Annotated in this window: 404 protein-coding genes, 1 tRNA gene and 5 pseudogenes (2 of these 410 cut by a window edge); 241 read left to right on the top strand and 169 right to left on the bottom strand. The window is 67.9% G+C overall.

Features of this window, described 5'->3' with window-relative positions; genetic code table 11:
* Together CFB81_RS26130 and CFB81_RS26125 are read right to left on the bottom strand one after the other, a co-directional pair.
* Window positions 1–576, bottom strand: the beginning of a protein-coding gene (locus CFB81_RS26130) for a DUF3999 domain-containing protein (RefSeq protein WP_089436986.1). 777 nt of this gene lie to the left of the window's left edge; only the first 576 of its 1,353 coding nucleotides appear in the window; the start codon lies at window positions 574–576; the stop codon falls past the left edge of the window.
* Window positions 573–3,953, bottom strand: coding sequence for a DUF2339 domain-containing protein (locus CFB81_RS26125; protein WP_089436985.1), 3,381 nt, complete (start codon window positions 3,951–3,953; stop codon window positions 573–575). Before CFB81_RS26125 ends, CFB81_RS26130 begins: the two co-directional genes overlap by 4 nt.
* A gap of 481 nt (window positions 3,954–4,434) precedes the next feature.
* On the opposite strand from CFB81_RS26125, the pseudogene CFB81_RS26115 reads away from it, so the two are divergent.
* The 5 genes and pseudogenes from CFB81_RS26115 to CFB81_RS26095 all read left to right on the top strand — a co-directional run.
* Window positions 4,435–5,726: pseudogene (locus CFB81_RS26115) on the top strand (glycine betaine/L-proline ABC transporter ATP-binding protein); the annotation flags it as partial.
* A complete protein-coding gene (gene choW / locus CFB81_RS26110) occupies window positions 5,719–6,615 on the top strand; it encodes a choline ABC transporter permease subunit (protein WP_089436984.1) in 897 nt (298 codons plus the stop codon). The pseudogene CFB81_RS26115 and the gene choW, both read left to right, overlap by 8 nt.
* A gap of 104 nt (window positions 6,616–6,719) precedes the next feature.
* Window positions 6,720–7,718, top strand: coding sequence for a GlxA family transcriptional regulator (locus CFB81_RS26105; protein ID WP_089436983.1), 999 nt, complete (start codon window positions 6,720–6,722; stop codon window positions 7,716–7,718).
* A gap of 102 nt (window positions 7,719–7,820) precedes the next feature.
* Window positions 7,821–8,768 carry a choline ABC transporter substrate-binding protein gene (locus CFB81_RS26100; protein WP_069618270.1) on the top strand — a complete coding sequence of 316 codons (948 nt, stop codon included), beginning with the start codon at window positions 7,821–7,823 and terminating at the stop codon, window positions 8,766–8,768.
* A 295-nt stretch (window positions 8,769–9,063) separates the two neighbouring features.
* Window positions 9,064–9,690 carry a trimeric intracellular cation channel family protein gene (locus tag CFB81_RS26095; protein ID WP_089436982.1) on the top strand — a complete coding sequence of 209 codons (627 nt, stop codon included), beginning with the start codon at window positions 9,064–9,066 and terminating at the stop codon, window positions 9,688–9,690.
* Window positions 9,691–9,699: 9 nt separating this feature from the next.
* Here CFB81_RS26095 and CFB81_RS26090 read toward each other — a convergent pair whose 3' ends face one another.
* The gene (locus CFB81_RS26090; RefSeq protein WP_069618272.1) at window positions 9,700–10,125 is read right to left on the bottom strand and encodes a PACE efflux transporter; all 426 of its coding nucleotides are present in this window, start codon (window positions 10,123–10,125) and stop codon (window positions 9,700–9,702) included.
* 145 nt (window positions 10,126–10,270) lie between these two features.
* On the opposite strand from CFB81_RS26090, the gene CFB81_RS26085 reads away from it, so the two are divergent.
* On the top strand, window positions 10,271–11,215 hold the full coding sequence (locus CFB81_RS26085) for a LysR substrate-binding domain-containing protein (RefSeq protein WP_069618273.1): 945 nt from the start codon (window positions 10,271–10,273) through the stop codon (window positions 11,213–11,215).
* Here the strand turns inward: CFB81_RS26085 and CFB81_RS26080 are convergent.
* From CFB81_RS26080 to CFB81_RS26070, 3 genes are all read right to left on the bottom strand, one after another.
* Window positions 11,202–12,356: a sialidase gene (locus CFB81_RS26080; protein ID WP_089436981.1), complete on the bottom strand. Its 1,155-nt coding sequence runs from the start codon at window positions 12,354–12,356 to the stop codon at window positions 11,202–11,204. The two genes, CFB81_RS26085 and CFB81_RS26080, sit on opposite strands and share 14 nt — an antisense overlap.
* 73 nt (window positions 12,357–12,429) lie before the next feature.
* Window positions 12,430–12,699 (bottom strand): MoaD/ThiS family protein, encoded by a 270-nt coding sequence (locus CFB81_RS26075; protein ID WP_089436980.1) that lies wholly within the window; start codon window positions 12,697–12,699, stop codon window positions 12,430–12,432.
* A gap of 100 nt (window positions 12,700–12,799) precedes the next feature.
* Window positions 12,800–13,489, bottom strand: a complete 690-nt coding sequence (locus CFB81_RS26070; protein ID WP_089436979.1) for an aspartyl/asparaginyl beta-hydroxylase domain-containing protein — start codon at window positions 13,487–13,489, stop codon at window positions 12,800–12,802.
* Window positions 13,490–13,699: 210 nt separating this feature from the next.
* Here CFB81_RS26070 and CFB81_RS26065 point away from each other — a divergent pair, with 210 nt between their 5' ends.
* Window positions 13,700–14,044 (top strand): DUF4148 domain-containing protein, encoded by a 345-nt coding sequence (locus CFB81_RS26065; protein WP_089437147.1) that lies wholly within the window; start codon window positions 13,700–13,702, stop codon window positions 14,042–14,044.
* A gap of 71 nt (window positions 14,045–14,115) precedes the next feature.
* Complete coding sequence (locus CFB81_RS26060) at window positions 14,116–14,391, top strand: DUF4148 domain-containing protein (RefSeq protein WP_089436978.1); 276 nt, start codon at window positions 14,116–14,118, stop codon at window positions 14,389–14,391.
* A 202-nt stretch (window positions 14,392–14,593) separates the two neighbouring features.
* Here CFB81_RS26060 and denD read toward each other — a convergent pair whose 3' ends face one another.
* The 8 genes from denD to CFB81_RS26020 form a co-directional block, all read right to left on the bottom strand.
* Window positions 14,594–15,565: a D-erythronate dehydrogenase gene (denD, locus tag CFB81_RS26055; protein WP_089436977.1), complete on the bottom strand. Its 972-nt coding sequence runs from the start codon at window positions 15,563–15,565 to the stop codon at window positions 14,594–14,596.
* Between the two features lie 28 nt (window positions 15,566–15,593).
* On the bottom strand, window positions 15,594–16,370 hold the full coding sequence (gene otnI / locus CFB81_RS26050) for a 2-oxo-tetronate isomerase (RefSeq protein ID WP_089436976.1): 777 nt from the start codon (window positions 16,368–16,370) through the stop codon (window positions 15,594–15,596).
* A gap of 75 nt (window positions 16,371–16,445) precedes the next feature.
* The gene (locus tag CFB81_RS26045) at window positions 16,446–17,771 is read right to left on the bottom strand and encodes an MFS transporter (protein WP_089437146.1); all 1,326 of its coding nucleotides are present in this window, start codon (window positions 17,769–17,771) and stop codon (window positions 16,446–16,448) included.
* 128 nt (window positions 17,772–17,899) lie between these two features.
* The gene (locus tag CFB81_RS26040; protein ID WP_069618282.1) at window positions 17,900–18,538 is read right to left on the bottom strand and encodes an aldolase; all 639 of its coding nucleotides are present in this window, start codon (window positions 18,536–18,538) and stop codon (window positions 17,900–17,902) included.
* Window positions 18,535–19,833 carry a 3-oxo-tetronate kinase gene (otnK, locus tag CFB81_RS26035; protein ID WP_089436975.1) on the bottom strand — a complete coding sequence of 433 codons (1,299 nt, stop codon included), beginning with the start codon at window positions 19,831–19,833 and terminating at the stop codon, window positions 18,535–18,537. Before otnK ends, CFB81_RS26040 begins: the two co-directional genes overlap by 4 nt.
* Before the next feature lie 19 nt (window positions 19,834–19,852).
* Entirely contained in the window at window positions 19,853–20,743 is an 891-nt protein-coding gene (gene ltnD, locus CFB81_RS26030; RefSeq protein ID WP_069618284.1) for an L-threonate dehydrogenase, read from the bottom strand.
* A gap of 59 nt (window positions 20,744–20,802) precedes the next feature.
* Window positions 20,803–21,507, bottom strand: a complete 705-nt coding sequence (locus tag CFB81_RS26025; RefSeq protein WP_069618287.1) for a FadR/GntR family transcriptional regulator — start codon at window positions 21,505–21,507, stop codon at window positions 20,803–20,805.
* 187 nt (window positions 21,508–21,694) lie between these two features.
* A complete protein-coding gene (locus CFB81_RS26020) occupies window positions 21,695–22,768 on the bottom strand; it encodes a GlxA family transcriptional regulator (RefSeq protein WP_069618288.1) in 1,074 nt (357 codons plus the stop codon).
* 286 nt (window positions 22,769–23,054) lie between these two features.
* Between CFB81_RS26020 and CFB81_RS26015 the strand changes: the two genes are divergently transcribed.
* Genes CFB81_RS26015 through CFB81_RS25990 form a run of 6 tightly spaced genes read left to right on the top strand, consistent with a single transcriptional unit; the run spans window position 23,055 to window position 30,103 of the window.
* Window positions 23,055–24,440 (top strand): L-serine ammonia-lyase, encoded by a 1,386-nt coding sequence (locus CFB81_RS26015; RefSeq protein ID WP_011694831.1) that lies wholly within the window; start codon window positions 23,055–23,057, stop codon window positions 24,438–24,440.
* Between the two features lie 15 nt (window positions 24,441–24,455).
* Window positions 24,456–25,700 (top strand): sarcosine oxidase subunit beta family protein, encoded by a 1,245-nt coding sequence (locus tag CFB81_RS26010; RefSeq protein WP_034204196.1) that lies wholly within the window; start codon window positions 24,456–24,458, stop codon window positions 25,698–25,700.
* A 21-nt stretch (window positions 25,701–25,721) separates the two neighbouring features.
* Window positions 25,722–26,036: a sarcosine oxidase subunit delta gene (locus tag CFB81_RS26005; RefSeq protein ID WP_089436974.1), complete on the top strand. Its 315-nt coding sequence runs from the start codon at window positions 25,722–25,724 to the stop codon at window positions 26,034–26,036.
* Window positions 26,033–29,044, top strand: coding sequence for a sarcosine oxidase subunit alpha family protein (locus CFB81_RS26000; RefSeq protein ID WP_069618286.1), 3,012 nt, complete (start codon window positions 26,033–26,035; stop codon window positions 29,042–29,044). The genes CFB81_RS26005 and CFB81_RS26000 overlap by 4 nt, the downstream gene beginning before the upstream one ends.
* Window positions 29,034–29,666 (top strand): sarcosine oxidase subunit gamma, encoded by a 633-nt coding sequence (locus tag CFB81_RS25995; RefSeq protein WP_089436973.1) that lies wholly within the window; start codon window positions 29,034–29,036, stop codon window positions 29,664–29,666. Before CFB81_RS26000 ends, CFB81_RS25995 begins: the two co-directional genes overlap by 11 nt.
* On the top strand, window positions 29,663–30,103 hold the full coding sequence (locus tag CFB81_RS25990) for a dihydroneopterin aldolase (RefSeq protein WP_069617272.1): 441 nt from the start codon (window positions 29,663–29,665) through the stop codon (window positions 30,101–30,103). The genes CFB81_RS25995 and CFB81_RS25990 overlap by 4 nt, the downstream gene beginning before the upstream one ends.
* 182 nt (window positions 30,104–30,285) lie before the next feature.
* Here CFB81_RS25990 and CFB81_RS25985 read toward each other — a convergent pair whose 3' ends face one another.
* The 7 genes from CFB81_RS25985 to CFB81_RS25955 form a co-directional block, all read right to left on the bottom strand.
* A complete protein-coding gene (locus tag CFB81_RS25985; RefSeq protein ID WP_089436972.1) occupies window positions 30,286–30,699 on the bottom strand; it encodes a lysozyme inhibitor LprI family protein in 414 nt (137 codons plus the stop codon).
* 3 nt (window positions 30,700–30,702) lie between these two features.
* Window positions 30,703–31,395, bottom strand: coding sequence for a lytic transglycosylase domain-containing protein (locus CFB81_RS25980; RefSeq protein ID WP_069621779.1), 693 nt, complete (start codon window positions 31,393–31,395; stop codon window positions 30,703–30,705).
* 157 nt (window positions 31,396–31,552) lie between these two features.
* A complete protein-coding gene (gene arr, locus CFB81_RS25975) occupies window positions 31,553–31,948 on the bottom strand; it encodes an NAD(+)--rifampin ADP-ribosyltransferase (protein ID WP_089436971.1) in 396 nt (131 codons plus the stop codon).
* Between the two features lie 32 nt (window positions 31,949–31,980).
* A complete protein-coding gene (locus CFB81_RS25970) occupies window positions 31,981–32,748 on the bottom strand; it encodes an ABC transporter permease (protein WP_089436970.1) in 768 nt (255 codons plus the stop codon).
* A complete protein-coding gene (locus CFB81_RS25965; protein ID WP_069621776.1) occupies window positions 32,745–33,698 on the bottom strand; it encodes an ABC transporter ATP-binding protein in 954 nt (317 codons plus the stop codon). Before CFB81_RS25965 ends, CFB81_RS25970 begins: the two co-directional genes overlap by 4 nt.
* Entirely contained in the window at window positions 33,695–34,873 is a 1,179-nt protein-coding gene (locus tag CFB81_RS25960) for an ABC transporter permease (protein ID WP_089436969.1), read from the bottom strand. Before CFB81_RS25960 ends, CFB81_RS25965 begins: the two co-directional genes overlap by 4 nt.
* A complete protein-coding gene (locus CFB81_RS25955) occupies window positions 34,870–35,793 on the bottom strand; it encodes an ABC transporter substrate-binding protein (RefSeq protein ID WP_069621774.1) in 924 nt (307 codons plus the stop codon). Before CFB81_RS25955 ends, CFB81_RS25960 begins: the two co-directional genes overlap by 4 nt.
* A gap of 166 nt (window positions 35,794–35,959) precedes the next feature.
* Here CFB81_RS25955 and CFB81_RS25950 point away from each other — a divergent pair, with 166 nt between their 5' ends.
* On the top strand, window positions 35,960–36,889 hold the full coding sequence (locus CFB81_RS25950) for a 2-hydroxyacid dehydrogenase (protein ID WP_069621773.1): 930 nt from the start codon (window positions 35,960–35,962) through the stop codon (window positions 36,887–36,889).
* Between the two features lie 233 nt (window positions 36,890–37,122).
* Here the strand turns inward: CFB81_RS25950 and CFB81_RS25945 are convergent, their stop codons facing one another.
* A complete protein-coding gene (locus CFB81_RS25945) occupies window positions 37,123–39,093 on the bottom strand; it encodes a Xaa-Pro dipeptidyl-peptidase (protein ID WP_089436968.1) in 1,971 nt (656 codons plus the stop codon).
* 552 nt (window positions 39,094–39,645) lie between these two features.
* Between CFB81_RS25945 and CFB81_RS25935 the strand changes: the two genes are divergently transcribed.
* Window positions 39,646–40,458, top strand: coding sequence for a hypothetical protein (locus CFB81_RS25935; RefSeq protein ID WP_089436966.1), 813 nt, complete (start codon window positions 39,646–39,648; stop codon window positions 40,456–40,458).
* A gap of 17 nt (window positions 40,459–40,475) precedes the next feature.
* Here CFB81_RS25935 and CFB81_RS25930 read toward each other — a convergent pair whose 3' ends face one another.
* Entirely contained in the window at window positions 40,476–41,744 is a 1,269-nt protein-coding gene (locus CFB81_RS25930; protein WP_089436965.1) for a lipoprotein-releasing ABC transporter permease subunit, read from the bottom strand.
* A gap of 295 nt (window positions 41,745–42,039) precedes the next feature.
* Between CFB81_RS25930 and CFB81_RS25925 the strand changes: the two genes are divergently transcribed.
* Together CFB81_RS25925 and pbpC are read left to right on the top strand one after the other, a co-directional pair.
* Complete coding sequence (locus tag CFB81_RS25925) at window positions 42,040–48,042, top strand: alpha-2-macroglobulin (protein ID WP_089436964.1); 6,003 nt, start codon at window positions 42,040–42,042, stop codon at window positions 48,040–48,042.
* Between the two features lie 54 nt (window positions 48,043–48,096).
* Window positions 48,097–50,520, top strand: coding sequence for a penicillin-binding protein 1C (gene pbpC / locus CFB81_RS25920; RefSeq protein WP_089436963.1), 2,424 nt, complete (start codon window positions 48,097–48,099; stop codon window positions 50,518–50,520).
* 22 nt (window positions 50,521–50,542) lie between these two features.
* On the opposite strand, the gene CFB81_RS25915 is transcribed toward pbpC, so the two are convergent.
* From CFB81_RS25915 to CFB81_RS25885, 7 genes are all read right to left on the bottom strand, one after another.
* On the bottom strand, window positions 50,543–51,949 hold the full coding sequence (locus CFB81_RS25915) for a methyl-accepting chemotaxis protein (RefSeq protein WP_089436962.1): 1,407 nt from the start codon (window positions 51,947–51,949) through the stop codon (window positions 50,543–50,545).
* Between the two features lie 228 nt (window positions 51,950–52,177).
* Window positions 52,178–53,248 carry a porin gene (locus CFB81_RS25910; protein WP_089436961.1) on the bottom strand — a complete coding sequence of 357 codons (1,071 nt, stop codon included), beginning with the start codon at window positions 53,246–53,248 and terminating at the stop codon, window positions 52,178–52,180.
* Window positions 53,249–53,463: 215 nt separating this feature from the next.
* Complete coding sequence (gene acs / locus CFB81_RS25905) at window positions 53,464–55,446, bottom strand: acetate--CoA ligase (protein ID WP_089436960.1); 1,983 nt, start codon at window positions 55,444–55,446, stop codon at window positions 53,464–53,466.
* Between the two features lie 250 nt (window positions 55,447–55,696).
* Window positions 55,697–57,577 carry a sigma-70 family RNA polymerase sigma factor gene (locus CFB81_RS25900; RefSeq protein ID WP_089436959.1) on the bottom strand — a complete coding sequence of 627 codons (1,881 nt, stop codon included), beginning with the start codon at window positions 57,575–57,577 and terminating at the stop codon, window positions 55,697–55,699.
* Window positions 57,561–57,875 (bottom strand): high-potential iron-sulfur protein, encoded by a 315-nt coding sequence (locus CFB81_RS25895; RefSeq protein ID WP_089436958.1) that lies wholly within the window; start codon window positions 57,873–57,875, stop codon window positions 57,561–57,563. The genes CFB81_RS25900 and CFB81_RS25895 overlap by 17 nt, the downstream gene beginning before the upstream one ends.
* A gap of 103 nt (window positions 57,876–57,978) precedes the next feature.
* Entirely contained in the window at window positions 57,979–59,184 is a 1,206-nt protein-coding gene (locus CFB81_RS25890) for a c-type cytochrome (RefSeq protein ID WP_069617478.1), read from the bottom strand.
* Window positions 59,185–59,263: 79 nt separating this feature from the next.
* Window positions 59,264–60,985 carry a methanol/ethanol family PQQ-dependent dehydrogenase gene (locus CFB81_RS25885; protein ID WP_069617477.1) on the bottom strand — a complete coding sequence of 574 codons (1,722 nt, stop codon included), beginning with the start codon at window positions 60,983–60,985 and terminating at the stop codon, window positions 59,264–59,266.
* A 431-nt stretch (window positions 60,986–61,416) separates the two neighbouring features.
* Between CFB81_RS25885 and CFB81_RS25880 the strand changes: the two genes are divergently transcribed.
* Window positions 61,417–63,747, top strand: a complete 2,331-nt coding sequence (locus tag CFB81_RS25880; RefSeq protein WP_089436957.1) for a TonB-dependent receptor — start codon at window positions 61,417–61,419, stop codon at window positions 63,745–63,747.
* A gap of 54 nt (window positions 63,748–63,801) precedes the next feature.
* On the opposite strand, the gene CFB81_RS25875 is transcribed toward CFB81_RS25880, so the two are convergent.
* On the bottom strand, window positions 63,802–64,776 hold the full coding sequence (locus tag CFB81_RS25875) for an alpha/beta hydrolase (protein ID WP_256976340.1): 975 nt from the start codon (window positions 64,774–64,776) through the stop codon (window positions 63,802–63,804).
* Between the two features lie 345 nt (window positions 64,777–65,121).
* Here CFB81_RS25875 and CFB81_RS25870 point away from each other — a divergent pair, with 345 nt between their 5' ends.
* Entirely contained in the window at window positions 65,122–67,158 is a 2,037-nt protein-coding gene (locus tag CFB81_RS25870) for a sigma-54-dependent Fis family transcriptional regulator (RefSeq protein ID WP_069617474.1), read from the top strand.
* Window positions 67,159–67,227: 69 nt separating this feature from the next.
* Here the strand turns inward: CFB81_RS25870 and CFB81_RS25865 are convergent, their stop codons facing one another.
* The gene (locus tag CFB81_RS25865; RefSeq protein ID WP_089437145.1) at window positions 67,228–67,446 is read right to left on the bottom strand and encodes a hypothetical protein; all 219 of its coding nucleotides are present in this window, start codon (window positions 67,444–67,446) and stop codon (window positions 67,228–67,230) included.
* 24 nt (window positions 67,447–67,470) lie between these two features.
* Between CFB81_RS25865 and pqqA the strand changes: the two genes are divergently transcribed.
* Genes pqqA through CFB81_RS25835 form a run of 6 tightly spaced genes read left to right on the top strand, consistent with a single transcriptional unit; the run spans window position 67,471 to window position 70,906 of the window.
* The gene (gene pqqA, locus CFB81_RS25860; protein WP_006485436.1) at window positions 67,471–67,545 is read left to right on the top strand and encodes a pyrroloquinoline quinone precursor peptide PqqA; all 75 of its coding nucleotides are present in this window, start codon (window positions 67,471–67,473) and stop codon (window positions 67,543–67,545) included.
* Window positions 67,546–67,605: 60 nt separating this feature from the next.
* The gene (gene pqqB / locus CFB81_RS25855; protein WP_089436955.1) at window positions 67,606–68,529 is read left to right on the top strand and encodes a pyrroloquinoline quinone biosynthesis protein PqqB; all 924 of its coding nucleotides are present in this window, start codon (window positions 67,606–67,608) and stop codon (window positions 68,527–68,529) included.
* Between the two features lie 2 nt (window positions 68,530–68,531).
* Complete coding sequence (gene pqqC / locus CFB81_RS25850) at window positions 68,532–69,251, top strand: pyrroloquinoline-quinone synthase PqqC (RefSeq protein ID WP_050012262.1); 720 nt, start codon at window positions 68,532–68,534, stop codon at window positions 69,249–69,251.
* Window positions 69,248–69,529 (top strand): pyrroloquinoline quinone biosynthesis peptide chaperone PqqD, encoded by a 282-nt coding sequence (gene pqqD, locus CFB81_RS25845; protein ID WP_006480620.1) that lies wholly within the window; start codon window positions 69,248–69,250, stop codon window positions 69,527–69,529. Before pqqC ends, pqqD begins: the two co-directional genes overlap by 4 nt.
* A 1-nt stretch (window position 69,530) precedes the next feature.
* Window positions 69,531–70,670 (top strand): pyrroloquinoline quinone biosynthesis protein PqqE, encoded by a 1,140-nt coding sequence (gene pqqE, locus CFB81_RS25840; protein WP_089436954.1) that lies wholly within the window; start codon window positions 69,531–69,533, stop codon window positions 70,668–70,670.
* A complete protein-coding gene (locus tag CFB81_RS25835; protein WP_179236062.1) occupies window positions 70,658–70,906 on the top strand; it encodes a TonB family protein in 249 nt (82 codons plus the stop codon). Before pqqE ends, CFB81_RS25835 begins: the two co-directional genes overlap by 13 nt.
* An 18-nt stretch (window positions 70,907–70,924) precedes the next feature.
* Here the strand turns inward: CFB81_RS25835 and CFB81_RS25830 are convergent, their stop codons facing one another.
* Complete coding sequence (locus tag CFB81_RS25830) at window positions 70,925–71,263, bottom strand: helix-turn-helix transcriptional regulator (protein ID WP_069617470.1); 339 nt, start codon at window positions 71,261–71,263, stop codon at window positions 70,925–70,927.
* Window positions 71,264–71,341: 78 nt separating this feature from the next.
* On the opposite strand from CFB81_RS25830, the gene CFB81_RS25825 reads away from it, so the two are divergent.
* Together CFB81_RS25825 and CFB81_RS25820 are read left to right on the top strand one after the other, a co-directional pair.
* On the top strand, window positions 71,342–72,241 hold the full coding sequence (locus CFB81_RS25825) for a hypothetical protein (protein ID WP_069617469.1): 900 nt from the start codon (window positions 71,342–71,344) through the stop codon (window positions 72,239–72,241).
* Between the two features lie 207 nt (window positions 72,242–72,448).
* The gene (locus CFB81_RS25820) at window positions 72,449–72,685 is read left to right on the top strand and encodes a hypothetical protein (RefSeq protein ID WP_069617468.1); all 237 of its coding nucleotides are present in this window, start codon (window positions 72,449–72,451) and stop codon (window positions 72,683–72,685) included.
* A gap of 153 nt (window positions 72,686–72,838) precedes the next feature.
* Here CFB81_RS25820 and CFB81_RS25815 read toward each other — a convergent pair whose 3' ends face one another.
* The 4 genes and pseudogenes from CFB81_RS25815 to CFB81_RS25800 all read right to left on the bottom strand — a co-directional run bounded on the left by CFB81_RS25815 (window position 72,839) and on the right by CFB81_RS25800 (window position 75,392).
* Entirely contained in the window at window positions 72,839–73,714 is an 876-nt protein-coding gene (locus CFB81_RS25815; RefSeq protein WP_176730169.1) for an alpha/beta hydrolase family protein, read from the bottom strand.
* A gap of 194 nt (window positions 73,715–73,908) precedes the next feature.
* A pseudogene (locus CFB81_RS25810) lies at window positions 73,909–74,045 on the bottom strand (alpha/beta hydrolase); the annotation flags it as partial.
* Window positions 74,042–74,848: a DinB family protein gene (locus CFB81_RS25805; protein WP_069617466.1), complete on the bottom strand. Its 807-nt coding sequence runs from the start codon at window positions 74,846–74,848 to the stop codon at window positions 74,042–74,044. The pseudogene CFB81_RS25810 and the gene CFB81_RS25805, both read right to left, overlap by 4 nt.
* A gap of 112 nt (window positions 74,849–74,960) precedes the next feature.
* The gene (locus CFB81_RS25800; protein ID WP_069617465.1) at window positions 74,961–75,392 is read right to left on the bottom strand and encodes a YciI family protein; all 432 of its coding nucleotides are present in this window, start codon (window positions 75,390–75,392) and stop codon (window positions 74,961–74,963) included.
* A 215-nt stretch (window positions 75,393–75,607) separates the two neighbouring features.
* On the opposite strand from CFB81_RS25800, the gene CFB81_RS25795 reads away from it, so the two are divergent.
* The gene (locus CFB81_RS25795; protein WP_050012270.1) at window positions 75,608–75,838 is read left to right on the top strand and encodes a hypothetical protein; all 231 of its coding nucleotides are present in this window, start codon (window positions 75,608–75,610) and stop codon (window positions 75,836–75,838) included.
* 189 nt (window positions 75,839–76,027) lie between these two features.
* Here the strand turns inward: CFB81_RS25795 and CFB81_RS25790 are convergent, their stop codons facing one another.
* From CFB81_RS25790 to CFB81_RS25780, 3 genes are all read right to left on the bottom strand, one after another.
* Window positions 76,028–77,449: an MFS transporter gene (locus CFB81_RS25790; protein ID WP_089436952.1), complete on the bottom strand. Its 1,422-nt coding sequence runs from the start codon at window positions 77,447–77,449 to the stop codon at window positions 76,028–76,030.
* 161 nt (window positions 77,450–77,610) lie between these two features.
* Window positions 77,611–78,372, bottom strand: coding sequence for an ABC transporter permease (locus CFB81_RS25785; RefSeq protein WP_069617463.1), 762 nt, complete (start codon window positions 78,370–78,372; stop codon window positions 77,611–77,613).
* Window positions 78,373–78,375: 3 nt separating this feature from the next.
* Window positions 78,376–79,320, bottom strand: coding sequence for an ABC transporter ATP-binding protein (locus tag CFB81_RS25780; protein WP_089436951.1), 945 nt, complete (start codon window positions 79,318–79,320; stop codon window positions 78,376–78,378).
* A gap of 424 nt (window positions 79,321–79,744) precedes the next feature.
* Here CFB81_RS25780 and CFB81_RS25770 point away from each other — a divergent pair, with 424 nt between their 5' ends.
* From CFB81_RS25770 to CFB81_RS25745, 6 genes are all read left to right on the top strand, one after another.
* Window positions 79,745–80,041, top strand: a complete 297-nt coding sequence (locus CFB81_RS25770; RefSeq protein WP_069617462.1) for a cupin domain-containing protein — start codon at window positions 79,745–79,747, stop codon at window positions 80,039–80,041.
* Between the two features lie 630 nt (window positions 80,042–80,671).
* Entirely contained in the window at window positions 80,672–82,276 is a 1,605-nt protein-coding gene (locus CFB81_RS25765; protein ID WP_089437144.1) for a DUF2957 domain-containing protein, read from the top strand.
* Between the two features lie 71 nt (window positions 82,277–82,347).
* Window positions 82,348–83,601, top strand: a complete 1,254-nt coding sequence (locus CFB81_RS25760; protein ID WP_089436950.1) for a DUF2957 domain-containing protein — start codon at window positions 82,348–82,350, stop codon at window positions 83,599–83,601.
* 73 nt (window positions 83,602–83,674) lie between these two features.
* Window positions 83,675–84,499 (top strand): OmpW family protein, encoded by an 825-nt coding sequence (locus tag CFB81_RS25755; protein ID WP_069617459.1) that lies wholly within the window; start codon window positions 83,675–83,677, stop codon window positions 84,497–84,499.
* A 121-nt stretch (window positions 84,500–84,620) separates the two neighbouring features.
* Window positions 84,621–85,124 (top strand): activator protein, encoded by a 504-nt coding sequence (locus CFB81_RS25750; RefSeq protein WP_069617458.1) that lies wholly within the window; start codon window positions 84,621–84,623, stop codon window positions 85,122–85,124.
* Window positions 85,125–85,356: 232 nt separating this feature from the next.
* Complete coding sequence (locus CFB81_RS25745) at window positions 85,357–86,460, top strand: hypothetical protein (protein WP_089436949.1); 1,104 nt, start codon at window positions 85,357–85,359, stop codon at window positions 86,458–86,460.
* 71 nt (window positions 86,461–86,531) lie between these two features.
* Here CFB81_RS25745 and betA read toward each other — a convergent pair whose 3' ends face one another.
* Genes betA through betI form a run of 3 tightly spaced genes read right to left on the bottom strand, consistent with a single transcriptional unit; the run spans window position 86,532 to window position 90,335 of the window.
* Entirely contained in the window at window positions 86,532–88,232 is a 1,701-nt protein-coding gene (gene betA / locus CFB81_RS25740; RefSeq protein WP_089436948.1) for a choline dehydrogenase, read from the bottom strand.
* Window positions 88,233–88,248: 16 nt separating this feature from the next.
* Window positions 88,249–89,718 carry a betaine-aldehyde dehydrogenase gene (gene betB, locus CFB81_RS25735; protein ID WP_089436947.1) on the bottom strand — a complete coding sequence of 490 codons (1,470 nt, stop codon included), beginning with the start codon at window positions 89,716–89,718 and terminating at the stop codon, window positions 88,249–88,251.
* 32 nt (window positions 89,719–89,750) lie between these two features.
* Entirely contained in the window at window positions 89,751–90,335 is a 585-nt protein-coding gene (gene betI / locus CFB81_RS25730) for a transcriptional regulator BetI (RefSeq protein WP_069617454.1), read from the bottom strand.
* A 718-nt stretch (window positions 90,336–91,053) separates the two neighbouring features.
* Here betI and CFB81_RS25720 point away from each other — a divergent pair.
* The 8 genes from CFB81_RS25720 (at window position 91,054) to fdhA (ending at window position 100,917) form a co-directional block, all read left to right on the top strand.
* Window positions 91,054–91,956, top strand: coding sequence for an alpha/beta fold hydrolase (locus tag CFB81_RS25720; protein WP_069617453.1), 903 nt, complete (start codon window positions 91,054–91,056; stop codon window positions 91,954–91,956).
* A gap of 67 nt (window positions 91,957–92,023) precedes the next feature.
* Complete coding sequence (locus CFB81_RS25715; protein ID WP_069617452.1) at window positions 92,024–92,593, top strand: isoprenylcysteine carboxylmethyltransferase family protein; 570 nt, start codon at window positions 92,024–92,026, stop codon at window positions 92,591–92,593.
* Window positions 92,594–92,610: 17 nt separating this feature from the next.
* Window positions 92,611–93,894 (top strand): glycosyltransferase, encoded by a 1,284-nt coding sequence (locus CFB81_RS25710; protein ID WP_089436945.1) that lies wholly within the window; start codon window positions 92,611–92,613, stop codon window positions 93,892–93,894.
* Window positions 93,891–95,486, top strand: coding sequence for a DHA2 family efflux MFS transporter permease subunit (locus tag CFB81_RS25705; protein WP_069617450.1), 1,596 nt, complete (start codon window positions 93,891–93,893; stop codon window positions 95,484–95,486). Before CFB81_RS25710 ends, CFB81_RS25705 begins: the two co-directional genes overlap by 4 nt.
* 10 nt (window positions 95,487–95,496) lie before the next feature.
* Window positions 95,497–96,435, top strand: a complete 939-nt coding sequence (locus CFB81_RS25700) for a glycosyltransferase family 2 protein (protein ID WP_089436944.1) — start codon at window positions 95,497–95,499, stop codon at window positions 96,433–96,435.
* Between the two features lie 11 nt (window positions 96,436–96,446).
* The gene (locus tag CFB81_RS25695; protein WP_089437143.1) at window positions 96,447–98,288 is read left to right on the top strand and encodes an efflux transporter outer membrane subunit; all 1,842 of its coding nucleotides are present in this window, start codon (window positions 96,447–96,449) and stop codon (window positions 98,286–98,288) included.
* Window positions 98,288–99,478, top strand: a complete 1,191-nt coding sequence (locus tag CFB81_RS25690) for an efflux RND transporter periplasmic adaptor subunit (RefSeq protein WP_089436943.1) — start codon at window positions 98,288–98,290, stop codon at window positions 99,476–99,478. Before CFB81_RS25695 ends, CFB81_RS25690 begins: the two co-directional genes overlap by 1 nt.
* Before the next feature lie 242 nt (window positions 99,479–99,720).
* A complete protein-coding gene (gene fdhA / locus CFB81_RS25680; protein ID WP_027781331.1) occupies window positions 99,721–100,917 on the top strand; it encodes a formaldehyde dehydrogenase, glutathione-independent in 1,197 nt (398 codons plus the stop codon).
* 124 nt (window positions 100,918–101,041) lie between these two features.
* On the opposite strand, the gene CFB81_RS25675 is transcribed toward fdhA, so the two are convergent.
* Window positions 101,042–101,803, bottom strand: coding sequence for a hypothetical protein (locus CFB81_RS25675; protein WP_089436942.1), 762 nt, complete (start codon window positions 101,801–101,803; stop codon window positions 101,042–101,044).
* 188 nt (window positions 101,804–101,991) lie between these two features.
* Window positions 101,992–103,428: a PLP-dependent aminotransferase family protein gene (locus CFB81_RS25670; RefSeq protein WP_089436941.1), complete on the bottom strand. Its 1,437-nt coding sequence runs from the start codon at window positions 103,426–103,428 to the stop codon at window positions 101,992–101,994.
* Between the two features lie 268 nt (window positions 103,429–103,696).
* On the opposite strand from CFB81_RS25670, the gene CFB81_RS25665 reads away from it, so the two are divergent.
* A complete protein-coding gene (locus CFB81_RS25665) occupies window positions 103,697–105,106 on the top strand; it encodes a discoidin domain-containing protein (RefSeq protein ID WP_089436940.1) in 1,410 nt (469 codons plus the stop codon).
* A gap of 57 nt (window positions 105,107–105,163) precedes the next feature.
* Here CFB81_RS25665 and CFB81_RS25660 read toward each other — a convergent pair whose 3' ends face one another.
* A complete protein-coding gene (locus tag CFB81_RS25660) occupies window positions 105,164–106,279 on the bottom strand; it encodes a GlxA family transcriptional regulator (RefSeq protein WP_089436939.1) in 1,116 nt (371 codons plus the stop codon).
* Between the two features lie 355 nt (window positions 106,280–106,634).
* Here CFB81_RS25660 and CFB81_RS25650 point away from each other — a divergent pair, with 355 nt between their 5' ends.
* From CFB81_RS25650 to CFB81_RS25600, 11 genes are all read left to right on the top strand, one after another.
* On the top strand, window positions 106,635–107,909 hold the full coding sequence (locus CFB81_RS25650) for a serine hydroxymethyltransferase (RefSeq protein WP_089436937.1): 1,275 nt from the start codon (window positions 106,635–106,637) through the stop codon (window positions 107,907–107,909).
* 38 nt (window positions 107,910–107,947) lie between these two features.
* Window positions 107,948–108,919, top strand: coding sequence for a dipeptidase (locus CFB81_RS25645; protein ID WP_034186088.1), 972 nt, complete (start codon window positions 107,948–107,950; stop codon window positions 108,917–108,919).
* A gap of 138 nt (window positions 108,920–109,057) precedes the next feature.
* On the top strand, window positions 109,058–109,591 hold the full coding sequence (locus CFB81_RS25640) for a DUF5943 domain-containing protein (protein WP_050012296.1): 534 nt from the start codon (window positions 109,058–109,060) through the stop codon (window positions 109,589–109,591).
* A 68-nt stretch (window positions 109,592–109,659) separates the two neighbouring features.
* Entirely contained in the window at window positions 109,660–111,723 is a 2,064-nt protein-coding gene (locus tag CFB81_RS25635; protein ID WP_006488987.1) for an NADH:flavin oxidoreductase, read from the top strand.
* A gap of 3 nt (window positions 111,724–111,726) precedes the next feature.
* Entirely contained in the window at window positions 111,727–113,652 is a 1,926-nt protein-coding gene (locus tag CFB81_RS25630; protein ID WP_089436936.1) for a (Fe-S)-binding protein, read from the top strand.
* 4 nt (window positions 113,653–113,656) lie between these two features.
* The gene (locus CFB81_RS25625) at window positions 113,657–114,826 is read left to right on the top strand and encodes an electron transfer flavoprotein subunit alpha/FixB family protein (protein WP_089436935.1); all 1,170 of its coding nucleotides are present in this window, start codon (window positions 113,657–113,659) and stop codon (window positions 114,824–114,826) included.
* Window positions 114,823–115,608 carry an electron transfer flavoprotein subunit beta/FixA family protein gene (locus CFB81_RS25620; protein WP_069617436.1) on the top strand — a complete coding sequence of 262 codons (786 nt, stop codon included), beginning with the start codon at window positions 114,823–114,825 and terminating at the stop codon, window positions 115,606–115,608. The genes CFB81_RS25625 and CFB81_RS25620 overlap by 4 nt, the downstream gene beginning before the upstream one ends.
* Window positions 115,609–115,661: 53 nt before the next feature.
* Window positions 115,662–116,903 carry an SRPBCC family protein gene (locus CFB81_RS25615; RefSeq protein ID WP_069617435.1) on the top strand — a complete coding sequence of 414 codons (1,242 nt, stop codon included), beginning with the start codon at window positions 115,662–115,664 and terminating at the stop codon, window positions 116,901–116,903.
* Window positions 116,904–116,933: 30 nt separating this feature from the next.
* Window positions 116,934–118,082: a hybrid-cluster NAD(P)-dependent oxidoreductase gene (locus tag CFB81_RS25610; protein ID WP_069617434.1), complete on the top strand. Its 1,149-nt coding sequence runs from the start codon at window positions 116,934–116,936 to the stop codon at window positions 118,080–118,082.
* 134 nt (window positions 118,083–118,216) lie between these two features.
* Window positions 118,217–119,080, top strand: a complete 864-nt coding sequence (locus CFB81_RS25605; RefSeq protein WP_069617433.1) for a glycine betaine ABC transporter substrate-binding protein — start codon at window positions 118,217–118,219, stop codon at window positions 119,078–119,080.
* 225 nt (window positions 119,081–119,305) lie between these two features.
* Window positions 119,306–120,961 carry an APC family permease gene (locus CFB81_RS25600; RefSeq protein ID WP_089436934.1) on the top strand — a complete coding sequence of 552 codons (1,656 nt, stop codon included), beginning with the start codon at window positions 119,306–119,308 and terminating at the stop codon, window positions 120,959–120,961.
* A gap of 166 nt (window positions 120,962–121,127) precedes the next feature.
* Here CFB81_RS25600 and purU read toward each other — a convergent pair whose 3' ends face one another.
* Window positions 121,128–122,012, bottom strand: coding sequence for a formyltetrahydrofolate deformylase (gene purU / locus CFB81_RS25595; protein WP_069617431.1), 885 nt, complete (start codon window positions 122,010–122,012; stop codon window positions 121,128–121,130).
* 191 nt (window positions 122,013–122,203) lie between these two features.
* On the bottom strand, window positions 122,204–123,109 hold the full coding sequence (locus tag CFB81_RS25590; protein ID WP_069617430.1) for a LysR family transcriptional regulator: 906 nt from the start codon (window positions 123,107–123,109) through the stop codon (window positions 122,204–122,206).
* 240 nt (window positions 123,110–123,349) lie between these two features.
* Here CFB81_RS25590 and betC point away from each other — a divergent pair, with 240 nt between their 5' ends.
* From betC to CFB81_RS25565, 4 genes are all read left to right on the top strand, one after another.
* A complete protein-coding gene (betC, locus tag CFB81_RS25580; RefSeq protein WP_089436933.1) occupies window positions 123,350–124,885 on the top strand; it encodes a choline-sulfatase in 1,536 nt (511 codons plus the stop codon).
* Between the two features lie 45 nt (window positions 124,886–124,930).
* Window positions 124,931–125,896 carry a choline ABC transporter substrate-binding protein gene (gene choX / locus CFB81_RS25575; protein WP_089436932.1) on the top strand — a complete coding sequence of 322 codons (966 nt, stop codon included), beginning with the start codon at window positions 124,931–124,933 and terminating at the stop codon, window positions 125,894–125,896.
* Window positions 125,897–126,156: 260 nt separating this feature from the next.
* Window positions 126,157–127,296 (top strand): porin, encoded by a 1,140-nt coding sequence (locus tag CFB81_RS25570; protein WP_089436931.1) that lies wholly within the window; start codon window positions 126,157–126,159, stop codon window positions 127,294–127,296.
* Window positions 127,297–127,318: 22 nt separating this feature from the next.
* The gene (locus CFB81_RS25565) at window positions 127,319–128,794 is read left to right on the top strand and encodes an MFS transporter (RefSeq protein ID WP_373452655.1); all 1,476 of its coding nucleotides are present in this window, start codon (window positions 127,319–127,321) and stop codon (window positions 128,792–128,794) included.
* 13 nt (window positions 128,795–128,807) lie between these two features.
* On the opposite strand, the gene CFB81_RS25560 is transcribed toward CFB81_RS25565, so the two are convergent.
* The 5 genes from CFB81_RS25560 to CFB81_RS25540 form a co-directional block, all read right to left on the bottom strand.
* Window positions 128,808–129,170 (bottom strand): YbjQ family protein, encoded by a 363-nt coding sequence (locus CFB81_RS25560; RefSeq protein ID WP_089436929.1) that lies wholly within the window; start codon window positions 129,168–129,170, stop codon window positions 128,808–128,810.
* 132 nt (window positions 129,171–129,302) lie between these two features.
* On the bottom strand, window positions 129,303–130,556 hold the full coding sequence (locus tag CFB81_RS25555; protein ID WP_089436928.1) for a M20/M25/M40 family metallo-hydrolase: 1,254 nt from the start codon (window positions 130,554–130,556) through the stop codon (window positions 129,303–129,305).
* Between the two features lie 79 nt (window positions 130,557–130,635).
* Window positions 130,636–132,348, bottom strand: a complete 1,713-nt coding sequence (locus tag CFB81_RS25550; RefSeq protein ID WP_069617423.1) for a M36 family metallopeptidase — start codon at window positions 132,346–132,348, stop codon at window positions 130,636–130,638.
* A 478-nt stretch (window positions 132,349–132,826) separates the two neighbouring features.
* A complete protein-coding gene (locus CFB81_RS25545) occupies window positions 132,827–133,771 on the bottom strand; it encodes a GlxA family transcriptional regulator (RefSeq protein ID WP_089436927.1) in 945 nt (314 codons plus the stop codon).
* A 76-nt stretch (window positions 133,772–133,847) separates the two neighbouring features.
* Window positions 133,848–134,810 (bottom strand): helix-turn-helix domain-containing protein, encoded by a 963-nt coding sequence (locus CFB81_RS25540; RefSeq protein WP_089436926.1) that lies wholly within the window; start codon window positions 134,808–134,810, stop codon window positions 133,848–133,850.
* 240 nt (window positions 134,811–135,050) lie between these two features.
* On the opposite strand from CFB81_RS25540, the gene CFB81_RS25535 reads away from it, so the two are divergent.
* From CFB81_RS25535 to CFB81_RS25505, 7 genes are read left to right on the top strand one after another with little or no spacing between them, the layout of a single operon-like run.
* Window positions 135,051–136,208 carry an amine dehydrogenase large subunit gene (locus tag CFB81_RS25535; protein WP_089436925.1) on the top strand — a complete coding sequence of 386 codons (1,158 nt, stop codon included), beginning with the start codon at window positions 135,051–135,053 and terminating at the stop codon, window positions 136,206–136,208.
* Between the two features lie 7 nt (window positions 136,209–136,215).
* The gene (locus tag CFB81_RS25530) at window positions 136,216–136,770 is read left to right on the top strand and encodes a MauE/DoxX family redox-associated membrane protein (RefSeq protein ID WP_089436924.1); all 555 of its coding nucleotides are present in this window, start codon (window positions 136,216–136,218) and stop codon (window positions 136,768–136,770) included.
* The gene (gene mauD, locus CFB81_RS25525) at window positions 136,767–137,402 is read left to right on the top strand and encodes a methylamine dehydrogenase accessory protein MauD (protein WP_069617418.1); all 636 of its coding nucleotides are present in this window, start codon (window positions 136,767–136,769) and stop codon (window positions 137,400–137,402) included. Before CFB81_RS25530 ends, mauD begins: the two co-directional genes overlap by 4 nt.
* Window positions 137,403–137,441: 39 nt before the next feature.
* Complete coding sequence (locus CFB81_RS25520) at window positions 137,442–137,987, top strand: methylamine dehydrogenase light chain (protein ID WP_089437142.1); 546 nt, start codon at window positions 137,442–137,444, stop codon at window positions 137,985–137,987.
* Window positions 137,984–138,484, top strand: a complete 501-nt coding sequence (locus tag CFB81_RS25515) for a cytochrome c (RefSeq protein WP_089436923.1) — start codon at window positions 137,984–137,986, stop codon at window positions 138,482–138,484. The genes CFB81_RS25520 and CFB81_RS25515 overlap by 4 nt, the downstream gene beginning before the upstream one ends.
* Window positions 138,481–139,017 carry a cytochrome c gene (locus tag CFB81_RS25510; protein WP_069617416.1) on the top strand — a complete coding sequence of 179 codons (537 nt, stop codon included), beginning with the start codon at window positions 138,481–138,483 and terminating at the stop codon, window positions 139,015–139,017. Before CFB81_RS25515 ends, CFB81_RS25510 begins: the two co-directional genes overlap by 4 nt.
* Before the next feature lie 33 nt (window positions 139,018–139,050).
* Entirely contained in the window at window positions 139,051–140,556 is a 1,506-nt protein-coding gene (locus tag CFB81_RS25505; protein WP_089436922.1) for an aldehyde dehydrogenase family protein, read from the top strand.
* 57 nt (window positions 140,557–140,613) lie between these two features.
* Here the strand turns inward: CFB81_RS25505 and CFB81_RS25500 are convergent, their stop codons facing one another.
* Window positions 140,614–141,057: a DMT family transporter gene (locus CFB81_RS25500; protein ID WP_069617414.1), complete on the bottom strand. Its 444-nt coding sequence runs from the start codon at window positions 141,055–141,057 to the stop codon at window positions 140,614–140,616.
* 121 nt (window positions 141,058–141,178) lie between these two features.
* On the opposite strand from CFB81_RS25500, the pseudogene CFB81_RS36830 reads away from it, so the two are divergent.
* Window positions 141,179–141,304 (top strand): annotated as a pseudogene (locus tag CFB81_RS36830) (LysR family transcriptional regulator); the annotation flags it as partial.
* A gap of 271 nt (window positions 141,305–141,575) precedes the next feature.
* A complete protein-coding gene (locus CFB81_RS36825) occupies window positions 141,576–142,058 on the top strand; it encodes a LysR family substrate-binding domain-containing protein (RefSeq protein WP_306427160.1) in 483 nt (160 codons plus the stop codon).
* A gap of 62 nt (window positions 142,059–142,120) precedes the next feature.
* On the opposite strand, the gene CFB81_RS36265 is transcribed toward CFB81_RS36825, so the two are convergent.
* A complete protein-coding gene (locus CFB81_RS36265) occupies window positions 142,121–142,288 on the bottom strand; it encodes a hypothetical protein (protein WP_176730163.1) in 168 nt (55 codons plus the stop codon).
* Window positions 142,289–142,732: 444 nt separating this feature from the next.
* On the opposite strand from CFB81_RS36265, the gene CFB81_RS25490 reads away from it, so the two are divergent.
* The 6 genes from CFB81_RS25490 to CFB81_RS25465 all read left to right on the top strand — a co-directional run bounded on the left by CFB81_RS25490 (window position 142,733) and on the right by CFB81_RS25465 (window position 148,465).
* The gene (locus CFB81_RS25490) at window positions 142,733–143,686 is read left to right on the top strand and encodes a choline ABC transporter substrate-binding protein (protein WP_069617412.1); all 954 of its coding nucleotides are present in this window, start codon (window positions 142,733–142,735) and stop codon (window positions 143,684–143,686) included.
* Between the two features lie 60 nt (window positions 143,687–143,746).
* On the top strand, window positions 143,747–144,676 hold the full coding sequence (locus tag CFB81_RS25485) for a 3-keto-5-aminohexanoate cleavage protein (protein WP_050012324.1): 930 nt from the start codon (window positions 143,747–143,749) through the stop codon (window positions 144,674–144,676).
* A 90-nt stretch (window positions 144,677–144,766) separates the two neighbouring features.
* Entirely contained in the window at window positions 144,767–145,732 is a 966-nt protein-coding gene (locus CFB81_RS25480; protein WP_089436921.1) for an L-carnitine dehydrogenase, read from the top strand.
* 10 nt (window positions 145,733–145,742) lie between these two features.
* Entirely contained in the window at window positions 145,743–146,231 is a 489-nt protein-coding gene (locus CFB81_RS25475; protein ID WP_089436920.1) for a thioesterase family protein, read from the top strand.
* Between the two features lie 57 nt (window positions 146,232–146,288).
* Complete coding sequence (locus CFB81_RS25470) at window positions 146,289–147,245, top strand: alpha/beta hydrolase (RefSeq protein ID WP_089436919.1); 957 nt, start codon at window positions 146,289–146,291, stop codon at window positions 147,243–147,245.
* Window positions 147,246–147,268: 23 nt separating this feature from the next.
* The gene (locus CFB81_RS25465) at window positions 147,269–148,465 is read left to right on the top strand and encodes a TauD/TfdA family dioxygenase (RefSeq protein WP_089436918.1); all 1,197 of its coding nucleotides are present in this window, start codon (window positions 147,269–147,271) and stop codon (window positions 148,463–148,465) included.
* Between the two features lie 193 nt (window positions 148,466–148,658).
* On the opposite strand, the gene CFB81_RS25460 is transcribed toward CFB81_RS25465, so the two are convergent.
* The 3 genes from CFB81_RS25460 to CFB81_RS25450 all read right to left on the bottom strand — a co-directional run bounded on the left by CFB81_RS25460 (window position 148,659) and on the right by CFB81_RS25450 (window position 150,619).
* Window positions 148,659–148,958: a DUF4148 domain-containing protein gene (locus tag CFB81_RS25460; RefSeq protein ID WP_050012329.1), complete on the bottom strand. Its 300-nt coding sequence runs from the start codon at window positions 148,956–148,958 to the stop codon at window positions 148,659–148,661.
* Window positions 148,959–149,172: 214 nt separating this feature from the next.
* The gene (locus tag CFB81_RS25455) at window positions 149,173–150,159 is read right to left on the bottom strand and encodes an oxidoreductase (RefSeq protein ID WP_089437141.1); all 987 of its coding nucleotides are present in this window, start codon (window positions 150,157–150,159) and stop codon (window positions 149,173–149,175) included.
* 169 nt (window positions 150,160–150,328) lie between these two features.
* On the bottom strand, window positions 150,329–150,619 hold the full coding sequence (locus CFB81_RS25450; RefSeq protein WP_006484717.1) for a DUF3331 domain-containing protein: 291 nt from the start codon (window positions 150,617–150,619) through the stop codon (window positions 150,329–150,331).
* A 667-nt stretch (window positions 150,620–151,286) separates the two neighbouring features.
* On the opposite strand from CFB81_RS25450, the gene CFB81_RS25445 reads away from it, so the two are divergent.
* The 10 genes from CFB81_RS25445 (at window position 151,287) to CFB81_RS25400 (ending at window position 161,853) form a co-directional block, all read left to right on the top strand.
* The gene (locus CFB81_RS25445) at window positions 151,287–152,051 is read left to right on the top strand and encodes an SDR family oxidoreductase (RefSeq protein WP_089436917.1); all 765 of its coding nucleotides are present in this window, start codon (window positions 151,287–151,289) and stop codon (window positions 152,049–152,051) included.
* Window positions 152,052–152,107: 56 nt separating this feature from the next.
* The gene (locus tag CFB81_RS25440; RefSeq protein ID WP_069617406.1) at window positions 152,108–152,950 is read left to right on the top strand and encodes an ureidoglycolate lyase; all 843 of its coding nucleotides are present in this window, start codon (window positions 152,108–152,110) and stop codon (window positions 152,948–152,950) included.
* A gap of 23 nt (window positions 152,951–152,973) precedes the next feature.
* A complete protein-coding gene (locus CFB81_RS25435) occupies window positions 152,974–154,251 on the top strand; it encodes an L-fuconate dehydratase (protein WP_089436916.1) in 1,278 nt (425 codons plus the stop codon).
* 78 nt (window positions 154,252–154,329) lie between these two features.
* Entirely contained in the window at window positions 154,330–155,106 is a 777-nt protein-coding gene (locus CFB81_RS25430; protein ID WP_089436915.1) for an SDR family oxidoreductase, read from the top strand.
* A 12-nt stretch (window positions 155,107–155,118) separates the two neighbouring features.
* Window positions 155,119–156,657 (top strand): sugar ABC transporter ATP-binding protein, encoded by a 1,539-nt coding sequence (locus tag CFB81_RS25425; RefSeq protein WP_089436914.1) that lies wholly within the window; start codon window positions 155,119–155,121, stop codon window positions 156,655–156,657.
* A gap of 27 nt (window positions 156,658–156,684) precedes the next feature.
* A complete protein-coding gene (locus CFB81_RS25420) occupies window positions 156,685–157,722 on the top strand; it encodes an ABC transporter permease (protein ID WP_089436913.1) in 1,038 nt (345 codons plus the stop codon).
* Between the two features lie 71 nt (window positions 157,723–157,793).
* The gene (locus CFB81_RS25415; protein ID WP_050012448.1) at window positions 157,794–158,735 is read left to right on the top strand and encodes an ABC transporter substrate-binding protein; all 942 of its coding nucleotides are present in this window, start codon (window positions 157,794–157,796) and stop codon (window positions 158,733–158,735) included.
* A 64-nt stretch (window positions 158,736–158,799) separates the two neighbouring features.
* Window positions 158,800–159,690 carry an amidohydrolase gene (locus CFB81_RS25410; protein ID WP_069617401.1) on the top strand — a complete coding sequence of 297 codons (891 nt, stop codon included), beginning with the start codon at window positions 158,800–158,802 and terminating at the stop codon, window positions 159,688–159,690.
* Between the two features lie 67 nt (window positions 159,691–159,757).
* Entirely contained in the window at window positions 159,758–160,525 is a 768-nt protein-coding gene (locus tag CFB81_RS25405) for a FadR/GntR family transcriptional regulator (RefSeq protein WP_089436912.1), read from the top strand.
* Between the two features lie 182 nt (window positions 160,526–160,707).
* Complete coding sequence (locus tag CFB81_RS25400) at window positions 160,708–161,853, top strand: alpha-hydroxy acid oxidase (protein WP_089436911.1); 1,146 nt, start codon at window positions 160,708–160,710, stop codon at window positions 161,851–161,853.
* Between the two features lie 52 nt (window positions 161,854–161,905).
* On the opposite strand, the gene CFB81_RS25395 is transcribed toward CFB81_RS25400, so the two are convergent.
* Window positions 161,906–163,147, bottom strand: coding sequence for an FAD-binding oxidoreductase (locus CFB81_RS25395; protein ID WP_089436910.1), 1,242 nt, complete (start codon window positions 163,145–163,147; stop codon window positions 161,906–161,908).
* Window positions 163,148–163,717: 570 nt separating this feature from the next.
* Here CFB81_RS25395 and CFB81_RS25390 point away from each other — a divergent pair.
* The 22 genes from CFB81_RS25390 (at window position 163,718) to CFB81_RS25290 (ending at window position 188,750) form a co-directional block, all read left to right on the top strand.
* On the top strand, window positions 163,718–164,425 hold the full coding sequence (locus CFB81_RS25390) for a YfiR family protein (protein WP_089436909.1): 708 nt from the start codon (window positions 163,718–163,720) through the stop codon (window positions 164,423–164,425).
* A complete protein-coding gene (locus tag CFB81_RS25385) occupies window positions 164,422–165,690 on the top strand; it encodes a diguanylate cyclase domain-containing protein (RefSeq protein ID WP_089436908.1) in 1,269 nt (422 codons plus the stop codon). The genes CFB81_RS25390 and CFB81_RS25385 overlap by 4 nt, the downstream gene beginning before the upstream one ends.
* An 86-nt stretch (window positions 165,691–165,776) precedes the next feature.
* On the top strand, window positions 165,777–166,286 hold the full coding sequence (locus CFB81_RS25380) for an OmpA family protein (protein WP_089436907.1): 510 nt from the start codon (window positions 165,777–165,779) through the stop codon (window positions 166,284–166,286).
* Between the two features lie 191 nt (window positions 166,287–166,477).
* Window positions 166,478–168,307, top strand: a complete 1,830-nt coding sequence (locus CFB81_RS25375) for a type VI secretion system baseplate subunit TssF (protein WP_256976321.1) — start codon at window positions 166,478–166,480, stop codon at window positions 168,305–168,307.
* A 133-nt stretch (window positions 168,308–168,440) separates the two neighbouring features.
* Entirely contained in the window at window positions 168,441–170,579 is a 2,139-nt protein-coding gene (locus CFB81_RS25370) for a type VI secretion system Vgr family protein (protein WP_089436905.1), read from the top strand.
* Window positions 170,580–170,596: 17 nt separating this feature from the next.
* Complete coding sequence (locus CFB81_RS25365; protein ID WP_059584433.1) at window positions 170,597–171,061, top strand: DcrB-related protein; 465 nt, start codon at window positions 170,597–170,599, stop codon at window positions 171,059–171,061.
* A complete protein-coding gene (locus CFB81_RS25360) occupies window positions 171,058–175,308 on the top strand; it encodes an RHS repeat-associated core domain-containing protein (protein WP_256976320.1) in 4,251 nt (1,416 codons plus the stop codon). Before CFB81_RS25365 ends, CFB81_RS25360 begins: the two co-directional genes overlap by 4 nt.
* A gap of 16 nt (window positions 175,309–175,324) precedes the next feature.
* A complete protein-coding gene (locus CFB81_RS25355; protein WP_089436904.1) occupies window positions 175,325–175,621 on the top strand; it encodes a hypothetical protein in 297 nt (98 codons plus the stop codon).
* A gap of 192 nt (window positions 175,622–175,813) precedes the next feature.
* Window positions 175,814–176,851, top strand: a complete 1,038-nt coding sequence (locus CFB81_RS36820) for an EndoU domain-containing protein (RefSeq protein WP_306427159.1) — start codon at window positions 175,814–175,816, stop codon at window positions 176,849–176,851.
* Window positions 176,852–176,862: 11 nt separating this feature from the next.
* Window positions 176,863–177,192 carry a hypothetical protein gene (locus tag CFB81_RS25345; RefSeq protein ID WP_089436903.1) on the top strand — a complete coding sequence of 110 codons (330 nt, stop codon included), beginning with the start codon at window positions 176,863–176,865 and terminating at the stop codon, window positions 177,190–177,192.
* Between the two features lie 190 nt (window positions 177,193–177,382).
* Complete coding sequence (locus CFB81_RS35755) at window positions 177,383–177,970, top strand: hypothetical protein (RefSeq protein WP_143328639.1); 588 nt, start codon at window positions 177,383–177,385, stop codon at window positions 177,968–177,970.
* Window positions 177,971–178,299: 329 nt separating this feature from the next.
* Entirely contained in the window at window positions 178,300–178,593 is a 294-nt protein-coding gene (locus tag CFB81_RS36815; RefSeq protein WP_306427158.1) for an RHS repeat-associated core domain-containing protein, read from the top strand.
* A gap of 85 nt (window positions 178,594–178,678) precedes the next feature.
* Window positions 178,679–179,203, top strand: coding sequence for a DUF4303 domain-containing protein (locus CFB81_RS25335; protein WP_089436901.1), 525 nt, complete (start codon window positions 178,679–178,681; stop codon window positions 179,201–179,203).
* Window positions 179,204–179,397: 194 nt separating this feature from the next.
* A complete protein-coding gene (locus CFB81_RS35745; RefSeq protein ID WP_143328638.1) occupies window positions 179,398–180,195 on the top strand; it encodes a hypothetical protein in 798 nt (265 codons plus the stop codon).
* A 110-nt stretch (window positions 180,196–180,305) separates the two neighbouring features.
* Complete coding sequence (locus CFB81_RS25330) at window positions 180,306–180,794, top strand: SMI1/KNR4 family protein (protein ID WP_089436900.1); 489 nt, start codon at window positions 180,306–180,308, stop codon at window positions 180,792–180,794.
* A 689-nt stretch (window positions 180,795–181,483) separates the two neighbouring features.
* Window positions 181,484–181,705, top strand: coding sequence for a hypothetical protein (locus CFB81_RS25325; protein WP_089436899.1), 222 nt, complete (start codon window positions 181,484–181,486; stop codon window positions 181,703–181,705).
* Between the two features lie 1,538 nt (window positions 181,706–183,243).
* Complete coding sequence (locus CFB81_RS25315; RefSeq protein WP_050012348.1) at window positions 183,244–184,362, top strand: branched-chain amino acid ABC transporter substrate-binding protein; 1,119 nt, start codon at window positions 183,244–183,246, stop codon at window positions 184,360–184,362.
* Window positions 184,363–184,545: 183 nt separating this feature from the next.
* Window positions 184,546–185,472 carry a high-affinity branched-chain amino acid ABC transporter permease LivH gene (gene livH, locus CFB81_RS25310; RefSeq protein ID WP_006749488.1) on the top strand — a complete coding sequence of 309 codons (927 nt, stop codon included), beginning with the start codon at window positions 184,546–184,548 and terminating at the stop codon, window positions 185,470–185,472.
* 11 nt (window positions 185,473–185,483) lie between these two features.
* On the top strand, window positions 185,484–186,755 hold the full coding sequence (locus tag CFB81_RS25305) for a high-affinity branched-chain amino acid ABC transporter permease LivM (protein ID WP_069617493.1): 1,272 nt from the start codon (window positions 185,484–185,486) through the stop codon (window positions 186,753–186,755).
* Window positions 186,752–187,525 (top strand): high-affinity branched-chain amino acid ABC transporter ATP-binding protein LivG, encoded by a 774-nt coding sequence (livG, locus tag CFB81_RS25300; protein WP_069617390.1) that lies wholly within the window; start codon window positions 186,752–186,754, stop codon window positions 187,523–187,525. Before CFB81_RS25305 ends, livG begins: the two co-directional genes overlap by 4 nt.
* Window positions 187,525–188,226: an ABC transporter ATP-binding protein gene (locus CFB81_RS25295; RefSeq protein ID WP_006484776.1), complete on the top strand. Its 702-nt coding sequence runs from the start codon at window positions 187,525–187,527 to the stop codon at window positions 188,224–188,226. Before livG ends, CFB81_RS25295 begins: the two co-directional genes overlap by 1 nt.
* A 173-nt stretch (window positions 188,227–188,399) precedes the next feature.
* Window positions 188,400–188,750, top strand: coding sequence for a VOC family protein (locus CFB81_RS25290; RefSeq protein WP_089436897.1), 351 nt, complete (start codon window positions 188,400–188,402; stop codon window positions 188,748–188,750).
* 30 nt (window positions 188,751–188,780) lie between these two features.
* Here the strand turns inward: CFB81_RS25290 and CFB81_RS25285 are convergent, their stop codons facing one another.
* From CFB81_RS25285 to CFB81_RS25275, 3 genes are all read right to left on the bottom strand, one after another.
* A complete protein-coding gene (locus CFB81_RS25285; protein ID WP_089436896.1) occupies window positions 188,781–189,188 on the bottom strand; it encodes a DUF2000 domain-containing protein in 408 nt (135 codons plus the stop codon).
* A 44-nt stretch (window positions 189,189–189,232) separates the two neighbouring features.
* Window positions 189,233–190,090, bottom strand: coding sequence for an AraC family transcriptional regulator (locus tag CFB81_RS25280; RefSeq protein WP_089436895.1), 858 nt, complete (start codon window positions 190,088–190,090; stop codon window positions 189,233–189,235).
* Window positions 190,091–190,163: 73 nt separating this feature from the next.
* Complete coding sequence (locus CFB81_RS25275; protein ID WP_089436894.1) at window positions 190,164–191,081, bottom strand: AraC family transcriptional regulator; 918 nt, start codon at window positions 191,079–191,081, stop codon at window positions 190,164–190,166.
* A 101-nt stretch (window positions 191,082–191,182) separates the two neighbouring features.
* Here CFB81_RS25275 and CFB81_RS25270 point away from each other — a divergent pair, with 101 nt between their 5' ends.
* Window positions 191,183–191,932 (top strand): SDR family oxidoreductase, encoded by a 750-nt coding sequence (locus CFB81_RS25270; protein WP_089436893.1) that lies wholly within the window; start codon window positions 191,183–191,185, stop codon window positions 191,930–191,932.
* A 73-nt stretch (window positions 191,933–192,005) separates the two neighbouring features.
* Here CFB81_RS25270 and CFB81_RS25265 read toward each other — a convergent pair whose 3' ends face one another.
* Complete coding sequence (locus CFB81_RS25265; RefSeq protein WP_089436892.1) at window positions 192,006–193,307, bottom strand: aspartate aminotransferase family protein; 1,302 nt, start codon at window positions 193,305–193,307, stop codon at window positions 192,006–192,008.
* 77 nt (window positions 193,308–193,384) lie between these two features.
* Between CFB81_RS25265 and CFB81_RS25260 the strand changes: the two genes are divergently transcribed.
* Window positions 193,385–194,269 carry a LysR family transcriptional regulator gene (locus CFB81_RS25260; RefSeq protein ID WP_179236060.1) on the top strand — a complete coding sequence of 295 codons (885 nt, stop codon included), beginning with the start codon at window positions 193,385–193,387 and terminating at the stop codon, window positions 194,267–194,269.
* A 13-nt stretch (window positions 194,270–194,282) separates the two neighbouring features.
* Here CFB81_RS25260 and CFB81_RS25255 read toward each other — a convergent pair.
* A pseudogene (locus CFB81_RS25255) lies at window positions 194,283–194,483 on the bottom strand (salicylate biosynthesis isochorismate synthase); the annotation flags it as partial.
* Entirely contained in the window at window positions 194,473–195,714 is a 1,242-nt protein-coding gene (locus tag CFB81_RS25250) for an MFS transporter (protein WP_089436890.1), read from the bottom strand. The pseudogene CFB81_RS25255 and the gene CFB81_RS25250, both read right to left, overlap by 11 nt.
* A 140-nt stretch (window positions 195,715–195,854) precedes the next feature.
* On the opposite strand from CFB81_RS25250, the gene CFB81_RS25245 reads away from it, so the two are divergent.
* Window positions 195,855–196,727 (top strand): LysR family transcriptional regulator, encoded by an 873-nt coding sequence (locus tag CFB81_RS25245; protein ID WP_089436889.1) that lies wholly within the window; start codon window positions 195,855–195,857, stop codon window positions 196,725–196,727.
* Between the two features lie 75 nt (window positions 196,728–196,802).
* On the opposite strand, the gene CFB81_RS25240 is transcribed toward CFB81_RS25245, so the two are convergent.
* A tRNA-Leu gene (locus tag CFB81_RS25240) sits at window positions 196,803–196,887 on the bottom strand.
* Between the two features lie 142 nt (window positions 196,888–197,029).
* Here CFB81_RS25240 and CFB81_RS25235 point away from each other — a divergent pair.
* A complete protein-coding gene (locus tag CFB81_RS25235) occupies window positions 197,030–198,343 on the top strand; it encodes a leucine-rich repeat-containing protein kinase family protein (RefSeq protein ID WP_089436888.1) in 1,314 nt (437 codons plus the stop codon).
* A gap of 12 nt (window positions 198,344–198,355) precedes the next feature.
* On the opposite strand, the gene CFB81_RS25230 is transcribed toward CFB81_RS25235, so the two are convergent.
* From CFB81_RS25230 to CFB81_RS25200, 8 genes are all read right to left on the bottom strand, one after another.
* Window positions 198,356–198,643, bottom strand: coding sequence for a hypothetical protein (locus CFB81_RS25230; protein WP_089436887.1), 288 nt, complete (start codon window positions 198,641–198,643; stop codon window positions 198,356–198,358).
* Between the two features lie 101 nt (window positions 198,644–198,744).
* Window positions 198,745–198,918 carry a hypothetical protein gene (locus tag CFB81_RS36260; RefSeq protein WP_164725533.1) on the bottom strand — a complete coding sequence of 58 codons (174 nt, stop codon included), beginning with the start codon at window positions 198,916–198,918 and terminating at the stop codon, window positions 198,745–198,747.
* A gap of 32 nt (window positions 198,919–198,950) precedes the next feature.
* Complete coding sequence (locus CFB81_RS25225; RefSeq protein WP_089437139.1) at window positions 198,951–199,394, bottom strand: copper chaperone PCu(A)C; 444 nt, start codon at window positions 199,392–199,394, stop codon at window positions 198,951–198,953.
* Window positions 199,395–199,486: 92 nt separating this feature from the next.
* Window positions 199,487–199,852: a copper resistance CopC family protein gene (locus CFB81_RS25220; protein WP_089436886.1), complete on the bottom strand. Its 366-nt coding sequence runs from the start codon at window positions 199,850–199,852 to the stop codon at window positions 199,487–199,489.
* A gap of 285 nt (window positions 199,853–200,137) precedes the next feature.
* A complete protein-coding gene (locus CFB81_RS25215; RefSeq protein ID WP_069617491.1) occupies window positions 200,138–200,515 on the bottom strand; it encodes a DUF2946 domain-containing protein in 378 nt (125 codons plus the stop codon).
* Between the two features lie 93 nt (window positions 200,516–200,608).
* Window positions 200,609–201,103 (bottom strand): SRPBCC family protein, encoded by a 495-nt coding sequence (locus CFB81_RS25210; protein WP_089437138.1) that lies wholly within the window; start codon window positions 201,101–201,103, stop codon window positions 200,609–200,611.
* A gap of 58 nt (window positions 201,104–201,161) precedes the next feature.
* On the bottom strand, window positions 201,162–201,464 hold the full coding sequence (locus tag CFB81_RS25205; RefSeq protein WP_050012376.1) for a 2Fe-2S iron-sulfur cluster-binding protein: 303 nt from the start codon (window positions 201,462–201,464) through the stop codon (window positions 201,162–201,164).
* Between the two features lie 87 nt (window positions 201,465–201,551).
* Window positions 201,552–203,465, bottom strand: coding sequence for a sigma-54-dependent Fis family transcriptional regulator (locus CFB81_RS25200; protein WP_089436884.1), 1,914 nt, complete (start codon window positions 203,463–203,465; stop codon window positions 201,552–201,554).
* A gap of 186 nt (window positions 203,466–203,651) precedes the next feature.
* Here CFB81_RS25200 and CFB81_RS25195 point away from each other — a divergent pair, with 186 nt between their 5' ends.
* Together CFB81_RS25195 and CFB81_RS25190 are read left to right on the top strand one after the other, a co-directional pair.
* Window positions 203,652–203,927: a DUF2964 family protein gene (locus tag CFB81_RS25195; RefSeq protein WP_249190481.1), complete on the top strand. Its 276-nt coding sequence runs from the start codon at window positions 203,652–203,654 to the stop codon at window positions 203,925–203,927.
* A gap of 240 nt (window positions 203,928–204,167) precedes the next feature.
* Window positions 204,168–204,455 carry a DUF1488 domain-containing protein gene (locus tag CFB81_RS25190; protein WP_006486743.1) on the top strand — a complete coding sequence of 96 codons (288 nt, stop codon included), beginning with the start codon at window positions 204,168–204,170 and terminating at the stop codon, window positions 204,453–204,455.
* Window positions 204,456–204,697: 242 nt separating this feature from the next.
* On the opposite strand, the gene CFB81_RS25185 is transcribed toward CFB81_RS25190, so the two are convergent.
* On the bottom strand, window positions 204,698–205,999 hold the full coding sequence (locus tag CFB81_RS25185; RefSeq protein ID WP_069617375.1) for an NCS2 family permease: 1,302 nt from the start codon (window positions 205,997–205,999) through the stop codon (window positions 204,698–204,700).
* 830 nt (window positions 206,000–206,829) lie between these two features.
* Between CFB81_RS25185 and CFB81_RS25175 the strand changes: the two genes are divergently transcribed.
* A complete protein-coding gene (locus CFB81_RS25175) occupies window positions 206,830–207,108 on the top strand; it encodes a hypothetical protein (protein ID WP_069617374.1) in 279 nt (92 codons plus the stop codon).
* Between the two features lie 171 nt (window positions 207,109–207,279).
* Here the strand turns inward: CFB81_RS25175 and CFB81_RS25170 are convergent, their stop codons facing one another.
* From CFB81_RS25170 to CFB81_RS25145, 6 genes are all read right to left on the bottom strand, one after another.
* Window positions 207,280–207,654 (bottom strand): DUF2917 domain-containing protein, encoded by a 375-nt coding sequence (locus CFB81_RS25170; RefSeq protein WP_069617373.1) that lies wholly within the window; start codon window positions 207,652–207,654, stop codon window positions 207,280–207,282.
* A gap of 333 nt (window positions 207,655–207,987) precedes the next feature.
* Window positions 207,988–208,365: a DUF2917 domain-containing protein gene (locus tag CFB81_RS25165; protein WP_089437136.1), complete on the bottom strand. Its 378-nt coding sequence runs from the start codon at window positions 208,363–208,365 to the stop codon at window positions 207,988–207,990.
* 251 nt (window positions 208,366–208,616) lie between these two features.
* Window positions 208,617–208,904 (bottom strand): hypothetical protein, encoded by a 288-nt coding sequence (locus CFB81_RS25160; protein WP_069617372.1) that lies wholly within the window; start codon window positions 208,902–208,904, stop codon window positions 208,617–208,619.
* Between the two features lie 79 nt (window positions 208,905–208,983).
* On the bottom strand, window positions 208,984–209,889 hold the full coding sequence (locus CFB81_RS25155; protein WP_069617371.1) for a metal-dependent hydrolase: 906 nt from the start codon (window positions 209,887–209,889) through the stop codon (window positions 208,984–208,986).
* A gap of 34 nt (window positions 209,890–209,923) precedes the next feature.
* On the bottom strand, window positions 209,924–211,711 hold the full coding sequence (locus CFB81_RS25150; protein ID WP_089436883.1) for an SDR family oxidoreductase: 1,788 nt from the start codon (window positions 211,709–211,711) through the stop codon (window positions 209,924–209,926).
* Window positions 211,712–211,754: 43 nt separating this feature from the next.
* Entirely contained in the window at window positions 211,755–212,654 is a 900-nt protein-coding gene (locus CFB81_RS25145; protein ID WP_069617369.1) for a M24 family metallopeptidase, read from the bottom strand.
* A gap of 502 nt (window positions 212,655–213,156) precedes the next feature.
* Between CFB81_RS25145 and CFB81_RS25140 the strand changes: the two genes are divergently transcribed.
* Window positions 213,157–214,434, top strand: coding sequence for an HAD family hydrolase (locus tag CFB81_RS25140; protein WP_089436882.1), 1,278 nt, complete (start codon window positions 213,157–213,159; stop codon window positions 214,432–214,434).
* An 81-nt stretch (window positions 214,435–214,515) separates the two neighbouring features.
* Here the strand turns inward: CFB81_RS25140 and CFB81_RS25135 are convergent, their stop codons facing one another.
* From CFB81_RS25135 to CFB81_RS25125, 3 genes are all read right to left on the bottom strand, one after another.
* Window positions 214,516–215,289 (bottom strand): slipin family protein, encoded by a 774-nt coding sequence (locus tag CFB81_RS25135; protein ID WP_069617367.1) that lies wholly within the window; start codon window positions 215,287–215,289, stop codon window positions 214,516–214,518.
* Window positions 215,286–216,836 (bottom strand): nodulation protein NfeD, encoded by a 1,551-nt coding sequence (locus tag CFB81_RS25130; protein WP_089437135.1) that lies wholly within the window; start codon window positions 216,834–216,836, stop codon window positions 215,286–215,288. The genes CFB81_RS25135 and CFB81_RS25130 overlap by 4 nt, the downstream gene beginning before the upstream one ends.
* Before the next feature lie 122 nt (window positions 216,837–216,958).
* Window positions 216,959–217,993 (bottom strand): AraC family transcriptional regulator, encoded by a 1,035-nt coding sequence (locus CFB81_RS25125; RefSeq protein ID WP_089436881.1) that lies wholly within the window; start codon window positions 217,991–217,993, stop codon window positions 216,959–216,961.
* A 137-nt stretch (window positions 217,994–218,130) separates the two neighbouring features.
* On the opposite strand from CFB81_RS25125, the gene CFB81_RS25120 reads away from it, so the two are divergent.
* The 6 genes from CFB81_RS25120 to CFB81_RS25090 all read left to right on the top strand — a co-directional run bounded on the left by CFB81_RS25120 (window position 218,131) and on the right by CFB81_RS25090 (window position 225,647).
* Window positions 218,131–219,264 (top strand): acyl-CoA dehydrogenase family protein, encoded by a 1,134-nt coding sequence (locus CFB81_RS25120; RefSeq protein ID WP_069617364.1) that lies wholly within the window; start codon window positions 218,131–218,133, stop codon window positions 219,262–219,264.
* Window positions 219,265–219,448: 184 nt separating this feature from the next.
* Window positions 219,449–221,155, top strand: a complete 1,707-nt coding sequence (locus CFB81_RS25110) for an AMP-binding protein (RefSeq protein WP_089436879.1) — start codon at window positions 219,449–219,451, stop codon at window positions 221,153–221,155.
* Window positions 221,156–221,269: 114 nt separating this feature from the next.
* The gene (locus CFB81_RS25105; RefSeq protein ID WP_089436878.1) at window positions 221,270–222,799 is read left to right on the top strand and encodes a CoA-acylating methylmalonate-semialdehyde dehydrogenase; all 1,530 of its coding nucleotides are present in this window, start codon (window positions 221,270–221,272) and stop codon (window positions 222,797–222,799) included.
* A gap of 18 nt (window positions 222,800–222,817) precedes the next feature.
* On the top strand, window positions 222,818–223,720 hold the full coding sequence (gene mmsB / locus CFB81_RS25100; RefSeq protein WP_069617361.1) for a 3-hydroxyisobutyrate dehydrogenase: 903 nt from the start codon (window positions 222,818–222,820) through the stop codon (window positions 223,718–223,720).
* On the top strand, window positions 223,717–224,511 hold the full coding sequence (locus CFB81_RS25095; RefSeq protein WP_089436877.1) for an enoyl-CoA hydratase: 795 nt from the start codon (window positions 223,717–223,719) through the stop codon (window positions 224,509–224,511). The genes mmsB and CFB81_RS25095 overlap by 4 nt, the downstream gene beginning before the upstream one ends.
* The gene (locus tag CFB81_RS25090; RefSeq protein ID WP_069617359.1) at window positions 224,508–225,647 is read left to right on the top strand and encodes an enoyl-CoA hydratase/isomerase family protein; all 1,140 of its coding nucleotides are present in this window, start codon (window positions 224,508–224,510) and stop codon (window positions 225,645–225,647) included. Before CFB81_RS25095 ends, CFB81_RS25090 begins: the two co-directional genes overlap by 4 nt.
* Window positions 225,648–225,698: 51 nt before the next feature.
* Here CFB81_RS25090 and CFB81_RS25085 read toward each other — a convergent pair whose 3' ends face one another.
* A complete protein-coding gene (locus CFB81_RS25085; RefSeq protein WP_069617358.1) occupies window positions 225,699–226,619 on the bottom strand; it encodes a LysR family transcriptional regulator in 921 nt (306 codons plus the stop codon).
* Window positions 226,620–226,797: 178 nt separating this feature from the next.
* Between CFB81_RS25085 and CFB81_RS25080 the strand changes: the two genes are divergently transcribed.
* Entirely contained in the window at window positions 226,798–228,336 is a 1,539-nt protein-coding gene (locus CFB81_RS25080) for an MFS transporter (RefSeq protein ID WP_089436876.1), read from the top strand.
* 42 nt (window positions 228,337–228,378) lie between these two features.
* Here CFB81_RS25080 and CFB81_RS25075 read toward each other — a convergent pair whose 3' ends face one another.
* From CFB81_RS25075 to CFB81_RS25050, 6 genes are all read right to left on the bottom strand, one after another.
* Window positions 228,379–229,758, bottom strand: coding sequence for an efflux transporter outer membrane subunit (locus CFB81_RS25075; protein ID WP_089436875.1), 1,380 nt, complete (start codon window positions 229,756–229,758; stop codon window positions 228,379–228,381).
* Window positions 229,759–229,764: 6 nt separating this feature from the next.
* Window positions 229,765–231,813 carry a MacB family efflux pump subunit gene (locus CFB81_RS25070; RefSeq protein ID WP_089436874.1) on the bottom strand — a complete coding sequence of 683 codons (2,049 nt, stop codon included), beginning with the start codon at window positions 231,811–231,813 and terminating at the stop codon, window positions 229,765–229,767.
* Between the two features lie 2 nt (window positions 231,814–231,815).
* Window positions 231,816–232,997: a macrolide transporter subunit MacA gene (macA, locus tag CFB81_RS25065; RefSeq protein ID WP_069617488.1), complete on the bottom strand. Its 1,182-nt coding sequence runs from the start codon at window positions 232,995–232,997 to the stop codon at window positions 231,816–231,818.
* 402 nt (window positions 232,998–233,399) lie between these two features.
* Window positions 233,400–233,981, bottom strand: a complete 582-nt coding sequence (locus CFB81_RS25060; RefSeq protein ID WP_089436873.1) for an HD family hydrolase — start codon at window positions 233,979–233,981, stop codon at window positions 233,400–233,402.
* Between the two features lie 79 nt (window positions 233,982–234,060).
* Entirely contained in the window at window positions 234,061–234,627 is a 567-nt protein-coding gene (locus CFB81_RS25055) for a helix-turn-helix transcriptional regulator (protein ID WP_089436872.1), read from the bottom strand.
* A 45-nt stretch (window positions 234,628–234,672) separates the two neighbouring features.
* Entirely contained in the window at window positions 234,673–235,311 is a 639-nt protein-coding gene (locus CFB81_RS25050; RefSeq protein ID WP_089436871.1) for a hypothetical protein, read from the bottom strand.
* Window positions 235,312–235,572: 261 nt separating this feature from the next.
* Here CFB81_RS25050 and CFB81_RS25045 point away from each other — a divergent pair, with 261 nt between their 5' ends.
* From CFB81_RS25045 to CFB81_RS25035, 3 genes are all read left to right on the top strand, one after another.
* Window positions 235,573–236,976, top strand: coding sequence for an HdeD family acid-resistance protein (locus CFB81_RS25045; protein ID WP_089436870.1), 1,404 nt, complete (start codon window positions 235,573–235,575; stop codon window positions 236,974–236,976).
* Window positions 236,977–237,069: 93 nt separating this feature from the next.
* Window positions 237,070–237,654 carry a hypothetical protein gene (locus CFB81_RS25040; RefSeq protein WP_089436869.1) on the top strand — a complete coding sequence of 195 codons (585 nt, stop codon included), beginning with the start codon at window positions 237,070–237,072 and terminating at the stop codon, window positions 237,652–237,654.
* 126 nt (window positions 237,655–237,780) lie between these two features.
* Window positions 237,781–238,512, top strand: coding sequence for a ribonuclease T2 (locus CFB81_RS25035; RefSeq protein WP_089436868.1), 732 nt, complete (start codon window positions 237,781–237,783; stop codon window positions 238,510–238,512).
* A gap of 138 nt (window positions 238,513–238,650) precedes the next feature.
* On the opposite strand, the gene CFB81_RS25030 is transcribed toward CFB81_RS25035, so the two are convergent.
* Window positions 238,651–240,180 (bottom strand): FAD-dependent monooxygenase, encoded by a 1,530-nt coding sequence (locus CFB81_RS25030; RefSeq protein WP_089436867.1) that lies wholly within the window; start codon window positions 240,178–240,180, stop codon window positions 238,651–238,653.
* Between the two features lie 146 nt (window positions 240,181–240,326).
* Between CFB81_RS25030 and CFB81_RS25025 the strand changes: the two genes are divergently transcribed.
* Window positions 240,327–241,004 (top strand): TetR/AcrR family transcriptional regulator, encoded by a 678-nt coding sequence (locus CFB81_RS25025; RefSeq protein ID WP_089436866.1) that lies wholly within the window; start codon window positions 240,327–240,329, stop codon window positions 241,002–241,004.
* A gap of 48 nt (window positions 241,005–241,052) precedes the next feature.
* Here the strand turns inward: CFB81_RS25025 and CFB81_RS25020 are convergent, their stop codons facing one another.
* The gene (locus CFB81_RS25020; RefSeq protein WP_089436865.1) at window positions 241,053–241,706 is read right to left on the bottom strand and encodes an isochorismatase family cysteine hydrolase; all 654 of its coding nucleotides are present in this window, start codon (window positions 241,704–241,706) and stop codon (window positions 241,053–241,055) included.
* 231 nt (window positions 241,707–241,937) lie between these two features.
* Between CFB81_RS25020 and CFB81_RS25015 the strand changes: the two genes are divergently transcribed.
* Window positions 241,938–242,420 carry a cupin domain-containing protein gene (locus CFB81_RS25015; protein WP_069617345.1) on the top strand — a complete coding sequence of 161 codons (483 nt, stop codon included), beginning with the start codon at window positions 241,938–241,940 and terminating at the stop codon, window positions 242,418–242,420.
* Between the two features lie 96 nt (window positions 242,421–242,516).
* On the opposite strand, the gene CFB81_RS25010 is transcribed toward CFB81_RS25015, so the two are convergent.
* Together CFB81_RS25010 and CFB81_RS25005 are read right to left on the bottom strand one after the other, a co-directional pair.
* A complete protein-coding gene (locus CFB81_RS25010; RefSeq protein WP_089436864.1) occupies window positions 242,517–242,891 on the bottom strand; it encodes a cytochrome c in 375 nt (124 codons plus the stop codon).
* Window positions 242,892–242,980: 89 nt separating this feature from the next.
* Window positions 242,981–243,895 carry a glutaminase gene (locus tag CFB81_RS25005; RefSeq protein ID WP_069617344.1) on the bottom strand — a complete coding sequence of 305 codons (915 nt, stop codon included), beginning with the start codon at window positions 243,893–243,895 and terminating at the stop codon, window positions 242,981–242,983.
* A 219-nt stretch (window positions 243,896–244,114) separates the two neighbouring features.
* On the opposite strand from CFB81_RS25005, the gene CFB81_RS25000 reads away from it, so the two are divergent.
* The gene (locus CFB81_RS25000) at window positions 244,115–244,825 is read left to right on the top strand and encodes a response regulator (protein WP_006498855.1); all 711 of its coding nucleotides are present in this window, start codon (window positions 244,115–244,117) and stop codon (window positions 244,823–244,825) included.
* A gap of 64 nt (window positions 244,826–244,889) precedes the next feature.
* Window positions 244,890–246,020 (top strand): ATP-binding protein, encoded by a 1,131-nt coding sequence (locus CFB81_RS24995; protein ID WP_089436863.1) that lies wholly within the window; start codon window positions 244,890–244,892, stop codon window positions 246,018–246,020.
* Window positions 246,021–246,075: 55 nt separating this feature from the next.
* On the opposite strand, the gene CFB81_RS24990 is transcribed toward CFB81_RS24995, so the two are convergent.
* A complete protein-coding gene (locus tag CFB81_RS24990) occupies window positions 246,076–248,487 on the bottom strand; it encodes a patatin-like phospholipase family protein (RefSeq protein WP_089437134.1) in 2,412 nt (803 codons plus the stop codon).
* Window positions 248,488–248,758: 271 nt separating this feature from the next.
* Between CFB81_RS24990 and CFB81_RS24985 the strand changes: the two genes are divergently transcribed.
* Both CFB81_RS24985 and CFB81_RS24980 read left to right on the top strand, forming a co-directional pair.
* Window positions 248,759–249,793, top strand: a complete 1,035-nt coding sequence (locus tag CFB81_RS24985; protein ID WP_089436862.1) for a rod shape-determining protein — start codon at window positions 248,759–248,761, stop codon at window positions 249,791–249,793.
* Between the two features lie 187 nt (window positions 249,794–249,980).
* Entirely contained in the window at window positions 249,981–250,640 is a 660-nt protein-coding gene (locus tag CFB81_RS24980; RefSeq protein WP_069617341.1) for a YdcF family protein, read from the top strand.
* 584 nt (window positions 250,641–251,224) lie between these two features.
* Here CFB81_RS24980 and CFB81_RS36675 read toward each other — a convergent pair.
* Window positions 251,225–251,353 (bottom strand): hypothetical protein, encoded by a 129-nt coding sequence (locus tag CFB81_RS36675; RefSeq protein WP_256121867.1) that lies wholly within the window; start codon window positions 251,351–251,353, stop codon window positions 251,225–251,227.
* On the opposite strand from CFB81_RS36675, the gene CFB81_RS24975 reads away from it, so the two are divergent.
* The 3 genes from CFB81_RS24975 (at window position 251,352) to CFB81_RS24965 (ending at window position 261,175) form a co-directional block, all read left to right on the top strand.
* Window positions 251,352–258,449, top strand: a complete 7,098-nt coding sequence (locus CFB81_RS24975; RefSeq protein ID WP_256976316.1) for an autotransporter-associated beta strand repeat-containing protein — start codon at window positions 251,352–251,354, stop codon at window positions 258,447–258,449. The two genes, CFB81_RS36675 and CFB81_RS24975, sit on opposite strands and share 2 nt — an antisense overlap.
* 155 nt (window positions 258,450–258,604) lie before the next feature.
* Entirely contained in the window at window positions 258,605–260,827 is a 2,223-nt protein-coding gene (locus CFB81_RS24970) for an amylo-alpha-1,6-glucosidase (protein WP_089436861.1), read from the top strand.
* A 96-nt stretch (window positions 260,828–260,923) separates the two neighbouring features.
* Window positions 260,924–261,175, top strand: a complete 252-nt coding sequence (locus CFB81_RS24965; protein WP_006482135.1) for a hypothetical protein — start codon at window positions 260,924–260,926, stop codon at window positions 261,173–261,175.
* 483 nt (window positions 261,176–261,658) lie between these two features.
* Here the strand turns inward: CFB81_RS24965 and penR are convergent, their stop codons facing one another.
* Window positions 261,659–262,549 carry a beta-lactamase transcriptional regulator PenR gene (gene penR, locus CFB81_RS24960; protein WP_089436860.1) on the bottom strand — a complete coding sequence of 297 codons (891 nt, stop codon included), beginning with the start codon at window positions 262,547–262,549 and terminating at the stop codon, window positions 261,659–261,661.
* Window positions 262,550–262,685: 136 nt separating this feature from the next.
* Between penR and blaPEN-B the strand changes: the two genes are divergently transcribed.
* A complete protein-coding gene (gene blaPEN-B / locus CFB81_RS24955; protein WP_089436859.1) occupies window positions 262,686–263,624 on the top strand; it encodes a PEN-B family class A beta-lactamase in 939 nt (312 codons plus the stop codon).
* A gap of 734 nt (window positions 263,625–264,358) precedes the next feature.
* Here the strand turns inward: blaPEN-B and CFB81_RS24945 are convergent.
* From CFB81_RS24945 to CFB81_RS24930, 4 genes are all read right to left on the bottom strand, one after another.
* Complete coding sequence (locus tag CFB81_RS24945; protein WP_089436858.1) at window positions 264,359–264,727, bottom strand: antibiotic biosynthesis monooxygenase; 369 nt, start codon at window positions 264,725–264,727, stop codon at window positions 264,359–264,361.
* A 33-nt stretch (window positions 264,728–264,760) separates the two neighbouring features.
* Entirely contained in the window at window positions 264,761–265,207 is a 447-nt protein-coding gene (locus tag CFB81_RS24940; protein WP_089436857.1) for a MarR family winged helix-turn-helix transcriptional regulator, read from the bottom strand.
* Window positions 265,208–265,444: 237 nt separating this feature from the next.
* Window positions 265,445–266,812 (bottom strand): ATP-binding protein, encoded by a 1,368-nt coding sequence (locus CFB81_RS24935; protein WP_373452658.1) that lies wholly within the window; start codon window positions 266,810–266,812, stop codon window positions 265,445–265,447.
* 5 nt (window positions 266,813–266,817) lie between these two features.
* On the bottom strand, window positions 266,818–267,480 hold the full coding sequence (locus CFB81_RS24930; RefSeq protein ID WP_069617335.1) for a response regulator: 663 nt from the start codon (window positions 267,478–267,480) through the stop codon (window positions 266,818–266,820).
* A 233-nt stretch (window positions 267,481–267,713) separates the two neighbouring features.
* Here CFB81_RS24930 and CFB81_RS24925 point away from each other — a divergent pair, with 233 nt between their 5' ends.
* The 7 genes from CFB81_RS24925 to CFB81_RS24895 all read left to right on the top strand — a co-directional run bounded on the left by CFB81_RS24925 (window position 267,714) and on the right by CFB81_RS24895 (window position 274,186).
* The gene (locus CFB81_RS24925) at window positions 267,714–268,067 is read left to right on the top strand and encodes a YgiW/YdeI family stress tolerance OB fold protein (RefSeq protein ID WP_089436855.1); all 354 of its coding nucleotides are present in this window, start codon (window positions 267,714–267,716) and stop codon (window positions 268,065–268,067) included.
* Window positions 268,068–268,122: 55 nt separating this feature from the next.
* The gene (locus CFB81_RS24920; protein WP_069617333.1) at window positions 268,123–268,983 is read left to right on the top strand and encodes a MurR/RpiR family transcriptional regulator; all 861 of its coding nucleotides are present in this window, start codon (window positions 268,123–268,125) and stop codon (window positions 268,981–268,983) included.
* A gap of 57 nt (window positions 268,984–269,040) precedes the next feature.
* The gene (locus tag CFB81_RS24915; protein ID WP_089437132.1) at window positions 269,041–269,466 is read left to right on the top strand and encodes an N-acetyltransferase; all 426 of its coding nucleotides are present in this window, start codon (window positions 269,041–269,043) and stop codon (window positions 269,464–269,466) included.
* A gap of 177 nt (window positions 269,467–269,643) precedes the next feature.
* Window positions 269,644–271,311: an ankyrin repeat domain-containing protein gene (locus CFB81_RS24910; RefSeq protein WP_089436854.1), complete on the top strand. Its 1,668-nt coding sequence runs from the start codon at window positions 269,644–269,646 to the stop codon at window positions 271,309–271,311.
* A gap of 141 nt (window positions 271,312–271,452) precedes the next feature.
* Complete coding sequence (locus CFB81_RS24905; protein WP_089437131.1) at window positions 271,453–272,313, top strand: oxaloacetate decarboxylase; 861 nt, start codon at window positions 271,453–271,455, stop codon at window positions 272,311–272,313.
* Window positions 272,314–272,657: 344 nt separating this feature from the next.
* Entirely contained in the window at window positions 272,658–272,924 is a 267-nt protein-coding gene (locus CFB81_RS24900) for a YodC family protein (protein ID WP_050018134.1), read from the top strand.
* Between the two features lie 101 nt (window positions 272,925–273,025).
* Entirely contained in the window at window positions 273,026–274,186 is a 1,161-nt protein-coding gene (locus tag CFB81_RS24895) for a cytochrome P450 (RefSeq protein ID WP_089436853.1), read from the top strand.
* A 15-nt stretch (window positions 274,187–274,201) separates the two neighbouring features.
* On the opposite strand, the gene CFB81_RS24890 is transcribed toward CFB81_RS24895, so the two are convergent.
* Window positions 274,202–274,528 carry a superinfection immunity protein gene (locus CFB81_RS24890; RefSeq protein ID WP_089436852.1) on the bottom strand — a complete coding sequence of 109 codons (327 nt, stop codon included), beginning with the start codon at window positions 274,526–274,528 and terminating at the stop codon, window positions 274,202–274,204.
* Window positions 274,529–274,618: 90 nt separating this feature from the next.
* On the bottom strand, window positions 274,619–275,038 hold the full coding sequence (locus CFB81_RS24885; protein WP_069617330.1) for a rhodanese-like domain-containing protein: 420 nt from the start codon (window positions 275,036–275,038) through the stop codon (window positions 274,619–274,621).
* 114 nt (window positions 275,039–275,152) lie between these two features.
* Here CFB81_RS24885 and ftrA point away from each other — a divergent pair, with 114 nt between their 5' ends.
* From ftrA to CFB81_RS24855, 6 genes are all read left to right on the top strand, one after another.
* Complete coding sequence (ftrA, locus tag CFB81_RS24880) at window positions 275,153–276,115, top strand: transcriptional regulator FtrA (protein WP_089436851.1); 963 nt, start codon at window positions 275,153–275,155, stop codon at window positions 276,113–276,115.
* A gap of 85 nt (window positions 276,116–276,200) precedes the next feature.
* Window positions 276,201–277,271, top strand: a complete 1,071-nt coding sequence (locus CFB81_RS24875) for a nitronate monooxygenase family protein (protein WP_069617328.1) — start codon at window positions 276,201–276,203, stop codon at window positions 277,269–277,271.
* Window positions 277,272–277,348: 77 nt separating this feature from the next.
* The gene (locus CFB81_RS24870) at window positions 277,349–278,803 is read left to right on the top strand and encodes a M20 family metallopeptidase (RefSeq protein ID WP_089436850.1); all 1,455 of its coding nucleotides are present in this window, start codon (window positions 277,349–277,351) and stop codon (window positions 278,801–278,803) included.
* A gap of 73 nt (window positions 278,804–278,876) precedes the next feature.
* Window positions 278,877–279,986, top strand: a complete 1,110-nt coding sequence (locus CFB81_RS24865) for a malate/lactate/ureidoglycolate dehydrogenase (protein WP_069617326.1) — start codon at window positions 278,877–278,879, stop codon at window positions 279,984–279,986.
* A complete protein-coding gene (locus CFB81_RS24860; protein ID WP_089437130.1) occupies window positions 279,983–280,606 on the top strand; it encodes a TfoX/Sxy family protein in 624 nt (207 codons plus the stop codon). The genes CFB81_RS24865 and CFB81_RS24860 overlap by 4 nt, the downstream gene beginning before the upstream one ends.
* A gap of 305 nt (window positions 280,607–280,911) precedes the next feature.
* On the top strand, window positions 280,912–281,490 hold the full coding sequence (locus CFB81_RS24855) for an NnrU family protein (RefSeq protein WP_069617324.1): 579 nt from the start codon (window positions 280,912–280,914) through the stop codon (window positions 281,488–281,490).
* 48 nt (window positions 281,491–281,538) lie between these two features.
* Here the strand turns inward: CFB81_RS24855 and CFB81_RS24850 are convergent, their stop codons facing one another.
* On the bottom strand, window positions 281,539–282,276 hold the full coding sequence (locus CFB81_RS24850) for a sulfite exporter TauE/SafE family protein (RefSeq protein ID WP_069617323.1): 738 nt from the start codon (window positions 282,274–282,276) through the stop codon (window positions 281,539–281,541).
* A gap of 775 nt (window positions 282,277–283,051) precedes the next feature.
* Between CFB81_RS24850 and CFB81_RS24845 the strand changes: the two genes are divergently transcribed.
* Complete coding sequence (locus CFB81_RS24845; protein ID WP_069617321.1) at window positions 283,052–283,990, top strand: LysR family transcriptional regulator; 939 nt, start codon at window positions 283,052–283,054, stop codon at window positions 283,988–283,990.
* Window positions 283,991–284,299: 309 nt separating this feature from the next.
* Window positions 284,300–284,497: pseudogene (locus CFB81_RS24840) on the top strand (LuxR C-terminal-related transcriptional regulator); the annotation flags it as partial.
* Between the two features lie 40 nt (window positions 284,498–284,537).
* On the opposite strand, the gene CFB81_RS24835 reads toward CFB81_RS24840, so the two are convergent.
* Complete coding sequence (locus tag CFB81_RS24835; RefSeq protein ID WP_069617320.1) at window positions 284,538–284,978, bottom strand: thioesterase family protein; 441 nt, start codon at window positions 284,976–284,978, stop codon at window positions 284,538–284,540.
* 206 nt (window positions 284,979–285,184) lie between these two features.
* Between CFB81_RS24835 and CFB81_RS24830 the strand changes: the two genes are divergently transcribed.
* The 5 genes from CFB81_RS24830 to CFB81_RS24810 are packed head-to-tail and all read left to right on the top strand — an operon-like array spanning window position 285,185 to window position 288,767.
* Complete coding sequence (locus CFB81_RS24830; RefSeq protein WP_089436849.1) at window positions 285,185–286,291, top strand: 3-deoxy-7-phosphoheptulonate synthase; 1,107 nt, start codon at window positions 285,185–285,187, stop codon at window positions 286,289–286,291.
* Between the two features lie 15 nt (window positions 286,292–286,306).
* Complete coding sequence (locus CFB81_RS24825; RefSeq protein ID WP_050018149.1) at window positions 286,307–287,566, top strand: Rieske 2Fe-2S domain-containing protein; 1,260 nt, start codon at window positions 286,307–286,309, stop codon at window positions 287,564–287,566.
* Window positions 287,567–288,094: an aromatic-ring-hydroxylating dioxygenase subunit beta gene (locus tag CFB81_RS24820; protein WP_089436848.1), complete on the top strand. Its 528-nt coding sequence runs from the start codon at window positions 287,567–287,569 to the stop codon at window positions 288,092–288,094.
* 14 nt (window positions 288,095–288,108) lie between these two features.
* Entirely contained in the window at window positions 288,109–288,459 is a 351-nt protein-coding gene (locus CFB81_RS24815; RefSeq protein ID WP_069617317.1) for a non-heme iron oxygenase ferredoxin subunit, read from the top strand.
* Complete coding sequence (locus CFB81_RS24810) at window positions 288,456–288,767, top strand: DUF1330 domain-containing protein (RefSeq protein WP_047902672.1); 312 nt, start codon at window positions 288,456–288,458, stop codon at window positions 288,765–288,767. The genes CFB81_RS24815 and CFB81_RS24810 overlap by 4 nt, the downstream gene beginning before the upstream one ends.
* 219 nt (window positions 288,768–288,986) lie before the next feature.
* On the opposite strand, the gene CFB81_RS24805 is transcribed toward CFB81_RS24810, so the two are convergent.
* The 9 genes from CFB81_RS24805 to CFB81_RS24765 all read right to left on the bottom strand — a co-directional run bounded on the left by CFB81_RS24805 (window position 288,987) and on the right by CFB81_RS24765 (window position 298,478).
* Window positions 288,987–290,525: a DHA2 family efflux MFS transporter permease subunit gene (locus tag CFB81_RS24805; protein ID WP_069617316.1), complete on the bottom strand. Its 1,539-nt coding sequence runs from the start codon at window positions 290,523–290,525 to the stop codon at window positions 288,987–288,989.
* A gap of 2 nt (window positions 290,526–290,527) precedes the next feature.
* Window positions 290,528–291,727 (bottom strand): efflux RND transporter periplasmic adaptor subunit, encoded by a 1,200-nt coding sequence (locus CFB81_RS24800; RefSeq protein ID WP_050014931.1) that lies wholly within the window; start codon window positions 291,725–291,727, stop codon window positions 290,528–290,530.
* Window positions 291,724–293,169 carry an efflux transporter outer membrane subunit gene (locus tag CFB81_RS24795; RefSeq protein WP_089436847.1) on the bottom strand — a complete coding sequence of 482 codons (1,446 nt, stop codon included), beginning with the start codon at window positions 293,167–293,169 and terminating at the stop codon, window positions 291,724–291,726. Before CFB81_RS24795 ends, CFB81_RS24800 begins: the two co-directional genes overlap by 4 nt.
* Window positions 293,170–293,307: 138 nt before the next feature.
* Window positions 293,308–293,832 carry a shikimate kinase gene (locus tag CFB81_RS24790; RefSeq protein ID WP_179236058.1) on the bottom strand — a complete coding sequence of 175 codons (525 nt, stop codon included), beginning with the start codon at window positions 293,830–293,832 and terminating at the stop codon, window positions 293,308–293,310.
* On the bottom strand, window positions 293,829–294,422 hold the full coding sequence (locus tag CFB81_RS24785) for a hypothetical protein (protein WP_143328636.1): 594 nt from the start codon (window positions 294,420–294,422) through the stop codon (window positions 293,829–293,831). The genes CFB81_RS24790 and CFB81_RS24785 overlap by 4 nt, the downstream gene beginning before the upstream one ends.
* Before the next feature lie 74 nt (window positions 294,423–294,496).
* Entirely contained in the window at window positions 294,497–295,639 is a 1,143-nt protein-coding gene (gene pheA, locus CFB81_RS24780; RefSeq protein ID WP_084044139.1) for a prephenate dehydratase, read from the bottom strand.
* Window positions 295,636–296,655, bottom strand: coding sequence for a nitronate monooxygenase family protein (locus tag CFB81_RS24775; RefSeq protein ID WP_084044138.1), 1,020 nt, complete (start codon window positions 296,653–296,655; stop codon window positions 295,636–295,638). Before CFB81_RS24775 ends, pheA begins: the two co-directional genes overlap by 4 nt.
* 17 nt (window positions 296,656–296,672) lie before the next feature.
* Window positions 296,673–297,077 (bottom strand): thioesterase family protein, encoded by a 405-nt coding sequence (locus CFB81_RS24770; protein ID WP_089436845.1) that lies wholly within the window; start codon window positions 297,075–297,077, stop codon window positions 296,673–296,675.
* A gap of 36 nt (window positions 297,078–297,113) precedes the next feature.
* The gene (locus CFB81_RS24765) at window positions 297,114–298,478 is read right to left on the bottom strand and encodes an acyl-CoA dehydrogenase family protein (RefSeq protein WP_256121866.1); all 1,365 of its coding nucleotides are present in this window, start codon (window positions 298,476–298,478) and stop codon (window positions 297,114–297,116) included.
* A gap of 371 nt (window positions 298,479–298,849) precedes the next feature.
* On the opposite strand from CFB81_RS24765, the gene CFB81_RS24760 reads away from it, so the two are divergent.
* From CFB81_RS24760 to CFB81_RS24750, 3 genes are all read left to right on the top strand, one after another.
* Window positions 298,850–300,139 (top strand): FAD-binding oxidoreductase, encoded by a 1,290-nt coding sequence (locus CFB81_RS24760; RefSeq protein WP_089436844.1) that lies wholly within the window; start codon window positions 298,850–298,852, stop codon window positions 300,137–300,139.
* 17 nt (window positions 300,140–300,156) lie between these two features.
* On the top strand, window positions 300,157–300,714 hold the full coding sequence (locus tag CFB81_RS24755) for a helix-turn-helix domain-containing protein (RefSeq protein ID WP_069617310.1): 558 nt from the start codon (window positions 300,157–300,159) through the stop codon (window positions 300,712–300,714).
* A gap of 145 nt (window positions 300,715–300,859) precedes the next feature.
* Entirely contained in the window at window positions 300,860–302,206 is a 1,347-nt protein-coding gene (locus CFB81_RS24750) for a glutamine synthetase family protein (RefSeq protein ID WP_089436843.1), read from the top strand.
* 25 nt (window positions 302,207–302,231) lie between these two features.
* Here the strand turns inward: CFB81_RS24750 and CFB81_RS24745 are convergent, their stop codons facing one another.
* The 6 genes from CFB81_RS24745 to CFB81_RS24720 form a co-directional block, all read right to left on the bottom strand.
* Window positions 302,232–302,759: a GNAT family N-acetyltransferase gene (locus CFB81_RS24745; protein ID WP_089436842.1), complete on the bottom strand. Its 528-nt coding sequence runs from the start codon at window positions 302,757–302,759 to the stop codon at window positions 302,232–302,234.
* A gap of 51 nt (window positions 302,760–302,810) precedes the next feature.
* Window positions 302,811–303,389 (bottom strand): hypothetical protein, encoded by a 579-nt coding sequence (locus CFB81_RS24740; RefSeq protein WP_069617307.1) that lies wholly within the window; start codon window positions 303,387–303,389, stop codon window positions 302,811–302,813.
* 65 nt (window positions 303,390–303,454) lie between these two features.
* Window positions 303,455–303,841, bottom strand: coding sequence for a lysozyme inhibitor LprI family protein (locus tag CFB81_RS24735; RefSeq protein ID WP_089436841.1), 387 nt, complete (start codon window positions 303,839–303,841; stop codon window positions 303,455–303,457).
* Between the two features lie 54 nt (window positions 303,842–303,895).
* Window positions 303,896–304,678 (bottom strand): N-acetylmuramoyl-L-alanine amidase, encoded by a 783-nt coding sequence (locus tag CFB81_RS24730; RefSeq protein WP_089436840.1) that lies wholly within the window; start codon window positions 304,676–304,678, stop codon window positions 303,896–303,898.
* 124 nt (window positions 304,679–304,802) lie between these two features.
* Window positions 304,803–306,422: an NAD(P)/FAD-dependent oxidoreductase gene (locus CFB81_RS24725; protein WP_089436839.1), complete on the bottom strand. Its 1,620-nt coding sequence runs from the start codon at window positions 306,420–306,422 to the stop codon at window positions 304,803–304,805.
* Window positions 306,422–307,936, bottom strand: a complete 1,515-nt coding sequence (locus tag CFB81_RS24720) for a polyamine aminopropyltransferase (RefSeq protein ID WP_069617304.1) — start codon at window positions 307,934–307,936, stop codon at window positions 306,422–306,424. Before CFB81_RS24720 ends, CFB81_RS24725 begins: the two co-directional genes overlap by 1 nt.
* A gap of 121 nt (window positions 307,937–308,057) precedes the next feature.
* Here CFB81_RS24720 and CFB81_RS24715 point away from each other — a divergent pair, with 121 nt between their 5' ends.
* Genes CFB81_RS24715 through speD form a run of 5 tightly spaced genes read left to right on the top strand, consistent with a single transcriptional unit; the run spans window position 308,058 to window position 311,592 of the window.
* Entirely contained in the window at window positions 308,058–308,444 is a 387-nt protein-coding gene (locus CFB81_RS24715; protein ID WP_006480820.1) for a DUF350 domain-containing protein, read from the top strand.
* Window positions 308,445–308,471: 27 nt separating this feature from the next.
* The gene (locus CFB81_RS24710; RefSeq protein ID WP_069617303.1) at window positions 308,472–309,512 is read left to right on the top strand and encodes an SPFH domain-containing protein; all 1,041 of its coding nucleotides are present in this window, start codon (window positions 308,472–308,474) and stop codon (window positions 309,510–309,512) included.
* Between the two features lie 9 nt (window positions 309,513–309,521).
* Complete coding sequence (locus CFB81_RS24705) at window positions 309,522–311,036, top strand: DUF4178 domain-containing protein (protein WP_089436838.1); 1,515 nt, start codon at window positions 309,522–309,524, stop codon at window positions 311,034–311,036.
* Window positions 311,033–311,179 carry a hypothetical protein gene (locus CFB81_RS36255; RefSeq protein ID WP_175972952.1) on the top strand — a complete coding sequence of 49 codons (147 nt, stop codon included), beginning with the start codon at window positions 311,033–311,035 and terminating at the stop codon, window positions 311,177–311,179. Before CFB81_RS24705 ends, CFB81_RS36255 begins: the two co-directional genes overlap by 4 nt.
* Window positions 311,176–311,592 (top strand): adenosylmethionine decarboxylase, encoded by a 417-nt coding sequence (speD, locus tag CFB81_RS24700; protein WP_089436837.1) that lies wholly within the window; start codon window positions 311,176–311,178, stop codon window positions 311,590–311,592. The genes CFB81_RS36255 and speD overlap by 4 nt, the downstream gene beginning before the upstream one ends.
* Here speD and CFB81_RS24695 read toward each other — a convergent pair.
* The gene (locus CFB81_RS24695; RefSeq protein WP_069617300.1) at window positions 311,555–312,007 is read right to left on the bottom strand and encodes a type II toxin-antitoxin system RatA family toxin; all 453 of its coding nucleotides are present in this window, start codon (window positions 312,005–312,007) and stop codon (window positions 311,555–311,557) included. The two genes, speD and CFB81_RS24695, sit on opposite strands and share 38 nt — an antisense overlap.
* Before the next feature lie 191 nt (window positions 312,008–312,198).
* Between CFB81_RS24695 and CFB81_RS24690 the strand changes: the two genes are divergently transcribed.
* Together CFB81_RS24690 and CFB81_RS24685 are read left to right on the top strand one after the other, a co-directional pair.
* Window positions 312,199–313,239, top strand: coding sequence for a bifunctional nicotinamide-nucleotide adenylyltransferase/Nudix hydroxylase (locus CFB81_RS24690; protein WP_069617299.1), 1,041 nt, complete (start codon window positions 312,199–312,201; stop codon window positions 313,237–313,239).
* Between the two features lie 73 nt (window positions 313,240–313,312).
* Window positions 313,313–314,746: a nicotinate phosphoribosyltransferase gene (locus CFB81_RS24685; protein WP_089436836.1), complete on the top strand. Its 1,434-nt coding sequence runs from the start codon at window positions 313,313–313,315 to the stop codon at window positions 314,744–314,746.
* 42 nt (window positions 314,747–314,788) lie between these two features.
* On the opposite strand, the gene CFB81_RS24680 is transcribed toward CFB81_RS24685, so the two are convergent.
* Window positions 314,789–316,264, bottom strand: a complete 1,476-nt coding sequence (locus CFB81_RS24680; protein WP_089436835.1) for a PLP-dependent aminotransferase family protein — start codon at window positions 316,262–316,264, stop codon at window positions 314,789–314,791.
* 124 nt (window positions 316,265–316,388) lie between these two features.
* Between CFB81_RS24680 and CFB81_RS24675 the strand changes: the two genes are divergently transcribed.
* Window positions 316,389–317,276: a DMT family transporter gene (locus CFB81_RS24675; protein WP_089437128.1), complete on the top strand. Its 888-nt coding sequence runs from the start codon at window positions 316,389–316,391 to the stop codon at window positions 317,274–317,276.
* A 179-nt stretch (window positions 317,277–317,455) separates the two neighbouring features.
* Here CFB81_RS24675 and lysA read toward each other — a convergent pair whose 3' ends face one another.
* Entirely contained in the window at window positions 317,456–318,694 is a 1,239-nt protein-coding gene (lysA, locus tag CFB81_RS24670) for a diaminopimelate decarboxylase (protein WP_089436834.1), read from the bottom strand.
* 108 nt (window positions 318,695–318,802) lie between these two features.
* Between lysA and CFB81_RS24665 the strand changes: the two genes are divergently transcribed.
* Window positions 318,803–319,717 carry a LysR family transcriptional regulator gene (locus CFB81_RS24665; protein ID WP_089436833.1) on the top strand — a complete coding sequence of 305 codons (915 nt, stop codon included), beginning with the start codon at window positions 318,803–318,805 and terminating at the stop codon, window positions 319,715–319,717.
* 63 nt (window positions 319,718–319,780) lie between these two features.
* Window positions 319,781–320,380 carry a GNAT family N-acetyltransferase gene (locus CFB81_RS24660; RefSeq protein ID WP_089437127.1) on the top strand — a complete coding sequence of 200 codons (600 nt, stop codon included), beginning with the start codon at window positions 319,781–319,783 and terminating at the stop codon, window positions 320,378–320,380.
* 127 nt (window positions 320,381–320,507) lie between these two features.
* On the opposite strand, the gene CFB81_RS24655 is transcribed toward CFB81_RS24660, so the two are convergent.
* Together CFB81_RS24655 and CFB81_RS24650 are read right to left on the bottom strand one after the other, a co-directional pair.
* Complete coding sequence (locus CFB81_RS24655) at window positions 320,508–321,086, bottom strand: DUF4142 domain-containing protein (protein ID WP_089436832.1); 579 nt, start codon at window positions 321,084–321,086, stop codon at window positions 320,508–320,510.
* Window positions 321,087–321,492: 406 nt separating this feature from the next.
* Window positions 321,493–322,116, bottom strand: a complete 624-nt coding sequence (locus CFB81_RS24650) for an HAD hydrolase-like protein (protein WP_089436831.1) — start codon at window positions 322,114–322,116, stop codon at window positions 321,493–321,495.
* Window positions 322,117–322,276: 160 nt separating this feature from the next.
* Between CFB81_RS24650 and CFB81_RS24645 the strand changes: the two genes are divergently transcribed.
* Together CFB81_RS24645 and CFB81_RS24640 are read left to right on the top strand one after the other, a co-directional pair.
* Window positions 322,277–322,720, top strand: a complete 444-nt coding sequence (locus CFB81_RS24645) for a GNAT family N-acetyltransferase (protein ID WP_089436830.1) — start codon at window positions 322,277–322,279, stop codon at window positions 322,718–322,720.
* Between the two features lie 55 nt (window positions 322,721–322,775).
* A complete protein-coding gene (locus tag CFB81_RS24640; RefSeq protein ID WP_006480837.1) occupies window positions 322,776–322,994 on the top strand; it encodes a DUF1653 domain-containing protein in 219 nt (72 codons plus the stop codon).
* A gap of 23 nt (window positions 322,995–323,017) precedes the next feature.
* Here the strand turns inward: CFB81_RS24640 and atpC are convergent, their stop codons facing one another.
* Both atpC and atpG read right to left on the bottom strand, forming a co-directional pair.
* A complete protein-coding gene (gene atpC, locus CFB81_RS24635) occupies window positions 323,018–323,476 on the bottom strand; it encodes an ATP synthase F1 subunit epsilon (protein ID WP_089436829.1) in 459 nt (152 codons plus the stop codon).
* A gap of 10 nt (window positions 323,477–323,486) precedes the next feature.
* Window positions 323,487–324,356 (bottom strand): ATP synthase F1 subunit gamma, encoded by an 870-nt coding sequence (gene atpG, locus CFB81_RS24630; protein ID WP_089436828.1) that lies wholly within the window; start codon window positions 324,354–324,356, stop codon window positions 323,487–323,489.
* A 35-nt stretch (window positions 324,357–324,391) separates the two neighbouring features.
* Between atpG and CFB81_RS24625 the strand changes: the two genes are divergently transcribed.
* Genes CFB81_RS24625 through fabI form a run of 4 tightly spaced genes read left to right on the top strand, consistent with a single transcriptional unit; the run spans window position 324,392 to window position 328,599 of the window.
* Entirely contained in the window at window positions 324,392–325,474 is a 1,083-nt protein-coding gene (locus CFB81_RS24625) for a phosphate acetyltransferase (RefSeq protein ID WP_256976313.1), read from the top strand.
* Between the two features lie 10 nt (window positions 325,475–325,484).
* Complete coding sequence (locus CFB81_RS24620; protein ID WP_089436826.1) at window positions 325,485–326,693, top strand: acetate/propionate family kinase; 1,209 nt, start codon at window positions 325,485–325,487, stop codon at window positions 326,691–326,693.
* Window positions 326,694–326,701: 8 nt separating this feature from the next.
* Complete coding sequence (locus tag CFB81_RS24615; RefSeq protein WP_089436825.1) at window positions 326,702–327,823, top strand: alpha/beta fold hydrolase; 1,122 nt, start codon at window positions 326,702–326,704, stop codon at window positions 327,821–327,823.
* A 17-nt stretch (window positions 327,824–327,840) separates the two neighbouring features.
* Window positions 327,841–328,599, top strand: coding sequence for an enoyl-ACP reductase FabI (gene fabI, locus CFB81_RS24610; RefSeq protein ID WP_089436824.1), 759 nt, complete (start codon window positions 327,841–327,843; stop codon window positions 328,597–328,599).
* A 21-nt stretch (window positions 328,600–328,620) separates the two neighbouring features.
* On the opposite strand, the gene CFB81_RS24605 is transcribed toward fabI, so the two are convergent.
* Together CFB81_RS24605 and CFB81_RS24600 are read right to left on the bottom strand one after the other, a co-directional pair.
* Window positions 328,621–329,832 (bottom strand): winged helix-turn-helix domain-containing protein, encoded by a 1,212-nt coding sequence (locus CFB81_RS24605; RefSeq protein ID WP_069617285.1) that lies wholly within the window; start codon window positions 329,830–329,832, stop codon window positions 328,621–328,623.
* A 357-nt stretch (window positions 329,833–330,189) separates the two neighbouring features.
* Window positions 330,190–331,578 carry an MFS transporter gene (locus CFB81_RS24600; protein WP_069617284.1) on the bottom strand — a complete coding sequence of 463 codons (1,389 nt, stop codon included), beginning with the start codon at window positions 331,576–331,578 and terminating at the stop codon, window positions 330,190–330,192.
* A gap of 389 nt (window positions 331,579–331,967) precedes the next feature.
* Here CFB81_RS24600 and CFB81_RS24590 point away from each other — a divergent pair, with 389 nt between their 5' ends.
* Together CFB81_RS24590 and treA are read left to right on the top strand one after the other, a co-directional pair.
* Window positions 331,968–332,597 carry a TetR/AcrR family transcriptional regulator gene (locus CFB81_RS24590; RefSeq protein ID WP_069617283.1) on the top strand — a complete coding sequence of 210 codons (630 nt, stop codon included), beginning with the start codon at window positions 331,968–331,970 and terminating at the stop codon, window positions 332,595–332,597.
* A gap of 137 nt (window positions 332,598–332,734) precedes the next feature.
* Window positions 332,735–334,447, top strand: coding sequence for an alpha,alpha-trehalase TreA (gene treA, locus CFB81_RS24585; protein WP_089436822.1), 1,713 nt, complete (start codon window positions 332,735–332,737; stop codon window positions 334,445–334,447).
* 99 nt (window positions 334,448–334,546) lie between these two features.
* On the opposite strand, the gene CFB81_RS24580 is transcribed toward treA, so the two are convergent.
* Window positions 334,547–336,037 (bottom strand): carbohydrate porin, encoded by a 1,491-nt coding sequence (locus CFB81_RS24580; RefSeq protein WP_089436821.1) that lies wholly within the window; start codon window positions 336,035–336,037, stop codon window positions 334,547–334,549.
* 95 nt (window positions 336,038–336,132) lie between these two features.
* Window positions 336,133–336,399 carry a hypothetical protein gene (locus tag CFB81_RS24575; RefSeq protein ID WP_069617280.1) on the bottom strand — a complete coding sequence of 89 codons (267 nt, stop codon included), beginning with the start codon at window positions 336,397–336,399 and terminating at the stop codon, window positions 336,133–336,135.
* A gap of 1,081 nt (window positions 336,400–337,480) precedes the next feature.
* Between CFB81_RS24575 and CFB81_RS36250 the strand changes: the two genes are divergently transcribed.
* Together CFB81_RS36250 and CFB81_RS24570 are read left to right on the top strand one after the other, a co-directional pair.
* Window positions 337,481–337,618, top strand: a complete 138-nt coding sequence (locus CFB81_RS36250; RefSeq protein WP_176730164.1) for a hypothetical protein — start codon at window positions 337,481–337,483, stop codon at window positions 337,616–337,618.
* A 122-nt stretch (window positions 337,619–337,740) separates the two neighbouring features.
* The gene (locus CFB81_RS24570) at window positions 337,741–339,387 is read left to right on the top strand and encodes an NRAMP family divalent metal transporter (RefSeq protein ID WP_089436820.1); all 1,647 of its coding nucleotides are present in this window, start codon (window positions 337,741–337,743) and stop codon (window positions 339,385–339,387) included.
* Window positions 339,388–339,517: 130 nt separating this feature from the next.
* Here CFB81_RS24570 and CFB81_RS24565 read toward each other — a convergent pair whose 3' ends face one another.
* Window positions 339,518–340,426, bottom strand: a complete 909-nt coding sequence (locus tag CFB81_RS24565) for a LuxR family transcriptional regulator (RefSeq protein ID WP_069617480.1) — start codon at window positions 340,424–340,426, stop codon at window positions 339,518–339,520.
* 282 nt (window positions 340,427–340,708) lie between these two features.
* On the opposite strand from CFB81_RS24565, the gene CFB81_RS24560 reads away from it, so the two are divergent.
* The 15 genes from CFB81_RS24560 to asnB all read left to right on the top strand — a co-directional run bounded on the left by CFB81_RS24560 (window position 340,709) and on the right by asnB (window position 357,008).
* On the top strand, window positions 340,709–341,542 hold the full coding sequence (locus CFB81_RS24560) for an autoinducer binding domain-containing protein (RefSeq protein ID WP_069617278.1): 834 nt from the start codon (window positions 340,709–340,711) through the stop codon (window positions 341,540–341,542).
* 249 nt (window positions 341,543–341,791) lie between these two features.
* Complete coding sequence (gene sctV, locus CFB81_RS24555) at window positions 341,792–343,999, top strand: type III secretion system export apparatus subunit SctV (protein WP_089436819.1); 2,208 nt, start codon at window positions 341,792–341,794, stop codon at window positions 343,997–343,999.
* The gene (sctS, locus tag CFB81_RS24550; protein ID WP_006480854.1) at window positions 343,996–344,274 is read left to right on the top strand and encodes a type III secretion system export apparatus subunit SctS; all 279 of its coding nucleotides are present in this window, start codon (window positions 343,996–343,998) and stop codon (window positions 344,272–344,274) included. Before sctV ends, sctS begins: the two co-directional genes overlap by 4 nt.
* Complete coding sequence (gene sctC, locus CFB81_RS24545) at window positions 344,274–346,319, top strand: type III secretion system outer membrane ring subunit SctC (RefSeq protein ID WP_069617276.1); 2,046 nt, start codon at window positions 344,274–344,276, stop codon at window positions 346,317–346,319. The genes sctS and sctC overlap by 1 nt, the downstream gene beginning before the upstream one ends.
* Window positions 346,300–347,658 (top strand): type III secretion system inner membrane ring subunit SctD, encoded by a 1,359-nt coding sequence (gene sctD, locus CFB81_RS24540; protein ID WP_089436818.1) that lies wholly within the window; start codon window positions 346,300–346,302, stop codon window positions 347,656–347,658. The genes sctC and sctD overlap by 20 nt, the downstream gene beginning before the upstream one ends.
* A 138-nt stretch (window positions 347,659–347,796) precedes the next feature.
* Window positions 347,797–348,009 carry a hypothetical protein gene (locus CFB81_RS24535; RefSeq protein ID WP_006480857.1) on the top strand — a complete coding sequence of 71 codons (213 nt, stop codon included), beginning with the start codon at window positions 347,797–347,799 and terminating at the stop codon, window positions 348,007–348,009.
* Between the two features lie 124 nt (window positions 348,010–348,133).
* The gene (locus CFB81_RS24530; protein WP_069617274.1) at window positions 348,134–348,610 is read left to right on the top strand and encodes a hypothetical protein; all 477 of its coding nucleotides are present in this window, start codon (window positions 348,134–348,136) and stop codon (window positions 348,608–348,610) included.
* Between the two features lie 50 nt (window positions 348,611–348,660).
* A complete protein-coding gene (gene sctJ, locus CFB81_RS24525; RefSeq protein ID WP_089436817.1) occupies window positions 348,661–349,545 on the top strand; it encodes a type III secretion system inner membrane ring lipoprotein SctJ in 885 nt (294 codons plus the stop codon).
* Entirely contained in the window at window positions 349,542–350,282 is a 741-nt protein-coding gene (locus CFB81_RS24520) for a SctK family type III secretion system sorting platform protein (RefSeq protein WP_089436816.1), read from the top strand. Before sctJ ends, CFB81_RS24520 begins: the two co-directional genes overlap by 4 nt.
* The gene (gene sctL, locus CFB81_RS24515) at window positions 350,264–350,893 is read left to right on the top strand and encodes a type III secretion system stator protein SctL (RefSeq protein WP_027781117.1); all 630 of its coding nucleotides are present in this window, start codon (window positions 350,264–350,266) and stop codon (window positions 350,891–350,893) included. The genes CFB81_RS24520 and sctL overlap by 19 nt, the downstream gene beginning before the upstream one ends.
* Complete coding sequence (gene sctN, locus CFB81_RS24510) at window positions 350,890–352,266, top strand: type III secretion system ATPase SctN (RefSeq protein WP_069619389.1); 1,377 nt, start codon at window positions 350,890–350,892, stop codon at window positions 352,264–352,266. Before sctL ends, sctN begins: the two co-directional genes overlap by 4 nt.
* The gene (locus tag CFB81_RS24505; RefSeq protein ID WP_089436815.1) at window positions 352,259–352,927 is read left to right on the top strand and encodes a hypothetical protein; all 669 of its coding nucleotides are present in this window, start codon (window positions 352,259–352,261) and stop codon (window positions 352,925–352,927) included. Before sctN ends, CFB81_RS24505 begins: the two co-directional genes overlap by 8 nt.
* Window positions 352,921–353,730, top strand: coding sequence for a type III secretion system export apparatus subunit SctT (sctT, locus tag CFB81_RS24500; RefSeq protein WP_069619387.1), 810 nt, complete (start codon window positions 352,921–352,923; stop codon window positions 353,728–353,730). Before CFB81_RS24505 ends, sctT begins: the two co-directional genes overlap by 7 nt.
* 16 nt (window positions 353,731–353,746) lie before the next feature.
* The gene (locus CFB81_RS24495; RefSeq protein WP_069619386.1) at window positions 353,747–354,778 is read left to right on the top strand and encodes an EscU/YscU/HrcU family type III secretion system export apparatus switch protein; all 1,032 of its coding nucleotides are present in this window, start codon (window positions 353,747–353,749) and stop codon (window positions 354,776–354,778) included.
* Between the two features lie 259 nt (window positions 354,779–355,037).
* On the top strand, window positions 355,038–357,008 hold the full coding sequence (gene asnB, locus CFB81_RS24490) for an asparagine synthase (glutamine-hydrolyzing) (RefSeq protein WP_069619385.1): 1,971 nt from the start codon (window positions 355,038–355,040) through the stop codon (window positions 357,006–357,008).
* Window positions 357,009–357,064: 56 nt separating this feature from the next.
* Here the strand turns inward: asnB and CFB81_RS24485 are convergent, their stop codons facing one another.
* The 7 genes from CFB81_RS24485 to CFB81_RS24455 all read right to left on the bottom strand — a co-directional run bounded on the left by CFB81_RS24485 (window position 357,065) and on the right by CFB81_RS24455 (window position 377,268).
* On the bottom strand, window positions 357,065–370,570 hold the full coding sequence (locus CFB81_RS24485; RefSeq protein ID WP_089436814.1) for an LWXIA domain-containing protein: 13,506 nt from the start codon (window positions 370,568–370,570) through the stop codon (window positions 357,065–357,067).
* Window positions 370,571–370,822: 252 nt separating this feature from the next.
* Window positions 370,823–371,605 carry a lytic transglycosylase domain-containing protein gene (locus tag CFB81_RS24480; protein ID WP_089437126.1) on the bottom strand — a complete coding sequence of 261 codons (783 nt, stop codon included), beginning with the start codon at window positions 371,603–371,605 and terminating at the stop codon, window positions 370,823–370,825.
* Window positions 371,605–372,279 carry a type III secretion system export apparatus subunit SctR gene (gene sctR, locus CFB81_RS24475; RefSeq protein WP_006480865.1) on the bottom strand — a complete coding sequence of 225 codons (675 nt, stop codon included), beginning with the start codon at window positions 372,277–372,279 and terminating at the stop codon, window positions 371,605–371,607. Before sctR ends, CFB81_RS24480 begins: the two co-directional genes overlap by 1 nt.
* Window position 372,280: 1 nt before the next feature.
* Window positions 372,281–373,435, bottom strand: a complete 1,155-nt coding sequence (gene sctQ / locus CFB81_RS24470; RefSeq protein ID WP_089436813.1) for a type III secretion system cytoplasmic ring protein SctQ — start codon at window positions 373,433–373,435, stop codon at window positions 372,281–372,283.
* Between the two features lie 393 nt (window positions 373,436–373,828).
* A complete protein-coding gene (locus CFB81_RS24465; RefSeq protein ID WP_069619381.1) occupies window positions 373,829–374,227 on the bottom strand; it encodes a winged helix-turn-helix domain-containing protein in 399 nt (132 codons plus the stop codon).
* 366 nt (window positions 374,228–374,593) lie between these two features.
* The gene (locus CFB81_RS24460) at window positions 374,594–376,804 is read right to left on the bottom strand and encodes a xanthine dehydrogenase family protein molybdopterin-binding subunit (RefSeq protein WP_069619380.1); all 2,211 of its coding nucleotides are present in this window, start codon (window positions 376,802–376,804) and stop codon (window positions 374,594–374,596) included.
* A 2-nt stretch (window positions 376,805–376,806) separates the two neighbouring features.
* Entirely contained in the window at window positions 376,807–377,268 is a 462-nt protein-coding gene (locus tag CFB81_RS24455) for a (2Fe-2S)-binding protein (protein ID WP_069619379.1), read from the bottom strand.
* Between the two features lie 181 nt (window positions 377,269–377,449).
* Between CFB81_RS24455 and CFB81_RS24450 the strand changes: the two genes are divergently transcribed.
* The 8 genes from CFB81_RS24450 to CFB81_RS24410 all read left to right on the top strand — a co-directional run bounded on the left by CFB81_RS24450 (window position 377,450) and on the right by CFB81_RS24410 (window position 386,200).
* On the top strand, window positions 377,450–378,373 hold the full coding sequence (locus CFB81_RS24450; RefSeq protein ID WP_069619378.1) for an AraC family transcriptional regulator: 924 nt from the start codon (window positions 377,450–377,452) through the stop codon (window positions 378,371–378,373).
* Between the two features lie 1,844 nt (window positions 378,374–380,217).
* Window positions 380,218–380,541 (top strand): hypothetical protein, encoded by a 324-nt coding sequence (locus tag CFB81_RS24440; protein WP_069619377.1) that lies wholly within the window; start codon window positions 380,218–380,220, stop codon window positions 380,539–380,541.
* Window positions 380,542–380,653: 112 nt separating this feature from the next.
* Entirely contained in the window at window positions 380,654–381,244 is a 591-nt protein-coding gene (locus CFB81_RS24435) for a hypothetical protein (protein WP_069619376.1), read from the top strand.
* 72 nt (window positions 381,245–381,316) lie between these two features.
* Entirely contained in the window at window positions 381,317–381,598 is a 282-nt protein-coding gene (locus tag CFB81_RS24430) for a hypothetical protein (RefSeq protein WP_069619375.1), read from the top strand.
* Between the two features lie 44 nt (window positions 381,599–381,642).
* Window positions 381,643–383,295 (top strand): chemotaxis protein CheA, encoded by a 1,653-nt coding sequence (locus CFB81_RS24425; protein ID WP_089436812.1) that lies wholly within the window; start codon window positions 381,643–381,645, stop codon window positions 383,293–383,295.
* Window positions 383,296–383,450: 155 nt separating this feature from the next.
* Window positions 383,451–384,035, top strand: a complete 585-nt coding sequence (locus tag CFB81_RS24420) for a hypothetical protein (protein ID WP_069619373.1) — start codon at window positions 383,451–383,453, stop codon at window positions 384,033–384,035.
* A 131-nt stretch (window positions 384,036–384,166) separates the two neighbouring features.
* Window positions 384,167–385,564, top strand: coding sequence for a sigma-54 dependent transcriptional regulator (locus CFB81_RS24415; RefSeq protein WP_089436811.1), 1,398 nt, complete (start codon window positions 384,167–384,169; stop codon window positions 385,562–385,564).
* 129 nt (window positions 385,565–385,693) lie between these two features.
* Window positions 385,694–386,200 (top strand): hypothetical protein, encoded by a 507-nt coding sequence (locus tag CFB81_RS24410; protein WP_089437125.1) that lies wholly within the window; start codon window positions 385,694–385,696, stop codon window positions 386,198–386,200.
* A 76-nt stretch (window positions 386,201–386,276) separates the two neighbouring features.
* Here CFB81_RS24410 and CFB81_RS24405 read toward each other — a convergent pair whose 3' ends face one another.
* Window positions 386,277–386,768 (bottom strand): hypothetical protein, encoded by a 492-nt coding sequence (locus CFB81_RS24405; RefSeq protein ID WP_089436810.1) that lies wholly within the window; start codon window positions 386,766–386,768, stop codon window positions 386,277–386,279.
* Window positions 386,769–387,146: 378 nt separating this feature from the next.
* Between CFB81_RS24405 and CFB81_RS24395 the strand changes: the two genes are divergently transcribed.
* On the top strand, window positions 387,147–387,824 hold the full coding sequence (locus CFB81_RS24395; RefSeq protein ID WP_069619371.1) for a response regulator transcription factor: 678 nt from the start codon (window positions 387,147–387,149) through the stop codon (window positions 387,822–387,824).
* Window positions 387,825–387,856: 32 nt separating this feature from the next.
* Here CFB81_RS24395 and CFB81_RS24390 read toward each other — a convergent pair whose 3' ends face one another.
* Window positions 387,857–389,410 carry a methyl-accepting chemotaxis protein gene (locus CFB81_RS24390; RefSeq protein ID WP_069619370.1) on the bottom strand — a complete coding sequence of 518 codons (1,554 nt, stop codon included), beginning with the start codon at window positions 389,408–389,410 and terminating at the stop codon, window positions 387,857–387,859.
* A 246-nt stretch (window positions 389,411–389,656) separates the two neighbouring features.
* On the opposite strand from CFB81_RS24390, the gene panE reads away from it, so the two are divergent.
* The 8 genes from panE to CFB81_RS24350 all read left to right on the top strand — a co-directional run bounded on the left by panE (window position 389,657) and on the right by CFB81_RS24350 (window position 398,933).
* Window positions 389,657–390,604, top strand: a complete 948-nt coding sequence (panE, locus tag CFB81_RS24385; protein WP_069619367.1) for a 2-dehydropantoate 2-reductase — start codon at window positions 389,657–389,659, stop codon at window positions 390,602–390,604.
* Between the two features lie 260 nt (window positions 390,605–390,864).
* Window positions 390,865–391,824 carry an AraC family transcriptional regulator gene (locus tag CFB81_RS24380; protein ID WP_089436809.1) on the top strand — a complete coding sequence of 320 codons (960 nt, stop codon included), beginning with the start codon at window positions 390,865–390,867 and terminating at the stop codon, window positions 391,822–391,824.
* A 120-nt stretch (window positions 391,825–391,944) separates the two neighbouring features.
* On the top strand, window positions 391,945–392,889 hold the full coding sequence (locus CFB81_RS24375; protein WP_050015077.1) for a substrate-binding domain-containing protein: 945 nt from the start codon (window positions 391,945–391,947) through the stop codon (window positions 392,887–392,889).
* Between the two features lie 62 nt (window positions 392,890–392,951).
* Entirely contained in the window at window positions 392,952–394,472 is a 1,521-nt protein-coding gene (locus tag CFB81_RS24370) for a sugar ABC transporter ATP-binding protein (protein ID WP_069619396.1), read from the top strand.
* Complete coding sequence (locus CFB81_RS24365; protein WP_089436808.1) at window positions 394,459–395,466, top strand: ABC transporter permease; 1,008 nt, start codon at window positions 394,459–394,461, stop codon at window positions 395,464–395,466. Before CFB81_RS24370 ends, CFB81_RS24365 begins: the two co-directional genes overlap by 14 nt.
* Before the next feature lie 46 nt (window positions 395,467–395,512).
* Window positions 395,513–396,601, top strand: coding sequence for an alcohol dehydrogenase catalytic domain-containing protein (locus CFB81_RS24360; protein ID WP_089436807.1), 1,089 nt, complete (start codon window positions 395,513–395,515; stop codon window positions 396,599–396,601).
* A 29-nt stretch (window positions 396,602–396,630) separates the two neighbouring features.
* On the top strand, window positions 396,631–398,178 hold the full coding sequence (locus CFB81_RS24355; protein WP_089436806.1) for an FGGY-family carbohydrate kinase: 1,548 nt from the start codon (window positions 396,631–396,633) through the stop codon (window positions 398,176–398,178).
* Window positions 398,175–398,933, top strand: coding sequence for an SDR family oxidoreductase (locus CFB81_RS24350; RefSeq protein ID WP_089436805.1), 759 nt, complete (start codon window positions 398,175–398,177; stop codon window positions 398,931–398,933). The genes CFB81_RS24355 and CFB81_RS24350 overlap by 4 nt, the downstream gene beginning before the upstream one ends.
* A 50-nt stretch (window positions 398,934–398,983) precedes the next feature.
* Here the strand turns inward: CFB81_RS24350 and CFB81_RS36245 are convergent, their stop codons facing one another.
* From CFB81_RS36245 to CFB81_RS24315, 8 genes are all read right to left on the bottom strand, one after another.
* Window positions 398,984–399,124: a hypothetical protein gene (locus tag CFB81_RS36245; protein ID WP_012339712.1), complete on the bottom strand. Its 141-nt coding sequence runs from the start codon at window positions 399,122–399,124 to the stop codon at window positions 398,984–398,986.
* 172 nt (window positions 399,125–399,296) lie between these two features.
* Window positions 399,297–399,881, bottom strand: a complete 585-nt coding sequence (locus CFB81_RS24345; RefSeq protein WP_069619361.1) for an NTP transferase domain-containing protein — start codon at window positions 399,879–399,881, stop codon at window positions 399,297–399,299.
* A gap of 102 nt (window positions 399,882–399,983) precedes the next feature.
* Complete coding sequence (locus CFB81_RS24340; protein ID WP_256976312.1) at window positions 399,984–400,664, bottom strand: M15 family metallopeptidase; 681 nt, start codon at window positions 400,662–400,664, stop codon at window positions 399,984–399,986.
* A 146-nt stretch (window positions 400,665–400,810) separates the two neighbouring features.
* Window positions 400,811–401,206, bottom strand: a complete 396-nt coding sequence (locus CFB81_RS24335; protein WP_089437124.1) for a type II toxin-antitoxin system VapC family toxin — start codon at window positions 401,204–401,206, stop codon at window positions 400,811–400,813.
* Window positions 401,203–401,442, bottom strand: coding sequence for a type II toxin-antitoxin system Phd/YefM family antitoxin (locus CFB81_RS24330; RefSeq protein ID WP_021158157.1), 240 nt, complete (start codon window positions 401,440–401,442; stop codon window positions 401,203–401,205). The genes CFB81_RS24335 and CFB81_RS24330 overlap by 4 nt, the downstream gene beginning before the upstream one ends.
* Window positions 401,443–401,527: 85 nt before the next feature.
* Window positions 401,528–402,211 carry a Fe2+-dependent dioxygenase gene (locus tag CFB81_RS24325; RefSeq protein ID WP_089436803.1) on the bottom strand — a complete coding sequence of 228 codons (684 nt, stop codon included), beginning with the start codon at window positions 402,209–402,211 and terminating at the stop codon, window positions 401,528–401,530.
* Window positions 402,208–402,963 carry a tetratricopeptide repeat protein gene (locus tag CFB81_RS24320; RefSeq protein ID WP_089436802.1) on the bottom strand — a complete coding sequence of 252 codons (756 nt, stop codon included), beginning with the start codon at window positions 402,961–402,963 and terminating at the stop codon, window positions 402,208–402,210. Before CFB81_RS24320 ends, CFB81_RS24325 begins: the two co-directional genes overlap by 4 nt.
* A 3-nt stretch (window positions 402,964–402,966) precedes the next feature.
* Window positions 402,967–405,210 (bottom strand): TonB-dependent siderophore receptor, encoded by a 2,244-nt coding sequence (locus tag CFB81_RS24315; protein ID WP_089436801.1) that lies wholly within the window; start codon window positions 405,208–405,210, stop codon window positions 402,967–402,969.
* 320 nt (window positions 405,211–405,530) lie between these two features.
* On the opposite strand from CFB81_RS24315, the gene CFB81_RS24310 reads away from it, so the two are divergent.
* Both CFB81_RS24310 and CFB81_RS24305 read left to right on the top strand, forming a co-directional pair.
* Window positions 405,531–405,770, top strand: a complete 240-nt coding sequence (locus CFB81_RS24310; RefSeq protein ID WP_089437123.1) for an Arc family DNA-binding protein — start codon at window positions 405,531–405,533, stop codon at window positions 405,768–405,770.
* A complete protein-coding gene (locus CFB81_RS24305; protein ID WP_069619354.1) occupies window positions 405,767–406,186 on the top strand; it encodes a type II toxin-antitoxin system VapC family toxin in 420 nt (139 codons plus the stop codon). Before CFB81_RS24310 ends, CFB81_RS24305 begins: the two co-directional genes overlap by 4 nt.
* Before the next feature lie 133 nt (window positions 406,187–406,319).
* Here the strand turns inward: CFB81_RS24305 and CFB81_RS24300 are convergent, their stop codons facing one another.
* Window positions 406,320–407,615 carry an aspartate carbamoyltransferase gene (locus tag CFB81_RS24300; RefSeq protein ID WP_069619353.1) on the bottom strand — a complete coding sequence of 432 codons (1,296 nt, stop codon included), beginning with the start codon at window positions 407,613–407,615 and terminating at the stop codon, window positions 406,320–406,322.
* Window positions 407,616–407,860: 245 nt separating this feature from the next.
* Between CFB81_RS24300 and CFB81_RS24295 the strand changes: the two genes are divergently transcribed.
* Window positions 407,861–407,995 carry an entericidin A/B family lipoprotein gene (locus CFB81_RS24295; protein WP_050017418.1) on the top strand — a complete coding sequence of 45 codons (135 nt, stop codon included), beginning with the start codon at window positions 407,861–407,863 and terminating at the stop codon, window positions 407,993–407,995.
* 94 nt (window positions 407,996–408,089) lie between these two features.
* Here CFB81_RS24295 and CFB81_RS24290 read toward each other — a convergent pair whose 3' ends face one another.
* From CFB81_RS24290 to CFB81_RS24280, 3 genes are all read right to left on the bottom strand, one after another.
* Complete coding sequence (locus CFB81_RS24290; protein ID WP_089436800.1) at window positions 408,090–408,638, bottom strand: permease; 549 nt, start codon at window positions 408,636–408,638, stop codon at window positions 408,090–408,092.
* Window positions 408,639–408,839: 201 nt separating this feature from the next.
* Window positions 408,840–409,772, bottom strand: coding sequence for a DMT family transporter (locus tag CFB81_RS24285; RefSeq protein WP_089437122.1), 933 nt, complete (start codon window positions 409,770–409,772; stop codon window positions 408,840–408,842).
* Between the two features lie 108 nt (window positions 409,773–409,880).
* Window positions 409,881–410,675: an AraC family transcriptional regulator gene (locus CFB81_RS24280; protein ID WP_089436799.1), complete on the bottom strand. Its 795-nt coding sequence runs from the start codon at window positions 410,673–410,675 to the stop codon at window positions 409,881–409,883.
* Window positions 410,676–410,845: 170 nt separating this feature from the next.
* Here CFB81_RS24280 and CFB81_RS24275 point away from each other — a divergent pair, with 170 nt between their 5' ends.
* Together CFB81_RS24275 and CFB81_RS24270 are read left to right on the top strand one after the other, a co-directional pair.
* Window positions 410,846–411,679, top strand: coding sequence for a molybdenum cofactor biosynthesis F family protein (locus tag CFB81_RS24275; RefSeq protein WP_089436798.1), 834 nt, complete (start codon window positions 410,846–410,848; stop codon window positions 411,677–411,679).
* Complete coding sequence (locus tag CFB81_RS24270) at window positions 411,676–412,476, top strand: SDR family oxidoreductase (protein WP_089436797.1); 801 nt, start codon at window positions 411,676–411,678, stop codon at window positions 412,474–412,476. The genes CFB81_RS24275 and CFB81_RS24270 overlap by 4 nt, the downstream gene beginning before the upstream one ends.
* A gap of 102 nt (window positions 412,477–412,578) precedes the next feature.
* Here the strand turns inward: CFB81_RS24270 and CFB81_RS24265 are convergent, their stop codons facing one another.
* Window positions 412,579–413,256 carry a dihydrodipicolinate reductase C-terminal domain-containing protein gene (locus CFB81_RS24265; RefSeq protein WP_089436796.1) on the bottom strand — a complete coding sequence of 226 codons (678 nt, stop codon included), beginning with the start codon at window positions 413,254–413,256 and terminating at the stop codon, window positions 412,579–412,581.
* A 374-nt stretch (window positions 413,257–413,630) separates the two neighbouring features.
* Between CFB81_RS24265 and CFB81_RS24260 the strand changes: the two genes are divergently transcribed.
* The 5 genes from CFB81_RS24260 to CFB81_RS24240 all read left to right on the top strand — a co-directional run bounded on the left by CFB81_RS24260 (window position 413,631) and on the right by CFB81_RS24240 (window position 418,443).
* Window positions 413,631–414,344, top strand: a complete 714-nt coding sequence (locus CFB81_RS24260) for an SDR family NAD(P)-dependent oxidoreductase (protein ID WP_089436795.1) — start codon at window positions 413,631–413,633, stop codon at window positions 414,342–414,344.
* Window positions 414,345–414,433: 89 nt separating this feature from the next.
* Complete coding sequence (gene creB / locus CFB81_RS24255; RefSeq protein ID WP_089436794.1) at window positions 414,434–415,147, top strand: two-component system response regulator CreB; 714 nt, start codon at window positions 414,434–414,436, stop codon at window positions 415,145–415,147.
* A gap of 15 nt (window positions 415,148–415,162) precedes the next feature.
* A complete protein-coding gene (creC, locus tag CFB81_RS24250) occupies window positions 415,163–416,623 on the top strand; it encodes a two-component system sensor histidine kinase CreC (protein WP_069619344.1) in 1,461 nt (486 codons plus the stop codon).
* A 105-nt stretch (window positions 416,624–416,728) separates the two neighbouring features.
* On the top strand, window positions 416,729–418,117 hold the full coding sequence (creD, locus tag CFB81_RS24245; RefSeq protein WP_089436793.1) for a cell envelope integrity protein CreD: 1,389 nt from the start codon (window positions 416,729–416,731) through the stop codon (window positions 418,115–418,117).
* Between the two features lie 128 nt (window positions 418,118–418,245).
* Window positions 418,246–418,443 carry an oxidoreductase-like domain-containing protein gene (locus CFB81_RS24240; RefSeq protein WP_089436792.1) on the top strand — a complete coding sequence of 66 codons (198 nt, stop codon included), beginning with the start codon at window positions 418,246–418,248 and terminating at the stop codon, window positions 418,441–418,443.
* 90 nt (window positions 418,444–418,533) lie between these two features.
* On the opposite strand, the gene CFB81_RS24235 is transcribed toward CFB81_RS24240, so the two are convergent.
* Complete coding sequence (locus CFB81_RS24235) at window positions 418,534–419,994, bottom strand: MFS transporter (protein ID WP_089436791.1); 1,461 nt, start codon at window positions 419,992–419,994, stop codon at window positions 418,534–418,536.
* Between the two features lie 147 nt (window positions 419,995–420,141).
* Between CFB81_RS24235 and CFB81_RS24230 the strand changes: the two genes are divergently transcribed.
* Window positions 420,142–421,014: a LysR family transcriptional regulator gene (locus tag CFB81_RS24230; protein ID WP_050017430.1), complete on the top strand. Its 873-nt coding sequence runs from the start codon at window positions 420,142–420,144 to the stop codon at window positions 421,012–421,014.
* Between the two features lie 59 nt (window positions 421,015–421,073).
* A complete protein-coding gene (locus CFB81_RS24225; RefSeq protein WP_089436790.1) occupies window positions 421,074–421,394 on the top strand; it encodes a hypothetical protein in 321 nt (106 codons plus the stop codon).
* 31 nt (window positions 421,395–421,425) lie between these two features.
* Here the strand turns inward: CFB81_RS24225 and CFB81_RS24220 are convergent, their stop codons facing one another.
* Complete coding sequence (locus tag CFB81_RS24220; protein ID WP_089436789.1) at window positions 421,426–422,328, bottom strand: LysR family transcriptional regulator; 903 nt, start codon at window positions 422,326–422,328, stop codon at window positions 421,426–421,428.
* Window positions 422,329–422,427: 99 nt separating this feature from the next.
* Between CFB81_RS24220 and CFB81_RS24215 the strand changes: the two genes are divergently transcribed.
* Window positions 422,428–423,405 carry an NAD-dependent epimerase/dehydratase family protein gene (locus tag CFB81_RS24215; RefSeq protein WP_089436788.1) on the top strand — a complete coding sequence of 326 codons (978 nt, stop codon included), beginning with the start codon at window positions 422,428–422,430 and terminating at the stop codon, window positions 423,403–423,405.
* A 131-nt stretch (window positions 423,406–423,536) separates the two neighbouring features.
* Window positions 423,537–424,928 (top strand): RtcB family protein, encoded by a 1,392-nt coding sequence (locus CFB81_RS24210; RefSeq protein WP_089436787.1) that lies wholly within the window; start codon window positions 423,537–423,539, stop codon window positions 424,926–424,928.
* A 414-nt stretch (window positions 424,929–425,342) separates the two neighbouring features.
* Here CFB81_RS24210 and CFB81_RS24205 read toward each other — a convergent pair whose 3' ends face one another.
* The 5 genes from CFB81_RS24205 to CFB81_RS24185 all read right to left on the bottom strand — a co-directional run bounded on the left by CFB81_RS24205 (window position 425,343) and on the right by CFB81_RS24185 (window position 430,188).
* Window positions 425,343–426,044 carry a DUF2848 domain-containing protein gene (locus CFB81_RS24205; RefSeq protein ID WP_089436786.1) on the bottom strand — a complete coding sequence of 234 codons (702 nt, stop codon included), beginning with the start codon at window positions 426,042–426,044 and terminating at the stop codon, window positions 425,343–425,345.
* A 49-nt stretch (window positions 426,045–426,093) separates the two neighbouring features.
* Entirely contained in the window at window positions 426,094–427,401 is a 1,308-nt protein-coding gene (locus tag CFB81_RS24200; RefSeq protein ID WP_089436785.1) for an MFS transporter, read from the bottom strand.
* A 69-nt stretch (window positions 427,402–427,470) separates the two neighbouring features.
* A complete protein-coding gene (locus tag CFB81_RS24195; protein ID WP_089436784.1) occupies window positions 427,471–428,154 on the bottom strand; it encodes a DUF4286 family protein in 684 nt (227 codons plus the stop codon).
* 99 nt (window positions 428,155–428,253) lie between these two features.
* Entirely contained in the window at window positions 428,254–429,297 is a 1,044-nt protein-coding gene (locus CFB81_RS24190; protein WP_089436783.1) for a LysR family transcriptional regulator, read from the bottom strand.
* A gap of 99 nt (window positions 429,298–429,396) precedes the next feature.
* Window positions 429,397–430,188 carry an SDR family NAD(P)-dependent oxidoreductase gene (locus tag CFB81_RS24185; protein WP_089436782.1) on the bottom strand — a complete coding sequence of 264 codons (792 nt, stop codon included), beginning with the start codon at window positions 430,186–430,188 and terminating at the stop codon, window positions 429,397–429,399.
* Between the two features lie 430 nt (window positions 430,189–430,618).
* Here CFB81_RS24185 and CFB81_RS24180 point away from each other — a divergent pair, with 430 nt between their 5' ends.
* The 11 genes from CFB81_RS24180 (at window position 430,619) to CFB81_RS24130 (ending at window position 443,446) form a co-directional block, all read left to right on the top strand.
* On the top strand, window positions 430,619–431,497 hold the full coding sequence (locus tag CFB81_RS24180) for a neutral zinc metallopeptidase (RefSeq protein WP_069619331.1): 879 nt from the start codon (window positions 430,619–430,621) through the stop codon (window positions 431,495–431,497).
* A 163-nt stretch (window positions 431,498–431,660) separates the two neighbouring features.
* Window positions 431,661–432,389, top strand: a complete 729-nt coding sequence (locus CFB81_RS24175) for a LuxR C-terminal-related transcriptional regulator (RefSeq protein WP_069619394.1) — start codon at window positions 431,661–431,663, stop codon at window positions 432,387–432,389.
* 149 nt (window positions 432,390–432,538) lie between these two features.
* Window positions 432,539–434,041 (top strand): aldehyde dehydrogenase family protein, encoded by a 1,503-nt coding sequence (locus CFB81_RS24170; RefSeq protein ID WP_069619330.1) that lies wholly within the window; start codon window positions 432,539–432,541, stop codon window positions 434,039–434,041.
* A 63-nt stretch (window positions 434,042–434,104) separates the two neighbouring features.
* Complete coding sequence (locus CFB81_RS24165) at window positions 434,105–435,445, top strand: aspartate aminotransferase family protein (protein WP_089436781.1); 1,341 nt, start codon at window positions 434,105–434,107, stop codon at window positions 435,443–435,445.
* 222 nt (window positions 435,446–435,667) lie between these two features.
* On the top strand, window positions 435,668–437,170 hold the full coding sequence (locus CFB81_RS24160; RefSeq protein ID WP_089436780.1) for an APC family permease: 1,503 nt from the start codon (window positions 435,668–435,670) through the stop codon (window positions 437,168–437,170).
* Window positions 437,167–437,757: a DUF3156 family protein gene (locus CFB81_RS24155; RefSeq protein ID WP_089436779.1), complete on the top strand. Its 591-nt coding sequence runs from the start codon at window positions 437,167–437,169 to the stop codon at window positions 437,755–437,757. The genes CFB81_RS24160 and CFB81_RS24155 overlap by 4 nt, the downstream gene beginning before the upstream one ends.
* Window positions 437,758–437,827: 70 nt before the next feature.
* On the top strand, window positions 437,828–438,766 hold the full coding sequence (locus CFB81_RS24150; protein WP_069619326.1) for a helix-turn-helix domain-containing protein: 939 nt from the start codon (window positions 437,828–437,830) through the stop codon (window positions 438,764–438,766).
* 171 nt (window positions 438,767–438,937) lie between these two features.
* Window positions 438,938–440,146 (top strand): porin, encoded by a 1,209-nt coding sequence (locus CFB81_RS24145; protein ID WP_089436778.1) that lies wholly within the window; start codon window positions 438,938–438,940, stop codon window positions 440,144–440,146.
* A gap of 300 nt (window positions 440,147–440,446) precedes the next feature.
* The gene (locus tag CFB81_RS24140; RefSeq protein WP_089436777.1) at window positions 440,447–441,685 is read left to right on the top strand and encodes an ABC transporter substrate-binding protein; all 1,239 of its coding nucleotides are present in this window, start codon (window positions 440,447–440,449) and stop codon (window positions 441,683–441,685) included.
* Window positions 441,686–441,719: 34 nt separating this feature from the next.
* Window positions 441,720–442,589 (top strand): carbohydrate ABC transporter permease, encoded by an 870-nt coding sequence (locus CFB81_RS24135; protein ID WP_089436776.1) that lies wholly within the window; start codon window positions 441,720–441,722, stop codon window positions 442,587–442,589.
* Entirely contained in the window at window positions 442,586–443,446 is an 861-nt protein-coding gene (locus tag CFB81_RS24130) for a carbohydrate ABC transporter permease (protein WP_089437121.1), read from the top strand. Before CFB81_RS24135 ends, CFB81_RS24130 begins: the two co-directional genes overlap by 4 nt.
* A gap of 32 nt (window positions 443,447–443,478) precedes the next feature.
* On the opposite strand, the gene CFB81_RS24125 is transcribed toward CFB81_RS24130, so the two are convergent.
* Window positions 443,479–444,501: a LacI family DNA-binding transcriptional regulator gene (locus CFB81_RS24125; RefSeq protein WP_089436775.1), complete on the bottom strand. Its 1,023-nt coding sequence runs from the start codon at window positions 444,499–444,501 to the stop codon at window positions 443,479–443,481.
* A 6-nt stretch (window positions 444,502–444,507) separates the two neighbouring features.
* Here CFB81_RS24125 and CFB81_RS24120 point away from each other — a divergent pair, with 6 nt between their 5' ends.
* The gene (locus CFB81_RS24120; RefSeq protein ID WP_179236056.1) at window positions 444,508–445,428 is read left to right on the top strand and encodes a phosphatidylinositol-specific phospholipase C; all 921 of its coding nucleotides are present in this window, start codon (window positions 444,508–444,510) and stop codon (window positions 445,426–445,428) included.
* A 22-nt stretch (window positions 445,429–445,450) separates the two neighbouring features.
* On the opposite strand, the gene CFB81_RS24115 is transcribed toward CFB81_RS24120, so the two are convergent.
* Window positions 445,451–446,062, bottom strand: coding sequence for a LysE family translocator (locus CFB81_RS24115; protein ID WP_089436774.1), 612 nt, complete (start codon window positions 446,060–446,062; stop codon window positions 445,451–445,453).
* Window positions 446,063–446,155: 93 nt separating this feature from the next.
* Between CFB81_RS24115 and CFB81_RS24110 the strand changes: the two genes are divergently transcribed.
* Complete coding sequence (locus CFB81_RS24110) at window positions 446,156–446,683, top strand: GNAT family N-acetyltransferase (protein ID WP_089436773.1); 528 nt, start codon at window positions 446,156–446,158, stop codon at window positions 446,681–446,683.
* A gap of 18 nt (window positions 446,684–446,701) precedes the next feature.
* Here the strand turns inward: CFB81_RS24110 and CFB81_RS24105 are convergent, their stop codons facing one another.
* Window positions 446,702–447,763, bottom strand: coding sequence for an alkene reductase (locus tag CFB81_RS24105; protein ID WP_089436772.1), 1,062 nt, complete (start codon window positions 447,761–447,763; stop codon window positions 446,702–446,704).
* Window positions 447,764–447,844: 81 nt separating this feature from the next.
* Window positions 447,845–448,153, bottom strand: coding sequence for a helix-turn-helix transcriptional regulator (locus CFB81_RS24100; RefSeq protein ID WP_006496873.1), 309 nt, complete (start codon window positions 448,151–448,153; stop codon window positions 447,845–447,847).
* 348 nt (window positions 448,154–448,501) lie between these two features.
* On the opposite strand from CFB81_RS24100, the gene CFB81_RS24095 reads away from it, so the two are divergent.
* Window positions 448,502–449,707, top strand: coding sequence for an alpha/beta fold hydrolase (locus CFB81_RS24095; RefSeq protein ID WP_256976311.1), 1,206 nt, complete (start codon window positions 448,502–448,504; stop codon window positions 449,705–449,707).
* Between the two features lie 58 nt (window positions 449,708–449,765).
* Window positions 449,766–450,077 carry a 3-phosphoglycerate dehydrogenase gene (locus CFB81_RS24090; protein WP_084044317.1) on the top strand — a complete coding sequence of 104 codons (312 nt, stop codon included), beginning with the start codon at window positions 449,766–449,768 and terminating at the stop codon, window positions 450,075–450,077.
* A gap of 40 nt (window positions 450,078–450,117) precedes the next feature.
* On the opposite strand, the gene CFB81_RS24085 is transcribed toward CFB81_RS24090, so the two are convergent.
* The 3 genes from CFB81_RS24085 to CFB81_RS24075 all read right to left on the bottom strand — a co-directional run bounded on the left by CFB81_RS24085 (window position 450,118) and on the right by CFB81_RS24075 (window position 452,713).
* Window positions 450,118–451,257, bottom strand: coding sequence for a patatin-like phospholipase family protein (locus CFB81_RS24085; protein ID WP_069619316.1), 1,140 nt, complete (start codon window positions 451,255–451,257; stop codon window positions 450,118–450,120).
* Window positions 451,258–451,407: 150 nt separating this feature from the next.
* Window positions 451,408–451,749 (bottom strand): cupredoxin family copper-binding protein, encoded by a 342-nt coding sequence (locus CFB81_RS24080; protein ID WP_069619315.1) that lies wholly within the window; start codon window positions 451,747–451,749, stop codon window positions 451,408–451,410.
* A gap of 19 nt (window positions 451,750–451,768) precedes the next feature.
* Window positions 451,769–452,713 carry a metallophosphoesterase gene (locus CFB81_RS24075; protein WP_089436771.1) on the bottom strand — a complete coding sequence of 315 codons (945 nt, stop codon included), beginning with the start codon at window positions 452,711–452,713 and terminating at the stop codon, window positions 451,769–451,771.
* 253 nt (window positions 452,714–452,966) lie between these two features.
* Here CFB81_RS24075 and CFB81_RS24070 point away from each other — a divergent pair, with 253 nt between their 5' ends.
* The 3 genes from CFB81_RS24070 to CFB81_RS24060 all read left to right on the top strand — a co-directional run.
* Window positions 452,967–453,152 carry a phosphate transporter gene (locus CFB81_RS24070; RefSeq protein ID WP_069619313.1) on the top strand — a complete coding sequence of 62 codons (186 nt, stop codon included), beginning with the start codon at window positions 452,967–452,969 and terminating at the stop codon, window positions 453,150–453,152.
* Window positions 453,153–453,237: 85 nt separating this feature from the next.
* On the top strand, window positions 453,238–454,992 hold the full coding sequence (locus CFB81_RS24065; protein WP_089436770.1) for an ABC transporter permease subunit: 1,755 nt from the start codon (window positions 453,238–453,240) through the stop codon (window positions 454,990–454,992).
* Between the two features lie 11 nt (window positions 454,993–455,003).
* Window positions 455,004–456,349 carry the 5' portion of an AAA-associated domain-containing protein gene (locus CFB81_RS24060; protein ID WP_089436769.1) on the top strand. The gene runs 1 nt beyond the window's last position, so the window shows 1,346 of its 1,347 coding nt (coding positions 1–1,346); the start codon lies at window positions 455,004–455,006; the stop codon is cut by the window's right edge — 2 of its three bases fall inside, at window positions 456,348–456,349.

Genomic DNA, 456,349 nt, shown 5'->3' with positions numbered 1-456,349 from the left:
CTGCACCAGCAGGTCGTTGCCGCGGCCGACTTTCAGCAACTGCGTGCTGCCGAGCGGTCGCCAGTTGCGCAGGTCGTCGCTGGCTTCGACGGACACGCGGCCCTGGTAGCTGTCGTCGCCCACATGCACGACCAGCGCATCGATGCTGCCGTCGGTATGCGACAGGTCGACGAGGTCCGCGCCATGCCGGGTGGGCGAAGGCGGCGCGACGGCCGCGCGCAGCGCGCCGTCCGGGCCGACCGTCACGCCGAGCGGCGCGCTACCGTTCTCGGCGCGCGCGGGCGGTAGCGGGAACCAGTGCACCGGCGCGCGTGACGGCGGCACGGCGGGCGCGGCCGGCGCGTCGAGCGAATACGGCACCGGCTCGCCCGCGCCGTTGAAGATGCGCACGTCGCCGAGATCGTCGCGCCGGCTCGCCGCATACACGGGCTGCGGCACGGTGAGCTGGTAATACGCGGCGCTGCCGTCGAGGTCGAGCGCGAAGCGCTGCGTGACGCGCCCGGCGTTGGGTACGCCGTCGGCCGTCGCGAACGACGCGAGCAGGCTCAGCCCGAGCAGGGCGGCGAGTCGTTTCATGGCTGGCCGTCCTGTCGCGCGGCGGCCTTCGGCGGCAGCGGCGAGAAATAGCCGATCAACAGCAGCAGCACGCCGATGCCGATGAACGACACGATGCGCTCGATGCCGGTGACGTGCGACAGGTCGAACAGGAAGAGCTTGACGACCGTCAGCGCGAGCAGCGCGGCGCCGACGAACCACAGCGGCCGCAGCCCGCGGCGCGTGGCCCAGATCGTGATCGCGAGCGCACAGACTGTCCAGTACACGGACACCGATGCCTGCACGAGCGTCGATTCGGCCATCGCGCCGAATTCGTACGGCACGCCGGCCCAGTGATGCAACGTGCGTAGCAGGATCGCGTTCAGCCACAGGAACCCGGTTGCACCGGCCGCACCCAGCAGCTCGACGCGATGTGTGCCGAAGGTCCAGCCGAGTTTGCGCGCGCGCACGAACCACGACGCGGCGAGCGCATAGACGACCGCGAGCACGAGATCGAGCGGGTTGAACAGCGGCACGCGCGCCCAGCTTCCGCCGTCCTGCGTGAAGTTCGCGTAGAAGGTCCACGCCCACATCACGACGATCAGCGGCAGCGACGCGAATGCGCAGAGGCGTGCGATGCCGTCGCGGCGCGTGAGCCACATCCCGGCGAACGCGAACAGGCTCCAGCCGACCATGAACACCTGCTGGATGCCGAACGACGACAGCACGATGTCGATGTCGTAGCCGAGGTGGAAGCGGTGATGCAGCGTGCGCAGCATCAGCGCGTTGAACCACAGGAACACGGTCGCGATCGCTACATAGTCGACGGCGCGCGGATGCCACGCGATGCCGAGCGTTCTGAGGCGGCGCAGCCACGCGGCGAACGCGACGAACACGAGACCTTGCGCGATGTCGAGCGGATTGAGCAGCGGCAGCCAGAAGAGCGGCGCTGCGTCGCCGTCGCTGACCGTGCTGGCGATGCTCCACAGCCACAGCAGTGCGGCGAGCGGCGCCGCACCCCACACCTGGTATGCGCGCGGGAACGCCGCGACCGGCCAGCGCGGGCGGGAGCCGGGGCCGGACACGAGCAGGAGCAGCGCGCCGAAGCCGTACGCCCATGCGCTCCAGCTCCATGCGCCTTCCGGGACGAACGCGCGCAGGCGCCAGAAACCTTCGAGCGACAGCAGACCGCACACGGTCCAGAACGTCAGCGTATGCAGCGGCGCGAGGATGCGCGTTGCAACGGAGGGCGTCGCGCCGTTCGCGGCAGCGGCGCCGGTCGTGCCGCGCGACTGGCGCCACAGCAGCGCAAGCCCCGCGCCGATGGCCACCGGCCACGCGAACGCGCCCATGCCCGACAGCGGCGCTTCGTGCGCATCGAACGCGCGCAGCGCGAGCAGCGCCAGCACTGGCGTGAGCGCGAGCGCGGGCCATTCGGCGAGCGGCCAGGCGAGCCGGCGGCGCGCCACGTGCGCGAGCCAGGCGGTACCGGCGGCGAACAGTGCGGTCGTATCGACTACGAAGCGATCGGCATGCAGATCGACGTGACGGCTCGCGTGGACGAGGATTTCGTGCAGCCCGCCGCTGACCCACCACAGCAGCCCCCACGCGGCGGCCGCGACGCCGATCTCGGGCATCCACCCGTGCCATGCGCGGGCTTCGCCGCGCCCGTGCAGCCACCAGCCGGTGAACAGGCCGGCGAGCGCGATCAGCAGCATCGCGATAGTCGGGCTGTTGAGCACCGGCAGCGCGGTCGCGTCGGCCGGACTCAGCAAGCTCGTGAAGAACGCGCCGGCCGCGGCGACCTGCATCAGCAGCCCGAAGCCGAACGCGAGCAGGCGTTTCTGGCGCACGCCGAGCCACACGACGGCCGCGCCTTCGATGGCCCACGCGGCGCTGGTCGTCGGCCCCGAGAACGCGAGCGGCACCGCGAGCGTCGCGAAGATGACGGCGAGCGCGAGCATCGATTCGAACAGCAGCCCGAGGCGATCGCGGCGCCGCGCGAGCCATGCGGCGACCGCGACGTAGAACGCCGACAGCGCGACCGCGCTCCACGCGAGCGCGAACGGCATGCCTTTCACGAGGGACGCCTGCAGCGCGGTCGCGACGATCGGCGTGCCGAACACGAGCGTGCCGTCCACGTAGTGTCGCAGCGCGAGTTCGCGCTTCACCGCATACAGCAGCGCGATGCCGACGTACATCAGGAAGAACAGGACGAGGAACGGCTCGGTGCTTGCGAACAGCGCGGGGCGATAGGCCGTCACGCCCCACGCGGAGCCGATCGTGAACGTGAACACGAAGCCGAGCAGGTTCAGCGGGCGCCAGGCCTTGAACCACGCGATCGCGAAGATGCCCGCGTTCAGCAGTGCGTAGTAGCTGAACAGCGCGACGTGATTACCCTGGCCGGTCGACAGCAGGATCGGTGCGAGAAAGCCGCCCGCGCTGCCCATGAACGCGAGCGGCAGCGCGTTCTGCCGCACCGCGAGGAACGCGCTCAGCGCGCAGACCGCGACCATCAGCGGGAACGCGGCGCCGATGGGCAGTAGTGCGTAAAGCTTGGTCGCGGCGAAGATCGTCAGGTACAGGATGCCGACGCCGCCGCCTTGCAGCACGAGGCCGTATGCGGCGCGGCGCGGCCGCACGCGCCAGCCGATCGCGAGCAGCGCGGCCGCGGCGAGCGCCGTGCCCGCGAGGCGGAATTCGATCGGCAGCATCGCGTTGTCGGCCGCGTACTTGAGCAGGAACGCGACGCCGAAGAACAGCACGATGATCCCGACACGCACGACCGTGTTGCCGCCGAGCAGCCAGTCGCGCGCGGCGCCGAATGCGCGTTCGGCGAGGCCCGGTTCGCGCGGCGCTGGCGGTTGGGGCGGTTGGAGCGGGGCAGGGCGGATCGGGGTGGCGGGTGCGGTGACGGTGGCGTGAGCCGGCGCAGCCGAGGTGCGTGCTGCGGTGGGCGGTGCGGGCGGTGTCGCGGGCGTCGTCGTCGAGATGGATGCCGGTGTGTAGGCACGTGCGGCGACAGGTTGTTGCGCGGGCGGTGTCGGGAAGTGCACCGGCAGTGGCGCGGAGGCGTCGGCCGAAGCCGTGGGTGCGATGCCGCCGGAGGTCGCCGCGCCGGCCTTCGCGCCCGCCAGTTGAGCGCGCAGCGCGTCGAGTTCGCGCGTGAGCGTGGCGACGGTTGCTTCGAGGCGCGCGACGCGATCGGCGAGCGGTAACGGCGTGGGTGGCGGCGTCGCGGCGATCGCGAATGCATCGGGTGCGGCGCGCGGGTTGCGCGGCTTGCGTTGCCGCAGCGTGTGCCCGACCCAGAACCCGACGGCGGCCCCGAGCAGCGAGCCGCTCGCGGCAGAGAAATCCCCGATCAACGCGGCGATGCCGCCCACGATGAAGCCGATTACGGCGAATGCCCAGTTCAACGCCTTGCTCCCTCTCACTATCGTTATCGTCCTTCGATCGCGGATCGCACCGGATCGAGGCGGTTTCGGCACGGCCGGCAGGCGAACCGGCATGCGCGCGCCATGCGGCCGGCCCTCGTGCGCAAGGCCCGCGGCAACGTCGCGGTCGGCGTGTTTGCGGGAATGTATCACAGCGATCGTTCGCCGATTTCCGGGTTTGGCGCGGTATCGCGGCGTGCGCCCTCGGGTGTCGCCATCCGGCTTTTTGCACGGTCATGCTTTTTACTGACGACGCGGCGGCCGCTTTCGTCTGAATAGATCGACGCCGGAACGGACGTCAACTTGTCGCAAAGCGACGCGTGCGCGATACGGCCTGGCGCAAAACCTCATGTGCCGTTCGCCGCGCTGCTGCGCACAAGTCCGGCGGGGGATGCCCGTCGTTGCTGGGTGTGAGCGTATTGCGCCGCCGCAATCGGCGGCGCGGCCCGCCGGGCGGGGCTGGCGGGTGTGTCGTATTTGCGCAAGCGTTTGTCGTAATTCGTCGGCAGGCCGGGGTTTTTTCTGGCAACTATGTAGGCACGCTATGACAAGCGCGAGTCCCCGCTACACGAGGAGAAGGTTTCGATGGATGCCCCCAAGGTTGTGGTCGAAGGTCTGTGCAAGGTGTTTGGAAGCAATCCCCAGCAGGCGCTCGACATGCTCGCCGCCGGCGCGACGAAGGACGATGTGCTCAAGCGCACCGGCCAGGTCGTCGGCGTGCACAACGTCTCCTTCGATGTGCAGGAAGGCGAAATTTTCGTGCTGATGGGCCTGTCCGGCTCCGGCAAGTCCACGCTGATCCGCCTCGTGAACCGGCTGGTCGATCCGAGCGCCGGCAAGGTGCTGATCGACGGGCTCGACGTCGCGTCGGCGCGCCGCTCGGCGCTGACCGCGCTGCGCCGCAAGGACATGAGCATGGTGTTCCAGTCGTTCGCGCTGATGCCGCATCGCACCGTCGTGTCGAATGCCGCGTTCGGGCTCGAAGTCGCGGGCATGGGCAAGAAGGAGCGCGAGCGCCGTGCGATGGAGGTGCTCGAGCAGGTCGGCCTCGCGCCGTTCTCGCACAAGCTGCCGTCCGAGCTGTCGGGCGGCATGCAGCAGCGCGTCGGCCTCGCTCGCGCGCTGGCCGTGAACCCGTCGCTGATGATCATGGACGAGGCGTTTTCCGCACTCGATCCGCTCAAGCGCCGCGAAATGCAGGACGTGCTGCTGCAACTGCAGAAGGAGCAGCGCCGCACGATCATGTTCGTGTCGCACGATCTCGAGGAAGCGCTGCGCATCGGCAACCGCATCGCGATCATGGAAGGCGGCCGCCTCGTGCAGGTCGGTACGCCGCAGGACATCATCGCGAACCCGGCCGACGATTACGTGCGCGCGTTCTTCGACGGCATCGACACCAGCCGCTATCTGACGGCGGGCGACCTGATGCAGACGGGCGCCGTGCCGACCATGTCGAAGTGCGATGCCGCGAACGTCGCGGCTTCGCTGAACGGCAGCGCCGAATACGCGTTCGTGCTCGATGCCGCACGCAAGATTCGCGGCTTCGTCACGCGCGAGGCGCTCGGTCAGGACACGCCGTCCGTGCGGCCGATCGAAAGCATCCGGCGCGATGCGTCGCTCGAACATGTCGTCGCGCGCGTGGTCGCGAGCCCGAATGCACTGCCCGTCGTCGACGACGACGGCTGCTACTGCGGCTCGGTCGATCGCGCGCTCATCCTGAAGGCCATCACGCGTTCGCGAGGTTCCCATGTCTGAAATGATTCCGCTCGGTACCTGGGTCGACCAGTCCGTTCACTACCTGCTCGACCACGACGCAAAGACGTTCGACGCGATCGGTCAAGCGATCGAGGGGCTCGCGGCATTCGTCGAGCATGGCCTGCAGGCGATCCCGATGTGGCTGATGATGGCGATCTTCATCGGCGTCGGGCTGTGGCGGGTGGGCTGGCGCTTCGCGCTGTTCACCACCGCATCGCTGCTGCTGATCTTCGCGACCGGCTTCTGGGACCAGACGGTCATCACGCTCGGCCTCACGCTGTCGTCGACGATCATCAGCCTCGTGCTCGGCATCCCGCTCGGCATCTGGGCGGCGAAGAGCAAGTGGGTCGCCGCGATCGTGCGCCCGGTCCTCGACCTGATGCAGACGATGCCGGCGTTCGTTTACCTGATTCCGGCCGCGATGCTGTTCGGTCTCGGCCGCGTGCCGGGGATCCTGTCGACGGTGATCTTCGCGATGCCGCCCGCCGTGCGTCTCACGAGCCTTGGCATCCGCCACGTGAACCGCGAGATCGTCGAAGCCGGCCAGGCGTTCGGCTGCACGCCGTGGCAACTGCTGTACAAGGTGCAGTTCCCGAACGCGCTGCCGTCGATCATGCAGGGCGTGAACCAGACGATCATGATGGCGCTGTCGATGGTGATCATCGCGTCGATGGTCGGCGCGGGCGGCCTCGGCAACGACGTGCTCGCGAGTATCCAGCGCCTCGACATCGGTCTCGGCTTCGAAAGCGGTCTGTCGGTCGTGCTGCTCGCGATCATTCTCGACCGCATCACCGAGAGCTTCGGCCGCGCGCCGGGCACCGCGAAGGCGCCGCTGTTCTCGGGCCTCAAGCAGCTGTTCCGCGTGAAGGCCGCGCCCGCGCAGGCCTGAGCCCAGGCGGCCGGACCCGGCCGCTCACCCTGTATATGGATAACGACTTCCGCGGCTTCGGCCGCGGAGTTGGCCCCCTGCAACCTCCTCGCCAGGAGACCGATGTGACGTCCGCCGTCGCTGTCGCGCCCGCCGCCTGCGTTTCACCGGTTTCGTCCCTCGCCCATTTCGGCTTCCTCACGCTGCCGAACTTCTCGATGATCGCGTTCTCGAGCGCGGTCGAAGTGCTTCGGATGGCGAACTACGTCGGGCGGGCGGATCACTACAAGTGGTCGATCTACTCGCTCGACGGCGCGCCCGTGCATGCCAGCAACGGCATCGCGGTGCGGCCCACGCAGGCGCTCGACTACGAGAACCTGCCCGACGTGATGATCGTGTGCGGCGGCATCCGCATCCGCGACGTGGTCGACGAGCGCGCGCGCGATACGCTCGCGGCGCTCGCCGAACGCGGGCTGCCGCTCGGCGGCATCTGCACGGGCGCGTACGCACTGATGTCGAGCGGGCTGCTCGACGGCTATCGCTGCACCGTGCACTGGGAGAACCTGTCCGCGCTGCATTCCGAATTTCCGCAAGTGGGCTTCGCCGACGAGCTGTTCGTCGTCGATCGCGACCGGCTGACCTGCACGGGCGGCACCGCGCCGCTCGACCTGATGCTGAACCTCGTCGGCATGCGGTTCGGCCAGCAACTGGCTGCGCAGGTCTCCGAGCAGTTCATCCTGGAGCGCATCCGCAGTTCGACCGATACGCAGCCGATTCCGGTCGACGCGCGCGTCGGCTTTTCGCGCGCGGAGCTGATCGAGGTCGTGCGGCTGATGGAGGCGAACATCGAGGAGCCGCTGTCGCTCGAGGAACTCGCGCGGCTCGTGCGGCTGTCGCAGCGGCATCTGCAGCGCATGTTCAAGGTGTACCTGAACGTATCGCCGACCCACTATTACCTGACGCTGCGCCTGAAACGCGCACGCGACCTGCTGCGCACGACCGACGCATCGATCGCGCGCGTGACGACGGTCTGCGGCTTTCATTCGCCGTGCCATTTCAGCAAGGCATACCGCGCGCAGTTCGGCCACGCGCCGAGCTACGAGCGCCGGCTGCCGGGGCGCTGAACGGGGCCTCATTCGGTCCGCGACGTCGCCGGGATCGCGGCGCGCGGCTTCAATAAACGATCCCGGATTCAAGCAAACGACATCACTTTGAGGAGAAGCAAGATGAAGCGCCTATTGATCGCAGCGGTGTGCGGGATCGGGATGGCCGCGCCGATGTCGGCCGTTTATGCGGCCGATCCGCCCGTGTGCAAGAACGTGCGCTTCGCGGATGTCGGCTGGTCCGACATCGCGGCGACCACGGGCCTCGCGTCGACGATGCTGCAGGGACTCGGCTATAACCCGACGAAGACGATCGCGTCGGTGCCGATCACGTTCGCGGGGATCAAGAGCAAGCAGATCGATGTGTTCCTCGGCTACTGGTCGCCGACGATGGACCCGATCATCCAGCCGTTCACGAAGGCCGGCACGATCAAGGTGCTCGCGACGCCGAACCTGACCGGCGCGAAATACACGCTCGCGGTGCCCGACTACGTGTACCAGGGCGGCCTGAAGTCGTTCGCGGACATCCAGAAATATGCGGACAAGCTCAACGGCAAGATCTACGGGATCGAGCCCGGTAACGACGGCAACGCGCTGATCAAGAAGATGATCGACGGCAACCAGTTCGGCCTCGGCAAGTTCAAGCTGGTCGAGTCGAGCGAGGCCGGGATGCTCGTCGAGGTGAATCGCGCGATCCGCGACAAGCAGTGGATCGTGTTCCTCGGCTGGGAGCCGCATCCGATGAACGTGCAGATGAAGATCGACTACCTGACCGGCGGCGATGACGTGTTCGGCCCGAACTACGGCGAAGCGAAGGTGCTGACGGCGACGCCGCCCGACTACGCGCAGCGCTGCCCGAACGTCGCGAAGTTCGTGTCGAACCTGCAGTTCACGACGGCGATCGAGAACCACGTGATGGTGCCGATCATGAACAAGCAGGACCCGAACAAGGCCGCCGCCGCGTGGCTGAAGGCGAACCCGGACGCGCTCGACAAGTGGCTCGCGGGCGTGACGACGATCGACGGCAAGCCGGGCCTGCCGGCGGTGAAGGCGTATCTCGGCGCGCATTGAGCATGACGTGTCGGGCTTTGCGGCTGCGGCCCGAAGCCTGAACGTGAATGTTGAGCCGGCGTAAGCGGGGTGACCTGCTTGCGCCGGCTTTTTGCTGCGTGCTTCGCGCTCGCGCCGACGGCCCGCGGACGATGCGCTAGACTGCTCGATCCCCCATCGAGGAGACGGCAATGACCCGCAACACGCTTGATGCATCCGGACGGCAACACGCAGGCCGCATGCGGCCGAATCACGCGACCGCGTCGGCCGACACACGCTGGAACCGGACGATGCAGCGCTTCGGCCATTCATTCGCATGAAGCGCATCGAGCAAGTCGTGCTCGCCGCCGATCTCGCGGGCACGGCGGTGTTTGCGATCGAGGGCGCCAATGCGGCGATCGGCGCCGGTCTCGACCTGTTCGGGGTGATGGTGCTGTCGCTCGTCGTCGCGCTCGGCGGCGGCGTGATTCGCGACCTGCTGATCGGCGCTCGCCCGCCGAGCGCCGTGAGCGACTGGCGTTATCCGGCGCTCGCGTTCGCCGCCGGGCTGTTCGCATTCGTGTTTCATGCGCGGGTCGCGTCGTTTTCGCCGTCGCTGCTGACCACGCTCGATGCGGCCGGCCTCGCGTTGTTCGCGGTCGCGGGCGCGGTGAAGGCGCTCGAATTCCGCGTCCCCCCGTTCATTGCAACGCTGATGGGCGCCGTGACCGGTTGCGGGGGCGGCGTCGTGCGCGATCTGCTGCTCGCGCGGATACCCGTCGTGCTGGTCACGGACATCTATGCGAGTGCGGCCCTGCTCGGCGCGGTCGTCGTCGTGGTGTGCCGGCGGCTCGGTTGCCCGCCGGTCGTCGCGGCCGGGCTCGGCGGCGTCGTGTGCTTTGCGCTGCGGATGGCGGCGGTTCGGTTCGGCTGGCAGTTGCCGAAAATCGCCGCGGGCGCATAGGCGCCCGGCTCACGACCCCTTCGTCGCCGCCGGCACGTCGAACACGCGATCGAACGCCCACTGGAACACGAACGCGTAACAGAAGAAGAACGCGAACAGCGCGATATCGACGACGAACGCGTCGAACCACGAGATGTCGAGCCACCACGACACGACCGGCACGAGGATGAAGATCAGCCCGCCCTCGAATCCGGTCGCGTGCAGGATCCGCCGCCCGAGCGTGCGCGTCGGCTGCCGGCGCGACGCTTCCCAGCGCTCGAACAGCGCGTTGAAGACCATGTTCCACAGCATCGCGATCGCCGACATCGTCGCCGACAGCGCGCCCGAGTAGACGAGGTCCTGCTTGAAGATTGCCGCGATCGCGGGCGAGATGCAGGAAATGGCGATCGCTTCGTAGAGCACCGCCTGCGTGATCCTGCGCGGTAGGCCTTGCACGGTTCCTCCGGCTCGAGAGTGACCGTCGCGGCACCATGCCGCAACGTCCCGCAAGGCTAGTCGCGTTGCGCGCCCGCTTCAATTCACCTAATCTCAACCCGATTGAATCGAATTCAACCCGGCCGCATCCTGCCCGCGAGGCTCCGTGTTCTCGAAAATTCCCCTGACCGCATTGCGTGTATTCGAATCGTCGGCGCGGCTCGGCACGTTCAAGGCCGCCGCGGAAGAACTGTCCGTGACGCCGGCCGCCGTGTCGCATCAGATCAAGTCGCTCGAAAGCCGCGTCGGCGTGCTGCTGTTCGAGCGTGGCGCGGGCGGCGTGCGGCTGACGGAAGAAGGCGAGCAACTGTTTCGCGCGAGTCACGATGCGTTGCTGGCGTTGAGCCGCGGGCTGGATGCGCTGCGGCCGGACGCGGCCGAGGCGCGCCCGCTCGTGCTGACCACGACGCCCGCGTTTGCGGCGATGTGGCTGATTCCGCGTCTCGGTGCGTTTCGCCGCGTCGATCCGTACCTGCACATCAAGGTCGAAACGGGGAACGCGCTCGTCGATCTCGAACGCGATGCACGGATCGATCTCGCGATTCGCGCGACGTCGCGCACGTTTCCCGCGCTGCACGAGATTGCGTTGATCGACGAGTATTTCGGCGCGTATGCGGCCGCCGGGTTCGACGCGCATCGCACCGACGCGCCGCTCGACCTGATCGAAACCGTGTGGGATACGCCGCTGCCGGTGTCGGTCGACTGGGCGTCGTGGTGTCGTGCGGCGGGCCGGGAAGCATGGCTCGAACGTGCGGTGTTTCGCCATTACGACGACGAGCACTACGCGTTGCAGGCCGTGCTGCACGGGCAGGGCATCGCGCTGCTCAGCTCCGTGCTGGCCGCCGAGCATGTCGAGCGCGGTGCGTTGACGCCGATCGAGCCTGCGGTGCGCGTCGCCGGTGCGCGCTTCGTCGCGCTGTGCCGGCCGGGGCGCGAGCGCGAGCCGCAGGTCAGACGGTTTCTCGACTGGCTCGAAGCGGAAATCGCACGGACGCGCGGCGCGGTGGCGCGGATGGCGCCTGACGATGCACGCGTCGCTATCCGAACCTGACGCAATACACCGGCGGCAGGTGCGCCGATACCTGTCGCCAATGGTCGCCGCCATCGGCGGACGTCCATAACCCGCCGGTCGTCGATGCCATCGCGAGGCGCGTGCCGGAATCGTCCACCGCGAGTCCGTGCCGGTACACGAGGTCGTACGCGGGCGCGGCCGGCAACCCGTTCGACAGGCTCTCGAAACTGCGGCCGCCGTCGCGCGTGCGCGTGACGACGAGCCGGCCGTTCACCGGAATCCGGCACGCGTCCTTCACGGCCGGCACGAACCACGCGGTATCGGGATCGTGCGGATGCACGGCCACCGCGAAACCGAAGCTGGACGGCTGCGCTTCGATCCGCCGCCAGTGTTCGCCGCGGTCGGTTGAGCGGAAGATCGCGCAGTGATGCTGCGTCCACAAGACGTCGGGGTTGGCCGCGCACTGCACGACGCGGTGCGGGTCCTGCATGTTCGGCTCGCCGCGTCGCTCGGGCGGCATGTAGTCGGCTTCCATGCCTTCCGCCGTGACGCGCCACGTCGCGCCGCCGTCCTCGGTCTGCCACACGCCGCCGCACGAGACGCCGACGGTGACGTGCCGGCTGTCGCGCGGATCGATCATCACCGAATGGATGCCTGGCGCGTCGTACCCGCCGCCGCCCCATTCGGCGCGTTCGGGGCGATCCCACAGCGGGCGGTTCAGTACCCACGAATCGCCGTGGTCGTCCGAGCGGAACAGGCCGCCGGGAATCGTGCCGGCCCACAGGGCGCCGGGCTCGTCCGTGCCGCCGGCTTCGAGCGACCAGATTTGCTGAAGCGTCCACGGCGGCTGCGGCGTCCCGGCAGCGGCAGCCGCGTCGTCGGTTTCGCCGCTGCCGGCGTGCGGTTCGGCACGGGCGGGTGACGCATCGGCGGGCTGCGGCGGATAAACCGGGACTGCGCATTCCTCCCAGCCGGCGGCGCCTGCGCGCAGGCGATGCAGCTTCACGCCGAAATGGCCCAGATTGAGCGCCGCATACAGCGTGCCGTCGCGCGGGTCGGCGAGCGCCATGCTGACGGGCTCACCGATGAAATGCGGTTCGCCGAGCGTCCAGCCGCCATGACCGTCGGGTTGCAGGACGAACAGGCCCTTGCGGGTGGCGACGAGCAGTCGATCGTTCATGGACGATGTCTCCGGATGGCCCGCCTGGCGCGACGGCGCTTGGTATGGGGAATGCGCCGGTGCATCGGTCCCTTTATCCGCCGGTCAGCGCCTGCACGACATACACGCGGCTGGTGGCCGCGAGCGCATCGGACAGGTGTTGGCGGTCGCGGATCGGCTGGCCGTCGATGAACACCGACAAGTGCTTTCGCAGCGCGCCCTGATCGTCGACGATGTAGCCGCGCAGCCGCGGCTGCGCACTGAAAATGGTGTCGAATGCTTCGCCGACCGTGTGCGCGTCGATGTCGCGCTCGGGCGTTTCGACGTGCCGCTGGATCGACGCGGCGAAGAAGAGGTGCGCCATGGCGGTAGCTGGCAGGAGCCGCACGAAGGGACGGCTTGTAGTTTAGGCGATCCGGCGGGCGCCGAAAGGCGGAACGGAGCCGCCGTGCGCCGCGCGGCCGCTAAACCGGAATCGACCGCCCCCTGATCCGGATCCCGAGCCGCACGACGCCGATCACCGCATTCGACAGCCACGTGAGCCAGCGCGGCATCCCGCGCCGGCGGATATCGAGCAGCAGCACGATCCGAACCGCGTCGCTGGCATTCCACACCTCGTGCGTGAACGTGTCGTCCCACAGCAGGAAGCGCCCTTCGTCGAGCCGGTATTCGCGCCCGTCGACCTTCAGCACGGCGGCCGGCGTGCCGTCCGCGCGCGTCGGCATCGACAGCACGAGATACCCGCGCAGGATGCCGCGAAACGGCCCGCGATGCGGCGGGATGTGCTTGCCGGGCGCGAGGAACGACAGCGACGCGGACAGCACGTCCGGCGACGCCGCGACGAGCGCCGCGACGGTCGGGCAGCGCGACAGGTTGCGCGCAAACGGCTGACCGTACGCCTGCATGATGAACATCCGCCAGTCGCGGGCGTCGTTGGCCGAGATGTCGTACTGCTCTTGCATGATTTCGTGAAAGCGCGGGATGCGCGGCATGTCGCGTGCGACGTCGAGCGCCTCCGCGCGGATCTCGGGCCACGCGCGCACGAAACGCTCGGCATCCGGGAATGCGGCCGCGTCGAGCACCGCGCCGCTGTCGATATGGCGGTCGTACAGCCTGCGCAGCAGGGCGGCTGCATGGTCGTAGGCGGCGGACATGATCGATCGATGGGCGGTCCGGACGAAGTGGTGGTCAGTCTGCCCGAAGCGCGACGGGCACTGCGTTACGTCAGGTTACGCCGGCTGACGAATGAATGACAGTTCGATAAAAAACGGCCGCGGCGAATGGAACCACCGGGAATAAACCGCGCCTCTCCGTCGTCATACGGGTGTAGCACATCGTTTCGTTGACTGATGAAGGAGTGGAACATGAACACGCACTGGCTGGTGGCCGCCACGGTGGCGGCGATTTCTCTCGCAGGTGTCGCGACGCACGCGTCGGCACAGGCGCTCACGCGCGAACAGGTCCGGCAGGAGCTCGTCGATGCGGAAAACAACGGGCTGCGCTTCGTGACCGATACGTCGTATCCGGACGTGAGCCCGCTGTTCCGGCACCAGGCCGATCAGATGCCGCAGCGGCAAGCGAGCACGGCAGTCGGCGGCGATCCGGCCATGTCGTCCGAAGCGGGCAAGCCGGCGGCGATGTCGCCGCGTCGAAGCGCCGCCGCATGCGTCGGCCCCGCGAGCTTCTGCACGATCTATTTCGGAAGCTGATCCACCCGCCTGCATCCGCCGGTCACGCCTGTCCCGTGGTTGATTGATACGTCACATTCAAGGAGTTCACGATGAAAACTTATATCGCACTACTGACGATGATCGGGGCGATCGTCGGTCAGTCGGCATTCGCGCAATCGGTCGCGCCGCTGACGCGTGCGCAGGTTCGCGACGAACTGATGCGCGTCGAAGCGGCCGGGTACGATCCGGCGAAGGGCGATGACGGCGAGTATCCGGCCGATATCCAGGCCGCGGAAGCGAAGCTCGCGGAGCAGGACCGCGCGCGGCTGGCGGCGTCGGCCGCGCCGGCGGCCGGGCCCGGCATGCCGGCGCAGGTCGTCAACTAGGCGCCGACATGTACCCGTGTCGTACTAGACCGTCGGCGTCGCGGCAGAACGAGGCACGCGCGCAGACGAATCGTGGAGAGGGGGCGTGCGGTGTCGACGCGGCGCCGATACGCTCTTCATGCAGGCGGGCGGGATGCAACGTGCGTCGTTGCGCGTCGGGGAATCGGTCGGGCCGCGTCGATGCGGCCCGACCCGGCGCCGATCAGCGCCGCTCGTCCGCGATATGGCTGCGGATCACGTCCTCGAACGACGCGTCGCCTTTCAGCCCGAGCGCTTCCGCGCGCGACGTATCCCAACGGCCCGGCCAGCTGCCGACGATCTTCTCGACGCGTTCGTCGGGCGCATGACGGATCAGCTTCACGACCTCGTCGCCCGCGACTTCGCGCAGCGCCGCGATCATCTCGTCGACCGACACCGACAGCCCCGGCAGGTTGATCACGCGCTTGTTGCCGAGCTTCGCGCTGTCGATCTCGCACCCGGCGACGAGCGCATCGATCGCGCCGCGCGGCGACAGCAGCCACAGCCGCGTCGAGCCGGGCACCGGGCACACGCTTTCCTCGCCGTTCAGCGGCTCGCGGATGATGCCGCTCGCGAACGACGACGCGGCCGCGTTCGGCCGGCCGGGCCGCACGCTGATGGTCGGCAGCCGCAGCACGCGGCCGTCGACGAAGCCGCGCCGCGCGTAGTCGCACAGCAGCAGTTCGGCGATCGCCTTCTCGGCGCCGTACGACGATTGCGGGTTCAGCGCGGTGTCGTCCTGCACGACGTCGGGCAGCGTGCCGCCATACACCGCGACGGAACTCGTGAACACGACGCGCGGCTGGTGGCCGCGTGCGCGGCATACCTCGAGCAGCGTGCGCGACGCGTCGAGGTTGATCCGCATCCCGAGATCGAAATCGGCTTCGGCCTGCCCGCTGACGATCGCCGCGAGATGGAAGATCGCACCCGTGCGCGTGTCGATCGCGCTTTCGAGCACTGCGCGATCTGCGATGTCGCCGACGATCGACGTCACGCGCGCGTCGCCGAAATCGCTGCCCTGGACGACGTCGAGCAGCACGAGCTCGTCGATCTTCTCGATGCGACCGTCGGGGCCGGTGAGTTCGCCGCGCTCGAGCAGCTTGCGCGCGAGACGCTGGCCGAGAAAGCCGGCGCCGCCGGTAATCAGTACTTTCATGTTCGTTGCCCTTTGAGGAATGCTTGAATTACAGGTACGGCCTGATCCAGCCCAGGCCTTCCGACGTGCCGGCCTTCGGACGATATTCGCAGCCGATCCAGCCGTCGTAGCCGAGCGCGTCGATCAGCGCGAACAGATACGGGTAGTTGAGTTCGCCGACGTCCGGCTCGTGGCGTTCGGGCACGCCCGCGATCTGGATATGACCGATGCCCGCGAAATCGCGCTTGAGCTTCATCGCGAGATCGCCTTCGACGATCTGGCAGTGGTAGCAGTCGAACTGCACCTTCAGGTTCGGCGCGCCGACTTCCGCGCGGATCGCCTGCGCGTCGTCCTGGCGGCTCAGGAAATAGCCGGGCATGTCGCGCTGGTTGATCGGCTCGATCAGGATCGTGACGCCGTGCGCGGCGGCGGCCTGCGCCGCATGACGCAGGTTCGCCAGATACGTGTCGCGATGGCGTGCGCGGTCGGCGCCCGGCGGCACCATGCCGGCCATCACGTGCAGTTTCTTGTTGCCGAGCACGCGTGCATAGTCGAGCGCCTGGCCGATGCCGCGGCGGAATTCGTCCTCGCGGCCCGGCAGCGATGCGATGCCGCGCTCGCCCGCGGCCCAGTCGCCCGGCGGCGCGTTGAACAGCGCCTGTTCGAGGCCGTGCGCGTCGAGGCGCGCGCGAATGTCCTCGGCGGCGAAGTCGTACGGGAACAGGTACTCGACGGCCTTGAAGCCGTCGCGGGCGGCAGCGGCGAAGCGGTCGAGAAACGCATGCTCGGTGTACATCATCGAGAGGTTGGCGGCGAAGCGTGGCATGGCAGCGGGTCCTGTGTATGAATGGGGCGGAGCGCCGTGCGCCCCGCGTCGAATGATGAATCGGCCAGCGGCGGATCAGCGGTTCACGAGCTTGGGCGGCGTGAGCCACACGGCGATCGCGCCGATCACCAGCATCGCGGCGAGCACGTACATGCCGGACGCGGTGCTGTGCGTGGCGTCCTTCAGGTAACCGATCACGTACGGGCTCGCGAAACCGGCGAGGTTGCCGACCGAGTTGATGATCGCGATCCCGGCCGCGGCGGCGGAGCCCGCGAGGAACGCGGTCGGCAGCGACCAGAACAGCGGGGCGCAGGTCAGCACGCCGCCTGCCGCGAGCGACAGGAACACGATCGACACCGCCGTATTGTGCGAGTACGACGCGGCGACCGCAAACCCGACCGCGCCCATCAGCGCCGGCACGATCAGGTGCCAGCGACGTTCGCGGCGCTTGTCCGCACTGTGGCCGAACAGGTTCATCACGACGATCGCGACGACGAACGGAATCGCGGACAGCAGGCCGATCTGCAGCGTGTCGGTGATGCCGGTCGATTTGACGAGCGTCGGCATCCAGAACGTGAGCCCGTACTGGCCGGTGACGAACGCGAAGTAGATCAGCGACATCCACCACATGCGCGGGTCCGAGAACACGGCCTTCAGCGAATGGCCGTGCTGCTGCTGTTCCTGCGGTTGCGCGGCGATTTCGTCCTCGAGCAACTGCTTCTCGCGCTCGTCGAGCCATTTCGCGCCGCGGATGTTGTTGTCGAGATACAGGATCGTCGCGATGCCGACGAGCACGGCCGGCACGGCTTCGATCATGAACATCCATTGCCAGCCGTGGAAGCCCGAGCCGCCGTGGAAGCGCTCCATGATCCAGCCCGACAGCGGGTTGCCGAAGATGCCCGACACCGGAATCGCGGACATGAACACCGCGATGATCTTCGCGCGGCGATGCGACGGGAACCAGTACGTGAGGTACAGGATCACGCCCGGATAGAAGCCGGCTTCCGCGAGCCCGAGCAGGAAGCGCAGCACGTAGAATTGCGTCGGCGTCTGCACGAACGCGAACAGCGCGGACAGCAGACCCCACGTGATCATGATCCGCGCGATCCAGATGCGCGCGCCGATGCGGTGCATCAGCAGGTTGCTTGGCAGTTCGAACAGAAAGTAGCCAAGAAAGAAAATCCCCGCGCCGAGGCCGAATACGGTTTCGCTGAACGCGAGATCCTGCGACATCTGCAGCTTGGCGAATCCGACGTTCACGCGGTCGAGATACGCGACCACGTAGCAGAGCATCAGGAACGGCACGATGCGCCAGAACACTTTCCTGTAGGTGCGGTCGAGTTCGCTTGATTGGGCGGCCGCGGCGGGCGAGCGGCTTGCGGCCGCGTCGAGAGCAGTCATCGTCGTCTCCAATGATGTCATGTGCCGGCGGCGCGTACGCCGCCGGTCGTGTGTGCTGACGGAAAGGCCCGCGCACACGGCGGGCATGAAAATCGGTACGTACTACTGCGTGATCAGGTCGCGACGCGTTACCAGCGCGCGCCGAAGCTCTGGCGCAGTTCGTCCAGCGCGGCGTCGGACAGCGGTTCGGGCTTTGGCTGGGTCATCAGCCACAGCCGCGCGGTTTCCTCGAGCTCCTCGAGCGCATATGACGCGTGCGAGACCGACGGTCCCCACATCACGGGACCGAGGCGATCGAGCAGCACGCCGCGCACCCGGTCGGCCAGCGCCGCCACTTCGGCCGCGACGGCCGGGTCGCCGGGGCGGCGGTAACGGATCAGCGGAATGTGGCCGACCTTCATCACGTAGTACGGCGTGATCGGCGGCAGCACGTCGGTGTCGCGCCACACGCCCGCGAGCGTCAATGCGACGAGATGCGTCGAATGCGTGTGGACGACGCCATGCGCCTCTGCGTTGCGCGCGTAGATACCGCGATGCAGCGCGAGCGTCTTCGACGGCTTGCCGCCCGATACGGGCTGGCCGTCGGCGCCGACCTTCGCGATGTCGTTCGGATCGAGCCGGCCGAGGCAGGCGTCGGTCGGCGTGATCAGCCAGCCGTCGTTCAGGCGGGCGCTGATGTTGCCGGCGCTGCCGACCGCATGGCCGCGCGCATACAGGCTCGCGCCGACCACGCAGATCTCTTCGCGCAGTTTTGCTTCGTCGCTCATCGTGCGGCTCCGTCCAGCGCGCGCAGCGCCTTGTCGAAAAAGTCCGTGGTGCCGAAGTTGCCGGATTTCAGCGCGAGGCCGAGCGGCTGTGTATCGATCGTGGCCGTGGCCGGCACGCCCGGATCGATCTGCGCGCCGATCTGCAGCGACTTCACGTCGAGCGCCTGCACGACCGCGCCGGACGTCTCGCCGCCGGCCACGACGAACTTGCGCACGCCGAGTTCGCGCAGCCCGCGGGCGATCGCCGCGAGCGTGCTTTCGACGAGATGACCGGCCGCGTCGACGCCGAGCGCCTGCTGCACGGCCTTCACTTCGTCGGGCGTCGCGGTCGCGTAGATCAGCACGGGCTGCGGCAGGTGCGAGCGGGCAAAGGCGAGCGCCTGCTCGACGACGGGCTCGCCGCGCGAGGCTGCGAGCGGATCGATGCGGAAGCTCGGCCGCGTCGCGCGCCACGCGGCGACCTGCGCGTTGGTGGCCTTCGATGCACTGCCGGCGAGCACGGCCGACAGGCCTTCGATGCACGGCAGCGACGCCGCGTTGTCGCGCTCGGGCAACTGCTCCGCGCGGCGGAAATTCGCCGGCAGGCCGAGCGCGATGCCCGATCCGCCGGTGACGAGCGGCAGGCCCGCGCACGCTTCGCCGAGGACGTAGAGGTCGCGGTCCGACAGCGCGTCGGCGATCGCGACGCGCGCGCCCTCCGCGCGCAGCTGGTCGATCCGCGCGCGCACGGCGGCCGCGCCGAGCGCGATCGTGTCGTAGCGAATCAGGCCCACCGGGGACCTCGTCTGCCGTTGCAGCACGCGCACGAGGTTCGCGTCCTTCATCGGTGTGAGCGGGTGATGCTCCATCCCCGATTCGTTCAGCAGCACGTCGCCGACGAACAAATGGCCGCGATAGATCGTGCGGCCGTTCTCGGGGAACGCCGGGCACGCGATCGTGAAGCCGCCGCCGGCCGCGTCGAGCAGTGCGTCGGCCACCGGCCCGATGTTGCCCGCGTCGGTCGAGTCGAACGTCGAGCAATACTTGAAGAAGAACTGGCGGCACCCTTGTGCGCGCAACCATTCGTATGCGGCGAGAGATTGCGCGACGGCGTCGGCGGCGGGGATCGTGCGCGACTTGAGCGCGACGACGATCGCGTCGGCGTCGACGATCGTGTCGGCCGCGCCGTCGGCGGGCACGCCGATCGTCTGCACGGTGCGCATGCCGCTCTTGACGAGCATGTTCGCGAGATCGGTCGCGCCGGTGAAATCGTCGGCGATGCAGCCGAGCAGGGGACGGGAAGCGGAAGCGGTCATGGCAGGCACGTCGTTCGAATCAGCGGGCGGGCGGCAGCGTGATGCCGGGGAAAGTCTTGATCACGGCGGAATCGTCCTCGCCGCCGTGGCCGGCGCTCGACGCGCTCATGAACATCTGGTGCGCGGTGGCGGAGAGCGGCAGCGGGAATTTGCTGCGGCGCGCGGTATCGAGCACGAGGCCGAGATCCTTCACGAAGATGTCGACGGCCGACAGCGGCGTGTAGTCGCCGTTCAGGATGTGCGGCACGCGGTTCTCGAACATCCACGAATTGCCCGCGCTGTGCGTGATCACGTCGTACAGCGCGTCGGCATCGACGCCTTCGCGCAACCCGAGCGCCATCGCTTCGGCGGCGGCCGCGATATGCACGCCGGCCAGCAACTGGTTGATGATCTTCACTTTCGAGCCGATGCCGTGCGCATCGCCGAGACGGTACACCTTGCCGGCGATCGCGGCGAGCACGTCCTCGCAGCCTGCATAGGCGGCTGCCGGGCCCGACGTCATCATCGTCATCTCGCCGGAAGCCGCGCGCGCGGCGCCGCCCGACACGGGCGCGTCGAGCATTTGCAGGCCGGCCGCTTCGACGCGTGCGCCGAGCGCGACCGCGAATTCGGGCGCGACGGTCGCGCTCGCGATCACGACGCCGCCCGGCTTCATCGCCGCGACCGCACCGTGTTCGCCGAACAGCACCGTTTCGGTTTGCGCGGCATTGACGACGAGCGTGACGACGACGTCGCACTGCGCGCCGAGTTCGGCCGGCGTCGCGCACGCGATGCCGCCTTCGGCGGCGAACGCCTGCAGCACGGTGTCGCGCACGTCGCATGCGTGGACGCGCAGGCCGGCGCGCAGCAGCGAGCGTGCGACGCCGAGGCCCATCGCGCCGAGGCCGATGACTCCAACATTTCGTGACATGGTCAACCTTGATCGATTCGAAAGAGGGTTCGGGACAACGGCGGCGGGCGCCGCCGGCTTCAGCAGATGCCGGCTTCCGCGAGACGGCGGGCGGCGTTGTACATGTGCGTGCGCGCCGCGTTGCGCGCGGCCATCGGGTCGCGTGCGCGGATCGCGTCGGCGATCGCCGCGTGCTCTTCGCGCACCTGCCGCGAGAAATCCTCGCGCGTCGCTTCGTTGCTGCGCGTGACCTTCACGCCGGCTTCGAGGTACTGGTTCAGGAACTGCAGCGTCTTCAGGAAATACGGGTTGCCGGTGACGGCCGCGATCGTGCGGTGGAACGCGACGTCCTCCGCGACGCCGTCACGCCCTTCGGCCACCGCTTGGTCGATCTTGCGCAGCGCGTCGTCGATGTCGGCCATGTCGTCGGCGGTGTGGTGCAGCGCGGCTTCGGCCGCGACTTCCGCCTCGATCGCGCGGCGCACCGCGAGCAGATGCGGCAGCGAGCTCGCCTCGACGGCTTCCGCGTAGTCGATCCGCAGCGGACGGATCGCGCCGTGCTGGTTCACGAATACGCCGCTGCCCTGGCGCGGCTCGACCACGCCTTCGTTCTTCAGCCGCGAAATCGCCTCGCGGATCACGGTACGGCTCACGCCGAATTCCTGCGCGAGCACGGCTTCGGTCGGCAGCTTGCCGGTGGCCGAGAAGCTGCCCACTTCGATCTGCTTGAGCAGTTGCTGCGCGACGTGGTCGCTCATCGCACGGGCGGGAATTTTCTCGAACATGATGCTCATGTTTGTAAGGTGATGTGGTCATCATACAAATTTGAGCGAGCATCAGCATCCGGGATAACCCTCGTTCAAGGAGTGCAACGTCGGCTAAATTGATTGGAACCGGTTCCAAAAGAATCGAAACCGACGCGAACGGTGTCGTTCTGCAGTCGGTCAGGGGAGGGTGGGCCGCCCGGGCCCGTCAGTCGGCGATGTCCTCGACGGCGTCGGCCGACGGATCGTGCATCGCGGCCACTTCGGCCACGTCGCCGCCGCGCTCGCGATACGTCGCCGGCGGCACGCCGAACTGCTTGCGGAATTCGCGCCCGAGGTGCGACGCATCGGCGAATCCGCAGCTCGACGCGATATCGGCGACCGTGCGGTCCGAACTCGTCAGCAGCCACGCGGCCGTACGCAGCCGCACCTGCTTCGCGAATGCCTGCGGGCTCCTGCCGGTCTCGGCCTTGAACAGCCGTTCGAGCTGCCGCGTCGACAGGTCGAGCTTGCACGCGAGTTCCTCGAGCGGCAGCGCACGCCCCACATGCTGTTCCATCAGAAGAATCGCGCGCTTGACCTTCGGGTGCGTCGCCGGCTCGAGCCCCGGCGGATGCGGCTGCGGCGCATTGCCTTTCTGCATCTCGCCGACGAGCAGGATGCGCAGCGCCTTCTGCACGGTCGCGTGATCGAAATGGCGCAGCAGGATCGCGGCGGCGACGTCGATCGACGCACGGCCACCCGAGCACGTAATCCGGCGCCGGTCGATCACGAACAGCCGGTCGGCGATCAGCAGGTCGGGATCGGCGGACGGAAAGCGCTCGATGAAATCCCAGTAATGGAACCAGCTCACGCAGGTGCGGTAGCCGTCGAGCACGCCGGCGCGCATCAGCGTGAACACGCCGGTGCAGATGCCGACGACCGTCGCGCCGCCCGTCGCCGCGCGGCGGATGAAATCGAGCGTTTCAGGGCCGGCCTGCGGCCCCGAATGCAGCAGCCCGCCCACCACCACCACATAGTCGAACGGCTCGGCCGCGTCGAACGTCTCCCACGGCGTGATCTGGATCCCGCAGCTCGCGCGCACCGGCGCGAGCGTGTCGCCGATCACGCTCCACGCGCAGCGCACGGGCTTGCTGTAGTCGCCGTCGTCGGCCGACAGCCGCAGCATGTCGACGAAGCCGGAGAAGGCCGTCAGCGTGAAGTTCGGCAGCAGCACGATGCCGAAGCGGATGCGCCGCGGCGCGGGTTCTGCGAGGGGGGAAGCGGGTACGTCGGGGGTCATCGCGGCCAATCTCGTCACGCCGGGCAGGCGGTCTCACTCGTTTCACACTGTTTGCGGGTTGCGGCTGCCGGAGGCGGCGCGGATGCAGCCAGCGTCGCCGATCGGCCGCGGCCGGACTTGTGGTTTTTCGTCGCGAACCATCGCCAAAACGCACTTTCGGGCCGGCCGGCACGGCGCTTGGCGGTGGTATCCCACGCCGATGCCGTTTTTGTTCTATCGGCCGATTTTACGCTTTGATGTACTGGTGCCCAACGACATTTCACGCATGCAACCCAAAGGAAGCCAGATGAACGTCAGCGCGTTCGACCTGTTCAAGATCGGCATCGGCCCGTCCAGTTCGCATACGGTCGGCCCGATGATCGCCGCGTGCCGCTTCGCGTCGCACGTCGAGGACGCGAACCTGCTCGGCTTCGTGCGCCGCGTGCGGGTCGAGCTGTACGGCTCGCTCGGCGCGACCGGCAAGGGCCACGGCACCGACAAGGCCGTGCTGCTCGGTCTCGAGGGCCACCTGCCGGACACGATCGATCCGGACCTGATCGAACCGCGGCTCGCCGCGATCCGCGCGGAGAAGTCGCTGTCGCTGCTCGGCAAGCAGACGGTGCGCTTCGACGAGAAGGAGCACATCGGCTTTTATCGCAAGCTGATGAGCGGCACAAGCATCGTGCACCCGAACGGGATGCGCTTCCAGGCATTCGACGAGCACGGCCAGCTGCTGGTCGAGAAAGAGTATTACTCGGTCGGCGGCGGCTTCGTCGTGAACCGCGATGGCGATCGCGTGAACGGCGTGCGGGCGGCGGTCGAGGTGCCGTATCCGTTTCGCACCGGCGACGACCTGATGCGCCAGTGCCGCGAACACGGGTTGTCGATCGCCGAACTGATGCTGCGCAACGAATGCGCGCTGCGCCCCGCCGACGAAGTGCGCGCCGGGCTGCTCGCGATCTGGCGCACGATGGCCGCCTGCGTCGAGCGCGGCTGCAAGGTCGAGGGCGACCTGCCGGGGCCGATGCGCGTGAAGCGCCGCGCGGCCGAGCTGAACGGCCGCCTGCGTTCGCGTTCCGAAGAGTCGCTGCGCGACCCGCTGTCGATGCTCGACTGGGTCAACCTGTATGCGATGGCCGTCAACGAAGAGAACGCGGCCGGCGGCCGCGTCGTCACCGCGCCGACCAACGGCGCGGCCGGCGTGATCCCCGCGGTGCTGCACTACTACGTGAAATTCGTGCCGGGCTCGAACGAAGCCGGCATCGTCGAATTCCTGCTGACGGCCGCCGCGATCGGGATCATCTACAAGGAAACCGCATCGATCTCCGGCGCGGAAGTCGGTTGCCAGGGTGAAGTGGGCGTCGCGTGCTCGATGGCCGCGGCCGCGCTCGCCGCGGTGATGGGCGGCACGCCGGATCAGGTCGAGAACGCGGCCGAGATCGGCATGGAGCACAACCTCGGGATGACTTGCGACCCGGTCGGCGGGCTCGTGCAGATCCCGTGCATCGAGCGCAACGCGATGGGCGCGATCAAGGCGCTGAACGCGTCGCGCATGGCGCTCAAGGGTAACGGCCAGCACTACGTGTCGCTCGATTCGGTCATCAAGACGATGCGCGAGACGGGTGCCGACATGAAGACGAAATACAAGGAAACGTCGCGCGGCGGCCTCGCCGTGAACGTCATCGAATGCTAACGAAGGATCACTAACATGAGCCGCTACTCGATATTCAGCCTGTTCCGCAACGGCCTCTCGTATCACGAGAACTGGGAAAAGCAGTGGAAGAGCCCGGAACCGAAGAAGGAATACGACGTCGTGATCGTCGGCGGCGGCGGCCACGGCCTGGCGACCGCGTACTACCTCGCGAAGGAGCACGGGATCACGAACGTCGCGATCCTCGAGAAGGGCTGGATCGGCGGCGGCAACACCGCGCGCAACACGACGATCGTGCGCTCGAACTATCTGTGGGACGAATCGGCCGCGCTGTATGAAAAAGCGATGAAGCTGTGGGAAGGGCTGTCGCAGGATCTCAACTACAACGTGATGTTCAGCCAGCGCGGCGTGATGAACCTCGCGCACACGCTGCAGGACGTGCGCGACACCGAACGCCGCGTGAACGCGAACCGGCTGAACGGCGTGGACGCCGAATTCCTGACGCCCGCGCAGATCAAGGAAATCGAGCCGACGATCAACCTGAACAGCCGCTACCCGGTGCTCGGCGCATCGATCCAGCGCCGTGCGGGCGTCGCACGCCACGACGCGGTGGCCTGGGGCTTCGCGCGCGGCGCGGACCGCGCCGGCGTCGACATCATCCAGAACTGCCAGGTGACGGGCATTCGCCGCGAAGGCGGCGCGGTGGTCGGCGTCGACACGGTGAAGGGTTTCATCAAGGCGAAGAAGGTCGCGGTGGTCGCGGCCGGCAATACGACGACGCTCGCCGACATGGCCGGCATCCGCCTGCCGATCGAAAGCCACCCGCTGCAGGCGCTGGTGTCCGAGCCGATCAAGCCGGTCGTGAACTCGGTGATCATGTCGAACGCGGTGCACGCGTACATCAGTCAGTCCGACAAGGGCGACCTCGTGATCGGCGCCGGTATCGACCAGTACACGGGCTTCGGCCAGCGCGGCAGCTTCCACATCATCGAAAGCACGCTGCAGGCGATCATCGAGATGTTCCCGGTGTTCTCGCGCGTGCGGATGAACCGCCAGTGGGGCGGCATCGTCGACGTGTCGCCGGACGCGTGCCCGATCATCACCAAGACCGACGTGAAGGGCCTGTATTTCAACTGCGGCTGGGGCACCGGCGGCTTCAAGGCGACGCCGGGCTCGGGCTGGGTATTCGCGCACACGATCGCCCGCGACGAACCGCATCCGCTGAACGCGCCGTTCGCGCTCGACCGCTTCTACACGGGCCACCTGATCGACGAGCACGGCGCTGCCGCCGTCGCGCACTAACCGCACTGAGGAGAAGGAAACATGTTGCTGATCGAATGTCCGTGGTGCGGGCCGCGCGCCGAATCCGAGTTCACGTGCGGCGGCGAAGCCGACATCGTGCGTCCGGTGGCGAACGAGACGATGACCGACCGCGAATGGGGCGAATACGTGTTCATGCGCGAGAACAAGCGCGGGCTCCACAAGGAGCAATGGCTGCACACGCAGGGCTGCCGCCGCTGGTTCAAGGTGACGCGCGACACGGTCACCTACGATATCAAGGGCTACGAAAAGTTCGGTGGGGCTGCCGTCAGCGGCGCCGCTGCCGGCAACGCACACGAAGAGGGCACGAGCAAATGAGCCAGAAAGACCGCCTCGGCACCGGTGGCCGAATCAATCGCGCGATTCCGTTGACGTTCACGTTCAACGGCCGCACGTACCAGGGCTTCCAGGGCGACACGCTCGCGTCCGCGCTGCTCGCGAACGGCGTGCACTTCGTCGCGCGCAGCTTCAAGTACCACCGTCCGCGCGGGATCGTGACGGCGGACGTCGCGGAGCCGAATGCCGTCGTGCAGCTCGAAACCGGCCCGTACACCGTGCCGAATGCGCGCGCGACCGAGATCGAGCTGTACCAGGGGCTCGTCGCGACGAGCGTGAACGCCGAGCCGACGCTCGAGAACGACAAGTACGCGATCAACCAGAAGTTCTCGCGCTTCATGCCGGCCGGGTTCTACTACAAGACGTTCATGTGGCCGCGCAACATGTGGCCCAAGTACGAAGAGAAGATCCGCGAAGCGGCCGGTCTCGGCAAGGCGCCCGAGGTGCTCGACGCCGATCGCTACGACAAGTGCTACGCGCACTGCGACGTGCTCGTGGTCGGCGGTGGCCCGTCGGGCCTCGCCGCCGCGCATGCGGCCGCCACGGCCGGCGCGCGCGTGATCCTCGTCGACGACCAGCGCGAACTCGGCGGCAGCCTGCTGTCGTGCCGCGCGGAGATCGACGCGAAGCCCGCGCTGCAGTGGGTCGAGAAGATCGAGGCCGAGCTGCGCAAGCTGCCCGACGTGACGATCCTGTCGCGCAGCACCGCGTTCGGCTATCAGGACCACAACCTCGTGACGGTCACGCAGCGCCTGACCGATCACCTGCCGGTGTCGATGCGCAAGGGCACGCGCGAGCTGCTGTGGAAGGTCCGCGCGAAGCGCGTGATCCTCGCGACCGGCGCGCACGAGCGGCCGATCGTGTTCGGCAACAACGACCTGCCGGGCGTGATGCTGGCGGGCGCGGTGTCGACCTACGTGCATCGCTTCGGCGTGCTGCCGGGCCGCAACGTGGTCGTGTTCACGAACAACGATCGTGCGTACCAGACCGCGCTCGATCTGAAGGCGTGCGGCGCGAAGGTGACGGTCGTCGATTCGCGCGCGTCGTCGAACGGCGCGCTGCCGGCGGCGGCCAAGCGGCAGGGCGTGACGGTGATGAGCGGTGCGGTCGTTACGGCTGCTTCGGGCAAGTGGCGCGTATCGTCGGTCGACGTCGCGTCCTACTCGAACGGCCAGACCGGCGGCAAGCTGCAGACGCTGCCGTGCGACCTCGTCGCGATGTCGGGCGGCTTCAGCCCGGTGCTGCACCTGTTCGCGCAGTCGGGCGGCAAGGCGTGCTGGAACGACGAGAAGGCGTGTTTCCTGCCGGGCAAGCCCGTGCAGGCGGAAGCGAGCATCGGTGCGGCGGCCGGCGAATTCGGGCTCGCCCGTGCGCTGCGCCTCGCGGTCGATGCAGGCGTGGAAGCGGCGAAGGCGGCGGGCTTCACGGCCGCGCAGCGCCCGGCCGCACCGCAGGTTGCCGAAACCGTCGAAGGCGCATTGCAGCCGTTGTGGCTCGTCGGCAGCCGCGAGGCCGCCGCGCGCGGACCGAAGCAGTTCGTCGATTTCCAGAACGACGTCGCGGCGGCCGACATCCTGCTCGCGGCGCGCGAAGGCTTCGAATCGGTCGAGCACGTGAAGCGCTATACGGCGATGGGCTTTGGCACCGACCAGGGCAAGCTCGGCAACATCAACGGGATGGCGATCCTCGCGGGCGCGCTCGGCAAGACGATCCCGGAAACGGGCACCACGACGTTCCGCCCGAACTACACGCCGGTGTCGTTCGGCACGTTCGCGGGCCGCGAGACGGGCGATTTCCTCGACCCGATCCGCAAGACGGCCGTGCACGAATGGCACGTCGAGCACGGCGCGATGTTCGAGGACGTCGGTAACTGGAAGCGGCCGTGGTATTTCCCGAAGAACGGCGAGGATCTCCATGCGGCCGTGAAGCGCGAATGCCTCGCGGTGCGCAACAGCGTCGGCATCCTCGACGCGTCGACGCTCGGCAAGATCGACATCCAGGGTCCGGACGCGGTGAAGCTGCTGAACTGGATGTACACGAACCCGTGGAACAAGCTCGAAGTGGGCAAGTGCCGCTACGGGCTGATGCTCGACGAAAACGGGATGGTGTTCGACGACGGCGTGACCGTGCGCCTCGCCGACCAGCATTTCATGATGACCACCACCACCGGCGGCGCGGCGCGCGTGCTGACGTGGCTCGAGCGCTGGCTGCAGACCGAATGGCCCGACATGAAGGTGCGGCTCGCGTCCGTCACCGATCACTGGGCGACGTTCGCGGTGGTCGGCCCGAAGAGCCGCAAGGTCGTGCAGAAGGTGTGCCAGGACATCGACTTCGGCAACGACGCGTTCCCGTTCATGAGCTACCGCAACGGCACCGTCGCCGGCGCGAAGGCGCGCGTGATGCGGATCAGCTTCTCGGGCGAGCTGGCCTACGAAGTGAACGTGCCGGCGAATGCGGGCCGCGCGGTGTGGGAAGCGCTGATGGCGGCCGGCGCCGAGTTCGACATCACGCCGTACGGCACTGAAACGATGCACGTGCTGCGCGCGGAGAAGGGCTACATCATCGTCGGTCAGGATACCGACGGATCGATCACGCCGTTCGACCTCGGGATGGGCGGGGTCGTCGCGAAGTCGAAGGACTTCCTCGGCAAGCGCTCGCTGTCGCGCTCGGATACCGCGAAGGAAGGCCGCAAGCAGTTCGTCGGCCTGCTGACCGAAGACGAACAGTTCGTGCTGCCGGAAGGCGCGCAGATCATCGCGAAGGACACGCAGGTGTCGGCAACGGATCCGACGCCGATGATCGGCCACGTGACGTCGAGCTACTACAGCCCGATCCTGAAGCGCTCCATCGCGCTCGCGGTCGTGAAGGGCGGCCTGAACAAGATGGGCGAGAGCGTCGTGATTCCGCTGGCCAACGGCAAGCGCATCACCGCGAAGATCTCGAGCCCGGTTTTCTACGATACCGAAGGGGTGCGTCAGCATGTGGAATGAAACGAGAAACCAGACGCAGGTGGCGGGCGCGGGCGGCGTGACGCTTGAATCGCCGTTCGTCGGCGCGGCCGACGTGCTGAAGCCGCACCAGGCGCGCGCTTCGAAGAAGTTCACGCTGCGCGAGCGGCCGTTCCTCGATCTCGTCAACGTGCGCGGCGAGTTGAGCGATCCGGCATTCGTCGCCGCGTTCGAGCGCGTGGTCGGCTGCCGGCCGCCCGCGGAGCCGAACACGGTGGCGCGCGGCGCCGAGTACGACGTGCTGTGGCTCGGCCCCGACGAATGGCTCGTGCGGTCGAACGGGCCGGTTCAGGCCGGCGTGCTCGAAGCGAAGCTGGCGGAGGCCGTGCAGGGCTTGTACGCAGCGGCCGTCGACGTCGGCAGCGGCTACACGGTCGTCGAGATCACCGGCGAACGCGTGCGCGACGTGATCGCGCGTGGCTGCCCGCTCGATCTGCATCCGCGCGTGTTCAAGCCGGGCCAGTGTGCGCAATCGCATTACTTCAAGTCGCCGATCACGCTGATCCCGACCGGCGACGACACGTTCGAGATCGTCCTGCGCCGCAGCTTCGCCGACTATTTCGTGCGTATCATGCTCGACGCCGCGGCGCCGCTCGCATCATGAAGCCGTTCGACGAACCGTTCGTGGCGATCGACGCGCCGCGCCTGCGCGGGCGCGGCTGGAGCGTGTTCGTCGACGAACTGAAGGTGCCCGCGCGGATCGGCATTCATGCGCACGAGCATGAAGCGCCGCAGCCGATCGTGATCGATGCGCGGCTCGGGTATCGCTGCGAGCCGAGCGAGCAGGGCGAGTGGATCGACTACGACGGGTACTGCGCGCGCGTCGCGTCGTTTCTGTCGCACAAGCCGCATACGCGGTTGCTGGAGACGCTCGTTGCGGATATCGCGGTGCTGTCGTTTCGCGAATGGCCGGCGCTGGAGTCGCTGACGCTGTCGGCGTACAAGCCGAAGATCCGGCCGGGGACGAAGCGCGTGGGTGTGTCGCTCGACTGGACGCGCGGGGATTACCTGCGGTGGACAGGGGCGGCGGGGCAGTTGTGATTGGAGGGGGCCGGATCAGGGCACGAGGGAGGTGATCCGGCGATTCCATGGGGCGGCGGCGCGAATGCGCCGCCGCACTCGTTTACAGTTCCTGAAATATGAGAATAATGGGTCAACGCTGGCCTTTGGCGTGTTTTATTCCTGAAACATCGGAATAATTGGCGATATGGCATGGCCGGCGGTCAGTTCGGCTGCGTCAGTTGCGCTTCCCACTTCTTCAGGATGCGCACGCGTGCCTGACTGAAATCCACCCAACAGTTGAGCCAGGCGTCACTCGGAATCGTCTGCTGCGGATTGGCGGTCTTCACGTAGTCACAAGTATCGCCGGCAAAGCCGGCCCAACTCGTCTGCGATTTCGCGAGTCGGGCGGCAGCGTCGGGATTGCGTTGGCGCAGCTTGCGCGCCAGCGACCGGTACGCGCTGTCGACTTGCTGCTGCTGATCGAGCACGCAGCGTCGCACGGCTTCCATCGTCGGCCCTGCCTGTTCGCAGTCGACGACAGCGAAAGCCGATACAGGGCCGGCCGACAGCGCGACCATGGCGAACAGCCGGGCCGCGCAGCGTCGGGCCGGAGCCGTGCGAACGCGGGTACCCATTGCTTACTTCGCGTTGCGGTTCGCGGCCGGCGCCGCTGACGGATCGCTGACCGGCACCATGTGCGCCTTTGCGTTGTTCGCATCGTTCGCGGTATTCGCGCTTTTCGCATCGTCATCGGGTTCGAGCACGAACCGGAACGAATCGACCCGCTGCATCACTTTTGCCGCATATGCGCTGGATCCACCGCTATAGCTTTTCAGTCCGGCCTGCACGTTGCCGCCGGCCGCCTTCACATAGCCGGACAGGATCCGCGAGCCGACCTCGACGTTCGCATTCGGCTCGGTCAGGTCCTTCACGTCGCGCAGCATGCCGCGGTGCGCGGACGGCACGACCTGCATCAACCCGGTCGCGCCATGCTGGCCGCGCGCCTTTTCCTGGAAGCGCGATTCGATCGAAATAATCGCGTAAACGAGTGCCGGCGGCAGCGAATATTTCGTGGCAGTGACGCTCACGATATCGGCGAGCTTCGCGGCCTTTTCTCTTGCGACGCCGAATTTCTTCGTCAGGTAGGACGTGATCCGGCGGTTTGCTTCGTTGGGCTGATCGTTGGCGTTCGCGAGCGGCGCGGACGCGACAGTCGGCGCCGATGCCAGTACGTCGGGCGCGGAGGCAGGCAATGCGGGCGTCTGCTGCGCCGCGGCCTGTTGCGCAATGCCGAGCGAAAGCACGATCAGCCAGAAGAACCGTCGTCGCATGGTCGAGTGCGGGGAAATGGGAGGCGCATAGTATATCGGCCAATCGCGGAAGACGGTCGAGCGCCAGCTCGAATGAAAGCGATGTGTAGGCTTGTGACGTCCGCAACGATCGACGCGCCGATCGTTGCGCGGACACGCATCGGAGTCCGGACGAACGCTAGTTGATGATCTCGCCGATGCCGGTTTCGATGCGGATTCTGAGCTGCTGGATGAACGCCGGATCGTACGGTTCCCAGCTATCGAGTTCGCCGACGATCCTCAAAGGCGATGTGCTTCGATACGATCGCGTCGGATTGCCCGGGAATTTCTTGTCCGTGACGTTCGGGTCGTTTTCGAACTCGCCGGTGGGCTCGACGATGTAGACGCGCGGCGGGCCATCGCCCTTGGCCATCTCCGCAGCCAGGCCGGCGCCTTTGGGCAGGGCCGTGAAGTAAATGTGATTCATCACGACGTCATCCCGATAATTCGATCTGAAGCCTGCCGTCAGCAAGTCGCCGATCCGCAAATCCGCTTTCGTGCCATGAAAAAACGGGCCGGTGTCCAGGGCAGCCATGGTGTCTCCTTCGAAAAATGTCGCAACGGCTTCTACGCGCGCCGCGCGCTCGCCACCCGCGCGATCGCGCCGATCGCATCGCTGACGAGCACCGCGAGCAAGCCGACGATCACGCCGCCTTGCAGCACGAACGCGGTGTTCGATGTCTGCAGGCCCGCGATGATCACGTCGCCGAGCCCGCGCGCGGCGACCGTCGAGCCGATCGTCGCGGTGCCGAGATTGATCACGACCGCGAGGCGGATGCCGTTGACGATCACCGGAAACGCGAGCGGCAGCTCGACGGATACCAGCTGCTGCCAGCCGCCCATCCCCATCCCGCGCGCGGCGTCGACGACGTCGCGCGGCACGTCCTCGATCCCTGCGATCGTGCTTTCGAAAACCGGCAGGAGTCCGTACAGCACGAGCGCGATCAGCACGGGCTTCAAGCCGAAGCCAACGGCCGGCACGGCCAGCGCGAGCACGGCGACCGGCGGGAAGGTCTGGCCGATGTCGACGACGCTGCGCGCGACCGGCAGGAAATCCGCGCCGAACGGCCGCGTGACCGCGATGCCGGCCGCGACCGCGACGATCGTGCCGATCAGGCTCGACAGTGCGACCGTGCCGAGATGCGCAAGCGTGAGATCGAGCAGGCTCGCGCGATCGTAGATCACCGGCGCGCCGTTGTCCGCGAACGGCGCGAACACGCCCTGCAGCCAGACGGGGCGCAACAGCAGCACGAGCAGCAGCGCGAGCGCCGCCGCGCGGGCGACGTACGCGGGAAGCGAAGACCGCTTGGGTCGCACGTTGCCGCGCGTCGTCATGCGGGCTGCCTCGCGTGCGAGCGGATCGCGTCGAGCGTGATGCGGCGGGGGCCGTGCGCGTGCTGATTGCCGTTGGCCGTATCGTCGACGGGCAGCGCATCGACACCGCGCCACAACAATTCGGACACCGCATCGCGCAGCGTGCGCGTCGCCGCGATCGGTTCGCCGTCCGCATGGCCGGGTTCGGCCACGGCGTCGATCGGCGTGAGCGCGAGCAGGCGCAGCGGCCGGTCGACGCCCGCGACGAGCTGTTCGACGACACCCGCCGCCGGCTTGCCGAGAATCTCGGCCGGCGACGCGACCTGCAGCAGCCGGCCGCCGTCCATCACCGCGATCGTGTCGCCGAGCTTCAGCGCTTCCTCGATATCGTGCGTGACGATCACGACCGTGATGCCGAGGCGGCGCTGCAGCGCGAACAGGTCGTCCTGCGCCTTGTTGCGGATGATCGGATCGAGCGCGCCGAACGGTTCGTCCATCAGCAGCATCGCGGGCTCGGCCGCAAGGGCGCGCGCCACGCCGACGCGCTGCTGCTGGCCGCCCGACAGTTCGTGCGGGAGCTTGCCTGCGAATTCGGCCGGCGCGAGATGGAACAGGTCGAGCAGTTCGTTCACGCGCGCGTCGATGCGCTCGGCCGGCCAGCCGAGCAGGCGCGGCACGGTCGCGATGTTGCGCGCGACGCTCCAGTGCGGAAACAGCCCGTGCCCCTGGATCGCATACCCGATGCCGCGGCGAAGTTGCTCGGGCGCGACGCTCGCCGTATCGACGCCGTCGATGCGAATCGTGCCGCTGGTCGGCGCGATCAGCCGGTTGATCATGCGCAAGAGCGTCGACTTGCCGCTGCCCGAGGCGCCGACGAGCGCGGTGATCGTGCCGCGCTGCATCGTCAGCGATACGTCGTCGACGGCGACCACGTCGCCGAAGCGTTTGCCGACTCGTTCGATCTCGATCATCCTGCACGCCCTTTCGCGAGCGACGTCGCGGCTTCGAACACGACCGCGGCCGCCAGTGCGAGCGCGATCGTCGGAATCGCGCCGAGCAGCACGAGATCGGCGGCCGATTGCCCGATCCCCTGGAAGATGAAGGTGCCGAACCCGCCGCCGCCGATCAGCGCGGCCACCGCGGTCAGCCCGATGTTCTGCACGAGCACGATGCGCACGCCGCTCAGGATCACCGGCAGCGCGAGCACGAGATCGACCCGCAGCAGCCGCTGCGCGCGCGTCATGCCCATCGCGCGCGCGGCTTCGGTCACGTGCGGCGGCACCTGTTCGAGCCCGACCACGACGCTCGATGCGATCGGCAGCAGCGAGTAGAGGAACAGCGCGAGCACGGCCGGCGCGACGCCGATGCCGCGGATGCCGAGCGCGGCCGCGAGCGGCACGTGCGCGGCGAGCAGGCCGAGCGGCGCCATCATCAGCCCGTACATCGCGATGCTGGGGATCGTCTGCACGATATTGAGGACGGGCATCGCGACGGTGCGCACCGTCGCGATGCGCGCGCAGGCGATACCGAGCGGCACGCCCGCGACGAGCGCGGCGGCGACCGAGCCGCCCGCGAGCGACACGTGACGGATCGCCTCGCGCCAGAAATCGTCGCTGCGCACCGCGTATTCGCGCATCACCGAGAGGCCGTCCCACCAGCCGCTCGCGAGCGGCACGGAAACCGCTGCTATCGCGACGGCGAGCGCGGCGAGGCGCCGCCACGGGCCGAACGCGAGGCGCGCGAGCGCGTCGGCGATCAGCACGGCCCACGCGAACAGCAGCAGCCAGACGCCGGCGTCGGGCGACACGCGGGCCAGCATGTCGTCGGGTGCGACGACGTGCGTCGCGGCCGCGCCGACCGCATACGCAAGTGTCGCGAGCCCCGCGCAGCCGGCCGCGAGCCGCCACGCGGGACGGCTCGCCGTCGTCGCCCACAGCGCGCCGACGGTCCATAGCGCGGCGAGCACGGCGCCCTGTATCGGCGGCAGCGCGGCGAGCACCGACAGTCCGGTGCCGGCCGCGATCCGGTTCGGCCGCAGCACCGCGAACGACAGCCCGAACACCGCGACGAGCGTCAGCATGCCGATCAGGATGCCGACCTTGTCGAGCGTGACGCGCCGCGCGGACGCCGCCGCGCGCGCCGTCATTTCACGAAACCCTTCGCTTTCAGGTAGCTTTTCGCGACGCCGGCCGCTGGCTCGCCGTTGAGCTGGATGCGGGCGTTCAGCGATTGCAGCGTCTTCAGGTCGAGGCTCGCGAACACGGGCTTCAGCAAGTCGGCGATCTGCGGATGCGCTTTCAGCGCGGCTTCGCGGATCACCGGCGCCGGCGCGTAGACGGGCTGCACGTGCTTGTCGTCGTCGAGCACCGCGAGGCCGCTCGATGCGATGCCGCCGTCGGTGCCGTAGACCATCGCGGCGTTCACGCCGTCGGTCTGGTTCGCGGCGGCCTTGATCGTCGCGGCCGTGTCGCCGCCGGAGAGCACCACGAGCTGCTCGGGCTTCAGCTTGAAGCCGTACGCTTTTTCGAACGACGGCAGCGCGGACGCGCTGTTCACGAATTCGGCCGACGCCGCGAGCTTCACCTTGCCGCCGCCGGCGACCCACTTGCCGAAGTCGGAGAAGGTCTTCAGGTGCTGCGACTGCGCGACGGGCGCGAGCAGCGCGACGCCCCAGGTGTTGTTCGCGGGCGCCGGTGCGAGCCACACGAGATGGTTCGCCGCGTAGTCGAGCTTCTTCGCGGTGTCGTAGCCCTGGCTCGCGTTCTTCCACACAGGATCGTCGGCCTTGTTGAAGAAGAACGCGGCGTTGCCCGTGTATTCGGGGTAGAGGTCGATCTCGCCGCTCGTGAGCGCCTTGCGCACGATCGGCGTCGTGCCGAGCGCGATCTTCTCGGTGACGGGAATGCCGTGGGCTTTCAGCACCTGTGAAATGAGGTTGCCGAGCAGGTTGCCTTCGGTGTCGATCTTCGACGACACCACGACGGGCGTGTCGGCGTGCGCGCCGGGCGCGACGATCGCGGCGGCGAACGCGAGGCCCAGGATCCGGGCGGGCAGGGCGAGCTTCATCGGGGCCAATCTCCAGGACGGGGGCGTACGCCGAAAGTTACTTGACTGAGCGGGCTTTGGCAAACCGCGTGCGGCGGCGTGTCCACAGCCGGTGTGGGGATAACCCGCAACCGTCGTACGCGCTTGTTACACTGGAATTCACTCCCGCCTGCGGACATTTGCTGACATGAAGCCCGAGCTGCTGGTCCTCATCGCATTGCGCGGCGACGCGCATCGCGAGATCGCCGCGTCGTTCGACGTGCGTTATGCCCCGACTCCCGACGCACGCGAACGCGCGATCGCCGAACACGGCAGCACGATTCGGGCGGTGCTGACCAACGGCAGCACGGGGCTGACCGCCGCCGAGATCGACCGGCTGCCGCAGCTGACGTTCGTCAGCGCGCTCGGCGCCGGCTACGAGCACATCGACGTCGCGCACGCGAAGGCGCGCGGCATTGCCGTGGCCACGGGCGCCGGCACCAACGACGATTGTGTCGCCGATCACGCGTTCGCGCTGCTGCTCGCGACGGTGCGCAACGTCGTGCAGCTCGATGCGAAGACCCGCGCGGGCGTGTGGCGCGACGGGCTGTCGATGCCGCCGAACGTGTCGGGCAAGAAGCTCGGCATCGTCGGGCTCGGCAAGATCGGCGAGAAGTGCGCGCGTCGCGCGGCCGGCTTCGACATCGAGACCGGTTATCACAACCGGTCGGAGAAGCCCGTGCCGTACCGCTATTTCGATCGGATCGACGCGCTCGCGCAGTGGGCCGATTTCCTGATCGTCGCGACGCCAGGCGGCGCGGGCACGCGGCATCTGATCGATCGCACCGTGCTCGACGCACTCGGCCCCGGCGGGTTTCTCGTCAACGTGTCGCGCGGCAGTGTTGTCGATACCGCTGCTTTGGCAGACGCGCTGCGCGAACGGCGCATCGCGGGCGCGGGGCTCGACGTGTACGAAGGCGAACCGGAACCGCCGCGCGCGCTGACCGATCTCGACAGCGTCGTGCTGACGCCGCACATGGGCGGCTGGTCGCCCGAGGCGCTCGATCGTTCGGTGCGGCAGTTTCTCGACAACGCGGCGCGGCACTTTGCGGGGCAGCCGGTGTTGACGCCGGTGTGAGCGCCGGGCGGCGCCATCGAAGCAGTCCGCCTGTTTGCAGGACTCCCGGTCGAAATCCGGCCGGTTCGCCGGCTTGTCGGCATCGAGATCGATCCGAACCGGTCGTGTTCGCCGCTCGGAACGATTTCGCGGCGATCGACCTGGCACTTCCTTCATCTAGCGATCCCCCGCCCGCATCCACGGGCATGCAGGCGGGGGGGCGCGGCGCCGTTACGCCGGCAGCCGGCGCACGGTTACACGCCTGTCGACGGCGACGCCAGCGGCACCGTCACCGACGTGCCGGCCGGATCGAGCGTCAGCCCGGTGCCCGGCGTTGGCCGCAGCGTCGCCTCATAGTCGCTGGAGAGGACGACGAGCCCCAGCCGATGGCCGGCTTCCAGCTTGTAGTCGCGCGGCATGAACGTCAGCTTCAGGTCGTACGGCATGCCGGGCAGCACCGGTTGCGACACCCACTCGGACAGCCGGTTGCGCGGGTCGGTCCATGCGCGCGTGACGATCGTCGCCGTGCCGTCCGGCGCGCGGTCGACCAGCAAGGCCGTCACGTTCGCGACGCCGGTGAAGGTCAGCCGGACGCGCGCGGTCGCGGTGCCGGACAGGCGTGCCGCGGCCGTCAGCGGAGCGGTCTCGAAGCGGCTGCGGTTTTCGCCGGTCGGCGTGTTCGCCAGCGTGAGCGCGGGAATGCGCGCATCGTCGGTGAAGCGCGCGAGCGGGCCGCCGCTCGGCAGCCGCAGCAGCGTGCCGGTGCTCGCGCCGTCGCCGCCCGCGAAGTACGTGACCGGCGTCGCGTGGCGCGCGGCCCAGTCGGCTTCCTTCAGCAGCGTGCCGTCCGCCTGCGCGATCACCGCGCGCGGATCCTGCTCGACGCCGTTGTCATAGCCGATCAGGTAGCGCGTGAACCACCGGTTCACCTCCGCCGTCCATGCGTCGGCCATCGCCGGCACGCGGGTCGGATCGGTATGCTTCAGACGATGCAGCCACAGCTGGGTCGGCACGCCCTGGCGTCGCATCGCCAGATACCACGACGTCGACTGGTCGACGCGCACGTTATCGTCGGTGAGCCCTTGCGCGACGAGCGCCGGCGCGACCGCGAACGCGGTCGGAATGTCGCGCGCGGCCCAGAACGGCGAATAGTCGCCGGTCTTGCGGTCTTCCTGCTGCAGCGCTTCGTCGATCAGGTGCGTGCAACGCTCCGGATGCGCGTTCGTCAGCAGCGCCTTGATGTACACGTCGACATCCTCGCCCTGATAGCCTTCCGGCGCGCGCACGAGGCCGCCCGAGCGGTAGTAGCCGTACATGTTCGACAGCCCCGCGATCGGCACGATCGCGTCGAGCCCGCGCGTGCGCAGGCTCGCGACCATCTTCGGCAGCGTGCCGTCGTACGACACGCCGTACATGCCGACGTGGCCGGTCGACCAGTTCGCGACGACCGTCTTGCCGTTCGCGTCCTTCGCGGTCGCGTCGCGGCCGAGCCAGCGGATCACCGACGCCATCGCGACCGATTCGTCGCGCGTCAGGATCGTCGGGCAGCCGTCCGAGCCGGCGGTGCCGAGCGAATCCGCATAGACGATCGTGAAGCCGCGCGGCACGAAGTAGCTCTCGATCCACGAGCGGCCGGCGGCGGCCGCCTCGACCTGCTGCAGCATCCGAGTTTGCGGTGCGGCGGCGAGGATGCGCGTGGATGCCGATGCCGGGGCGCCGGCGGTCGCGGCCGGATGCGGCGTGCCGTCGAGTTCGACGTCGACGTCGTGGTTGGGGCTGTCGGCGAGCCCCGCGTAATACGGGCTCGCGAGCACGATGACGGGCGTGCGCGCGCCGTTCGCGGTCTCGGACGGCCGCACGATGCGCACGTGGATGCGGTCGCGCGTGCCGTCGCCGTCGGAATCGACCGGCGTGTCGACCCACGCGTTCTCTTCGATCGTGCCGCCGGACAGCGACGGCTGCACCTGACCGTTGCTGATCACTGGCTTGTAGCGTCCGCCGCTCGCCGGATTCGCGTAAGGCACGCCGGACGGCGAAAAACGCGCCGCGAGCGATTGCGTACTGGACTGATCGGCCGCGGCGGCGGCCCCCTCCTGTTGGCCCTGTGCGAGCGCTGACGCGCCCGCCACGCTGCCGCCGTCGTCGCCGCCGCACGCGGCGAGCGTCGCGGCCGCCACGAGCGCGGGCAGCCATGCGCGCCGCACTCCGGTTCGATGAATGTTCATTGAATCGACCTCGTCTCTTGTGATTGTCTGGAACCGGCCGGCTCGCGATACGCCCCCTGCGGCCTGGCCGGGTGCTGCGTCGGATGAAGCGGAACTGCACCATCAAAAACGGCGGACGACACGTGCGAACGCCTCGCCCTGTGCCGATGCGCGTCAGGCGGCGCGCATCCGGCCGGCGTCGGGGCGAGCGCATCGCCCCGAACGGAAATCGTCAGTGCGGCGGTTCGCCGTGAATGCAGGAGTGCGAATCAAATGCGGGCATGCCCGGACTTCCTTCAGGTTTCGGATGAAACGGAACGGCACGATGCGATGAGGCGGGAATGTTGCGAACGACGGTGCTGCAACGGCAGGAAAGCGCGACGCGAGTCGGCACGCTGGCCGGATTGCTTTCCGGAAGCTTGCGCAAAAGTTATCGCAGTGAAATGTCCGTGTCAAACTTTTTTAGCTTGAATCAAACAAAGTTTCGATATGGGTGCGCATGTGCGCTTAACTTCCCGGCAATCCGTCCGTAAACAGGGAAAAACAGGCTCAAAACGAGAGAGAACGAGGGCAATGACGATACCGGTTACGGCGGCGGGCGGCCTTACGCTCGCGCAAATGGCGCAGGCGGCGCTCGATGGGCGCCAGACGACGGACACGACGGCGTCCGGCGCCCCGCAAGACAAGCCGATCGGCATCCGCGCAATCGATCCGGACGCGCTGCAGGCGGCGATGACGAAACAGTTGTCGATGGTGGGTGACTTGACGATGAAGCTGCGCGGCGTGACCGATGCGCTCGCGACGAGCCTGCAGGACATCGTGACCAACCGCCCGGATCTGGCCGATGCGCAGTTCGACTTCACGACCGACGACGGCCGGATCCAGGTCGTGTCGAAGACGCTCACGGACAGCGATCGCGCATGGATCGAGTCGACGCTGAATTCGAACGCCGGCCTCGTGCTTGCGACGCGCGCCTTTCACGAGCAGGCCGTCGATCTCGCCGCGCAAGGCGCGGCCGTGCGCGGCGACACGTTCACGGATACCGATCGCGCGGCGGCGAGCCAGGGCGCCGATGCGCGTTTTCACTTCATGAGCCTGCTCAACCGGTCGGTCGCGGACAACCCGCCGTCCGTGCCGCCGGGCGGCCACTTCACCACGCAGGACGGCACGACGCTGACGATCGAGCCGTCGGCCGGCACGGCGCGCGGCACGCTCGCGCTGCTGAACGCCGCGCGCCAGCTGTCGTCGGGCACGGCGATTTTCGTCGATTCATCCGGCAACAAGTCCTACGGCATGCGTATGGAACTCGTCAACGTCGGCTTCGACGTGCTCGCCGGCTACGCGCCGGACGGCGGCAACAGCGTCGGCTTCCACGAGATCGCGTAACGCCGCGCCGCTCGCGCCTACTCGTCGCGCAGCGCCTCGGCCGGCCGCACCCGCGCGGCGCGCCAGCTCGGGTACAGCGTCGCGACGCACGACATCAGGAACGCGGCCGATGCGATCTCGATCACGTCGAGCGCCGACAGCTTCGACGGCAGCGCGCTGAGGAAGTACACGGACGGCGTCAGGAAGCGGATCCCGAGCCACTGCTCGACCGCCGGCAGCACCACCGGGATGCTCACCGCGATCGCGCAGCCGAGCGCGACGCCTGCCAGCGTGCCGGCGAGGCCGATCGTCATCCCCTGGATCGCGAAGATCTTCATGACCGAGCGGGGCGGCGCGCCGAGCGTGCGCAGGATCGCGATGTCGCCCTGCTTCTGCGTGACCGTCATCACGAGCGACGACACGAGGTTGAACGCGGCGACCGCGACGATCAGCATCAGGATCAGCGACAGCATCCGTTTCTGCAGCCGCTCGGCTTCGAACCACGTGCGGTTCTGCCCCGTCCAGTCGCGGATATACAGGTTGCCCGACAGCGTGCGCGACAGCGCCAGCGCGATCTCCGGCGCGCGCTGCAGATCGTCGACGCGCAGCCGCAGGCCGGTCGGCGCGCTCACGTTGAACAGTTGCTGCGCGTCGCGGATGTGGATGTACGCGAGCGCGCTGTCGTACTGGTAGTGGCCCGACTCGAACGTGCCGACCACGTTGAACTGGCGGAACCGCGGCAGCGCGTCGCCCAGGCGCGCGGTGTTGCCGGGCGCGAAGAACGTGATGCGGTCGCCGATCTTCACGTGCAGCGCGTCGGCGAGCGTGGCGCCGAGCACGATGCCCATCTCGCCCGGCACGAGCGCGTCGAGGCGCCCGGTCTTCAGCTTGCGCGCGATCTCGGACACGCGCGGCTCGAGCACGGGGGCGATGCCGCGCAGCGCGACGCCCGTCACGTTGCCCGCGTTCGTCAGCAGCGCCTGCGCGTCGACATAGGGCGCGACGGCACGCACGGCAGCATTCTGTAACGATTCGTGCGCGGTCAGCCGCCAGTCGGACATCGCGCCGGACGGCGCGAAGATTTCCACGTGCGCGAGCACCGACAGCATCCGGTCGCGCACCTCGGTGCGAAAGCCGTTCATCACCGACAGCACGACGATCAGCGCGGCCACGCCGAGCGCGATGCCGGCCATCGCGGCGCCGGCGATGAACGATACGAAGCCGTCGCCGGCCGAGCGCCGGCCGCCGCGCGCGTAGCGCAGCCCGATCTGCCATTCGAACGGGAGTTTCAAGCGGTTTCCTTTCATTTCGATTCGATCCTGCCGAGCCGCGCATTCTAGCGAACGCCGCGTCGCCGTGTGCAGCGCTCGGGAGGCGGACCCCGCACCCGCGGAAATCCGCCCGACCGGCCGGTCATCGGTCGGCGTTGCGCGGCGGCACGCCGATATTTCCATCGTTTCGGGTCTGATCGATAATGGCGCCCAGCATCCGGTCGAACATACCAAATCATCACGGCGCAACCGGGCCGCGCCGTCACAGACCCATAACGATTCGGGGAAGGTTGCCGCTTGGGCAGCATGTCCTTGACAAGGAAATAACAAAATGGATTTGCTGCGTTTCTTGCTGCTCCTGCCGATCCGGGCAGCGGGCTTCGTGTGGTGGCTGCTCGGCTGCGCGCTGCGGCCGCTGGTCGGCGACGTGTCGTGGACGGCGCCCGCATGGATGGGCGTCACCGCCGCGGCCGTGCGCCGCCGCCCGTGGCATGCCGGCGGCGTCGTGCTGCTCGCGGCCGCGCTCGGTTACGGCGGCTACTGGTTCAAGCATCGCCCGAAGCCGCCCGAGCCCGAAACCGTCGGCTTCACCGTGAAGGCGCCGGCGATCACGACCTACGAGGTCGACGACACCGACAAGCCGAAGATCACCGTGCATCCGCTGGAAGTGGCGTTCTCGCAATCGGCCGCGCCGATCGAACAGGTCGGCAAGCCGGCCGGCGACGGCATCGAGATGACGCCCGCGCTGAAGGGCGCGTGGGAGTGGGCCGACGACAAGACGCTGCGCTTCACGCCGGCGGCCGACTGGCCGGTCGGCGCGCACGTCGAGGTGCGCTTCGCCGTGCATCGCGTGTTCGCGCCGCAGGTGACGATGCGCGACGACCGTTTCGCGTTCGACGTGCCGGCGTTCGCCGCGACGGTCGGCGACAACCAGTTCTACCAGAACCCCGACAATCCGGCGGAGAAGCAGGCGCTGCTGCAGTTGCGGTTCAACTACCCGGTCGATCCAGCCGAGTTCGAGAAGCGCATCGGCCTGGTGCTGGTCGGCCGCGACGGCAAGACCGTGTCGCCGCTGCGCTATACGGTCAACTACGACAAGATGAAGACGAGCGCGTGGGTCTACTCGCAGCCGCTCGAGATTCCGCGCGATCCGCTGGCGGTGCGGCTCGACGTCGACAAGGGCGTGAAGAGCGCGCGCGGCGGCAACGGCACGGCGGACGTACTGCACGCGTCGGTCGACGTGCCGGGGCTGTACAGCCTGTCGATCGGCAATATCGCGCCGACCCTGGTCGACAACGAGCGCTACGAGCCGGAGCAGGTGCTCGTCGCCGAAGCGTCCGACGGTGTGCGCAGCGCCGAGCTGGCCGCGCGCGCGAAGGCGTGGGTGCTGCCGAAGCGCAAGCCGGGCGTCGATCAGTCGGACGACGATCCGCCGTACGAATGGAACCTGGTCGACATCAGCGACGCGGTGTTGAAGCAGTCGAAGCCGCTGCCGCTCGAAGCGGTGCCCACCGAGAACGACTATGCGACGCTGCAAAGCTTCAAGTATCACGCGACGCCGGGCGATCGCATCGTCGTGCGAATCGAGGGCAACCTGAAATCGGCGGGCGGTTACCTGCTCGCCGAGGCGGCGACGACCGCGTTCACGGTGCCCGACTATCCGAAGCTGCTGCGCTTCATGGCCGACGGCTCGCTGCTGTCGATGAGCGGCAGCAAGCGGCTGTCGGTCGTGTCGCGCAACCTGCCGGGCATGAAGGTCGAGATCGGCCGCGTGCTGCCCGACCAGATCCAGCATCTCGTGAGCTTCAACAACGGCACGTACGCGCGGCCCGAGCTGTCGTATTCGTTCAGCGAGGATCACATCGTCGAGCGCTTCGTGCAGACCCGCGCGTTCCCCGCCGGCGACCCCGGCCGCGCCCATTACGAAGGCGTCGACCTCGGCCAGTATCTGAAGGACGGCAAGCGCGGCGTGTTCCTGCTGCACCTGTCGAAGTACGATCCGGCGGCCGAGAAGAAGAAGGCCGACGACGCGACGGACGGCGACGCGGCGTCCGATGAGGGCGGCCACGATCAGTCCGACAACGCCGATTCGGGCGACAGCAGCGGCAACGGCGACGACGGCGACAACGCACTCGGCGATACGCGCCTGATCGTCGTGACCGATCTCGGGATGCTGGTCAAGAAGGCGCTGGACGGCAGCCAGGACGTGTTCGTCCAGTCGATCCGGTCCGGCAAGCCGGTTGCGGGCGCAACCGTGTCGGTGCTCGCGGTGAACGGGCAGGCGCTGTTCACGCAGACGACCGGCGCCGACGGCGTCGTGCATTTCCCCGCGTTCAAGGGGCTCGACCGCGAGAAGCGTCCGCAGCTGTACGTCGTGAAGAAGGACACCGACCTGTCGTTCCTGCCGGTGGCCGGCCGCGACCGTCAGCTCGACTTCTCGCGCTTCGACGTCGACGGCGAACGCAACGCGACGGGCCAGGGGCAACTGTCCGCGTACCTGTTCTCGGATCGCGGGCTGTACCGGCCCGGCGATCCGTTCCACATCGGCCTGATCGTGCGCGCGGCCAGCTGGGCGCGCAGCCCGGCCGGCGTGCCGCTGCAGGCGGAGATCGTCGATCCGCGCGGGATGACCGTCGAGCGCAAGCCGGTGACCGTCGACGCGACGGGCTTCACCGAGCTCGGCTACACGACCGCCGAAACGGCGCCAACCGGTACGTGGACGGTCAACCTGTATATCGTCAAGGACGGTCAGCCGGGCGCCGAGCCGATCGGCAGCACGACGGTGCAGGTGAAGGAATTCCTGCCCGACCGGATGAAGGTCGACGCGAAGCTGTCGCAGCAGGTCGTCGAAGGGTGGGTGAAGCCGAAGGGCCTGAAGGGCATCGTCGATGCGCAGAACCTGTTCGGCACGCCGGCCGAGAAACGCCGCGTCGCGGCGACGCTGACGCTGCGCCCCGTGTGGCCGTCGTTCCGCAGCTGGCAGGGGTATCACTTCTTCGACGCACGCCGCGCGAAGGAGGGCTACACGACCGCGCTGCAGGACGGCACGACCGACGACAAGGGCCATGCCGAATTCGATCTCGATCTCGACAAGTACGCGGACGCGACCTACCAGCTCTACTTCCAGGCGAAGGCATATGAAGCGGAAGGCGGCCGCAACGTCGCCGCGAACGCGCAGACGCTCGTATCGAACAACGACTGGCTCGTCGGCTACAAGTCGGTCGACGATCTCGGCTACGTGAAGCGCGGCAGCCCGCGCACGGTGCGGCTCGTCGCGATCGATCCGGGCGCGAGGGCGATCGACGTGAAGGACCTGCGCGCGCAGCTCGTCGAGCAGCGTTACGTGTCGGTGCTGACGAAGCAGGATTCCGGTGCCTACAAATACGATTCGCGGCTGAAGGAAGTGCCGGTCGACGAGAAGCCGCTGTCGATTCCGGCAGCCGGGCTCGACTACGCGCTGCGCACCGACAAGCCGGGCAGCTATGCGCTCGTGATCCGCCGCGCCGATGGCGCCGCGGTGAACCGGATCGAGTATTCGGTCACGGGCGCCGCGAACGTCACGCGTTCGCTCGACCGCAACGCGGAGCTTCAGGTGAGCCTCGCGAAGCACGACTTCAAGCCGGGCGAGCAGGTGGAAATCGCGATCCGCGCGCCTTACGCGGGCAGCGGCCTGATCACGATCGAGCGCGACAAGGTGTATGCACATGCGTGGTTCCATGCGGACACGACGAGCTCGATCCAGCACATCACGGTGCCGGCCGGCTTCGAAGGCAACGGCTACATCAACGTCCAATACATCCGCGATCCGTCGTCGGACGAGATCTTCATGAGCCCGCTGAGCTACGGCGTCGTGCCGTTCTCGGTGAACCTCGATGCGCGCCGCAACGCGGTCAGCGTCGATGCGCCGGCGCTCGTGAAGCCGGGCGATACCGTCAACTTCACCGTGCATTCGGCGAAGCCCGCGAAGGTCGTGGTGTTCGCGGTCGACGAGGGCATCCTGCAGGTCGCGCGCTACAAGCTCGGCGATCCGCTGAAGTTCTTCTTCCGCAAGCGGATGCTCGAAGTCGGCACGTCGCAGATCCTCGACCTGATCCTGCCGGACTTCGAGAAGCTGATGGCGATGGCCGCGCCCGGCGGCGACGCCGACGACGCGGTCGGCCGCCAGTTGAACCCGTTCAAGCGCAAGCGCGACGAGCCGGTCGTCTACTGGTCGGGGATCGTCGACGTGAACGGCGACACACGCCTGAGCTACACGGTGCCCGACTACTTCAACGGGAAGCTGCGGGTGATGGCCGTGTCGGTGTCGCCGGACCTCGTCGGCACGTTCGAAAGCGCGACGACGGTGCGCGGCGATTTCGTGCTGTCGCCGAACGTGCCGACGACGCTCGCGCCGGGCGACGAGGCCGACGTCAGCGTCGGCGTCGCGAACAACCTGACGGGCGTCGGCAACCAGCCGGTGCCGGTGGCGGTCACGCTGAAGACGGGCCCGCAGTTGCAGGTGATCGGGCCGGCGACGCAGAACGTCGCGCTCGCCCCGCAGCACGAAGGCGTCGCGCTGTTCCGCGTGAAGGCGACCGATACGCTCGGCTCGGGCGCGCTGTCGTTCGGCGCGCGCTACGGCGCGAAGGGCGCGCAGCAGCGTGTCGACGTGTCGGTGCGGCCGGCCGCCGCGTTCCGCACGCAGCTCGACATCGCGCGGCTCGACCCGGGCAAGAAGACGGGCGTGCCGAACCTGCGGTCGATGTACGACGCGTATGCGTCGCGCGACGCGAGTATTTCCACGGCGCCGCTGGTGCTGACCGAAGGGTTGTCGTCGTTTCTCGTCAACTTCGATCACTACTGCAGCGAGCAGATGGTGAGCGCGGTCGTGCCGCGCGTGTTCGCGGCGAAATGGCTGTCGGCGCGCGCGCTGACGAGCGCGATGCATGCGCCCGAGGCCGGCGTCGATGCGGCGAACGCGAGCGCGATCGCGCAGTTCCTCGGCGTGCTGCGCACCCGGCAGAACGCGCAGGGCGGTTTCGGCCTGTGGAGCGCGACACCCGATGCTGATCCGTTCGTGTCCGCGTATGCGATGCACGTGCTGCTCGACGCGCGCGAGCGCGGCGTCGCGGTGCCGAAGGACATGCTCGACGCGGGCAATCAGTACTTGCAGCGGCTCGCCGCGAACGATTCGCTCGGCTCGCTCGATCTGCTGCGGCAGCGCGCGTACGCGGTGTACCTGCTGACGCGCCAGGGCAACGTGACGACCAACAGCCTCGCGGCCGTGCAGAAGCGGCTGCAGGCGGCCTATCCGAACGACTGGAACAGCGATCTCGCGGCCGCGTGGCTCGCTGCGTCGTATCAGTTGCTGAAGCAGGACAAGGAGGCCGCCGCACTGATCGCCGGGCCGCAGGCGTTGCTCGAACGCAAGCGCGCGTCCGACGGCGGTGATGCGACCGGCTATTACATCGATCCGCTGACGCGCGATGCGAGCGTGCTGTACCTGCTCGCGAAGCACTTCCCGGAGCGCGTGCGCAAGCTGTCGCCGCGCGCGATGGACAACCTCGCCGCGCCACTCGTCGACAATCGCTACAACACGCTGTCGTCGGCGATGACGATTCTCGCGCTCGACGCGTATGCGGCATCGAACGCGGGCCAGCTCGACCGGCTCGCGATCAACGAGATGCGCGCGGGCGCCGCGCCGAAGGACGTGTCGTCGATCCAGGCGAACCTCGTGCGCTCGGGCACGTGGGCGGCCGGCGCGTCGCGCGTCGAGTTCGTGAACGGCAGCGCGCTGCCGGCATGGTGGGTCGCGAGCCAGTCGGGCTACGACCGCGGCACGTCGACGAAGGCGATCAGGAACGGGCTGGAGATCGTGCGCGACTACACGGATACCGACGGCAAGCCGCTCGCCAGGATCGCGCTCGGCCAGGAGATCGACGTACACCTGAAAATTCGCGCGACCGGTTCGGCGAACGTCGGCAACGTCGCGATCGTCGACCTGCTGCCGGGCGGCTTCGATCCCGTGATCGCGCCGCCGCCGGTGATCGACACGCAGGACGGCGACGGCAACGGAGACGGCAGTGCATCGGCGCCGGCGGCCGACGCACCGTGGCATTCTCCGATCGGCGTGAAAGGCTCGACGTGGCAGCCGCAGTTCGCCGATATCCGCGAGGATCGCGTGGTGATCTACGGCACCGCGACGACCGACGTGCGCGAGTTCGTCTACCGGATCAAGGCGAGCAACGCGGGCCGCTTCGTCGCGCCGCCCGCTTACGGCGAATCGATGTACGACCGCCGCGTGCAGGCGCAGGCGCCGGGCGGCACGGCGCTGACGGTGGAGCGCGTGCGATGACGGGGCCGTCGTACCGGTGCCGCGGGCCACGGCCGTCGTCAGGCGCGAGCGGGCATGGCTGACGCATCCGTGCTCCGGCGCGCGCTGCACGGCGCCGGCCGCTGGCTGCATCGCTGGCAGAACTGGCTGGTCGGCACGCTGCTCGTGTTCGGCGTGCTGGCCGCGTGCAGGCTGTGGCCGCATCCGCCGCTGCGCGACTGGAAACCGTCGTCGGTCGCGGTGACGGACGCTCACGGCCGGCTGCTGCGCCTGACGCTCGCGAAGGACGATCGCTACCGGCTGTGGGTGCCGCTCGACCGGATGTCGCCGCAGCTCGTCGAAGCCGTGAAGCTGCACGAGGACCGCTGGTTCCGGTGGCATCCGGGTTTCAATCCGTACGGGCTCTTGCGCGGCGCGTGGATCACCTATGTGCGCGGCGGCAATCCGCAAGGCGGCTCGACGCTGACGATGCAGCTTGCGCGTTCGCTGTGGAAGCTGAACACGCGCACGCCGGCCGGCAAGCTCGAGCAGGTCGCCCGCGCGGTGCAGCTCGAACTGTTCTATTCGAAGCGGCAGATTCTCGAAGCGTATCTGAACGACGCGCCGTACGGCCGCAACGTCGAAGGCGCGGGCACCGCGAGCGTCGTCTATTTCGACCGGATGCCCGATGCGCTGACGCTGCCCGAGGCGCTCGCGCTCGCGGTGATTCCGCAAGACCCGGCGCGGCGCGTGCGCGGCGGGCAGGACGAGATCAACCGCGCGCTGGCCGCGTCGCGCAATCGGCTATATGCGCGCTGGCTGACGAAGCACCCGGGCGATGCGTCGCTCAAGCCGTTGTTCGCGTTGCCGCTCGCGATGCGGCCGCTGTCCGCGCTGCCGTTCGACGCGCCGCATGCGGTCGATCAGGCGCTGGCCGCGCGCAGCGCGTGGCGCACGATGTCGCGCGGCGCGGCGGACGATGGCAACCGCGACAGCGATGGTGGCGCGCGTCTTGCGACGACCGTCGATCTCGACCTGCAACGCACGCTCGAACGGCAGATTTCACGCTACGTCGCGCGCAACGATACGCGCGGCGTGCGCAACGCGGCGGCCATACTCGTCGATACGCGCGACATGGGCGTGAAGGCGCTGGTCGGCTCCGCGAACTTCTTCGACCGGACGATCGACGGGCAGGTGAACGGCACGCTCGCGCGGCGCTCGCCGGGCTCGACGCTCAAGCCGTTCATCTATGCACTGGGCTTCGACCAGGGCGTGCTGCATCCGCAGACCGTACTGCGCGACGTGCCGACTTCGTTCGGCCCGTATGCGCCGGAGAACTTCGACGGCCATTTCCTCGGGCCGATCACGGCGACCGACGCGCTGAACCGCAGCCGCAACGTGCCGGCCGTGTGGGTCGCGTCGCAGCTCAAGTCGCCCGACCTGTACCGGTTCCTGCGGGACGCCGGCGTGCGCCGGCTCGCAAGCGCGCAGCACTACGGGCTCGCGCTCGTGCTCGGCGGCGGCGAGGTGACGATGCAGGATCTCGCGGCGCTGTATGCGATGCTCGCGAACCGCGGCGAGTTCCGGCCGCTGCGGCTGCGCGCGGACGAGCCCGCGCTGCCCGGCCGGCGCCTGCTGAGCGCCGAAGCGAGCTACATGACGATGGACATGCTGCGCCAGCACCTGCGCCCCGACGAAACGAGCGGCGCGCAGCCGTCGAGCGTGCCCGTGTACTGGAAGACCGGCACGTCATGGTCGTTTCGCGATGCGTGGACGGCCGGCGTGTTCGGCCCGTACGTGCTGGTCGTGTGGGTCGGCAATTTCGACAATTCGACCAATACCGCGTTCGTCGGTGTCGATGCGGCGGCGCCGCTGTTCTTTCAGGTCGTCGATGCGCTGAATGCCGAGCGCACGCTCGTCGAGCCGCCGCGCGCGGTGCCGGCGAAACTGAAGCGCGTGCGCGTCTGCCTCGCGAGCGGCGACCTGCCGAACGAGTGGTGTCCGCAGCAAGGCTGGACGTGGTTCATCCCCGGCACGTCGCCGATTCGCGTGAGCACCGTGCACCGGCCCGTCGTGATCGACGATGCGACGGGGAAGGCCGCCTGCCCGCCGTACGACGGCAAGCGCACGCATACGGAGGTCTTCGAATTCTGGCCGTCGGACTTGCAGCAGGTGTTCGCGCAGGCCGGCATTCCGCGCCGGCGGCCGCCGCAGAATGCGGATTGTCGCGATGCCGGGCAGCTCGAAGGCGATCCGCCGCGCATCACGTCGCCGCTGCGCGGCAGTACGTATGCGATGCGCGTGAAAAGTACCGACGAAACGCGCATCGCGTTCAACGCGACCGCCGATGCGAGCGCGCATGCGCTGTACTGGTTCGTCAACGACGCGTATGTCGGCCGCAGCGCACCGGGCGACGCGCTGTTCTGGCAGCCGCGCACGGCCGGCAGCTATACGGTGCGGGTGGTCGACGATCACGGGCGCAGCGACCAGCGGCCGCTGGGCGTGGGGCTCGAGCAGTAAGGCGCGGCCCACCCGCGCCGGTTCAAACGGTGTAGCCGATCCGCAGGACACCCCATGGCCGTCCGCCGACGACGATCGGCGCGGACACGTCCTTCATCAGCACGAACTGCCCGTTGCCCATGTCGCGCCGATAGGTCTGCAACAGGAACGGCTTGTCATGCGCCACGGACATGCGCGCCGTGCGGTCCGTGTAGATTCGGCGATTCCGGCAATTCGCCGCGTTCCACGCGGCGTCCGCGCGCTGAGGCAGCGAGAACTTGCGGTTGTGGGTCGGCAGGTAGCACTGCCGGTCGAAGCTCGCGCAATAGACGACGCGTGCGTCGACGTCGAGCACCGGCTCCTGGATCGCCGGCAGCACACGGTCGGTGAACGCCGTGAAGCGCGTCATGAACTGTTGCGGGTCGGTGCCCGGAATCGGTTCGTAGTGCGCGTCGAAGAGCGCGTCGAGTGCGATGTCGCCGCGGGCGACCGCTTCCTCGAAGAGTTTGCTGATCGTGGCGGCCGTGCTCCGCGCGGTATCGATCAGGCGCGTGTCCGGCGATTCGATGCCGGTCGCGGCGGTGAGCTCGATCAGCGTCTCGGAGACGGAGAGCAGATTGCCGAGGCGGTCTTTGGCCTGCGAGAAGTTGTCGGCCGAGTTCTCGACGCCGGACGCCATCTCGCCCACCTGTTCGTCGAGACGGTGGCACTGCGCCTCGATCTCGTCCGTCAACGATGCGATCTGTTCGGCTTCACCCGCGAGCTCGGTGATCGCGTGCCCGGTCGCGTGCACGACCTCGCCGATCGTGCGCGTGCCCTCGCGCACGCGATGCGCGCGGGCGGCGTTGTCGGTGCCTTCCGCGAGCAGGTGTTCGGTCTGCTCGGCGAGCCGCGCGAGCGTCGTCTCGATCTGGGCCGTCGCCTGCCCGGTCTTCGCGGACAGGTTCTTGACCTCGGCCGCGACGACCGCGAAGCTGCGGCCCGACTCGCCGGCGCGCGCGGCCTCGATCGCGGCGTTCAGCGCGAGCAGGTGGGTCTGGCGCGCGATGACGGAGATTTCCTCGGACACGGCTCGCACATGATCGAGCGCGTCGCGCAGCGCGCCCATCTGATCGCTGATCGTGGTGACGCCCTCGACGAGCCCGTGAATGTCGGCGAGCGACGCCTCGATCGTCTGCTGCGACTGCCGGACCGCATTCGACGCATTGGCGCTGACGTCCCGCACCTGCTGCGCGGCCTCGGCGATCCGGTGGTTGCCGCGCAGCGTGAGGGCGGCCGATTCGCGCAGCGTGTGGCAGACCTCCGCCTGCCGGGCGACGCGGGCCGCGACTTCCTCGACGTGGCCCGACACGTCGCAGATCTCGATGCCGAGCCTGCCGGCCTGCTCGGCGATGTCGCCGACGAGCGCGCGCGACGAACGGCGGCCGCGGCCGATTCCGAAGAGGTTCACGTTGGTGGGTCTCCTTGAGGGCACGCGCGCCGGGTTCCCGGTGGATGTCGCGCATGCGTTCCTGACTTGACGGCCGCACGGCCGCGGACTTGAGGTCGGGTAAACATCGAGATCGGCGCGCCGGATGGCGGGGCCGGCGCCGGGCGGGGCGCGTTTGCACGACGTTCGCGTGAGGAATCCGTGGTCGGACTGGCGGCGCGAGGCGGCCGCCCGTGCTCGGGCGCCGTGTCAGAACACGTGATGGATGCCGGCGTTGACGCCGACCGTCGTGCCCGGCAATCCGTACAATGCGCCGCCCGTGATGCCGAGGCCCGTATTCATCGCGCCGTGGTTGTTGACCACGCCGACCTGCGCATACAGGCCCGTTCGTTTCGACAGGCTGTAGTCGGCGCCGATCGCGGCGAGCAGCGAATGATTGTGCGAATCGTTGCGGTCGGTCGTGTACCACGCGCCGGTGTTCAGGTCGAGGGCCGGCGTGACGCGATAGTCGAGGCCGGCGCTATACACGTTGTTGCTGAACGAGCCGGCGACCTTGTAGCTCGTGAACGATGCCTTGCCGGTCACCGGCCCGAACGTATAGGCGGCGCCGATCGTGCGGCCGACGAACGCGACCGTGCTCGGCACCGGCGTCGGCGACGTGCCGCCGTTGCCGTCGTAGAGCGCCGCGTTGAGCATGAAGCCGCCGTTCGTATAGGTGACGCTGCCGGAATACTGGCGTCCCGCCTGGAAGTCGCCGGCCTTTCCGCCGAAGCCGAACATCGCGCTGGCCGTCAGCCCGGCGATCGTCGGGCTCGTATACGAAATCGCGTTCGGGTTGAAGAGGCCCGTGACGAGCACGTTGTCGACATATGGCACCAGCGCGGCGCCGAAGTGCGAAACGTTGCGCGGATCCGATCCGAGTATCGCGAGCACGAACGGCGAGAACTGCAGACCGACCTTCGTTTCGCCGAATGCGCCGTCGATCCCGACCCACGCCTGGCGGCCGAAGAAGTTGCCGTTCGAATGGCCGAACGCGCCGTCCGTGATGTTGAAGCCGCTTTCCAGCTTGAATCGTGCGTGCAGCCCGCCGCCGAGATCCTCGGTGCCCGTGATGCCGAAGTTGGTCGGCGTCATGCCCGTATCGGTCAGCGCGAACTGGCGCCCGGCGTTGCCGTCGGTTGCCGAATCGAGCGACCGGCTCGTATAGAGCAATGCGGCGTCGAGGTCGCCGTACAGCGTGACGCTGCTCTGCGCGAAGCTGCTCGTGCTCGCTGCCGTGCCGAGCAACGCCGCGCAAATCGTTTGTGTCATTTTTTTCATCGTCTGTCTCCGTTTTGTGAATGTTGTAATACGTACGACTAATTAAAAATGCAATGGCGGAAGCGATGCGAGCCGCCTGCATGCCGTGCCGTCGGGGAACGCACGGCGATGCTTGTCGCCGGCGCGAACGCGGCCGCGAGCCCGGCGTGGTAAACGGGCAAGCGGTCGTGCTTCGGCGCCGCGGTGAAGCGATAGGCCCGCCGTGGCGGGCGGTGTCACATCGAGCGGTTCAGCTGCTCCAGGATGGCCGGATTCTCGAGCGTGGACGTATCCTGCGTAATCGCCTCGCCCTTCGCGAGCGATCGCAGCAGGCGCCGCATGATCTTGCCCGAGCGCGTCTTCGGCAGGTTGTCGCCGAAGCGGATGTCCTTCGGCTTCGCGATCGGCCCGATCTGCTTGCCGACCCAGTCGCGCAGCGTCTTCGCGAGCGCCGCCGCTTCGTCGCCTTCCGGGCGCGAACGCTTGAGCACGACGAACGCCACGACCGCCTCGCCCGTCGTGTCGTCCGGACGGCCGACCACCGCCGCCTCGGCCACGAGCTCGTGCGACACCAGCGCCGACTCGATCTCCATCGTGCCCAGCCGGTGGCCCGACACGTTCAGCACGTCGTCGATCCGGCCCATGATCGTGAAGTAGCCGGTCTCCTTGTCGCGTACCGTGCCGTCGCCGGCCAGATACAGCGTGCCGCCGAGTTCTTCCGGGTAATAACTCTTCTTGAAGCGCTCCGGGTCGCCCCAGATCGTGCGGATCATCGCGGGCCACGGACGCTTGACCACGAGAATCCCGCCTTGCCCGTTCGGCACGTCCTGGCCCGTCTCGTCGACCACCGCGGCCATGATGCCCGGCAGCGGCAGCGTGCACGAGCCCGGCACGGTCGGCGTCGCGCCCGGCAGCGGCGTGATCATGTGGCCGCCGGTTTCGGTCTGCCACCACGTGTCGACGATCGGGCAGCGCTCGTGGCCGACGTGTTTGTGGTACCACATCCACGCTTCCGGATTGATCGGCTCGCCGACCGTGCCGATGATGCGCAGGCTCGACAGGTCATAGCGCTTCGGGTGGACCGTCTCGTCGGCTTCGGCCGCCTTGATCAGCGAACGGATCGCGGTCGGCGCGGTGTAGAACACGGTGACCTTGTGGTCGGCGATCATCTTCCAGAAGCGGCCGGCGTCCGGATAAGTCGGCACGCCCTCGAACACGACCTGCGTGCCGCCGCACGCGAGCGGCCCGTACGTGATGTACGTGTGGCCCGTGACCCAGCCGATGTCGGCCGTGCACCAGAACACGTCGTCGGGTTTCCAGTCGAAGGTCCACTTCATCGTCTGCGCGGCCCACAGCAGGTAGCCGCCGGTGCTGTGCTGCACGCCCTTCGGCTTGCCGGTCGAGCCCGACGTATACAGGATGAACAGCGGATGCTCGGCGCCGACCCAGGTCGGCTCGCACGTGTCGGACTCGCCGTCGGTCAGCTCGTGCATCCACAGGTCGCGCTCCGCATGCCAGTCGATCTTGCCGCCGGTGCGGCGATAGACGATCACGCTCTTGAGCGCGTCGCAGCCGCCCATCGCGATCGCCTCGTCGGCGATGCTCTTGAGCGGCAGCGTCTTGCCGCCGCGCGCCTGCTCGTCGGCGGTGATCAGCGCGACCGCGCCGACGTCGACGAGCCGCTCGTTCAGCGATTTCGCGGAGAAGCCGCCGAACACGACCGAGTGCGTCGCGCCGATACGCGCGCAGGCCTGCATCGCGACGATGCCTTCGATCGACATCGGAATATAGATGACGACGCGGTCGCCCTTGCCGATGCCGCGTTTCTTCAGCGCATTGGCGAAGCGCGACACGCGTGCGAGGAGATCCGCATAGGTGACGCGGGTGACGGTGCCGTCGTCGGCCTCGAAGATCACCGCGACGCGCTCGCCGTTGCCGGCTTCGACGTGGCGGTCGAGGCAGTTGTACGACGCGTTCAGCTCGCCGTCGTCGAACCACTTGTAGAACGGCGCGTTGCTCTCGTCCAGCACCTTGGTGAACGGCTTGTGCCACGTGAGGCCCTCGCGCGCGAGACGCGCCCAGAAGCCTTCGTAATCCTGCTCGGCCTCGGCGACGAGCGCGCGATAGGCCGGCATGCCGGAAATGGTCGCCGTCTTCTCGAGCGCCGCGGGCGGCGCGAACTGACGGGTTTCGTGAAGAACCGATTCGATCTTGGACAAGCGTGTCTCCCTGCGTTCGTGTGATTCCAGACGGTGCTCGGGAAAACGCAACATGCATGCCAGTTGTGCGACCGGTGCGCGGCTGCGGCAAAACCCGCGACAGCCGGGCGCGTGATGCCCGATTCAGCCAGGCCGTCGGGTTTGCGGACGGTATCGCGATGCGGCGAGGCGTTCACAAATGCAGCAGGCGTGTTGCAGTCCTGAGCAGTCGGGTGTGCGATCCGGCTGGCGCTCGTCCGGCACCGCCGCGTCAGGCAAGCAGCGAGCGCAGTGCCGGTGCGTGCCTGAATTGCCGGATGCGTTCGAGCGCCGCCACCTCGAGCTGACGAACGCGTTCGGCCGACAGATTCAGTTGCCGGCCGATCTCGCGCAGCGAATACTCGTTGTCGACGTCGATCCCGTAGCGCAGGCGAAGAATCCACGCTTCGCGAGCGGGGAGGCAATCGATCAGTGCAGTGACCGCCGTGCGCAACTGGCCGGCGCTCGCGGCTTCTTCAGGCGTCGGCGCGTCGGGGTCGATCGTGACGTCGCACAGCGTGAGGTCGTGATCGGGCGAAACCGGCAGGTCGGCCGAGATCGGTTCGCGCACGATGCCCATCAGCTCGCGCACTTTGTCGACCGGCAACCGCATCTGCGCGGAAAGCGCGCGCGCGTCGGCGACGTCGCCGGTTCGTTGCCGATGGACGCGCGCGAGCCGCGACAGCTTGTTGAGCGCATCGACCGTATGCGCGGGCACGCGTATCGTGCGCCCCAGATCGGCGAGCGCATGGGTGATCGCCTGCCGGATCCACCAGGTCGCATAGGTCGAGAATTTGAAGCCGCGCCGGTGATCGTAGCGATCGACGGCCTTCATCAGGCCGATATTGCCTTCCTGGATCAGATCGGAGAACGGCAGGCCGCGATCGGTATAGCGTTTGGCGACCGACACGACGAGCCGCAGGTTGCTCTGGAACAGCTTCGTTCTCGCGGGTTGCATCGTCCGCTCGATACGCGAGAAGCGCGCGTCGAGCGCGATCGCGATGTCGAGCGGCAACGGCGACTGAGCGGCGACGCGCGCGAGCGCGCTGCGTGCGTCGATCAGCGCCGGCGCATGGCGGGCGAGGGCGGTGGCGCAGTCGGGGTGCGCGGCGCTGCGTGCGTGCAGCCATGCGTACACGTCGTCGCACGGCGTGAAGAGGTCGTGGCGTGCGGATGGCGTACGGATGCCCGAGGCGGCCAGCGTGTCGACGAGCCGCTTTTCGAATGTGCGCGCCCGGGCCGCGCGCTCGCGGTTCGCTTGCCCGATGCGTTCGATCGCGCGCGACGTGAAGCGGATGGCGCCGGTCAACGCGGCAGCTTCGCGCAGCAGCGCCCGGCAAGCGGCCGACGCGAAACCGTCCGTGTGCAATGCATGCTGCATGGCCGGCGCCAGCGCACCGGCGCGCTCGAGCGCTTCGACGACCGTATCGTGCCACGCGGGGCTGTCGACCGAAGGGCCGGCCGCATCGTCCGACATCGGCGACACCATGGCCGGATCGTCGGGCAACATCGTCAGCATGTTTGCAGGCGATTCGACATCCCCGGTAAGCCCCGTCACGTAAGCCGACGCCGCCACCTTGCCGGCACGGATGTCGTCCGCGATCGCCGCGACGGCGGCGAGTGCCGCCGGATCGCGGCTCAATGCGTCGACGCATGCGGCGCGTCCGCTTTCCAGATGAAGCGCGAGCGCGATCTCTTCGTCGCGTTCGAGCAGCGGCGTCGCGCTCATTTCCCGCAGGTAGAGCCGGACCGGATCGTTGGTCCGGCCCGCGAGCAGGTCGTCGGCCGCGAGCGGCGTCGATGCGTCGGCGAGCGACGACGCGACTTCCGACACCCGCGCAAAATGACGTTCGAGCGTCCATGCAGCGTGCTCGCCGGCATGCTCGCGTACGTCGATGCCGAACTCGCGCAGCATCGACGCGGCTGCGTCGACGTCCGCGCGTTCGACCGTCTCGTCGGGCAACGCGTCGGCGATTTCGCCGGGCGTCACGTATCCGCGGTCGATGCCCAGCGCGATCAGCGCATGCAGATTTACCGCGCGTTCGGCATCCGCGCCGCGACGCGACGCGTCGTCGCGCTCGCGGGCGGCCCCGGCATCAAGCGAGCTTGGCATAGACGTTGCACCAACCTTCGGCGGCAACCGTCTTGCCCGCGAACATCGGGCACGTACCGACCGATTCGCCGGCGGCAGCCTTGTAGAAACGGCAGTTCGAACACGTCTGGCCGGCCTGATATTTCGGAAACTTGCCCGCGTCGACGGTGGTCGCCTTGGCGCGGTAGCCGAGCGTCTTCGCTGTCGCGTCGTTTTCGTCGACGGGCGGGGCGGCCGCGAATGCGCGTGTGCCGGCCGCGAGCGTGGCGCACAGGCCGGCGGCCTGCACGATGAAGGTTCTGCGATGGCGGGAGATCATGGTGTCGTCCTGAACGAAATGAAAGGAAAGGAAAAAGCCGGGCCCGCGCGCCGGGCATGCTGCCCGGCGCGGCGGTCGACCGAAACGAAAGCGGGCGGGAAAGTTACTTGCGCGGCCCGGCGATGAGCGGCGCCTTCGACGCGTTGGCGATATCGGCGGTCAGCTTGCTCTGCGACGCGTCGTAGCCGTTCGAGTAAAGCAGGAACGCCATCAGGTCCTCGTATTCCTGTGCGGTCATCTTGCCGGGGCGATCGGCCGGCATGTTGCTCGACATGTACAGGAAGATGCCGCCGACCGTGATGTGCGACTTGCCCTCGGGCGCGAACGATTCCCCGCTCAGCGCGGGCGCGGTATTGCCCTCGAGCTGGTCGCCGTGGCATTTCGCGCACGCATCGCCGTAGAGCTTCTTGCCGTGTTGCACCTGCGCCTGGTCGAACGACGGGACGCCGCTGCCTTCGCTCGTCGAAACCTTGATGAAGCCGCTCCTTGCCGGCCGCTGCGCGGACGCGACCGCGCCGTCGAGAAACCGGCCGGGCGCGTGCGTGGCGGCGGCTTGCGCGATGTCGGCGGGAAGCGTCCAGCCGCGCGTGAGCGATGCGAGACGGCCGTTGCCGCTCATCTGCGACAGCGTGGCGTCGATGCGCTTTTGCAGCGCGTCCTTGCCCGGCCCGAATGCGAACGACAGTTGCCAGTCCGAGTACGGCGACGATGTCGCCGCAACCTTGAACCGCTGTTTCGGATGGGCACGCTCGTACGCGACGACGCTCGGATACCAGACGATCGCGCGCTGCGCGCGGCCCGCGGCGAGCGCGCCGATCGTTTTCTCGCTCGTGTTCTCGAGGTCGAAGCGCGCGTTTGCCTGCTGCGCGGCGATCAGTTGCGACGGGCTCCCGTACGTGGCCGCGATCGTTTCCTTGGCGCCGGACGGCGCTTGCGCATCGGGCAGCGACACGCTGACGTAGCCGGAGCGCAGATAGCCCTGCGAGAACGTCATTTTCGATCCCGACGCATCGGCGATCGCCGAACGCGGGAAGCCGGCGATCACGTCGCAGTCGCGTTCGAGCGATTTCGTCAGCTCGCTGGCGGAGATGCCGTCGTCGTCGCCGTTGTCGTCGACGCCGCGTGTGTTGAAGGTCGCGACGATGCCCGCGGCGCGGAATACTTCGCGGGCAACGGAGCGGTCGAGCGCGGTGGTCGGGCTGCCGGGCAGCGTGCAGACGCGCACGCCGGCCGACGCGGCTGCCGGTGTCAGCGCCACGCCCACGGCGAGCAGACTGGCGACGGTAACGAAAGTGAGGCGAGTATTCATGGTCTGTGTCCGGTTGAAGCGGGTGGGGCGTCGCGCCCGCATCGGGCGCATGCGGGCGCGACTCGGGCGTGGCGCCGGGTCAGTTCAGCGCGAACACGTAAAGCGTGCCGCCGCGCGGAACGTCCTTCGCGATGTCCGCCATCGGGCCGCCCCAGATCGGGTTCGCGCCGCCGTAGCCGGCGAGCACGGCGACATACTCCTTGCCGTCGACCTCGTACACCGACGGCTGCGAGATGATGCCGCTCGCCAGTTGCGGGCTTTCCCACAGCACCTTGCCGGTCGCCGTATCGAACGCATACAGGTGGCCGTCGAGCGAGCCGCTGAACGCGAGGCCGCTCGCGGTGGTCGCGACGCCGCCGTTCCACGGCTTCTTCGACCAGTGGCTCCACAGCTTCTTGCCGGTGTTCACGTCGATGGCCGTCAGTTCGCCGTAGCCTTCGCTGCCCGGTTCGGGCTTGATCTCGAAGCCTTCGCCGAGATACGGCAACCCTTCCATGTAGCTGACCGACTTGCCGGTCAGGCTCATGCACGCATGCAGCGCGGGCACGACCGCGATGTTGCGTTCCTGGTCGTACGAGATCGACCACCAGTTCTTGCCGCCGAGGAAGCTCGGGCACGTCTCGATCGTCGTGCCGGCCTTCGGGAACTTCGATGCGTCCTGGATCGGCTTGCCGTCTTCCGTGTAGCCGGTGACCGACAATGCCTTCACGAACGGCGTCGCGTAGATCAGCTTGCCGGTCGTGCGGTCGATCGCGTGGAAGAAGCCGTTGCGGTCCGCGTGGATGATCGCGTCGTAGTCCTTGCCCTTGTACTTGATGTCCGCGAGGACGGCCGCGTTCACGCCGTCGTAGTCCCACGTGTCGTTGTTCGTGTACTGGTAGTGCCACTTCAGGTTGCCGCTCTTCGCATCGAGTGCGAGCAGCGAGTCGGAATACAGGTTGTCGCCGGGGCGCAGCGCAGCGAGCCACGGGCCGGGGTTGCCGACGCCCCAGTACAGCGTGCGCGACGCGGCGTCGTACGTGCCGGTGAGCCACGCGGCGCCGCCGCCGTGGCTCTGCATGCCGTCGGGCCAGGTTTCCGCGCCCTTTTCGCCGGCGGCGGGGATCGTGTAGCGTTTCCAGACCTGCGAGCCGTCCTCCGGATTCAGCGCGGCGATGTAGCCGCGAATCCCGTATTCGCCGCCGGACGTGCCGACGACGATCGCACCGTCGATCGCGAGCGGCGCAAGCGAGAACGCGTAGCCGAGGCCCGGCTCGAACATCTGCTTCTTCCACACGAGATTGCCGGTCTGCGCGTCGAGCGCCGCGATTTCGCCGTTCAGCATCGCGATGTAGACGTTCTTGCCGTACAGCGCGACGCCGCGGTTGACGACGTCGCAGCACGCGGTCTTGAACGAGGCCGCGCCGAGCTTCGGCTCGTATTTCCACAGCTGCTTGCCGGTCTTGGCATCGAATGCGTAGACGTTGTCCTTCGGCGTCGTCACGAACAGGTAGTTGCCGTTGACGATCGGCGTGGCCTCGAAGCCCTGCTTCAGGTCGGCGGGGAACTTGTACGCCCACACCTGCTTGAGATCCTTCGCGTTCGACGTGTCGATCTGCTTGAGCGGCGAATGCGAGCGGCCGTCGTAGGTGCGGTAGTAGGTCAGCCAGCCCGGATCGCCGTGTGCATCGGTCAGGCGCTGGTAGGTCACGGCCGGGTAGTCCGCGGCCGCTTCGACGAGGCCGGGGTTCAGCGCGACGGCGGCTGCCACCGCGATGCCGATCGTCGCCAGCCGGCTCGCTGAAGCCGAGAGTTTCTTCATGGTTGTCTCCTGGGTCATTGTGGTCGCACCGTCGCGAACGATTCGTCGCGCCGGCACGGTGGGGTTTCCGGGCCGAGTGCACTGCCCGTTACGCAAATCGCATGCCATCGCGGCAGGAAGGCGGTGTGGCGCGGCACGCCGGCGCATCGCGTGCGATGGGGCGATCGACGACGCGCGCCATGGCGTCAGCGCAGGTGTTGCATTCAGGTACACCGTCGCGCGCGAAGTGTTGCCAAACATGACAGGTGGCGCAGTCTGCTGAACAGCGGGCCGCCGGTTGCACGCATGCCTTTCACAAAGCGAGGTGCGGCGCAGCGCGCACCGCTTGCGCTCGCGGTGCTGGCACGGTTCTCGCACGCGGGCTTCGCGACAACGCGGCGCCGCGCGGTGCATCGCACGGCCCGGCGGAATATAAATGCGGAGACAACGGAATGATCAGGAGACCAAAGGCAGCCGCGCGCGACGGCGCGACGCGGCGCGGCCGGCGTGCGCGATGCATCGGTACGACCGTCGGCGTGCTGGCGCTGTTCGGCCTGCCGCCCGGCAGCGTGCGCGCGCAGCAGCAGGCCGACGGCGGCGCGATCGCGCCGCCCGAGCCGGCCATCGTGCTGCCCGCGGTGGTCGTCGTCGGCACGACGCCGCTGCTCGGGATCGGCACGCCGCTGTCAAAGGTGCCGGCGAACGTGCAGACGGTGCGTGCGGCGGAACTCGACGTGCAGCACCGCGCGACGCTCGCCGATTTCTTCGCCGCGAACCTGCAGAGCGTGACGATCTCGGATGCGCAGGGCAACCCGTACCAGACGGACGTCAACTATCGCGGCTTCACCGCGTCGCCGCTGCTCGGCACGCCGCAGGGGCTGTCGGTGTTCGTCGACGGCGTGCGCGTGAACGAGCCGTTCGGCGACGTCGTGAACTGGGACATCCTGCCCACGCAGGCGATCGACCGCGTGCAGCTGATTCCGGGCTCCAACCCGGTGTACGGGCTCAACACGCTCGGCGGTGCGCTCGCGATCACGACGAAGAACGGCAGGTCGAGCCCGGGCGGCGAGGCGGAGGTGTCGGGCGGTGCGTGGGGCCGCAAGACCGCCAGCATCGAGCAGGGCGGCACGATCGGCCCGAATCTCGACTACTACGCGACCGCGAACGTCGCGAACGACGGCGGCTGGGCCGACCATAACGCGAGCCGCGTGCGACAGGCGTTCGGCAAGCTGCGTTACACCGATGCGGATACGACGCTGTCGATCGCCGCAGGCGGCGCGGACAACACGCTGTCCGGCACCCAGACGATCCCGCGCTCGTTCCTCGACAACCGGAAGCAGGCGTATACGTACCCGGACCGGAACCGCAACAGCGCCGGCTACCTGACGCTGTCGGGCGACCGCTTTTTCGGTGAAAACGTCGAATTGAGCGGCAATGCGTACTACCGGCACCTGCGCAACGCCAACACAAGCAGCAACAACAATACGGATTACGGATCGGTGAACGACGACGGCACGGTCGACATGGTGCAGGGCAGCAACGCGCAATCGACGATCGTCACCGACAGCTACGGCGGCAGCATGCAGCTCACGCTGCTCGGCAAGCTCGGTGGGATGGCGAACCGGCTGGTCGCGGGTGTCTCGGCCGACGTCGCGAACTCGAGCTACGTTGCATCATCGCAGGACGCGTCTTTCACCGATGCGCGCGCGGCGATCGGCATCGGCGATTTCGTCCGGCAGACCAGCGCGAAGACGCGCAACGCGAATGTGGGCGTGTACTTGAGCGACGCGCTGTCGCTGACGCCGCACTGGACGGTGACGCTGTCGGGCCGCTACGACTGGTCGAAAGCGCAGATCGGCGACGAGAGCGGCGTGCAGCCGCTGCTCGACGGCACCCATGTGTTCTCGCGCTTCAACCCGGCGGTCGGGCTCAACTGGAACCCGGTCGCGGGCTTCACCGCATATGCGGCCTACAACGAAGGCATGCGTTCGCCGACCGCGATCGAACTCGCGTGCGCGGATCCGGCCGCGCCGTGTTCGCTGCCGAACGACTTCATCGCCGACCCGGCGCTCAAGCCGGTGATCTCGAAGACGTTCGAAGCCGGTGTGCGCGGCCGCATCGGCGCGGCGACGACCTGGAGCGCCGCGGCCTACCGCACGACGCTGACCGACGACATCCAGTTCATCAGCAGCCCGGCCAGCGCGCAGGGCTACTTCCGCAACGTCGGCGATACGCGGCGGCAAGGGATCGAGCTCGCCGGCCGCACGCGGTTCGGCCCGCTCGGTGTCGGGCTGTCGTACAGCCATGTCGATGCGACCTACCGATCGTCGTGGATCGAACATAGCCCCGCGAATTCGACGGCCGATGCGAACGGCAACGTGACGGTCAGGGCGGGCGACCGCATCCCCGGCATTCCCGCGCATACGGTGAAGCTGCGGCTCGACTACGCGGCGACGCCCGCGTGGGACATCGGCGCGAACGTCGCATGGCGCAGCGGCGTGTACGCGCGCGGCGACGAGAACAACGGGGACGTGAACGGCCGGATCGCGGGCTACGTGCTGGTCGATCTCGACATGCGTTACCGGGTCACGAAGCGGTTCGAGGTGTTCGCGAGCGTGACGAACGTGTTCGACAAGCGCTACGCGAGCTTCGGCGCACTCGGCCAGAATTTCTTCAACGGGCCGAACCATACGTTCGACGGCGCGAATCCGGTGAACGAGCAGTTCGTCGGGCCGGGCGCGCCGCGCGGCGCGTGGGCCGGTATGCGCTATGCGTGGGATTGAGCATGATGCGGCCGCGTGGGCGGTCCCGTCGTGACACGACCGGGCTCCGGGCCGTCACGTGAACGGCACCGTCGCGAACATCGCATGCACGGCGCGGGCGACGCTGCGCGCCAATGCCGGGTCGCTTGCCAGATGCCCGGCCTTCACGCGCTCGACGTTCGCTTCGGGCACGGCGCGCGCAAGGCGCTCGACGTTGCCGACCGGACAAACGGGATCGTCCGTCCCGTGCGCGGCGAACAGCGGCACGCGGGCCTGTGCGGCCCGTCGCGCGAGCGCGAGCACGCGGCGCTCGCCGAGCCAGCAATCGTGTTGCAGGTAGTGCGCCTGGATCCGGTATTTGTCGATCAGCCGGCCGATGGTCTTCTCGGACCGGACCGCGCGCACGGGCGAGCGGCGTGTGCGTGCCGACCCGAGGACCGCGTTTTCGTATGCGTGCCACGCGAGCGCGACGGCGCGCTGCCGGGCTGTGTTCGCGCCGTGGCGCAGCCCCGCCGCGCAGCGCGACAGCAGGCGATCCGCCCGGCCGCCTGCCGCTGCATGCAGGCGCCGCCATTCGCGCGGCGCACGCGTGCGGGACGTCATGAACAGCCCGCGAACTTCGCGTGGCGACGTCAGGAACAGGCCGCGCAGCACGACGCCTGTCACCCGTTCCGGATACGTGCCCGCATACGCGAGCGCGAGCGCGGCGCCCCACGATCCGCCGACGACGCCCCAGCGTGCAATGCCGAGCTGCGCGCGCACGGCTTCGAGATCCGCGATCAGCCGCGCGGTGGTGTTGTGACGCGTGCCGCCGCGCGGTGTCGACGCGCCCGCGCCGCGCTGGTCGACGAGCACGACGCGCACGCGGGCCAGGTCGAACAGCCGCAGGATGCCGGCCTGGCTGCCGCTGCCGGGCCCGCCGTGCAGCACGACGACCGGATGGCCTTGCGTGGCGCCGGCCACGGCGAACGCGATCGATTGCGCGTCCCGGTGCAGACGTCCGCGAACGGGCGTGACCGGTGACGCCGATGCGTCGGGCAAGGCCCGCATTGCGTGCGACGGCGTGGATCGATTCGGGCGACGTGTCATGTCGATAGGGGTCCGGGGAATCGGGAGGCAACCGCCATGCGGCCGGGCAGCGGCCGGATGGGTTCTGCGATAAAGCCAGAAACGCGCCAGCCGCGAGGATCCGGATTCGCACGGGTAGTCATGCGCCGGGAATTCGCGGTATCACGAAGGCCTGGCCGTCGCGCGACGCGACACGCCCGGCCGCATCCGGATGATTCATTACATCATCCTTTCAATTCATTGCGTGGCGCCAGCGTGGCCCGATGCTTGCTTGCAATGACGGCAAAGAGTCCGGCAGTTGACCGGAAGGATCCCCCGGAGGAGACAATGCGCGATGACGTAGAGCAGGCGGCCGGGTCACGGGCCGCGCATCCCGCTGGCTGGCCCGCGCCGTCGATCCAGAAGGCCCACGAGCGTTCGGAGACGTTCGGCCTGCAGGTATCGGCACGGCCCGACTACGACGTGCTGTCGAACGCGGCGCTGGTGCTCAAGCGCGAGCAGAGCCGGGTGCTGTGCGTGCACGCGATGCCGGTGATGGAGACGCTGCACGAGCAGATCGTCAACACGCAGAGCATGATCGTGCTGACCGATGCGGAAGGGCTGATCCTGCATTCGATCGGCGACGACGATTTCCTGCGCCGCGCGGAGAAGGTCGCGCTGCGCCCGGGCGCGAACTGGGCGGAGAGCCGGCAGGGCACCAATGCGATCGGCACGGCGCTGGCCGAGCTGTGCCCGATGGTCGTCCACGGCGACCAGCACTTCCTGGCCGCGAACCGCTTCCTCACCTGTTCGAGCGTGCCGATCCTCGATCCGTACGGCGACGCGATCGGCGTGCTCGACGTGACGGGCGACCACCGCAGCTATCACCAGCACACGATGGCGCTCGCGAAGATGTCGGTGCAGATGATCGAGAATCATCTGTTTACGACGACCTTTCAGGAAACGCTGCAGGTGTCGTTTCATGGCCGTCCCGAGTTCCTCGGCACGCTGATGGAGGGGATCGTCGCGTTCACCGCCGACGGACGCTTCCTGTCGGCCAATCGCAGCGCGCAGTTCCAGCTCGGCATGCCGCTCTCGGCGCTGCGCGCGCACACGCTGTCGTCGCTGTTCGACATCACCAGTGCGCAGCTGATCGACCGCATGCGTGCGAGCACCGACCGGCACCTGATGCTCAATCTCGGCAACGGCGCGGTGGTCTGCGCACGCGTGCACTTCCGCCGCGCGACGCTCGCCGAAGGCAGCCGGCCGACGGACGTCCACGACGCGGGCGCGCCGGCCGCGCGCGCGAACGCGGTGCCCGCGCCGGCGGCCGGCCTGTCGCGGCTCAACTATCTCGACACCGGCGATGCGCAGGTCGCGTGCGTGATCGCGAAGGTGCGCAAGGTGATCGGCAAGGACATCCCGATCCTGATCACCGGCGAGACCGGCACCGGCAAGGAACTGCTCGCGCAGGCGATCCACAACGACTCGCCGCGGCGCGACGCGCCGTTCGTCGCGGTCAACTGCGCGTCGATTCCGGAGACGCTGATCGAGTCCGAGCTGTTCGGCTACGAAGAGGGCGCGTTCACCGGCGCGCGTCGCAAGGGGGCGATCGGCAAGCTGCTGCAGGCGAACGGCGGCACGCTGTTCCTCGACGAGATCGGCGACATGCCGTATCCGCTGCAGGTGCGGCTGCTGCGCGTGCTGCAGGAGCGTCTCGTGAATCCGCTCGGATCGACGAAGACGATTGCCGTGGACATCGCGATCATCTGCGCGACGCACCGCGACTTGCGCGAGATGATCGCGCAGAACCGTTTCCGCGAGGATCTCTACTACCGGCTGAACGGCCTCGTGGTGCGCCTGCCGCCGTTGCGCGACCGCACGGATCTCGCGGTCGTCGTGCAGAAGATGCTGCAACGCGAGGCGTTTGCGGGGCCGGGCGGGCCGTCGCTGTCCGTCGCGCCGGACGTCATGGAGTTGTTCGTGCGCTGCACGTGGCCGGGTAACTTCCGCCAGCTCGGCAACCTGCTGCGCACGGCGGCGGCCATGGTCGACGACGATGGCGAAATCCGGCGCGAGCACTTGCCCGACGACTTCTTCGACGACCTGCGGTGCGGCGGTGTCGTGCAGACCGGGCACGCCGTGCCGGCCATGCCCGATTCGCCCGCCGCGGCGAGCGCCGGGGCCGGGCCGGGCGCCGCGGACGCGTTGCCTTCCGTCGATGCGCGCCTGCAGGACGTCGCCGCGTCCGCGATCGCCGCCGCGCTGGCCCGTCACGGCGGCAACGTGTCGGCCGCCGCGCGCGCGCTCGGCGTCTCGCGCAACACGATCTACCGGAAGATGCCGGCCGCCGACGCGGGGCGCCAGCCGTCCGACGAAAGCTGACGCGCTCGTCGCGCTGTGCGCGACCTGTCACAGCCGGTGTGTCAAGTTGCAACACCCGTGTTCAACGATTCAACACCTGTGACCACCCGCGGACATCGTTCCGCCGGGGTGGCCGAACGCATTCGCGCGAATTGTGTCGGCGATTCGTAAGGATGGCGCCCCGATGCCCGGATGATGGCCGTCTACCGCGGCCGGGCCGCCGAAATGCGGCTTCGGCACGCTCCTTGCTGAAGATGAATCGACCGCTCGATTGCCGCGGTTGTTCGACTCACCCAGCAACGCATCCATCATCAACTCGACAGGAGACACACCATGCAGTGGACGACACCGTCTTACACCGACCTGCGCTTCGGCTTCGAAATCACGATGTACATCGCCAACCGCTGATCGCCGTGCGTGCCGCCCGTTTCGCCGTGATCGGCACGGGCGGCCTCGGGAGCTGACGCCATGAAGATCAAGATACTCGGCTCGGGAGCCGGCGGCGGGCTGCCGCAATGGAACTGCAATTGCGCGAACTGCCGCCGTGCGCGCAGCGGAAGCGGCCATGTACTGCCGCGCACGCAGTCGTCGATCGCGGTCAGCGACGACGGCGTCGACTGGGTTCTCGTCAACGCGTCGCCCGACATCCTTTCCCAGTTGCGCGCGGATCCGGACCTGCAACCGGCGCGCGCGATTCGCGACAGCGGCATCGCCGCCGTCGTGCTGTGCGACGCGCAAATCGATCACGTGACGGGCCTGCTGATGCTCCGCGAGCGCTCGACGCCGCTGCCGCTTTACGCGAGCGGGCCGGTGCTCGACGACCTGTCGACCGGCTTGCCGCTCGTGCCGTTGCTCGGCCATTACTGCGGCGTGGCCGCCCACACGATCGTGCCCGGCGAGCCGTTCGCGGTGCCGGCGGCGAGCGGGATCCGTTTCACCGCGCTCGCCGTTGACAGCAAGCCGCCGCCTTATTCGCCGCGGCGCGCGTCGGCCGCGCCCGGCGACAACATCGCGCTGTCGATCGAAGACGTCGCGAGCGGGCGGCGTGCATTCTATGCGCCGGGGCTCGCGTCGGTCACCGACGAGGTACGTGCGGCCATGGACGGCGCCGATCTGGTGCTGGTGGACGGCACGTTCTGGACCGGAACCGAGATGATCGATCTCGGCCTGTCGGGCAAGCACGCGGCCGACATGGGGCATCTCGCGCAGTGCGCGGAACCCGGGCGGCCCGGCATGATCGACTGGCTCGACACGCTGCCCGCGCGAACGCGCAAGGTGCTCACGCACATCAACAACACGAACCCGATTCTCGATCCGCATTCCGTCGAGCACGCACACCTGCGCGCGCACGGCATCGACGTCGCACACGACGGCATGCAATTCCAGGTCTGACGATGAACGCACCGATCCCCGCTACGGCGTTGCACGCGACGCCCTGGACCGCGACCGAATTCGAGGCGCGCCTGCGTGCGCTCGAATCGCGCTATCACATCCATCATCCGTTCAACCGGCGGCTCAACAGCGGCGCCTGTTCGCCCACGCAGATCCGCGGCTGGGTCGCGAACCGCTTCTACTACCAGATCTGCATCCCGCTCAAGGATGCGGCGATCCTGTCGAACTGCCCCGACCGCGAGACGCGGCGCCGCTGGATCCAGCGGCTGATCGACCACGACGGGCAGGGCGACAACGAAGGCGGCATCGAGGCATGGGTGCGGCTCGGCGAGGCGTGCGGTCTCACGCGCGACGAGCTGTGGTCGCTCGAACACGTGCTGCCCGGCGTGCGTTTCGCGGTGGATGCGTACGTGAACTTCGCGCGGCGCGCGCCGTGGCAGGAAGCGGTGTGCTCGTCGCTGACCGAGATGTTCGCACCGCAGATCCATCTCGACAGGCTCGCGGGCTGGCCGTCGCATTACCCGTGGATCGAGCCGGCCGGGCTGCATTACTTCCGCAGCCGCGTGCCGCTCGCGCAGCGCGACGTCGAACACGGGCTCGCGGTCACGCTGCAGCATTTCACGACACCGGACGCGCAGCAGCGCGCGCTCGGCATTCTGCAATTCAAGCTCGACATCCTGTGGTCGATGCTCGATGCCGTCGAAAAGGCCTACCCGTTATGAACGCGATCGAAGCCGCCAGCGGCGTGCCGCTGCGCCCCTGCCTCAGGGGCATGTACCGCCTGCAATGGGAGGCGGCCCAGGATGCGTACGTGCTCCTCTATCCGGAGGGCATGGTCAAGCTGAACCCGAGCGCGGGCGAGATACTCGCGCGCTGCGACGGCACGCGCGAACTGGACGACATCATCGGCGAGCTCGAGCGCCTGTTCATGCAATCGGATCTCGCGACCGACGTCTACCGTTTCCTCGATCATGCGCGACTGCGCGGCTGGCTGGACTGACATGACACCCGACACGCCCCGTCCGTCCGCGCCGCTGTGGCTGCTCGCGGAACTCACGTACCGCTGCCCGCTGCACTGCGCGTTCTGCTACAACCCGGTCGACTTCGCGACGCACGGCGCGGAGCTCGACACCGACGCGTGGCGCACGGTCATCAGCGAGGCACGCGCGCTCGGCGCCGCGCAAATCGGCTTCTCGGGCGGCGAGCCGCTGCAGCGCGGCGACCTCGAGACGCTGGTCGCGCATGCGCGCGGGCTCGGCTTCTACACGAACCTGATCACGTCGGGCATCGGGCTGAACGTCGCGCGCATCGAGCGGCTCAAGGCCGCCGGGCTCGACCACATCCAGTTGTCGCTGCAGGATTCGACGCGCGAGCTGAACGATTTCCTGACCAGCACGCGCACGTTCGAACTGAAGCGCGACGTCGCGCGGCTGATCAAGGCGCACGGCTACCCGATGGTGCTCAACTGCGTGCTGCATCGCTACAACCTGCCGCACGTGGGGCAGATCATCGAGATGGCGCTCGATCTCGGCGCCGATTACCTGGAACTCGCGAATACGCAGTACTACGGTTGGGCGATGCTCAATCGCGACCAACTGATGCCGACGGTCGAGCAGGTGCGCGAGGCAGAGGAAACAGTCAACCGCTATCGCAAGCTGGTCGGCGAGCGCTGCAAGATCCTGTTTGTCGTGCCCGACTATTTCGAGCGCCGCCCGAAGGCGTGCATGAACGGCTGGGGCTCGGTGTTCCTCGGCGTCGCGCCGGACGGCACCGCGCTGCCGTGCCATGCCGCGCGGTCGCTGCCGGGGCTCGCGCTGCCGAACGTGCGCGACTGGTCGCTGCGGGAAATCTGGTACGACAGCGATGCGTTCAACGCGTTTCGCGGCGACGACTGGATGCGCGAGCCGTGTCGCACGTGCGACGAGCGGCATGCGGATCACGGCGGTTGCCGGTGTCAGGCCTACCTGCTGGCCGGCGATCCGAAGGAGGCCGATCCGGTGTGCGCGAAATCCGCCCATCACGGGCAGGTCGAACAGGCCGTGCAGTTCGCGCGACGTCGCGCGCCGAGCGACGAACAGCCGCTGGTTTTCCGCAGCAAGGAGAATTCGCTCGCGCAATGCGGCGCGGCGTGCGACGGCTGACGGGGCGCCGCCAGGACGACGCCAGGGGCGAGCCCGGCACCGCGCTCGTCGAACTGGAAACCGATGCGGCAGGCCGGATGGTCGCCGCGCATGTCGTGACCGGCAGCGACTATCCGCGCCGCGATGTCGCGGCCCGCGATGCGGCGCTGGCGGGCCGCTGCGCGGCGCATGCAGAAAACGGCGCGCCGTCGCCGATGCGGGCGCGCGTGCCGATCACGTTCAATCTCGATGAATGACCGGGCACGTTGGCGACATCACCCGTCGTCCGCCTTCGCCTGCAAACCCTTCAGCCCCTGAATCACGACCAGCAGCGCGCGCCCGTGCTCGTCCGACCCGTCCCACGCGTCGACGATCGCGTCGCGCAGCAGATCGTTGTACCGGCGGCGCGACGGCTCGGTATCGACACCATAGAAACTGCATAGCTTGTTGAATGGCGCGCTGCGGCGCAGCCGGTGCCCGTTCGACAGCCGAAGGCGCGATACGGTTGGCTGGCTGACCCCGGAAAGTCGCGCAATTTCGCTGGACGAGCGTGTGTCTGCCATCAAGCGGCGCAACAGGTCTTGAACGGGAAAATCTTGGTCCGGGGCTTCCATGCGATGCATTATACCTATACAGTTACGGCTGTTGAATGGGCTTGCTGTCAGCAGCGAGGCTGTATCCCGAGAAAGTTGATGACACTGAAACACCTCCCTCCCACGTTCTGCTGGACCAAGATCGGCGCCGAGTCCGGCGAGGAACTGCCGACCGTCGTGCTCCGCAAGGAATGGGAGCGCAGGCTCGGGGGCGGGCGTTTTCTGTGGGGCATCAACCAGCCACTCGGCAGCAGCGCGCAAGTCGCCGCGCATCGCACGGGTTCGCTGCTCGCGTTGTTTTCGCCGGTCGCGTCGCGTCCGCGCGCGGGCGAGCGCAAGGACGCGCTGTTGTGGAATGCGTGGGTCGACGCAAGCGGTCAGGTGCGGCCGTTGCCGCCGCACACGTTCATCGCCAGCCGCTCGACGTTGCCGTCGGGCCGGCGTCGCGAGCAGCACTACGCGCTCGTGTGCGCGTCGTCCACCGCGCTGACGGTCGGCACGCAGTTGCGCGTGTTTCCCGACCATCTTCGCAGTGTGAGCACGGGCAGGCCGCTGGGCGCCGCGCAGGGCGCGGCCGTGGTCGACTGCATCGGGCGTGCGAAGGAGCAGACGGGCAAGAGCTATCCGCTCGCGCTGTCGGTCGAGCTCGAGGCGCCGTATTTCGTGCGGCTCGCGCAGCCGTGCGTGCTGAAGGCGCGCGATCTCGCGGAAGTGAACAAGGCCACGCGCGCGGGCGATTTCGATCGCTTCGTCGAGCTGGTCGCGCGCTTGCGCGGCCGTTCGCCGACGGACGCCGTGCGCGGCGTCACGCGCGACCTGTTCGACGTGCCGCCGATCGAAACGGCGGCTGCGTACGTGGCGCCCACGCATGTCGCGCGCCTGCGCAACCGGCCGGCGGCCGAGCATCCGCGCGATCTCACCGGCGATCTGTTCGACCTGTCGCCGGGCGAGGCGGCCGCGTTTGCCGGGCTGGCGCATCCGCGCATCGGGCGCGCGTGACGCCGGGTGCGATGTCGTTCGCGCAAGAATTTGTTGCAATCTCGCCGTAGCGGATCGTCGAGCGCGGAGCGACAATCGGCACGAAGCGCGCGGTGCGGCGGCCAATGCGTCGACGTGCGACGGGGCGGGATTCACGCCGCCGACATGCGTACCACGCACACTGAGCGTCGGCGTGCTTCACACTGCAATCCTGACGGAGGAGTGTCGATGTCGACCCAGACCCACATCTGTTCGCCGGAAGCACGGGCCGCACAACGCTTCGTCGAAGCCACGCGCAACGTCGATCAGGCGTTTCGCGCGGTGCGCGGCGAAAGCGACGACGACGGCTCGTCGGCCGAATACGCACGCGCGATGTCGCGTCTCGATCGCGCGCTCGACGAGCTGGCGCGTGCACAGGAATTCTTCGATCGCGTCGTCGGCGCGGACGCCGCGCACGGCAACTGACGGCTTCGTCGTTTCTCTTTTTCGCACGTCGGGCGACGCGCATTCGTCTTTCGGCCAGGCGCGCTGCCCGGCCGGTTCATCATTCCGTTTCGATTGTCGACGCGAGGCCGTGCGGCCCTCAACCGGATCGGCGCGTTGAGCGTCAGCCGCGCATCAGCCCGCGCGCGTCGTGCCCGCTGCCGGCGGCGCGGCACGGTACGCGTAGCCGCGATGCTGGAACGACGTCGCGAAGAACCGCATCTGGTAGCGGATCGCATTCGCCCAGTAATCCCAGGTATGGCCGCCCGGCCGCTCCGCATAGTCGTGCGGCACGCCGAGCGCGACGAGCCGTTCGTGCAGCGTGCGGTTCGAGTCGACGAATGCATCGTCGCGGCCGCAATCGATCGTCAGGTCGAGATGGGCGCGCACGAACGCCCGCGCGCTTTCGACGATCACGTTGCGGTTCCAGAACGACGGATGGCGATCGGGATCGCCGAACACGTGGGCGATCCCCGGCTCGCCCGTGCAGCAGCGCGGATCGACCGCGCCGCTGATGCTGCCGACCGCGCCGAACGTGTCGGGCCGGTCGAGCGCGATGCGCAGTGCGCCGAAGCCACCCATGCTGAGGCCGGTGATCGCGCGCGCATGCTGGGTGGCGATCGTGCGGAAATGCAGGTCGACATAGGACACGACTTCATCGCCGACGAAGGTCTCGTAGCGGCTGCCCGAATCGAAGGGGCTGTCGATGTACCAGCTTTCATGTCCGCCGTCGGGCATCACGAGGATCACGCGATAGCGGTCGGCCAGCGCGGCGATGTGCGTGTTCGACGTCCAGTCGGTATGGTCGCCGCCCGAGCCGTGCAGCAGATAGACGACGGGGTAGCGCTCGCCGCGGTTGTCGCGCGCGTAATCGTCGGGCAGCACGATGGTGGCCTTCAGCGTTTCGCTCATCGCGGCGCTCGGAATCGCGACGACCCGCGCATGAAAGGCGAACGCAGGGCTCGTGACGGCGAGCAGCAGTAGCAGCCAGAAAGTACGTGCCAGGTTCATCGATCCTTGCATGTGTCGATCCAGTCCGGGGCGGGGGGCCGGGAAAACCCTGTTTCGACGACTTTAGCAATCGCGCCTTTCAACCATATTTCGATAAACCCTACGGGTTGTCAGCCGGACGGCTTGCATCCGATGCGCGCGACGGCGGCGCGCAACGCATCGGGCCGCTCGGCCGCGATCAGGTGCGCGCAACCGGTGATCGTGTCGGGCGGCGTGGCGCGATGTGCGCCGTAGTCGAGCAGATCGGGCGCAGATGCGGGCCGTTCCATCCGCGCACGTCGAACGTGCCGATGAAACCGTGAATGAAGACGACGGGCGCGGGCGGGATCATGCGGCCGCCGCTGAAGGCAGGGGCGGCAATTCGAGTTCGGCGAGCAGTTCGTCGAGTTCGAGCACGTGCGTGCGGTCGTGATCGAGCAGTTCGCGCACGAGTTCGTCGAGCGACATGCGGCGGATGCCGTCGCGCAGCCCGCAGCGCGCGAGTTGGGCCGGCTCCAGCGCGGCCGCGGTGGCGCACAGCGCGGCGCGCCCGCTGCCGAATGCCGCGACGGCGAGATCGAGCGGCTGGGCGAGATAGTCGCGTTGCGCGGCGAGCGCGGTGCCGTCGACGGATTCGATCACGGGAAGCTCGGCCGTGCGCACGGCGTCGATACGCGCGGCGAACACCGCATCGAGATCGCGCAGGTGGCACGCATGTTCGACGAGCGAGAAGCCGGTGCCGGCCGGGCGGCGCGTGGCCAGCGCGGCCGGTACGTGCGCGGCGTAAGCGGCGAGCCGCGCGGGCATGCGCGCCAGCGCGGCGACGACGTCGGCGAACGGCAGCCGGTGCGGGGATGCGCTGAACACCGCGCCATAGCTGAACAGCGCACCGCCGAGCCGCCCGCGCGGCTGCGCGACTTCATGGCCGTGGCGGCGCATGACTTCCGCGACCATCGCGCCGCAGAACTGGCGGGCCGTCGTGTCGGCTTCGATTTCGGGGAATTTGCGCGCGATCTCGTCCTGGATCGCGCCGATCGCGGCGACACCGACGCGCGACAGCGCCGCGAACTCGAGATAGCGTTCGGGCTGTTCGATCAGCGCTTCGAGTTGGGCGCCGAGCGGGGTCAAGCGGAAACGGTCGAAACGGGAATGCATGTCGAAACCCTGTCTTGTAACGTATCAAAACGATACGTTACTAAGCGGGGCCTCGTCAACCGGCCCGTCCGGGCACCCCGCGGGCCCCGCCCGCGCCGCCCGGTTGCCCCGCTCAGCGCGTCTGCCGCGCGTCGATTTCCGCGAGGATGCGCGCTTCCTGCGCCTGAAGCTCGGGCGTAAACGCGTCGCCGAATTCGTCGAGTTCGTACAGCGGGCGGATCTCGATGTCGGAGTCGCCGGGCATCGGGTTCGGGCAGCGCCTCACCCACTCGACGGCTTCCTCCATCGATTTGACCTGCCACAGCCAGTAGCCGGCGACGAGCTCCTTCGTTTCGGCGAACGGGCCGTCGACGACCGTGCGGTTCTTGCCGGAAAAGTGCACGCGCTTGCCGCGGCTGCTCGGGTGCAACCCGTCGGCGGCGAGCAGGACGCCCGCTTTCACGAGTTCCTCGTTGAACTGGCCCATCGCGGCCAGCATGTCGGTGTCGGGCAGCCGGCCGGATTCGGAATCGGCGGTGGCCTTGACGATGACCATGACGCGCATTGTCGTCTCTCCTTGAAAGGGAACTGGGCGTTTGCCGACGGTGCGACGGCAAAACGATCGGTTACGACAACACGACGCGCGACGGCGACGCGAATCGACATCGCGGGCGAGAAATTTTCACGCGCGATCGGGTCGGTGCGTCGCGCGGCCGCTGTCACGGAGCGCATCGGCAAAACTGGTATGCTGATCCGCATCACGTGCACGCGGAGGGCGCCATGGCTGCTAAGGAAGTCTCGAAGAAGAAGTACCTGAAAATCCTGAACAAACGCCTGCGCGCGGAGCCGGCGGCCCCGGCCGGCGCGTCGTTCGTTTTTTTCCCGCTGGGCGCGAAGGCGAAGCACGCGACGGGCGTCGTGTCCGGCGACACGCGCAGCAAGCGCGAACTGGCCGTGATGGCCGCGGTCCAGCGCAAGGCGGCTGAAGAGTTCGTCGTCGCCGACGCCTGACGGGCGCCGCTGTACCCGTGCCGGATGAGCGCCGCCGCGGCTTACTCGGCGGCGGCTTCGCACCGGGCGATCCGCCGGCGAGCACGCAGGGAATGTCATGCGCGATCGCCGGGCTGTGCATCGGCAGGATGAGGGCGAGATCGAGCGCCTGGATCCCGCCCGAAACGGCTTGAAAACCCCGCCCGGCGATCAGGACGCCTCGTCCGCCGCCGCCGGATACCGGCCGTTGCGGCCCGCTTCGTCGCCTGCCGCCAGTTGCTCCAGCGCGAGCCCCTTCGTCTCGATCCCGAGCGTCCACACGGCGATGGCCGCCGCGACGAACGACAGCGCGCCGAGCGTGAACACGCCACCCTGACCGAATACCGGCAAGACCACGCCGACCACGTAAGGCCCGATCAGCGAGCCGATCCGACCGATTGCAGACGCGAAGCCCGAACCCGTCGCGCGTGCGCCGGTGCCGTACAGCTCGGGCGTGTACGTGTACAGCGCCGCCCACATCCCGAACAGGAAGAACTGCATCGCGAGGCCCGTGACGATCAGCAGCGTCGTGCTGCCGCCGTACAGCGCGCTCTGGCCGTACGCGTACGCCATCGCGCCGCCGCCGATCAGCGACGCGATGCAGGTCGGCTTGCGTCCCCAACGCTCGACGAGCCACGCGGCGCACAGGAAGCCCGGCACGCCGCCGAGCGAGATCAGCACCGTGTAAAACACCGATTTCGTGACTTCGAAGCCGGCCTGCTGCAGCAGCGCGCCGAGCCACGACGTGAGGCCGTAGAAGCCGAGCAGCGCGAAGAACCACAGCAGCCACACCATCACCGTGCGGCGGCGGTACGCGCCGCTCCAGATCTCGCGCAGCGCGCCGCGGCCGCGCGCGGCGGCCGGTTCGGCAAGCCGCGACGGCGGCGGCAGCGTCGTGACGCCGGCCGAGCGCATCACCTTCGCCTCGATCGTGTGCATCACCGCGTCGGCTTGCGCGTGCCGGCCCGCATGTTCGAGCCAGCGCGGCGATTCCGGCACGATGCGGCGCACGACCAGCACGAACACGGCCGGAATCGCGAGCAGCGCGAACACGGTGCGCCAGCCGAACTGCGGCAGCACGAAATACGCGACGATGCCGGCCGTGATGAAGCCGAGCGGCCAGAAGCCGTCCATCAGCGCGATCAGGCGGCCGCGTTTCTCGGTCGGCACGAATTCGGACAGCAGCGTCTGCGCGACCGGAAACTCCATCCCCATCCCGATGCCGAGCAGCACGCGGTAGACGATCAGCGCGTCGACGCTCTGCGCGGTCGAGCACAGGTACGACGCGGCGCCCCACAGCACCATGCTCCACTGGAACACGGGCCGGCGGCCGAAGCGGTCGGCGAGCAGGCCGGCCACGGCCGCGCCGAGCACCATCCCGAAGAAGCTCGCGCTCGCGACGAGGCCGGCGGCGGCCGTCGACAGCCCGAACTCCTTGCGGATCGAGCCGAGCACGAACGTCATCGTGCCGAGATCGACCGAGTCGAAGAAGAACGCGATCGCGATGATGAAGAAGATCCGCTTGTGATAGCCGGAGAACGGCAGGCGTTCGAGCCGGGCGGCGGCGGAGGCGGGAGCGGTGGCGGCGGGCATGGCGTCCTCTGAAATGAAAAAGGGGCCGCGCAGCGCATGCTCGACGGCCCCGATGCTTCGTATTCAGTAGACGCGACCACAAACTGCCGCATCAGAGGAAAAGCGCCGCCTGCTTGCCCAAATGCGTCATCGTCAGGCGGCGCGCGTGATGCCCGCCGGCGTCAATTCCTCAGCTTGTATCCGGTGCGGAACATCCACGCGACGATCGCGAGCAGGATCACGAGGAACAGCGCGGTCGCGGCGAGGCTGATCCACACGTGCACGTCGGCGATCCCGTAGAACGACCAGCGGAAGCCGCTGATCAGGTAGACGATCGGGTTGAACAGCGTGACGACGCGCCATGCGGGCGGCAGCATGTCGACCGAGTAGAAGCTGCCGCCGAGGAACGTGAGCGGCGTGATGATCAATAGCGGCACGAGCTGCAGCTTCTCGAAGCTGTCGGCCCAGATGCCGATCACGAAGCCGAACAGGCTGAACGTGACGGCCGTCAGCACCAGGAACAGCACCATCCAAAACGGATGCAGGATGTGCAGCGGCACGAACAGGCCGGCCGTGGCGAGGATGATCACGCCGAGCAGGATCGACTTCGACGCGGCCGCGCCGACGTACGCGATCACGATCTCCCAGTACGATACGGGCGCCGACAGGATCTCGTAGATCGTGCCGGTGAAGCGCGGGAAATAGATGCCGAACGACGCGTTCGAGATGCTCTGCGACAGCAGCGACAGCATCACGAGGCCCGGCACGATGAACGACCCGTAGCCGATGCCGTTCACGTCGCTGATGCGCGAGCCGATCGCGGAGCCGAACACGACGAAATACAGCGACGTCGAGATCACCGGCGCGATGATGCTCTGCATCAGCGTGCGGCGCGTGCGGGCCATTTCTGCGCGGTAGATCGCGCGGATTCCATGCCAGTTCATGTGTCAGGCTCCTTGCACGCCGTTGCGGCGGTTGTCGATCAGGCTGACGAAAATGTCCTCGAGCGAGCTCTGCGTCGTGTGCAGGTCGCGAAAGCCGATGCCGGCCGAGCCGAGCGCGTTGATCAGCTTCGCGATGCTCGCGTCGTCGCGCTGCGAGTCGTACGTATAGACGAGCGCGGCGCCGTCTTCCGCGCGTTCGAGCCCGAACGGCGCGAGCGCGGGCGGCACGTCGGCGAGCGGCTGCTCGAGCTGCACGGTGAGCTGTTTCTTGCCGAGCTTGCGCATCAGTTCGCGTTTTTCCTCGACGAGCACGAGCTCGCCGCCGAGGATGATGCCGATCCGGTCGGCCATTTCTTCCGCTTCCTCGATGTAGTGCGTGGTCAGCAGGATCGTCACGCCGCTTTCGCGCAGCGAATCGACGAGCTTCCACATGTCGCGGCGCAGCTCGACGTCGACGCCGGCCGTCGGTTCGTCGAGGAACAGGATGCGCGGCTCGTGCGACAGCGCCTTCGCGATCATCACGCGGCGCTTCATGCCGCCCGACAGCGTCATCAGCTTGTTGTCGCGCTTGTCCCACAGCGACAGCGCCTTCAGCGTCTTCTCGATGTACGCGGGGTCGGGCGCCTTGCCGAACAGGCCGCGGCTGAACGATACGGTGGCCCAGACGGTTTCGAATGCGTCGGTGGTCAGCTCCTGCGGTACGAGGCCGATCATTTCGCGGGCCGCGCGGTATTGGTCGCGGATGTCGTGGCCGTCGACCGTCACGCGGCCTTCGGTCGGCGTGACGATGCCGCAGATCGAGCCGATCAGCGTCGTCTTGCCGGCGCCGTTCGGCCCGAGCAGCGCGAAGATCTCGCCGGGGCGGATGTCGAGGGTCACGTGCTTCAGCGCCTGGAAGCCGGACGCGTAAGTCTTGGAAAGGTCGGAGACGGAAAGGATCGGTTGCATGCTCACGGATGGCACGGCCGGCCGGCGCGACGGCCGGCGCCGCGCGTGCCCGGCGCCGCCGCCGCTGCGCAGCGGCCGGGACCGGGGACGGCATGGCGAACGGGCGTCATGTCGAACGGTAGGGTGGTGCGGGATCGCGGGACCGCCATATTAGCAATCGGCAGATCGAAATGCATTCTGATGGAAAGGCTGGCGCGTACCGGTGCCGAATTTGCGTGAATTGCGGCGATATTGCTCAATGATTCGGTGCTTTATTTGAGTGACGCGAACAATTCCGGTTGTTTTCCGTCACTCGGCCCGCGCTCGCGTGGCCGCCCGGCAGGCTGGCCGACTGTGCCGCCCGCCGGCCCTCGCGCCGTACCGGGACGCCACGCGTGGCGCTCGCGATAATGCGTTCCTTTCCTGGCGATACGGAGCGGCGCGCATGTCTTTGATCGATTTGAAATCCGTGGCGCAGGCGCAGGCCTGCGCATGGCAATCCACGATCGTCGGCGAAGTCGGTCCGGCCCGGATCAAGGTGCTGCGCATGGATGCCCAGCCTTACGAAGCGGAAGTGCACGATTACAACGAGGGGTTGCTGGTGCTCGACGGCACGCTGATGCTCGAGGTCGAAGCGGAAACGGTCGTGGTCGGCGCCGGGCAGATGTATCTCGCGCGCGCCGGCACGCGCCACGCGGTGCTGCCCGGCAGCCACGGCACGCTCGCGATCATCGACGTGTGAGGTTGCGCCGCAGCATGCATGCTGGCCGCTGAAGGCCGGCCGGCTTGGCTCGACGCGGATTCGCGGGACCGTTCAAACGCCTGTTTCACGCGGCGTTTATTTGTCTGAGCAAATAAAATGAAGGCCGTTTGAAAATCTGTTAAATACCGTATAAACGCTAGGATCGCGCGGTGCCCGTCGTTTGGAACTCTGCATCCATTTACTTGCGGGAATGGTCCGATCATAGTCTCGACACACGACGCATCACGAAAACGAATCAAGCGTACGTATGGAGACCAACATCATGAGACGCCTATCCGCCGGGCCGGCGGGACTGCCGCTTCCCGATTTTTCGCTGAATGCAGGCGCGACGCAGGTCGCATGCCTGCGCCGTCACCTCGCCGTGTAGCGGCGAGCCGTAGCGGCAAGCCACTTTCCGTTTCGATCGTTCCGACGGCGCCGTGCCGCATGACGGTGCTGCGGGAGCGCGTTTGTCCGCCGCCGCCGCGTGTGCCGCATGTGCCCGATGGGCATCGCGGCGGTCCCGCGCGCAGCGTCATGCGCCGCGCATTCGTGCGGCGGCGCGATACCAACCGGCAGGCCATGCAGCCCGGCCGGACGAGACTTGTCGTACCTGAAAAGGAGGGGTTGATGATTTGCATTCCTGAATGGCGGAAGGCGATCCTGTCGTGCGCGGTGCTGATGCTGCCGTTCGTCGCCGGTTGCGGCGGCGGCGACGATCCGGGGCCGATCACCGTGCCGCAGTGCTCGGGCAGCGCATGCGGGCCGAGCGGCGCCGAAACGACGCCGCCGGTCGTGACGAAGCTGTGCCCGGACGCGCTCGATTACACGACCACGTATACGGGCGGCGCCGGCAGCGGCGAATACGTGAAGGTCAAGTTCGACACGACGAAGCTGACTTACCAGATGCAGTTCATCGACTCGTCGGTGCCGACCTCGGCAGGGCAGATCAACGACACGCGCGCGGGCCTGACGATCAGCGGCGCGTTCCATCATCCGACCAATCTCCCGACGGCCGAGCAGAATCGTTGTGCGTTCGTGCTCGACAGCGGCGCGACGAGCGACGGTGCGTATTCGGTGACGATCAATCGCGCCGATCCGCCGATGCTGTTCGTGGGCAACGGCGTGGTCGGCGGCGGAATTCCGGGCGCGACGATCGCGTTCCAGGGCATCGAACTCGCGCCCGGCTTCTTCCTCGGCTCGGTGCCGTCGCGCACGTTCGACTTCTATCCGTTCATCGGCTTTACCGACACCGAAACGGACTTCACGAAGGTGGCCGGCGTGTACAACGAAGTCGGCATTCATCTGTCGCCGACCGGCACCACCTATCAGACCACCACGCCGCAAGGCTGGCAGCCGGACGTCGTGAACTGGAACCAGACGCTCAATGCGGACGGCTCTTGCACGATCACGCCAGGCAGCGACTATTCGTGTCAGACGACCGGTTCGCCGTGGACGTTGCGCAAGAATGCGGACGGTACGCCCGACAACGTATTCGTCAGCAATGCGCCATCCGGGCAGGCCTATCCGTCGGCAGGCCAGGGACAGCCGCTTGTGATCCTCGTGCCAAGCCAGGCGCACGGCGTGATGATCGTCGGCAAGCTGAACGGCGCGCTGGTGCCGGTCGTGATCCGCGTCGGGTATGCATATGCGGCGCCGGGCAATCCGCTGGGCTCGGTGGCCGATGCGGAGGTCGGCATCTCGATGCTCGCGCCCGCCAAAGCCGTCGCGCCCAACGTGCTGAAGGGCGGGTTCATCGGTGCGACGAGTGCATCCGCGTGCGGCGTGGTGACCAACAACGGGCCGTCGAGCAGCGCGGCAGGCCAGGGGCCGAGCTTCAATCCGTTCGTTCCGCATCCGGACCTGCCCGGCACGTTCAACACGGCTTTCAATTACTTCACGCCGTCTGCCGGCAACTGCAGCGATGGCACCGCCGTGTCGACCATCGCGGCGAACTATACGTCGACGCTGTTCCAGGGCAATACCGCGGCGTTCATCGATCCGCAAACGTCGTCGCCGACCGCGCAGTTCGGGCTCGACTACACGCAGGTATCGCCCGGCAAGGTCAAGGTCACGGCCAACAGCGACTTCAACGCGAAGGGCGCGGCCGGCAACGTGGCGATCTTCAAGAAGGGCGATACGGGGTGGATCGTGACGGCCGGCAACGTCTACGCGATGGTCGTCAACAACAGCCAGGTCAATCCGTTCTTCACGGTCGGCGCGTTCGTCCAGTAACCCGGCATTGAACACGTAACGCCGGCGGCGCATACGCTGCCGCCGGTGAACCGAATTTCAAGAGGATTCCTATGAATTTGAAGCATTGGATGGCCGCGGCATCGCTCGCACCCGTGCTGGCCGCATGCGGCGGCGACGGCGACCCGCCGCCCGCGCCGGTGGTCCGGCTGTGCCCGCAGACGATCGACTACAACACGGTATTCATTGGCGGTTCCGGATCGGGCGAGCTCGTGAAGGTGCAGCTCGACACGACGAAGATGACGTACCGGATGACCTACCTCGCGTCGCCGGTGCCGACCACCGCGGGTACCGTGCAGCCGACCCGCGACACCGCGCCCGCGAACGTGGTCGACGGCACGCTGGCCGACGAGACGGGGCTGCCGACGGTGAAGCTGAACCAGTGCACGTTCCGGATGCAGAACGCGAGCCTCGACCCGAGCCGGCCCGCGCGGCTGTTCCTCGGCGAAGGCGTGCTCGGCGGCGCGATCCCCGGTGCGACGATCCAGTTCGACGGCGTGATCGGTGTCGGCAAGATCCCGAAGACGACGTTCCCGTACTACCCGTTCATCAGCTTCTCGTCGCTCGAAACCGACCTGACGAAGATCGCCGGCACGTACAACCAGCTCGGCTATCACCAGGTGCCGTCGCAGAACTTCCAGCCGGTGGCGCTCGACCAGAAGGTGACGATCAATGCGGACGGCAGCTATACGGAAACCGACAACTTCGGCAAGAAGAACGGCGGGCAGCCGCTCGCGTCGAGCGCGACCGTGAACCAGCCGTTCACGCTGCGTCCCGACGCGCCGGCATTTCAGTCGCTCAACTACCAGCCGCAGATTCCACCGACGCTCGCCGCGCTCGATCCGGCGAAGGCCGGCAAGGGAATCCTGATCGTCGGCAAGCTGCGCAACCAGCTCGTGCCGATCTTCATCCGTACCGGCGCCGCGAACGCGGACCTCACGCAAGGGCCGCCGAGCGCGGACGACGAATCGGGCATCTCGTTCCTGAGCCCGCAGATGGCGATCGCGCAGGGCTCGCAGAACGGCGAGTACACGGGCGTCGACAGCGCGTTCAACTACCGCGCAACCGCGCTCGTCGGCGCGCAGGCCACGCTGCTCGATCCGTTCAACGCGTCGCAGGCCGCGCTCACGCGCGCGCTGAACCTCGACTACACGCAAAAGGTGCCGGGTGTCGTGACGACCGTGCATGCGGACGCGGCGTCGGGGCCGGCGACCGGCAAGTTCGTGTTCACCGGCGGCGTGTTCGGGTTCCTCGACATGGCCGATACGAGCAACCCGTACTTCACGGTCGGTGCGTTCGTGCAGTGACCGCGTGTGGATGGAGACACGGCGGCGCCGCGCGCGAATGCGCGGCGCCCCGACAGAATGAGGGGGAGACTTCATGAAGAAGCTGATTGTCGCGGGTGTCGTCGCAGGCGTGTCGACGCTCGCATCGGCCCAGCAGGCGGGCGACAACGTCGCGACGCTGGGCTGGCTGCACATCATGCCGCAGGATTCGACCAACGGGCTGACGACGAATCTCGCAAGCATGCCGATCAACGGGCCGCTGCGCCTGCCCGGTTCGTTCACGTCGCCGGGCACGAGCCTGACGGTCAACAACGCCGATACGGTCGGCCTCACGCTCACGCACTTCTTCACCGATCACATCGCGGTGACGTCGGTGCTCGGCGTGCCGCCGGAATTCACGCTGACCGGGCACGGCGTGATCAAGCCGCCCGGCCCGGCCGGCGCGCTCGGCAACGTCGACATGGACAAGTCGGCGAACCAGCCGGCAGTGAAGAACGCGCGGCAGTGGAGCCCGACGGTCATTCTGCAGTACTACTTCAATTCGCCGACGGCGAAGTTCCGCCCGTTCGTCGGGATCGGCGTGGCCTACAGCTGGTTCAGCAACATCGAACTGAACGGCAACTTCGCGAAGGACATCAACGAGAACCTCGGCAGCGTGCTCGCCGCCGGCGCCGGCAAGCCGGGGGCGACGTCGGTCGAGGGCAAGGCGTCGTCGTCGTTCACGCCGGTCTACAACGTCGGCGCGAGCTACGCGATCGACAAGCACTGGGGGCTTACGGCGACGCTGACGTACATGCCGCTGAAGACCTACTCGTCGCTGGTAATCAAGGCGGCCGACGGCTCGACGCTCGCGACCACGCGCACGCGGCTGAAGGCCGACCCGTTGATCACGTTCGTCGGGATTTCCTACAAGTTCTGAGCCGACCGGCGCGCATGACGCGTGCCGGCGGCTTCCTGCGACCGGCTGGCGGGATCGTTCCGGCCGGAAGGTCGCGTTCCTGGCGGCGTGCCGCCATTTGTGAAGAGAGGGGGCAGTTCAAATGAGCATTCGCAAAATCGTATCGCTTGTTGCTGCAGTGGCTTTCACCGCGGTTTCGGCCGCGCCTGCTTTCGCGGTCACCGTTTCGCGCGCGGACGGTCAGCCGATGAACCCGAACGGCGAGCCGTTCTCCGCATCGGGCCTCACGAACCTGAGCAAGGGGTCGATCACGGCGGGCTGTACCGCGACCTTCAACGGCACCATCACGTCGACCGGCATCGTCAACATCACGTCGACGACGTTCACGGGCGGCGCGACGTGCTCGCTGATCAGCGGCAGCGCGAGCAGCACGTCGCCTTGGACGGGGCAGGCCGACAGCACGACGCAGCTGTCGATCAACAACGTGAAGGTGAACGTCACGCTGCTCGGCGCGTGCGGGCCGAGCAAGGTCGTGACGGCGTGGAGCGATGCGAACTCGTCGCTGACGTTCAACAACGCGACGCTGACGCCGGACTGCACGGTGGGCGGCACGGTTCTGACGTCGCCGAAGTTCCACGTGCAGTAAGCGCCGCGCGATCGGAGCGGAACCCGCCGCGCGACGGCCGTGCGGCAAGCGCGGCGGGTTTTCGCGGCTTCGACGAGTTCGAGCCGTCGCGCGTATCGGCGCGGCGGCCGGTTGGCCCCCCGTGTCGCGATCCGGTACGGGCGGCATGGCAGGGCGGCGCCGTTCATCCTGCGCCGCCCGATTCGATTGAAACATAACCAGATCAATTAGCCCGAACCATCCCGGACGACCCATGCTTACCGATCCAGCAAAGTATGGCGACGCCCGCGGCGCGACGCCCGACCGGCTGCGCACGGCCGCGTGGCTGCAGTACCTGATCGAGCATCTCGATGCAGCGGCTGGCGCCGGCGACCCGGCTGTCGTCGCGTCGCACGCGACACGTTTGGGGGCTGGCGCGAGCCTGTCCCGCGAAGTATCGGCAGTGCTTCACCGGCTGGTCCCGTGGATCGCAACGGACGGCGGCGGCTGCGCGTGCGATCCGGCCGACCCGCTCGGCGCATGCTCGCACGTGCCTTCCGCGCAGCAGCTCGCGGAAGCCGAACGTTGCTGCCCGGGCTCGCGCGCCGTATTCGACACCGCGCACGGCGTGATCGATGCGTGCGCATTCGACGATCCCGATGTTGGCTGGGCCGCGCTCGAACGGATTGCCGGCGGCGTCGAACGCAGCGGCGATGACGCGGGCGCATGCACCGCGAACGAACCTGACGGGCCGCGTGAGACGCCGCCCGCGAAGAACCTGAGAGAAAGGCTGACCGCGGTCGCGGCAACGAGCACGGAAACGCCGGCCCGTCCCGGCGCCGTGATCGACGCGATCGTGCTGCGCGCCTGTGGCCCGCGCGACGCCGCCACGCGTATCGACGAGATGACCGCGCTCGCGATGTTCTCCGCTGAATTGGCCGTCGGCCACGGCGTTTCCGTTCAGGCGTATGGCGGTCAGCACAATCTCGTCGCGCGCGCGATCCGCACGCATCGCGCCGATCTCGCATCGACGGACGGGTTGCTTGCCGCGCTCGCGGTGTGCCGGCTCGACCGGCTCGTCGGTGGGGGCAGCTTCTGGGCCTACTACCTGTTGGCGGGCATCGCGATCGCCGCACCGGATACGGTGCGGGGAATCGGCCGCGGGTTTCATGGCGACACATGGCAGACGTGGCTCGACCACGTGCTCGCGTGGCCGGCGGTCAGCCGCTTCGGGCCGACGGAGGATGCCGCGTTCGAGCGCCTGCGCGACGCGATGAGCCTGACGTCGCGCTGGAACCCGATCGTGCGCGGCAAGCGGAGGTGGGCGGGGGGCGTGTCGGCCGCCCGGCCACGCAGCGCAAACGAGCCGCCCCAATGAAACGCGGCTCGCGGCGAGAATGCCGCGAGCCGCAGGGGGTATCGCGGCGCCCCGTGCGGGCGCCGGATCGATCAGACCGTCTCGGGTTGCCGCAAGGCCTTCGCGACGTTGCGCGCCGGTGCGCCGTTCGCGACGAAGTACGGCACGTCGACACGCGCGAGCGGCGTGCGGCCGCGGATCTTGTCGGCGATCTTCTCGGCGATCATGATCGTCGGCGCGTTCAGGTTGCCGGTCGTGATGATCGGCATGATCGACGCATCGACGACACGCAGCCCGTCGAGCCCGTGCACGCGGCCTTCTTCATCGACCACCGCCATGTCGTCGTAACCCATCTTGCACGAGCACGACGGATGGAACGCGGTTTCCGCGCGGGCGCGCACGAACGCGTCGAGTTCCTTGTCGCTCTTGCAATCGGCGCCCGGATTCAGCTCGCGGCCGCGATAGCGATCGAGCGCCGGCTGCCGCATGATCTCGCGCGTCGCGCGGATCGCATCGCGGAACTCGCGCCAGTCGAGCGCTTCGGCCATGTAGTTGAACAGGATGCTCGGATGGTCGTTCGGGTCGCGCGAGCGCAGCTTCACGCGGCCGCGGCTCGGCGAGCGCATCGAGCCGACGTGCGCCTGGAAGCCGTGCATCTCGATCGCGTTCGAGCCGTTGTAGTTGATCGCCACCGGCAGGAAGTGATACTGGATGTTCGGCCACAGATCGTCGTCGCGCGTGCGGATGAAGCCGCCCGCCTCGAAGTGGTTGCTCGCGCCGAGGCCCGTGCCGTTCAGCATCCATTCGAGGCCGATCTTCGGCTGGTTCCACCACTTGAGTGCCGGGTACAGCGACACCGGCTCCTTGCACTCGTACTGGATGTACATCTCCAGGTGGTCCTGCAGGTTCTGGCCGACGCCGGGCAAGTCGAGCACGACCGGAATGTCGAGCGCCTTCAGCCATGCGCCGGGGCCGACGCCCGAGCGCTGCAGCAGTTGCGGCGACGCGATCGCGCCGCTGCACACGAGCACTTCGCGGCGCGCATGCGCGGTCGCGCGCTCGCTGCCGCGCAGGTACGTGACGCCCGCCGCGCGCTTGCCGTCGAACAGGATGCGATCGGCGAGCGCATGCGTGACGATCTCGAGGTTCGGTCGAGCCTTCGCTTGGTCCAGATAGCCGCGCGCGGTGCTCGCACGGCGGCCCTTCGGCGTGACGGTGCGATCCATCGGGCCGAAGCCTTCCTGCTGATAGCCGTTCAGGTCGTCGGTGCGCGGATAGCCGGCCTGCACGCCCGCATCGACCATCGCCTCGAACAGCGGGTTCGCGCCCGGTTTGCTGGTCGTGACCGACACGGGGCCGCTGCCGCCGTGATAGTCGTTCGGGCCGACGTCGCGCGTCTCGGCTTTCTTGAAGTACGGCAGACAGTCGAGATACGTCCAGTTCTCGAGGCCCTTGTGCGTCGACCAGTTGTCGTAGTCGAGCGCGTTGCCGCGGATGTAGCACATCCCGTTGATCAGCGACGAGCCGCCGAGCCCCTTGCCGCGCCCGCACTCCATCCGGCGGTTGTCCATGTGAGGCTCGGGATCGGTCTCGTACGCCCAGTTGTAGCGGCGGCCCTGCAGCGGGTACGCGAGGGCGGCCGGCATCTGCGTGCGGAAGTCGAAGCGGTAGTCGGGGCCGCCCGCTTCGAGCAGCAGCACCGTGACGTCCGGATCTTCCGTCAGGCGCGTTGCGAGCACGTTGCCCGCGGAACCCGCGCCGCAGATGATGTAGTCGTATTCGCGTGTCGTCATGACGGATCTCCTAGTCTTAAAACACCGGGTTGTAGCGGCCGAGTTCGACCTGCACCGACTTGATTCGAGTGTAGTGCTCGAGCGTCGTGATGCCGTTCTCGCGTCCGACACCGGATTGCTTGTATCCGCCAACCGGCATTTCGGCTGGCGATTCGCCCCACGTGTTGATCCAGCAGATGCCGGCTTCGAGGCGATGGATCGTGCGGTGCGCGCGCGACAGGTTCTCGGTCACGACGCCGGCCGCGAGCCCGTAGTGCGTGTCGTTCGCACGGGCGATCACTTCGTCCTCCGATTCGAAATCGAGGATGCTCATCACCGGCCCGAAGATTTCCTCGCGCACGATCTTCATGTCGTCGCGGCAATCGCCGAACACGGTCGGCGCGACGTACTGGCCGTTGGCGAAGTGGCCGTCGGTCAGGCGCGTGCCGCCCGCGAGCAGCTTCGCGCCCTCGGCCTTGCCGCTTTCGATGAAACCGAGCACCTTGTCGAGCTGCGCGGCCGACACCAGCGGGCCGAAGTTGGTGTCGGCATCGGTCGGCTTGCCGACGCGGATGCGCTTCACGCGTTCGAGCACCTTCTGCGTGAACGCGTCCTTGATCGAGCGGTGCACGAACACGCGCGTGCCGTTCGTGCAGACCTGGCCCGAGCTGAAGAAGTTGGCGGTGACCGCGATGTCGGCCGCGCGGTCGAGGTCCGCATCGTCGAACACGATCAGCGGCGACTTGCCGCCGAGTTCCATCGTCACTTCCTTCAGCGACGACGCGCCGGCGAGCGACATCACCTTCTTGCCGGTTTCGACGCCGCCGGTGAACGACACCTTCGCGATGTCCGGATGGCCGGTGAGCAGCGCGCCGACCGAGCCGTCGCCCTGCACGACGTTGAACACGCCGGCCGGTACGCCGGCTTCCGTATAGATTTCCGCGAGCTTGAGCGCGGTGAGCGGCGTGACTTCGCTCGGCTTGAACACCATCGCGTTGCCGGCCGCGAGCGCGGGCGCCGTCTTCCAGCACGCGATCTGGATCGGGTAGTTCCATGCGCCGATGCCCGCGCACACGCCGAGCGGCTCGCGGCGCGTATACACGAACGACTCGGCGCGCAGCGGCACCTGCAGCCCTTCGATCGCGGTCGCGAGGCCCGCGTAGTACTCGATCACGTCCGCGCCGGTGACGATGTCGACCGCGAGCGTCTCGCCGATCGGCTTGCCGGTGTCGCGCGTTTCGATCGCCGCGAGTTCGTCGTTGCGCTCGCGCAGCAGGTCGACCGCGCGGCGCAGGATGCGCGAGCGCTGCATCGCGGTCATCGCGGCCCATTCGCGCTGGCCTTCCTGCGCGGACGCGACCGCGCGGTCGACGTCGGCCGCGCTCGCCTGCTGCACCTGCGCGAGCAGTTCGCCGGTGGCGGGATCGAAGGTGTCGAAAGTCTTGCCGCTGGTGGCGTCGACGTAACCGCCGCCGATGTAGAGGCGCTGCAAACCGTATACGGACATGAGAATCTCCTTGAGGGCGACTGCGTCGCGCGTCAGTCGGACGCGAGCAGCAGGTCGATGTAATCGTGGGCGAGCTTCAAAGCGGCCCGGGTGTCGATCGGGCCGCCGGCGAGTGCGCCGCGCAGCCACAGGCCGTCGATCAGCGCGGCGAGGCCGCTGGCGGCTTCGCGCGCCTTCGCGGGCGGCAACGCTTTCGCGAATTCGGCGCACAGGTTCGAATGCAGGCGCCGCGTGTTCACGTGCTGCAGGCGCTTGAGCATCGGGTCATGCATGCTCTGCGACCAGAACGCGAGCCAGGTCTTCATCACCGGCGCGCTGACTTGCGTGACGTCGAAGTTCGCCGCGACGACCGCGCGCAGCCGCGAACGCGGGTCTTTTCGTGCGGCGACGCGGCGGCGCGTGGTGGCCGACCACAGGTCGCGCAGCACGTGCCGCATCGTCGCTTCGAGCAGGCCGTCCTTGTCGCCGAAGTAATGGCTGACGATGCCCGTCGAGATGTTCGCGCGTTGCGCGACCGATGCGAGCGTCGTGCCGGGCAGGCCCGCTTCGTCGATCGAGCGCAGCGTGGCATCGATCAACTGCGCGCGGCGTATCTCCCGCATTCCGACTTTCGGCATCGCGACTCCCTTCGCCCGGACGGGCCGTCATGGAAGTCGAGAGCTTAGCGGTTTTTTATTGATCGTTCAATCAACAAAAAATCGGGGCCGAACGGCGGGCTGCGTTCCAAACGGGAAGGATCGCCGCCGTCGGAGCCATGTGCAGGTGCGGAAAAAGGAGTTGAAAGAAGATTAATAAAGTTTGAATCTGTTTAAAACGGTTCGTGAAAACATGATGCAATGTGGAGGACCATTTCGACGCTTGATTTCATTACAAATAGAAAGAATGTCGAAATATGAAAAATCATTCATGATGTGAAATCATAAAGTGGGATGGTGAGGGTGGGTGGTTTTGTATAAACCGTTTAAATTCGTCGATTTAAACTAAATAACTCATTGATAATAATGGAAAAGTACTGATTTCTTCGCGATGATGTGGATTGCTCGCAAACGATTGCTATCATCTTTTTGGAGATTCCGCATACCATAGAAATCGATAAATAAATTTGAATCTGCCGGATTTCCGGACCGAGTAGAGGGATTTTTGGAATGGCTTGAGTAAGTAATATCGACCGTATTAGTATGGCGCCGCACCACGAGGAATGAATGGCGCCGCCGGCAATTGCCGCGGTGCGTCGGCAATCGTTGCGTCCATCGACCGCGCACGGGGCCGACGCCAGCCATTGCGCAGTTGCAGCATGCCGCGACGTCGAGACGCCGCATTCACCGGAGAACGACGATGCCGACCGAAAAACACGTGGTTCCGCTGCCGAATGGTCTGAAGGTTTACGTCGAACGGAACGTGTTCGATCCGGCCTTCGACACGGCGATGCTCGTCAACGGCGCGCTCGCGACGACCGCGTCGTTCGGCCAGACCGTCCAGTATCTCGGCGAGCGGATCAACACGATCTGCTTCGACCTGCCGTATGCGGGGCAGTCGCGCCAGCACAATCCCGACTGCTCGATCCTGACCAAGGACGACGAAGCCGCGATCCTCCAGTATCTGGTCGAGCGCTTTGCGCCGGCGTTCCTCGTGTCGGTGTCGTGGGGCGGCGTCGCGTCGCTGTTCGCGCTCGCGCGCGGCTGCCCGAGCGTGCGGCGCGCGGCGATCTGTTCGTTCTCGCCGTTCCTGAACGACGCGATGATCGACTACGTGACACGCGCCCGCGACCACATCGCGGCCGGCGAGAACCTGAAGGCCGCGCAGCTGCTGAACGACACGGTCGGCCGCTATCTGCCGCGCATCATGAAGCTATACAACTACCGCTATCTCACGCGCCTGCCGCGCGACGAGCAGGACCAGGTCGCGTTCCACGTCGACCAGATCCTGTCGCTGCAGCCCGAGCGCTACTTCAGCGAGTTCTCGAACATCGGCTGCGAGCTGCTGTTCCTGAACGGCGAGCGCGACGAATACACGACGCCGGCCGACGTGCGGCAGCTCGGCGCGCACGTGGCGCGCGCACGGTTCGCGACCGTGCCGGACGCAGGCCATTTTCTCGACATCGAAGGCCGGGCTCAGCGCGAATCCACCCGTACCGCGTTGCTCGATTTCTTCTGCGGCGAAGCGCCCGCCGCGGCCGGCATCGCACGCGCTACCGCGCACGCGTGCGTGCCCGCGCCGATGCACGCGCTGTCGTCGTGACGTGCTCCGTCGTGCAGCGGGCGCGTCCCGCGCATCCGAATTCCCATCCCAACGAGGCAGGCCAGCCGTGAATATCGTTCAGACCATCGCCATCGTCGTTCCGTGGGCCGCGTGGCTCGCTTACTGGATCGCCACGTCGCAGGGCGTCAAGACGACCGTGCGCAAGGAGGCGTCGCGCTCGCGCACGCTGCAGTCGATTCCGCTGATCGTCGGCGGCGCGCTGATCCTCCTGCCCGATCCGTCGTGGCAGGCGCTCGCGCCCGACTGGCAGCGCTTCGGGCTGCAGGCGCAGTGCGGGCTCGCGGTGCTGGTGGCCGGACTGCTGTTCTCGGTATGGGCGCGGCTGCATCTCGGCACGAACTGGAGCGTGTCGGTCACGCTGAAGGAAGACCACGAACTCGTGCGCACGGGGCCGTATGCGTTCGTGCGTCACCCGATCTACACCGGCTGCCTGATCGCGCTGGTCGGCGCCGCGCTGATCGGCGACGAATGGCGGGGCGCGATCGGCGTGCTGCTCGTGTTCGCGTCGCTCGCGTACAAGGTGCGTGTCGAGGAGAGCTGGCTGACCGGATATTTCGGGCCGGCGTATGCGCAATACCGCCGCGAGGTCGCGGCGCTGATTCCCGGCTTCTACTGACACCCGCGAGGCGCGCGATGGCGAAGATGATCGTGACCGCGATCGGTTCGGCGGGCGACGTGCATCCGTTGCTCGGCGTCGCACGCACGCTCGCCGCGCGCGGCCACGACGTCGTGTTCTGCACGCATGCGCCGTTCGAGGCGGCCGTGCGCCGCTGCGGGTTCGCGTTCGTGCCGGTCGGCACCGCGGCGGAATACGACGCGGCGATGGCGAACCCCGCGCTGTGGGATCCGCGCACGTCGTTCCGCACGCTGTGGCGGGTGATCGCGCCGACGCTGCGCCCGCATTACGACGCGCTGCGCGCGCTGACCGATGCCGACACGGTGTTGGTCGGCACGCTGTGGGCGTTCTCCGCACGCTTCATGCAGGAATTGCACGGCACGCCGTACGTGTCGGTTCAGGTATCGCCGTCGACGCTGCTGTCCGCGCATGCGCCGCCGACTCACCCGCGCCTGACGATTCCCGCGCGCTGGCCGTTGCCGGTGAAGTCGGCGCTGATGACGCTGATCGAGCGCCAGGTGCTCGACCGCGTGTGCGGCCCGGCGCTCGACGCGGTACGCCGCGAACTCGGGCTCGCGCCCGCGCGGCGCGTGCTCGGCCGCTGGCTGCATTCGACCGACGGCGTCCTGTGTCTGTTTCCGCGCTGGTTCGCGCCGCCGCAGCCGGACTGGCCGTCGAACCATCTGCAAAGCGGTTTTCCGTTGTTCAACGATATCGCGACACCCGACGATGACGGGGCACTCGATGCGTTTCTCGCGGCCGGCGAGCCCCCGGTCGTGTTTACGGCCGGTTCGACGCTCGTCGATCACGCGGCGTATGCGCGCGCGGTGGCGGACGCGCTGCGCGCGACCGGCGCGCGCGGGATCCTGTTGACGCCTCACGACGCGGCGCAGGACGGCGGCCGGTTGCTCGTGCGCCGCTTCGTGCCGATGCGCACGCTGCTGCCGCGTTGCCGCGCGCTCGTGCATCACGGCGGGATCGGCACGGCCGCGCTCGCGTGCGAAGCCGGGATCGTGCAGGTCGTCACGCCGTTCGCGCATGATCAGTTCGATAACGCGCAACGCGTCGTCGCGAACGGCTGCGGCGTGCGGGTCGACGGTCCGCTCGACGGCGCGCGGCTCGGCGCGGCACTCGCGCGCGTGCTCGACGAACCCGCGTTCGCGGTGCATGCGGCGCGTACGCGTGCGCTGCTCGCGGCCGCGCCGGACGGCTGCGGCGCGGCCGCCGATTTCATCGAACGCTTCGTGCCCACGCGCGGACGGACGGCCGCGCGGGCCGATGTCGCGGTGGCCGGCGCATGAGCACCGCGTCGCCGCTGCACGACGGGCCCGTCGCGCCGTCCGCGTTCGACGCGCCGGCGCCGACACCCGCCGCGCAACCGGTGCGCGGCATCCGGCTCGCGCTGCTGACGTTCGCGCTGTCGCTCGCGACCTTCATCGAAGTGCTCGACTCGACCGTGACGAACGTCGCGGTGCCGGCGATCTCCGGCAGCCTCGGCGTGTCGAACAGCCAGGGTACGTGGGTGATCAGCTCGTATTCGGTCGCGGCCGCGATCGCGGTGCCACTCACCGGCTGGCTCGCCCGCCGCGTCGGCGAGCTGCGGCTGTTCGTCGGCGCGGTACTGCTGTTTACGCTGACGTCGCTGCTGTGCGGGCTCGCGCGCGACCTGCACGTGCTCGTGATCTGCCGCGCGCTGCAGGGGCTGTGTTCGGGGCCGATGGTGCCGCTGTCGCAGACGATCCTGCTGCGCACGTTCCCGCCCGACAAACGCACGGTCGCGCTCGCGCTGTGGGCGATGACGGTGCTGCTCGCGCCGATCTTCGGGCCGGTGGTGGGCGGCTGGATCGTCGACAACTTCTCGTGGCCGTGGATCTTCCTGATCAATTTGCCGATCGGGCTGTTCTCGTTCGCGGTGTGCACCGCGATGCTGCGCCCCGACGCGCAGCGCGGCGCGGCCGGCCCGATCGACGTGCCGGGCATCGTGCTGCTCGTGATCGGCGTCGGCTCGCTTCAGGCGATGCTCGATCTCGGCCACGACCGCGGCTGGTTCGATTCTCCGCTGATTGTCACGCTCGCGGTGGTCGCGGCGCTCGCGATCGTGTCGCTGCTGATCTGGGAAGCGGGCGAAGCGCATCCGGTGGTCGATTTGAGCCTGTTTCGCGACCGCACGTTCTCGTTCTGCGTGCTGATCATCTCGCTCGGGATGATGAGCTTCTCCGTGGTCGGCGTGGTGTTCCCGCTGTGGATGCAGGCCGTGATGGGCTACAACGCGTTTCATGCGGGGCTCGCGACCGCATCGCTCGGCGTGCTCGCGCTCGTGTTCTCGATCCTCGTCGGGCTGCATGCGCACCGTTTCGACGCGCGCGTGCTCGCGACGTTCGGCTTCCTCGTGTTCGCGGCCGTGCTCGCATGGGACGCGCATTTCACGCTGAAGATGACGTTCGCGCAGATCGCCGCGCCGGGGCTGATCCAGGGGATCGGGCTGCCGTGCTTCTTCATTCCGCTGACGGCCGCGACGCTGTCGCGCATTCCGGACGACCGGCTCGCCGCCGCGTCGAGCCTGTCGAATTTCCTGCGCACGCTGTCGGCCGCGTTCGGCACCGCGATGAGCGTGACGCTGTGGGACAACCGCGCGACCTATCACTACGACGTCGTGTCGCAATCGGTCACGCATGCATCGGCGAACACGCAACGCTTCGTGCATGCGCTGAACACGATGGGCGTGGACGGCGTGCGCGAGCTGACGACGCTGCATCACGTCGTGATGCAGCAGGCCTACATGATGGCGACCAACGACATGTTCTGGATGGCGAGCATGACGTGTCTCGCGCTCGCCGCGATGATGTGGCTGACGCGGCCCAAGCGTGGCGCCGCGGCTTCGTTCGGGCATTGAGGAGCAGACCATGACGACACTCGGCGCACTCGTGATCCTGTATCACCCGAGCGACGCGCAGCTCGACGCGCTGCGCGCATGGCGGCACGCGTGCGACGCGTTGCTCGTCGTCGACAACACGCCGCAGCCCGATGCGCGGGCTCGCGAACTGTGCACGCGCGAAGGCATCGCGCTGCTGCATCACGGCAATCGCGGCGGCATCGCGGGCGCGTACAACGCGGGACTCGCGGCGCTGTTTCGCGACCGCATCGATGCGGTCGCGCTGTTCGACCAGGATTCGTCGGTGCCGGCCGCGTATTTCCCGACGATGCGCGATGTCTGCGCGGGACTGGCGGGGCGCGCGTTCCTGGCCGGCCCCCGCATTTTCGACGAGAACGCGCGCAGCTTCCTGCCCGAACTCGCGACGAACGGCATCGGCGTGCGCCGCCTGCACATCGAGCCGGGCACGCCGATGCAGCGCTGCGCGTTCCTGATTTCGTCGGGCTGCGTCGTGTCGCGCGACGCGTTCGACGTGCTCGGCCGCTTCGACGAACCGCTGTTCATCGATCATGTCGATACCGAGTACAGCTTCCGCGCGCTGTCGCGCAACGTGCCGCTCTATGTCGTGCCGTCGCTGGTGCTGACGCATCGGATCGGTGCGAAGCAGCGGCACGCGATCGGCCCTTTTGAAATGACGTCGATGAATCACTCGTGGCAGCGGCGCTACTACAGCGCGCGCAACGCGGTGCAGCTCGGGATGCAGTACGGGCTGCGTTTTCCGGTGGCGCTCGTGCCGAACCTGCTGACCGTGTGGCAGGTCGTGCAGATCGCGCTCGTCGAGCGCGACAAGCGCGCGAAGCTGGCCGGCATCCTGTTCGGCGTCGCGGACGGCCTGTTCGGCCGGCTCGGCCCGCTCGAGCGCACGCGGCCGCGTCTGGCCGCGCGGGCGCAGCGCGTTCGGCAGGGGTGACGATGCGGCGGATGAAGCAAGCGGCGGGTACGCCGCGCGGCGTGAGGGGCGGCTCGATGATCGCGGCCGCGGCGGCGTTGCTCGCCTTGGGCGGATGCGTGCCGTCGGGCTTTATGCCGTCGCTGTCGCTGCGCGCGCCGGCCGACGATGCGCTCGTGCATACCGCCGGCCCCGGCGCGAACGGCGCGTGGCCGGCGCCTGACTGGGTGAAGCAGTTGCAGGATCCGCAGCTCGACGACCTGGTGGCCGAGGCGTCGCAGAACAACCCCGATCTTCAGGTCGCACAGGCGCGGCTGCGGATCGCGCAGGCGCAGCTTCAGCAGTTCGATTCGCTGACCGGGCTGACGGGCACGGCCGGCGCGACGATCAGCCGCGCACGGATGCCGAAGCCCGGCGACATCGCCGACGTGACGGCCGGCGGCTATCGCGTGCCGGTGCAGATTTTCGGCGATCCGAACGTGTCGCCGTCGTCGATCTTCGTCGGGCTGAACTACCAGCTCGACCTGTGGGGCAAGAACCGCGCGGCGACGAAGAGCCTGATGTCGTTGCGCGACGCGGCCGGTGTCGAGGCCGAACAGGTGCGGCTCACGCTCGCCGTCGCGATCGTCACCGTGTACTGCCAGCTCGACCAGGCGTACGCGGTGCGCGATCTGTTGCAGCAGAAGCTGAAGATCAGCCAGCGCGTGACGGCGGTGCTGCGCGAGCGCACCGCGCGCGGCCTCGACAATGCGTACGACGCGAGCGACGCATCGATCAAGCGCAGCCGCCTGCTCGAACAGATCGCGTTGAACGACGAGCAGATCAAGCTCGCGCAACTGCAACTCGGCGTGCTGTCGGGCCGCGGCCCGGAGCGCGGGCTCGCGCTGCAGCGGCCGCGCGTCGGCGCGTTCGCGGGCGGCGCGGTGCCCGCCCGGCTGCCGGCCGACCTGCTCGGCCGCCGGCCCGACATCGTCGCCGCGCGGCTGCGGGTCGAGGCCGCGTTCGCGAATGCCGACTCGACGCGCGCGCAGTTCTATCCGGACGTGAATCTCGTCGCGCTCGGCGGCGTGTTCGCACTGACGCCCGCGTCGCTGTTCTCGCGCGATTCGCTCGCGGGCTCCGTCGGCCCCGCGATCTCGCTGCCGATCTTCGATCGCGGCCGGTTGAAGGCGAAGCTCGGCGCGGACGTCGCGCAGGCCGACGTCGCGATCGGGCTGTACAACAAGACCGTCGACGACGCGCTCGGGCAGGTCGCGCAGCTCGTCACGTCGCTGCAGACGTCGCGGACGCTCGTCGCGCAGCAGCAGGACGCGGTCGCGGCCGCGCAGAAGATCGTGCAGATCGCGGCGGATAGGCATCGGCGCGGCGTGCTGATGCAGAAGGACGTCGATGTCGCGGATCTCACGCTGATCGACGAGCGCGCGCAGATGATCGCGCTGCTCGGCAAGCAGCGGACGCTGCGCGTTGCGTTGATCGGCGCGCTGGGCGGCGGGTTCGATGCGGGCGCAACGGTCGCGCAGGCGCAGACGCCGGCAGTGCAGCGGGTGCGTAGTGGGGCTGCGAGGCGCGATGCGGAAACGGCTCTGGTCGCGAACCGGTCGGAGGTGGCGAGTCCGTCGAATGATCGACACGCGGGGAGCAGCGCAGTGTCACCGCACGGCGCCCCGACGCGTAGTGCTCCCGCGCCCGAATCCGCACGACGCGCCGACACGGCACGCCCGTCGACCGTCGATACGACCCAACCGGACGCAACGCCGCGCGGTACACCCGTTCTCGCACGCACGGCCTCGGCGAACCCGACGCGGGGCTTGTCGCCGATGCCCGCGATTCCCGTCTTCCAGCACGATCGTCTGATCGTTACGCAAAGCGACTGATGCACCACGACAACCTTCATTCCGCCGCGCCGCCGGCCGCGCTGAACGATCCGGCACTCGACGCGCGCCGCGCGACGCGCCGCAAGCGCTTCACCGTCTTCTTCGCGATCGTGCTGCTGGCCGCGCTCGCATGGATCGCATCCTGGCTGTTGAGCGAGCGCTACTACGAAGACACCGACGACGCGTACGTCGCCGGCAGCATCGTGCAGGTCGCCGCGCAGATCCCGGGCGCCGTGACCGACGTGGTGGTCGCCGACACGCAGGCCGTGCGCGCCGGACAGACGCTCGTGCGGCTCGACGACACCGAGGCGTCCGTCGCGTTCGCGCAGGCGAAGGCGCAGCTCGCACAGGCCGTGCGCCAGGTCGCGAACGCGAGGATCTCGAACACGATGTACGTCGAGGCCGTGAATGCGCGGCGCGCCGACCTGTCGCTCGCGCAGCGTGCGCTCGCCGCGCGTTCCGGCGCATCGGTCGAGATCGTCGCGCCGGAAGAGCTGGCGCGGGCGCGTGCGGCGGTGGCCGGCGCGCAGGCGAGCCTCGCGGCCGCGCAGGCACAGCTCGACGCGGCGCGCGCGCTCGGCAGCAAGCTGCCCGTCGACGAAAGCCCGGCTGTCGTCCAGGCGGCCGCGCAGTTCAAGCTCGCGTACCGGAACCTGAAACGCACGACGATCGTCGCGCCCGTCGACGGCACGATCGGGCAGCGCTCGGTGCAGGTCGGCCAGCAGGTCGGGCCCGGCGTGCCGCTGATGTCGATCGTGCAGCTGGACCGTCTGTGGGTCGAGGCGAATTTCAAGGAAGGGCAGATCCGCCACATGCGCGTCGGGCAGCCGGTCGAGGTCGTGTCGGATCTCTACGGCTCGCGCATCGCCTATCGCGGCCGCGTGCAGGGCTTCTCGGCGGGCACGGGCAGCGCGTTCTCGATGCTGCCGTCGCAGAACGCGGCGGGCAACTGGATCAAGGTCGTGCAGCGCGTGCCGGTCGTGATCGCGCTCGATCCGCGCGATCTCGCCGCGCATCCGCTGCGCATCGGGCTGTCGATGCGCGCGACGGTCGACACGCACGACCGCAACGGTCACGCGCTCGACAGCGAGCCGCCGACGCCGGCCGTCAGCACGCGCGTGCACGACGGCGTCGCGAGCGATGCGGAAGCGGCCGCCGCCGCGATCATCCGCGAGAATCAGGGCGGGTAGCGGCTGCCGGTCATGGCGTGGCCGGCAGCCACGGCCGGGCCGACCCCGGTGCGTCTCGCGCCCGGTAGATTTCCGCCCGACTTTCGTCTTTCCGCCATCGATGTCGGCGTCGATCAAACGCATGTCGCGTTTGAGACATCGGCGCCCCTGCCTCCCGGACTACTCTCGAACAGCACGTTGCGCGTGCGCCGCATGGCGCCGGCGCGCCGCGGCGCCATCCAACGAGACATGGAGACAATACGATGAGCAGCAATCGAGGTGTCGTCTATCTTGGGCCGGGCCAGGTCGAAGTCCAGAAAATCGATTATCCGAAGATGGTCGACCCGAGCGGCCGCGCGATCGGCCACGGCGTGATCCTGAAAGTGGTCAGCACGAACATCTGCGGCTCCGACCAGCACATGGTGCGCGGCCGCACGACCGCGCCGGTCGGCCTCGTGCTCGGTCACGAGATCACCGGCGAAGTGGTCGAAGTGGGCCGCGACGTCGAGACGCTGAAGATCGGCGATCTCGTGTCGGTGCCGTTCAACGTCGCGTGCGGCCGCTGCGCGATGTGCAAGGACACGCATACGGGCGTGTGCCTGAACGTGAACCCGTCGCGTGCGGGCGGCGCGTACGGCTACGTCGACATGGGCGGCTGGATCGGCGGCCAGGCCGAGTACGTGCTCGTGCCGTATGCCGATTTCAACCTGCTGAAATTCCCGGATCGCGACCAGGCGATGGCGAAGATCCGCGACCTGACCTGCCTGTCCGACATTCTGCCGACCGGCTATCACGGTGCGGTGAGCGCGGGCGTGAAGCCCGGTTCGACCGTCTACATCGCGGGCGCGGGCCCGGTGGGGATGGCCGCGGCCGCATCGGCGCGCCTGCTCGGCGCGGCCGTGACGATCGTCGGCGACATGAACGCGGAACGCCTCGCGCATGCGCGGGCGATGGGCTTCGAGACGGTCGACCTGTCGAAGGACGCGTCGCTCGGCGAGCAGATCGAGCAGATCCTCGGCGTGCCCGAGATCGACTGCGCGGTCGACTGCGTCGGCTTCGAGGCGCACGGCCACGGCTCGTCGGGCCATTCGGAGGAAGCGCCCGCGACGGTGCTGAACTCGCTGATGGAAATCACGCGCCCGGCCGGCGCGATCGGCATCCCGGGCCTGTACGTGACGGACGATCCGGGCGCGAAGGACAAGGCGGCGCAGCACGGCAGCCTGAGCATCCGCTTCGGTCTTGGCTGGGCGAAGTCGCATTCGTTCTTCACGGGCCAGACGCCGGTGCTGAAGTACAACCGCAACCTGATGCAGGCGATCCTGTTCGACCGGCTGCCGATCGCGAAGATCGTCAACGTCGAAGTGATCTCGCTCGACCAGGCGCCGGAAGGCTACAAGAAGTTCGACGGCGGCGCGCCGCGCAAATTCGTCATCGACCCGCACGGGTTGCTGGCCGCGTGATGCGCTAGCGTTCGACACGCACCACACGAAGCGGGCGGTTCCGGAAACGGGCCGCCCGCTTTTTTCGTGGCGGGAGCGAAGGCGAAGGCAGTGCAACGCGGCGACCGCCGAGCCCGAGTCGCGCTCAGTGGCCGCGATAGAGTTTCGCGAGTTCGGCGTTGCTGGCCGGGGCGCGACGTGTGCGCCCGGCGTGCTGGCTGACGCGGCGGATCGTGCGCGTGGGGCGATGGGCGGTGTCGCGGTTGCCTTTCCAGTCGGCGACGCGGACCGCGCCGGCGCGCGTCCGGTCAGGCGCGCGCAACGATGGCGCGGCTTGTGCAACCGCCACCTTGCGAGCGGGCTTGCCGGCGAGTGGGGCGCCTTGTGGCGGACTGGCCGCCACTTGTGTTTCATCAGGCGAATGAAACGGATAGACGGGCGCCGGCACGACCGGCAGCAACGGATCGTTCGACGCGGGCAGCATGGCTTCGGTCGCGACGGCGGCTGGCGCACCGGATCCGCGACAAACGGGATCGGCCTTGCAGGTCTGGTCGACCATCACGTAGCCGCCGACCAGCAGCACGAGCGTGAGGATGCTCAGGATCGGTGCGCTCGACGCGCGCGGCCGCTGGAAGGCCGCGTTGCGCCACGCGCGGGCGATGCGTGACGACCACGTGTGAAACGATCGCGGCGCATGAGAGGCGTGCGCGTCGGCCGGCGTGTGGCGGATTGGTTCGAACGGCCAGTTCCATCGACCGCAGACGGGGCAGTGCTCGAGCGCCCGGAACGCCACGAACCCGCATTCGCGGCAGCGGCAGCACGTCGCGTGCCGCGATTCGGCGCGCGCATTCAGCACGGCGCGCCAGGCGTCCCGCGGGCGGACGCTCCGGCTAGGCAGGACGCGCATGTCGGCGACCGGTGGGCGCGATCGTCGGGCTGGAGATCGGCGGTCGTTCGCATGCGGTGCTCATGGGATTCTCCATAACATCGGACGGGAGGAACCCGTTCGTCCACGTCTGCCTGCCGCTTCATTCTTGGTCGTTCGCGCGCGAAACGCAAGGCGCATGTCTCGCGTTGCGTTCCGCACGTTTCGTACTAGCCGCCATGCCGCTGTCGAGCCGCGAGCGTGCCGAGCGTCTCCAGCGCGCGCTCGACCGCCGGTGTCCACGGCCGCCCGTAATTGAGTCGCAAATAGCGGCGGAAGCCGCCGGTCGCGGAAAAGATCGGCCCCGGCGCGATGCTCACGCCGTTTTCCATCGCTTCGCCGAACAGGTGCATCGCATCCATGTGCGGCGGCAGTTCGATCCACAGGAAATACCCGCCGCGCGGCGCGAACACTTCGGTATCCGTCGGAAAATACGCGCGCACGGCGGAGAGCATCTGCGCCTGGTGCGCGGCGAGATTGCGGCGCAGCTTGCGCAGGAAGCGATCGTATGCGCCGTCGCGCAGGTAGCTCGAAATCGCCATCTGCGCGGGTACGTCGGCGGCCGGCGCGCTCGCGCCTCTGGCCTGTCGGATCTGCCGGACGAAGCGGCCGGCCGCGACCCAGCCGATCCGGAATCCGGGCGCGAGGCATTTCGAGAACGATCCGCAATGCAGGACGAGCCCGCGGTCGTCATACAGTTTCGCGGGGCGCGTGGGCGCCGTGCCGAACTGCAATTCGCCATACACGTCGTCCTCGATCAGCGGTACGCCGCGGGACGCGAGCAGGTCGATCAGCGCGCGCTTGCGCTCGTCGGTCAGCGTCGCGCCGGTCGGGTTGTGGAACGACGTCATGAACCAGCACGCGCGCACCGGATGCGTGTCGAGCGCCTCGGCGAGCGCGTCGAGGTCGAGGCCCGTGCGCGGATCGACCGGAATCTCGACCGCCTTCAGATGCAGGCACTGCACGGCCTGCAGCACCGCGTGGAATGCCGGCCGTTCGATCGCGACGATGTCGCCCGGGCGCGTCAGTGCCTGCAGGCTGAGCGTCAGCGCTTCGGTCGCGCCCGTCGTGATGACGATTTCCTCCAGCGGTAGCGACGCGCCCGCGTTCAGGTAGCGCAGCGCGATCTGACGGCGCAGCGCTTCGTTGCCGGGCGGCAAGCCTTCCAGCAGTTTCGTGCGGTCCATGTGGCGCGCGGCCGAGGCCACGTGACGCCACAGGCTGCTCATCGGAAACAGCGAATAGCTCGCGAATGCCGAGCCGAGGGGCACGATGTCGTCGCATTTGAGCGAGTCGAGCAGGCGGAACAGCGCATCGTCGTCGCCGGCTTGCGCGACGTCGTTCTGCGCGGCGCCGGGCTTGCGCGGCGGATCTCGGGCGAACCGCACGTGCTTGTCCGCAACGTTCGCAACGAAATAGCCGGAGCGGGCCCGCGCGACGATCAGGCCCTCGCTTTCGAGCGCGTAGTACGCGCGAAACACCGTGGACGGGCTCACGCGATACGCGCGGCATGCCGCACGCACGGTGGGGATGCGCGCGCCGGGCGTCAGGTCGCCGCGCCGGATGGCGTCGGCGATGGTCTGTGCCAGTACCGCATAGCGCTTCATGCGCGTTCTCCCGGCCGTCGGACCTCGATGACAAAGAGTAGTACGGCAGCCGGCACGTGCAAGCGCGCCCCAAAACCGCTGATCCGTATGTTTTATCGGCGCTCTGATCCTGTTCTTTCGTCTGACAAACGGGCATCCTCCCGCAAGCTTTGTTCCCGCTGTCCGACCGATACGGAATTCACGCTGCCCGACCGCGAATCCGAGACGCCCGCGCGTGTCGCGCGAGTCCTTTTCTGCGGCGTCCGCACCTTACCCGGAAGTATCCAGCGTGACATTGAAGACCCTCGTCGCGGGCCTCGTGGCCGGCATCGCCCTCAATATGTTCAGCGGCGTGGCCGCCGCAGCCTGCGTCAACAATCCCGCCGCCCAGCCGAACGCGACGTTCCCCGCCGCACTGACCGGCAAGCTCGTCTATCACAGCTACGTCAAGTACGGCGACGGCACGAGCCAGTTGTTCCTCTACGATTTTTCGGCCCGTACGCTGACGCAACTCAGCAAGAGCGCGTGGGGCATCACCGATCCGATGAACGGCGTGTTCAGCCCCGACGGCAAGTGGCTCGCGTTCATGGGCATCCGCAACGGCGCATGGAACGTGTTCATGCTGCAGCTCGGTGCCGGCACGCCGCCCGTCAACATGACGAACAGCACGGGCGCCACGCGCAACGAAGACCCGAAGTTCAGCACGGACGGCAAGACGCTCGTGTTCAAGCAGAACGGCGACGTCAAGCAGGCGACGCTGTCGTACACGAGCGCGGGCCCGGTGTTCACGTCGGTCGTGAGCCTGACGAACGCGCCGGCCGGCGCCGAATATTCGATGCCGTTCCTCGCGCCGGACGCGAGCGCCGTGTACTACGCAACCGGCACCGGCTCGAACATGGGACTGATGAAGCGCACGATCGCGACCGGCGCGACCGCCGTGTTCGACCGTCCGTCCGGGCTGCAGACGTACTACCCGGCCGTGCGCGCGGACGGCATGGTGTACTACGCGCGCTGGAAGGACAGCGGCGGCGCCGACCAGATCTATGCGAAGACGGCCGACCCGGCCTCGACACCGAGCGCGCTGGCGCTCAACGACTGCATGAGCAACAACTCGGACCCGGCGCCCGTCAACGGTACGAACTACCTGTTCTTCTCGTCGACGACGGCGGGCGGCTATCAGCTCTACGTCGGCGACGTGACGACCGGCCAGCGCTGGAGCCTGTCGCAGTTCGGCGTGAATGCCGATGCGACGAAGGCGAAGCTCGGCGCGAACTACTACGGCGGCGCGGCCGCGGCACGTACGCTGCTGTCGCAGGGGCGGCCGGCCGCGGCGTCGGCGAGCTACAACGCGTCGCTCACGCCGGACAAGGCGTTCGACGGCAACACGACGAGCACGCGCTGGGATTCGCCCGAGGGCGCGGGCGTCGATCCGCAATGGATCTCCGTCGATCTCGGTGCGACGAAGACCATCAGCAGCATCGATCTGTACTGGGATGCAGGCGCGCTCGTCTACCAGATCCAGACGTCGAACGACAACGCGAACTGGACGACGATCTACTCGACGAGCAACGGCGTGTCGTATGGTCACGTCACGCTGCCGAACCTGAACGGGCACGGCCGTTACGTACGGATGCTCGGCACGAAGCGGGCGACGCAGTGGGGGTATTCGCTCGATGAAATGCAGGTGTGGGGATCGTAAGCGCAAAGGAAAAAGCGACCTTCAAGGTCACTTTTTTTGCTTCATGCGCCGCCCGCCTCACGCATGCAGCACATGCGCCGGAAATGCCGGCGCAGCACTCGCCGCCCCCTGCGCGAGCGGCGCGACCTGCTTGCGGCGTTCGCGCGTCGGCGCGACGCCGAACGCGTCGCGATAGCTCTTGCTGAAGTGGCATGCCGACTGGAAGCCGCACGCCATCGTGATGTGCATGATCGACATGTCGGTCTGCAGCAACAGCTCGCGCGCACGGCGCAGCCGCAACGTCAGGTAGTAGTGCGTCGGCGTCATCCCGAGATGCTCGCGGAAGAGACGCTGCAATTGCCGTTGCGACATGTTCGCGAGCCGCGCGAGTTCCTCGCGCGACAGTGGTTCCTCGATGTTGTTCTCCATCAGCGAGATCACTTCGAAGAGCGACTTGTTCGCCGAGCCGAGGCGCGCGACGAGCGGCATGCGTTGCTGCGCGCTCGTGTCGCGCACGTGTTCGACGATGAACTGCTCGGCGATCTGCGTGACGCGCGCGGTGCCGACGCGCGCGGCGATCAGGTTCAGCATCATGTCGAGCGGCGCGACGCCGCCCGTGCAGGTGATGCGGTCGCGGTCGATCACGAACAGTTCCTTCAGGAAGCGCGTGTCCGGAAACTCTTCCTTCAGCGCCGACATGTTCTCCCAGTGGATCGCGCACGCGTAGCCCGCGAGCAGCCCGGACTTCGCGAGTGCATAGGTGCCCGTGCACAGGCTGCCGAGCGGCATCCCCAGGCGCGCGAAACGGCGCAGGGTCGACAGATGGGCGGGCGTGGTCGCGCGCTGCACGTCGACGCCGCCGCACACGAATACGATGTCGGGTTGCCCCACGCATTCGGCCGGCCCCGTGTCGACCGTGAGGCCGTTGCTCGCCGTGACCGGACCGCCGTCCGGGCTGATCACCGACCAGCGGTAGAGCGGCTGGCCGCTCAGGTAGTTCGCCATCCGAAGCACCTCGATCGCATTGGTGAACGCGATCATCGTGAAGTTCGGTAAAGGCATGAACGCGAAGTGGGACAGCGACGCTGTGCGGTCGGGCGACATGGGGAGCGTTCCTTGAATCTCTAATAGCTTTTGGCCCGAGGCACGAATCGGGCTGCGGTATTGTGTGAGCGAGTGCAACAAGCGTGCCATACGGCTAAACCCTAGCTCCATACGTTGTCTGGGCATCGGGCCGTTGCTGCACTGCACCGTATCCGGGACAAGCCGCACTCGAACGTGCGGCAAACGCACTGCCGGTGTGCGTGTCCATAGGTGAACCATCGACATCGTTTCGGGCGCCCGTCCCGAAAAGCACGATCGGTCACTTGTACAAAACGGACGCGCATGGCGGAAAAGGCAAAGAACGCGTCTAAATTCATCAATCCGCCGAAAATCCGAACGACAAGAATAGAGCCGTCGGCAGCCTTGCACTGGACGAGCGGGAAACCCAGTCACGGCGGGCCTTGAGCTTCGGTTGCAGCCCTTTATTCTTCGTCACGGACGCACTATGTCGAACACCCAGCCTTTCTTCTCGCAGACCCTTGCCGAGCGCGACGCGCCGGTGCGCAGCGCCATCCTGAAGGAACTCGAGCGTCAGCAGTCGCAAGTCGAGCTGATCGCGTCGGAAAACATCGTGTCGCGCGCCGTGCTCGAGGCGCAGGGCTCGGTACTGACCAACAAGTACGCGGAAGGCTATCCCGGAAAGCGCTACTACGGCGGCTGCGAATTCGCCGATGAAGTCGAGGCGCTCGCGATCGAACGCGTGAAGCAGATCTTCAACGCCGGCTATGCGAACGTGCAGCCGCACTCGGGCGCGCAGGCGAACGGCTCGGTGATGCTCGCGCTCGCCAAGCCGGGCGACACGGTGCTCGGCATGTCGCTCGACGCGGGCGGCCACCTGACGCACGGCGCGAAGCCGGCGCTGTCCGGCAAGTGGTTCAACGCGGTCCAGTACGGCGTGAACCGCGACACGCTGCGCATCGATTACGACCAGGTCGAGGCGCTCGCGCACGAGCACAAGCCGAACCTCATCATTGCCGGCTTCTCGGCGTACCCGCGCGCGCTCGACTTCGCACGCTTTCGCGCGATCGCCGACAGCGTCGGCGCGAAGCTGATGGTCGACATGGCGCACATCGCCGGCGTGATCGCCGCGGGCCGCCACGCGAACCCGGTCGAGCACGCGCACGTCGTCACGTCGACCACGCACAAGACGCTGCGCGGCCCGCGCGGCGGCTTCGTGCTGACCAACGACGAGGACATCGCGAAGAAGATCAACTCGGCCGTGTTCCCCGGCCTGCAGGGCGGCCCGCTGATGCACGTGATCGCCGGCAAGGCCGTCGCGTTCGGCGAAGTGCTGCATGCGGACTTCAAGACCTACATCGACAGCGTGCTCGCGAACGCGCAGGCGCTCGGCGAAGTGCTGAAGGCCGGCGGCGTCGATCTCGTCACGGGCGGCACCGACAACCACCTGCTGCTGGTCGACCTGCGCCCGAAGGGCCTGAAAGGCGCGCCGGTCGAGCAGGCGCTGGAGCGCGCGGGCATCACCTGCAACAAGAACGGCATTCCGTTCGACACCGAGAAGCCGACCGTCACGTCGGGCATTCGCCTCGGCACGCCGGCCGGCACGACGCGCGGCTTCGGCGTCGCGGAGTTCCGCGAGATCGGCCGCCTGATCCTCGAAGTGTTCGACGCGCTGCGTGCGAACCCGGAAGGCGACCCCGCAACCGAACAGCGCGTGCGCCGCGAGATCTTCGCGCTCTGCGAGCGCTTCCCGATCTACTGATCGACCCCACAAGAACAGTCACACGAGCGAGAGCAGATATGAGCACGCTGCATCAGGACAGCATCATCATCGACGGACTGAACATCTCCAAGTTCGAGAAGCCGGTGTTCGAGGACATGCGCAAGGGTGGCATCACGGCCGCGAACTGCACGGTGTCGGTGTGGGAGAACTTCACCAAGACCGTCGACAACATCGGCGTGATGAAGAAGAAGATCCGCGACAACGGCGAGCTGCTGACGCTCGTGCGCACGACGGACGACATCTTCCGCGCGAAGAAGGAAGGCAAGACCGGGATCATCCTCGGCTTCCAGAACGCGCATGCGTTCGAGGACAACCTCGGCTACATCGAAGCGTTCGCCGACATGGGCGTGCGCGTCGTGCAGCTTTGCTACAACACGCAGAACCTGGTCGGCACCGGCTGCTACGAACGCGACGGCGGGCTGTCGGACTTCGGCCGCGAAGTGATCACCGAGATGAACCGCGTCGGCATCATGGTCGACCTGTCGCATGTGGGCGGCAACACGTCGTCCGAAGCGATCGCGTTCTCGAAGAAGCCGGTGTGCTATTCGCACTGCCTGCCGTCGGGCCTGAAGGAACATCCGCGCAACAAGAGCGACGCGCAGCTGAAGGAGATCGCCGATGCGGGCGGCTTCGTCGGCGTGACGATGTTCGCGCCGTTCCTGAAGCGCGGCATCGAGGCGAACATCGACGACTACATCGAGGCGATCGACTACGTCGTGAACCTGATCGGCGAAGACGCGGTCGGCATCGGCACGGACTTCACGCAGGATTTCGCGAAGGAGTTCTTCGACATGCTGACGCACGACAAGGGCCGCTATCGCCAGCTGACGAACTTCGGCAAGGTGATCAACCCGGACGGCATCCGCACGATCGGCGAATTCCCGAACCTGACCGCGGCGATGGAACGCCACGGCTGGAAGGAGTCGCGGATCCGCAAGATCATGGGCGAGAACTGGGTGCGCGTGTTCAAGGACGTGTGGGGCGCATAAGCGCCCGCCGAGCCGAACCGCTACCGTCGTTTCAACATAAAAAAATCGGGACGTGCCGGCGCTTGATGCGCGGGCACGCGGACGATGTCGCGCCTGCGCAATGAGCCGCGCGGCCACTTTCCTCACGGAGTCACCACGATGCAACCGCAACTGCCGATCAACGTCGATCCCGATACCGGCGTCTGGACCACCGACGCGCTGCCGATGCTGTACGTGCCGCGCCACTTCTTCACGAACAACCACGTCGCCGTCGAGGAAGCGCTCGGCGTCGATGCGTATGCCGAGATCCTGTACAAGGCCGGCTACAAGTCCGCCTACCACTGGTGCGACAAGGAGGCCAAGCTGCACGGCCTGACCGGCATGGCCGTGTTCGAGCACTACCTGAAGCGCCTGTCGCAGCGCGGCTGGGGCCTGTTCTCGATCATCGAGGCCGACCCGGCGAGCGCCCGCGCGAAGATCGAACTGCGCCACTCGTCGTTCGTGCTCCAGCAGCCGGGCAAGGAAGGCAAGCTCTGCTACATGTTCGCGGGCTGGTTCGCGGGCGCGATGGACTGGGTCAACGACACGACGCCGGAAGGCAAGGGCGCGCCGCGCGCGTACTCGAAGGAAGTGCAATGTGCGGCCGAGCATCACGACCACTGCATCTTCGAAGTGTCGCCGATCGCGCACTGACGCACTGATTCACTGAAGCAGAACAACACCCGCAACACGAGACATTCGAACGCCAGAGGTCGCCAGCGATGCGTTATCCCCACCTGTTCAAACCCATGCAGCTGAACCAGCTGACGCTGCGCAACCGGATCGTCAGCACCGCGCACGCGGAGGTGTATGCCGAGCCGGGCGGCCTGCCGGGCGACCGCTATATCCGCTACTACGAAGAAAAGGCGAAGGGTGGCGTCGGCCTGGCCATCTGCGGCGGGTCGAGCCCGGTATCGATCGACAGCCCGCAAGGCTGGTGGAAATCGGTGAACCTGTCGACCGACAAGATCATCGATCCGCTCACGCGCCTGGCCGACACGATGCACAAGCACGGCGCGAAGATCATGATCCAGGCGACGCACATGGGCCGCCGCTCGTCGTTCCACGGCGAGCACTGGCCGCACCTGATGTCGCCGTCGGGCGTGCGCGAACCGGTGCACCGCGGCAATGCGAAGATCATCGAGATCGAGGAAATCCGCCGCATCATCGGCGATTTCGCGGCGGCCGCGAAGCGCGTGAAGGCGGCCGGCATGGACGGCATCGAAATCTCCGCCGCCCACCAGCACCTGATCGACCAGTTCTGGAGCAAGCGTTCGAACCATCGCACCGACGAATGGGGCGGCAGCCTCGAAAACCGCCTGCGCTTCGGCATCGAAGTGCTGACGGCCGTGCGCGAGGCGGTCGGCAAGGACTTCTGCGTCGGCCTGCGCATGTGCGGCGACGAATTCCACGAGGACGGCCTCGATCACGAAGCGCTGAAGGAAATCGCGCAGGCGATGTCGGAGACGGGCCTGATCGACTATCTGAGCGTGGTCGGCTCGGGTGGCGATACGCACAACACGATCGCGAACTGCATGCCGCCGATGGCGTTGCCGCCGGAGCCGTTCGTGCACCTCGCGGCCGGCATCAAGTCGGTCGTGAAGATTCCGGTGATGCACGCGCAGAGCATCCGCGATGCGGGCCAGGCCGAGCGCCTGCTCGCGAACGGGATGATCGACCTGGTCGGCATGACGCGCGCGCAGATCGCCGATCCGCACATGGTGATCAAGATCCGCGACGGCCGCGAGGACGAAATCAAGCAGTGCGTCGGTGCGAACTACTGCATCGACCGCCAGTACAACGGCCTCGACGTGCTGTGCATCCAGAACGCGGCGACGTCGCGCGAAGCGACGATGCCGCACATCATCGAGAAATCGCGCGGCCCGAAGCGCAAGGTCGTGGTGGTCGGCGCCGGCCCGGCAGGGCTCGAGGCCGCTCGCGTCGCGAAGCTGCGCGGCCACGACGTCGTGCTGTTCGAGAAGAACGCGGAAGTCGGCGGCCAGGTGATGATCGCCGCGAAGGCGCCGCAGCGCGAGCAGATGTCGGGGATCATCCGCTGGTTCGACATGGAAACGAAGCGCCTGGGCGTCGACCGGCGTCTCGGCGTGGCCGCCGACGAGAAGATGATCATGGCCGAGAAGCCGGACATCGTCGTGCTCGCCACCGGCGGTTCGAGCTTCACGTGGCAGGTGCCGGCGTGGGGCGTCGCCGAAGGCCTCGCCGTCAGCTCGTGGGACATCCTGACCGGCAAGGTCGAGCCGAAGCAGAACGTGCTGCTGTTCGATGGCGTGAGCACGCATGCGGGCGCCGGCGTGGCCGACTTCATGGCGAGCCGCGGCTCGAAGGTCGAGGTCGTCACGCCGGACGTGAAGGTCGCCGACGACTGCGGCGGCACGACGTTCCCGATCTTCTATCGGCGCCTGTACGCGTTCGGCGTGATTCCGACGCCGAACACGATGCTCGATCGCGTCTATGAAGAGAACGGCAAGATGATCGCCGTGCTGCGCAACGAGTACACGGAAGAACTGGAAGAGCGCGCGGTCGACCAGGTGGTGATCGAGAACGGCTCGTCGCCGAACGACGAACTGTACTGGAAGCTCAAGCCGGAATCGGTGAACCGCGGCCAGATCGATCCGCACACGCTGTTCGCGGCCGAGCCGCAGCCGTGCCTGTCGGAAGAACTCGGCAACGGCCGCTTCCTGCTGTTCCGTGTCGGCGACTGCATCTCGATGCACAACGTCCACGGTGCGATCTACGACTCGCTGCGTCTCGTGAAGGATTTCTAAAAGATGAACCCGTCCTTCCTCATTACCGCCCTGTTGTGGCTGTCGGTGGCGGGGCTTGCGTTCGCGGTCGCGAAGCGCTCGTCCTACTGGCGCCTGGGTCGGGCCACGGCGCCCGGCTCGTTCGGCGTCGCGAACCTGTTCGCGATTCCGAAGCGTTATTTCGTCGACCTGCACCACGTGGTCGCCCGCGATCCGTACATCGCGAAGACCCACGTCGCGACCGCCGGCGGTGCGATCGGCGCGCTCGCGCTGGTGTTCGTCAACTACGGCCTCGCGATCTACTCGCCGTGGCTCGATAAGCTGATCTTCCTCGCGGCGCTCGCGATGCTGGTCGGCGCGGTGTTCGTGTGGCGCCGGCGCGCGGCGAAGGACGTGCCGGCGCGCCTGTCGCGCGGCCCGTGGAATACGCTGCCCTGGCTGCTCGGTTCGTTCGCGCTCGGCCTCGTGCTGTTCATGCTGGTGCCGACCGGCGCGATGTCGGGTGCGTTCGCGGTGCTCTGCGCGCTGCTGATCGGCGTCGGTGCGTTCACGATGACGGTCGGCGCCGCGAAGGGCGGCCCGATGAAGCATGCGATCGCCGGCCTGCTGCACCTCGCGTTCCACCCGCGCCAGGAGCGTTTCGCGGCCACGCGCGAATCGTTCACCGGCAACGGCACGGCCACGCCGCCGACCGCGCTGAAGCTGCCGGACATCGAGCATCAGGAGTACGGCGTCGCGAAGCCGGTCGAATTCCGCTGGAACCAGCTGCTGAGCTTCGACGCGTGCGTGCAGTGCGGCAAGTGCGAAGCCGCGTGCCCCGCGTTCGCGTCGGGCCAGCCGCTGAATCCGAAGAAGCTGATCCAGGATCTCGTCGTCGGGATGGCCGGCGGCACCGATGCGGCGTACGCGGGCAGTCCGTCGCCGGGCATTCCGGTCGGCCAGCATCGCGGCGAGCCGAACGGCCCGATCGTGTCGGGCCTGATCGAGGAACAGACGCTGTGGTCGTGCACGACCTGCCGCGCGTGCGTGCAGGAATGCCCGATGCTGATCGAACACGTCGATGCGATCGTCGACATGCGCCGCAACCGCACGCTCGTGCACGGCACGGTGCCGGGCAAGGGCCAGGAGGTGCTCGCGAACCTGCGCGAGACCGGTACGATGGGCGGCTACGACACGGCCGCGCGCTATGACTGGTCGGTGGACCTGAGCGCGCCGGTCGCGCAGCCGGGCAAGCCGGTCGACGTGCTGTTCGTCGCGGGCGAAGGCGCATTCGACATGCGCTACCAGCGCACGCTGCGCGCGTTCGTGAAGGTGCTGAACAAGGCGGGCGTCGACTACGCGGTGCTCGGCCCGACGGAAACCGACACGGGCGACGTCGCGCGCCGGCTCGGCGACGAAGCGACGTTCCAGCAGATGGCGAAGCGCCTGATCGGCACGCTTGGCACGCTGTCGTACAAGCAGATCGTGACGGCCGACCCGCACGTGATGCACAGCCTGCGCAACGAATACCGCGCGCTCGGGCTGCGCGTGACGGTCAAGCATCACACGACCTATCTGGCCGAACTGGCCGACAGCGGCAAGATCGCGCCGAAGGCGGTCGAGGCGCTGCAGGAGAAGCGCACGACCTATCACGATCCGTGCTACCTCGGCCGCTACAACGGTGAGACGGAAGCGCCGCGCAAGCTGTTGAAGACGATCGGCATCCAGGTCGTCGAGATGGAGCGCAACGGCATGCGCGGCCGCTGCTGCGGTGGCGGCGGCGGTGCGCCGCTGACCGACATCCCCGGCAAGCAGCGCATCCCGGACATCCGCATCGCCGATGCGCGTACGATCGGCGCGGACGTGGTCGCGGTTGCGTGCCCGAACTGCACGGCCATGCTCGAAGGCGTCGTGGGCCCGCGCCCCGACGTGCTCGACGTCGCCGAACTCGTCGCCGCCTCGCTGGAGTGAATCGATGAATACGATCAAACGAATCGATCCGCGCCGGCCGTTCATCATCACGGCCGCCGGCCTGAAGCGCATCACGCTCGGCGAGGAAGGCAGCGCCGATGCGAACGCCGCGCAATGGTCCGCGCACGGTCATGGCGCCGCGGCCGCGAAGCCGCGCCGCGTGCTGCAGGACCCGAAGCACGTGATGCTGGTGGTCGCCCATGGCGAGCGCGGCGCGCTCGACGACCATTCGCGTCAGGCGATTGCCGCCGCCGCCGTGCTCGCCGATGCGCAGACGGAAGTCGCGCTGCTCGCGTTCGGCGAATTGAAGGACGACGTGGCCGAACTCGGCGTCGACAAGCTGCTCGAGCTGACCGGCTTCGATCGCCGTGCGTTCGATCCCGAAAGCGAACTGCAAGCATTGCAGGCGTGTGTTGCCGCACTGGCGCCGAAACACGTGTTCGTGCCCGACAACGCGACGGGCGACGGCGATCTCGGCCGGCGTTACGCGGCGGCCGCCGGCGCGAGCGTCGCGACTCACGTCGTCGAAATCGACGCGAAGCATGTGGGTACGTATGCGCAGGCCGGGCGGGCGTTCGCGACCCGCGCGCTGCCCGACGTGATCCTGCTCGCGCAGAACGCGGTGGAAGCGAAGCTGCCGTTCGTCGGCGCCGGCGAGCGCGTGGCGGCCGATTTCATCCGCCCGGCGCATGACGCCGCGCAGCCGTACCGCGATCTCGGTGTCGACGAAATCGACGCGGCCCAGGTCGCGCTCGAGGAAGCCGATTTCATCGTGTCGGCCGGCAACGGCGTGTCCGACATCGGCGCGTTCGAGCGGCTGGCCGAGGTGTTCGGCGCGGCGATCGGCGCGAGCCGCGTCGCGGTCGACAACGGCCACTTCACGCGCGACAAGCAGGTCGGCGCGACCGGCAAGACGGTCGAGGCGAGCGTGTACATCGCGTTCGGCATCTCGGGCGCGGTGCAGCATTTGCAGGGGATCAAGGACTGCCGCCACGTGATCGCGGTGAACCTCGACGGCAGCGCGCCGATCGCGAAGCGCGCGAACCTGACGGTGGTCGGCGACGCGCAGGCGACGATCGCCGCGCTGATCGAACAGGTCCAGGCCGCGCGGGCCGCGCGCGGCGAATCGCCGGCCGCGGTCGGCACCCGCGAACCCGAAGGAGTCGCCGCATGAACGCCCCCCGCCCCTTGCAACGCATCGCGGTGCTTGTGTCCGTCGGCCGGCATCCGGTCAGCGGTGTCGCGCGCTACAGCCGCAACGATGCGGCCGCGCTCGAAACCGGCCGGCAGCTCGCCGAGAAGCATCGCGCGACGCTCGACGTGATCCACGCGGGCGACCCCGCTAATGCGGCGCTTGCCGAATATCTCGCGCTCGGCGCACGGGAGGTCGAAGTGCTGGCCTGCCGCGACGGCGACGATGCCGTGCACGCGCTCGCCGCGCGTGTCGAAGGCTACGACCTCGTGCTGACCGGCACGCGCGCCGAGGGCGCGTACGACACCGGGATGCTGCCGTACCGCGTCGCCGCGGCGCTCGGCTATCCGCTCGTCGGCTCGGCCGTCGACGTGACGGTCGAAGACGGCCGCGCGGCGGTCCGGCAATTTTTGCCGAAAGGGCTGCGGCGGCGTGTCGACGCGGCGCTGCCGGCCGTCGTCGCCGTCCACCCGCTCGCCGGTGTCGAGCCGCGCTATGCGTATGCGCGGCTGCGCGCCGGCGCGATCCGGCCGGCGCTCGCGGCGCCCGGCGCGGATGCCGATGCGGCCGCGTGGACGGTCGGCCCGGTCGAGCGTAAACCCGTAAAACTGGTCGCCGCCGAGAAGCGCTCCGGGCATGCCCGGATGCTGTCCGCGACGACGACCGAAAGCCGTGGCGGCAACGTCGTAAATGAAGGGAGTTCGGTCGAAAAAGCACAAGTGATCCTCGCGTATTTGCGCGAGCATCAGCTCATCGACTACTGATTTTGATGCCTGTCGGCAAGAAACCCAGGGATGCAAGGAATCCGGAGCAAACGATGAAAGTATCGGCAGACATTCGTGCATTGATCGAACGCCGCAAGGCAGGCTACAGCCTCGAAGCGCCGTTCTACACGAGCGAGGACATCTTCGCGCTCGACATGGAGGCGATTTTCCGCCAGCACTGGATCCAGGTGGCGGTCGAACCGGACATTCCCGAGCCGGGCGATTACGTGACCGTGGAACTCGGCAGCGATTCGATCCTGATCGTGCGCGACGACGACATGGCGATTCGCGCGTTCCACAACGTGTGCCGTCACCGCGGTGCGCGCCTGTGCAACGAAGACAAGGGCTCGGTCGGCAACATCGTGTGCCCGTACCACAGCTGGACGTACAACCTGACGGGCCAGCTGATGTTCGCCGAGCACATGGGCGAGAAGTTCGACCGTTGCAAGCACAGCCTGAAGTCGGTGCACGTCGAGAACCTCGCGGGCCTGATCTTCATTTGCCTTGCCGACGAGCCGCCGGTCGATTTCGCGCAGATGCGCGCGGAGATGGAGCCGTACCTGCTGCCGCACGATCTGCCGAGCACGAAGATCGCCGCGCAGATCGACATCATCGAGGAAGGCAACTGGAAGCTCACGATGGAGAACAACCGCGAGTGCTATCACTGCGTCGCGAACCATCCGGAGCTGACGATCTCGCTGTACGAATACGGCTTCGGCTACCAGCGCTCCGACGCGAACGCCGAAGGCATGGACGCATTCGCTGAAACGTGCGTGCGGCGCGGCAAGGAGTGGGCCGAGATGGGCCTGCCGTCCGCCGAAATCGAAAAGCTGCTCGACGTGACGGGTTTCCGCACGCAGCGCCTGCCGCTCGACCGTCACGGCGAATCGCAGACGCTCGACGCGAAGATCGCGTCGAAGAAGCTGCTCGGCGGCTTCGACAAGGCCGACCTCGGCGGGCTGTCGTTCTGGACCCAGCCGAACTCGTGGCACCACTTCATGAGCGATCACATCGTGACGTTCTCGGTGATCCCGCTGTCGGCCGGCAAGACGCTCGTGCGCACGAAGTGGCTCGTGCACAAGGACGCGAAGGAAGGCATCGACTACGACGTGAAGAACCTGACGGCCGTGTGGAACGCGACCAACGACCAGGATCGCGCGCTCGTCGAATTCTCGCAGCGCGGCGCGACCAGCAGCGCGTACGAGCCGGGCCCGTATTCGCCGTACACGGAAGGCCTCGTCGAAAAATTCTCGGCCTGGTACATCGGCCGGCTCGCCGAACAAACCGGCGCGTAGTCGTCAGCGGAACAGCAAGCGGAGTTAGAAATGATGCGAGATGCGGCCAATTTCGAACCGGCGGACAGCCGGGTGACACACCCGGCCTTCTGGAACGCGCTGCCCGAGCGCTGGACGAGCGACGTCGAGGAAACGCTGGTGTGCTGCCACGTGCGGCAGGAAACGCACGACGTGAAGAGCTTCTTCTTCCGTTCACCGCAGGGCCGCACGTTCTCGTTCGAGCCCGGGCAGTTCATCACGCTCGAGCTCGACATCGACGGCGAGACGATCAACCGCTGCTACACGATTTCGTCGTCGCCGGCGCGGCCGCACACGATTTCGATCACGGTGAAGCGCGTGCCGGGCGGCAAGGTGTCGAACTGGCTGCACGACAATCTGCAGCCGGGCGCATCGGTGCGCGTGCTCGGCCCCGCCGGCGAATTCACGTGCGCGCGGCATCCGGCGCGCAAGTACCTGTTCCTGTCGGCCGGCTCGGGCATCACGCCGCTGATGTCGATGAGCCGCGCGCACCATGATCTCGCCGAAGATCGCGACATCCTGTTCGTGCACAGCGCGCGCACGCCGGACGACATCATCTTCGCGCGCGAGCTCGACCTGATCGCGTCGAACCACACGAATTTCCGCACGTCGTTCGTCGTCGAGCGTGTCGGCGCACGGACCAACTGGCCGGGCGTCACGGGCTTCCTGACGCTGCCGCTGCTGAAGCTGATCGCGCCGGATTTCATGGAGCGCGAGATCTTCACGTGCGGCCCCGCGCCGTACATGAAGGCCGTGCGCGACCTGCTCGACGAAGCCGGTTTCGATCGCAAGCAGTATCACGAGGAAAGCTTCTCGTTCGAAACGCTCGCGCAGACCGCGAGTGACGAAGTGCTCGCCGAACTCGTGCCGCCGGCGGAAGGCGGCGACGCCGCGACGAAGCAGTACACGGTCAGCTTCGCGAAGAGCAACCGCGAGATCGCGTGCGGCTCGGAGCAGCACGTGCTCGACGCGGCGCGCCAGTCGGGCGTGCGGCTGCCCGCATCGTGCACGCAGGGCATGTGCGGCACCTGCAAGGTGAAGCTCGTGTCGGGGCAGGTCGAGATGAAGCACAACGGCGGTATTCGCCAGCGCGAGATCGATCAGGGAATGGTGCTGCTGTGCTGCAGCAAGCCGCTGTCGGATCTCGTGATCGACAAGTAGTCGAGATGCGCCGTCGGCGGTCCGGGCGCGTCGCGTCCGGACAAGCATCTGTCGGAAAACAACGATACCGCGGATTTGTGGTTGAAGAACCTAGAGAGACAACGCGCACGGTGCGCAGACCAAGGAGATCGACCATGAAATTGTTCGGAAAACTGTTTTGGACCGGCACCCTGTCGGCGATGGTGGCATTGAGCGCATCGGCGCTCGCCGATACGAAGCCGACGCTGAAAATCGGCTACGTCGAAGGCTGGGACGACAGCGTCGCGACGTCGAACGTCGCGGCCCGCGTGATCGAGAAGAAGCTCGGCTACGAGGTGAAGCTCGTGCCGGTCGCTGCCGGGATCATGTGGCAGGGCGTCGCGCGCGGCGATCTCGATGCGACGCTGTCCGCATGGCTGCCGGTCACGCACGGCTCGTACTGGAGCGAATACAAGAGCAAGGTCGTCGACGTCGGCGCGAACTTTCCCGACGCGAAGATCGGCCTGATCGTCCCGGATTACGTGAAGGCGAAGAGCATCGAGGATCTGAACGCCGAGAAGAGCAGCTTCGGCGGCCGCATCGTCGGCATCGATGCCGGTGCGGGCGTGATGCGCAAGACCGACGAAGCGATCAAGAACTACGGGCTGAGCTACACGCTGATGCCGAGCTCGGGCAGCGCGATGACGGCCGAGTTGTCGCGTTCGGTCGGCGCGAACAAGCCGGTGATCGTGACCGGCTGGGCGCCGCACTGGATGTTCGCGAAGTGGAAGCTGCGCTTCCTCGAGGATCCGAAGAAGGTGTTCGGCGGTGCCGAGCACGTCGACAGCGTCGTGAATCCGGGCCTCGAAACCAAGGCGAAGCCGGTCGTCGCGTTCCTGAAGAAATTCCAGTGGAAGCCGGGTGAAATCGACAGCGTGATGCTGGCGATCCAGAACGGTTCGAAGCCGGAAGCGGCCGCGGATGCGTGGATTGCAGCGCATGCCGACCGCGTGAATTCGTGGACGGAAGGCGCGCAGTAAGCACCTCGACATACGTCGTACGAATCGTCATAAAAATACGCCGGGAATGGCATGCAGGAATCCGAAATAATCAGGATGCAATGCGGCCATATCCCGGAATTCTTTTGCGGATTCTGCAAAAAAGCGCGTAAGTTGCTACACTAGCGCCCTTGTGCGGAATCATCTGCTTTGCATCGGAGCAGCGTAAACGCTGAAGCGCTTACGTTGATCGAGAGGAGGAATTGGATGAGTCAAGCAGGACTGCGTGCGAATCGCACCAGTGATGTCGAGGCAACCATCTCACATGATTCGACGGGCCACACGCTGCATCGTGGCCTGACCTGGAAAGACGCTTTTTGGGTGACGAGCGGCGTGCCGGCAGGTGTGCTGTTCACGATCGGCGGCGTATGCGCGACGATCGGCCAGCCCGCGTGGGCGATCTGGATCGCCGCGATCACGATGGGGCTGATTCAAAGCGCGACTTATGCGGAAATATCCGGGCTATTTCCCCATAAATCGGGCGGCGCGTCGGTGTATGGCGCGATTGGCTGGGTCCGTTACAGCAAGCTGATTGCCCCGGTTTCCGTGTGGTGCAACTGGCTCGCGTGGTCGCCGATGCTTGCGCTCGGCTGCGGCCTCGCGGCGAGCTATGCGCTCACGAGTCTCTTTCCCGCCAATGCGGCGGTGCTGCACTGGCAGCTCAAGGTGGCGGATCTCGGGTTCATCAAGCCGGGTCTATCCCTGCGAATCAACGCGACGTTCATCATCGCGACGATTCTGCTTCTCATCACGTTCAAGCTTCAGCACAGCGGCGCGTCGAAGGCCGCACGTACGCAGCGCATTCTCGGCATTGCGTCGCTCACGCCGCTCTTGATCGTCGGCATCGTGCCGTTCGTCACCGGCGACGTGCCGATGTCGAACCTGCTTCCGCTGCTGCCGCTCGGTCACGACGCGCAGGGCAACCTCACGGCCGCGACCTTCGGCTCGTGGAACGGGCAAGGCGTGACGATGGCGCTCGGCGCGATGTTCATGGCCGGCTGGGCGTCGTACGGTTTCGAGACGGCCGTCTGCTACACGCGTGAATTTCGCGATCCGCGGCGCGATACGGCCAAGGCGATCTTCTGGTCGGGGGCGCTGTGTCTCGTCGTGATGACGCTCGTCCCGCTCGCGTTCCAGGGCGCGCTCGGCACGCAGGCGATGCTCGATCCGGCGATCGGCGACGGCACCGGCGTCGCGGCCGCGATGGCGAAGATCGTCGGCGGCGGCGCGTGGGTCGCGAATGCGGTCGTCGTGATGCTGATGCTGTCGATCCTGCTGATCGTGATGACGTCGATGATGGGCTCGTCGCGCACGCTGTACCAGGCGTCGGTCGACGGATGGCTGCCGAAGTACCTGTCGCACGTGAACGAGCACGGCTCGCCCACGCGCGCGATGTGGACCGACCTCGGTTTCAACCTCGTGTTGCTGATGATGTCGGACTACATGACGGTGCTGTCGATTTCGAACGTCTGTTACATGCTGTTCGTATTCCTGAATCTTCAGTCGGGCTGGATCCACCGGATGGATCGCGGCAACTGGGATCGGCCGTTCCGCTGCCCGACCTGGCTGCTCGTCGGCGGCGCGATCTGCGGGTACGCGAACCTCGTCTACGTCGGCGCGGGCGCGAACCTGCAAGGCGAAGGCACGCTGCGCAACGGGCTGATCGCGATGCTGCTGATCGTGCCGGTGTTCCTCTATCGCCACTACTGGCAGGATCGCGGCCGTTTCCCGGCGCAGATGCAGCGCGACATGGAGCTGGAAGTGCCGAAGCGCGCGCTGTGGCTGAGCCTGATGCCGTATGCGGCGCTGATCGGTGCGGCGTTGACGATCGGGTTGTCGTACTACTTCGCGTGGATGAAGTGACGCGGTAATGCGCGCGTGTCACGGCACGCGATGGCTTCGGAAACCGCACACGGGGCCATCGCGCGAAGCGCCGGCGCAGCACGACGACAAACAAGGCCCAACCGGTTGCGTGCCGGTTGGGCCTTGTTCGTTTACACCGCGTTCGAGCGCGGCTGCGATGATCGGGTTACGGGAACACCACAGTCCGATCCCCGTTCAAGAACACCCGTCGCTCGATGAACGCCTTCACCGCACGCGCGAGCGTGAGGCTTTCGACGTCGCGCCCCACCGCGAGCAGTTGCTCCGGCCGCAGCGCATGATCGACGCGCTCGACGACCTGCTCGATGATCGGGCCTTCGTCGAGATCGTCGGTGACGAAGTGTGCGGTCGCGCCGATCAGCTTCACGCCGCGCGCATGGGCCTGGTGATACGGCTTCGCACCCTTGAAGCCGGGCAGGAACGAGTGATGGATGTTGATCGCGCGGTTCGCGAGCTTCGCGCTCGTCTCCTGCGACAGCACCTGCATGTAGCGCGCGAGGATCACGAGCTCGGCGCCGCTCGATTCGAAGAAGTCGAGCCATTGCGCTTCCTGCTGCGCCTTGGTGTCGGCCGTGATCGGGAAGTGGCGGAAAGGCAGCCCGTGCTGTGCGGCGAGCGGCTCGAAGTCGGGGTGGTTCGACACGATGCCGACGATGTCCATCTTCAGCTCGCCCATCCGCCAGCGGAACAGCAGATCCGCGAGGCAGTGCTCGAGCTTCGACACCATGATCAGCACCTTCGGGCGCGCGTTGACGTCGTGGATCGCCCATTGGATGTCGCCGTCGTGGCCGCCAAGTCCGGCCGCGATCGGCCCGAATTCCTGGCGCAGCGCGTCGATCTGCAGCGTCTCATCCGTCGGATGAAAGACGCAGCGCACGAAGAAGCGGTTGCTGAGATCGTCGTCGAACACGTTCAGCGCATCGACGTAGCAGCGATGGCGATCGAGAAAGCCGACGACGGCGGCGACCTGACCGGCCGCGCTCGGGCACGACAGTGTCAGGACGAATTGATCGGGGCGGTGCTCGGCGGTCATGAGACTCCTCGGATGGCATGGGGGCGCATGGCCGCGCGACGGCGCACGACAGCGCCGCGCCGCGCGGGTAGCGGGAGGCTCAAGTAAATCAGGACGATTCCGGGGCGGATAGAACCAACGCGCCGTGTGGCTGGTATCGGCGCGCCAGCGGGGCCTGGGGCGGGGAAGGGGAACGGGGCGGGCGCGCCGCGTCAGGCCGCCGCGCACGCGTCCAGCAGCCAGCGCCGGAACACGTGGGTCGCGTCCGGCTCTGGCCGCTGCGGCGGGCGCACCAGGAAGTAGCCGCGCGACGTGACGACGGGCGCGTCGACCAGCTTCACGAGCTGGCCGGACGCGACGAGTTCGTCGACGAGCGGCGCCCAGCCGAGCGCGACGCCTTCGCCGAGCAGCGCCGCATGAATCACGAGCGCATAGCTGTTGAAGGTTACGCCGCGGGCGGCGGCCGGCGGTTCGAGCCCGTGTGCGTCGAACCAGCCTGACCACGACAGCCAGCGCTCGGGGCGGGTCGGCTGCACGTGCAGGAGCGGCAGCGCGAGCAGGTGGTCGGCCCGCGCGACGTCCGGGTGCGCGTCGCGAAACGCGGGCGAGCAGACGGGCGTGACGGATTCCGGAAACAGCCGCGCGGCCGTGCACGACGGCCAGTGGCCGTCGCCGAACAGGATCGCGATGTCACCGTGGTCGCGCTGCGCGTCGTAATCCTGTGACGTGACGACGCGCACGTCGACGTCCGGCATCACGTGCTTCAGCCCGCCGAGGCGCGGCATCAGCCAGTAGGTCGCGAAACCGAAATCGGTGACGATCGTGAGCGCGCCGTGCTCGCGGCGCGCACGCAGCGTCGCGGTCGCGCCGCGCAGCGTGTCGAGGCTCAGCCGCACGGCTTCGTACAGGCACTGGCCGTCGGCCGTCAGCGTGACGCCGCGCGGGCTGCGTTCGAACAGTGGCACGCCGAGTTCGGCTTCGAGCTGGAACACCTGCTGGCTCACGGCCGGCTGCGTCGAGCCGAGCTCGCGCGCGGCGGCCGTGAAGCTCGCGAGCCGGGCGGCCGATTCGAACGCGCGCAGCGCCTGCATCGACGGTAACGGTTCGGATTTCGACATAAGTCCCTCTAATGGCCCCATAAGGACCGGACGGCTACCCGCGCGAATTCGGGCGGGCGATAGTGCGGCGGACGGTGCGGCAGATGCGCTTCATGCGCGGCCGCGCAACGTATGCCGCGATTCTAGCCAGCGCGGCCCCGGCGCGCGGCGGTTTCTGCGGATCGCCTCCGTCATGCCGGACGTCTCGCTGCCCGAGCGGCGAGCCGTTTCATTCGAACACCGCTTTCCCCACGATCGCCGATGACGAACCCGACACCCAACATCCTGATCCTGATGGCCGACCAGCTCACGCCGTTCGCGCTGCCCGCGTACGGCAACCGCGTCGCCCGCACGCCGACGCTCGACCGGCTCGCCGCCGAAGGCGTGGTGTTCGACGCCGCGTACTGCGCGAGCCCGCTGTGCGCGCCGTCGCGCTTCTCGCTGCTGACAGGCAAGCTGCCGTCGGGCATCGGCGCCTACGATAACGCCGCCGAATTGCCGGCGCAAACGCTGACGTTCGCGCATTACCTGCGCGCGGGCGGCTACCGGACGATGCTGTCCGGCAAGATGCATTTCTGCGGGCCCGATCAGTTGCACGGCTTCGAGGAGCGCCTCACGACCGACATCTATCCGGCCGATTTCGGCTGGGTGCCCGACTGGGACAGCCCGATGGAGCGGCCGAGCTGGTATCACAACATGAGCTCCGTGCTCGATGCGGGCCCGTGCGTGCGCACGAACCAGCTCGACTTCGACGACGAAGTGACGTTCGCCGCGAAGCAGAAACTGTACGACGTCGCGCGCGAACGCGCGGCCGGACACGATGTGCGGCCGTTCTGCATGGTCGTGTCGCTGACGCATCCGCACGACCCGTATGCGATCACGCGCGAATACTGGGATCGCTACGACGATGACGAGATCGACATGCCGGCCGTGCGGCTCGATGCGGCCGAAAGCGATCCGCATTCGCAGCGGCTGCGTTTCGTCTGCGAGAACGACCGCACACCGCCGACCGACGCGCAGATCCGGGCCGCGCGCCGCGCGTATTACGGCGCGACGTCGTACGTGGACACGCAGTTCGGCAGCGTGCTGGCCGCGCTCGAGCAATGCGGGTTCGCCGACGATACGATCGTGATCGTCACGTCCGACCACGGCGACATGCTCGGCGAGCGCGGGCTCTGGTACAAGATGACGTTCTTCGAGGGCGGCTGCCGCGTGCCGCTGATGGTGCATGCACCGGGCCGCTTCGGCGCCGCGCGCGTGCGCGGGCCCGTGTCGCACGTCGACCTGCTGCCGACGCTCGTCGAACTGGCCGGCGTGGCGCCGGCCGGCGGCTGGCCGGACCCGGTCGACGGCGCGAGCCTCGTGCCGCACCTGCACGGCGCGCCCGCGCACGATGTCGCGCTCGGCGAATACCTCGCGGAAGGCGCGCTCGCGCCGATCGTGATGATCCGGCGCGGCGACTGGAAATACGTGCATTGCCCGGCCGATCCCGACCAGCTTTACCACCTGTCGGACGACCCGCGCGAGCTGACGAACCTGGCCGGGCAGCCGGAAGCCGCCGACGTGCTCGCCGCATTCCGCGCGCAGGCCGCGCAGCGCTGGAACCTGCCCGAGCTGGACCGGCAGGTGCGCGCGAGCCAGCGGCGCCGGCGCTTCCATTACGCGGCGACGACGCAGGGCCGCATCCACGCGTGGGACTGGCAGCCGTTCACCGACGCGAGCCAGCGCTACATGCGCAATCACGTCGAACTCGATACGCTCGAAGCGATGGCGCGTTTTCCGCGCGTCGGGCGCTGAACGTCCCGCATCGCGGTCATTGAAGAACGACGGAGGAAACGAACCATGAAACGGCAAGGCAATGCAGCAATCCGAAGGATCGGCGCGGCGTTGGCCGCCGCGTGCGTGGTGGCGACGCAGCCTGCGTCTGCCGCCGATCCGCAGACGTGCGGCGACGTGAAGATGGCGGCGCCCGGCTGGACCGACATCGACGCGACGAACGCGATGGCGGGCGTCGTGCTGAAGGCGCTCGGCTACCGGCAGGACGTGGCGAACCTGTCGGTGCCGATCACGTACCAGGGCTTGAAGAAAGGGCAGGTCGACGTGTTCCTCGGCAACTGGATGCCCGCTCAGGCGCCGCTCGTGAAGCCGTTCGTAGACGAGAAATCGATCGACGTGCTGCACGCGAACCTGAGCGGCGCGAAGTTCACGCTCGCGGTGCCCGACTATGTGGCCGCGGCCGGCGTGCATACGTTCGCCGATCTGGCGCGCTTCGCGGACCGTTTCGGCGGCAAGATCTACGGGATCGAGCCCGGCGCGCCCGCGAACCAGAACATCAAGCGGATGCTGTCCGACCATGCGCTGGGGTCCGCGAACTGGTCGCTCGTCGAATCGAGCGAGACGGGCATGCTTACGCAGGTCGAGCGCGCGGTGCGCGACAAGCGCTGGATCGTGTTTCTCGCGTGGGAGCCGCATCTGATGAACACGAAGTTTCATCTGACGTATCTGTCGGGCGGCGATGCATACTTCGGCCCGAACTACGGCGGTGCGACGGTCAACACGGTCACGCGTGCCGGGTTCGCCGGCCAGTGCACGAATCTCGCGCGGCTGTTCCGGCAGATGACGTTCTCCGTCGACGTCGAGAACCGGATGATCGCCGACATGCTTGACCACAAGACGTCGCCCGCGCTCGCGGCGCAGCATGCGCTGAAGGCCGAGCCCGCGCTGGTCGCCGGCTGGCTCGACGGCGTGACGACGGCCACCGGCGCACCGGGCCTGCCGGCCGTGCGCGCGGTCCTCGACGGTCGCTGATTGCCTCCCGCCGGGCGGCCGGTCTTTGCCGTGCCGCCTGTCTCGGTGTTTTCCCGACCCGTCGCATCGTGACCATTTAGTGTCGCCTTCAGACGGGTGACCGGAAATATGGGTTTGTATTTTTCGCCAATGGCTGCGTTATTGCGGAAAACGAAATACCGGAGCCAGCGGGGCGGTCTGAATTCGAATCCACCGGCGCACCGCGGCACGCGCCGGGACGAGATTCTATCCATCGAACGGTTCAGGGAGGGTGGTCGACAATGAAGCACACGAAAGTTGCCGTAGCTGCCGCGCTTGCATGCGCGGCCTGTATTCCCGCCATCGGCCATGCGCAGAGCAGCGTGACGCTGTACGGGATTCTCGACGCCGGTATCACCTACGTGAACAACACGGGCGGCTCGCACGTGGTCAAGTTCGACGACGGCGTCGCCTACGGAAACCGCTTCGGCCTCAAGGGCACGGAAGACCTCGGCGGCGGCCTGAAGGCCGTGTTCGTGCTCGAGAGCGGTTTCCGTCTCGGCAACGGGCAACTCGGCTTCGGCGGCGCCGAATTCGGCCGGCAGGCGTATGTCGGCCTGCAGAACGACTGGGGCACGCTGTCGTTCGGTAACCAGCTCGACATCACGAACGAACTCGTATCGATCTACAACATCTCGGCGTGGGGCAGCGGTTATGCGATCCACCAGGGCGACTTCGACCGCTTCAACGGTGACCGCCTGCCGAACTCGGTGAAGTTCCTGTCGAACGACATGAGCGGCTTCAAGTTCGGCGCGATGTACTCGTTCGGCAACGTCGCGGGCAACTTCCATCGCAACAGTGCATGGAGCGCGGGCGCGAGCTTCACGAAGGGCGATTTCTCGATCGGCGCCGCCTACACGCGCCTGAACAACCCGAACGGCATCTACGCGTTCGACCCGTACGCGATGATCGGCACGCACACGTTCCTCGGCCAGCAGACCGTTACCGTCGATCCGGCGACCGGCGCGCGTACCGACCTGTTCGCGAACACGCCGATGGGTGTCGACAGCCAGGGCACGTTCGGCATCGGCACCAGCTACACGATCGGCAAGCTGACGCTCGACGCCAACTACTCGTACACGACGATCAAGGGCTTCGGCCAGTCGTCGCACATGCAGGTGTACGAAGGCGGCGGCCTGTACCAGTTCACGCCGGCGCTGAGCTTCATCGCGGGCTACCAGCACACGCGCTTCGAAGGCCACCACTGGAACCAGGGCACGGCGGGCCTGCACTACCTGCTGTCGAAGCGCACCGACATCTACATCTCCGGCGATTACCTGCGCGCGTCGCAGGGCGTCGATGCGGTGATCGGCTACAGCTTCACGCCTTCGACGACGCAGACGCAGGCCGACGTTCGGATCGGGATGCGGCATTCGTTCTGAGCGAGCAGGTGCAGTTGATGTAGTGACGTCTTCAGCGAGGTCTCTCTTTGGCGCGAACCGCGGTTCGCGCTTTTTTTTGTGCGATGCGCCGGCTCGACGGGGCGCGTGGCCGGCGGCCGACCGGTTTTCCGCGGTTGGCATATCATCGCGGTTTGGCCGCGTCCGCACCGTTGCCGCGCGCACGCACTCGCGTGTGTCGTCGTTTCCCGAACGGTCGCGGTGCGCAGCGCCAGCCGCCGAGATTCCGATGACCACCCCCGTGCCCGATTCCAGTCCTTTATCCCCGTTACCCGCCAACCTGTTCCGCCACGCGCCGTTCCAGCGTTTCTGGGGCACGCGCGTGATGTCGTCGCTGGCTTTCCAGATCCTGTCGGTCGCGATCGGCTGGTATGTGTACGCGCTCACGCACAGCGCGTTCGCGCTCGGTCTCGTCGGCCTCGCGCAGTTCGTGCCAATGTTCGCGCTGACGCTCGTCGTCGGGCAGGTGGCCGACCGCTACGACCGCCGGCGCATCGCGACGATCTGCCAGAGCGTCGAGGCACTGGCCGCCGGCGTGTTCCTGCTCGGCGCGGCCCAAGGGTGGCTGGCCGCGCCGGCCGTGTATGCGCTCGCGGCGGTCGTCGGCACGGCGCGCGCGTTCGAGTCGCCGTCGGTGTCGTCGTTGTTGCCGGCCGTCGTACCGCGCACCGACCTGCCGCGTGCGACCGCACTATCGACGTCCGCGAACCAGGCCGCGCAGATCCTCGGGCCCGCGTTCGGCGGGTTGCTCTATGGTGTCGGCGCGCCCGTCGCGTTCGGCACGAGCGTCGCGGCATTCGCGATCGCGGCGATGCTGAGCGGCACGATCCCGCTGCGCAGCGCACCGCCCGCTCGCGAGCCGGTGACGCTGCGCTCGGTGTTTTCGGGCATCGCGTTCATCCGGCGCGAACCGGCGATTCTCGGCGCGCTGTCGCTCGATCTGTTCGCGGTGCTGTTCGGTGGCGCGACCGCGCTGCTGCCGATCTACGCGCGCGACATCCTGCAGGTCGGCCCATGGGGCCTCGGCGCGTTGCGCGCGGCGCCGGCGGTCGGCGCGCTCGCGGGCACGCTGTGGCTCACGCGTTTCCCGTTGAAGGGGCGGCCGGGCCGCGCGATGTTCGGCGGCGTGATCGCGTTCGGCATCGCGACGATCGTGTTCGGGTTGTCGCGGCATTTCGCGTTGTCGCTCGTGGCGCTGGCCGCGCTCGGCGCGTCGGACGTGATCAGCGTCGTCGTGCGCCTGTCGCTCGTGCAACTGCGCACGCCCGACGACATGCTCGGTCGCGTGAGCGCGGTCAACTCGCTGTTCATCGGCACGTCGAACCAGCTCGGCGAATTCGAATCGGGCGTGACGGCCGCGTGGTGGGGCGCGCCGGCCGCGATCGTCGTCGGCGGCGCGGCGACGATCGCCGTCGCGCTCGCATGGATGCGGCTGTTTCCGCAGCTCACGAACATGAAGTCGCTCGAACGCGACGGGTGACGCGCGTCACACGTCATGCATCCTGTGTCACGCGCACGGCCGTGCCGTAGCAGATGACTTCGGTCACGCCGGCGCCGATCTCGGTGGAGTCGTAGCGCATCGCGACGATCGCATTCGCGCCGAGCGTGCGCGCCTCGACGAGCATCTTGTCGAACGCCTGCTCGCGCGCCTTCTCGCACAGCGACGTATAGAGCGTGATGTTGCCGCCGAAGATCGTCTGCAGCGACGCGCCGAACGAGCCGACGATCGAGCGCGAGCGTACGACGATGCCCTGCGCGACGCCGAGCGAGCGAACGGTCGTATGGCCGGGCAGGTCGAAGGCGGTCGTGACGCGGGCGGGCGACAGATCGTCGATGGAGCGGGTGGGTTCGGTCATGGTGGGCAAGCGTGTGGCGAGTGGTCGAACGGCGATTCTAGCCGGACGGACGAAAGGCATTCGAACGGGCGCACCCACGCGAGTGAACGCCCGTCTCGTTGCCGAACGCGAAAGCCGCTCGACGAAGCACGCTCAGCGCTTGACCGTCGCGCCGGCAATGCCGCCGAGATCGACCGCATAGGCCAGTGCCAGCTTGCCGAACTTCAGCGCATGGTTCGCCTGTCGATCCGAGTTCTCCAGCGTGTCGTTCACCGTGTGGATGTACGGGCTGTCGTTCTGGTCGGCCTCGAACGGGAACGATGCCGGATACCCCTGCGCGTTCCACGACGCGTGATCCGAGCACGCATAGCCGCACTGCGACGTGCCGATCGCGAGCTCAGGCAGATAGGTCGACGCCAGATTCTTCACATAGGTGTTCTGCGCCGCGTTCGTGTAGTCGGAGATCAGGTAGATATCCTTCGGATCGCCCTTGTAGTTCGTCATGTCGAGCTGCAGCACGCCGACCACGTTCGCATTCTGCGTGCGGAACTGCTTCGCGATCGCCTTCGAGCCGAGCAGGCCGGCTTCCTCGGCCGCATACCCGACGAACTTGATGGTCCGTTTCGGCCGGTAGTTGTTCGCGAGCAGCACGCGCAGCGCCTCGGTCAGGCTGGCGATGCCCGACGCATCGTCGTCGGCGCCGGGCGCGCGCGTGTTTTCCGTCGTGCGGCCGACGGTCGAATCGAGGTGGCCGCCGAGCACGACCGTGCCCGCGGCCGGATCGCTGCCGCGAATCGTCAGGATCACCGATTTCTGCGGAAAGCCCGTGTGCGAGAACTGTTCGACAGTGATGTCGGTGCGTGAGCCTGCCAGCTGCTTCCACTGCAGTGCGAGCCAGTCGGACGCGGCGACGCCGTGCGACGTCGTGTAGTAGCGGTTCGTGAAGCCGGACAGCGACGTGATCGTGCCGACGATGTTGCTGGCTTGCAGTTGCTGGACCCACGTGCCGATCTGCGGCACGTTCGATACCGTGTACGCGGAGGCGGCGGCCTGTTTTGCGAGCGTCGCCGGCAACGGTTGCAGCGCCTGTCGCGCGTCGTCGAACGAATCGTGCACGACGTAGCCGGGCCCGTGGCCGCGCGTGCGATGAACGGCGCGGGCCAGCTCGCCGAGCCGCGCATCGTCGATCTCGACGACGTGAACGGTTTCGCGGCGCGCGGCGCCGTCGGTCGCCTTGCCGGCATCGACGCTCGTGCTGTACTGCGCGGTTGCGGTCGCATCGATGCGTTGAAGCTGGCGGAACGCGGTGTCGCCGAGCGTGATCCAGACGGGTGTCGCGTGCGCGGCGGCGGTCAGCAGCATGCCGCCCAGCGCGGCGCTCAGACGGGTCGGTTTCAGAGTAGGCATGTTCGATCTCGTGAGGATGGCGATGTCGATGAAGGGAGCGCGCCGCAGGTCGTGCGATGCGCTCCCGCCTGCTGCGGGATTACGACTTCTGCGGAACGGTCACGCCGTACGTGCAGCTCTTGTTGTACGCGTTGCCGATCGCGGTGAGCTGCGCGCTGCTGTAGCCGAGCGCGGATGCGGCCGTCAGCACGGCCTGCGCGGCGGCCTTCTGGTTGGTCGAGCTGTTGGTCATCGACAGCCCTTTCAGGAACGCCTTGTCCATCGCCTGCGCGCCGATCGCATCGCGCGCGACGAGGTTGCACGACGCCCAGTACTGGCCGGCCGTGTGGATCTCCGCGCCGCGCGCCTGCGCGTAGGTGCGGCCGACGTTCCAGTTGGTCACGCGGCCGCCCCAGAACTCGTTGTGACCGTCCCAGTTGTAGACCCAGTGATACTGCGCATCCGACGGGCTCCACTGGTTGAAGTCGCGGCTGTACGCGGCGGCGAGATAGTCGCCGGTGCCTTCCGACAAGCCTTCCTGTTGCGACAGGCCGCCGTTGGTGACCCAGTCGTGGATGCCGTGGCCGAGCTCGTGGATCACGACGTCCGCGTCTTCCGCGTCGTCGACGCCGCCCTGCCCGAACGTCAGCCGGCCGCTGCTCGACGAATACGACGAGTTGTCGTCGCCCGATTCGCCGTGCGGGTCGTACTGCACGCCGCCCGTGTATTGGTACGGCAACGCCTTGATGCCGAGCGTCTGGTTCACGTACCGCAGGAACGTGTCGATGTGGTAGTACACGTTCACGGCCTCGAAATACAGGTTGCCGCGCGTGAATTCGAACGCGGGCGTGGACTGCGACGGGCAGGCCTTGTCGAGCGGCGCATCGAAGTCGATGCACGCCGCGTACGGGCCCGTCAGCGTGTAGCGCGTGCCCGACTGCGCGAGATCCTTCAGCGTCACGCGTACGCGCGCCGCCGTGAGCTGTGTCGAATCGGCGTCGTTGCTGTCCTTGTAGCCGGTACTGCCGTAGCTGCTTTTCGTCGGCGACAGCGGATCGGGGCGGAACACGAAGCCGGTGCCGTCGGTCGCGTAGAACGCCTTGTCCTCCGCGCGCAGCACTTCGCCGCTGCCCGAGTCGATCAGCAGTTCCCAGTCGCCTTTCGGGCCGTCCTGCGGGCGGCCGCGCACCTTCCACGCGGTGTGCGTGCCGGCCTTGTCGACGAATGCGACGAGCTGCGCGTCGAGATGCGTGAAGCCGCTCACGCCGAGATACGCACGAGCGCGTTCGAGCGCCTGCTGCTGGTCGACGGCCTGCGACTTGCGCGTCGTCGCGACCACGCCGTTGATCGTATTGCTCGCGACGTACAGGATGCGGCCGTCCTTCGCGACGGTCACCGCGATGTCGCTGCCGTACACGGGCAGCCCGGCGGCCTGCTGCTGCAGGCGCACGACGGTGAAGTCGGCGTCGTTGCGCTCCGACGTGACGACGAGGCTCGCGAGCGCGGCCGCGTCGAGCCCGAGCTGCGCCGCCTGCGACGCGACGAAGTCGCGCGCGGTCGCGGCGGGCGTCGCCGCGGCCTTTTTGGCGCGATAGGCCGGGTTGTACAGCGTGACGGCGACGCCGTCCGCACGGAATTGCCCGGCGGCCGTGTCGGCCTTCGCGGCCGGCGGCGCGACGCCGCGCGTCAGGCTTTCGCGCAGGCTCGCGGCCTGCGGATTCGACACTTTCGTATCGGCCTGGGTGCCGCCGACGATGCCGAAACCGAGCACGAGACCCAGGGCGAGCGGCAATGCTTTGCGTGATGTCTGCATACGTGATCCTCATCTCAACGGTTGGACACGCCCGCGCGCTCGTGGCGAGCAGGCACGACACGGCCCGCGCGCCGGTTCGATGGAACCGGTGCGGCGAAGCGGTGCTGGGGGGCTCGACTGACTAAGGAAACCTAACTGTCAGGTCGAAAAGAAGCGGGCAGGCGAGGCGGAGGAGAAGCGAACGGCAGGCAGGTGCGGCGACGGCGAATCGAGCATCGTCATGTCATACCCCTCGGATCGATCGTGATATCGGCAGGCAGCCTGCGTGGCGCGACGCGCGCGAGATGCGGCATGCGTGTCGTTAGGCTGCCTATCTAACTTTTTTTGGTATGTTACAGAATATTTTCAACGACATTCCAGATTATTTTCGACGACCGCTTCGGTTCGTCGACCAGTCGTCGACATTGTTCAGCGAACGGAAGGAAACGCTGCCGGAACGCGCAATACCGCGCCCGATTGTGATCAAAAACCGGGACGATCAGCGCGTCGCGCGCCGGTCGCTGCGCGGGCTCATCCCGAATCGGGCGCGATAGGTGCGCGAGAAATGGGACGGCGATTCGAAGCCGCATGCGACGCACACCGACGTGATGCTCATGTCGGTCTGCTGCAGCAGTTCGCGCGCGCGATCGAGGCGCAGGTTCAGGTAGAAGCGCGTCGGCGTGTCGTTCAGCGTCGCGCTGAACAGCCGTTCGAGCTGGCGCCGCGTGATCGACACCTCCTGCGCGAGCGCGTCGGAGCCGAGCGGGTTCTCCATGTGCCGCTGCATCGTGCCGATCACCTGGATCAGCTTGCGGTTGTGCACGCCGTAGCGCGCGGCGATCTCGAGCCGCTGGCTGTCCGAGCGCTGCCGGATGCGGCTGACGACGAACTGCTCGGAAATCGCGGCCGCGAGATCGGCGCCGTGCCGGCGGCCGATCAGGTCGAGCATCATGTCGATCGACGCGGTGCCACCCGCGCACGTGATGCGCCGGTCGTCGATCTCGAACAGTTCCTGTGTCGCGTTCAGGCCGGGATAGCGCTCGCGGAACGCGGCCAGCGCTTCCCAGTGCAGCGTGAGCGATTGCGATGCGTCGAACAGCCCGGCTTCCGCGAGCACGAAGCTGCCCGTGTCGATGCCGCCGAGCGTGGCGCCGTGCCGGTGCTGGCGGCGCAGCCAGTCGCCGAGCGTGCGCGTGTAGCACACGAGCGGATCGAAGCCGGCGACGACGAACACCGTATCGACCTGCGGGACGTCCGCGCACGCGGCTTCGGCGGCGACCGGAATGCCGTTGCTCGCGGCCACGGGCGCGCCGTCCGCGCTGATCACGTGCCAGCGATACAGCTCGGTGCGAAAGCGGTTCGCGACGCGCAGCGGCTCGACCGCGGACATGAAGCCGAGCGCGGAGAAGCCGGGCAGCAGCAGGAAGTGGAAATCCTCGGGCATCGGGGCGTGGGGTGGAGGCGGGCGCGGCACGCGCGCCGAACGTTCAAGCCGGGATTATCGCGGGTTTTTTCGGCGCTCAGCGCGTTTTTGCACGATGCACCGTCCGGCGCGCCGTCGTCGACGGCAATTCGCCGAATTGCGCCTTGTACGCGTTCGCGAAATGCCCGAGATGCATGAAGCCCCAGCGTGCGGCCGCTTCGCTGATCGGCAGGTCGGATTGCCGCGTGTCGAGCAGCAGGCGTCGCACCTGCGCGAGGCGCAGCGAGCGCGTGTAGTTGAGCGGGCTCGTTTGCACGACCGACTGAAAGCTGTTCTGCATCGTGCGGCGGCTCACGCGTAGTTGCGTGCACAGGCTCAGGATGTCGACGGGCGCTTCCGGATGCTCGATCACGTAGTCGTGCACGCGGCGCACGATGTCGGCGTGGCAGGCATGCGTGAGCCGGTTCGACGGCTCGGGCATCCGGTACGTGAGGAGATCGACCAGCACGTTGCCTACGTCGGCGCGCAGCGCGTGCTGCGCGGGTGGCGCGTCGAAGGCATCGGGCGCCGACAGCACGCGTTCGAGCAGCGTCGCGAGCTGCATGCTCGCGCGGTCGCGCGCGGCGACCGGCACCTCGACGACGCCGCGCCGCAGCGCGCGGGCGTCCAGCCGCACGTCGGCCGCATCTTCGATCTGCTGCATCAATTCGGGTTCGACGACCACGCCGATCAGCGACATGTCGTCGGGCGAATGGAGTTCGAACGGTGTGCCGCCGCGCGCCATCACGATCGTGCCGCGCTCGAGGCGCGCATCGCCGAACGCGAAGGTGCCCGAGCCGGTGAGCGGCATGCCGAACACCGTATGGCCGTGCGGCAAACATCCGCGCTGGATGATGCGCACGTTCGCCGCTTCCTGGAACAGCTGCGCGCCGTCGAACACCGCGTGTTTGACCGCGCTGCGATACGAGCCGGACCCGATCTGGTCGTAACGCTGATTCCAGCCGCGCAGCGCCTCCGCATGCCGGTCTGCGTCGTCGAACCTCTGATGTAACACGAGCACGGCGCCTCCGGCGATCGTTCGGACCGCGCAAGATTAAACCGACCGGGAAGTCGGCGCAATACGGGGCGGCGCTATTCCGGGCGCGGGTTTCAGAGGGTCGGAAGGGGCGACGTGACGAGGCTTTCACACGCATTTCCAATATCCCGAATCGGCACGTACGCGTTGCCGGTCCGGGTGCTGACGGGATTTATTGTCGAACTACAGTCGCCCCACATAACGTGAATCCCCACTGGAGGCGGCATGAGGACAAGGCGACGAACCGCGGCGCTCGCGGCGACGCTGGCGTTGGCGGCGGCATGGGCCGGCAGCGCGAGCGCGACGGAAAAACCCGAAGAGCTGGTCGTGCAGAAGATGCCGCCGTGGCATCCGCACGAGGTCTATATCGTCGACATCTCGATGCCGTCGATGACCGACGGGCGCATCTATGTGTACGACGCGGATGCGAACAAGCTGCTCGGCCAGATCGACGGCGGCTTCGCCCCCGGCTTTGCGATCTCGCCCGACCGCAAGACGAGCTTCGTCGCGACGACCTATTTCTCGCGCGGCTCGCACGGCACGCGCACCGACGTCGTCGAGATGATCGACAACACGACGCTCGATCACGCGGGCGAGATCATGATTCCGGCGAAGCACGGCCAGCACGTGCCGTCGCCGTACAACACCGCGTTCAGTGCCGACGGCAAGCGGCTGTACGTCGCGAACATCACGCCGGCCGCATCGGTGACGGTGATCGACGCCGTCTCGAAGCAGGTGCTGTCGGAGATCGACATGGCCGCGTGCGTGCTCGCGTACCCGTCGGGCAACGACCGTTTCACCGCGCTGTGCGAAAGCGGCAAGGCCTTGACCGTCACGCTCGATGCGAACGGCAAGGAAACGAAGCGCACGATGTCGGACGCGTTCATCGACGTCGACAAGGATCCGGCGTTCGTGAACGCATCGCGGTACAACGGCGGCTATCTGTTCACCACGTACGGCGGCAACGTGCGCAGCGCCGATTTCAGCGGCGACAAGCCGGCGTTCGGCAAGGCGTGGCCGCTGCTGACGGACGCCGAGCGCGCCGAAGGCTGGCGTCCGGGCGGCCTGCAGCAGACGGCCGTGCACGCGAAGCAGCACCGTTACTACGTGCTGATGCACAAGGGCGCCGACGGTTCGCACAAGGATCCCGGCACGCAGGTGTGGGTATACGACCTGAAGACGAAACAGCGCGTCGCGCGCTGGGATCTCGCGCAACAGAAGGTCGAGCCGCTCGTGTCGATTCAGGTCAGCGAGGACGACAAGCCGCTGTTCTACGGGCTGACGGCGACCTCCGACCTCGTCGTGATGGATGCGCGCACCGGCACGCTGCGGCACGTCGAGAAGCAGATCGGCAATACGTCGTCGCTGCTCGTCAACCCGTGAGGCCGCGATGACCGTCGATCCCGTACTCGCCACCAGCGCGCAGGCTGGCGCGGCCGCCGTCGTGCTGCTCGGCGCCTTCGCGAAGATGCGCCGTCCCGCCGCGTTCCGCCAGGCGCTCGCCGGCTATCGGCTGCTGCCCGATGCGTTGACCGCGCCCGTCGCGTTCGCGATTCCGCTCGCGGAATTCGTCGCCGCCGTGGCGCTGCTGTTTCCGGACACGCGCACGGCTGGCGCGACGGGGCTGATCGCGCTGCTCCTGGCGTTCGCGGCCGGCCTCGCGATCAACCTGCTGCGCGGCCACACCGACATCGACTGCGGCTGTTCCGGCTTCACCGCCGCCCGTGCGGACGCGCCGCACGGCATCGGCTGGCTGCACGTCGGCCGTGTGCTGCTGCTCGTCGTGCTCGCTGCGACCGCATTCGTCGAACCGGGTACGCGCGCCGTCGTGTGGTTTGACTACCTGACGCTGTCCTTCTCCGTGCTGCTGATCGTCTGCGCGTTGCTCACCGTCGACGTGCTGCTCGCCAACGTCCCGCGCCTTTCTCATCTGAGGAATTCATGATGCAAACCGCTCTTACCGTTTCCACCGCCCTGTTGTGGGTGGCCGTCCTCGCGCTCGGCGCGATCTGTCTCGCGCTGGTGCGCCAGATCGGCATCCTGTACGAACGCATCATGCCGGCTGGCGCGCTGATGATCGACAAGGGGCCGGCGGTCGGCGCGATCGCGCCGACGTTCGAACTGACCGACATTCGCGGCGCGCAGGTCAAGGTCGGCGGCATCGATGCAGCGGGCAAGGCCACGCTGCTGTTCTTCCTGTCGCCGACGTGCCCGGTCTGCAAGAAGCTGTTGCCGCTGCTGCCGTCGCTGCAGGCCAGCGAGGCGACGCCGGTGAACATCGTGCTCGCGAGCGACGGCGAGCTTGGCGAACACGCGCGCTTCGCGCAGAAGCACGACCTTGGGCGCTTCCCTTACGTGCTGTCGCAGGAGCTCGGCCTCGCGTACCAGATCGGCAAGCTGCCGTATGCGGTGCTGCTCGACGAAACGGGCGCCGTGCGCGCGAAGGGGCTCGTCAACACGCGCGAGCATCTCGAGAGCCTGTTCGAGGCGAAGGAGCGCGGCGTCGCGTCGCTGCAGCAGTTCGTGCACGGCGATCACGGCCACGGCGCGCACGACGCGCACGCGCGGCACGCATGACCGGCCGGACCTTTTTCAACGTCATTGGAGAACGACGACATGGGCGTGTTTGATTCATGGTTCGAGCGGTCGGCGCGCGGCGTCGCGCAGCACAGTTCGCGGCGCAGCGCGATGGCGAAGCTCGGCAAGGTGCTGGTGGGGTCGGCGCTGCTGCCGCTGCTGCCCGTCGATCGCACCGCGTATGCGGCCGATGCGGCATCGGGGGCGTCGGCCGCATCCGGCGCCGCCGCGGCGGGCGCGAGCGACGACCCGACGAGCTGCGACTACTGGAAATACTGCGCGATCGACGGCTGGCTCTGCAGCTGCTGCGGCGGCACGTCGAGCAGTTGCCCGCCGGGAACGACGCCGTCGCCGATCACGTGGATCGGCACCTGCCGCAATCCGCACGACGGTTCGGACTACATCGTGTCGTACAACGACTGCTGCGGCAAGACTTCGTGCGGCAAGTGCTTCTGCAATCGCAACGAACGCGAGAAGCCGCTGTACAAGCTGTCGCTGAACAACGACATCAACTGGTGCATGGCGAACGGTAATTCGAATTACCACTGTTCGGTTTCGGTTCTGCTCGGAGCGGCCAAGCAATGAAAGTGAAGCAGGCAGGAAAGATCATCGTTGCATGCATGGCGGCCGTTGCGGCCAGCGCGTTGCCCGGCGCGGCCCGCGCACAGGAAACCGTGCATGACCCGGCCGGAAAAGGCCTGTTCGATGCACAGTGCGCGGTGTGTCACCAGGCGGGCGGAAAAGGGCAGGACGGCCTTGCGCCGCCGCTGACCGAGTATCCGGGCAAGTACGCGACGGCGGAAGCCGGGCGGGCGCAACTGATCGCGACGCTGCTGCACGGGATGTTCGGCGAGATCCAGGTGCACGACAAGCGCTACAACTTCAAGATGCCGTCGTTCGCGAGCGCGAGCGACGACGACATCGCGCACGTGCTCAACTACGTCGTGTTCGACCTCAACGCGCAGCACGGCGACGCGAAGCCGTTCACCGCGGCCGATATCCGGGCGGCGCGCGCGAAGCAGATGGACGGCACGGCCGTGCATGCGCAGCGCGCGGTGGTGATCAAGGGGCTCGGCCTGTGAACGGCATCCGCGCGTCCTTGCAGGGCACGCGGTGCGCGCCGCCGTCGCGGTTCGACGGCGTGGCGCATCGCGTGTCGTGCTGGCTGCTGCTGTCGGGCGCCGCGGTCTGCGCGTTCGTCGCGTCCACGCCAGCACAGGCCGACGGCGCGGCCGACACCGCGCTCGCTCGGCAGCACTGGGTGCTCAACTGCATGGGCTGCCATACGGCGACGGGCGGCGGCATTCCCGGCAAGGTGCCACCGCTCGCGAATTCGCTCGGCTATTTCACGCATCTGCCCGCCGGACGCGAGTACGTGATGCGCGTGCCCGGCGCGTCGAACTCGGCGCTGTCGGATCGGGAGCTGGCTGACGTGCTGAACTGGGTGCTCACGACGATGAACCGCGATGCGTTGCCGCGCGACTTCAAGCCGTATACGGCCGCCGAAGTCGCCGCGCACCGCCGCCCCGCGCTGTCCGACGTCGCGACCGTGCGCGCCGGTCTCGTCCGCGCGTTGCAGGCGCGCGGGATCGACGGCGTCACGGAGCGCTACTGACCGACTCACTCAACGAATCAAGGAAACGTGAACATGGAGACGAACGAAACCTTTGCGCTGCTCGACGCAACGCGTGCGTTTCTCGCGAAGCCGAAGAAGATGCTGATCGGCGCCGAGTGGAGCGACGCCGCGTCGGGCCGCCAACTCGATGTCGTGAACCCGGCCGACGGCGCCGTGATCGCGCGCGTGCCCGAAGCGGACGAGCGCGACGTGCAGCAGGCGGTTGCCGCCGCGCGCCATGCATTCGATGCGGGTCCGTGGCGCAACGCGAAGACCACCGAGCGCGAGCGCCTGATGCTCGCGCTCGCCGACCTGATCGAAGCCAACGCGCGCGAGCTTGCCGAGATCGAATCGCTCGACAACGGCAAGCCGGTGACGGTCGCGCAGGGGCTCGACGTCGCGATGGCCGCGCAGTGTTTCCGCTACATGGCCGGCTGGGCGACGAAGATCGAAGGCAGCGTGATCGACGCCGGCATGCCGTACCTGCCGGGCAGCGAAATTTTCGCGTATACGCGCAAGGAACCCGTCGGCGTGGTCGGCGCGATCATTCCGTGGAATTTTCCGTTGCTCATGGCCGCGTGGAAAATCGCGCCGGCGCTCGCGACCGGTTGCACCGTCGTGCTGAAGCCTGCCGAAGACACGCCGCTGAGCGCATTGCGGCTCGGCGAGCTGATCCAGGCGGCCGGGTTCCCGGACGGCGTCGTCAATATCGTCACCGGCTACGGTCACACGGCCGGCGCGGCGTTGTCGCGCGATCCGCGCATCGACAAGATCGCGTTCACCGGGTCGACGCAGACGGGCAAGACGATCGGCCACGCGGCGCTCGACAACATGACGCGGATGTCGCTGGAACTCGGCGGCAAGTCGCCGGTGATCGTGCTGCCCGACGTCGATCTCGACAAGGCCGCGCAGGGCGTCGCGAACGCGATTTTCTTCAACCAGGGGCAGGTGTGCACGGCCGGTTCGCGCGCGTACATCCACTCGAAGGTGTTCGACGGCGTGATCGAGCGCGTCGCGAAGCTTGCCGCGAACCTGAAGATCGGCCCCGGGATGGACCCGGCGACGCAGATCGGCCCGCTCGTGTCGGCGAAGCAGCTCGAGCGCGTGTGCGGTTACATCGACTCGGGGTTCGGCGAGGGCGCGCGTGCAGCGGCGGGCGGCCGCGCGCTCGATGGCCCCGGCTTCTTCGTCGAACCGACGGTGCTGGTCGATACGACGCAGGCGATGCGCGTGGTGCGCGAGGAAATCTTCGGGCCGGTGCTCGTCGCGATGCCGTTCGACGACGTCGATACGGCCGTGCGGCTCGCGAACGATACGCCGTACGGCCTCGGCGCGAGCATCTGGTCGAACGATCTTGCGGCGATCCACAAGCTGATCCCGCGGATTGCCGCGGGCACCGTGTGGGTCAACTGCCATTCGCTGCTCGACAACGCACTGCCGTTCGGCGGGATGAAGCAGTCGGGCTTCGGCCGCGAACTCGGCCGCGCGGTGATCGACCAGTACACGGAGAGCAAGTCGGTGATGATGAACTACGCGTGAGCGTCGCGGCACGTGCGTGCGTTGCCGATACGCCGGCCCCGCACGCGCGCGCCGCCGTCACGCGCGGATCAGCACGACCCCGACGATGAGGCACGCCGCGCCGGCAATGCGGATCGCGCTCGCCGAATGCTGCGGGATGCCGAGCACCCCGAAGTGGTCGAACACGAGCGCGCCGGTCATCTGCCCGACGACGATCAGCGCGAGCGTCGTCGCCGCGCCCAATCGCGGCACCATCAGGATCGCGACGCCGACGAATACCGCGCCGAAAAATCCGCCCGTCCAGCTGAACCACGACCCCGCACCGGACAACGTGCCGCTCACGCGCGGGTGAGGCGACAGCAGCGCGACCGCCAGCATCGCGGCGAGGCCGACGACGTAGCTGACCGACCCGGCCCACCATGGCGAACCGATCTGCGCGCGCAGGTTCGCGTTGAGCACCTGCTGCAACGCAACGCTGATGCCGGCCGCCACGACCAGCAAATAAGACAGGACGGTAGTCACGAAGATGAACGCTCCGAAAGCGTGGCCGCAACGGTGATGCGGGCACGGAAGGCTTTCATTCTGCGGAGCGCGCCGGTATAACGCAAATATCGAATATGGCGCTCATCCATCTCGTTTCGGTATGCCATCACTCCGACAAATCCAGTATTTCCTGACCGTGGCGGACCTCGGCGGCTTCACGCCGGCCGCGGGTGCGCTCCACGTCGCGCAGTCGGCGCTCAGCCGGCAGATCGGCCAGATCGAGGACGAACTCGGGTTCGTGCTGTTCGACCGCGAGCCGAGAGGCGTGCGGCTCACGCCGGCCGGCGCGCTCTACCGCGAACGCGTGGCGTCGATCCCGGCCACGCTGACGGCGGCCGCCGACGAAGGTGCGCAGTTGTCGCGCGGGGAGGCCGGCGTGCTGCGGCTGCTGCATTCCAGTACCGTGCCCGTCGGCAGCCTGATGCCGGATCTCGACCGCTTCATGCGCGATTGTCCGGGCGCGCATCGATCTCGACCGCGCATCGTCCGAGGATCAGGTGACGGACATCGCGAACGGTCAGGCCGATGTCGGGATCGTCCGGTTGCCGGTGCTGCGGCGCGATGCACGCGTGCGTTTCGTCGAACTGGCGGCCGAACGCCTGTGCGTGGCGGTGCCGGCCGATCATCCGCTCGCGGGCCGCAAGCGCGTCGCGATCGCGCGGTTGCGGCGCGAGCCGTTCGTATCGGCCGTGTATCGGGAGCGGGGCGGCCTCGCGCGCGTCGTGATCGATCTGTGCCTGAAGCGCGGCTTCGTGCCGGCGGCCGCGCGGATCGTGTCGCCGAAGACGTCGATGTTGAATCTCGTCGCGGCCGGCCGGGGCGTGGCGATCGTGCCGGCGCGGATGGCGAGCATCGGGATCGACGGCGTCGTGTTCGTGCCGATTTCGGACGAGGATGCGAGATCGGTGTGCGCGCTGGTGCTGCCGGTCGAACCGACGATGCTCGCGCAGGCGTTCGTTCGAGTGGTGACGGCGGGTTAAACGCGCCGCATCGCCACCGTACCGGCTCGCGAGTTCGGCTGGCCTGCGCCCGACGTCGATACTCAGACGCGGTACCCCGCATCGTGCATCAACCGGCGCGACGCGTCGCCGCGCGGGCCTTCCGCATCGAATTGCGCGCGAAGTTTCGCATCCGCGCCGCGCATCACGCCGCGCTGCATGGGCACGATGAGGACGACAAGGGCGACGACGAAGAAAGCGGCAAGCATCATGGTGTTCCTTGGCGGAAAGACCGGAGACGGACATCGCGACGGCCGGCCGTGTCCGTGCGCGTCCGTTACAGCGACGCGCAACGGCCGGACACGAGGCGGCACGGCAACAGGCGGGCCGCGCGCGATCGCCCGGCGACTGCCAGCATAGGGCCGGTCAACCGGATCCGGCGACCTGTCGGAAATCCGTCAGCAAAGCCATGGCGGAATCGAAAGGTGTACGCCGCATCCGGGCAATCCCGCCGCTCCCAAGAAAAACCCTAGACCCCCGTCCATCAAGCCTCAGACGAAATCTAGTGGTTTCCACTCATAGTCGCAAACAGGCAAGAACAGGTCGCCGCCGGTCTTCTCGCGGCGAATATGGCTCGTTACTTTTACTCCCACGATGCAGGCCGGCGCACACTCCGCGCACCGGCTGCCGCGAGACCAACCGGGAGGAACCGAACCATGAAGTCGACGAAGATCGCCGCGCTTGCCGCGGCCGTGCTGGCGACCGGCGCGTTCACGCAAGCCGCGCTGGCCGAGACGGAGGCCGCGACCTGCCGCACCGTGCGTTTCGCGGATATCGGCTGGACCGACATCACGTCGACCACGGCGCTCGCGTCGACCGTGTTCGAGGCGCTCGGCTACAAGCCGACCACGACGATCGCGTCGGTGCCGATCTCGTTCGCCGGTCTCAAGAGCAAGCAGCTCGACGTGTCGCTCGGCTACTGGTGGCCGGTGCAGCAGAAGCAGCTGCAACCGTTCCTCGACAGCAAGTCGATCAACGTCGTCGAACCGCCGAACCTGTCCGGTGCGAAGGCGACGCTCGCGGTGCCGAGCTACGCATACCAGGCCGGCCTGAAGACCTTCGACGACATCGCGAAACACCGCGCGGAACTCGACGGCAAGATCTACGGGATCGAGCCGGGCAGCAGCGCGAACGCGACGATCCAGAAGATGATCGACACGAACCAGTACGGGCTCGGCGGCTTCAAGCTCGTCGAATCGAGCGAAGCCGGGATGCTGGTGACGGTCGAGCGCGCGGCACGCGAGAAGAAGTGGGTCGTGTTCCTCGGCTGGGAGCCGCATCCGATGAACATCCAGCTCAGCATGAACTACCTGTCCGGCGGCGACGCGGCGTTCGGCCCGAACTACGGCGAAGCGCGCGTGTACACGCTGACCGCGCCCGACTTCATCGCGCGCTGCCCGAACGCGGGCAAGCTCGTGACGAACCTGCGCTTCTCGACGCAGCTCGAGAACCAGCTGATGCAGACGGTGATGAACAAGACCAAGCCGGCCGATGCCGCGAAGGCGTACCTGAAGAAGAACCCGCAGGTGCTCGATCCATGGCTCGCGGGCGTCAAGACGTTCGACGGCAAGGACGGCCTGCCTGCCGTGAAGGCGTATCTCGGCCTGTAACGGCCGCGCCCATACGCTATCAGCAATGCGACACAACCCGAATCAAGCGAGGCATCCAGCATGAATCACGAAGTCATCATCACCTGTGCCGTGACCGGCGCGGGCGATACGGTCGGCAAGCATCCGGCGATTCCGGTCACGCCGAAGGAGATCGCGGCCGCCGCGATCGAAGCCGCGAAGGCCGGCGCGACGGTCGCCCACTGCCACGTGCGCGATCCGCAGACCGGGCGCGGCAGCCGCGACCCGAACCTGTATCGCGAAGTGGTCGACCGGATCCGCTCGGCCGACGTCGACGTGATCATCAACCTGACGGCCGGCATGGGCGGCGATCTCGAGATCGGCCCCGGCGAGGACCCGATGCGCTTCGGCAAGGGCACGGATCTCGTCGGCGGCCTCACGCGTCTCGCGCACGTCGAGGAACTGCTGCCCGAGATCTGCACGCTCGACTGCGGCACGCTGAATTTCGGCGACGGCGACTACATCTACGTGTCGACGCCCGCGCAGTTGCGTGCCGGCGCGAAACGGATCCAGGAACTCGGCGTGAAGCCGGAACTGGAGATCTTCGATACGGGCCATCTGTGGTTCGCGAAGCAGTTGCTCAAGGAAGGGCTGCTCGACGATCCGCCGCTGTTCCAGCTGTGCCTTGGCATTCCGTGGGGCGCGCCGGCCGATACCGGCACGATGAAGGCGATGGTCGACAACCTGCCGCCGGGCGCGCACTGGGCCGGCTTCGGGATCGGCCGCATGCAGATGCCGATGGTCGCGCAGGCGATGCTGCTCGGCGGCCACGTGCGCGTCGGCCTCGAGGACAACATCTGGCTCGACCGCGGCGTGCATGCGACCAACGGCACGCTCGTCGAGCGTGCCCGCGAGATCGTCGAACGCCTCGGCGGCCGCGTGCTGACGCCGGCCGAAGGCCGCCGCAAGCTCGGCTTGCCGGCGCGCGGCGAACGTCCGCTCGAACGTCGCGCGCTCGCCGAATTCGCGTGAATTTTTTCACCGACTGACTGACATGACAGGGTGGCCTGCGCGCACGCGCGGCCGCCCACCGATTTCCCCTGATTCGAAGGATGCGTTGACATGGCTGTGAAGACCGACATCAACACGTTTGCCGCGATCGGCACCGGCGTGATCGGCAGCGGATGGATTGCCCGCGCGCTCGCGCACGGTCTCGAGGTCGTCGTGTGGGACCCGGCGCCGGGCGCCGAAGCGCGGCTGCGCGCGAACGTCGCGAACGCGTGGCCCGCGCTCGAACGCGTCGGCCTCGCGCCGGGCGCCGATCCCGCGCGGCTGCGGTTCGTGTCGACGATCGAGGCATGCGTCGCCGACGCCGATTTCATCCAGGAAAGCGCGCCCGAGCGCGAGGCGCTGAAGCTCGAACTGCACGAGCAGATCAGCCGCGCGGCGAAGCCCGACGCGATCATCGCGTCGTCGACGTCGGGCCTGCTGCCGACCGATTTCTATGCGCGGGCCACGCATCCGGAGCGCTGCGTGGTGGGCCACCCGTTCAACCCCGTCTACCTGCTGCCGCTCGTCGAGGTGCTCGGCGGCGCGCGCACGTCGCCGGAAGCGGTCGAGGGCGCGATGGAGGTCTATCGCAAGCTCGGCATGCGGCCGCTGCACGTGCGCAAGGAAGTGCCGGGCTTCATCGCGGACCGTCTGCTCGAAGCGTTGTGGCGCGAGGCACTGCATCTCGTCAACGAAGGCGTCGCGACGACCGGCGAGATCGACGATGCGATCCGCTTCGGCGCGGGGATCCGCTGGTCGTTCATGGGCACGTTCCTGACCTACACGCTGGCCGGCGGCGACGCGGGCATGCGACACTTCATGCAGCAATTCGGCCCTGCGCTCGAACTGCCGTGGACGAAGCTGGTCGCGCCGACGCTCACCGACGCACTGATCGACCGCGTCGTCGAAGGCACGACCGAACAGCAGGGCACGCGCAGCATCAAGGCGCTCGAACGCTATCGCGACGAGTGCATCACCGAGGTGCTGAAATCGATCGCCGCGGTGAAGGCGCGGCACGGGATGCGATTCGACGAATAAAGGACAGGCGATGACGGGCGATACCCCGCTGACGATTTACCGCGACGTGGTGCGGCCGGAGTGGGTCGACTACAACGGCCACCTGCGCGATGCGTTCTACCTGCTGATCTTCAGCTTCGCGACCGATGCGTTGCTGGATCGCATCGGCCTCGACGACGCCGCGCGTCGCGAACGGGGGCGCTCGGTCTATACGCTCGAAGCGCACGTGAACTACCTGCACGAGATCAAGGAATGCACGCCGGTGCGCGTCGATGCGCGCGTGCTCGCGCACGACGCGAAGCGGCTGCACCTGTATCTCGAACTGTTCGCCGACGGGCATGACGACGCGGTATCGGCGAGCGAGCAGATGCTGCTGCACGTCGATACGCGCGACGGCGCGAAATCGGCGCCGTTCGACGACGACGTGGCCGCGCGGGTGGCTGAACTGCATGCGTTGCAGCGCGATTGCGCGGCGCCTGCTTATGCGGGCCGCGTGATCGGGCTGCCGCCGCGCCGCTAGCGGCGCGCTTCGTTTCACGATCTTCTACCTTCGATCTTCGACCGCGGAGCGCACACGATGCTCGAACCGGAAATCGCGGCGTTCGTCGCGTCCGTCGACGCGTGGTATCCGGCCGATGCGGCGGCGCGTTCGCCCGACGAGCAGCGCCGCCTGTACGACCGCTTCGCGGCCGAATGGACGCCGGCCGCGCTGCCGGCCGGCATCGTGCAGCAGGACGCCGTGTGGCGCGCGCGGGACGGCCGCGCAATCGCGCTGCGGCGCTATACGTCCGCGCCCGGCACGTCGCGCGGCACGGTGCTGTTTTTTCATGGCGGCGGGTTCGTCGTCGGCTCGCTCGACAGCCATGCGCTGATCACCGCGCGACTGGCGGCCGATACGGGCCTCGACGTGATCGCGGTCGACTATCGGCTGGCGCCCCAACATCGTGCACCGGCCGCGCTTGAAGATTGCGTGGAAGTCACGCGTGCCGCGCGCGATGCACGCTGGCCGTTCGGGCCGTGCGTGCATCCGCTGACGCTCGCGGGCGACAGCGCGGGCGGGATGCTCGCGGCGGCGGTGGCGACCGCGCTGCGCGATGCGGGCGAAGGGAGCGTGGACGGCATCGCGCTCGTTTATCCGATGCTCGGTTTCGAACCGCAGTCGCCCGCGCGCGAAACGGAAGCGCACGCGCCGATGCTGACGCTCGACGACGTGCATCGCTATCGCGCGCTGTACTGGGATGGTGACTTGTCCGACGTGCGGCGACACGGTAACCCGTTGTTGCGCGCGTCGGTGCCGCTCGAAGCCGGGCGTTTCGACGGCTTGCCGCCGGTGCTCGCGATCGGCGCGGAACACGATCCGCTGCGCGACGATGCGCGCGTGTACGTCGAACGGATTCGCGCGGCGGGCGGCGTCGCGCGCTACTGGATGGGAGAAGGGCTGGTGCACGGCTGCTGGCGCGCGCTCGGGACGAGCCCGCAGGCGGCGCGCATGCACCGGGCGGTCGGCAGGTTCTTGCTCGCTCCACACGCGTAGCGGGCGTTTTCCGGGAGGCAACGATGCAGGCGGCAGCGCAACACCGTATCGAGGACTGGCGGACGTTTTCGGCCGACGCGGCGATCGCGGCGGCGACGATTGGCGATGGCGCGGTGGAGGTCGAGTGGAGCGACGCGCGACGATCGCCGTTCCATTTCGACTGGCTGCGCGACAACTGCGCGTGTTCCGCGTGCGTGCATGCGATTACACGCGAACAGGTGTTCGAGATCGCCGATGCGCGCGAGGATCTGTCCGCGCTCACCGTGCACGTCGAAACCGACGGCGCGCTGCATGTCGAATGGAACGACGGACACCGCAGCGCATGGTCGCCTGGCTGGTTGCGTGCGCATGCATACGATGACGCGTCGCGCGCGGAGCGCGTGGCCGCGCACGGGCGGCACGTATGGACCGGCGACGATGCGACGGCGATCGGCGTGTTCGCGTGGCGCGACGTGATGGAAGACGATCACGCATTGCTCGCGTGGCTCGGCGCGTTGCAGCGCACGGGGCTCACGCTCGTCGAAGGCGTGCCGGCCGAGCGCGGCCGCGTCGACGAGGTCGCGCGCCGCGTCGGCCTGATCCGCGAAAGCAATTTCGGCGTGCTGTTCGACGTCGAATCGAAGCCGCGCCCGGACAGCAATGCGTATACGTCGCTGAATCTTCCGCCGCATACCGACCTGCCGACGCGCGAATTGCAGCCGGGCGTGCAGTTCCTGCATTGCCTCGCGAACGACGCGACGGGCGGCGACAGCATCTTTCTCGACGGCTTCGCGCTCGCGGACGCGCTGCGGCGCGAACATCCGGACGATTTCGAGCAGCTCGCATCGACGCCGTTCGAGTTCTGGAACAAGAGCGCGAACAGCGACTACCGCTGTTCGGCGCCGGTGATCGGGCGCGATGCGCGCGGCAACGTGACGGAAGTGCGTGTCGCGAACTTCCTGCGCGGGCCGCTCGATGCGCCGGCCGGCTCGGTCGCGGCGGTCTATCGCGCGTACCGGCGGTTCCTCGCGCTCGCGCGCGAGCCGCGCTTTCGCGTGCAGCGCCGGCTGCGGGCCGGCGACATGTGGGCCTTCGACAACCGGCGCGTGCTGCATGCGCGCACCGAGTTCGATCCGTCGACGGGCCGCCGGCACTTGCAGGGCTGCTACGTCGATCGCGACGAATTGCTGTCGCGGTGGCGCGTGTTGTCGCGGGCGGCGCCGGCCGACGTTGCGCGCTGATCGACACCCGCCGCGCATTCACGCATCCCTCGTCGGGAAAAAGCACCCGGACGCGACGCGCCCGGGCGAAGCCACCCGCTGCCGGGCGGCGGAGGTATGCGTTTCACAAAACAGACGAGCCCCGCGAAGGGGGCTCGTCCGGACTGCGTGACTTCATCGCGCGACGCGCGGCGCCCGCCGAGGGCGCATCGGCTTACTGGCCGAAGAAGATCGAGTCGCGTGCGTTCGACGAAGCGGCTGCCGGCGCGCCCGAGTGGACGAGCGGGGCCGGTTGCGCGCCGTAGCCGCTGGTGTCCGCGCCATGAACGCGCGCCTCGGCGCTCTGGATGTCGTTCGGGTAGTACGGGCTCGACACGCCCGGCTTGTAGCCGGCTTGTTCGAGCTGGACGAGTTCGTTGCGCACTTGCGCGCGCGTCACGGTGCTTTGAGCGAATGCGCCGAACGAAGCGGACAGGGCGGCAGCGGCAACGACTGCGGAAACGAGCGATTTCATGGTGACCTCCGGTGTTTTATTGAGTTCGCTCCCGACACCATGTCTTGAGCGATTGATCAAATCTTAGTCACCGGCGTGTTCAGGGTAAACGCTGATTTTGACGATAAATTGTTTCCTGGCCGGTAACAGTGCGGCGGCGCATCAGTCTTTCAACGGGCTTTCTTTTCGGGCTGCGCAATAAGTGTGAAGAATGTTGCGATCGCCGGCGCACGACTCAGCGCACTTCCGTCGCCGTATCGAACGGCCGGCCCGGCGCACGTCCGGCGGGCGCGCCGGCGCTGAGGAAGCGCACGCCCGTCGCGGCCTCCGACGCTTCCCACAGCAGCGCCGCGGCCGCCACGCTGCGCGCCGCGCGCGGCACGCTCGCCGGCGCCGGCAGCCCGCGCGATTCGAACCAGCCGGACGGACCGATGTATGCACCGCCGGCCAGATCGGGCGACGTGGCCGCATGAATCGCGGGCAGCGCGCCCTGGTCGGCCGGCTGCGCGAGATAACGGTTCGCGGCGCGCATCAGCGCGGCGCGGGCGGGCGACTGGTCCATCGCCGGGCCCGCGAACTGCAGGTTGGTCGCCGCATAGCCGGGATGCGCGGCGACGCTGATGCCGGCGAACGCCGCGCGCGCGAAGCGGCGCTGCAACTCGATCGCGAACACGAGGTTCGCGAGCTTGCTGTCGCAGTAGGCGAGATAACGGTTGTAGCGCTGCGCGGCACGCAGGTCGTCCACGCGAATCCGGCCGCCGCGGTTGAAGCCGCTCGACATCGTGACGACGCGCGCCCGGTGCGCGGCGCGCAGCGCCGGCAGCAGATGGCCGGTCAACGCGAAATGGCCGAGGTGGTTGGTGCCGAACTGCATCTCGAAGCCGTCGCGCGTGTGCCGCAGCGGCAGGAACATCACGCCGGCGTTGTTGCAGAGGATGTCGACGCGGCCGTGGCGTTCGCCGACGTCGGCCGCGAAGCGTGCGATCGATGCGAGATCGGCGAGGTCGAGCGGATCGACTTCGACGCGTGCATGAGGATGAAGCCGGCGGATTGCGTTGGCAGCCTGCGTGCCGCGTGCGGCGTCGCGGCAGCCCATCACGACCGTCGCGCCTTTCGCCGCCAGCGTTTCCGCGAGATGCCAGCCGAGCCCGCTGTTGGCGCCGGTCACGATCGCGACCTTGCCGCCTTGCGCCGGGACGTGGCGCGCGCTCCATGCATGCATGTCTGCCTCCATCGGCGCGGCCGGTCGGCCGCGGCACTTAATCGTTACATTGAACGGTGTAACGATAGTGCGGGCGGACGGAGCAGACAAGCGGGGGAATTAGACCGGCGCTTCTAGGGTTTGTGGCTTAGGGCGTGGCGTCGCAAGCCCGGCGCAGGACCGGCGCGTGTTACCTGCTGCCCGCCAGCGCGAGCACCTCGGCGGCGGAAATCATGGCGGCAGCGTTCGCGGGGGCCGGGCGCTCGGCCGGGCGGAACACTTCGTCGCCGCGGTGAATGACCTGGCGCGACAGCGCGCAGGTGCCGGTGCGCTGCGCGAAGCGACGGCGCCAGCGCTGCTCGCCGTAGTGACAGCGGCCGGGTTCGACCCAGCGGACGACGAGCAGCGTATCGGAACGTTCGAGGATTTCGACGTGGACGTCGGCGGGATCGAGCGCAGGCAGGGATTTGGAGGCCTTCATTTTGCCGTTTCCTAAAGCTCGTGCGGTTTCGGCCGTGGCAGTGGATGTCACTACCCGATGGCGAATCCGTAGCGGTTTCCATGAGTGGTGCGCTAAATGTAAGCGTCTGTGACCGGAAAAAACATCCTGTCCGGCTCGAATTACCTTTTGCCGATTTAGAAACAATCCACGCTTATTTTCTTGGAAAACCAAAGACAAAAAGCCCCGGACGGGAAGCCCGGGGCGGAAAATCGGCCCGCGCACCGTGTCTGCTCGCCCAGTCACGGGATACATCGCCGGGGGACGGAGGTGCCCGCAGGGATCCAGAGCGGGCGGGGAGGCGATGTACCGGAAGCGCAGTCCGGCAACACCATGATGGCGTGCGGCACCCGTTGGCACCCTGACGCGAACATGACTTTTTTGTCAGTTTGGCGCGGCCGCCTTGCCGGACGTTGCGCCAGAATCGGCTGAAAAGCCCACCGGTATTGGGTTTTGAGCGGATCGCGAAGCAGCACTTAAGCGCCGCTCGCGCGCCGAATTCTCGTGCGCCGCCCGGATTGACCAGCCCTGGGTAAATACTGAATCCCAATTTCGTGACAAACGCGCGATCCGTTTCTATGATTGGTTGGACCTTTAGTCCTTTGTGCCAATCGGCCGACTGTCGGCCGCCTTTTCGGGAGAGGTGCTCATGAGATTGCAGGGCAAACGCGCGCTGGTGACGGCGGCCGGGCAGGGCATCGGCCGCGCGACCGCGCTGCGGTTCGCGAGCGAAGGCGCCGACGTGCTGGCGACCGACATCAACGAAGCCGCGCTGGCGCGGCTCGAAGCCGACGCCGAGCGCGCGGGCGGCCGGCTGGCCACGCGGCGGCTCGACGTCACCGACGCGACCGACATCGCCGCGCTCGCCGCGACCGAACGCGCGTTCGACGTGCTGTTCAACTGCGCGGGCTACGTGCATCACGGCTCGATCCTCGATTGCGACGAAGACGCATGGGCGTTCTCGCTGAACCTGAACGTCACGTCGATGTACCGGCTGATCCGCGCGCTGCTGCCCGCGATGCTCGAAGCCGGCGGCGCGTCGATCGTCAACATGGCGTCGGCGGCGTCGAGCGTGAAGGGCGTGCCGAACCGCTTCGTGTACGGCACCACCAAGGCGGCCGTGATCGGGCTGACCAAGGCGGTGGCCGCCGATTTCGTCGAGCGCGGCATCCGCTGCAACGCGATCTGCCCAGGCACGATCGAGTCGCCGTCGCTGGAGCAGCGGATCGCCGACCAGGCGCGCACGCGCCACGTGTCCGCCGACGAGGTGCGCCAGGCGTTCGTCGCGCGCCAGCCGATCGGCCGCATCGGCAGCGCGGACGAAGTGGCCGCGCTCGCGCTGTACCTCGCGTCCGACGAAGCGTCGTTTACCACCGGCACGATTCACCTGATCGACGGCGGCTGGTCGAACTGACCCTGTCGACCTGATCGCGCTCCCCATTCACATTCCGTTTCCATTCAGACAACGCTATGAAACTGCTGAGATTTGGCGACAAACACCATGAAAAGCCGGGCCTGCTCGATGCGCAAGGCCAGATTCGCGACCTGTCCGGCGTGATCGACGATATCGCCGGCGACGCGCTGACCCCTGCATCCCTCGCGCGGCTGCGCGACATCCCGCCGTCGTCGCTGCCGCTCGTCGGAGGCACGCCGCGGCTCGGCGCGTGCGTCGGCCGCGTCGGCAAGTTCATCTGCATCGGGCTCAACTACTCCGATCACGCGGCCGAATCAGGGATGGAGGTGCCGAAGGAGCCCGTCGTGTTCGGCAAGTGGACGAGCGCGATCTCGGGCCCGAACGACGACGTCGAAATCCCGCGCGGCTCGGAAAAGACCGACTGGGAAGTCGAGCTCGGCGTGGTGATCGGCCAGGGCGGCCGCTATATCGACGAAGCCGATGCGCTGTCGCACGTCGCCGGCTACTGCGTGGTGAACGACGTGTCGGAGCGCGAATACCAGCTCGAACGCGGCGGCACGTGGGACAAGGGCAAGGGCAACGACACGTTCGGCCCGATCGGCCCGTGGCTCGTGACGGCCGACGAAGTGCCCGATCCGCACGCGCTGCGGTTGTGGCTCGAGGTGGACGGCCACCGCTACCAGAACGGCACGACCGCGACGATGGTGTTCCGCGTGCCGCATCTGATCAGCTACCTGAGCCGCTTCATGAGCCTGCAGCCGGGCGACGTGATCTCGACCGGCACGCCGCCGGGCGTCGGACTCGGGCAGAAGCCGCCCGTCTACCTGCGCGCCGGACAGGTGATCACGCTCGGCATCGACGGGCTCGGCGAGCAACGCCAGCGCACCGTGCAGGCCTGATTCCCTTCAACGGACGGTTCGTCATGCCTATCATTCGATCGATGCGCGTCCTCGACGTGCGCTTTCCGACCTCGCGCCAGCTCGACGGTTCCGATGCGATGAATCCGGACCCCGATTATTCGGCGGCCTACGTCATCCTCGAAACCGACCGCGACGGGCTCGCCGGTCACGGGCTCACGTTCACCATCGGGCGCGGCAACGAAATCTGCTGCGCGGCGATCGACGCGATGCGCCACATCGTCGTCGGCCTCGACCTCGACTGGATCCGCGAGGACATGGGCCGCTTCTGGCGGCACGTCACGTCGGACAGCCAGTTGCGCTGGATCGGCCCCGACAAGGGCGCGATCCACCTGGCGACGGGCGCCGTCGTCAATGCGGTGTGGGACCTGTGGGCGAAGGCGGTCGGCAAGCCGCTGTGGCGGCTCGTCGCCGACATGAGCCCGGACGAACTGGTGCGGGCGATCGACTTCCGCTACCTGACCGATTGCCTGAGCCCGGACGAAGCGCTCGACCTGCTGCGCCGGCAGGCGCCCGGCAAGGCCGCGCGGATCGCCGCGCTGGCGCGCGACGGCTACCCGTGCTACACGACGTCGGCCGGCTGGCTCGGCTACAGCGACGACAAGCTGCGCCGGCTGTGCCGCGAGGCCGTGGACGAAGGTTTCGACTACGTGAAGCTGAAAGTCGGCGCGAACCTCGCCGACGACATCCGCCGCGTGACGATCGCGCGCGAGGTGATCGGCCCCGACCGCAAGCTGATGATCGACGCGAACCAGGTGTGGGAAGTCGACGAGGCGATCGACTGGGTGCGCGCGCTCGCGTTCGCGCGGCCGTGGTTCATCGAGGAGCCGACGAGCCCCGACGACGTCGAAGGGCATCGCAAGATCCGCGAGGCGATCGCGCCGGTGCAGGTCGCGACCGGCGAGATGTGCCAGAACCGCGTGCTGTTCAAGCAGTTCATCGCGCGCGGTGCGATCGACGTCGTGCAGATCGACGCGTGCCGGCTCGGCGGCGTGAACGAGATCCTCGCGGTGATGCTGATGGCCGCGAAGTACGGGCTGCCGGTGTGCCCGCATGCGGGCGGCGTCGGGCTGTGCGAATACGTGCAGCACCTGTCGATGATCGACTATGTCTGCATTTCCGGCACGAAGGAAGGGCGCGTGACCGAGTACGTCGATCACCTGCACGAGCATTTCGTCGAACCGTGCGTGGTGCGCGGCGCGGCTTACATGCCGCCGACGGCGCCCGGTTTCTCGATCGAGATGAAGCCCGAATCGCTGGAGCAGTACCGGTTCCGCGGGTGAGTAGGGCAACGCGCGACGGCGCGCGACGCACGGCGTGCGCATCGCGCGCGGCGACAACATGAACGACGGAGACGCGAAGTGGATTTGAATCTGCAAGACAGGGTCGTGATCGTGACCGGCGGCGCGTCGGGCATCGGCGCCGCGATCTCGATGCGGCTGGCCGGCGAAGGCGCGATTCCCGTAGTGTTCGCGCGCCACGCGCCCGACGACGCGTTCTGGCGTGCACTTGCGCACAAGCAGCCGCGCGCCGCGTGCATGAACGTCGAACTGCAGGACGACGCGCAGTGCCGCGACGCGGTCGCGCAGACCGTCGCGCGCTTCGGCCGCATCGACGGCCTCGTCAACAACGCGGGCATCAACGACAGCATCGGGCTCGACGCGGGGCGCGACGCGTTCGTCGCGTCGCTCGAACGCAACCTGATCCATTACTACGTGATGGCGCATTACTGCGTGCCGCACCTGAAGGCGACGCGCGGCGCGATCGTCAACATCTCGTCGAAGACGGCCGTGACCGGGCAGGGCAACACGAGCGGCTATTGCGCGTCGAAGGGCGCGCAGCTCGCGCTGACGCGCGAATGGGCGGTCGCATTGCGTCACGACGGCGTGCGCGTGAATGCGGTGATTCCCGCGGAGGTGATGACGCCGCTCTACCAGAACTGGATCGCGGGTTTCGACGATCCGGAAGCGAAAGTCGCGGAAATCGCCGGCAAGGTGCCGCTCGGCCAGCGCTTCACGACGGCGGACGAGATCGCCGATACGGCGGTGTTCCTGCTGTCGGATCGCGCATCGCACACGACGGGCCAGTGGCTGTTCGTCGACGGCGGCTATACGCATCTCGATCGTGCGATCAGCTGAGGGCCGCGCGCGATGCAACCCGACCTGAACCCGAACACCGCGCCGCCGCTGATCGCGCTGACCGGCATCGGCAAGCGCTTTCCCGGCGTGCAGGCGCTCGACGATTGCCGTTTCGACCTGCTTGCGGGCGAAGTGCATGCGCTGATGGGCGAGAACGGCGCCGGCAAGTCGACGTTGATGAAGATTCTCGCGGGCGTCTATCCACGCGACGCGGGCGAGATCCGGATGGACGGCCGCCCGGTGGAGATCGCCGACCCGCGTGCCGCGCAGGCGCTCGGCATCGGCATCATCCATCAGGAGCTGAACCTGATGAATCACCTGAGCGTCGCGCAGAACATCTTCATCGGCCGCGAGCCGCGCGGCCGCTTCGGCGTGTTCGTCGACGAAGACCGGCTGAATCGGGACGCTGCCGCGATCTTCCAGCGGATGCGGCTCGATCTCGACCCGCGCACGCCCGTGGGCCGGCTGACGGTCGCGAAGCAGCAGATGGTCGAGATCGCGAAGGCGCTGTCGTTCGACTCGCGCGTGCTGATCATGGACGAGCCGACCGCCGCGCTGAACAACGCGGAGATCGCCGAGCTGTTTCGCATCATCCGCGACCTGCGCGCGCACGGCGTCGGCATCGTCTACATCTCGCACAAGATGGACGAGCTGCGCCAGATCGCCGATCGCGTGACCGTGATGCGCGACGGCAAGTACGTCGCGACCGTGCCGATGGCGGACACGTCGATGGACACGATCATCTCGATGATGGTCGGCCGCCAGCTCGATGCGGAAACCCGCACACCGCCCGATACGTCCACGAACGAGATTGCGCTCGAAGTGCGCGGGCTGTCGCGTGGCCGTGCGATCCGCGACGTCGGCTTCACGCTGCGGCGCGGCGAGATCCTCGGCTTCGCCGGGCTGATGGGCGCGGGCCGCACCGAGGTCGCACGCGCGGTGTTCGGCGCGGACCCGGTCGATGCAGGCGAGATCCGCGTGCACGGCCGGCCCGTGACGATCCGCACGCCGGCCGACGCGGTGAAATATGGCATCGGCTATCTGTCCGAGGATCGCAAGCATTTCGGGCTCGCGGTCGGGATGGACGTGCAGAACAACATCGCGCTGTCGAGCATGCGCCGCTTCGTGCGCCGCGGCGTGTTCCTCGATGCGCGCGCGATGCGCGATGCCGCGCAGTCGTACGTGCGTCAGCTCGCGATCCGCACGCCGTCGGTCGCGCAGCCCGCGCGGCTGCTGTCGGGCGGCAACCAGCAGAAGATCGTGATCGCGAAGTGGCTGCTGCGCGACTGCGACATCCTGTTCTTCGACGAGCCGACGCGCGGCATCGACGTCGGCGCGAAAAGCGAGATCTACAAGCTGCTCGATGCGCTCGCCGCCGACGGCAAGGCGATCGTGATGATCTCGTCGGAGTTGCCCGAGGTGCTGCGCATGAGCCACCGGATTCTCGTGATGTGCGAAGGCCGCGTGACCGGGGAATTGCGCGCGGCCGACGCCACGCAGGAAAAGATCATGCAGCTCGCGACGCAGCGCGAGTCGACCGTGTTGTCCTGATTGTCCCGATTCAGACGCCTAACGATCATGTCCAACGATACGCATCCCGTTCCGCCCCTGGCCACCGGCGACACGCCGGCAGCCGCATCGCGCCTGAAATCGCGCTTCTTCAACCCGGCCGCGCGGCAGAAGCTGCTCGCGTTCGCGAGCCTCGTGCTGCTGATCGCATTCTTCAGCTTCGCGTCGTCGAACTTCCTCGACGTCGACAACCTCGTGTCGATCCTGCAGGCGACCGCCGTGAACGGCGTGCTGGCCGTCGCCTGCACGTACGTGATCATCACGTCCGGCATCGATCTGTCCGTCGGCACGCTGATGACGTTCTGCGCGGTGATGGCCGGCGTCGTGCTGACGAAATGGGGGATGCCGCTGCCGCTCGGCATCCTGGCCGCGTTGTGCTTCGGTGCGCTGTCGGGCTGCGTGTCGGGCTTCGTGATCGCGAAGATGAAGGTGCCGCCGTTCATCGCGACGCTCGGCATGATGATGCTGCTCAAGGGGCTGTCGCTCGTGATCTCGGGCACGCGGCCGATCTATTTCAACGACACGCCGGGCTTCACGTCGATCGCGCAGGATTCGCTGATCGGCAGCCTGATTCCCGCGCTGCCGATTCCGAACGCGGTGCTGATCCTGTTCCTCGTCGCGATCGGCGCGTCGATCGTGCTGAACCGGACGATCTTCGGCCGCTACACGTTCGCGCTCGGCAGCAACGAGGAGGCGCTCAGGCTATCCGGCGTGAACGTCGATGCGTGGAAGATCGCGGTCTACACGTTCAGCGGCGCGGTGTGCGGGATCGCCGGGCTGCTGATCGCGTCGCGGCTGAACTCCGCGCAGCCGGCACTCGGGCAAGGCTACGAGCTCGACGCGATCGCGGCCGTCGTGATCGGCGGCACGTCGCTGTCGGGCGGCGCGGGCAGCATCGTCGGCACCATCATCGGCGCGTTCATCATGAGCGTGCTGACCAACGGCCTGCGCATCATGTCGGTCGCGCAGGAATGGCAGACGGTCGTGACGGGCGTGATCATCATCCTCGCCGTCTATGTGGACATCCTGCGCCGGCGTCGCCGCTGACACACGCAGGCATGCGCTTCACCGCCGGTTTCGGCCGGCATTTCATTCGATACGAAAAAAGGAGACGCGAAGTGATCAGGAGCAAGGTGTTGAACGCGATCGTCGGGCTGACGTTCGCCGTTGGCGTCACGGCCGGCGCGCACGCGCAGGAAACCTACATCCCGCTGATCTCGAAAGGCTTCCAGCATCAGTTCTGGCAGGCCGTGAAATCGGGCGCGACGCAGGCCGCGAAGGACTACAAGGTGAAGGTGACGTTCGAAGGGCCGGAAACCGAGGCGATGGTCGACAAGCAGATCGACATGCTGTCGGCCGCGATCGCGAAGAAACCGGCCGCGCTTGGCTTCGCGGCGCTCGACAGCAAGGCCGCGCTGCCGCTGCTGAAGAAGGCGCAGGCCGAGAAGATCCCGGTGATCGCGTTCGACTCGGGCGTCGACAGCGACATTCCGGTGACGACGGCCGCGACCAACAACAAGGCGGCCGCCGCGCTCGCCGCCGACAAGCTCGCCGCGCTGATCGGCGACGAAGGGCAGGTGGCGGTGGTCGCGCACGACCAGACGAGCCGCACCGGCATCGACCGCCGCGACGGCTTCCTCGACCGGATGAAGTCGGCGCACCCGAAGGTGCAGGTCGTGACCGTGCAGTACGGCGAAGGCGATCAGTTGAAGTCGACCGAAGTGACGAAGTCGATCCTGCAGGCGTATCCGAAGCTCAAGGGGCTGTTCGGCACCAACGAAGGTTCGGCGATCGGCGTGGTCAACGGCGTGCGCGAGATGAAGCGCAAGGTCGTGATCGTCGGCTACGATTCCGGCAAGCAGCAGAAGGACGCGATCCGCAGCGGGCTGATGGCCGGCGCGATCACGCAGAACCCGATCGGCATCGGCTACAAGACGGTCGAGGCGGCCGTGAAGGCGATCAAGGGCGAGAAGCTGCCGAAGGTCATCGATACCGGGTTCTACTGGTACGACAAGACCAATATCGACGATCCGAAGATCGCGGCGGTGTTGTACGACTGAACGTGGCGGAGGGGCGACGGCGCGGCGGGCCGTCGCCGCCGCGGTGATCGGACACGAGGGCATCATGGGCGCAGTGCGTATCGATTCGCATCAGCACTTCTGGCGTTATCGCGCGGCCGACTATCCGTGGATCGGCCCCGGGATGGGCGTGCTCGCGCGCGACTACCTGCCCGACGCACTGTGGCCGCAGATGCATGCGCAGGCGCTCGGCGCGTCGATTGCGGTGCAGGCGCGCGCCGGGCGCGACGAGACGGCGTTCCTGCTCGATCTGGCGCGCGACGACGCACGCATCGCGGCCGTGGTCGGCTGGGAGGATCTCGGTGCGCCGGCGCTGGCCGACCGCGTCGCCGAGTGGCGCAGCCCGAAGCTGCGCGGTTTCCGTCATCAGGTGCAGGACGAAGCCGACGTCGGCGCGTTCGTCGCGGATCCCGGCTTCAATCGCGGCGTCGCGTGGCTGCAGGCGAACGGCTATGTCTACGACGTGCTCGTGTTCGAGCGCCAGTTGCCGGACGTGCAAGCGTTCTGCGCGCGGCACGATGCGCACTGGCTCGTGCTCGACCATGCCGGCAAGCCTGCGCTCGCCGAGTTCGCGCGCGACGACACGGCGCTCGCGCGCTGGCGCGCGTCGCTGCATGAACTCGGCGCGCTGCCGCACGTCGCGTGCAAGCTGTCGGGGCTCGTGACCGAAGCCGACTGGCGGCGCGGCCTGCGCGCGCAGGACATCCGGCATATCGAGCAGTGTCTCGACGCGGCGCTCGACGCGTTCGGCCCGCAGCGGCTGATGTTCGGGTCGGACTGGCCCGTGTGCCTGCTCGCGGCGTCGTACGACGAGGTCGCGTCGCTCGTCGAACGCTGGGCCGAAGCGCGGCTGTCGGCGGCCGAACGCGCCGCGTTGTGGGGCGGCACGGCCGCGCGCTGCTACGCGGTGCCGGGCGATGTGAAGCGCGGCATATAAAATAGGCGCGAACGGCCCAGGCAATGTTCGGGCCGTCCGGAACGAAACCGATTACCAGCGTCAACGTATGTCCATCCAGCCGATTCAGAACCGCCGCCTCTACCAGCAGATCGCCGACAAGCTCAGTGCGATGATCGAGTCCGGCGATTTCCCGCCGGGCAGCTATCTGCCGCCCGAGCGCGAACTCGCCGAACGGTTCGGCGTGTCGCGCACGTCGGTGCGCGAGGCGCTGATCGCGCTCGAAGTGAACGGGCTCGTCAGCGTGCGCGTGGGCGACGGCGTGAAGGTGCGCCATCCCGAGACGGCCGCCGCGCCCGAACCTGCATCGGCGCCCAACGCGACGGTCGCGCCGTTCTCGATCGTCGAGATCGATCCGGAGCTCGGCATCGCGCTCGACCTCGACACCGAAATCCCGCCGTTCGCGCTGCTGCAGGCGCGCCGGCTGATCGAGCCGGAAGCCGCGTCGCTGGCCGCAAAGCATGGCTCGGATGCGCAGATCGAAGGGATTCACGAAGCATTTCTGCGCAATCAGGACGACAACCGCAGCGGCTCGCTCACGCACCCGGGCGACCGGCTGTTCCATATCCGCATCGCGGAAGCGAGCGACAACGCCGCGTATGCGCTGATGATCAAGCAGTTGCTCGCGCACAAGTACGACCCGATGTTCCAGCGGCTGCAGTCGCTGTACATGCCGAACGACATGCCGCACCGGTCGGAGCGCGAGCATCGCGCGATCCTCGATGCGATCCGCGCGCGCGACCCCGACGCCGCGCGCCGGGCGATGGCCGAGCATCTCGACGAAGTGATCCGCATTTTCGGCCGCACGCTCGATTGACCGCGCGAGTCGATTTTCTGCATGTTCGCCAGCGGCGGACGCGATGCGGTGCTTCCCGGCTGCTGACGCGCCCTCCGTACCGCGCGAGGACACCGGCCGTCGGGACCGAACGAACGCCGCGATGCGAGCGACGCGCGCCGACCCACCGGCATGCCGCTCGCGCGCCGAATGGAGTGTGACGAATGCGCGTGAACGATTGCCACAATTTCCACGACTTCCGCGAGCTGGCGCGACGACGGTTGCCGGGACCGATCTTCAATTACATCGACGGTGCGGCCGACGATGAAACCACGTATCGACGCAACACGAGCGCGTTCGAAAGCTGCGATCTGGTGCCGAACGTGCTGCGCGGCGTGCGCGATGTCGATCTGTCGGTGACGGTCATGGGGCAAAGGCTCGGTATGCCGGTTTACTGCTCGCCGACCGCGCTGCAACGCCTGTTTCATCATGACGGCGAGCGGGCCGTCGCCGCCGCGGCCGCGAAATTCGACACGATGTTCGGCGTGTCGTCGCTCGGCACCGTGAGCCTCGAAGAAGCCCGTGCGATCAGCCCGGGCCCGCAGGTGTACCAGTTCTACTTCCACAAGGACCGCGGCCTCAACCGCGAAATGATGAACCGCTCGCGGCAGGCCGGCGTGAACGTGATGATGCTGACGGTGGACAGCATCACCGGCGGCAATCGCGAGCGCGACAAGCGAACCGGCTTCTCGATTCCGTTCCGGCTGACGCTCGCGGGGATGACCGAATTCGCGTTGAAGCCGGCCTGGGCGGTCAACTACCTGACCCACGAGCGATTCCGTTTGCCGCAACTCGACCGGCATGTCGACATGGGCGGCGGCGCGATGTCGATCAGCCGCTACTTCACGGACATGCTGGATCCGTCGATGTCGTGGGACGACGTCGCCGCAATGGTGCGGGAGTGGAACGGGCAGTTTTGCCTGAAAGGCGTGATGTCGGTCGACGACGCGCGCCGGGCGGTGGACATCGGTTGCACCGGCATCGTGTTGTCGAATCACGGCGGACGGCAACTCGACGGTTCGCGCGCCGCGTTCGACCAGCTTGCCGAGGTGGTCGACGCGGTGGGCGACCGGATCGACGTGATGATGGACGGCGGCGTGCAACGGGGTTCGCACGTGCTCAAGGCGCTGGCGCTCGGTGCGAAGGCGGTCGGCCTGGGGCGCTATTACCTGTTTCCGCTCGCCGCCGCCGGGCAGCCCGGCGTCGAGCGTGCACTGCAGCTGATGCGCACGGAAATCGAACGGGACATGCGGCTGATGGGCTGCGCGTCCGTTTCGCAACTCGGGCGAAATCAGCTTCGCTTTCGCTGACGACGGGTTTCGGCGCCAGCCGGGCCTTCGTGCCGGCGCCGGTATCGCGTGCTCAGAAGCGATCCGCGCGATACGGCGCCGGATCGGTGAACGGCGCTTCGCCGGTCATCATCTCGGCCAGCAGGCGGCCGGTGACGGGGCCGAGCGTCAACCCGTGATGGTTGTGCCCGAACGCGAACCACAGCCCGCGATGCGCGGGCGCGGGCCCGATCACCGGGCGCATGTCGGGCGTGCACGGGCGGAAGCCGAGCCACGGATGCGGGTCGAGCCGCTCGCCGAACCCGAACACCGGCCGTGCGACGCGTTCCGCGCGTTCGAGCTGCACGCCCGTTGGCGGGAGCCCGCGCCGCGCGATCTCGACGCCGGTCGTCAGCCGCAGCCCGCGCCGCATCGGCGCGATCACGTAGCCGTATTCGCGATCGACGATCGGCGCCGACGGCACGCCGCGCGCGGACGGCGCGTAGTGCATGTGATAGCCGCGTTTCTCGCGCAGCGGGATCGTGTAGCCGAACTTGCCGAACACCGTGTCGGACCACGGGCCGAGCGCGACCACGACGGCCGGCGCGGCCGCCGGGCCGTCGTCGGTCCGGACCTGCCAGCCGGGCGACAGCGCGTCCAGGCTCGCGGCGTCGCCGGTCAGCAGCGTGCCGCCGCTCTGCACGAACAGGTGTGCATACGCTTTGACGAGCGCGGCCGGATCGATGACGCTCTTCGGGTCGAGCCAGTGCAGCGCACCGCAGAAGCCCGGGGCGAGGCTCGGTTCCTGCGCGCGCAGCGCGGCCGCGTCGAGCGGCGTGATGCCGAGCCCGTGGCGGCGCGCGGTGAGGCCGGCCTCCGCGACGCCGCGTTCGAATGCGGCCGGCGTGCGGAACGCTTCGAGCCAGCCACTCGCGCGGACCAGTTCGCCGGCGCCGGCGCGCGCGATCAGCGCATCGTGTTCGACGATGCAGCGCTCGATCAGCGGCAGCATGTCGCGCGACGCCGCCGCGTGACGCAGCGGCGCCGATTCCCACCAGAACCGTGCGAGCCACGGCGCGAACGCGGGCAGCGACGCGCTGTGCCAGTAGAGGTCGGTCGAGCGGTTCAGCGCATAGCGCATCAGCGTGAACGGGCTGCGCGGGAACGGGTACGGTTCGACCGACGAGCGCTCGATCAGCCCGGCATTGCCGAAGCTCGTGCCTTCGCCGGGTGCGCCGCGATCGACGAGGGCAACCTTGCGGCCGCGATCCTGCAGGTGCAGCGCGGCGGAAACGCCGACGATGCCGGCGCCGAGAACGATGACGTCGAAATCCATCGATGGTGAGTGACGGTTGGCGGGGCGCGTGCCCGCGGTACGGTGCGCGCCCGGGTTGGGAATCGTTCGAACCGCAAGCATACTCGCGCCGGCGTGGGGGGCCAAGAGGGGCACGCGGTCGATACGTGGCGGCTGGCCCGTGCGCGACGATCGCCGCTGGCCGTGACGATGTGGGCAGCACGCTGCGCCGGTACGCGCATTCCGAGGCGCGTGACGATCGAATTGTCCGCACACGCACATGCATACGCGGCGCCGCTGACGATCGGAGCCGCGCGTGTCGCGATCGCGCAGCACGCGAGTACATATGAAGTTTGCCGTGCGCGGACGGTCAATCAGCCGATCAATTCGCCGACGTCGAGATCGAATCGATGTCGGCCGACGCGTGCGTCCGTCTCATCGGGCAGCCGCGCTGAATCCGCATACTTTCCGACGTTTTCGCGGGTGATTCCCACTGCTTGGGGAGCCGAATTTTTACCTAAGATGGAAGGAATCGTGCGCGTGATACGGTGCCTGCACGCGCATGGCAGGCAGGAGGCAGGGCCGGGAACGACTGCGGCAGATGTTTCCATCATGGATGCGAGTGTGTGCGCGGCGGCTGCGAGTCTTGCAGTCGCATCGACGCCAGCGTGTGCGGCGGCAATCGCCGCGCGAAAGGCGTCCGGCCAGCAGGGCCGAGTCGCCACGTTCCGCCATGCGTTTGTCGCAATCGTTTGCGTTCTGAGCGCGATACCGGCCGTCCTCGCCGGCGCGCCCGGGGGTGCCGAGCGTCCGGTCGATACGGTGCAATTTGCCGCCACCACCACGCCGACCGGTCCCACGGGTCCCGCCTTTTCGTCACACGACTCCGCCGTGCGTCAGGTGGTGCTCGGCATCATCAGCTTCACGCGCTGGCCGACGACGCCCGTGCGCCTGCATCTGTGCGTGACGGGCAGGCCCGACTACGCGGGTGGCCTCACCGACACGCTGCAGGCCGGCTCGACCGTGCTCGACGTGCAGCGCATCCGCTTCGACGACCCCGCGCTCGGCATGGCGTGCGACGTCGTGTATCTCGGCGCCCTCGGCAACGACGAGCGCGCACGGGTCAGGGCCGTGCTGTCCGGCCGCCCGGTGCTGACCGTTGCCGAACACGATATGTCCTGCACCGCGGGCGCGATGTTCTGCATCACGGTCGAAGGCGAACGCGTCACCTTCGACATCAATCTCGATGCGGTCGCGCGCAGCGGCGTGCGCGTGCATCCGAACGTCCTCAATCTCGCACGACGGCCGGTGGCGCCATGACACGATCCGTGCTCCCCGTTCCCGCTTCGCGCCCACCGCGCCCGACGCTGCAAAGCGTGCTGCGCCGCGCGCATCTGCGCCTCGCGTTCGTCGCCGTGACGATGGCCGCCGTGTCGTTGATCGTCGTCGCCGTGATTGCGTTGCGCGCGTATGCCGGCAACAACCTGAATCTGCTGGCGCGCTCGCTCGGTTATACGGTCGAGGCGGCGCTCGTGTTCGGCGATCGCGTCGCGGCGAACGAGGCGATCGGGATGATCGCCGGCGACGAGGACGTCGCGCAGGTGGTCGTCACCGACAGCAGGGGCCAACTGTTCGCGACGTGGCAGTTGCCGGCCGGAAACGGGGTCGCCCGGCTCGAGCGCGCCGTCGCCGATGTGGCGCTGCCCGGGCCGGTCACCGCGCCGGTGATGCATGACGGCATCATCGTCGGCCACGTCGTCGTGCGCGGGCGCGGGCACCAGTTCTTCGGCTTCCTGCTCGGCGGCGTCGGCGGCATTCTCGGCTGCCTCGCCGTCAGCGTGTTCGGCGCGTACGTCAGCTCGAAGCGCCTGCTGCGCAACATCGTGTCGCCGCTGCGCGCGCTGGCCGGCGTCGCGCACGCGGTGCGGCGCGAGCGGGCGTTCGCGCGGCGCGTCGAGCCGACGGCGATCGCCGAACTGAACCAGCTCGGCGACGACTTCAACGCGTTGCTCGACGAATTCGAAGACTGGCAGAACACGCTGCGCGACGAGAACGCGTCGCTCGAGCACAAGGCGACACACGATGCGCTCACCGGGTTGCCCAACCGCATGCAGTTCGAATCGCGCCTCGCGCTTGCGCTGTGCGATGCCACGTTGACCGGGCAGCGGGTCGCGGTGCTCTATCTCGACTGCGACCACTTCAAGGAGATCAACGATGGTCTCGGCCACGACGCCGGCGACGCGGTGCTGATCGGCATCGCGTCGCGGCTGCGCACGCGGGTGCGCGAGACCGATCTCGTCGCGCGCCTGGGCGGCGACGAATTCGCGGTGATGCTGGCGGCGGTGCCCGAAGCGGGCAGCGTGTGCCGGATCGCCGACGAGATTTTGTCCGGCATGGCGCCGTCGATCGAGCTGTCCGACGGCCGCGTGGTGGCCACCATGATGAGTGCCGGCGTTGCGCTGTATCCCGATCACGCGTCGGACGCGAGCGGCCTGCTGCGCGCGGCAGATATCGCGATGTACCGCGCCAAGCGCGCGCGGCCGGGGTCGTGGCAACTGGCGGAGAGCGTGGCAGGGCCGGTGTGATGTCGATCGACTCGCGCCGCGGACGAGGCCGCGGCGACGGTTAAAAGAAGCGCTTGCGGAGCGGGCGCGATGGAAGGGGATGCGAAATGAACCACTCGTTTCCTGTGAGCACGGGGCGGATGTGCGTCGGGAGCGCGCTGCTGCTGTGCATGCTGCTGGGGGGCTGCCAGACGCCGCCGCTTCATCGCGGGCTGACGCAGACGCAGGTCACGGCGCTGAAGTCGGCCGGGTTCCAGGAGACCGGGCAGGGGTTCGAGTTCGGCTCGACCGGGCCGATCCTGTTCGATTTCGACCGGTACAACCTCAAGCCGGATGTCCGGCGGATCGTCGAACGGATCGGACGGACGTTGCAGTCGGCGGGGATCAACGGCGTGCGCGTGTATGGGTATTCGGATAACGAGGGGACGGAGAAGTACGACGTCGAATTGTCGAGGCGGCGGGCTGAAGTCGTGGCTGTCGAGTTGGTCGACGTGGGACTCGATGCGAAGCGGATCACGATCGTCGGGAAAGGGAAGCGCGATCCGGTGGGGGATAACAAGACGCCGGGCGGGCGGGCGCAGAATCGGCGCGCGGCGATCGTGGTTTCGCCGAGGTGACGCGACGCGTTGTGCGTGGGTGGACGCGCTGACAAGCGAGCTGTGCCGCCTGTTGTAACGGTTCGCCACCATTGGCGCGAAAATTTGCGAGTGACCGTTCGCATGCGGCGAGCCTTGATGTTCGCGGCATTCGGGAGGGGCATCGACTGCGTCCGTCATCGCCGGAATGACGCGCTTTCGATTCGTTGTGAATGAAACAATCGGTCATCCAAATAAAATCGTTCCGCCTTTTATTGAACGCTGCATCGCCATCCGCACATGCAGCGACGGACGGAACGAGTATGGCCATCGAACCCAAGGATCTGCTGCCGCACTTCGAACGCGAGATGACGCTGCTGCGCCATTCGATGCAGACGTTTGCTCAACGCTTTCCCAAAATAGCCGCTCGGCTGGCGATCACCGGCGAGCATTCGGACGATCCGCACGTCGAACGCCTGTTGCAGTCGTTCGCGTTGATGGCGGCGTGTCACGACATCCGTCTCGAAGATGACGTGCCTGCGTTCACGGGCAGTTTTCTCGATACGCTCGACGGCGCTTTCCTGCGCCCGTTTCCATCGTGCGCGATTGCGCAATTCCATGGCGACTGCAGCAGCGAACTGACCGCGCCGCGCATCGTTCCTCGCGGCGATCGGCTGATCGCGCCGATTGGCAAGGAAGTATTTCGCATTGCGGACGATGTCGCGATCGCGCCGCTGAATGTGTCGGCGGTGCGTTACACGACGTCGGCGATCGCGCCACGCGATGCCGCGTTGCTTCTTGCCGGCCGGAGCTTCGTCGAAGCAGGCGATGCAACGCGCTGGAAGCGTCTGCCGGACGCGACGTTCACGGCCGTCGGCTTCGATCCCGCCGATGCGCTGCTCGACGTGCGGCCCGACGATGCGCTCTGGCCATTCCACCTGCTGATGGCGTATTGCGCGGTGCCGGAGCGTTTCGACTTCGTCGACCTGGACATGCGGGCGATCAAGCGAAGCGCCGGCGTCAGCCGTCGCGTCCTGCTCCATCTGGCGATCGCGGGCGTGCATCCGGATTCGCATCGCGCCCAACGCCTGGCCGCCGCAACGGCCGACCACGTCCGGCTGTTTTGTACGCCGGTCATCAACCTGTTTCCCGACGACGCCCAGCCGATCGAGACGCGCGCCGGTTGCGCCCATTACGCGGTGAAGGCGCTTGCGCAGGCCGGCGCGTCGCGCACGGCCATCTGGTCGATCGACACCGTTCGCCATGTTTCCGACTCGGGCGCGTCGACACTGGCACCGTTCCGGTCGCTGCAGCATGGCACGGGCATGCGTCCCGGATTGTTCTGGACGGTGTTGCGCGACGAGGCACGGCGGGCGCCGAAGGAGCCTGTCGATTCCCGAACCAAGGAGGCGGAGACGACTCCGCCACCAGCCCCGGCCGACACTGCCGAGTCGCTCCGCGGCGTCGAACTGGCACTGGTCGATCAGGACGGACGACCTGCCGATCCCGGCCATCGCAAGCTGGAGATCCGGCTGTCCTGCACGCAGGGCGATCTGTCCGGGATGCGTGAGCGCGAGCTGGCGTTGCCCAGCGGCGACCCGGTGGGAACGATTTCGCTGCTGAACCGGCCGACGCGGAGCCAGCCGCCCGCTTTCCGCTACGGCGAGCTATGGGATCTGCTGTCGCTCCTCGTGCCGCAGGCGACACGGCTGGACAAGGGCGGGCTGACCCAGCTCAGGCGGCTTTGCGCGCGCTGGGCGGAGGATGCCGTCGACGCCGGCCGGCGTTTCGATGCGCTCGTGTCGCTATCGACGGCGCGCGTGCGGTGCTGGCTGCCCGGCAAGCCGGCATCGGCGTTCGTGCACGGGCTGGAAGTGCGGCTGGTCGTCGACGAGCAGCGTTTCGCCGCGTTCAGCCTCAGCGGGTTCGCGCACGTGATGGACCGGTTTTTCGCACCACATGTGCCGGTCACGAGCTTCGTGCAGGTCGTGCTGCTTTCGGCCGCTACCGGCGCGCTGCTTCGGCGTGGGGCGCTACGTCCGGGCACCCAGCCGCTGGTTTAGTTTCTCGATTTTCAGGGCTCGAACGAAAACGTTTGCGCACGTCTTTCAAGCGCCCGGGTTTTACCCTACATTATCGGGGCCGCGGACCGGCGAGCCGGCCGATGGAACCTGAGATCACACGCAAGGAACAAGAATGAGTTTCGCTCCGAACGGGGGTATTCCCAGTGGATTGGGCGGCAGTGCGCTCGGCTCGTTGAGCGCGCTCGGGGGCCTTGCCGGCCCGGTGGCGTCGAGCGTGGCCGGCAGCCTCGGGCCGCTCGCGGGGCTGGCCGGGCACGTCGACACCGTCCAGCGCGCACTGCAACTCGCGCAGACCGGCTTCTCGCTGATGGAGAAGACACCCGGCGCCATCGCCGAAGCGATCAACGGCGCCGCCAACCCCGCGCGCCTGACCCAGCTCAACCGCTACGTCACGCTCGACACGCCGCTCGGCCCGGATGTGCTGCTGGTCAGCGCGGCCGTCGTCGACGAGCACGTGAACCGCTTGCCGGAAATCCACCTCGACCTGCTGTCGCATCGCCACGACCTGCGCCCCGAGGATCTGATCGGCCAGCAGGTCAAGATCCGCTTCGACCAGCAGGCGCGCCTGTCGACGCTCGAACGCGTCGTGGCGTCGGGCGCGGGCGACAACGATCGCTACTTCGACGGCTACGTGGCATCGTTCGATCGGGCCGGCAACCCCGGGAACGTCACGCAATACCACCTGACGGCCGTGCCGTGGTTCTGGTTCCTCACGCGCTCGACCGACTGCCGGATCTTTCAGAACAAGACCGCGCAGGACATCCTCACCGAGATCTTCCAGGAACACGGTTTTTCCGATTTCACGTTCGACATCCGGACGAGCCAGAAGCCGCTCGAGTACGTCGTGATGTACCAGGAGAGCTACTACAACTTCTGCGCGCGGCTGATGGAGCAGGAGGGGCTCGTGTGGACGCATCGTTACGAGAAGGACAAGCACTTTCTCGTGATCGGCGATACAAACCTGCTGTTCCGCCCGATCGACGGGCTCGCCACCGTGCCGTTCGCCGCGACCGAGGCGAGCGAGGATAGCGGCATCGACCAGTTGCACGAAGGCCGGCGTTTCGGCGTCGGCAAGGTCACGTTCCGTGACTTCAACCACCAGAATCCGTCTTCGCCGCTGATGCTGGTGGAGGCCGGCCCGCAAAACCTCAAGCACGCGCGGCTCGATGCGACCGAGCGGTTCGAGCACCAGTCGCTGTACGACCATGGCGACGACGGCAACCGCTACGCCCGTTTCGCGATGGAGGCCGAGGAGGCGCAAGCCCATCGCTATACCGGCGGCGGCTACGCGTGGCGCATGACCACGGCCGGCGCCGTGACCGTCGCGAATCATCCCGTGCTTGAAAACAACCAGGAGTACGTGATCCTGCACGTGCGTCACGAAGCCGTGAACGACTACACGCAGCACAGCGCGAAGCTGCCGTACCGCAACAGCTTCGCGCTGCTGCCGAAGAAGATTCCGTACCGTGCGCCGCGCGCGACGCCGAAGCCGGTGATTCACGGCACGCAATCGGCGATCGTCGTTGGGCCGAAGGGCGAGGAAATTTATACGAACGGCAGCGCGGTGAAGGTGCATTTCCCGTGGGACCGGCGCGGCAAGAAGGACGGCTCCGATTCGATGTGGGTGCGTGTGTCGCAACCGTGGGCGGGCGACGGCTGGGGCGCGGCCGCGATTCCGCGGATCAAGCAGGAAGTGCTGGTGGCGTTCAATCAGGGCGATCCGGATAACCCGGTGATCGTCGGCCGCGTGTTCAACGGCGAGCAGGGTAATCCGTATCACGGCGCGGCCGGGCAGACGATGGGGATCAAGAGTCAGACGCACAAGGGGCAGGGGTCGAACGAGATCCGCATGACCGACACGAACGGCATGCAGGAATTCTTCATGCATGCGCAGAAGGACATGAACACCGTCGTCGAGAACAACGAGACGCACAAGGTATTCGGGCCGATGCGTACCGTCCTCGTGGCGACGGGCAGCGAAGAAAAGCAGATTCCGCAGGGCAACCTGACCGAGACGATCGCCGAGAAGCGCAGCACCACGGCGACTACCGTCGAGGTGACGACGCCGGCGAAGGACGGAGGCGGCGGCACGCAGGTCTACATGGCCGAGCGCGGCATCCTGCTGAAGGTGCAGAACAGCTCGATCTCGCTCGCGCCGGAAGGCATCCGCCTGGAGCACAACGGCTCCGTGATCCTGATGACCGACGACGGCGTGATGGTCAACGGCAAGCGCATCGATCTCAACAAATAACTCGAACGAAACCAGCCATGCACTACGCAATCCATGAAGGCACCTTCGAATTGCCGGACGCGGCGCTTGATCGCACCGTCAACATGCTGATTCTTCCCGTCGGCCCGGGCGGGCTGAGTCTCGTCGTGTCCCGCGGCCGGTTGCGCGAGCAGGAGTCGATCGACGCGTTCGTCGAGCGCGAATGGGCGCAGGCGTCGCGCACCGCGCAGAATCTGAACGTGCAGTCGCGACGCCCGGTGACGGTCGGGCGGGCAGAATGCCCCGGCGTGCAGACGGAATCGACGCATGAACAGGACGGCCGCACGTTTCATCAGATGCAGACGGCGTTTCGGCTCGATGCCGGCGGGCAGGTCATCGTGATGACGTTGACCAATGCCGCGCCGCTCAACGACGAACAGCGTGCGCTGGCCGCGCGCATGCTGGAGAGCTTCCAGCCTCGCCCGGTTGCGCCCACGCTGGTTTCGGATGCCGGCCGCCCATGAGTCAGCCGGCCGCTCGTAAGGACGATCCCTTTACCCACACGACGCTCGCGGGCGACCTGCTCGGCATGGGCGGGTCGCTGCTGGGTGGCTTGGGGATCGGATGGGCGCTGACCACGATAGCGGAAGGACTCGTGTTCGGTGCATTGGGTGCGCTCGAAATCGGCACGGGCGGGCTGGCGACGCCGATCGTGCTCGCGATCGGCGTCGGCGTGGCCGCCTACATGCAGGGCTCGGGCCTCAACGACAAGATCGACGAGGCCGCGAAGGGGCTCGGCAACGCCATTTCCCCGCCCGAGGAGAAAGGCACGATCCAGAACGGCTCGCCCGATGTGTTCATCAACGGGAAGCCGGCCGCGCGCGCGGCCGACGGCGCGGACATGGATCCGGTCCTGTGCAGCGATCATCCCGGCCCGCAATTCGTCGCGCAAGGGTCCGACGTGGTGTTCATCAACGATCTGCCCGCGGCGCGGGTCGACGACAAGACCACCTGTGACGGCACGATCTCGAAGGGCTCGCCGGACGTTTTCTTCGGCGGCGGCACGAAGACCGTGCGCGACATCAGTGCGGCGCGGCCGTGGGTCGCCGGACTCGGCGCGGCGATCGGTATCGCGCTTGCGCTCTGCGGTCGAGGCAAGGGAAGCTGGGGCGATTTCGTCAAGGGCAAGCTGCCGTGTCTCGCGATGAACTTCGCGGCCGGCATATTCGGCACATGGCTCGGCAGCAAGATGCAGCCGTCGGCCGGCCATCCCGTCAACGTGATCACCGGCGGCAAGATTCTCGACGGCAGCGACGATACCGACTTCGTGTTGCCGGGCCCGCTGCCGATCGTCTGGCGGCGTTTTTACAGCAGCCACGACGATCGCGCCGACGGCCTGTTCGGTGCTGGCTGGAGCGTGCCGATCAGTGTCGAGTTGCGGTTGGCGCGGGAGAACGGCGTCGTCACGTCGATCACGTACTGGGACGAACAGGGGCGCGACATCGAGTTTCCGGCGGTGCCGCCGGGTGAGAGTCATTTCAGCGTGCCTGAAGGCATTTACCTGATTTGTACCGCCGGCGGGCACTATGTGGTCGAAACGGTCGATGGTTTGTATCGCGATTTCGGCCCGGCCCGGGCACCGGCGTTGGATGCTGAAACGCTGGGCCTTCGGCGGCTCGAGGACCGAAACGGCAACTGGATCGAGGTCGAGCGTGCGGCTGCCGGGGAACGGGAGCGGCCGGTTCGGCTTCACGATAGCGCCGGCCGGGTGCTGACGCTGCATTACGATTCGGAGCATCCGCGACGCGTCGCATCGATTGAACTGTCACGCGGCGTCGATGGCGAATTGCCCGAGATTCTGGTTCGTTACGGCTATACGCGCGCCGGCGAACTCGCATCGGTCACCGATCGCAGTGGCCATACCGGGCGGCATTTCGGCTACGAACACGGCCTGATGACACGGCATACGCTGCCCGGCGGACTACAGTGCTTTTACGCGTGGAACGGCGTCGGCCGCGACGCGCGTGTCGTGCGCCACTGGACCGACGACGGCGAAGCGTACACGTTCGACGCGGACCTTGCGCAGCGTTCGGTGACGATCACCGACCAGATCGGGCGCGTGACGCAATGGACGTGGAACGAGGATCGGCAGCCGACGAGCCATACGGATGCCGAGGGCAACGTATGGCAGTTCGAATGGAACGCGATGCGGCAGTTGGTCAGCACGACCGATCCGGCTGGCCATGTCACTCGCTTCGAATATGACGAGCGCGGGCGGCAGACGCAGCGGATCGACGCGCTTGGCCAGGTCGAGCGGACCGAATGGAACGGGCACTACGATCTGCCGGTTGCGGAAATCGATCCGACCAACGCGCGATGGATTTATCGTTACGACGCGCGCGGCAACCTGACGATGACGCGCGATCCGGTGGGTTCCGCGACCGAGTATTACCGGGACGAGCGCGGGCTCGTGCACACGATTCGCGATGCGCGTGGCGGCTATAAGTTCCTCGAATGGAATGGCCGGGCGCAGTTGACGTCGTATACCGATTGTTCCGGCAAGGTCACGCGTTTTGCGTATGACGCACGCGGTGCGCTCGCGCGGGTGACGGATGCCGCCGGCCATGCCACCGTGTACGAAGCGGATGCGATGGGGCGGGTCACGGGGATCGGCACGGCAGACGGTGCGCATCAGACGTTTCAGTACGACGCGGCGGGACGTCTCGTTGAGGTCATTGATGCGAATCAGCGCAGCACGCGTTATGAGCTCAATCCGCGTGGATTGTTGCTGGCACGCACGGATGCGGCTGATCGTGTCGTGCGGTTCGGCTATGACGATGCGTTCCGGTTGGCGAGTCTGACCAACGAGAACCGTGAGACGTATCGCTTTCAGTATGACCGTCGCGATCTCGTTTCCGCGCAGATCGGTCTTGATGGCCACAAGCGTACGTACGGGTACGACGTGTGCGGTCAAGGCACGATCGTACGCGATGGGCAGATCGAGACGCGATACGAGCGCGATGCGGTCGGGCGGTTGACGGCGAAGCAAGCCGCGCACGAGCGTTGCGAATACCTGTATGACGAGGCGGGCCGGATCACATCGGCCGAGTTATACACGCTCGCCGCGCGCGGGCCAGCGCTGAAGAATCGCGTCAGCCTGAAGTACGACAAGCGTGGTCAGGTCGTGGAGGAATACACGCCGACCGGCTGGCTCGCACACACCTACGACGAGCTTGGCAATCGGGTCAGCACGACGATTTCCGGCGAGCGTACGATCGATTGGCTGCATTACGGTTCGGGGCATGTGCATCAGATTCGTTTCGATGGTGCCGCGGTTGCGGACATCGAACGGGACGATCTCCATCGCGAGGTGCTACGGACGCAGGGCAAGCTGACGAGTCACTTCGGGTATGACGCGGTGGGGCGCCGTGCGCGGCAAACTGCGCAGCGAGGTACGGCGGGCGGCGAATTGCTTGCGAAGCAGTGGCAATACGATGCCGCAGGTGACGTGATCCAGAAGCGCGATCAGCGTTATGGCATGACGAGCTATCGGTATGACCCGACAGGACGTATCGAACAGGCGGCAGGGCCGGGACTGCCGTCGGAAGTGTTTCGCTGGGATGCGGCGGCCAACCTGGTGTCGAGCGATCACCCGGGCGGCTACGTCGAGCACAATCGGCTCAAGGTGTTCGAGGACAAGCGCTTCGAGTACGACGCGTATGGGCGGTTGGTTCGCAAGCTGAGTGGGCATGGGCCGGCTAAAGAGCTCGCTCTTGAATACGACGATTGGAACCAGCTCAAGACCGTCGTGACGAAGGACCGGCTCGGCATCGCGACAACGCATTTCGAGTACGACGCGTTCGGCCGGCGGATCCGGAAGCTCAACGGCAGTTATGCGAGTACGGATTTCCTGTGGGACGGCATGCGGTTGGTGCAGGAGACGTATCACGACCGTCAGGGTGAGGAAGCGCTGACGTACTTGTACGAGTCGAATAGCTATGTGCCGCTTGCCCGGATCGATCAAGGGAAGGCGGCCGCTAACGATGCGGATGTACGGGATGCGGTTTACTACTTCCACAACGATGTTTCGGGGTTGCCGGAGGAGTTGACTGACGCGGGTGGCGAGCTGGTTTGGCAGGCGCGCTATAAGGTGTGGGGCAATGCGGTGCAGGAGGAGTGGGTTGCGCGCGCGCCGCAGCGGTCGGCGCCCGCCTGGGGTGAAGTGTCGGTGGCCGCGCCGACGTCGACGCGCGTACCGCGACCACAGAACCTGCGTTTCCAGGGGCAGTATCTGGACCGCGAGACCGGGTTGCACTACAACACTTTCCGGTTCTACGATCCGGATATTGGTCGATTTATTACACAAGATCCTATTGGTCTGAATGGTGGCGTAAACTTATATCAGTACGCACCTAATTCACTGACATGGATTGATCCTCTTGGGTTAATGGTTTTGTATCGGTCCATGAGTCTTGATGAGTATAGTGGGCTTATGGAATCCGGTAAGTGGACAATTAATGGCAATATGGAAGGTAAGTGGTTTGCTGAGTCTTATCAGGATGCGGTCAAGTGGGGTAATACGATGGGGCATGGCGAGGGTGCTTTTAGAGTGGTGCAAGTAGACGTGCCTGATGACATAGCAGGAAAAATGCACAAGGATCCACACCTCGATGGCATTGGGCCTGCGCGATATGCTGAGATAGAAGATCTTAATAATCCGAGATCAAGGGTCACTTGGAGTAAAGAGGTTAATTATTCGGGCTGTAGGTAAGGATTGGAGGTGTCAAGTGCATTCCGTCAGAGTGGTTTGGGTTCCTGAGGCGAAGGGGGGGAGGAAAAAACCTCCCGCGGCAGGGAAATATTATTCCGTGTCTCGATTTCCTGAGGATGTTAATTGGCAAAATAATGCATGGAGTGTTGTTTTTGATTTGGGTGATCCTTTTGAGTCAAATGAAGAAATGGTGAGTCTTGGTGGGGTTGATTTTCTTGTGGATAATGCCCCGAAGGAGCGAATGCTAAATCATAAAGCATTTGACATTTATGAGGGTCCCAAGAAGGTCGCGGCGGTAACTATACTTGATTAATGTGAATTAAGAAGGATGCATCGTGCAGGCACAGCGGAAAATGACGCTGTGCTTGGGGTCATATGTCACCACGCCCACAGTGCCCGTGCGTCTTGGCCATAGATCCGGTGGCGGGTTCGCAAGCTGAGTGGGCATGGGCCGGCTAAAGAGCTCACGCTTGAATACGACGACTGGAATCAACTCAAGACCGTCGTGACGAAGGACCGGCTCGGCATCGCGACGACGCATTTCGAGTACGACGCGTTCGGCCGGCGGGTTCGGAAGCTCAACGGCAGTTATGCGAGTACGGATTTCCTGTGGGACGGCATGCGGTTGGTGCAGGAGACGTATCACGACCGTCAGGGTGAGGAAGCGCTGACGTACTTGTACGAGTCGAATAGCTATGTGCCGCTTGCCCGGATCGATCAAGGGAAGGCGGCCGCTAACGATGCGGATGTACGGGATGCGGTTTACTACTTCCACAACGATGTTTCGGGGTTGCCGGAGGAACTGACTGACGCGGGTGGCGAGCTGGTTTGGCAGGCGCGCTATAAGGTTTGGGGTAATGCGGTGCAGGAGGAGTGGGTTGCGCGGGCGCCGCAGCGGTCGCTGCCGGAATGGGGCGCGGTACAGACTACGGGGCCGGCTCTTGCGCAAGTGCCAAGACCGCAGAACTTGCGTTTCCAGGGGGAGTATCTGGATCGTGAGACGGGGCTTCATTACAACCTGTTTCGGTACTATGACCCTGATACGGGGAGATTTATTACACAGGATCCTATCGGCCTCGCCGGTGGGGCGAACCTATATCAGTACGCACCCAATCCGAACACATGGATCGATCCATGGGGATTGTGCAGGACCAGTCCGAAAATAAATTCTGAACATGTTTTCCACGGGGAAATAAACAGCCGTGGACGTGCTGTTGGCTTCCACCACGAAGGCAGCATCGGTCATGTTGGCAAAGCTCGAGTGGCTGGGGTCACCTCGCCAGAAAATGCCCAAGGGGTTTATAGAGGTAAGGTTGAGATATTCGATCCGAGAACGGGTACATGGGTGGCGAAGGGGCCAGAATCGTCGTTCTTCCCGAAATCGTGGAATCGTCAACAAGTCATGTCTGAGATTAGAAGTGCGTTTGATAACGGAGTAGTCTCCCCCAACGGAAAATGGGAAGGAGTTTCAAGAAGTGGTGTAAAGATTGAAGGTTGGTTGAATGGCGGTGGGGATATTAATACGGCATATCCGATATATTGATAGAGATGCGAATGAAAATTTATGTTGATGAGCGTGGATTTTTACATGCGGAGATGGCTGAGGGGCAGAAAATCGTAGGTGATTTTTTGTCGGGTGATGTTCAGGGGAGCATTTATGCGGTCGATGAATACATAAATGCTTGTTTGTCTGTTGAAAATGGGGAGATTGAAAAATGGGAGGGTACGGGGAATGCTCATACAGTGATCATCGAGAAGGGGGGGGTGGAGATATTCAATGAATATACTGAAGAGTCGTTGAGAATAAGTGGTATAAAAACATTTCGATCTTACTTGGAAGAGTGGAGGAAGTATTTGCTTAAGGCGGGTGCGACCGGAAAATGATGCGGCTATGCGTTAACTCGAAGTCAGTTGGGTAATGGTCTTTGCGATGAACTGCGCGAAATATATCCAGACTTTGATTGAGCTGAGGCCTGGAACGTAGCTTCATCGGCTGCGCGCGAGGTGTTGCTGGCTACCACATATCAGAGGATGCGTCGTAGATATTTTCCGCGCTGCAAAGAGGTATTTACTAATGAGTAGAGTTCCATCCGAAACGCCGAATGTTGAGGCGCATAAGCAAGATCTCAGGTCGTCTCTCGTTGCTGTCGGCCGCCAGGATCGCCTTGCTCGCTTTGGCGTTTGGTGCTGTGTTGGTCTTGCACGTGATGAGTCGGTTTTTGAGTTCCTCGCAAAGCATGCGGAGGCTACAAATGTGCAGATTCGGCAACGCGTGGATGACTACTTGGATCAAGTGTGGAACGGAAACGAAAGCTCCAATCCGCTAGCCGATCTAGAGCAAGTGGACTGGGACCCCGATGCAGTTGAAATGGATGACGATGCTGCTGCCCAGAGTGCGACCGATTTGCTAGCAGGGCTGTCTTTTTTGGCGAAATGGTGCGCTGAACACAACGTGGAACGGTTGATTGCATGTGCCGAGATTCTGATAAATCGAATCGACTACTTGGAGAGTTTTGAGTTGATTGGAGGACATATTGTGAATCCAGTCGATCATGAAATGAACGTGCAGAAGGATTTTGCTCGTGAACTCGTTGCAGGTACCTTGACAGATCGTGACAAGATGAAATATCACGAGTGGTTATTTAATCTTGGTTCTCCCTGAATCATGAATTCATGGGGCAATCATACGAACGATTGACGTGTTGATTTCCCATAGTCAAATCACAGTTCGATCGAGGCCGTACCAACGCATTTCGAGTACGACGTGTTTGGCCGGCGGATCCGGAAGCTCAATGGCAGTTATGCGAGTACGAATTTCCTGGGGGGCGGCATGCGGTTGGTGCAGGAGACGTATCACGACCGTCAGGGCGAGGAAGCGCTGACGTATTTGTACGAGTCGAATAGTTATGTGCCGCTTCCCGGATCGATCAAGGGAAGGCGGCGGCTAACGATGCCGATGCGCGCGACACCGCCTACTATTTCCACAATGACGTGTGGGGGCTGCCGGAGGAACTGACCGACGCCGGACGGTGGCCTGGTCCAACAGGCGTGCTACAAGGTTTGGGGCAATGCGTGCAGGAGGAGTGGGTTGCGCGGGTGCCGCAGCGGTCTACACCAGCTTGGGGCGAGATCCAGGTAAACGCCCCGCCTGCCCAGTTGCTGAAACCGCAAAATTTGCGCTTTCAAGGACAGTACCTAGACCGCGAGCCTGGGCTGCACGATAACACTTTCCGGTTCTACGATCCGGATATTGACCCGGTGTACAGATTCGATAATGTGGGCTGAGATCCAGCGCATCGGGCAGGAAATATTCGGATCGAAGTGAACAAAGCTTACGGACTCACGGACACGCACCATGAATACTTAAGATTTGATTGAACATATTGCTCAAGCAACAGCTTCAGTGTTTTCCGCTCTAAAGAGCGAGCACCCCAACGAGCATTTCTATGCTTTTGCGCTGTATACGGACAGTAGCGCAATGTCTGTGCTGGCGGCAGGAAACTCGGAGCAAGCGCTTGAGGACATACTAAAGAGCGCTGATGATCGCAGCCCGGAATCAGATGCGTACTATCGATGGGCCAGTTCGGAGTGGGCCTATGAAGCATTTCACGGCGCAGAGTTCAAGGGAGTCTCGAACACCGTCCGAGAGTCGCCCGATCGAAGCAATTTCAGTAAATTTAAGGCTGATGTTCATGCAGCTATGATCGAAGCGCTCCGAAAAGTGGACGCTGGCGGACTGTTTGGTACTGGAGCAGATCGGGAAAATATCGTCATTTTTGTGACCATCACGGATGATGGCAACGCGGAGCAGCTTGAGAACGATTCTGAAAAACTACTAAATTCGCCGGCTGCCTATCAAAAATTTATGAATAGGTATGATGTGACCGGGTCGTGAAACATCTGTCGTCATTTTTGCAGTGCAGATAAAATCGAGGCGAGATGCCAAGGTCAGGTGAAAATTGTGGCTTGAGATGTCGGATGCCGGTAAATCAATTGATTTAACTTAATAAAAATAAGGGGGGGTGGAGTCGCAAGGAATTGCTATTACGTTGTCGGGTATGAGGCGCGTGATTGTCCAGTCGAGGGGGTATGAGTACAGGAATCGTAATTTACGGAACGGATTCGACTCGGGCGGCGGTCGTTCTGGAAATGGCTGAAAGCCTCTTTCGTCAGCTTGGTGAGAAAGTAGCTGAGGCGGCCTTTATGGAGTTCGTCGATCGAGATGGCGACAGAATTATTGAGAATCATGAGGTTTCTCTCAATGATTTAAGGAAGTGTGTATCCAATGGGGGTGCTGTTGCGTTTCAGATATGGAGTGATGGAAAAAATGCTGGGGTTCCCGTTGTTTCATTTGGATGCAATGCTCGAAAGTTTGGGGGGCTATCATTTCTCGATGTCCAGATTGAAGGGTCGGTTTGTGAAGTAAAAGACGATATAGAGCGTTTTTTGGAAAATTTTGTGATTCGTTCGGGTTGTAAATATGCAATCGCTTACGACGCGAAAGATTCGTCGACTGCGTACAAGTATTCGACTGGCATCAATCTGGTTAGAATTTTTCCTTTCGAGAACACGTCCTTTTTTACAAGGGAACTCCCCGGGAGGGTGCCGGGGACGGCGAGTTATGAAAGAGTGAAGCTCAGGATGATTTATCCTCTGAATTTACTCAACGAGGAACATCTGGAAATTCGTGTAGGTGATCTTTCGTTGAGACAATGGATTATGGCTGATTCATCTCGGGGATCCCTAAGGAGTATTCCAAACAAGATGTGGCTCTGGTCCGTCAAGGAGAAGGATTTGGCTGAAATAAACAACGCTTGCGGAGAGGCGGGAATATTGATCGCCTGGCAAAAGACGTCTGCGAATAAGCCAATGCGTAAATTGCCGTGAGCTTGGTTCCCGAACGGGGCGATCCTTAAGCAAATCGTCTTCTTTCACCTTGGCTCGCGAAGGAGAGTACATTTTCTGTTCTCGATGGCGCTGAGTGGATTAAAATTTATATGGTGTCGATTAAAGAAATCGTCGAAATTATACGGGCCGATAGCAAATGTCAAGTATTGCCCGCGAACGGGAGCCTTCCGCTATTGCCGAGCCCGGACATGGTGTATCCGAGTGAGCTCGTGGAGTTCTACAATCTTTGTGGTGGTATCGTTTTGTTTAGGGCCGGCAAGGAAAATGTATCATTCAAGATATTGTCTGCTAACGAGGTGATGCAGGCCAATATGATTATTGTCGGTGAGCCATGCGAGAATGATATTTCCTTTTCGTGGTATGTCATTTGCAAGGTGGACAGTGGAGATTATATAGCCATCGACACCTCCAAGGAGAGGAGTGGGAGGTGTTATGACAGTAATTTTGAAATTCATGGCGTGGCCGGGAGTTGTCCAATCATAGCGCTAAGTTTTTCTGAGTTGCTTTGTGAGCTATATAAAAGTTCTGGAGTAGATGTTTTTTGGAAGGCGAAGAATTACGGCGACGCTTACGCATGACGTCAGATCGAAGTCCCGATACTCGACGAAGTGCTCGTCGGAGTTGAGGGAAGCATATCTCGAGCGTAACCCAGCGTGGTGAGAGCTTCGCGCTGTCCCCCTGACCCTAAGCGTCGAGAGTGTGGCCATTTGAGAGGCCTGCAGGAAAACCGCAGGTGCGATTCGACAGATGATCGACCACGCGGTGTGACGTTGCTGGATTCGCACGCCTAGCACAAGTGGCGTCCACATGCGCGCGCGCTCAAATGCCTTGCATTGGCTACACAAGTATCGAGCCCAGCGCACATCGTCGGGTCCGAACTCGTGGAAGTGTTTCAAATCGTCACGTTCGGATCAATCGTGTTTCGAATGGATGGCGTAGGCGTCGACATGCTCGCCATTATCGTCAACACGCGCAATGACCAGAAAGCTGACCAAGCCGCGTACCTATGCCCAATGGCTAACGTGCGCTTAAATGCGCGCAAACGATGGTTTAATGTGCAATGTCCAACTGATGATGATCGTGTCGCCTGCGGTGCGCGCAGCGGAAGTGCCACATGCGCTGATCCTTAATCGAAGCATCGCTCCCATCGATTCACCAACAAAGGAGGAATCCGAACCATAAAAACGCCGCGGTAAACGAGCGCGGGCCGCAAGTGCTACCAACACTCACGACCCGCTAACCACAGCCAACTAGACAGGAGTTGCCCATGGCTAAGCCGAATCATAAAGCACGACCACCGAAGACGGAACGTTTCGTCACGATCCAGGAGATGTGGGGTACCCCGAAGACCATGGATCCGAGGCCGGAGACGTTTTATCCGTACATGAAGATTGGTGGAATGTGGCTGATCAACGATGCGTGTTTTGTTCCGGGCCGCAGGGCGCGGATCGATATTGAGCCGGGGAGGCTGATCATTACGCAGCTGTAAGCGCAACGCCGCGGGATGCGGCCGCGCTGCGCGACGTCGCGCAGCGCGCCGGACAGGGTAGAGCAGCCGCAAGCGGCAGCCGCCCAAAGCGCGCATCACCAAGCGATATCGCAAGACGACCGCGACGTCCCCGCGCCGCCGGTAGCCGTGCACTTCGTCCCCGATCCGTTGTCATAGAACGTCCGCGTCTCCGGCTGCGGTACCGACGGATCGAATGGATTCGGCGCCCCGTGCGGACCGCGCGGCGCATCGTACGGCCGCTGGGGCGCATACGAGCCGCCACTCCCAGCCGGCCGGGCACCGTTCGCGCGCAGGTATTCATTCCAGTTCTGCTCGCGCTGCTCATATCCGGGCACTGCGCGACCCAAACTATCGCTCCCGCCCGCGCCAAGCGCGACGCGGTTCGGAGCCGAGACAAAATCGGGTTCGTGTTTAAAAGAAGGCGGCGCTGCCACGAGCGCATCGCTTGTCACCCGCACCGGCCGCGTATCCGGCGTATCGAACGGGCTACGTTCGGCAGGCGTAGCGAACTGCACCCGTCGACGGCTCATTCGCGCCGCATGTCCATCATCCCGAGCAGCCGCACGCCGCTCTGAGCGAAACACATTGGTACCGACTGACCGATCGGTCAGCGTATCGCGTCCCGAAGCATGGGAGGCAGAAACAGAAAGCGCGCACGCGATCGCGGCGGCGGAAGACAGGCGGATAGGGCAATTCATGGATGGGCGATCCGAAGCAGGTGATGTGCATTGAACAAAACGGCAGATCACTGGCTGGCGGCTGGGCGACGACGGGGCGTCGAAGCGGCCCTGAAGCGACTGCGAGGCGCGGCGAACGCGACTTGCAGGGGGAGGCTGGCTGGATTGCAGAAGCGAATTCGTATTATTTCATGGAAATATCAAAAAGCTTTCAATGTGTTTAGAAATCTTCGATAAACAGAAAGATTTACCGCCTCCCCGAGCGCCCCGTCCCTGGTGCGTGCTACCGCAATCATCAGTCGATTGATTTCCGACGACCGGGCCCTGTGTAGCCCGAAAAATGCGAAGCCGAGAACCACCCATCGCCAAACACCAAGTCCAGAAAGGAACCCACCCCGATCCCCCTACCGAATAGCAACCCGATTGCACCCAAATCAACCGCCCCAGCCTCCCACAGGTTGCGCCCCCATCGCCACCCACCCATCTCAAAAACGTACGTGTTTTCCCTCAGTCGACAGGCATTTTTGACAGACGATTGAAAAACGCCCATATAATTTCGGCTGCCTTGCCAACAGCTGTCGGACCATCCCTCCGAACGAGCGATTTGGCAAGCGGGGCAGGCGAAACGCTTGCGCAATGCAAGACGCATCACGATGTCTTTCCGAACCAGACGTCCCCTTCGGGGACTGCAAGAGCCGGGCCCCGCTACGCAATATTCCGCTGGAGTTCCGTCTTCTATGTGTCTCGGGCGTGTCCCATGTCCTCGCCCCGGGTGCTGTTCGATTGCGCAAGTCATGCCGCCTTTGCCCGTATGACTAAACAACATCGAGGAGCTCCCAGATGACGCTGTCCCGTCTTACGTCCATTTCCGTCGCCGCCGTGCTGTTCGCCGCCGGCGCCGCCGCCGCGCAAGCGGAAACCGTGAAGATCGCCATCGCCGGTCCGATGAGCGGCTCGGTCGCCCAATACGGCGACATGGTGAAGGCTGGCGCGCTGACCGCGATCGAACAGATCAACGCGGCAGGCGGTGCGGGCGGCAACAAGTTCGAAGTCGTGCTGATGGACGACGCGTGCGAACCGAAGCAGGCCGTCGCCGTCGCCAACAAGATCGTCAGCCAGAAGATCAAGTACGTGATCGGCCACGTGTGCTCGGGTTCGACGATTCCCGCGTCCGACATCTACGAGAACGAAGGCATCGTGATGGTCACGCCGTCGGCCACCGCGCCGCAGCTGACGGAAGGCAAGAAGCGTCACTTCATCTTCCGCACGATCGGCCGCGACGACCAGCAAGGCCCGGCCGCCGCGCACTACATCATCAACAACGTGAAGCCGAAGAAGGTAGCGGTCCTGCACGACAAGCAGTCGTACGGCCAGGGCATCGCGTCGTCGGTGAAGAAGGACCTGGAAGCCGCGAAGATCCCGGTCGTGCTGTTCGAAGGCGTCAACGCCGGCGATTCGGACTACTCGGCGATCATCACGAAGCTGAAGTCGCAAGGCGTCGATTTCGTCTACTTCGGCGGCTACCACCCGGAAATGGGCCTGCTGATGCGCCAGGCGCGCGAGCAGGGCGTGAAGGCGACGTTCATGGGGCCTGAAGGCGTGGGCAACAAGGACGTGACGGCGATCGCCGGCCCGGCTTCGGAAGGCATGCTCGTGACGCTGCCGGCCGACTTCTCGGCCGACCCGGCCAACGCGGCGCTCGTGAAGGCGTTCGCGGACAAGAAGCGCGACGCGAACGGCCCGTTCCAGATGCCGGCGTACGCAGCGGTGAAGATCATCGCCGACTCGATCGCGGGCGCGAAGACGACCGACCCGACGAAGGTCGCCGCGTACATGCACAAGACGACGTTCGACACGCCGATCGGCAAGGTCGCGTATGACGCACAGGGCGACCTGAAGGCGTTCAAGTTCGTCGTCTACACGTGGCACAAGGACGCGACGAAGACCGCCGCCAAGTAACAACGGAGTATCCGCCCGCGCACCCGCCCCGTCCGAAACCCGGACGGGGCGGGTGCGTATTGGTCGCGCCTCTGACCCGTGCGCGCCAAAGGGCGGCCCGAGACGACACCGTGCGTTGCGCGCGGCCGATCGCCGTGATCCGGCGACGGCATGCGACCCAGCGCCAACGGGAGCTTCCCGCACATGACTGACTTCTTTCCCCAATTCGCCCAGCAGCTGGTCAACGGCCTGACGCTGGGTGCGATCTATGCGTTGATCGCCATCGGCTACTCGATGGTCTACGGCATCATCGGCATGATCAACTTCGCCCACGGCGAGATCTACATGATCGGCGCGTACGTGGGCCTCGTGACCCTCACGGCGATCGGCATCTCCGCCGGCTATCCGCTGCCGCTCGTGCTCGGCGCCGCGCTGATCGTGTCGGTGATCGTCACCGGCCTGTACGGCTTCGCGGTCGAGCGCGTCGCGTATCGCCCGCTGCGCGGCGGCCCGCGTCTCGTGCCGCTGATCTCCGCGATCGGCATGTCGATCTTCCTGCAGAACTACGTGCAGATCGGCCAGGGCGCGCGCGACGTGTCGGTGCCCGTGCTGATCTCCGGCGCGTTCGAGATCCATCTGGGCGGCGACTTCGACGTGACGATTCCTTATGCGCGCCTGCTGATCGTCTGCGTGACGCTGGTGCTGATGATCGCGCTCACGCTGTTCATCTCGCATTCGCGGATGGGCCGGGCGTGCCGCGCGTGCGCCGAGGACATGAAGATGGCGAACCTGCTCGGCATCGACACGAACCGCGTGATCTCGTTCACGTTCGTGCTCGGCGCGATGCTCGCGGCCGTCGGCGGCGTGCTGATCGGGCTGACGATCGGCAAGCTGAATCCGTATATCGGCTTCGTCGCGGGCATCAAGGCGTTCACCGCCGCAGTGCTCGGCGGGATCGGCAGCATCCCGGGCGCGATGCTCGGCGGCGTGCTGCTGGGCCTCGCCGAAACCTTCGCCGCAGGCTACATGCCGGCCGAGTACAAGGACGTGGTCGCGTTCGGCCTGCTCGTGCTGATCCTGCTCTTCCGCCCGACTGGCCTGCTCGGCAAGTCGGACATCGAAAAGGTTTGACGGAGACGCAGATGAGTCAAGTCATTTCCGTTCGCCGCCCGGCCGCCGACGCGTCGGTCGGCCAGGCGCTGAAGAATGCGGTGGCCGCCGCGATCCTGACGGCGATCCTCACGATTCCGGTGCTCGGGCTGCAGTTGAAGCTCGAAGGCTATCAGGTGGTGCTGACGCCGCACTGGCGCCCGGTATGGATCGCGGTGGCGGCCGTGTTCCTGTTCCAGTTGTTCAAGCCGTGGCTCGTGCGCGCGAAATCGGCGGTGAAGCTGCCGGCGATGCCCGCGATGGGCGCGCAGCAGCAGCGCGTGATCATCTGGGTGCTGCTCGCCGTCGGCCTCGTGTGGCCGTTCTTCGGCTCGCGCGGCGCGGTGGACGTCGCGACGCTCGCGCTGATCTACGTGATCCTCGGCCTCGGGCTGAACATCGTGGTCGGTTTCGCGGGGCTGCTGGACCTCGGCTATGTCGGCTTCTATGCGGTCGGCGGCTATACGTACGCGATGCTGAACCAGTATTTCGGGCTGTCGTTCTGGGAATGCCTGCCGATCGCGGCGATCGCCGCGGCGACGTTCGGCTTCCTGCTCGGCTTCCCGGTGCTGCGCCTGCGCGGCGACTATCTCGCGATCGTCACGCTCGGCTTCGGCGAAATCATCCGTCTGCTCGCGAACAACCTGACGAGCCTCACCGGCGGCCCGGACGGCATCTCGAGCATTCCGAAACCGACGGTGTTCGGCTTCGAGATGGCGCGCTCGGCGAGCGTCGAAGGCGCGAAGACCTTCCACGAACTGATCGGGCTGGAATACAGCGGCGAGCACATGGTGATCTTCCTGTACCTGATCGCGCTGGTGCTGGTGGGCTTCACGCTGTTCGTGACGAGCCGCCTGATCCGCATGCCGATGGGCCGTGCGTGGGAAGCACTGCGCGACGACGAGATCGCATGTCGTTCGCTGGGCCTGAACCCGACGCGCATCAAGCTGTCGGCGTTCACGCTCGGCGCGGCGTTCGCGGGGATCGGCGGCGCGTTCTTCGCCGCGCGTCAGGGCCTCGTGAATCCCGAATCGTTCACCTTCATCGAATCGGCGCTGATCCTCGCAATCGTCGTGCTCGGCGGGATGGGGTCGCAGCTCGGCGTGATTCTCGCGGCGATCCTGCTGACCGTGCTGCCGGAAGTCGCGCGCGGCTTCGCCGAGTACCGGATGCTGATCTTCGGTCTGGTGATGGTGTTGATGATGATGTGGCGTCCGCAGGGCCTGCTGCCCGCGAGCCGTCCCCACGTGGAGCTGCCGCAATGAGCGCGAATGCAGAACTGTTGAAGGTCGCCGGGCTGCAGATGCGCTTCGGCGGGTTGCTCGCGGTGGACGGGATCGATTTCGATGTGCGCCGCGACGAGGTGTTCGCGATCATCGGGCCGAACGGCGCGGGCAAGACCACGGTGTTCAACTGCGTCGGCGGCTTCTACAAGCCGACCGGCGGCGACGTCGTGCTCGACGGCCATGCGATCGCGGGCCTGCCGAGCCACCAGATCGCATTGAAGGGCCTCGTGCGGACGTTCCAGAACATCCGCCTGTTCAAGTCGCTGACCGTCGTCGAGAACCTCCTGGTCGCGCAGCATCGCAAGGTGAAGGCCGGCCTGCTGCACGGCCTGTTCGCGACGCCCGCGTATCGTCACGCGGAGAAGGAAGCGCTCGAACGCGCGGCCGTGTGGCTCGACCGGATGGGACTGACGTCCGTCGCCAACCGGCCGGCCGGCACGCTGTCGTACGGGCACCAGCGGCGTCTGGAGATCGCGCGCTGCATGATCACCGAGCCGCGCCTCTTGATGCTCGACGAGCCGGCGGCTGGCCTCAACCCGCAGGAAAAGATCGAGCTGCAGCACCTGATCGACAAGCTGCGCCGTGAATTCGGCGTATCGGTGCTGCTGATCGAACACGACATGAGCCTCGTGATGGGCGTGTCCGACCGCATCCTCGTGATGGAGCACGGCCGGCCGATCGTGATCGGCACGCCGGAGGCGGTCCGCAACGACCCGCGCGTGATCAAGGCGTATCTGGGGGAAGAGTGATGCTGAAGCTGGAACAGGTCCATACGCACTACGGCGCGGTCGAAGCGCTCGCGGGCGTGTCGATCGAGGTGAACAAGGGCGAGATCGTCACGCTGATCGGCAGCAACGGCGCCGGCAAGACGACGCTGATGATGACGGTATGCGGCACGCCGCGCGCATCGTCGGGCCGCGTGCTGTTCGAGGGCAATGACATCACCGCGATGTCGACGCACCAGATCATGCGGCAGGGGATGGCGATTTCGCCGGAAGGGCGGCGCGTGTTCCCGAGCCTGACGGTGCTCGAGAACCTGAAGATGGGCGGCTTCTTCGCGAGCCGTCACGAGATCGACGACGGCATCGAGCACGTGTTCAAGCTGTTTCCGCGGTTGAAGGAGCGCGCGGCGCAGCGGGCCGGCACGATGTCGGGCGGCGAGCAGCAGATGCTCGCGATCGGCCGTGCGCTGATGAGCAAGCCGCGTTTGCTGCTGCTCGACGAACCGACGCTCGGCCTCGCGCCGCTCGTGATCGCGCAGATCTTCGACATCATCCGGACGATTCGCGACGAAGGCGTCACGGTGTTTCTGGTCGAACAGAACGCGAACAAGGCGCTCGGCGTGGCCGATCGCGGCTACGTGCTCGAAACGGGGCGCGTGGTGCTGGCCGACACGGGCGCGAACCTGCTGGCGAACGACCGGATCAAGCAGGCGTATCTGGGCGGGTGATCGACGGGACGCCACCGGCCTGCAACGGGCCGGCGGTTTTTTGCATCGTTTCCGGATGCATCGGTATTCGTTCGGTACGGCAGGCGCCATGCCCGTTTATGCGGAAAATCCGTAGCCGATTCGGCTTCGATCGTAGTCAAATCGGCTACATCCTTGCTTCGCGGAGACAAGCGATGAAAGTCAAACGAATCGTCGCCAACATCGACACACGTTCCATCGACGACGCAAAGCGCTTCTATCAGCACATCTTCGGTCTCGACCTGCTGATGGATCACGGCTGGATCGCGACCTACGGCAATGCCGAACGGATGGACGTGCAGATCAGCTTCGCGTCGCACGGCGGGTCGGGCACGCCGACGCCCGACCTGTCGATCGAGGTCGACGATCTCGACGAAGCGCTCGCGCGCATTCAGGCAGCGCGCATCCCCGTCGAATACGGCCCGGCCGACGAGCCGTGGGGCGTGCGGCGCTTTTTCGTACGCGATCCATTCGGTAAGCTCGTGAACGTGCTCGTTCACCGCTGATTGCCGAAACGGCGGCGTTGCACGACGCATTTACGCATGCAACGCCAGCCCCTTCACCGCCTTGTCGACGGCCTTCTTCGGCCCGTGCAACGCGAGGCCGACCAGATCGGGATTGTCCGCATCCTCGGCGCGAAACGCTTCGCGGTTGGCCGCATCGTGCCCGGTCGAGAACATTGCGCGCACGTAGGGCACGATCGTCAGCTCGCGCGACAGCGCCTGCCGGTGCGCGGCCTGCAATCCGTTCAGGTCGGCCGCGAACACCAGCATCGGCTGGCCGAGCATCCGGCCGTAGCGGCGCCCGGCCGCATCCTCGTAAGGCTCGCCGAGTGCGTCGGGCGCACCGGCCGCGACGCCCGTCGCGAGAAACGCGACCACGTTGAGTTTTTGCCACGCGGCGAGATCGTCGCGCACGATCAGCGCTACTTTGGTATCGAACATGCTTGCTCCTGGTTGGAGCGCCCATGATCGGACGTCGTGCGTGATCAGTCTGGAACGTTTGTGCAGAGTTGCCGGTACGCGGCCGGCGTGATCCGGTACGCGCGTCGGAACCAGCGGCCGAGGTGGCTCTGGTCGGCGAAGCCGACGTCGGCAGCCGCCTGCGCGGGCGTGCGGCCGGCCGCCAGCAGCTTTCGTGCGGCGCGCAGCCGCAAGCGCACGAGGTACGCGTGCGGCGACGTGCCGAACGCGCGCTGGAACATCCGCGTCAGCCGGAACCGGTCGATGCCGGCGACGCTCGCGAGTTCGTCGAGGCCGATGTTGCCGTCCATGTGTTCGTGCAGCAGATCGCGCACGCGTACGATCGCGGGCGGCACGACGCCGCTTTCCAGCGGGGGCGGGCCGCCCAGCTGGCTGCCGAGCCGCATCAGCAGGCGATCGAGCGTCTGGTCGCGCGCGAGCCGGCCTTCGTTGTCGTGGATCGCGAAGAATGCGTTCCGGATCGCGTCGACGAGGCCGCGATCGTCGACGAGCGTATGGCCGAACGTGGCTTCGACGCTGCCCAGGCCCGGCAGGTCGAGCCGGCGCGCGGCGCGCTCGACCCACGCTTGCGGCAGGTACAGCATCCCGTACGTGAAGCCGCCGGCTTCGGGCGCGTGGCCGTCGTGCATCGCGCCCGGCTCGATCAGGATCGCGCGGCCCGGCACGCTCGTATGCAGCGAGCGGTGACACTGGAAGCGCTGCACGCCCTGTTCGGTGAAGCCGACGAGCATGTCGTCGTGGTCGTGCGCATCGTACGCGTGGCCGTTGAAATGCGCGTGCAGGCTTTCGATGCCGGTTTCCGCGTCGCGGCGCGCGACGAGCCAGTGGTCGGCCGCGCCGACGGCCTTGGGGTCTGTCGTCATCGGGCGCCTCGTACGTCGTCGTTGCGTGACGGAACGGGGTTGCAGGTGGCGGAACGGGGCAGGCGAGCGCGGTTCATGCTTCGCTCACCGTCGCCTGTTCGTCGCGCGCGTATTGCGCGGGCGGCCGGCCGACGTGCCGCGCGAACGCGACGCTGAAGGTGCTCGCCGAACTGTAGCCGACGCGCGCCGCGATTTCGGCGATGCGGCCTTCGTTGCGGCGGAGCAGATCCTTCGCGAGCGCCATGCGCCACGTGAGCAGGTATTCCATCGGCGCGACGCCGACCGCGCGGCTGAAGCGCTCGAAGAACGTCGAGCGCGACAGCGCGGCTTCCTTCGCGAGCTCGACGATCGTCCACGGGTGCGCGGGGCGTTCGTGCATGCGCCGCAGCGCCGCCGCGAGCCGGCTGTCGGCGAGCCCGCGCACGAGGCCGGGCGACGCGTGCGTGCCGGTCGTGAAGCGCATCGCCTCGATCAGCAGCACTTCCAGCAGGCGCGCCAGCACGATTTCGCGGGCAGGCCGCTGCGCGCGCGATTCGTCGCCCACCAGTTGCACGAGCGTGGTCAGCCGCGGCTCGTCGCGTACGTGCACGAAGCGCGGCAGCAGCGACACCAGCAGCGATGCATCGGGCGAACCGAAGCTGCAGTTGCCGGCCATCATTCGCGTGTCGACCGGGTTCGCGGGATCGCCGATCCGGTATTCGCCGGGGGCGACCATGACGGGTGGCGCGGTGTCGATGCCCGGCGGTGGCGGTTGGAGGCTCGACATCGCGACGCCGTAGGCGGCCGGAATCAGCATGAAATCGCCGGCCAGCAGCTCGATCGGCGCGTGCCCGTCGATCGCGATCCGGCAGCCGCCGTCGAGGACCGCGCAATAGAACGGCTCGCCGGCGACCGTGCGGTTGATCGCCCACGGGCTCGCGCCGCGCACGTACTTCGCGTACCGCGCGCCCGGTTGCAGCAGCGTCACGACTTCGGTCAGCGGGTCGATCATCGCCGGACTCTCGCAAAAGAAAAGCGGATTTTAGATTGTAGCGAATACGGCGCCGGCCCTCTATCGTACGGACACATGCTCAACACACCCTAGGAGTTCGCATGAAGACCGTACTGATTACCGGCTGTTCTTCCGGCTTCGGCCTCGAAATCGCCCGCTATTTTCTGGCGCGCGACTGGCAGGTCGTCGCGACGATGCGTACGCCGAGCGACGACGTGCTGCCGCCGTCGGAGCACCTGCGCGTGCTGCCGCTCGACGTGACGAACGCGGACAGCATCCGCGCCGCCGTCGACGCCGCCGGCCCGATCGACGTGCTCGTCAACAACGCGGGCTTCGGCGCGGCCGCGCCGGCCGAACTCACGCCGCTCGACACGGTGCGCGCGCTGTTCGACACCAACACGATCGGGACGATCGCGGTGACGCAGGCCGTGCTGCCGCAGTTTCGCGCGCGCGGCGCCGGCGTGGTCGTGAACGTCACGTCGAGCGTTACGCTGAAGGCGCTGCCGCTGGTCGGTGCGTACCGGGCGAGCAAGGCGGCGGTGAACGCGTTCACCGAATCGATGGCGATCGAACTCGAGCCCTTCGGCGTGCGCGCGCATCTCGTGCTGCCGGGCCGCGCGCCCGATACGCGTTTCGCGGACAACGCACGGGGCAACATGCACGGCTTCGAGCACGAAGCGTATGCGGACTTCGTCGGCAAGGCCGTCGCGCGGATGCTCGATGCATCAGGGCCGATTACCCATGCGCAGGACGTCGCCGAGGCCGTGTGGCGCGCGGCGACCGATCCGTCGAGCCCGATGCGGATGCCGGCCGGCGCCGATGCGCTAGCGTGGGCGGCGGAAGCGGGCTGAACCAAACGGCATCCGTCGCACCGATCGATTGAACCGGTGCGGCGGATCGCGTGAGGTCGAAAACAGCGTTACGTTAAAGCGCGCGCGTGATCGCCTGCTCCAGCAGCGACAGGCCGAGGTCGATCTCGTCTTCGCTGACGGTCAGCGGCGGCGCGATCCGGAACACGCCGCCCATGCCGGGCAACTGCACGATGTTCATGCTGAGCCCGAGCTTCATGCATTCGCGCGTGATCTTCGCGCCGAGCCCGTCCGCCGGCTCCTTGGTCCGGCGATCCTTGACGATCTCGACGCCGAGCAGCAGTCCGCGCCCGCGCACGTCGCCGATGCAGTCGAAGCGCTCCATCAGGTCGAGCAGCCCGCGCCGCAGCCGCTCGCCGACCGTGTTCGCGCGCGCGACGAGGCCGTCGCGCTGCACGACGTCGAGCACGCGCAGGCCGACGGCGGCCGGCAGCGGGTCGGACACGTGCGTCGTGTAGAACAGGTAGCCGAGCTCGTGCGCGCGTTCCTCGATGGCCGCGGACGTGACCATCGCCGCGAGCGGCAGCCCCGCGCCGAGCGTTTTCGACAGCGTCAGGATGTCGGGCGTCACGCCGTCGCGCTGGCACGCGAACATCGTGCCGGTGCGGCCGACGCCCGTCTGCGCTTCGTCGAGGATCAGCAGCATCCCGCGCGCCTCGCACTTGCGCTTGAGCGCGGCCATATAGCCTTCCGGCAACTCGATGATCCCGCCCGAACTGAGAATCGGCTCCGCGATGAACGCGGCGAGGTTGCCGCTCGACTGGCGGTCGATCAGGTCGAACGCGTAGTCGAGTTCGGCGAGCGGGTCGTACGCGCCGTTGCGCTCGAAGCGCGGCCGGTACGCGAACGGCGCCGGAATCGCGAACGAGCCGACCGACGCCGGTCCGACGCCCTTGCGGCCGGCGCTGTACGTGGCCGACGCGGCGGCGCCCGTCATCCCGTGCCACGACTGAGCGAAACCGACGATCTCGTACTTGCCGGTGACGAGCTTCGCCATCCGGATCGCCGCCTCGTTCGATTCCGCGCCGGTGCTGAGCAGCAGCGCGCGGTCGAGCCCGGCGGGCGTGATGTCGGCGAGGCGCGTCGCGAGATCGACGACCGGCCGCGACAGCATCCCGCTGAACAGGTGATCGAGCTTGCCCGCGTATTCGCCGATCACGGACACGATCTCGGGATGGCTGTGGCCGAGCACCGCGCTCATCTGGCCCGACGTGAAATCGAGGATCGCGCGGCCGTCGGCGTCGTAGACGAAGCTGCCTTTCGCGCGCTCGACGATCATCGGCTCGAACGTGCCGCCGTAGCGGACCAGATGCTGCCTGGCATGGCGCCAGAAGGTTGCGTCGTCGTTCAGGGACATGGGCGTCTCCGGGCAAAAGGGCAGGGATCGCTTGCAGTCTAGGCGCGCGTCTGGTTTGATGGAAACGAATAGTTCTAATGCAAGCTAGAAAAGAGGCTAATACCTTGGCGCTTTCGCTCGAAATCGACCTGCTGCGCTCGTTCGTCGTGATCGCCGAGGTGCGCGCGCTGAGCCGCGCGGCCGTGCGCGTCGGCCGCACGCAATCCGCGCTCAGCCAGCAGATGAAGCGGCTCGAGGAGGCCGTCGACCAGCCGCTGTTCCAGCGCACCGGCCGTGGCGTGGTGCTCACGCATCCGGGCGAGCGGCTGCTCGTGCATGCGCAGCGCATCCTGCGGCTGCACGACGAGGCGATGGCCGATCTGTGCGGCACGGGGCTGTCGGGGACGATCCGGTTCGGGTGTCCGGACGATTACGCGCAAGTGTGGCTGCCGTCGCTGCTGCGGCAGTTTTCGAGCCAGCATCCGCAGGCGATCGTCGAAGTCGTCTGCGGGCCGACGCCGCGGCTCGTCGAACACCTGGAGAAGCGCGCGGTCGACCTGGCGATGATTTCCGTGCCGGACGACGGTGCGACCGGCGACATCATTCGTCGCGAGCAACTGGTCTGGATCGGCTATCCGGGGCTCGAGCCCGCGCATTTCGATCCGCTGCCGCTTGCGCTGTCCGACCGCGATACGCTCGATCACGTTGCAGCGTGCGACGCGTTGAACCGCGCCGGCCGCGACTATCGCGTCGCATATGCGAGCAGCAGTCTCGCCGGGCTGATCGCGCTGGTGCGTTCGGGACAGGCGTTCGCGGTGATGACGCAGACGGCCGTGCCGGCCGACGTCGCGATCGTCAACGGCGATCCGCATTTGCCGCCGTTGCCGGCCGTGGGCATTACGCTGCGGTTCGACCGGAAGCGGCCGTCGCACCTGACGGCCGCATTCGCCGACCATATCCGGCAAACGCTGCCGTTGCTTTGACGGTCGACGCGGATCAGTCGACCATCGACGAAGCCGACACCTGTGTGCGGCCACGCGTCTGCGCGGCCGCATCGCGCACGCGGATCGTCGCCTGCATGCTCGACAGCTTCAGTTCGGTTTCCTGAAATGCGTTGACCGGCTCGGATTCGGCGACGATGCCGCAGCCCGCGAACAGCCGGCGCGCGCCGTCGGCGGGCGCCGCATCACGCACGGCTCAACCGCCGCGCGGCCATCCATGCAACGACGAGCAGCACCGCGACATACGCGGCGACGCTCGTCCACGCGCCGCGCTGCCAGAACGCGCCGCCGACCGAGCCGAGCACGCTCGACCCGACGTAGTAGGCGAGCAGATACAGCGAAGCCGCATGCCCCTTCGCGGCGCCCGCGAGCGCGCCGACCCAGCCGCTCGCGACCGAGTGCGCGACGAAGAAGCCGATCGTCACGAGCACGATGCCGACGACGATCGCGACGAGCGAGTGCGACAGCGTCAGCGCGAGGCCCGCCGCGAACACGACGATGCCGCTGACGAGGACCGGCGCCCGCCCGAGACGATCGGCGAGCGCGCCGGCGCTCGATGACGACACCATCCCGAACAGATACGCGCCGAAGATCAGCCCGCAGGCGGTCGGGCTCAGGTTGAACGGCGCCGCCATGAGCCGGAACCCGGCGTAGTTGTAGATCGTCACGAACGCGCCCATCACGAGGAAGCCGATCGCGAACACGAACGGCAGGCGCGCGTGACGCAGTTGCGCGTGCCACAGCCGCAGGTGGTGACGCAGCGTCAGGTCGGTGCGCTTCACGAAGCGTCGCGACGCCGGCAGCAGCATCACAAATGCGAGCGCCGCGAGCAGATCGACGACACCGATCGACAGCATCGCCGTTCGCCACGAAAAGTGCTCCTCGAGCGTGCTCATCCCGATCCGTCCGATCATGCCGCCGAACGCGGTTCCGCCGACGTAGAGCCCCATCGAGAAGCCGAGCCCGTCGGCGGCGATTTCTTCCGCGAGATAGGCCATCGCCACCGCCGGCACGCCCCCAAGCGCGAAGCCTTCGAGCGCACGACAGACGAGCAGCAGGTGCCAGTTCGGCGACAGCGCGGCAAGCAGATTGAACAGCGCGGCCAGCGTCATCGACGCGAACATCAGCCCGCGCCGCCCGACCCGTTCGGACAGCGCGCCGGCGCACAGGATCGACACCGCGAGCATCCCGGTCGACAGCGATAGCGACAGCGAACTCGACGCCGCACCGACGTTGAATTCGCGGGCGAACGCGGGAAGCAGCGGCTGCACGCAATACAGCAGCGAGAAAGTGGCAAAGCCGGCGAGGAACAGCGCGAACGCGATGCGCTTGTACGCGGCCGAGCGCGGGGACACGCCGGCCGGCAGCGCATCGGGCGCGGAGGGTTGCGTACCGGGCATGGATCGGGAAATCGAAGCGGGGGACATGAAGGCACTCGATGTGCGACGGAATACACGAATTCTTGCGCACGGTCATGTATATGTCCAATATATGAAATGAACCGCAGCAATATGTTTTAACACTGGCTGGCAGGCCAGCCCCGACTCACCGCGAGGTCACGTCACGCATGGAACTCCGGCATCTCCGCTACTTTCTGGCCGTCGCGGCCGCGTCGAATTTCACGAAGGCCGCCGAAACGCTCGGCATCGGCCAGCCGCCGTTGAGCCAGCAGATCAAGGCGCTGGAGAACGAGCTCGGCGTGGAGCTGTTCAAACGGACCGCGCGCGGCGCCGAGCTGACGCTGGCGGGCGAAGTCTTCGCGGAAGAAGCGCGACGCGTGCTCGACGATGCCGAGCGCGCGGCACGCGCGGCGAGACGCGCCGCGCGCGGGGAAACCGGCCATTTGCGGGTCGGCTTCACCGGGACGGCGGCGTTCAATCCGAAAGTGTCGGATCTGATTCGCCGCTTTCGCGAGGCGTTTCCGGATGCGGAGCTGACGTTGCAGGAAGCGACGTCGGGCGTGCTGCTGGAGGCGCTGGAGGCCGGGCGCCTCGACGTCGCGATCGTGCGGCCCGAGCGCCGCGTGGCCGCGACGCTGCAGGTATCCGATTGGGACGAGGAGCCGATGTTCGTCGCGCTGCCCGTCGCGCACCGGCTGGCGCAGCGTCGGCGCATCGAACTGGCGGAACTCGCGGACGAGTCGTTCGTGCAGGTGCCGCGCGCGGCCGGCGCCGCGCTGTTCGACGAGATCGTCGCCGCGTGCAAGGCTGCCGGGTTCGAGCCGCGCATGGGTCAACCGGCGCCGCAGATCGCGTCCGCGGTGACGCTGGTGGCGGCCGGGCTCGGCGTGTCGGTCGTGCCGAAGGCGATTACGCAGGTGCAGGTTCCCGGGGTCGTGTACCGGCCGTTCGCGGGCAACCGGTTTCGCGCGAGGCTGGCCATTGCGTCGCGCTGCGACGAGCCGTCCGCGGTGGTGCGGAATTTTCTGCTGCTTGCATAGCAGACAACAAAAAACCCGCGAAGCCATGTGCTGTCGCGGGTTTCGGATCATGCTGGAATGCGCGGAAAACGCATCTGGTGCCGACGGCGAGACTCGAACTCGCACAGCTTTCGCCACTACCCCCTCAAGATAGCGTGTCTACCAATTTCACCACGTCGGCACTGCAAGGGGCGCAATTCTAACGTCACATCGCGCGTTTGTGAAGGGGGCATGACAAGGTCGTGTAGGGGCACGCGATCGATCCCGGTAGAATTCGTCCGATCGACCTGACGATCACCGCAACCGCCACCCGTTTTCTCCCCGTGACCCACACCCTCGAACACCTGCAGGCCGGCCAACTGTCGGGCGCGCGGCAACTGAAGCTCGCGTGCGGACTGACCGAATTCCCGCGCGAGATCTTCGATCTGGCCGACACGCTCGAAGTGCTCGACCTGACCGGCAACGCGCTGTCCGCGCTGCCGGACGACCTGCCGCGGCTGCATCGCCTGCGCATCCTGTTCGCGTCGGGCAACCGCTTCACCGCGTTCCCCGACGTGCTCGGCGCGTGCGAGCGACTCGACATGATCGGCTTCAAGGCGAACCGGATCCGCACCGTGCCGCGCGGCGCGCTGCCGCGTGCGCTGCGCTGGCTGATCCTGACCGACAACGCGATCGACGAACTGCCGGCCGACATCGGCGACTGTGCGCGGTTGCAGAAGCTCATGCTGGCCGGCAATCAGCTGCAGGCGCTGCCCACGGAAATGGCCGCGTGCCGCGCGCTGGAGCTGGTGCGCCTGTCGGCGAACCGGCTGCACGCGTTGCCCGACTGGCTGCTGCGACTGCCGCGGCTCGCGTGGCTCGCCGTTGCCGGCAACCCGTTCGGCGCGGCGCCGGAGGCCGCGGCGTCCGCCGGGCCGGACGTCGCGGAGATCGACTGGGCCGCGCTGTCATGCGAACGGAAACTGGGCGAGGGCGCGTCGGGCGTCATTTATCGCGCGCAATGGCGGGCGGACGGCCATCCGCCGCGGACGGTCGCGGTCAAGCTGTTCAAGGGCGCGGTGACGAGCGACGGCTTGCCCGATTGCGAAATGGCCGCGTGCCTGCATGCCGGCCGTCACGCGCACCTGATCCCGGTGATCGGCAAGGTGCGCGGCCATCCGGACGGCACGCACGGCCTCGTGATGGAGCAGGTCGATCCCGCGCTGACGAACCTCGCCGGGCCGCCGAGCTTCGCGTCCTGCACGCGCGACGTCTATGCCGCCGAGGCGGAATTCGATCCGGCGCACGCGTTGCGGATCGCGCACGGCATCGCGTCGGTCGCCACCCAGCTGCATGCGCGCGGCATCATGCATGGCGACCTGTATGCACACAACATCCTGCACGACGGCGCAGGCGGCGCGTTGCTCGGCGATTTCGGCGCGGCGTCGCTGTACGACGTGAACGAGCGCACGCGCGGCGCGAGGTTCGAGCGGCTCGAAGTGCGCGCGTTCGGCTATCTGCTCGGCGAATTGCTCGAGCGCTGCGAACCGCACACCGGCGCGCTCGATGCGCTGGCGGCGGCGTGCATGAACGAGGACGTCGACGCGCGGCCGTCGTTCGACGAGATCACGGCCGCGCTGGCCGCGCGCATGCGCTGACGGGGAGGCGGCTTACGCCTGCCGCGCGGTCAGCAGCTTGATGCCGAGCCCGACGAACAGCAGCCCGCTCGCACGCTTGAGCGCGCGCACCGCGCGGCTCATGCCGACGCCGCGATGCAGGCGGCGCACGCCGGCCGAATAGACGCTGTGAACGACCACGACCGTGCAGGCGATCGTCGCGACGGTGCCGTGCGCGCCGTAGCGCACCGTGTTGCGAATCACGAGCAGCACGTTGGGGCCCGGCGACAGCGTCGTGGCGAGATAGGCTGCGGCAAACAGCATCCAGGTCTGAACGGACATGCGGCGCTCCGAAAGGCGGTTCCGGCGGTCGGGATGAAGCGATGATGACACGCTAATAATGGCGCGGGCCGCCACCGCCGGAACCGTGCGGTCGCGGCGCGTCAGCGCGCGTCGCGCATGCAGTACGCGGGAATCGACGGCGGCGTATCGATGGCGGCAGGCCGCGTCATCCACGCGATCCACGCGGCCCATGACCCGCAGGCGATCAGTACCGCGACATTCAGCGGGGTACGGTAGCGGACGATCAGGTCGGCCAGCGGCAGGCGGTTTTTCATGTGCGGCTCCTTCGGTCGTGAGGTCGGCGGCGTTACTGGCCGGCGTAGGTCGGCGCCTTCGCGTCGCAGGTCACGGACACGGTCGAGCCGTCCGCGAAATGCAGCCGCATCGGCACCTTCGCGCCGGGCGCGACGGCCTGGCGCGGTTCCTCCAGCATCACGTGATAGCTCTTCGGCTTGAACGTCAGCGTGCCGTGCGCGGGCACGACGACCGAGTCGACGTGCACCATCTTCGCGGTGCTGCCGCTCGTCTGCGTTTCATGCACCATCGCCATCCCGTAGGCGGGCGTGTCGATGCCGGTCAGCGTCGCGGGTGCGTCGCCGCCGTTCTTCAGCGTGAAGTAGCCGGAGGACGGTACCGTCGCCGGCATCGTGCGGATCCAGCACGCATCGGCCTGGATGGCAGGCGCGGCGAAGGTGGCGGACGCGTGCAGCGCCAGCGCCATGAGCAGGGCGGTCGGAATCGGGCGTTTCATCATTTGTTCTCCTTATCGGGTGCGATGCCGGCGGCATCGATGCGAATGCGATCGGCATCGAGCGCCGACGCGCATCGCGCGCGTGACATGGGTTACTTCAGCGTGAATGCGTAGCGGCCGTGCGTGCGATGGCCGTCGCTGGCCACCGCGATCCACGCGACGGTATAGGCGCCGGGCTTCAGGCTCGCCAGCGCGACGTGCATCCGCTTCCGGTTGCCGGCATCGACGGCCGTCTTCCCGTCGACGACCGATTGCCCTTGGCTGTCGGTCACGGCGATCGAGCTGAACGCGGGCTCGAGCGCCTCGCCGAAATCGATCGTGACCGCGTGCGGCGCGCTCGACAGCGTGGCGTTGGGCGCCGGGTCCTGCATTTTCGGGAGCGCATGCGCATGCGCGGCGTGGAGGGCGACGAAGCCGAGTGCGGCGAGTGCGCCGCGAACGAAAGTAGCGGTTTTCATGGCTGGATGGGACGAATCGGATGGAAAAAGACGGATTCGGCGGACGGCTGCGCGAGCGGCATCGATATCGGCGGCGCGCGGCGCGGACGTGCGAGGGCGGGCATTCGCATGCGGGCGAATGCAGGCACGGCAATCCGAACCGGTAGCGGCCAACCGCGCGCCCGGCACGACGCCGCGCGCAGCAGGGTGAGACATGATCGTCCTTCGAAACGTGACAGATCGCGCACGCGGGCGGCATGCGCGGGCGACGCGATGCACGACGGCATCACGCGCAATGACGACCGATCAGGACGTGAAGGGCGGGGCGCGCGGTTGCGCGGCCGTGAGCGGCAGCGCGCGGCGCAGGCTTTCGAAGCGGGTTGCCGCGCGATGCTCGATTGCGTGCACATGGGCCGCGAACGTCAGTTCGGGGGCAGGCAGCGCGGGCGTATGGGCAAGCAGGCTGCAGTAGCCGCATGCCTGCAGATGGGCCTGCAGGTTTTTCGTCGACGCATCGGCGGAGCGGTCGCCGGCGGCCGGCGCGGCCGAACAGTAGCCGGCCAGCAGCGCGTCGACGCGCCCTTGCGTGGTCAGCGCCTGCGAGATCGTCGGCGCGAGCGCCGTCATCAGGATGGCGAGCATCCCGATCAGACTGCCGATCTTCCGGAGGCGACGACTCAGCATGCGATGCGCGGCGGCGGGTGGACTGACGATGCGGGCGATTATGCCACGCACGCCGGTTCGCCGGTCGGCACCGACGTGCGGCATCGCGGCGCGCTACGCGTGCAGCGCCAGATACTTCGCGATCAGCGTCATCTGCACGGCCCAGCCCTGGTCGTTCATGTCGCGGGCCGTCGCGCGACGCGCTTCGATCAACTGGTCGAAACCCGTTTCGGTGACCGTGAGCAGCGTGCCGCCGGCCTGCGCCGCGAGCGTGAACGTGACGAGCGTCATCGGCTCCGACGCGTAATCGAAAGCCGGATCGATTGCGAACGGATGCCAGCGAAACGAGAACAGTTGTTTGGGCTCGATACGGTCGACGACGATTTCGAACACGGTGCCCGCATAGGGCTCCTGCGCCTTGGCGACGTCGTCGTCGACGCGGGTCGGCGTGATGCGGCCGAACAGCGGCTGGCCGGCCTCGAACGGGCCGTCGAACGACACGCCGAACCATTGGCCGAATTCGTCGGATTGGCTCACGGCTGCCCAGACGCGGTCAGGTGATGCGGCGAGCAGCGTCTGTTTTTCGATGCGATCGGTTTGCTGGACCATCATGTCCTCCATGCAGGATCGAGCGTTGCAGAGCACCGCACGCGGCCGCGCGCGATGTCTAGTCGAGCATGGCCGCGTCGGGCACGTCGAGCACGAGGTCCGACGTCGCGACGGCCACGCACGGCAGCGTATAGCCGTCGGCTTTTTCGTCGCGGCTCAGCCCCGGCCATTCGATCGTGTAGCGTACGCTGCCGCTGACGATCCGGCAAAGGCAGCTTCGGCACGTGCCGTTGCGGCACGAGCGCGGCAGCGACACGCGCGCGAACGCGGCGGCTTCGAGCACGGTCAGCGTATCGGGTGCGTCGAAGCTTGCGCCGAGCGGCTCGATGCGCACGACGGGCGGGTGTTCTGGATCGGTCATGAGTGAAGCGGGCGGCGGTTCGGCGGCAACGCGCCAAGCATACCCGAAGCCGCCGGCGGCCGAAGGCCGCCAGCCACGCCACGGGCGTCAGTGCCGCCGCAGATACCGGTACACGGTGTTGCGGGCGAGGCCGAGCTCGCGCGCGGCCGCCGATACGTTGCCGCCATGCCGCGCGAGCACCGCATCGATCATCGCGGCCTGGTGGCTGTGCAGCGTCGTGCCTTCGCGTTTGCCGGCCGATGGGAGCGATGTGGCCGGTATGGCTGCCCCCGACGTCGTGGGCGCATCGTCGCAGTCGAGCCAGAAATCGTCGGGCAAATGCGCGAGCGTGATCTCGGCTTCGTCTTCGGCGAGCATGCCGGCCGTGCGCAGCACGTTGGTCATCTGCCGCAGGTTGCCGGGCCAGCGGTGGCGCGCGAACGCGTCGAGCACGTCGGCCGCGAGGTGGCGCGGCATCGGCTCGCTGCGCGCGAGCCGCGCGAGGATCCGCTCGACGAGCGCCGGCAGGTCGGTGCGTGCGGCGAGCGCCGGCAGCGTGACTGCGAGGCCGTTGATCCGGTAGAACAGATCCTCGCGGAACGTGCCGTCCGCGATCATCGCGCGCAGGTCGCGGTGGGTCGCGCACACCACGCGCACGTCGACCGGCACCGCGCGTGCGCCGCCGAGCGGCATCACCGCGCGCTCCTGCAGCACGCGCATCAGCCGAACCTGCTGCGCGAGCGGCATGTCGCCGATTTCGTCGAGAAACAGCGTGCCGCCGTCGGCCTGCGCGATCTTGCCCGGGCTGCCGCGCTTGCGCGCGCCGGTGAACGCGCCGTCTTCATAGCCGAACAGCTCGGCCTCGATCAGCGAATCGGGCAGCGCCGCGCAGTTGACCGCGACGAACGGGCCGTCCGCGCGCGGCGACGCCTGGTGCAGCGCGCGGGCGAGCCATTCCTTGCCGGTGCCGGTCTGGCCGAGGATCAGCAGCGGCAGGTCGCGCCCGCGAATCTTCGCGACGCGTTCGAGCACGGCGGCCATGCGCGCGTCGCCGGTGTCGAGCGTCGCGAACGTGATCGCATCGGGGTCCGGCGCCCGCACGCGGGCGGCCGGCGTCGGCGGGGTGACGGCGACGGTCGTTTTCTGCGCTTCAGGGAATTCGCAGCGGGCGAGCACGCGCACGCCGGTCGACAGCGTGAGGCGGAACGTGGCGCCCGGCGTGCGCGCGGCCTGCTGCGCGAGCTGGCTGAAGCGCATGCCGAACAACGCGTCGCTGGCCTGGTGCTGCAGCGCGTCGAACGACGCGCCGAGCTGGAATTGGGCGCTGCGGTTCGCGGCGATCAGCCCGCCGTCGGGGCCGAATGCGACGAGCCCGGCGAACAGCGAATCGACGCAATCCTCGTGTGCGTGAAAGCGCAGCCGCAGCGCTTCGCCGCACTGGTTCGCGAACAGGTGGTTCTCGATCAGCTGCGCGGACATCCGCACGAGCGCGAGCGTATGCGGGCTGGAGCCGCGCGGATCGCCGCTCACGTCGAGCGTGCCGAGCGTGCGGCCGAACGGATCGACGATCGGCGCGCACGCGCAGGTGAGGATGTGGTTCGCGCGCAGGAAGTGTTCGGAACCGTGCACGACCACGGCCTGGCCCGATGCGAGCGCGGTGCCGATCGCGTTGGTGCCGCGTGTGCCTTCGGCCCACGACACGCCGTTGCACAGCGCGACGCGGTTGGCTTTCTCGATGAAGTCGGCGTCGCCGATGCTGTGCAGGATCACGCCGTCGGCGTCGGTCAGCAGCACGAGGCTTTGCGTCTCGGCGATCTGCGCGTGGAGATCCTCCATCACCGGGCGGGCGTGCGAGAACAGCGTGTGGTTCGTGTCGAGCAGTGCGCGCAGCGCGACGCGCGACAGCGGCGCGAAATCGGGGCGCTCGTGCGCGCGCAGGCCGACCGCGGTCGAACGCGCATGCGCCTGCGCGAGCAGGTCGGTACGCCCCGCGGTGGCGGGCAGCACGAAGGGTTGCGGCATGATGTGTCTCCTGTTCCCCGGAGCCGCCGGGGCCGACCGGATCGGAAGCGGCGGCGGAGTGTGTCTCCGCTCGCGGCGCACCATTCGGCGCGACAGCCGTTCGTCCGGGTACGCATCATCATACAAGCGCCACGTGCGATGCGCGACTGCCGACAAAATCCCCTTGCTTTTAAGCGCCCGCCTGCAATGATGGAAATGGAGCACGCACGCGCCGTGTTCCGCACTGCAACATGCATGCGACGCGACATGCATCCGTTCGGGAGAGGCATCATGGTTCGGACGGAACTGAGAGTCGTGCTGGCGGCCATCGCCACCTTCATCATGCTGGGCGGCATTGCCGTGGCGATCCACGGATTGCTGTTCGATCTGACCGATGCGGTGAGATACGGGGCGGCCGCGATTGCGGTGGGCGTCACGACCGCCGCGATCGCGCTCAACATCTGGCCGACCGATCCGCACTGACGCCGTTTTCCGAAACGGTGCCGGATGCCGCGCAGATCAGACGAAATGCGCGTCGGAACGACGCACACCGAAATTTTTGTGTCCCGCGCGAAACCGTCTAAAGTGGAATTCAACCGGCATGCAGCGACCGCGCCACACTCCGCGGTAGCGGCCTCCGCCGGCGAGCCCGCGTACATTTCGTCCGGCCGGTAGCGGACGACGGACGCGGTCATTCGTTTTCTACCGGTCGAGGCGGCTCCCATGCAGATCCATTTCACGAACGAGAAGCCGGAGTATTCGGGGCGTGACCTGATGCTGGGGTTCACGGCGCTGGTCAATGGCGAGCGGGTCCAGTGCCAGATCACCGCCGAGGCGCTGGAAGACCACTTCGGCGCGGCATCGCCGCGCTTCGAGGACATGGTCGGCGCATTCGACCAGCACCGCGAGCGTATCGAGGCGGCCGCGCGGCGCCTGCTGTCGGAAACGCGCGCGCAATGCGTGACGCTGCGCAGCGGCTACGTGCGTTTCTACGAGGCGAACTGGCGCTGACGACACGACGCTCGTCTCGCGGCGCGCCCGGGCGCGGCGCACGCGAAGACGTTGTCTTTCACGCAATGCCGTTCGGTGGGGCCGGGCGGCATTTTCGTATGCGGGCCGTGCGGGATCGACCGGGCGTCGGCCCCGGGGCATGCGCGTCGATTCGTGAAGAGCGCGAAAGCGTCGTGCGAAAACACGAACGCCACCCGAAGGTGGCGTTTGCATCGTGCGTCGCCTCGGTGCGCGCGCCGCGCTTACTCGCTGCCGAGATAGAAGAAGCGGAACAGGAACACGGCCGCGATGATCCACACGATCGGCTTGACCGTGCGAGCCTGGCCCGTCAGCAGCTTGAGGCCGCCGTACGCGATGAAGCCGAATGCGACGCCGTTCGCGATCGAGTACGTGAACGGCATCAGCAGCGCGGTCAACGCGGCCGGCACGGCTTCCGTCGCATCGTCCCACGGCACCTCGACCATCTCGCGCAGCATCAGGCACGACACGTACAGCAGCGCGGGCGCCGTCGCGTAGCCCGGCACGACGCCCGCGAGCGGCGCGATGAACAGGCACGCGAGGAACAGCACCGCGACGGTGATGGCCGTCACGCCGGTGCGGCCGCCGGCCTGCACGCCCGATGCGCTCTCGATGTACGCGGTGGTCGACGACGTGCCGAGCACCGAGCCCGCGACGATCGCGGTGCTGTCGGCGAGCAGTGCCTTGTTCAGGCGGTTCATCTTGCCTTCGACGAGCAGGCCCGCGCGATTCGCGACGCCCATCAGCGTGCCCGTCGCATCGAACAGTTCGACGAGGAAGAACACGAGGATCACGTTGATGATGCCGGTCGACAGCGCGGCGCCGATGTCGAGCTTGAACAGCGTCGCGTCGATCGACGGCGGTGCCGAGAACACGCCGTGGAACTGGTTGCCGGCGAAGAAGAACGACAGGATCGTCACGCCGATGATGCCGATCAGGATCGCGCCGCGCACGCGCAGATGGTCGAGCGTGACGATCGTGAAGAAGCCGACGATCGCGAGGATCGTCTCGTGTTTGTGCAGGTCGCCGAGCGTGACGAGCGTGGCCGGGTTGCCGACGATCACGCCCGACGTCTTCAGCGAGATGATGCCGAGGAACAGGCCGATGCCGGCGGTAATGGAAATCCGCAGCGATTTCGGAATGCCGTTGACGATCGCCTCGCGCACACGGAACAGCGTGACGAGCAGGAACAGGCAGCCGGAGATGAACACCGCGCCGAGCGCCGCCTGCCATGTGAAGCCCATCCCCTTGACGACCGTGTACGCGAAATACGCGTTCAGGCCCATGCCGGGCGCGCAGGCGATCGGGTAGTTCGCGTACAGGCCCATGATGATCGACGCCAGCGCCGCGACGAGGCAGGTCGCGACGAACACGGATTCCTTCGGCATGCCGGCGTCGCCGAGGATCGCGGGGTTGACGAAGATGATGTAGGCCATCGTCAGGAACGTGGTGACGCCCGCGAGTATCTCGGTGCGGAAGTCAGTGCCGGCTTCAGCGAAGCCGAAATACCGCTTGATGAATTCCATGAAGGCGTTTCTCCGGTCGGATTGTCGTGTTGATTGTTGTGCCGAATTGTTGTAAAGGCAGCGCGGCCGGCTAACTGTAACCAGCCACTATTGTCCGGCTATCGGCGGATTGTAATAGCGCGGATAGCTCGGACGATATAGTTGGAGGGCGCGATCGGTTGCCTGCGCGAGAACGGTCGGGTACCCGCCCCGTGACGAAGGCGCGCATTTTACCGGTTCGAGCGGCACGGTCCGGCAGAAATGGGGAAACGCGGGAAATGCGCGGTAGAGGCGCGAGGCAGGCCGGCGAGACCGGTCATGCGTGCGCCACGCGGCCGATGCGTGCGCAACGGCCAGCCGGCTGCGTCGCGTGCGGCCGGTGTGCGATGACATGCGACTGAAACGGTGCGCCCGGATGCTGCACGCACGCGGTGCAGGCGGCGCGTGCCGGCGAACGCACGTGTGCCGCCGGTGCGGATACACGACACGGCACCTGCGTGCAGCGGCCATTCGTCAGTCCAGGCGGCCGCAGGTATCGGGCTATCCTGCGCCGAAGCCGTCCCGTCCGCAACTGTCATTTCGCGATGCGAGGGCGACTGTGGTTTCTGTGTAAAAGATTGCAAGACCCCATCGCATAAACCGGCAAGTCTTTCTAGGATAGATACACCGCGCATGCACACGCCGGCCGGTAATTGCCGACGCGGGGGAGTCGCAGTCCGTGCAGGCCAGGCGGTGAATGGCGGTCAAGGCCGTTGCGCGTTTGGGCAGGCACGGCTAGTTCGGCACCGCCGGTCAGGCGCGGCCGATTGCGATTGCCCGATGCGGGTTCGTCCGTAATCACGGAGGTCAGCATGTTGAACTGGATCAGCCGTTGGGCGATGCGACACGCCCCCACGCCGGAAAAAACCGCTGCGTCGATGCTCGTGACGGCGCGCATGGAACTGTTCGCAGCCGAACAGCGCGTCATCGATGCGAAATTACAAGCGGATTACTGGCGCACACGTGTGTCATTCCTCGAAGAGGTGCAGAAGCAGGGCATCGATCCGTGGGTGACCTCGCAGGCTGCGCAACGCCCCGACTTCGATGCCACTCCACGAAGCACGGGCCCGCGTCTCGCCGCCAGCACCTGATGCCTCTGCTGCATCCCGTCGCTGCGCACGGCGCGCGATCGCTCGCGGCACGCATCGGCGTGCCGCGTCCTTCGATGCGCACCCGCGGCGCATTGCGCCGCGGGTGCGTCCGTTTCCGGTCGCGGCCGTTCCGCGTGTCGCGCGCTTGACGCGTGCGAAACGGCGCGCCGCTCATCCGCTCCTTCTCCCTCTCCCGACGAGCAAACGTTGCACGTGCGCGAGCATGCGCCTGATGCGTTCGCCGCGCCGCACGTACGCGGTCGTGATCGTCGCTTCGGCCGGCCGGTCGGCATCGGTGCCGAGCCAGATGCGCTCGCCGCGCGCGATGCGCAGCACGTCGCCGGGCCGCACCCAGTAATCGTCGACGCCCGGCGGGCGGGTGATCCACAGCGCCGCGCCGTGCGCGCGGATCTCCGCGTCCTGCGGCGCGCGCCAGGTCATCGTCGTGCGCGGCGCGACCGCGAAGCGGATCACGACGGTCGGTAACGCGATCGTGCCGGCGACGCGCCGATCGGGACGGTCAAACAGCGGGCTTGCCTGGTCCATCGTCTTCTCCATTCAGTGAGCCGGACGGATGACGTGCACCAGAACAAAAAGGCCTCATCCGTTTCCGGCGAGGCCTCGTGTGACATGCGGTACTGCTCGATTGCTAACGCACAAGCGCCTCCCGTGATCCATTCTTTCGAATGTTCACCGGGCAATGAATCGCGATGGCGACGAGCTTGAACGTAGGCATGCGAACGATTTTGTTGCGGGTGTGCGGTGTTGTCAACGACAATTTTCGGGATATGCGCGGGCGATGCGTTGCCGCGCGCATGCGGCGTTTCGCGAGGTCGGTGCGCACAGGGATCCGGGATCGCGTGTGCAGCGATGCGTGCATCATGCGCGACGCCGCCATTGCCCGCTCAGCCGGCCGCGCGTCCACGCGAGCGCACGCGTCAGCCCCGTATCGCGCTGCATGACGTACACGGTCGTGATCGATGCTTCGGCAGGCCGGTCGTCGCCGCTGCCGATCCAGACGCGCTCGCCGCGCTGCACGCGCAGCACGTCGCCGGCGCGCAGCCAGTAATCGTCGACGTTGCCGAGTCGCGTGATCCACAGCGTGGTGTCGTGTACGCGGATCTCGGCGTCGTGCTGCGCGCGCCACGTCAGCGTCTTGCGCGGCGCGACCGTGAAATGCAATTCGACGCTCGGCAATGCGATCGTATCGGTGCGGCACCGATCGGGGCAGGCAACCCGCCGGCTTGCTGGGTCCATCGTCATCTCCGTTCCGTTGAGCCGGGCGGGATGACGCGCACCAAAACAAAAGGCCTCATCCGTTTCCGGCGAGGCCTTGTGACATGCGTGACTGAATTTCGATGCTAACGCACAAGCGCCTCCGGTGATCGCCGCGGGTGGGCGTTCACTCGGTTTTTATGCGCGATGGCGATGGGCTTGAGCATGAGCATGTGAACGAGTGTGTCGTGGCCGCGCAACCGTGTCAACGGAAATGTCGACAGACGTGGCGGTTACGCGTCGCGTTGCGCGAGGCCGTTCACGAGCAGTTCGGACAGCAGGCCCGTCATCCCTCCCGGGTGCGTGGCCGCGCGAGCCTTCAGCTGTTCGACGAGCTCGGCGTTGAGCTTGCACGCGAACGGCACGAGGCCCTGCTCCTGGTCGAGCTTGCGCTGCGCGCGGCGATCCAGCTTGGCCGCTTCGTCGGCGCCCTTGCCGAAACGCGCGGAACTCGACTGTTTCATCGCGTGCGTCAGCTTGAGCGCCTTGTTCTTTTCGAGATCGGTTTTCTTCATGGCCATCGCGGCACCTCCGGGAAATTGAAGCCGCGATTGTACGCATTTCGGCGGGCGCCGCCCGCCGAACCGGCCGGCGACCCGGTCACGCGCCTTTCGTCGTGCCCCAGTTGCCGCCGTGCGCGGCTGCCTGCGCGGCCGGCGAGCGCGCGAGGTAGGCGAGCGCCTGCTCGGTCGAGCCTTCATGGTGCGGCGTATAGCCCGGCTTGAAATAGCGCAGCGCCGCGCCGAGCACTTTCCAGAACGACGGCAGGTGCCCGCGCCGCGAACCCTGCCACCACGCGAGCACGAAGCCCGGGTAGCGGCCGGCGTCCGGGTCGCGCCGGTACATGAACTTCGCGCCGGTCGTGATGTAGTAGAGCAGCAGCAGGATCACGAATGCCATGTGCACGCAGCGCTCCGGATAGGTGCCGCCCAGGTGCCGGTAGATGTCGAACGCGACGGTGCGGTGCTCCACTTCCTCGGCGCCGTGCCAGCGCAGCAGGTCGACCATCGTCGGGTCCGCACGGCCTTCGTCGAGCCCGTGCGCGTTCAGCACCCAGTTGCCGAGATAGCCGAAGAAATGCTCGAGCGACGCGATCACCGCGAGTTGTTGCCGCAGCCAGAAGCGCGTGTGGCCGATCTTCAGCCCGAACGGCTGCTCGCCCAGCACGCGCGTGAACAGCCGGTTGAGCTTCTGCGTGAACGGCTTCGTGTCGATGCCGTGGCGGTCGTAGTAGTGCTTCAGCACGCCGGCGTGCGAGCGCGAATGCACGGCTTCCTGCCGCAGGAAGCCTTCGGCTTCGTCGCGCAGGCGTGCATCGGCGATCAGCGGCAGCGCCTTGTTGTACACGCGGCAGAACCACAGCTCGCCTTCCGGGAACAGCAGGTTCAGCGTGTTGATGATGTGCGTGCTGCCCGGATCGTTCGGCACCCAGGTGACCGGCGTGTCGCTGAAGTCGAACTTCACGTGCCGGGCCTTGATCTTGTGATAGTCGGCGGTATCGGTCATGTTGTCTCCCTGTCCTGTGCGGCGTCGTGCGCCGTCAATGCGATGCCATGCTGATGCGCGCGATCATCCGGCCCAGCCACGGCATGAAACGGCCGACGAAGCGTAGCGCGTGCGCTTCGCCGCCGACCGCGACGACGGGGCGGTTGCGCAGCACGCCGTCGACCATCGCCTGCGCGACGGTTTCGGGTTTCAGGCCGCGCAGCTGGTACAGCCTGGTCGCGCGCTTGCGCAGCCGTGCTTCGTCCTGCGCGTTGGCGCCCGCATAGTGCGTCGACGCCATGATTCCCGTTTCCGCGAAACCGGGGCATACGGCCGTCACGCCGATGCCTTTATCCGCGAGCTCCGCGCGCATGCATTCGCTGAGCATCAGCACCGCGGCCTTCGTCGTCGCATACGCGGGCAGGTCGCGCGACGGCCCGAACGCGGCGGCCGATGCGGTATTGACGATATGCCCGCCGGTGCCGCGCGCGGCCATCTGCTGCGCAAACAGCCGCGAGCCGTGGATCACGCCCCACAGATTCACGTGCAGGATGCGCTCCCAGTGCCGCGTGCTCGTGTCGAGGATGCCGCCGGCCATGCCGATGCCCGCGTTGTTGATCACGACGTCCGCGCCGCCGAGTTCGCTGCCGACCCACGCCGCGAGCGCTTCCATCTCGTCGGCCGACCCGACGTCGACGCGTTTCGCATGCGCGTGCGCGCCGGTCAGCCCGATGAGCAGCGCGGTGCGTTCGGCGCTCGCGAGATCGATGTCGCATGCGACGACCGTCGCGCCTTCGCGGGCGAAGGCCAGCGCCGCGCAGCGGCCGATCCCGCTGCCCGCGCCGGTGACGACCGCGACCTTGCCGCCGAAGCGCCCGCTGGTGGCGCGGCGGCGCGCGTTCGCGAGCGCGGGCGGTTCGTTGCCGGATTCGACCGCGTCGATCAATTGCCCGGCGAGATCCGCGAAGCGCGCGGGATCGGCGAGCGGCAGCCAGTGGCCGGCCGCGACTTCGCGGCGGTAGTACTGCGGCACCCAGCGCGACAGGTTCTCGGACAGCGCGGGGCTCACGTATTTGTCGCCGAGCGGCACGATCGTCTGCACCGGTGCGTGCGCGTAGCGTTCGCGCGGCGCGAACAGGCAGCGGATGAAGTTCGCGCGATACAGGCGTACGCCGCGCGCGCCGTCGTCGGCCTGGGTCGGGCGCGGCGGGGCAGGCGTTTTCTCGAGCCGGCGCAGCAGGCCCGGCCACGCGCGGCCGAGCCACAGCCGCCAGCCGAGCTCGGGAAGAAACGGCAGATGGAACAGATACACGTACCACGAGCGCACGAGCTGGCCGCCGAGCTTGGCGAGCGACGCGGGCGTCGGGCGCAGCACGCGTTCGCGCAGCCAGAAGCCGACGTGGTCGAGGCACGGGCCCGAGCACGACGTGTACGACGCGATGCGGCCGGCGAGACGCGGATCGGTGACGAATTCCCAGCCCTGGATCGACCCCCAGTCGTGCGCGACGAGGTGCACGGCGCGCCCCGGGCAGAGCGCGTCGATCACCGCGACGAAATCGTCGGTCAGCTTCGCGAGATGGTAGTCGGCCGTGCGCGTCGGCACGCCGGACAGGCCTGCGCCGCGCACGTCGTACGCGATCACGTGATGCCGGCGCGCGAGCAGCGGCGCGACGTGCTGCCAGACGCTGCTGTCGTCGGGATAGCCGTGCACGAGCACGACCGGCGAGCGGGCCGGGTCGCCCCAGGTCCTGACCGCGAGCGTCAGGTCGCCCGAGGCGACCGCCGTTTCGCCGTGAACCGATTCGAACAGGGCCAGCGGCGCTTCGTCGGAAAGAGGCTGCATCGTGAGTCCGTCGTTCAGGGAGTCGAGGGGAGGTGCGGGCGCGTCAGGCGGCGGCCGGAACGTTCGCCGCGGCCTGCGCGCGTTCAGCCTGGCGGCGCTGCCAGCGGCGCACGTGCGGCAGGTCGTCGTCGAGCCAGTACGCGTCGTCGTCGGTGATCACGAGCAGTTCCTCGAATTTCGCGCCGACGCCGGCGAAGCCGAGATGCGGCTCGACGGCCCACAGGCCCGGCACGGGTGCATGCTCGGAGCGGCGGTCGATCGACCACAGCGGCGACCAGCCTTGCTGCTTCGCCGCGCGGCCCTGGTCGAGCAGCAGGTTGCGCGTCGCGTTCAGCCCGAAGCGCGCGACGAAGCGCGGCTTCGACAGCTTGTGGATCTTCGCGACGCGATGCGCGAGCACCTTGAACGGATAGGCCTTGTGGCGCGGCTCGACGCCCTGGCGGCGGCACAGCGCATCGACTTCCTGTGCGACTTCCGCCATGGGCCGGCGCGCCTTCACGAGCCGCACGATCAGGTCGCGATGGTCCAGCAGGTCGTCCTGCAACTGCTCGAGGATCGGGTTGCGGCCGAGACAGTGCGCGTAGCCGACATCGGCGACGATGCCGTCGAGCACCGGCGCGACGTCGAGGATCACCGGCATGTCGGTTTCGAGCTGCCGGTTGCTCGGGAAGAACGCAAGGTTGAAGCCGCCCATGTGCTTGAGGCCCGAGAACCCGTCGAACGCGGTGCGGTCGCCGAACCACGCGAACGGCTTGTGCAGCCAGTCGTGCACGCCGTGATCCTGCAGCCATTCGGTCAGCAGGCGCGCGGCTTCCTTTTCCGTGATGCCCGGATAGAGCATCGCGCCGACGGTCTCGACGCAGCGGTAGGCAAGCTGCTGAACCGCGCGGAATTGCGGCAACTCGTCGAGATGGACTTCCGGCAGCGGATGGTGGGCGGTCATGAGGCGTCTCCATGTGTCGGCCCGCGTTTGCGTCTCGGCGCGACGCGGGTCCTGTGCAAGGCGGGGCGCTGATCGGAACGCATCCACCGATGATCCCGGGCGGATTATTCAGTCAGCATTTAATGTGCCATTGGTTGATGTAATAATCATAGCCGGTTCGGGCTCGTGCGCCACCCCCCGGGGATGAGGGCTTCTCCTAATGAAGTGCCGAAATGGAGGGGAAGCTCTAGGTTTGCGGCGGTTGGGACTGGATGGTCGGCGCGTACTCATGCGTCCCGAGCGGGGGAGCCGGCCGGGAGCGCCAGGCGAGATCCCGGCGCAGGCCCGCAATGTCGCGCCGGATCAACTCCCCGTCGCGTCGCGGCACGACGCTGTCAAATTGCCGAAATAATTTCGTCACATCATCCGCCCCGATTCGAAGCTTTTTCGGCTTCGCGAGGCCGGTGTGCCACGCGTCGCGCGGGGCGACCGAAGCCGATTCGACATTCCACGGAGAGAGACCATGCAACGCCGCCGGTTCATGAACACCCTTGCCGCGGCGACCGCCGCAACGCCGCTGATGCTCAAGGCCGGCATGGCCGGCGCGAAGAGCGCCACCGCGCCGGACGCGCTGGACCCGGGCCGCTGGTCGCCGTTCAACGCCGCGCGCCTGCAGGCGGTGCTCGACCGGCATGGCGTCAAGAGTGCGCGCTACGACGCGAAGCGCCGCCCGTATGCGGTGTTCGACTGGGACAACACGTGCATCATGAACGACTGTGAAGAAGCGCTGCTGATGTACCAGATCAACCATCTGCAGTACAAGCTGACGCCGGACGAGTTCGTCGCCGTGATGTGGAAGGACGTGCCGAAGGGTGCGTTCATGAAGGACTACACGACCGTCGACGGCAAGCCGGTGACGATGGAGGACCTCGCCGCCGACGTCGAGTCCGACTACCGCTGGCTCCATGCGAACTACCAGGGCTTCGGCGGTGACAAGCGCCTCGACGAGATCCGCGAGACCGACCAGTTCAAGGATTTCCGCGCGAAGCTGTACTTCATGTACGACGCGATCTGCGACACGCATCCGCTCGAAGTCGGCTACAAGTGGATCATCTACTTCTACAAGAACATGACGACCGCCGAGCTGCAGGCAATGGCGGAAGCGTCGAACAACTACGGGATCGGCGACGCGCTGCGCAAGGTCCGCTACGAAAGCCCGAAGACGCTGCCGGGCAAGGCCGGCGTGGTGGCCGATACGCATTTCCACGGGATCCGCATTCACGAGGAAATCCGCGCGGTGATGCATACGCTGCGGGCGAACGGCATCGACGTGTACGTGAGCACCGCGTCGCTCGACGACGTCGTGCGCGTATTCGCCGGCAATCCGAACTATGGCTACGGCGTGCCGCCCGAGAACGTGATCGGCCTGCGTCTCGACATGCAGGACGGCAAGTACACGAGCACCTATCCGGCCGGCTGGCATTTCAACTGGGGACCGGGCAAGACGGTGGGCATTCGCACCGTCCTCGCGTCGAAGAAGGGCTACGGCCCGCTGCTGGTGTTCGGCGACAGCGACGGCGACGCGTGGATGCTGCGCGATTTCAAGGACACCGCGGCCGGCGTGATCGTCAACCGGATGAAGAAGGGCGAGATCGGCGCGGATAGCAAGCTCGCGGCCGAACAGATCGGCAACCCGGACGCGCGCTTCCTGCTGCAGGGCCGCGACGAGCACACGGGGCTGATGATCCCGGACGAGAAGTCGATCAAGTACGGCAAGACCGAGCGCAAGCTGCTGGCCTGACGCGGGCGGGGCGGCGCAGCCCACGCCCCCGCGCTTATCGGTATCGGCCCGCGATGTCGCGCGGGCCGGCCCGCGCGCGTCTCAAGGCTCGCGCTTCGCCCCCAACCGGTCCAGCAACGCGCCCAGCAGATCGATCGGCAGCGGAAACACGATCGTCGAATTCTTGTCCGCCGCGATCGTCGTCAGCGTCTGCAGGTAGCGCAACTGCATCGCCTGCGGCTGCAGCGCGAGCCGCTGCGCGGCCTGCAGCAGCTTCTCCGACGCCTGCAATTCGCCTTCCGCATGAATCACCTTCGCGCGTCGCTCGCGTTCGGCTTCGGCCTGCCGCGCGATCGCGCGGATCATCGTCTCGTTCAGGTCGACGTGCTTGATCTCGACCGTCGACACCTTGATCCCCCACGCATCGGTCTGCGCGTCGAGCGTCTTCTGGATGTCCGCGTTCAATTGTTCGCGCTCGGCGAGCAGCGCGTCGAGTTCATGCTTGCCGAGCACCGCGCGCAGCGTCGTCTGCGCGAGCTGGCTCGTCGCCTCGAAGAAGCGCGCGACCTGGATCACGGCCTTTTCGGGATCGACGACGCGGAAATACACGACCGCATTGACCTTCACCGACACGTTGTCGCGCGTGATCACGTCCTGCGCCGGCACGTCGAACACGACGGTGCGCAGGTCGATCCGCACGACCTGCTGGACGATCGGGATGATCAGCACGAGCCCCGGCCCCTTCACCTTCCAGAACCGGCCGAGCATGAACACGACACCGCGCTCGTACTCGCGAAAGATGCGGATCGACGATGCGACGAGCACCACGACGAAGACGACCAGGACGCTGCTGAAGCCGAACGTGTAACCGATCATGAAGGTTCTCCCTGGGGATGGGCGGGGGCGGGCGCGTCGTAGAGCGGCGCGACGGTCAGCGTCAGCCCGTGGCGGCCGGTCACGCGCACGCGGCAGCCGGCCGCCAGCGGCGTGCTGCTCGCCACGCGCCAGCGCTCGCCGTGCACGCGCGCCCAGCCGGCGGCCGACGGCGCGGCGCCGGCCGCGCCCTGCGGCTGGTCCGGCTGCAGGCCGTCGTCGAGCACTTCGCCGATGCTGCCGAGCATCGCCTCGGCGCCGGTCACGACCGGGCGGCGACGCGCGCGCAGCGCGACGTTCGACACGCCCGCGACGAGCAGCCCGCCGCCGAGCGCGAGGCTCGCGATCACGGGCCACGGAATCCCGTAGCCGGGCACGTCGGTGTCGATCAGCATCAGCGCGCCGATCGTGAACGCGACGATTCCGCCGAACCCCAGCACGCCGAAGGTCGGCAGGAACGCCTCGGCGACGAGGCAGCCGAGCCCGAGCAATATGAGGCCGAGGCCCGCATAGCTGACCGGCAGCAACTGCATCGCGAACAGCCCGACCAGCAGGCAGATCGTGCCGACGACGCCCGGCAGCACGAAACCGGGATTCGCGAATTCGAAGAAGAGGCCGTAGATGCCGATCGTCAGCAGGATCAGCGCGACGTTCGGATCGGCGATGATCGCCAGGAAGCGGCTGCGCCAGTCGGGGGCGAGCACGACGAGCGGCGCGTGCAGGGTCGCCAGATGCAGCGTGCCGGCGGTCGTCGTCACGGCGCGGCCGTCGAGCTGGCGGGCGAGATCGGCCGGGTCCTGCGCGATCAGGTCGACGACGCGCTGCGCCCGCGCCTCGTTCGCCGACAGGCTCACGGCTTCGCGCACCGCGCGCTCGGCCCATTCGGCATTGCGCCCGCGCAACTGCGCGAGGCCGCGGATGTACGCGGACGCATCCTGCATCGCCTTGCGGATCTCGGTCGATTGCGTATCGGTCGGCAGTGTGGCCGGCGCGTCCGACACGCCGGATGCACCCGATGCACCGGTCGGTCGCGGCGCAGCGGGGTTCGCGCCCGGCGGCGCGGCGCCGCCGATGCCGAACTGCACGGGCGACGCCGCGCCGAGATTGGTGCCCGGCGCCATCGCCGCGAAGTGGCTCGCATAGACGATGTAGGTGCCCGCGCTCGCCGCCCGCGCGCCGCCCGGCGCGACGAACGCGGCGACCGGCACCGGCGAGCCGAGGATGGCCTTGATGATCTGCCGCATCGACGTATCGAGGCCGCCGGGCGTGTCGAGCTGGAGAATCGCGAGCGGCGCGTGCTCGCGGGCCGCGCGGTCGAGCGAACGCACGATGAAATCGGCGCTGGCCGGGCCGATCGCGCCGTTGACGGGAATCACGACGACCGGATGCGCGGCAGGCGCATCATGGGCCGATGGCGGCGCGGCGACCGCGGCGCATACGACGAGCAGCGCCGCGAACAGCGCGGCGCGCGCGACCCGCGCGGACAGCGGGTGACGGGGGCGGCCGGCCGGCGCGGCAGGCGCCGGCGGCTCATGACGGTGAAAACGCATCGGGACGTCCGGGCGGCGCACGGCCGCGTGCCGTCCGGCTCGCGAAAAAGGGCGTGGGCCCGATGCTTGAAGATTAGGCGGTTTCGGCCGAAAGCGCGAAGGTGCGGCCGCACCGGCCGGCGTCAGCTCGCGCCGCCGCCGCGCGCGAGCACTTCGTCGCGATAGTCGGCCGGACTGCGCCCGCTCCATTTGCGGAACGCGCGGTAGAACGCGCTCGGCTCGGCGAACCCGGTCGCGGCCGCGACGTCGGCGATCGTGCGGGCAGGGTCGGCCAGCGCCTCGAACGCGAGATCGCGCCGCAGCGTGTCCTTGATCGACTGGTACGCGTGGCCTTCCTGGTGCAGCTTGCGGCGCAGCGTGGCCTCGGCCACGTGCAGCCGCGCGGCCATCCCGCCCGCGCCCGGCCACGCGGCCGGCGGCATCCCGCGCAGCACCGCGCGCACGCGCTGCGCGAGCGCGTTCGGATTGCGGTACTTGACGATGAAGCTGGCCGGCGCGTTGCGCAGGAACGTCTTCAGCGTCTTCGCGTTCTGCACGACCGGCAGCGTCGCGAATTCGGGATCGAAATCGACATACGAATCGGGCTCGTTGAAACGCATGTCGTCGCAGAACATCGACGGATATTCGTGGTCGGCGGGCGGCGTGTCGCAGCGGAAGCTCGCATGCAGCAGCGGAATGCGCCGGCCGATCAGCCAGCAGGTGAGCCCGTAGACGATGATGAAATAGGTCGCGTACGTGAACATCGCGGGCGTCGCGCCGTTGTTGCGGTGCACGAAACGCAGCCGCACGCGCTGCGGATTCGCGTCGAGTTCCGCGTGCAGGTCGTCGAGCACGCAGTGCATGAAGTTCACCGCGCGCGCCATCGCATGCAGCCCGTCGCGTGCGGACAGCGCCGCCTGGCTCATCGCGATGAAGCTGCCGCTGCGCATCGGGTGACTGTCCTGCCCGAAAAACTCGTCGTCGAGCGTGCGCGCGATTGCGTTCCACAACGCGCCGTACTGCTGCGCGGACACACGTGCGCGCGGCTGCGCGAGCAGCGCCGGGGCGATGCCGGCCCGCGCGAGCAGCGGCTCGGCCGCGACGCCGCGCCGCGTGGCGAGCGCGACGCTGTACGCGACGAGGCTGACTGCGACGGTTCCCTTGTCTTCCTGCTTCATCGGTGTCGCCGGTGTGGCAAAAACGCTCAGTGTAAATGAGCGACGCGAGCATCGAACAGTCGCGCGCGCTTGCCTACACTTGTTGCATCGAAACGCAAGGACGGTCGCGCCCGGCGGCCGCGGGAGACTGCAGCACCATGGACGAGCTTTACACCGAAGACCAGCGGATGATCCGCGACGCCGCGCGCGCTTTCGCCACCGAGAGGCTGGCGCCGAACGCCGCGCAGTGGGACCACGACGCGCACCTGCCCGACGCGATCGTCGCGCAGCTCGGCGAGCTCGGCCTGCTCGGGATGATCGTGCCGCAGGAACTGGGCGGCTCGTATACGGACTATGTGGCCTATGCGCTCGCGATGGAGGAAGTCGCGGCCGGCGACGCCGCGTGCGCGACGATGATGAGCGTGCACAACTCGGTCGGCTGCGGGCCGATCCTCGGCTTCGGCACGCCCGCGCAGAAGGATCGCTGGCTGGCCGACATGGCGGCCGGCCGCGTGATCGGCGCATTCTGCCTGACCGAGCCGCATGCCGGTTCCGAGGCGAACAACCTGCGCACGCGGGCCGAACTGCGCGACGGCCAGTGGGTGCTGAACGGCGCGAAGCAGTTCGTGACCAACGGCCAGCGCGCCGGTGTCGCGATCGTTTTTGCCATGACGGACCCGGAAGCCGGCAAGCGCGGCATTTCCGCGTTCCTGGTGCCGACCGACACGCCCGGCTTCATCGTCGGCAAGCCGGAGAAGAAAATGGGCATCCGCGCGTCGGATACGTGCCCGATCACGCTCGAGAACTGCGCGATTCCGGAAGAGAACCTGCTCGGCAATCGCGGCGAAGGGTTGAAGATCGCGTTGTCGAACCTCGAAGGCGGGCGCATCGGCATCGCCGCGCAGGCGCTCGGCATCGCGCGCGCGGCATTCGACAAGGCGCGCCGCTATGCGGGCGAGCGCGTGCAGTTCGGCAAGCCGATCGCCGAGCATCAGGCGATCCAGCAGAAGCTCGCCGACATGGCCGTGCAGATCAACGCCGCGCGCCTGCTCGTGCATCACGCGGCGAAGCTGCGCACGGCCGGGCTGCCGTGCCTGTCGGAAGCGTCGCAGGCGAAGCTGTTCGCGTCCGAGATGGCCGAACGCGTGTGTTCGGATGCGATCCAGATCCACGGCGGCTACGGCTACCTGGTCGACTACGAAGTCGAGCGTCACTATCGCGACGCGCGCATCACGCAGATTTACGAAGGCACCAGCGAAGTGCAGCGGATGGTGATCGCGCGGCAGCTTTGAGTCGCGGCGCGCTCCATCCGACACCACGCAATCGAACGAGCAGGCACACGAGCAGGCACGAGGGCAGCGCGGCGAACGCGGCACGCAACGACGTGACCGTGCGCCGTGCAACACGGAACGGCGCAGGTGCTGCGGCACCTGCGCCGGTTGACCGCTGGGCATGGAGACTGGACGGAGACGACACATGACGGTACAGGCATTCCTGGACGCACGCGACTTTCTGCTGCGCCATCGCACCGACTACGACACCGCGTACCGCGATTTCGAATGGCCGGTGCTCGATGCGTTCAACTGGGCGCTCGACTACTTCGACCCGATGGCGCGCGGCAACGACCAGCCGGCGCTGTGGATCGTCGACGCGGCGACCGGGACCGGCGATCCGTACTCGTTCGCGCAGATGTCCGAGCGTTCGTCGCGGATCGCGAACTGGCTGCGTTCGATCGGCGTCGTACGCGGCGACCGCATTCTGCTGATGCTGCCGAACCGTGTCGAGCTGTGGGACGCGATGCTGGCCGCGATGAAGCTCGGCGCGATCGTGCTGCCCGCCACCACGCAACTGTCGCCCGACGACGTGCGCGACCGCGTGCAGATCGGCGGCGCGACCTATGCGATCGTCGACGAGCACGAAACCGCGAAGTTCGAGCAGGCCGGGCTCGGCCTCAAGCAGAAGATCGTCGCCGGCGCGCCGCGCGCGGGCTGGCTCGCGATGAACGACGGCTATGCGGCGAGCGCCGCGTTCGAGCCGGACGCCGTCACGCACGCGAACGATCCGATGCTGCTGTACTTCACGTCGGGCACGACGTCGAAGCCGAAGCTCGTCGAGCATACGCACCGCACCTATCCGGTCGGTCATCTGTCGACGATGTACTGGGTCGGCCTGCAGCCGGGCGACATCCACTGGAACATCAGCTCCCCGGGCTGGGCGAAGCACGCGTGGAGCTGCTTCTTCGCGCCGTGGAATGCACAGGCGTGCGTGTTCGCGTTCAACTATGCGCGCTTCGAACCGAAGGTCGTGCTCGATGCGCTCGTCAAGTACCGGGTGACGACGCTGTGCGCGCCGCCGACCGTGTGGCGCATGCTCGTGCAGCAGCCGCTCGCGTCGTTCGACGTGAAGCTGCGCGAGATCGTCGGCGCGGGCGAGCCGCTGAATCCCGAGATCATCGAGCGCGTGAAGAAGGCATGGAACATCTCGATTCGCGATGGTTACGGCCAGACCGAGACGACCTGCCTGATCGGCAACTCGCCGGGCGAGCCGGTGGTCGCGGGCTCGATGGGCCGGCCGCTGCCCGGCTACCGGATCGCGCTGCTCGACCCGGACGGCGCGCCGGTGACCGAAGGCGAAGTCGCGCTGCCGATCGGCGACGACGTCACGCGCCCGGTCGGGCTGATGAAAGGCTATGCGAACCATCCCGACGCGACGGCCCACGCGATGCGCGACGGCCACTACCGCACGTCGGACATCGCGATGCGTCGCGACGACGGCTATTACGTGTACATCGGCCGCGCGGACGACGTGTTCAAGTCGTCCGACTACCGGCTGAGCCCGTTCGAACTCGAGAGCGTGCTGATCGAGCATCCGGCGATCGCGGAAGCGGCCGTCGTGCCGAGCCCGGACCCGGTGCGGCTGTCGGTGCCGAAGACGTTCATCACGCTGCGCCAGGGCTATGAAGAAAGCCCCGCGCTCGCGCTGGAGATTTTCCGTTTCTCGCGCGAGAAGCTCGCGCCGTACAAGCGCATTCGCCGGCTGCAATTCGCGGAGCTGCCGAAGACGATCTCGGGGAAGATCCGCCGCGTCGAACTGCGCCGCCGCGAGATCGAGCGCGGTGACGATGCGACCGCGCGCATGCCTGGCGAATACTGGGAAGAAGATTTCGCCGCCGAACTGAAATGACCGGCCGCGGGCCGCGCGCGCCGCATTTTTCGGCGCGCCATCCGCAGCCACACTGAACCGAACCGGCCGCGCGTTGCCTGACGCCACGCGGCTCACTGCAAGGAGAGTGCACTGATGAACGCGAATCCGACGCCCCGTACGGGGCAAGACGTGCCGACGGTCAAGCTGCTGATCGACGGCGCTTTCGTCGAGTCCGCCACGAGCGAGTGGCGCGACATCGTCAACCCGGCGACGCAGCAGGTGCTCGCGCGCGTGCCGTTCGCGACCGTCGCGGAAGTCGACGCGGCCGTGCGGGCCGCGCACGCCGCGTATGCGACATGGAAGAACACGCCGATTTCCGCGCGCATGCGCATCATGCTGAAGTTCCAGGACCTGGTGCGCGCGAACCAGCAGCGCATCGCGAAGACGCTGACGGCCGAGCAGGGCAAGACGATTCCCGATGCCGAAGGCGATATCTTCCGCGGCCTCGAAGTGGTCGAGCATGCGTGCTCGATCGGCACGCTGCAGCTCGGCGAATTCGCGGAGAACGTCGCGGGCGGCGTCGATACCTACACGCTGCGCCAGCCGATCGGCGTGTGCGCGGGCATCACGCCGTTCAATTTCCCCGCGATGATTCCGCTGTGGATGTTCCCGATGGCGATCGTCTGCGGCAACACGTTCGTGCTGAAGCCGTCCGAGCAGGACCCGATGTCGACGATGGAACTCGTCGAGCTCGCGCTCGAGGCCGGCGTACCGAAAGGCGTGCTGAACGTCGTGCACGGCGGCAAGGAAGTCGTCGACGCGATCTGCACGCATCCGCTCGTGAAGGCGATCTCGTTCGTCGGCTCGACGGCCGTCGGCACCCACGTGTACAACCTCGGCAGCCAGCACGGCAAGCGCGTGCAGTCGATGATGGGCGCGAAGAACCACGCGATCGTGCTGCCCGACGCGAACCGCGAGCAGGCGATCAACGCGCTCGTCGGCGCGGGCTTCGGCGCGGCCGGCCAGCGCTGCATGGCGACTTCCGTCGCGGTGCTCGTCGGCAACGCGCGCGAATGGCTGCCCGATCTCGTCGCGAAGGCGAAGACGCTGAAAGTCAACGCGGGCTCGGAAGCGGGCACCGACGTCGGGCCGGTCGTGTCGCGCGGGGCGAAGGCGCGGATCCTGTCGCTGATCGACATGGGCATCAAGGAAGGCGCGAAGCTCGAACTCGACGGCCGCGACGTGAAGGTCGCGGGCTTCGAGGAAGGCAACTTCATCGGCCCGACGATCTTCTCCGGCGTGAAAACCGACATGTCGATCTACACGCATGAAATCTTCGGGCCGGTGCTGGTCGTGATGGAAGTCGACACGCTCGACGACGCGATCGCGCTCGTCAATGCGAACCCGATGGGTAACGGCGTGGGCATCTTCACGCAGAGCGGCGCGGCCGCACGCAAGTTCCAGAGCGAGATCGACGTCGGCCAGGTCGGCATCAACATCCCGATCCCGGTGCCCGTGCCGTTCTTCAGCTTCACCGGTTCGCGCGGCTCGAAGCTCGGCGATCTCGGCCCGTACGGCAAGCAGGTCGTGCAGTTCTACACGCAGACGAAGACGGTCACCGCGCGCTGGTTCGACGACGACACGACGGCCGGCCCGGTGAACACGACGATCCGGCTGCATTGAGCGGCGGAGGAACCCAACATGAAAATCGGATTTATCGGCCTCGGCCACATGGGCGCGCCGATGGCGCTGAACCTGCTGAAAGCCGGCCATGACGTGCATGCGTTCGACCTGAGCGCCGACGCGTTGCGCGCGTTGCAGGACGCCGGCGCGCAGGTGGCCGCGTCGCCGCGCGATGCGGCATCGGGCGCGACGTTCGTGATCACGATGCTGCCGGCCGCGCCGCACGTGCGCTCGGTGCTCGCCGGCGAGAACGGCGTGCTGGCCGGTCTCGGCGCGGGCGCGACCGTGATCGATTCGAGCACGATCGACCCGGCGAGCGCGCAGGCGTTCGGCGCGCTGGTGCGCGAGCACGGCGGCGCGTTCGTCGATGCGCCGGTGTCGGGCGGCACCGGCGGCGCGGCGGCAGGCACCTTGACCTTCATGGTCGGCGGCAGCGACGCGGATTTCGAGCGCGTGAAGCCGGTGCTCGCCGGCATGGGCAAGAACATCGTGCACTGCGGCGCGACGGGGATGGGGCAGGTCGCGAAGGTCTGCAACAACCTCGTGCTCGGCATCTCGATGGCGGCGGTGTCGGAGGCGATGTCGCTCGGCGTCGCGCTCGGCATCGACCCGAAGGTGCTGGCCGGCATCGTCAACACGTCGACGGGACGCTGCTGGAGTTCGGATACCTACAACCCGTATCCGGGCGTGATCGAGACCGCGCCGTCGTCGCGCGGCTACACGGGCGGCTTCGGCACCGACCTGATGCTGAAGGACCTCGGCCTCGCGAACGATGCGGCGAAGCAGGCGCGCCAGCCCGTCTATCTCGGCGCGCTCGCGCAGCAGCTGTACCAGACGATGAGCAGCCGCGGCGACGGCCAGCTCGATTTCTCGGCGGTGATCCGCCTGTATCAACCGGCCACGAAGAAGGACGCCTCATGATCGAACTCGACTACGTCGACGACGGCGCGATCGCGTGCGCGACGCTCAAGCGTCCGCCCGCGAACGCCTTTACCGCCGACGGGCTGCGGCAATTGCAGCAAACCGTCGCCGAACTGAATGCGAACCCGCGCGTGCGCGCGCTGGTGATTACCGGCGACGGCCCGAAATTCTTCAGCGCGGGCGCCGATCTCAACACGTTCGCCGACGGCGATCGCGCGGTTGCGCGCGCGATGGCGTCGCGCTTCGGCGCGGCGTTCGAGGCGCTGCACGACGCGCGCGTGGTGACGATCGCGGCGATCAACGGCTATGCGATGGGCGGCGGACTCGAATGCGCGCTCGCATGCGACCTGCGGATCGCCGAGACGCATGCGCAGATGGCGCTGCCCGAGCCGTCGGTCGGCCTGCTGCCGTGCGGGCTCGGCACGCAGACGCTGCCCTGGCTCGTCGGCGAAGGCTGGGCGAAGAAGATCATCCTGACCGGCGCGCGCGTCGATGCGGCCACCGCGCTGCGGATCGGCCTCGTCGAGGACGTGGTCGAAAGCGGCGCCGCGCGCGATGCGGCGCTCGCGCTGGCGCGCAACGTCGTGCGGCAAAGCCCGCACGCGGTCGCCTACAGCAAGGAGCTGATCGGCCTCGCGCGCCGCGGCGTGCCGCGCGGCGCGGCGCTTGCCGTCGAGCGCGAACGCTTCGTCGACCTGTTCGACACGGCCGATCCGCGCGAAGGCGTGGCGGCATTCCTGGGCAAGCGCGCGCCGCAGTGGCGCACCGATGGGGAGGAGCCGCAACGATGAGCACGCCGGTGACGAATCACGATGCATTCGCGGAGCATGCGCCCGAGGTGCTGTTTCGCGTGGTGAACCGCGTGGCGCTGATCACGCTGAACCGGCCGGCCGCGCTCAACGCGCTGTCGTACGCGATGATCGGCGAACTGACGGCGCTGTTCGAGCGCTGCCGCCAGGACGACCAGATCGTCGCGGTCGTGCTGCGGGGCGCGGGCGAGAAGGGTTTCTGTGCGGGTGGCGACGTGCGTGCGTTGTACAGGATGGTCGCGCAGCGCGAAACGTGGCTGCCGTTCTTCGTCGACGAATACCGGCTCGACTACGCGATCCACACGTTCCCGAAGCCGGTGGTCGCGCTGATGGACGGCGTGACGATGGGCGGCGGCATGGGCCTCGCGCAGGGCGCGGCGCTGCGCGTCGCGACCGAGCGCAGCAGGATCGCGATGCCGGAAACGCGCATCGGCCTCGTGCCCGACGTGGGCGCGACGCATTTCCTGTCGCGCATGCCGGTCGAACTCGAACTGTACGTGGGGCTGACCGGCGCGATGCTGTCGGGCGCGGACGCGCTGAGCGCGAAGCTCGCGGACCTGTGCGTGCCGTCCGCGTGGCTCGATACGTTCGAGACGCGCATCGAAAGCGTGAAGTGGGACGGCGACGCGCTGCCATTGCTGCGCAAGGTGTTCGAGCCGCCGTGCAACGTGGTGCCGCATGCGGCGCTCGACAGCCAGATGCCGTGGATCGTCCGCCACTTCGACAAGCGCTCGACCGTCGAGCGGATCGTCGCGACGCTCACACAGGAGTTGGCGCGCGACGAACTCGCGCGCGAGCACCGCCAATGGCTGCAGGCGACGCTCGATGCGCTCGCGAGCCATTCGCCGACGATGCTCGCGGTGACGCGCGAGGCGCTGCTGCGCGGCCGGCAGATGACGCTCGCGGAGTCGTTCCGGATGGAGCTTGGCATCGTCGCGCGGGCGATCGAGGAAGGCGATTTCTGCGAAGGCGTGCGCGCGCATCTCGTCGACAAGGATCGCAAGCCGCGCTGGGCGCCCGCGTCGCTCGTCGAGCTGCGCGCCGAACGCGTGCGGCATTTCCTGACGTCGCCGTGGAAGCTGTTCGCGCATCCGCTCGCCGATCTCGGCGCGGCGTGATCTCTGCGTGATGACCCGACGCGCCGCGCGGCGCGTCGGCTTCGACCCGTCTCAGCGCGCTTCGTCCGGGCGTTCGATCATCGGCGGAATCGCCTGCGCGAGTGCGTCGATCACGCAGCGCGTCTTGCGCGGCAGGTAGCGCGTCTTCGGCCAGATCGCGTGAATGTCGCCTTCGCAGACGAAGCAGCGATCGAGCACGACCACCATCTCCCCGCGCTTCACGTACTGGTCGAGCAGCCAGCTCGGCACCCACGCGATCCCGAACCCGGCCGCCCCGGCCGCGGCGATCGCCTGCACGTCGTCGAAACTCAGTTGATGCGGCATGTCGATGTGGACCGTCGAGCCGTCCGGCGCACGCAGGTACCACGGCTGCACCACGCCCGAACGCGAATACGCGATCGTCCGGTGGTGCTTCAGGTCGTCGAGCGTCTTCGGCATCCCGTGGCGCGCGAGATAGGACGGCGCCGCGCCGAGGCTGCCGTATTGCGTGCCGAGCCGCCGCACCGCGAGGCTCGTGCTGTCCGCGAGCGTGCCGATCCGCACCGCGAGATCGATCCCTTCCTCGACGAGATCGACGAAGCGGTCGGTGATCGATACGTCGATCCGCAGGTGCGGGTAAGTGCGCGCAAGGTCGAGCACGATCGGCGTCACGCAGTGGTGCCCGAACGCGAGCGGCACGCTCAGCCGCAGCTTGCCGCGCGCCTCGTGGCGGCCGCAGTCGAGATCGGCTTCCGCCGCTTCCAGCTCCGCCAGTGCGCGCACGCAGCGGTCGTAGTACGCCTGGCCGTCGTCGGTCAGGCTCTGGCTGCGCGTCGTGCGCTGCAGCAGCCGTGCGCCGAGCCGCTTCTCGAGCCGCGCGATCGCCTTGCCGACCGCCGAGCGCGTGATGTCGAGCCGCTCCGCGGCCAGCGCGAAGCTGCCCGATTCCACGACCTGGACGAAGGTCGTTACGCCGTCGAGTCTGTCGGTCATCGTGGGTTGCGTCGATTGGGTCCGGAGATTCCCCAGTGCATGGAAGTGCGTGCGTCAATGGAGATGCAAATTCTCACTATAGTACCGATTCCCGTCCAGCGTGCGTTGCCGGCCGCACGCGGCGAATCCTACTGACCTGGAGGCGCGCGGCCTGTCGCCGGGCCGCCGCGCAACACGCATGACGCTATCCGACTCCCGCAGGAATGCGGTCGCGCTCGCGGCCGTCTGTCTCACGTCGCTGATGTTCGGCCTCGAAATATCGAGCGTGCCGGTGATCCTGCCGACGCTCGAACACGTACTGCATGGCGATTTCAACGGCATGCAGTGGATCATGAACGCGTACACGATCGCCTGTACGACGGTGCTGATGGCGGCCGGCACGCTCGCGGACCGGTTCGGCCGCAAGCGCGTGTACGTGATCGGCACCGTGCTGTTCGGCGCGACGTCGCTGCTGTGCGGGCTCGCGCCGAACGTGCCGGTGCTCGTCGCGGGCCGGCTGCTGCAGGGCGCGAGCGGCGGCGCGATGCTGATCTGCCAGATCGCGGTGCTGTCGCACCAGTTCCGCGAGGGGCGCGAGCGTGGCCGCGCGTTCGGGATCTGGGGGATCGTGTTCGGCATCGGGCTCGGGTTCGGGCCGATCGTCGGCGGCGCGATCGTCGCGCTGGCGAGCTGGCCGTGGGTGTTCCTCGTCCATGCGCCGCTCGCGGCCGTCGCGCTCGTGCTGATCGGCGGCGCGGTGCAGGAATCGCGCGATCCGCATGCGAGCACGCTCGACGTCGCGGGCATCGTCACGCTGTCGCTCGCGGTGCTCGGCCTCGCGTTCTACATCACTCAAGGCGCCGAGCTCGGGCTGACGAGCGCGGCCGGCCTCGGCGTGCTCGGCGCGACCGTGCTCGCGGTGATTGGCTTCTTCATCGCGGAGCGCGCCAGCGCGCGGCCGATGTTCGACTTCTCGGTGTTCCGGATCCGCGCGTTCACCGGCGCGATCTTCGGCTCGATGGGGATGAACTTCAGCTTCTGGCCGTTCATGATCTACCTGCCGATCTGGTTCCAGGTCGCGCTCGGCTACGACAGCGTGACGGCCGGCCTCGCGTTGCTCGCGTACACGCTGCCGACGCTGATCGCGCCGCCGTTCGGCGAACGGCTCGCGCTGCGCTACGGGCCGGGCGTCGTGATTCCGGGCGGCCTGTTCACGATCGCGGCCGGGTTCGTGCTGATGCGTCTCGGCAGCGCGGCCGATCAGGCGAGCTGGCTGACGATGCTGCCGGGTTGCGTGATCGCCGGCATCGGGCTCGGTTTGACCAACACGCCGGTCACCAACACGACGACGGGCGCGGTGCCGAGTGCGCGGGCCGGGATGGCGTCGGGCATCGACATGAGCGCACGGATGATCTCGCTTGCGCTGAATATCGCGGCGATGGGCTTCGTGCTGGTGGCGGGGATCGTCGCGAGCCTGCAGGGCGGTCCGGCCGGTGCGATCGGCGATGTGGCGCTGCGCCGGCTCGCGCAGGAGATCGCGTCGGGCCGCACCGACGGGCTGCAGGCGATCGCGCCGGCGCTCGCGCACGCCGACCCGAGCGGCGCGGCACTGCACGCGGCGCTCGTGCACGGCTTCGGCTGGGTGATGGTGTACGGCGCGGCGGGCGTGGCCGTGCTCGCGGCCGCGAGCGCGGTGGCGTTCGCGCCGGCGCGGCGCGGGGCGGCCGTGTGCGAATGACGCGGCCGGACCGTCGCGCGGCGCGTGGCGTGTGACGGCCGGTCAGGAGATCCCGCCGCCGAGCGCGCGGTACAGCTTCATCTGATTGTTGAGCCGGTTCAGGCGTGTCAGTTCGTTGGCGCTTTGCGCGCTCCTCAGCACCTGCTGCTGGTCGAGCCACGGCTGCACGGCGGTCGCGCCGGCCGCGAAGCGCGCGGCGGCCAGCCGTTCGGCGCGCTGCGCCTGCGCGAGCGACAGCGCGCGCTGTTCGGCTTCGCGTTCGAGCTGCACGCGCGCCGACAGCGCATTCTCGACTTCGGCGAGCGCGGTGTGGAGCCGCTGGCGGAAGCCGACCACCGCTTCCTCGTACTGCGACTTCGACACCCTGATCTGCAACTGCATCGTGTTCCACTGGATGAACGGCAGCGCGAGGCCGAGCCCGAGCGTGCCGACCGGGTTCGCCAGCACGCGCTCGAGGCTCGTGCTCGTCGTGCCGGCGCTGCCGGTCAGCGTGAAGGTCGGATAGAAGCTCGTGCGCGTCGCGTCGACCTGCGCGAGCGACTCGCGCAGCCGGAATTCCGCCGCGCGCAGGTCGGGGCGCCGGCCGAGCAGGCTGGCCGGCAGGCCGGCCGCCACGTCGGGCGGTGGGGCGTCGGGCAGCGCCGACGGTTCGGCCGCCCGCTGCTGCGGCGGCCGGTCGAACAGGATCGCGAGCGCGTGGCGGTTCTCGGTGCGCTGCTGGATCAGCTGCGTTTGCGCGGCACGCTGCGCGGCGAGGCTCTGTTCGGCCTGCGCGAGGTCGAGCCCCGACACGGCGCCGGCCGTGTGGCGCGACCGCACCAGCGCGAGCGTGCGTTCCGCATACGCGATGTTCGCGTCGCCGAGCGCAATCTGCCGGTTCAGATAGCCGATCTGCCAGTACAGCGCCGCGGTCGTGCCGATCAGCGACAGCCGCGCGGCCTCGAGATCGGCGGCCGTCGCGTCGGCTTCCCAGTGCGCGGCATCGCGCAGCGCGGCCAGCCGGCCCCACAGGTCGATTTCGTAGCTGAGCGAACCGTTGACGCCGCTCGAGCGGCTCGTCCGGTGCGTATCGAGCGTACGCGACACGGCGCCGTTCGCGCCGAGCGTCACGTTGGGCGTCAGGTTCGTATCGACGAGCCCGGCCTGCAACTGCGCGCGATACACGCGGATCGCCGCGATCGCGAGATCGTTGTTGGCGCGCAGCGCATCGTCGATCAACGCGTCGAGTTGCGGATCGCCGAAGCTGCGCCACCAGTCGCGCGTGGCGGCCGGCGCGTCGGCCGCGACCGGCGCGGCCCAGTTCGCCGGCATCGCGACGGCCGGCAGCGGATCGTGGCGCGTGCCCGCGCAGCCGGCGAGCAGCGCGGCCGCGCACGCGAATGCGCCGAGACGGTGAAGCGGGGAGGAATGCGTGATGGCCATGTTTCGTCAGTCGCGCGCGAGCGCATCGATCGGATCGAGCCGCGACGCGTTGCGCGCGGGCATGAACCCGAAAATCACACCGGTGAGCGTCGAGCACACGAACGCGGTCACGATCGCGCCGGCCGAGAACACCATCTTCCATTGCGCGACGAACATCGAGAACAGCGCGCCGAGCCCGAACGACAGCGCGATGCCGATCGTGCCGCCGAGCAGGCACACGAGCACGGCCTCGACGAGGAACTGCTGCAGGATGTCGGACTGGCGCGCGCCGACCGCCATCCGGATGCCGATCTCGCGCGTGCGCTCGGTGACCGACACCAGCATGATGTTCATCACGCCGATCCCGCCAACCACGAGCGAGATCACCGCGATCAGCGACAACAGCAGCGTCAGCGACTGGCCGGTTTTCTCGACGGTCTTGACCACGCTGTCCATGTTGTACGTGAAGAAGTCCTTGCGGCCGTGGCGCTGGATCATCAGCTTCTCGAGGCTTTTTTCGGCTGCGGCGCTCGGCTGCCCGTCGCGCACGCGCACGGTGATGCTGTCGAGATGGCGCTGGCCGAACAGGCGCCCGCTCGCGGTCGTGTACGGCAGCCATACGTTCAGGCTCTTCACGCTGCCGAATGCGCTTTTCTTGTCGGCCGTCACGCCGATCACGACGCACGGCACGTTGTCGACCAGGATCGCTTCGCCGACCGGATTGCGCGTCGCGCCGAACAGCTTGCGGCGCGTGTTCTGGTCGATCACCGCGACCTGCGCCTGGCGGCGCACCGCATCGTCGTCGAACGGGACGCCGAGCGCGAAACGCATCCCGCGCGCGTGGAAGTAGCTGTCGCCGACGCCGCTCACGAGCGCGTGGACGTCGATGTTGCGGTAGCGCAGCAGCAGCGTGCGCGACGTTTCGGGCGTCGCGCTGTCGACGTACGGCTGCTCGGCGAGCGCGGCGACGTCGGCGGGCACGAGCGTCTGGATCGCGTCCGCGCGGCTGTCGCCCCAGTCGGTGCCTGGATAGAGGCTGATCGTATTGGTGCCGATGCTGCCGATCTCTTCGAGCATGTAGCGCTTCGCGCCTTCGCCGACCGCGACGATCGATACCACCGACGTGATGCCGATGACGATGCCGAGCATCGTCAGCAGCGTGCGCAGCCGGTGCGATACGAGCGCGATCCACGCCATCCGGCACGCTTCGGTGAAGCGGCCGGTGCCGGCTGCGAAGCATCGGGCGCGCGGGGCGGGATCGGTGTCGGCGCCGGCGGGCGACGGGGCATCGTCGGAAGCCGGTGCGGACGGCGTGCCGGTTGCCGTTTCGGGCGTTACGGCCTTTGCGGCCGCGGCGACGCCGGATTCCGCGAGCGCTTCCGCGTACTGGCGGTTCGGCCGGTCGGCGACGATCTCGCCGTCGCTGATCTCGATGATGCGCCGTGCATGGCGCGCCACGGCCTTGTCGTGCGTGACGATCACGATCGTATGGCCGAGCGCGTTCAGTTCGTGCAGGATGCGGATCACGTCCTGGCCGCTTTTCGTGTCGAGCGCGCCGGTCGGTTCATCGGCGAGGATCACCTGGCCGCCGTTCATCAGCGCGCGAGCGATGCTCACGCGCTGCTGCTGGCCGCCGGACAGTTGCCCGGGCCGGTGATGCGCGCGATCCGCGAGCCCGAGGCGCGCGAGCAACGCGCGGGCGCGGGCGTGCCGCTCGGCGCGCGGGGTGCCCGCATAGATCGCCGGCATTTCGAGGTTCGCGACCGCGTCGACGTGCGCCAGCAGGTGATAGCGCTGGAACACGAAGCCGAAATGCTCGCGGCGCAACTGCGCGAGCTCGTCGCTGTCGAGCATGTGCGTGTCGCGTCCGCCGACCGTGTACGTGCCTTCGCTCGGATGATCGAGGCAGCCGAGGATGTTCATCAACGTCGACTTGCCGGACCCCGACGCGCCGACGATCGCGACGATCTCGCCCGCGTCGATCGACAGGTTGACGTTGTTCAGGACGACGACGTCCTTGTCGCCGGCGGGAAATCGCCGCGTGACGGCCGCGAGCTTGAGCAGGGGCTGGCGCATCGTTACACCACGTCCGCCAGCGGTGCGCGTTCGTCCGCCGATGCTTCGCCGATCACCACGCGCTCGCCGTCCTTCAGGCCGGCCAGCACTTCGACGCGCACGTTGTTGTTGATGCCGATGCGGACATGGCGCGTTTCCGTGCTGCCGTCGGCGCGCAGCACGCGTACCGCGACGGTGCCGTCCTTGCGCTTTTCGCCGAGCGCGGCGGCCGGGATGATCAGCGCGTTGCGCGCGTCGCCGAGCACGATGTTGACCTGCGCGGTCATCGCGATGCGCAGCCGGTGCTCGGGATTCGGCACGTCGAACAACGCGTTGTAGAACACGGCGGCGTTCGGCTTCGCACCGCCGCCGAGCGGGCTTTGCACGTCGGCGTAGTTCTGCGGCGCCGGTTCGATCGCGCGCAGCTTGCCGTAGTGCCGCTTGTCCGGTTCGCCGAGGCTCGTGAAATACGCGGTCTGGCCGGCGCTCACGCGAATCACGTCGGCCTCCGACACCTGCGCCTTCACGGTCATCGTGTCGAGATTCGCGAGTTTCAGAATCACCGGCGCCTGCTGCTGCGCGATCACGGTCTGGCCTTCCTGCGTGACGATCGCGACGACCTCCCCGTCGATCGGCGCGACGATGCGCGTGTAGCCGAGGTTGGCCTGGGCGGTCTCGATCTGGATGCGGGCCGAACGGATCTGCGCGGCGAGCGACGCGAGGGTCGCGCGCTGCACGTCGAGCGTCGCCTTCGCGGCCTCGAACGATTCGCGCGACGTCGCGTCGTCGGGCAGCATCGCCTGCTGGCGGCGGAACGCGAGTTCGGCCTGCGTCAGCTGTGCCGCCGCCGATTGCTGCTGCGCGCGCAGGCTTTCTTCGCTGGCGCGCGCCTGGCGCAGCGCGTTTTCGGAGATCACGGGATCGATCTCGGCGAGCCATTGACCTTTCGTGACCTTGTCGCCGAGCTTGACCTTCAGCGTCTTCAACTGCCCCGACACCTGCGCGCCGACGTCGACCTGCCTGAACGCCTGCAGCGCGCCGGTCGCGAGCACCGCGTTCTCGAGATCGCCGCGCGTGACGGGCGCGGACAGGTATTGCGGAGGCTTGGCGGGCGCGCAGGCCTTCAGCGTGAGGCCGGCGGCGATCGCGACGACGGCAAGGGTAGCCAGCACGAGGCGCCGGCGGCGATGGGTCTTCTGGGTCATGAGCATGCAGCGAGGATGAAGCCGGCGCCGGCGATGCGTGCGGCCGAACGGAACGATCCGGTCGACGTCGCATGTCGGGCGTGTTGCCCGCGACGGAAGCCGCGTACGCGTCGCGCAGGCGTGCCGAATCGAATCAGGCGCTCATGGTAAGCGACGAATTCGCGCCGCATCGTGTGGAAATTGTGCTGAATTGTGCGGATGCCGTACCCATGCGGTCGGCCAGACCGCGCAATTGTTGCGATCTGTGAAAAGGCGGCGCCCGGCGTTACCGCCGCGCGGCGAAGATCGTCGTCATTGGCCGGTCGCGTTCCTCATCGAGCGCGGTCAGCGTGTCGACCTGCTCCGGCGTCGATGCCCATTCGTCCCGGTGCGCGAGCGTGAAAGTCGGCCGATGCCGCGTGCTTACGCGCGATGTCCGCCCGCATCGATCCTGCGCTGCGTATCGGCGTCGACGATCTCGCGGATCGCGCTGAACAGCGGCGCGGCGTCGGTGTAGCGCCGGCCGTAGCCGAGGTTGAACGCATAGTCGAAATCGGGCGGATTGCTGCCCTGGTTGTGCTGCAGGATCGTTTCGAGCTTGTCGAACGCCTTCGCCGCGCGGGCCTCCGGCGACGCGGCCGCCTCGTATTCGTCCCACAGCGCGACGATCTCGTCGCGCAGCGTGCGGTCGAGCGACGCGGTCAGCGTCAGCAGATCGTCGCGTTCGTGTGCGCTCTTGTCGGGGTGGGCGGCTTGCTCGATCGCGGGGATGTCGCCGTGCAGCGCCTCGCCGAGGTCGTGGACGACGCACAGCTTCAGCAGCTTCAGCGTGTCGACGCCGCGCAACGCGTCGGCGAACGCGAGCGCCATCAGGCATAGTCGCCAGCTGTGCTCGGCCGTGCTTTCCGGGCGTCCGGCCGACGTGTAGCCGCTGCGCAGCACGTTCTTCAGGCGTTCGGCTTCGCGCAGGAAATCGAGCCGCGCGTGGATCGTGTCGGAATTCATGGTCGGAGTCCTTGCGATGAGCCGTCAAGCGTACGCGGGCCGGCCGCGCGTCGTCCACGCATGAAATATGCGCGGCGCGTCAGCGGGCGTCGAGCGTTTCCACGAGCCGCACGGCCGAGCCGTCCGATAGCGTCATCCGCGTCCATCGGCACCGGCTGCCGCGAATCGGCACGATGCGCGACGCATTCGCACCGGTGTCGAATTCGACGCTCGGCGGCCCCGCGCGATCGTGCCAGCCGAGCGGGTCGAGCGCCGCTTCCATGCGGACGATTTCCGGCGTCGCGTAGCGCCACAGCGACGTGCCGAGCAGCATCGAAAGCGGCTGCGAGAACTCGGCCGCGCGCGCCGGCGAGCCGGCAAGCAGGCGGTGCGTGAGGTCGCAGACGAGATGCATGCGGCCCGCGCTGCCGGCGATCAGCCGCGCGAGCGCGCGGTCGCCCGCCGAATCGATGCGCGCGGCGAGCAGCCGTTCGGCCGTCGCGCGCTCGTCGGGCGACATTTGCTGGAGGCCGGCCTCCCAGCGCGAAATCGTCGATTGCGCGACGCCGAACAGTTCGGCCGCATGGCTTTGCTTCACGCGGTGCAGCGCGCGCCAGCGCTTCAGTTGCGGGCCGAGCGAGGACGCGTGAAGCGGTGAGGCGGTCATGGCGATGCTCCTGTTGGTCGTGCCGGGCGCGTCGTTACCGCGCCGTTACATGATCCGGATGCCGCCGCTTGCCTGGATTGCGATTGCCGCGAACGGCACGAGCACGATGCCGCCCAGCACGAGTACGCCGTCGGCGGCCACCGTGATCGGCGTGGCGAGAATCCGCATACCCATGCCGACGACGGACGGCGATTCCACGATGTAGACCGAGTACGGGCGGTTGAAGGGTTGCGCGGCCGCGTTGTCCTTCTCGACGAAGCCTTCCGTCGAGTAGCGCTTGCCGTCGATGTCACCTTCGAGCACGAGGCCGGCCGGCTCGCTGGCGAAGCCGTCGGCGGAGGCGGCTCGTCGATCGTCGTCCGATGCGTCTTTCGGCAGCACGATCCGGTAATGCCCGGTGACGCTGCCGCCGCTCGCGTGAAAATCCGCGAATGTCGTGCGTACCGATTTCCGGTAGCCGGACAGCAGGACGGGCCGCAATCGGGCCGGCAGATCGAAGATGTAATGGTAGCGCGTGCCGAGGACGACCAGTTTCTTGCCGTCTTCGGTCATCATGAATGCGGATACGTGTTCGCTGTACGCGTCGTTCTTGTACAGCTTCGGCGTGAAACAGCCCGACAGCGCAACGCTGCTCGCGGCGACGCCGGCGGCCAGCAGGCGCCGGCGCGTGATGGATAGGCTCATTTCTTGTTGTCCCGTCTGTGCGGTTCGGTTGGGTGGCTTTCGCCCTCGGAAGCCGGATTCTCGCGTATCCGCCGCACGTTGTCGAACCCGAACCCTGCCGCGGCAGCGGGCAGCCGCGCCCGTCCTCGCTCCATCGAAAACGTTTCCGCGACGCTTTCAACCGGCTCCGCCATATCTTATTATTCGGCCAGAGCGGCGCGTGCCGGCCGACACGACAGGGAACGCGAGGCCGCGCGTTTCCCAAAAAGATACGAGGGCGCAATGGTACGACTGGTGTTGCTGCTGCTGGGCATCGAATATCTGCGAACCCGCTGGCGCGGGCTGACCGTGCTCGGCTGGCTGTGGGTCGTCGCGGGTATCGGCATTTTCGTCGATGCGCTCGACGGCGCACTGCATTTCCCGATCGAGCTGTTCGCGTGGCTGTTCCTGATCGAAGGGCTCGCGACGCTCGCGGTGGCCGGCAGCGGTGTCGGCGGGCAGCGCATCCTGCGCTACGTGAAGGGCATCGCGGTCGTGGTGGCCGCAGGGCTCGTGTTTGCCGGCCATCATCACGGCCACTTCCTGCTGTCGATGATCTTCGGCACGCTGTTTCTCGTCGACGGGCTGCTGCAGTGCACGTCCGCATGGATGGTGCGCTATCGCCGCTGGCACGTCGCGTTCTCGTGGGGCGTCGTCGAGATCCTGCTGGCGATCTTCTTCTTTCAGCCGTACCCGACGCACTACGCGGGCACCGTGCCGTACTGCCTCGGCCTGCTGCTGATGTTCGGCGGCATGCACATGCTGAGCCTCGCCGCGCGCGTGCGGCGGCTGACGCGCAACCCGGCGTTCGCGACGTCGCCCGCGCCGGCTCTCGCGCCGGATCTCGACGATGCGCAGGGCCTGCCGCAGTTCGCCCAATCCGAATGGGACGGCCCGCCGGCCGACGGCGAGCGCGCGCTCACCGTGCACGTATGGACACCGACCGGCACGTCGAAGGCCGAAGCGCAGCGCTATCCGGTGATCGACCGCTACATCGCGGCGGTGGACGTCAACGGCGTGATCTCGACCGGGCATGCGGCGCTGGAGTCGCCGGAGGGCATCTACATCAGCCTGTATCCGGGTGTCGAAATCGATCGTTCTCCGGACGAGTTCACGCGCATCCTGCGCGCAACGCGCGAGAACGACGTGCCCGGCCTGTTCCAGCCCGACTATGCGACCGAGTCGAAGGCGTGGTGCCCGTCGACCGTGCGCGTGCGCATCCGCAACTACGATCCGGCCAAGCTCGACGCGTTCTGGTCGTCGTACCGGCAGAACACGACGTACAACCTCACGCACCGCAACTGCTCGAGCACCGTGTCGAATGCGCTCGAGGCCGCGCTCGACGGCGCAGTGTGGCGGTTGAAGGGCGAGCGGGCCGGGTGGGGCGCATTCGTGCGGCTGCTGCTCACGCCCGAGCTGTGGGTGGCCGCGCAGATCCGCAAGCGCGCGGTGACGATGGCGTGGACGCCCGGGCTCACGCTCGACTATGCGCGCGCGCTCAGCATGCTCGCCGATCCGCGTCCGTTCGCGTGGTGGAAGGTCGCGCGCTCGGCGGTGAGCGCGATCATGGCGTCGCGCCGCGCGTGGCGCGAGCAGGACAGTGCGGCGCTGTCGCCCGGCGGATCGGAGGCAGCATCGATGAAATGAACGCGTGGCGCCGGATGAGGGCCCGGTATCACAAGGGGCGCCACCGTGCGGCCCGGCGAGATTGCCCGCCATAAAAACCCACGGACGACAACGATGAACGAGACGAGAGCGTTCCGCATCCTGACGCCCGCCGCGCTGACGCTGGTGCTGGCGCTGGCGAGTACCGGCCTCGCGCAGGCGGGCACGGACGACGTGCCGCGCATGAGCAACGACGTGTACCGGATGTCGGTGTCGTTCTGCTCGAACGTCGCGGCCACCGAGAAGATCGCGTGCCAGGGCGACATGATCGCCGCCGGCAGCCGCATCGTCGCGGCGATCGGCGGCCTGCCGCCGGCTTCCGCCACGGCGATCGACGAAGGCGCGCGCAACAAGCTGCCGCCCGCGGAGCGCGACGGGCTCGTGCCCGTCGAGCCGGCCGCGATCGACAAGGACGATACGCTGGCCGGCCTCGCCGGCATGGTGCGCCTGTGCGACGTGTACGAGCCGGAACCGGCGGCGCGTGCGCGGCACCACGCTGCGCTGCAGCAGAAGGCGCCCGATGCCGCACCGCGTGTCGAGGCGTTGCTGGCCGATCCGTCGACGGCCGCGCGCCGGCGCGTCAGCGTCGGCGTGTGGCAGATTCTCTCGCTCGAAGGCCCCGAAGCGTCGGCACGGGCGTGCACGCAGCTCGGCACCTGAGCGATCGCGAATTCTTTCGTGCACCTTCACATTCGTGCCACGTTGCGGCGGCAACAATCGCGGGCAGACATTCGACAATCTTGCGGCGCATCCCGCGACCGCAAGCCTTTTCCGAGGAAACACGCCATGCTCAAGACGCTCGCCCGCGCCGCTGCCGCACTCGCCGTCGCTTCCGTTTCACTGCACGCCGCCGCCCAGACCAGCTACGACTACCTGTTGCTCGCCGCGTCGTGGGAGCCCGGCTTCTGCGCGTCGCACGACACACCGGAATGCACGAACCTCGCCGGCTCGTATGCGGCGACGAGCCTGTCGCTGCACGGGCTGTGGCCGAACCGCTACGACGGGAACCAGCCGTTCTACTGCGGCGTGCCGCAGAACGACATCGACCTCGACAACGCGCACGAGTGGTGCAGCATGGACGCGTACCCGATCAGCAGCGCGACCCGCAACACGCTGTCGACGTACATGCCGGGCGTCGCATCGTGTCTCGACAAGCACGAATGGTTCAAGCACGGCACCTGTTCGAATTCGGCGACGCCCGATGCTTACTGGAACCAGGCGTCGGGCATGATCAGCCGGTTGGGCAACACGTCGTTCAACGCGTTCCTGCAGGCGAACGCGGGCAAGACGGTCACGCGTAACCAGTTGCTGTCGGCGTTCGAAGGCGCGTTCGGCAGCAACACGCGCAGCGCGGTGTCGCTGAAATGCACGAAGACGAACGGCGTGAGCTACTTCACCGAAGCATGGATCGCGGTGAAGACGAATGCGACCGCGCAGTTTCCGAGCGCCGCGTCGCTCGTGACGGACGGCAATACGCAGGGCACGTGCCCGACGTCGGGGGTGTTTATCGCGAAGTGAGGGGGGCGGCCGACGTGCGCGATATCGCGCACGTCGCGGGCTGTGGGCACTCGAGGATGTCGGGCGCGCCGTTGCCGGCGCGCATGCACGTTTGGCGGTCGGCGACACACATTCGTTTCCTGCGTTGGGCGGCTGCGCTCAATGTGCCGCGCAAGGCGCGCCGAACCATCGCGTGACCGCCTGCGTGGCGGCGTCGACGTCCACGTCCGCATCGTCGCCGCAAGCCCACGCGACGAAACCGTCCGGGCGCACGAGTACCGCGCGCAATCCGAGCCGGTCTTTCGCGTCGCTCGCGATATAGGCGATGCGGTCGCGCCAGCGGCCTGCCACGGCCCGAAGCGGCTGGTTCGCATCGAAGTCCAGCAGCACGCCCTTGCCGTGCCTGACGTGTTCGCCGAGCCGCGTGCCGTCGACCAGTTCGAAGTCGGGAACGCCGCGGCCCACGAGTGGATGGCCGCTGCCGGAATCGTACGCGAGCGACACGCCCCACAAACGTTCGGCGAAGTACGTCGCGCCGTCGCGCGTGTCGACGAGATCGCGCATGATCGCCGCGAGTGCGCGCGAACCCGGCGACGGCCGCATCAGCGCGACCTGCGCACGCGACCAGTCGAGCACGCGCGCGCCCACTGGATGTCGTTCGTCCGTGTAGCTGTCGAGCAGGCCCGGCGGCGCGTCGCCGCGAATCGTCGCGGCCAGCTTCCAGCCGAGATTCATCGCATCGCCGAGCCCGAGATTGAGCCCCTGGCCGCCGAGCGGCGAATGGATGTGCGCGGCATCGCCCGCGAGCAGCACGCGGCCGTCGCGGTACGTCGATGCCTGGTACGCGCGATCGGTCCACGTGGTGGCGAGCCGCAGCGCGGTCAACGTGACGCTGGTGCCGGACACGCGGCGCAGCACGGCCTGCGCATGCTCGAGCGTGATCGGCCCGCTCCGGTGGAACGCGCCGCCGTCGAACTCGACGAGCGCGACGGTCCCGGGCGGCGTGTACGTGTACATGCCGGCCGACGTGGTGTGACGGCCCGGCAGCAGCGCGCCCGGATCGGCGAGCTCGGCTTCGATCGAGTAGCCGGTGAACTCGGCGTCGGTGCCGGCGAACGCGAAGCCGCCGGCCTTGCGGACCGCGCTGCGGCCGCCGTCGCAGCCGACGAGCCAGCGTGCGTGGAATGTCTCGCCGCCTGCGTGCAGCATGACGCCATCGTCCGACTGGTCGAAACCCTCGACGATCAGACCGCGCCGAATCTCGACGCCCGTTGCGTGCGCACGGGCGGTCAGCACGGATTCGATTCGCGCGATGTCGGTCGCCAGGTGCGTGCCGGCCGGGCCGGGCAGATGGTACGGCCACTGCGACGCATCGATGTCGTCGTGGAAGAACGGGATGCCGGCGAAATGGCCGGCCGGACGACGCGCTTGCTGCATCCAGTGCGCGGTGTCCGTTGCGCGGGCCGGCAGCGCGATGCCGTCGAGCAGGCCGCGGCGGTAGAGCGCGTCGATCGCCGGCGCGGACAGGCCGCGCATGCCGAACGGGAGATGCTTCAGCGGGGATTCCGGATCGTCCGTTTGCTCGACCACCCGCACGGTTGCACCGGCAAGGCGCAGCTCGCACGCGAGAAACAGGCCGACAGGGCCAGCGCCGGCAATCACGACATCATGGGTGACGGACAGATTCATCGATGGCTTGGTTTTGGGTCAAAGCGGCCCGGCGTGGTCGAAAGGGCGGTACGCGCCGGCATTGCGCACTCTTCGGGAAAGTAATGGAACATTGTTCCATCGGCGAGATGTTGGAACGATGTTCCAGATGTGTCAAGCTAGCGCGCATGAAAACCAGCAAACGGACCGAGCGGCGTGCGGACGCGCTGTCGAAAGAGCGGATCGTCGAGGCCGCGATCGCGATTCTCGACCATGCAGGCGAGGGCGCGCTGACGTTTCGCGCGCTCGCCGCGCACCTGGCGACCGGAAGCGGCGCGATCTACTGGCATGTCGCCGACAAGCACGATTTGCTGGCAGCGGCCGCGGATCAAGTGATCGCGGCTGCGCTGACGGACGTGCCGACGCAGCGTGACGGTGATGCGGCCGAAGCGCTCCGGCGCATCGCGCTGCGCCTGTTCGACGCGTTCAGCGCGCATCCGTGGGTCGGTGCGCAGTTGTTCCGCGAGCCGTGGCAGCAGGCGGTGCTGCGGATCCTGGAGCGCATCGGCGGTCAGCTTCAGGCGCTGGGCGTGCCCGAGGCTGCGCAATTCAACGCGGCGTCGGCGCTGATGCACTACATCTTCGGGCTGGCCGGCCAGTATGCGGCCGGCGCGCGGCTGCATCCGCGCGAGACGGGGCCGACGGAGATCGTCGCGACCGTTGCCGAGCGGTGGGCGCAGCTCGAATCGGCGCAGTATCCGTTCGTGCATAAGGTGGCGGCGCAACTGGCCACGCACGACGAGCGCGCGCAGTTCCTGGCCGGCATCGACCTCATTCTGGCGGGGATCGGGGCGGCAGCCCGGTAAGCCGCCGTCTGGAGGACGGTTTCGAACGGCGGTGCCACGAGTCCGTCGTTACGCCAGCAGCCGCAGCGCATCCGCGAGCGACAGGACCGTCGTGCGCGATTCGAACGCGGTGGCGAACAGATGCTCATGGACCACCGGGTCCGGGTCGTAGCAGCAATCCTTGACCGTGTAGAGGCGGAAATCGGCGTCGCTCGCATGCGCGATCGACGACAGCATCACGCCGGTCGACGCGATGCCGACCATGATCAGCGTATCGACGCCCTGTGCGATGAGACGCGCCTGCAGATCGGTGCCGAAGAACACGCTCGCGCGGTGGGCCAGGATCAGCGGTTCGTCGGGCTGCCTGACCAGTTCGGGGCACGGGGCATCGTCGATGAACAGGCCGAGCTGCTTGATGCCCTGGCCGTTCTTGTTCAGCGGGCTGACTTCCGGATAACCGGGGCTGAACCGGAGATTCGCGAACCAGACGCCGACGCCGGCCGCTCGTGCGGCATCGCATAGCCGGCGCGTATTGGCGAGCAGTTCAGGCGCGACCGACGGGAAGAGGCCGAGGATGTCGGTCTGGTAATGCATGACGAGCAGCGCGGTTTGGGAAGGCGCGATGCGGGGAATCCGGTCGATCGTGCTTTGAGCGCGCGCGTTGTCATCAGTGGCGGGTGAGTGGGTTGCCATTTCGATATCCGGTGCGTTTTCCTCGTTCATGAATGACGTTCTCCGTGCTGTTGGCAAATCGCATCTGAATGTTTCGTGCGTGTCGTTCCAGGAGTCGACCGCTCGGTATAAGCCGTCAACGACTCCAGCGTCAACATGGATCGGCGAAACGGTCGCTCGCGTCGGTTGCAGCCCGACGTCCAAAATGCTGCACGCTGCGGACGCGTTTTGTCCTTTCTGCAAGCCGCTATCATGGACGTTCAACTTAAAGGAGAAAACCCGATGAGCCGGCCAGATTTCATTAAGCACTGGACTGAACTCGAAGAACCGGATGCCCACTCCTATCGCGGCGATACCGAGCCAATGGCGCTCGACGCGCCGCTTTCCGCCGCGCTCGGCATTACGCGTATCGGAATCCATCATGTCAGGCTGCTGCCCGGACGGCGGACGTCATATCCGCACGCCGAAAGTACCGAGCAGGAGTTTGTGTACGTGCTCGAAGGCAAGCCCGATGTATGGATCGACGGCGTGCTTCACCCGGTTGCCGAGGGCGATTCCGTCGCGTTTCCGGCAGGCACCGGAATTTGTCACACCTTCATCAACAATACGAACGATGAAGTCAGGTTGATGGTGATCGGCGAACGTCCTCGCGACGACAACCGTATCCGTTACCCGCTCAACGAAGCGTACGAACTTACCCGCGCGGACCGATGGGTCGACTGGCCCACCCGACCGCTCGGAGACCATGACGGGATGCCGGACTGACGCGTACGCGTGAGAGCGCCTCGGCCTGCGGATTCGACCCGTCGATACGGCGAATGGATGAAATCGCTCGGCCGGTATATCCGGGGGTTCAGCGCGCTATTTCTTTAAAATCAATCCAGTCATATATTGATTCAGATCGCGAAAATCTTTAACCGTCCATGGATGTGGAGGCAGCTTTACGCCATTTTCCCGCAAGGTTTTTGGAATCAGGTCTCCGTTTGGGCGAAGTATGACGGATGAAACGATGACGCCCGGATAGTCATTAAGCCGTTTTTTGAAGGCGGGTGTCGTAAGGTCGGGCGTGGGCGGGCGGCTTTTGTTGGCCAACGGTCCCGTTCCTCGGGCGTCTGCTCCGTGGCACATGGCGCATCTCGCCAGGAAGATCCTTTTCCCGTTGTCACTATCCGCAAAGGCTGCGGATGGTTGGGAAAACAATGAAATTCCTAGTGCGGCGATCGGCAATATTTTCATCTTTTAATCTTTTGTATGAGCCATCAGGGGGTACGCCGATATTTACCTGTCGCCGTTGCTGCAAATGACGCGCGCTCAACTTCGCCCCTTCAAAAAATCGACCTTCCCGTATAAGTCGTCAACCACTCCAGCGCCAGCGTGCCCGCCAGCGAGTTCCCGTTCGCATCCAGCCCCGGCGCCCACACGCACACGGCCATCTCCCCCGGCAGCACCGCGACGATCCCGCCGCCGACGCCGCTCTTCGCCGGCAGCCCCACCCGATACACGAAATCGCCGGCCGCATCATAGGTGCCGCAGGTCAGCATCAGCGCCGACAGCCGCTTCGCGGAACTCGAATCGACGATCCGCTCGCCGGTTGCCGGCGCGACACCGCCGTTCGCGAGAAACAGCGCGGCGCTGGCCAGCTCGACGCAATTCATCTCGATCGCACACTGCCGACAATACGCGTCGATCACGGTATCAGGCGGCATCTGCATGTTGCCGAAGCTCGCCATGAAATGCGCCATCGCGCGGTTGCGCTCCGCGTGCTGCAGCTCCGACGTCGCGACGCGCGAATCGTAGTTGATGTCGTTCGCGCCGATCAGCCGCCGCACGAATTCGACGAGCGCCGTCTCGGCCTTCACGAAGCGGCGGCACAGCACGTCGGTGACGACCAGCGCCCCGGCGTTGATGAACGGATTGCGCGGCTTGCCGCGCTCGCTTTCGAGCTGGACCAGCGAATTGAACGCGGTGCCGGACGGCTCGCGGCCCACCCGTTCCCACAGCGCGTCGCCCAGCAGTTGAAACGCGAGCGTGCACGCGAACAGCTTCGAGATGCTCTGGATCGAGAAGCGCTCGTGCGCGTCGCCGACGGTGTAAACGTTTCCGTCGAGCGTCACGACGGCCATCCCGAACTTGTCGGCGGGCACTTTCGCGAGTTCGGGGATGTAGTCGGCGACCCGGCCCTGGCCGATCCAGGGGGCGAGTTCGGTGTGGATGCGTTCAAGAATCGATTGGTAATTCATCACGTCAGGCAGGGTAGAGGCACGGCCGGATTCCGGCGAGCCCGTATGGAACCGTCCCGGCGCCGATTCGTCAAGCGCGGCCCGAATCGCGCCCTTATTTTCAAGACCGGCAAACAGGCGAGCGGCTGGCGCAGTATCATGCGGTACGTTTCGGCCGAGGGCCGGCGTCCGGCACCCGCCGGCGCCCCCGTGGCTTCCCCGATGATCCGACCGCCGCCCATGTCTTTTCGCATCCTGCTCGTCGAAGACGACACCCGCTTGTCCACGCTGATCGCCGGCTACCTGCGCAAGAACGACTATGAAGTCGACACCGTGCTGCATGGTGATGCCGCGGTGCCGGCGATCCTGTCCATTCGTCCCGATCTCGTCATCCTCGACGTGAACCTGCCGGGCAAGGACGGCTTCGAAATCTGCCGCGAGGCGCGCAAGCAGTACGACGGCGTGATCATCATGGTGACGGCGCGCGACGAACCGTTCGACGAGCTGCTCGGCCTCGAATTCGGCGCGGACGACTACGTGCACAAGCCGGTCGAGCCGCGCATCCTGCTCGCGCGGATCAAGGCGCAACTGCGCCGCGCGCCCGCGCGCGCGGCCGAGAGCACCGCGCCGCAGCCGGAGCGCTACGCGTTCGGCAAGTTCTCGATCGACCGCACCGACCGCACCGTCGTGCTGCCCGACGGCAGCACGCCCGATCTGACGTCGGCCGAATTCGACCTGCTGTGGGCGCTCGTGTGCCACGCGGGCGAAGTCGTCAGCCGCGATGATCTGATGCTGCAGCTGCGCGGCGTCGAATTCGACGGCCTCGACCGCACGATCGACGGGCGCATCTCGAAGCTGCGCCGCAAGCTGCGCGACGACGCGAGCAACCCGCAGCGGATCAAGACGATCCGCAGCAAGGGTTATCAATTCAGCAAGCACGCGTGGGAATGACGCCGCCGTCGCGCGACGCCGTCACGTTCCGCGCGGGCATTCCGCCCGCCGGCCGGGAGCCGCGATGATTCGACGAACCCGTTCGCACCCCGATGCACCGCCGCTACCGACGCTGCGCTACGTCAAATGGCGCTGGCTGCATTTCCGCCGCGCGTGGACCGACACGCGCGCCGACCGCATTCCGAGCTGGTCGCGCCTGTACGTGCGCACCTACCTGCATCTGATCGGCCTCGTGTTGCTCACCGCGCTGGTGCCCGCGCTCGCGCTGTGCGTCGAATTGTCGCCGCAGGTCGTGTGGCATGCGTTCGACTCGCTGCCGGGCGACATCTGGATCGTGCTCGCGTTCGTGTTCACCGCGCCCGCGCTCGCCGCGTACCGGTGGATGCGGCCGGTCTGGTCGGATCTCGTGATGGTGCGCGAGCGCGCAATCGACTTCACCGGCGGGCGCTTCAACACGCGCGCCCGCGAATCGCACAGCGTGATCATCGGCCCGCTCGCGCGCACGCTGAATGCGCTCGCGATGCGCATGGAGCGGCTGATCGCCGCGCAGCGCGATCTGACGAACGGGATCTCGCACGAACTGCGCACGCCGCTCGCGCGCGTGCGCTTCGCGCTCGAAATGCTGCGCGAACCGGGTTCGGCGGCCGAATACCAGGGCGCGCTCGAGAGCATCGCGCAGGACGTGACCGAGCTCGAGGAGCTGATCGACATGAGCCTCACGTACGCGCGGCTCGAATACAGCTCGCTGCAGTCGAACCTCGAGATGACCGCGCCGGTCGCGTGGTTCGAGCACCAGGTGAACGACGCGCAACTGCTGTATCCGGACCGTACGATCGAGGCCCGCGTCGCGATCGAATCGGATCTGCGCGTGAAGATGGACCGTCGGCTGATGTCGTATGCGATGCGCAACCTGTTGCGCAACGCGAGCAAGTACGCGAACGCACGGATCGTCGTCGGGATCGCGCTCGTGCACGGCAACATCGGGATCTTCGTCGAGGACGACGGCCCGGGCGTGCCGGAAAGCGAGCGCGAACGGATCTTCGACGCGTTCGTGCGTCTCGACCGTCGCACCGGCGGCTACGGGCTCGGCCTCTCGATCACGCGGCAGGTGCTCCACGCGCACAACGGCCGGATCGCGGTCGTCGATCCGGTCGAACTTGGCGGCGCGCGGTTCGAGATCAGCTGGCCGGTCTAGTGCGACGTCGCGCGACGCTCGGCACGGATGCCGCCGACGCGGCATCCGCGCATGCTCAGTAGGTGCGGCCGAGCTGCAGGTAGAAGTTGCGTCGGCCGCCGGGTGCGAGCGCCACGCCGATATAGACGGGCCCGAACGCGGTCGACAGGCTCGTGAAGAACGTGTAGCTCTGCTTGAGCGCGCCGCCGCCGATCTTCTGGCCGCTCGACCACACGTTGCCGACTTCCGCGCTGGCGCCCACCGACAGCGCCTTGACCGGCGACGCGTTGAACGTCATCAACTGGTTCATGTACGTGATCTGCCCGTACGCGAGCTCGTTGCCGTTCAACTGGTCGGCCGCATAGGCGGACAGATGCTGGAAGCCGCCGAGCGTGAAGTTGAACGCGTTGATCAGGTTGGTGCCGCCGATGCTCTTGCCGCCTTCGATCGTCGCACTGACGCTGTGCCGGCCGAACTGCTGCGCAATCATCGCCTTGCCGTAGATCTCGGTATAAGGCGCGTTGCTGGTCTCGTCGGCGAATGCCTGCGCCGAGCCGCCGTTGCGCGACACCAGCGAGCGTTCGACCCGCAGTTCGCCGAAATAACCCTTGCGCGGGAACATCGGATCGTCGAGCTGATCGATGACGAGCCGCGCCCGCGCGATCAGCGCCTGCGACGTGAAGCTCGGCCACAGCAGGCTCTGGCCGCTGCCGTCGTCTGCCGGGAACGGCAGGTTGTAGGTCGGCGAGCCGTGCCCCGTCACGTAACCGAGGCCGACGCGGAAATCGCCGAGCCGCGCGATCGGCAGGCCGAGGTCGATCCCGGCGCGCGCCGTCTGCATCAGGTACTGCGTGATCTTCACGTCGCCGGAGTCGTCGTACAGGTTCGCGTAGCGACGCTGGTATTCCGCGTACGGCGACAGGTACACGCCGTACGCAGTCGACAGCGGCTGGCGCAATTCGACGCGCGCCGACTGCAGGTCGCTGCCGATCGTCGTGTCCGCGCGGAATTCCAGCCCCGACTCCGTGAGCCACGGCCGCCGGTAGCCGACGTGCAGGCGGAAGCCGCCTTCGTCGGTCGAACTGCTCGACATGCCGAGCCCGAACAGCAGGAAGTTGGGCCCCCAGTACTTCTCGCGCGCGTCGATCTCGAGCACGTTGTCGTCGCCGCGGCTCACGATCTGCTGCGTGACGCTCTCGAAGTTGCCGCCCGTCGTGAGCCCGAGCAGATCCTGGCTGACGGTCTTCGGATCGTAGATGTCGCCGGGCTTCACGTGCAGCGCGTTGCTGACGACGCGCTTCGGCACGCCGCCGCTGGTCTTGATGTCGATGCGCGTGATCCGGATCGGCGGCGGCAGCGGCTGCGCGTGCGCGGACCGGTAGGCCGCGTACTGTTCCGGCGTGAGCGCGAACCGCCGCAGCTTCGGCAGCGCCGCGGTCGCGGCGATCTCGCCGGCGGCGATCGCCTGTTTCGCGTTCTGGAAATCGGTGAACGCGAGCGCGCCGAGGTCCGGCGTGAGCAGCACGTCCTGCGCGTCGAGCTGCTTGCGCTGGGCGGTCACGTTCTGGCGGATCAGGATGCCGACCATCTGCTGCATCACGTCGGCCGGCGACGCGAGCGCGTCGAGCGGGCGCAGTTGCGAGCCGATGTCGACGGCGATCACGACGTTCGCGCCCATCTGCCGCGCGGTGTCGACGGGCAGGTTGCTGACGAGGCCGCCGTCCACGAGCGCGCGCCCGTTGATCTCGGCCGGCGCGAACAGGCCCGGCATCGCCATGCTCGCGCGAATCGCGAGCGGCAGCGAGCCGTGGTCGAGCACGACCATCTGGCCGGTCTGCAGGTCGGTCGCGACCGCGCGGTACGGGATCGGCAGCTGGTCGAACGGCTGGTTGGTCGGCACGGCGGCCGTCCAGTTCGCGAGCAGTGCCTGCAGCCGGTTGCCCTGGACGAGGCCGACCGGCGCCTTGACGCCTTTCTTGCCGAAGCCGAGCGTCAGCCCGTTGATGTACAGGCGTTCGTCTTCGCGGCTGGTTTGCGGCAGGTCCGCGCGGTCCGTCACGTCGAACGCGATATCCGCCAGGTTGACCTCGGACAGCCGCTTCTGCATCTCGTCGGCCGCCATCCCGCTCGCGTACAGGCCGCCGACCACGGCGCCCATGCTGGTGCCCGCGATGCAGTCGATCGGAATCCGGTTGTCCTCCAGTACTTTCAGGACACCGAGATGTGCGTAGCCGCGCGCGCCGCCGCCGGACAGCACGAGGCCGATCGACGGCCGGCCGGCCGGGCCGCCGTCGGCCGTGCAGGTGTGCGCCGCCGCAGCGGGTGCGGCGGGTGCGGGGGCAGCCGGCGCATTGGCGGCAGTGGTCTGGGCGGCGGCGGGTTCGGCGGCCGGCAGCGGTTGCGCGAAGACCGTGCAGCACCAGAAGGCAACGAGCGTCGTGCAGAGCGGGCGCACCGGCGCCCGGCGGAAGGAAACGGTCGCTGTCATGGTGAACATACCTGGCGTGATCGTGCGTCTGAGGCCTGCCGGGAGCAGGCAAGACCGAGAGATTACCGTGTTTTACAGGCCCGACGCGAGCGGCCGTTGCGTGGACGGACGTGCCCGAAACGCCCCATCCGGCAATTCCGCCGCGAAAAAATCATCGGAATTGCCTAAAGTATCGGAACGATTTGCCGCTAAGCTCGTGATGGGGCGGCATGGACGCGCGGCAAAACGTGCGGCGCGGCTGTCCCGGCCCGTTCCCTCACAAAGGTTTGATATGTCGACACCGCTGTTCGGAAAGTTGTTTGCGCAACCCGTTGCGATCGACCCGGGAACGGCGAGTACGCGGATCTATACGCACGAACGCGGCGTGGTGCTGAACCAGCCGTCGGTCGTCTGCTTCCGCAAGGGCGGCGCGAGCGACGCGCGGCCGACGCTCGAGGCCGTCGGCGAGCTCGCGAAGGCGCTGCTCGGCCGCGAACCGGGGCATCTCGAAGCCGTGCGGCCGATGCGGCACGGCGTGATCGCGGACGCGCATGCGGCCGAGCAGATGATCCGCAGCTTCATCGACATGTCGCGCACCCGCTCGCGCTTCAGCCGCCGCGTCGAGGTCACGTTGTGCGTGCCGTCCGACGCGACGGCCGTCGAGCGCCGCGCGATCCGCGAGGCCGCGTTCGCGGCCGGCGTATCGGAGGTCGAACTGATCGAGGAATCGCTGGCGGCCGCGCTCGGCGCGGGTTTGCCGGTGACCGAGCCGGTCGGCTCGATGATCATCGACATCGGCGGCGGCACGACCGAAGTCGCGGTCGTCGCGCTCGGCGGCATCGTGTACCGGGAGGCGATTCGCGTCGGCGGCAGCCAGTTCGACGCGGCGATCGTCAACCACGTCCGCAACCTGTACGGCGTGCTGCTCGGCGAGCAGACGGCGGAGCACGTGAAGAAGACGATCGGCTCGGCCACCAGCGCGGTGCCGCGCACGTCGACCCGCGCCGTCGGCCGCAGCATCGGCGACGGCCTGCCGCGCTCGGTCGAGCTGTCCAATCACGACGTCGCGGACGCGCTGGCGGCGCCGCTCAAGCAGGTGATCGGCGCGGTGAAGTCGGTGCTGGAAAATGCGCCCGCCGAACTCGTGACCGACATCGCGAATCGCGGCGTGGTGCTCACCGGCGGCGGCGCATTGCTCGCCGATCTCGAACGCCTGCTGTACGACGAGACCGGGCTGGTCGCGCGGATCGCCGACGAGCCGGCCACCTGCGCGGTGCGCGGCGCCGGCGAGGCGATGGGGCGGCTCGCGATGTGCCCGGCCGATTGAGCCGGCCGGTGCTGCCGGCCGCGGCCCGGCGCACGCCTTCACATTCTTTCGATCTCCCGGTGGCCGGCCCGCTCGGCGGGCATCGGTCCATCGCATGGACAGGCGCGGGCGCGCCGTGCTAGCGTGACGCGCCCGTTCGGGGCCGGGCCGGCCGACGCGCCCGACGACACCTGAGAGACCGAATACCTTGAAACATCGAACCAAACGGGGCTTCGCGGCCCGGGCCGGCCGCGTGCTGGCCGTCGTCGCGTGCGTCTGGGCAGCGGCGGCCGCCGCGATCGTCGTCCATGGCATGCGGATGCCGAGCGACCCGGCGGACGTCGCCGTAATCTTCGGCAACGCGCTCGACGAAACCGGCGCGCCGAAGCCCGTGCTCGCGGCCCGGCTCGATGTCGGCGTGCGTTGTTACCGCGCGGGGCAGTGCCCGGCGTTTCTGGTCAGCGGCGCGATCGACGGCCCCGGGCTGAACGAGGCGACGGCCATGCGCGACTACCTCGTGGCGCGCGGCGTGCCGGCGGACCGGATCGCCGTCGACGACCAGGGCGACAACACGCTCGCGACCGCGCAGCACACGCTTGCCTACCTGCGCGCGCATCGCCTGTCGCGCGTGCTGATCGTCAGCCAGTATTACCACCTCGCGCGGGCGCGCCTCGCGTTCGAGCGCGTCGGCATTGCGCGGTCGAACATCTCCGCCGCGTATCCGCGCCGCTTCCAGTGGCGCGATCTCTATTCGAGCTGGCGCGAGGTGCCGGCCTACGCGGTGTATGCGGTGCGGCTGTGGGTGAATCCCGATGCGCGGCCGGTTTCGTTTCGGCCGATGCTTTATCTGATGCGCCTGTTTTCGTGACGGGGCGGCCCGCAAGCGCGCGCTTCCGGTGCGGGCGGTTTCGTTTGTTTTCTCCGGTTTCCCGTCGTCTCGCGCCGGCCGCGCGAATGTCACGGGCAATGAATAAATAATAACGATTCGCGTTACAGATTCTTGCGAGCGAAAAATCAAAACAATTTCGCCGACAGTTCCATAATCCGGATTCGATCGATTTATTAAGCGGACGTTGATTATCTGCATGGATCATTCGTCGCGGTAAAAATATTGCGATGCAAAATCCGCGCGTATTGAATCAGGACGATATATCGGTGTTTCCACCGATGCGGAACAACCGCTGTCTTTGCGAAAAATCAAGGAAAGCCGGCGAAGAGTGCGTCGCATGTTTTTACTGCGTGTCCGTCAGAAAGTAAAAAAAGTACATAATCGTCGGCCGTTGATCCGTTGGGAAAATATCGACTGGAAAACGGTTTGACTTTGATATAGCCTAGTCTGACGAAAGCGGGCAGTAATCAAATCAACCAGAAAGTCGCTGCAGAAACCAGGGGCCGCCATCATGTCATTCGACTAGTTCCGCAGCTGCATTCCCGGGCCGATAAAAAAACTCATCACGAATAAACCGACAGCGCATCGCGATTGCCGGGGAGGACGCTTTTATCCGCGATTTTCTGCTGCGTGCCGTCCGTTGCGGCCGCAATACCAATACCAAAGCCGAAATCAATAAAGAGGGAAAGCATGAACCCTGTCCGTCCGAAAAAAACGAGTGAGCCGTTTCCGCGACTGCTGTTGCCCACCGGCGTGTTTCTGGCGCTGTCGGGCGCGGGCATTGTCCCCGCCTATGCGACCTGCAGCACGGCGGGCACCACGGTGACCTGTTCCGGCGTCGCGAATCCGCTGGCGCCCAGTTATTCGAACAGCGCCAACAACCTGAACGCGACGGTCAATCCCGGTGCAACCGTCGGCGTGCTGCTGGGTGTCGGCGGCACGGCGATGTCGTTGACCGGCAGTAACGTCACGCTGACCAACAACGGCACGATCGACCCGTCGGCGCTCGGCTCGGGGCTCGGCGTGCTGTCGAGCGGTGCGGTGGTCGGCAACGCGGCGGCGAGCACCACGACCGTGACCAACAACGGCACGATGATGGGCTCGACCGGCGTCGCGGTCAGCGGCGTGACGGGCATGGCGCTGTCGGTTCAAAACGGCACGGGCGGCACGTCGACGATTACGAACACGGGTACGATTGGCTCCTCCCCGCTGGTCGGCGCGACCCTCGTCGGCGCCGATGCGCCGGTGGTCGCCGCGTACGGCGGCGGCACGGTCAACATGACGAACAGCGGAACGATCACCGGTCGCGTGTCGCTGGGTTCGAGCGGCACACCGGGACAGGGCAATACGTTCACCAACTCGGGCACGATCAACGGCGGCGTGTCGATGGGGGCGAACAGCACGAATACGTTCAATGCCGTGACGGGCTCGTCGGTCAATACGGCCGGCGGCACCGGTGGCGCGTTCAACATCACGGTCGGCCCGGTCACGCTCGGCGTGGCGGCAACCGGCGTCGTCGACGGCGGCGCGGGCGGCAACAATACGCTCAACCTGCAGCAGGGCGTCGCGGCGAACGGCACGATCGCGGTCAACAACTACATCAACTTCAATCACCTCGACGTCACGAGCGGCAACTGGACGATCAACGGCGCGTCCACCGCGCAGGACGCGACGCTGACGGGCGGCGTGGCGATCATCAACGACAACGCGTCGCTCGGCACCGGTACCGTCACGGGCAACGGCGGTGCGTTGCAGGCGGGCACGGCGGGGCTCGACGTGTCCAACAACGTGTCGCTTGGCGCGGGCGGGCTGACGGTGCAGGGCGCGACCGGGCTGACACTGTCCGGCACGGTGTCGGGCGGCGGTGCGCTGACGAAGAACGACGGCGGCACGCTGACGCTGTCCGGCGCGAACAGCTACACGGGCGCCACGAACCTGAATGCCGGCGGGCTGATGGTCGGCAACAATTCGGCGCTCGGCACCGGCGCGCTGAACGTCAACGCGTCGGCGTCGCTCGACACGAGCACGAACGTGACGCTCGGCAACGCGGTCAATCTCGCGACCGGCTCGACGCTGACGATCGGCGGCAGCAACGATCTCGGGCTGACCGGCGCGATCAGCGGAAGCGGCGGCCTCACGAAGAACGGCGCGGCAACCACGACGCTGAGCAGCGTGAATACGTATACGGGCGACACGACCATCAACAGCGGCACGCTCGCGCTGAGCGGGGCCGGCAGTCTGTCGGCGACCGGCACGGTCAACCTGACCGGTGCGGGCGCAACGTTCGACATGAGCACTGCGTCGGGCGGGCGGACGATCGGCGCGCTGGCCGGCGCGGCCGGCACGAACGTGGACCTCGGCGCCAATTCGCTGACGCTCGGCGGCAGCATCAATGCCACCTATGCCGGCACGATCGGCGGGTCCGGCAGCTTGACGCTGTCGGGTACCGGTACGCAATCGCTGACCGGCACGAACACGTACACGGGCGGCACGAACCTGAACGGCGGCAACCTCGTCGTCGGCAGCAATACGTCGCTCGGCCTCGGCGCGGTGAATGTCAATGGGTCGTCGACGCTCGATGCCACTGCCAACGTGTCGCTCGCGAACGGCGTCAACATCGCGACGGGCACGACGCTGACGCTCGGCGGCAGCACCGATCTTGGCCTGGGTGGCGTGGTCGCGGGTGGCGGCGGTCTCGTGAAGAACGGCGCGGCGGCGCTCACGCTGTCCGGCGCGAACACCTACGCGGGCGGCACGGTGCTGAACGCGGGCAGCCTCGTGCTCGGCAACGGCGGGGCGCTGGGCACCGGCGCGCTGACCGTCGGCGGCGCGGCGACGCTCGATACGACCACGAGCCTGTCGGTCGGCAATGCGATCACCGTCGGCACGGGCGCCGCACTCACCCTGGGCGGCAGCAACAGTCTCACGCTCGGGGGCGCGATTTCCGGCGCGGGCAGCCTCGTGAAGGACGGCGCGGCGACCACGACGCTGACCGGCGCGAACACCTATACGGGCGGCACGACGATCAACGCGGGCACGCTGGCGCTCGGCGCGGGCGGCAGCCTCGCGGCAACGGGAACGGTGGATCTCGCCAACGCAGGTGCGGCGCTCGACATCAGTACGGGCAGTGCGCAGGCGATCGGCGCGCTGTCGGGCGTGGCGGGTACGAGCGTGAGCCTCGGCGCCAACGCGCTGACGCTGGGCGGGACGGCCAGCGGCACGTTCAGCGGCACGATCGACGGCACCGGCAGCCTGACGCTGGCGGGCACCGGCACGCAAACGCTGAACGGCGCGAGCACCTACACGGGCGGCACGAACCTGAATAGCGGCAGCCTCGTGCTCGGCAACGGCGGGGCGCTCGGTTCCGGCGCGCTGACCGTCGGCGGCGCGGCGACGCTCGATACGAATGCCGCGTTGTCGGTGGGCAATGCGGTCAATCTCGGCACGGGCGCCGCACTCACCCTGGGCGGAAGCAACAGCCTCACGCTGGGCGGTGCGATTTCCGGCGCGGGCAGCCTCGTGAAGGATGGTGTGGCAACCACCACGCTGACCGGCGCGAACACCTATACGGGCGGCACGACGATCAACGCGGGGACGTTGGCGATCGGCGCGGGCGGCAGCCTGGCATCGACCGGCACGATGAACCTTGCCGGTGCGGGCGCGACGCTGGACCTGAGCGGCGCGACAGGCGGTCAAACGCTCGGCGCGCTGTCGGGCGTCGCGGGAACGAACGTCAACCTGGGGGCCAACGCCCTGACGCTCGGCGGCACGGCCAGCGGCACGTTCGGCGGGGTGATCGGCGGCACGGGCAGTCTGACGCTGGCGGGCACCGGCACGCAGACGCTGACCGGCACAAACATCTACACGGGCGGCACGAACCTGAATAGCGGCAGCCTCGTGCTCGGCAATGGCGGCGCACTCGGTTTCGGCGCGCTGACCGTCGGCGGCGCGGCGACGCTCGATACGAATGCCGCGTTGTCGGTGGGCAACGCGGTCAATCTCGGCACGGGTGCCGCACTCACCCTGGGCGGCAGCAACAGTCTCACGCTCGGTGGCGCGATTTCCGGCACGGGGAGCCTCGTGAAGGACGGCGCGGCGACCACGACGCTGACCGGCGCGAACACCTATACGGGCGGCACGACGATCAACGCGGGCACGCTGGCGCTCGGCGCAGGCGGCAGCCTCGCGTCGACCGGCACGATGAACCTTGCCGGCGCGGGCGCGGCGCTGGACCTGAGCGGCGCGACAGGCGGTCAAACGCTCGGTGCGCTGTCGGGCGTCGCGGGAACGAACGTCAACCTGGGGGCCAACGCCCTGACGCTCGGCGGCACGGCCAGCGGCACGTTCGGCGGGGCGATCGGCGGCACCGGCAGTCTCACGTTGTCGGGTACCGGCACGCAGACGCTGTCCGGCGCGAACACCTATACGGGCGGCACGACGATCGGCGCCGGCAGCACGCTGGCGCTCGGCGCGGGTGGCAGCCTGGCGTCCGGCAGCACGCTGGACCTCGCGGGCGCGGGGGCGACGTTCGACTTGAGCGGCGCGACGGCCGCGCAGACGCTCGGCACGCTGACCGGCGCGGCCGGCACGAACGTGAACCTCGGCGGCAACGGGCTGACGCTGAACGGCAACGGCAGCAGCACGTTCGGCGGCGCGATCGGCGGCACCGGCGGCCTGACGCTGGCCGGCAGCGGCACGCAGACGCTGACGGGCGCGAACACGTACACGGGCGGCACCACGATCAGCGGCGGCGGCACGCTCGCACTCGGTGCGGGCGGCAGCCTCGCATCGACCGGCGCGGTGGACCTCGCCAGCGCCGGTGCGACGCTCGATCTGAGCGGCGCGACCGGCGCGCAGACGATCGGCACGCTGACCGGTGCGGCCGGCACGAACGTCGACCTCGGCACGAATGCGCTGACGCTGAATGGCGGCACCAACGGTACGTTTGGCGGCACGATCGGCGGGACGGGCGGCGTAACCGTCGCCGGTACGGGCACGCAAACGCTGACGGGGGCGAACACGTATACCGGCGGCACGACGATCAACGGCGGCAGCACGCTCGCACTCGGCGCGGGCGGCAGCCTCGCGTCCGGCAGCGCGCTGAACCTCGCGGGCGCGGGGGCGACGTTCGACGTGAGCGGCGCGACGGCCGCGCAGACGCTCGGCACGCTGTCCGGCGCGGCCGGCACGAACGTGAATCTCGGCGCGAATGCGCTGACGTTGAACGGCAGCGGCAACGGTACGTTCGGCGGCGCGATCGGCGGGACGGGCGGGGTGACGTTCGCCGGCACCGGCACGCAGACGCTGACGGGCGCGAACACGTACACGGGCGGCACGACGATCGGCGGCGGCAGCACGCTGGCGCTCGGCGCGGGCGGCAGCCTGGCGTCGACCGGCACGGTGAATCTCGCGGGCACGGGCGCGACGTTCGACGTGAGCGGTGCGACCGGCGCGCAAACGATCGGCGGGCTCTCGGGTACGGCCGGCACGAACGTGACTCTCGGCGCGAATGCGCTGGCGCTGAACGGCAGCGGCAGCAGCACGTTCGGCGGCACGATCGGCGGCACGGGCGGCGTGACGCTGGCCGGCACCGGCACGCAGACGCTGACCGGGGCGAACACGTACACGGGCGGCACGACGATCAACGGCGGCAGCACGCTGGCGCTCGGCGCAGGCGGCAGCCTCGCGTCGACCGGCGCGGTGAATCTCGCGGGCACGGGCGCGACGTTCGACGTGAGCGGTGCGACCGGCGCGCAAACGATCGGCGGGCTCTCGGGTACGGCCGGCACGAACGTGAATCTCGGCGCGAATGCGCTGGCGCTGAACGGCAGCGGCAGCAGCACGTTCGGCGGCACGATCGGCGGCTCGGGCGGCGTGACGGTGGCGAGCGGCACGCAGGTACTGACCGGCGGCAACACGTACACGGGCGGCACCACGATCGCAGCCGGCGGCACGCTGCAACTCGGCAACGGCGGCACGTCGGGCAGCGTGGCCGGCGACGTCGTCGACAACGGTGCGCTGGTCGTCAATCAATCGGGCAACGTGACGATCGCGAGCGTACTGTCCGGTACCGGCTCGCTGACCCAGGCCGGCACCGGGCAACTCACGCTGACCGGCACGAGCACGCTGAGCGGCCCGACCACGGTCAGCGCAGGCACGCTCGCCGTCAACGGTTCGCTCGGCCAGTCGACCGTCACCGTGCAGAACGGTGCGACGGTGACGGGCACCGGTACGATCGGCGGCCTCGTGGTGCAGGGCGGCGCGACGGCGGCCGCCATGCAACCGGGCGCGGCGCTGAACGTGGGCGGCAACGTCACGTTCCAGCCGGGTTCGACGTTCCAGGTCGCCGCCACGCCGCAGCAAAGCGGCAGCCTCGCGGCGAGCGGCACGGCGACGCTGAACGGCGGCACCGTGCAGGTGCTCGCGAACCAGAGCACCTATCAGCCGGGCACGACGTACACGATCCTCAGTGCGTCGTCGGGCGTGCAGGGCGCGTTCGCCCAGGTGAGCGCGAACTATGCGTTCCTGACGCCGACCCTCAGCTACGATCCGGGTCACGTGTATCTGCAACTGGCTCAGAACGGCACGGCGCTGCCCGACGTCGCGACGACGCCGAACCAGCGCTCGGTCGCAACCGCGGTGGCCGCGCTCGGCACCGGCAATCCGCTGTACGACACGGTGCTGACGACCGACGCGCCGACCGCACGCCGCGCGTACGGGCTGCTCGACGGCGAGCTGCAGGCGAGCCTGAAGAGCATGCTGCTGCTCGACAGCCGCTACGTGCGCGATGCGGTGACCGATCGCGTTCGTCAGGGCCTCGCGCCCGGATCGGGCCCGCTCGCGGCCCTGTCGTCGGGCGGCGCCGCGCTGTGCGGCGACAACACGGCCGGCGTGGCGGATCCGACGCTGCCGCCGGAACGCCGAATCGGTTCGCGCGCCGGGTGCTACGGCGGGACGCCCTATCAGCCGGTCGTCTGGGGACAAGCGTTCGGCGGTCGCAGCCGGCTCGGGGGCGACGGCAACGCGTCGTCGATCAACCGCAGCATGACGGGCTTCATCGCCGGCGCTGACATGGCGCTCAACGACAAGTGGCGCGCGGGTCTGGCCGCGGGCGTCACGCACAGCTCGCTCGACAACGACCAGAGTTCGTCGGCGGCGGTGAACAGCTACTACGTGTCGCTGTACGGCGGCGCGCAGTATGGCGCACTCGGCGTGCGCGGCGGCGCGTCGTACACGTGGTATCGGATCAACAGCGACCGCTATCCGGGCTTCGCGGGCTTCTCCGATCACAATTCGGCCGGCTACAACGCGCATTCGGCGCAGGTGTTCGGCGAAGTCGGCTACGCGGTGCCGGTCGGGCCGGTTGCGATTGAACCGTTCGCGGGCCTCGCGTATGTGAACCTGCATACCGACGGCTATACGGAAACCGGCGGCGCGGCCGCGCTGCGCGCCGGCGGCGAGACGACCCACGTCGGCTTCTCGACGCTCGGCCTGCGTGCGGCGTCGCAGCTCGGCTCGATCGCGAGCGGCACGTTCACCGCGCGCGGGACGGTCGGCTGGCGGCATGCGTTCGGCAACGTGCGGCCGTCGTCGGCGTTCACGTTCGCGAACGGCGGCACGTCGTTCCAGGTGTCGGGCGTGCCGATTGCTCGCGACAGCGCGGTGCTCGAAGCCGGCATCGACGCGAACATCACGAAGCGCCTGACGCTCGGCCTCACGTACAGCGGCCAATTCGGCAGCGGCGTGCGCGACAACGCGATCCTCGGCAACATCCTGTGGAAATTCTGACCGGCAACTGATGTGCCCGTACGCGGCGCGAGGCGACGAAGCAACGTCGCCCCGCGCCGCGGCCGTTTCGTCGCTGCGCACGTTCGCCGTTCTGGCCTATCCTGTGCGAAACACGCGACGCGCGCCGCGCGTTGCGCCTCGACACAGGAGCATCGATGCCGAACCACGCCGAAGCCACGACGACGCAGGCGCCGCAAGTCGCGCCGATTGCCGCGACCCCCGCGTCGGGTCCCGCCTTCATCGCGCCCGAAGCCGATCCGCAGGTTCTCGCGCGCAACAACCAGTACGTGCTGAAATCCGGCGACGCGTTCGTGGTCAGCGACGCGCTCGGCGACATCGGCGGGCATGACGACGGCCTGTTCGTCGACGACATGCGCGTGCTGTCGACCTGGCGCCTGACGTTCGGCGGCCGCGCGCCGTCGCTGCTGTCGGGTGCGACGAGCGCCGACAACGCGTCGTTCACCGCGCACCTGACGAACCGCCCGCTGCCGCCGCTCGGCGGCAAGGAGACGCCCGAGGGCGTGATCCATATCGAGCGCACGCGCGTGCTCGCGGGCGACGTGCTGTACGAAGCGCTGACGCTGACGAACTACGGCGCGAGCGAAGCCGAGGTGCCGCTGTCGCTGTCGTTCGCGGCCGATTTCAAGGACATGTTCGAAGTGCGCGGCACGCAGCGGCCGAAGCGCGGCACGGTGGGCGCGCCGCGCGTCGACGCGGGCGCGGTGCGGCTGCGCTACGACGGCCTCGACAGCGTGGAGCGCAACGTGACCGTGCATTTCTCGCCGGCGCCGGACGCGCTGTCGGTCGATCGCGCCGACTACACGCTGACGATCGCCGCGCAGGCGTGCGTGTCGATCTACCTGACCGTCGATGCGACGCTCGGGCCCGCGCAGGCCGAAGGGCCCGGATGCGGCCGCGTCGCGCTGCGCACCGCGCTCGTCGGCGTGCATCGCGAAATGCGCGCACGGCGCGAGTCGATGGCGCGCGTGAACACCGGCAATCCGCTGTTCGACGCCTGGCTCGATCGTTCGCTCGCGGATCTCGGGCTGCTCACGACGCAGCTCGACACGGGGCCGTACCCGTATGCGGGCATTCCGTGGTTCTCGACGCCGTTCGGCCGCGACGCGATCATCACGTCGCTGCAGATGCTGTGGCTGCAGCCGTCGCTCGCGCGCGGCGTGCTGCGTTTTCTCGCCGAGCATCAGGCGCGCGAGACCTCCGCGTTCCGCGATGCGGAGCCCGGCAAGATCATGCACGAGTTCCGCCGCAGCGAGATGGCCGCGACGGGCGAGGTGCCGTTCGCGCTGTACTACGGCGGCGTCGATACGACTCCGCTGTTCATCGTGCTCGCGGGCGCCTATGCCGAACGCACCGGCGACGATGCGCTGATCGACGAGCTGTGGCCCGCGCTCGAGCGCGCCGCGCAATGGGTGATCGACAAGTGCGACCGCAACCCGTACGGGCTGCTCGATTACCAGCGTACGTCGGAGCGCGGCCTCGCGAACCAGGGCTGGAAGGACAGCCACGATTCGGTGTTCCACGCGGATGGCCGTTTCCCGGACGGGCCGATCGCGCTCGTCGAAGTGCAGGCCTATGCGTGCGCGGCGCTCGACGCGATGTCGGCGTGCTCGCGCCGGCGCGGCCATGCGGCCGACGCGACGCGCTATGCGTTGCGCGCGAAGACGCTGCGCGACCAGGTCGATGCGCTGTTCTGGATGCCGGAAGGCGATTTCTACGGGATCGCGCTCGACGGTCATGGCGAGCTGTGCCGCGTGTCCGCGTCGAACGCGGGCCACCTGCTGGCATTCGGGCTGCCCGACGCCGAGCGCGGCGCGGCGGTCGCGGGCGTGCTCGGCTCGGCGCTGTTCCAGACGGGCTGGGGCATCCGCACGCTGGCGGCCGGCCAGCCGCGCTTCAATCCGATGGCCTATCACAACGGTTCGGTGTGGCCGCACGACAATGCGCTGATCGCGCGCGGCCTGGCGCGCTACGGCGACAAGACGGCCGCGGTGAATCTGCTGCGTGCGCTGTTCGAGGCGGCGGTGAGCTTCGAGATGCGCCTGCCGGAGCTGTTCTGCGGGTTCCCGCGCCGGCGCGGCGAACCGCCGACCGCGTATCCGGTGGCCTGCCTGCCGCAGGCGTGGGCGGCCGGCGCGCCGTTCATGATGCTGCAGGCGTGCCTCGGCGTGAGCATCGACGCGTCGCGCCACGAGGTGCGCGTCGAGCGCCCGGCATTGCCGGAAGGCGTCGACTGGCTGCGGATCGATGCGCTGCGCGTCGGCGACGAAACCGTGTCGCTGACGTTCCGCCGTGTCGACGGCCAGGTCATCGCGGCGGCGGAGCAGCCGGGCCGCGTGCAGGTGGTCGCGGTGCTGTAGCGCGGTGCCGCGCGAACGTTGCGCGATGTCGCGCCACGTTCGCGCGCAGCGGCATAGAATCGTGACATGACCCTTGAACGATGGCGGAGGTAGACGATGACGACCGACAACCGGCCCGACGACGGCGAGCACAAGCTCGAGAATCTCGAAGCGGCGGTCGACCACCTGCACAAGTCGATCGAATCGCAGAGCATTGCGGTCGGCGCGGCGAAGGGCATCCTGTTCAGCCTGATCGAAACGCTCGGCGCGCTGATCGGCGATCCCGATCTGCCCGAGCATGCGCGTTCCGGCTACGAAGCGCTGCGCGACAAGGCGAGCGAATTGCGCGGCGGCCTCGACCGTCACTGATGCACGGGCCGCGCACGCGCTGCCCGATTCGGTGGACGCGGCACAAAACCCCGTGCGCTCAATCAGTTAGGTGCCCGATACGCAGGATATCCACAAGCTTGCCAACACAATCTGTGGAGAACCGCCCGTCCCCGGGCCGGGCGGGCCGCGCGTGCAAGGCGTGCGGTTCGACAACCATTCCGGTGCCACACCATTGACCGGTCAAGGTCCGTGGATCGAATCCCCTTGTGTATCAAGATGTTATGCGTCCGATCTGACGGATATCCACAGGCTTGCCAACAAAATCTGTGGACAACTTGCAATCGATTGCGTCGCAATGGTTGACGATCCGATCGGCAGGGGCCGCGTGCGCGAAGCCCGCGCGCCAAGGCTGCCCGCTCCGTGCATCTGCACGTGAATGCGTGCGCGATCAAGGGCTTAGGCCGCGGGTACCCAGGATATCCACATCCTTGCCAACACTTTCTGTGGACAAGCGACGCCGCGTTACCCGGCCGCCGCCGCGCCGGCCGCTTCCGCGACGATCCAGTCGCGAAAGAGCGTCATCGCGGGCGTCAGCGGTTTCGACTTCAGCGACGTGAGCCAGTAGCCGCCCGCGCGCACGTCGATGTCGAGCGGCCGCGCGAGCTGGCCGAGTTGCAGTTCGCGCGCGAACATGCAGGCAGGCGCGAGTGCAACGCCCGCACCCTGCATCGCGGCCTCGACCATCAGCCGCGACGAATCGAACACGGGCCCGTTGACGGCCCACGGTTCGAGCCGCGCGGCGTCGAACCAGCCGTGCCACTCGTCGGTGCGATACGAGCGCAGCAGCGTTTCGTTCGCGAGATCGGCCGGCTGCGCGATGCGCCGCGCAATGTCCGGCGCGCACAGCGCGGTGAGCGGCGCATCGAGCAGCCGCTCGTTGCGCGTCGCCGGCCAGTTGCCTTCACCGAAGCGGATCGCGAAGTCGAGGCCCTCGGCGGCGAGATCGACGACGTTGTTGTGGGTCCGCAGCCGCAGCTCGACGAACGGGTGCGTGTCGCCGAACTGCTTCAGCCGCGGCATTAGCCAGCCTAGGGCAAAGGTGCCGACGACGCCGAGCGTCAACACCTCGTGGAAACGTCCGCCGTCGAACTGCTTGAGCACCGTCTCGATGCGACTGAACGCGTCGCTCAGCACCGGCAGCAGCGCGCGGCCCTCGTCGGTCAGCCCCAGGCCGCGCGGCAGCCGCGTAAACAGCGTACAGCCGAGTCGCTCCTCGAGCGAGCGCACCTGCTGGCTGACGGCGGCCTGGGTCACGCTCAGCTCGAGGCCGGCGCGCGTGAAGTTCAGGTGGCGCGCCGACGATTCGAACGCGCGCAACGCATTGAGCGGAAGATGAGGGCGGAGCTTAGTCATAAGAATTTCTTTTGTCAGCGCCCAATTATCGTTGCTTGTCAGTCAACCGTAAAGTCTCGATAGTGCGGTCTCGGCGGCCGGCCGTTTTCAACGCGTCGACCACGTTTCGCCGCCATTCCACCACGAGACAACCGACATGACCTACTCATCGAAACGTCGAACCCTGTTGCTGGCCGCCGCGACGGCGCCGCTCGTTTTCACCGTCACCGCGTGCGCGTCGCGGCCGGCCGCCGCGCCGGACGAAGCCACGGCGGCAGCGGCGGCTGCCGCGGATGCCATCGCGCCCGCGGCGGCCGCGGCGACGCTTGCCGATCTCGAGCGCGACGCGGGCGGCCGTCTCGGCGTGTGCGCGATCGACACGGCGAGCGGCCGGGTCATCGAGCATCGCGCGAGCGAGCGCTTCCCGTTCTGCAGCACGTTCAAGGCGATGCTGAGCGCGGCGGTGCTCGCGCAGAGCGTCGAGCGGCCGGGCTTGCTGCAACAGCGCGTGACGTATACGAAGGCCGACCTCGTCAACTATTCGCCGGTGTCGGAGAAGCATGTCGGCGCGGGCATGACGGTCGCCGCGCTGTGCGAGGCCACGATCCAGTACAGCGACAACTCGGCCGCGAACCTGCTGATGAAGCTGATCGGCGGCCCATCGGCGGTGACCGCCTACGCGCGCTCGATCGGCGACGACACGTTCCGGCTCGATCGATGGGAGACCGAACTGAATACCGCGCTGCCGGGCGACACGCGCGACACGACGACGCCCGCCGCGATGGCCGCCAGCCTGCGCGTGCTGACGCTCGGCGACGCATTGCCGGCCGCGCAGCGTGCGCAGCTCGTCGCATGGCTGCGCGGCAACAAGGTCGGCGACAAGCGGATTCGTGCGGGCGTGCCGGCCGGGTGGGCGGTGGGCGACAAGACCGGCACCGGCGACTACGGGACGACGAACGACGCGGGCGTCATCTGGCCGACGTCGCGCGCGCCGATCGTGCTGGCCGTGTACTACACGCAGGCTCGCGCCGATGCGCGGGCGAAGGACGACGTGATCGCGTCGGTCGCACGGATCGTCGCGCAGACGTTCGGCTGAGCAGCGTGGCACGGCGCGCGTGGCGAGTTCCGCGGACGCGCCGTGCCGCAGTCGTGACCCGCGCGCTCAAACGTTGTGCGATCAACGACTTGGAACACGCATGCTCAGGATATCCACATGCTTGCCAACAAAAATTGTGGACAAGCCTGCGCGCTGCGTCGTGCGGCGTGACACGCGCCGTCGTGCCGTGTTCGAAGCAGCGCGGACAAAGCCTTTCGGATCAAGCGCTTGGTCGCGGTATGCGCAGGCTATCCACACGCTTGCCAACAAAAATTGTGGACAAGCAGGGCAGCCGGCGTGGCAGGCGGCGCGCCACGCGCCGAGGCGGCATGCAACCGGCTATTGGGCGGCCGCGCGCCGCTTTCGAAGCAGCGCGGACAAAGCCTTTCGGATCAAGCGCTTGGTCACGGTATGCGCAGGCTATCCACATGCTTGCCAACACAATCTGTGGGTAAGTGCCGCCTGGCAAGTCAGGCCCGCGTGCGGCGGTTATGGCGTGCATCGGACTCGCATCGGCGCGGCGTCGTTGGCATCGTGATGCGAAGTGCGGCGAAGCGGTGTGCGCGATGGCCATGACGCGCGCCGCATCTGCATCACGCGTGCCAAAGTCCATCGGATCAAGGGTTTAGCGTCGCGGTGCGCAGGATATCCACAAGCTTGCCAACATTTTCTGTGGAGAAGTCCGCGTTCGCGATTCGGCCGATGCCACGCGTTGCCACGATTCGCACGCCGGCTCAAGCGGTGCAGATACCGGCCACGCCGACCTTCTGGAACAGGGGCGGACTGACGACGGTGGACGACGGGTAGGCCGACAGCTTCGCGACGAATTCCGGATGCGTGAAGGCCGCGCGAAACGCGTCCGTCGATTCCCGGATCGCGTCGTTCAGGTAGGTCGGGCTATTGCCGAGCGCGCGATGAAGCTGCGTCGAGATGAATCCCGGCTGCCGCTTCATGAATGCCGCGTCGTCCTTCCAGACGGCGAGAAAGTCGGCTTCGTCGGCGGGCGCCAGCGTGAACACGTTGACGAGCACGACCGGCCCGGCGTCGATCGCGATCTGTTGCTGGATCGGGCAGGCCGGATCCATCGGCTTGAACCGAGGCATGGGCACTCTTGGGGGGAGAGGGTGAGCGGGCGGTCACGCGTGGCGGTCCTGGCCGTGCGCGGCGGACATCGCCGACAGCACGCGCAGCGCTGCGTCGAGGTCGGCGGAACTGAAGTCGCCGGCGATGTCGCGGACATGCCGTTGCCACTGCTCGACCACGGCCTGATAGGCCGCTTCGCCACGCGGCGTCAGCGCATACAGCGGCGAGCGCTTGTGCGCCGGATTGGGCAACGACAGCACCAGCCCTTCGTCGGTCAGCACGTTGATCTGTTTCAGCACGGCTTGCCGCGTGATGCCCATCGCATCGGCGATCTGCGGAATGTTCGGCGCGTCCGGCGCCATCGAGATCGCGCCCAGCACCTGCCAGCGCGCACTGGTCAAGCCGTGCGGCCCGGCAAAGGTGTTGCCCCATTCGATCAGCAGGCCGTTCAAGCGGAATACGGACAGCGCGACGGCGGTCAATTTGTCGGATTTCGTCATATTCCGCTCGAGTCGTAAATTGACAACTAATTTACGAAATTGACAATAGGTTGTCGAATTGGCGAGTCGGGCGGATCGACAACGACAACTGACGCGAACGCGTGCTTGCCCCGCGCCGGCGCGTTTGCCGCGCACGCACGACAAACCCTTTCCGATCAATGACTTGATGCCGTTAATGGAAGCTTGTCCACAAGCTTGCCAACATAATCTGTGGACAAAAGCCGCCCGCCACGCGCATCAGGCCGGCCGTGGAAAGCGCACCGTGACGGTCAGCCCGCGCCCGCCGCGCGTGGTGCCGAGTGCGACGGTCGCGCGATGCTGTTCGGCGATTCGCTTGACGATCGACAACCCGAGCCCGCTGCCCGACGACGTGACCGCCTGTGCGCCTTCGCCGCGATAGAAGCGCTCCCACACGTCGGTGCGTTCGGCCTCCGGAATGCCGGGGCCGTCATCGGCGACCTCGAGCACGGGCGTCTCGCCGTCGATGCGCGCCGACACGTCGATGCGCGCGCCTTCGCCCGCATAGCGGATCGCGTTGTCGACGAGGTTGTTCAGCAGCACGCGCAATGTGTCGACATTGCCTGCGGCCATCACGGGTGCGTCGACGATCGCGCCGAGATCGATGCGGTGCGCATCGGCGACGCGCGCGCGGTCCGACACCACCGAGCGGCACAGCGCCGCGAGATCGACCGGCGCCGATGCGGCGACGGCCGCTTGCGCATCGGGTTCGAGGCGCGCGAGCGTCAGCAACTGTTCGGCGAGGTGGCCGAGGCGCGTCGTGCCCGCATGGATTTGCGCGAGGATATGCTCGCGTTCCTCCGCGGTCGCTGCACGCCGCAGCAGTTCCGACTGGATCGACAGTCCCATGATCGGCGTGCGCAGCTCGTGCGCGGCATCGGCGATGAAGTGCCGCTGCAGCGTGAACGAGCGGTCGAGGCGTGCGAGCAGGTCGTTGATCGCTTCGGCGAGCGGGCGAACCTCGTTCGGCATCGATGCGACGTCGACCGGCTCGAGATTGTTCGCATTCCTGCGTTTCAGGCCGGCCGCGATCGCCCGCAATGGCCGCAGCCCCGCACCGATGCCGAACCACAGGCCGAGCGCGAGCAGCGGCAGCATCGAGAACACGGGCCACAGCAGGTGGACGGCGATGCCCGCGATCGCTTCCCAGCGCGCATGCCGCGCCTGCGCGAGCCGGATCGTCGTGCCGCCGCGCTCGGTCACGTAGGTGCGCCACGGCTGGCCGCCGACGTCGACGCTCCCGATGCCCTGCTGCGCGGGCGGCGGCAGTTTCGAATCGCGGTCGGTCGAATACACCAGCGTGCCGTTGCGCCACACCTGCAACAGCACGGCATCGGGGTCGCTCGCTTCGAAGCCGTGCTTGCCCTTGGCGTGGTTGCTGAACGACAGCTCGCCGTTCGGGCCGACGACGATCTGTTTCGACATGCTGCGCATCTGGTCGTCGAGCAGATCGTCGAGTTCGCGCAGCGCGCCCCAGTAGGTGCCGGCGCTCGCGACCAGGCCGATCACGCACGCGGCCGGCAGCAGCCACGTCAGCAGGCGCCGCCGCAGCGACGCGTTGCGCCAGCGCGCGACCGCGCGTTGCATCCGCGTCACGTGCCGTCACCGATCCGGTAGCCGACGCCGCGCACCGTGCGGATCATGTCGTGGCCGAGCTTTTTACGCAGGTTGTGGATATGCACCTGCACCGCGTTGCTCTCGATTTCCTCGCCCCAGCTGTACAGCCGTTCCTCGAACTGTTCGCGCGAGATCACCGCGCCCGGTTCGCGCATCAGCTCGTGCAGCAGCACGAATTCCTTCGGCGACAGCGGCACTTCGTCGTCGTCGAGCCAGACGAGGTGCTTGACGGGATCGAGCCGCAGCGGGCCGATCGCGAGCGTCGTCTGCGCGCGGCCCGCATGGCGGCGGGTGACTGCGCGGATGCGGGCGAGCAGTTCGTCGAGCTCGAACGGCTTGACGAGATAATCGTCCGCGCCGCTGTCGAGGCCCGCGATGCGGTCGGGCACGCCGTCGCGCGCGGTGATGATGATCGCGGGCAGGTTTTCGTCGCGGCGGCGCAGCGCGGCGAGCACCGACAAACCGTCGCGGTTCGGCAGCCCGAGATCGAGCAGCAGCAGCCCGTAGCCGGTCGTACGCAGCGCGAGCGACGCGGCGTCGCCGTCCTTCACCCAGTCGACCGCGAAGCCTTCCTGTTTGAGGCCCTGTTCGAGCCCGCTACCGATCAGCGGATCGTCCTCGACGAGCAGTACGCGCATGGATTTCGTGCCTCTCCAACGGGGGCGCCTCGGCGCCCGGGGTACTCATGATAAGCGCACGCGTCTTAGGCGAAGCTTAAATGCGCGCGGTGCGCGACCCGCTTGCGTACTCGTCCAATGCAGCACCGTGTCACGTCGGTACGCCCTTCAGGTTTGCTTAATCTTACGGTCCGTAATATGGCGCCGTCGCGTTCAACGGAGCGCGGCGCCACATCAACAAGAGGACCGAGATCATGAAACACCTGGCCAGCATCCTGGCGGTTGCGCTCGTCGCGCTGCCTGCCGCCGTCTACGCGCAATACACGGGGCCGTCCGCGCTGACCACGACGACCGTGAAGGAATTGCTCGCCAACGGCCGGGACGACCAGCACGTGCAGTTGCAGGGGCGCATCGTCAAGCACGTCGGCGGCGAGGATTACGAGTTCGCCGACGCCACCGGCACGATCCGCGTCGAGATCGACCACAAGTTGTGGGCGGCGGGCCAGCCTGTCAGCGACCGGAACGAAGTGAAGCTGACCGGCGAATTCGAGCGCAAGTGGTCGGGCAGCGTGAAGGTCGACGCCGATCACGTCGAAGTGCTGCGCTGACCGGTGGGCGCGGGGCCGGTGATACCATGGACGACCGGTTCCCGTTCCCACCAAGATGGCCGCCAATTTCGACGAACTCGCGTCCCGGATCCGGGCGCAATTTTCCGAGCTGAGCCCGCAATTCCAGGCGGGCGCCGCCTTCCTGCTCGATCATCCCGACGAAGTCGCCACGTCGTCGATGCGCAAGGTCGCGCAGCGCGCGCAGGTGCAGCCTGCATCGCTCGTGCGGCTCGCGCAGCAATTCGGTTTTCCCGGCTGGAACGAGCTGCGCGACCTGTGCGTCGCGCGCGTGCGCACGCGTCCCGAGCCGCTCACGCAACGCGCGCGCTCGCTCGTGCGGCCCGACGCGAAGGCGTCGCTCGCGCACGATCTGCTCGCCGCGCAGCAGCACAACCTGTCGGCGACCGCCACGCAGAACGAGCACGCGCTCGCGGATGCGGCGAAGCTGATCCGCAAGGCATCGCACGTGCACGTGGCGGGGTTTCGCTCGTGCTATCCGGTCGCATTCGGTTTCGTCTATGGCTACCGGCTGTTCCGTCCGACCGTGTCGCTGCTCAACGGCGTCGCCGGTTCGCTCGAAATGGAGCTGCGAGCGATCGCGAAGCAGAGCGTGACGGTGATCATCAGCTTCGCGCCGTATTCGGCCGAGGCGACGCGCGTCGCGCAGGCGGCAAAAGCCCAGGGCAGCAAGATCGTCGCGATCACGGACAGCGCGGTGTCGCCGATCGCGCTGCACGCGGACGCGCAACTGATCTTCACGCACGACAGCCCGTCGTTCTTTCCGTCGCTGGTGGCCGCGCATGCGATGGCCGAGGCGCTCGTCGCGCAGTTGCTGGCGCTTGAAGGCAGCGATGCGGTCGCGGCGCTCGAGCGGACCGAGGCGGAACTGCACGCGAAGGGCGCGTACGTCGTTTGACGGGCGCGATCCATGCAGCTTGTTGGGCCCACTTTCAATGACGACCCGATGCAACCGATGACGTTGACCTACGCAGTGACCGACACGGCCGACGCGGACGTGCGCAAGCAGATCGTCGCGCCGCTCGTCCGCTTCAACGAAAGCCAGGCCGGCCCGGCCGATTTCCGGCCGCTGGCCGTGATCGCGACCGACGCGGCCGGCGCGGTGGTCGGCGGCCTGTGGGGCGGCACGGCGTTCGGCTGGCTGCATGTCGACCTGCTCGTGGTGCCCGAGGCCGCGCGCGGCCAGGGCGCCGGCACGCGCATCATGGATCTGGCCGAACGAGAGGCCGTCGCGCGCGGCTGCCACAGCGCGTGGCTCGACACGTTCGACTTCCAGGCGAGGCCGTTCTACGAGAAGCGCGGCTATGTGCGTTTCGGCGAGCTGCCCGATTATCCGGTCGGGCACACGCGCATCTTCCTGACGAAGAAACTCGCGGGCTGAACGGCGCGGCACGGTTGACGATGCCGGTGGCCGTCGCCTACGATACCGGGCAGCGATGCAGGTCGCTTCCGGGTCCGCGGAAAGGGTTCAACCCACCTGTCGTAGCCAATCCAGTCTTCCCCATCCTTCGTGCTGGCGGTATTGCGGACCTTCGGCCATCCATGCACGAGGATCCGCATGAAAAAGCTGCCTCCGAACGCCCATCCCGATCATCTGAAAAAGCAGGCGAAGGCATTGTTGCGCCTGTACCGGCAGGGCGACGCCGATGCCGTCGCGCGCTTCGTCGAATTCCTGCCCGCCGCCGCACATCGCACGCATGACGAAACGCTCGCGCTCGGGCTGCGCCTGCACGACGCGCAGTCCTGCATCGCACGCGAGTACGGCTTTGCTTCGTGGGCCGATCTCGGCGTGTTCGTCGAAACGCATGCGCTCACGCGGCAACCGCGATCGCGGCTGATCCGGCGCTGGCTCGATCTCGCCTACGGCGCCGACGTGACCGGCGGCTTCGACGCGGCCCGGCCGCGCGTCGCCGCGCAATTGCTGCTCGATCATCCCGATCTCGTGTCGGCGGACCCGATCGTCGCGTGTGCGGCCGGCGATCTCGACGCGGTGAAGGCGGCGGTGGCGGCCGATTCCGGCTGGATCGCGCGCGCCGACGGTGCGCTGAAGTTGCCGCCGCTCGTCGCCGTCACGCATTCGCGGCTCGCGCAGCTTCCCGAATTCGCAGCCAGGTTGCGTGCGTGCGCGCGTCATCTGCTCGATGCGGGCGCCGATCCGAACCAGCGGATCGGCAACCGGTATCCGCCGGCCTCGCTTGCCGAGCCCGACGAGTCGAAACCGTTGTCGGCGCTATATGGCGCCGCCGGCGTCAATCGCGATCCGGTGCTCACCGCGATGCTGCTGGAAGCCGGCGCCGATCCGAACGACGGCGAATCGCTGTATCACTCGGTGGAGAATCCGGCGTGCACGCGTCTGCTGCTCGAGCACGGCGCACGGGTGGGCGGGACGAATGCGTTGCGGCGCGCCCTCGACGTGCCCGACGCGGCCGCGCTCGAGTTGCTGCTCGCGCACGGTGGCGACCCGAACGAACCGGCCGGCGAAGGGCCGACGAAGCTGTGGGGGGCGCCGTTGCTGCGTGCGATCGCCGTGCGTTGCCCGGCAGGCCATGTCGCGGCGCTGCTCGCGGCCGGCGCCGATCCCGGCGCGCGGACCGCGGCGGGCGTCGGCGCGTACCGGCTGGCTATGCAGACCGGGTTGTCCGACGTGGCGGCGTTGTTGCGCGCGGCCGGCGCGGACGAGGCGCTCGATGCGCACGACGCGTTCATCGCGGCCTGCGCGCGTGCCGATGCCGACGACGCGCGGCGCATCCAGGCGGAACACCCCGAACTCCCCGGCGCGCTGTCCGGCGACCGGCTGCGGCTGCTGCCGGATGCCGCCGCATGGGGCTCGCGCGATGCGGTGAAGGTGATGGTCGAGCTGGGCTGGCCGATCGCCGCGCGCGGCGGCGACTGGGACGCGAGCGCGCTGAATCACGCGGTGTTTCGCGGCGATGCCGAGCTGCTGGCGTTCCTGCTTGCACACGGCGCGAGCTGGCGCGACCTGCACGGGTTCGGCAGCGATGCGCTCGGTACGTTGTCGTGGGCGTCCGTCAACGAGCCGGCCGGCGTCGGCGATCCCGACTGGGAAGCGTGCGCGCGCATGCTGCTTGCGTACGGCGTGCCGCCGGCGGTGCGCGATCCGTCGAATCCGGAAGGCGTGGTGATCGACGGTCGCGCGATGCGGTTCTCCGAGGCCGTCACCGACGTGTTGCTCGGCGTCGACGACGGGCAGCCCGCATCGACGTGACGCGACGCGGGCGACCGTGCGCGGGGGGCCGCATTCGGCACGGGCGAGTTTTCCCGTTGCGCGACGACATTTCGGCAAACGCTGAAACGTCGCGTGCACGACCGGCGTAAGCTCACCGTCAACACCTTCCCGGAGTTCGCGATGACCCGTTCCGACCAGCAAGCCCGCCACGCCGAAGCTTTCCGTGCACTGCACACGCGCCCCGGCGCGTTCATCATCCCGAACCCGTGGGACGCCGGCACCGCGCGCCTGCTCGCGATGGCCGGCTTCGAAGCGCTCGCCACGACGAGCGCCGGCTACGCGTTTTCGAAAGGGCGGCCCGACAACGCGATCGACCGCGACGCGATGCTCGATCACATCGCCGATCTCGTCGCCGCGGGCGGCTTGCCCGTCAGCGCCGATCTCGAGAACGGCTTCGGCGACGCGCCCGACACGGTGGCCGAAACGATCCGGCTGGCGGCCGAGGCGGGCGCGGTCGGCGGCTCGATCGAGGATGCGACCGGCCGCGCCGATGCGCCGATCTATGCGCGCGACGCGTCGGTCGAACGCATCGCGGCGGCCGTCGACGCGGCGCGCGCGTTGCCGTTTCCGTTCACGCTGACCGCGCGCTGCGAAAACTACCTGCACGGCCGCCGCGACCTCGACGACACGATCGCGCGGCTCGTCGCCTATCGCGACGCGGGCGCCGACGTGCTGTATGCGCCCGGCATCACCGACGCCGACGAGATCGCGGCGTTGACCCGCGCGGTCGGCGCGCCCGTCAATGTCGTCATGGGTCTGCAGGGCGGGTTGCTGAGCCTCGACGAGCTGGCCGCGCTCGGCGTGAAGCGCGTCAGCGTCGGCGGCGCGCTGGCGCGGGCCGCGCTGGGCGCATTCCTGCGCGCGGCGACGGAGATGAGGCGCGACGGCACGTTCACGTTTGCCCGGGCAGCCGTGCCGGGGCGCGATATCAACCGCTGGTTCGCGGCGCCGGATAATTCGCCGATTTTGTCCGGCGAATGAGCCCCAATAAAATCCGGAATCGTTTCCAATCAAGCATTGATTGACAATAATCAATCGGTTTCGCGTCCGCATTAATCGTCGATGCTGATGCGAAAATCGTCGTTTATTCTCCGCATTCCGCCCGATCAGCCGCCGCCGGCGCGCAAACGACGCCGGATCCGAGGCCCGGTGGGCCCTCATGCGCGACGATACCGCCCATTGTTGCAGGTTCCCGTTCAGAACGTTTCAGTCCACGGGAGTTGCCGGATGATTTTTTGATTGATAATCTGCGTCACGTTCGAATGGCCGGCGAGTGGGTTGCCGGGAATATCAATATATTCAATATATAAAAAGCTGAGAGAGCGATGACGATCCGAGAAAATCACCGCGTCAGGTTTCGCGTGGGCGATGTCGTGACGCTGAAAACGGGCGGGCCGCGCATGACCGTCACCTATGCCGGGCCGGTCGTGTTCGACGACGGCGACTGGCTGATCTGCCAGTGGTTCGACGAAAACGGCGAGTTCCGGCAGGAAATGTTTCATCACGACACGGTGGCGCCCGAGCCGCGCGCGATTTCGGCCGGGCGGGTCCGGCTGCGCATGCAGTCGCACCGCTACCGGTCGGCGGCCTGACGCCGGCCGGCCGCCGCGATGCCGCGACGCGCGGCGGCCGTGCGACGACATTTCACGCCATACCGAAACATGCGGCGGCGCGCTGCGCCGATACTGAACGCATGAACCCGACCGATCCCATTGCCGCGGTCACGCACCGCGATCCCTATCCCTATTACGCCGCGCTCGTCGACGGGCCGCCGCTTGCGTTCGACGCCACGCTCGGCCTGTGGGTCGCGAGCCGCGCGGCGGCCGTGACGGCCGTGCTCGGCCATCCGGCCTGCCGCGTGCGCCCGCTCGACGCGCCGGTGCCGCCCGCGCTGCGCGGCACGACGGCCGGTGCGCTGTTCGGCGAATTGGTGCGCATGAACGATGGCGCGTCGCGACACGACCTGCCGAAGCAGGTGTTGCGTACGGCGTTCGCTCCGATCGACACGGACGCGCTGCGCGCTCGCGCCGACGCGCTTGCCGCGCGGCGCTTGCCGACGCCGGGCGATGCCGATGCGCTGAACGCGTGGTGCATGACGGTGCCGGTGTGCGCGGTTGCCGATCTGCTCGGCTTCGACGACACGCAACTCGACGACATCGCCGCGCGGGTCGTCGAGTTCGTCGCCGCGCTGTCGCCGCTGTCGGATGCCGCGGCGCTGGCGCGCGCGAGCGACGCGGCGCGGCACCTGCTCGACCGGATGACGGAACGCGTCGCGCAGTCGCACGCGCACGACGGCACGCTGGTCGCCGCCGTGCAGCAGGCGGCCCGCGCGTCGGGCTGGCACGCGAGCGGCGCGCTGGTCGCGAATCTCGTCGGGTTGCTGTCGCAGACGTGCGAGGCGACGGCCGCCTGGCTCGGCAATGCAATCGTGGCATGGAACGGCGAAGCAGGCGCGGTGCCGGACGCGGCCGCGCTCGACGCATTCGTCGCCGAAGTCGGGCGTTTCGATGCGCCGGTGCAGAACACGCGCCGCTTCGTCGCGGCGCGCACGTCGATCGAAGGCGTGAGCGTCGAGGCCGGCGATGCGATCCTCGTCGTGCTCGCGGCGGCGAACCGCGATGCGGCCGTGCACCGCGATCCGCACCGGCTGATGCCGGGGCGCACGGCCGGGCCGAATTTCGGCTTCGGCACGGGGCCGCACGGGTGTCCGGGCGAGCGGATCGCACGGGCGGTGACGGCGGGGGCGTTCGCGGCGCGATTGCGCGCGGGCGGCTGGCCGCCGCACGGCGCACTGAGGTGGGATTACCGCGCGTCGACCAATGTCAGGATGCCGAAGTTCGACGCGAGTCGGTGAAGCGGAAAGAGGGGCTTAACGGCAGCCTTGTTTTTCCGCCCATTGCTCCTGGGCGGCGACGCGGCGCTGCACGCGTTCGACGAGGCCGGTCGAGAAGGTCCGCATGCTGACGCCGCGGCGCGTCGCGAGGATCGTCTGCGCGACGTCGGTGCGCGGGTTCGGCTGGCACGCCCAGTACAGCGTCATCAGCCAGCCGATGCCCGTCCACGCGAACAGCGCGTTGAACATCGCGATCGTCAGTTTGTCGTGCCGGCCGCGCCGGTCGGCAATGACGGCCGGCAGGAAATAGAGCGCGATCGCCGCGACTGAACCGGCCACTTGAATCAGGACTGCATCATGCATGGTGCTGCTCCGTCCGAACTGCAATGAGGCTGATTGTCGCGCTTTTTCCGTTCGTGTGCAGGCAATTGATTGTTGCGCTTTGGGTGACGATCAGGCGGCTTCGGCGTCGGCTGGCTGCGCGTCCTTGCTCAGCGCGAAACCTTCGTCGAGCCAGCCCGTCACACCGCCGATCATCAGCTTGACCGGCCGGCCGAGGCGCGCGAGCCGGATCGCCGCGCGCGCGGCGCCGTTGCAGTGCGGCCCCGCGCAGTAGACGACGAACAGCGTATCGGCCGGGTAACCGGCGAGCTTGCTTTCGATGATCTTGCGGCGCGGCAGGTTGCGCGCGCCGGGCACGTGGCCGGCGGCGAACAGGTCGGGGCCGCGCACGTCCAGCAGCACGAAATCGGGCGTGCCGGACGCGAGTGCGTCGTGCACGTCCCAGCAATCGGTCTCGAAGCGCAGCGATGCCTCGAAGTGCGCGAGCGCGGCGGGGCTGTCGGCGGCGGGGACGTCGGTGACATAGGACATGGTCGGGCTCTCCTGGTTGAGCGGGCACGGAACGCGCCGCAATGAAGGGCAGTATCGCGGTTCGGGCCGTTTCGCGGCAGTGGCGCGATCGACAAGTTCCGGTAACATCGCGCCATGCACAATCATCTCGTCGTCGCGCTCGCCTACGATCGTCTCTGCACGTTCGAATTCGGCTGCGTGGTCGAACTATTCGCCCTCGAGCGCCCCGAACTCGGCGTCGGCTGGTATCGCTTCGCGGTATGCGCGAGCGAACCGGGGCCCGTGCGCGCGGCGGGCGGCATTACCGTTGCCGCGCCTTACCGGCTTGCGACACTCGATCGCGCGGACACCATCGTGATTCCCGGCTGGCGGGATCCGGACGAACTGCCGCCCGAGCCGTTGCTGAAGAAGCTGCGGGCGGCCCACCGGCGCGGCGCGCGGCTCTGCTCGATCTGTTCGGGCGTGTTCGTGCTGGCGGCGGCCGGCGTGCTCGACGGTCTCACCGTGACGACGCACTGGCGGTATGCGGAGCGCCTGCAGGCGCGTTATCCGGCGCTGCGCGTGAATCCCGATGCGCTGTACGTCGATGAAGGACAGATCGTCACGTCGGCCGGCTCGGCGGCGGGGCTCGACATGCTGCTGCATCTCGTGCGCCGCGATCACGGCGGTGCGATCGCGAATCGCGTCGCGCAGCGCCTCGTGCTGCCGCCGCATCGCGACGGCGGGCAGGCGCAGTTCGTGCCGCGTCCGGTTGCGCCGGGCGGCACCGACCGGCTCGCGAAGCTGATCGACTGGATGCGCGCGCATGCGGCCGAGCCGCACACGCTCGCGTCGCTCGCCGCGCAGGCCGCGATGAGCACGCGCACGCTGCAGCGTCAGTTCGCGGATGCGACCGGGATGTCGCCGCTCGCATGGCTGATCCGCGAACGCGTCAACGTCGCGAAGGACATGCTCGAAGCGCACCCCGCGTTGCCGCTTGCGCAGGTCGCGGCGCGTGCCGGATTCGGGTCCGAGGAATCGCTGCGCCGGCATTTCCGGCGCGTCGCGGCGACGAGCCCGGCCGCGTACCGGCGCGGGATGGATCGCGGCGGCACGTAGCAGGCGCCGGGCCGGATCGCACGTGCGCGACGAAGAAAAGCACCCCCGACGTGGCGCGGCCACTCATTCAAAAAAAGGGATTCCGATGACGATGCTGCCTTCCCGTTTGCCGTTGATCCAGGCCCCGATGGTGGGCTCGCTGAGCCCGCTCGCGATTGCCGTGTGCGAAGCCGGCGGACTCGGTTCGCTCGCGTGCGCGGCGCTCGGCCCGCAGCAGTTGCGCGACGAGATCGCGGCGATCCGCGCGCGCACGGCCGCGCCGTTCAACGTGAATTTCTTCTGCCATGCGCCGCCCGCGTCCGATGCCGAGGTCGACGCCCGCTGGCGCGCGGCGCTCGGCGGCTACTACGCGGAAGCCGGGCTCGACCCGGCCGACGTGAAAGGCGGCCCCGGCCGCGCGCCGTTCGACGATGCGATGTGCGCGGTCGTCGAGGAACTGCGGCCGGCCGTCGTGAGCTTCCATTTCGGGTTGCCGGACGACGCGCTGCTCGACCGCGTGCGTCGCACGAGGGCACAGGTGGTGTCGTCCGCGACGACCGTCGAGGAGGCGCGCTGGCTCGATGCGCGCGGCGTCGACGCGATCGTCGCGCAGGGGGCGGAGGCCGGCGGCCATCGCGGGATGTTTCTGACCGACGATATCCACGCGCAACCGGGCCTGTTCGCGTTGCTGCCGCAGATCGTCGATGCCGTCCGCGCGCCGGTGATCGCGGCCGGTGCGATCGCCGACGGGCGCGGCATCGCGGCCGCGTTCGCGCTCGGCGCGAGCGCGGTGCAGATCGGCACCGGCTACCTGCTGACGCCGCAGGCCGGCCGCTCGGCGCAACATCGAGCGGCCGTGCGCGCCGCCCGCGACGACGGTACGCGCATCACCAACCTGTACACGGGCCGCCCCGCACGCGGGCTGCTGACGCGCTTCATGCGCGAACAGGGGCCGATGAGTGCGCTCGCGCCCGCGTTTCCGCTCGCGACGGCCGCGGTCGATCCGCTGCGCGGCGCGTTCGAGCGGCAGGGCCGCGACGATTTCTCGCTGCTGTGGTCGGGCGAGGCCGCGGCGCTCGCGCGCGAAGAAGATGCCGGCGAACTGACGCGGCGCCTGTGGCGCGACGCGCTCGCCTGCGCGGCCGGGCTGCGCGACGCGTTTCCGAAGGCTGGCTGAACGGTCGGGAGGGGCGCCGGCGGGGGAGCATCGGCGTATGATCTGGATTTTCGTCAGCCCGATCCAGGCACCCCACCATGACTTCCGTCGACACTACCCCCGTCCTCGACCATGACAAGCTCGTCACCTTCATCGAGCGCAAGTGGAACGATGAAATCCTCCACGCGCTGACCGACTACATCGCGATTCCCGCGAAGAGTCCCGCATTCGACCCCGACTGGGCGAAGCGCGGTTATCTCGAACGCGTCGTCACCGATGCCGCGCAGTGGGCCGAACGGCAGCCCGTGAAGGGCCTGAAGCTCGAAATCGTGCGTCTGCCGGGCCGCACGCCGGTGATCTTCTTCGAGTCGCCGGCCACGCGTTCGGGCAGCACCGACACGATCCTGCTGTACGGCCACCTCGACAAGCAGCCCGAATTCGACGGCTGGCGCGCGGATCTCGGCCCGTGGACGCCGAAGTTCGAGAACGGCAAGCTGTACGGCCGCGGCGGCGCGGACGACGGCTATGCGATCTACGCGAGCCTCGCGGCGCTCGGCGCGCTCGACGAGCAGGGCGTCGAGCGGCCGCGTTGCGTCGGCCTGATCGAGACCTGCGAAGAGTCGGGCAGCTACGACCTGCTGCCGTACGTCGACGCATTGCGCGACCGGCTCGGCCAGGTATCGCTCGTCGTGTGCCTCGATTCGGGCGCCGGCAACTACGACCAGATGTGGCTCACCACGTCGCTGCGCGGCCTCGTGTCCGGCGACCTGCAGGTCGAGGTGCTCGAAGAAGGCATCCACTCGGGCGTGTACGGCGGCATCGCGCCGTCGAGCTTCCGCGTGATGCGCCAGTTGTTCGAACGCCTCGAAGACGCGAAGAACGGCAATCTGCTGCCGGGCGTGTTCCATTGCGAGATTCCGTCGAGCCGCGTGCGCGAAGCCGAAGCGGCCGCCGCGATTCTCGGCGATACGGTGTGGAAGGGGCTGCCCTGGGCGTGCGGCCAGGACGGCAAGCCCGTGCTGCCGACCACGACCGATCCGCGCGAGGCGCTGCTGAATTCGACGTGGCGTCCGTCGCTATCGGTGACGGGCGCGGCCGGCATGCCGGCGCTCGCCGATGCGGGCAACGTGCTGCGTCCGCGCACCGCGTTCAAGCTGTCGCTGCGGCTGCCGCCGCTCGTCGACGCCGTGCAGGCCGTGCAGCAGCTGAAGGAACTGCTCGAACTCGATCCGCCGTACAACGCGAAAGTCACGTTCAAGCCCGACGCAGGCGCCGCGACGGGCTGGAGCGCGCCGGATCTCGCGCCGTGGCTCGCGTCGTCGCTCGACGCCGCGTCGCGCCGCCACTTCGGCGCCGACTGCGCGTACATGGGGCTCGGCGGCACGATCCCGCTGATGAACGTGCTGCAGGAAGGCTTTCCCGCCGCGCAATTCATGGTGTGCGGCGTGCTCGGGCCGAAGTCGAACGCACACGGCCCGAACGAGTTCCTGCACGTGCCGTATGCGAAGAAGCTCACGGCGGCGGTGGCCGACGTGATCGCGACCGCGCGCTGAGCGTCGCAGCGTTCGACGTACCGATTCGACGTACCTATTGCCCGACCCGAACCGACTGGATGGAGTGTTGCCGATGACCGCACTGCCGACGCCCGACACCGAACCGCTGCGCATGCGCGCCGAACCGCTGCATGCATTCGTCGCGGCACTCTGGGAGCGGGCCGGCAGCAATCCGCGCGAGGCGACGCTCGTCGCCGATCATCTGGTCGGCGCGAATCTCGCGGGCCACGATTCGCACGGGATCGGGATGATCCCGAATTACGTCGCATCGTGGCGGGAAGGGCAGTTGCAGCTGAACGCGCACGCGTCGATCGTCCGCGACGGCGGCGCGGTGCTGACGATCGACGGCGGGCGCGGCTTCGGCCAGGTGATCGCGTTCGAGGCGATGGTCGAAGGGATCGAGCGGGCGCGGCGCATGGGCATCTGCGCGATCGGGCTGCGCGACGTCCATCACCTCGGCCGCATCGGGCACTGGGCCGAGCAGTGCGCGCGCTCGGGGCTCGTGTCGTTCCATTTCGTCAACGTGCCGGGCGACCTGCTGGTCGCGCCGCTGCACGGCACCGATCCGCGTTTCGGCACGAACCCGTTCTGCGCCGCGTATCCGCGTGCGGGCAAGCCGCCGCTGCTGCTCGATTTCGCGACGAGCGCGATCGCGTACGGCAAGACGCGGGTCGCGTACAACCAGCGCAAGCGCGTGCCGGCCGGGTCGCTGATCGACCACCGCGGCGAGCCGACCGACGATCCGGCCGTGATGCACGAGCAGCCGTTCGGCGCGTTGCTGCCGTTCGGGCTGCACAAGGGATATGCGCTCGCGGCGATGTGCGAGATCTTCGGCGGCGCACTCGTGGGCGGGCATACGACGTACGGCGATACGCTGCAGAAGACGAGCGCGATCGTCAACGGGATGCTGTCGGTGCTGATCGATCCGAAAGCGTTCGACGCGGCCGATGCCGAACGCGAAGCCGATGCGTTCGTCGCGTGGGCGAAGGCGTCGCCGCAGGCCGGCGATACACCGGTGCAGATGCCCGGCGAACCTGAAGAAGCGAGCCGCGCCGCACGCGGCACGACCGGCATTCCGGTCGACCGCGCGACGTGGCGGCAGATTCGCGAGAGCGCGGCGGCCGTCGGCATCGACGCGGCCGCGCTCGATGCATGGACGCAGCGCTGCGAGGTGCCCGCATGAGCTGGCAGGCGGAGAAGGCGCACGGCGAGGAAATCGCGTACCAGCTTGCGCCGCTCGGTACGGTCGCCGTTGCGCGGTTCTTCAGCGGGGCGGCGTTGCGGCTCGATGGCGTGATGTTCGGCTTCATGTCGCGCGGGTCGCTGTTCCTGCGTGTGGATGACGTGAACCGGCCGGCGTTCGTCGCGGCGGGGATGGGGCCGTTCTCGTACGCGCGGCCCACGCGCACCGTCTCGCTCGAGGGCTATTACGAGACGCCGGCCGACGTGCTCGAGGATGCGGGCGCGCTGTTCGACTGGTGCCGCAGCGCGTATCGCGCGGCGCTGCTGGCCGGGCCGCCGAAGCGCAAGGCGAAGGTGGCGTCGGAGACGGTGTCCGGGGTGGGGCCGAAGGCCGCGTCGAAACGTGCAGCGAAACCGGCAGCGAAGCCGGCAGCGAAATCGGTAACGAAACCGGCAGCGAAGCCTGCGACGAAACCGGCAACGAAATCCGCGTCGGCACGGAAAACGAAACCGGCGGCGAACGCAGCATCGAAACGCGCGTCCGCGCAGAAAGCGAAACCGGCATCGCAATCGTCGACCGCGCCGGCACCGAAACCCGCGACGAAGCGCAAGCAGGCGTAGTTCCCGATCACGAGAAGCGACAGCGTCGCGGTTTTCGCCTTCCTTACTTTTTCAGGCGTGCCCGTCGCGGCCGACCAGCACGCTGCGCGACCAATGTGCCCGCACGATCCGGTGCGTGAATGCATCGAGCTTGACGCACCGCACGTCCCGCATGCTTCACAACGGCGGCCCCGGCGTTTATGATCGGCGCGGGTTGCGCCCATGCCTCGCGCGACCCGCGCCGGCCCCGCCGCCGGCCCCGCGAACGGCGCACCGGACGCCGCGCGGAACGCTTCCCCACCCATCATTCCAGACGGAGACAGCGGATGCTCGTCCTGATTCTCGGTTTAGCGATCTTCCTCGGTGTGCATTCGATCCGGATCGTCGCCGACGGCTGGCGGTCCGCGACGATCGAGCGGATCGGCGAGAAGGGCTGGAAGGGCGGTTACGCGATCGCGTCGATCGTCGGCTTCGTGCTGATCGTCTGGGGGTACGGGCTCGCCCGCGCGGGCGCGACGCTGCTGTGGGTGTCGCCGGTCGGCGTGCGCCACCTGACGGGCATGCTGACCGCGGTCGCGTTCGTGCTGATCGCCGCATCGTACGTGCCGCGCAACCGGATCAAGACGCTCGTCGGGCATCCGATGCTGGCCGGCGTGATGGTCTGGGCGGTTGCGCACCTGCTCGTGAACGGCACCGTGCACGCGGTCGTGCTGTTCGGCGCGTTCTTCGTGTGGTCGATCGTCGATTTTGTCGTGTCGCGTGCGCGGGATCGCCGCGACGGTGTCCGCTATCCGGCCGGCGCGCTGGCCGGCGACGTCGCGGCCGTTGCGGCCGGGCTCGTCGCGTGGGCCGTGTTCGCGCGGTTCCTGCACGGCCCGCTGATCGGCGTGCGGCCGTTCGGCTGAACGCGCACGCCGGGCCGGACCGGCTGCCGCGGCAACGGCGCGCGTGCATCAGATCGGCTTGACGAACAACCCGACGGTCAGCAGCGCGCCGATGCAGACGATCGCGATGCGCAGCACGCGTTCGTTCACGCGATGCAGCGCCCACGCGCCGAGCAGGCCGCCGACGATTGCGCCGGCGCCGAGCGCGATCGCCGCGCGCCAGTGCAGTTGGGGCGACGTCACGAACAGCACGACGGCCGATGCGTTCATCACGCCCGCGAGCGCATTCTTCGTCGACATCGCGTGACGCGGCGGCAGGCCGGCCATCGTCAGCGCGGCCATCATCAGGAACCCGATGCCGCCGCCGAAGTAGCCGCCGTAGACCGCGATCAGGAACTGCGAGACCCCGGCCGCGACGGGGCCGAGATGTTGCGCGCCAGCGCGCGGTTTGCGAAAGAAACTGCCCCACGCGAACACGACCGTCGCGAACAGCACGAGCCACGGCACCAGATGCGAGAAGATCGACGACGGCGTTTTCAGCAGCAGCAGGCCGCCGAGCGCACCGCCGGCCACGCTGATCGCGAACAGTGCGCGAAACGGCAGCCTGCCCACGCCGCTCACCATGTTCCGGCTCGCCCAGCCGGTCGTGACCTGACCGGGGAACAGTGCGACCGTCGACGTGATGTTGGCCGCGAGCGGCGACATGCCCGACACGATCAGCGCGGGCAGCGTGATGAACGAACCGCCGCCCGCGAGGGCGTTCTGCAGGCCGGCCCAGAGGCCGGCGAGGATGATGAGAGCGAGCATCGGTGCGGGAACGGGAACAGGTTGGGCGTGCTTGCCGGATGCGGGCAGGCGCGGCGGACGCACGATGGTAATGCAGGATCGCGGGCGCGGGAAGAAACGACGCGGCGGGATAATCAAAACATCACCTGCCCCGGTGAAATGCCGATCGAGTCGCAAAAGGGGCATGCCGGACAATCCGGAGCATTTTCTCGGATCGCGGGAAAATCTGCGCGAATCGACCCGCCGACCTTGTTTTCGTGAAACGCATGCGAACCGAGGCGGAATATCGGTGTGAAAGTCAATAGAAGCGTCTAAATGTTCTGATATTCGATCGCGATGTGCGGGAATGTGCGGTGCTTCGCGCGGAAGCCGTGCCGGCCGGGCATGCAGCGCCCGGTGACGCCCGCCCAGGCTTTGCCGCCGCGGGCCCTGCTTCACTGCCGGCTTGCGTGCGCGATGCGCGGATCGACACAGTCGAAAACGGTTTTGTTTTATTGTTCATTCGCGCGCATCGTTTCATTTAAACCCGATACGCATCGCGTCAGGTTGCGATTTATTGCAGCGCGGTGCACAATCGTTCACAAGTGCAATAAATCCGTAGCGGATTTTCTCAGTGGCACGAATACTCCCCGCCATTCGCTGCCCGCCATTTCGGCGGACGCACGATTCGTGCGTCGGGCTCGGCGGCGCGACTGCCGATTTCCGGTCTATCGCGAATCACGGAGCACATGCGCCCGAGGCACGATGCCGTCGGCCCATCGGCCGGCCGGTCCCGACAGTACAGCAAGAGCGCAACATGGCGACTTCCATCGACCTCAATCTTCTCGTCGTTCTGGACGCATTGCTGTCCGAGAACAGCGTCGTGGGCGCGGCCAACGCGCTCGGCCTCAGTCCGTCCGCCCTCAGCCGCTCGCTCGCACGCTTGCGGGTGATGACGGGCGATCCGTTGCTGGTGCGGGCCGGGCGCGATCTCGTCCCGACTCCGCGCGCGCTCGAGTTGCGCGACAGGGTGCATGCGCTCGTCGTGGAGGCGCACTCGGTCATGTGTCCGTGCGAACGGGTCGACATGAGCACGCTCAAGCGCACGTTCTCGATTCGCGCGAACGAGGCATTCGTCGAGACCTTCGCGCCGGCGCTGCTCGAACACGCGTCGCGCGCCGCGCCCGACGTGCGGCTGCGCTTCGCGCCGAAACCCAACAAGCATGTCGACGCGCTGCGCAACGGCGACATCGATCTCGAGGTCGGCGTGATCGGCCAGGCCGGCCCCGAGCTGCGCGTGCAGGCGCTGTTTCGCGACCGCTTCATCGGCGTGGTCCGCGCCGATCATCCGCTGGCGACCGGCGAAATCACGCCGCAACGCTTCGCATCGTTTCCGCAAGTGAGCGTGTCGCGCCGCGGGCAGTTCAACGGCCCGATCGATACGCTGCTCGATTCGCTCGGCATCGCGCGCTCGGTGACCACCGTCGTGTCGAGCTTTCCGACCGCGCTGTCGCTCGCGCGCAGTTCGGACTTCGTCGCGAGCGTGCCGGAGCGGCAGACCGAACGGTCCCGCGTCGGCATGTACAGCTTCACGCTGCCGTTGCCGATCGCGGACCTGACCGTCTCGCAGATCTGGCACCCGCGTTTCGATCGCGACCCCGCGCATCGCTGGCTGCGCGATTGCGTGCGCGGTATCTGCGCGCCGCGCGTGGCCGAGGCGATCGCACCCGCTTGTCATGCGGTCGCTTCGATGTGACGCGTCATGCAACTCTGGTGGCGTGCGTCAACGTCATTGATACATTGCGTCTCGTGCATCTTCCGCAGCGTAAATCGATTCGGTATGCTCGAATCCATTGTGACAACGCCGGAGATAATGCGTGGGACGATCGTTGCATGTGAATTCGCCGAATATTCGTGACGCCTTTAAAGAATAAATATCCAATCCGAGGGGTATGTGAATTGAGGTGAACGGTGGAAATAACGAATCTGAAACATTGGCGTCTTATTCTGGATGGAGAAACGAATGATTCAGTGTGCGGCGAATATAGCGGCTCCCGTGGATGTCGCGCTGAGCATGCGCGAATGCGAGGTGTTGCGATGGGCGGCGGAAGGGAAGACCGCCTATGAGATCGGCATCATTCTCGGCCTGACCGAGCGGACGATCAACTTCCATATTTCGAGATCGATCGTCAAGCTCAACGCGTCCAACAAGACCAATGCGGTCGTGAAAGCCGTGTTGATGGGCCTGATCGTGTTTGCTTGAACGGTACCGGGGCGTCCGTCGCGGACCCCCGGTTGCGGCATCAGATCGCGCCCTGGAACGACAGCACGCGCGTTCTGAACTCCTCCGGCACCGGCACCGTGGTCTTGCTGCCGTAGTCGAACATCACATGCGTGGACACGGCCCGCGCGACCACGGCCGGATCGTCGGCCGAATCCTCGGTGCCCGCCTGCCCGTCGCGCACCATCAGGTATTCCAGTTCGAAGCTCTTCGAGCCGAAGCGCGTGACGCTGCTGCGGACCGTGATCGTATCGCCGTACTGCGCGGGCTTCAGATATTCGCACGAGGTCTTGACCATGATGTGCGGCAGCTTTTCCGAATAGGGCAGCTCGAGCAGATCGTGCATGTAGGTCAGGTATGCGTGCTGCAGATAGTCGTAATAGACGGGGCTGCTCACATGGCCCATCGCGTCCGTTTCCCGATACTTCACGTCGATTCGGGTTTCAAAATATTTTCTTGTCATTACGAGGCTCCTTGGCAGAACGGCTGGTGAGAACGTTTTTGGCAGGAGTTAAGTTAGACGTGAACCGCATATCGGAATACTGTCGGAAATCACAGATATCCACTATGTGAAATGCTTCTGAGATAAATGACAGTATCACCGGGGACTTGACCGCGCTCTAATTGGCTCCGTAAATCGGCATCCGATCAGCGAGAGTGGAGCGTTAAATGGAAAAATCCGTTGAGGCAGCGGTGACGCAAGGCGTGGCGGTGATCAGTGCGCAGCGGTTGCGCACCGAGTTGCCCTGCGATCCCGGCCTGGCACGGTCGATCGGCGATGCGCGGCGCGCATTGGCGCGCATCATCGCGGGCGACGACGACCGGCTGGCGCTGATCGTCGGCCCGTGCTCGATCCATGATGCGGACGCCGCGCTGGCGTTCGCGCGCCGGCTCGCGCCGCTGCGCGAGCGGTACGCCGACGTGCTCGAGATCGTGATGCGCGTCTATTTCGAAAAGCCGCGCACCACGGTCGGCTGGAAAGGGCTGCTGAACGACCCGTATCTCGACGGCAGTTTCCGGATCGAGGACGGCCTGCGCGTCGCGCGCAAGGTGCTGCTCGGCATCAATGCGCTGGGCTTGCCGGCCGCGACCGAATTTCTCGATCCGATGACCGCGCCGTATCTCGACGACCTCGTGTCGTGGGGCGCGATCGGCGCGCGCACGACCGAATCGCAGATCCATCGCCAGGCGGCATCGGGGCTCGACCTGCCGGTCGGTTTCAAGAACGGCACCGACGGCAACGTGAAGGTCGCGATCGACGCGATCCGCGCATCGCGGGCGTCGCACAGCTACCTGAGGTCGTCCGTGTCCGGCAGCGTGGAAATCGCGACCACGCGCGGCAATCCCGACACGCATATCGTCCTGCGCGGCGGCAAGACGCCGAACTACGATGCCGCCAGCGTCGCGGCCGCCTGCGCCGCGCTGCGCGACGCCCATCTTCCCCCGTATGTCGTGATCGACGCCAGCCATGGCAACAGCGGCAAGCAGACCCGCGCGCAGATCGACGTCTGCGGCAACGTCGCCGCGCAACTGCATCGCGGGGAGCGCGCGATCGTGGGCGTGATGATCGAGTCGTTCCTCGTCGAGGGGCGGCAGGACCTGGTGCCGGGCACGCCGCCGGTATTCGGCCAAAGCATCACCGACGCATGTCTCGGCTGGGATCACACGGCCGAACTCGTCGAGCAGTTGGCTGCCGCGGCGGTTGCGCGGCGGCGTTCGCCAGCCGGCTTCATCGCGCACGGCGCCGCCGTCGCGATGCAGGCCGTTTCTTACTGAATGAAAGGAGCTCTCTTGAACTCACCCATCGACATCGCCCGCGCGCTCGACTGGAAAGGCGACGGCGCCAGCCGCACGCCATACGAGGCGTATACGAGTGAAGCGCTGTACCAGCGGGAACTCGAGCGCCTGTTCTATGCGAATCACTGGTGCTACATCGGCCTCGAAGCCGAAGTGCCGTCCCCCGGCGATTTCCAGCGCACGGAAGTCGGCGAGCGATCCGTCGTGATGACGCGCACGGAGGACGGCGAGATCGTCGTCTTCGAAAACGCGTGCGCGCACCGCGGCATGCAGTTCTGCCGCGAGCGCTCGGGGAAAGCGAAGGATTTCCACTGCCCGTATCACCAGTGGAACTACGACCTGAAGGGCAACCTGATCGGTGTGCCGTTCCGGCGCGGCGTGCGTCAGGGCGGCACGATCAACGGCGGCATGCCGGCGGATTTCGAGCCCGGCAAGCATGCGCTGCGGCGCCTGCGCGTGTCGACGCGCGGCGGCGCCGTGTTCGCGTCGTTCGACGAGAACGTCGAATCGTTCGAGGACTTCCTCGGCCCGCGCATCCTGCCTTACTACGATCGCCTGTTCCACGGCCCGAAGCTGACCGTGCTCGGCTACACGCGGCAGCGCGTGCCGAGCAACTGGAAGCTGATGGTCGAGAACATCAAGGATCCGTATCACGCGGGGTTGCTGCATACCTGGTTCGTCAACTTCGGCCTGTGGCGCGCGGACAATCCCGCCCGGCTCGTGACCGATGCGCATCACCGGCATGGCGCGATGGTGTCGATCCGCAGCGGCGGCGGCGGCGGTGAAGTGACCCACAACGTGACGAGCTTCAAGGAGCGCATGACGCTGCACGACGACCGCTTCCTCGATGTCGTGCACGAACCGTGGTGGGGCGATCCGACCGTCGTGATGCTCACGCTGATGCCGAGCGTCATCATCCAGCAGCAGGTCAATGCGTTGTCGACGCGTCGCATCCGGCCGATCGGCCCGGGCGTGTTCGACTACGTGTGGACGCATTTCGGTTTCGAGACCGACACGGAGGAGATGACGCGGCGCCGGCTGCGTCAGGCCAATCTGTTCGGGCCGGCCGGCTTCGTGTCGGCGGACGACGGCGAGGTCATCGAATGCGTGCAGCAGAGCTTCGAGCAGATTCAGCACGGCAACGTTTACAACGAGCTCGGCGGCCGGCAGATCGACGAGCAGACCGAACACATGGTCAGCGAAACGCTGGTGCGCGGCATGTACCAGTACTGGCGCCAAGTGATGGAGGCCTGAATGAGCACGATCACGACACGAACGGGCCGACCGTCCGCCGAGCCGCACGCGGGCGGCGCGAACTTCGAGGATTTCTATTCACTCGTCCAGTTCAATGCGCGGTACGCGGCCGTGCTCGACGGCGGCGACTGGGACGCATGGCCGGAATTCTTCGTCGAGCAATGCCGGTACACGGTGGTGCCGCGCGAGAACCACGAGCGCAACCTGCCCCTCGCGGTGATGGACTTCGAGAGCAAGGGCATGCTGAAGGATCGCGTCTACGGGATCAAGGAGACGCTGTTCTTCGATCCGTACTACCAGCGCCACGTGATCGGGCTGCCGTTCATCACGTATCTCGACGACGCGGTGATCGAGGCGGAGACGAACTACGCGGTGCTGCGCACGAAGACCGAGCAGATGAGCGACGTGTACAACACCGGGCGCTACCTGGACCGGATCGTGCGTACGCCGCACGGGCTGCGTTTCGAGTCGCGCATTTGCGTGTACGACAGCGAGATGATTCCGAACTCGCTGATTTATCCGATCTGAACGAGGTGCCGAAAGTGACTACGGAATGGATCGATGCGGTCGCGCCGGAAGCGGTGCGCGCCGACGGAATACTCGGCGTCTGGGTGGGCGGCCGCGACATCGCGCTGTATGCGGTCGGCGACGAGATCTTCGCGACCGAGAACCAGTGCACGCATGGCGACGCCCGATTGAGCGACGGCTTCCTGCTCGACGACGAGATCGAATGCCCGCTGCATCAGGGGCGCTTCAGCGTGCGGACCGGCATTGCGCTGTGCGCGCCGCTGACGACGTGCGTGCACACCTATCCGGTGAAGATCGAGAACGGCCGCGTGTTCGTGCAGCTCGCGCCGGCCGATGCGGCGACGCCGGCGGAGGCGCGATCATGAGCGCGTACGTGGTGTTCGATATCGACGTGCACGACGTCGATGCGTACCAGGCCTACCGCCGGCTCGGCGCGCCGACGGTGGCCGCGTACGGCGGGCGCTTCCTGGTGCGCGGCGCCGAAGTCGAGACGCTGGAAGGAGACTGGGCGCCGAAGCGCGTCGTCGTGCTCGAATTCGAGTCGGCGGAGCGCGCCCGCGAGTGGTATCGGTCGGAGGGCTATCAGGCGGCCAAGCGTCTGCGCGAGCCGGCCGCGCGGACGATCGGCATCCTGGCCGACGGCTACGTGCCGGCGGCCGGCGATCCGCGTTAAGCGAAGTCGAAGTTGAAGTCGAGGGGGTGCCGCGCCGTGTCGATCGGCGCGGCACCCTTTTTTCATTCGGGGCGCCGTCGAATGCGGCCCGCGCCGTCGATTCATCGATGACGGCAATGCGATCCGGCGGAGACTTCCGCCGCCTGTCGCCTGTCGCCCGGTTACCCGGTCGATCGCTCCGCCGGGCGACACGGCTTCCGGCGGTTTCCGTTCACGACGTCACGCATGACGGTAGCGGATCGACCAGACCGCCAGCAGCGTCGCGCCGAACAGCAGCAGGCAGCCGAACGAGAAATCGTTCAGCGCGAGCATGTGCGCTTCGACGTCGATCGCATGCGAGACCGACGCGAGCGCGCCGGACGGCGACAGCCCCGCGTGATCGAGCCGCGCGAACCAGTCGCCGGACGCGAAATCGTACGGCGTGATGTGGTCGACGAGATAGGTGTTGTGCACGCGGGAACGACGCTCGAAGTAGGTTGGCGCGACCGAGGTCGCGACGCTGGTGCCGATCCGGCGCAGCGCGTTCTGCAGCCCGGATGCCGCGGGCAGCCGCTCGCGGGGCAGCCCGGCAAGCGACAGCGACACGAGCGGCGTGATGAAGAACGCGGTGGCGGCGCCCATCAGCAACGAATTGGCGGCGATGTCGCCGAGGGTCACGTCGCTGTTGAAATGCATGCGCCAGAACGACGCGGCGCCCCAGCCGACGAGCGCGACGGTCGCGAGCAGGCGCGGGTCGGTGCGGCCCTGGAAGCGGCCGAGCAGCGGCGCGATCACGATCCCCGCGACGCCGAGCGGCGCGGTGGCGATGCCGGCCCAGGTGGCCGTGTATCCCTGCTGGGTCTGCAGCCACAGCGGCACGAGCACCAGCGCGCCGAAGTAGAGCCCGAAGCCGACCGTGATCGCGAGCGTGCTCGTCGTGAAGTCGCGGTCCGCGAACAGCCGCAGGTCGACGATCGGATGGTTGTCGGTCAGCTCCCAGAGGATCAGCGCGACGAACGACACGATGCTCACGACCGCCAGCATGCGAATTTCGTCGGAGGCGAACCAGTCGAGGTTCTGGCCGCGATCGAGCAGCAACTGGAACGAACCGAACGCGGCGGTGAGCAGCAGCAGCCCGACGACGTCGACCGGCAGCCGCCGCGTCGCGTTGTCGCGTCCCTTCAGCAGCCGCGCGAGCACGCCCAGCACGAGCACGCCCGGCGGCACGTTCACGTAGAAGATGTACGGCCAGCTCAGGTTGTCGGTGATCCAGCCGCCGGCGATCGGCCCGAGCACCGGCGCGACGAACGTCGTGGTCTGCCACACGGCCAGTGCGACGTGGCGGCGCGCCGACGGGAATACCGCGAGCAGCAGCGCCTGCGACAGCGCGGTGATCGGGCCCGACGCGGCGCCCTGGAGCGCGCGAAACAGCAGCAGCGACTCGAAGTTCGGCGCCATCCCGCACAGGACCGACGTGAGCACGAACAGCAGCACCGACACGCGAAACAGCCGCACCTGGCCGAAGCGCTGCGTGAGCCAGCCGGTGAGCGGCAGCGTGATCGCGAGCGGCGTCGCGAACGAGGTCAGCATCCACGTGCCCATGTCCGGGGCGACGCCGAGATCGCCCGCGATGGTCGGGACGGCGACGTTCGCGATCGTCAGGTCGAGCGTCTGCATGAAATTCGCGACGCTGACCGCGATCGCGACGAGCGCCAGCGGCATGCCGGCGAGCGGCTCCAGCGGCAGTTTCGGCGCCGCGTTCCGGGTGAAGAAGCGCATCGTCAGGCTCCCGGTGCGAGCGGGCGTGCGCCGCTGTTCGCGCGAATTGTCTCGGTGACGAGCGCCTCGCCCGCTTCGTCGTCGTCGCGATAGATCGACGTGGCGTCGATCGACCGGCGCGCTTCGGGCGGACGGGCGGGCGGCGATGCCGATGCGGTGCCGGGGCCGTGATCGACCGGCACCGATGCCGTCATCGACAGGCCGATACGCAGCGGATGCGCGCGCAGTTCGGCGGGATCGAGCGCGATCCGGACCGGCACGCGCTGGACGACCTTGATCCAGTTGCCGGTCGCGTTCTGCGCGGGCACGGCCGCGAATGCGGCGCCGGTGCCGGCTTCGAGCCCGACGACGCGCCCGTGGAACACCACGTCGCTGCCGTACAGGTCCGAGAACAGCTCGACCGGCTGCCCGGCGCGCATGCCGCGCAGTTGCGACTCCTTGAAGTTGGCCTCGACCCACACGTGATCGAGCGGCACGAGCGCCATCGACGGCGTGCCGGGCGACACGTGCTGGCCGACCTGCACGACCCGGCGCGTGACGAGCCCGCCGAGCGGCGCGTGTATTTCGGTGCGGCGCAGCGCGAGCGCCGCGCTGCGGACCCGGGCGGCCGCCGCGCGCACGAGCGGATTCGTATCGATCGATGTGCCGTCGGTGCGCGCGAGGGTCGCGTCGTAGGCAGCCTGCTGCGCGTTCAGCGCGGCTGCCGCGCCGTCCATCGCATCCCGCGCATGGCGCAGATCCTCGCGCGACACGCCGCCGTCTTGCGCAAGGCTCAGCCGGCGCTGCAGGTCGTCGTTCGCCTTCGCCCATTCGGTGCGCCGCACCCGGATCTGCGCTTCGTCGCGCACCGCGTCCGCATGCGCGGTGCGGTATTGGCGCACCGCATGCGCGAGTTGCGCGACCGCTTCGTCCAGCGCGAGCCGGGCGTCGGTCTTGTCGACGCTGAACAGCAGGTCGCCGGGGCGGACCCAGTCGGCATTCTGCACGCGCACGGCGTCGACGGTGCCGCCGATCTGCGGCGAGATCTGCACGACGTCGCCGGAGACGTACGCGTCGTCGGTCGTCTCGGTGCCGCGCGTGGTGGCCCACGCGACGGCGGCGAGGCCGGCCGCGCCGGCGAGCGCGATGAAGAACCAGCGGAAGTAGCGCCGGCGCGCGCGCTGCAGCGCGGGCTCGGCGGCGGGGGATTCGGGACGGTTCATTGGGTGACTCCAGTGGAAGTGGCGCCGCCGAGCGCGGCGATCAGGCGGGCATGCTCGATCGCGAACGACGCGTCCGCGCGGGCGACCGATGCGCGGTCCTCGAGCAGCCGGCCTTCGGCGAGCAGGACGTCGAGGTAGCCGGAAATGCCTTTCCGGTAGCGCTGCGTTTCGATGGTGTAAGCCTGTTGCGCGCGCGACAGCGCCTCGCGCTGAAGCGCGCGCTGCCGGCCGAGGGTGTCGATCTGGACGAGGGTGTCGCTGACCTGCGCGAGCGCGTTGACGACCGTGTCGTCGTACGTCGCGACGGCGGCGTTGTACGCGGCGGTTTGCGCGCGCAGGCCGGCGCGCAGGCGCCCGCCCTCGAAGATCGGCAGCGTGATCGCGGGGCCCGCGCCGAGCGTGCCGCTGTTGCCGTGGAACAGCGCGCGGAAGCCGAAGCTCTGCACGCCGGCGAAGGCCAGCAGGTTGACGTCCGGATAGAACGCGGCGCGCGCCGCGTCGATGTTCGCCGCTTCGGCTTCGACCCGGTAGCGCGCGGCCAGGACGTCGGGCCGGCGGCCGATCAGCGCCGCGGGCAGGACGGCCGGCATCGGCAGCGCCGCGGCCGGCGGCGCGGCGGGCGTCAGCGCATCGGCGTAACCGGGCCCCCGGCCGACGAGCGCGGCGAGCCGGTGGCGCAGCCGGGCCGACGCGGCCGCATGCATGTCGATGTCGGCTTGCGCGTGCGGAATCGGTTCGCTCGCCCTGAGCACGGCGACCTGCATGTCGAGGCCGGCGTCCGCGCGTTGCGACGTGAGGCGCAGCAGATAGCTGTGTTGCTGCAGCGTATCGCGCGCGATCGCGAGCAGTCGCTGTTCGAGCGCGAGTTGCAGATACGTTTCGACGATCGCCGCCTGCAGCGACACGGCGGCCGCGCGCTCGAGCGCGCGCTGCTGGTCCGCACGCAGCGCGGCGGCGCGCGCCAGCGCGTGCTGCCGGCCGGCGATGTCGAGATCCCACGACGCGCCGAGCAGCGCCTGCGCATCGACCTGCCAGTGCCCGGCCGCGGGCGGCGGCGTCCGGTAGCTGCCCGGCAGGCGCGTCGGCACCGCGCTCGCCGTCGCGCCGAGCTGCGGCAGCAGCGCGGCGTTTTCGACGTCGGCTTCGGCCAGCGCCTGCGCGACCCGTTCGCGCTGCGCCTGCAGCGTCGGTGCGCCGGCCAGCGCATCGTCGACGAGGCGATCCAGCTGCGCATCGCCGAACGCGGTCCACCAGCGTTCGGCGACCGTCGGCGAGCCGGCGTCTGCGGCGCGGATCGCGGCGCCCGCATCGAGCTGCTCGACGGGCGTGATCCGGGCCGCCGGGCGTTGCGGGCCGAACGGCGCGCAGCCGGCAATCGCGAGCGCGGCGAGCGCAGGAACCAGGCGGCGGGCACCGCGCGCTCGATCGATGAATAGGGGCATGGTCGGTTTCCTGTCGCGTGAAGGCAAACGATCTGTATCTAAAAATATATCTTTAGATATTATTTGGCGATCGGCAACTGGTAGAAATGGCAGTCGGCCGCATCGGCCGGCATCGTTGAAAACAGCGGAGGGGGCGGGTTACGCGATGGCGAGTGCGTCGAGCGCTGCCGCGAGCGTTTGTGCGACGGACTGGCCCGAGGTATCGATGCGGCAGTGCGCGCAGGCGCGGTACAGCGATTCGCGCGCGTCGTGCAGCGCGGCGAGCGCCGCGCGCGGGTCGGCGACGTTCAGCAGCGGCCGGGACGCGTCGCCGCGCGTGCGGTGCCACAGGGTGTCGAGATCGGTCGCGAGGTGGATCACGAAACAGCGCTGGCCGAGCCGGGCGCGCGTGTCGTCGCGCAGCACGGCGCCGCCGCCGGTCGCGAGCACGAGCGCCGGCCCGCGCGTCAGCGCGTCGATGACGTCGGCTTCGCGTGCGCGGAAGTCGCCCGCATGGAATTGCACGGCGACGGGCGCGCCGAAGCGGCGTTCGAGTTCGCGGTCGGCGTCGACGAACGGCAACGCGAGCGCGCGGGCCAGTGCGCTGCCGATCGTCGTCTTGCCGGCGCCGGGCATGCCGACGAGCGCGATGCGCGTCGGGCCGGCCTGCGGGCGCGGGTTCACAGGCGGCTCCGCAGCGACGGCGCGCGGCGCGTCACGGCGGCGATGCGCTGCATCCGGACGTAGTTCGCGAGCGGGTCCAGCGCATCGGTGATGAAGGTGTGCGGCGCGCCGGCGGCCGTGTCCAGCGCAATGCCGGCGACCACGAGCGTGCCGTCGCACAGGGCGTCGGCGAGCGCGCCGATGCGGGCACCAAGCGCCGGCGACGCAGCGCCGAGATCTGCAATGACGCGACGCGAGCGCGGCCAGTCGACCGGCTCCGCCGGGCGTATCGGCCAGCGTGCCAGCAGGCCACCGGGCAGCGGCGTCGCGGCCCGTGCAGCGGACGTTTCGAGCACCCGCCAGGTCAGCGGCGCCGCGGGCAGGCTTGCGCGCCAGCGGCCGTAGGCGGTCGCCGCGGTGTCGCCGACCGCTACCGCCGGAAGCCGGAGACGCTCGCAGCGCCGCAGCAGGCATGCGATGCCGGCGGCGTCGGGCGTGCCGCGCACGAACGGCAGCAGCTCCAGTTCGTCGTCGTATTCGGCGCGCAGCGCGCGCAGCCATCGCCCGGCGGCGAGCGGCAGGCAGTCCGCCGCGGCGATGCCGCACAGCACGAGCAGGCGATCGTCGCGACCGTCGCGAATCGCGAGCAGCCGGGTGGCGACGCGGGACGAAGCGGGCGCCGTCGTCATGATGCGTCGGGGCCGTCGGTGTGCCGGTCGGTACCGCCCGCGGCACGCGGATAGGCGCCGAGCACGCGCAGCTCGGAAGCGGCGAACGCAATCTCGTCGAGCGCCGCGCGCACGTTCGGATCGAGCGGGTGCCCGCCGAAGTCGATGCAGTACCGATACGCATGGCCGGCGTCCCGTGCCGGGCGCACGTCGACCCACAGCAGCGGTGCGCGGTGGTGGGCAAGCGCATCGAACACGCGCGCGAGCGCGTCGGGCGCATCGGTCGGCCGCAGCACGATGCTCGTGCGGTCGTGGCCGGTCGGCGCCGGCGTCTGGCCGCCGACGATCACGAAGCGCGTGCGATTGTCCGGGTGATCCTGGATCGCGCTGGCGACGATTCGCAGTCCATAAAGCGCGGCCGCGGGTTCGCCGGCGATCGCCGCGCAGTCGTACAGGTGCGCGGCCTCGCGTGCGGCCACCGCGTTGCTGGACACCGGGATGCGGCGCAGGCCGGGCGCATGCGCGTCGAGCCACGCGCGGCATTGCGCGAGCGCCTGCGGATGGCCGACCACGCTGTCGACGCCGGCGAGCGAGCCGCTGGCGCTCAGCAGGCAGTGCGCGACCGGCAGTTCGATTTCGCCCGTGACGGGCGCCGCTTGCGCGATCAGCAGGTCGAGCGTGCGGGTCACGGTGCCTTCGGACGAATTCTCCATCGGCACGACCGCGCATTCCACGTCGCCGCGCGCGAGCGCGTCGAATACCGCGTCGATCGTCTCGTGCGCCTGCCCGCGGGCGAATTCGCCGAAGTGACGCAGCATCGCGGTTTCGGTGTAGGTGCCCGACGGGCCGAGGAACGCGACGGACGGCAGCGATTGCGCGTCACGGCTCGCGCTGAACAGCGTCTGCCAGATGGCGCGCAGGTCGCGGTCGCGCAGCCCCCACGGCGCGCGCGTGCACAGCTCGGCGACGATCGACGCTTCGCGGGCGGGCTGCCGCACCGCGAGCCCCGCATGCCGCTTGAGATGACCGATCTCGGTTGCGTGAGCGATGCGTTGGCCGATCAGCTCGAGAAGCTGGTCGTCGATCACGTCGATCTGCGCGCGGCGGCGTGCGATCGCATCGTCGATCGACGATGGGGCGGCAAGTTCGGTCGGCGTCATGGCGTGTCGATCCGTGAAGTCGCGGAAACGGCCGGGCGGTGCGTGGCGAGGTGTGTCGCCGCGCCCGGCTGCATGCGTGCGACGGCGCGCGCGTATTCGGCCTCGAGCCGTTCGACGATTTCGGCGACGCTGAGCACCGCGTCCATCGCGCCGACGCCCTGGCCGGCCCCCCAGATGTCGCGCCACTGCTTCGCGCCGCCGTCCGGCGAGAAATCGAGCTGCGCGCCGTCGACCCGGGCGAGCCGCCGCGCGTCGAGCCCGGCCGCCTCGATGCTCTGGCGCAGGTAGTTGCCGTGGACGCCGGTGAACGCGTCGGTGTAGATGATGTCGGCCGCGCTGGCTTCGACGATCGTGTCCTTGTAGCGCTGCACCACGTTGGCTTCGTGCGACGCCAGGAAGCGCGTTCCGATATACGCGAAGTCGGCGCCGAGCGCGCGCGCGGCGGCGATCGCGTCGCCCGTCGCGATCGCACCGGACAGCGCGATGAAGCCGTCGTAGAAGCGCCGTACTTCCGTGACCAGCGCGAACGGCGACAGCGTGCCGGCGTGGCCGCCCGCGCCCGCCGCGACGAGGACGAGGCCGTCGACGCCGGCTTCCAGCGCCTTCTGCGCATGTCGCACCGTCGTGACGTCGTGCAGCACGATCCCGCCGTACGCGTGGATCGCGTCGACGACGTCGCGCGACGGGGCGCGCAGGCTCGTGATCATCAGCGGCACGCGCCGCTCGATGCAGATGCGCAGGTCCTGTTCGACGCGCGGATTCGACGGATGGCAGATATGGTTGACCGCGTACGGGCCGACCGGCGCATCGGGATGGGCATCCCGGTACGCGCGCAGCGTGCCGTCGATCGTGTCGATCCAGTCGCCGAGCTGCGCGCTGAGCCGCGCGTTGAGCGCCGGAAATGCGCCGACGATCCCGCTCCTGCACTGGGCGAGCACCATCTCGGGATAGCTCGCGATCAGCATCGGAGACGCAATCACCGGCAGCCGGAGACCCTGCAGCGGAAGCGGAATCATGGTCGGGCTCCGGCTCGTCAGCGTGCGAGCGCCGCGCTGTCGCGCCGCTCGGCCAGGCGGCGGTGGAAGCCGTCGCGGCTCACGGCGCAGCGCGTATGCACGCCTTCGCCGACGACGCCCACCGCGTCGCGCACCTCGACCCGGTACGTCATCATGCGACCGTCGACCTCGATCAGTTCCGCATCGACCGTCACTTCCCATTCGGGCGGCGTCGGTGCGAGATGCTTGATCTCGAAGTTGTAGCCGACCGTCATCTGCCCGGCCGGCAGCAGATGGTCGGTCGCCTGCATGCAGGTCTGTTCGATGAAGATGATCATGATCGGGCTCGCGAGCGCGTGCGCTTCGCCTCCCCATTGATCGGCGAGCGAAATCGTGTCGACGCGGTGGGTGGCGCGGGCACGCAGGCCAGTCTGGATAGTCAAGGGCAGCTCCTGAACGGGTGAGGGAAGGGTAGGCGGTCACGCCGCGCGCGCCGTGGCGGCCGCGCGGCGTTGCATCTGGCTGAAGATGTTGCGGTAATGCATTTCCTCGGTGCCGCCGGCCGAGCCCATCGCGAGCGCGTCGGCGACGAAGGTGGCGAGCGGGCCGCGCCGGTAGCCGTCGCTGCCGTGAATCGCGAGCAGGTGCAGCGCGGCCTGCGCGAGATCGCGCGCGCCCGCGAGCTTCGCGATCGAGCAGTTCGCGAGCGCCTCGGGGCGCTGCGCGACGAGCAGGTCGAGCGCCGCGCGCGCGGTCCAGCGGGTGCGCTCGATGCCGACCTGGATGTCGACCAGCCGGCGCTGTACGTGTTGATGCGCGTCCAGCGCGACGCCGAGCGTTTTGCGGGCGCCGGCGTGCGCGAGCGCGTCGGCGAGAAACGGCTGGGTGACGTTCGCGCACAGCAGGCCGAACAGCGCGCGATTCATCGACGCGATGTCCATCAGCAGGCGCAGCCCGTCGCCGGGCGTGCCGAGCAGTTCGTCGGCGTCGACGCGCACGCCGGACAGTGCGAGATCGCCGATCGGAAGATCCGCGACGCCGAACGTCGCCTGCGGGGCGCTGCGCTGCACGCCCGCGCGTTCGGGATCGATCAGCACCAGCGCGGTGGCCGGCTTGCCGTCGCCGGTCAGGGTCGCGACGATCATCATCAGGCGCGCTTCGGGCGCGTGGCTGATGTTGTACTTGTGGCCGTCGAGCCGGTAGTGGTCGCCGTCGCGAACAAGGCACGTTTCGAGCGCGCGCACTTCGGTGCCGGTCCCTTTCTCCGAGATCGCCGTGGCGCCGATCGCGCCGGACAGCAGCGACGGCAGATGCTGTGTGCGCTGCGCGTCGGAACCGTATGCGACGAGCGCGCGAATCAGCGTCGCCTGATTCGCGAGCGCCATCGCGAAGCCGACGGAGCGCAGCGCCGCGGCGACCGCTTCGAACGCATCGACGAAGTCGTGCCAAGTGCCGCCCGCGCCGCCGAGTTCGCGCGGCACCGGCACGCGCCACAGTCCCGCGTCGGACAAGGCATCCCATGCTTCTCGATGGAAGGCGCCGCAAGGGGCGGACCGCGCATGTCGTTCGGCGATGTCCCGGTATGCGGCGGTCGTCGTGTGCTGTGCTTCGCAGGCGGTGAGAGTCATGTCGGGGCGCGAGACTTTGCATGGATCGTGTCGCCAATCTAATGAAAAGCCCCCGGACGAGAAACTGTCAGTTATTGCACTTCGACGCGGTGCGCGGCGGCGGATGATTCGGGCGCAAGCGGCGAGGCGATGGGAGGCGGAGCGAGATTGCCGGACGTGATCGTGATATCCGTCGCGCATCGGCGCGAGCGAGGGCTGCCGGACGATGGCGGTCACGCCGTGCCGTCGTCGGCGGTATCGCGGCGCTTCGATGACGGGAGACGATCGCGCGTCGGTGGTGAGGCGACACGCGGCGGGATTGCCGACGCTTCGTCGTTCAGGTCGATTCGGTTGACTTCGCAGTCCATATCATTCGGACGACGTTGAATGCATTCGCGTCGAATTCCCGATGCTCGTTTCGTTGCCGTCACACCAGCCGGGCGTCGAGCACGCGTCGGTGGAGCGTGCGACAAATAAACCGCCAGTCGATTCGGACAGCCCGACCCCGTCGCACCGACGATCGGCGACATCATGTCCGGCCTTGCCTCCGTGAAATTGTCGTGCTAGTTTTTCATGAAATTTATCGGCGTAATTTTCACGGAATCCGCATGTTCGTGCAGTCCGACCGTCACGTCGCAAGCTACTACGCCGGCACCTACCCGGCGCCGATCCCGCATCGGCCGGCGCTGGACGAACGTGTCGACGCCGACGTGCTGGTCGTCGGCGCGGGCTTCAGCGGGCTGCATACGGCACTGCGGCTCGCGCTCGCGGGCAAGCGCGTCGTCATGCTCGAAGCGAGCCGCGTCGCCTGGGCCGCATCGGGCCGAAACGGCGGACAAGCGCTGCTCGGCTGGTCGTGCGACATGCAGCCGCTCGAGGATGCGCTCGGCCGCGACGGCGCGCGCCTGCTCTGGGACAGCATGCGCTGGGCAGCGGCCGAGGTGCGCGAACTGCCGGCGCGGCATGGTTTCGACATCGATTACCGGCCCGGCAGCCTGTGGGCCGCGGTGCGGCCGCGGCGCGTCGCGATGCTCGCGCAGGCCCGCGACGAAGCCGCCGAGCGGTGGGGCTACGACCGGCTGCGCGTGATCGGGCGTGACGAGATGCCCGAATGGATCGGCGGCACGCGCTATCTCGCCGCGCTCCACGATCCGGAGGCCGGCCACCTGAACCCGCTGAAGCTCGCGCTCGGCCTCGCGCAGACGATCGAGCGCGCGGGCGGCCGCATCTTCGAACAGAGCCGCGTGCTCGACTGCCGCGAGACGGCCGGCGGCCACGTCGCGCGCACGGCGCGCGGCGAAGTGCGGGCGGACGTGCTGGTGCTCGCCTGCAATGCATACGTCGACCGGCTCGATCGCGATCTCGCGCGCCGGCTGCTGCCGGTCGGCACGTACCAGGTCGCAACGGCGCCGCTCGCGCCCGACGTCGCGCATGCGCTGCTGCCGCGCAACAGCTGCGTGATCGACAACCAGTTCGTGCCCGACTATTTCCGCCTGAGTCCGGACAACCGGCTGCTGTTCGGCGGCGGCTGCACGTATCTCGGCGGCATCCCGGCCGATATCGCGGCGGCGACGCGCCCGCATCTCGAACGCGTGTTTCCGCAACTGGCCGGCGTGCCGCTCGACTACGCGTGGGGCGGTCACATCGACATCAGCATGCGTCGCACGCCGGACATCGGCCGCCACGGGCAGCGTTTCTGGTTGCAGGGTTTTTCGGGGCACGGCGTGCTGCCGACGCTCGCCGGTGCGCGCGCGGTGGCCGACGCCGTGCTCGGCGATGCCCACCTGCTCGAGCACTACCAGCGCATCCGCAACCCGCGCTTTCCCGGCGGCGACCGGCTGGCCGCGCCGCTGGAGGCGCTCGGCAAGGCCTGGTACCGCCTGCGCGATACCGTTTGACTGCATCGGAATCCTTCATGAACGAACAGGAAGAGATAGAAAGTCTGGCGATCCTGATCCGCGACCTGCGCAAGCATCGCAAGGTCACGCTGAGCGATCTCGCCGAACGGATCGGCCGCTCGGTCGGCTTTCTGTCGCAGGTCGAGCGCGGGCTGTCGCGTCCGACGGTTGCGGATCTCACCGCGATCGGCGAAGCGCTCGGCGTGCCGACCACGTATTTCTACAGCCTGAGCAAGCCGCGCAGCGTGCCGTGGGTCACGCGGCCCGACGAACGCCGCACCGTGCATTACGCGGCCGGCATTACCGACATTCTCGTGTCGCCGAACATGCGTTCGCGCTTCTCGATCCTCGAAAGCCATCTCGGGCCGGGCGCGAGCAGCGGCGATCGCCCGGTCGACGACAGCGACGAGCAGGGCGGCTTCGTGCTCGAAGGAGCGCTGACGATCTGGATCGACGGCGACGACACGCCCGTCACGCTCGGCCCGAACGATGCATTTCAGCTTCCCGCGCACAAGCGCTTCCGGTATGCGAACCTGACCGACGCGCCGACGCGCGTGATCTGGGTGTTCACCTGAGTCGAGCGGTCGGCGTCGCTGCCCGTCGCCCCGCGCAGCCTGTTTGCAGTACTGATCGACATGCGGCATGCGTTGCGCGGTGCGCCGCATGAGTCCGGTTCGCCGCGTGGCGGCACCGCCCTACAAGACATGGAAAGGATGAGACATGGCTGACGTCGTTCCCGCGCTGGTCAGTGAAGTCCGCGCATTCCGGCAGGCGCACCCCGAGATCCGTTATGTCGACCTGATCTGCCTCGACCTGCCCGGGCATTTCTACGGCAAGCGCTATCCGATCGACGCGCTCGAGAAAGTCGCGTCGGGCTCGCTGCTGAAGCTGCCGCAGAACTGCGTGCTGCTCGGCACGCAGGGCGGCCTCTACAAGATCGGCGATTACTGTTTCAACGACGGCGATCCCGATGCGCCGCGCCGCCTGATCCCCGGCACGCTGAAGCCCGTGCGCTGGGAACGGCAGCCGCTCGCGCAGATGCTGATCAGCTCCGACGGTACCGATTCGCCGATCGAATTCGAGCCGCGCGAGGTGCTCGCGCGCGTGCTGCGGCGGTTCGCGGCGCGCGGCATCCGGCCGGTCGTCGCATTCGAGCTCGAGTTCTACCTGTTCGCCGCGCAGCTCGCGCAAGGGTTGCCGCAGTATCCGCGCGATCGCCTGAGCGACGACCGCGACGATCAGCCGAACATGCATATCGAGCGCCTGACGCGCTTCTCCGACGTGCTGCACGAGATGGTCGACGCCGCGTGCGAACAGGGCGTCGATGCGACGGTGATCACCGCCGAGCTCGGGCCCGGCCAGTTCGAGATCAACTTCGGGCATACCGACGACGCGCTGCGCGCGGCCGACTGGTCGGCGCTGTTCTGCCGCAGCACGCGCGGCGTCGCGTTGCGGCATGGCTATCGCGCGAGCTTCATGGGCAAGCCGTATCTGCATGCGCCGGGCAGCGGGATGCACGTGCACGTGAGCCTGTATGACGACGCGGGGCGCAACGTGCTTGCCGCTGACGGGCAGCGGCCGTTGCGGCACGCGGTGGCCGGCTGCCTCGCGCTGCTGCCGCATTGCATGCCGGTGTTCGCGCCGAATCACAATGCGTTTCGCCGCTACGGGTCGATGGTGAACGCGGCGAGCCGCGCGAGCTGGGGCTTCGAGGATCGCGACGCGTGCATCCGGATTCCGGAGTCGGATGCACGCAACCTGCGGATCGAGCACCGGCTCGCGAGCGCGGATGCGAACCCGTACCTGGTGCTGGCGGCGATCCTGAGCGGGATGGAGCACGGGCTCGATGCGCGGCTCGAGCCGATCGCGCCGCTCAACGACGATCGCGGCAGCGGCATCGATTTCCCGAAGGAGATGCTGTCGGCGGTCGCAGCGATGCAGGATCATCCGGCCGTGCGCGAAGGGCTCGGCAGCGAATTCGTGATGGTGTATTGCGAGAACAAGCGGCAGGAGGAGCTGGATTTTCGCAGCGAGATCGGCGCGCGGGAGTATCGGTGGTTTCTGTGATGGCCGCGCGCGTCGAAGCAGCCGGCTAGGGAAGTGCGCGCCAGTAGCGCACTTCCTCGATCGGCGTACCGTCGATCTCGAACGTCTTGACGTCGCATTCGGCGACGAAACCTTCGCGTTCGTAGAACGCCCGTGCCCGACGGTTTTTGACCAGTACCCACAGCGATACCCACGCATGGCCCGCGTCATGCAGTGATCGGCATGCGTGGTCGACCAGCAACGCGCCGATGCGTTGCCCGCAATGCGACGGATGCAGATAGATCGCTTCGATTTCGCCCCAGGCTCGATCCTTGTCGGCGTCGCGCGTCGGACCGTATGCGATCCAGCCGGCCAGTGCGTGGTTCGTGAACGCCAGCGCGACGCGCGGCCGTCCCGCGTCGAGTGCCTGGCGCCAGGCCGCCGTCCGTTTTTCGACCGACAGGCCGGCGAGGAACGGGGCCGGCATGATGTCCGCGTAAGTGGCCTGCCACGACGCGACGTGGATGTCGGCGATGGCCGGTGCATCGGCGGAGGTGGCCGCGCGGATGTCGATCGTCGTCGTGTTCGGTGCCATGCGCCCCTCGGTGTGGCCGGTTGCCGTATGCCGCGCTGTTGTCCGCCGGGTTCACGCCGCCGGATCCGGACTGCCGTCGATGGTGAAACGGTAGTGGATGTCCACGTGCGATGCGTCGCCAGGTGCATCGGTTTTCTTGAACACGAACTCGAACGCGGGTTCGAACCAGCCGTCGCGTGCGATTTCCCCGCCGAGGATCTCGACGTCGTACCAGCCGTTGTCGATTTCAACGACGGGCCTGCCCGGTTCGCGATAGCGCGCAAGCAGCGCATTCACCGTGTCGTCGGTGAAACGTTCGAGAATGCGCCACGTGTAGAGCATCACCGCACGATGCTCGACGCGCAATACGTATCCGCCGCGCCGATGCTGCAGGCGGCTGCCTGATTTCAGCAATTCGGGCGTGTCGCCGTCCAGCGTGAAGATGATCGTATACGGATGATTCTCGATGCCGGCCAGCGGAATGACGATGCCTTCCAGCACCGCGTGGTCGCCGCTGTCGCCGGTCGTGAACGCCGATGCGACGTCGTCCGGTAGCCCGTGTTCATTCTTGTAGCGCTTCAGCAGCAGAAGATCGCCGACGAGAAAGTAGTCGATCAGATCGTTGAGGACTTCAGAGAACTCATGCCGCATCGTTGTTCCTTTCGAGCAGCGTGCCGTGCCGCGACATGCTTCGCGGCACGGCACGCGTGGCGATTTTATTCGCCGAGCTTCGATGTCACGCACCCCGTGCTCGAGCATTCGCGCTCACGCTCGCGCAGGAACGACAGCCGCGATTGCGTCATGTCGTTCGCGCACTGGATATCGACGAGGTAGCTGCTGCCGCGTGTTTCGCTGCATTGTGCGTCGCGTTGTTTCAGCCACGCGAGCTGACCGGCCTTCAGCGTCGCCTGCTGGTCGCCGCTCAGTTGCTTGCGCAGCCGGCCGTATTCGTCGTTGAGATCGCGGTCGGATTGCGAGAACTGCGTGCTCGTGCAATACACCTGGTCGAACGCGCTGCGCGGCTTTCCGCAGCCGGCCGCGTGCGCGGTGAACGGAACGGCAAGCGCGAGCAACGCACAGGATGCGAGCAGATTCTTCTTCATGGTGAGGCTCCTGACTGGGTGAAAACCGGTGAATCCGACGGGCGATACCGTCGCTTATCGGGGTGTCGTACACGCGTCGATGCCGCCCGCGATCGCGGTGGACAGGCGCTGGATCGTCTCGCGCCGCGCGAGCCGCGCTTCCTCGTCCGGATTGACGATCACGCCCGCTTCGACGAGCACGGCCGGAATCGGCGCGGTGCGCAGCACGACGAGATCGTCGAAACGGTGGATGCCGAGTGGCGGGTCGATCAGCGGGCGGTTCTCGCCCTTGATCGGTTGCGCGTGATACAGCGACGGCCGTTCGCCGGCCGCGACCAGCCGCTCGGCGATCGCCTTCGCGCAACGCAGGCTCTCCGTATAGTGCGGATTACGTTCCGACACGAACACCGAGAAGCCGCGGAATTCGCGCTGGCGGCCCGCGTCGATGAACTGCTGCTGCATCGAGTCGTGGTGGATCGATACGAACAGGTTCGCGTCGGGCGCCTGCGTCGAACGCCGATCGAGCGCGATCTCGCGGCCGTCCGCCGACGTGCGCAGCACGCGGTCGCCGTGCGCGGCGAGTGCGTCGGCGACCGCGCCGGACAGGTCGAGGTTGTACAGGTATTCGACGCGGCCGCTCGCGCCGGTGGAGCCCGGATGCGCGGGCGTATGGCCGGTGTCGACGACGATGTAGCGCCCGCTCGCGGGCTCGGCAACGGAAGCGCCGGGAGCGCCGCGGATAGCGGCGGCGTCGGCTGCGTGCAGCGCCGGCGGTGCGCCGAGCAGCGGGGCGCACGCGAGCACGCGCGCGGCGGCGCGCACGAGCGGGCGAAGGCGTCGGAGGGTTCGGTTCGTCATTGTTGTTGTCGAGAAGGGCGGTCGGCGCGTCGAACGGCGCGCCGCCGTCGGCCTGCTCAATGCAGTCGGAATGTCGCGCGATTATAGCGGGTGGCGGCGACGCCGCAATGACGAACGGCGGTTGTCAGGCCAGCACGCGCCGGGCCGCCAGCATGCCCCAGTACGACGCTTCCTCGAACAGCGACAGCCCCGACAGGTCGGCATGCGCGAACAAGACGGGGCCGTCGGCATCGCGCAATGCGAGCAGCCCCGGCCGGCTCAGGAAGCCGACGTCCGGCGTGGCCATCGCATGGCCGCGCACGGTGATCTCCAGTGCGGTCGCATGCTTCCACAGCTCGCGTCCGTATACGGCCTGCAGGTCGATTGCCGCCTGCTCGCGCAACGCGTCGGGCCTCGCCTGCGCGAGCCAGCGGCGCGTCTCGTCCGGCGTTTGCGTGCTCAATGCCTGATAGGCGGAGAACACGGAGCGCGTCGGCGGCGACATCCGGATCAACTGGTGCGTCGACACGACATAGCCGAGCCCCGCGCCGTCGTAGACGACGTTGTCCCACGCGAGCGGCACGCCGGCTTCCTCGGCGGGCATGCCGTCGAGCAGGAAATTGGACACGAGCCACGGCGCGCGCGGCGGCAGGTCGCGCGCGGGTTCGAAGCCGTACGCGGCAAGCTGCGGAAACACGCGCGCCGCGACGAACAGCGGCATCGCGCATACGACCCGGCGCGCCTTCAGCATGAACGTCGACAGCGCGCCGTCGTGGCCGACGCGGGCGCACAGCACGTCGACGCCGCCCGCGCGTTCGGTCGCGCGCACCGCGAAGCCGTCCCGCGACCATGCGTTCGAGCCGGTGCGCGCGGCGATCGAATCGCTCAGCTTCGTCACCATCGTGTGCAGCCCGTCGGGCCAGGTCAGCACCGCGCCGTCGCCCGCGTCGCCCGCATGGCCGCCGCGCGACGAGAAATAGTGCAGCCCGGCCCATGCGGAGACGTGCTCGTAACCGGCGCCGTAGTCGTCGCGGCAGCAGTAGTCCAGATACCAGTGCAGCGCCTTCGCGGTGTAGCCCTCGTCGCGCAGCCACTGGCGAAACGAGCGCCGGTCGAGTGCGCGCCAGCGTGGGTCGCGCGACGAATCCGCGATCGGGATGCAGAACACCTTGCGGCCGTCGGCACCGTGCGCGGTGCGCAGCCCGTCGGTGTACGCGAAGAAGCGCGCCTGCTGCGCGAGTGCGTCGGCGTCGAGGCCGGCGGTCGGCACGATGCCGTCCTGCCACTGCCCGCCGATGAACAGCCGTTCGTCCGGTGCGTGGACGAGGGCACGCTCGTCGTACACGGGGCGCGCGGAGAACGGCGCGGATTCGATCACGCCGAGGTCGGCGAGCATGTCGCGCAGATGCACGGATTCGCGCGACGGCAGCGGCAGGTAGTGCGCGCCCTTCGGATAGCCGAGCGCGCCGAAGCGCCCGCCGGCCGCGTTACCGCCGAATTCGGGGCCGGCGAGCACCGTGAAGCGCGTATGGCCGGCGCGCGCGAGCTGCCATGCGCACGACAGCCCGGCCGCGCCGGCGCCGAGAATCGCGACATCCGTCTCGATCGTGCCGGACGGCGGCGGCAGCATGGCATGGTCGCGCAGCGCATGGCCTTCGCGCATGCCGGGGTAGTCGACGCGCGGCGTCGTCTCGATCCAGCCGGTGCGGCCGCAGGCGGCGAGCGACGCGGCCGCCGACGCGACGAGGAACGTGCGACGGTCCATCAGCGCAGCACGTGCTTCCAGTCGTCGTCGAAGCGGCGCACGAGCGGCTGGTCGTTGAGTTCGTTCGGCGACATCGGCAGCGCCGGCATGTCGGCCGGAAAGTGGAACATCTCGGCGGCCGTTTGCGGATCGAGCCAGCGCGTCGGCACCGAGTAGTGCGTCGGCACCGTGAAATCGCGGCGCTTGCCGGCGATCACGAAGCCCCAGTCGCCGAACGACGGCACGTAGCAGTGGTACGGCCACGTGTTGAACCCCGCTTCGCGCAGTGTCGCGATGATGGTCCAGTACGCATGCGGCGCGAAATACGGCGACGTCGACTGGATCACCGTGTAGCCGTTCTCCGACAGGTGCCGTGCGAGCAGCCGGAATACGGGCACCGAATACAGGCGGCCGAGCCCGAAGTTGGTCGGATCGGGGAAGTCGACGACGATCGCGTCGTACACGTCGGCATTCGATTCGAGCCAGCGCACCGCGTCGTCGTTGATCACCTGCACGCGCGGATCCTTCAGCGCGCCCTGGTTCAGCTTGACGAGCGGCGCGGACGTCGAGAACAGCTTGGTCATCGCGGGATCGAGATCGACGAGCGTGATCCGTTCGAGATTGCGGTGCTTGAGCAGTTCGCGCACCGCGAGGCCGTCGCCGCCGCCCAGCACGAGCACGCGCTTCGCCCACGGCAGCGCCTCGATGGCCGGGTGGATCAGCGCTTCGTGATAGCGGTGCTCGTCGCGCGACGAGAATTGCAGGTTGCCGTTCAGGTACAGCCGCATGTCGTCGTGCCACTGCGTGAGCACGATGCGCTGGTACGGCGTCGTTTCCGAATAGATCGTCTCGTCGCCGTACACGCCGTGCTCGGCCCAGTGCGTGATGCGCTCCGACAGCGCGAACCCGGCAATCAGCAGCCCGATCACGAGCGACGCGCGCATCAGCTTGCCGCGCACGTTGCGGATTTCGTCGCGGAACAGGTGGGTCGTCCACAGTGCGACGAATGCGTTCAGGAGACCGAACAGGAAGCTCGTACGCAGCAGGCCGAGACGCGGCGCGAGCACGAGCGGGAAGATCAGCGACACGGCGAGCGAGCCGAGATAGTCGAAGGTCAGCACCTCGCTGACGGTATGGCGGAACGCCTGGCGGCGCTGCTGGAACGCGCGCATCACGAGCGGAATTTCCATCCCGATCAGCAGGCCGAGCGCGAGCACCAGTGCGTAGAGCGCCGCGCGAAACGGTGCGGCGAGCCATGCGAACACGACGAACAGCAGCGCGGCCGATACGCCGCCGAGCAGGCCGACGAGCAGCTCGATGTCGACGAAGCGGTCGAGCACGTCGTCGTCCTCGACGAATTTCGCGAGCCACGAGCCGATCCCCATCGCGAACAGGTAGCAGCCGATCACCGACGAGAACTGCAGGATCGAATCGCCGAGCAGGTAGCTCGACAGCGCGCTGCTGATCAGTTCGTAGCCGAGCCCGCACGACGCGAGCACGAGAATCGACAGGACGAGCGCACGCTTATGCAGCATCGCGCATCCGTTGTGCAGTGTTCGGCAATGTGGATATACTGGCGCGGATTTTCGTCTGGCGGCCCCGTGCGGGCCGACCGGCCACGGGGCGGCGAACCGAGCACAAAATCCGAGGAAAAGAATGAATAGTGCCTATCTTTATGCGGTTCATTTACTGTCGGCGTTCGTGCTGCTTCTTGTGTTCGCGGCAGTGTACCTGAAGGTCACCCCGTTCGACGAACTCGCGCTGATCCGCGACGGCAACGCGGCCGCGACGCTGTCGTTCGGCGGCGCGCTGATCGGTTTCTGCCTGACGCTCGCGTCCAGCATCGCGCACAATTCCACGCTCGGCGAAGTCGTGATCTGGGCCGTCGGCGCGATGATCGTGCAACTGATCACCTATGCGGTGCTGACGCGCGTGATGCCCGGCATGAATCACGCGATCGAGGATCGCAACGTCGCGATGGGCGGCCTGATGGGCACCGCGTCGCTCGTCGTCGGCATCATCAATGCCGCCTGCCTGACCTGACGCGCCACGCGTTTCGAGGAGACCGACATGAGTCTGGGTTCATTCATCCGCAAGCAGTTCATCGACGTCCTGCAATGGACGGAAGACACCGACGGCGTGCTGGCCTGGCGCTATCCGATGGAAGACCAGGAAATCCAGTACGGCGGCAAGCTGACCGTGCGCGAAACGCAGGTCGCGATCTTCGTCAACGAGGGCAAGGTCGCCGACGTGTTCCAGCCGGGGCTCTATACGCTGGAAACGCGCACGCTGCCGGTGCTCACGAACCTGAAGAACTGGGACAAATTCTTTCAGTCGCCTTTCAAGTCGGACGTCTACTTCTTCAGCACGCGGCTGCAGCTGGGCCGCCGCTGGGGCACCGCGCAGCCGGTGACGATCCGCGATCGCGAGTTCGGCTTCGTGCAACTGCGCGCGTTCGGCATCTACTCGTACCGGATCGTCGATGCGGCCGCGTTCCATCGCGAGGTCAGCGGCACGCGCGCGGCCTATACCGTCGACGATCTCGAGCAGCAACTGCGCAACCTGGTCGTCACCGCGATGAGCACGACGTTCGGCTCGGCCGACGTGGCGTTCGTCGACATGGCCGCGAACCAGTCGCTGCTGTCGCAGCGCGTCGCCGACGCACTGGTGCCGGTATTCACGCGCTACGGGCTCGCGCTCGACGCGTTCGCGGTCGAGAGCGTGTCGCTGCCGGCCGAGCTGCAAAAGGCGCTCGACCTGCGGATCGGGGCGGGGATGGCCGGCGATCTCGCACGCGCCACGCAATACCAGACCGCGCAGGCGATTCCGCTCGCCGCGCAAAACCCGGGCGGCATCGCCGGGGTCGGCGCGGGGCTGGCCGCCGGCGCGGCGATCGGGCAGGCGATGGCCGGCCAGATCGCGGGCGCCGCGCAACCGGCGCAGGCCGCGCCGCCCGCGCCCGTTGCGGCGCCGGTAGCCGCGGCGGCGACCGAGGGCGCCGATTACGTGCAGCGGCTCGAGCAATTGAAGGCGCTGCTCGACAAGGGCCTCGTGACCGAAGACGACTATTCGCGCGCGAAGGCCGAGATCCTCGCGAAGCTCACGCGGTAAGCGTCGCGCATGTTCCGTACCTCGTGCCCCCAATGCGGCGCGCCGGTCGAGTTTCGCTCGGCCGCGGCCGTGATGGCCATCTGCGCGTTCTGCCGCAGCACGCTGCTCAAGCGCGGCGCCGACGTCGAGCGCATCGGTGAACTGGCCACGGTGCTCGACGACGCATCGCCGGTCCAGATCGGCACGGCCGGGCGCTGCGGCAACCGCGTGTTCACGGTGCTCGGCCGCATCCAGATGACCTACGACGCCGGCGCGTGGAGCGAATGGTACGTCGTGTTCGACGACGGCGCGTTCGGCTGGCTGTCGGATGCGTCGGGCCAGTACGCGATCACGGTGCGGGAGCCCGACGATGCGGCAGGCCGAACGTGGCCCGCATTCGGCACGCTCGAACCGGGCATGCGGATCGACCACGGCGGCCGCGCGTATCTGGTGTCCGACGTGCGTACCGCACGCTGCACGGGCGGCGACGGCGAGCTGCCGTTCCGCGTCGATGCCGGCTGGGAGGCGCGCGTCGTCGACCTGCGCACCGGCAATGCATTCGCGACCTACGACTATTCCGACGCCGAGTCGAACGGCGGCATCCCGGCCGTCTATTCGGGCGAGGCGCTGGAATTCGATGCGCTCGCGTTCACGGGCTTGCGCGATACCGAAAACGATACGCGCGAGAAACGCGGCGCGGAGATGGTGCCGTTCGCGTGCCCGAGCTGCGGTGCGCCGCTGTCCTATGCGCCGAACGTGGCCGACTACGTCGTGTGCGGCAGCTGTCATGCAGGCGTGCAGTGCACGGCCGAGCAGCAGATCGTGTTCGCGGCGCAGCGCAAGCTCGAATCGGTGAAAGGCGCGCTCGAACTCGGCGCGATCGGCACGTTCGACGGCGTGAAATACACGGTGATCGGCATGATGCGCTGCCGCGTGCCGGGCGACGCCGAGACATGGGACGAATATCTGCTGCTGAACCCGAAGCGCGGCTTCCTGTGGCTCGTGCAAAGCGAAGGGCGCTGGGAACGCGTGCAGGTGCTCGACCATTGGCCGACGATCGGCAGCGAATCCAGCGTGACCGATGGCGGCAAGACCTACCGTTTGCGCGAGGAATACGAATCGGAGGTCGTCTACGTGGTCGGGGCATTCAACTGGCGCGTGCAGGCGGGCGACCGCACGTCGATCATCGACTACGGCTGGCAGAAAGACAAGCTGACGCGCGAGCGCAGTGACGCGGAGATCGTCTGGTCGCGCGCGCGGCCGCTGTCGGGCAGCGCGCTCGCCGAGCGTTTCGGCACGCCGGCGCTTGCGACGGCCACCGCGGCTGCCGCGGGCGCCACCGAATCGATGGGCCTGTTCGGCAGCAAGGGGTCGCACAGTTTCGCGCCGCTGCCGTTCATGTTCAGCGCGTTGCTCGTGATCTTCAACCTGGGTTCGCTGTTCTCGTTCACCGGACGCTCCGTCTACGTGCTGGTCGGCCTGCTGGTGCTGTGGCTGCCGGAATGGCTGTGGGCGCGTTTTGCGTCGGACGGGGGCAACGCGTGATCCGGTACATCCTTTACGGCATCTACGGCCTGATCGTCGTCACGCTGTTCAGTTGCGCGTCGATCGGCGGCGGTTCGGGCGGCGGCGGGTGGGGCAGTTCGTCGGCGCGCAGCGGCTACTCGTCGTACGGGTCGCACAAATGACCGCGCGCGACGGGATCGCGCCGCCCTGCGCGGTGCTCGGCTCGCACGTGCTGGCCGACCTGGCCGGCATCGACGCGGCGCTGCTGCGCGACGCCGTGCGGCTCGAGTCGATCCTCACCGACGCGGCGCAACGGGCTGGCGCGCGCGTGATCGGCGCGCACTTCCATCATTTCGGCGGCGAGCATGGCGTGACGGGCGTCGTGCTGCTGGCGGAGTCGCACATCACGATCCATACGTGGCCCGAGCATCGTTTCGCGGCCGTCGACGCGTTCATGTGCGGCGCGGCGCGCGCGGCCGACGCGGTGGATGCGATCGCCACGGCGCTCGGCGCGCAGGCGCAGGTTCGGCAGCAGGTGGCGCGCGGAGGGGCGCCGGTCAGCGCGGCAGCGCTTCGGCCTCGGCCCAGCGCTTGAACGAATCGAGACGCCGGCGCGTGTGCACGAGATAGAACGCGCCGATCAGCGGTTCGAGCAGCCAGCGCAGCCAGGACGGCTGCGCACGGAAGTGGTACGTGAACTTCACCTCGGTCGACCCCGGCGTGTGCTCGGTGAAGTTCCAGCTGCCGCTGAAGCGTTCGAGCACTTTCGGCCCTTCGACCATTTCGACGGCGGCGACCTGCGGCGGGCGGTACGAGATGTAGCGCGACACCATCGTCGCGCCCGACTGGCTGCGGCAGAACGCATCGACGCCGACATCGGCGGTCGTTCCGTCGAGCAGATAGGCATCGGTGAGGAAGCTGTCCCACACGAGCCGCCGGCCGTAGTCCTGCGACCACGTGAACAGGCGTCTGCGATCGACGCCGACGGTCCGGCTGACTGAGATCCTCATGAGGGCGGGCGCCAAGGTTCGGATTGGGATGCAATCGAGTGTACCGCGCCAATAACCTGTGTTTCGTCAGACTTCGTCAAGTCGAGCGCGGGCTCGAATGGGATCGATTGACGCACTTCGGGAATTCCCCTACGATTTATCCCAACCCTTCGGGACAGACCCGGAGCGTTTCAATCTCTTGAGGGAGCCTCATGAGTACGCAACAGAACCGGCGCTTCGACGCGCTCGTTTTCATTGGTCGTTTCCAGCCTCCGCATCGTGGTCACCTGAACGTGCTGAAGTCGGCACTGAGCCGGGCCGAGCGCGTCTGCGTGCTGATCGGATCGACCGACAAGCCTCGCACCATCAAGGATCCGTTCTCGTTCGACGAGCGCCGCCAGATGCTGGCTTCGCTGCTCGACGCGTCCGAGCGCGACCGCGTGACGATCGCCCCGCTGCAGGATTCGACCTACAACGACGGCGACTGGGTGCGCTGGGTGCAGGATGCGGTGGCCGGCGCGCTCGGCGACGTCGCGCAGCGCAAGGTCGGGCTGATCGGCCACGAGAAGGACGCCACGTCGTATTACCTGCGGATGTTCCCGCAATGGGAACTCGTCGACGTCGACGCGACGGAAGACATTTCCGCGACCGAGATCCGCGACCAGTACTTCGCCGAACGAACCAACAGCTTCGTGCAGTGGGCCGTGCCGGAACCCGTATTCGGCTGGCTCGAGCGGTTCCGCACGCAGCCGGAATTCGCGCAACTGAAGTCGGAAGCCGAATTCATCGCCGCGTATCGCAAGGCCTGGGCGGCCGCGCCGTATCCCGTCACGTTCGTGACGGTCGACGCGGTGGTCGTGCACTCGGGGCATATCCTGCTCGTGCGCCGCCGCAGCGAACCGGGCCGCGGCCTGTGGGCGCTGCCGGGCGGTTTCGTGAACCAGGACGAGCGGCTCGATGCGGCGTGCATTCGCGAACTGCGCGAGGAAACCGGCCTCAAGCTGCCGGAGCCCGTGCTGCGCGGCTCGATCAAGGATCGCCAGGTGTTCGATCACCCGACGCGTTCGCTGCGCGGCCGCACGATCACGCACGCGTGCCTGTTCAACTTCCCGACCGGCGAGCTGCCGCGCGTGAAGGGCAGCGACGACGCCGACAAGGCGCGCTGGGTCCCGCTCAACGAATTCGCGCAGATGCGCAACGTGATGTTCGAGGATCACTTCGACATCGCATATCACTTCCTGGGGAAGCTGTGACGCGCTGATTCCCCGCATTCGGTCCGCCGCGACAGACGCGGCGGCACTTCAACGGCCTAGAGGAGCTCTAGCCATGCAAAACGATCCCGGCGGCTTTGCCGCGGTTCTCGCCAATCCGATTCTCAACACGGATTCGTACAAGGCTTCCCACTTCCTGCAATATCCGCCGGACGCATCGGCGATGTTCTCGTACGTCGAATCGCGCGGCGGCCGTTACGACCGAACGCTGTTCTTCGGGCTGCAGATGCTGCTGAAGGAGTATCTGTGCAAGCCGGTCACGCACGCGATGATCGACGACGCGCGCGATTTCTTCGCCGTGCACGGCGAGCCGTTCAACGAAGCCGGATGGCGTCATATCGTCGAGCACTACGACGGCTATCTGCCGGTGAAGATCCGCGCGGTGTCGGAAGGTTCGATCGTGCCGGTGCACAACGTGCTGATGACGGTCGAATGCGACGATCCGCAGGTGTTCTGGCTCGCGTCGTATCTCGAGACGATGCTGTTGCGCATCTGGTATCCGGTGACGGTGGCGACGCGCAGCTGGCATCTGCGGCAAACGATTCGCCGCTTCCTCGAAAGGACCGACGACGACCTCGCGCAACTGCCGTTCAAGCTGCACGACTTCGGCGCGCGCGGCGTGTCGAGCGCGGAATCGGCCGCGATCGGCGGCGCCGCGCACCTCGTGAGCTTCATGGGCTCGGACACGGTGCTCGGCGTGCTGGCCGCGAACCGCTTCTATCGCGAGCCGATGGCCGCCTACTCGGTGCCGGCGGCCGAGCACAGCACGATCACGTCGTGGGGGCGCGAAGGCGAGGCCGATGCGTACCGCAACATGATCAGCCGCTTCGGCTTGCCGGGCGCGATCGTATCGGTCGTATCGGACTCCTATGATCTGTTCGCCGCGCTCGATCTGTGGGGCGGCGAACTTCGGCAGGCGGTGATCGATTCGGGCGCGACGCTGGTCGTGCGTCCCGATTCCGGCGACCCGGTGACGATCGTGCTGCAAACGGTGCGGGCGCTCGACGCGTCGTTCGGGGCGACCGTGAACGGCAAGGGGCGGCGCGTGCTGAACCACGTGCGCATGATCCAGGGCGACGGTGTCGACGAGCAGTCGATCGAAGCGATCCTCGTCGCGCTCGACGATGCGGGCTATGCGGCCGGCAACGTGGTGTTCGGCATGGGCGGTGCGCTGTTGCAGCGGGTGAATCGCGATACGCAGCGCTTCGCGATGAAGTGTTCGGCCATCCGGCGCGGCGGCGTGTGGCACGACGTCCGCAAGGACCCGGTCACCGATCAGGGCAAGCGCTCGAAGCAGGGGCGGTTGACGTTGCTGCGCAATTGGCGCACCGGCGAGTATCGGACGGTGACGCTGCCGGTTGCGTGGGACGATCGTGTGCTGGAAGGCGAATGGGACGAGGCGCTCGAGACGGTGTTCGACACCGGGCGTCTGCTCGTCGATACGTCGTTCGCCGAGGTCAGGGCGAGGGCGCACGCGGGGGAGGTGTGACGCGGGCGGCGGGGTAACCCGTCGCGGGACGGCCGGCTCGCGTCACTTGCCGGCCAGCAAACGGCCGCCGGCATCCGCCGGCGCGCCGCCGCGCTCTCCCACCCGCGCCGCGTCCATCGCCCGCGCGAGCGCATCGAACACGGCGGGACCCTTGCAGCGCGACACGTTGAAGCGCAGGTACGACGTCGCGTTGCGCGACGCACTGAACACGTCGCCGGGTGCGAGCACCACGTCGTGGTCGAGCGCATGACGCGCGACGCGCGCCGCGTCGAGCCCGTCCGGCAATTGCGCCCACACGAACAACCCGCCGCGCGGCTCCGTCCAGATGCCGAGCCCGGCTCGCGCGAGGCGCCGGATCGTTTCGCCCATCGCATCCGCGAGACGCGCGCGCAGGCTGTCGAGATGGCGCCGATACGTGCCATCGATCAGCAGCCGATGCACGACGTTGGCGCCGATCTGCGCGTTGCCGAACGACGTCGCGAGCTTCAGGTCGACGAGCGCGTCGATCCATTCCGGCCGCGCGGCGACATAGCCGCAGCGGATCGCGGCCGACAGCGTCTTCGAGAAGCTGCCGATCGACACCACGCGCGACAGCCCGTCGAACGCCGCGAGCCGCGGCGCGGGCGTGCTCTCGAAATCCGCGAAGATGTCGTCCTCGACGATCAGCAGCCCGTGCTCGGCCGCGAGCGTCAGCAGCCGGTGCGCGACGGGCGGCGCGAGCGTCGCGCCGGTCGGGTTGTGCAGCGCGGCGTTGGTGATGTAGAGGCGCGGTCGATGCTCGGCGAGGACTTGCTCGAAGCGCACGAGATCGGGCCCGTTCGGCGTGAACGGCACGCTGACGATTCGTGCACGGTGCGCGCGCAGCAGCGCCTGGAAGTTGAAGTAGCACGGATCGTCGAGCACGACGGTATCGCCGGGCTCCAGCAGCAGGCGGCACACGAGGTCGAGCGCGTGCGTGCCGCCGTCGGTCAGCATGATCTGCGCGGGTTCCGCGTGAACGCCATGCTGCGCGAGCCGCCATGCGAGCTGCTGGCGCAGCGCGGGCAGGCCGAGCGGCGTCGCATAGTCGGTCAGCGCATCGGCTTCGTCGCGCGACACGGCGCGCAGCGCGCGACGCAGGCTTTCGTCGGGCAGCCACGACGACGGCAGCCACCCGCAGCCGGGCTTCACCGACGTCGGCGCCGCCTCGAGCGACTGGCGCGACAGCCATAGCGGATCGAGTTCGCGATCGAGGCGCGGGCCCAGCTCGGCGAGCGCGAGCGGCGGCGCGTGGCCCGACACGTAGAAGCCCGAACCGCGCCGGGCGACGAGCACGCCTTCGCTCGCGAGCCGCTCGTACGCATCGACGACCGTCGATTTCGACACGCCGAGCCCGTCGGCCATCATCCGGATCGACGGCACGCGCGCACCCGGCATCAGCGCGCGGCTCGCGATCCGTGCGCGCAGGGTGTCCATGACGGTTTCCACGCGCGTGCGCGACGGCGCGGGCGGAGCGGGCATCGGGGCGGAAGGGCTCATGGCGAACGATGAACTGTACGGTTGGTTGTCCAGTACAGTTTGTCTGAATTGTATTGGGCTGTAGCTTACGCCGTTTTCGCCGGCGGCGGATCATCGGTCATCCATTCTCCATTCAGGGTTGACCGTGCAAAAGACGACCGACGGATGGCTCAGCGGCATGCTGGGCGTCATCATCTTCAGTGGCTCGCTGCCCGCGACGCGGGTCGCGGTGCAAGGGCTCGACCCGTTGTTTCTCACGTTCGCCCGCGCGACGATCGCCGGCGCGCTCGGCCTGCTGCTGCTCGTCGTGCTGAAGCAGAAGCGGCCGTCGCGCGCCGAGGCCGTGTCGCTGGCCGTCGTCGCGCTCGGCGTCGTGGTCGGTTTCCCGTTGCTGACGGCGCTTGCGCTGAAGCACGTGACGTCCGCGCATGCGATCGTGTTCGTCGGGCTGCTGCCGCTCGCGACCGCGCTGTTCGGCGTGTGGCGCGGCGGCGAGCGGCCGCGGCTGCCGTTCTGGATCTTCTCGATCGTCGGCAGCGGCGCGGTGGCCGCGTTCGCGCTGCGCAACGGCGGGCAGGCGTCGGTGGTCGGCGACGCGCTGATGCTGGCCGCGATCGTCGCGTGCGGGCTCGGTTATGCGGAAGGCGCGCGCCTGTCGCGCCAGCTCGGCGGCTGGCAGGTGATCTCGTGGGCGCTCGTGCTGTCGCTGCCGCTGATGCTGCCGCTCACGTGGCTGACCTGGCCCGCGTCGTTTGACGGCGTCGATGCCGCCGCGCTGGGGGGGCTCGCGTACGTGTCGCTGTTCAGCATGTTGATCGGCTTCGTGTTCTGGTATCGCGGGCTGGCGCTCGGCGGGATCGCGGGCGTCGGCCAGTTGCAGCTGCTGCAGCCGTTCTTCGGCTTCCTGCTCGCGGCCGGGCTGCTGCACGAGACGGTGCCGCCGTCGATGGTCGTCGTGACGGTAATCGTGGTCGGCTGCGTGGCGGGCGCGAAGTACTTCTCGAAGATGGCGCCCGTGCAGCGCGCGGGGTGACGCAGACGCCGCGGCGTGCCGCGCATCGGGCCGACGTTACCCGATGCGATGGCGGCAAGCCGGTTGCGATCGACGCGCATGATCGCGATCGTGAGCCCGACGGCGAGACGCCAAGCAAAACGGCCACGCTGCCGGCAGCGGCAAGCCTGGCCGTTGGCGTTCGTCACGCCGGACGCGGGTTACTCGAACGTTTCGAGCGCGAGCAATTCGCCGATCGTCTGCCGGCGACGGATGAGCCGCGGCGCGCCGCGATCGACCAGCACTTCCGGCGCGAGCGGCCGGCTGTTGTAGTTCGAGGACATCGACGCGCCATACGCGCCGGCGTCGTGCAGGAACAGCAGGTCGCCGATCTGCGGCTGCGGGAGTTTGCGGTGCGTGACCACGCCGCCTGCGTCCTGCGTGAACACGTCGCCCGATTCGCACAGCGGCCCGGCGATCGCGAGGTCGACGAGCGGCCGGCCGGCGGGCAGCGCGCCGTCGTGCGCGTGCACCGACACCGCGTGATAGCTGCCGTACATCGACGGGCGCATCAGGTCGTTGAAGCCCGCGTCGATCAGCACGAAATCGTGCTTCGGCCGACGGTTGACGGCCTGCACCTCGGTGACGAGCGTGCCGGCTTCGGCCACCAGAAAGCGGCCCGGCTCGATCTCGATGCGCACCGGATGGCCGAGATGTCGTTCGATCCGCTTGCGCGCGGCGTCCCACTGGCTGAAGTAGTGTCCGACGTCGACGCGCGGCTCGCCGTCGCGATACGGAATCGACAGGCCGCCGCCGGCCGAGATCGCGTCGATGTCGTGGCCGAGCGACGTGACGAGATCGACCATCGCATCGCACACCTGCGACAGGTGGCCGTAGTCGACGCCCGAACCGATGTGCATGTGGACGCCGACCAGCTTCAGCCCGTACTGGCGCACGATCTCGATCGCACGCGGGACGTCGTCGATCCAGATGCCGTGCTTGCTCTGCGGGCCGCCGGTGTTGGTCTTGTTGCTGTGGCCGTGGCCGAAACCGGGGTTGACGCGCAGCCACACGCGGTGGCCGGGCGCGTGCTCGCCGATGCGCGCGAGCATGTCGAGCGAGCCTGCGTTCACGGTCACGCCGTGCTTCAGCACCGCCGCGAGCGTCGGGCGGTCGATCAGGTCGGCCGTGAACACGACGCCTTCCGGCTCGCCTGCGGGGCTGAACCCGGCCGCGAGGCTGCGCTCGATCTCGCCGAGCGACACGGCGTCGACGCATGCGCCTTCGTCGCGCATCAGCTTCAGGATATGGACGTTCGAGTTCGCCTTCTGTGCGTAGCGGATCACGTCGAACTGGCGCAGTTGGGCGATGCGGTCGCGGATGATGTCGGCGTCGTACACCCACAGCGGGGTGCCGTATTGCTGCGCGAGCGTCGCGAGCTGGCGGGAATCGAGGGACATGGCGGATGAATCGGATCGAATGAACGGATAGCCGGATGATGCGCCTGATTGGCTATACAGTAAAATGCCTGTTTATCTTCATTCGATTCATTTCTGATATATAAGATCATGCTGACGCACCGTCATATCGAGGTCTTCCGTGCGCTGATGGTCACCGGCAGCACGATCCGCGCGGCCGAGATGCTGTACACGTCGCAGCCGACGATCAGCCGCGAGCTGGCGCGGATGGAGCAGGTCGTCGGCTTTGCGTTGTTCGAACGCGCGCACGGCCGGCTGCGCCCGACGATGGCCGCGCTCACGCTGTTCGACGACGTGCGGCTCGCGTATGTGGGGCTCGAACGGGTCGCGGCGACGGCCGCGCGCCTGCGCGAGTTTCGCGACGGGCAACTGTCGGTGATCGCGTTGCCGGCGTTCTCGCACGCGATCCTGCCCGGGGCCTGCCGGCGCTTTCACGACGCGCATGCGGGCGTCAGCGTGTCGGTCGCGACGCAGGAGTCGCCGGTGCTTGAAGAATGGCTCACTGCGCAGCGTTACGATCTCGGGCTGACCGAGCGCGACGTCGCGCCGGCCGGCACCGTGCTCGCGCCGCTGCTCGAAGTCGATGAAGTGTGCGTGCTGCCCGATGGCCATCCGCTGCTCGCGCAGGACGCGATCGACCTGCTGGATCTCGCCGATCGCCCGTTCGTGAGCCTGTCGCTGAACGATCCGTATCGCATCCTGATCGACGAGGCGTTCGCGCAGCTCGGCGTCGCGCCGCGCTCGGTGGTGGACACGCCGTCGGCCGTGTCGGTGTGTGCGTTCGTGCGGCAGGGGCTGGGGGCCGCGATCGTCAACCCGCTCACCGCGCTCGATTTCGTCGGCCGCGACCTGCACGTGCGGCCGCTGACGCGGTCGTTTCCGTACCGGGTCAGCGTGATCGTGCCCGAGCACCGGCCGAAGAACCTGCTCGTCGACGCATTCGCCGATGCGCTGCGCGCCGAAGCGAAGGCGATCCGCCGCCGGCTGGCCGCCTACCTCGGCTAGCGGTGCCGCCGTATGATGGGCGTCGCCGCCATCGCCGTCATCGCCATTTTCCGGAATCCCGTCATGACCGACGCATCGTCTTTCCTCGAACAACCGACTCTCACCGGCGCACGTGTCGTCCTGCGCCCGCTCGACGTATCCGACCGGCAGGCGCTGCTGGACGCCGCGGCCGACGGCGAGTTGTGGAACCTGACGGTCACGGTCGTGCCGGGCGCGCAGACGGTCGACGCCTACATCGACGCGGCGTTGCAGGGGCGGGCGGCCGGCACCGTGATGCCGTTCGTGATCGTCGATCGCGCGTCGGGCCGCGCCATCGGCAGCACGCGCTTCTGGAAGATCGACCGCCAGAATCGCAAGCTCGAGATCGGCCATACGTGGCTGAGCGAATCGGCGCAGCGTACGCGCGCGAATATCGAAGCGAAGCGATTGCTGCTGGCCTATGCGTTCGACACGCTGCAATGCGTGCGCGTGCAGTTCACGACGGACGAGCTGAACGAGAAATCGCGCGCGGCGATCCTGCGGCTCGGTGCGAAACAGGAGGGCATCGTGCGTCACGAACGGATCATGCCGGATGGCCGCAAGCGCAACTCGGTGCGCTTCAGCATCATCGACGACGAATGGCCGGAAGTACGGGCGCGACTCGACGCGAAGCTGGCGACGTAACGTGTGACGGATGACGCGGGGCGCTTGATGCTTCAGTCGTGCGTCGCGCCGCCGGCAGGGGAGGCGGCGGCGCGACGGCGGGGGAAACGGTGCGCCGCGCGCGATGCGCGGCGCCGCACAGGATGAATTACTGCGCCGATGCGAGGTGATGACGCTGCGCGAGCTTCTGTGCATCCGCGTAGTGCGCCTGCAGGATCGGCAGCGCCTGGCGTGCGACGTCCTTCAGCTTGGTGTCGCGGCCCGATGCGATTTCGGCCTGGAACGCCGAGATCGCCTTCTGCTGGCCGGCGAGCGCGACCTGTTCGATATACGCCTTGTCGAACTCGGCGCCGCGCAGGCTCTTGATGCTGTTCAGCACTGACGTGTCCGGGTCGTTGGCCGGCACGTCGACGCCGCGCGGGCTGGCCGCGCGCATTGCCTGGATGATCTTCGCATCGTCGGTCGACACGCGTTGCGCGAACGCCTTGACCTGGCTGTCCGACGTGCGCGAATCGGCGATGCGCGCGGCGTCGTGCTGGGTCGACACGGTCTTCGTGCCGTCGGTGATGAAGGTCTGGTCGGCTTCGTGGATGCGCGTCGTGGTCGCGGCCGGCGCCGCCGATGCGCCGGGTGCCGGTTGCGCGGTTTGCGCGGTCGCCGTCACGGCGACGAGAAGCAGGCCAGCGGCAGACAAGGCAAGGCGCGAAATATGGGGAAAGCGGTTCATGGGACCTCCTTTCGATCGGGGCTCTGGTTAAAAAACGGATCGTGCGATCCGTCGCTGTGCGAGAGACCGGGCGCGCCCGGGCCGGATTCGACTGCCGCTCTGCCGCGGCGGCGTTCGAAGTGCTTTCCGGCCCGACTGATTCTAGGAGAGCGGTCGGGTAGCAGGTGCAACCGTGCTGTGGCTTGTGTAACGGTTGGTAAGACGAATCGATGGGCACGCGCGCAGGCCGGTAGCGCGTACCTGATGCGCGTGCGGCGGTGGCAATTTTTGCGTGCGCGTGGCGCATGCAATGGATGAGATGCGCGTGCGCGTCATCGGCACTTCAGCGACGTGATGCCGTCGCGGCTGTTGCCGTGGCGGCGCGTCGGGCGAGGGGCGGTGTGTGAGCGTGGCGTGCGTGAAAGCGTTACACGCGATCGAGCAGCGCATCGAGGCGCGGCAGCAACGGCGTCGCGCAATGTGCCTGCAATGCGTCGGGTGCCGTGTAGCCCCACGCGACGCCCTGAAATGCGATATGCGCACGCCGCGCCGCGTCGGCATCGCGGATTTCGTCGCCGACGTACAGCACTTCGTCGGCGCGCACACCGGCCTCGCGGACGAGCGCACGCAGGCGGCGCGCCTTGCCGAACAGCGGAATGCCGCATGCGAAATGGTCGACGCGCGCGCCGGCGCGCGGGCCGAGCCGGTCACGCACGATCTCCTCGGTATTCGACGTGGCGATCGCGATGCGGATGCCGCGCGCGGCGAGCGCGTCGAACGTTTCGGCGACGCCGGGAAAGAGCCGCACGTGCGCGACGCGCGGCCGCATCAGGCGGCGTATGTCGATCGTCACGCGCGGCACTTTCCACATCGGCACGTCGAGCGCGCGAATGATGTCGCGCGCCGACATCCCGCGCAGCGCCGGGCGCAGTTCGGGCGTGGCGTCGTGAAAGCCGTGCAGGCGCGACGCTTCCGACAGCGCGGCGAGAAAACTGTCGAGCGAATCGGCGAGCGTGCCGTCGAAGTCGAAGGCGATGAGGCGGTAGGTCATGAAGCAGCATCTCGGGTTTATCGGCGGATGCCATTGTCGCCGAATCGAGGGTGGCAGTGCGGCTGTTCGTCCACGGCGGATTCCAGTGCCCCTTGTCCCGTACTCCACGGCGCGGTATCGTCGATGCTCCGCTTGCCGCCCCTCGAACCGGAGAACAGACGTGCCCGCAGCCACTCCCGCCACGCTGAGAATTTCCACCGACAAGCGCGAGCTCGACATCGACACGATCTTCGATTTCCTGCATCGCGACGCGTACTGGTCGCAGGGCATTCCGCGCGACGTGGTCGAGCGGGCGATCGAGGGCTCGCTGTGCTTCGGCGCGTATGTCGGCGACCGGCTCGTCGGGTTTGCGCGGCTCGTCACCGATCACGCGACGTTCGCGTATCTGTGCGACGTGTTCGTGCTGCCGGCCGAACGCGGCAACGGCTACGGCCGCGCACTGATCGACCATATATTCGCGCAGGGGATGGTGCAGCGGCTGCGCCGCATCATGCTCGTCACGACCGACGCGCACGAACTCTACCGGCCGGTCGGTTTCGGTCCTTCCGCGAACCCCGAGCGGCTGATGGAGATCCGCCGGCCCGACATCTACACGAAACGCTGACGCGGCGCAGCGCATACAATACGCGCTTTCCGTTTTTGCCGAAGAGAAGCACACCATGACCGAACAGGAAGCCGAACAGCTCGCGACGCACCGCCACTACAAGGGTGGCCTGTACCGCTACATCGGCGTTGCCCGCCATTCCGAAACCGAGGAATCGGTGGTCGTCTACGAGCATCTGTGGCCGCATGCGCGCGGGCTGTGGGTGCGCCCGGAAGCGATGTTCAACGGCAACCTCGAAGACGGCACGCCGCGTTTTCGCAAGCTGCGCGACTGAGCGGGCGGCACCGGAGCCGGTGTCTAGCCGGCGCTGCCCGGCTTGTCGTGCGGCGCCTGTTGCCGCAGCGCCATCGCAAAGAAGCGCCGGATTTCATCCATCAATTCCGCGCGGGCCGACGCGAAATCGAACGCGCGCCGGTTTTCATGCGCGTAGCGCTGGCGCCAGTCGTCGGCCGCATGCCGCGCTTCGCGTGCGCGCAGATCGTCGAGTTCGGGCGTGCGCAACGCGTGATCGGCGATCAGCGTCACGCCGTCGCGGCTGACCTCCAGCACGCCGCCCGCGACGAGCAGGCGGCGATGCTCGCCGGTCGGTGCATCGACGAGCATCACGACACCCGGCCGGATCCGCGTGAGCAGCGGCGCGTGGTGCGGGTAGATCCCCAGTTCTCCGCTTTCCCCCGGAACGACGACGAAATGCGCGTCGCCGGCATACAGCACCGCTTCCACGCTGACGATGTCGAGCCTCATCGACGTTTTCATGCGTATTCCTTCAGACCGCCGCCGCGCCGGCGACGATTTCGCACAGCTCGGTGGTGATCTGCGCCTGTCGCGTCTTCTGGTACAGGTGCCGCAGTTCGCGCAACACGCGGTCGGCATTGTCCGTCGCGGTCTGCATGCTGAACATCCGCGCGCATTGCTCGCATGCGTAGTTCTCGACGACGGCCTGATAGAGCGTCGCCTCGACGTAGCGCAGCAGCAACGTGTCGACGACCGGTTTGGGCGCGGGCTCGTACAGATAGTCGGACGCGGCCGCGCCGTCGGTCGGCGCGCCGGTGTCGAGCCCCACGATCGGCAGCATCGCATCGATGCGCGGCTCGTACGCGAGCGGGCTCGTCAGCCGGTTGTATGCGACGTGTACTTCGTCGAGCTCGCCGTTGACGAACGCGGTCAGCGGCACGAGCAGCGCACCGAGCAACTGCTCGAAGTGCGGCTCGGCGGCCAGGCCGCTCGCACGTGCGGCGATGGTCGCGCCGTGGCGCAGCAGCGGCGCGAGGCCGCGCGCCCCGATCACGCTCAGTTCGCACGCGACGCCGGCCCGGTCCCAGCGTTCGAGCGCATCCACGCATTCGACGAGCAGCCGCGCATTGAGCGGGCCGCACAGCCCGCGATCGGTGCTGACGACGATCAGGCCGACGCGGCGCACGATATCGCGTCGCGCCATCAGCGCCGATACGTGGTCGGGACGGTCGCGCAGCACGCGTTCCGCCATCGCGCCGATGCGCGCCGCGTACGGGCGGAATTCGCGCGCGCGTCGCTGCGCGCTCGCCATCTTGGTGCGCGCCATCATTTCCATCGCCTTGGTGATCTTGCGCGTGGACGAGGTACTGGCGATTTTCGAGCGGATTTCGCGTATGTGCATGTCAGGGGGGGCGTCGCGGCCATCCGGATGTCATCGTGCGGATTCATGCTATCGGGACTTCACCTGAAACAATTGACGGAAATCAAACGACTTCACCCGGTCCCGCACCAGAATCCGTTCACATGATCCTTGCGAAGGGGCAGCCGATGACCGAGTTGCGCACGCATCAGAAATACGAAGCGCTGATTGCGCGTTGTCGCGCATTGCGCCCGGTGACGGTCGCGGTCGCGCATCCCTGCGACGAGGTATCGCTGCACGCGGCGGCCGCCGCCGCGCGGGCCGGCATCATCGTGCCCGTGCTGGTCGGCCCGGTGGCGCGGATCACGATGCTCGCCGCGACGCTCGGTGTCGACCTGTCCGGCTATCGGCTCGTGGACGCGCCGCACAGTCATGCGTCGGCGGCGCGCGCCGTCGAGCTGGTGCGCGCGGGCGACGCGCAGGCGCTGATGAAGGGCAGCCTGCACACCGACGAGTTGCTGGCGGAGGTGGTGCGCGCCGACACGGGGCTGCGCACCGGGCGGCGCCTGAGCCACGTGTTCATCATGGACGTGCCGACTTACCCCAAGCCGCTGTTCATCACCGACGCGGCCGTCAATATCCGTCCGACGCTCGAACAGAAGGTCGACATCGCGCAGAACGCGATCGATCTCGCGCATGCGCTCGGCATCGCCCGGCCGAAGGTGGCGATCCTGTCGGCGGTCGAGACGGTCAGCTCGAAGCTGCCGTCGACGCTCGACGCGGCCGCGCTGTGCAAGATGGCCGAGCGCGGCCAGATCACCGGCGCGCTGCTCGACGGGCCGCTCGCGTTCGACAATGCGATCAGCCCGGAGGCCGCGCGGCTCAAGCATCTCGGTTCCGCGGTCGCGGGCGATGCGGACATCCTGCTCGTGCCCGACCTCGAGTCCGGCAACATGCTCGCGAAGGAGTTGACGTTCCTCGCGAATGCCGATGCGGCCGGCATCGTGCTCGGCGCGCGCGTGCCGGTGATCCTGACGAGTCGCGCCGACAGCGAACGCACGCGCCTGGCGAGTTGCGCGGTCGCGGCGCTCGTCGCGGCGGCGGCGCGCGCCACGGCGGCGCCCGTGGACGCGCCGGCGGTTGCGGCCGACGCACACTGACGAGGCCGCGATGCGACATCCCGTCCTGGTGCTCAACGCCGGCTCGTCGAGCCTCAAGTTCTCGGTCTACGACACGCGCGACGATCGTTCGCTCGATGCGGGCCTGCACGGACAGGTCGAGAATCTGCATGGCGCACCGCATCTGTTCGTGGCCGATGCGCACGGTGCGACGCTCGCCGATGGCCCCGTCGCGCGACCAGGGCATCAAGGCGCGATCGAGGCGCTGCACGCGTGGTTCGCGGCTCACGTCGGGCGGGAGGCCGCGTTCGACGGCGTCGGGCACCGGGTCGTGCATGGCGGCCCGTATTTCACCGCGCCGGTGCGGATCGACGCGCGCGTGCTCGATGCAATCGCGTCGCTTTCGCCGCTCGCGCCGCTGCACCAGCCGCATCACGTCGACGCGATTCGCGCGGTTGCCGCGGTTGCGCCGAACCTGCCGCAGGTCGCGTGTTTCGACACCGCGTTTCATTCGACGGTGCCGGCGCTCGAACGGGAGTTCGCATTGCCGCGCGCGCTGACCGGGCAGGGCATCGTGCGCTACGGGTTTCACGGGCTGTCGTACGAGTACATCGCGACCGCGCTCGCGGCCCTCGATCCGTCGTGGGTGCAGCAACGGACGGTCGTCGCGCACCTCGGCAACGGCGCGAGCCTGTGTGCGCTCGCGAACGGCCGCAGCGTCGCGACGACGATGGGGTTCACCGCCGTCGACGGGCTGCCGATGGGCACGCGTACGGGCGCGCTGGACCCGGGCGTGATCCTGTACCTGCAGCGTCACGCAGGCCGGTCGCTCGACGAGGTCGAGCATCTGATCTATGCCGAATCGGGCTTGCTCGGCGTGTCCGGCGTGTCGAGCGACATGCGCACGCTGCTCGCGAGCGACGCACCGTCGGCCGCGCATGCGGTCGAGCTGTTCGCCTATCGCGCGGCCCGCGAACTCGCCGCGCTGGCCGGCGTGCTCGGCGGTCTCGACACGCTCGTGTTCACGGCGGGCATCGGCGAGCACGCGCCGCCCGTGCGTGAACGGATCTGCAGTCGCGCGGCGTGGCTCGGCATCGTGCTCGACGACGCGGCGAACGCCGCCGGCCTGCCGGTGATTTCGAGCGACGCGTCGCGCGTGACGGTGCGCGTGATCCCGACCGACGAGAACCTGATGATCGCGCGGCACACGCGCCGCGTGCTGGACGACGCGACTCCTTCCACGCCGTATCCGACCCGGTGAGACTTCCGATGACAGCACGCGACACGCCTTCCCCTGCCGTCAGCGCCCCCGCGCTGCCGATTTTCTGGCCGATGGCCGCCGCCACGGCGATGTTTGCGGCCGGCTCCGAGATCGCGGCGCGCAATCTCCGCTTCCTCGCGGAAGAGGAGAAGCTCCATTTCGAAGCGCATCCGGCGCTGGCATCGGCGAACCGGCCGTTGCTGGAGCTGCGGACGATGACGTTTCGCGATTATTCGGCCGCGCCGGCGCACGGGTTGCCGACGGTCGTCGATGCGCCGTACGCGGGGCACAGCGCGATGATCGCCGACTACCAGCCGGGGCAGAGCCTGATGCAGACGCTGCGCGAGCACGGCGTGACACGTCTGTACCTGACCGACTGGCGCTCGGCCACCGAGGACATGAAGGACCTCGAGATCGACCAGTATCTGGCCGAGCTGAACGTGTGCGTCGACGAACTGGGCGGCCGCGTGAATCTCGTCGGGCTGTGTCAGGGCGGCTGGATGTCCGCGATGTATGCGGCGCGTTTCCCGCACAAGGTCGCGAGCCTCGTGCTGGCCGGCTCGCCGATCGACACCGACGCGGGCGACGGCCCGATCAAGCGGATGGTGCACACGTATCCGACGTCGTTCTACGAGGAACTCGTCACGATGGGCGGCGGGCTGATGCGCGGGCGCTTCATGTTGCGCGGCTGGAAGAACATGCATCCCGACCAGCACTATCTCGCCGAGCACGTCGACCTGTACGAGCATCTCGACGATCCCGAATACCTGCGCAAGCGCGAGGTGTTCGCGAACTGGTACGAAAGCCCGATCGACCTGCCGGGGCGCTGGTACCTGCAGGCGATCGTGCAGATCTTCAAGGAGAACCGGCTCGCGAAGGGCACGTTCGTCGCGCTCGGGCGCACGCTCGACCTGAAGGACGTCGCGTGCCCGACCTATCTGCTCGCCGGCGAGGCCGACGACATCACGACGCCGGAGCAGGTGTTCGGGGCGCGCGATCTTCTCGGGACGCCCGCGTCGCGGATCGAGAGCCGGCTCGTGCCGGGCGGCCATATCGGCCTGTTCATGGGGACGCGCACGCTGACGACGGTGTGGCCCGACATCGCGCGATGGATCGCGGCGCAGCGCTAGATCGACACGGGGGCGACATGACGTTGCGACACAAGCGGGGGCTCGTCGTCGGCATCGCGAACGAACAGAGCATCGCGTGGGGATGCGCGCGCGCGTTTTGCCGGGCCGGCGCCACGCTCGCGGTGACCTGGCAGTCGGACAAGACCTTGCCGCACGTCGAGCCGCTGTTCGCGCAACTCGACGCGCCGATCCGGATGCCGCTCGACGTCGGGCAGCCCGACCAGATGGCGGCGGTGTTCGATGCGATCGCGGCGCAATGGGGCGAGATCGACTTCGTGCTGCATTCGATCGCGTATGCACCGAAGGCCGATCTGCAGGGCCGCGTGGTCGACAGTTCGCCGGCAGGCTTCTCGTTGGCGATGGACACCTCTTGCCATTCGTTCATCCGGATGGCGAGGCTCGCCGAGCCGCTGATGACGCGCGGCGGGAGCCTGATGGCGATGAGCTATCTCGGCGCGGAGCAGGTCGTCGCGAACTACGGGGTGATGGGGCCGGTCAAGGCGGCGCTCGAAGCGAGCGTGCGGTACCTGGCGGCCGAACTCGGCGGCGCGGGCATTCGCGTCAACGCGATTTCTCCGGGCGTGCTGCCGACGCGCGCGGCGTCGGGCCTGCCGGACTTCGGCCGGCTGCTCGACGACACCGCGCGCCGGGCCCCGCTGCATCACACGCTGGATATCGACGACGTCGGCGCGTTCTGCGCGTTTCTCGCCAGCGACGGCGCACGGGCGATCACGGGCGGCACGCACTATATCGACGCCGGCATGCACATGCTCTAGCGCGCCGGCGGCACGCGGTGTTCAGGCTCGCGCGAATGCCTGCACGAGGGCCGGCGGCGCGTGGGCGACCGTGACCTCCGGCGTGCCGTGCCACGCCGCGAGTTTCTTCACGGCTTTCGCGACGTCGGCCGCGAGCCCGGTGCCGAACCGCACGCCCGGCTCGACATGCACGGCCTTCAGCTCGAACGTGCCGAGCGTGCGATGCGCTTTCGCATCGACGCGGCCCACCAGCCGGCCGCGATGCAGCACGGGCAGGCAGAAATAGCCGTAGCGCCGCTTGTGCTCGGGCGTATAGCACTCGATCGTGTAGTCGAAACCGAACAGCGTCGACGCGCGCCGCCGGTCCCACACGACCGGGTCGAACGGCGACAGCAGCGTCGTGACCGTCGAGCGCAGCGTGTCGGCAGCAGCCGCCGGCAGCAGCGCGTCGAGCGAGCGATGCACGTAGGCCGGTTCCTTCCAGTCGTCGATCCGCACCGGAATCAGGTCGCCGGCCTCGGCGAGCTGCTCCAGTTCCGCGCGGTACGAACGGCGCGGCAGCCGATAGTAGTCGGCCACCCAGTCCGCGCGCACGACGCCGAGCGCGCGGCACGTGTAGTCGAGCAGCGCAGGCAGCACCGCATCGCGCGGCGGCAGGTCGCGCGTATCGTCCCAGTCGGGCAGCACGCGTTCGCGCACGTCGTACACGCGCTGGAAATTGCGGCGCTCCGACACCATCAGGTCACCCGTCGTGAACAGCACTTCCAGGTGACGTTTCTCGGGCTTGCGATCCCACCAGCCGTTGCCCTTCACACCATCCTCGCGCGCGAAATCGGCCGACCGCACCGGGCCTTGCTCGCGAATCCGCGCAAGCAGCCGTTCGATCTCCGGACGATTCTGCTCGTGCCATTCGGCCGCATATTTCCAGCCCATCCCCGACGGATCGAGCATCTTGTAGCGCATCAGCCCGAACTGCTCGATCGGCAGGAAACACGCTTCGTGCGACCAGTATTCGAACAGGCGCGCCTCGGCGAGATGTTCGTCGAGCCAGTGCGGCGGGAAATCGCCGAGGCGGCTGAACAGCACGAGATACGGGCTGCGTGCGACGACGTGGATGGTGTCGATCTGCAACTGCGCCATCCGGCGGATCGTGTCGAGCACGTCGGACTTGGTCGCCTTGCGGCGCGGCGGGGTGAGCAGGCCCTGTGCGGCGAGATGGAGGGCGCGGGCGGCGGCGGGCGAGAGCGTGAGCATCGGCGGGACGGTCGAGGGTGGCGATCGGGAGCCACTTTAGCGCGAAAGCGGCGCGCGCGTGCGACGTGCGGCTGCAACGCGTCTGACAATGGTTGACAGATGCGTTTTGCAAGTTTCCCTATAGTGCAGTTCATGGCGCGACGATCAATGCGCGCAATGATTCCGCTTCCGACGCACATATGTCCATGGCACGCAGGAAGCGAATCCGGGATTCCCGACCCCCATCGGGAGACCCGGAGCCCTGAGCGGACATCCATGCGGCTGTGCACCGGCCCCGTGTGGATGTCCGCTGATTTTTTTGCTTTTCCGGTTTTTCATCCGTCGCCGCGCGACGGGTCATGCCGCGGCGCCGGCCGCTTATGCCCGCTTGCCGCGCGCGACTTCGTCGCCGGCGCCGGGCGGCAGCCGCCGCGTGATCGGAATCGACGCGAACGAGCACAGCCCGACCACCAGGAACGCGGGCCAGAAATCCGACCACATCATCGTCTGGTGACCCTGGAGCCAGTGCGACACGTGCAGCACGAGGCCGGCCACCGTCACGCCGAGGCCGAGCGACATCTGCTGCACGACGCTGCCGAGGCTCGTCGCGCGGCCTGCGTCGCGCGGCGAGATGTCCGCGTAAATCATCGAATTCAGGCTCGTGAACTGCAGCGCGGGGAAGATGCCGCCGACGAGCACGATCAGCCAGATCGCCCAGGTCGCCATGCCGGGATGGAACACGCCGTACGCGGCGATCGCGAGGCCCGCGAATGCCGCGTTGTAGATCAGCACCGTGCGAAAACCGAAGCGGCGCAGCGTATGCGTGGCGGTCGAGCGGCTGACCGCGCCGCCGAGCGCGGACGCGCACGTGATGAGCCCCGAGTGGAACGCGCTCATGCCGAGCCCTTCCTGCAGCGCGAGCGGCAGCAGGAACGGCACCGCACCAAGCCCGATGCGGAACAGCGAGCCGCCGACGACGCTCGCGTGGTACGTCGGGATCTTCAGGAAACTGAGGTCGAGCACCGGGCGCGCCTTGCGGCGCGCGTATGGCACGTACAGCGCGAGCATCGCGGCGCCGGCCGCGCACATGATGATGGCGTTCGAGCGCGACGTGAGCGCACCGTCGATCAGCGTGAGACCCATCAGCAGCATCGCGGCGCCGCTGGCCGACAGCAGGAAGCCGAACCAGTCGAGCGGGCCCGGGTCGGGCTCGTGCGTGTTCGCGATGTGCTTGCTGGCGAGGTAGATCCCGTAGATGCCGATCGGCACGTTGATGAAGAAGATCATCCGCCAGTGCAGGTAGGTCGTGATGAAGCCGCCGACGAGCGGCCCGACCGTGGGCCCGAACAGCGCGGGAATCGCGAGGTAGTTCATCGCGCGCACGAGATCGGCGCGCGGCACCGCGCGGAAGATGATGATGCGGCCGACCGGGACCATCATCGCGCCGCCGACGCCCTGGATGAAGCGCGCGAACGTGAGCACGCCCAGAGAGTTGGACGCCGCGCACATCAGCGAGCCGACGACGAAGATGCCGATCGCGGTGCGGAACACGGCGCGCGCGCTGAAGCGGTCGGCGAGCCAGCCGCAGATCGGGATGAACACGCCGAGACCGACCACGTAGGCCGTGATCGCGATGTTCAGTGTGACGGGGTTGTGCCCGAAGTCCCTCGCCATCGCAGGCAGGGCGGTGACGATGATGTTCGCGTCGACGCTTTCCATGAACAACGCACAGGCAACGATGAGCGGTGCTAGAAAGACGGGCGACATGGGCAGGGCGCGCGGTAAAGACGCCATTATGCCCACAATGTGACCGTTGCGTCACGTACGACAACAGTTGTTCCGCATGTTGCAACAGTCGTCTTTTCCGGCGGGTGGCGCGGAAAGGACGACCGCGCACGTGCGAGCGTGCGCTCCTCTCCTGGGCGATGAACAACGCAGCATCGTCGTAGCGATGCGCACGCGTCTTCGATGCGAGGCAGGAGGCCGACACGGTGATCGCCGAACCGCGTGTCGTACGGTACGTCGAGCGCGCGTTCGAGTCGGAATTCGCGACGAGGGATCGACGCCGGCCCGGTCACGTCGATTCCTTTTGACGGCGTGGCCGTGCGTTTCTAGAATATGAGCACTTGCTCACATTCTAAAGCCGCCTTATCGTCATGTCCGAATCGTCGTCGCGCATTCCGCTGTCGCCGCGCAAGGCGCCGCGCCAACGCCGCTCGGTGGCCACCGTCGACGCGATCGTCGAGGCTGCCGCCCGCATCCTGGAGCGCGACGGCTTCGACGGTTACACGACGAACGCGGTGGCCGCGCTGGCCGGCGTGAGCATCGGCTCGCTCTATCAATATTTTCCGAACCGCGATGCGCTGACGGCCGCGCTCGTCGAGCGCGAGAGCGCGCATCTGCTCGACGACGTCGACCGGGCCGCCGCGCTGTCGTCCTGCGACGACGTGCTGCGCACGCTGGTGCGCGGGGCCGTCGCGCACCAGATGCGCCGGCCGGTGCTCGCGCGGCTGATCGATTTCGAGGAGGCGCGCTTGCCGCTCGGCGCGCGCACCGCGCGCGTCGCGGACCGCATCCACGCGACCTTGCTGCATGCGCTCGGGCTGCGCGATGCGCCACGCGTCGCTGCACCCGACGTCGTCGCGCACGATCTGCTCGCGATCGTGAAGGGCATCGTCGATGCGGCGGGTGCGCGCGGCGAGACCGATGCGGAGGCGCTCGAAGCGCGTGCGTGGCGAGCGGTACGCGGCTATCTCCGCGAGTCGCGCGAATCGAAACTTGCTTGACACGCATGTTTCGTGCGACAGTCAGGCCCATTCGCACCACAACATGACGCGTATCGATCGAAGGCCATCGAGACGAACGCGCGCGCGAACGAGACCTCGTGCCGATCCACTCACCATTCGAAAGGAGGGGACACGCCATGACGTCACGTCGTGCCGCACCGCTTGCATCTCGCTTTCCGTCGCGTCAGTCGCCGCCCGCGCCGCGTCCGCGCTGGGCGGCCGCACTGGCCATCGCCTATCTCGCCGTCGCCGGCTGCGCCGCGCAGGCCGACAATGCGCACCAGGCCGCCGCGCAAACGGCCAGCCAGGCCGCGTTGCCGGCCACCTCCGCCGCCGCGCCCGCATCCGGCACGCTGCTGCCGCCGCCGAGCCAGCTCTACGGCGACCTGTTCGTCGCGGTGCAAACCGCGCAGCTCTATCCCGACCAGAAGACCTTCGTCGACGCCACGCCCGATACCGATCCCGCGACGATCGTGCAGTTGTATCAGCAACAGAAATCGCAGCCGGGCTTCTCGTTGAAGGCGTTCGTCGACCAGCACTTCACGCCGCCCCCGGAAGGCGGCGTGACGCCGCCGCCCAACCAGACGCTGCGCCAGCATATCGACTGGCTGTGGCCGCAGCTCACGCGCACGAGCACCACGGCGCCCCCGAACAGTTCGCTGATTCCGCTGCCGAAGCCGTACGTCGTGCCGGGCGGCCGCTTCCGCGAGGGCTACTACTGGGACACCTATTTCACGATGCTCGGGCTGCAGGTGTCGGGGCGCGAGGATCTCGTCGACGACATGCTCGACAACTTCGCATACCTGATCGATACGATCGGCCACGTCCCGAACGGCAATCGCACGTACTACGCGAGCCGCTCGCAGCCGCCGTTCTTCGCGTACATGGTCACGCTCGCCGCGCGGGTCGAAGGCGACAAGGTCTACCAGAAATACCTGCCGGCGCTCCGCAAGGAGCACGCGTACTGGATGCAGGGCGAAACCACGACGCCGCGCGGGCAGGCGACGCGCAACGTGGTCGCGATGCCCGACGGCGCCGTGCTGAACCGCTACTGGGATGCGCGCGACACGCCGCGCGACGAGTCGTATCTCGAGGACGTGACGACCGCGAAATCGGTGCCGTCCCGTCCGGCGAACGAGGTGTACCGCGACCTGCGCGCGGGCGCCGAAAGCGGCTGGGACTACAGCTCGCGCTGGTTCGGCGACGGCAAGACGCTCGCGACGATCCGCACGACGTCGATCGTGCCGGTCGACCTGAACAGCCTGATGTTCCATCTCGAGACGACGATCGTGAAGGGCTGCGCGGTCACGCGCGACATCGCCTGCGTGGCCGATTTTTCAGCGCGCGCGGGGCGGCGTGCGGCCGCGATCAATCACTACCTGTGGAACCGTCGCGGCTATTACGGCGACTATGACTGGCAGTTGCGCAAGCCGCGCGACGGCGTGACGGCGGCCGCGCTGTATCCGCTGTTCGCGGGTGTCGCATGGCCGGAGCGCGCGAAGGCGACCGCGCGCGAAGTGCGCAAGACGCTGCTGCAGCCGGGCGGCCTCGCGACGACGACCGAGAACACGGGCCAGCAGTGGGATGCGCCGAACGGCTGGGCGCCGCTGCAGTGGATTGCGATCGACGGGCTGCGCCGTTACGGCGAAGCGGCGCTCGCGAAGGACATCGGCACGCGTTTCCTGTCCGACGTGAAGCAGGTGTACGCGGCCGAAGGCAAGCTCGTCGAGAAGTACGTGGTCGAGGGCAGCGGCACGGGCGGCGGCGGGGGCGGCGAATATCCGTTGCAGGACGGCTTCGGCTGGACCAACGGCGTCACGCTGAAGCTGCTGGGGCTGTACGGCGAGTAACGCACGGCGGCGCGGGCCGCATGCCCGCACGGCAAGCAACCACACGGGCCGGACCGTCGCGCAAGCGGCCGTCCGGCCCGTGTCCTGATGCGGCGGGTATCAGAACGTGATCGTCGTGCGCACGCCGACCACCGTTTCGTCGCCGATGCGCGCGCCGGCCGCGTTCGGGTTCGGGATGCCGCCGCCCGGACGGAAGAAGTGCTGCAGGTCGGCCTGCACTTGCCACCACGGCGCGACCTGATACTGGTACGTCGCCTCGATGACCGTCTCCGCGCGGCGTACCGGATAGCCGGGCGTCGTGTACGCGCCGGTGTCGCCGTCGAGGCCGCGCGCATGCGAGCCGATCTTCGCGTAGCCGATCGCGATGCCGGCGACGTCGTTGTCGCGTCCGACGAACGGCGCCTTCAGCGTCACGCCGGCGTTGGCCGCGAAATCGACGATGTTGCGGTCGCCCGGCGAGCCCATCACGCGCGCGAACACGCCGACCGAGCGCGGGCTGCCGGCCGACGGCCGCCACACCATCTGGTCCGCGACCGCATAGAAGCCGTAGTTGCCGCGATGCGTGGCGGGCGTGCCGTTGCTCGCCGGATCGGCGAGCGACAATCCGTCGGCGCCGTAGCGCGGATCGTTCGCGTGCTGCGACTGATACCAGACGCCGAGTTTGTACGTGCCGGGCAGGCCGGCCGGTTGCGGCGCCTTCGGATCGGCGGGCGGCGCGTTCAGCGCGTACTGCACTTCGCCGATCACGAATGCGCCGCTGCGCAGGTTGAAGTTGGTGCCGTGCGCGTTCAGCACCTGCGCGTCGCCGTCGCTGCGGCCGGCCGGGTTGCCGTCGAACACGCCGACCATTGCGGTCCACGCGTCGGCCGGCTTCGCGCGCAGCCGCACGCCGAGCGACGACAGCGGATACGCGGGACCGCCGGACGGCAGGTCGGTGGACGGCAGCACGGGCCAGCCGAACGTCGCGTTCATGAACGTCGCCGCGTTCTGGCTCACCATGAATTCCTGGTCGACGCTCTGCTGGCCGACTTTCACGTCGACCTTGCCGTCGAGCAGCGATTGCTGATACCAGAGCTCCCACAGGCGCGTGGTCGAATTGGCTTCGATGCCGGTCGCGGTCTGCAACGTCTGCAGGTAGCGCTGCGTGAGGTTGGTGCCGTGGATCTGCAGCCCCGACACGTTGAACGTGCCGCCCGGCAGGCCGATCGCCTTGCCGGTGTCGACGTCGAAACCGAACTGCGTGAGCCCCTGGTATGCGCCGCCGCGCCCCGTGCCGCCGGACGTGTTGTACAGGTACTCGCTGGTTTCCTGCAGGCTCAGCGTGACGCCGTGCGCGTCGAGCACGTCGCGCAGGCCGCCGATGTTGCCGAGCAGGTTCGATCGCTCCCACAAGCCGGTCGGAGCAGGCGCGGCAGCATCGGCGGCCTGTTGTTGCGCGGGGGCGGCCGCATCGCGCGCGCCGGCCGCCGGTTCGGTTGCGGCGGGAGACGTCGCTTGCGCGAATGCGGGTGCGGCGGCGAACGACAGCAGCAGCGCGGCGAGCGCATCGACGCGACGCTTGCGCGGGACGGGTGCGAGAGGATGCTTCATTTGGGCTCCGTTGGCAGTTTGATTAGTTGCGCTGAAGAAATGGGAACGGGGTGCGGGGGCGTATGGCGAGACGGCCCGCACGGACGGAGAGGGGGTTACGGCAGCCAGCCGCCGACGCGCCACACCTGCGCGAAGCCGACGCGTGGCGCGACCGAGCACAGCAGCGCGGCGAGCGCGAGCGCGGCGGCCGTCGCGGCGATCAGCACGCAGTCGAGCAGGCGGGGCGGCGCCGGCACGTGGGCGAGCGCGCAGCCGCGCCAGTGGCCGAATGCCCGCGCGAACGGCGAGCGGCCGAAAAAAGAGCGGTCGCACGCGACGTGCACGACGCGCTTGAGTCTGACCGCGAACGATTGAAAGAACATGACGCTGCCTCCGTTCCGCCCGGCGAACGCCGGAGGACGTGATCGAGCGCGGGTGCGTGACGCGACCCTGCGATCGGAGGATGGAACATAACGGAGCGTGCGACTGACGAACCGGCGATGGCCGGCCCGGGAGGACGCGCGCTAACCCGACGAATGCGAGCTAGCGGCGAAAGACATGCGTCTGGCTGCTATCTCGCGATGGCTTGGCCGGCCTGGACCGGCATCGAACTGCAACTGGAGCATGTGTCCACGGAGGGACTCCCTTGATGAATTGGGGCGGATTGTAGTCGCGACTTTTGCTGCGGCGCAAGCAAAAAACGCACGAAAGATGCGCTGTGTCGCGTGCGCGTCGCCGCGTGGCGGGGCTCTCTCGCGCGCGCCCGGCGATCGTGAAAAGGATGCGCGGCAGGGTGCCGTGCCGTTGCTCGCACGCATCGGCGCGCGGTGGCGCGATGACGGCGCTGAAAGGTTTCGGAACGTTATTTCAAGGGCAAATCTTTCAGTCGCGTCAGGCGGGGAATTTATTTCGAAAAATGGGGTTTCAAGGGGTTGACTTCACTTTCGGGCGGTCCATAGAATCCGCCATCTTCACTCTTGGGGCCGCCGCCTTGGACGCCTGCAGTAGTCGATCTTCGAACGAAATTTCCGCCTGAGCGACCGACGTCCGCGCCTCATCGAAGCCGCCGTTTGTCTCCCGGGCAAACGGTGCGCGCAGCAGTATTCCGCAGCAACTCCCTACGTGCACCCTGATTCGCGCCGGTTAGCGTGATGCGTTCCCGCATGCGCTGCCCGGTTTCACCGCCGCCAGGCAGGCGGCCGCGTTCGCGCATCCGTTCTCCGGGCGCGCGAATGCCGGCCCGCCCGCCGGACGGCGGTCAACCGTGTTCCCCGGAACACCGCACAGGAGCCGCCATGAACGACAGTGACAGTTGTCCCTTATGCCCGTTGCATACGCAGACCCTTTTGAACCCGGGTCGCGGGGACAATCCGGCCGCCTAGCCTGACACGTCGTTCAGGCGCCGGACTGGCCCCGCGCCCACGACGCGGCCGGCACGATGCCGTCGCCGCACGGAGCCAGACCATGAACTTCGGCCTTCTGCTGTCGAACCTTCCGCACGTCACGGAATCGCGCCCCCACTACGACGCGATGCTGACGCTCGACGCCCGTCCGCGGGTGTTCTCCCGCCTGCTGAACCAGCTGAAAGCATTGATCCACTGAACAGAAACGCCGAGCGCGCCTCGGCATGCGCACGCGCGCCCGCCTTCGAGCGGCCGTCCCGTGCGCATTCCAAGGTCACACGCTCATCGAATCGCATAACCCTTAGTCGTACGGAATACATCATGTCCACGCCCTCCAACGTCTCTCCACCGATCGCGGTCGAGCGCAACGCCGTACTCGACGAAGCCCATCTGGGCGACATCCGCGGTGCGCTCGGCACGATCTCGCACCACGACACCGGTGCGCGCGGCACGTGGTGGGCGCGCCTGCGCACGCTGCTCGCGATCATCGGCCCGGGCCTGATCGTGATGGTCGGCGACAACGACGCCGGCGCGTTCGGCACCTATACGCAGGCCGGCCAGAACTACGGCACGACGCTGTTGTGGACGCTGCTGCTGCTCGTGCCCGTGCTGTACGTGAACCAGGAAATGGTGCTGCGCCTCGGCGCGGTCACGGGCGTCGGCCATGCGCGCCTGATCTTCGAACGCTTCGGCAAGTTCTGGGGCGCGTTCAGTGTGATCGACCTGTTCCTGCTCAACGCACTGACCATCGTCACCGAGTTCATCGGCATCACGTTCGTGCTGGATTTCTTCGGATTGCCGAAGGTGGCCGGCGTGTGCGTGGCCGCGGCCTTGACGATGGCGGCCGTCAGTACCGGCGACTTCCGGCGCTTCGAGCGGTTCGCGATCGGGCTGTGCGTGCTGAGCCTGCTGCTCGTGCCGGTGCTCGTGTCGATCCACCCGCCGGTCGCGCAGATGACGCGCGATTTCTTCGTGCCGAACTGGCCCGCGCACGCGAAGCTGTCGGACGTGATGCTGCTCGTGATCGGTATCGTCGGCACGACGGTCGCGCCGTGGCAATTGTTTTTCCAGCAGAGCTACGTGATCGACAAGCGCATCACGCCGCGCTTCATGAAATATGAAAAGGCCGACTTGTGGATCGGCATCGCGTTCGTGCTGGTTGGCGCGGTCGCGATGATCGGCTTCAGCTCGGCGTTGTTCGGCGGCCATCCGGAAGCCGGCAACTTCACCGACGCGGGCGGGGTCATCGCCGGCCTGGAGCGGTATGCGGGCCGCACGAGCGCGACGCTGTTCGCGGTCGCGCTGCTGGACGCGTGCATCATCGGCGCGGCGGCCGTGTCGCTGTCGACCGCCTACGCGATCGGCGACGTGTTCAAGATTCGCCACTCGCTGCACCGTGGCGTGACCGACGCGAAGGGCTTTTATCTCGTGTATTTCGGCATCGTCGCGGCCGCGGCCACGCTCGTGCTGATCCCGGGCAGCCCGCTGGGGCTGCTGACCGAGGCCGTGCAGACGCTGGCCGGCGTGCTGCTGCCGAGCGCGACGGTGTTCCTGCTCGTGCTGTGCAACGACCGCCAGGTGCTTGGACCCTGGGTCAACTCGACGAAGCTCAACGTGTTCACGGGCGCGGTGATCTGGGTGCTGGTGCTGCTGTCGATCATCCTGACCGCGTCGGTGATGTATCCGGACATCAGCGGCGAAGCGATCGTCGACGTGCTGGTGGGCGGCACCGTGCTCGCGATCGCCGGCTATCTCGCGACGGTGCTGATTCGCCGCAACAAGCGCGTCGTCGAGCCGGCCGTCGATCGCTCGCTGCGCGACACGTGGCGCATGCCGCCGCTCGACACGCTCGAGCCGCAGAACATGACGCTCGCGACGCGGATCTGGATGGCCGTGCTGCGCGGCTATCTGGTGATCGCGGTCGGCCTCGTGATCGTGAAGGTCGTGCAGATGACGCTGCTGAAGTAACAGCGATCGTCTGCCAGGAAGCGGCGCCGGACCCGGCACCGCGCCGCAACCCGTCCATGCCGGCCCGCGAGGCCGGCATGTGCGTTTACGCGGGCGATGACGCGCAACGGCGTTGCGCCGCCGCCGCGTGTCAGATCAGCTCGAGCTTCGACGTCAGGTACGTGAGCTGGATCCGGTTCGCGACGCCGAAGCGCTTGCGAAGCTTGCGCAGGTGATAGTCGACGTTGTGCGCGCTGGTGTCGAGGCGCCGGCCGATCTCCTTGTCGGACGCGCCTTCGGCGATGCCGAGCAGCAACTCCTGCTCGAACGGCGTGAGCCCGTTGACCGCACGCTCGCGCGACGTCGAGATCAGTTGCGGCGACGCGAACTTGTGGACCGACAGCCCGATCGACAGCGCCTGCTCGATCGTCGCCGGCGTGATCCATTCGCGCGTGCGGCGCGGCGCGGTGAAGCTCATGAACGCGTGGAGCCGCGTGCCGGGCACGGCCATCGAATACATGATGCCGCTGCACATCCCGTCGTCCTGCATCGTCTGCAGGAAGCCGTCGAGCGCGGCCGGGCTCACCGACGGCGCGTCGTCGCGCTCGCGGTGCGCGCGGCGCAACTGCTGCAGGTCCCACACGATCGGCATGTTGCACACGCGTGCGCCCAGCGTGCGCGGATCGACGTCGTGGTGGCTGTGCCGCACGTAGTCGCCGCGATAGGTGGCCGGCGTGAACGCTTCGTGCAGGTAGAGACTTTCGACGCGCTCGCGCGCGAATTCGAGTGCGAAATACGCGAACGTCGAGAACCCGGTCAGATGCAGCAGGCTCGTGACGATCCGGTTGCGCTCGGCCGTGCTCTGCGCGTGCGCGAGCGTATCGGCGACGCCGAGCTTCGGCGCGTGCGGCTGCGCGTCGTCGCCGCGCTTCACGTCGTCGCACCAGACGACCTGCACGGCGCGCTCGCGCAACGCGTCCGCGCCGGCGTTCGATCCGCGCGACGAGCGCGGCAAGCTGGTTGGGGCGACTGCTTCTTCATGCAATGCAATATCGGACATGAGCCATCCCTCGGAATCGACGCGCATCGCCTGGCGGCGGCCGTATCGTGTACGGCATTCGCGGCGGTGCGACCGAGCATCGTTGTGATTGCGCCGATCGTCATCCCTGACGAAACGCGGGGGCATTGTACAAAAATGCCGGTGTGTGGGTAATATGCCGTAATACTAATGGCGGCGAAAGGTTCATCTTCGAACGCATATAACGACGACCAGAAAATCATAAAGAAAAGACCGGATCGTGACGGGGCGCAGTTTCACATATTGGGAAAGGGCGGGCTCCTCATGACATATGCTGACGGCGCACCACGCGTCGAGTGGTTCTCACAAGCCGATATAGCGGCCGCTGCCGCTTATTCGAACGAATATCACGCAATCGAGCGTGACGTTTTTACCGGTATTCAAATAGCGCCAGGTAAAACCGACCTTGCGTCATTCGATTTCGCGCAATGCCATGCGCGATTGCGGCAAATCGGCTTCAGCACGCTCGGTTACGGCGCGTACGAAATGATCGGGCGCCGCATTCTGCGCGCGCATCTGCTGCGCGATCTCGCGCCGGCGACGTTCATGCAGCCGTTCATCGAAGGGATGCTGTACGAAAGCGACCCGCGCTTCGCGCAGGTGCGGCAGAGCGGCTTCCCGGTCGCGTGGCGGCTCGACGAGATCGAGGCGGTTGCGCAGGGCAGCGGCGACCGCAAGGTGCTCGCGCTCGCCGGCCACTTGCGTGCGCACGCAATGAACAGCGGCGTGATCTTCAGCCTGTCGGCGCCGCGCCTCGACCTGCGCGTCGCGGTGAACCTGACGTCGGAAACGCACGGGACCGAATGGATCGACGATCGCGTGATCGGCGGCGCGCTGTCGGTCAGTCTTGCCGTGCACCGCGTCGCGCTGCCGTTCCTCGAGGCGCGTGTCGCGCGCATGCGCGGCTTCGCGCTCGGCGACGAGCAGCAGCAGGTGCTCGACCGGCTCGTGCACGGGCTGTCCGACCAGGAGATCGCGAGCGCGCTGCGCACGTCGCTGCACAAGGTCGGGCACCATATCCGCTCGCTGGAAAAGCAGTTCAACGTACAGAACCGCGCGCAGCTCGCGTATCTCGCCGCGCGGCGGCTGCCGTCCTGACCTGACGCGTGCCGGACACGCGCCGGCGCCCCCTGCGCGCAATGGAAGCGGTTCCGGCGGCGCGTGCCCGAACCTGCCGCCGGGTTTCGTAGTCCGATTCGATCGTCTGACGAAAACGCGCTTTCACGCTACGAGGCGCGCTTCTTTTTCCGCCGTTTCCCGTCGCTACACTCGTCCCATTCAACGGTCCGCGCAGCACGGGGAAGGGTTGCCCGTGCCAGCCGGCGATAACGACAGGACAACGGCACGATGGCTGAACCGAAGGCGCTCCCCCGCGACTGGCAGCGGTTGTTTTCCGCCGGCCGCGGCGTGTCCGGACGGCGCCTCGGGGGCGCGTCGCCGCGCGCCGACCTGTTTCTCGCGACCTTCATCGTCGCGGTCGTCGCGCTGTTCATCCTGCCGCTGCCGCAGACCGCGCTCGACGGGATGATCTCGCTGAATCTCGCGGCGAGCGTCGTGCTGCTGACGGTGTCGACCTACGTGCCGTCGGCGGTCAGCTTCTCGTCGTTCCCCGCGTTGCTGCTGTTTACGACGCTGTTCCGGCTCGCGCTGAACATCGCGTCGTGCAAGCTGATCCTGCTGCATGCGAACGCCGGCCACGTGATCGACGCGTTCGGGCGGCTGGTGGTCGGCAACAACGTGGTGGTGGGCGGCGTGGTGTTCCTCGTGATCGCGGTCGTGCAGTTCATCGTGATCGCGAAAGGGTCGGAGCGGGTGGCCGAAGTCGGCGCGCGCTTCTCGCTCGACGCGATGCCGGGCAAGCAGATGAGCATCGATGCCGACCTGCGCGCGGGCATCATCAGCGCCGACGAAGCGCGCGAGCGCCGCGAGAAGCTCGAGCAGGAATCGCAGATGCACGGCGCGATGGACGGCGCGATGAAGTTCGTGAAGGGCGACGCGATCGCGGGCCTCGTGATCGCGTTCATCAACATCGTCGCGGGGATCGCGGTCGGCACACTGATGCACGGGATGGACATCGGCGAGGCGCTGCAGCGTTACGCGATCCTGACGGTCGGCGACGGGATGGCGTCGCAGATTCCGTCCCTGCTCGTGTCGATCGCGGCGGGCATCGTGACGACGCGCGTCGCGACGCGCGATGCACGGCAGCGCCAGCTCGGCGAACAGCTCGGCGAGCAACTGGGCGCGCATCCGCGCGCGCTGCTGATCGCGGCGTTCGTGCTGACCGGTTTTCTCGTCGTGCCCGGTTTTCCGAAATGGTCGTTCGCGCTGATCGCGCTCGGCCTCGGCGCGTTCGCGTTCTCGCAACTGAAGCGCAAGACGTCCGCGCCGAGCTTCAACCTGATTCATGTCGCGGGGCGCGTCGGCGCGGCCGACGACGGCCAGCCCGCGAAGGTGTCGCACGCGGCGGGCGTCACGTCGCTGATCGCGGTGTCGCTGTCCGACGACCTGCGCACGGGCCTGAACCTCGCGCAACTGCAGGCGGCGCTGTCGAGCGCGAAGGCGCGCGTCGATGCGGACATCGGCACGGTGTTTCCGCGCATCACGCTGAACGACGACGAAGGCGCGCCGGCCGGCACGTACCGGATCTACCTGCAGGACGTGCTCGCCGCGCACGGTGCGCTGAAGCCGGGCTGGCTGCTGTGGGACGGCGTCGCGCCGCTGCCCGAGCGCGCGGAGCGCCAGCCGGCCGAGGCGTTCGGCCCGTTCGCGACCGCGCTGTGGATCAAGCCGGACGGCGCGGCGCCGGACGGCAAGTGGCTGTCGAGCGAGAGCGCGCTGGCCGCGCACGTCGAGCAGATCGTGCGCCAGCATGCCGACGAATTGCTCGGCATCCAGGAGACGCAGGCGCTCGTGCATCTGGTGCGCCGCGATCACCCGGAGCTCGTCGGCGAACTGACGCGGCTCGTGCCGCTGCAGCGCGTGACCGAAGTGCTGCGCCGGCTGCTCGCCGAACAGGTGCCGATCCGCAATTTGCGCGTGATCTTCGAGAGCCTGATCACGTGGGCGCCGAACGAGCCCGACGACGTGATCGCGCTGGTCGAACTCGTGCGCGTCGACCTGCGCCGGATGATCACCGATCGTCATGCGGGCACGGCGCGCCAGCTGCGGGTCGTGCTGTTCGAGCAGAACCTGCAGGAGCGGATCGAGCGCGCGGTGATGCGCACGAAGCAGGGCAATTTCCTCGCGCTGTCGAGCGCGGTCAAGCAGGACATCGGCGAACAGGTGCGCGCGATCGTGCAGGCCGCGCAGGCGGCCGGCCCCGGCGGCCACGGCAATGCGCCGGGCGCCGCGCGGCTCGCGGTGATGGTCGCGCTCGGCGCGCGCCGCTACGTGAAGACGATCCTGCAGCCGGTGCTGCCCGAACTCGCGGTGCTGTCGTACCAGGAAGTCGAGGAGGACGTGCAGTTGCATACGGTCGGCTGGGTGAAGAACCCGCCGGACGACGGGACGGTCGGCGCGGGCGCCGACGTGCGCGTGCCGGGAGCCGTGCAATGACGAGCTCGACGATCCTCGACCTGACGCGCCAGGCGCTGATGCTCGTGCTGCTGCTGTCGCTGCCGATCGTGCTGATCGCGACCGTCACCGGCCTCGTCGTCGCGATCCTGCAGGCCGTCACGCAGGTGCAGGACGCCAACATCGGCATCGCGGTGCGGCTGATCGCCGTGATGGTCGCGCTCGTGCTGCTGTCGGGCTGGCTCGGCGGCGAAGTGCTGCGCTTCGCGCAGCAGGCGCTGGAACGCATGTTCGTTTCTTCCACAGGAGTCCTTTGATGCGTCGACGCGTCGCCTCGATCCGGTTTCAACCGCGCAGCCTGCAACGGGCCGCGCTTGCCGTGTGCGCGACCGCGCTGCTCACGGCGTCGCTGTGCATGGCGCCCGCGCAGCATGCGCGCGCCGCGGACCTGCGCTGGCGCAACAAGCCGTTCACGATCGTCGCGAACGGCAAGAAGATCGGCGACTTCATCCGCGAGCTCGCGTCGTCGCAGGGCGTGACGGCGGTGGTCGATCCGAAGGTCGACGGCGTGATCAGCGGCCGCTTCTCCGGCACGCCGCAGCAGACGCTCGACACGATCTGCTCGACCTACGGGCTCACGTGGTACTACGACGGCTCGTTCCTGTACGTCGATCCGGCCGACCAGTCGCAAACGCAGATGATCCCGATCCCGCCGAACGCGTCCGGCGAAATCGGCCGCGCGCTGCAGGCGATGCAGATTCCGGACAAGCGCTACACGCTGGTGATCAACGATCGCGCGAACAGCGTGTACGTGGCCGGCCCGCGCCGCTACGTCGAACTCGTGCGGCAGGCGATCGGCTCGGTCGGCGATCCGTCGGCGAACGGCGCGCATGCGGACATCCGCGCGTTCCGGCTGAAATACGGCTGGGCGTCGGATTTCACGATCAACCGCTCGGGCAAGGAAGTGACGGTGCCGGGCGTCGCGACGATCCTGCGCCGGCTGTTCGGCAAGACCGGCGACACGGTCGCGGCGCCGTCGAGCACGCCGCTCGGGCAGGCCGCGCGCCAGGTGAAGCTCGGCTCGGGGCTGACGATCGCGGTGCCGCGCCTCGACTTCCCCGACATCTCCGGCGGCCCGCGGCAGGGCGGCTATGGCGGTGCGGACGGCAGCATGGGCGGCGGGTTCTCGCCGTTCTCGAACAACGGCGGCGGCGACACGCTGCCGCAAATCGTCGCCGATCCGGCGATCAACGCGGTGATCGTGCGGGACCTGCCGGAGAACATGTATCGCTACCAGTCGCTGATCGGCCAGCTCGACGAGCGGCCGCGCATCGTCGAGATCAACGTGACGATCATCGACATCAACGAGGATTCGCTCGACAGCCTCGGGATCGACTGGCGCCTGCACACGACGCATGGCGACGTGCAGATCGGCAACGGCCAGAACGCGCTGAACGGCAACACGCAGTACAACGGCGCCGGCAATCCGCCGCTGACGTTCGGCATCGGCACGTCGGAAACCGGGCAGACGGGCGCGTTCATGCCGACCGGCATCGCGCTGACCGCGTCGATCGGCGGGTCGCTGCGCAACTACCTGCTCACGCGCGTGAACGCACTCGCGCAAAAGGGTCAGGCGCAACTGCGATCGAAGCCGAAGGTGCTCGCGCTCGACAACACCGAGGCGATCCTCGAGAACCTCACGCAGTTCTACGTGCAGGTGCCGGGCTATCAGGATTCGTCGCTGTACAGCGTGACGACCGGCACCAGCATCAAGGTGACGCCGATGATCGTCGACGAGGCGATCCGCAATGCGGCCGCCGTGTCCGGCAACCCGCAGAGCGTGATGATGTCGATCGACATCCAGGACGGCAACATCGTGCCGGGGCAGGCCGTGTCGAACGTGCCGGTGATCCAGCAGCGCAACATCGTCACCAAGACGATGATCGACGAAGGCAAGAGCCTCCTGATCGCCGGTTTCAACGACGACGAGGTGCGGCTGAACAAGAGCGGCGTGCCCTGGCTGTCCGACATTCCGCTGATCGGCAACCTGTTCAAGTACACCGACAAGTCGGGCAACCACATGGAGCGGTTCTACCTGCTGACGCCGCGCGTCGTGACGAACGCGTCGATGTATGCGCCGGACGGCTCACCCGTGAACCCGGGCGTCGACGGTCCGGCGAACCCCGAAGGGCTGTCGATGTATCGTCCGCCGGACAACGACGTCGCGGTGCCGCTGACGCCGAAGCCGCTGCCCGGCACGAAGTTCGGTCCGCCCGCGTTGCCGCCGCCGCCCGTGGGCGCGGCGTCGCAGCCCGCGGCGACGACCGCAGGAGTGGCCACGCATGTCGACGAGCATCATTGATCCGCACGGCGACGGCGCATTGCCCGGCGGCGCGGGAAGCGCGGGGGCCGGCTCGGCCGCGCTCGCATCGCCGTGGAATCTGTGCTTCCTGAGCGGGCCGATGTACGGCCGCACGATGTCGCTCGCGCGCGGCGCGAACTGGGTCGGCACGGCGGCCGACTGCGAAGTGATCCTGCCCGATCGCGAGATCGGCGCGAAACAGGTGTGCCTGCAGGTCGGCGCGCTCGCGGTGACCGTGCAGAACCACGGCGGCGACGCCGGCGCGCCGGTGCTGTTCAACGACGAGCCGCTCGGCGCCGGCCGCCGCTCGCTGACGCCGAACGACGTCGTGACGGTCGGCTCGATCCGGCTCGGCATCGCGCGGCATGCGCAGGCGAGCGTCGCGGTGCCCGACGAAACCGATGCGCCGGACACCGCGCGCGAGGCCGCGTGGCTCGGCTGGCTCACGGGCGGGCTGCGGCGGCTGGGCAGCCGGCGGCTCGTGATCGCGCTGGTCGCGCTGTGGGTCGGCGTGCTGCTCGGCGCGCTCGGCTACGGCTTCGTCGCATGGTCGGGGCGCCTGCCGTGGCAGCACGAATCGGTGCTCGCGCGCACGCACCGGCTGCAGCAGCTGCTGCACGCGTATCCGGAGCTGGCGGTCGCGCCGCGCGACGACGGCGTGATCGTGTCGGGTTACGTGAGCGATCCGGCCGCGCGCGAACGCGTCGCGCAGATCGTCGCGGGCGTCGACAACGCGGCGCTCGGCAACATCTACGTGGTCAGCGATCTGGTCGCGACCGCGCAGACCTATTTCAGCGATACGGCACTGACGGTCACGTATCTCGGGCGCGGCCGGATCGAGCTGACGGGCACGGCCGCGCGCGCGCAGATCGAGCCGCGCATCCGCAACTACATGAAGGATGCCCGGCCGGCGCTCGAGGTGGTCGATCACGTGCGCGACGCCGATGCGGCCGCGCCGCGCACGGCGACGACGCTCGGCGGCACGGCAGGCATTCCGGAGATCACGACCGTGTTCGCCGGCGACGGCGACCAGCGCTACATCGAAACGATCGACGGCAGCCGCTATTTCGAAGGCGCACGGCTGAAGGAGGGCGCGACCGTCGTGTCGATCGGCCCGGACGAAGTGGTGTTCGAGCGCAACGGCCAACGCATCACGATGCCGCTCGGCGGCCCGTCCGCGCATGCGCCCGAGCAGGCGCCGGCGCCGCCCGTGGCGCCGCTCGCGAGCGGGGCGGCGGCGGGCGTCGCGCAGCCGGTGCCGGGGCCGACGCTGCTGCCCGATGCGCCGGCGACGCCGGCCGTCGCGGCGGCCGGCGCATCGAAGGGCGCGACGCACTAGCGTCGCGACAGGATTTGCGCATCGCGTCGCGCGATGCGCGCATTACGCGACACGCCGCGCATGCGGCGCGTCACGTCGCCGGCGGGGCATGGGGCCGCCGCCGGAAGGTGGAGTGTGGTTCACGTAAAGGAGCGAAGCATGGGTACCTCGGCAGCAGGTGGTGTGACGAATACGGGCGACGTGCAGAAGCAGGCCGACGACCTGACCAAGACGCAGCTCGAACTGACCAAGATCAATTTCCAGGTTCAGCAATCGACTGCGACGTTCGAAACCAGCAACGCAGTGACCGCGCAGGAAGGGACGGCGAACGCCCAGGTTGCGCAACACCTGAGTTCCGCCGGCCGCGCGTGACGCCGGTCGCCGGCCGAGCCGCGCGACGTCGCATGCCGGGGCCGCCCGTGACGGGCGCCCGGTGGGGCGTCGATGCGTGCCGGCCGGCCCGTTTCCGGCTTTGCCGGTCAAGGAGGACACGATCATGTCGGTAACAGGCGTAGGCGCGGCGCCGCCGGGCGCGGCGGCGCTCGCGAGTGCCGCGCAGCAAACGGGCGCGGCGTCCGATCCGGCGCAGGTGCGTCAGTTCGATGCGCTGATGCAGCCGGGCGCGTCGACGGCCGCTCCGCCGTCTTCGTCGGGCGTCGCGATGGCGCGCGCGCCGGCGGATGCGGCGCCGGCCGTGCAGATGACGCCCGCGCAGGCGAACCAGTCGTCGCTCGTCGAGCGGTTGCGCACGTACGGCAACGATCTCGATTCGCGGTACGCGAACATCGACAAGCACCGCAACGAGATGCTGACGTCGATGGCGGACAGCCGCAGCGACCCGCTGATGACGATGGTGAAGGCGATGGATTTCCAGTGGACGGCAACCACCACGATTTCGGAATACCAGTTGAGCCTGTCGGTTGCGCAGGCGGCGAACGGCTTCACGCATACGGTGCTGAAGACGCAGGAGTGAAAGCGCGCGTGCGGACCATAGGGTCCCATGCGCACTGAAGCGGACAAACGATGACGACGATCGATTCGACGCCGCGCACGCATGCGTGGCGCAGCCGGGCGGCGCGCGCGCTGCTCGCGGGGCTGCTCGTGCTGTTGGCCGGGTGCCAGAAGGAGTTGTACTCGGGCCTGTCGGAGCGCGACGCGAACCAGATGATCGCGGTGCTCGGCGACGCGGGCATCAGCGCGTCGAAGGACAACGACGCGCGCGACACGTCGGACCGCAACGCATGGCTCGTGAGCGTCGCGGACGGCGACATGCAGGCGGCGCTCACGGTGCTGCACGCGAACGGGCTGCCGAAGCCGAGCTATGCGAGCCTCGGCGAGCTGTTCCAGAAGCAGGGCCTCGTGTCGACGCCGGCCGAGGAGCGCGTGCGCTACCTGTACGGCGTGTCGCAGGATCTGTCGCGCACGCTGCAGGACATCGAGGGCGTGGTGGTCGCGCGCGTGCAGGTCGTGATTCCGGAAAACGATCCGCTCGCGGACAAGATCAAGCCGTCGTCGGCCGCGGTGTACATCCGCTACCGGCCGGGCGTCGACCTGCGCGCGATGGCGCCGATGGTCAAGGATCTCGTCGCGCACAGCATCGAAGGGCTGCAGTACGACAACGTGTCGCTGTTCCTGCAGCCGGCCGCCGCGCGCGCGACGCGCGTGGACGGGATCGGCAGCGCGGTGTCCGACATCCTGCGGCTGCGCTCGCCGCTCGGCTGGCTCGTGTTCGCGCTGATCCTGCTGACCTGCGCGGTGATCGCGCTGTCGGCCGCGCGACGCGGGATGTTCGGCGCGCGGCTCGCGGGCCTGGCCGGCGCGCCGCGCGGCGCGAACGCCGGCGGTACGGCCGCGCAGCAGGCAGGCGGCGGGCTGCGCACGCCGGACGGCGCGCGCGACGGCGCATGAGCGATCCGCACGCGTTGTCGCCGGCCGCCGCGTCCGAGGCGGCGCTGCTGCCGTGGCTGCACCCGCTTGCGCCGCCGCCGGCCGCGCGCGCTGCCGCGTTCCATGCGCTCGTCTGCGATTTCAACCTGCGGCCCGATCGCTATCTGCACGTGACGCGCGTGCCGGCCGACTGGCCCGCGCGCTACCGTTCGCCGGACGCGTTCGGCGCGGCCGGCCGCAAGCTGCTCGCGCGGTACCTGCTCGACGTGAACGGCGTGGCCGACCGGCACGACTTCGACGTGGCGAACCCGTGCGCGCGTCTCGCGCTGCTGCCGGGCGCGGCGCTCGAGCAACTGGCCGCGTATGCGGGGCTGCTGCTGCATCGCGCGTGGCTGCGCGACGCGCTGGCCGGGCGCCGCATCCGCGCGGAAGTCGCGGCGCGGCTCGGCGGCGATGCGCTCGAACTCGCGCTCGAACGCGCGCCGGAATTCGGCGCGCTCGCGGAAACGCTCGAACCGTGGCGCGCCGATCCCGCCGCGCTGCCGGTCGTGATTCGCGCGCGCGGCGGACGGCTGCTCGCGGATTTCATCGGCGTGGCCGGCGACGCGGTCGCGCGGCGCGTGCGCCTGAAATTCAATCGGGCGATCGACGACGAGGCGCCGTACTGGCTGAACCGCGCGCAGCGCGACCAGTTCGGCGAACTGATGTTCCTGTTTCTGATTCCCGAGAGGCTTGCGTCATGGGACTGGCTTTTCTGATCACGAGCGACAACCTGCAGCTGCTGTCGGAGCGCAAGGTGCTCAAGGAGCGCGAATACGCGGCGCTGCTCGACGCGTCCGCGGTGATCGCGACCGCGCATGAAGAGGCCGCGCGCATCGTCGCCGACGCGCAGCGCGAATTCGACAAGCGCCAGGCGGCCGGCTACGACGAAGGCATGCGCCGCGCGCAGCGCGAGCAGGCTGCGCAGGCATACACGCAGGCGCTCGCCGCCACGCGCACGATGGAGACGATGAAGGATGCGATGGCCGACATCGTCGTGAAGGCCGTGCGCGCGATCGTCGGCGAGATGAGCACGCAGAAGCTGTACGAGGCCGCGCTCGCGCGGATCGCGCCGCTCGTGCGCGACGAGGCGTTCCTGATCGTGCGCATCGCGCCCGGCCGCACCGACGAGATGCGCGACGCGCTCGACGGCGCGTTCGCGGGGCAGTCGAACCGGCAGAAGATCCGCATCGTCGAGGACGCGCAGCTCGAACGCCATGCGTGCACCGTCGAGACGCCGTCCGGGCGCATCGACGCGAGCCTCGACCTGCAGATCGACGCGTTGCGCCAGGCGATCCGCCGCGACGCGCTGAAGGGCGCCGCGCGATGAACGCGCCGCTCGACGATCCACCGTCGTTCGGCGACGACGACGGTGCGCCGTTCGATCGCGGCCGCCTCGTCGGCGAACTCGACGCGGGGCTCGCGTTCTTTTCGCCGGTGTCGGTGCAGGGCCGCGTCAACCACGCGGTCGGGCAAATATTGAATGCGACGGGCATCCGCGCGCGGCTCGGCGAGATCTGCGAGCTGCGCACGCCGAACCAGCCGACGCTGCTTGCTGAGGTGGTCGGCTTCTCGCGACAGACGACGCTGCTCACGCCGCTTGGCGACGTGGCCGGGCTGTCGCCGGAGACGACCGTCGTGCCGTCCGGGCGCGAGCATGTGTTCCCGGTGGGCGAAGGGCTGTTCGGCCGCGTGCTCGACGGGCTCGGCCGGCCGCTCGACGATCGCGGGCCGGTGACGGGCGCCGCGTGGGTCTCGACGCAGCAGGACCCGCCGAACCCGCTCGCGCGCAAGATGATCGACACGCCGTTTCCGACCGGCGTGCGCGTGATCGACGGCCTGATGACGCTCGGCGTCGGGCAGCGCGTCGGCATCTTCGCGCCGTCGGGCGTCGGCAAGAGCACGCTGCTCGGGATGATCGCGCGCGGCGCGCAGGCCGACGTGAACGTGATCGCACTGGTCGGCGAACGCGGCCGCGAGGTGCGCGAATTCATCGAGCACAGCCTGTCGCCGGAGGTGCGCGCGCGTTCGATCGTCGTCGTATCGACGTCGGACCGCCCCGCGATGGAGCGCGTGAAATCCGCGCTGGTCGCGACCGCGATCGCGGAGCACTTCCGTGATGCGGGCAAGCGCGTGCTGCTGCTGGTCGATTCGCTGACGCGCTTCGCCCGCGCGCAGCGCGAGGTCGGCTTGGCGAGCGGCGAGCCGCCGACGCGGCGCAGCTTTCCGCCGTCGACGTTCGCGGTGCTGCCGCGCCTGCTCGAACGCGCAGGGCAGGGCGCGCACGGATCGATCACCGCGCTCTACACGGTGCTCGTCGAAGGCGACGAGGAATCGGACCCGATCGCCGAGGAAGTGCGCTCGATCCTCGACGGCCATATTGTGCTGTCGCGCAAGATCGCGCTCGCGAACCGCTATCCGGCGATCGACGTGCTCGCGAGCCTGTCGCGCGTGATGCCGCTCGTCGCGAGCCGCGCGCACCAGCATGCGGCCGCGCGCGTGCGCGAGCTGATCGCGAAGTACCAGGAAATCGAGCTGCTCGTGCAGATCGGCGAGTATCGCGAAGGCAGCGACCGGCTCGGCGATCTCGCGCTGCGTGCGCGCGATGCGATCGGCGCGTTCTGCGCGCAGGCGTCGGACGAGGACGTGCGCTTCGACGTGCTGCTCGCGAAACTGACGAAGCTGGCGAACGATCATGTCTGAAGCCGACGATCGTCTCGTGCTCGCGACGCTCGCCCGCCTGAAGCGCGTGCGCGAGATGCGCAGCCAGATCGCGCGCGTCGCGGCCGCGCGCCAGCAGGGTATCGCCGCGCAGAGCCGGCGCGCGCTGGCGGCCGCGCAGGCGCAGCTCGCGCAGCAGGTCGCCGCGAAGGCGGCGATCCAGACGCGGCTCGCCGACGACGTGCGCGAAGCGCGTGCATTGCAGGACGCGGCGGCCGATACGCGCACGTTCGACCGGCATATCGGCACCGCGAACGCGTCGGTGAGCGAGGCCGCGCACGTGCATCGCGGCCACGAGGCGACGCTCGCCGACCTGCAGCGCGCCGCGCGCAAGGCGAAGGCCGCCGAGGACAAGCTGGAGAAGGCCGGCGAGAAGGCGCTGCACGCGCGCGCCGCGCGGATCGAGCGCGACGCCGACGAAGTCGCGGACGGCTACGCGGTGCGGCGCTTCGCGACGGGCGGCACCTGGGTGGCCGGCGCGGGCGACGCGGCCGGTCATGCGTCCACGCCACCGGAGGCCGCGGCCGCGTTCGATGCGGCGATGACCGAAGCGGAAACCGGTGCCGACATCACGGCTGAAACCGACCCGTCCGCCTCGCCCGACGATCCCGCCCCGAGCGCCGCCGCGGAGCGCCGATGCTAGACCAGGCCGCGGGCTTCAACGACGTCGCCGGCATGCTGCGGCCGCTGCTCTACGTGATGCCGCGCCTGCTGCCGATCATGTTCGTCGTGCCGGTGTTCAACGAGCAGATCATCACGGGCCTCGTGCGCAACGGGATCGCGGTCGTGATCGCCGCGTTCGTCGCGCCGACGATCGATGCCGCGCAGGTGGCCGCGCTGCCGTTCCTGATGTGGTGCCTGCTCGTCGCGAAGGAGGCGGTGGTCGGCATGCTGCTCGCGGGCGCGTTCAGCGCGGTGCTGTTCGCGATCCAGGGCGTCGGCTACCTGATCGACTTCCAGACCGGCAGCGGCAGCGCCGCGTTCTTCGATCCGATGGGCGGGCACGAGGGCGGCCCGACTTCCGGATTCCTGAATTTCGTCGCGATCGCGCTGTTCGTCACGGCGGGCGGGTTGCAGGTGCTCGTGCAACTGTTCGCGCAGTCGTACGCATGGTGGCCGATCGGCTCGCTCGGCCCCGATTTCTCGTCGATGCTGCAAACCTTCATCGTGCGGCAGACCGACACGATCTTCGAATGGATGGTGAAGCTCGCCGCGCCGGTGACGATCGTGCTGGTGCTCGTCGAACTCGGCATCGGTCTGGTCGGGCGCGCGGTGCCGCAGCTCAACATCTTCGTGTTCTCGCAGCCGCTGAAGAGCGCGCTCGCGCTGCTGATGATGGTCCTGTTCCTGCCGGTGGTGTACGCGTCGCTGCATTCGCTGCTGAGCCCCGACAGCGGGCTGATGGCGCTGCTGCGCGCGCTGTTCGCCGCGCACGGCGGCGGCTGAGCGCGCCGGAGCCGACATGGCCGAAAAGGACCAGAAGCCGACCGCGAAGCGCCTGCGCGAGGCGCGCGAGAAGGGCGACGTACCGAAGAGCGCGGAAACGGTGTCGTCGGCGTTCTTCGTCGGCGTGTGCGTGGCGCTCGCGGTGGGCATCGGTTCGCTGTTCGCGCGATTGCAGGCGCTGTTCCGGCTCGTGTTCGACGCGGTCGGCGCGGCCGATCCGTCCGCGCGGCTCGCGGTGCTGATCGACGGCGCCGCGCGCGACTGGGCGACGCAGTCCGCGCAGATCGTCGCGGCCGGGCTGCTGGCGGGGCTGCTCGCGGGCTTCGTGCAGGTGGGCGGCGTGATGGCGTGGAGCCGCCTCGTGCCGCAGCTGTCGCGGCTCAACCCGGCCGAGGGGATGAAGAACCTGTGGTCGCTGCGCAACCTCGTCAACCTCGCGAAGATGCTGCTGAAGACGGCGCTGCTCGTCGCGACGCTCGGCTGGCTGATCGTCGAGTCGCTCGATCCGTCCGTACAGTCGGGCTTCACGCGGCCGGTCTCGATCCTCGCGCTGATCGTGAAGCTGCTGATGCTGCTGTTCGGCTGGGCCGCGCTGATCTACATCGTGATGGCGCTGATCGACATCGTGCACCAGCGGCACGAATTCAACCAGAAGATGAAAATGTCGATCGACGAAGTGCGGCGCGAGCACAAGGAGGACGAAGGCGATCCGCACATCGAGGCGAAGCGCCGCCAGCTCGCGCGCGAAGTGCAGTTCGCGTCGCTGCCCGACCGGGTCGGCTATGCGTCGGTGGTCGTCCATTCGCCGCGCGTCGCGGTCGCGCTCTATTACGGCGGGATGGGCTCGCTGCCGTGGGTGCTCGCGCGCGGCGAGGGCGACGCGGCCGAGCGGATCGTGCGGCTGGCCCGCGACGCGCTGCGCCCGACGCTCGCGAACGTCGGGCTCGCGCAGGCGCTGTACGAGACGACGCCCGAGAACGGCACGATCCAGCCGCAGCATTTCCGCGAGGTCGCGCAGTTGCTGAAATGGGCGACCGGCGCCGTGTGACGCGGCGTGATGCGGTGGCGTCATGACGGCATGCGCCCCCTTTTTCCTGCCTTGCCGGCCCGCCGGATTCGATATGGCCCCGTCATGCGGCCATCTGCACGCGCAACTTGACGTCCATTTTTTTCCGGACGGTGCGCGCATTCACTGGTGAATTATTGCTGATTTATTTCTTCGTAATATGGCTCGACCGTCATGCCCGACGGCGGGCCGCGAGGTGCGCGGTGCGTGACGGAACAGGTCAACAGGGGCAGACAAATCAATGTGCGGAATCGACGGCTTTCTGAATAGCGTCGCCTTCGATGAGGAGACAGCGCGCGGCACACTCGCGCGAATGACGGCGAGCCTCGCGCATCGCGGGCCGGACGGGCAGGGCATCTGGGTCGACCCGGATGCCGGCATCGCGCTCGGCCACCGGCGGCTCGCGATCGTCGACCTGTCGGTGCACGGCCGACAGCCGATGGCTTCCGCGTGCGGCCGCTACGTCCTCGTCTTCAACGGCGAAATCTACAACCATCGCGAACTGCGCGCGGAGCTCGAGCGCACGGGGCGCGCACCGGCGTGGCGCGGCCACTCCGACAGCGAGGTGCTGATCGCGGCGATCGTCGCGTGGGGCGTCGAGGCCACGTTGCGCCGCGCGACCGGCATGTTCGCGTTCGCGCTGTGGAATCGCGCGTCGCGGGTGCTGACGCTCGCGCGCGACCGGATCGGCGAGAAGCCGCTCTACTACGGCCGGATCGGCGACGCGCTCGTGTTCGCGTCCGAGCTGAAGGCGCTGCGCGGCTATCCGGGCTTCGACGGCACGATCGACCGCGACGCGCTGTGCCTGTACCTGCGCCAGTCGAGCGTGCCCGCGCCTTACACGATCTATCGCGGCATCCGCAAGCTGCCGCCCGGCACGTATATCCAGTTCGAACATGCGCGCGACACGCCGCGCGTGCGGGCGTACTGGACGCTCGAGCAGGCGATCGAGGCGGGCCGCGCGCAGCCGTTCGAGGGCAGCGCCGGCGAAGCCGTCGATCAGCTGGACACGATCCTGCGCCAGGCCGTCGCGCGGCAGATGGAAGCCGACGTGCCGCTCGGCGCATTCCTGTCGGGCGGCATCGACTCGTCGGCGATCGTCGCGCTGATGCAGGCGCAATCGGCGTCGCCGGTCGACACGTTTACGATCGGCTTTCACGAGGCCGGCTACGACGAAGCCGGTTACGCGAAGGCGGTCGCGCGCCATCTCGGCACGCGCCATACCGAGCTTTACGTGACGGCCGACCATGCGCTCGGCGTCGTGCCGAAGCTGCCGTCGATCTACGACGAGCCGTTTTCCGATGCGTCGCAGATCCCGACCTTTCTCGTCTCCGAACTGACGCGCCGGCACGTGAAGGTGAGCCTGTCCGGCGACGGCGGCGACGAACTGTTCGGCGGCTATACGCGCTATTTCCTGACGCCGCGCCTGTGGCGCAAGCTGCATCGCGTGCCGGCCGCGGTGCGCGCGCGGATCGCCGCCGCGCTGCATGCGTTGCGGCCCGATCACGCGGACCAGCTCGCGGCCGTCGCGCAGGGTGCGTTCGGCGGCGGCGTGGAAGCGCGCGAATCGTCGTCGCGCATCGGCGATCGCCTGCACAAGCTCGGCCATGTGATGACCGCCGAGAGCCGCATCGGGCTGTACCGGCTGCTGATGTCGTCCGTGCATCACCCGGAGCGCATCGCGCTGGCGGGGCAGGAGCCGCCGACGCCGCTCGACACGGTGTCCGCGTGGCCCGCGCACCTGAGCTTCGCCGAGCAGGCGATGGCGATCGACACGCTCACGTACCTGCCGACCGACATCCTCGCGAAGGTCGATCGCGCGGCGATGGCCGTGAGCCTCGAAACGCGCATGCCGTTCCTCGATCATCACGTCGTCGAATTCGCGTGGCGCGTGCCGGCGTCGGTGCGCTTGCCGGAAGGGCAGTCGAAGGCGCTGCTGCGCCGGCTGCTCGACCGGTACGTGCCGTCCGCGCTGATCGACCGGCCGAAGCAGGGCTTCTGCGCGCCCGTTGACCACTGGCTGCGCGGCGCGCTGCGCGACTGGGCCGACGCGCTGCTGCGGCCGTCGCGCCTGCGCGAGGAAGGCTTCTTCGATGCGGCGGCGGTGGAGCGGCTGTGGCGCCAGCACCAGACGGGCCGGATGAACTGGCAGCACCAGCTGTGGACGGTGCTGATGTTCCAGGCGTGGCTGGAACATCAGCGGGCGGCATGATGCGGCGTGCCGTGCGCAACCGGTGCGCGCGGCGCCACGCGCGCCGCGCGCCGGGATCAGCCCACGATCAGCGGCGTGCCGACCGACAGGCGGTTCGGATCGCGTGACACCGACGGATTGAGCTGCAGGATCTCGTTGAACGCGCGCGTATCCTGCTCGCCGCGCGTCATCGCCTGCTGATCGGCGCGCGACACGTGCGCGGCGTCGAGCAGCGACTGGCGATGCTGGTCGGCGATGACCCACAGCGAATCGCCGGCGACGACGATGTAGGGCTGCGGCGACGCGGACGGTTGCGCGGTCGACGGCGTGGCGCTGGGCGACGGAGAAGCCGGCGCGGCAGGCGACGCACTGGGCGATGCACTCGCCGAAGCGCTTGGCGCGGCGCTTGCCGAAGGGCTTGCCGACGCGCTCGGCGACGCACCGGGCGCGAGATTCGATTGCGACGAATTCGAATTCGACTGATTCGACGAACCGGACCCCGAGCCGAAGAACGTCGTCAACAGACCTTCGATCAGCTTGTACGCGAACGCGCCGACGGGAATCAGCACGACGGCCGTCGGGATCTTCTTGATCAGCGGCGTCGCGTTCGGGAAATGCGTGTTCAGACGCCCGCCGAGCAGCAGCGCGGTGGACACGCCGGTCGCGATCGCGAGGTCGTAATGGCCGCCGCTCCACTGCACGCCGGTGCCGAGGCCGCCGTACGCGACGGCCATGAAGTCGCTCGCCGAATCGGTGAAGCGCACGATGCGGCTGCGCTTGTCGGCATTCACGCGGTGCGCGCCGATCGTGTAGACGAGGCCCGCATACGTGGCGCCGAACGCACCGCTCGCGATGGCGGCCGAGCCGTAGGCGAGATCGAACGCCCCGTGCGCGTGCACCACGCCGCTGATGCCGACCGCGAGCGTCGCGGTCGACGTGATCGCGGCGCCCGCGCGGCCCGCGATCCCGAACAGGTGACGCGGGTTGCCGGTATGGAGCTGCTGCAGCGACGTGCCGCCGACCGTGCCCTGCATCTGCGCGAGCACGTCCGCGGCGAGCGCCTTGATGTGGGTGGTCGCGTCGTCGAAACTCATCAGCCCGACACGGTTCAGCTCGACATACTGCGCGGCCAGCGTCCGCGCTTCGTTCGAGATCTGCTCGAGCTGCGCGCGGCGGTTCTGGCCGTAATCGTGCGCGCCCGACCGCAGCTGCCGCGACAGCGTCACTTCGAGCCGCGTGAGCACCGCCTGCGCGGCCTTCGGATCGCCGGCCTGCAGGCTGCGCACCGCACCCTGGTGCATGACCTGGAACACGCGACCAAGACGCGAGCCCAGCAGGAACGACGACGTCGCGCTGCCCAGCATGTCCTGCCGCAGCACGTGCGTCGCGCCGAGCGTATCGGCGATCACGAGCGCGCCCGCACCGGTGACGAGCGAGCTGAAGCCGATCGATTTCCACAGCTCCGCCTTGCGGAACGACGGCCGATGCACGCGCAGCGCGTTGATCTGCGCGAGCGCCTGCAGTTCCTCGATCATCTTGGCCTGTTTCGGGTTCGCCGCGATCTGCCGGCCGACGCTGATCGGCTTCGACGGATCGTTCTTCAGCGCTTCGCGCTCGACGACCGACTGCCAGTACGCGCGACTGTCGGGCAGCGGCCCGGCAGGATCGGCGGTCGACACGACGGTGCCGCGTGCCGGCGCGCGGCCGCCGGCTTCCGCGAGCCAGCGTTCGCCGAAGCGGCGGGCGAGTTTTTCGGTGCGCGTGGCGGGCGGATGATCGGCCGACGCCCACTGCGTCATCGCATGCTCGATCGTCGCCTTGCGCGCCTGGTTGACGAGCGCGGTCGTATTGCGTTCGTACAGTTCGCCGCGCAGCGTCGCGAGCGCGTCGTCGGACAGTCCTTTCGACTTGCCGATGCGCGCGATCTCCGCGAACAGCACCTGCTGCTGGTTCGCGAACGCCTCGGGGCTCACCGGTTCGAAGACGCGCGTGAGCGCATCGGCGCCGTGCAGCCGCGCGAACTTGCCGTGGCGGTCGGTCTGGTAATAGTCGACGATCCGTTCCGCCAGCGCCCGCGTCAGGTCCTGGTTCGCGATGAAGTCGGCGCCGTGCGTGCCGTACGACAGCCCGACATGCAGCCAGTCGATCGCCTTGCGGTCGAGCAGCGCATCGAGCAGCTCGACGTGGCCGGCGCCCGGCACCGGCTCGAGCACGGCGTCCCACCCGTGAAAGCTCAGCATCACGTTCGGCGCGGGCTCGCCGGCGTGATCGTGCGACCACGTCTCGAACGACGTCATCAGCCGCGTGTATTCGGCATAGCTGTCGTTGGTGCCGGCGATCGTGCGGCGGTCGTCCGCGGAGACGAGCGGGCGGCCCGACGCCGCTTCGAGGCGAAGCTGGAAGCCGTGGCGCGACGCCGCGGTGAGCCATTTGTGCAGATGCGCGATGTCGTCGAGCTCGAGCGTGCGCGTGGTGCCGTCCGGCGCCTCGCGCGTGATCGTCGCGTCGGCCTCGTTGTAGCGCGCGCCGATCGGGGACCCGAACTGGCGGGCGCGCCGGATGAACGCCGGATCGTGCTTGCCGCCGCGCGCGGCCGCGAGCGTGTGCGGATCGACCGGAATCGATACGACCGGCATCGCGCCGCCATATTGCTCGACGTAGCGCACCGCGAGCGCGGGATCGTCGCGCAGGTTGAACGCACGCGCCATCGGCGCGACGCGGTCCTGGATCTCGGCCGGCGCGCGCACGAACGCCTGGATCGCGCGCTTGTCGATCATGCGTGCCGCGCTGTGGCGCGTGGCGTACGCCTGCATCCACTTCACGAAGCGGTTGTGATCGCCGCCGGGATCGGCGACCGGCCCGCGCGACGGCATGCTCGACACCTCGCGCGCGAGACCGATGGGGATGCCGAGCGCCTTCAGCATCGGTGCGTCGGCCAGGATCGTCTGCGGTTCGTCGGTCAGGGCGAGGCCGCCGGCATCGGGCTGGTTCTTGCGTGCGGTGACCGCCTTCACGCGGTCGATCGTCGGGAACCAGTCGGCCACCTTGGCGGCGCCGTAACGCATCACCCATTCCGCGACCGTGCTCGAACCCAGGCTCGGCTGGTATGGCCGCAGCGTCAGCGGCTTGGCCGCCGGCGTTTTCGGCGGCTTCGGCGCGGCCGGCGCGTTCGATGCGTTTGCCGCATTCGCGGCGCGGCGGTTGCGCCGGCCGCGCTTGCCGCGCAGCGCATTGCGCACCCGGCCGGCGGGGCTCGTGGGGCCGCCGCCCGCCGGCTGCGCGGCTTGCTGGGCCGCGGCGAGGTCGGCCTGGGCGGCTTTTACGCGATCGATCTGGCCGGCGATCTGCGTGCGGATCCAGCGCGTCGCGAGGTCGAACTTCTGCGGCAGCGCATCGAAATACGACTTCTCGTCGAGCAGTTGCGTGAGTCGTTGCGCGAGCGCGGTTTTCTGCGTGGCGGTCGCGCGCGGATCGAACGCCTCGGGCGCGAGTGTCGACAGCAGGAAGTGCTGGTTCGCGCCGAACGGGCCGCGCCCGAGCGGCATCTCGTCGAGCGGGCGGCCCGCGTCCGGGTGGTCGCGCAATTGCTCGGCGTTGTCGTACCAGAGCGCGTTGCCGTCGTGAATCGCGATGATGCCGCGGCGCGTATGCAGCGATTCGGCAACCGGATGATCGGTTTCATACACGTACACGTAGTGATCGCCGCGCAGCGCCTTCAGCTCCAGCGCGCGCATCAGGTGCAGTGTGTTCGCGCCGCTGAAGTCGATCGCGAGCTGCTCGCTGTCCGGGACGAGCTTCGGCGGCAGGAACGGACTGTCGGCGCCTTCGATCTCGGCGATCTTGCGGCGCACGCCGGGGTCGGCTTTCGCGAGGCCGCGCTGCACGCGCGTGCCGAGTTTCTGCATCGGCGGCTTCTCGTCGCCGAGCGCCTTGCGCATTTCCGCCGGCGCGAAGCCGCCGTAGCGCTCGACCGTGTCGTGCGTGACGTCCGTCACGACGAAGCGCACGCCGCGACGGCCGCCGGACAGGTTGCGCGCGCGTCGGCGGAACGCGGCGCCGAGATCGCGCGGCGCGATCGTCGCGTCACCGAGCGAGGTCGATTCGTGATAAGTCCAGTCGTGCGCGGCGTTGCGCGTCGCGTAGCCGAGCACCTTGCCGGTTTCCTTGTCGATCGCGTAAAGCGTCGCGCCGTCGCCGGCCGCTTTCGCCGCCTGCTTCGGCCGGCGAAAGCGCGGCGCGTCGGCAAGCGAGTTCAGCGTCGTGACGACATCCGCGTCGGGCGTCGCGGCCGCCTGTTCGGCTTCCCAGGTGCGGCCGTCGCTGCGCGCGGTGATCCGCGCGGCGCCGCCGTACTCGCGCAATTCCGCGAGCGACACGGGCGACACGTAGAAATCGACATTCACCCGTTCCGCGCCGCCGTTGTCCTTCAGCGCGCGATAGACCGCGTCCGGGATCGGCACGGCCGGATCGGCGGACGTCTTGTCGACGAACGTACCGTTCTCGTCGGTGCGCATGCTCGCAACGAACTTCGGCTGCGCATGGCGTGCGTCGATCGACGCGTCCGGCCGCGCTTCATGCTCGGCGATCAGCACGTGCGCATTCTTGCCGAACGCGTCCTTCATCTGCTCGAGCGACGCGAGTTGCGAACCGTCGATGCGGATCAGGTCGCGCTTGCCGTGCGAGGCGAGGTGATCGAGCGCATGCTGGCGGCGCGCGGCGTCCGTCGCCGCCGCGGGCACCGGCGCGTTCGACGCCGGCTGCGGCGCGGGCGCCGGCATCTCGCGCGGTACGCCGAGCGCGTGCATCGCGTCGGCCTGGCTCGCGTAGTACGCGCGATAGGTCGCGTGGCCCGGCACGGACGGCGCGACGTCGCCGAAGGCGGCCGCGAGCCGGCGCAGCCCGGCTTCGTCGCCGGGCGTCACGTGGTCGGCTTCGCGTGCGATCGCATCGGGCAGGCGGGCGTCCCTGGCGATGTCGATGCCGCCATCGTCGAGGATTTCGCGGCGCACCGCGAACGCGTTCGCCTGCGCACGCGCTTCGGCCATCAACGCGCTGTCGGTCAGCGCCTCCGGCGACGAGCGGTCGAGCGCGAGGCGGCGCGTGATCGTCTCGACCGCATGCTGCGCTTCGTGCGCGAGCGTGTAGACGAGCGTGCCGGCGCCGTGGAACTGCCCGTCGAGCACGATCCGCTGCTTCGCGGTATCGATCCGGCTGCCGCGCCCGGGCCGGCCCACCACGATTTTCCAGCCGGCCTCGCCGGCCAGCGCGACCTGCTGGCGCAACAGGCTCGAGCGGTCGACCAGCGCATGGGCGGCCTTGGGTAGCGGCGCGCCGCCGAACCGCATCCGGATGCGCGTGATGACGGACGGCTTCTGCACGAACGCGTCGGGCGGCAAGTGCTCGGTGATGCCGGGATGCGCGAGCTCGATCGCGCCGCGCGCGATGCCGTCCTCGAGCATCACGCGCAGCGTGCCGATCTCGCGGACGATGCCTTCCACGTTCAGCTTCGGCGCATCGGTCATGACCGTCGACGGGTCGCTCAGGTAGAAGTCGCCGCGCGCGTCGAACACGCCTTCGAAGTCGTAGTACAGACGGTGCCGCGCGGTGATGTCGCGCGCGCGGTCGAGCTGCGCGAAGGCGTCGCGGGTGACGCGCGACGGCAGCATGCCGGCCATCACGTCGTGGCTGCTCAGCGATGCGAACGGCGCGTACATCACGGCCACGCGATCGAATGCCGCGAACGGGCCGCCGACCGTGAGCGTGCGCAGCCCGTGCGCGCGCAGCGCCGCGAGGCCTTCCTGTTCGAGCCGGATCGATTCGATGTGGCCGAGAATCGCGCGATTGTCCGTGCCCTCGTAGAGACCGATCGCATTGCGGCGGCCCAGTTCGAACACGGTCTTCTCGATGCCGGCGCCGGTTGCCGCGCCGGTGAAGCGCTCGACCGTCACGCGTGCGGCCGGATCGCCGCTCACGTGGACGCCGTTGCCGTCGACGTCGAGCGCGCCCAGGTCCGGGCGCTGGTGCGGCGCCGGATCGTAGCGCAGCCACGCGTTGGTATGGCTGAGCCGCGCCTCGGCGCCGAGCCCGACCGCGATCGTCGGCGGTGCGTAGATGGGGCGCTGCCAGACGTTCGCGAGCCAGGCGGCGGCGTCGCGGCCGTTGCGTGCCGACAGAATCACCGACGAGCCGGGCAGGCCGAGCACCGAGCGGTGCGCGAGCGTGACCTCGACCGGCGTGTACGGCCGGCCGTCCGGATCGACGAGACGGCCTTGCGCATCGGTGACGCCGTGCACGATCACGATGCGGCCGTCGCGGTCGTAGGACAGCGGGCCCGAGCGGTCCAGCGTCAGCGCGTCGACGCCGGCGACCGGCTTGCCGTCGAACGGCGATGCCTTTACCGGACGGGCGCGCGACCATGCCGTTTCTTCGGCGAGCGTCGCGGCCGTCTCGCGCGGCGCCGGCATCGTGACGCCGGTGCGCTGCGCGGCCTGTGCGTGGCGCCGATACAGCTCGCCGTAGGTGACCCCGCCGTCGAGCGACGTCGGGCTATGCTCGAACGCGTCGGCGAGGCGCGCGAGCGAGGCGGCATCGCCGGCCCGCGCGCGGCCGTATTCGTTGGCGATCGCGTCGGGCAGCGCGACGTGGCGGCCGATGTCGATGCCGAGGTTCGCGCGGATCTCGTCGCGCACCGCGAAGGCATTGACCTGCGCGCGCGCCTCGGCGAGCAGCGCACTGCGCACGTAGCGCTGCGTCGAGCCGTAGTCGAGCCCGAGCGTGCCGGTCGCGGCCTCGAGCGCATGGCGGGCTTCGTGCGCGAGCACGTAGACCATCGATCCGGTCGACTGCAGACCGCCGTCGATCGTGACGCGCCGCCGTCGCGTGTCGATCTTGCTGCCGCCGCCTGGCTTGCCGCGCACGACTTTCCAGCCTGCGTCGGCGCCGAGCCGAAGCTGTTGCGACAGCAGGCTCGATGCGTCGATCAGCCGGTACGCTTCCTTCGGCAGCGGGGCGCCGCCGAAGCGCATCTGCACGCGCGTGATGACCGACGGCTTCTGCACGAACGCATCGGGCGGCGGCGTTTCGGCGAGCCGCGGATGCGCGAGTTCGACGTTGCCGCGCTCGAGGCCTTGCGTCAGCGCGCGCTCGATCACCGCGAGCCGCTGCAGCGTGGTGAAATGCTCGCCCGCGCCCATGCCGATCGCACCGGGGTCGCTCAGCAGGAAATCGCCGCCGCGCGTGAAGAGGCCTTGCAGGTCGAAGCCGATGCCCGTGCGTTCGACGACTTCGCGAATCTGCCGGATGTGCTCGAGCGCCGCGCGCGACACCACGCGCGGCAGCGCACCCGTCTCGAAGCCGAAGCTGTGGAACACGCCGAGCGGCCGGTACAGCACGGCGACGCGGTTCAGCGCGGAGAACGGACCGTCCATCGTCACGGTCTTCAGCCCGTACGAGGCGAGATCGTCGAGTGCGATGCTCTCGTCGATCGCCGCCTCGATCTGGCGGGCTTCCGACGTATGCGGGCCGTTGTCGTACACCGCGAGCGCGGCATCGTGGCCGAGCGCGAACACGGTTTTTTCGGCGCCCGAGCCGAGCAGCTCGCCGACGTGGCGCTCGGCGTCGATCCGCACCGCCGGATTGCTTTCGAGGTGCACGCCTTCGGCATCGGCCGCCAGTTCCCCGAGATCGTGCGGTGCCGCGGGCGCCGGGTCGTAGCGGCGGAACACGCCGGTGTCGAGCAGCGCCGCGCGTTCGCCGACCGCGTGCGGGGGCGGCGCATACACCGGCCGCTGCCACAGATTCGCGAGCCCGGCGGCAGCCGCCTCGCCGCCGTGCTTCGCGGACAGCACGATCGAATAGCCATCCTTGACCAGGAACGACGGCGCCTGGTCGAGCGCGTATTCATGCACGCCGGCCGGCCGCCCGCCCGCGAGCAGCGTGCCGTTCGGCAACGTGTCGGCGTGCAGCATCAGCACGCCTTCGTCCTGCAGCATCGTGAAGTGGCGGTTGCGCGCCGCCTGCAGGTCGGCCGCCGAGGGCACGGGCCCGTCGCCGAACGGCGACGCATATTCGGCATGCGCGCGGCTCCATGCCACGCGTTCGTCGAAGCTGCGCACGCCGTGCGGCGCGCCGCCGGTCTCCTGCGTCTGCGGCGCGGGCATCCGGCGCGGGATGCCGCCGCGGCGCTTCTGGCGCGACCATACGTCGTCGTAGAAATCGCGGTAGGTCTCGCCGTCGCGGCCCGACACGGGCGCATCGGCGAATGCGTCGACGAGGCGTCCGACCGTGCCCGCATAGTCGTGCGACGGCGCGCGCCATGCGGCCCCTTCGCGCTCGATCGCGTCCGGCAGGCGCACGTGCGCGGCAATGTCGCCGCCGCCCGCGAGCTCGATTTCGTAGCGCGCCTCGAACGCGTTGATCTGCGCGCGCGCCTCGGCTTCGAGCGCCTTGCGCGTGAAGCGGCTGCGGTTGCCGTAGTCGAGGTTCAGCACGCCGGCCATCGCCTCGACCGCGTGGCGCGCTTCGTGCGCGAGCGTATACGTGATGCTGCCCGGATGTTGTAGCGCGCCGTCGATCGTCACGCGGCGCTTGCGCGGGTCGATGCGGCTGCCGCCACCGCGCTTGCCGAGCGTCACGCGCCAGCCGGCGTCCTGCAGCATGCGCAGTTGCGTCGCGAGCGTGCCCGATTGCATCGCGAGCGCCTGCGCGGCTTCGGGCAGCGCCGCGCCGCCGAAGCGCATCTGCATCCGCGTGACCCAGCCCGGCTTCGAGGCGCCGGGATCGGGCGGGGCGGTCTCGGTCGTTTCCGGGTGGGCGGCGGCGAGGCCGATGTCGTCGTTCGCTGCGGTGCGACGTTCGCCGCCCGTCGGCGCGCGGGCGGCCTGGCCGTTTGCGTCGTCGGGCGCGCGTGTGCCGCGGTCGGCTGCGGCCGTTTCGCGTTCCGCCGTCCGCTCGGGTGCGCCGGGGCGTTCCGGCTTGACGAGCACGAGCACGCGGTTCGGCGCGCTGAACACGCCATCGAGCGCGTTGACCGGCTCGGGCGGCGCAGCCGTGCGCGGCATCGCCGGTTCGTTCGGGCCGCGCTTGCCGGCCAGCACGATCACCGTGTCGTCGGCAGCCGTGCGGGGCGCAGCCGGCGGCGCTTCGTCGGGCGCGATGCCGGCCGGCAGGCCGGCTTCATGGGCCGCGGCCGCCTCCGGCGCCGGATCGAAGCGCAGCACGCGCGCGCCCGCGCGCAGCTGGCCGTCCGCACCGAATGCGTCGGGCGCGGCCGCATAGACGGGCTTCTGCCAGCGGTTCGCGAGCTCGGGCGCGAGCGCCGCGTCGTGTTCGCCGGCGACGACGATCACCGGTTCCTCCAGATCCTGCGGGCGCGGCGACGACGGCCGCGCGCCCGGCGCGTCGGGTGTCGCGCCGCTGCGCACCACGTAGACCGTGCGATCGCCGACTTCCATCGGCTCGGCGCTCGGCCCGCGCGGCACGGCGATGCCGGCCGGATCGGACGTCGCCGCGCGCGTGACGGGCGCGTCGTCCGTCAGGTCGACGACCTTCGCGTTGACGCGCGGCGGCGCGCCGTCCGGCTTCGCGCGCGTGCCCGGGCCGGCCGGCTCGTCGGCCGCGACGGGCCGCCAGCGCATCGATTGCGTGTCGGCGCTACGCCGGTTGGTGCTCGCGGTCGTGCTGCGTTCGGCATCGGTTTCGTCCCGCTGCTGCTGCACGCGGGCGTGTTCCTCGCTGGTGCGGCGCGTCCTGCGCGCGTCGGCGGACACGCTCGCGGCTTCGCCTTCGGCCGCCGTCTGCGCGAGGCGACGCGGCGCCTGCGCGCCGGCGACCGTCTGCCGATAGGCGTCGCTGGCCTGGTCGAGCACGTGTTGCAGCACGTCGAGCGGCGTCTTCGCGACGATCTTCGGCGTCACGCTCATCTCACCCTCGGGGCCGAACGACATGCGCTCGCCGGTGCCGGTCACGTCGTCGACGCGCGTGCCATTGGTCCATGCCTTCGGCGACACCGATACGACGGACAGCGTGCCGTCCTCGCCGAGCACCACCGATTTGCCCGGCGGCAGGCGCTTCCCGGATGCGCGGTCGAGCACGCGAATCGGCGTGTTGTCGTAGGTCAGCACCTTGTCGCCCACGCGCAGCGTGCCGTCCGGCGACACCTTGACGGCTTCGCCGTCGAGCGTCACGCGCGTGCGGCCGGCCGCGAGCGACGACGCGTCGCCGCTGTTGAGAATCCGGCCGATCGTCTGGCTGTCGACGGTGACGGTCTTGCCGTCTGTCCCGCGGATCGGCACCGGCCGGCCGGTGCGCGCGCGCACCGACGTCACCGCGCGTTCCTTGAGGCCGCCCGCGGCCATCAACGCGACGTTGGTGATCCCGGACTTGAGCTGCTCGCCGGCGGCCTTCTTGTCGCCGGTGACGAAATAGTCGTAGCCCGCTTCGCCGAACGCTTCGACCGCGCCGCCCACGCCCGTCACGACCGCGGTGGTCCGCGCGCCGGTGGCGAGCACCGACGCGACCTTCGGCGTGCGCGTGAGCGCCGTGACCGCGCGCGTGAACAGCTTGCTGCCGGCCAGCTTCGCGGCGCCCGCCGCGCCCATCGGCACGAGGTTGATGAAGTCGGCCCGCGCGCCCGGGTCGGTAAACGGATTGAGACTGCGCCCGTGGTCGGCGCGATTGGCCAGATCGAGGCCGGCGCTCGTCATCGTCGCGCCGATCGCCGTGTACATCATCCCCGCACCGAGGATGTTCAGCGGCACGCCGACGATCGCGCCGATGCCGGTGCCGTCGAGCAGCGTGCCGAGACCTTCGAGCGCCATCCCGCCGACCATCATGCCGATGTTCAGGCCCGTGCTCGTCAGCGTGTTCAGGAAACTGTCGAAGCCGCTTTCGTGATGCGCGGCCTTCGACACGAGCTGCAGCGTGCCGTCCGCGTTGTGGCCGGTCGCGATGTCGACCGTGCCGTCCGTCGACAGCTCGTTGTTGTCGATGTAATCATTGATGTCGTCGTAGTTGCTCGCCGTCTCGTCGACGTACTGCGTGCCGTCCTTGCCGCTGACCTTGAACAGCGCGCTGGTGGTCATGCCGGCATCCTTGGCGGCGTAGACCATCGGCAACACGCTGACCTGCGTCGTCGCGCCCCCGCCGATCGACAGCAGCTTGTCGCGCACGCTGTTGATCGTCTTCAGCTTGTCCTTGTCGGTGTAGCGCGCGACGTCGTCCTTCGTCGGCGATACGGGATCCGAACCATCGCCCGACGCCGCGCCGTTCTGGACGTCCGGCAGCATGCCGAGCGCGACGCCGATCAGGTTGCGCTGCTCGTTGTCGGTCAGCTTGCCGAACGCGATCGTGCCGCCGTTGTTCGTGCTCGCGCTGGCCGCGTCGAGCAGCGAGTTCGACAACTCGCCGCGATGCGCTTCGTAGAAATCGTGCAGCGCCTTCTTGTAGTCGTTCTCGGCGTCCGAACCGGGCGCCGCATAGCGCAGCCGTTCGTCGAGGCCGGCGTCGAACCTGTCCATCAGCACCTGCTGGTGCGACGTCTCGCTCAGCAGCTGCAGGCGCTGCACCGCGTTGTCGGCCTGCGTGACGGCCGCCTTCGCCTTGTCGAGCTCGTCCTGATACAGGTTCGGACGCGGCGCCGACGGCGCCGGGATCAGGTCGTCGCCCGCGACGGTGCGAAAGCGCATCGGCGGCGGATTCGCGGCGGCCCAGTCGTCGTACTTCTTCTGCACCGATTCGAGCGTACTCTTCGCCTGCGTCTGCTTGATGCGCGCCTGCGACAGCGCGAGCTGGGTCGCGCGCTCGTTGACCGAATCCGACATCCGGCTGTCGGCCGCGCGGATCGCGCCCGCGACGGTCTGCATGCGCTTCACGTCGAGCATCGTCGGGCCGGCCTGCGCGGCGGACGGCCCCGACGACTGCGGCAGCAGGAACGGGCTGTCGAGCAGCGGCGACGCGGGCAGCGACGATGCGCCATTGGACCCGGGCAACGTCGGCGAGGCCAGCGGCGACGCGCTCGGCAGCGTCGGCGTGCCGGTGGGAGCGGCCGACGTCGCCGTCGACAACGACGATGCGGGCAGGCTCGGCAGGCCGTTCGCGGTCGACAGCGACGGCGTCAGCAGCGGCGGCTGAAGCCCCGGTTTCGTGAAGATCGATTGCGCGTTCACCTGCGCCTTGATCCGCGAGGCCTGATCGTCGTACTGCTGCGCGAGCGTCGCGCCGTACGCGACGACGAAGCCGTCGTGCGCGATGCTCGCCTGCTGCTTCGCCTGATCGAGCTTCGCATACGCATCGCCGAGGTCCAGATCGACCTGCGGATCCTTGATCATCGCGTGCGGATTGGCCTTGTGCCACGCGCTGGATGCGTCCTGCTTCTTCGTATAGTCGGCCTGCAGCGTGTCGACCTGCCGCTGCGCGGACAGCATCTGCAGATAGCCGCCGCTCGTGTTCGCCGCCGTCTGCGCGCGGGCGAGCGCGGTCTTCGCGTCCGACACTTCGTTCGGGACGACCACCGTCGGTCCTTCCTTGCCGCTGGCCGAATCGTAGCGCTGCTGCGCGTTCGTGAGCGCCAGGCTGTCGTTGGCCGCGCCGTACGCGGCGTTCGCATAGTTCGCATCCTTCGCGGCGGACGTGACGGCCTGCTGCGCGGCATCCTGCGAAGCGGGCGCATCGGGCATCGTGACCTTCAGCTCCAGCGGCTGCAGCGCGTCGTTCAGCCGCCCGACGCCCGCATCGAGCGCGGCCTTGTAGTCCGGATCGGCGAGGTACGACTGGAACTGCGTATACGCGAGATTGGAATTCGCGACGTCCGCGAAGTATTTCGACGCACCGACGGCCGCCTTCGCGCTCGCGGTCTGCCAATTGTCGTAGAGCCGGATCTGCAGCGGGTTCTTGCAGTCGCCCGGTTGCGGCACCCAGTTCGGATCGTTCGCATGATCGGGGAAGGCGTCCAGCAGCGCCTTGAACTGCTGGTCGGCCGCGTGCTGCGCGTCGCCGGGGTCGGTCACCTTGCCGGAATCGTCGATCTTCATCCCGGCCGGCATGTCGGCGTTCGCCTGTTCGCCGTACAGGATCATGTAGCCGGCGTCGGTCGTCACGTTCAGCTCGCGCTGCGCGGTGTCGGCCGTCGTGCGCGCCTTCGCGTAGTCGGCCTGGGCGGTCTTGCGGTCGTCGGCCGTCGACTCGGGATCGCGGTTGACCAGATGCAGCACGTTCTGCGCGCCTTGCAGCGTCTGCGACGCGTTGTCGTACTTCGTCTGCGCGTCCTGGATCGCTTTCTGCACCGCGCGCGTCTTGTCGTTCTCGACCGTGATCTCGGGCGGCGGCGCCGTATATTGCGCGGCCATGCTCTGGATCAGCGACGTCGCGGACTGGATCTCGGCATTGGTCGGCTTCGACGGATCGGTGGCCAGCGACGCGGTGACGGGAATCGGCGGGGCGGCGGTCGGGTTCGCGGGCCCGGCGGCCGGGTCGTCCTTCTTCGGCGGCGGCGGGGGCGGGGGCGGCGGTGCAACGACCGGATTCAGCGTTTCCGACAGGAAGCGCTGCCAGTTGACACCCAGTCCCAGTCCGTCGATCAACAGCATGCTCGTCTCCGTTGAGCCGCGCGATGCGCGGCACGCGCGGCGTCCTGCACGCCGCGACGTGATCGTTCGAGTGTACGGACCCACCCGGCGACGGGAACGCCGCTGTTTCGTAGCGGCGGGAAGCGGCCGGCGCCCCGGCGTCGCGCGGGCTACGAGATGCGCGCGGCGGGCGGCAGCCAGGCCGCGCGACGTCGTTCGGACCCCTGAAAGCGGCGCGGGCGCGCGCGCCCGGCGCCGCGCGCGATCATGCGATCACTGATCGAGACACCGCACGCACAGCCGCTTCGCCTGGCTCGCCGGCAAGCCGCGGCACATCATCACGACCGGGCGCGCATGGCACGACGGTGCGTCGGCGGAGGCGGCCGGCAACGGCAGCCTGCGCGCGCGATCGGGCGGCGTGGTCGCGGCCGCGTCCATGCGTCGCTGCCGCGCCGGCGGCGGCACGTCGCGCACGACCGGGATCGGCTCGATGCCGCCTTCGTGCGCGTTGCGCTGCGCGCTCGCGACGACGCGGCTCACGTAGCCGCTCGAGAAGCCGGTCGTGAAGTTGCCGCTGTAATAGCACGACAGCGCCGCGCGCAACGCGGCCTGCGTCGCGCGGCCGGTGCCCGACGAGCGCGCGAAGCATTCGGTCAGGATCGCGCCGCCGGCCCGCAGGTTGCGGCACGGCTCGAACATCGTCGCTTCATCGAGCCCGTATTTCGCGAAATTGCGTTCGTTCACCTGCGCGAGACCGACGCTGTAGCTGAAGCCGCGCGACGACAGTTCGCGCGCGGTCGCGCGCGCCTCGTCGAGCGAGGCGGGCTGGCGCGCCAGATGCCCGCCGACCACGCCGATCGCATACGGATTGAAGCCCGACTCGGTGCGCACGAGCGCGGCGAGCGTATCGGGGTCGACGTTCGGCGCGCACGCGCGCGCGAGTTGCGCGAAACCGGCGGCGGCGCCGGCTGCCTGCGCGACGCCGTACGGCCCGCACGCGAGCGCGATCAGCGCGCACACGCACGCGGCGGCGGTTCGCAGGGCGCGTGCGCGCATCATCCGGCTCCGGCGACCCGATACGACAGCACGAGCCCATGCACGAGCAGCGACCAGCCGTCGAGGGCGACGAACAGGAGCAGCTTGAACGGCACGGAGATCGTCGTCGGCGAGATCATCTGCATCCCGAGCGCCAGCAGGATGTTCGCGACCAGCAGATCGACGACGATGAACACGATGTAGATCACGAAGCCGATCTGGAATGCCTTCGTCAGCTCGGCGAGCGTGAAGCTCGGCACCAGCACGAGCAGGTCGTCGTCCTTGATGCCGTCCGCGCGGTTCTTCGGCCAGACCGACGTCGCGGTGCGCACGAAGAATTCGCGATCGCGCTGGCGCGTATGCGAGACGAGGAAATCCTTGATCGGCGGCAGCGCGGCATCGGCGAGCGCGCCGATGTCCGAGGTCGACAACTGTCCCGATGCATCGAAATGGCGCGCCTGCAACGCGTCGCGGATCGACATCCCGACGGGCGCCATGATGAACAGCGACAGGATCAGCGCGATGCCGTTCAGCACCAGGTTCGGCGGTACCTGCTGGATCCCGAGCGCGGAGCGCAGCAGGCCGAGCACGACCACCAGCTTCGTGTAGCTCGTCACCATCAGCGCCGCGAACGGCGCGATGCCGAGCGCGGCGATCACCGCGATCAGCGCGACCGGATTCGGCAGGTTGCCCATCTCAGCGCTCGCGCGGCGCGGGTTGCGTCAGCGTGACGACGCGTACGCCGAGCTTCTGGCCGACCGCGATCAGATGACCGGTGCCGATCAGCATCCCGTTCGCGACGAGATGGATCACGCTCTGGTTGATGCCCTGCTGCAGCTCGATCACGGCGCCCGGCTGCAGCGCGCTCAGTTCGCCGAGCGGCATCGACGTGGGCGGCAGCTCGAAGCGCAGGTCGACCGCGAGGCCGTCGAGCGAGCGCGGGGCGTCGGCGGGCGGCGCGTCGTGCGTCGTCGGCGGCGCGGAGTCTGTGCGGGTCGGTTCCAAAGGCATCTCCCTGATTCGTTCGACGGTCAGCCGGTTGCCCGACGGCCGTCCGGTGATCTCCCACGCCGGCGTGGCGGGCAGCCGCGCGACGCACAGCAGGTTCTGCTCGTGCGCCTGCCAGCGCTCGATCGCGATGATGTCGCCGCCGACGACGTCGGCCAGTTCGGCCGTCGTCAGCTCGGTGCGGCCGATCTCGAACACGAGCGGCACGGGCAGGCTCGCGTAGGCCGCGCGCGCGTCGGCGAGCGCGGCCGGCGCGGCCGCGAAGAATACGGCCAGCGCATCCGGCGCGTCGAACAGCAGCGCGCCGTGGCAGCGCCACGCGGCGTCGGCGCGCCGCAGCTCGAACCGCAGCGCGGCCGGCGAGGCGCGCCAGGCCGGCGCGCCGTCGGGCGGCGGCAGCAATTCCACGCGCTGCCGCGTCGCCGCCTGCAGCACGGCCGCGAGCGGCGCGGCGAGATCGGCGAGCAGCGCCGCGCGGATCACGGCCGGGACCGCCGGATCGGCCGCATCGCCGAGCCATTCGGTTTCCGCGATCGGGTCGATCCACAGCGTGCCGGCGGCCGGGCCGACGACGAAGCGGTACGCGTGCGCGTCGGCGGCCGGCTCGGCGTCGACGCGCCAGCGCACCTCGTACGCGTGCTCGCCGAGCGTGACCGGGACGGCGCCCGTCGCGCAGTACGCATGCGACAGCCCGCGCGCGGCGGCGGCGGACAGGCGCGGCAGGTAGGGCGACGCGTCGAGCGCGACCGCGGCCGGCGCGGCGGCGGGCGGCGGGGAAGCGGCGGGCATGGCCCGGTTCGCGGCGTCGCCGGCGTCGGCATTCGTCAGGAACAGCGCAGGCACGGCGGGATCGGGGCGGATTCGGCGTCGGTTCGACGGGTTGTTCTGGTGCCGGCGGCGCCGAGGGGCGCGCGGCTGCTGCGTCGATTGTAGGGACGGCGATGGCCGCGTGCCGCGCCGGAATCCGTAGTCGCGACCGTCGTGCGCAGACGACGGGAGCGGGGCGCTACGAAGCGCGACGAAGTGCGGCGGCGTGCGATGAAGCGGGCGGCGCGACGGCTGGCGGTCAAAGGCAACCGCCGCCCGGAGGCGGCGGTCGGGGCGCGACTGGCTGACGGGGCCGGACGGCGGACAGGCCGCATCCGGCTGACCGGCCGCGATGGGGCTGCGAATCCGCGCAGCGCGGTGGGGAGGCGTTGCCGGCGCGCCGCGAACGGGCGGCGCGCGGGTGCGGCGTTACGCGTAGTCGGCGGCCATCGCCGGCTGCGGCGCCGCGCGCACGATCGGCGCCGCGTCGTGGCGCTCGACGTGCGTCATCGCCGCACCGAACAGCACGAGGCGATAACCGACCGCGTAGATCGGGATGATGCGCAGGTTCTTGTCGTGTTCGAGCTGCAGCTTCGAACGGATCCGCGAGATATGGGTGTCGAGCGTGCGCGACGACACGCCGAGCTCGCGGCCCCACACGGCTTCTTGGATTGCCTGCCGCGGCACGACCTTGTTCATGTTGTCGAGCAGGAATTCGACGACGTCGAATTCGCGCGGGGTCACGTCAACGACCTTGTTGTCGATTTCGATCGTGCGGCGGACGAAGTTGATTTTTATGTTGTCGATGTACAGGTATTTGCAATCCATGGTGGCCCTCGCATGTCCGTAAAGGAGTGTTTGCGGGGTGCTGTGCTGCAACTTCCGGGCCAGGGGGAGGGCTGTGAGGGGGCGCCGGCTGGCGGCAATGGCGCGGACGGCGGGGAAGCGTTGAATTTAAAAGAATTTTTAACCGGGAACACCGGGCGGCCGATGAAACGGGCACGATAATAGTGAAGGATTGTTACGTAGCATCGGGTGGCGACGTTACGGGCGTTACGTCTGACGTAACGTGGAAGGAGGTCCGGCCTTGGGGGGAGGCCGGATGAGATTAAGGTGGATAACGAACCCTGCATCGGCGGCCGAAAAACACCGGCCACGGCGCATACCTCGCGCCGCAGCCGGCGTCCCGACACATCACGCCTTCGCGCTCTCCGCCGAATCGAACGGCAGCACGTAATGCCGCTTGCCCGTCGCCGCGAAGATCGCGTTCGCCACGGCCGGCCCGATCGGCGCGACGCCCGGCTCGCCGACCCCGGTCGGCGCCTCGGCCGACGGCACGATATGCACCTCGACCTTCGGCATCTCGGCCATCCGCAGCACGTGATAGCCGTCGAAGTTGCGTTGCTCGACCTGGCCGTCCTTCAGCGTGATCGCGCTGTGCATCGCCGCGCCGAGCCCGAAACCGATGCCGCCCTCCATCTGCGCGGCGACGATGTCGGGATTGATCGCGATCCCGCAGTCGACCGCGCACACCACGCGCTCGACCTTCACCTTGCCGTCCGCATCGACCGACACCTCGGCCACCTGCGCGACATAGCTCTTGAACGCCTCGGCCACCGCGATCCCGCGCCCGCGGCCCTTCGGCAGCGGCTTGGCCGGATCCCAGCCGGCCTTTTGCGCGGCCAGCTCCAGCACCGCGCGCATGCGCGGCTCCTTCGCGAGCAGGTCGCGGCGGAACGCGTACGGGTCCTTGCCGGCCGCATGCGCGGCTTCGTCGATGAACGCCTCGACCGCATAGGCCGTGTGCGAGCTGCCGACCACGCGCCACCACAGCACCGGCAGACCGACCTGGGTGGTGGTGAGTTCGACCGACACGTTCGGCACCGCGTACGGCAGGTTCGCCGCGCCCTCGACCGACGTCGCGTCGATTCCGTTCTTGACCATGAATGCCTCGAACGGCGTGCCGGCGAGGATCGACTGGCCGACGATCCGATGACGCCAGCCCACCAGCCGGCCGTCCGCGGTCAGGCCCGCGTCGAGCTTGTGGAAGTACATCGGCCGGTAGAAGCCGCCCTGGATGTCGTCCTCGCGGGTCCACTGCAGCTTGACCGGCTTGCCGTCTGCGCCGAGCGCCTTCGCGATCGACACGGCCTCGACCACGTAATCCGACCATGCGTTCGCGCGCCGGCCGAAGCTGCCGCCCGCATACAGCGTATGGATCCGCACCTGCTCCGGCTTCAGTCCGGCCGTCCTGGCCGCGTTGCCTTGGTCGACGGTCTGGAACTGGTCGCCGGCCCAGATCTCGCAGCTGTTCGGCGTCAGCTTGACGACCGCGTCGAGCGGCTCCATCGGCGCATGCGCGAGATACGGGAACTCGTACGTCGCGCTGATCTTGCGCGCCGCGCCGGCGATCGCCGCATCGGCATCGCCGTCCTTGCGCGCGGACGCGCCCGGCTTCTCGGCGAGTTGCCGGTATTCGCGCATCAGCGCATCCGAGCTGCGCTTCTCCGCCTTCGTTTCGTCCCAGTCGATCTTCAGCGCGTCGCGGCCCTGTTTCGCGGCCCAGAAGCCCGTCGCGACGACCGCGACGCCGCCCGGCACCTGCACGACCGAGACGACGCCCGGCACGGCCTTCGCGGCCGTCGCGTCGAACGATTTCACCGTCGCGCCGAAGCGCGGCGGCCGCTGCAGCAGCGCGACGCGCATGCCGGGGAACGTCGTGTCGAGCGTGAAATGCGCGGTGCCGTTCGATTTCGACGATGCGTCGACGCGCGGAATCCTGTGCCCGATCAGCTTGAAATCGGCCGGCTGCTTCAGCGTGACCTTGTCCGGCACCGGCAGCTTCGACGCATCGGCGACGAGCGTGCCATACGCGGCCGTCTTGCCGCTCTTCGCGTGCGTGACGACGCCGTTGGCGGTGGTCAACTCGGCGGCCGGCACCTTCCAGCGGGCCGCCGCGGCCGACACGAGCATCGCGCGCGCCTTGCCGCCCGCTTCGCGCAGTTGCTGCCACGAGTTCGCCATGGCCGAGCTGCCGCCCGTGCCCTGCATCGTGCCGAACGCGAGGTTCGCGTAGCGCTTCGCATCGGCCGGCGCGCTTTCGACGCGCACGCTCGACCAGTCGGCATCGAGCTCCTCGGCGACGATCGTCGCGATGCCCGTATATGCACCCTGGCCCATTTCGACGTGCTTCGCGATCACCGTGACGGCGCCGTCGGGCGTGATGCGCAGGAATGCGTTCGGCGCGAAATCGCCGGCCGGTGCGGTCGCGGCGAGCGCGCGGCGGCCGAGGCCGGCCCAGTCGAAGCCGATGGTCAGGCTGACGGCGGCAGCGGCGCCCGCGGCTTTCAGGAACGTGCGGCGCGACGGGCGCACCGCATCGGTGTGGTCGAGTTCGATCGTCATGGTCAGGCTCCCAGCGTCGCGGCCGCATCGTGGATCGCGGCCCGGATGCGGGCGTAGGTCGCACAGCGGCAGAGGTTGCCGTTCATCGCGGCGTCGATGTCCGCGTCGGTCGGCTTCGGGTTCTGTTCGAGCAACGCGGTGGCTGACATGATCTGGCCGGACTGGCAGTAGCCGCATTGCGGCACCTGCAGCTTGACCCATGCGGCCTGCACGGCCTTCGCGGGCTTGCTTTGCACGCCTTCGATCGTCGTGACGTGCTTGCCCGCGATGGCGGCGAGCGGCAGCACGCACGAGCGCACGGCCTGGCCTTCGAGATGGATCGTGCACGCGCCGCACTGCGCCATGCCGCAGCCGAACTTCGTGCCGGTCAGTCCCGCGTGTTCGCGAATCGCCCAGAGGACGGGCATCGACGGATCGGCGTCGAGCGTGACGTTCTTGCCGTTCAGGACAAACGAGGTAGGCATGTTGTGTGTCTCCGTGGGGAAAACCCGCCTTACGGACAGGTTAGCCGGGAGTGTGCGCGAGCAGCCGGTTTTTGCGTCTACCCAATCCTGCAAATTTATTGAACAATCCTGCAAATCCCCGGCACGCCGCAGGCCGTTTCGCTATGCTCGCGCGACACGGGAAATTATTCGAGGATGCGTCATGGACATGACCGATATCGTGGCGTCGCGCGAATCCGGGCGACGCGAACTGGCGTCGCTGATCGGCCGTTTCGCGCCGGCGGACGGCTCGCATTCGACGGCCGTGCCGGGCCTGATGCTGCATCGGCACACGCGGCCGGTCGATCTCGGCTGCGGCGTATCGCGCGCCGCGCTGGTCATCGCCGCGCAGGGCGCGAAGCGCGTGATCGTGGCCGGCCAGGCTTACGAATACGACACCCACAATTGCCTGATTACGTCGATCGACTTGCCGATCCTCTCGCGCGTGACGCGTGCGTCGGCGGACGAGCCGTACCTGTGCCTGTCGCTGACGCTCGATCCGCAGCGCATCGTCGAGCTGGCGGCCGAGATGCGGCTGCCCGAGCCCGACGCGGGCCCGGAAGGCGAGGGGATCGCGCTCGCGGAACTGACGCCGCCGCTGCTCGACGCGGCGCTGCGGCTGCTGCGGCTGCTCGATACGCCGGCCGACATCGCGGTCGTCGCGCCGCTGATCGAAAAGGAGGTGCTGTATCGGCTGATGACGAGCGGGCAGGGCACGCGGCTGCGGCACATGGCGATCGCGGGCAGCCAGACGCACCGGATCGCGCGCGCGATCGAATGGATCCGCGATCATTTCGCGGAGCCGATGCGCGTCGAATCGCTCGCGCAGGCGGTCAACATGAGCGTGTCGTCGCTGCACCATCATTTCAAGCACGTGACGACGCTGAGCCCGCTGCAGTACCAGAAGCAACTGCGGCTGCACGAGGCGCGGCGGCTGTTGCTGCGACAGGGCGGCGACGTCGGGTCGGTGGCGGCCGTCGTCGGCTACGAAAGCGCGTCGCAGTTCAGCCGCGAATACAGCCGGCTGTTCGGCGCGCCGCCGATGCGCGACGTCGTGCATCTGCGGAAGAAGGAGCTGCTCGGCTGACGGGCGGCCATCGATCGTCATTTCGCGACGGCGGCGCGTTGCGCTCGAGGATGTCGGCCGCGACGCGTGGCGGGCTCCGGTCTTGCGCAGTGCCGGGTCGCGCCACGGTTCGCGACTGAAATCGCCGCTCATCCGACGCAGGCCTTCATCGATATCGAACGTTTGTGTCTCACGCGTGAGTCTCGGGGGGCAGGGAAGTACCCACGGAGATGGCTGGATCGATACGGTTCGATGCGACGAAACGCGCGATGAGTCAAGCTTTCACGAGATTGAAGACGTGAAAGCTGTTTTGAATCGAAATGTTTCAGTGATGAGAATCAAGCGGGTAACTGACTGAGGGTGTCTATTCGATGAATCGACCGCCGTCGCTTCGTGCGCGAAAGGTGAATCGAATGGGAATGAAAAAAATGAAGGTGCCCGTCTGTGTCGGAATCGGACGTTTTCATTTGTTCGGTTATTGCGCCCGAAACATACCGGATGGCACGATTTTTCGCCGCGTGATCGTGCGGGTATTTTCACGGATGAATCAAATTCCTTTTGCATTTCAGGGTGAACCCGTGTTTCGGCCGTATCGGCGGCCGTTCGGTGGGGCGCATCGAGCGACCGGCCCTCGTTCGTCGGGGTAATGGACGGCTGCTGGCATGCCGCGACACGCGGTTTGTCAGCGGAAACGCGCGAACCCCGAGCGGGGAGTCGAGATTCGCCTCTCAAGATTGAAACACCCGTTCGCACGGGTGTCCGTCAACGCCCGGCAAGCCGGATTCTTCCATCAAATCGCGGTATTGCGTCACGATCTTCAATGATCGCTTTAGGGCGCGCCCCGTTATCGCGATACATTCATGAAACAAAAAAACGCCGTTTCCGGAGAAATGATCAGGCCTGACGGCCGCACGCCGGATGCAATGCTCGGTGGAATATCGCATGGCATGGGGTTTGCGATATGGGACGTACCGGCGAGCGGTCGACACGATGCAACAACGATGTGGGGGCGACCCGTTCGTCACGAGCCTGTCGGGGAAATGGCGATGAACACTATAAGCAGTGGCATGACCTGCGCGTGGGTTGCGCACCAAAGGGGTAGTCGGAACGATCGGGGTAGCGCTTGCGACGCAGTGCCAGCGTCGTCGGTAGCGCCTTGCCGATTTCCCGTCCTCCGCGCGCGCCGCATGCGGGCGCGGTCGTCGCTTCGCGCGGCAACCGGCCGACAGCGGTGCTCCACTTCATTCGGCATTCCCGGATGGGGCCTGCTGTTCGTGCCGGACAGCGTGGCGCCGATTCCTCTTCAACCGTGCAGCGCCGTTTCGATCGCGCCGGGCCAGTCCCTGCGCCGGCCGGACTAGATCGAACGCGCGTCGCCCGGGTTATCCGGAAGGCCTTGCTTCGTCAGCTCAGGGAGCAGACATGTCGTCTGGCTGCAATGCCGGCCCGTTATCGCCCGAATGAAGGGCACGTGTCGAGCGGGCGCTGCATTTTGCGGTAGTCAATACATTCGCCAATTTTCAATTCCGGAAACGGGTGCCAGTGCCGGCATTCGTTTTCGACGTGGTATTGAAAATCGCGAGCCGGAAAGATGTGTGCGTCATTTCGGTTAATTGAATCTAGGGTGTTTTTTAGACCGTCAGCAATGGTCGTAAAAATAATAGAAAACACCTACGCTTGAATTTTGGACAATTTAAAAACATAAAACTAGACTTCGTCTGGCAAAAAATAAAAAGCCGATTCGCGATAGAACAATGATTTGTGAATTTTATAGTAATCCTTATTTTTGAGGATTGCTCGCGGCTGGAAGGTCGATGGCGTGCGATCTTCCGTGCTCATTCTCTCCACGCCGTTAGGAGTCCACCATGAAGAAGCTTCTGATTGCAGCAGCAGTTCTGGCGGTTTCGGGTGCAGCGTTTGCCGGCAGCGGCACGGTGTCGAGCAGCAACTCGTCGAGCGGCGGCCAGACGATGGCCGGGGTCACCGGGTTCGGTCACTTCTCCGCGACCGATTCCGGCTCGGCGCTCGGCGCAGCCGGCGCATTGGCCGGCGGCCCCGGCAGCGGCTCGATCTCGTATACGAGCCACACGCAAACGTCGACGGTCGGCGGCTTCGGCTTCGGCGGCTCACAAGCGGGCGGCAGCAGCGGCGCGAACGCGGGATCGACCGGCTGGACGTATCACCACTAAGCCGCGACGCGTAGCGTTCGTCATTGGCTGGCGGGTCGGATGCCGGGCCTTGCCCCGTGCGGGCAGGCCCGGCTCCGCCACCGTTCGAACTTCCTCACGGCAAGGAATTGCTATGAAAGCCAAAGTCATTTTAGCGACAGCGCTCGCCGTCATTTCGTCCGCTGCGTTGGCGGCCGGATCGTCCACGACCAACCAGACGCAATCCGTTGCGGCGGGTGTTTCCGGTTCGGTGCTGGTCGGCTCCGGCAGCTATACCAGCAATTCGACTTCGACGGCCGGCGCGAATGCAGGCAGTACCGTGACACCCGCCGGCTCTGCCGGCACGGCGTCCGCGTATCACAACTCGACTTCGACGGCCAGCGGTTCGGGCACGAACGGGGGCGCGTTCGCGGCAGGCGGCGGGATCGGCGCCGCGGGTTCGTTCGCCGGAAACGGCAGCACGAACGAGAACGCGAATGCGCTTTCGGGAGGGGTGACCGCCACGATCGTACTTGGCGCGAACCACTACACGGCCACGGGCGCGAACGACCACGGGATGGCCAACGCGGGGGCCGTGGGGTGGACGGGCGGCGGCGGGTCGGGCGCGATCGCGGGCTCGAATCACTACAACACATCGACCGTGTGGAGTACCGGTCCGGCCGGTTCGCCGTCCGCATCGGGCGGAAGCCAGGGCGACTCGAGCGCGACCGGGAGCAGTCGTTAGTCAGGGGTGGGGGGACCAGTTTCGCAGCGACGCTGGTCTCTTTTCCGCATTGTTGTCACGTAAGGAGTTGGCATGAAGCAGAACCTGATTGCCGCCGCTCTGATGCTCGCGTCTCTGACGGCGTATGGCGCCGACCGTGCTCCCGATGGTGTGCAATCGACTATGCAGACGTCAAACAACCCCGACCAGACAACCAAACCGTCAGAGCAACACACGCTTTCGTCGGGCAGTGCCATCGGCGGACCGGACACCCAGCAATGGCAGGGCATGTCGGCCGGCTCGTGGTCCCAGCTGGGCAGCGGCTGGAAGCAGTTCGGGGAAGCAGCGAAAACTGAAGGCATTCAGGGGAATTAGTACGGTTGCCTGGGTGGGAGGTCAAACCTCGTCCGGAGAGTGAAATGAACAGCAACAGGATCAAGGTGGCATGTGCGGCGATGTTCGCGATGACCACGATCGGTGCCCATGCGCAAACCGCCGATTCGACGTCGAGCGCGCAATCGTCGACGTCGTCGACCGCGATCAGCCAGGGCGGTGGGTCGAGCATGAATACGAACACCACGAGTTCGCGCGGCGGCAATGCCACCAGTTCCAGCGGCGTGCGCGGCAGCGGCAATTCGAGCGTGAACGTCAACGTGACGATGCCGTCCGGCACGGCCGGCGGCAACGTGACGCCGCAGAGCGTGAACTCGCTCCAGTCGTCCGGGGCGCCCGGCACCAACCCTTACAACACCCAGATCTCGGAAAACGTCAATTACTCGGGCACGCAGACGATCAAGACGAACCCGTCGATCCAGGCGCCCGGCCTCACGACCACGTTGTCCGATACCTGCATGGGCTCGGTGAGCGTCGGCGTGTCGTTCCCGGGGTTCGGCGCGACGGGCGGTACGACGCTGGTCGACCAGGCCTGCGTGCGGCGTCTCGATGCGCGTGAATTCCGTGCGATGGGCCTGACCGACGTGGCGCTCGCGCTGCTGTGCCAGAGCGACGCGAACCGGCGCGCGGTGGAAGCGACCGGACACCTGTGCCCGGGCACGAGCGCGCCGCTCGCGCGTTCGAACGTGGCGCCCAGCGTCGAAGCGACCGTCGCGGACGACATCAAGTATCGCGATCCGATCGTGCGCAACCGGATGGGCCTGCCGCCGCTTGGCTCGGCCGCGCCGGCGCCCGCACCGACGCGTCCGATCGAGACGGCTTCGATGCGCGCTGCGCCGGTTTCCGTGCCCGTGCCGGTTCCGGCGATGGCGCCTGTCGCCGCCGCTCCGGGCGTCGCGGCGCCGGCCGTGGCTGCAGTCGCGCCGGCTGTCGCAGCGCCGACGGCTGCCGCTGCGGTCCCTGCGGCAGCCGCACCCGTCGCGCCTGTTGCGGCCGCCGCCGCGCCCGCGGCGTCGGTCGTTCCGGCGGCCGCGATGGCAGCCGTGCCGGCTGTGGCCGTCATCGCCGCGCCGGCTGTGGCCGACAACGCATCGCCAGCACCTGCCGCGCCGGTGGCCGATACGAAGGCGCCGGAGCCCGCGCAGCCGATCGCCGACAAGGTGCCCGAGCCTGTGCCTGCCGCTGCCGACAGGGCCCCGGAGCCTGCGCCGATCGTTGCTGACCAGGCCGCCGAACCTGCGCCGGCCGTTGCCGACAAAGCGCCCGAGCCTGCCCCGACCGTCGCCGGCAACGCATCGAAGCCGATGCCGGCCGCGACCGACGCTGCGCAGGCCGCAGGCGAGCCGGTGGCCGAACCGATGCCGGCGGCAGCCGTCGCCGCGGCGCCGGCAGCCGACACGAAGGCTGCAGCGCCCGCGCCGCAGGCAATCACCGAAGCGCGTGCACCGGAGGCCGCGCGGCCTGCGATCGCCGCGGCGTCCGCCGACATGCAGGCAGCCGACGCGACCGTGCCGGACGCGGTCGAAGCGGCTGGCACAGCGGCTGCACATGCGGCCGGCATGCGTGCATTGACCGATCCGCTGCAAGCATTGCCGCCGGCCACGGTCGACCGGCAGGCCGCACCGGCTGCACCGGTCGCGCCGGCGCCGACCGTCATCTCGACGAGTACCTCGTCGTGAGCGTGCGGGCCGGTCTGCCGTACGACCGGCGCGCCGGTCGCGCGGCAGGCGTTCGGCCCGATGCCCGACCGTCTTTCCGGTTTGACGGGTGTTGTTCCGATCCCCGAGGTCAACACCTCTTTTTGCGTGACGAGGATGCAGGGAGGGCCTCAATCATGAGGATCTTTTGGGTCGCTTTGCTGCTGGCCAGCGTGCAAGCCGCTGCGCAGTCGGTTTTCCAGAATCCCGCGGTCTTCGTCATCCTGAACGAGCAGACCCTCGCGAACGCCGCGAGCGTGCAGCAGGCGCTATCGACGCTCGGCCGTCCCGACAACACGGCATGCGCGCCGATGATGATGATCGGCGACCCGCAGATGGTCTACATGATGCCGGAGGCGGGCCACGCGCCGTCGTGGCAATCGCCGGTGTACGGCCGCGGTGCGCCGTTCGACGCGCAGAGCGGGCCGAAGCCGATCGGCAGGACGGTCGGCGCGATGCAGCACACTGGGGACATGCAGACGCAACCGTGGAGCGACGGCAGCGCGATCACGCAGAAGATCGCGGGCGAGTCGAGCGTCACGGCGGCGGACCGGGTGAACGAATGGCGGCACACCGGGCTCGACAGGATCGAGACGGCCCGCGCGTCGGACGTGACGGTGAACGGCAAGACCTACCGCGCCTACCGCGACGATCTCAACGGCCAGGCGCAACCCGTCGTCGAGCCGCAGATCTACACGCAGCGCGTCGTGTTCTGCCGATGACGCATCGATTCGAGGACGGAGCGGCGTCGCGCCGCGGGACTGCGAGCCCGCGACGCGCGATCGGGAAACGGCTGCTCCGATACACAACCTTATGCGGCGAGGCGATCGTGAACCAGTGCTGTCAGTTCGGCATGTCAGGCCCGCAGGATGTCGAACGGCGGGTGAGCGCGCTGCCGTTCGTCGCGGTCCGTCACCCCCCCGTCGGGCCGTCGCGGCCGCTCGTCTACCTGTCGCGGCAACACGATGCCGCGCTCGTCGATGTGCTCGCGTCGCGCGGCTGGGACGTGAGGCGCGCCAGAACCGTGGCGGACGCGCTGAATCTCGTCAAGGCGAACCGTCCGCACGCGGGCATCGTCGATTTCGCCGGTTTCGCGGCGCCGGACGTCGCGTCGTTCGAGGCGCTGCTGCGCGACCCGCGCGTCGGCTGGGTCGCGCTCGCCGACGGCGAGCGGCTGCGCGACATCACGATCGCGCGCCTGATCCGCCGCTGCTGCTTCGACTATGTGCGCAATGCGGCGGCCTATACGACGATCGGTTATCTCGTCGGCCATGCATACGGGATGCTGACGCTCGCGGACGGCGATCCGGCCGCGGAAGCACCGCCGCCGGGCGGCGCGATGATCGGCGCGTGCGACGCGATGCGCCGGCTGTTCGCGACGATCCGCAAGGTCGCGAACACCGAGGCGAGCGTGTTCATCGCCGGCGAATCCGGCACCGGCAAGGAGCTGACGGCGGCGGCGATCCACCGGCAGTCGCAGCGTGCCGACGCTCCGTTCGTCGCCGTGAACTGCGCGGCCATCCCGACGACGCTGCTGCAATCCGAATTGTTCGGGCACGAGCGCGGCGCGTTTACCGGCGCGCACCAGCGCACGATCGGCCGCATCGAGGCCGCGCACGGCGGCACGCTGTTTCTCGACGAAATCGGCGACATGCCGTTCGAGAGCCAGGCGAGCCTGCTGCGGTTCCTGCAGGAGGGCAAGATCGAGCGGCTCGGCGGGTACGCGTCGATTCCGGTGGACGTGCGGATCGTGTCGGCGACCCACGTCGATCTCGAGGCCGCGATGCAGGCCGGGCGATTCCGCGCCGACCTGTACTACCGCCTGTGCGTGCTGCGTATCGACGAGCCGCCGCTGCGCATGCGCGGCCGCGACATCATGCTGCTCGCCGATGACGTGCTGCGGCGCTATCGCGGCGACGGCTCGTACCGGATTCGCGGCTTCACGCCGTGCGCGATCGCGGCGATCCACAACTATCCGTGGCCCGGCAACGTGCGCGAGCTGATCAACCGGATCCGCTTCGCGGTCGTGATGACGAACGGCCCGCTGATCTCGGCCGCCGATCTCGAGCTGCGCCCGTACACGTCGTTGCAGCCGCCGTCGCTCGCGCAGGCGCGCCGGCAGGCCGAGCGGAACGCGATCGAGGAAACGCTGCTGCGTCACCGCCACCAGCATGCGGACGCCGCGGCGGAGCTCGGCGTCTCGCGCGCGACGCTGTACCGTCTGATGAACACGCACGGGCTGCATGGCTGACGCGCCGCGGCGCGCGAGCGCTCAAGACCTCGCGGCGGCAGCCGTTAAAACATCAAATGGCCCCGGCCGGCGCGCGCATCGATGGGCGCGCAACCGGCACGCGGCGCATCACGTTCATCCGAGGTCATCGTGGCAGAGTGCAGTCAGTGCGGCAGGACGTTCCTGGTCGGCGGGCAGTCGATCGACGGCCGCCGCTATTGCAGCCCGGCATGCGCACGGGCGCATCCGGTCGTCGTCGAGGCCGAACGGGTGCCCGACGCGAAGGTGCGGCAGTACGTCGACGACTGGCGCTACGGGCCCTGTCCGATCTGCCTGCGCGAAGGGCAGCCGGTCGACGTCCACGCGTCGCATCGCGTCGTGTCGCTCGTGTTCGTCACGCGCTGGGCGACGCGGCGCCACGTGTGCTGCCGCCGTTGCGGCCGCAGAAAGCAGGCGGTCGCGCTGCTCGCGTCGGCCACGCTCGGCTGGTGGGGGCTGCCGTGGGGCATCGTGCTGACGCCGATTCAGCTCGCGCGCAACCTGCTGGGCCTGGCCGCACGCGATCCCGAGGCCGCGACGCCGCAGTTCGAGGCGCTCGTGCGGCGCAAGCTGGCCGCCCGCCGGCTCGCCCGCGCGGAGCGGGGCGCCAGCGCCTGATCGCGCGCTTCGGCGCGCCGTGCGTGCTTGCCTGGGGCCCGTTCGCTGAGGGCCCCGTTACTAGCGTGAACAGGCCCTATGCCGGCCGGTCGAAGCTCGATGCGACCCAGCGTTCGGCACTGGCCTTGTTGAGCTTGAACCCGGCCGACACCTTCGCTTCGGCCAGCAGCTCGCCATACGGATCGAACGCCTTGAGCTGCGCATACGGCTCGAACTCGTCCGGCACGATGTCGAGCGTCACCGACACATCCTGCCCGGCTTCGTCCTGCACCGTCACTTCCTTGTGCAGCAGCGCGCGCCGCTGCTGCTCGTGCCGCATCAGCACCTCGGTCGCGGTTTTCACGAGCGTGCGGAACGCGTTCGCGTCCATCGGCTTCGGGTTCTTCTTGTCGCGACCCATGGTCCACGGCCCGACGAGCGCGGGCTCGGACTCGCCGTCCTTGACCATCTCGACGGCCCAGCCGTCGTCGTCTTCGTTCTTGATGATGCGGGCGGTCCAGCCGTTGTCGCGCCAGAGGCCGTCTTCGTGGATGGAGGTGTCGTCGGATTGCAGGTCGGAATCGGTCATGAGGAAAGCGGGAGTACGGGCAAGCCGGCGAAAGGGCGATGGCGCGCGGCCGGCATCGGCGCGTCGCTCGCCGCCGGCGGCCCGGGGGTGGCATGCAAACGCCCGATTTTACCTGCTGGCCGGCCGTGCGGCGCGCAATACCGGCCATTGGGCCAATGCCGCGACGGTCGATCGGCGGCCGCCGGGGCGTCGAGCCGGTGCAAATATCAAACGCGTATTACGTCTTCGGCGGCCAATTCGTACGCCGTCCGATATCGCGCGCGGGCAGACATTCATAGAATCGACATTCAGGCTAAAAATAGCCTGAATGTCCTTTCAACGCCCAACCGGTCGTGTGCGTTTCGCGTGGCGCGGCCGGTGAACCACCAGGAATTGCGCATGAGGAAATTCAATGTTCGTATCGTCGTCGCGTACGACTGGCCGTTGACGCTGGCCGGTATCGAACAGATCGCAGGCGGCGCCTGCGCGATCGAGCTCGCGGCGGTCTACCGGAGCGCGGCCGAACTGGTCGCGTCGCTCGGCGGCGTCGATTGTGACGTCGTGCTGGTCGACTATACGATTCGCGGCGACGAACAGATGGACGGCCTCGCGCTGTTCGACTGGCTGCGCCGCACGCGGCCGAACGTCGGGATCGTCGCGCTGGTCGCGAACGAGAATCCGCTGATCTTCCGGTCGATCCTCGCGGTCGGCGGCGTGAGCGTCGTCAGCAAGCTCGACGAGGTCGGCCATATCGTCACGGCGATCCATTCGAGCTACAGCGGCGCGACCTACCTGTCGCCGTCCGTGCGCCGCGCGGTCGATGCGCTCGGCACGCGCGGCGATGCGCCCGTGAAGCTGTCGGCGCGCGAGATCGAGGTGATTCGCCTGTATCTGTCGGGCGTGCCGATCAAGACGATCGCGCAGCGCCTGAGCAAGGGCAAGCAGACGGTCAGCGCGCAGAAGATCAGCGCGATGAAGAAGCTCGGCGCGAGCAACGACGTCGAGCTGATCCAGCGCGCGGCGGGGCTGGGGCTCGGGAGCGGCGAGGCCGCGCTGCGGGCGGGCAGCGCGGCGTGAGTGCGGGGCGTGAGTGCGGGGCGGGCCTGCCGTCAGGCCGGCAGCGCGAACCGCGTCACCGCGTCGCGCAGCGCCTCGGCCTGATCGCGCAGCGAATGCGCGGCGGCCGCGGCCTGTTCGACGAGGGCCGCGTTCTGCTGCGTGACCTGATCCATCTCGCCGACCGCGCGGTTGACCTGCTCGATCCCGGCGCTCTGCTCGCGCGAGGCGTGGCTGATTTCGTCGAGGATCTCGTTCACGCGCCGCACCGACTGCACGATCTCGGCCATCGTCTCGCCCGCGTGCGTGACGAGCGTCGCGCCGTGCTGGACCGTCTCGTTCGACGACACGATCAGCGACTTGATCTCCTTGGCCGCCGTCGCCGAGCGTTGCGCGAGCGAGCGCACTTCGGCCGCGACGACCGCGAAGCCGCGGCCCTGTTCGCCTGCCCGCGCCGCTTCGACGGCCGCGTTCAGCGCGAGGATGTTGGTCTGGAACGCGATCCCGTCGATCACGCCGATGATGTCGCCGATCTTGTGCGAGCGGTCGGTGATCTCGTTCATCGTGCGCACGACGTCGTCGACCACTGCGCTGCCGCGCGTCGCGACCTGCGCGGCCTGGCCGGCGAGCGACGCGGCTTGCGCGGCGCTGTCCGCGTTCTGTTTCACGTTCGCGGTCATCTCGTCCATGCTCGACGCGGTCTGCACGAGCGCGGCCGCCTGTTCCTCGGTGCGCTGCGACAGGTCGGTGTTGCCGGACGCGATCTCGCTCGCGCCGACGTTGATGTTCTCGGTGCCCATCCGGACGCGCGACACCATGTCGATCAGCCCGCCCTGCATCGTGTGCAGCGCATGCAGCAGGCTGCCGCGATCGTCGTGCTTCACGGTCACGCGCGCGGTCAGGTCGCCCTGCGCGATGCGCTGCGCGGCGTCGAGCGCCGCTTCGAGCTCGCCGCCGAGGCTTGCGCGCACGCTTTTCAGCACCAGCACCATCACGGCTGTCGCGATCGCGCCGAGCACGGCCGTCATCGCGAGCCAGCGGCCGACGCTCGCGAGCACCGCCGAGCGCACGTCGTCCATGTACATGCCGGTCACCAGATACCAGTCCCACGGCGCGAAACGCTGCACGGCGCTGGTCTTGTCCTGCGGCTTGTCCGCGCCCGGCTTGGGCCACAGATATTCGACGAAGCCCTTGCCGCCTGCCGCGTTGCCGGCCTTCACGATCTCGACGAACAGGTGCTGGCCGTTCGGATCGGTGAAATTCGACACGTCCTTGCCGTTGAGTTCGGCCTTGATCGGATGCATCACGATCACCGGCTTCGAATCGTTGACCGACACGTAGCCGTCGGCGCCATGGCGCATTGCGGCGATCGCCTCGAGCGCCTTCTGCTTCGCATCGGCTTCCGGCAGCGCGTTCTGCTGCGACAGCTTGTAGTAGTGGTCGGTCACGCTCGCGGCCTGCGCAACCAGCGACGCAAGCTGGTCGCGGCGGTCCGCGATCATCGACGCGCGGGTCTGCCATGCGCCGAGCCCGGCGATCACGAGCAGGCCGAGCCATAGGATGACGATCATCGAGGCGAGTTTCTGATTCAGGGAGAGATTGCGCATGGTATGAGGTCGGTCAGTCGTGGAAGCTCGCCGGGGCGGCGTGACGGGATACATGTCTTGACGGCGCGCCATGCGCGTCGCCGTAGACGGGAAATCCCTTAGAAGCGGCCATTTACCGAAGCCCGCGACGCGGGCGCGGGCATCTATGCATATGCATAACCGAGGCCGCTATACTGTCGGGCGATGGTCGGCGTCGCGCCCGCGCGGGCGGCAGCGCGACGCCGATGAAACCGAAAGGAGGCAACGATGCGGATTCTGGTGGTAGGGGCCGGCGCGGTCGGCGGATACTTCGGCGGCCGGCTGGCCGCGGCCGGGCGCGACGTGACGTTCCTGGTGCGCGACGGCCGCGCGGCCGCGCTCGCGCGCGACGGGCTGCTGATCCGCAGCCCGCGCGGCGACCTGACGCTCGCAAACGTTCAGACCATACGCGCGGGCGACGCGGGCGCCGGCGTCGCGCCGTTCGACCTCGTGCTGCTGAGCTGCAAGGCGTACAGCCTCGACGACGCGATTGCATCGTTCGCGCCGTTCGTCGGCCCGCAGACGCTGATCCTGCCGATGCTCAACGGGATGCGTCACGTCGACGTGCTGCGCGAGCGTTTCGGCGCGTCACAGGTGCTCGGCGGGTTGTGCGTGATCGCGGCGACGCTCGATCGCGAGCAGCGCATCGTGCACCTGAACGACACGCATGGCGTGACGTTCGGCGAGCTTGCCGGCGGTGAATCGCCGCGCGTGCGCGCGGTGGCCGACGTGCTCGGCGGCGCGGGCTTCGACGCCACCCTCAGCGACGATATCACCGCGCGGATGTGGGACAAGTGGGTGTTCCTCGCGACGCTCGCCGCGAGCACGTCGCTGTTTCGCGGGTCGATCGGCGACATTCTCGCCGCGCCGGACGGCCGCCGCCTGCTCGAGACGATGCTCGCCGAATGCAGTGCGATCGCCGAACACAACGGCTACCGGCCCGACCCGGCGGCCAGCGAGCGGATGCAGCGGATGGTGCTGACGCCGTCGCCGCTGACGGCGTCGATGCTGCGCGACGTCGAGAATCATGCGCGCGTCGAAGCCGATCACGTGATCGGCGACCTGCTCGCGCGACGCGATCCGCAGGCGGCCGATACGCTGTCGCTGCTGCGGATCGCGTACAACCACCTGAAGGCATACGAGGTGCGCACGGCGCGCGAGCACGCGGCGGCGTAAGCCGGCGCGGACGGGCGGCACGGACGGGGCGGGTGGCCGCCGCACCGTTGCGCGCTGCAACAAATTTGCCGTCCGGCGCCATTTCCGCGCGCGGACGGCAAAAAAGTATCGAAAATCAGGCGTAAAGTTGGTGGAGCCGCGCGCGCGATCGACCTACATTGCTTCCCATGCGACCGGTCGCGGTGCCGCGCGAGACACGCGGCGCACGCGCGCACAGCCGAACAGGCCGGCCAGCGAACCATGGGAATGGAGACGCCAACATGATGCACCCCGATCTCGAAGTGGTCGAAGTGCGACGCGACGAGTCGTTCAAGGTCTGGTCGCACGGCTATCCGTATCGCACGATCCGCTGGCATTTCCATCCTGAATTCGAGCTGCACCTGATCGTCGCGACGCACGGCAAGTATTTCGTCGGCGATCACATCGGTTCGTTCGGCCCAGGCCATCTCGTGCTGCTCGGCCCGAACCTGCCGCACAACTGGGTCAGCGACATGGCCGAAGGCGAAACCGTCGAGCGCCGCAATCTCGTGATCCAGTTCGATCCGTCGTTCGTGCGTCGCTGCATGGACGCGTTTCCCGAATGCCGTGATGCACAGACGCTGCTCGACGACGCGCGGCGCGGCGTCGGCTTCGACGGGGCGACGAGCGCCGCGATCGCGCCGTTGTTCGACGAATTGCTGACCGCGCGGGGCATGCGCCGTATCGCGCTGTTCATGACGATCCTCGAACGCCTGTGCGATGCGGCCGAGCGCACGCTGCTCGCGAGTCCCGCGTACGACCAGGCCGACGTCACGCCGACGCGCCTGAGCCACGCGCTGTCGTATATCGGCAAGAACCTCGCGTCCGAGATGCGCGAATCCGATCTCGCGCAACTGACCGGGCAGAGCGTCAGCGCGTTCTCGCGCGCGTTCCATCGCCATACGGGCATGCCGTTCGTCCAGTACGTGAATCGTCTGCGGATTGAATCAGCCTGCCAGATGCTGCTCGCCGACGACGCGAGCATCACCGACATCTGTTTCCAGGCCGGCTTCAACAACGTGTCGAACTTCAACCGCCAGTTCCGCGCGGTGAAGGGGATGGCGCCGTCCGAATTCCGTGCGCTGCAACGCCTGAACGCGCGCAGCCGCGAGCTCGCGCTGCACGCGGCGCCGACCGGTAACCCGCTGCCGCCGCGCGTGCTGACGCCCGGTGCGCCCGAACTCATGCCGCAGCCCGGATGATTGCCGGGCCGTTGCCCGCCCGCGTTTTCCCCGCCGTTTTACCCAGCCGATCGCGTCGCTCACGTCGCGAGGGGCGCATTCACCCACGAAAAAGCCGCACACAATTCTGGAGACACCGTCATGACGCACGCATCGCCCGCTTCATCCCCCCGTCGCGCCGCCCGCCTGGCGGCCGTTGCCGCGCTCGCCGTCGCGGCCCTGTTGCCCGCCGCCGCCGCGCACGCTGCGCCGCTGCGGATCGGCATGACGTTCCAGGAGCTGAACAACCCGTACTTCGTGACGATGCAGAAGGCGCTGAACGACGCGGCCGCGTCGATCGGCGCGCAGGTCGTCGTCACCGACGCGCATCACGACGTCAGCAAGCAGGTGAGCGACGTCGAGGACATGCTGCAGAAGAAGATCGACATCCTGCTCGTGAACCCGACCGATTCGACCGGCATCCAGTCGGCGATCACGCAGGCGAAGAAGGCCGGCGCGGTGGTCGTCGCCGTCGACGCCAACGCGAACGGCCCGGTCGATTCGTTCGTCGGCTCGAAGAATTACGACGCGGGCGTGATGTCGTGCGAATACCTCGCGAAGGCGATCGGCGGCAGCGGCGAGGTCGCGATCCTCGACGGCATTCCGGTCGTGCCGATTCTCGAACGCGTGCGCGGCTGCAAGGCCGGGCTCGCGAAATTCCCGAACGTGAAGCTCGTCGATACGCAGAACGGCAAGCAGGAGCGCGCGACCGCGCTGTCGGTCACCGAAAACATGATCTCCGCGCATCCGAACCTGAAGGGCCTGTTCAGCGTGAACGACGGCGGCTCGATGGGCGCGCTTGCCGCGATCGAGGGGTCCGGCAAGGACATCAAGCTGACGAGCGTCGACGGCGCGCCCGAGGCGATCGCTGCGATCCAGAAGCCGAACTCGAAGTTCATCGAGACGACCGCGCAGTTTCCGGCCGACCAGGTGCGCATCGCGCTCGGCATCGCGATCGCGCGCAAGTGGGGCGCAACGGTGCCGAAGGCGATTCCGGTCGATGTGAAGGTCGTCGATCGCGGCAACGCGAAGGGCTTCAGCTGGTGAACGACGTGCGAAGCGACGCGAAGGGCGGCGGCGCGGCCGACGCCCTTCGCACGGAGAAGCCGATGGACACGATACTCAGGCTCAGCCACATCACGAAAAGCTTTCCCGGCGTGAAGGCGCTGTCCGACATTCATCTGGAGATCGCGCGCGGCGAGATTCATGCGCTGCTCGGCGAGAACGGTGCGGGCAAGTCGACGCTGATGAAGATCCTGTGCGGCATCCATCAGCCGGATGCCGGCACGATCGAGATCGACGGCGCCGCGCGCCATTTCGCGGACTATCACGACGCGGTCGCGGCCGGCGTCGGCATCGTGTTCCAGGAATTCAGCCTGATTCCGCACCTCGATGCCGTCGACAACCTGTTCCTCGGCCGCGAGCTGCGCAACCGCTGGGGCGCGCGCGACCGCAAGCGGATGCGCGCCGCGGCGGCCGCCATCTTCGCGCGGCTCGGCGTGGCGATCGATCTCGATGCGCCGATCCGTGCGCTGTCGGTCGCGCAGCAGCAGTTCGTCGAGATCGGCAAGGCGCTGTCGCTCGACGCGCGCATTTTGATCCTCGACGAACCGACCGCGACGCTCACGCCGGCCGAGGCCGAGCACCTGTTCGCGATCATGCGCGAATTGAAGCGGCAGGGCGTCGCGATGATCTTCATCTCGCATCACCTCGACGAGATCTTCGCGGTGTGCGACCGCATCACGGTGCTGCGCGACGGCCAGTACGTCGCGACGACCGAGGTTGCGCACACCGACGTCGAGCAACTGGTGCGCATGATGGTCGGCCGCCGGATCGAGAGCAGCTTTCCGCCGAAGCCGGCGCTGCCGGCCGACGCGCCGGCCGTGCTCGAGGTCGATGCGCTGCAGATCGAGCGCGACGGCCCGGTAAACCGCTTCGTGTTGCATGCAGGCGAGATCCTGGGTTTCGCGGGGCTGGTCGGCTCGGGCCGCACGGAAACCGCGCTCGCGGTGATCGGCGCGACGCGTGCGCACCGCAAGGCACTGCGTGTGCGCGGCGCGGCGGCGAAGCTCGCCGATCCGGCCGACGCGCTGCGTGCCGGTATCGGCATCCTGCCGGAAAGCCGCAAGACCGAAGGGCTCGTCACGTCGTTCTCGATTCGCGACAACATCTCGCTGAACAACCTCGGCAAGTACCGGTCGATGCGCTGGCTGATCGACCGGCGCGGCGAGGCGCGCACGACATACGACGTGATGCGGCGCGTCGGCGTGAAGGCGCCGTCGATCCACACCGAGGTCGCGACGCTGTCCGGCGGCAACCAGCAAAAGGTCGTGATCGCGCGCTGGCTGAACCATCACACGTCGGTGTTGATCTTCGACGAGCCGACGCGCGGCATCGACGTCGGCGCGAAAGCCGAAATCTACGGGCTGATGCGCGAACTCACCGCGCGCGGCTACGCCATCATCATGATCTCGTCCGAATTGCCGGAAATCGTCGGCATGTGCGATCGCGTCGCCGTGTTCCGGCAAGGCCGCATCGAAGCGACGCTCGCCGGCGACGAGATCGATCCCGACACGGTCATGACCTATGCCACGGCCGGCACGCGAGGAGCGACCCATGAACCTGCCTGATTCTTCTTCCACGCCATCCACGACGCTCGCCGCCACGGCCGGCGATGCGCCGCCGCCGCGCCCGATGTGGGCGCAACTGCGCCGCTCGACGCTGTTCTATCCGCTCGTCGGCCTGATCGTCGTGTGCATCGCGATGATGATCGCGAGCCCGAGCTTCCTGTCCGCCGCGAACCTCGAGAACGTGCTGCGCCAGGTCTCGATCAACGCGATCATCGCGGTCGGCATGACCTGCGTGATCCTGACGGGCGGGATCGACCTGTCGGTCGGCTCGGTGATGGCGCTGTCGGGCACGCTCGCGGCCGGACTGATGGTCGCGGGCGTCAACGCAGTCGCCGCGCTCGCGATCGGCATAGCGGTCGGGCTCGGCTTCGGCTTCCTGAACGGCGTGTTCGTCGCGTTCGCGGGCATGCCGCCGATCATCGTCACGCTCGCGACGATGGGCATCGCGCGCGGCCTCGCGCTGATCTACACGGGCGGCTATCCGATCGACGGGCTGCCCGACTGGGTCGCGTTCTTCGGCAGCGGCAAGGTGCTCGGCGTCCAGGCGCCGGTGCTGATCATGCTGGTGGTCTACGCGATCGCATGGCTGCTGCTCGACCGGATGCCGTTCGGCCGCTACGTATACGCGATCGGCGGCAACGAGCAGGCGACGCGGCTCACCGGCGTGCGGGTCGCGCGCGTGAAGCTGATCGTCTATACGCTCGCCGGGCTCACGTCGGCGCTTGCCGCGATCGTGCTGACCGGGCGCCTGATGAGCGGGCAGCCGAACGCGGGCGTGGGCTTCGAGCTCGACGCGATCGCGGCCGTCGTGATGGGCGGCACGTCGATCTCCGGCGGGCGCGGCGCGATCCTCGGCACGCTGGTCGGCGCGCTGCTGCTCGGCGTGCTCAACAACGGACTGAACATGATCGGCGTGAACCCGTACGTGCAGAACGTGATCAAGGGCGGAATCATCCTGCTCGCGATCTACATCAGCCGCGAGCGATCGCGGTAACGCTTGATTAATCCGATATCCGAATCACTCATAAAAGAGACAACTCATGACGACACCCGAAGCCCAGCCGCGCATGACCGCGGTCGTCTGCCACGGCCCCGAGGACTATCGCGTCGAACAGGTCGCGAAGCCGCACCCCGGGACGAACGAGCTTGTGATCCGCATCGCCGCGTGCGGGATCTGCGCGAGCGATTGCAAGTGTTACACCGGCGCCAAGATGTTCTGGGGCGGACCGAGCCCGTGGGTGAAGGCGCCGGTGATTCCCGGCCATGAATTCTTCGGCTATGTCGAGGCGCTCGGCGACGGCGCGGCCGAGCATTTCGGCGTGGCGCTCGGCGACCGCGTGATCGCCGAGCAGATCGTGCCGTGCGGCAAGTGTCGCTATTGCAAGTCGGGCCAGTACTGGATGTGCGAGGTGCACAACATCTTCGGTTTCCAGCGCGAGGTCGCCGACGGCGGGATGGCCGAGTACATGCGCATTCCGCCGACCGCGATCGTTCACAAGATTCCGCTCGGCGTATCGCTCGAGGACGCGGCGATCATCGAGCCGCTGTCGTGCGCGATCCATACGGTGAATCGCGGCGACGTCCAGCTCGACGACGTCGTCGTGATCGCCGGCGCGGGCCCGCTCGGGCTGATGATGACGCAGGTCGCGCGCCTGAAGACGCCGAAGAAGCTCGTCGTGATCGACCTGATCGACGAACGGCTCGAACTTGCGCGCCAGTACGGCGCCGACGTGACGATCAACCCGCAGCGCGACGACGCGCGCGAGATCGTCCGCGCACTCACCGACGGCTACGGCTGCGACGTGTACATCGAGACGACCGGCGCGCCGGTCGGCGTGAACCAGGGGCTCGACCTGATCCGCAAGCTCGGCCGCTTCGTCGAATTCAGCGTGTTCGGCGAGGATGCGACCGTCGACTGGTCGATCATCGGCGATCGCAAGGAGCTCGACGTACGCGGCGCGCATCTCGGGCCATACTGCTATCCGGTCGCGATCGACCTGCTCGCGCGCGGGCTCGTCACGTCGAAGGGCATCGTCACGCACGGCTTCGCGCTCGAGGACTGGGACGACGCGATCCGCGTCGCGAAATCGCCCGAATCGATCAAGGTGCTGCTGAAGCCGGCCCGCTGACGGCCGGCGTGCGCCTCACCGGAGACATCATGGAATACGTCATAGGCGTCGATATCGGCACGCAGAGCACCAAGGCGCTGCTGGTCGACCGGCACGGCACGATCGTCGCGCGACGCTCGGCCGGCTACCAGCCCGATACGCCGCGCCCGCTGTGGGCCGAGCAGTGGCCTCAGGTGTGGTTCGACGCGGTGCTCGACTGCATCGCCGGCTGCGTGAGCGACGCGCGCGCGCAGGGCGTGCCGGCCGATGCGATCCGGGCGGTGTGCGTGAGCAGCCTGTACGGCGGCTCGGGCATCCCGGTCGACATCGACATGCGGCCGCTGCATCCGTGCCTGATCTGGATGGACCGGCGCGCGACCGCGGAAGTCGACTGGGTCAACGAACACGTGAACGTCGAGCGGCTGCGCGTGATCACCGGCAACGGCGTCGACAGCTACTACGGCTTCACCAAAATGCTGTGGCTGCGCGATCAGCGGCCGGACGTGTGGGCGAACGTGCGCTATTTCCTGCCGCCGAACGCATACGTGATCTACCTGCTGACCGGCGAAGTCGCGGTCGATCACAGTTCGGCCGGCAATATCGGCGGCGTGTACGACGTCGCGCGCCGCGAGTGGTCCGACGACGCGCTCGACATGCTCGGCATTCCGGCGACGATGATGCCCGAGCGGCTCGTCGATTCGACGGACGTCGTCGGCGGCTTGCTGTCGCAATGGACCGCGCAACTCGGGCTGCCGGCCGGCACGCCCGTCGTCGCGGGCGGCGTCGATGCGGCGGTGGCGACGTTCGCGGCCGGCGCGACGCGTACCGGGCAGCACGTCGCGATGATCGGCACCAGCATGTGCTGGGGCTATGTGAACCGGCACGTCGATGCGCGGCACGGCCTCGTCAGCATGCCGCACGTATTCGACGGGCAGCGCGACCTGTATGTGTTCGGCGGCGCGATCACGGCCGGCGCGTCGGTCGCGTGGTTTCGCGACCAGTTCTGTCACGCGGAAATCGATGCGGCGAGCCTGCTGCCGCACGGCGATCCGCACGTGCTGCTCGAGGAGGCGGCCGAGCGCGTGCCGGCCGGCGCGGACGGCGTGCTGTTCCTGCCGTACCTGATGGGCGAGCGCAGCCCGGTGTGGGATGCGAAGGCGAGCGGCGCGTTCGTCGGGCTGAGTCTCGCGCATACGCGTGCGCATCTTTATCGCGCGGTGCTCGAAGGCGTCGCGTTCGCGTTGCGCCATAACATCGAGGCCGGCCGCCGTGGCGCGGTGGCGCTGGACGACCGACTGATCGTCGTCGGCGGCGCCGCGCATTCGGCGCTGTGGATGCAGATCATCGCGGACGTGACGGGCTTTCCGGTGTGGACGATCGAGCAGGACGTCGAAGCCGCGATGGGCGCCGCGCTGCTCGCGGGTGTTGGCGCAGGGCTCGTGTCGCGCGACGACGCGCAGGGCGGCTGGGTCACGCTCGTCGAGCGCGCACGGCCCGATGCCGACCGCGCGAAAACGTACGACGCGCATTTTGCGCTCTACACGGCGCTGTATCCCGCACTCAAGCCGATCATGCACAGGCTGGGCACATCCTCATGAACACACGATTCGATTTCGGCGGGTCGACGGTGCTCGTCACGGGCGCGTCGAGCGGCATCGGCCGCGCGTGCGCGGTCGCGCTCGCGCACGCAGGCGCGCGCGTCGTCGCGGCGGCGCGCGACATGGCCGCGCTCAACGCGCTCGCCGGCGAGATTGCGTGCGATACGCTGCGCATGGATGTCGGCGGCGACGAATACGCGATCGATGCCGCGCTCGACCCGTACGATGCGTTCGACGGCCTCGTCAATTGCGCGGGGATCGCATCGCTGGAACCGGCGCTCGATGTCGACGCCGCGCATTTCGATCGCGTGATGGCCGTCAATGCGCGCGGCGCGGCGCTCGTCGCGCGAGCCGTGGCGCGCAAGATGATCGAGCGCGACGGACGCGGCGCGGCGAACGCACGCGGCAGCATCGTCAACGTGTCGAGCCAGGCGGCGCTCGTCGGCCTGCCCGCGCATCTGAGCTATTGCGCGTCGAAGGCGGCGATGGACGCGATCACGCGCGTGCTGTGCATCGAACTCGGGCCGCATGGCATTCGTGTGAACAGCGTGAACCCGACCGTCACGCTCACGCCGATGGCGCAGTTCGCGTGGAGTGAACCGGAGAAGCGCGCACCGATGCTGGCCGCGATTCCGCTCGGCCGCTTCGCGCAGCCGGACGAAGTCGTCGAGCCGGTCCTGTTCTTGCTGAGCGACGCGGCGTCGATGATCAGCGGCGTGTCGCTGCCGATCGACGGCGGGTATACCGCACGCTAGACCGCGTCGCGGAAGTCGCGGGTCGAGTGCGCGGCGCGGCCGGCGCGCGGCTAGACCGGATCCTTGCTCGGCGGTCCGTCCGGCTGCTGCGGGTTGTCGTGATGGCCGGGCGGCGACGAGAACGGATCGTCTTCCGGATCGCGGTTCGGGTCGGCCGGTGGCTCGGGCGTCGGGGTCGTGTGGTCGCTCATGGAGAACTCGTGGCGTGCGTGACGGCGGTGGCGCGGCGGACGCGCCTCGTCTCCGTTATAGCCAATCGGGCGCGTGTTTGCAGCGGGATTCTTGCGACGGCTTGTCGGTCGTCGGAGAAATCCGCTTATTGGCGCGGTGCGTGCGTGAACGTGCGGGCCCGCGCAATCGAAGTCAGCGCAAATCCGCCGGTGTATCGACGTCGCGCAGGATGCCGGGATCGTCGACGTCGAGCAGGGTCACCGGCGCGCTGGCGAACAGCGCGCGGGCGCCCGCGTCGCCGTCGAGGGCGGCGAGCGCCTCGAAGTGGTGCGCGGCAAAACCGACCGGATGGCCGCGCACGCCGCGATGCGCGGGCGCGACGATCGACGCGTCGTCGGCTTCGAGCGCGCGTGTGACCGTTTCGTATGTGGAAGCCGCGATCCACGGCATGTCGCCGAGCGCGACGAGCCAGCCGCTCGCATCGGGCGCGGTGCGGACGCCGGCCGCGAGGCTCGCGCCCATGCCGCGCAACGCGTCGGGCGCATAGACGACCTGACAGCCGGCTTCGTTCAGCAGGATCGCGAGCTTTTCGGCGCCGGGGCGCACGACGGCGATCACGTCGGCGGTCGCGGCCGCGAGATGGCGGGCGGCAGCCACCGCCACCGGCGTGCCGTCGGGAAGCCGGGCGAGCAGTTTGCTGTGCAGGCCGCTCGGGTCGAAGCGTTGACCAAGGCCGCCGGCGAGCAGGACGCCGGTCGCGAGTGACGCATAGGACATCGGCGCGAGGGGAGTGAGGCAGGTGCTGCGATTGTGCGGGAGCACACGGGGATCGGCAAGTGAGGATGTTACCGAGTCACGCGTGCCGGATCGGGAAAACCGTCATCGCGAGGCTTCGTCGAGCATGCTTTCGTCGACAGGACCGTAAATTGCATGCGATTCGTTCTGCATGACGGCCCAATAGCGGTCGCCGAATGACCAATGCCACCATTCGGACGGGTAATTCGTGAAGCCGGCGCGGGTCAGCGCGTCGATCAGGAGCTTGCGGTTCGCTGCGGCCGGGCGACTGATGAACGCGTTGTGCGTGTAGCACGCACCGGAGGATTCCTGGTCGGTGGCGTCGACCATGCATCCCATGTCGCGTTCGGAACCGTCGGCGCTCATTAGCGTGACGTCGATGGCAGCGCCGGTCGGATGGCCCGCGACTTCAGGCGGCGCGACATAGTGGCTCGCGAGTTCGTACAGGGCTTCGTCGGACGGCAGCGGATTCAGCGTCCGGCGCAGGTGCGCGAGATGGTCGGTGAAATAGTCGCGTTGCAGCGACAGCGGGCGATAGCCTTCCTTCACGTACAGGCGCAGGCCGGCAGGGAGCGTGTGCGCGGCGGCGGCCAGCCGTTCGGCGACGCCGCGGCGCACCTTCAGGAAATGCGGGCTGGTGTTTTCGACATGAGCGCGGCTCAGATCGACGGCGATGCGGTCATGGAAGGTGGCGAGATCGACGAACCCTTCGTGCGACTCCTGCAGGGCGATCGACCGGACGGCGGGATCGGAGAGAGGTATCACGGTAGCGGGCAAATGGCGCGACGACGGTTGCGGGCCGCTAGCCGATGTCGAATGCGACGGCCGCGGTCGTTTTGGTCAGACGAATCACAAATATGCCAGAGTCGGGCGGAAGATGCGCCGCCGCTCGATCTACGCGCGGGCGACGTTTACCAAAGCGTCTTGACGTGCGCGTACGCGCGGATTTTTTCGTCGCGGGTGACAAGCGGCGCGCCGAGCCGCCGCGCGGTCGCGACGATCATGCGATCGGCAGGATCCTTGTGGAACGTGCCGGGCAAGTCGGTGGACTTCGCGGCGATGTCGGCATCGACGGGCACGAACCGCATGCCGTCGATCTGCGCGACGGTGGCGAGCCACGCGTCGACATCCATCGTCAGGGCGAGGCGGTCGTTGCGCACCAGCATCGCGATCTCCCACGCGGAGATGGCGGATGCGGCGAGCGCGCCTTCGCTCCGTGCGCGATCGATCGCGCTTCTCGCCTTCTTGCTGAGCGCAGGGTCGCCACCCACCCACCACACCAATGCATGCGTATCCAGCACGATCACCGCGACGCCTCCCAATCATCTTCCGCAATCGGATCGAGAGGATTGTCGTAGCGCATGACCGACCCGCGCAATATGTCCAACGGCTGAGCTTCGCGCGAGCGATACGGCCGGATCTCGAGCGTCGGCTTGCCGTGGTCGGTGACGATCAGGCTTTCGCCCGACGCCTCGACGAGCCGGAAGTATTCGAGTGCGCGAGCCTTGAATTCGGATTTCGATACGGGAGCGTGCGGCATCATGGTATGAGCATGGTCATTTGACGATGGTCATTTTAGACCCGCATTTCGACGCGGCGCAAGCGCTGTGGAGCGTGAGCGGCTCACGCTACGCATCCGCCCACTTCCTCAACAGGTTGTGATAAATCCCTGTCAGTGAAATGACCACCGGGTCCTTCGCCCCTTTTTCTGCGGAAAGCGCCTGAATCTGCGTATCGAGCTGAAACAGCAGCGTGCGATCACCGTCGTCGCGCACCATGCTCTGAATCCAGAAGAACGACGCGACGCGCTCACCGCGCGTCACAGGCGTCACGTGATGCAGGCTCGACGCCGGATACAGCACGAGATCGCCTGCCGGCAGCTTCGCGCGATGCACGCCGTACGTATCCTCGACGCACAGCTCGCCGCCGTCGTACGCGTCGGGTTCCTCGAGAAACAGCGTCGCCGACAGGTCGCTGCGCACGCGGAAATCCGTGCCGCGCAGCAGCCGGATCGCGTTGTCGACGTGCGTGCCGAACGTCTCGCCGCCTGCATAGCGATTGAACAGCGGCGGAAACACCTTGAGCGGCAGCGCCGCCGAAAAGAACAGCGGATGGCGGGCAAGTGCGTCCTGAATCGCATCGCCCACCGCACGCGCGGCCGGCGAGCCTTCCGGCAATTGCCGGTTGCGTTTCGCGAGCGCCGACTGCGCGCCGGACGTCGCGTTGCCGTCGACCCAGTCGGCGGTATCGAGCATCTCGCGGCATTGCGCGACCTGTGCCTTGGTTAGTACACCGGGGATATGAAGCATCATGATGCGGATTCCATGGCGTGCGGCGCCAGTTGCATGGCCGCCGAACGAAAAGCGTCGATCGGCGACGACACGAGATACGCGCGCATCTTCGCGATGAACGCGGGTGTCGCGGTGGCCGGCACCCGCGCGAGCCAAGCGAGCGCTTCGTCGACGCGTCCACGCTCGGCGAGCAGCCGTGCATAGTTGAACTGGCCGCGGAAGTCCCCGGCAATGGCGGCGCGGCGATAGTGGTCGAACGCGGCGTCGATATCGACCGATACGACCCAGCCGTCCTCGTAGAAGCCGCCGATCAGGTTGATCGATTTCGCGTGACCGAGCGCGGCCGCGCGGCGGAACCAGTCGAGCGCGTCCGCGCGGTTCTCGTCGACGCCGTTGCCGAGGGCGAGTGCGGTCGCGTAGTTGTACATGCCCCAGTCGAGGCCCGCCTGCGCGGCGAGCCGATACCAGTACACGGCGACTGGCGCGCAGGCGGCCGTGCCCCAGCCGAATTCGTGGCAGCGTCCGAGCATGTTCATCGCCATCGGGTGGCCCGCCCGCGCCGCATGCCGGAACCAGTTGAGCGCGGCGGCCGGATCGCGTGCGACGCCGTGCCCGTCGAGCAGGTATTGCCCGTACACAGCCTGCGCATCGACGATGCCGTGGTCGGCCGCCGCCGCAACCCACGCGGCGGCGCGCTCGGGCGGCCCGGCCAGGATGTCGGCGAACTCGCGCGGCGATACCGATGCGAGCGCCTTCAGCGATACGGCCTCCATCGATCAGTAGCGCGCGTTCAGCGTAACGAACGCCGAGCGGCCCGGCGCGATCGACGCATAGTGCGCCGGATACGCCTGATCGAAGTAGGTGCGGTTGAACAGGTTGTTCACGTTCAGCTGCAGGTCGAGCTTCTTGTTGATCCGGTACTGCGCCATCGCGTCGAAGCGCCAGTACGACGGCACGGCGCGCAGGTTCGCGGGATCGCCGAACACTTCCGACATGTAGAACGCGCCGCCGCCGACCGTGAATTTCGGCGTGACGTCGTAGTTCGACCACATCGTGAGGCTGTGCTTCGGCGTGTTCGGGAAGCGGTTGCCGTTGTTCGCGGCGTCCTTGCCGTTGTCGCGCAGTTGGCTTTTCATGTACGTGTAGCCGCCGAACACCTGCCACTGCTTCGTGATCTGGCCGGCGACGCCGAGTTCGAGGCCCTGTACGCGCTTGTTGCCGACCATCGCGTACTGGTTGTTCGGCAGCGTCACGCGTGCGTTCGTCGTGTCGATCTGGAACAGCGCGGCCGTCAGCGACAACTGGTCGTTCAGCATGTTCCACTTGGTGCCGAGCTCGATGCTGCGGTTCTTCTCGGGCGCCATCTGGTCGGCGTTCGGGCCGACGCCGCCGCGGCCCGGCGTCAGCGACTGCGTTTCGCTGCCTTCGCCGAGCAGCATGCCGGCCGGCGTCGACGACGTCGCATACGACGCGTAGATGCTGCCGTTCCGCGCGGGCTTGAACACGAGGCCGGCCTGCCAGTTGAAGAGCGTGTCGTCGCGCGTATAGGTCTTGCCGCCATTCGCCTTGGTATCGGTGAAGCGGGTCGAGTAGTCGTCGACGCGCACGCCGGCGTTCACCTGCCAGCGCGGCGTGATCTCGATCGTGTCGAAGCCGTAGATCGACTTCGTCGTGGTGCGCGCATGCGCGTAGTCGTTGTTGCGCGTGATCGAGCCGGCCCACGGATCGTTCGGGTTCGGCGACCAGAGGCTCGTGCAGTTGTAGCCCGACGCGGCGCCGATGCCTTTCTGGCAGATCGTGCCCTTGTCGGTTGCGACCGTGTACGAATCGCGCTTGCCCCATTCGCGGGACAGCTCGATGCCGGTCGTGAAGCTGTGCTTGAACGGGCCCGTGCGGAATTCGCCGAACAGCTCGGTCAGGTTCGCGAGGCTGTTGATCGAGCTGTCGCGGTTGTTGTTGCGGCGCCAGACCTTGCCGTTGACCACGTTGCCCTGGCTGTCGTCCGGCTGCGTCCAGATGTAGTCCTGCGTCGATTCCGTATAGCGCGTGGTGTTGCGCACCGTGAGGTTCGGCGTGATGTCGTGCTCGATCTTGATCGTGCTGATGTCCGACGTGGTCTTGCGGAAGTCGCGGTCGATCAGGCCGTAGAAGTTGTGGCGATCGACGGGCGCCGGATAGATCGTGCCGACGTTCGCGGGCTTGTTCGACGTCGTGTAGAAGTACGGGATCCCGCCGTCGGGCATGTCGTCGGTCGACAGGTGGTAGTAGCTCGCGGTCACGCGCGTCGGCGTGCCGAGGCCGAACGCGATCGACGGCGCGACGCCCCAGCGCTCGTTGTTGACGGCGTCGCGGCCGGCGACGTCGTTGTTGTGGCTCATCAGGTTCAGGCGGAACGCGGCGTGATCGGCGAACTGCCAGTTGCCGTCGGCGGTGAAGCGCCGATAGCGGTCGGTGCCGAGGCCCGCGCTCGCGGCGGCCGTCGTGCCGAGATGCGGCGCCTTCGTGATCAGGTTGATGCTGCCGCCCGCGCCGCCGCGGCCGCCGTATGCGCCGTCGGAACCCTTGGTGATCTCGACGCGCTCGGTATTGAAGATCTCGCGGGTGGTGGCGCCCGTGTCGCGCATGCCGTCGACGAACATGCTGCCCTGCGTGTCGTAGCCGCGGATGAACGGACGGTCGCCGAGCGGGTTGCCGCCTTCGCCGGCGCCGAACGTGATGCCGGGCACCGTGCGCAGCGCTTCGGTCAGCGTCGCCGCGCCGCTGCTCTGGATCAGTTCCTGCGGGATCACGGTGACGGATTTCGGCGTGTCGACGAGCGGCGCGGTGAATTTCGCGGAAGCGGAAAAGTCGGCCTTGTAGCTGTGCTCGGTCTTGCCCTGGATTTCGATCGGCGCGAGGTGGCCTTCGGGGCTGACGGGCGCCGCGGGCGGCGTGCCGTCGGCAAACGCGGGGCTCGCGGCGAGCACGCTGCACAGGGTGGTGAATTTACCGAGCTTCAGCTCGTCGGGACGGGACTTCATGGTGCTTCGACCTCGCGATGTGGCCCCGGGGCGGTGCGTTGCGGAAATGTGCACGCCGCCGGGAATTATTACGATTTGTTTTCAGACGGCATTCTATGTAATTTCTTATTGAATGAGAAGCGTTCTTGTTCTCGTTTGCGGGAGGATTGTTGACGAATGTTGCGGAGGGTTGGCGAGGGCTTGCAGGGCCGCGAGGATGGCCGAACGGCCGAATGGAAGAGGTGGGGCGGGCGGCTTACAGTGGTCGAATCTTCTTTCGGCTCAAATGACAGCAAGGTGTTAATATGACTGCATTGCAAGCAAATGTAGTGAGGCGCATCATGCCGGTGATTACTGTTCGAAATTTGCCCGACGAAGTGCATCGCGCGCTTCGAATCCGGGCTGCGCAACATGGCCGCAGTACCGAGGCCGAGGTACGCGACATCCTCGAGCAAGCCGTGCAGCCCGGCGGGCGGCCCAGGCTTGGGACGCTGCTGGCGGAAATGGGGCGGGAGGCCGGTGGCATCGACTTCGACGTTCGGCGCGACACATCGCCAACCGATCCGATGAGCTTCGAATGATCCTCGTCGATACCAACGTCATTTCCGAGCCGCTGCGGCGCGAGCCGAACCCAGCCGTGATCGAATGGCTCGACGCGCAGAATGTCGAGACGCTGTTTCTTGCTGCGATCAGTCTGGCGGAAATGCGATTCGGCGTGGCGGCGTTGCCGGAGGGACGCCGGCGGGACTGGCTCGAGCAAAGTATCGAGCGGCGCGTCGTGCCGTTGTTTCGCGGCCGGATCCTGCCGTTCGACGATGCGGCCAGCAAGGCGTACGCGAGCCTTCGCGCCAAGGCGCGTGGTATGGGCAACGCGATGGCGTCTGCCGATGGCTTCATCGCTGCAACCGCCGTCGCGAACGGCTTGATCGTGGCCACGCGCGATGTCGCGCCGTTCGAGGCAGCGGGCCTGCGCGTGATCGACCCGTGGGCCAACTAACGCGCAGGGTTGCCTGCGCCTGCATTAAAAATGAAAAACGCGCCGTGCAAGTCGGCGCATCGAATGCGTTACGTCTGCGCGCGGCCCTTGAACTGAAGCGATCTCCCGTGAAGGCGCACGACACCAGCCGCGGTCAGTCGATTCCGTGAAACACGGCATCCTCCGGCCCGAGGTACGCCGGCGGACGCCACGTCGCATCGCGCATCGAGTGCTGGACGAGATTCTCGACCCCCAGCAGCACCGCGAAGATCGCCATTCGCACCGGAATGCCGTTGTCGGTCTGCCGGAAGATCGCGAGACGCGGGTCGCGGTTCAGGTCGACCGACAGATCGTTCGCGCCGGGCCGGCTGTCGCGCGGCAGCGGATGCATGATCAGCGTGTCGGGCTTGCATACCGAATCGACGAGCGCCTGGTTGATCTGGAAATCCGGCGTATAGCCTTCGAACGACTCGTCGGTGAAGCGCTCCTTCTGGATCCGCGTTGCATAGACCACATCCGCGCCGCGCAGCCCGGCTGCGAGGTCGTTCGTCTGCTCGACCACATGGCCGTTCGTCGCGATCTGCTCGACGATGTAGGCCGGCATCTCGAGCGTCGGCGGCGACACGAGCGTGAACTTCAGCCCGCGGTACAGCGCGAGCAGCTTGACGAGCGAGTGCACGGTGCGACCGTATTTCAGGTCGCCGACCAGCGCGATGTGCGCGCCGTCGACGATCTTGCCGAGTCGCGAGAATTCGCGCTGGATCGTATACAGGTCGAGCAGCGCCTGGCTCGGGTGCTCGCCGGGGCCGTCGCCGCCGTTGATCACCGGCAGATTGGTCGCGCGGGCGAATTCGGCCACCGAGCCTTTTTCCGGATGACGGATCACGAGCGCGTCGACGTAGCCGGCCATCACGCGGCTCGTGTCGTAGATCGATTCGCCCTTGGCCATCGACGAGAACGTGAAGCCGGTCGTGTCGCACACCGAGCCGCCGAGCCGGCAGAAGGCCGCGCCGAACGACACGCGCGTGCGCGTGCTGGCCTCGAAGAACAGATTGCCGAGCACCGCGCCTTCGAGCACGCGCGAAATCTTGTGGCGCCGCGCGATCGGCTGCATGACGTCGGCCACGCGGAACAGCGCCTCGACCGAATCCCGCGAGAATTGGTCGACCGAGATCAATTGCGGCTTGCCTTCGAACAGGAACTGCTTCGCAAGCCCCTGCTTGTCTACGCTTTGCGTATACTTCTCGCCGTCCGGCTCCGAGCGTTCGACGATTTCCGACACGAAGCGCTCGACGATCTCGGGCATCCCGCGCGATTCCTGCGAATCGTCCGGCAGCAGCCAGGTATCCAGTGCGCGCCGGCTGACGCCGATGCGATTCGCGAATGCCTCCCGGGTCATGTTGAGGCGGCGCATCGCGTCGCGGAGGAAGGCTTGCTGGGGAACGGTCATCGGCGGCTCCTGGGGTGGAAAATATACGCGGTGCGTATATTAGTTCCTGGCGCAATGAAGTCAAGAAAAATCTGCGAGCACGCGCGGTGTGGCGCGCAGGACACGCGGCGGGGCCGTACTGGCGCGCGGCGCGGCTCTCCGTATAATCAGGTCAGGCCCCGTGTCCGGCAGCGTGCCGGGCGCCACGCCACACACGATTCACACGATCCGCCCGGTCGGGCTTGTTGATTCCAAGGAGAATGAGAATGACGCGTACGATTGCTGCAATGCTGCTGGTGCTGACCGCCGCGCTCGCCGGTTGCAATACGGTCGCCGGCGTGGGCCAGGATATTTCGAAGGGCGGCCAGGCGATCAGCGATTCGGCTGAAAAGGCCAAGTAAGCCGACCGGTTCCGGCATGCAGAAGGCGCCGGGCCTTCCCGCGATGGCGGGGCGGCCCGGCGCTTTTTTTGTGCGCGAGTCGACGCCGGCGGCGTCAGGCGCGTTCCACGAACGCGTAACGGCCTTCGACCTTGCGCGGCGTGAACCAGCCGTAGTCGGGGAACAACCGGTTGCGGACGAACCACACGTAACCCACCAGCACGACCGTGATCGCGAGGCTCGGCAGCGCGGCCGCCGGATCTCGGCCGAGATCGGCGACGGTTTTCGGCATCTGCAGCAGCGACAGCAGGATGAACGCGTGATATGCGCCGACACGATGGGTCGCAAAGCCCCAGATGAACAGCAGCGACAGCGGCACGGTGAACGCAACGAATACGGTGACGAGGACGGTGCCGGCGCCGGATGCGAAGAAGTAGTACGCAAGCATCAGGCTGATGACCAATTGGGCGATGCCGAGCGCGATCAGGATCCGGATGTGCACCTTGTTCTTGCGGCAGCGTTCGGGGTCCGGGCGCGACGCGATCAGGTGCGCGAGCACGCGATCCTTGAGCCCCTGTCCGGACAGTTCCGCCAGCGCGTCGGCCTTCCTCGTTCCCGCGGACAGCAGCGCCGCGATTCTTGTTTTGGCTTCCTTCCTGTTCATTGCTTGGCGGATTGTTGTTCGAGGGTGGTCAAAGGGGGCAGCCACGCGAATATTGCATCTTGCGCAGCCGTGCGCAACGGTTTTGCGGTGTGCGGACACATTCTTGCAGTCGCCGGCTGCGTGGCGGCGAAGGCGGGAAGCGGCAGGCGATGCGACGGCACGGAGCCGCCGCCGTTTCCGCCGGGACGCGATGAGCGCGAGTCAGTCGCAGGCGGTCCGCGCAGCGAGCGTCGTGCGTGATTCGACGGACGGCCCGCGTCGTCGCGTCGCGCCGACGAGCATGCCGGCGACGACGAGCGCGATGCCGGCGATACGCGTGCCGGTCAGCGCTTCGCCGAACAGCGCGACGGCGAACAGCACGGCCGAAACCGGCGCGACCGCGGTGAACAGGGCCGCCTCGGTGCCGCTCGTGCGCGCCGAACCCGCATACCAGCACAGGTAGCCGAGCACGGTCGGAATCAGCGCGTAGTACGCGATCGCCGACACGGCGCCGACGGTCCAGCCGCTCTCCACCGCACGCCATTCGAACGCGGCCGGCACGAGCGCGAGCGCGAAGCCGAGGCCCGACATCGCGGTGGAAAGCGCAAGCGGCGGCAACGGCGCGGCCAGCCGCCGGTTGAGCAGGATGAAAACCGCTTCGCATGCGACGGCCGCCAGTACCAGCGCATCGCCGGCAAGCGTCTGCAGCGACGGCATCGCGTGGCCTGGCGCGAACGTGACCAACAGCACACCGGCGGTGGCGAGCGCGGCAGCCAGCCAGTCGCGCGGCGTCTGCGCCTCGCGCAGCACGACGGCCGCGATCAACGTCGACATGGCCGGCAGCGTGCCGAGCATCACGCCCGCATCGAGCGGCGACGACAGCTTCGTCCCGCTGATCAGCAGCACCGTATAGCCGACGCCGCCCGCCGCCGCCTGGATGACGAGCAGCACGGCGTCGCGTGCGGAAACGCGCGGCCAGCGCATGCGCTGCGCGCGCATCAGCGCGAACAGCAGCGGGGTCGCGATCAGGAAGCGCAGCGCGGTGGCCGCGAACGGCGGCAGGCCGCCGGCCGCGAGGCGGCTCGCGATGACGGTGCTGCCGACGCCCGCCATCGCGGCGGCGAGATAGAGATAACCGATCAGTCGTGTCTTCATGCGCCGCATCGTCGCGTACCGGGCGCGGAACGTCTTGAACGAAATTGCAGCGGCGGGGGCGTTGAATACGGTGCGCCGTCGACATGCCAGGACGCAATGGGGCGCGGCTTAACCCGCCTGCGTGAACCGCCCCGGCGTGATCCCGAACTGGCGCGCGAACGCGCGCGTCAGGTGGCTCTGATCGGCGAAGCCGGCTTCAGCCGCGGCATCGGCGATCGGCAGGCCGCCGGCCAGCAACGCGCGCGCCAGCCGCGTGCGCGACTGAACCAGATAGGCATGCGGCGTGATGCCGAGCTCGCGCGCGAAGCCGCGCAGCAACTGGAAGCGGCTGACGCCGCTCAGGTCGGCCAGTTCGGCGAGCGACACGGGTGCGGCCGGCGCCGCGTCGAGCCGCTCGCGGGCGACGCGGACCGCCGGTGCGACGCCGGCCGCCGGCAGCGTGCGGTTTGCGTGCCGGGCGAGCAAACCGGCGACGAGCATCACGAGCGCTTCGTCGCGGGCCAGCGGCTGGGTTTCGCCCGCGACGATGCGCGCATGCAGCTGGCCGACGGCGGCCGCGAGCCACGCGTCGCGCACGGCCGGATGCGCGAGCTCGACGCTGCCGACGCCTTCTTCCGCCGCGACGCCCGCGACCAGCGCGGGGGCAAGGTACAGCATCCGCCAGCGCCGGCCGGTGCCGGCTTCGAGCGGCGAGCCGTCGTGCATCTCGCCCGGGTTGACCATGATCGTGTCGCCGGCCAGTGCGTCGACCTGCCCCCGGCCGCTCCACGACCGATGCGCACCGCTGACGATCACGCCGACCCCGAATTCGTCGTGCGCGTGGCGCGGAAACGCGCGATCGGATTCGAGGGTGATCGCCTCGATGCCTTCGCCGGTGCGTCGGTAGTGGGTGACACGGTGCATGTGCGCTCCTCGCGCCGGTGGCGGCGCGGATCACGTGCACTTTAGCGCGTTCCGGCGCCGCGCGCCCTTCATCCGTTTGGCGGATACCGCGCGGCGCGCACAACCCGCACCATGTGCGCATGAGCAGCGTACACGGCCCGCCGGGCCTGAAGCTGCGCGGGAGAGGGCAGGTGGAACGACAGAATCCGGTATTCATTCAGGTGGGCGCGCTGGCGGACGGCTTCGCGCCGGACGCGAACGTCCTCGCCCCCGTCGACGCACTCGTCGGGCGGACGCTGACGCTCGGCGACGCATCGGGCGCGTGGCGGGTCTATACGTTCGAGCCGGGCGCGCTGCAGTGGCGCGATGCGGCGACCGGTACGGATGGCCGCGCGGCGTGCCGCGTGACGCGGCTGCGCGACGGGCTGTACTTCGTCGACTACATCGATGCCACCGCTCGGGCGACGTCGGTGAGCCTGGTGATCGATCTCGACACCGGCGTGTGGACGTCGGTCGTCGGTACGCTGCCGACGGAAGCCGACACACGCATCGATGCGTTCACGCGCGTCACGCACGGGCTGCCGCTGACGGCGGTCGATGCGCAATTCCGACACGGTACGCTCGGCGGCCACGCCCGGCCGGGGCCGCTGCACGCGCCGACGCGCGAGCTGATCGGCAAGCGGACGATGTACCGCTACAGCCCCACCGAATGCTACGAGCACATCTACCTGAACGAGAATTTCTACGCGTGGCAGTGCCTGCAGGGCGTCGAAGGCGGGCTGGCCGATGTCGACCGCTGTCATTACTTCAGGATTGCGGACGAGCTTTACTTGTTCGTGTGGCGTGAGAAGGTGGTGCCGACGCTCGGCGTCGTGCTGATCGACTTTGCGCAGCGCAAGACCGACGGCAAGATCTTCGGCTATCAGGGCAGCGATTTCGGCCCGTTGTCGAATTTCCAGATCGGTGCGTACGCGCAGGTGCTGAACGAAACCGTGCATCCGCTCGGCGACGAGGCGCAGCGATGAGTGCCGTGCTCGGCAGCGGCTGCTTGCGTGCGGATTTCGGCGGCCGTGTCGTGCTCGTCACGGGCGCCGCGCAAGGGATCGGCGCGGCGATCGCGCGCCGTTTCGCGGAATCCGATGCGTTCGTCGCAGTTGCCGACCTGAACGGCGATGCGGCAGCCGCGCAGGCCGACGCGCTGGCCCGCGCGGGCGGCGACGCACGCGCGTACCGGGTCGATGCCGCGAGCCGGGCCGAACTCGATGCGCTCGTCGTGGCGGTCGAGCGCGACGGCGGCCGGCTCGATGTCGTCATCCACAATGCCGCGTATTTTCCGTTGACGCCATTCGCGCAGATCGACGAGCCGACGCTCGACCGGACGCTGTCGGTCAACCTGTCGGCGTTGTTCTGGCTTGCGCAGGCCGCGTTGCCGGCATTCGAGCGCGCGGGGGCCGGGCGGCTGCTCGTCACGTCGTCGGTGACGGGGCCGCGCGTCGCCTATCCGGGGCTTGCGCATTACGCGGCGTCGAAGGCCGGCGTGAACGGCTTCATTCGGGCGGCGGCGCTGGAGCTGGCGCGCCGCAACGTGACGGTCAATGGCGTCGAACCGGGGATGATCCGCACGCCGGCGGCCGGCAATCTCGGCGACGCGTCGGTCGCGGCGCAGATCGCGCACGACATTCCGCTGGCGCGGCTGGGCGAGCCGGACGACATCGCGAACGCGATGCTGTTTCTCGCGTCGGCCGACGCGGCATACATCACCGGGCAGACGATCGTCGTCGACGGCGGGGCGACGTTGCCGGAGAGCGGGGCGGTGCTGTGAGAAGGGTAGCGGCGAGCCAGCGAGGGCGGCGGCCGCGGCGAGCCGTGCAGTCATCTGCTGGCGGCCCGCGCCATGGGGCCGTGCCGCACGCCGCCGCCGTGACTACAGCCAGCCGTTGCGGATGAATTCGACGATCGAATAGCGACGAGGCTCGAGATCGTGCTGCCGCACGGCCTCGACGATCCGCGATACGCCATCCGCATAGGGCGTATCGCCGGATACGCGCGATTCGAACTGCAGGCTGCAGGCGCCGTCGTCGATGCGTATCCGATGAACCGCATGGCGGCCGAGCTGATCGGCCGGGATGCCGAATTCGCTGTGCTGAACGGCCGGGTCGCGAACGGAGCGGATGGCTTCCGGTCGCACGCCGAGCGACTGGGCGATGCCGACGGCCGTGCCGGGGACGGACGTCTTGCCGGCCTGATGCGACTCGGTCACGCTGATCTCGCAGTCGCGGAACAGGTGGCCGCTGGTTTCCAGCATGCTCATGAACTTGAGCATCAGGATGTTCGTGTTCGGACACAGCACGACCGGAAAGCCGTACGTTCCGGTTTCGAGGTCGGAGCCGGTCGACAACTCGACGAGCGGGGACGCGGTGGCCTGGCAGAACGCGATCGCCGCGGCGAGTTCGCGGCCGGAACCGGCGTGGACGACGATCGACCGGGCGTCGGTTCGCGTGCTGTCCGACCACGGCATCACGCGACAGATGGCCGGATCGAGCTTGTGCGAGCCGAGCAACTCGTTGGCGAGCTTGCCGGTTCCGATGACGAGTACTTGCATGGGATGGACGGGTTGAGGTTCGGGATGCGAGTCGGCGGTGGCGCGGGCCGTCGGCGGGCCAGCCCGGCTGCGTTGTCGCGGGCCATGAGTGCCGGACATCGCGCATTATGCCCGGCCGTCCGACTGCGTGCTCGTCGATCCGCGCAGGCATCGCACCGTCTCGCGACGTATGGGCCGCGATCTGTTTCGCGATGCCGCCGACGAGTCGCCGCCAGCCTCCCGTCGACCTTTCGCCGATTTCCCTCCCGGCCAGCCACGGTCCACCGACGGACGAACCGCGCGACCGCACCCTCATCCCGTGCGCACGAACGCGTGAACGGCGCTACGCTGTCGGCATTTCATCCCCATTACCCTCGATCCAGGAGAACACATCGATGGAACACGACCTGAAAGGCAAGGCAGTCGCGATTACCGGCGGCTTCGGTCATCTGGGCGTCGCGACGGCCGCGTGGCTCGGCGAGCGCGGCGCACGCGTCGCGCTGATCGGCCGCGGCGCGGCGCCGGCGGCGCAGGCGCTGCACGGCGTGCCGGCCGATGCGCTGCGCATCGGCGGCATCGACCTCGTCGATCCGCAGGCCGCCGTACAGGCGCTCGACACGGTGAACCGCGAATTCGGCCGGGTCGACGCGCTGCTGAACATCGCCGGCGCATTCGTGTGGCAGACGATCGCCGACGGCGATGCCGCCACGTGGGACCGCATGTACGAACTGAACGTGAGGACGGCGCTGAACGCGTCGAAGGCCGCGCTGCCGTACCTGGTGGCGAGCCAGGCCGGTCGCATCGTCAACATCGGTGCGGGCGCGGCGTTCAAGGCCGGCGCGGGGATGGGCGCGTATGCTGCCGCGAAGGCGGGTGTCGCGCGGCTCACCGAGGCGCTGGCGGCGGAACTGCTCGATCGCGGCGTGACCGTGAACGCGCTGCTGCCGAGCATCATCGACACGCCGCCGAACCGCAAGGACATGCCGGACGCCGATTTCTCGCGCTGGGTCCGCCCCGAACAGCTCGCGGCGACGATCGGATTCCTGCTGTCGGCCGACGCGCAGGCGATCACCGGTGCGTCGATTCCGGTGAGCGGCCGCGTCGCGTAGTGCGCCCGGGGGAGGGCTCGCCAGGTCCGGCCGTGCGTACAATGTCGCACCGGATTGCGCGACCCGGACCCGAGACCGAACCCGACACCATGACTCAGCCCACCATCCTGATCGTCGAAGACGAACAGGCGATCGCGGACACGATCGTCTATGCCCTCGGCACCGACGGCATGCAGACCGTTCACTGCACGCTCGGGCAGGCGGCGCTCGACCGCCTGCGCGACACGCGTGTCGATCTCGTGGTGCTCGACGTCGGCCTGCCGGACCTCAGCGGCTTCGAGGTATGCCGGCGGCTGCGCACGTTCACCGATGTTCCGGTGATTTTCCTGACCGCGCGGCACGACGAGATCGACCGGATCGTCGGGCTCGAGATCGGTGCCGACGATTACGTCGTCAAGCCGTTTTCGCCGCGCGAGCTGGCTGCACGGGTGCGCGTGATCCTGCGCCGCTTCCGCCGGGTGGCCACACCGGAGCCGGCGCCCGCGCCCGTGCCGGCCGACGCGCCTGCACCGGTCGCCGCCGGCTTCACGCTCGATGCCGACGGCGCGCGCGTGGCGTGGCTCGGCCACGCGCTGGACCTCACGCGCTACGAATTCGGGCTGCTTGCGTTGCTGGTCCGGCATCCGGGCCGCATCTACTCGCGCGAACAATTGATGGATCTCGTGTGGCACGAGGCGCTCGATTCGGCCGACCGCACGGTCGACACGCACATCAAGACGCTGCGCGCCAAGCTGCGCGCGATCGATCCCGAGCGCGACCCGATCCGCACGCATCGCGGGATGGGTTATTCGCTGCAACCGTAACGATCGACACCGCCCATGCATATCGGCCTGCGCATCTTCTTCGGATTTTTCCTGATCGTCGGCCTGGCCGCGCTGATCACGCTGCGCGTGTTCGTGCAGGAAGTGAAGCCCGGCGTGCGCGAAGCGATGGAGGACACGCTCGTCGATACCGCGCAGGTGCTGGCGACGCTGGCGGCCGACGACATGGCGACCGGCCATATCGCCGACGGCGCGTTCGCGCGGCAGCTCGGGAAACTGCACGAGCGCCCGGTCAGCGCGAACGTGTGGGGCATTCAGAAGAACGCGATCGGCTACCGTCTCTACATCACCGACGCGCACGGCATCGTCCGCTACGACTCGTCCGGCAGCGCGGTCGGGCAGGACTATTCGCGCTGGAACGACGTGTACCGGACGCTGCGCGGCGAATACGGCGCGCGCAGCACGCGCAGCGATCCGAACGACGACAGCAGCACCGTGATGCACGTGGCGGCGCCGATCCGGCGCGGCAACGAGATCATCGGCGTGCTGACGATCGCGAAGCCGAACCAGACGGTCGCGCCGTTCATCGCGCGCAGCCAGCGCAAGATCATGCTGTACGGCGCGTTGCTGATGGGCGGCGCGATCCTGATCGGCGCCGCGTGCACGTGGTGGCTGGTGCTCGGGCTGCGGCGCCTGCAGCGCTATGCGCGCGCGATCGCGGCCGGCGAGCGCGCGTCGATGCCGCTGCAGGGCGCGAACGAGCTGGCCGAACTCGGGCGCGCGGTGGAAAGCATGCATCAGCGGCTGGAAGACCGGCAGTACGTCGAAACCTACATCCACACGCTCACGCACGAGATGAAGAGCCCGCTGGCCGCGATCAGCGGCGCGGCCGAGCTGTTGCAGGAAGACATGCCGGTCGCGAACCGCCGGCGTTTCACCGAGAACATCCGCCGCCAGGCCGGCCGCCTCGAACAGATGATCCGCAAGCTGCTCGCGCTGGCCGAGGTCGAGCAGAAGCAGCGGCTGTCGGTGCACGAGCCGGTCGCGCTGCGGCCGGTGCTCGAACAGCTCGTCGACGATATCGAGCCGCGCGCGCGGCAGCGCGGCGTGAGCCTGCGGATCGAAGCGAACGATGCGGCTGACGGGGCCGATGCGCCGGTCGTCGACGGCGATCCGTTCCTGCTGCGGCAGGCGCTCGGCAACCTGCTCGACAACGCGCTGGATTTCGCGCCGCAGGGCAGCACGATCCGGATCGCGCTCGAGCGGCAGCCGGCGGGCAGGGCGCACGTCGCCGTGGTGCGCGTCGCCGACGACGGCCCCGGCGTGCCCGACTATGCGCTGTCGCGCGTGTTCGAACGCTTCTATTCGCTGCCGCGTCCCGACGGGCAGGATCGCAGCACGGGCCTCGGGCTGTGTTTCGTCCGTGAAGTCGCGATGCTGCACCACGGCCGGGTCGCGCTCGCGAACCGCGCGGAAGGCGGCGCGTGCGCGACGCTCACGCTGCCGTCGGCGGGCTGACCGCGCGCTTCACGCTCGCCACACATTCGCTTCACGCCGGCTTCAATCGCCCTTCACCGGGGCCGCTCATGCTGACCGTACCTTCCACTCCGGTACCTGTCAGCAATGAATCGAGTCCTGTTGTTCAAGTCCATGATCACCGCGCTCCTGGCGCTCGCGATCCTGATCCCGCTGCAGATGGTCCAGAGCATCGTGCGGGAACGCGCCGACTATCGGCAGAGCGCGCTCCAGAGCATCTGGGCGAGCTACGCGGGCCCGCAGACGGTGACGGGGCCGGTGCTCGTCGTCCGTTACACGGAAGTCACGCGCGTCAGCGACGACGTGCGCGCTGGCGGCAAGGCGAAAACCAGCCTGAAAAGCGAGACGAAACGGCTGCTCGTGTTTCCGAAGACGCTGAACGTGGACGGCACGCTGTCGGTCAGCGTGCGCTATCGCGGCATCCACAAGGCGCTCGTGTACGGGCTCGACAGCCGGATGACGGGCACGCTGCCGCTGCCGGACCTGAAGAAGCTGCCGCAGGCCGACGGCCACGTGAGCTTCAAGATCGACGGCGCGTATGTCGCACTCGGCATCGGCGACCTTCGCGGGTTGAAGGCGCAGCCCGACCTGCGCATCGGCGGCAAGCGGATCGACGTGGAGCAGGGCACGCGGCTCGAGAGCCTGCGCCAGGGCGTGCATGCGAACGTCGATCTCGCGGCGCTGGCGGACGCAAACGCAGGCGCGGCGGTCGTGCCATTCAGCATCGGCCTGCCACTGGCGGGCGCCGAATCGGTCGCGTTCGCGCCGGTGGGCGACCAGAACGACTTCTCGCTGAAATCGACGTGGCCGCATCCGAGCTTCGGCGGCGAATTCCTGCCGGCCGATCGCACGATCGACGCGCGCGGCTTCGTCAGCAACTGGCACGTGACGTCGTTCAACACGAAGGCGCGCGAGCAAGTGGCGGCCGGCGCCGGCGACGGCGAGATCGAGATGGCGTCGGTGTCGGTGATCGAGCCCGTGAACGTTTATCTGCAGGCCGAGCGCGCGACGAAATACGGCGCGTTGTTCGTGATGCTCACGTTCGCGAGCTTCTTCATGTACGAGCTCGTGAAGCGGCTGCGCATTCACCCGATCCAGTACACGCTGGTCGGCCTGTCGCTCGCGCTGTTCTTCCTGCTGCTGTTGAGCCTGTCCGAGCACATCGCGTTCGGCTATGCGTATCTCGCGGCGAGCGGCGCATGCATCGGGCTGCTCGGCTTCTACCTGTCGTTCGTGCTGCACAGCGTGAAGCGCGGCGCGACGTTCACGACGCTGCTCGCGATGCTGTACGGGGCGCTCTACGGGCTCCTGCTGTCGGAAGACAATGCGCTGATGCTCGGTTCGCTGCTGCTGTTCGCGATTCTCGCCGGCATCATGATGCTCACGCGCCGCGTCGACTGGTATTCGCTCGGCGCCGCGTGGCAGCCGCTGGCCGACAAGCCGGCGGCGGTGAAGCCGGGCGCGTCGGCGAAGTAGGCGAGCGAGCGGGTGGGATCGGCGATCGCGCAGTGAGGGACGCGTTCGTCGTCGCCCGCCCGGCTTGCCGAACGCGGCGGCGGCCCGGATCGCCCTATACTGACCGCTCCACATTACCGGACCACGCCGTGCCGAACCAAGCTTCCGGAGTTCCGTCCATCGACGATCCCCGTCCGACCCCGCCCATCCAACCCGAACTGGAAGACTGCTGCAACAGCGGCTGCTCGCCGTGCGTCTTCGACCTGTACGACGAAGCGCTCGCGCGCTATCGCGTCGAACTGGCCGAATGGGAGGCGCGGCAGGCAGAGCGCGAGCATCGCAAATAAACCGGACGCCGGCGAGCGGCCATGCGTTGCATGCGCCGCGTCTGTTGCCGGCGTTGGACTGACGAGGCCAATCCCGTCGCGCACCAGGCGTCACGCATCCGCATGCAGCCGCCGATGCAGCGGCCCGAGCGCCATCGACAATGCAATGCAGCCCAGCAACACGATCGTCAGCGTGAACATCGACGTCCTGAACCCCTGCACGTAATCGAGTGCGGCCGGATGGACGCCGAGCCGCGCGAAGAACACGCCGCCGATCGTCGCGGCGCCGACCGCCGCGCCGATCTGCAGCATCGCGCTGACCATCCCCGACGCGACCCCCGCGCGCGCCGCATCGACTTCCGCGAGCACGATCCGCACGACCGACGGCAGCACGAGCCCTTGCCCGATGCCGATCGCCGCGATGCCCGCATAGAAGCCGGGCCCCGGCGCGCCGTCGCGGGCGAGCGCGGCGGCGATCGCGACACCGGCCGCGAGCATCGCGAAGCCGAGCGTGAGCACGCGATATCCGCCGAAGCGGGCGACGAGGCGCGTCGTCAGCAGCGGGCTCGCGAGGAAGCCGAGCCCGAGCGGCAGGATCGCGAACCCGGACGCGAGCGGCGACCAGTTCAGGCAGCCCTGCAGATAGATCCCGTAGCTCAGGAAGAACGCGCTGAGCATGTAGAATAGGAACGCGAGCAGAAGCCCGAGCGCGACGACCGGGTTGCGGAACAGCCGCACGTCGAGCAACGGATCGTGGCCGCGCGCGAGCCGGCGCGCTTCGACCGCCAGCAGCGCGCCGAGCATCGGCAGCGCCCCGATGCCGCACGCGATCATCCACAGCGGCCAGCCGGCTTCCCGACCGTGCGTGAGCGGGTACACGATCATCAGCAGGAACAGCGACATCAGCACCGTGCCCGGCACGTCGATGCGCTGGCCGCGCGGCGCGCGGTTTTCCGGGATGAAGCGCCAGCTGCCGATCAGCGCCAGGATGCCGATCGGCAGATTGACGAGAAAGATCGCGCGCCAGCCGAGCCCGAACGGATGCAGGCTGATCAGCGCGCCGCCGCCGAGCTGGCCGATCACGGCCGCGAGGCCGAACGCGAACCCGTAGAAACCCATCACGCGCACCTGTTCCTGCGGGCTGAACACGCTGCGGATCGTCGCGAGCACCTGCGGCGCGAGGATCGCGGCGAACAGGCCCTGCAGCACGCGGCCGCCGACGAGCACCGTGCCGTTGCCGGCGAGCCCGCACAGCGTCGACGCGAGCACGAAGCCGGCCATGCCGACCATGAACATGCGCTTGCGTCCGTACAGGTCACCGAGCCGCCCCCCGGTGATCTGGACGACCGCGTTCGCACACGCATAGGCGGACACGACGAGCTGCAACTCGGCCTGGCGCGCGCCAATGCCGTCGCGAATGGCCGGGAGCGCGAGATTCACGATGAAGTAGTCGAGCGGCGGCAGAATGGCGCCGACCAGCAGGACCACGAGCGCCCAGCCGTGGTGGCCGCGCGGCGTCGCCGCGGCAGTCGTGCCGGCCGGCGCGCAGGGAGCGAGGGTGTTGTTCGTCATGATGAAAGCGGATCCAAAGAATGAGGGCCGGATAGGCAATCGACGCAATCCGGCCGTTGACCTCTTATTCTGGGTATCGCCCATGATTCGGAAAAGCGGGAAAGAGTGGTAGCATCCATCGGGTTATTCGATGGATGGAGGATGGCGATGCGCGGTTTCGACCTGGATCAGTTGCGCACTTTCGCGGCGGTCGCGGACGCCGGCAGCCTGACGGCCGCCGCGCCGCTCCTGCACCTGTCGCAGTCGACGGTCAGCGAGCAGGTGCGCAAGCTCGAATCGCGCGCCGGCGTGCCGTTGTTCGTGCGCAGCAAGCGCGGCGTCGAGCCGACGCCGGCCGGCTCGCGGCTGCTGCAGCACGCGCGGCGCATTGTCGCGCTGAACGAGGCCGCGTTCGACGAGCTGCGCGGGCAGGCGATCAAGGGCGAGCTGCGCGTCGCGATCACCGACTACTACCGCACGAATGAAGTGGCGGGCATGCTGGCGCGGCTGCGGGAGTGCTACCCGCAATTGAGCCTGCACGTGAGCGCGATGAAGAGCGCGGAGATCGAAGCGGCGCACGCACGCGGGCAGATCGATCTCGGCGTGGTGATGAACATGTCGAGCGGGCCGTTCCGGCCGGTGTCGGCCGACACGCGCTGGGTGCTGCGTCGCGAACCGTTGTCATGGGTCGCGTCGCCGGCGCTCGCCGAGCAGTTGCCCGAGCCGCTGCCGCTGGTGCTGCTGCCGGACGACTGCATGATGCATCAGGTCGCGGTGCGCTCGCTCGACGAGCAGCACACGCCGTACGTGCTCGTGCACAGCGCGTCGGGCGTCGCGGGGTTGCAGTCGATGCTCGCGGCGGGGCTTGGGGTCGGCTGCCTGTGCGCGTCGGCGATCGGTGACGGCCTGATGCGGCTCGGCACCAAATACCGGCTGCCGCCGCTGCCCGACGCGGTGTTTTCGCTGACGCCGCCGCTGCCGGGCGAACGCGAAACCGTCACCCAGGCGCGCGAGGTGCTGTCGCGTCAACTGCTGATGTAAAACCATGCCGCGCGACACGCGGCGACGCGTCATCGAGAGGCGCGCCAGGGGCCACGGACATGAACGACGAGCTGAAGAGCGAGATGGCCGCGAAGCTGCACGATGCACTGGAACGCGTGGTCGACGAGCGTTCGCTGATTCACTTCCTGCGCGTGCTCGGCCATGACTGGCACACGGAGCGGCAGCTCGAGGCCGACGCGCCGCTGTCGCCATACGCGCACGCCGCGCTCGGCTGGGAAAATCGTTCGATCGGCGAATACCTGGAAGCGATGATCGACTGGGCCGAGGCGTCGGAAGAGGGGCTGCGCTTCTATGACGTGCCCGACAATCCTTGGCGGCGCATCGCCGATATCCTGTTCGCCGGCAAAATCTACGAATAGCGGCGGCCGCGCTATTCGTGCCCGCGGCTTTCTACTCGGCGACCTCGCCGTCCGCATACGCACGCAGCCCGTTGGCCAGTGCATCGAACACGGCGCGGCAGCGCGGGTTCGTCCGCAGGTCTTCGTGCATCACGACCCAGGTTTCCAGCCGCATCGCGGGCCCGTCGGGCAGCACGCGCACGAGCCGCGCGTCGCGTTTCGCGAGCGCCGTCTGGCAGAAGCCGATCCCGTAGCCGGCGCGGATCATCGCGAGCTGCGCGAGATTGCTGTCGGTGCGCAGCGCGAACGCATCGCGCTTCCAGAGCGGCAGTCCACGCCCCGCCGAGCGGATGAACGGCGTGACCGTATCGAAGCCGATCAGCGCGTGATGCGCGAGTGCGTCGCTCGTCGCGGGCGCGCCGTGGTGCGCCAGGTAATCGTCGCGCGCATACAGCCCGACCTCGATGTCGCCGACGCGTCGCGCGACGAGCGCGTCCTGCGCGGGCGGCGCCATCCGGACCGCGATGTCGGCCTCACGCTTCAGCACGTCCTGGATGCGGTCCGTCGGCACCAGTTCGATCACGAGCCCCGGATGGTCGCGCCGTAACTGCGCGAGCATCGGCGGCAGCACCTCGACGGCGATCACGTCGCTGGCCGAGATCCGCACGATGCCGCGCACGCCGGCGCCGTGGCTGGCCGCCGCGCGCTCGAACGCGGCCGCCGCGCTGCGCAGCGCCTCCGCATGGCCGCGCAGCGCGAGCGCGGCCTCGGTCGGCAGCAGGCCCGACGGCGAGCGCGTGAACAGCGTCTGGCCGAACGCGGCTTCGAGCGCCGCGACATGGCGGCCGGCCGTCGGCTGGGTGATGCCGAGCGCGCGCGCCGCGCCGGACAGCGAGCCTTCCGTCAGCACCGCGAGGAAGGTGCGGTAGCGTTCCCAGTTCAGATCGGTGGTCATGCATAAATGTATAGCCGATCTGCTAGGTTCGGCAATTCCTTGATAGCGACCGGCGCGCCAGAATGCGTGTCGTGAGGGTGTCATTCAAGGAGAGCGGCAATGTTGGCAAACGCAGGCGGGGCGCAACGGCAGGCACTCGTGCTGGGTGCGAGCGGCGGGATCGGCGGGGAAGTCGCGCGGCAATTGCGCGATGCGGGCTGGCGGGTGCGCGCGCTCAAGCGCGGGCTCGACGCCGGGGGCGTGGAGCGCGACGGCATCGCATGGTTGCGCGGCGACGCGCTGGATCGCGAGGCGGTGGTGCGCGCCGCGCGCGGCTGCAGCGTGATCGTGCATGCGGTGAACCCGCCCGGATACCGGAACTGGGCCACGCAGGTGCTGCCGATGATCGACAACACGATCGCGGCGGCCCGGGCCGCGCAGGCCACCGTCGTGCTGCCGGGCACGGTCTACAACTTCGGCGCCGATGCGTTTCCCGTGCTGCGGGAAGATGCGCCGCAGCATCCGGCGACCCGCAAGGGCGCGATCCGCGTCGAACTGGAGCGGCGGCTGCAGGACGCAAGCGTGCACGGCGTGCGGGCGATCGTCGTGCGGGCCGGCGATTTCTTCGGGCCGCAGCTCGGCAACAGCTGGTTCTCGCAAGGGCTGATCAAGCCGGGGCGGCCCGTCGCGACCATCAGCGTGCCGAGCCGCGGCGTCGGCCATCAATGGTCGTACGTGCCGGACGTGGCCCGCACGATGGTCGAGCTGATCGAGCGGCGCGAGACGCTGGAGCCGTTCGCGCGTTTTCATCTGGGCGGGCATTGGGATGAAGACGGCATGCAGATGGCGCAGGCCGTGCAACGCGTCGCGCAGCGGCACGGCATGCGGCCGACGCTGCGCGACTTCCCGTGGTGGCTCGTGTGGGCGGCCGCGCCGTTCGTCACGACGCTGCGCGAATTGCTCGAGATGCGTTACCTGTGGCGCGAACCGATCAGGATGGACAACGCGCGCGTGACCGCGGTGCTCGGCCGCGAGCCGGTGACGCCGCTCGATACGGCGGTGGAGGCGACGCTGGCGGGGCTCGGGTGTCTCGGGTGAGCCACGGTCGTCGCGGATGTCGCGCGGCTCTGCTATGATCCGCGCTTCCTTCCTCGACGCTGCTGCAGGAAGGTACCCACGACCGCCGGAATGCCGGAGGTCGCGTCGTACCTTTTTCATTTCCAGCAGCGATGTCTACTTTCCCTCGTCTGAAAAAAGCCTTGCAGCGGCAAGGCATCCATGTCGACCATCAGGCCGGCATCTACCATTTGCGCAATGAACAGTCGCAGGCTTCCGTGCTGCTGCCCGATTCGCTCCCGCTCGAGGAGAAGGCCGTGCAGCAGCTGCTCGCGTTCGCCGCGGTCCGGTCGCCCGATGGCCGCCACGGCGTCTGCAAGGCGTGCGCGACGCCCGATTTCCATCCGGGCGGCGTCGCGCCGGTCGGCTCGATCGTCGCGACCGACGACGCGTTCGTGATTCCGGCCGCGATCGGCACCGACATCAACTGCGGGATGCGCCTCGTCACGACGGGTCTCAAGCGCTCGGCCCTCGCGCCGTTCGAAGCGGCGCTCGTCGAGCGGCTCACGCGTACGATTCTCGCGGATCGCCGGGACGTGCCGGTCGGCGGCGACGCATTTCGCGCGCTGTTCGACGCGGGCCCGGCGGCATTCATCGACCGCGTGGCGCGGCAGGGGCTGTGGCAGCAGGTCGACCGCGACCGGCTGGCCGCTGAACTGTCGTCGTGCATCGGTCTCGCCGGGTTCGACGGCAGCGCGAAGTATGCGCCGGACGCGCATGTCGGCTCGCGCGACATGTTTCGCGACCCGAGCCTGGGCACGCCGGGCTCGGGCAACCATTTCGTCGAACTCCAGATCGTCGACGCGGTGTTCGACCGGCATGCGGCGTACCGCGCCGGGCTCGCGAAGGACGATGTCGTCGTGATGATTCACAGCGGCTCGCGCGATGTCGGCTTCTACGTCGGGCGGCGCTGGATGGATCGCGCGCGTGCCGCGTGGCCGGCCGGCGTCAGGCATCCGGAGAGCGGCCTGTACGGTCTGTCCGGCGAACTGGCGCGCGAATACCTCGTCGCGATGGGCACGGCCGCGCGCTATGCATGGCTGAACCGCGTCGTTCTCGCGGAAATGGTGCGCAAGGAGCTGGCCGAGCTGACCGGCGCGACCGGTTCGGCGCTCGTGGTCGACGTGCCGCACAACGTCGTGCTGCGCGAGAACGGCATGAACGTCCACCGCAAGGGCGCGACACCCGCGCGCGATGGCGATTTCGCGCTGATTCCCGGCTCGATGGGCGACGCGTCGTTTCTGGCGACGGGGCTCGGCCATCCCGACTGGCTGTGGTCATGCAGCCACGGCGCGGGCCGGAGCGTGCGCCGTCAGGCGTTGCGAAGGATGCGTACCGAGCACGCGCCCGGTACGTGGCGATGCGTGACGTTGCGCGACGAACGCCGGATCGAGGAGGCGCCGGAGGCCTACAAGCCGATCGGGCCGGTGATCGACTCGCAGGAGCAGGCCGGGCTGATCCGAAGCGCGGTCCGGCTGAAACCGTGGATCACGTTCAAGGCGTGACGGGCGACGGCGCGTGCGCGTTGCGTCGCCGCCATTTTCTGCGCCACGCGCAGCCACGCACCTCGACCGCTTTCCGGTGCGTCGGGCCATGCCCGGCACCGGAGCGTCGGACAGAATCGAAGCGCCCGCGGGGCAACAATTTTCCACATACCCGCGCGCATCCGATGAGCATCATGTCGTCAACGTCGATCAACGGGAAACGGGGGCGAGATGTTGCATTTCGGCTGGAAAGCGTCGGTTGCGGGAGCAATCATGTTCACGTTGAGCGGGTGTACCAACCTGGCCGGTGTGCTGTCCTGCGGCAACTCGCAGTTCAACTTCCCGGACTATCACTGCTTCGAGTCGTACCGGTAGGAACAGGCGTCACGACCGACAGCCGTGGCGCCCGCGTCCCGTGGGGTTTTTCGTTCGCCGTCAAGCCACGACCGGCAACACCTCGACTGCGTAGCGATGCGTGAGACTGCGTCCGAGCACCGGATCGTGCAGCTCCATCTCGAACGCATCGCCGTTGCTCATCGTCGCGATCGTGCCGTGCACGGCGACCGTGCCGCCATACATCGCGCAGCGCGCGGGCATCGCGCGGCGATCGTCGAACCGTTGCCACAGCGCGTCGGGCGCGAGCAGGCCGCTGACCGCGCCGTGTTGATACGCCGTCCGCTCGCCGTCGCGCGTAATCAGCCACGAACGCATCTCGAGCGCATCCCAGTGATCGGCGACATCCGCATGGCGCCACGCGTCGCGGCCGAGCGGCTTCGCGCACACCTGCTTCGACACGGCGACGCCGTACGCCTCGACTTCGCGATCGGTGTGATCGGAGCCGACCGTGACCAGCGTGCCGGCCGGGCTGTCGACCAGCACGCATTCGATCTCGCCGCCCGAGCGCGCGCCGAGCACGCCGATCGAAGGCGCCTGCGTGAGCAGTGCCGACGACACGCGATAGAAGCACGGCGTGGTCGATGGCGGCGCGACGCCGAGCGCCGCGAGTTCGTCGATGTGCGCGCGGATCGCGGCCGGGTCGCGGCCGGCCCAGCCGGCGATCACGACGCGCTCGATGTCGACGTCGACGGCGGCCGGCGCGCGTTGCAGGGAAATCACGTTGAACGACAGGGTGGGCATGCAGATATCCGTTTGAAGTGCGAAGGAACGATTCGGCTGGTGGCGACGCTCAATCCTCGAGCGGCCGGTGCGCGGTCTCGCGCGCGGCGACGAGTGCGATCGACGTGACGACGAGCGCGGCGGTGACGTACAGCGACACGGCGGTCGTCGTGCCCGTCTGCCGGAACAGCGCGGCGATCACGAGCGGCGCGAAGCCGCCGCCGACGATGCCGGCGAGCGTGTACGCGAGCGACGAGCCGGCATAGCGCACGCGCGTCGGGAACTGTTCGGTCACGAATGCGCCCTGCGGGCCGTACATCACCGCATGGATCACGAGGCCGATCGCGACGGCCGCGACGATCGCCGCCGGGCGCGCCGAATCGAGCAGCGTGAAAAACACGAATGCCCACACGATCCCGGCCATTGCGCCGACGAGATACACGGGCCGGCGGCCGAAACGGTCCGACAGCGCGCCGAAGAACGGCACCGAGAGCGCGTTGCACGCCGTGCCGATCATCACGGCCGTCAGCGCGACGGGGCGCGACAGGTGCAGCACGGTTGTCACGTAGGTCAGCGTGAACACGACGATCAGCGCATACAGCACGTCCGAGCCGATTCGCGAGCCGCCCGCGATCAGCAGGCGCTTCCAGTGGTACTTCAGCACGTCGGCGACGGGCACTTCGGCGGTCGCGTGCGATTCGGCGAGCTGCTCGAACTGCGGCGTTTCGTCGACGCCGCGCCGCACCCAGAAGCCGAACGCGACGAGCAGCGCGCTGGCCGCGAACGGCACGCGCCAGCCCCACGACAGAAAGTTGTCGGGCGTGGTCGACAGCGTGACGAGCGCGATGCAGCCGGTGCCGAGCAACGTGCCGAACGACGGGCCGATCTGCGTCCACGACGCGGACAGCCCGCGTCGTTTCTGGTCGCCGTGCTCGACCGACAGCAGCACCGCGCCGGCCCATTCGCCGCCGAGCGCGACACCCTGCACGAAACGCAGCGCGACGAGCAGGATCGGGCTGAGGATGCCGGCCTGCGCATAGGTCGGCAGCGCGCCCATCAGCGCGGTCGTCACGCCCATCAGCACGAGCGTGAGCATCAGCACCGCGCGGCGGCCGATGCGGTCGCCGAGGTTGCCGAACACGAAGCCGCCGAGCGGGCGCGACACGTAGCCGACCGCATAGGTCGAGAACGCGAGGATCGTGCCGGCCAGCGGATCGACCGACGGGAAGAACAGGTGGTTGAAAACGAGTGCGGCGAGCGTGTTGTAGATCGTGAAGTCGTACCACTCGAGCGACGTGCCGATCATGCTCGCGGTCGCGAGTCGGCTGTTGCGGACACGGCGGGGCGCGTGGGCGGCGGGCTGGGCGAGAGTGCTCATGGTATCGGGCGGGTCGTGACGGGTGACGGGGTGAAACGCGGGGCCGGCGTGGGCGTCGGCGTCGAACGTTCAGGCAGGCAGCGCGGCAGCGGCGGCCGGTTCGGCTTCGCGTCGCTGGGCGGGCAGCGGTGACGCGGCGCGCCACAGCAGGTCGAAGGTGCGCACGTCGTCGTGCCCGGCGAGCGTGGCGGCCACGCGGCGAGTGGCTGCTGCGTCGCTGCCTTCGATCAGCACCAGCGCATCGGCGGCCGGGTGGGCGGCCGCCGATGCGCCGATCGGCGCGGACAGATCCGGTGACGTGCGAAAGAGCCGCGCGGCGTGGAGGCCCGGTGCTTGCAGCGCCTCGTCGAAACGCTCGCGCAGTTGCGGCACGTCGATGCGATCCGGCGGCAGCACGAACAGCGCGAGATGCGCGCCTTCGCCGTCGCCGGCCTCGATCGTCAGTTCGCCGACGCGACGCTGCGTGCCCGTCATGCGTTCGAAATTCGCGAGCGACCATGGGGTCTGCTGCGTGAATGCGCGCCGGTACGCGTCGCCGTGGAACACGTCGAGCGCGTCCGTCACATACAGCGCGAGGTAGCGGCGCGGACCGCCATCGGTCGCGCGAAACCGCCGTGCATGCGTGAAGCCGGGAATCGCGACACGCTCCTGCATGTGCTCGCGGTCGTACCACGCGTTGAAATCGGCTTCGTGCGCGGGGTCGATATCCGTCCAGACGCAGAGCTGGCCGTGCGGAAGGGAAAGGCGGGTCATCGCGGGGTTCCTCGTGACGGGGATGTCAGGAACCCCAGTGTCCCGAAGACGGCCCGCGCCCGTCCAACAAGAAAACAAATTCGCGGTGAACAGGTTTTCTTATGAGCGGCGCGGGCGCCGTTTTGCGGCAGGCGATGCGGCTTTCGTCGTGCGCTTCGGCTTCGTTTCCGCCGGGGGAATCGTCTTTGTCCCGGTTGCCCTGCGCGCGGGCGTTGCGTCGACGCGATCGGAGGCGGCCGGTGCAGCCGGTTTCGCGAGATTCGCGGCAGCCGCCGTCGCACGTGCCACTTCGCTCGCGAGTTCCGCGATGCGCGCGGCGACCGGCAACCCCTGGCTGCGGTACGTCGCGACGAGCGGCAGCGCCGGGAATTCCGGTTCGACGTCGAGCAGTTCGAGCGCGCCTTCATGCAGTTCGCGCCCGATGATCGCAGGCGGCAGCGCAGCCACGCCGAGCCCGTCGGCGACGAGGCGGATCATCGCGGCGACCGACGTGATGCAGTTGATGCTGGCCGGCCGTTCGACCGCCGCGAACAGCCGCTCGATCGTCGCGTGCGGCGCCGAGTGGCGCGAGAAGCTGATGATCGGAAACCCGGCCAGGCGCGCGACGTCGAGCGGCTGGCCGCCGAGCCCGAGGCGCGGGCTCGCGGCCCAGCGCACGGGGAATTCGCCCAGCGGCAGGTTCGTGAAGTCCGGGCCCGGCACCGGATCGGTCTGCAGGATCAGGTCGACGCCATCGGTGCTGAGCAGGCGGATCAGGTGCAGCGTCGTGTCGCTCGTGATCTCGACGTCGAGGCGCGGATAGCGTTCGCGCAGTTGCGCCATCAGCGCGGGGAACCAGCTGTGCACGATCGATTCGATCACGCCGATCCGGATCAGGCCCGCGTCGCTCGCCGCATCGATGTCGCGCCGCATTTCGCCGTCGAGCCGCACGATCCGCTCCGCGTAGGCCAGCATGCGCCGGCCCGCGGGCGTGAGCGTGGCCGAGCGCGTGTTGCGGTCGAACAGGCGCACGTCGAACGCTTCCTCGAGCGAGGCGATGCGGCTCGACACGGCCGCCTGCGTCGTATGCAGTTTCTCGGCCGTGAGCCGGAAGTTTTCCAGCTTCGCGAGCCAGACGAAGGTTTCCAGGAACCGGATGTTCATCGAATCTCGAACGGTAAGGCGGTGCCGCGCCACGCGGCGGATCGGGACGATGTTAACGGATTCGGAAGCGGGCAGGCACGCGTGACGCCTTTCGTGGCGTCACAGCCGGTCGAACGCGAGCGTGGGCACGTCGACGACCGTCGCGCCGCCGTCCGCGACGAGCGTCGTGCCGGTCACGAACGAGGCGTCCGGCGACGCCAGGAACGCGCAGACGGCCGCGATCTCGTCGGGATCGGCCGCGCGCCGCAGCGGCACGTCGGCGCTGACGCGTGCGTATGCATCGTCGAGCGAATCGCCGTGCGCGGCCATCAGCGGTTCCATTTCCGCATCGGCCATCGGCGTGCGGACCCAGCCGGGGCAGACGGCGTTCGCGCGCACGCCGTGCGGGCCGTAGTCGCGTGCGAGCGATCGCGCCAGCCCCAGCAGCGCGTGCTTGCCGACCGTGTAGCCGCATACGCCGGGCCCTGCCGCGAGCGCCGCGATCGACGCGACCAGCACGATATTGCCGCGCTGCGCGATCAGGTCGGGCAGGCATGCGCGGGCGCTGACGAATGCGGTGTCGAGGTTCGCGTGCATCGCGTCACGCCACTGCGCGTCGTCGGTTTCGTCCGCGCGGCCGATGCCATGGCCGCCCGCGCAGGCGACGAGCGCATCGACGCGGCCGAAGCGTTCGGCGATGCGCGGCAGGAAGCCGGCCCAGTTGGCGGGGCTGGCGGCGTCGCCGGCCAGCGCGAGGCCACCCGTTTCGGCAGCCAATGCGTCGAGCGGCGCCTGACGGCGTCCGATCAGCACGACGCGGTCGCCGCTGCGGGCGAAGCGGCGCGCGCACGCGGCGCCGATGCCGGTGCCTGCGCCGGTAATCGCGATCGTGCGGGGTGGCGGGGGCGTCATGTCGTTCTCCGGGAAGATGCGTTCCGGCCACTTTAGGCGGCGCCGGCGCGCGCCGGTATCCGCCGAAAGGATGAATGGGGGTCTTCCGGACGGCCAAACGCGGCGGCCGTGGCCCATTTTGCAAAGGCTGACGATGTCCGCCGCCGAATCGCTCTATCCTCCACATTTTTGCGATAAGCCACGAAAGCCCGGCAAAATAGCGTAAGCAGGCGCGCAACGGCGCGCGGCGTGTTGATCAACCGATTCCGTCGTACGAATGGTGCGGCCCGCAAGGATGCGGCCGGCAATCGCGCGGCAGGCGGCATCGCTGCGAGCCGGCGTCCGATGCGCATGTATCGCGTCCGCCGACGGCTCATGTCGCCACGGCGTATCGCCCGGTTGCGCGCTGGCGCGGCCGGACCATCGACAAAAGAACAGGGAGGGGCCGGCAATGAGGCTGGACGACGAAAGAGAAAGCATGAACGTCGAGGATCGCCGCGGCGCCGGCGGGTTCGGCGGTGGGCGCGCGACGATCGGCATCGGCACGATCGTGGTCGCGCTGGCCGCATCGTATTTCTTCGGGATCGACCCGCGCGTCGTGCTCGAAGGCGCGTCGGCGCTGCAGGGCAGGCAGCAGCAGGCGCAGCCCGCGCCGACCCAGCACCAGGGCGCGCCGGCGAACGATCCCGGCGCGGTGTTCACGCGCAAGGTGCTCGGCAATATCGAACGCACGTGGACGGGCGTGTTCAACACGCAACTGCACGCGCAGTACCAACCGCCGAAGCTCGTGATGTTCACGAACTCGACGCCGACCGCATGCGGCACCGGCCAGACCGCGATGGGGCCGTTCTACTGCCCGGGCGACCGCAACGTGTACATCGATCTCGGCTTCTACGACGAACTGCGCAGGCGTTTCGGCGCGGGTGGCGATTTTGCGCAGGCCTACGTGATCGCGCACGAAGTCGGCCATCACGTGCAGAACCTGCTCGGCATCGCCGACAAGGTCGACGCCGCGCGCCGGCGGTCGAGCCAGGCGCGCGCGAATGCGCTGTCGGTACGGATGGAGCTGCAGGCCGACTGCTTTGCCGGCGTGTGGGCGAACAACGCGCAGCGCGCGAACCAGCGGCTGATGGAGCCGGGCGATTTCGAGCAGGGGCTGAAGGCCGCAGCCGCGATCGGCGACGACCGGCTGCAGCAGCAAGGGCAGGGCTACGTCGTGCCCGAAAGCTTCACGCACGGCACGAGCGAGCAGCGCGTGTACTGGCTGCGGCGCGGGATGGAATCGGGCGAGGTGAGCGCCTGCGACACGTTCGCCGCGAACGCGCGCTGAACCAGGGCGCGCGCCCCTTCGCGCGCCCGTATCGTCCCGGTTGAACCGGCCACCACGGCCGGCCCGGGGACGATTTGCCGATTTGTGCTCACCGGCGCTTGTCGGCGTCGGTACGCTGGCCCGGACGTCGAGATTCGATGCATTCGCGCGCCAGCCGATTCCCATGCCTACCTTGTCCGCCCCCACCGACTGCGCTCCCGCCGATTGGCGACGCACGCTGCGCGCATGCGTGGACGCGTTCGACGCGTTCGCGAGCCCGTCGGCGATCGTGTTCTACCGGCTCGACCAGAGCGGCGAACCGGCCGATTTCGAGCTGTTCGGGATGCCGGAATCGATGCACCGCACCTATGTCGCCCGCTACCGGACGCTCGATCCGCTGCATCCGTCGCGCTGCGCGGCGGGCGAATGCGCGGTCGTCACGCTCGCGTCCCAACTGCCCGACGAACGACGCGCTGCGTCCGCGTACTGGACCCGTTTTCTGCGGCGGCACGACGTGGCCGACGTCGTCGAGATCTGGCTGCGCGACGCGGGCCGGACGGTCGGCGCGTTCTCGCTGCTGCGCTTCGGCATGGGCGACGCGAACGGCAACGGCACCGCACGACGCTTCGCGCCCGGCGAGATCGACGCACTCGCGCGGCTGCAGCCGGTCGCCGAAGCCGCACTGAGCCCGCTGCTGCGTGCACGGCGCGGCATCCACCGGATCGATTGCGAGGAACGGCTGACCTACCGCGAGGAGCAGATCGCGCGGCTCGTGCGCGACGGTCGCTCGAACAAGGAGATCGCACGCGATCTCGCGCTCGGACCGCCGACGATCAAGACGCATCTGATGCGGATGTACCGCAAGCTCGGCGTGTCGAATCGCACGGAGCTGGTCGGGGCGTTGTTCCTCTAATCGGGATCGTGCGGCACGACGCGTGATCGTCTTGCGATAACGCGCTGCCAATTTGCGCTCACCGGGCGTGAATTCTCGTCGATACAGTGGTCCGACGCCCGCGTGCCTCACCGGCCCGCGGTCCAGCCACGACAATCAACGAGACGCCCATGAGCCACACGAACTTCGTCGCCGTCAGCGACACCGTGCGCACCTTCGTCGCGCGCGACTTCGGCCTCTTCATCGACGGTGCCATGCAGCCCGCGCACGCGGCTGCCCGGCTCGACGTGTACGACCCCGCCACGGGCGAGCGGCTCGCGACCGTCGCCGACGCCGACGCGCAAGACGTCGACCGCGCGGTCGCCAGTGCGAAACGCGCGTTCGACGCGCGTGTCTGGAGCGGGCTGCGGCCGGCCGACCGCGAACGCATCCTGCTGAAACTCGCGGACCTGATCGAAGCCGACGCCGAAACGCTCGCGCAGCTCGAAACGCTGAACCAGGGCAAGTCGATTCACGTGTCGCGCGCGATCGAAGTCGGCGCGAGCGTCGAATACGTGCGCTACATGGCCGGCTGGGCGACCAAGATCACCGGCCAGACGCTCGACGTGTCGATCCCGTTCCCGCCCGGCGCGCGCTATACAGCCTATACGCGCAAGGAGCCCGTCGGCGTGGTCGCCGCGATCGTGCCGTGGAATTTCCCGCTGATGATCGCGGTGTGGAAGCTGATTCCGGCGCTCGCGGCCGGCTGCACGATCGTGCTGAAGCCGTCGCCGGAAACGCCGCTGACGGCGCTGCGCTTGGCCGAACTGGCCCGCGAAGCCGGCGTGCCGCCCGGCGTGTTCAACGTGGTGACGGGCGGCCGCGTCTGCGGCGCGGCGCTCGCGAGCCATCCGTCGATCGCGAAGATCTCGTTCACGGGGTCGACCGCGACCGGCAAGCTGGTCGGCGCGGCCGCCGTGCAGAACATGACGCGCTTCTCGCTGGAACTCGGCGGCAAGAACCCGATCGTGATGCTCGACGACGTCGACGTCGCGCAGGCGCTCGACGGGGTGGCCGCCGGCGCGTTCTTCAACCAGGGGCAGGTGTGCGCGGCCGCTTCGCGCATCTATGTGCATCGCAGCAAGTTCGCGCAGCTCGCGGATGGCCTCGCCGGCGTCGCGCAGTCGATGAAGCTCGGCGCAGGCCTCGATACCACCGCGCAGATCAACCCGCTCGTATCCGCGCACCATCGCGACAAGGTGGTCGAGCACATCGAGGGCGCGCGCCGCGCGGGCCTCACGTTCCTCGCGGGCGGCACGCCGGCCGACGATCTGCCCGGCTACTACGTGAAGCCGGCCGTGATCGCCGATCCGCACCCGGACAGCGCGATCGTGCGCGACGAGGTATTCGGCCCGGTGATCGTCGTCGTGCCGTTCGACGACGCGGCCGACGCGGTGCGCCTCGCGAACGCGTCGCCGTACGGCCTTGCCGCGAGCATCTGGAGCAACGACCTGACACGCGTGATGAACCTCGTGCCGCGGATCGAGGCCGGCACCGTGTGGGTGAACTGCCATATCCCGCTCGATCCGTCGATGCCGTTCGGCGGCTACAAGCAATCGGGCATCGGCCGCGAGTTCGGCCAGTACGCGATCGAAGGCTTCACCGAAACCAAATCCGTCTGCATCGCGCATTGACGCACGGCGCGACGCTCGAACCCGAACGAACCCGATCCAAACGATCCGACAGTGGAGATTGCAATGAGCTACAACGAAGCGAAATTCTGGCACCCGATGCTGCACCCGAACGAAATGAAACAGCGCAAGCCGATCCGCATCGTGCGCGGCGACGGCTGCTACGTGTTCGACGAAACCGGCAAGCAGCTGGTCGACGGCGTCGCGGGCCTCTGGAACGTGAACGTCGGCCACAACCGCCAGGAAGTGAAGGACGCGATCGTGCGTCAGCTCGACGAACTCGAATACTTCCAGCTGTTCGACGGCATCTCGCATCCGCGCGCCGAGGAGTTGTCGAAGAAGGTGATCGACATGCTCGAACCGGAAGGGATGCGCCGCGTGCTGTACAGCTCGGGCGGCTCCGATGCGATCGAGACCGCGCTGAAGATCGCGCGCCAGTACTGGAAGGTGCGCGGCCAGGCCGATCGCACGAAGTTCATCTCGCTGAAGCAGGGTTATCACGGCACGCACTTCGGCGGCGCGTCGGTGAACGGCAATACGGTGTTCCGCCGCAACTACGAACCGAACCTGCCCGGCTGCTTCCACGTCGAGACGCCGTGGCTGTACCGCAACCCGTTCACGCAGGACCCGGAGGAACTCGGCCGGATCTGCGCGGAAATGCTGGAGCGCGAAATCCAGTTCCAGAGCCCGGACACCGTCGCCGCGTTCATCGCGGAGCCGATCCAGGGCGCGGGCGGCGTGATCGTACCGCCGGCGAATTACTGGCCGCTGGTGCGCGAAGTGTGCGACCGCTACGGCGTGCTGCTGATCGCCGACGAAGTCGTGACGGGCTTCGGCCGTAGCGGCAGTCTGTTCGGCAGCCGCGGCTGGGGCGTGCGCCCCGACATCATGTGTCTCGCGAAGGGGATTTCGTCGGGCTACGTGCCGCTCGGCGCGACGGTCGTGAACGCACGAATCGAGGACGCGTTCGCCGCGAATGCCGATTTCGGCGGCGCGATCATGCACGGCTACACGTACGCCGGTCACCCGGTCGCCTGCGCGGCCGCGATCGCGAGCCTCGACATCGTCGTGAAGGAAGACCTGCCGGCGAATGCGGCGAAGCAGGGCGCGTATCTGCTCGAAGCGCTGCAGCCGTTCGCGGAACGGTTCGCGGCGGTCGGCGAGGTGCGTGGCAAGGGGCTGATGCTTGCGCTCGATCTGGTCGCGAACAAGGACACGCGCGAGCCGATCGACCCGCTGTCGGGCTATGCGAACGCGGTCGCGGAAGTCGCGCGCGAGCATGGCGTGCTGGTGCGCCCGGTCGGCACGAAGATCATCCTGTCGCCGCCGCTCGTGATCCAGCGCGAACAGCTCGACCGGATCGTCGACGCGCTCGCGGCCGGCTTCGAGGCCGTGCCGTTCGCATGACGGCCAACCCGCGGTGGCGGGTAAACGCCATCGCGGGTTTGCCGATTTGCGCTATGACCGGATTATTTTGCCTGCGTATTTTTTCGACATCGGATCACGCCGTGATCGACGAGGGGCCCCGGGAATCGACGCGCTGAAACACCGCCCGGGGCCGACCGCAAAGCATCTGGCCCCGGCCGCCGACGAAGCGCCGGTTGGGGCCAACCCACGAAGGAGACAACGATGTCGGGATGGTCGGGAATGACCGGCGCCGCGGGCGATACGCCCGCCGGTGCGCCGGCTGAAGCAGGCGGCGGCACCGCGTTGAAGGCCGGTGCGGTCGGTTTTCCGACCGCGCTGGCGAGCGCGGTCGGGCTCATCATGGCGAGCCCGGTGATCCTCACCGCGACGTCGGGTTTCGGGATGGGCGGCTGGGCGTTCGCGGTCGCGATGATCATCGCGTTCGTGATGATGCAGGCGCAGGCCACCACGTTCTCCGAAGCTGCCGCGATGCTGCCGACGGCCGGCTCGGTTTACGATTACCTGTCGTGCGGGCTCGGCCGCTTCTGGGCGATCACCGGCACGATTTCCGCGTATTTCCTCGTGCACGTGTTCGCCGGCACCGCGGAGACGATCCTGAGCGGCATCATGGCGCTCGTGAACTTCGAATCGCTGAACGCCGCGTTCGAGAAGCACAACAGTTCATGGCTCGTCGGCGTCGGCCTCGTGGTCACGTTCGCGATCACCAACATCGTCGGCATCAAGGTGTTCAGCAAGCTCGAGATCGTGCTGACGGCCGGCATGTGGCTGTCGCTGATGATCTTCGGGATCCTCGGGCTCGCGGCCGCGCCGGCCGTGCATCTCGACGGCTGGTTCGGCGGGTCGGAAGTCGGCACGTCCATCCCGGCCGTGCTGTCGCTGGTCGGGATGGCGATGTTCATGTTCGTCGGCTGCGAGTTCGTCACGCCGCTCGCGCCGGAAATGAAGGCGCCCGGCCGGACGATCCCGCGCGCGATGGCGCTCGGCCTCGTCGGCGTCGCGATCTGCATGTTCCTGTACGGCGCGGCGATCCGCCGCCAGGTCCCGAACGTGCCGGTGAGCCCGGACGGCCTCACGCACCTGCTCGACACGCCCGGAGCGATTCCCGCGTTCGCGCTGCAGGTGCTCGGGCCGTTCGGGCGGATCTGGTTCGGCATCGCGTTTCTGTGCGCGGGCGCCGCGACGATCAACACGCTGATGGCCGGGCTGCCGCGCATCCTGTACGGGATGGCGATCGACGGCGCGCTGCCGCGCTGCTTCGCGTACCTGCATCCGCGTTTCAAGACGCCGGTGGTCGGCATCGTCGCGGCGGCGGTCGTGCCGATCTTCCATGCATGGCTGATCAACGGCAACCTCGACAGCATCCTGCACCTCGTGCTCGCCGCGACCTGCGCATGGGGCACCGCGTACCTGCTCGTCACCGCGTCGGTCGTGATGCTGCGCATCCGCCGCCCGGACTTGCCGCGGCCGTACCGTTCGCCGCTGTTCCCGCTGCCGCAGATCGTGTCGAGCGTCGGGATCGTGCTCGCGATCTGGTACATCACGCCGCCCGGCATGAACGCGCGCGACATCTACGTGCCGTTCGGCGCGATGCTGGGGCTCACCGCACTGTACGCGCTGTTCTGGACGCTCGTCGTGCAGCGCCGGCATCCGTTCAGGCCGGTGCCGGTCGAGGACGTGCTGCGCAACGAGCACGTCGTGTCGTGAGGCTCGTATTTGCCCGATGGCGCGCGGCGCCCGGCACACCGCCGCCCGGCCACCGGCCCGGCGCGATCGCGGCGCGCGTGCTGGCCGACCTCGGGGCGGTGCGCGATGCGAACGGCGGCGCGGCCGAAACCCTGGCCCGGCTGCCGAACGGCGTGCGCGTGAGCATCGAGGAACGCGTCGACCGTCAGTTCCTGATGCATACGGTCAGCGTGCAAGTGTCGATCCACGCGGTCGGTCCGTCCGGGCAGGGCCTTGCGCGCATGCTGCAGACCGGCTGGCTGCGGCGCACCGGCGTCGCGGCCGAGCCCGCACCGGGATGCGACCCCGGATTTGTCCGGACGGTGGTCGCGCTCGTCGCCGATTCGTCGCTTGCCGACGCGCTGCGCCCGCTGCACCTGAGCGACTGCACGATCGCCGCGCGCGACGGTCGCTGGACGCTCGCGATCGTGCCGTTCGGCGGCAGCGAGGTCGTGAACCGGATGCCGTCGTTTCGCCGTTACGTCAGGCTGATCGATGAGCAGGCCGCCGCGTTGTCGGCGGCCTGTCTTGCGTTCGAAACCGCACTACGCAGGATTTTGCGAGGGTAAGCTGTGACGGTGCGTGCCGTGCGAGCCCGGCGGCCGCATCCAGCACCCGAGGGTTTTACCGGAGACGCCGATGCTGTTCCAGTCCCGTTCACACGAAGACGTGCACGATCACGGGCTCGCGATCGCGGGCTGGCATCAGGTGTACCGTCAGATGACGCCGGGCCGCTTCAAGGGCACCGTCACGCAGGTGCTGTACGACGATTTCCACTTCTTCCGCGAGACGACCAACCGCCGTGTCGCGCAAACCGGGCTCGCGCCGGTCGGACGCACGTCGCTCGCGGTGCCGCTGTCGGTGCCGCTCGCGGGTACGTTCCAGGGCCAGCCGGTCGACGGCTATGCGCTGCTCGCGCTACGCGCCGGCGAGGATTTCGAGTTTCACACGCCGGAAGGGATGGGGCTGGTCGGGATCAGCGCCGCGTCGGACATGATCGACGAGCTGTGCGAAGCCGAATTCGGCGCGACGGCCGCGCGCAGGCTGCGGCACGTGACGCGGCTGTCCGACGCGCAGGGCGTCGCGCTCGGCGTGCGGCTGTCGGCGCTGATCGACGATGCGCAGCGCAACCCGGGCTGCCTCGAATATGCGGCGACCCGCAAGATGTTCCGCGACGCGATGCTCGGCATGTTCCTCGATGCGCTGGAACACGGTATCGGCGTCGAACGCCGTGACATCACGCACGCCACCTACAGCGATATCGTGAGCCGCTGCGAGAAGCATCTGCGCGAGCGGCCCGAAGAACCCGTCACCGTGCTCGAACTGTGTCGCGCGCTGCGCTGCAGCCGCCGCACGCTGCAAACGAGCTTCCAGCGCGTGGCCGACGTCACGCCGGTCGGCTACCTGCGCACGATCCGGCTGAACGCGGTGCGTCGCCTGCTGCGCACGACCCCGGTGCAGCAGCTCGGCGTCGGCGAGGCCGCCGCGAGCTGGGGTTTCACGCATCTCGGCTATTTCGCGCGCGAGTATCGCGACCTGTTCGGCGAGCTGCCGTCGCAAACCTTGCGTCCCGAATGACGCCTCCTCACCGTGGCGGCGCCGCCGAGCGCCGTCGTGTATTGCCCGTCCCCATCACCGTTTGCTGATTTGGGATAGAGGTCCGGAATTTTCGCTGGATAAAGTCCTGCCACCCATATCGACAACACCATCGGTTTGTACTGCGAACCGATGATCATTGAGGGGCGGGACATGAAGAACGGACGACGACTGACCGCAGCCGCGGCCATGCTGGGTTGCCTGCACGCGCACGCGCAAACCTCCGGCAGCGTGACGCTGTACGGCACCGTGGACACGGGCATCATCTATTCGACGAACCAGCAGTTCACGCGCGCCGACGGCAGCACGGGCGGCGGCCATGCATGGCAGATGGGCGGCGGCAACCTCGTGCCGTCCCGCTTCGGCTTCCAGGGCGCCGAGCCGCTCGGCGGCGGGCTCAGCGCGGTGTTCTCGCTCGAGCAGCAGTTTCTGTCCGCGAACGGGCAGGCGCTGCAGGGCGGCACGGCGTTCAGCCGGCAGGCATGGGTCGGGCTGCGCCAGGATTCGATCGGCACGCTCGGCCTCGGCCGGCAATACGACTCGTACACGGACATGCTCGGCGCATACGTATCGAGCAACAACTGGGCGACGCCGTACGGCTCGCATCTCGGCGACGTCGACAACCTGAACGCCGCATTCAACTTCAACAACGCGGTGAAGTTCACCAGCGCGGACTTCAACGGCCTGACGTTCGGCGGCACGTTCAGCTTCGGCGGGCAGGCCGGCGACTTTTCCGCGAAGCGCGGCTATGCGGTCGCCGCGACCTACACGCGTGCGCCGGTCGCTTTCTCGGTCGGCTATCTCGACCTGCACCAGCCGCTCGACGCGGCGCTCGGCGGCGCGAGCGGCTATATCGGCGATTTCGCGTGCAGCAACCCGGGCGCGATGCTCTGCCTGCTGCAGGACGCCGGCTCGATGCGCGCGTTCGGCGCTGGCGGCTCGGTCACATTCGGCGCGGCGACGGTCGCGCTGACCTACACGCACACGCGTCTCGGCGACAGCCGCTATTTCTCGACCGGCGCGCAGCCGCGCACGCAGGCATTCACGTTCGACGTCGGCGAGCTGAACGTCACGTACATGTTCACGCCCGCGCTGCAGGGTGGCGTCGCGTACATCTTCAACGCCGCGCACACCGACGGGCGCGGCACGACGCGTTTCCATCAGGTCAACGTCGGCACGAACTACAGCCTGTCGAAGCGCACCGCGCTGTATGCGGTCGCGATCGGGCAGATCGCGAGCGGCACGGGGCTCGGCACCGATGCGAACGGCAACGCGGTGAACTACGCGCAGATCCCGGTGCTCGCGAACAGCAATTCGAGCCGGCAGCTCGCCGTGATGGCGGGCATTCGCGTGAACTTCTGACGTCGAATGCGGCTGGCGGCGGCACGTCGGGCGCGTGCCGCCGTGCTGCCTTCGCGTGCAGGGTCCGGCACCCGTCGAGTGATGGAAAGCGATGTTTGAAAAAACGTCCGTATGCTTGACTGAACGGGCCTGGATGGACGGAATGCGCGCGTCAGGTGGCTAGGCTTTGCGCTTTGCCACAATACCTTCACGGTCAGCGTGAACAATGGCGACGCTTCACGCGACCCGACGTGTCGCCGGCATTGCACACGTGTGCAATGCATGACTGTTCCGCTCCATACGCCGATCGAGAGAGACCTCATGACCTTGCTGAGTCGCCTGCGGGCGCTGTCCGCCGCCGTTGCGCTATCCGTTGTCGCCACGCACGCCTTTGCGGCGGATCTCGTCATCGCGGGCCGCGACGACATCTACGGCAAGGGGCTCGCCGACGCCGTCGCCGGCTTCAACAAACTGCATCCGGGCACCGACATCGAGTTGCTCAAGCTGCCGAACGCGAACCTGTACCAGAAGCTCAAGCTGTCGATGCGCGAAGGCACCGGCGCGTACGACCTCGTGATGATGGACGACACGTGGGCGCCCGAATTCATCGGTAACGGCTGGCTGAAGCCGCTGCCCGCGGCGTTCGCCGATGCCGATCTCGTGCCGTCCGCCGTCGCGCTCGGCCGCAATGCGGCCGGCGCGCTGTACGCGCTGCCGATCGTCGGCAACGTCGAGATGTTTGCGTACCGCAAGGACCTGCTCGCGAAGTACAAACTGCAACCGCCGCGCAACTGGGACGACGTGCTGAAGATCGCGCAGACCGTCGGCGGCGCGGACAAGAGCGTGTCGGGCGTCGTGTTTCGCGGCACGAAGGGCAACCCGGTCGTCACGGGCTTCCTGCCGATCCTGTGGGCGTATGGCGGCGACGTGTTCGACCGTGCCGGCAACGTGACGATCGATTCGCGCGAAGCGCAGGCCGCGCTGAAGACGTTCCTCGCACTGAAGGCGTTCGCGCCGAAGGACGTCGACGTGTACGGCGCGGCCGAAGTGCGCGATGCATTGCAGCGCGGCACGGCCGCGCAGTCGATCGAGGTGTGGCCGGCATGGGTGCCGGCGCTCGACGATCCGAAGCAGTCGCGCGTGGTCGGGCAGATCGCGCTGCAGCCGCCGCCGGGGCAGACCGCGGGCCCGGCCCCGATGCTCGGCATTTGGCAGATGGGCATTCCGAAGGACGCGCCGCATGCGAAGCTCGCGCAGGACTTCCTCGCTTACCTGACCGCGCGCGATACGCAGACGCGCCTCGCCGGCATCGGCATTCCGCCGACCCGCCGCAGCGTGTTCAACGATCCGGCGCTGGTGCGCCAGTACCGCTGGTATCCCGATCAGCTGAAGGCGCTCGAGGCCGGCCGTGCGCGGCCGCGCGTGACGGACTGGCAGCAGGTCGAGAGCATTCTCGGCGACCAGTTGCAGCTCGCGCTGACGGGGCAGGCCGCACCGGACGCCGCACTGCGTCAGGCGCAGCAGAAGATCGCGCAGGCAACGGCCGCGGCCGGCAAGTGACCGCGCGCGTCAACCCGGTCGCCCGAGGTCGCGCATGAAAACCTTCGGCCGCAGCCTGCCGTTCGTCGCGCTGCTCGGGCCCGCGCTGCTGGTGCTCGCCGCGCTGGCGCTGTATCCGGTCGCACAGGTGCTGATCGACTCATTCTGTCGGGTCGACTATTCAGCGGGCCATCGCGCGTTCGCGGGGCTCGCGAACTATCGCGCGGTGCTCGGCGACGACGCGTTTACCGCCGGCTTCGGCAACACGCTGCGTTTCACGATCGTCGCGTCGCTCGCCGAAGTCGCGCTCGGCTTCGGCCTCGCGCTGCTATTCGTGCGCGCGTTTCCCGGGCGGCGCATCGCGCTGCCGCTCGCGATCCTGCCGATGATGCTGTCCACGCTCGTGTGTTCGGCGATCTGGCGCAACTGGCTGAACTTCGACGGCTTCCTGAACGCGCTGCTCGCGGCGTTCGGCATCGAAGGCGTGCGCTGGCTGTCCGATCCGCATCTCGCGCTGTGGTCGCTCGCGCTCGTCGACGTGTGGCAGTGGACGCCGATGGCGTTCCTGATCGTGCTGGCCGGGCTGCAGTCGATCCCGCAGGAGCTGTACGAAGCCGCGCGCACCGACGGTGCGAGCGAGTGGCAGTGCCTGCGCGACGTCACGCTGCCGCTCGCGGCGCCGCAGATCGGTCTCGCGCTGCTGCTGCGCTCGATCGACACGTTCAAGCTGTTCGACAAGGTCTATGCGCTGACGGGCGGCGGCCCCGGCAATGCGACGCAGACGCTGTCGACCTATATCTACGACACGGGCTTCCGCTTCTTCAACGTCGGGCCGGCGAGTGCCGCGTCGGTGCTGATGCTGGCGGCGTCCGCGCTGCTGGTCTCGGGGTACGTATGGCAGACGGTCCGCAAGCGGCGCGCATGACGACGCGATCGGCGGGTATCTCGCGCGCACGAACGAGCGCCGCATGCGGTCACGCGATGCCATGGGTGCTGCGCGTCGTCGCGCTCGCGCTGTTGCTGCTGCCGTGCCTGTGGATGGCCGGCGCGGCCTTCATGCCGACGCTCGAACGTCTCGATCATCCATTGCGGATCTGGCCGGCCGCGCCGACCTTCGCGCATTTTGCGTCGGTGTGGTCGAACGGCATCGGCGCACCGCTGTTCAATTCGCTGCTGGTCGGCTTCGGCACGACGCTGCTTGCACTGGCGCTCGCATTTCCGGCCGCGTATGCGCTCGTGCGGCTACGGTTTCCGGCGCGGCTCGACCTGTTGTTCCTGATGCTCGTGCTGGCGTTGAAGCTGATGCCGCCGATCACGATCGCGGTGCCGCTGTTCGCGCTCGCGAAGCGGCTGCACCTGCTCGATTCGACGCTCGGCCTGATGCTCGCGTACCAGATCTACGCGTTGCCGATGGCGATCTGGATGCTGCTCGCGTTCGTGCGCGACGTCCCGATCGAATACGAGGAAGCGGCGTGCATCGACGGCGCGGGGCTCGCACGGCGGCTCGTGCAGATCGTGCTGCCGCTGTGCGCGCCGGGGCTGATCGCGACCGCGATCTTCGTGTTCATCGCGGCGTGGAACGAATTCCTGATCGCGCTGCTGTTCGTGTCGACGCCGAGCCGCTTCACGCTGCCGCTCGCGATTGCCGGCTACGTGACGGAGAACGGGATCGACTGGGGCGACCTGATGAGCGCGGGGCTGATGGCGTCGCTGCCCACGCTGGCCGTGGCCGGCTATGTACAGCGCTACCTGTTGCGCGGGTTCGCGGGTGGGTTGAAGTGACGCGTGGCGTGGCCGCGCCCGGTCCTGCGTCGTCACGCGCAGCTGTTGCGCACCGCCTGCGTGACCGGCACGACCCGCGTGCGCGACGGGCCGTCGAACGTCTGCATCCGGTCGGCGAGCAGGTCGATCGCCGCAAGCGCGAGGCCGCGCGTGTCCTGCCGCAGCGTCGTCAGCCGATATGCATCGTATTCGGCGGCGGGGATATCGTCGAAGCCGATCACGCGCAGGTCGTCCGGCACGCGCAAGCCGAATTCGCGACGCGCGACGTCGATCACGCCGAGCGCGAGCAGGTCGGACGAGCAGAACACGCCGTCGGGTCGTTCGCCGGTCGCGAACAGGTGCCGCGCGGCGTCGACTCCGCTGGCGTGCGTGTCGGACGGCGTATCGAGCATACGTACGAGTGTCGGGTCGAACGCGTCGCGTGGCCCGATCGCCTGCTCGAACGCAGCGGCGCGCGACCGCGCGCTGTAGCTCGCGCCGCGGGGCCCGACGAACGCGAGCCGGCGCGCGCCGGCCCGTACGAGCCGCTGCGCCGCGTGGGCGGCGCCCGCCGCGTTGTCGCTGACGACCACATCCGCGCCCGGCAGATTCGCTTCGCGGTTGATCATCACGACCGGAATCCGGTGTTCGAGATATTGCTGCGCGACCGACAGTGGCGGCGACGCGGACGTCATCACGAGGCCCGCGATCCGGTAGCTGAGCAGTTGTTCGAGCGATTGCCGTACCTGGCGCGGATCTTCCGCATTGGTCACGAGCGGCGTGAGCGCGCGCTGCCCGAGCGCGGCCATCAGGTCCGACAGCAGCCGCGCGCGAAACGGGTTCTCGAAGCCGGCCGTGACGACGCCGATCATGCTGCTGCGCTGCGTGATCATGTCGCGCGCGATCAGGTTGACCTGATAGCCCAGCGCACGCGCGGCGACCATCACGCGCTCGCGCGTTTGCGGCGCGATGCTTGCCGTCGGCGAGAACGCGCGCGACACTGCGGAGCGCGAGACGCCGGCCCGCACCGCGACATCCGACGCCCTGACCCACGGTTTCCTTTCCTTGTCATTCATCGATTCATGATCCCTTCGCGCCACGATACGTGCATGCCGCCCGCCGACTGGATGTCGGCGCTCGACGACGCGCGGCCGCTGCATACGCTGACCCTACCGGGCAGCCATGACACCTGTGCGTATACGGTCGACGATTTACTCGTGCGCACGCAGCGCGCGCCGCTCGATGCACAGCTCGCGCATGGCGTGCGGCTGCTCGACATCCGTTGCCGGCACGTGCGCGATGCGTTCGACATCCATCACGGCGGCATCGCGCTCGGCATGACGTTCGACGACGTGCTGGCCACCTGTACGCGCTTTCTCGATGCGCATCCGCGCGAATGCATCGTGATGTCGGTGAAGGACGAGTGGCCGGCGCATGCGTGCACGCGCGGTTTCGATGCAACGTTCGACGCGCATCGCGCGCGGCACCCGCGATTGCGCTGGCATGCCGGCGGCACGCTGCCGACGCTCGGCGACGTGCGCGGCGCGGTCGTGCTGTTGCGGCGCTTTCGCAGCGGCCGGCCGCTCGGCATCGACCTCACCGCGTGGCCCGACAACGCGACGTTCACGATCGATCATCCGGACGGCGCGTTCGTGATCCAGGACGAATATCGCGTGCCGGTGGCCGCGTCGATCGCATGGAAGTGGCGCGCGATCGACGCGCTGCTGACGCATCTGCCGCTGCCGGATAGCGGCCGCTGGGCGCTCAATTTCTGCAGCGGAACGGGGATGGGCGCGAATCCGTCGGTGGTCGCACACGGCGATGGCCGCGCGCAGGGCATTCATGCGCGGCTCGCCGAGCGCTTGCGCGAGCAGCGCGGCCCGCATGGCGCGATGCTGCTCGATTTCTGCGATGACGACGACTGGGCGCTGGTGCGTGGGCTGATCGAATGCAACGATCACACGCCGCAACAGGGTGTGTGGCGCAAGGCGTTTCGCTGTTAACGGGGGGGAGCGTCGCCGGGGACTACCGCGTCGCGATCGCGACTGCCGCCCCGGCCATCGCGGTTGCACTCGTGCGGTTCGCGATCCGCTTCGCGCGCGCCGATGTCAGGAAGGCCCGTGCGCGCGACGCGAGCAGCGACCAGAAGCAGTCGGCCAGGATCAGGACCGCGAGCATCGTGCCGACCAGTTCGGCCCAGGCGGCGACGCTCACGTGCGTGAGGTCGATGATGGTCGGCAGCAGCGCGAGGTAGAAGATCATGATCTTCGGGTTGCCGAGCGTGACGAGCATCCCCGCGACGAACATGCGCCACGGCGACTGGCCGCGCGGCAGGTCGTCCGCGCCCGTGCCGGTCGGCGCGGTCCACATCTTCCATGCGAGGAACAGCAGGTACGCAACGCCGAGCAGCTTCAGCACGATCAGGCCCGTCGCGAACGTGCGCGCGAACGCGGACAGCCCCGCGACCGCAAGCGTGAGCCACAGCGCCTCGCCGAGCCACATGGCCGCCAGGAACGGCAGCACGTCGCGCACGCCGTTCGTCAGCACGCGCGCAACGAGCGCGGCGACGCTCGGGCCGGGCGTGCCGGCGGTGACGAGCAGGGCGAAGGCGAAGACGGCGAGTGCGGACAACGTCATGACGGACCTCGTGGATCGGGCGGTCGAAAACGATACGTATGAAGTTTCGATTATAGTGACGGCCGTTCCAGACTGCCTGCCTGAAATGCCGTCATGCCTGCCTCGATCCTGATTCGCCCCGCCGCGCGGGAAGACGCGGCCGCGATGGCCGCGGTGGAAGTTGCCGCCGCGCAGCGGTTTCGCGAGATCGGCATGGCCGACATCGCCGATGCCGAGCCGACCGATACGGCCGCCGTGCTCGAGCGGATCGACGGCGGTCGCGCGTACGTCGCGGTCGATCCGCGAGGCACGTGCGTGGGATTCGCGTTCTATCGGCTGCTCGATGCGCGGCGGCTGTATCTGGAGGAACTGGATGTCGCGCCGTCGCATGCCGGGCAGCGGATCGGCGCGCGTCTCATCGAGCAGGTGATGGCGCGCGCGGCGCGGGAGCACGTCGAGCAGGTGGTGCTGTCGACGTTTCGCGAGGCGCCGTGGAACGCGCCTTATTACGCGCGTCTCGGTTTCCGGATCATCGACGATGCGGCGCTCGACGACGCGCTGCGCGCGATCCGCGCGCACCACGTCGCGCTCGGCCTCGACGAAACGCGGCGCGTGTTCATGCGTGCGGACGTGCCCGCCTGAACCCGCGCCGTTCCACCGTCAGGCCGCGTCGCTCAGCGCCGGGTAGTCGGTGTAGCCCGTTTCGCCTTCCGCGTAGAACGTCTCCGGCACCGGCTGGTTGAGCGGCGCGCCGATTTCGAGGCGGCGCGGCAGGTCCGGGTTCGCGATGAACAGCTTGCCCCAGGCGATCGCGTCGGCGCTGCCGTTCGCGAGCGCGGCCTGCGCGGTGTCGAGCGTGAACTGCTCGTTCGCGATCAGCGGGCCGCCGAACGCTTCCTTCAGGCGCGGGCTCAACTGGTCGCCCGAATACGATTCGCGCGTGAAGATGAACGCGATCTTGCGGCGGCCGAGTTCCCGCGCGACATAGCCGAACGTTGCCGCCGGATCGGAATCGCCCATTGTGTGCGCGTCGCCGCGCGGTGCGAGGTGCACGCCGACCCGGCCGGCGCCCCACACGTCGATCGCCGCGTCGACCACTTCGAGCAGCAGGCGGGCGCGATTCTCGATCGGGCCGCCGTACGCGTCGGTGCGGCGATTGGTGCTGTCCTGCAGGAACTGGTCGAGCAGGTAGCCGTTCGCGCCGTGAATCTCCACGCCGTCGAAGCCGGCTGCCTTCGCGTTCTCGGCGCCCTTGCGGTACGCGGCGACGATGCCCGGAATTTCGTCGAGTTCGAGTGCGCGCGGCGTCACGAACGGACGCGGCGGACGCACGAGGCTCACGGTGCCGCCCGCGGCGATCGCGCTCGGCGCGACCGGCAGGTCGCCGTTCAGGAACATCGGATCGGAGATCCGGCCGACGTGCCAGAGTTGCAGCACGATGCGCCCGCCGGCCGCGTGCACGGCCTGCGTGATCTGTTTCCAGCCTTCGACCTGCTCGTCGGACCAGATGCCCGGCGTGTCGGCATAGCCGACGCCTTGCGGCGTGACGGACGTCGCTTCGGTAATGATCAGGCCGGCCGACGCGCGCTCGGTGTAGTAGCGCGCCATCAGCGCATTCGGCACGCGCGCCGCACCCGCACGGGAGCGGGTCAGCGGCGCCATCACGATGCGGTTCGGCAGGGTCAGGTCGCCGAGCGTAACGGGATCGAACAACGTGGGCATGGCAGATAACCTCTTCACGAAAGGCGGGGAAGCGTGCGCACCATGCGCGACGGCGCCCCGCATGGCCGGTTCGGCCGTTGGCTAGAGTTCGCGGCGCAGGGCGTCGTGAAATGCGTCGATGACGGCCTCGTTGCGCTGGAAGAACGCCCACTGGCCGATCCGCGTCGACGTCACGAGCCCCGCGCGCTGCAGCGTTGCGAGGTGCGCGGAGACGGTCGACTGCGACAGCCCGCAGCGCGCGTCGATCTGGCCCGCGCAGACGCCGTGTTCATACGGCAGCGTCTGCTGCGGAAAATGCTCGCCGGGCGTTTTCAGCCAGACGAGGATCTCCCGGCGCACGGGGTTCGAGAGCGCTTTCAGGATCGCGTCGATGTCGAGTTCAGTCGGCATGGAAGGGTGGGTGTTTCGATCGGGCAAACAAGTATCGTCGATGGGCGAATCTTATATCGCATTTTGACGATATATGGGAAAGCACTGCCGACAATGGGGTTGATAGGAAACCGTAATCTCGGGGGCGGATCGGCGGCGCCGTGAACCGCTCTCGATGAATCCGCTGGTTTTAGTTCGTCTTGCCGGCAATGTCATACCGCCACACACGAGCCGCTCGGGCAAAGGGTGCGTCAACGCCGAACGCGGTGCGTAACGGGCGGCTGACCGGTTGTTCGCAACCGGCCGGCGGCGTGCGACGGATTCTGCGACCATCGCCGTTCAAGTCATCTCTACCACCGAGCTGCCGCCATGTCCGTCCCCTCCGTCGCGTTTGCCAGTCTCCGACGCTCGTGCGCGCTGCTGGCCGCGCGCGCCCTGTCATACGCCGTTCCGCTCGCGGTAGCCTGCGCCGCCGCCGGCACGCTATCCGGCGCGCAGCCGGCCGAAGCCGCCACGCCCACGCAGCGCGAACGGCTCGAAGCGCCGGTCAAGGCCGTCGCCGACCAGCGCGTGGCCGTCGATACGCCGCAGGGGAGCGCGATGCTGCCGGTCTACGCAGATCATCCGCTCGACCGGGCCGCGCCCGACGTCACGCGCGTGTTCATCGTGATTCATGGCACGCTGCGCAATGCCGACACGTACTACGCATCGGGGCGCAAGGTCGTCGAGAAGGCCGGTGCGGCAGGCAACGGCACGATGGTCGTCGCGCCGCAGTTCCTGACACGTGCCGATACGCGCGCGTTCTCGTTGCCCGCATCGACGCTCGCGTGGACCCAGGAAGGATGGAAGGGCGGCGAACCGGCGCGCCAGCCGGCGCCGATCAGCTCGTTTGCCGCGCTCGACGCGCTGCTCGCGCATTTCACCGACCGCAGCCTGTACCCGTCGCTGACGACGGTCGTCGTGATCGGCCACTCCGCCGGCGCGCAATTGCTGCAGCGTTACGCAGTAGCCGGGCGCGAAGGCGACGCGCTCGCGCGAGCCGGCATCGCCATACGCTACGTGGTCGCGAACCCGTCGAGCTACCTGTATTTTGACGACGAACGTCCGAATGCCGATGCACTTGCCGGCGGCGTCTGCCCGCGCGCGACGGAATGGAAATACGGGCTGAAATCGGCGCCGCCTTACGTGGCGTCGCAGGACGTCCACGATCTCGAAACCCGCTACGTCGCACGCCACGTCGTGTATCTGCTCGGGCAGGCCGACACGAATCCCTATACGCATTTCATCGACCGTTCATGCGCGGCGATGGCGCAGGGGCCGTACCGGCTCGCGCGCGGGCTGGCCTATTTCGATTACCTGAAAAAGCGGCATCCGGACGATCTCGCGCAGCAGGTCGTCGAAGTGCCGGGTGTCGGGCATGACGGTCTCGGCATGTTCACGTCCGCTTGCGGGCTGGCCGTGCTGTTCGGGCAGGCATTGCCGCAGTCGTGTCCGGTCGTGGCCGGCACCGCGGCGGACTGGCGTACGCCCGACGAAAATCGATCGATCAGAAAAATGCAGGAATCGGCAAGATAAATTCATTTCCCCGCGCGGCCTTCGCGGATCAGGATGACGGTGTTCCCAGGAGCGCCCCATGAACATCACGATCGTCGATGATTACCGTAAGCCGGATGGGCCGCCGATCCACGCAGTCCCGCCGGATGTACCCGAGCGCGAAGCAGCATCGATCGAGCCGTTGATTCTCGACCTGCTCGAATGGATCGGGCCCGGCGCGCGGCCGTACGACGAGGTGATCGACGCGTGGCGCACGTCGTGCCCGCGCCTGCCGGTGTGGGAGGAGGCCTGCGCACGCGGCTATCTGGTCCGCCATCATGCGCCGGGCGGCGTGGCCGAGGTCGAAGTGAGCGACGCCGGCCGCGCGCATATCCGAGCCGCGCGCGCCTGACCCTGCGGGGCACGCGGCGCGAGGCGGTGCCTGCCGCGCGTCATGCCGTTTTTTCCGCGACCGGCGCGGCGTCCGGATCGAACACCGTCAAGCCTTCCGTCGGGTCCATCGGCAGTTCCCACGGCCGCGCGGCAATGGCCCGTTTCGCCGCGTCGTAGCCAGCCTCCCGGCGGGCCGCGATGCCGGCAGGCGTGAAATCGATGTCCTTCCACTGATTGTCGCCGTCGAGCCGCGGCGCGGCGAGCTTGATCAGGTGCATCGTGGTCTCGCATCCCCACGCGGCGAGCTGGCGTACGGCCGGCGACGCGCGGTCGGCTTCCGGCACGTGCCGGACCAGTTCGCGGATCACGTGACGCAACCGGTGAATCTGCTGCTGGCGCGCGATGTGGCTGTCGGTGCGGCTCGCGTACTGGATGTCCTTTTGTCGTTCCGACACCTGCCAGATGCTCTCGGGCTCCGGGCCGGCCGGATTCCACATCTGCACCGAGAAGATGACCGCGCTGCGGCGCGGGTTGTCGTCGAGCACGACCTCGACCGGCGTATTCGAATACACGCCGCCGTCCCAGTACGGCGCGCCGTCGATCCGTATCGCCGGGAACGCGGGCGGCAGCGCGCCGGAACTCATGATGTGGTCGATTCCGAGCGGCGTATCGCGTGAATCGAAATAGCGCATCGTCCCCGTGCAGGCGTTGACCGCGCTGACGGTCAGCCGCGGATGGCCGGCGTTCAGCAGGTCGGGATCGACCAGCGACGCCAGCGTGTCGCGCAGCGGCGCGATCCGGTAGTACGACGCGCGATCGACGCCGAGCCGCACCATCGGCCCGAGCCACGACGCCGGATTGGGCTGGAAGAATCCCGTGATGCCGCCGCCGATGATCATCAGCTCGGCCAGCGCCCGGTCCCAGCCGGGCAGCAGCGGCGGGACGTCGAAGCGGGTCCGCTCCGTCACGCGATGCCAGAATGCCGACAACTGGTCGTAGCGTCGTTCGGGCGGATTCCCCGCGATCAACGCCGCGTTGATCGCGCCGATCGACGTGCCGACCACCCAGTCGGGCCGGATCCCGGCCTCGTCCATTGCCTGGAATACACCCAGCTGGAACGCGCCCAGGGCGCCGCCGCCCTGGAGCACGAGCACGACTTGCCCGGGGAGGTCCATTCGTGCCGGCTGGCTCGCGGTCATGGCTTGCCTCGCTGCGTGTGACGGTGGGTCGGAACCGAACAGTTCGATTCAGTTTAGGCGATCGACAGCGCGGGGGCGCCCGCTGCGCAACGGCGGCTTGCGTTTTTTGCTGCCGCCCGTCGTTCCCCGCGCGTTGCGTGGCGAGCCGCGTCATTCGACGGTGATCGTCTCCTTCATGTACGGATGAATTCCGCAGAACACCTTGTAGACGCCCGGTTTGTCGAAGCGGAACGCGTACGTCTCGTCCTGGTCGAGCGCTTTCGAATGAAAGATGCCGGCGTCGTTGACGACGGTGTGCGGCTCCGCGTCGAGGTTCTTCCATGTGATCGTCGTGCCGGCCTTGATCGTGGTCGACATCGGCGAAAACATGAAATTGCGAATCGTCACGAGCGGGCCGTTCGGGCCCTGCGCGAACGCGGCGAGCGGCGTGCCTGCGGCCGCGCCGCACAGCATCAGCATTGCGATGATTCGAGATGGCTTGAAGCGGATCATGTCGGCCTCCTTATATTGGTCACGCGAGCGTCGCATCGTGCAGTGACGACGCAGCCGGATGGCCGGTGAATTCGACGGTCGTCACGCCGAGCATCGACGGCAGCCGGCCGTGCGGCACCGTGAGCGGCACGGGGCCCGGGCCGTTGCCGGCCGTCGGCTGCGGGAACGCGGTCGAGCGGGCGGTATGAAAGGTCACGTTGCCCTCGACCTTCGACACGATCTGATGGATGTGCCCGTTCAGCACGGTGACCGAGCCGAAGCGGCGCAGCAGCGCCATCGTCTGCGGCGCGTCGCCGGTGCCCCAGCCCCACGGTTCGTAGATGGTCCACATCGGCATGTGCGAAAACACGACGATCGGCGTGCTCGACGAGCGGCCTTTCAGGTCCTGCGCGAGCCACGCGAGCTGTTCGTCGCCGAAGCTGCCGAGCCCGTTCGGCTTGAAGTGCATCACGTTGACGAGCCCGATGAAGTGCACGCCCGCATGGTCGAAGCTGTAATAGCCGCGGTTGTCCGACGCCTTGCCGAACCGGCCGAAATATTCGGCCCCCGAACCGTCGGTGACGTCGTGTTCGCCGGGCACCGTGTGCAGTTCCGGCACGCGCAGCGCGGACAGCAACTGCGACGCGTGGTCGAATTCCTCGGGCTTGGACAGATGCGTGATGTCGCCGGTGTGGATCGCCAGCGCGGGCAGCGCAGGCATCCCGTTGACGAGATCGATCGTCTGCTTCAGCGTGGCCGACACGTCGGGATTTGCGTCCTTGTTGAAGCCGATGTGCGTATCGCTGATCTGCACGAATAGCGGTCGGCCGGCGTTGGCCGGCCGCGCGTCGCCGGGCTGCGCGAGCGCGAGGTCGAACGGCGTGAGGATGCCGCCCGACAGCGTGAACAGTGTGCCGAGCCCGCCGAAGGCCATGCACTGCAGGGCCTTGCGGCGCGACGGGCGGGTAGGGGTCGATGAAGACATGTAAGCCTCGCATTCGTGTGACGAAACCGGACGGCCGGATCGTCCTGGAATAAGCCGGCGCCTTCGCATGCGATACCGGCGAAGCGGTGGATTTATTCCCGATCGTTGCGAGATCGCCCGCCGGGTGGGCGGCCGTCGGGGCGATGCGCGACGCCCGCCGGATGACCCGTCAATGTCCTGTAAGTGACACGTCACATTTGCGTCACGGCTGCCCGATAGCCTCCCACTCCGAATCACTTCTCCGGAGCCCTTCATGCCGAACCTCGCGGCAACGGACACGGGCCGTGCGGTCGGTCACCGCATGCGCTCCCTCGGCCTCGCGCTGTTTTTTCCGTTCATTGCCGGCGGCATCGTCCCTGTCGGCATGCATCCCGGCGCCGATCTTCGTCTCGTCAAGGAAGGTTCGGTGCTGCCGATCGCACTGCACGGGCTGTCCTGAATCGCCCCGCGGCTGCGAACTGGCTACGCGGCACGCGTCCGCACCCATCGATTTTTAATTCAACACAGGACACAAGACGCTACCGATGGATATCCGTTTCTTCGATCCGAATCGCACCGCCAACGCGTCCGCGTGGCGCGTGCTGCCCAACCGCTGGGACGCGGTCGCGTTTCCGCTGATCATCGGCATGCTCGCGATGGCGATCGTCGGCTTTCACGAAACGATGGCGCCGATCGGCGTGTTGCAGACGCAGAAGATCTCGCTCGATCCGTCGAACCTGCCCGAATACGCGTTGCGCACCACGCTGCGGATGCTCGCCGCGATGGTCGCGTCGCTCGCGTTCACGCTCGTCTACGGCACGCTCGCCGCGAAGAGCCGCCGCGCGGGCATGGTGCTGATCCCGATCCTCGACATCCTGCAGTCGGTGCCGGTGCTCGGCTACATCTCGTTTACGGTCACGTTCTTTCTCGCGCTGTTTCCGGGCCGCGTGCTCGGTGCGGAGCTGGCCGCGATCTTCGCAATCTTCACGAGCCAGGCATGGAACATGACGTTCAGTTTCTATCAGTCGCTGCGCACGGTGCCGCGCGACCTGAGCGAAGTGTCGCGCGGCTTTCACCTGACGCCGTGGCAGCGCTTCTGGAAGCTCGAGGTGCCGTTCTCGATGCCGGGCCTGATCTGGAACATGATGATGTCGATGTCGGGTGGCTGGTTCTTCGTCGTCGCGTCGGAGGCGATCACGGTCGGCAACCAGACGATCACGTTGCCGGGCATCGGTGCGTATCTCGCGCAGGCGATCTCGGACAAGAATCTTGGTGCGGTCGGCTGGGTGATCGTCGCGATGTCGGTCGTGATCCTGGCCTACGACCAGTTCCTGTTCCGCCCGCTCGTCGCGTGGGCCGACAAGTTCCGGATGGAGAACACTGCGTCGGGCGATGCGCCGCAATCGTGGCTGCTCGACATGATGCGGCGCACGCACCTGATCCATCAGTTGCTCGTGCCGGCCGGCTGGCTGCTGTCGCAGGCCGCGCGGATTCCGTTGCGCGTGCCGTCGCTGACGGGCACGCGCGTGCGCGGCGCCTCGTCGCGCCGTCCGTCGCGCATCGGCGACATCGTGTGGGCCGTGCTCGTGATCGTGCTGACGGCGTACGTCGCATGGCGCGTCGTCAGTTTCGTCGCGACGGGCGTGACGATGGCCGAGGTCGGCCACGTGCTCGTGCTCGGGCTCATCACGCTGCTGCGCGTGCTGGTGCTGATCGCGATCGCATCGGTGATCTGGGTGCCGCTCGGCGTGCTGATCGGGCTGCGCCCGAAGCTGGCCGAGAAGATCCAGCCGCTCGCGCAGTTCCTCGCCGCGTTCCCCGCGAACCTGCTGTTCCCGGTGTTCGTGATCGCGATCGTCCACTTCCACCTGAACGCAGACATCTGGCTGTCGCCGCTGATCGTGCTCGGCACGCAGTGGTACATCCTGTTCAACGTGATCGCCGGCGCGATGTCCTATCCGAACGATTACAAGGAAGCGACAAAGAATTTCCGCATCCGCGGCTGGCAGTGGTGGCGCCAGGCGATGCTGCCCGGCATCTTCCCGTACTACGTGACCGGTGCGATCACCGCATCGGGCGGCGCGTGGAACGCGAGCATCGTGTCCGAGTTCGTGCAGTGGGGCGATACGAAAGTCGTCGCGCACGGCCTTGGCTCGTATATCGCGCAAACGACCGCCGCCGGCGATTTCCCGAAGATCATCCTCGGCATCGCCGTGATGTCCCTGTTCGTTACCTTGTTCAACCGCCTGCTGTGGCGTCCGATGTACGCCTATGCGGAATCCCGGCTCCGTCTCGATTGAGAGTAAGCGCGATGCAAAATTCGACCGTTATCCATGCCCCCGTCAAGACGTCCCAGCCGTTGCAGCCGCCGCGCCTCGGTGAAGAAATCCTGCGCGTCGATCACGTCTGCCGCGGCTTCAACAAGACGCAGGGCGAGTTGCTCGTGCTCGACGACGCGAACCTGTCGCTGCGCGAAGGCGAGATCGTCGGCCTGCTCGGCCGCTCGGGCTCGGGCAAGTCGACGCTGCTGCGGATCATCGCCGGGCTGATCGAGCCGACCGGCGGCGAGGTGACCTATCTCGGCAAGCCGCTGCGCGGCCCGGCCGAAGGCGTCGCGATGGTGTTCCAGACTTTCGCGCTGTTCCCGTGGCTCACCGTGTTGCAGAACGTGGAAGCCGGGCTCGAAGCACTCGGCGTCGGCGCGCGCGAGCGGCGCGAGCGTGCGCTCGCCGCGATCGACCTGATCGGTCTCGACGGCTTCGAGAACGCGTACCCGCGGGAGCTGTCGGGCGGGATGCGCCAGCGCGTCGGGTTTGCGCGCGCGCTCGTCGTCGATCCGACCATTCTGCTGATGGACGAGCCGTTCTCCGCGCTCGACGTGCTGACGGCCGAGACGCTGCGTACCGACCTGCTCGATCTGTGGACGCAGGGCCGCATGCCGATCAAGTCGGTGCTGATCGTCACGCACAACATCGAGGAAGCGGTGTTCATGTGCGACCGGATCCTCGTGCTGTCGTCGAACCCGGGCCGCGTGATTGCCGAGATCAAGGTGCCGTTCAAGCACCCGCGCAATCGTCTGGACCCGGCGTTCCGCAAGCTCGTCGACGACATCTACGCGAAGATGACCGCACGCCAGACCGGCGAAGCGACGAAGAAGGGGCTGGAGCTCGGCAGCTGGCTGCCGCAGGTGTCGACCAACCTGATGGCCGGCCTGATCGAGACGCTCGCGATGGCGCCGTACCACGGTCGCGCCGACATGCCGGAAATCGCGCGCACGCTGCATCTGGAAGTCGACGACCTGTTCCCGATCGCGGAAGTGCTGCAGTACCTCGGCTTCGCGGACGTGCGCGAAGGCGACGTGTTCCTGACGCCGCCGGGGCGCGTGTTCGCGGAATTCGGCACGCAGGAACGCAAGCTGATGTTCGCGGATCACCTGCTGAAGCACGTGCCGCTCGCCGCGCGGATCAAGAAGGTGCTGAACGAGCGGCCGGGCCATCGCGCGCCGCGTGTGCGCTTCGAGCAGGAACTGGAGGATTTCCTGTCGGACGAAGCGGCCGAGGAGACGCTCGATGCAGTGATCGACTGGGGGCGGTACGGAGAGGTCTTTTCGTACAACGACAAGACGGAAGTGTTCAGTCTGGAGGATGTCGAGTCGTA

Source organism: Burkholderia sp. AU28863 (assembly GCF_002223195.1).
Lineage (GTDB): Bacteria > Pseudomonadota > Gammaproteobacteria > Burkholderiales > Burkholderiaceae > Burkholderia > Burkholderia sola.
The sequence above is the reverse complement of the archived record's forward strand: the minus strand, read 5'-3'. Positions and strand labels throughout refer to the sequence as shown.

What these genes read in the sequence shown, in the direction of transcription:
- pqqC (WP_050012262.1), top strand. Translation starts at nt 68,532, where the DNA reads ATGAACGCACCGATCCCCGCTACGGCGTTGCACGCGACGCCCTGGACC.
- CFB81_RS25170 (WP_069617373.1), bottom strand. Translation starts at nt 207,654, where the DNA reads ATGGACCAGGCAAGCCCGCTGTTTGACCGTCCCGATCGGCGCGTCGCC.
- CFB81_RS26040 (WP_069618282.1), bottom strand. Translation starts at nt 18,538, where the DNA reads ATGAGCGACGAAGCAAAACTGCGCGAAGAGATCTGCGTGGTCGGCGCG.
- CFB81_RS24370 (WP_069619396.1), top strand. Translation starts at nt 392,952, where the DNA reads ATGGACACGATACTCAGGCTCAGCCACATCACGAAAAGCTTTCCCGGC.
- CFB81_RS24600 (WP_069617284.1), bottom strand. Translation starts at nt 331,578, where the DNA reads ATGTCGCCCGTCTTTCTAGCACCGCTCATCGTTGCCTGTGCGTTGTTC.
- CFB81_RS24705 (WP_089436838.1), top strand. Translation starts at nt 309,522, where the DNA reads ATGTTCCGTACCTCGTGCCCCCAATGCGGCGCGCCGGTCGAGTTTCGC.
- CFB81_RS25520 (WP_089437142.1), top strand. Translation starts at nt 137,442, where the DNA reads ATGGGCGTGTTTGATTCATGGTTCGAGCGGTCGGCGCGCGGCGTCGCG.
- CFB81_RS24085 (WP_069619316.1), bottom strand. Translation starts at nt 451,257, where the DNA reads ATGACCGCGAGCCAGCCGGCACGAATGGACCTCCCCGGGCAAGTCGTG.
- otnK (WP_089436975.1), bottom strand. Translation starts at nt 19,833, where the DNA reads ATGACCGCTTCCGCTTCCCGTCCCCTGCTCGGCTGCATCGCCGACGAT.
- CFB81_RS25060 (WP_089436873.1), bottom strand. Translation starts at nt 233,981, where the DNA reads ATGAATTCCGACACGATCCACGCGCGGCTCGATTTCCTGCGCGAAGCC.
- CFB81_RS24260 (WP_089436795.1), top strand. Translation starts at nt 413,631, where the DNA reads ATGGAACACGACCTGAAAGGCAAGGCAGTCGCGATTACCGGCGGCTTC.
- CFB81_RS24835 (WP_069617320.1), bottom strand. Translation starts at nt 284,978, where the DNA reads ATGACAAGAAAATATTTTGAAACCCGAATCGACGTGAAGTATCGGGAA.
- CFB81_RS25130 (WP_089437135.1), bottom strand. Translation starts at nt 216,836, where the DNA reads ATGCGTTTTCACCGTCATGAGCCGCCGGCGCCTGCCGCGCCGGCCGGC.
- CFB81_RS24120 (WP_179236056.1), top strand. Translation starts at nt 444,508, where the DNA reads ATGATCCCTTCGCGCCACGATACGTGCATGCCGCCCGCCGACTGGATG.
- fdhA (WP_027781331.1), top strand. Translation starts at nt 99,721, where the DNA reads ATGAGCAGCAATCGAGGTGTCGTCTATCTTGGGCCGGGCCAGGTCGAA.
- CFB81_RS25600 (WP_089436934.1), top strand. Translation starts at nt 119,306, where the DNA reads ATGAGTCAAGCAGGACTGCGTGCGAATCGCACCAGTGATGTCGAGGCA.
- CFB81_RS24690 (WP_069617299.1), top strand. Translation starts at nt 312,199, where the DNA reads ATGAGTACGCAACAGAACCGGCGCTTCGACGCGCTCGTTTTCATTGGT.
- CFB81_RS24870 (WP_089436850.1), top strand. Translation starts at nt 277,349, where the DNA reads ATGACTTCCGTCGACACTACCCCCGTCCTCGACCATGACAAGCTCGTC.
- CFB81_RS24200 (WP_089436785.1), bottom strand. Translation starts at nt 427,401, where the DNA reads ATGAGCACTCTCGCCCAGCCCGCCGCCCACGCGCCCCGCCGTGTCCGC.
- CFB81_RS25110 (WP_089436879.1), top strand. Translation starts at nt 219,449, where the DNA reads ATGACGGTACAGGCATTCCTGGACGCACGCGACTTTCTGCTGCGCCAT.
- CFB81_RS25375 (WP_256976321.1), top strand. Translation starts at nt 166,478, where the DNA reads ATGAAACAATCGGTCATCCAAATAAAATCGTTCCGCCTTTTATTGAAC.
- CFB81_RS24300 (WP_069619353.1), bottom strand. Translation starts at nt 407,615, where the DNA reads ATGACCGTTCCCCAGCAAGCCTTCCTCCGCGACGCGATGCGCCGCCTC.
- CFB81_RS25765 (WP_089437144.1), top strand. Translation starts at nt 80,672, where the DNA reads ATGATTTGCATTCCTGAATGGCGGAAGGCGATCCTGTCGTGCGCGGTG.
- CFB81_RS25950 (WP_069621773.1), top strand. Translation starts at nt 35,960, where the DNA reads ATGAAGCCCGAGCTGCTGGTCCTCATCGCATTGCGCGGCGACGCGCAT.
- CFB81_RS24320 (WP_089436802.1), bottom strand. Translation starts at nt 402,963, where the DNA reads ATGGAGGCCGTATCGCTGAAGGCGCTCGCATCGGTATCGCCGCGCGAG.
- CFB81_RS24965 (WP_006482135.1), top strand. Translation starts at nt 260,924, where the DNA reads ATGACGACCGACAACCGGCCCGACGACGGCGAGCACAAGCTCGAGAAT.
- CFB81_RS25055 (WP_089436872.1), bottom strand. Translation starts at nt 234,627, where the DNA reads ATGACCGCCTCACCGCTTCACGCGTCCTCGCTCGGCCCGCAACTGAAG.
- CFB81_RS25085 (WP_069617358.1), bottom strand. Translation starts at nt 226,619, where the DNA reads ATGACCGACAGACTCGACGGCGTAACGACCTTCGTCCAGGTCGTGGAA.
- panE (WP_069619367.1), top strand. Translation starts at nt 389,657, where the DNA reads ATGCGGATTCTGGTGGTAGGGGCCGGCGCGGTCGGCGGATACTTCGGC.
- CFB81_RS25175 (WP_069617374.1), top strand. Translation starts at nt 206,830, where the DNA reads ATGTTGAACTGGATCAGCCGTTGGGCGATGCGACACGCCCCCACGCCG.
- CFB81_RS24105 (WP_089436772.1), bottom strand. Translation starts at nt 447,763, where the DNA reads ATGCCCACGTTGTTCGATCCCGTTACGCTCGGCGACCTGACCCTGCCG.
- CFB81_RS24990 (WP_089437134.1), bottom strand. Translation starts at nt 248,487, where the DNA reads ATGACAGCGACCGTTTCCTTCCGCCGGGCGCCGGTGCGCCCGCTCTGC.
- CFB81_RS24530 (WP_069617274.1), top strand. Translation starts at nt 348,134, where the DNA reads ATGTCGGTAACAGGCGTAGGCGCGGCGCCGCCGGGCGCGGCGGCGCTC.
- CFB81_RS25805 (WP_069617466.1), bottom strand. Translation starts at nt 74,848, where the DNA reads ATGCATTCCCGTTTCGACCGTTTCCGCTTGACCCCGCTCGGCGCCCAA.
- CFB81_RS24560 (WP_069617278.1), top strand. Translation starts at nt 340,709, where the DNA reads ATGACATATGCTGACGGCGCACCACGCGTCGAGTGGTTCTCACAAGCC.
- CFB81_RS24420 (WP_069619373.1), top strand. Translation starts at nt 383,451, where the DNA reads ATGAGGATCTTTTGGGTCGCTTTGCTGCTGGCCAGCGTGCAAGCCGCT.
- CFB81_RS25305 (WP_069617493.1), top strand. Translation starts at nt 185,484, where the DNA reads ATGAGTCAAGTCATTTCCGTTCGCCGCCCGGCCGCCGACGCGTCGGTC.
- CFB81_RS36250 (WP_176730164.1), top strand. Translation starts at nt 337,481, where the DNA reads ATGAACTTCGGCCTTCTGCTGTCGAACCTTCCGCACGTCACGGAATCG.
- CFB81_RS25880 (WP_089436957.1), top strand. Translation starts at nt 61,417, where the DNA reads ATGATCAGGAGACCAAAGGCAGCCGCGCGCGACGGCGCGACGCGGCGC.
- CFB81_RS24930 (WP_069617335.1), bottom strand. Translation starts at nt 267,480, where the DNA reads ATGCGCGTACTGCTCGTCGAGGACGATCCGCTGATCGGTAGCGGGCTC.
- CFB81_RS24070 (WP_069619313.1), top strand. Translation starts at nt 452,967, where the DNA reads ATGCCGAACCTCGCGGCAACGGACACGGGCCGTGCGGTCGGTCACCGC.
- CFB81_RS25980 (WP_069621779.1), bottom strand. Translation starts at nt 31,395, where the DNA reads ATGCGACGACGGTTCTTCTGGCTGATCGTGCTTTCGCTCGGCATTGCG.
- atpC (WP_089436829.1), bottom strand. Translation starts at nt 323,476, where the DNA reads ATGAAAACGTCGATGAGGCTCGACATCGTCAGCGTGGAAGCGGTGCTG.
- CFB81_RS25620 (WP_069617436.1), top strand. Translation starts at nt 114,823, where the DNA reads ATGAACGCCCCCCGCCCCTTGCAACGCATCGCGGTGCTTGTGTCCGTC.
- sctN (WP_069619389.1), top strand. Translation starts at nt 350,890, where the DNA reads ATGAACGCGCCGCTCGACGATCCACCGTCGTTCGGCGACGACGACGGT.
- CFB81_RS24940 (WP_089436857.1), bottom strand. Translation starts at nt 265,207, where the DNA reads ATGACGAAATCCGACAAATTGACCGCCGTCGCGCTGTCCGTATTCCGC.
- CFB81_RS24345 (WP_069619361.1), bottom strand. Translation starts at nt 399,881, where the DNA reads ATGTCCTATGCGTCACTCGCGACCGGCGTCCTGCTCGCCGGCGGCCTT.
- CFB81_RS24590 (WP_069617283.1), top strand. Translation starts at nt 331,968, where the DNA reads ATGTCCGAATCGTCGTCGCGCATTCCGCTGTCGCCGCGCAAGGCGCCG.
- CFB81_RS24135 (WP_089436776.1), top strand. Translation starts at nt 441,720, where the DNA reads ATGAAAACCTTCGGCCGCAGCCTGCCGTTCGTCGCGCTGCTCGGGCCC.
- CFB81_RS25265 (WP_089436892.1), bottom strand. Translation starts at nt 193,307, where the DNA reads ATGTCCCTGAACGACGACGCAACCTTCTGGCGCCATGCCAGGCAGCAT.
- CFB81_RS24145 (WP_089436778.1), top strand. Translation starts at nt 438,938, where the DNA reads ATGAAGAACGGACGACGACTGACCGCAGCCGCGGCCATGCTGGGTTGC.
- CFB81_RS24210 (WP_089436787.1), top strand. Translation starts at nt 423,537, where the DNA reads ATGTCTACTTTCCCTCGTCTGAAAAAAGCCTTGCAGCGGCAAGGCATC.
- CFB81_RS24875 (WP_069617328.1), top strand. Translation starts at nt 276,201, where the DNA reads ATGACGATGCTGCCTTCCCGTTTGCCGTTGATCCAGGCCCCGATGGTG.
- CFB81_RS26080 (WP_089436981.1), bottom strand. Translation starts at nt 12,356, where the DNA reads ATGAACGATCGACTGCTCGTCGCCACCCGCAAGGGCCTGTTCGTCCTG.
- CFB81_RS24970 (WP_089436861.1), top strand. Translation starts at nt 258,605, where the DNA reads ATGCCGAACCACGCCGAAGCCACGACGACGCAGGCGCCGCAAGTCGCG.
- CFB81_RS24215 (WP_089436788.1), top strand. Translation starts at nt 422,428, where the DNA reads ATGTTGGCAAACGCAGGCGGGGCGCAACGGCAGGCACTCGTGCTGGGT.
- CFB81_RS25380 (WP_089436907.1), top strand. Translation starts at nt 165,777, where the DNA reads ATGAACCACTCGTTTCCTGTGAGCACGGGGCGGATGTGCGTCGGGAGC.
- CFB81_RS25875 (WP_256976340.1), bottom strand. Translation starts at nt 64,776, where the DNA reads ATGCGGGCCTTGCCCGACGCATCGGCGTCACCGGTCACGCCCGTTCGC.
- CFB81_RS25710 (WP_089436945.1), top strand. Translation starts at nt 92,611, where the DNA reads ATGGCGAAGATGATCGTGACCGCGATCGGTTCGGCGGGCGACGTGCAT.
- penR (WP_089436860.1), bottom strand. Translation starts at nt 262,549, where the DNA reads ATGACTAAGCTCCGCCCTCATCTTCCGCTCAATGCGTTGCGCGCGTTC.
- CFB81_RS25870 (WP_069617474.1), top strand. Translation starts at nt 65,122, where the DNA reads ATGCGCGATGACGTAGAGCAGGCGGCCGGGTCACGGGCCGCGCATCCC.
- CFB81_RS25210 (WP_089437138.1), bottom strand. Translation starts at nt 201,103, where the DNA reads ATGGTCCAGCAAACCGATCGCATCGAAAAACAGACGCTGCTCGCCGCA.
- CFB81_RS25080 (WP_089436876.1), top strand. Translation starts at nt 226,798, where the DNA reads ATGACGCTATCCGACTCCCGCAGGAATGCGGTCGCGCTCGCGGCCGTC.
- CFB81_RS25185 (WP_069617375.1), bottom strand. Translation starts at nt 205,999, where the DNA reads ATGGAATTCATCAAGCGGTATTTCGGCTTCGCTGAAGCCGGCACTGAC.
- pqqD (WP_006480620.1), top strand. Translation starts at nt 69,248, where the DNA reads ATGAACGCGATCGAAGCCGCCAGCGGCGTGCCGCTGCGCCCCTGCCTC.
- CFB81_RS25330 (WP_089436900.1), top strand. Translation starts at nt 180,306, where the DNA reads ATGGTGTCGATTAAAGAAATCGTCGAAATTATACGGGCCGATAGCAAA.
- CFB81_RS26100 (WP_069618270.1), top strand. Translation starts at nt 7,821, where the DNA reads ATGAAGCGCCTATTGATCGCAGCGGTGTGCGGGATCGGGATGGCCGCG.
- CFB81_RS25790 (WP_089436952.1), bottom strand. Translation starts at nt 77,449, where the DNA reads ATGCCCGCCGCCACCGCTCCCGCCTCCGCCGCCGCCCGGCTCGAACGC.
- CFB81_RS25420 (WP_089436913.1), top strand. Translation starts at nt 156,685, where the DNA reads ATGTCCAACGATACGCATCCCGTTCCGCCCCTGGCCACCGGCGACACG.
- CFB81_RS25155 (WP_069617371.1), bottom strand. Translation starts at nt 209,889, where the DNA reads ATGACCGATACCGCCGACTATCACAAGATCAAGGCCCGGCACGTGAAG.
- CFB81_RS24325 (WP_089436803.1), bottom strand. Translation starts at nt 402,211, where the DNA reads ATGATGCTTCATATCCCCGGTGTACTAACCAAGGCACAGGTCGCGCAA.
- CFB81_RS25615 (WP_069617435.1), top strand. Translation starts at nt 115,662, where the DNA reads ATGAAAGTATCGGCAGACATTCGTGCATTGATCGAACGCCGCAAGGCA.
- CFB81_RS25215 (WP_069617491.1), bottom strand. Translation starts at nt 200,515, where the DNA reads ATGCTGAGTCGTCGCCTCCGGAAGATCGGCAGTCTGATCGGGATGCTC.
- CFB81_RS25550 (WP_069617423.1), bottom strand. Translation starts at nt 132,348, where the DNA reads ATGCAGACATCACGCAAAGCATTGCCGCTCGCCCTGGGTCTCGTGCTC.
- CFB81_RS24295 (WP_050017418.1), top strand. Translation starts at nt 407,861, where the DNA reads ATGACGCGTACGATTGCTGCAATGCTGCTGGTGCTGACCGCCGCGCTC.
- CFB81_RS25780 (WP_089436951.1), bottom strand. Translation starts at nt 79,320, where the DNA reads ATGCAACCGATCCTTTCCGTCTCCGACCTTTCCAAGACTTACGCGTCC.
- CFB81_RS25995 (WP_089436973.1), top strand. Translation starts at nt 29,034, where the DNA reads ATGTGGAATGAAACGAGAAACCAGACGCAGGTGGCGGGCGCGGGCGGC.
- CFB81_RS25515 (WP_089436923.1), top strand. Translation starts at nt 137,984, where the DNA reads ATGAAAGTGAAGCAGGCAGGAAAGATCATCGTTGCATGCATGGCGGCC.
- CFB81_RS25610 (WP_069617434.1), top strand. Translation starts at nt 116,934, where the DNA reads ATGATGCGAGATGCGGCCAATTTCGAACCGGCGGACAGCCGGGTGACA.
- CFB81_RS25070 (WP_089436874.1), bottom strand. Translation starts at nt 231,813, where the DNA reads ATGCGCCAGCCCCTGCTCAAGCTCGCGGCCGTCACGCGGCGATTTCCC.
- CFB81_RS25700 (WP_089436944.1), top strand. Translation starts at nt 95,497, where the DNA reads ATGACGACACTCGGCGCACTCGTGATCCTGTATCACCCGAGCGACGCG.
- sctL (WP_027781117.1), top strand. Translation starts at nt 350,264, where the DNA reads ATGGGACTGGCTTTTCTGATCACGAGCGACAACCTGCAGCTGCTGTCG.
- sctV (WP_089436819.1), top strand. Translation starts at nt 341,792, where the DNA reads ATGGCTGAACCGAAGGCGCTCCCCCGCGACTGGCAGCGGTTGTTTTCC.
- CFB81_RS24915 (WP_089437132.1), top strand. Translation starts at nt 269,041, where the DNA reads ATGACGTTGACCTACGCAGTGACCGACACGGCCGACGCGGACGTGCGC.
- CFB81_RS25120 (WP_069617364.1), top strand. Translation starts at nt 218,131, where the DNA reads ATGGACGAGCTTTACACCGAAGACCAGCGGATGATCCGCGACGCCGCG.
- CFB81_RS25125 (WP_089436881.1), bottom strand. Translation starts at nt 217,993, where the DNA reads ATGAAGCAGGAAGACAAGGGAACCGTCGCAGTCAGCCTCGTCGCGTAC.
- CFB81_RS25820 (WP_069617468.1), top strand. Translation starts at nt 72,449, where the DNA reads ATGTCGACCCAGACCCACATCTGTTCGCCGGAAGCACGGGCCGCACAA.
- CFB81_RS25150 (WP_089436883.1), bottom strand. Translation starts at nt 211,711, where the DNA reads ATGCAGCCTCTTTCCGACGAAGCGCCGCTGGCCCTGTTCGAATCGGTT.
- CFB81_RS25220 (WP_089436886.1), bottom strand. Translation starts at nt 199,852, where the DNA reads ATGAAAACCGCTACTTTCGTTCGCGGCGCACTCGCCGCACTCGGCTTC.
- CFB81_RS25545 (WP_089436927.1), bottom strand. Translation starts at nt 133,771, where the DNA reads ATGCCCGAGGATTTCCACTTCCTGCTGCTGCCCGGCTTCTCCGCGCTC.
- CFB81_RS36265 (WP_176730163.1), bottom strand. Translation starts at nt 142,288, where the DNA reads ATGATGCTTGCCGCTTTCTTCGTCGTCGCCCTTGTCGTCCTCATCGTG.
- CFB81_RS24375 (WP_050015077.1), top strand. Translation starts at nt 391,945, where the DNA reads ATGACGCACGCATCGCCCGCTTCATCCCCCCGTCGCGCCGCCCGCCTG.
- CFB81_RS36260 (WP_164725533.1), bottom strand. Translation starts at nt 198,918, where the DNA reads ATGAAAAACCGCCTGCCGCTGGCCGACCTGATCGTCCGCTACCGTACC.
- CFB81_RS24270 (WP_089436797.1), top strand. Translation starts at nt 411,676, where the DNA reads ATGAGTGCCGTGCTCGGCAGCGGCTGCTTGCGTGCGGATTTCGGCGGC.
- CFB81_RS25635 (WP_006488987.1), top strand. Translation starts at nt 109,660, where the DNA reads ATGCGTTATCCCCACCTGTTCAAACCCATGCAGCTGAACCAGCTGACG.
- CFB81_RS25015 (WP_069617345.1), top strand. Translation starts at nt 241,938, where the DNA reads ATGAGCCGGCCAGATTTCATTAAGCACTGGACTGAACTCGAAGAACCG.
- CFB81_RS24650 (WP_089436831.1), bottom strand. Translation starts at nt 322,116, where the DNA reads ATGACCTACCGCCTCATCGCCTTCGACTTCGACGGCACGCTCGCCGAT.
- CFB81_RS24720 (WP_069617304.1), bottom strand. Translation starts at nt 307,936, where the DNA reads ATGCTGCATAAGCGTGCGCTCGTCCTGTCGATTCTCGTGCTCGCGTCG.
- CFB81_RS25830 (WP_069617470.1), bottom strand. Translation starts at nt 71,263, where the DNA reads ATGGAAGCCCCGGACCAAGATTTTCCCGTTCAAGACCTGTTGCGCCGC.
- asnB (WP_069619385.1), top strand. Translation starts at nt 355,038, where the DNA reads ATGTGCGGAATCGACGGCTTTCTGAATAGCGTCGCCTTCGATGAGGAG.
- CFB81_RS25250 (WP_089436890.1), bottom strand. Translation starts at nt 195,714, where the DNA reads ATGTCCCCCGCTTCGATTTCCCGATCCATGCCCGGTACGCAACCCTCC.
- CFB81_RS25225 (WP_089437139.1), bottom strand. Translation starts at nt 199,394, where the DNA reads ATGAAACGCCCGATTCCGACCGCCCTGCTCATGGCGCTGGCGCTGCAC.
- CFB81_RS25960 (WP_089436969.1), bottom strand. Translation starts at nt 34,873, where the DNA reads ATGACGGCGCGCGCGGCGGCGTCCGCGCGGCGCGTCACGCTCGACAAG.
- pqqB (WP_089436955.1), top strand. Translation starts at nt 67,606, where the DNA reads ATGAAGATCAAGATACTCGGCTCGGGAGCCGGCGGCGGGCTGCCGCAA.
- CFB81_RS25385 (WP_089436908.1), top strand. Translation starts at nt 164,422, where the DNA reads ATGACACGATCCGTGCTCCCCGTTCCCGCTTCGCGCCCACCGCGCCCG.
- CFB81_RS24925 (WP_089436855.1), top strand. Translation starts at nt 267,714, where the DNA reads ATGAAACACCTGGCCAGCATCCTGGCGGTTGCGCTCGTCGCGCTGCCT.
- CFB81_RS25795 (WP_050012270.1), top strand. Translation starts at nt 75,608, where the DNA reads ATGGCTGCTAAGGAAGTCTCGAAGAAGAAGTACCTGAAAATCCTGAAC.
- CFB81_RS24570 (WP_089436820.1), top strand. Translation starts at nt 337,741, where the DNA reads ATGTCCACGCCCTCCAACGTCTCTCCACCGATCGCGGTCGAGCGCAAC.
- CFB81_RS25440 (WP_069617406.1), top strand. Translation starts at nt 152,108, where the DNA reads ATGAAACTGCTGAGATTTGGCGACAAACACCATGAAAAGCCGGGCCTG.
- CFB81_RS25045 (WP_089436870.1), top strand. Translation starts at nt 235,573, where the DNA reads ATGGTACGACTGGTGTTGCTGCTGCTGGGCATCGAATATCTGCGAACC.
- betA (WP_089436948.1), bottom strand. Translation starts at nt 88,232, where the DNA reads ATGACGACACGCGAATACGACTACATCATCTGCGGCGCGGGTTCCGCG.
- CFB81_RS24180 (WP_069619331.1), top strand. Translation starts at nt 430,619, where the DNA reads ATGAGGCTGGACGACGAAAGAGAAAGCATGAACGTCGAGGATCGCCGC.
- atpG (WP_089436828.1), bottom strand. Translation starts at nt 324,356, where the DNA reads ATGCACATACGCGAAATCCGCTCGAAAATCGCCAGTACCTCGTCCACG.
- CFB81_RS24565 (WP_069617480.1), bottom strand. Translation starts at nt 340,426, where the DNA reads ATGTCCGATATTGCATTGCATGAAGAAGCAGTCGCCCCAACCAGCTTG.
- CFB81_RS24355 (WP_089436806.1), top strand. Translation starts at nt 396,631, where the DNA reads ATGGAATACGTCATAGGCGTCGATATCGGCACGCAGAGCACCAAGGCG.
- CFB81_RS25005 (WP_069617344.1), bottom strand. Translation starts at nt 243,895, where the DNA reads ATGAATTACCAATCGATTCTTGAACGCATCCACACCGAACTCGCCCCC.
- CFB81_RS24985 (WP_089436862.1), top strand. Translation starts at nt 248,759, where the DNA reads ATGTCGACACCGCTGTTCGGAAAGTTGTTTGCGCAACCCGTTGCGATC.
- CFB81_RS24865 (WP_069617326.1), top strand. Translation starts at nt 278,877, where the DNA reads ATGACCGCACTGCCGACGCCCGACACCGAACCGCTGCGCATGCGCGCC.
- mmsB (WP_069617361.1), top strand. Translation starts at nt 222,818, where the DNA reads ATGAAAATCGGATTTATCGGCCTCGGCCACATGGGCGCGCCGATGGCG.
- CFB81_RS25370 (WP_089436905.1), top strand. Translation starts at nt 168,441, where the DNA reads ATGAGTTTCGCTCCGAACGGGGGTATTCCCAGTGGATTGGGCGGCAGT.
- sctC (WP_069617276.1), top strand. Translation starts at nt 344,274, where the DNA reads ATGCGTCGACGCGTCGCCTCGATCCGGTTTCAACCGCGCAGCCTGCAA.
- CFB81_RS24680 (WP_089436835.1), bottom strand. Translation starts at nt 316,264, where the DNA reads ATGAGCCCTTCCGCCCCGATGCCCGCTCCGCCCGCGCCGTCGCGCACG.
- ltnD (WP_069618284.1), bottom strand. Translation starts at nt 20,743, where the DNA reads ATGTCACGAAATGTTGGAGTCATCGGCCTCGGCGCGATGGGCCTCGGC.
- CFB81_RS24315 (WP_089436801.1), bottom strand. Translation starts at nt 405,210, where the DNA reads ATGAAGTCCCGTCCCGACGAGCTGAAGCTCGGTAAATTCACCACCCTG.
- CFB81_RS24660 (WP_089437127.1), top strand. Translation starts at nt 319,781, where the DNA reads ATGACCGACGCATCGTCTTTCCTCGAACAACCGACTCTCACCGGCGCA.
- CFB81_RS24620 (WP_089436826.1), top strand. Translation starts at nt 325,485, where the DNA reads ATGCGACATCCCGTCCTGGTGCTCAACGCCGGCTCGTCGAGCCTCAAG.
- CFB81_RS25025 (WP_089436866.1), top strand. Translation starts at nt 240,327, where the DNA reads ATGAAAACCAGCAAACGGACCGAGCGGCGTGCGGACGCGCTGTCGAAA.
- CFB81_RS24430 (WP_069619375.1), top strand. Translation starts at nt 381,317, where the DNA reads ATGAAGCAGAACCTGATTGCCGCCGCTCTGATGCTCGCGTCTCTGACG.
- CFB81_RS24395 (WP_069619371.1), top strand. Translation starts at nt 387,147, where the DNA reads ATGAGGAAATTCAATGTTCGTATCGTCGTCGCGTACGACTGGCCGTTG.
- creD (WP_089436793.1), top strand. Translation starts at nt 416,729, where the DNA reads ATGAATCGAGTCCTGTTGTTCAAGTCCATGATCACCGCGCTCCTGGCG.
- CFB81_RS25910 (WP_089436961.1), bottom strand. Translation starts at nt 53,248, where the DNA reads ATGAAAAAAATGACACAAACGATTTGCGCGGCGTTGCTCGGCACGGCA.
- CFB81_RS25200 (WP_089436884.1), bottom strand. Translation starts at nt 203,465, where the DNA reads ATGCCGCAACCCTTCGTGCTGCCCGCCACCGCGGGGCGTACCGACCTG.
- CFB81_RS25270 (WP_089436893.1), top strand. Translation starts at nt 191,183, where the DNA reads ATGAAGACCGTACTGATTACCGGCTGTTCTTCCGGCTTCGGCCTCGAA.
- CFB81_RS25325 (WP_089436899.1), top strand. Translation starts at nt 181,484, where the DNA reads ATGGCTAAGCCGAATCATAAAGCACGACCACCGAAGACGGAACGTTTC.
- CFB81_RS25010 (WP_089436864.1), bottom strand. Translation starts at nt 242,891, where the DNA reads ATGAAAATATTGCCGATCGCCGCACTAGGAATTTCATTGTTTTCCCAA.
- CFB81_RS25290 (WP_089436897.1), top strand. Translation starts at nt 188,400, where the DNA reads ATGAAAGTCAAACGAATCGTCGCCAACATCGACACACGTTCCATCGAC.
- CFB81_RS25955 (WP_069621774.1), bottom strand. Translation starts at nt 35,793, where the DNA reads ATGAAGCTCGCCCTGCCCGCCCGGATCCTGGGCCTCGCGTTCGCCGCC.
- CFB81_RS24640 (WP_006480837.1), top strand. Translation starts at nt 322,776, where the DNA reads ATGACCGAACAGGAAGCCGAACAGCTCGCGACGCACCGCCACTACAAG.
- CFB81_RS35755 (WP_143328639.1), top strand. Translation starts at nt 177,383, where the DNA reads ATGAGTAGAGTTCCATCCGAAACGCCGAATGTTGAGGCGCATAAGCAA.
- CFB81_RS25695 (WP_089437143.1), top strand. Translation starts at nt 96,447, where the DNA reads ATGAAGCAAGCGGCGGGTACGCCGCGCGGCGTGAGGGGCGGCTCGATG.
- CFB81_RS25445 (WP_089436917.1), top strand. Translation starts at nt 151,287, where the DNA reads ATGAGATTGCAGGGCAAACGCGCGCTGGTGACGGCGGCCGGGCAGGGC.
- CFB81_RS24775 (WP_084044138.1), bottom strand. Translation starts at nt 296,655, where the DNA reads ATGATTCCGCTTCCGCTGCAGGGTCTCCGGCTGCCGGTGATTGCGTCT.
- CFB81_RS24710 (WP_069617303.1), top strand. Translation starts at nt 308,472, where the DNA reads ATGAGTCTGGGTTCATTCATCCGCAAGCAGTTCATCGACGTCCTGCAA.
- pbpC (WP_089436963.1), top strand. Translation starts at nt 48,097, where the DNA reads ATGGCTGACGCATCCGTGCTCCGGCGCGCGCTGCACGGCGCCGGCCGC.
- purU (WP_069617431.1), bottom strand. Translation starts at nt 122,012, where the DNA reads ATGACCGCCGAGCACCGCCCCGATCAATTCGTCCTGACACTGTCGTGC.
- CFB81_RS24800 (WP_050014931.1), bottom strand. Translation starts at nt 291,727, where the DNA reads ATGAACCGTCCCGAATCCCCCGCCGCCGAGCCCGCGCTGCAGCGCGCG.
- CFB81_RS24945 (WP_089436858.1), bottom strand. Translation starts at nt 264,727, where the DNA reads ATGCCTCGGTTCAAGCCGATGGATCCGGCCTGCCCGATCCAGCAACAG.
- CFB81_RS24100 (WP_006496873.1), bottom strand. Translation starts at nt 448,153, where the DNA reads ATGCCGACTGAACTCGACATCGACGCGATCCTGAAAGCGCTCTCGAAC.
- betB (WP_089436947.1), bottom strand. Translation starts at nt 89,718, where the DNA reads ATGTCCGTATACGGTTTGCAGCGCCTCTACATCGGCGGCGGTTACGTC.
- CFB81_RS25435 (WP_089436916.1), top strand. Translation starts at nt 152,974, where the DNA reads ATGCCTATCATTCGATCGATGCGCGTCCTCGACGTGCGCTTTCCGACC.
- CFB81_RS25900 (WP_089436959.1), bottom strand. Translation starts at nt 57,577, where the DNA reads ATGCCAAGCTCGCTTGATGCCGGGGCCGCCCGCGAGCGCGACGACGCG.
- CFB81_RS24195 (WP_089436784.1), bottom strand. Translation starts at nt 428,154, where the DNA reads ATGACCCGCCTTTCCCTTCCGCACGGCCAGCTCTGCGTCTGGACGGAT.
- CFB81_RS24280 (WP_089436799.1), bottom strand. Translation starts at nt 410,675, where the DNA reads ATGCACCGTGTCACCCACTACCGACGCACCGGCGAAGGCATCGAGGCG.
- CFB81_RS25105 (WP_089436878.1), top strand. Translation starts at nt 221,270, where the DNA reads ATGAACGCGAATCCGACGCCCCGTACGGGGCAAGACGTGCCGACGGTC.
- CFB81_RS24425 (WP_089436812.1), top strand. Translation starts at nt 381,643, where the DNA reads ATGAACAGCAACAGGATCAAGGTGGCATGTGCGGCGATGTTCGCGATG.
- CFB81_RS25825 (WP_069617469.1), top strand. Translation starts at nt 71,342, where the DNA reads ATGACACTGAAACACCTCCCTCCCACGTTCTGCTGGACCAAGATCGGC.
- CFB81_RS26015 (WP_011694831.1), top strand. Translation starts at nt 23,055, where the DNA reads ATGAACGTCAGCGCGTTCGACCTGTTCAAGATCGGCATCGGCCCGTCC.
- CFB81_RS25490 (WP_069617412.1), top strand. Translation starts at nt 142,733, where the DNA reads ATGAAGTCGACGAAGATCGCCGCGCTTGCCGCGGCCGTGCTGGCGACC.
- CFB81_RS25640 (WP_050012296.1), top strand. Translation starts at nt 109,058, where the DNA reads ATGCAACCGCAACTGCCGATCAACGTCGATCCCGATACCGGCGTCTGG.
- CFB81_RS24885 (WP_069617330.1), bottom strand. Translation starts at nt 275,038, where the DNA reads ATGTCCTATGTCACCGACGTCCCCGCCGCCGACAGCCCCGCCGCGCTC.
- CFB81_RS24455 (WP_069619379.1), bottom strand. Translation starts at nt 377,268, where the DNA reads ATGCCTACCTCGTTTGTCCTGAACGGCAAGAACGTCACGCTCGACGCC.
- CFB81_RS25720 (WP_069617453.1), top strand. Translation starts at nt 91,054, where the DNA reads ATGCCGACCGAAAAACACGTGGTTCCGCTGCCGAATGGTCTGAAGGTT.
- CFB81_RS25050 (WP_089436871.1), bottom strand. Translation starts at nt 235,311, where the DNA reads ATGAGCCTATCCATCACGCGCCGGCGCCTGCTGGCCGCCGGCGTCGCC.
- CFB81_RS24855 (WP_069617324.1), top strand. Translation starts at nt 280,912, where the DNA reads ATGCTCGTCCTGATTCTCGGTTTAGCGATCTTCCTCGGTGTGCATTCG.
- CFB81_RS25535 (WP_089436925.1), top strand. Translation starts at nt 135,051, where the DNA reads ATGAGGACAAGGCGACGAACCGCGGCGCTCGCGGCGACGCTGGCGTTG.
- CFB81_RS25475 (WP_089436920.1), top strand. Translation starts at nt 145,743, where the DNA reads ATGACGGGCGATACCCCGCTGACGATTTACCGCGACGTGGTGCGGCCG.
- CFB81_RS24125 (WP_089436775.1), bottom strand. Translation starts at nt 444,501, where the DNA reads ATGAATGACAAGGAAAGGAAACCGTGGGTCAGGGCGTCGGATGTCGCG.
- CFB81_RS24730 (WP_089436840.1), bottom strand. Translation starts at nt 304,678, where the DNA reads ATGACGAACCGAACCCTCCGACGCCTTCGCCCGCTCGTGCGCGCCGCC.
- CFB81_RS26010 (WP_034204196.1), top strand. Translation starts at nt 24,456, where the DNA reads ATGAGCCGCTACTCGATATTCAGCCTGTTCCGCAACGGCCTCTCGTAT.
- CFB81_RS24655 (WP_089436832.1), bottom strand. Translation starts at nt 321,086, where the DNA reads ATGAACCGCTTTCCCCATATTTCGCGCCTTGCCTTGTCTGCCGCTGGC.
- CFB81_RS24805 (WP_069617316.1), bottom strand. Translation starts at nt 290,525, where the DNA reads ATGCGCTTCTTCACCCGGAACGCGGCGCCGAAACTGCCGCTGGAGCCG.
- otnI (WP_089436976.1), bottom strand. Translation starts at nt 16,370, where the DNA reads ATGCCACGCTTCGCCGCCAACCTCTCGATGATGTACACCGAGCATGCG.
- CFB81_RS25985 (WP_089436972.1), bottom strand. Translation starts at nt 30,699, where the DNA reads ATGGGTACCCGCGTTCGCACGGCTCCGGCCCGACGCTGCGCGGCCCGG.
- CFB81_RS25455 (WP_089437141.1), bottom strand. Translation starts at nt 150,159, where the DNA reads ATGCATGCATGGAGCGCGCGCCACGTCCCGGCGCAAGGCGGCAAGGTC.
- CFB81_RS24685 (WP_089436836.1), top strand. Translation starts at nt 313,313, where the DNA reads ATGCAAAACGATCCCGGCGGCTTTGCCGCGGTTCTCGCCAATCCGATT.
- CFB81_RS24380 (WP_089436809.1), top strand. Translation starts at nt 390,865, where the DNA reads ATGATGCACCCCGATCTCGAAGTGGTCGAAGTGCGACGCGACGAGTCG.
- CFB81_RS26005 (WP_089436974.1), top strand. Translation starts at nt 25,722, where the DNA reads ATGTTGCTGATCGAATGTCCGTGGTGCGGGCCGCGCGCCGAATCCGAG.
- mauD (WP_069617418.1), top strand. Translation starts at nt 136,767, where the DNA reads ATGATGCAAACCGCTCTTACCGTTTCCACCGCCCTGTTGTGGGTGGCC.
- CFB81_RS26095 (WP_089436982.1), top strand. Translation starts at nt 9,064, where the DNA reads ATGAAGCGCATCGAGCAAGTCGTGCTCGCCGCCGATCTCGCGGGCACG.
- CFB81_RS25075 (WP_089436875.1), bottom strand. Translation starts at nt 229,758, where the DNA reads ATGGCCATCACGCATTCCTCCCCGCTTCACCGTCTCGGCGCATTCGCG.
- CFB81_RS25275 (WP_089436894.1), bottom strand. Translation starts at nt 191,081, where the DNA reads ATGATCGACCCGCTGACCGAAGTCGTGACGCTGCTGCAACCGGGCGCG.
- CFB81_RS25650 (WP_089436937.1), top strand. Translation starts at nt 106,635, where the DNA reads ATGTCGAACACCCAGCCTTTCTTCTCGCAGACCCTTGCCGAGCGCGAC.
- CFB81_RS24150 (WP_069619326.1), top strand. Translation starts at nt 437,828, where the DNA reads ATGCTGTTCCAGTCCCGTTCACACGAAGACGTGCACGATCACGGGCTC.
- CFB81_RS25095 (WP_089436877.1), top strand. Translation starts at nt 223,717, where the DNA reads ATGATCGAACTCGACTACGTCGACGACGGCGCGATCGCGTGCGCGACG.
- sctR (WP_006480865.1), bottom strand. Translation starts at nt 372,279, where the DNA reads ATGGGCAACCTGCCGAATCCGGTCGCGCTGATCGCGGTGATCGCCGCG.
- CFB81_RS25755 (WP_069617459.1), top strand. Translation starts at nt 83,675, where the DNA reads ATGAAGAAGCTGATTGTCGCGGGTGTCGTCGCAGGCGTGTCGACGCTC.
- sctJ (WP_089436817.1), top strand. Translation starts at nt 348,661, where the DNA reads ATGACGACGATCGATTCGACGCCGCGCACGCATGCGTGGCGCAGCCGG.
- CFB81_RS25090 (WP_069617359.1), top strand. Translation starts at nt 224,508, where the DNA reads ATGAGCACGCCGGTGACGAATCACGATGCATTCGCGGAGCATGCGCCC.
- CFB81_RS24140 (WP_089436777.1), top strand. Translation starts at nt 440,447, where the DNA reads ATGACCTTGCTGAGTCGCCTGCGGGCGCTGTCCGCCGCCGTTGCGCTA.
- CFB81_RS24750 (WP_089436843.1), top strand. Translation starts at nt 300,860, where the DNA reads ATGGCTGACGTCGTTCCCGCGCTGGTCAGTGAAGTCCGCGCATTCCGG.
- CFB81_RS24080 (WP_069619315.1), bottom strand. Translation starts at nt 451,749, where the DNA reads ATGATCCGCTTCAAGCCATCTCGAATCATCGCAATGCTGATGCTGTGC.
- CFB81_RS24435 (WP_069619376.1), top strand. Translation starts at nt 380,654, where the DNA reads ATGAAAGCCAAAGTCATTTTAGCGACAGCGCTCGCCGTCATTTCGTCC.
- CFB81_RS24175 (WP_069619394.1), top strand. Translation starts at nt 431,661, where the DNA reads ATGCCTACCTTGTCCGCCCCCACCGACTGCGCTCCCGCCGATTGGCGA.
- CFB81_RS25205 (WP_050012376.1), bottom strand. Translation starts at nt 201,464, where the DNA reads ATGACCGATCCAGAACACCCGCCCGTCGTGCGCATCGAGCCGCTCGGC.
- CFB81_RS25670 (WP_089436941.1), bottom strand. Translation starts at nt 103,428, where the DNA reads ATGAAGCGCTATGCGGTACTGGCACAGACCATCGCCGACGCCATCCGG.
- CFB81_RS24365 (WP_089436808.1), top strand. Translation starts at nt 394,459, where the DNA reads ATGAACCTGCCTGATTCTTCTTCCACGCCATCCACGACGCTCGCCGCC.
- CFB81_RS24580 (WP_089436821.1), bottom strand. Translation starts at nt 336,037, where the DNA reads ATGAAGCATCCTCTCGCACCCGTCCCGCGCAAGCGTCGCGTCGATGCG.
- sctT (WP_069619387.1), top strand. Translation starts at nt 352,921, where the DNA reads ATGCTAGACCAGGCCGCGGGCTTCAACGACGTCGCCGGCATGCTGCGG.
- CFB81_RS24850 (WP_069617323.1), bottom strand. Translation starts at nt 282,276, where the DNA reads ATGCTCGCTCTCATCATCCTCGCCGGCCTCTGGGCCGGCCTGCAGAAC.
- CFB81_RS25480 (WP_089436921.1), top strand. Translation starts at nt 144,767, where the DNA reads ATGGCTGTGAAGACCGACATCAACACGTTTGCCGCGATCGGCACCGGC.
- CFB81_RS24830 (WP_089436849.1), top strand. Translation starts at nt 285,185, where the DNA reads ATGGAAAAATCCGTTGAGGCAGCGGTGACGCAAGGCGTGGCGGTGATC.
- CFB81_RS24845 (WP_069617321.1), top strand. Translation starts at nt 283,052, where the DNA reads ATGGCGACTTCCATCGACCTCAATCTTCTCGTCGTTCTGGACGCATTG.
- CFB81_RS24760 (WP_089436844.1), top strand. Translation starts at nt 298,850, where the DNA reads ATGTTCGTGCAGTCCGACCGTCACGTCGCAAGCTACTACGCCGGCACC.
- betI (WP_069617454.1), bottom strand. Translation starts at nt 90,335, where the DNA reads ATGCCGAAAGTCGGAATGCGGGAGATACGCCGCGCGCAGTTGATCGAT.
- CFB81_RS26020 (WP_069618288.1), bottom strand. Translation starts at nt 22,768, where the DNA reads ATGACCCCCGACGTACCCGCTTCCCCCCTCGCAGAACCCGCGCCGCGG.
- CFB81_RS25485 (WP_050012324.1), top strand. Translation starts at nt 143,747, where the DNA reads ATGAATCACGAAGTCATCATCACCTGTGCCGTGACCGGCGCGGGCGAT.
- CFB81_RS25785 (WP_069617463.1), bottom strand. Translation starts at nt 78,372, where the DNA reads ATGAACTGGCATGGAATCCGCGCGATCTACCGCGCAGAAATGGCCCGC.
- CFB81_RS24285 (WP_089437122.1), bottom strand. Translation starts at nt 409,772, where the DNA reads ATGAAGACACGACTGATCGGTTATCTCTATCTCGCCGCCGCGATGGCG.
- CFB81_RS24575 (WP_069617280.1), bottom strand. Translation starts at nt 336,399, where the DNA reads ATGTTCTTTCAATCGTTCGCGGTCAGACTCAAGCGCGTCGTGCACGTC.
- CFB81_RS24330 (WP_021158157.1), bottom strand. Translation starts at nt 401,442, where the DNA reads ATGATGCCGCACGCTCCCGTATCGAAATCCGAATTCAAGGCTCGCGCA.
- CFB81_RS25965 (WP_069621776.1), bottom strand. Translation starts at nt 33,698, where the DNA reads ATGATCGAGATCGAACGAGTCGGCAAACGCTTCGGCGACGTGGTCGCC.
- sctS (WP_006480854.1), top strand. Translation starts at nt 343,996, where the DNA reads ATGACGAGCTCGACGATCCTCGACCTGACGCGCCAGGCGCTGATGCTC.
- CFB81_RS24110 (WP_089436773.1), top strand. Translation starts at nt 446,156, where the DNA reads ATGCCTGCCTCGATCCTGATTCGCCCCGCCGCGCGGGAAGACGCGGCC.
- CFB81_RS24465 (WP_069619381.1), bottom strand. Translation starts at nt 374,227, where the DNA reads ATGGATTGCAAATACCTGTACATCGACAACATAAAAATCAACTTCGTC.
- ftrA (WP_089436851.1), top strand. Translation starts at nt 275,153, where the DNA reads ATGCACAATCATCTCGTCGTCGCGCTCGCCTACGATCGTCTCTGCACG.
- CFB81_RS25750 (WP_069617458.1), top strand. Translation starts at nt 84,621, where the DNA reads ATGAGCATTCGCAAAATCGTATCGCTTGTTGCTGCAGTGGCTTTCACC.
- CFB81_RS24860 (WP_089437130.1), top strand. Translation starts at nt 279,983, where the DNA reads ATGAGCTGGCAGGCGGAGAAGGCGCACGGCGAGGAAATCGCGTACCAG.
- CFB81_RS25645 (WP_034186088.1), top strand. Translation starts at nt 107,948, where the DNA reads ATGAGCACGCTGCATCAGGACAGCATCATCATCGACGGACTGAACATC.
- CFB81_RS24735 (WP_089436841.1), bottom strand. Translation starts at nt 303,841, where the DNA reads ATGAAGAAGAATCTGCTCGCATCCTGTGCGTTGCTCGCGCTTGCCGTT.
- CFB81_RS25930 (WP_089436965.1), bottom strand. Translation starts at nt 41,744, where the DNA reads ATGAAAGGAAACCGCTTGAAACTCCCGTTCGAATGGCAGATCGGGCTG.
- CFB81_RS25195 (WP_249190481.1), top strand. Translation starts at nt 203,652, where the DNA reads ATGATGGAAATGGAGCACGCACGCGCCGTGTTCCGCACTGCAACATGC.
- CFB81_RS24740 (WP_069617307.1), bottom strand. Translation starts at nt 303,389, where the DNA reads ATGCGGCATGAGTTCTCTGAAGTCCTCAACGATCTGATCGACTACTTT.
- CFB81_RS25160 (WP_069617372.1), bottom strand. Translation starts at nt 208,904, where the DNA reads ATGGCCATGAAGAAAACCGATCTCGAAAAGAACAAGGCGCTCAAGCTG.
- CFB81_RS25505 (WP_089436922.1), top strand. Translation starts at nt 139,051, where the DNA reads ATGGAGACGAACGAAACCTTTGCGCTGCTCGACGCAACGCGTGCGTTT.
- CFB81_RS25295 (WP_006484776.1), top strand. Translation starts at nt 187,525, where the DNA reads ATGCTGAAGCTGGAACAGGTCCATACGCACTACGGCGCGGTCGAAGCG.
- CFB81_RS24745 (WP_089436842.1), bottom strand. Translation starts at nt 302,759, where the DNA reads ATGGCACCGAACACGACGACGATCGACATCCGCGCGGCCACCTCCGCC.
- CFB81_RS24920 (WP_069617333.1), top strand. Translation starts at nt 268,123, where the DNA reads ATGGCCGCCAATTTCGACGAACTCGCGTCCCGGATCCGGGCGCAATTT.
- CFB81_RS26025 (WP_069618287.1), bottom strand. Translation starts at nt 21,507, where the DNA reads ATGTTCGAGAAAATTCCCGCCCGTGCGATGAGCGACCACGTCGCGCAG.
- speD (WP_089436837.1), top strand. Translation starts at nt 311,176, where the DNA reads ATGACCGCGCGCGACGGGATCGCGCCGCCCTGCGCGGTGCTCGGCTCG.
- CFB81_RS24910 (WP_089436854.1), top strand. Translation starts at nt 269,644, where the DNA reads ATGAAAAAGCTGCCTCCGAACGCCCATCCCGATCATCTGAAAAAGCAG.
- CFB81_RS24095 (WP_256976311.1), top strand. Translation starts at nt 448,502, where the DNA reads ATGTCCGTCCCCTCCGTCGCGTTTGCCAGTCTCCGACGCTCGTGCGCG.
- CFB81_RS25395 (WP_089436910.1), bottom strand. Translation starts at nt 163,147, where the DNA reads ATGGATTTCGACGTCATCGTTCTCGGCGCCGGCATCGTCGGCGTTTCC.
- CFB81_RS25560 (WP_089436929.1), bottom strand. Translation starts at nt 129,170, where the DNA reads ATGACCGAACCCACCCGCTCCATCGACGATCTGTCGCCCGCCCGCGTC.
- lysA (WP_089436834.1), bottom strand. Translation starts at nt 318,694, where the DNA reads ATGTCCCTCGATTCCCGCCAGCTCGCGACGCTCGCGCAGCAATACGGC.
- CFB81_RS24450 (WP_069619378.1), top strand. Translation starts at nt 377,450, where the DNA reads ATGGACATGACCGATATCGTGGCGTCGCGCGAATCCGGGCGACGCGAA.
- CFB81_RS25990 (WP_069617272.1), top strand. Translation starts at nt 29,663, where the DNA reads ATGAAGCCGTTCGACGAACCGTTCGTGGCGATCGACGCGCCGCGCCTG.
- CFB81_RS25570 (WP_089436931.1), top strand. Translation starts at nt 126,157, where the DNA reads ATGAAGCACACGAAAGTTGCCGTAGCTGCCGCGCTTGCATGCGCGGCC.
- CFB81_RS24230 (WP_050017430.1), top strand. Translation starts at nt 420,142, where the DNA reads ATGCGCGGTTTCGACCTGGATCAGTTGCGCACTTTCGCGGCGGTCGCG.
- CFB81_RS25035 (WP_089436868.1), top strand. Translation starts at nt 237,781, where the DNA reads ATGCTCAAGACGCTCGCCCGCGCCGCTGCCGCACTCGCCGTCGCTTCC.
- fabI (WP_089436824.1), top strand. Translation starts at nt 327,841, where the DNA reads ATGACGTTGCGACACAAGCGGGGGCTCGTCGTCGGCATCGCGAACGAA.
- CFB81_RS25405 (WP_089436912.1), top strand. Translation starts at nt 159,758, where the DNA reads ATGTCCATCCAGCCGATTCAGAACCGCCGCCTCTACCAGCAGATCGCC.
- CFB81_RS24495 (WP_069619386.1), top strand. Translation starts at nt 353,747, where the DNA reads ATGGCCGAAAAGGACCAGAAGCCGACCGCGAAGCGCCTGCGCGAGGCG.
- CFB81_RS25345 (WP_089436903.1), top strand. Translation starts at nt 176,863, where the DNA reads ATGAAAATTTATGTTGATGAGCGTGGATTTTTACATGCGGAGATGGCT.
- CFB81_RS35745 (WP_143328638.1), top strand. Translation starts at nt 179,398, where the DNA reads ATGAGTACAGGAATCGTAATTTACGGAACGGATTCGACTCGGGCGGCG.
- CFB81_RS25660 (WP_089436939.1), bottom strand. Translation starts at nt 106,279, where the DNA reads ATGGCACGCTTGTTGCACTCGCTCACACAATACCGCAGCCCGATTCGT.
- CFB81_RS25190 (WP_006486743.1), top strand. Translation starts at nt 204,168, where the DNA reads ATGCAGATCCATTTCACGAACGAGAAGCCGGAGTATTCGGGGCGTGAC.
- pqqE (WP_089436954.1), top strand. Translation starts at nt 69,531, where the DNA reads ATGACACCCGACACGCCCCGTCCGTCCGCGCCGCTGTGGCTGCTCGCG.
- CFB81_RS24615 (WP_089436825.1), top strand. Translation starts at nt 326,702, where the DNA reads ATGACAGCACGCGACACGCCTTCCCCTGCCGTCAGCGCCCCCGCGCTG.
- CFB81_RS24405 (WP_089436810.1), bottom strand. Translation starts at nt 386,768, where the DNA reads ATGACCGATTCCGACCTGCAATCCGACGACACCTCCATCCACGAAGAC.
- CFB81_RS24995 (WP_089436863.1), top strand. Translation starts at nt 244,890, where the DNA reads ATGATTCGACGAACCCGTTCGCACCCCGATGCACCGCCGCTACCGACG.
- betC (WP_089436933.1), top strand. Translation starts at nt 123,350, where the DNA reads ATGACGAACCCGACACCCAACATCCTGATCCTGATGGCCGACCAGCTC.
- CFB81_RS24535 (WP_006480857.1), top strand. Translation starts at nt 347,797, where the DNA reads ATGGGTACCTCGGCAGCAGGTGGTGTGACGAATACGGGCGACGTGCAG.
- CFB81_RS25705 (WP_069617450.1), top strand. Translation starts at nt 93,891, where the DNA reads ATGAGCACCGCGTCGCCGCTGCACGACGGGCCCGTCGCGCCGTCCGCG.
- CFB81_RS25935 (WP_089436966.1), top strand. Translation starts at nt 39,646, where the DNA reads ATGACGATACCGGTTACGGCGGCGGGCGGCCTTACGCTCGCGCAAATG.
- CFB81_RS25460 (WP_050012329.1), bottom strand. Translation starts at nt 148,958, where the DNA reads ATGAAATCGCTCGTTTCCGCAGTCGTTGCCGCTGCCGCCCTGTCCGCT.
- CFB81_RS25360 (WP_256976320.1), top strand. Translation starts at nt 171,058, where the DNA reads ATGAGTCAGCCGGCCGCTCGTAAGGACGATCCCTTTACCCACACGACG.
- CFB81_RS24905 (WP_089437131.1), top strand. Translation starts at nt 271,453, where the DNA reads ATGACCCGTTCCGACCAGCAAGCCCGCCACGCCGAAGCTTTCCGTGCA.
- CFB81_RS24795 (WP_089436847.1), bottom strand. Translation starts at nt 293,169, where the DNA reads ATGCCCCTATTCATCGATCGAGCGCGCGGTGCCCGCCGCCTGGTTCCT.
- denD (WP_089436977.1), bottom strand. Translation starts at nt 15,565, where the DNA reads ATGAAAGTACTGATTACCGGCGGCGCCGGCTTTCTCGGCCAGCGTCTC.
- CFB81_RS25605 (WP_069617433.1), top strand. Translation starts at nt 118,217, where the DNA reads ATGAAATTGTTCGGAAAACTGTTTTGGACCGGCACCCTGTCGGCGATG.
- CFB81_RS25970 (WP_089436970.1), bottom strand. Translation starts at nt 32,748, where the DNA reads ATGACGACGCGCGGCAACGTGCGACCCAAGCGGTCTTCGCTTCCCGCG.
- CFB81_RS24190 (WP_089436783.1), bottom strand. Translation starts at nt 429,297, where the DNA reads ATGAACATCCGGTTCCTGGAAACCTTCGTCTGGCTCGCGAAGCTGGAA.
- CFB81_RS25135 (WP_069617367.1), bottom strand. Translation starts at nt 215,289, where the DNA reads ATGATCGGTTACACGTTCGGCTTCAGCAGCGTCCTGGTCGTCTTCGTC.
- CFB81_RS24185 (WP_089436782.1), bottom strand. Translation starts at nt 430,188, where the DNA reads ATGACGCCCCCGCCACCCCGCACGATCGCGATTACCGGCGCAGGCACC.
- CFB81_RS24665 (WP_089436833.1), top strand. Translation starts at nt 318,803, where the DNA reads ATGCTGACGCACCGTCATATCGAGGTCTTCCGTGCGCTGATGGTCACC.
- CFB81_RS24900 (WP_050018134.1), top strand. Translation starts at nt 272,658, where the DNA reads ATGACGATCCGAGAAAATCACCGCGTCAGGTTTCGCGTGGGCGATGTC.
- CFB81_RS26065 (WP_089437147.1), top strand. Translation starts at nt 13,700, where the DNA reads ATGAACACGCACTGGCTGGTGGCCGCCACGGTGGCGGCGATTTCTCTC.
- arr (WP_089436971.1), bottom strand. Translation starts at nt 31,948, where the DNA reads ATGGCTGCCCTGGACACCGGCCCGTTTTTTCATGGCACGAAAGCGGAT.
- CFB81_RS24115 (WP_089436774.1), bottom strand. Translation starts at nt 446,062, where the DNA reads ATGACGTTGTCCGCACTCGCCGTCTTCGCCTTCGCCCTGCTCGTCACC.
- CFB81_RS25245 (WP_089436889.1), top strand. Translation starts at nt 195,855, where the DNA reads ATGGAACTCCGGCATCTCCGCTACTTTCTGGCCGTCGCGGCCGCGTCG.
- CFB81_RS24415 (WP_089436811.1), top strand. Translation starts at nt 384,167, where the DNA reads ATGTCAGGCCCGCAGGATGTCGAACGGCGGGTGAGCGCGCTGCCGTTC.
- CFB81_RS25925 (WP_089436964.1), top strand. Translation starts at nt 42,040, where the DNA reads ATGGATTTGCTGCGTTTCTTGCTGCTCCTGCCGATCCGGGCAGCGGGC.
- choW (WP_089436984.1), top strand. Translation starts at nt 5,719, where the DNA reads ATGTCTGAAATGATTCCGCTCGGTACCTGGGTCGACCAGTCCGTTCAC.
- CFB81_RS24440 (WP_069619377.1), top strand. Translation starts at nt 380,218, where the DNA reads ATGAAGAAGCTTCTGATTGCAGCAGCAGTTCTGGCGGTTTCGGGTGCA.
- CFB81_RS24090 (WP_084044317.1), top strand. Translation starts at nt 449,766, where the DNA reads ATGAACATCACGATCGTCGATGATTACCGTAAGCCGGATGGGCCGCCG.
- CFB81_RS25865 (WP_089437145.1), bottom strand. Translation starts at nt 67,446, where the DNA reads ATGGATGCGTTGCTGGGTGAGTCGAACAACCGCGGCAATCGAGCGGTC.
- macA (WP_069617488.1), bottom strand. Translation starts at nt 232,997, where the DNA reads ATGACCCAGAAGACCCATCGCCGCCGGCGCCTCGTGCTGGCTACCCTT.
- livG (WP_069617390.1), top strand. Translation starts at nt 186,752, where the DNA reads ATGAGCGCGAATGCAGAACTGTTGAAGGTCGCCGGGCTGCAGATGCGC.
- CFB81_RS24235 (WP_089436791.1), bottom strand. Translation starts at nt 419,994, where the DNA reads ATGACGAACAACACCCTCGCTCCCTGCGCGCCGGCCGGCACGACTGCC.
- CFB81_RS25410 (WP_069617401.1), top strand. Translation starts at nt 158,800, where the DNA reads ATGGGCGCAGTGCGTATCGATTCGCATCAGCACTTCTGGCGTTATCGC.
- CFB81_RS24460 (WP_069619380.1), bottom strand. Translation starts at nt 376,804, where the DNA reads ATGACGATCGAACTCGACCACACCGATGCGGTGCGCCCGTCGCGCCGC.
- CFB81_RS25425 (WP_089436914.1), top strand. Translation starts at nt 155,119, where the DNA reads ATGCAACCCGACCTGAACCCGAACACCGCGCCGCCGCTGATCGCGCTG.
- CFB81_RS25890 (WP_069617478.1), bottom strand. Translation starts at nt 59,184, where the DNA reads ATGAATACTCGCCTCACTTTCGTTACCGTCGCCAGTCTGCTCGCCGTG.
- creB (WP_089436794.1), top strand. Translation starts at nt 414,434, where the DNA reads ATGACTCAGCCCACCATCCTGATCGTCGAAGACGAACAGGCGATCGCG.
- CFB81_RS26045 (WP_089437146.1), bottom strand. Translation starts at nt 17,771, where the DNA reads ATGACTGCTCTCGACGCGGCCGCAAGCCGCTCGCCCGCCGCGGCCGCC.
- CFB81_RS25020 (WP_089436865.1), bottom strand. Translation starts at nt 241,706, where the DNA reads ATGAACGAGGAAAACGCACCGGATATCGAAATGGCAACCCACTCACCC.
- creC (WP_069619344.1), top strand. Translation starts at nt 415,163, where the DNA reads ATGCATATCGGCCTGCGCATCTTCTTCGGATTTTTCCTGATCGTCGGC.
- CFB81_RS24810 (WP_047902672.1), top strand. Translation starts at nt 288,456, where the DNA reads ATGAGCGCGTACGTGGTGTTCGATATCGACGTGCACGACGTCGATGCG.
- CFB81_RS24290 (WP_089436800.1), bottom strand. Translation starts at nt 408,638, where the DNA reads ATGAACAGGAAGGAAGCCAAAACAAGAATCGCGGCGCTGCTGTCCGCG.
- CFB81_RS25390 (WP_089436909.1), top strand. Translation starts at nt 163,718, where the DNA reads ATGGATGCGAGTGTGTGCGCGGCGGCTGCGAGTCTTGCAGTCGCATCG.
- CFB81_RS25400 (WP_089436911.1), top strand. Translation starts at nt 160,708, where the DNA reads ATGCGCGTGAACGATTGCCACAATTTCCACGACTTCCGCGAGCTGGCG.
- CFB81_RS24755 (WP_069617310.1), top strand. Translation starts at nt 300,157, where the DNA reads ATGAACGAACAGGAAGAGATAGAAAGTCTGGCGATCCTGATCCGCGAC.
- CFB81_RS24305 (WP_069619354.1), top strand. Translation starts at nt 405,767, where the DNA reads ATGATCCTCGTCGATACCAACGTCATTTCCGAGCCGCTGCGGCGCGAG.
- CFB81_RS24075 (WP_089436771.1), bottom strand. Translation starts at nt 452,713, where the DNA reads ATGTCTTCATCGACCCCTACCCGCCCGTCGCGCCGCAAGGCCCTGCAG.
- CFB81_RS25040 (WP_089436869.1), top strand. Translation starts at nt 237,070, where the DNA reads ATGAACGAGACGAGAGCGTTCCGCATCCTGACGCCCGCCGCGCTGACG.
- CFB81_RS25675 (WP_089436942.1), bottom strand. Translation starts at nt 101,803, where the DNA reads ATGCGCGTCCTGCCTAGCCGGAGCGTCCGCCCGCGGGACGCCTGGCGC.
- CFB81_RS24520 (WP_089436816.1), top strand. Translation starts at nt 349,542, where the DNA reads ATGAGCGATCCGCACGCGTTGTCGCCGGCCGCCGCGTCCGAGGCGGCG.
- CFB81_RS25945 (WP_089436968.1), bottom strand. Translation starts at nt 39,093, where the DNA reads ATGAACATTCATCGAACCGGAGTGCGGCGCGCATGGCTGCCCGCGCTC.
- CFB81_RS25030 (WP_089436867.1), bottom strand. Translation starts at nt 240,180, where the DNA reads ATGAATCTGTCCGTCACCCATGATGTCGTGATTGCCGGCGCTGGCCCT.
- CFB81_RS24935 (WP_373452658.1), bottom strand. Translation starts at nt 266,812, where the DNA reads ATGCAACGCGCGGTCGCGCGCTGGCGCAACGCGTCGCTGCGGCGGCGC.
- CFB81_RS24350 (WP_089436805.1), top strand. Translation starts at nt 398,175, where the DNA reads ATGAACACACGATTCGATTTCGGCGGGTCGACGGTGCTCGTCACGGGC.
- CFB81_RS26000 (WP_069618286.1), top strand. Translation starts at nt 26,033, where the DNA reads ATGAGCCAGAAAGACCGCCTCGGCACCGGTGGCCGAATCAATCGCGCG.
- CFB81_RS24725 (WP_089436839.1), bottom strand. Translation starts at nt 306,422, where the DNA reads ATGGACCGTCGCACGTTCCTCGTCGCGTCGGCGGCCGCGTCGCTCGCC.
- CFB81_RS24065 (WP_089436770.1), top strand. Translation starts at nt 453,238, where the DNA reads ATGGATATCCGTTTCTTCGATCCGAATCGCACCGCCAACGCGTCCGCG.
- CFB81_RS24160 (WP_089436780.1), top strand. Translation starts at nt 435,668, where the DNA reads ATGTCGGGATGGTCGGGAATGACCGGCGCCGCGGGCGATACGCCCGCC.
- CFB81_RS25760 (WP_089436950.1), top strand. Translation starts at nt 82,348, where the DNA reads ATGAATTTGAAGCATTGGATGGCCGCGGCATCGCTCGCACCCGTGCTG.
- CFB81_RS25470 (WP_089436919.1), top strand. Translation starts at nt 146,289, where the DNA reads ATGCTCGAACCGGAAATCGCGGCGTTCGTCGCGTCCGTCGACGCGTGG.
- CFB81_RS25000 (WP_006498855.1), top strand. Translation starts at nt 244,115, where the DNA reads ATGTCTTTTCGCATCCTGCTCGTCGAAGACGACACCCGCTTGTCCACG.
- CFB81_RS24265 (WP_089436796.1), bottom strand. Translation starts at nt 413,256, where the DNA reads ATGCAAGTACTCGTCATCGGAACCGGCAAGCTCGCCAACGAGTTGCTC.
- CFB81_RS25285 (WP_089436896.1), bottom strand. Translation starts at nt 189,188, where the DNA reads ATGTTCGATACCAAAGTAGCGCTGATCGTGCGCGACGATCTCGCCGCG.
- CFB81_RS25465 (WP_089436918.1), top strand. Translation starts at nt 147,269, where the DNA reads ATGCAGGCGGCAGCGCAACACCGTATCGAGGACTGGCGGACGTTTTCG.
- pheA (WP_084044139.1), bottom strand. Translation starts at nt 295,639, where the DNA reads ATGACGCCGACCGAACTTGCCGCCCCATCGTCGATCGACGATGCGATC.
- sctD (WP_089436818.1), top strand. Translation starts at nt 346,300, where the DNA reads ATGTCGACGAGCATCATTGATCCGCACGGCGACGGCGCATTGCCCGGC.
- CFB81_RS25590 (WP_069617430.1), bottom strand. Translation starts at nt 123,109, where the DNA reads ATGTCGAAATCCGAACCGTTACCGTCGATGCAGGCGCTGCGCGCGTTC.
- CFB81_RS24505 (WP_089436815.1), top strand. Translation starts at nt 352,259, where the DNA reads ATGTCTGAAGCCGACGATCGTCTCGTGCTCGCGACGCTCGCCCGCCTG.
- CFB81_RS24130 (WP_089437121.1), top strand. Translation starts at nt 442,586, where the DNA reads ATGACGACGCGATCGGCGGGTATCTCGCGCGCACGAACGAGCGCCGCA.
- CFB81_RS25315 (WP_050012348.1), top strand. Translation starts at nt 183,244, where the DNA reads ATGACGCTGTCCCGTCTTACGTCCATTTCCGTCGCCGCCGTGCTGTTC.
- CFB81_RS24485 (WP_089436814.1), bottom strand. Translation starts at nt 370,570, where the DNA reads ATGCTGTTGATCGACGGACTGGGACTGGGTGTCAACTGGCAGCGCTTC.
- CFB81_RS24165 (WP_089436781.1), top strand. Translation starts at nt 434,105, where the DNA reads ATGAGCTACAACGAAGCGAAATTCTGGCACCCGATGCTGCACCCGAAC.
- CFB81_RS25745 (WP_089436949.1), top strand. Translation starts at nt 85,357, where the DNA reads ATGCTTACCGATCCAGCAAAGTATGGCGACGCCCGCGGCGCGACGCCC.
- CFB81_RS24820 (WP_089436848.1), top strand. Translation starts at nt 287,567, where the DNA reads ATGAGCACGATCACGACACGAACGGGCCGACCGTCCGCCGAGCCGCAC.
- livH (WP_006749488.1), top strand. Translation starts at nt 184,546, where the DNA reads ATGACTGACTTCTTTCCCCAATTCGCCCAGCAGCTGGTCAACGGCCTG.
- CFB81_RS25165 (WP_089437136.1), bottom strand. Translation starts at nt 208,365, where the DNA reads ATGGACCCAGCAAGCCGGCGGGTTGCCTGCCCCGATCGGTGCCGCACC.
- CFB81_RS24390 (WP_069619370.1), bottom strand. Translation starts at nt 389,410, where the DNA reads ATGCGCAATCTCTCCCTGAATCAGAAACTCGCCTCGATGATCGTCATC.
- CFB81_RS24480 (WP_089437126.1), bottom strand. Translation starts at nt 371,605, where the DNA reads ATGCGCGCACGCGCCCTGCGAACCGCCGCCGCGTGCGTGTGCGCGCTG.
- CFB81_RS24895 (WP_089436853.1), top strand. Translation starts at nt 273,026, where the DNA reads ATGAACCCGACCGATCCCATTGCCGCGGTCACGCACCGCGATCCCTAT.
- CFB81_RS24220 (WP_089436789.1), bottom strand. Translation starts at nt 422,328, where the DNA reads ATGACCACCGATCTGAACTGGGAACGCTACCGCACCTTCCTCGCGGTG.
- CFB81_RS25800 (WP_069617465.1), bottom strand. Translation starts at nt 75,392, where the DNA reads ATGCGCGTCATGGTCATCGTCAAGGCCACCGCCGATTCCGAATCCGGC.
- CFB81_RS24975 (WP_256976316.1), top strand. Translation starts at nt 251,352, where the DNA reads ATGAACCCTGTCCGTCCGAAAAAAACGAGTGAGCCGTTTCCGCGACTG.
- CFB81_RS25895 (WP_089436958.1), bottom strand. Translation starts at nt 57,875, where the DNA reads ATGATCTCCCGCCATCGCAGAACCTTCATCGTGCAGGCCGCCGGCCTG.
- choX (WP_089436932.1), top strand. Translation starts at nt 124,931, where the DNA reads ATGAAACGGCAAGGCAATGCAGCAATCCGAAGGATCGGCGCGGCGTTG.
- CFB81_RS25230 (WP_089436887.1), bottom strand. Translation starts at nt 198,643, where the DNA reads ATGTCCGTTCAGACCTGGATGCTGTTTGCCGCAGCCTATCTCGCCACG.
- CFB81_RS24225 (WP_089436790.1), top strand. Translation starts at nt 421,074, where the DNA reads ATGAACGACGAGCTGAAGAGCGAGATGGCCGCGAAGCTGCACGATGCA.
- CFB81_RS25260 (WP_179236060.1), top strand. Translation starts at nt 193,385, where the DNA reads ATGCAAGCTAGAAAAGAGGCTAATACCTTGGCGCTTTCGCTCGAAATC.
- CFB81_RS25145 (WP_069617369.1), bottom strand. Translation starts at nt 212,654, where the DNA reads ATGACCGCCCACCATCCGCTGCCGGAAGTCCATCTCGACGAGTTGCCG.
- CFB81_RS25630 (WP_089436936.1), top strand. Translation starts at nt 111,727, where the DNA reads ATGAACCCGTCCTTCCTCATTACCGCCCTGTTGTGGCTGTCGGTGGCG.
- CFB81_RS24715 (WP_006480820.1), top strand. Translation starts at nt 308,058, where the DNA reads ATGAATAGTGCCTATCTTTATGCGGTTCATTTACTGTCGGCGTTCGTG.
- CFB81_RS24890 (WP_089436852.1), bottom strand. Translation starts at nt 274,528, where the DNA reads ATGCATGATGCAGTCCTGATTCAAGTGGCCGGTTCAGTCGCGGCGATC.
- CFB81_RS25555 (WP_089436928.1), bottom strand. Translation starts at nt 130,556, where the DNA reads ATGCCTACTCTGAAACCGACCCGTCTGAGCGCCGCGCTGGGCGGCATG.
- CFB81_RS24310 (WP_089437123.1), top strand. Translation starts at nt 405,531, where the DNA reads ATGCCGGTGATTACTGTTCGAAATTTGCCCGACGAAGTGCATCGCGCG.
- CFB81_RS25770 (WP_069617462.1), top strand. Translation starts at nt 79,745, where the DNA reads ATGTCTTTGATCGATTTGAAATCCGTGGCGCAGGCGCAGGCCTGCGCA.
- treA (WP_089436822.1), top strand. Translation starts at nt 332,735, where the DNA reads ATGACGTCACGTCGTGCCGCACCGCTTGCATCTCGCTTTCCGTCGCGT.
- CFB81_RS24360 (WP_089436807.1), top strand. Translation starts at nt 395,513, where the DNA reads ATGACGACACCCGAAGCCCAGCCGCGCATGACCGCGGTCGTCTGCCAC.
- CFB81_RS24170 (WP_069619330.1), top strand. Translation starts at nt 432,539, where the DNA reads ATGAGCCACACGAACTTCGTCGCCGTCAGCGACACCGTGCGCACCTTC.
- CFB81_RS26060 (WP_089436978.1), top strand. Translation starts at nt 14,116, where the DNA reads ATGAAAACTTATATCGCACTACTGACGATGATCGGGGCGATCGTCGGT.
- CFB81_RS24605 (WP_069617285.1), bottom strand. Translation starts at nt 329,832, where the DNA reads ATGCTCACGCTCTCGCCCGCCGCCGCCCGCGCCCTCCATCTCGCCGCA.
- CFB81_RS25140 (WP_089436882.1), top strand. Translation starts at nt 213,157, where the DNA reads ATGCAACGCCGCCGGTTCATGAACACCCTTGCCGCGGCGACCGCCGCA.
- CFB81_RS26070 (WP_089436979.1), bottom strand. Translation starts at nt 13,489, where the DNA reads ATGTCCGCCGCCTACGACCATGCAGCCGCCCTGCTGCGCAGGCTGTAC.
- blaPEN-B (WP_089436859.1), top strand. Translation starts at nt 262,686, where the DNA reads ATGACCTACTCATCGAAACGTCGAACCCTGTTGCTGGCCGCCGCGACG.
- CFB81_RS25450 (WP_006484717.1), bottom strand. Translation starts at nt 150,619, where the DNA reads ATGAAGGCCTCCAAATCCCTGCCTGCGCTCGATCCCGCCGACGTCCAC.
- CFB81_RS24695 (WP_069617300.1), bottom strand. Translation starts at nt 312,007, where the DNA reads ATGAGGATCTCAGTCAGCCGGACCGTCGGCGTCGATCGCAGACGCCTG.
- CFB81_RS25690 (WP_089436943.1), top strand. Translation starts at nt 98,288, where the DNA reads ATGCACCACGACAACCTTCATTCCGCCGCGCCGCCGGCCGCGCTGAAC.
- CFB81_RS25625 (WP_089436935.1), top strand. Translation starts at nt 113,657, where the DNA reads ATGAATACGATCAAACGAATCGATCCGCGCCGGCCGTTCATCATCACG.
- CFB81_RS25885 (WP_069617477.1), bottom strand. Translation starts at nt 60,985, where the DNA reads ATGAAGAAACTCTCGGCTTCAGCGAGCCGGCTGGCGACGATCGGCATC.
- CFB81_RS25365 (WP_059584433.1), top strand. Translation starts at nt 170,597, where the DNA reads ATGCACTACGCAATCCATGAAGGCACCTTCGAATTGCCGGACGCGGCG.
- CFB81_RS24205 (WP_089436786.1), bottom strand. Translation starts at nt 426,044, where the DNA reads ATGCCCACCCTGTCGTTCAACGTGATTTCCCTGCAACGCGCGCCGGCC.
- CFB81_RS26075 (WP_089436980.1), bottom strand. Translation starts at nt 12,699, where the DNA reads ATGGCGCACCTCTTCTTCGCCGCGTCGATCCAGCGGCACGTCGAAACG.
- CFB81_RS25280 (WP_089436895.1), bottom strand. Translation starts at nt 190,090, where the DNA reads ATGACGACAGACCCCAAGGCCGTCGGCGCGGCCGACCACTGGCTCGTC.
- CFB81_RS25530 (WP_089436924.1), top strand. Translation starts at nt 136,216, where the DNA reads ATGACCGTCGATCCCGTACTCGCCACCAGCGCGCAGGCTGGCGCGGCC.
- CFB81_RS36675 (WP_256121867.1), bottom strand. Translation starts at nt 251,353, where the DNA reads ATGCTTTCCCTCTTTATTGATTTCGGCTTTGGTATTGGTATTGCGGCC.
- CFB81_RS25815 (WP_176730169.1), bottom strand. Translation starts at nt 73,714, where the DNA reads ATGAACCTGGCACGTACTTTCTGGCTGCTACTGCTGCTCGCCGTCACG.
- CFB81_RS36245 (WP_012339712.1), bottom strand. Translation starts at nt 399,124, where the DNA reads ATGAGCGACCACACGACCCCGACGCCCGAGCCACCGGCCGACCCGAAC.